This window comes from Serratia liquefaciens, from assembly GCF_027594825.1.
GTDB classification, from domain to species: Bacteria; Pseudomonadota; Gammaproteobacteria; order Enterobacterales; family Enterobacteriaceae; genus Serratia; species Serratia liquefaciens_A.
Map to the genome: position 1 here is coordinate 519,043 of NZ_CP088930.1, position 461,373 is coordinate 980,415.

Genomic DNA, 461,373 nt, shown 5'->3' on the forward strand with positions numbered 1-461,373 from the left:
GATCATCGGCAGCAAAGACCCCGGAACACAGGCAACGCCACAGCCCGCTTTTACGCAGGCTGCCATCGCCGTGTACGACTCCATCTCCAGCGTCATCCGCGGCTTCAACTGCCGTGAGGCTAACCAGCGATCGATTTTCAGGCGGAAAGAGCACTCGCGACTGAAAGTATAAAACTCCAACTGTGCCAGGGTTGCGGCGTCCAACTGCGGCACCGAGGCCGGCATCAGCAGCACCAGGCGCTCATCAAACGCCGCGCAGCTCGCCAGCAGCGGGTGCTCTATCGGCCCGTCGGTCAACGCCAGATCGAGCTCGCTGTCAATCAGCATCCGTTCCAGCACCAGCGAGTCTCGGCTCAGCACGTTGACCTGCATCTGGGGCTGGCTGCGGCGCAAGTGAGCGATGCGTGACGGCAGGTGACTGATCAGAGAAAAATCCAGCGCCCCCAGATTCAGCAGGCCTTGTGGTTGCCGATCGGCGAACAGTTGTTGGCTGCGGTCTGCCAGCGCCAGGATGTCGACGGCCTGTCGATAAAACAGTCGACCTTTCGGCGTAACGTACAACCGGTTTTTATCGCGAAAAAATAACTCGCCGCCGAGAGAGTCTTCCAACTCTTTGATGCGCAAGGTGACGTTGGAGGGGACGCAGTGCAACTCCCGCGCGGCGGCGGCAATGGTTTTATACTCCACCACGGCGCAGAAAAATCTAAGCTGACCCAGCTTCATGACAGATTCACTTTTAGTTAGTGTTTTGGTTAAAAACAATCACTTTAGATTAGCATTAATTTACCCTAGAGTCGTATCGACAACCTAAGAGGGATCCCTATGCCACTGAATGATTTACTGACCCTGCCGGGCGTGACCGCGCAGCCGGAAACCGTCACCGACGGCTATGTGTTCAACCACACCATGATCCGCGTGAAGGACTTAACCCAAGCGCTGGACTTTTATACCCGCGTGCTGGGCTTCACCCCGGTGTATCTGGAAACCTTCAATGAAGCCGCATTTACCATTTGCTACCTGACCCGCAGCCCGCGCGACCAGATCCCACAGGATGACGAGGCCCGTAAACGCTGGGTACTCAGCCAGCCTGGGATCCTGGAGCTGACGCATAACCACGGTAGCGAACAGCAGGCCGATTTCCATTACCACAACGGCAACAGCGAGCCGCGTGGCTTTGGACACCTCTGTGTGACAGTGCCTGACGTACACGCGGCCTGTGAGCGTTTTGAGCGCCTTGGCGTTAACTTCCAGAAACGTTTGCATGAAGGTCGTATGAATTACGTGGCCTTTATCAAAGATCCCGACGACTACTGGATTGAAATTCTGCAGCCCACGCCGCTGCGGGACTGATTGCCCCTCCGCTTCTCCCCGGCGTTTCAAGCCGGGGTTTTCTTCCCGCCTTTTGCACGCCCAATATTCCATAAAATCGCGCCCCAACGCGGGAAAACCGTGACGTTAGGCTTGCCCGCAGCGGGTGATTCGCGTAAAACTGTCAGCCGCAAATCTTGCCACTCACAACCCATTCACTGGACGATATGTTTCAAGATAACCCGCTGCTGGCGCAGCTTAAACAGCAACTTCACTCTCAGACCCCGCGCGTTGAAGGCGTAGTAAAAGGAACTGAGAAAGGCTTTGGCTTTCTTGAGGTCGACGGTCAAAAAAGCTATTTCATTCCGCCTCCGTACATGAAGAAAGTCATGCACGGTGACCGAGTGACTGCAACTCTGCATACCGAAAAAGAACGCGAAATCGCCGAGCCGGAAACCCTGATCGAGCCCTTCCTGTCGCGCTTTGTCGGCCGTGTGCAGAAGCGTGATGACCGCCTGTCCATCGTGCCCGATCATCCGTTGCTGAAAGACGCAATCCCCTGCCGTCCGGTACGTGAACTGAAACATAACTTCCAGGCCGGTGACTGGGCAGTAGCGGAAATGTGCCGCCACCCGCTGAAAGGCGATCGTGGCTTCAACGCCGACCTGACCCAATTTATTACCGACGGCGAAGATCACCTGGCGCCGTGGTGGGTCACGCTGGCCCGTCACAGCCTGGAAAAAGAAGCGCCGGAGATGATCGCGATTGAAGAGCCGGATGCTTCCGTGCCGCGTGAAGATCTGACCGCTCTGAATTTTGTCACCATCGACAGCGCCAGCACCGAAGACATGGACGATGCGCTGTTTGTGCAGGACAACGGCGACGGCTCGCTGCAATTGACCATCGCCATTGCCGATCCTACCGCCTACGTCGCGCAAGGCAGCCCGCTGGATGAAATCGCCCGCAAGCGCGCCTTTACCAACTACCTGCCAGGCTTCAACATTCCTATGTTGCCGCGCGACCTGTCGGACAACCTGTGCTCACTGCGCCCGAACCAACGCCGTCCGGTGCTGGCTTGCCGCGTGACCATCGGTGCAGACGGCGCATTGGGTGACGATATTCGCTTCTTCGGCGCCGAGATCGAATCAAAAGCCAAGCTGGTTTATGACGAAGTCTCCGACTGGCTGGAAGGGATTGCCGGTTGGCAGCCACCGAGCGATGAAATCGCACAGCAAATTACCTTGCTCAAGCGCGTGTGCGATGCACGTAACGCCTGGCGCCACCAGCATGCTCTGGTGTTCAAAGATCGCCCTGACTATCGCTTTGTGCTGGGTGAAAAAGGCGAAGTGCTGGAGATCATCACCGAACAGCGCCGCACCGCCAACCGCATCGTCGAAGAGTGCATGATTGCTTCCAACGTCTGTGCCGCGATTGTGCTGCGCGATCGTCTGGGCTTTGGCATTTACAACGTGCACACCGGTTTCGATCCGCTGCTGGTTGAGCAGGCCGTAACCGTGCTGCAAGCCAACGGCGTTGAAGCCGAAGCCGAGAAGCTGCTGACGCTGGAAGGTTTCTGCGAACTGCGTCGTCATCTGGATTCGCAACCGACCCAGTTCCTCGACAGCCGTATTCGCCGTTCTCAGACTTACGCCGAGATCAGCACCACGCCGGGGCCGCACTTCGGTCTGGGCCTGGAGGCTTACGCCACCTGGACCTCGCCGATCCGTAAATACGGCGATATGGTCAACCACCGCTTGCTGAAAGCCATTATCACCGAGCAGTCCGCCGAGAAACCGCTGGACGAGGTGACGATCCAACTGGCCGAGCGTCGTCGTCTGAACCGGATGGCGGAACGTGACGTTGGCGATTGGTTATATGCACGCTACCTCAAGGACAAAGCCGGCACCGATGAACGCTTCAACGCGGAAATCATCGACGTGACCCGCGGCGGCCTGCGCGTTCGTCTGCTGGACAACGGCGCAGTGGCCTTTATCCCGGCGCCCTTCATTCACGCGGTGCGTGATGAAATGGTTTGCAGCCAGGATACCGGCACCGTGCAGATCAAAGGCGAAGTCGTTTATCGCCAGGGGGACACCCTGCAGGTCACCATCGCCGAAGTGCGTATGGAAACCCGCAGCGTGATCGCCAGACCGGCGGCTTAACCCGCCGCATAAACGTTATGCCAGACAAACACCGGACGGGTCTCCCTCCGGTGTTTTTTTTCGTCGCTTGAAAATGAACGTGGCTCACCATAGGATCACGCCACCCACGAAATCGACTGGGTGATGGCGATTTATACTTTAAATATAAGGGATTATAAAATGACCGACTGGGAAGAAGAAGTCGCCCGCCACCGGGGAAGCCGAGGTTTCTTTTCCACCTTTTTATTGATGGTAGCACTCACGACTTTGCCTTTGCTGTTCCCCAACAAAGAACAACTGGAGGCCGAAGGCTGGTTGGTGCCGCTACTGCTGCTGATTGAATTTGCGGTGATTGTTCCGCTGTACCTGAAGTTTTTCAAAAACCGTCCCTCCTGCGGCATGGGAAGTTTTCGCCTGCCCACCTTTTGCGGTTTGTTGCTGGTGATTCTGGCGTTGCAACTTGTCGTCCCCTATTGGCTCGGCATCACTCAAACCGAGAATTGGATCGTCGAACAGGTTTCGCTACAGGGGAAAGCCTTTTACCTGACACAGTTTGCGCTAATCTTTCTCGCTCCGGTCTACGAAGAAATCGTTTTTAGGGGCTGCCTCTTTGGCGCTTTTCAAGCCTGGTTCGCCAATCGAAAAATCTGGGCCGCGGTAGCAACGTCTGTTCTGTTTGCCCTGTTGCACACGCAATATGCCGATGTGCGCGTCATGATCATTCTGTTTTTCGTTTCATTGACGCTGGTTGCCGCCAGGATCAAGTCGAACGGGCTGTTAATGCCCATTGCGCTGCACAGCACCATGAACGGGATAGTGCTTGCCCTCAGCTATTGGGGGCTTTAATACCCACGCGTTAACCGACACCGGGCGATAGAACAGCATCGCCTTTTTCATTTCCACTTTCGCCGCCACGCCAAACAGCAGCATCCTCATCACCTTGTTTTTACGCTATTACTCAACCGGCTTCACATTTCTCATCCGACCTGCTTCTCTTCGTCGGCAAAACTCCTACTTTTAATTTGTAGCCATTCTCCCTAAGAACACTTCTTTCTTTATTTCTGCACACCAAGGAGTTGTTGAACATGAAAAACGTCAAGTCCGGGATCATCTGGCTGGTGGTGGCGTTGGTCGGTGCATTCGCCTTCGCCATGCTGGCGCTAAGCCGCGGTGAACACGTCAATGCGGTCTGGCTGGTGGTGGCAGCAGTCGCCTGTTACAGCACCGCTTATCGCTTCTACAGCCTGTTTATCGCCAAAAAAGTCTTTGAACTCGACGACCGCCGCATGACCCCGGCGGAACGTCGCAACGATGGGTTGGACTACGTTCCCACCAACAAATGGGTGCTGTTTGGCCACCACTTTGCCGCCATCGCCGGGGCCGGACCGCTGGTTGGCCCGATTCTGGCGGCACAGATGGGCTTTCTGCCCGGTACTATCTGGATCCTGGTCGGGGTGATGCTGGCCGGTGCCGTACAGGACTTCCTGATCCTGTTCATTTCTACCCGCCGCGACGGTCGTTCGCTGGGGGAAATGGCCAAACAGGAACTGGGGGCCTTCGCCGGAGTGATCACCATGCTGGGCGCGCTTGGCGTGATGATCATCATTCTGTCAGCGCTGGCGCTGGTGGTGGTCAAAGCCCTGGCCGACAGCCCCTGGGGCCTGTTTACTATCGCCGCCACCATCCCGATAGCGCTGTTTATGGGTATCTACATGCGCTTTATCCGGCCGGGTAAAATCGCTGAAATCTCGGTGGTCGGTTTTGCGCTGATGCTGCTGGCGATCATCTACGGCGGTAACGTGGCGCAAGACCCCTACTGGGGCCCCTTCTTCACGCTGCACGGCACCACGCTGACCTGGGTGTTGGTGATTTACGGCTTCGTCGCCTCAGTGTTGCCGGTATGGTTGCTGTTGGCGCCGCGTGACTATCTGTCCACCTTTATGAAGATTGGCGTCATTATCGGTTTGGCTGTAGGTATCGTCTTCGCGATGCCGGAAATGAAAATGCCGGCGGTATCGCGCTTTATCGACGGCAGTGGCCCGGTGTTCGCCGGCTCGTTGTTCCCGTTCCTGTTCATCACCATCGCCTGTGGTTCGATTTCAGGTTTCCATGCGCTGGTCTCCAGCGGTACCACGCCGAAACTGGTGGAGCGCGAGAGCCATATTCGCTTTATCGGTTACGGTGCCATGCTGATGGAGTCCTTCGTGGCTATCATGGCGTTGATCTGCGCGTCGGTGATCGACCCAGGCGTTTACTTCGCCATGAACTCGCCGGCGGCGCTAATCGGCACCACGGTGGAAAATGCCTCTCAGGTGATTAACAGCTGGGGCTTTATGATCACCCCGGAAACCCTGACGATGATTGCCAAAGACGTCGGGGAGCATTCCATCCTGTCGCGCGCCGGCGGTGCCCCGACCTTTGCCGTGGGCATGGCACACATCATTACCGAGGTGTTTAACAGCCGCGCAATGATGGCCTTCTGGTACCACTTCGCCATTCTTTTCGAGGCACTGTTTATTCTGACCGCCGTCGATGCCGGGACCCGCGCCTGTCGCTTTATGGTGCAGGATCTGGTCGGTGTGGCGATCCCAAGGTTAGCTAACAACCGTTCGTGGTTCGGTAATCTGGCGGGAACCACCGTGGCCGTCGCCGGCTGGGGCTTCTTTGTCTATCAGGGGGTGGTCGATCCGCTCGGCGGCATCAATACGCTGTGGCCGCTGTTCGGTATCGGCAACCAGATGCTGGCCTCAATGGCATTGATCCTCGGCACCGTGGTGCTGTTCAAAATGAAAAAACAGCGCTATGCCTGGGTGACCATCTTGCCGACCGTCTGGTTGTTTATTACCTCGATGACCGCCGGCTGGCAGAAAATATTCCACGAGAAACCGAGCATCGGCTTCCTGGCGCAGGCGAAGAAATTCTCTGCCGGTATAGAACAAGGGACGCTGATCGCGCCGGCCAAGACGCTGAAAGATATGGAGACCATCGTTTTCAGTAACCAGATTAACGCCGCACTGTGCGCATTCTTTATGCTGGTAGCGGTAACCATGCTGGTCTCCGCCTTCTTTGTGATCCGTCGTGCGCTGAATGCCAGCCAGCCTACGGCGCAGGAGTCGCCGATCGTCCTGCGTGAAAATGCCTAAATTCAAGATGTTATGATCAGGGCGCTGCGGCGCCCTTTTCATTGTTTATGCGCAGGTCAGTTCAGCAGATTAGTACCGAACGCCCCTTGCCAATCTTGTTCGAATTTCTCTACCGCGGCCTGAACCGCCGGTGCCGCCAGGAACTGCTCAGCCACGTCGACCGGCAGAGTGATGGCCTGACAACCCGCCAGCAAGCATTCCAGCGCCTGACGCGGCGTTTTGAAACTGGCCGCCAGCACCCGGGCCCCTGGCGCGTGCAGCGTCAGCAATTGCTGCAGCTCGTGAACCATCTCAATGCCGTCACCGCCCTGCGCGTCCAGGCGGTTCACGTAAGGGGCCACATACTCAGCCCCCGCCAGCGCAGCCAGCAGTCCCTGACCCGCACCATAAACCGCCGTCCCCAGCGTGGGGATAGACATCGATTTCAGTTTTTTAATCGCTGCCAGGCCTTCTGCGGTCGCCGGTACCTTAACCACCAGCCCAGGCACTCGCTGATGAAGCAACACCGCTTCCGCCACCATGCGCTCGGCGTCGTTGGCCATCACCTGAGCAAAGAGTTTGCCCGTGCCCCCCAGCGCGTCGCGCAGCGCCGGTAACACTTCCCAAATCGGTTTCCCCTCTTTGGCAACAATGCTCGGATTAGTGGTTACACCGTGCAGTGGCAGGATGCGCGCCAGGCGTTTTACTGCGTTCACATCGGCGGTATCGAGATAAAGCTCCATTACGGACTCCTGAATCTTTTGTGGGCGAATTCAAACTCTCATCATAGTAGGAACATGCAACGCATTTATATTTGATCGAAATCAAATCAACTTTCATTCGAAACAACTTTAATGACAAAAGAAAAGCAACCGAATGACAGGTGACTCGTGATCTTCAATCTGCAGCGCTATTCCACCCACGACGGGCCGGGCATCCGCAGCGTAGTGTTCCTGAAGGGCTGCTCGCTGGGCTGTCTCTGGTGCCAGAACCCGGAAAGCCGCTCGCGAAAAGCGGACTTGCTGTTCGATCCGCGTTTATGCCTCAGCGGTTGTACGCTGTGCGCCGAAGGCCATCCACAAGCGATTCAACGGACAGGCGACAACCTGATAATCCAGCGCGAGTTACTCAGCCACCAAGAGTATGCCGCATTAGCCGCCCGTTGCCCAACCGGCGCACTCAGCCTGTGCGGCAGCGCGGTAAATATCGACGCGATCATGACCGAGGTGCTGCGCGACCGGCCTTTTTATCTGCGCACCGGGGGCGGCCTGACACTCTCCGGCGGTGAACCTTTCATGCAGCCTGCCGTGGCGGCGGAACTGCTGAAGCGCGGCCGTGAGGCTGGCATTCATACCGCGGTGGAATCTTGCCTGCATACGCCCTGGTCGCACATAGCGCCTTCGCTGCCCTGGCTCGATCTGATGCTGGCGGATCTGAAACACGTTGATGAAAAGCGTTTCAAGCAGTGGACCGGCGGGTCCGCCAAACGGGTGATGGAAAACTTCCGCCGCCTGGCCACCCACGGCACCCGAACGACCGTTCGTGTTCCGCTGATCCCCGACTTTAACGCCGATCGCAGCTCAATCCGCGCGATTGTCGATTTCGCCGCCGATGAGGCCGGCGTTACAGAGATTCATTTCTTGCCGTACCACACGTTAGGTATCAACAAATATAACCTGCTCGGCGAGCCTTATCACGCGGCCCGCACCCCACTAGATGCCCCCGACCTGTTGGCCTATGCCGAACAGTACGCCGAGGCCAAGGGGCTGACTGCCATTTTGCGAGGATAACACCTATGACTACGCTGGATCTGACCACCCTGTCCGAACGCACCCAGGCGCACAAAAACGCGCTGATCCACATCGTTAAACCGCCGGTTTGCACCGAACGCGCCCAGCACTACACCGAAGCCTATCAGCAGCATCAGGACAAACCCTTGCCGGTTCGTCGGGCACTGGCACTGGCTAACCATTTGGCTAAGCGTACTTTGCGAATTGACAACGACGAGTTGATTATCGGCAACCAGGCCAGCGAATTACGCGCTGCGCCGATTTTCCCCGAATATACCGTCAGTTGGATCGAAGACGAGATTGATCAACTGGCCGACCGGCCAGGCGCCGGTTTCTCCGTCAGCGAAGAAAACAAGGCCATTTTGCATCGGCTATGCCCCTGGTGGCGCGGCCAGACGGTGCAGGATCGTTGCTACGGTATGTTTACCGACGAACAACAGACCCTGCTGGCTACCGGTATTATCAAAGCCGAAGGCAATATGACCTCTGGAGATGCCCACCTTGCGGTGAATTTCCCGTTACTTTTGGAACAAGGCCTCGACGGGCTGCGCGAGAAGGTCGATGAACGTCGCAGCCGTATCCGGCTTACCGACTGGGAAGAGTTGCATCAGGAGCAATTCCTGAAGGCCATCGATCTGACTCTGGAAGCGCTGAGCGCGCATATCTTGCGCTTTGCGTTGTTGGCGCGCGACATGGCGCAGACGGAAAGCCGTTTGTGGCGGCGTGAAGAGCTGCTGGCCATCGCGGAAAACTGTGAGCTGATTGCCCATCGGCCGCCGCAGACCTTTTGGCAGGCGCTACAGCTGTGCTACTTCATTCAGCTGACGCTGCAGATTGAATCCAACGGCCATTCGGTTTCCTTCGGCCGTCTCGATCAATATCTTTACCCCTGGTACCGCCGAGATGTGGAGCTGGAACAAAGGCTGCCGCGTGAGCGTGCTATTGAAATGCTGCACAGTTGCTGGCTGAAGCTGTTGGAAATCAACAAGATCCGTTCCGGTTCGCACTCTAAAGCCTCGGCAGGCAGTCCGCTGTATCAGAACGTCACTATTGGCGGACAGCAACTGATCAACGGCAAACCCTGCGACGCGGTTAACCCCTTGTCCTATGCCATTCTGGAGTCCTGCGGGCGCTTACGCTCCACCCAGCCCAATCTCAGCGTGCGTTACCACGCCGGGATGAGCAGCGACTTCCTCGACGCCTGCGTACAGGTGATCCGCTGTGGGTTCGGCATGCCAGCCTTCAACAACGATGAAATCGTTATCCCCGAGTTTATCAGACTGGGCGTGGAGCCGCAGGATGCCTATGACTACGCGGCGATCGGCTGTATCGAAACTGCCGTGGGCGGAAAATGGGGTTACCGCTGCACCGGCATGAGCTTTATCAACTTCGCTCGCGTCATGCTGGCGGCACTGGAACAAGGGCGTGACGCTACCTCCGGCAAAGTTTTCCTGCCACAAACAGAGGCGCTCTCGAAGGGAAACTTCGCCGGCTTTGAGCAGGTGCTGGGTGCCTGGGACAACCAGATCCGCTATTACACTCGCAAATCGATTGAAATTGAGTGCGTGGTCGATACCGTACTGGAGGAAAATGCCCCGGATATCCTCTGCTCGGCGCTGGTCGACGATTGTATTGAGCGCGGCAAAAGCATCAAGCAAGGTGGTGCAAAATACGATTGGGTATCAGGCCTGCAGGTCGGCATTGCCAACCTGGGTAACAGCCTGGCGGCGGTACGCAAGCTGGTCTTCGAGCAAGGGATCATTGGCCAACAGCAATTGGCGGCAGCGCTGGAAAATGACTTCGATGGATTAAGCGGCGAACAGTTACGCCAGCGTCTGCTCAACGCTGCCCCCAAATACGGTAACGACGTAGATGAGGTCGATCAACTGCTGGTACGCGCCTATCAGACCTATATTGACGAACTGAAGCAGTACCACAACACCCGCTTTGGTCGCGGTCCGATCGGCGGCACCTACTACGCCGGGACGTCGTCAATTTCGGCTAATGTGCCCTTTGGCGCGGCTACCCTGGCCACGCCAGACGGCCGTAAGGCGCATACGCCGTTGGCGGAAGGTGCCAGCCCGGCCTCCGGTACCGACCATCTGGGACCGACCGCCGTGTTCAATTCGCTTTCCAAGCTGCCCACCGCATCGATTCTCGGCGGCGTGTTGCTTAATCAGAAGCTGAATCCGGCGACGCTGGAGGATCCGCGTGACCGTGAAAAACTGATGCTGATGTTGCGCACCTTCTTTGAGACCTATCAAGGCTGGCATGTGCAATACAACATCGTGTCGCGGGAAACGCTGCTGAAAGCGAAGCAACATCCTGACCAATATCGTGATTTAGTGGTCCGCGTTGCTGGATATTCCGCTTTCTTTACCGCATTATCCCCTGACGCGCAGGATGATATTATTGCGCGAACAGAACATACTATTTAAACAATAAATATTAGCGGCCGCACCTTGGTGGCCGCACATCAGGTTGATATGAATTCAAGACAACAGACAATACTTCAATTGGTCAACGATCGCCGACGTATCAGCGTCAGCGATTTGGCTGCGGCCACCGGCGTTTCAGAGGTGACGATCCGCCAGGATTTGAACCTGCTGGAGAAACGCAGCTACCTGAAACGGGTACACGGTTCCGCGCTGGCATTAGAAAGCGACGACGTCGATGCGCGCATGATGTCCAACTTCACCCTTAAGCAAAAGCTGGCGCAGTATGCCGCCTCGCTGGTTAACGACGATGAGACCATTTTTATCGAAAGCGGCAGTGCCAACGCGCTGCTGGCGCGTTATATCGCCGAGCGCAAACGCATTACGCTGATCACCGTCAGCCACTATATCGCCAATCTGCTGAAAGAGACGGATTGCGAAGTGATCGTGCTGGGCGGCATGTACCAGAAAAAGAGCGAGACCGTGGTCGGGCCGTTAACCCGCCAATGCATTCAGCAAGTGCATTTCAGTAAGGCGTTTATCGGCGTCGATGGCTATCATGCGGATACCGGCTTCACCGGTCGCGATATGATGCGTGCCGACGTGGTAAATGCCGTGCTGGCGAAGGGCGTAGAAAATATTGTCCTGACCGACTCGTCAAAGTTTGGTCAGATTCAACCCAATCCGCTGACCCAGCAAGGTAAAGTCCAGCGGGTAATTACCGATTCGCGGCTGTCGCTGGAGTATCAACACCTGTTGAAGCGCCAGGGAATACAGTTGGATATGGTCAACGACTAGGCGCCAGACGGAGCAACGGAGAGCCGCCGACAGGCGGACCTCCTGACGCTCACTGGCCGTAGTAGGCGTTTTTACCGTGCTTGCGCAGGTAATGTTTGTCCAGCAGGGTTTGCTGCATATTCGCCAGGCCCGGCGACAGCTGGCGCGAGAAAATCCCCATATAGGCAATTTCTTCCAACACCACCGCATTGTGTACCGCGGTTTCTGCGTTTTCACCCCAGGTAAAGGGGCCATGAGAATGCACCAATACGCCCGGCACCGCAGCCGGATCCAACCGGCGCTGGCCAAAGGTTTCGACAATCACTCTGCCGGTCTCCCATTCATAGCGGCCATTAATTTCCTCATCCTGCATCCGTCGGGTACAGGGAATGTCGCCGTAGAAATAGTCGGCGTGGGTAGTGCCCCAGGCAGGAATATCCAACCCGGCCTGCGCCCAAATGGTGGCATGCCGCGAATGGGTGTGTACTATACCGCCGGCATTGCCAAATTCCAGGTACAGCACGCGGTGGGTATCGCTGTCTGAAGAAGGCTTTTTGGCGCCCTCCACCACCTTGCCGCTTTCCAATTCCAGCACCACCATATCGTCACGGGTCATCGCTGCGTATTCCACCCCCGAGGGTTTGATCACCATCAATCCCTCGCGACGATCGACGGCGCTGACATTCCCCCAGGTGAAGGTCACCAGATGATGGCGTGGCAGCGCCAGATTAGCCTCCAATACCTGCTGCTTGAGATCGTTAAGCATGTTTCTTTCCCGGTTACCCTGTTGGGAATATTGTCGGCAGGCGTGCTCGGGGGCGGTATGGCGTAAATCGCTAAAGACCGCGTAGTCTTCTGCTGGAAACGGCAATTTGCGCGCTGGGCATTAAATAGCGCGCAATGGACTTTAAGACTATTTACCTGTTTATCGTTCAGCAGAAGCTTATAGTGAATATTGGCGGAGAGAGCGCTTTAGGCGTTTCAATTATTCTGCCTTTAACAAAAAATGCCATTTTTTATAGCGATACTTACTGGGAGCCACTAGCAGGCCGAAATTCGGGTTCATGCCTATACTTAATGGGCACTCCCAGATAGCCAATGCTAAGGAGAAGTCATTATGATGATTATCAATAAACGTTTTGCTACCGCCGCTCTGGCGCTTACTCTGGCGTTTTCACTCAGCGCATGTTCGAACATGTCCAAGCGTGACCGTAACACCGCCATTGGTGCCGGTGCGGGGGCCGTAGGCGGCGCGGTGCTGACCGATGGTAGCGCACTGGGTACGCTCGGTGGGGCCGCAGTGGGGGGCATCATTGGTCATCAGGTAGGTAAATAACCTGATCGGCCAGCTTTCAGATACCTCTGCCGACAGGCTGGCAAAAGCGATATCGCTTTGACGTATTAAGCATAATAAAGATTATTTCAGGTCTGTTTTACCTTTCATCGATGGCGGGTTGCCATCAACGGGTTAACGCCCGGCAGCAGTATCCCAGCCATGCCGCAGTATTGCACCGCGGCATGGCCATTCGCTCAGGCGATTAGCCGCCTGCCAGCTTGACCTTCATCCCTTTGCCTTCCAACAGCTGCTTAAGCAAATCCCGCTTATCGCCTTGGATCTCGATCACACCCTCTTTGACCGAGCCGCCGCAGCCGCATTTTTTCTTGAGCTCTGCCGCCAGCTTGTCCAATGCGGCATCATCCAGATCAATGCCGGTGATCAGGCAAACACCCTTTCCTTTGCGCCCGCTGGTCTGGCGCTGAATACGCACGATACCGTCACCCTTTTCACGTGGCGGTTGGACCTCTTCCTGCTTGATACGCCCACTATCGGTGGAATATACCAGCCGGCTGTTATCGTTGCTCATTGTCGTCTCCTTAAGCCAGAGAAGCGCGGATCGCACTTAGCGTAGCAGCAGGATCGGCGGATTGGGTGATCGGGCGCCCAATCACCATATAGTCAACGCCTGCCGCTTGCGCCTGTACTGGCGTCATAATACGGCGCTGATCGCCGGCGGCGCTGCCTTCAGGGCGGATTCCCGGCGTCACCAGTTGGAATTGTTGGCCACAGGCCGCTTTGAGACGCTCAGCTTCGTGCGCTGAACAGACAACGCCGTCCAGCCCACAATCGCGGGTCAGACGCGCCAGCCGCTCCGCCTGCTCGGCCGGAGAAAGGTCGATACCGATACCACGCAGATCTTCTGCTTCCATGCTGGTCAGCACGGTGACGGCGATCAGCAGCGGGGCCTGGGCGCCATAAGGCAGCAATGCCTCTTTCGCTGCGGTCATCATGCGCGCACCACCGCTGGCATGCACGTTAACCATCCATACGCCCAGCTCGGCCGCCGCGGCAACGGCACGGGCGGTAGTATTTGGAATATCATGGAATTTCAAATCCAGGAACACGTCGAAACCGCGTGCGTGCAAATCGTGCACCAGCTGAGGTCCGAACAGGGTGAACATTTCCTTGCCCACTTTTAACCGGCAATCCTGCGGATCAACACGATCGGCAAATGCCAGCGCCGCGTCAATATCTGCATAATCGAGCGCAACGATGATCGGAGATGATTTTAAGTCATTGTTATTGATGTTATTTTCAGACTTCATTTCTTCTACCTTCTGTAAAATGGACATAAATAGGTAATAACCCGCCAAACTGACCGCCGCATTCTACATGCCAGCCGACAGAAATCCCAGCCGCAGCGCGCTCTGCGCTTAAGTAATGTTATCCCCTCGAACGTCATCAAGCGTCAATAACCCCTGACCGTCCTTAACCCAGCCTGCGTAAACCGCCGTAAAGATGCGTAAATTATACATCAAATAATTTGAACAACATGCTCAGCATTATCAGATTTTAAATCCCAGCGGATGCTTTATTATTCAACACATCGGAAGCAAACGCCTTCCAACCTAAACAAATAGACTGGAGTTCATCATGAAAAACATCAAATATTTTGCAGCAGCAGCCGTTATCGCCATGACCTCTTTCGCTACCTTCGCCGCTGAACCGGTGGATCAGCAACAGGCCAGCGGCCTGACCGCTTCAGGCGTCGTTTCCGCCGGTCACGCAACTACCCTGAGTGGCCTGGAAGCCAAACTGGCCGCAAAAGCCGATGCTCAAGGCGCCAGCAGCTACCGCATCATTTCTGCCGGCGGCAACAACATGCTTAGTGGTACCGCAGTTATCTACAAATAAGCTATCAGGTATAGGGCCCGGCACGCCGGGCTTTACTTTATTTCCCCGCCAAATCGCTCACAATTCCCCCGACACAATGTTACATAAATATTAAATTTTTATTACACACTGGACTCTCCTGCCAGAGTGGCTTAGCTTGAAAGCAATCTTCCCGCAGAAAGGCTTCAAAATGAGCGAGATATCTACATTAACCATTAAAATCCCTCTGGAACTCAAAGAAAAAATTCGTGCCATTGCTGCCGATAACCAGCTTTCTCTGAGTGCTGAGGTTTGCCAGCGCCTGGAAACCAGCTTTGAGCTACCGACCAAAGCAGAAAAGCCCGCCAAAAAATCGGCGGAGTTGCATCATGGCGAAATCGATAATCAGGGGATTGAAGAAGAAGTTGAGCAGCCGCTGAACCAGAAAGAGTTGAAGAAGCTGCGTCAGCTGTTGAAAGGTAACGTGAAGGCCGGCAAGAAAAAATAAGTCGGTGCTGTCACCACAAAAAACGGGGCTAATCAGGCCCCGTTTTTTATTGCGCGTTATTGCCCATCCAGCCCGCGAATCGGTTTAACCGATGACCAGGCCCGGCATGACGGGCAATGCCAATACAGAGAATGAGCGGTAAAGCCGCATTTATGACAGCGATAACGCGGTTTGGTCCGAATTTGCTCACCGACCATATCGCGCAGCAGTAACAGACTCTCTTTCGCACGGCCGTCCTCTGCATCCGCCAGGTGGTAATCCATCAGGCGGTAAAATACTCGCATGGTCGGGTGGCGCTGTAGCTGGCGGTTGATATAAACCTGCACCACGTCGCGCCCTTCATGCTGTTCGATAATTTCCGCCAGCATCAGTTCCGCAGTAGCGCCGGTATTTTCTTCCACGCAACGCTTGAGGAAGTCTGCCCAACCCTGCTGCTGCTCCAGGTGCTGGTAACACTCTTGCAGCATCGGCAGAGTTTCGCTGACCAGTTCTTTATCCTGGTTCAGCACGCGTTGGAGCGACTCAACCGCCTTGGCGTACTCCCCCTGGGCCATATAAATACGCCCCACCATGATCGACACCCGGGCACACTGACTGTCGGCCGAAGCCGCGCGTTTCAGCAACCCCATCGCCTTATCGAGATCGTCGCTGCCCATCGCCTGCAAGGCCAATTCGCAATAAAAATGTGCGATCTCGACGCGCTGTTTGTCTTTGCCTAATTTGACCAGTTTTTCCGCCACGTCGATGGCCTTAAGCCAGTCGCTGGTGGCCTGATGGATCGCCAACAGTTGCTGTAGCGCAGAAAGGCGGAAATCCTCTTCGCCAACCAGTTGGCCAAACATGTCTTCGGCACGATCGTACATGCCGGCGGCCATATAGTCGCGGCCAAGCTGTTGCACGGCCAGCAAACGTTGTTCGAAGGTCAGGGAAGCGCTTTCCATCAGCGCCTGATGGATGCGGATAGCGCGGTCGACTTCGCCACGCGAACGGAACAGGTTACCCAGCGTCAGGTGGGCTTCAACGGTGTTGCTGTCCTCTTTCAACATATCAAGGAACAGATCGACCGCTTTATCCTGCTGGTTGGAGAGCAGGAAGTTAACCCCGGCCACGTACTCGCGCGACAGACGGTTGGCTTCCTGTTGTTTATCCTGTTGAGCACTTCTGCGCCCCATGTACCATCCGTACGCGGCAGCCACGGGCAGCAACAGAAACAGCAGCTCTAACATAGAAGATTATTCCTTGCTGACAACGGACTGAGCTGCCGGCTCAGCAGGTTGTTCAAGCTGCAGTTCCAGCCTTTTGATTTTGCGTTCGGCACGCCCCAGCGCAATGCGGGTACGCAGATAAAACAGGCCGCAAATGACCCAACCGAGAACAAAACCGGCGCCAAACAACGCCGCCAACAGGGTCGATACGCGATAGTCGCCCTGCGCAACCAGATAATTAAAACTCACCACCTGATCGTTATGCGCGCCCAACGTGACAGAAATCACGAAGATCACCAGAACCAACAAAAAAATCAGCAAATATTTCACATTCTTTCCCGCGATGCCGAGTTAATCGGATGAACTATGCCAATACGTGGCGTCCCTAACTAATAAGTTAGCATTTCCCGTCGTAGCAGGGAAACCCTGAGGCACGATAAAACCATATATATGCTGGCATATTCGACAGTAAACGGCACTCCCGGACAAATTTATGAGAGAGCGTCTCAAAATAATAGATTAATCAAGATATGGGGGCATTAATGCGAATTGCAATGAAGGTCTTATGTAAGCGGTTAATACGGCGCCATCCAGACGCCGTTTAAAGTGACGCGGTCACCTAATGCTTATGCGTCAGGGTTCTTTCCGCAATTTCCTGTTGCTCCTGCGGAGGCGGTGTCAAAGGCCCAAACCAACGTTGCACCAGCCAACAGGCCAGTGTCACCAGCAGCCAGCTGATCAAGGTCGCCACCACCAGATCACGCGGCCAATGCATCCCCAGCAGCAAACGACTCCCCATCACGCCCGCCGCCCAAACCATTAAGACCGCCACGGTCTTGTAGTGCCGCCGTGGCCACAGCAACCCTACCGCCAACAGCGCCCAACTGGCGGCAAACATGGTATGGCCTGAAGGAAACGCAAAGCCGGTCTCGAACTGCCAATGTTCGCGCAACCATACTGGGACCAGCGCCTGGTCCTGCAATTGCTCTTTGACCAACGCCCCCCGCTCTTTGCGCTTGAGCGAGTAGAAGTATTTTTCATCAATCTGATGGGTTGACTCCAGCCACAGCACGAAAGGCCGTGGCTCTTGTACCCGGTCCTTGATAAAGGACTTCACACCCTGGCCAATCAATATCGACGCGCTGAGCAGCACCAGCAGGCCAATCGCCGGCTTGATGCGAAAACGCAGACACCACAGGAACCAGGCGCAAAGAATGATATTGGTGATAATGCCCCAAGGGGAAGTGACCGTTTCGGTCAGCCAGTACAGGCCTTTCAGAAGTCGTCCGTCGCCCCCCGGTTGCCATTGCCAGCCGGAAAGCCACACCACCAAAGGCATCAGTAACAGAACTATTGCCCCTGCGGCCGTACGTTTTGCTATCTCAAACATTCCCATCGCCCTTTGCTTAAGCCAATTTGCAGTGTAACAATCTTGTAATATCGATAACACTCTAAAAATTAAACAGATAAAAAACCTATCGCAATAATAGTTGGCTGAAAACACCGGATGCTGGTTTGCTGAGCACCGCAGGGCAAGAAGTTATGGCAAAATAGCCGATAATTAACGAAATGCCGATCGTGGTTATGCATTTTAATACTGGTCAGTTCACCGTACCGGAAGTAGGATGCGCAACCATGATTGAATCGGATGTATTTGTGGAGAGCAACATGCAGCTTAAACGGGTGGCAGAGGCCAAATTGCCAACACCTTGGGGCGATTTCCTGATGGTAGGATTCGAAGAACTGGCTACCGGACACGACCATTTGGCCCTGGTGTTCGGTGATATCTCTGGCGCGACGCCGGTACTCTCACGCGTACATTCTGAGTGTCTGACCGGTGATGCATTATTCAGCCTGCGCTGCGACTGCGGTTTTCAATTGGAAGCGGCGCTGGAGCATATCGCAGAAGAAGGCCGCGGTATTCTGCTCTACCACCGCCAGGAAGGTCGCAATATCGGTTTGCTTAATAAAATCCGTGCTTATGCCCTGCAGGACAAAGGCGCTGATACGGTAGAAGCCAATCATCAGTTGGGGTTTGCCGCCGATGAGCGCGACTTCACCCTGTGCGCCGACATGTTCAAGCTGTTGGGCGTGGATGCAGTGCGCTTACTGACCAACAACCCGAAAAAGGTTGAGATCCTGACGGAAGCCGGCATCAACATCACCGAACGCGTGCCGTTGATTGTCGGTCGTAATCCGAAGAACGAACGTTACCTGGCCACCAAGGCGGCTAAAATGGGCCATTTGCTGGACCAGAAGTAATTTTCCTGCGAGACAAATCAGGGTGCCCGAAAAAGGCACCCTAAGTTTGATGATAAAGTGGTCTGTAAACCTGAGATACTCGGGCCTAGCGCACCGAGGGGCGCTCCGGCGGGCAAGCCGCTACGACCCCATCGGCACGCTCTCCCTAATAACGGGCTTTGTCAGTTGTCTGAGGGCGCCCGTTAAGGCGCCCTTTTTATTACAGCATTTTCCTGATCACGTAGTGCAGGATGCCGTCGTTTTCATAGTAGGTCAGTTCGTTGCCGGTATCGATACGACAACGGGTATTCACAACTTCCTTGCGCCCGTCGGCATAGGTGATATGTACCGGCACCGTCTGCCCCGGCCGCAGCGTTTGCAGCCCGCTGACGCTGATCTGCTCGTCACCGCTCAGCCCCAGAGTCTTACGCGTCACGCCTGCCGGGAATTCCAGCGGCAGAATGCCCATACCAATCAGGTTAGAACGGTGAATACGCTCAAAGGACTCGGCAATCACCACCCGGACACCCAGCAGCCGCGGCCCTTTTGCCGCCCAGTCACGGCTGGAGCCTGAACCGTATTCCTTACCGGCAATCACCGCCAAAGGTACGCGTTCCTGCTGATACTGCATGGCAGCGTCATAGATCGACAGCTGATTCTGCGACGGAATATGGCGGGTATAGCCCCCCTCGACTCCGGGAACCATTTCATTGCGGATACGGATATTGGCAAAGGTGCCACGCATCATCACTTCATGGTTACCACGACGAGAGCCGTAGGAGTTGAAGTCTTGCGCCGCAACGCCATGATCGCTCAGATAGCGCCCCGCCGGGCTGTCACGTTTGATATTCCCCGCCGGTGAGATATGGTCGGTGGTCACCGAGTCGGCCAGGATCGCCAGAATGCGCGCATCCTTGATATCCTGTACCGGATCCGGCTTCACTTTCATGGTGCTGAAGAATGGCGGATGACGGATATAGGTAGAATCTCCCTGCCATTGATAGGTGGCCGAGCCGGCAACCTGAATCGATTGCCAGTTTGCGTCACCGTCGAAGACCGCGCCATATTCCTTGTGGAACATCTCGGTGCGAACTTCCTCCACCGCTTGGGCAATATCTTTGCTGCTCGGCCAGATATCCTTCAGATAGACAGGCTGCCCGTCACGGCCTTCGCCCAGCGGGTCTTTGGTCAGGTCAATTTTCATGCTGCCGGCCAGCGCGTAAGCCACCACCAGCGGCGGGGAAGCCAGCCAGTTGGTTTTTACCAGCGGATGGATACGGCCTTCGAAGTTGCGGTTGCCGGAAAGCACCGCACCCACGGTCAGATCGCCCTCTTTAATCGCCTGTTCGATCGGCTCAGGTAATGGCCCGGAGTTACCGATACAGGTGGTACAGCCGTAGCCGACCAGGTTAAAACCGAGTTCCTCAAGATAAGAGGTCAGTTTGGCGCTGTCGAAATAGTCAGTCACCACTTTGGAGCCCGGTGCCAACGAGGTTTTCACCCAAGGCTTGGTTCGCAAGCCTTTGTTTACCGCATTCTTCGCCAGCAGGCCTGCCGCCATCATCACGCTGGGGTTCGAGGTATTGGTGCAAGAGGTTATGGCCGCGATGACTACCGCGCCATTATGCAGCTCATGCTGCTGTTGGTTCAGGGTAAAAGTTTTGAATTCAGCTTTGCGCTGCTGATTGCCGATCTCGAGCTCAGTCGCGGCGTTGAACGCCTTAGGTACGTCCGGCAGCGCCACGCGATCCTGAGGGCGCTTCGGCCCCGCCAGGCTGGCGACCACCGTCGACATATCCAACGCCAGCGTGCTGGTAAAGACCGGTTCATCGCCCGGGTTACGCCACATGCCCTGCGCTTTGGCATAGGCCTCAACCAATGCGATTTGCTCGTCGCTGCGGCCACTGAGCTTCATGTAACCCAGCGTCACTTCGTCTACCGGGAAGAAACCGCAAGTCGCGCCAAATTCCGGCGACATATTGGCAATGGTTGCCCGGTCGGCCAACGGCAGATCGGCCAGGCCATCACCGTAAAACTCGACGAATTTGCCCACTACGCCGTGTTTACGCAGCATCTGGGTCACGGTCAGCACCAGGTCGGTGGCGGTGATGCCTTCGCTCAGCTTGCCGGTCAGTTTAAAGCCCACCACGTCAGGGATCAGCATAGACACCGGTTGGCCCAGCATCGCCGCTTCGGCTTCAATACCGCCTACGCCCCAGCCTAGAATGCCCAGGCCGTTGATCATGGTGGTGTGAGAATCGGTACCGACCAGGGTATCCGGGTAAGCGATACGCTGCCCGCTCTCGTCCGTATGCCACACGGTTTGGCCGAGATATTCCAGATTGACCTGGTGACAGATACCGGTGCCCGGCGGCACCACGCGGAAGCGGTTAAAGGCTTTTTGCCCCCAGCGCAGGAAGGTGTAGCGCTCGTGGTTGCGCTCCATCTCGATGCGCACGTTTTCTTCAAAGGCTTCGTCATCGCCAAATTCATCAACGGTGACCGAGTGGTCAATCACCAAATCGACCGGTGACAGCGGGTTGACCTGATCAACATTCCCGCCCAACCGCTGGACCGCTTCACGCATTGCGGCCAAGTCCACCACCGCAGGCACACCGGTAAAATCCTGCATCAGTACGCGGGCGGGCCGGTAGGCAATCTCGCGGTCTGCATGCCCGGTCTGCAACCAGCCAACAATGGCTTTCAGATCGTCAACCTGCACGGTGTCGCCATCCACATGGCGCAGCAGGTTTTCCAACAGCACTTTCATTGATTTGGGCAGTCGGTCGATATTGCCCAACTGTTTTGCCGCCAATGGCAGGCTGTAATAGCCGTACTCAGTATTGAGCGCCACCAGCTTATCCATACTCGTTTCACGAAGATCGGACGACATAGCTCCTCCATTTCTTATTATGTCTAAAACAGGGTAATCACTGAGGTCTTATTTAAAGATAACACAAAGATGACGTAACGTTTTGATAACAACACGTTTTGATCATAACGATAGGCAAGAACAATCAACGGAGGTAAGTGCTTGTTCGGGCAGTGGATTAGCCCGAAAATGACGCTAAACTGGTCGGATATGTGGAGAAAGCCAGGCCAAAGGAAGGAATTACCCTCCCGTCCTGGCAAACACGGTGAGTCCGGCAAAGGTCAAAAATGAAGGTCTCTACAAGGGGATTCATTGAGGCCAGGGGCTTAGACCAGCCAGCAGACCAATGTACCCACCAATAGCCAGAACAAACCACTAAAGATAAACACGGCTTGCCAAGCTTTACGTCTAATGTCCTTATCGTTCACACCAACATCCCTGTATCCAAACAAACAGAATGGTAATTATGGAACACATTGAACGACAGCCACATCAGGGAAATCTCATGCCCGGCATTTCCAACTCAATATGACGCTCGTACCAGCACTTAAAAACGCTTAATATTCAGCAGGTTTAAGGCTCGCCGGTGCATGGCACAAAATGCAAACTGTTTGCCGGCCGAGATGCAATCGCGATACTCCCGTGTCCCGGTCTACACTTTTCGAGGGTAATGGGGGCAAAATCTAAGTTTAAGGAGAGCGCCGTGGCATTTTTGGGGTTTGTCAGTGAACGAGAGTGTCGAAGCTGGCAAGATGCTTCACTTTATCTTCCCGCGTTCAGTTTTTACGAAAGGCATCAGTCAGCCGCTATCGATGCTGCACCCGAAGCCCTTATTCAGGCGGTGCTTTCCCTGGATATGGCGGAAGACCCGATCATTCGCAGGCTGCTGATGCTTCGCCAGTTGCCGGGCCATCTGCGCCAATGGTTGTCAGGCACCGAACTCGCCACGTCCCCCGCTGCCTTTGGCTTCGATACCTTTACCTTGCTCCATCAGGACAGTCATGAAGTCTCACTGGGGCTGGCCGGGCGTTTTTGGCGGCCTATGTTGGGCGTCAATAAATTGGCAACTGCAGAGGATTTTCACCAATTCAACGACCAGAAAGCCGCCAAGCTGGTGTTGCGTTTTAAAGTTATTCCGGAGGCTTCGGGGCTCGCTATGCTGCGCACCGAAACCTTTATCTGGTGCCCGACATCGCAGGTAAAAGCGCGGCTTGCCGGCTATTGGGCCATGATCCGCCCCGCCAGCGGGTGGATCCGACGGCGTACCCTGCTGTCAGTACAGCGTAAACTGGCAAAAGGCGGTAAATAGAGGAACTAAAGCGTGAATGGTGGAAGTCAGTAGAGGGGGCAGCAGGAGAGAAAAAACGCCTCTCCTGCTGCATAAATCGTTTGTTGGTCGTTAGATTAACGGCTTACTTTTCAGGCAGCTTGATGTCCTTGAACATCGCTTCGATTTCTTCGTTGGAACGCAGTGCAACCGCGTTGTCGACCACGTCACGCGTCAGGTGTGGCGCAAAGCGCTGGATAAAATCGTACATATAGCTACGCAGGAAGGTACTGCGACGGAAGCCGATTTTGGTGGTGCTGTAGGTGAAGATATCGCGGGCATCCACCGTCACCAGATCCGGATCTTGTATCGGGTCTACCGCCATGCTGGCGATCACACCCACCCCAAGGCCCAGACGCACGTAAGTTTTAATCACGTCGGCATCGGTAGCCGTAAATACGATGCGCGGCGTCAGACCGGCACGGTTGAACGCCGTATCCAACTCAGAGCGGCCGGTGAAGCCGAAGGTGTAGGTCACGATCGGGTAAGCCGCCAGTTCTTCGATGGTAATGTGGCTTTTACCGGCTAAAGGATGATCGGGCTTCACCACTACCGCGCGATTCCAGTGGTAACACGGCAGCATGATTAAATCGTCGTAGAGGTGCAGCGCTTCAGTGGCAATGGCGAAATCTGCCGTGCCTTTGGAGACGGCTTCCGCGATTTGCGTCGGCGACCCCTGATGCATGTGCAAAGAGACTCGTGGATAGCGCTCAATAAAGCCTTTGATGACGTTAGGCAGCGCATAACGCGCCTGGGTGTGGGTGGTCGCCACGTACAACGAGCCTTTGTCCGGGTAGGTATGCTCGCCGGCGACGGCTTTGATCGCATCCACTTTGGACAAAACTTCACGCGCAATACGGATGATTTCCAATCCTGCCGGCGTGACCTGAGTCAGGTGTTTGCCACTGCGGGCGAAAATCTGGATACCCAGCTCATCTTCCAGCATCCGCACCTGCTTGCTGATGCCGGGCTGCGAGGTGTAAAGCCCTTCTGCCGTCGAGGAGACATTCAGGTTGTGGTTAACCACTTCCACGATGTAACGAAGCTGCTGCAATTTCATATCTTATACCATCCTAGGTTAAACACTGCGTTGAGCCGCAGCCAGGTATATCGGTGTCGCCCCGGTATGCTGAAAACGAATAAGCCATGAACACAGTGTTTCACTCAGAGGCTGAAGAAACCGCCGTTGCTAATAAGCTTTAATCATAAAAAAACTTTTTATATAACCACTATATCACGCTACAGCTTCAAGTATAGATCCGCGTCACACTATGGTAACGATTATTTTGCATTGCGATCAACGTGAAACCCCAGCGCCAGGATGGAAAAAACAGCAAAGAATAGATCTGTTCACCGGCTTTAGCCAATAAAAAACCAGCCACAGGGGCTGGTTTTTTCATGTTGCATTCAGGCTGCAAATTTACTTTTTGCCTTCAACCCACTTGCCATCGATGTAGAAAGCGGACCAGCCGGTGGCTTTGCCGTCTTTTTCCGAAGAGACATACTGCTGTTTGGTTTTACGGCTGAAACGCACCATGGTTTTGTTGCCTTCCGCATCCGCTACCGGCGCATCTGCCAGGTAACGCAGTTTTTCAGGCAGGCGATCCTTGAACCGGGCCAGTTCTTCCACCAATGGCGCACGGGTTTCGCGCGATTTAGGGAAAGTATTGGCCGCCAGGAACACACCGGCTGCGCCGTCACGCAGAACAAAGTAAGCGTCCGACTTTTCGCACGGCAGTTCCGGCAATGGAACCGGATCTTCCTTCGGCGGTGCAACATCACCGTTACGCAGGATCTTGCGGGTGTTTTTGCAGTTCTCGTTGGTGCATCCCATGTACTTGCCGAAGCGCCCCATTTTCAGGTGCATTTCGGAACCACATTTATCGCACTCAACCACCGGGCCGTCATAACCTTTCAGGCGGAACTCGCCCTCTTCGATCTCATAGCCGTCACACGCAGGGTTATTACCGCACACGTGCAGCTTGCGCTGGTTGTCGATCAGGTAGCTGTCCATCGCCGTGCCGCATTTCTGGCAACGACGGCGGGCGCGCAATGCGTTGGTTTCCGCATCATCGCCTTCGAGAACGTTAAGCACTTCCGTTTCCGGCACCAGGTTAATGGTGGTTTTGCAGCGTTCCTTCGGCGTCAATGCATAACCGGAACAGCCCAGGAATACGCCAGTACTGGCAGTGCGAATGCCCATCTTGCGACCGCAGGTCGGGCAGTCGATGCTGGTCATCACCATCTGATTCGGGCGCATACCGCCTTCTTCAGGATCTTTTTCCGCCGTTTCCAACTGCTCGCTGAATTCGGCAAAGAATTCATCCAGCACCGCTTTCCACTCGGCGTGATTGTTCGCTACCTGGTCCAGGCCATCTTCCATGCGGGCGGTGAAATCATAATTCATCAGCTCGCGGAAGTTTTCTTCCAGACGGTCGGTAACGATCTCGCCCATTTTTTCGGCGTAGAAACGGCGGCTTTCAACCCGCACATAACCACGATCCTGAATGGTTGAAATAATCGAAGCATAGGTGGATGGACGGCCAATACCGCGTTTTTCCAACTCTTTAACCAACGAAGCTTCACTGTAACGTGCAGGCGGCTTGGTAAAGTGCTGGCTTGGGATCAGCTTTTGCAATTCCAGCTCGCTGCCCACTTCAACATACGGCAAGGTGCGGTCTTCATCGCCCTTACGCAGCGCCGGCATCACTTTAGTCCAGCCATCGAAGCGCAGCGTGCGGCCCTTGGCGCGCAACTGGTAATCACCGGCCTTGACCGACAGCGTGGTGGAGTCGTACTGCGCCGGCGTCATCTGACAGGCGACAAACTGACGCCAAATCAGCTGATACAGCTTTTGCGCATCCGCTTCCATGTCTTTCAACTGCTCGGCCAGCACGTTCACATCCGACGGACGGATAGCCTCATGCGCTTCCTGCGAGTTTTCTTTGCTGCTGTACTGGTTCGGCGCTTTCGGCAGGTACTTGTCGCCGAAGTTGTCGCCGATGTAACCCCGCACCATGTTGAGCGCGTCCTGGCTCAGATTGGTTGAGTCGGTACGCATATAGGTGATATGACCGGCTTCATACAGGCGCTGGGCCATCATCATGGTTTTCTTCACGCCAAAGCTCAGACGGGTACTGGCCGCCTGCTGCAACGTGGAGGTAATGTATGGCGCACCCGGCTTGCTGCTGGTCGGTTTGTCTTCGCGATCCAGCACCGTATAGCGGGCTTTTTCCAGCAGTTTCAGCGCGGCGTGAGTCTGCTCGCGATTAACCGGCTTGAAAGGTTTATCGTGGACATGCGTCACTTCCATTTGCAGCGAGGTATCACCCTTGGCTAACAAATCGGCGTGCAACTCCCAATACTCTTCCGGCACGAAGGCTTTGATATCGCGTTCACGCTCTACCACCAGCCGTACCGCAACGGACTGCACGCGTCCTGCCGACAGGCCACGGGCAATTTTCTTCCACAGCAGCGGCGAAACCATGTAGCCCACCACGCGGTCCATAAAGCGACGCGCCTGCTGTGCGTTAACACGGTCGATGTTCAGTTCGCCCGGCTGTTTGAACGCATTTTGGATCGCGTTCTTGGTAATTTCGTTAAACACCACGCGACTAAAGCGTTTGTCGTCACCCCCGATCACTTCCCGCAGGTGCCAGGCAATGGCTTCCCCTTCGCGGTCAAGGTCGGTTGCGAGATAGATGTGGTCAGCGTTTTCCGCTAACGACTTTAACTCGGCGACAACTTTTTCTTTACCCGGCAGGATTTCGTATTGCGCTTCCCAGCCATGGTAAGGATCGACGCCCATCCGATTTACCAGCGCCGTCTTCTCATCTTTTTTAACTTTCTTCTTGGCTTTGTTTTCGGTTGAGTCAGCGCTCTTTTTGCTGGCTGAGCCACTGGTCGGCAAATCACGGATATGACCGACGCTGGACTTCACCACGTAGTCATTACCTAAGTATTTATTAATAGTTTTGGCTTTTGCCGGGGACTCAACTATTACGAGAGCTTTACCCATATTTACCTTTACCTAATTTTATTTCTTCTAAAAAGAAGTCTTTTATCTCGCCGTGCCGCAGCGATTCATATCTCTTTTTTATATTGCGGCAGTCTGGCAAGAGATCAACATGTTTTTATCTATTGGCTGCCTAACTGCTCAACCTGAACGCAAGTTGTTGATCCTGCCTGCTATTCACCCATGCCCCAGAAGTATGGCTGTGTGAGACTCATTAATGGCGTAAACAAAACCTTCCACCTGACGCCGCAAAATCCCACACTGTACCTGATAAAAAGCGTCACGCAACCTAATTAGCACGGAAAGGCAGATTTCGCCAATCGGCAGATACCGCTAGCCGTCCAGACGGCAAATAAACCTTAGTCTGTTTGCGGATAAATGCGAACTGGCGTTAGAATAAGTGCAGAATTTATGATTGGAGTGTAATAAATGCGCACTAATACCTCACCCATTGATCGTGAAAGCTTGCTGCTCGAAGCAAATAATCTTATTCGCCAGCACGATGATTATCTGCATGGCATGGTTGCCACCGAAGTTGAACAAAAAGGCAGCGTTTTAGTTTTCCGCGGAGAATTCTTTTTGGATCCCGATGGATTGCCAACGGCAAAAACTACCGCAGTATTTAATATGTTTAAACATTTGGCTCACGTGTTTTCTGAAAAATACCATTTGGTCGATTAAGCATAAAAAAAGGGGGACTTCGGCCCCCCAGCGGTTTACTCGTTGCGATTAAAGCAGTGGCTTTTCGCCGCGCTGCCACCAGCGTAACAGCAGACGATCGACACTTTCTGCTGCGCTGCCGGTAAAACGGTCCATCAGGCGTTTACGACGCGCATAACGCACCCCCACCACCTCGTGATTTTCCATTTCAGCAATCAGCAGATCGTCACTGGTGCCAATCGCATCAACCAGCCCTTTTTCTTTCGCCTGGGTGCCGAACCAGTGTTCACCGGTTGCCACGCTGTCGATATCCAGCGATGGACGCTGCTGATGCACAAATTCTTTAAACAGTTGGTGGGTTTCGTTCAGATCTTCACGGAACTTCTCGCGCCCCTGCTCGGTGTTTTCGCCAAACAGCGTCAGCGTGCGTTTGAACTCGCCGGCGGTGTGCAATTCCACGTCAATATCGTTCTTTTTCAGCAAGCGGTGGAAGTTCGGAATTTGCGCCACAACGCCGATGGAACCAATGATGGCAAAGGGAGCGGCAACGATGCGATCCGCCACGCAGGCCATCATATAACCGCCGCTGGCGGCTACCTTGTCTACCGCTACCGTCAGGCGAATGCCGCCGGCGCGCAAACGGGCCAACTGCGATGAGGCCAGCCCGTAGCCATGAACGACCCCGCCCGGGCTTTCCAAGCGCAGCAGAACTTCGTCCTGTGGCGTCGCCACCGCCAGCACCGCGGAGACTTCCTCACGCAGTGAAGTCACTTCATGGGCATCCATGCTGCCTTTGAAGTCCAGCACGTACAGACAAGGTTTAGTGGCTTCCACCGCGCCGGCTTTTGCGCGCTGTTTCTTCAGTTTATCGTCGGCTTTGGTCTGCTTTTTAAACTGCTTGCTCCAGGCCTTTTGTTCCGCTTCGCCCATCCGCGCCAAACGCATATCGCGCTGCATGTCCCGGTATTGTTCTCCGAGGTCGGTAAGCTGCAGTTCCCCTTTGTGTCGGGCTTTGCGTTGCCCAAGGCTGACCGCCAGCAACGCCAGCGCGGCGATGGCAATCACAACCGTCGCGACTTTGGCCAGAAACAGGCCGTAAACAGATATAAACTCCACAGATTCCGCCTTTATTAACAGGTTGTTAGTACTATCTCATTCATTCTAGCCAACCGAAGCGGTGGCTGTCGCGACTAAATAAAAATTCCTTGTGCAGCCTCTTTACTATGTGGGCGGGTTTTGGCTTAACCAAGCCGGCCTCCTGCCATTTTTGTTACAAAAGAATGCCGTTTATGCCGCCTAATCATTGAAAATACGATCCATTTAAGGCATATAACACGGATTATTCATCAGGATGATGATCCAAATTCGCTGTGGGGCCTGCATGCGGTCGAGCCTTTGCTCCTGTCATGGCCCCTCAATCCACCCCCTCCCCGATGCAAGCGGGAGACAAGCCACCAAGGCGCGAGGAATTATTGTGCATTACCAACCCAAGCAGGATCTGTTGCAACAACGTATTATTCTGGTTACCGGCGCCGGTGACGGCATCGGCCGCGAAGCGGCACTCACCTATGCCAAATTTGGCGCGCAATTAGTACTGTTGGGTCGCACCGAAAGTAAACTTAAGGCGGTTCAGGCCGAGATCGCCAAACTCAGCAACGCCCCCGCTTACACCATCACGCTGGATTTGCTGCACTGCACGCAGGAACAGTGCCAACAGGCGGCAGACGAGCTAGCTACGCATGTCCCGCGTCTCGATGGCGTGCTTCACAACGCCGGCCTGCTGGGTGACATCGCTCCGATGGCAGAACTGTCGATGACAATGTGGAACGAAGTGATGCAGGTGAACGTCAATGCAACCTTTATGCTCACCCAGACGTTGCTGCCTCTGCTGTTGAAATCCCCTGCCGGATCGTTGGTCTTTACCAGCTCCAGCGTCGGCCGTAAGGGACGCGCCAACTGGGGGGCTTATGCCGTGTCAAAATTCGCCACTGAAGGCATGATGCAGGTGCTGGCCGATGAATATAAAAATCGCAATCTGCGGGTAAACTGCATCAATCCGGGCGGAACTCGCACCCAAATGCGCGCATCTGCGTTTCCAGACGAAGACAAAAGCAAGTTGAAAACTCCGGCGGACATTATGCCGCTTTACCTCTATTTGATGGGGGATGACAGCCGTCGCAAAACCGGCATGAGTTTCGACGCTCAGCCGAACCGTAAACCCGGCGCGGCCGAATAAAGGGGGGTTTTATCATGGCTGAAGATCGCCACCAACAACGTCAACAACGCTTGAAAGAACAGGTTGACGCGCGTATCGCTGCTGCTCAGGAAGCACGGGGATTGCTGCTGGTATTCACCGGCAACGGCAAGGGAAAAACCACTGCGGCGTTTGGCACCGTGACCCGCGCCGTTGGTCACGGGATGAAGGCCGGCGTTATTCAGTTCATCAAGGGTGAATGGCCGAACGGTGAGAAAAACCTGCTGCAGCAGCACTGTGTCGAATTTCAGGTGATGGCGACCGGTTTTACCTGGGAAACGCAGGATAAGGCCAGCGATACCGCCGCCTGTCAGGCCGTATGGCAACACGGCAAGCGTATGCTGTCAGACAACAACCTGGATCTGGTGCTGCTGGACGAACTGACTTACATGGTCAGCTACGGCTACCTTGAACTGGAGGAGCTACTGGAAGCGCTACGACAACGCCCTGCGCACCAGACGGTGATTATCACCGGGCGCGGCTGCCATCGCGATTTGTTGGAGCTGGCGGATACGGTGACGGAAATGCAGCCGGTGAAGCACGCGTTTGACGCGGGTATCAAGGCACAGCAGGGAATTGACTGGTAACGGAAAGAAAAACGCCGCAGCCTGAATGGGCTGCGGCGTGATAATCAGCTGCGTTTGCTCGGTTTGCCCGGCTTGCTGCCCGCGGCACTGCGGCGACCGCTGCCGGCAACCTGGGTGTGACGCTTAACGGCGCGACGGATCTGGTTGGCCTTCACACGGCGGCGTTCACGTTCAATCGGCATCTTGCTGACGGTTTCCGGCTTCAACTCAACCAGTTCGCGCAGGTAGTTAATCGCCGGCAGTTCAAGCTCGGTCCAACCGCCACGAGGAATGCCTTTAGGCAGATCGATATCGCCGTAACGCACACGGATCAGGCGGCTAACCTGAACGCCAACGGCTTCCCAAAGACGACGCACCTCGCGGTTACGCCCTTCGGTCAGGGTCACGTTGTACCACTGGTTTATGCCTTCGCCACCCTGGAAAGTGATGGTGCGGAAAGCGGCCGGGCCATCTTCCAGTTGAACGCCTTTGCTCAGTTGCTTCACTTTTTCGTCGTCAATCTGGCCAAATACGCGCACGGCATATTCACGCTCGACTTCACGACTTGGGTGCATCAGGCGGTTAGCCAGTTCACCGTCGGTGGTGAACAGCAGCAGGCCTGAGGTGTTGACGTCCAGGCGCCCTACCGCTACCCAGCGGGAACCACGCAGCTTAGGCAAGCGATCGAAGACCGTCGGACGGCCTTCAGGATCGCTGCGGGTGCAAAGCTCGCCTTCCGGCTTGTAATACGCCAGCACGCGGCAAACCGCTTCTTCAGATTCTTTAACCGAAACGACGTGACCATCCAGACGGATTTTCATTGAAGGCGTCACTTCAACGCGGTCACCCAGTTTGGCAACTTTACCGTCGACGCTGACGCGCCCGGCTTCAATAATGGTTTCGATTTCACGGCGCGAGCCATGACCGGCACGCGCTAAAACTTTCTGTAACTTTTCGCTCATTGAGCAACCTCTAGTGTCGCCTTCACAGGCGTCGGGGGGATGACCGCCGCGGCGCCAGGCACCACAACGGTAACAATACGTTTACTTAGATCGAACCGCGCATTATACAGGCTTTCAATAGGGTTGAAACCCACTTTGTGGTCTGGTCGATTATCGAAAGCTATCGATGGCGTCAGGAATCGATGAAAAGCGGGCAAGAACCCGCTTTATCACGCACTCGGAAAACGGATTAATCACCGAGGAAATCGGTTACCGCCTGGAATACGGCCGCTGGCTGCTCGAGGATCCCAAGGTGAGTGCGGGCATGTTCCAGACGGACGACCGAGAAAAACGGGTGGCTATCGGCAAAGCTCTGCTGTTGTCGCAAATAGTCTTCGTCGCGATCCAATGAGTAAATATGTCGGCAAGCAGGCGGAGAGGTTAATTCCCCCAGCCGGTTTAGCGGCGAACCGTATTGCCGATAAGCTTGCTCAATCGCCACGCCGGCAGCCTGCCAAACGCGATAGTCCTCCTGCGCCATTTCAACGGTCAAATGCTGTTTGACCTGAGGGTGTTCAATACCGCCCTGCCAGAAAGTGAACAAGTTATCACGCGCCGCCAGCCAGTGTTCCGGCCGCTGCATTTGTTTTACCGAGTCGAAAAATGCTGCTTCAGGCTGCGTCATGATCCAATCGAGAAACACCATTCCCTGTATTTGCTGCGGCATGCGCTCGGCCAATGCCACCGCTATCCAGCTGGCATGCGCTACCGACAGCGTCACAAACCGATCCACTTGCAGTTCAAGCAGCAATTGCTGGAGATCTGCCAGCAGATCCTGAGCGTCAAGGGAGAGTCCGGCATCGCGATCGGACAGGGCGTGCCCCCGCCAGTCGAGGCTGATCACCCGATACTTTTCCGCCGCCAGTGCGGTAAAGGGGGCAAATACGGTTTTTGGTTCACACCAACCGGGCAGCAGGACCAACGTCAGCGGGCCTGAACCGGAATCATGATAATCGAGGGAAAGCAAGCCATGGCAAAACGCTGTCATTTTATCTCCTAAACGTCATATCCCTCACGGTAAGGGGATTTGTGCATTAGCAGTAAAATGACAGCCTTCGTCAGCTTCATCTATTGGAAAGAGTGCTAAATAAGAGGCTTCGCACCGAATGAAAAAATTCGCACTAAATAAACACTATTAATGCCGTTCACAGGGATAAGCGGCGGTTAACGCCAGCATAATCACCGAGGGCGCGGAATAGTGCAGCTGTTCCGGGTGTTCATTTAAATACTGCATCACCGCGTCCGCGGCCATCCCAACGCTCATCCCGGCATCCGGACAAATGCTGCGGTTGCCCTGCATTGAGAAGGTATCGAATACGCCGGCCACATAGCCCATAAACATCCCGCCATCGAGCGCTTCGGCGACGGTAGCCGCGCCGTTTTTATTTTTCACATAGCCGCTGGTTTCCGACAGCAAGGCGCTGCCGGAATAAAACCCCGCGCTGGCCGCAGAGGAAAACAATATGGCCGCCAAAAGAGAAATCCGCTTAATCATTGCTACGCATCCTGCCTGTTATCAGTTTTTGATATTGTAGAATAGCGGCTTTACCGGTAAATGACGCCGTTGCCGCCACTTTTCAGAAAATGAGCAAAAGCGGCAGCGCAATGATGCATCAACGGAAAGGCGTTGCGTCGCCCGCCCCTTCACGCACCACTTCCGGCGCGGATTCGGTCAGGTCAATCACCGTGGTCGGTTGCTGGCCCAGGAAACCGCCGTGGATCACCAGATCCACCTGTTTGCCCAGATGATCGTTGATCTCTTCCGGATCAGATTCGGCAAAATCATTGCCTGGCAGCATCAACGTGGTCGACATCATCGGCTCATTCAGCACTTCCAGCAGCGCCAACGCAATCGGATTAGACGGCACGCGCAGACCGATGGTTTTACGCTTGTCGTTCATCAGGCGACGCGGGACTTCTTTGGTCGCTTTCAAAATGAACGTGTAGTTGCCGGGGGTGTTGTTTTTGATCAGTCGAAACGCGGTATTGTCGACATAGGCGTAAGTAGACAGCTCGGACAAATCGCGGCACATCAAGGTAAAATTATGATTGCTGTCCAATTGACGGATCCGGCAGATGCGTTCCATGGCCGTCTTGTCTTCCAGCTTGCAGCCCAACGCGTAGCCGGAATCGGTAGGATAGACGATCACGCCACCTTTACGCAGCACATCCACCGCTTGGTTGATCAGGCGCGGTTGCGGGTTATCTGGATGGATATAAAAAAGCTGACTCATGACTTGCTCCTAAAAATGATGCACGCGGGCGGCATCGCCCACGTTAAATCAACCGACCTTACCCTGCTGCGGTTGCGGCCAGTCACGCCACACGGGTTCAACGCCGCCGGGTAACCACAGTTTGCGGCCCAGTTCGATCCACGAGCAGGGCTGATGAAAATCCGAGCCCTGCGACGCCAATAATTGATACTCTTGCGCATACTTTGCCAGCTGCGAGCGCTCATGCGGTGCCTGCTGACACTGGGCAACCTCCATGGCATCTCCCCCCTGTTCGGCAAAGTGCGCCAACAACCGTTTCAGCCATTTGGCCGTCAGATCGTAACGGCCCGGGTGAGCTATCACCGCCTGGCCGCCGGATTGATGAATCACATCAATGGCTTGTTTTATTGTACACCACTGTGGCGGAACGTAGCCGGTTTTGCCTTTGGCCAGGTATTTCTTGAACACCTGAGCCATATTATCGGCGATGCCAATCTGCACCAGGTAACGGGCAAAATGACCGCGTGTGACTGCCCCACCGTCCGCCAACTTTTGCGCCCCTTCAAACGCACCTTCAATACGTGCTTTAGCCAACCGTACGCCAATTTCCTGTGCGCGCAGGTTGCGGCGCTCAGTCTGCTCGGCCAACAATTGCACCATCGCCGGATGTGCAGTTTCAATCCCCAGACCCACGATATGAATCTCATGATTTTCCCACAGCGTGGAGATTTCCACCCCGTTCACCAACTGCAGCGGTAACGACAGCTCGGCAATGGTTGCGGCTGCGGCGGCTAAACCTTCGGTGGTGTCGTGGTCGGTAATCGCCAATACGCCTACCCGCATCTCGACGGCCCGCTGCACCAACTGCGCCGGCGTCAAATAGCCGTCAGAGGCGGTGGTATGGCTGTGGAGGTCGTACAGGGTAAAGGCGGAGGGCTGTGGGCTGCTGTCTGTCAAAAGAAATATCCGTCAAGGGTTTGGCCTTCTATCATACGCGCGTTCGCCCGCCGGACGGAAATCTATTCTGGTCAACGGCCTTTTCTGTTGATGAAAATTATTCACGCTTGCGGCTAAAACATTGTGTGAAAAGAGGGTTGACTTTATTCTCGCGAACCAGTTAACTAGTACACAAGTTCAGGGCGATACCCTGGTTGGATGATAAACAAGAGAGCACAGAAATGAATAAGCAAACTTCTCTTCTTCGTTGGTGGCGTACCTCCCTTTCGCGGGCGGTGTAATCACGCATACCTGTCATCTGACACTGCAGATTCCCTAAGCCCGCTGGTAACGCGGGCTTTTTTATGGACAAATTTTAACTGGAATACCCATGATGAACATCAAACCACAACTTAAGTTACTGAAGGCGGAGGCCAGTTACCGGGGCGATCCGACCACCATTTTCCACCAGCTGTGCGGCGCTCGCCCGGCGACCTTGCTGTTGGAGTCCGCTGAAATCAACAGCAAGCAAAACCTGCAAAGCCTGCTGGTGATCGACAGTGCCCTGCGCATCACCGCGCTCGGTCGCATCGTTACCCTGCAGGCACTGACCGCCAACGGTGCGGCAATGCTGCCGCTGCTGGATGAGGCGCTGCCGCCCGAAGTACAGATTCAGGTGCGCCCTAACGGCCGGGAACTGACTTTCCCGCCGATTGACGCTATCCAGGATGAAGATGCTCGCCTGCGTTCGCTATCGGTATTTGACGCACTGCGCACCCTGCTGACGTTGGTGGACTCGCCCGCCGACGAACGTGAAGCCGTTATGCTCGGCGGCCTGTTTGCCTACGATTTGGTCGCCGGCTTCGAAGATCTGCCGGCGTTGCGTCAGGATCAGCGCTGCCCGGACTTCTGCTTCTATCTGGCGGAAACCCTGCTAGTGCTGGATCACCAACGCGGCGTTGCCCGTCTGCAGGCCAGCGTGTTCACAGCCGACCCGGCCGAGGAGCAGCGCTTACAGCTGCGCCTGGAACAGCTGCAGGTTCAATTGAAACAGACCCCGCAGCCCATTCCGCACCAGAAGCTGGAAAACATGCAGCTGAGCTGCAACCAGACGGATGAAGAATACGGTGCCGTGGTCAGCGAGCTGCAGCAGGCCATTCGTCAGGGTGAAATTTTCCAGGTGGTGCCATCACGTCGTTTCTCTCTGCCCTGCCCGGCCCCGCTGGCCGCGTATCAGACGCTGAAGGACAACAACCCAAGCCCCTATATGTTCTTTATGCAGGATGACGAGTTCACCCTGTTCGGCGCATCGCCGGAAAGTGCGTTGAAATACGACGCCAACAACCGCCAGATTGAAATCTACCCGATTGCCGGTACCCGCCCACGCGGTCGCCGTGCCGACGGTTCGCTGGACCTGGATCTGGACAGCCGTATCGAGCTGGAAATGCGTACTGACCATAAAGAGCTGGCCGAGCACCTGATGCTGGTCGATCTGGCGCGCAACGATCTGGCGCGTATTTGCCAGGCCGGCAGCCGCTACGTGGCCGATCTGACCAAAGTGGACCGCTACTCTTTCGTGATGCACCTGGTTTCCCGAGTGATCGGCACCTTGCGCGCTGACCTTGACGTACTGCACGCCTATCAGGCCTGCATGAACATGGGCACCCTGAGCGGGGCACCTAAAGTGCGCGCCATGCAGTTGATTGCCGCGTCCGAAGGTACCCGACGCGGCAGCTACGGCGGCGCCGTGGGTTACTTCACCGCCACCGGCGATTTGGATACCTGTATTGTCATCCGTTCCGCGTATGTTGAAGACGGCATTGCCACCGTGCAAGCCGGCGCCGGCGTAGTGCTGGATTCTGTACCCCAGGCGGAAGCCGATGAAACCCGTAATAAGGCACGTGCCGTGCTGCGCGCCATTGCCAGTGCGCACCAGGCCAAGGAGGTGTTCTGATGGCCGATATCTTACTGCTCGATAACGTTGATTCCTTTACCTACAACCTGGTCGATCAGCTGCGCGCCAGCGGCCACCAGGTGGTGATTTATCGCAACCAAATTTCTGCCGAGGTGATTATCGAGCGCCTGCAGCAGCTGACCCAGCCGGTGCTGATGCTGTCTCCAGGCCCGGGCACACCGGCAGAAGCCGGTTGTATGCCGGAGCTGTTGCAGCGCCTGCGCGGCCAGTTACCGATTATCGGCATCTGTCTGGGCCATCAGGCAATCGTCGAAGCCTATGGCGGGCACGTCGGCCAGGCTGGAGAAATCCTGCACGGCAAGGCATCGGCCATCAGCCACGATGGCGAAGGGATGTTTGCCGGTATGGTGAACCCCCTGCCGGTGGCCCGTTATCATTCACTGGTCGGCAGCAATATCCCGGCCGAACTCACTGTTAACGCCCACTTCGGCGATATGGTGATGGCAGTCCGTCATGACAAGCATCGCGTATGCGGTTTCCAGTTCCATCCGGAATCTATCCTGACCACTCACGGCGCGCGTTTGCTTGAGCAAACTCTGGCCTGGGCGCTGGCGAAATAACGAGAGGAAACGACGATGCAAACTATTCTTGAAAAACTGTACCGCTCAGAGTCGATGAACCAGCAGGAAAGCCAGCAGTTGTTCAGCGCCATTGTTCGCGGTGAGCTGGAGCCAAGCCAACTGGCCGCGGCGCTGATCAGCATGAAAATTCGCGGCGAACGTCCGGAAGAGATCGCCGGCGCTGCTAAAGCGCTGCTGGCCGATGCCCTGCCGTTCCCACGCCCGGACTACCCGTTTGCCGATATCGTCGGCACCGGCGGTGACGGCACCAACAGCATTAACATTTCCACCGCCAGCGCCTTTGTGGCGGCGGCGTGCGGCGCCAAAGTGGCAAAACACGGCAACCGCAGCGTTTCCAGCCGGTCAGGATCATCCGATCTGCTGGCGGCGTTCGGCATTCGTCTGGATTTACCGGCGGAACAGGCGCGCCAAGCGCTGGATGACCTGGGCGTATGCTTTCTGTTCGCGCCGCAGTATCACACCGGTTTCCGCCATGCGATGCCGGTACGCCAACAGTTGAAAACCCGTACGGTATTCAACGTATTGGGCCCGCTGATTAACCCGGCGCGTCCGCCACTGGCGCTGATCGGCGTTTACAGCCCGGAATTGGTGCTGCCGATTGCCGAAACCCTGCGCGTGCTGGGTTACCAACGGGCCGCTGTGGTGCACGGCGGTGGCATGGATGAAGTGGCGATCCATACCGCGACCCACGTGGCAGAGCTGAACAACGGTGAAATTGAAAGCTATCAGCTGACGCCAGAATCCTTCGGGCTGCAACGCTACCCGCTGGAGGCCCTGCTGGGCGGTTCGCCGGAAGAAAACCGTGACATTCTGGCAAGGTTGTTACAAGGTAAAGGTGACCCGGCGCACGCCGCCGCGGTGGCCGCTAACGTGGCGCTGCTGCTGAAGTTATTCGGGCATGAAGACCTGCGCCAAAACGCGCAGCAGGCACTGGACATGATTCACAGCGGGAAAGCTTACGAGCGCGTAACCGCACTGGCAGCAAGAGGATAAATGATGCAGGAAACCGTGCTCAACAAGATTGTTCGTGATAAAGCGCAATGGGTCGCAGCACGACAGCAACAACAGCCACTGGCCAGTTTTCAAAATGAAATCGTCCCCAGCGAACGTGGCTTTTATCACGCGCTGCAGGGTGCCAGAACGGCGTTTATTCTTGAATGTAAAAAGGCATCCCCTTCCAAAGGGTTGATCCGCGAGAAGTTCGATCCCGTGGAGATTGCTTCGGTCTACAAAGATTTCGCCTCGGCGATCTCGGTACTGACCGATGAAAAATATTTCCAGGGCAGCTTTGACTTCCTGCCTCTGGTCAGCAAAACGGTGACGCAGCCGGTGCTGTGCAAAGACTTCATTATCGACCCGTACCAGATCTACCTGGCTCGCTTCTATCAGGCCGACGCCATTCTGCTGATGCTGTCGGTGCTTAACGACGATCAGTACCGTCAACTGGCTGCGGTAGCGCATAGCCTGAACATGGGCGTGCTGACCGAAGTGATCAGCGAAGAAGAGCTGCAACGGGCCATTGCTTTGGAAGCGCGCGTGGTCGGTATCAATAACCGCGATCTGCGCGACCTGAGTATCGATCTGGATCGCACCCGCCAGTTGGCGCCTCGCGTCCCACACGGGGTGACGGTGATCAGCGAGTCCGGCATCAACAATTACGCTCAGATCCGCGAACTGAGCCATTTTGCCAACGGGTTCCTGATTGGCAGCGCATTAATGTCGGAAACCGATCTCCGCGCCGCCGTACGCCGGGTGATCCTGGGCGACAACAAAGTCTGCGGGCTGACCCGTCCGCAGGATGCCAGCGCGGCCTATCAGGCCGGTGCGGTGTATGGCGGGCTGATTTTCGTCGGGCGTTCACCGCGCTATGTCGATATTAACCGCGCCCGTGAGGTTATCTATGGTGCCCCGCTGAAATATGTCGGCGTATTCTGCGACGCGCAGGTAGAGACCCTGGTTAAGACCGTCGAACGTCTGGGGCTGAAAGCGGTGCAACTGCACGGGTCGGAAGATCAGGCCTATATCAGCGCCCTGCGCGCCGAACTGCCTGCCGAGTGCCAGATTTGGAAAGCATTGAGCGTAAAAGACCATTTACCGCAGCGCGATTTGCAGCACGTTGACCGTTATCTGCTGGATAACGGCGCGGGCGGCACCGGCCAGCGTTTCGACTGGTCGGTATTGCACGGCGAAAACCTGGAAAACGTGATGCTGGCCGGTGGCCTCGGCGCAGACAACTGTGTTGACGCAGCCAAACTCGGCTGCGCCGGTCTGGACTTTAATTCCGGCGTTGAGAGCCAGCCCGGCATTAAGGATCCTGCCCGCCTGGCGGCGGTGTTCCAGACCCTGCGCGCTTACTAAATATGATTAACGGATAATAACGGGAACTATAATGACGCTGCTTAACCCCTACTTCGGCGAATTTGGTGGCCAATATGTGCCGCAGATTCTGATGCCGGCCTTAAAACAACTGGAAGAAGCCTTTGTCAGCGCCCAGCGCGACCCGGAATTCCAGGCTGAATTTATCGACCTGTTGAAAAACTACGCCGGTCGTCCAACCGCCCTGACGCTGTGCAAAAACCTCACTGCCGGTACCAAAACCAAGCTGTATCTGAAACGTGAAGATCTGCTGCACGGTGGCGCGCACAAAACTAACCAGGTATTGGGTCAGGCGCTGTTGGCCAAGCGCATGGGAAAAACCGAAATCATCGCCGAGACCGGTGCCGGTCAGCACGGCGTTGCTTCCGCGCTGGCCTGTGCCCTGCTCGGCCTGAAGTGCCGCATTTATATGGGCGCCAAAGATATCGAGCGCCAGTCACCCAACGTCTTCCGCATGCGCCTGATGGGAGCGGAAGTGATCCCGGTTCACAGCGGCTCCTCCACGCTGAAAGATGCCTGTAACGAAGCGCTGCGCGACTGGTCTGGCAGCTACGAAATCGCCCACTACATGCTGGGTACCGCTGCGGGTCCGCACCCTTACCCCACTATCGTGCGTGAATTCCAGCGCATGATTGGCGAAGAAACCAAAGCACAGATGATGGAACGCGAAGGCCGTCTGCCGGACGCGGTTCTGGCCTGCGTTGGCGGTGGCTCCAACGCCATCGGCATGTTTGCCGACTTTATCGATGACACCAGCGTCGGCCTGATCGGCGTCGAGCCTGCCGGTCTGGGTATTGAAACCGGTCAGCACGGCGCACCACTCAAGCACGGCCACGTGGGCATCTATTTCGGCATGAAAGCGCCGATGATGCAGACGTCAGAAGGCCAGATCGAAGAATCCTACTCGATTTCCGCCGGGCTGGATTTCCCCTCTGTAGGGCCACAGCACGCCTATCTGAGCAGCATCGGCCGGGCTGAATACGTGTCCATTACCGATGACGAAGCGCTGGACGCGTTCAAAGCGCTATCGCGTAGCGAAGGAATTATCCCGGCGCTGGAGTCTTCCCATGCTCTGGCGCACGCGCTGAAAATGATCCGTGAAACGCCGCAAAAAGAACAGATTCTGGTGGTTAACCTGTCCGGCCGCGGCGACAAAGACATATTTACCGTTCACGACATTCTGAAAGCACGGGGAGAAATCTGATGGAACGTTACCAACAACTGTTCAACCGCCTGGCAGATAAGAAAGAAGGCGCGTTCGTCCCGTTCGTTACCCTCGGCGATCCGAACCCGGCGCTTTCACTGCAGATCGTCGATACCCTGGTGGAAGCCGGTGCCGACGCGCTGGAACTGGGCATTCCGTTTTCCGATCCGCTGGCCGACGGCCCGACCATTCAAAGTGCTGCGCTGCGCGCCTTCGCTTCAGGCGTGACGCCAACCCAGTGCTTCGAAATGCTGGCGGCAATTCGCCAGAAACACCCGACTATTCCTATCGGCCTGCTGATGTACGCCAATCTGGTGTTCCATAAAGGCATCGATGCCTTTTACCAACGCTGCGCCGAAGTCGGTGTTGATTCGGTGCTGATTGCCGACGTGCCCTACGAAGAGTCCGCTCCCTTCCGCGCAGCGGCAACGCGCCATGGTATCGCCCCTATCTTTATCTGCCCGCCAAATGCAGACGACGATTTACTGCGTGAGATTGCCTCACACGGCCGGGGTTACACCTACCTGTTATCACGTGCAGGCGTAACAGGTACCGAGAGCCGCGCCCAGTTACCGCTCCACCATCTGGTCAGCAAATTGCGTGAATACCATGCGGCACCGCCGCTGCAAGGGTTTGGCATTTCCGAGCCGGCGCAGGTACGCGATGCGTTGCAGGCCGGCGCGGCCGGCGCGATATCCGGTTCGGCTATCGTAAAAATTATCGAGCAGAATCAAGCCAATCCGACAGAAATGCTGGCGAAACTGGCGAGTTTTACTCGTGAAATGAAAGCGGCTACCCGAGCGTAAAACACCCACGGCGGGCGCAGCGCATGCGTCCGCCGGTAACATCTTGTTTCCCCTCAAAGTTGTGCAATTTTTTTACTTCTAAAGTTTGAACAAACCCCATTTTTGACTCACACTTAGCGTTGCGCGTCGGGCATTTCTTTTTTAGGGGTGCGCTACGTCTTCAGGTGAAAACCCGAATGTAGTTTCAACAATAACATTGCATGGAGAGTAATTTATGAAGCTATTTAAAACCCTTTCGGTCTTATGCATGGCTGCCGTTGTGGCATTCGCAGTGAGTGCCTGCGCGCCAACAGCGAAATCTGAAGGGACTGGCGGTTATATTGATGACACGGTAGTGACGACCAAGGTTAAGTCAGCGCTGCTGGCGGATAAAACCATCAAATCTACCGAAATCAGCGTCGAGACCTTTAAAGGTCGTGTGCAATTGAGCGGCTTTGTTACCTCGAGCGCCGATGCCAACCGTGCAGTGCAGGTAACTCGTGGCGTAGCGGGTGTGAAATCCGTCGAGAACGTCATGCAGATCAAGTAAAAAAACGGAGGCGCTATATGCGCCTCCCTGTTCCACAGCTATCAGAAACGATAACCAGCCCCGAACATGAACACCCATGGATCCAAGCGAGTGTCGATACTGTGGTGATTACCGGCCGCATCGTCAAAGCGCGTTTTGGTTTCGATGTTCATCCACCAGACTGACATGTTCAGCATCCAGTGCTCATCCAGGTTGTAATCCAGCCCCGCCTGCGCGGCTACGCCCCAGGAGTCTTTCAAACTCAGGTTGCTCAACCCGGCATCTTTGCCGTTGTCGTTGAATTTTTCATCGAAGAAGGTGGTGTAGTTAACCCCCACGCCCAGATACGGACGCAGTTTGTCCTGCTTGTCGCCAAAGTAATACTGCGCCATCAGGCTCGGCGGTAAGTCGTGCACCGTAGCGATATCACCGTTCACCGCAGAACCGTTCAGGCCTACTTTATGGCGGAACGGCGTAGCAGCCAGCAGTTCGACACCAATATTGTCCGTGACCATATAGCCGAAGGTCAGGCCAAGCTGGGTATTATTATTGGCGCTGAATGAGCCCTGCCCGAGGACATCATCCGATCCGGCATTTGGTCGTACGGTCGCAGAACCTGCACGGAAAAGAAAATCACCTGCCTGATGCGCACTTGCCAACATAGGGGCCATCATCGCCGCCAATACCACCAGAGTTGTCTTTTTCATTGTCCATTCCATTTGTGTGGTTATCATCCAGGGGGAATATACCTACTTACGGGTATTTATGATCCCATCGAGATCACATCTTATGTGTAAAAATTTTAATTCCTACTAAAAACAAGGTTACCTAAGAGGCTAATAAATCGAGAATTGATCTGAATCAAAAAACGCTTTTTGTTGCAAATTATTTACATGTTTAAATTCCAGTTGCTAAAAAAAACGCCGCTGCGTAATTTCATCTTCCGTGTTGGTTTTGGTTGGTGTCGTAAGGAGTCGGCGGGCAATCAAGATGAGCGAAATTCAAAATCCCTGTGTCAGCTGCGGCGCATGCTGCGGCTATTTTCGAGTGTCATTCTATTGGGCCGAAGCGGATGATGGCGGCGGCGTGGTTCCTTTATCCCTTACCGAGCCGTTAACCCCCTTCCTGCGCTGTATGCAGGGGACCAACAGCAAGTCCCCACGCTGCACCGCACTCGACGGTGAAATCGGCAAAGCGGTTTCCTGTTCTATTTATCTTAATCGCCCCAGCCCCTGCCGTGAGTTCGATCAGTCGGGAGAGAATGGCCTGCGTAATGAAGCGTGTGACCGCGCTCGCGAACGTTATGGCCTGCCGCCATTGCCGGTTCCTCTACCGCTGCCTTTGCCGAACGAGAGGATCGACGAAGAAATAGCCGTAGTGCAATTCGCGGGGTGCCACAGCGACGTGGAACAGGGTACAATCGCCCACTGATTTTGATTTATCTCTGTTTCTCGATGCCAAGGAGTCTGCATGCCCATCACGGCCAACACGTTGTACCGTGACAGTTTTAATTTTTTCCGTAACCAACTGGCCAGTATCCTGATACTGGCGCTGTTGACCGCGTTCATCTCTGTGCTGCTCAATCAGGTTTTCAGCCCTGACATCGAGCAGTTGAAGATCCTGAGCGCAACGGAAGGTGACTTTGCTGCATCCGCCGGTATGGGGATCCAGGAAATCATTCAACAAATGACGCCTGAGCAGCAGATGGTGTTATTGAAGGTATCAGCCGCCGCCACTTTCTCCGCGTTAGTGGGTAACGTGCTGCTGGTCGGCGGGATGTTGACGCTGGTTCGCCTGGTTTCTCAGGGGCAACGCCTGAGCGCCCTGCGCGCTATCGGGGCTTCCGCACCGGAACTTCCGCGTTTGCTGCTGCTGCTGTTTATTTGCACGCTGCTGATCCAGCTGGGCCTGACGCTGTTTGTCGTGCCGGGTGTGATTATGGCGATCGCCTTCTCGCTGGCACCGGTGATCACCACCGCCGACAAGAAAGGCGTATTCGCTTCGATCAAACTGAGCTGCAAACTGGCTTTCGCCAATGCGCGCGTGATTGTTCCGGCAATGATGCTGTGGCTGGCGGCCAAGCTGCTGGTGCTGTTTATGGTGAGCCACCTGTCGGTGCTGACCCCGAACGTCGCCAGCGTGGTGCTGACGGCGCTGAGCAACCTGGTTTCCGCCCTGTTGCTGATTTACCTGTTCCGCCTGTATATGCTGCTGCGCAGCTAATCTTGCGATAGGCTGCAAAAAAGGCACGCTTCGGCGTGCCTTTTGGTTTATGGGATGGTGGGCGGCTCCGCCTGCTCCTTGCTTTGGATCAGCTTCAGCGCCAGGTACAAATCCGGTACCAGTATTAACTCCCGATCGCGCCCCACCCGGTTGATGCGGAACCAGCGCGTCAGTTCGGTTCGTCTTCCCGCCAACACCAGCTTAACGTTACGCTGTAACAAGTCACGCTTCAGTTCATCGATTGCCGCCAATACGCTGATGTCGGCGTGGGTAAAGCTGGCAACGGCGTCCACCACCACCCAACGCGGCTGAAACGGCGTGCCATCGACCAGGTTCAGGATCCGCCGTTTGAAATACGCCACGTTGAAATAGGTCAGCGGCGAGTTGAAACGGTACATCATCACGCCAGGTACCGCCTTGATGCCGTTATTGTTGCCCATCGAGTGGATCATGCCTTCGTCATTGACGCCCAACAGCTGCTCCGTCGGGCGGAATACCGTGCGCAAGAACTGCATTAGCCCCAGTAACACCGCCAGACCAATGCCGCTGATCACCCCCACCAGCAGTACACAAAGGAAGGTAAACATCGCCAACCTGAAGGCCTGCGCATTGCGACGCCGCATGATCCAGATGCCGCGAATATCCAACAGCGACCAGGCGGCGTACATCAGTACCACCCCCAGCCCTGCCACCGGAATAAATTGCAACGGAGCCATCAGGAACAGCAATACGAAGGCAATCACCCCTGCCGCGATGATCGAAACCAGCTGACTCTTGCCACCGTTGGCGTCATTGACAGCCGTGCGCGAATCCGCCCCGCTGATGGCAAACCCCTGCGATAACGCCGAAACAATATTCACCAGTCCCAGTGCCCGGAATTCCGCGTCTGCATTCACCTCATAACCGTTCTTGGCGGCAAAGCTGCGGGCGGTCAGCATCATGCTGACGAAGCTCACGACCGCCAGGTTAAGCGCCGGGATCACCATATCGCGCAGCAAACCCGGCTGGAAATCCGGCCACTGCACTATCGGCAATACGCCGCTAAAACCGCCTACCGTCACTACGCCGTGCTGCTGCAGCCCACCCGCCCAGGTAACAAAGGTCGCCAAAACGATGGCAAACAGCGGCGCCGGCCAGTTAGGCCGCCACTTTTTGAACCCGAGCAACGTAACCAGGGTCAGCAGTGAAACCGCCATGGTCAAGACATCGCTGTGCATCAGATTGCTAGGTAAAGCATAGATTCGCTCAATCAACTGTGCCGGATGCACGCCAAAGCCGAGCACTTTGCCAATCTGATCGACCATGATGGTAATTGCCACACCGTTGAGCAGCCCACTGAGTATCGGCCGGGAGAGCAAGTCGGCAAGCGCCCCCAGTTTGAAACGACTGGCCAACAGACACCAGGCGCCCATCATCGCCGTCATCATGATGGTAAGCTGCCAGTGGCGCTCCATATTGCCCGCCGCCAGCGGCGTCACCACCGCGGCAATGACCGCGCAGGTTGCGGCATCCGGCCCGACAATCAGCTGGCGTGAAGAACCGAAAAAGGCATAGGCAACCATCGGCAAAATACAGGAGTAAAGCCCCACTACCGGGCTAACCCCGGCCAATTCGGCATAGGCAATTGCCACCGGCAATGCTACGGCGGCAACGGAAAGGCCGGCACGAATGTCCGGTTTAAGCCAACTGCGTTGATACCCTAATAAATGCGTCAAACCGGGCGTTAGCGCCTGGAGAGATTTCCACTGCATAACCTGTTTTCCGTTATAAATTATCCGGCTATTATTGGGCATATCATGCGATGCCAATGCCGCGCTGGCAATCCACCCGCCGCGAACTCGCGACCTCAATCGTAAGTTTATGCAAATTCCTGCTTTCACGGCGGAAATCCGCTGGCCAAACGCCGATAATCAGCGCTTCCCAGCGGTACACAGAACCCGCCAAATCCGGTATAGTCGGCCGATGAACAGATGATGGATTGATTTATGAAGCAGTTTCTTGATTTCCTCCCGCTAATTGTCTTTTTTGCATTTTATAAGCTCTACGATATTTACGTGGCTTCTGGCGCACTGATTGTCGCCACCGCCCTGGCGCTGGTGTTCACCTGGTTCAAATACCGCAAAATCGAGAAGATGACGCTGATCACCTTCCTGATGGTGCTGGTGTTCGGCACCCTGACGTTGGTGTTCCATAACGATTTGTTTATCAAATGGAAAGTAACGATCATCTACACGCTGTTCGCGCTGGCACTGCTGATCAGTCAACTGGTACTCAAGAAGCCGTTGGTGCAGCGGATGCTGGGAAAAGAGCTGACACTGCCGGATAAAGTCTGGAACAACCTTAATCTGGCCTGGGCAGTGTTCTTCCTGGTCTGCGGCCTGGCGAACATCTACGTCGCTTTCTGGCTGCCTCAAAGCGTTTGGGTCAACTTCAAAGTGTTCGGCCTGACGGCGCTGACGCTGGTATTTACCTTGCTCAGCGGCGTTTATATTTATCGGCACATGCCGGAAGAACAGAAAAAATAGTTACAAAATTGTTAATGCCCGTAGTGCTTGCTACGGGCAGTATAGTGAAATCCCTTCTTTGATAAGCAGACAGCTATGACTCAACAACGACCTTTACCCAGTGGCGAAATGGTGCTGCGCACGCTGGCGATGCCGGCAGATACCAATGCCAACGGTGATATTTTTGGCGGCTGGCTGATGTCGCAGATGGATATCGGCGGCGCTATTCAGGCAAAAGAAATTGCCGAGGGGCGCGTAGTAACAGTACGCGTCGATGGTATGACCTTCCTGAAACCTGTCGCCGTGGGTGATGTGGTATGTTGCTATGCGCACTGTATCCGTACCGGCCGCAGCTCTATCACCATCAATATCGAAGTGTGGGTCAAGAAAGTGTCCTCCGCCCCGATAGGCCAGCGTTACCGCGCAACCGAGGCAGTATTTACCTATGTCGCGGTGGACGACGAAGGCAATTCACGAGCCCTGCCCGACGGCAAAATGAATTTCCGTGTAGGTTTCGACGAATAAGCCGTAGCGACAAAATTCGTTTTCAATTAGCCCGATGCCCCCATCGGGCTTTTTTATTGCCGCAGGTTAATCATCAAGTTTCAATAACGCCTTTTGGCGGTTAAAGGCCTGTATCTTGATTTTGCTTGTGTATAATCAACCGGGTACCCTCACGACGAGGGACACCCGAGTCGGCCTATCGGTATCTTGGTCAGTGCTCCGCCTATCAATTCATCTTGTGGCATAAAATTGAGGTTATAAGTAGAGAATGGCTACCCTTAAAGACGTTGCACTCCATGCCGGTGTCTCTGTAACGACCGTATCTAATTTTATTAATAATAAAAAAAAGCTAAAAGATGATACCCGGCAGAACATTCTGGAAGCCATTCAGGCTACCGGCTACCGACACAATGCCTTGGCCGCCTCACTCAAGAAAAACGCCGCCAGTTTAAAAAGCATTGGCATCATTTCGATCGTCGACCAAAACCCCTTTTTCTCCGAGCTGTTCTTCAAGCTGGAAAATGAATGCTTCAAGCAGGACTTTACCGTTATCTCCTGCTTCCGCCATGCCGATAAAGAGGATTTGCACACCTACATTAATTTAATGTCTGGCCGCGTGGACGGCATCATCCTCATCTCGTTGAAACGTGACAAGATTGATACCGTAATCAAACAGATCCATGCGGTGCCGGTGGTGGCTATCGCTTTCGATATCGGTGATGTGATGAGTTTGTGCGGAGGGACAGAGTTCAATTTACATAATGAGACTGGCGGCTACATAGCCGGAAGGTTCTTGCTGTCCAAAGGCCACAAAAAAATTGCCTGTGTTACCGGCCCCAAAGCGTTAAAGACCACGACAAACCGTATCGCCGGTCTGAAAAAAGCTCTGGGGGAATTTAACCTGCCTGAAGATTCTGTCGACTATATCGAAGGAAACTACACCTATCAGAGCGGCGTTGAGGCCATGTATCAGCTTTTTTCCTCCGCGGCGCTACCAACGGCCATTATATGTCACAACGATTTAATGGCCATTGGCGTACAAAATGCGGCGAACGAGCTGGGCCTGAAGATCCCCAGAGAGCTTTCAGTCATGGGCTATGATGATATAGAAATGTCCCTGTTGTCTTTCCCGTCACTCACGACGGTTCGCATTCCGTTGGACGACATTGCTTCCCAGGCCCTGGAAGGGCTGACCATGAAAATGTCCACCCCAGGGAGTAAAGCCATCATATCCATAACGCCCAGCCTGGCTGTCCGGGGATCGGTCAGTGAGCCCGTCGATTTCGGCAAGTAGATTACAGAAACTAAAGGGCCCCTCTCTCCACCATCGTCGCCATATAAAGGTCAAGCACCCCCTGGTGATTAACCTGAACGCAAACACGTTGCTTCGGTTTCCCACTCCACTCATCAATCGGATAACGTTTCACCCCCTCTTTAAGCAGGGTATGTCCGATGGCGGGCCCTTCGGTAATGACCCGTATCGCGCCGACTTTGACGTCGAACAGCTCAGGGGCAATCGCATAGGCAATGGCCGAAGAGTCGTGCACATAAAACCCTTCCATACCCACTTCCCGTTGGTGAAAATCAGCATAAAAACGCGTTATGCGATAAATGAACTCACCGTAGCGTGTTGAATCCAAGCGTAGTCGATCAATATATTCGCTGGTCATTACCGTTTGCTGAGTAACGTCCAGCCCAACGACAGTCACCGGCCAGTTAGTGGTCATCACTTTGTCGGCCGCATGCGGGTCGCCGATGATATTGGCTTCCGCAAAGGGGGTCACATTGCCGCTATGGCCGTTATGACCAAATGCCCCGCCCATGATAATCACCTCTTTGACCAGACCGGCAATGCTGGGGTCCTTTTCAACCGCCAGGGCCAGATTGGTCAGCCTGCCTACGGCGATAAGCGTGATTTCGCCAGGATGGGCTTTTAGGGTGTCGATAATATAATCATGGGCCGCTCGCTTATCGATGCCCTGATAATCCCCTGCGGGGATATCGATATCGCCCAAACCATTGTGCCCATGCACAAAGGTGGTTGGCTCACCTGCCGCGACAACCAGCGGGGTATCTGCGCCCATGGCGACATCCGCTGTCAGACCAAATTTCTGCTTGATATACAACGCATTTCTTGTGGCATTCTCGATAGTGGCATTGCCAAAAACCGTGGTGATCCCCACCAGTTCTATCTGCTCGCTGGCATGCGCCAGCAGTATCGCCATGCTGTCATCAATACCGGGGTCCGTATCAAAAATGACTTTTTTCTTCATGAATATATTTCCTTTGTGGATTTGGTGTTTTCAATCTTCTCAAGCAGCAGACAGGCAACGATGGCCATACACACGGTGGTAAAGCCCAGCGCCGTCATCAACATCGCACTGGCCACGCCGAACCTTTCGACTATGGCGGCAGACAAGGCCGGTGAAACCGTGCTGCCGACCGTCCCGCACGTCAGTAAGAAGGTGACCAGCACCGCCGGGGAATTCTTAACCTGTTGCGAGCCAACGGAAATGCCTAATTTATAAACGCACGAGGTCAGGAAACCGAAGCCGAGGGTGAGGGTCAGGAACACTTTCGGACTGGGGGTCATGCTTAAGTAAAAGGTCAGCACAATGGCGATGAGAGAGACTGCCACCAGCATTTTCCGCGCCGGGATCCTGTTCACCAGGACGGCCGCGGTGATCAAACCAAACACGGATGGCCCCCAATAGTTGCCTACGGCCGCACCGGACTGCGCCGCTGACAAACCAAACGCCTGCTGCAGATAGCTGGGCGACCAGGTCAGGAAAGTGCTCTGGGCGAACAGATAGACACAGAGCGCGAACCCCATTAAAACCACTCTGGGAGTCATGATCTCTCGGAAGTTAAAACCACGATTATTGGCGTTAGCATCACCATCGCGGCTTTCGGCCAGGTCCTCTTTGGGATAGCGCAAAACAAAGGTGCTGATAAACACCAGCGCGGCAATCACGCCCGCCAATCCGTAGGCGGTGGTCCATTGCATATTGGCGGCGACGATCATCGTCGCCATCGAGGGAAAGATAAAACCGGAGGCGCTAAAAGCACAATCAGTGGCGATAAAGGCAGAAGCGCGTTTGTTTTCGTTGAAAACCTTGGATATCAGCACCGCGCCGCCCGACAAGCCGGTGCCGCAGCAGGTGCCCAGAATAAAAAGATAGCCTGAGACGACAAACGGATTTCTGACATCCAGAAACACCAACGCGGCCAGCACAATCAGAAAAATGGCGTAGGTGATGCGCAGGATGTGGCGGATCTCAAATCGGGAATACACCGCCATCGAAATGAACGTTCCCAAAAGAGTGCCGCCGGTCAGGTAAGAAAACATCGCTGCGGCGTCCGTGATGCCCATACCCAGATAGACAGACATCGGTTTAATGACAATGCCTATCTGAGTGAGGAGACCGGCCATCACCATATAGGTCATAAATGAGACAGACAGTAAGGTGGCTTGGTAAGAACTCATGGTTTTCCCCGAAAAGGTTTAACGTTACACCATTTTATTTTGTTTTATGTGACGACAAGTTGAAGTGATCGGGTTCACAATTAAGTTAAATGAGCGTTAATGTTGCGTGAAGTGAGATAACGATCGGCTTTTGCTCAGAATGTGAGGATAGGATGTGAGTTTGACTCTCAAAGGCAGTGAGCCAGGTTTTATATAGCAGAACTCATTAAGGTTTATCGTTACACCTTTTAGTGTTAATAAGGCGTATTGCCGAAGGAAGGTACGCATACTGAATTTCAGACAGCAAAAAGGGCCGCCGAAGCGACCCTTGTCTTTAATTAACCCTAACCTGCCGGTCAGTCCATTTCCGTGGTGCCGTTAATTTTAAAGCGAATATTCACGGTACGATCTTTCGCTTCTTTGGCTTCATAACGCCACTTACGTAATGCCTGTTTCACCTCACGCTCAAACATATTGCGGGGTTCCGCAGACAGGATGCGCACGTTACTCACACGGCCGTCGCTGTCGATATCGAACTGCACTCGTACATTGCCTTCAATCTGCAATGCTCTGGCGCGTGGCGGATAAATCGGATCGGCGCGACTGATTGGTCTCGGCCCCACATCACGCGAATTCCCTTGAACCGGCGCTGCCGGCCCCTGCTTCACTGGCGCTTTGTCGATGGGCTTGGCCGGCTCTTTATTTTCAAACGGCGAAGGCTCACGCGGCTCAGTTTTTTGCGGTTCACGCTTGACCGTTTTTTCGACCTTAGGCTTAGGTTTTGGCTTCGGCTTAGGTTTTACCGGCTCAGGTTTCAGTATTGCCTTCGGTGGCGGCTCCGGGATCGGTTCCGGTTCCGGCTCGGGTTCAGGCTCCACCTGCGGTTCTGGCTCCGGCTCGGCCGGCGCCGGAGGTGGCGGCTCCGCCATCGCGGCGGTATTGACCATCATGACGCTGATTGGCGCATCTTCAGGTTTCGGCAACTCCATGACTTCTTTGACAGAAGCATAGAGCAGACCCGCCACCAGGGCGCTATGTAAGCCAACGGACAGGACAATCGGCACGGACAAACGGCGATTAAGGAACATCTTTTTTAGCGGCATAATGATTCTGTTTCCTCTGGTTCGCCAAGTTTAAATGCAAATAGCAATCATATTCAATAACGAATGGCAAACTATCGCTCTAATCGTCGTTATTCATCGCTAAAACCTGCAAACTCATGGGGATATTAACCTTTCATTTGCCTTTTCACTGAGGCTTTTACACGCTTCATTAACCTGATTTACCGCCGCCAAAACCAAAAAACCCGCCGTAGCGGGTTATTCTTCATCAATGTGGCGTTATTCTTCATCGCCGTAATACAGCACGCCCAGTTTGATCAGCGGTCGGCCCTGAGCTTTGCGGTGCAGGTTGGTGTCACGAAGTGAATAAACGCACCCACAATACTCCTGCTGGTAGAAGCGCTCACGCTTGCTGATGTCGATCATTCGCGACGCGCCGCCTTTTTTACGCCAGTTGTAATCCCAATACTCGAGATCCGGATATTTTTCTGCCGCACGCACGCCACAGTCGGTGATTTGCTGCATGTTCTTCCAGCGCGAGATGCCCAGCGAACTGGAGATGGTGTCATAACCATTTTCGTGCGCATACAGCGCGGTACGTTCGAAACGCATGTCGAAGCACATGGTGCAACGGATGCCGCGCTCGGGTTCATGCTCCATCCCTTTGGCGCGGGCAAACCAGTTATCGGTATCGTAATCGGCGTCAATAATGGGGACGCCGTGCTGCTCGGCAAAACGGATGTTCTCGTCTTTGCGCAGCAGATATTCCTTTTGCGGATGGATGTTCGGGTTATAGAAGAAAATGGCGTACTCGATACCGGAGGCCTGAATGGCTTCCATCACCTCACCGGAACAGGGAGCACAGCAGGAGTGCAGCAGCAGTTTGCTTTTGCCCTCAGGCAAGTTGAGTTTCTCTCTAACCAGTTCCGTCATTTCTCTACCTCACAAACCTTGTCCAATGAATCACGCGGCCGCACTATACGAATAAACACTAGCGGCTTCAAGGCATAAGCGCCAGCCGTGGCTAAATTCCAGCGGGCGGGCATTCCCTTGTTTCGTCTTTTGCGTTACTTTAAATTTACCGTTCTATAGCAATGATTTTAAAGGTGAAACATGCTGTATCTGATCTACGCGCAAGACGTCCCCAACTCACTGGAAAACCGCCTGTCGGTACGCCCTGCGCACCTGGCGCGCCTGCAGACTCTTCGTGATGAAGGCCGTTTGGTGGTTGCCGGCCCCAACCCCGCCATCGACAGCAACGATCCGGGCAGCGCCGGTTTCAGCGGCTCCACCGTTATTGCAGAGTTCGCCTCGCTGGCGGACGCACAAGCCTGGGCGGAACAAGATCCCTACGTCGCAGCTGGAGTTTATGCCGATGTGACGGTAAAACCCTTCAAACAAGTGTTCTAACTTTAATGACAACCCGCTGCTTTTTCGCCGCGGTGGGTTGTTAACACTGGCAGAGCGAGCGACACCAATAGGGAAGTTTGATTTTAGCCATTTAGCATCCACCCGTTAAATCGCAGACAAAAAAAAGCCAGCACGGAGTGGCTGGCTAAAGGGTTCTTCGAGGGATATCTTGTTCGATAAACATACTCCCTTCGCCGCTGAATTCGCCATCTATCGGTGCAATAGGCAAAGCCTGAACCGCTTATTTTTAGCCCCCGCGTGGAAACTTCACTTCTCTGACCTACACTTTAGCCGTAGTCAATACTTGGACTTTTCCCTCTTGCTCTGTGTAAAAGGAACAGCGATGAAAGCAACCAAATATCTGCTGGCAGTACTGGCATTCACCTCCTTCTCTTCCATGGCCGCCATTGAAATCACCAAGGAAGAAGCGGCAAAGCATACCGAAATTGGCCCAGTCACCATTTCGCAAGACGGTGATGATACCGTCGGTATCGATCACGCAAGACTGTCCAAAGCGGTGGATGAAAAAGGCGGGAAATACTATGTCATTATCGGCCGCGAAGGGAAAACCTCCTTCGAAACCATCAATGCCGTGGCCTACAAATAACGCCTGAAAACTTAAGTGACGTATTAACGCGGCGGTAACTCAGGCCGCGTTAATCCTGATCCACTAAAAAGGTTCAGCGACTCTCGGCGTTTTGCAATATCAATGCCTGCATATCCGCAAACATGGCATCCCACTCCGCCGGGTCAATCTCCATCAAGCCAAAGTAACGCAGCATAAATGCCCCTTCGGTGGCCAAAAATGCCAGCCGCGCGCGCTTGCCTTCCTCAGTGGCTAAATCCAGTCCGGCGATCCGACTACGGTACCATTCACGCGTGCTGTCCAGATGCTCCGGCGTTTGGATCAAGGTTGCCATCAGCCCCGCCGCCTTGGCGCTGGAGGCCTGATCGGAGCTCCTGGTTGCCTGTAGATGCGCCTTAACAGTCGTGCTGGCCGAGGGATTTTCGCCGGCAATCTCGTCGAAGACTCGTTCATAGGCCTTCCCCCAGCGATCGAACATCGCATCAATCAGCGCGTCTTTGCTGCCAAAACAATACTGCACCCCACCTTTGGAAATCCCCATGGCCCTGGCGACGGAGTCAATGGTCAGCCCGGCGGCGCCCTGCGTGGCGACAATCTCTTCGGCCACGTCCAGAACCTTGTCACGATCGATGCTGCGTTGACGTCCCATTGAGAAACCCTCTTTTCAATACATACGTATGGATATATATTACGCCAGTATACCACCCGGCAATCCCGAGCGGTAACCTGAAAGCCACGCACCCGCGTCGCTTGTTTTTTTGGAATAATATTATGCACGTAAACAACCGCTGGTTGATCCTGGCAATGATTTCCAGCGCGCTATTTTTGATTATTATCGACATGACGGTACTTTACACCGCCTTGCCACGGCTGACCCTGGCGCTGGATGCCAGCGCCTCGCAAAAATTATGGATCATCAATGCCTACCCACTGGTGGTCGCCGGTTTGCTGCCCGGTGCCGGCATGTTGAGCGATCGCCTCGGCCACAAGCGGTTGTTTATTGCCGGGTTGCCGGTATTTGCCGTCGCCTCTCTTTGTGCGGCCTTTTCTCCCTCGGCCGAATGGCTGATCGCCGCCCGCGTCTTCCTTGCGGTAGGTGCCGCGATGATGATGCCGGCTACCCTGTCCATTGTCCGTCATGTCTTTACTGATGAGCGTGAGCGCGCGCTGGCGATTGGTATCTGGGCGGCAGTGGCCTCTGGCGGAGCTGCCATTGGGCCGGTGGTTGGCGGCGTGCTGCTGGAGTATTTCTGGTGGGGCTCGGTGTTTTTGATCAACGTTCCCGTGGTGATGGTGGTGCTCCCCTTAGCTTGGCGGTTGATCCCCCACTGTGGCGGTGAAAATAAGTCGCCTTACGACATCATCGGCTCAGTGCAAATCATGGCCGGTCTGGTGGGCTGCATTTATGCATTGAAGGAGTTAAGCAAGGCGTCCCCCTCCTTTAGCGCAATGGCCATTGCCGCTGCTGTCGGCATTTTCTCGCTTTGGCGGTTTGTTCGCCGCCAACGGCAGTCCCGCAGCCCGATGATAGACTTCACATTGTTTAAAAATCGGCTGTTCGCCGGCGGCGTCGGGGTGGCGCTGGTGTCGATGATCGCGTTGGTCGGAGTGGAACTGGTGCTGACTCAGCGGCTGCAACTGGTACTCGAACTTAGTCCGTTGCAGGCCGCACTGTTTATTCTGCCCATTCCGCTGGCCTCAGCGCTGGCTGGCCCCATGGCCGGTTTGCTGCTGCCGCGCTACGGCGAGCGCAGCATGATCCTCGGCGGCTTTATCCTGACCGGCCTAGGCATCGCCGGCCTGGCCCTGCTTTACCAGAGCAGCCTGGTGCTGCAGCTGATTTGCCTGTTCATCGCCGGTTTTGGTTTGGGGGGCGTGATTACGGCAGCCTCCACCGCCATCATGCTAAATGCCCCGGAAGAAAAATCCGGTATGGCCGCGTCGATCGAGGATGTGTCCTATGAGTTGGGCGGCGTTCTGGGTATCACACTGCTCGGCGGGTTGATGACCGCCATTTATAGCCACAGTCTGGAACTGCCGGCGAGCCTGCCGGTGAGTGATATCGCCTACGACAGTATCGACGAAGCCCTGCGGCTGGCCGCCAATCTGGCTGCCGATCAGGCAGAGCAGCTTAAACAACTGGCGCGGCTGGCATTCGACCGCGCGTTTATCGTCGTGTTGATTGCGGCCGCTGTATTGATGGCACTGGGCGCCGGCGTGGCAAAAATGGCATTGCGCAAGTAATGGTCGAAAGCTGCTGTTGTTGTTAACGCATTCTGCTTAAACTGATTTGGCAATTTGCTTCGCGGATTTATCGATATTGGTTTTGACGATGGCATTGATGCTTTTGATCGTCTTTAACCCTGCGATAAATCCGGTTACTGTGTTTGTTATGGATATTGTGTAAATCATCGAATCAAATAATCAGGAGAAGATTATTATGGCAACGACGAAGAAAGCAGCGAAAAACCATATCGGCCTGGACAGCAAACAATCGGCAAAACTCTCGGAAGCCCTGAATGCGCTGCTGGCGAATTATCAGGTGCTGTATATGAACGTACGCGGCTACCACTGGAACATCTCCGGTCCGCACTTCTTTGAGCTGCACGTCAAATTTGAAGAAACTTATAACGATCTGCTGACCAAGGTCGATGAACTGGCGGAGCGTATTTTGACCCTGGGTTCGCAGCCTCGCCATGCCTTCAGCGATTACCTGAAAACTTCCGACATCAAGGAAGACACCAACGTCACCGACGATAAAGGCACGCTAAGCGGTTTATTGCACGGCTATTCGGTGCTGCTGCAACAGCAGCGTGAACTGCTGACGCTGGCCGCCGATGCCGGTGATGAAGGGACAGCTTCATTGATGAGCGATTACATCAAAGAGCAGGAAAAACAGGTGTGGATGCTTAACGCCTACCTGGGAAAATAATCCCAACCTGTGCTAACAAAACAGTCCCCTCAGGGACTGTTAGGCCGTTGACAAACATATAATGTTTGGCGGCAGCCGCTAAAGATTTTGAAAATAAATCAGGAAAATCAATTTATTGATTTTCGGCTGATAACACAAAGGGGGAAAAACCACGCTTTTCTCCCCCTTTGTCAATAATCTGACAGTCCCCTCAGGGACTGTTTTCGTTTTACCACTCGTACGACACCACAAACAGCAACGAACGTCGGTGCTGATCGTCCAGGCGACGCCGCACCCGAATGATATGCCGATTGCTGCATGACTGGCGTTCCAACCAGCGATGCCTGCGGCGCTGGCTCTGCCGCAACATCCGCCAGCGGCCCACTTCGTTTCTACTGCGTCTCATCGTTTCGTTACTCATTCGTCAAAAGCCAACGGCGGGCATTATAGCCCTTTCGCCGTGCGATCCAAGCCACAACTTGCCGTATTTCACTCTGTTTCGGTGGCGCGACTGGCAGCTTAAAATGCTCTTTTTGTTTACAGCAAGTCCCTTAAGACAATCATATTTTTGCAACATAAGCGCGGAGAAAAGGTTTCCCCTTTACCATTCTGTGCGTACACTCATCGTTGGTGGTTTGCGAACGGGATTTTTCGCCTTTATGACAACATTTTATACCGTAATCAGTTGGCTCATGGTGTTTGGTTACTGGCTGCTTATCGCCGGTGTGACCCTGCGTATTCTGATGAAACGCCGAGCCGTACCTTCTGCGATGGCCTGGCTGCTGGTTATCTACATTCTGCCGCTGTTCGGTATTGTGGCTTATTTATCTTTTGGCGAATTGCACCTGGGCAAGCGCCGCGCCGAACGCGCCAAGGCCATGTGGCCCTCTACCGCACGCTGGCTGAGCGAATTGAAAGAGAGCCAGCGGATCTTCGCCACGGAGTACAGTGAGGTCGCCAGACCCCTGTTCCAACTGTGCGATCGCCGTCAGGGTATTGATGGGGTCAAAGGTAACCAACTCCAGCTGCTCACCACCACCGACTCGACGCTGAAAGCGCTGATCCGCGATATTGAGCTGGCTCGTCATAATATAGAGATGGTGTTTTATATCTGGCAGCCCGGCGGGCTGGTGGATCAGGTCGCCGAGTCGCTGATGGCCGCTGCGCGCCGCGGCGTACACTGCCGACTGTTACTGGATTCTGCCGGCAGCCTGCAGTTTTTCCGCAGCCCCTATCCCGGCATGATGCGCAATGCCGGTATCGAAGTCGTGGAGGCGCTTAAGGTCAACCTGTTCCGCGTGTTCCTGCGTCGAATGGATTTGCGCCAGCACCGCAAGGTGGTGCTGATCGACAACTATATTGCCTACACCGGCAGCATGAACATGGTAGACCCGCGCTATTTCAAACAGGATGCCGGCGTCGGCCAATGGATCGATTTGATGGCGCGCATGGAAGGCCCGGTCGCCAGTACCATGGGGATCGTTTATGCCTGCGATTGGGAGATTGAAACCGGTAAACGTATTCTGCCGCCGCCGCCGGACGTCAATATCATGCCGTTCGAACAGGAAAGCGGCCACACCATCCAGGTTATCGCTTCCGGCCCCGGCTTCCCTGAAGAGATGATCCACCAGGCGCTGCTGACGGCCGTTTACTCTGCGCGCGAACAGCTGATCATGACCACGCCTTACTTTGTGCCAAGCGACGACCTGCTGCATGCTATCTGCACCGCCGCCCTGCGCGGGGTGGAAGTCAGCATTATTGTCCCACGCGACAACGACTCGACGATGGTACGCTGGGCCAGCCGCTCATTCTTCTCCGAACTGCTGGAAGCTGGCGTGCGGATCTATCAGTTCGAAGGCGGTCTGCTGCATACCAAAAGCGTGTTGGTCGACGGTCAGCTCAGCCTGGTGGGTACGGTGAACCTGGACATGCGCAGCCTGTGGCTGAACTTCGAAATCACGCTGGTGATCGACGATGACGGTTTCGGCAGCGATCTGGCCTGTGTGCAGGATGATTACATTGCCCGTTCGCAGTTGCTGAACGCCCAGGAGTGGCAGAAACGGCCATTCTGGCATCGGATTGTCGAGCGCCTGTTCTACTTTTTCAGCCCGCTGCTATAAATGCCGCAGCGGGCATGGTTTAATAACGCCAAATCATTTGTGATCGGGATTTAATTATGGATTTGAATAACCGCCTTACTGAAGACGAAACGCTGGAACAGGCTTACGACATCTTTCTGGAACTGGCCGGCGACAATCTGGATCCGGCGGATATTCTGCTGTTCAATCTGCAGTTTGAGGAGCGCGGTGGCGCAGAACTGTATGACCCTGCGGAAGACTGGTCGGAACATGTGGATTTTGACCTGAACCCGGATTTCTTTGCCGAGGTAGTGATTGGCCTGGCTGACAGCGATGGCGAGCCGATCAATGACGTTTTTGCCCGCGTACTGCTCTGCCGCGAGAAAGACCACAAGCTTTGCCATATCCTGTGGAAAGAGTAACCTTTTGATACCCATATAACCCTGTCGGTCATCGCGACCGGCAGGGTTGCTTAGCCCCTCAGGCCACAATCACCTGGAGATTTGCCGGGAAAACCAGGTTCTTCAGTTTCTTCTCCGGATCGCTGGTCACCAGCCACGAGATATCTTTTAACTCTGCCACCAGCCCTGTCGCATGGTTATTCAACTTGTGTCCATCGGCAAGGACAATGGTTTTGTTGCTGTTTTTGATCATCTGACGGGCAATGGCGGCCTCGTTCAAATCCTGATCCATCACCCCTGCCTTTGGGCTCACTGCCCCGGCGCCGATGACCGCATAATCCGCATAGAAAGCGCTGATCCCCTGCAATGCCACCGGGCCAATGCACTCCATTTTCGACAGGCCGAACTGCCCGCCAATCAGGATCAGGTTAATCGTTGAATTATCATGGAACAGGTTGGCGATCACCGGAGAATTGGTGATGACGGTAAGCTGGTTAATCCCGGCAATCTGCTTGGCAAATTCCAGCGTCGTGGTCCCGAAGTCGATAAAAAGCGAGTCCCCTGGCTTGATCAATTCGGCCGCTTTAATGGCAATGGCCTTTTTGTCATCCTCGGCCAGTCTGGCCCGCTGATTAAACTCCAGCTCAAACCCATATTGAGCAATGACCGCCCCGCCATGGATTTTCTTGATGTGTTTCAGCTCTTCAAGCTTATTCAGGTCTCTGCGGATGGTTTCCTGCGAGACATTAAAGTCATCAGCCAACTCATTGACGAACACCTGCCCACTATTTTTCAACTTCTCGAGAATGATGTTCCTTCGTTCTAATGCGTTTGAGTAATCCATCTTCTGATCCATTATGTTGTCTTTAGCATTATAAAAAGTGTGGGTTTAGATGACGTTTTAATTGCTTGGTAGACAATTGTTTACCAACTCCTCACGTGAAGCAACCGCCTATTTCACTTTTCACAGGGCAAAAACCACAACAACCACAGCATAACCACACTGTCAGAAGTTAAAACCAAGACATTGGTCACAATTAAATCGAAAATTGTGAGTTTGATGTTGATTTAATGTGTAGTAATGATACTAAATAATATAAACGGGCACAATGACAACATCTAAACCACAAAATAGACCTGAGGGCTTTATGCTGAATCAACGCTATGCAGCCATTGACCAAGGAACAACAGGAACACGCGTCGTGGTGTTCGGCGAGGATGGAAAACATTTTTCCCCCGCCGCCATCGCGCACAAACAATTAACGCCCAATCCTGGTTGGGTTGAACACGATCCCATGGAGATCCTGCGCAATATTCGCACCTGTCTTAGCCAGTGTGGGGTGGTGGATGCCATCGGTCTGGCGCATCAGGGCGAGAGCGTCGTCGCCTGGGATGCCCAGAGCGGCCTGCCGCTCTATAACGCCATTATTTGGCAGGATCAGCGTACAGGATCCGTCATTCGTCAGTTGCGCAATGAAGGTATGGAAGAAACCGTTCGGGCAAAAACCGGCCTGCCGCTGGATACCTATTTCTCCGGGAGCAAACTGGGCTGGATCATGCGCAATGTGCCTGGCGCCCGTGAACTCTCCCGTCGAGGCCACCTGCGGCTCGGCACCATGGACAGTTTTTTCATGTTCCACCTGTGCGGTACCCACGCCACGGATTACAACTCGGCCTCAAGGACCTCGCTGTTCAATATTCATACTCTGCAATGGGACGAGGAACTGTGTCGACTTTTTGGCGTCCCGATCGATGCCTTGCCTGAAATTCGCGACAATACCGGTCACTTTGGCGACGTAAACTGTGCCGGTAATACCACGCCACTGACGGCCTGTATCGTCGATCAGTTTGCCGGCACCTATGGACATGGTTGTCTGCAACCTGGCCAGATGAAAATCACCTTCGGCACCGGCGCATTTTTGCAATCGATTACCGGCACCAAGGTTCCTGACTCACAGGGCTCGGGGCTGCTGCCGACGCTGTGCTGGAAATTACCGGGCGAGCCCCCGCTCTATGGCCTGGATGGCGGCGTCTATAACGCGGCATCGGCCATTAACTGGGCCAAAAAGATTGGCTTGTACAGCGATATCGAGGAGTTCTCCGATTTCCCTGAAGAACCGGCTATCGCTCGCGGGTTGGCTTTTATCCCGGCACTTTCCGGCTTGGGCTGCCCCTATTGGGATCGCTCGGCCGCCGGGTTATGGGCCGGGCTGTCGCTGGAAACCGAACGCAAAGACATGCTGCAGTCCATTCTTGAAGGGATCGCCATGCGCTCGGCCGAGGTGATCTTCGCCATGGACAAAGTTCGCCCGATCGGCGACACCATCTCCGTGGACGGCGGCTTGTCGGCGAACCTCTACTTTAAGCAGTTCCTTGCCAGCCTGATCCAAAAGCGCATCGTTACCCCTGCCAACCGGGAAATTACCGCCCAGGGCGTCGCCTTATTGGCCCGCAAGGGGTTAGGCAATACCCACCCCATGAACATCAGAACACAACAAACAACCACCGAGCCTGCGGAACGCGATCTGTCACCTTATTTTGCAAAATATAAGGACATTATTTCCCGTTCCCGCAACCTGCGCGGCGAATAAATAATAAGAAAGTGGAGGCAATTATGTCCGAGATTGGCAACATCATTATCTATATCATTATGGCCGGAACCCTGCTTGGTGCCATGGCATCGGTGGTCAAACCCGAAAGCGGCTTAGGCAAAGAGTTCGTCAATGGCATTCATTCCATTGGCCCGGTCTTTCTGGCCCAGGCCGGCATTATGGCGGCAATCCCCATTCTGTCCTACGTCATTACCTACACCGTTGGCCCCCTGTTCCAATCTATGGGATCGGATGCGTCCATTGCCGCCCTGTCGATTATCGCCGTTGATATGGGCGGCTATCAGTTGGCGGACGCCATTGCCGCCAACCGCGACCAATGGATCACGGCCATGCTGATTGGCTACACCTCCGGGGCCAGCATCGTTTATTTAATTCCGGTCGGCCTGGTCATGCTGCAACAAAAAGACCACAAATATCTGGCGCTGGGTGCCATGGCGGGCTTAATCAGCATCCCGTTTGGCGTGCTGATATCATTGATGATCATCACGCTTAATAATATTCCGGTACGGGATATCATCTCTACGGCGTCCCCCGCCAACCATTATTTAAGCATCGACTTTTTCAATGCCTTGCAACTGCTTTCCCCGCTGTTCGTCTTTTGTATCCTGCTGGCATTAGGGCTGAAATACCGCACGCTCTGGATGGTAAAATGCTTCCTGTTCTTCGGTAAGATTATGGATGCCTTTATCAAAATGGTGCTGGCTGCCTGCATCATTGAGCACTTCACCGGGGTCTTTAGCAAAGTCTTTGGCGGCTGGGTGTTCGATCCGCTTTTCGCCGACGAAAAAGAACTGTATCGGGCGATTGAGATTGCCGGCTATATCGGCATCATGCTGGCGGGGACCTTCCCGATTTGCTACCTGTTCCAAAAATATTGCCAGCGCCCGATGAAGTTTATCGGTCGACAGCTTCGGCTCACGGATGCCGGGGCCATCGGCATGGTCATGGTGCTGGCCAACATCATTGCCGTTTATCACCTGTTCAAAGATATGCGCGCCCGTGACAAAGTGCTGTGCGTGGCCTTTGGTATCTGCGCCCAGGCGACCTTAGGCGACCACTTGGCCTTTACCGCCAACTTCCAGCCCACCCTGGTCCTGCCGATTATGGTCGGCAAATTCCTTGCCGGCGCCATTGCCGTAACCATCGCAATCTTTATTTCCGTACCGGAGGCGCAACGGATGGAGCAACGCGACGAGCTCGAAGAGGCGGCGGCGCAAAGCGCCAGGCCAAGCGTTCCTCTGACAGTTTAATTCCCTGATTATCCCCCGCCGTGCCTGGCCACCAGGCACGGCTTTCTTTTAAGCCTATGAGGTTTTCCATGCGTAAGATATTCCTTGCCTGCCCCTACAGCCATAGCGATGAAAACGTAGTACAAGAGCGTTTTCTCGCCTGCAACAGGGTTGCCGCCAACATCATCGAGGCAGGCCATGCGGTTTTCAGCCAGGTCACGATGTCGCACCCGATTAATTTGCAGCTGCAAAACACCGATAAAACAGCGATTGGCAAAATGTGGGCGCCGGTAGACGCACTGTTTTTAGCCATGATGGAAGAGTTGATTATTTTGGATCTTCCCGGTTGGGATAAAAGCGCAGGCATTAAACGAGAGATTGAGTTTTATCAGTCGCGCAATCAACGCGTAAGCCTGTGGTCCGAGGTTGAACACGAATTCAAATAGCTCGCTGAGGTACCAGAATAAACTAAGCCTGCATATGCAGGCTTTTCACTTGGCTGGATGGGGAATAGCGCTATCGGGCAATCACGGTCAGTTGACTGTCCGGGGTCACGCCAGAGATATCGATATTTTTCAGAAGAATACGGCGTTCAGGCAAACAGCGGTGTGTTCCGCGATAAAGCTCCTTTTCGCCATCGCGCACGATAATCTCGCCTTTATGGTAACGGTTAACACGGACGTTGAGCGTGACGCAACCCGCAGCCTGCGCTGAGACGGAAACCCGATTTGGCGCAGCAAGACGGAATACTTCATCCAGTTGAATGGCAACATTGAATCGCGGCGCGTCATCCTGTTGCAGAGATTGCGCAACCTTCTGGCCTACGCGCAACCCTTCCTGGTAACACTGATCCCCCATATCGGCTGGGTGGGTCATATTGCCTGCGACATAATAGTCCGGATCGGAACAGCGACCATGCTGATCGAACCATGGGCGGCCAGTCTCAGGCTCATAGGCCAAATGGCTGTTACGGATCAGCGTGTACTCGCCGGTAAAGCGTCCGGTAAAGATGATGCTGTCGCAGGCCAGCCGTTGTGAGCTGCCGTCTGCGGCGGTAAATTCGATGCTTTCCACCCGCTCGCCGCCATTGATTTGAGTGACATGCGCACCCAGATGGAGTTTAACCCCCATAAGACGGGCATATAGCGCGGCCACGCGGAACGCCGTTGGCCGGGTGTTTTCATCGATCATAGCCAGCGCCTTGATGCCCGCATTGCGCAGCGTCCAGATCGTGGAAAAACTGACCAACTCAGACCCGATGATCACCGGCTTAATGCCCGGCTTGAGTTTTTTCAGATAGATAAACTGCTGTAACGCACCAGCAGTCAAAACCCCCTGAGGCCTGACGCCACTGACCAGCCTGGCGTGGCGCGGCGTTTCGCGCACGCCCGTGGCAATAATCACACGTTTGGCATGCAAGGTTTCAAGGCCCCGATCGCCAGAGATGATCACCTCACCGCCGGGCTTGATATTTACCACCGTGGTGCCGGTTCTGATTTCACAATGGTTTTCCACCAGGCTCAGGATGCGTTCGGCCCAGAGGTGCCCTTTCATCGGCCGGTGAAAAGTCTGCAGGCCGAACGTCGGATGACGGCAATGGCGCGGTACGCCGCCCGCCTGCTTTTCCCTTTCCAACAGCAGAACGCGGTTTACGCCTTCATCCCATAAAGCGCGGGCGGCGGCCAAACCGGCCGGCCCGGCACCAATAATAATCACGTCATATGACTGACTCATTCCACCCTCCCAACAACCAGAGTGTTGTCCAAACGATCGCCCACGATTTCGGCCACCTGATTACTGCAGAAAAAGCCGTTGCAGCGTCCCATCATGACGCGGGTGCGGCGACGCAAACCACCGATACACTCAGGCGGAACCGCCGAGTGGAATGCCGCCTCCAGCTCGCGCCGTGTGACTAATTCACAATGACACACGATGCCGCCATTGCCCGAACAGGTATAATCGCGCGGCTGATAATCAGACAGCATCGGCATCACCGGCCACTGGAATTCAGCGGGCGGTTGATGCGTAAATAGCGGGTTGAAATGGTCGCGATAAAGCGTTTCTACATGGGCGGCAATCCCCAACGCAGCGGTCAGCCCGGTGGAGCGGATCCCTCCTACGCTGATCCAATTTTCCTGCGGGTAGTGATAAATTCGATACTCTTTCTTTTCCGTTGCCGGCCGTAGCCCGGCGTAGGTGGCGGTCACGCTGTATTGCGTCAATGTCGGCAACATCCGACTGCCTTTTTCAATCAGCCCTTTAAGCACCGACTCATCGACATCGGCCCGGTTGCGATCGGTTTGCTCTTCAGCCGTCGGACCCAGGATCATATTGCCGAAAATGGTTCGACACAGCAGCACGCCTTTGGTGGTGGGCGTCGGAACCGGCAGGATAATGGCATTGATATCTGCCGCAGCGGCTTTGTCATAGACCAGAAACTGCCCTTTCCTTGGGCGGATTTCATAATCCGGTTTGCGCCACAGGCCATCAACCAGGTCGCCATGGTTACCCGCACAGTTGATCACCAGCCGAGTGCGCACGCTGCCCTGGTCGGTCTGCAATAGCCAACCTTGCTCGTCGCGCGTCGCCTTGGTCACTTCGCAGTTAAAACGGTATGCCCCACCGTGCATCACCGCCTGCGTAACGTAAGCGAGTGGTGCGCTCCAGGGATCGATGACATATTCGCCCGGAACCCATACTCCACCCAGCGCGCCATCCGCCAGTTTTGGCTCACGCAGATAAACTTCGGCGGCCGAAATCTGCACCACGTCCGTCACCCCATTTTCATGGGCCTGTTTCACGATGCCAGGCAGCGCCGCGAGCTGTTCTTCGTTCCAGGCCACCACGATGGCCGTGGTTTGCAACAGCGGGAGGTTCATCTTTTCCCGGATTGCCAGATACTCGTCGTAACCCGCCTGCATGCATTGCAGTTCCAGGCTTCCCGTCGGCGCATCAAAACCGGTATGGAGGATCGCGCTGTTGGCTTTGCTAGCACCGGACAAGATATCGCCGCCTCGCTCCAGCAATAGCGTTTTCGCGCCCATCAGGGTGAAACGTCGGAAAACGGCGCATCCCACTACGCCGCCCCCGATAACTACCACATCAACATTTTCATTTAGCTGTGTCATACGCGTTTTCTCACCACCAAACATGTGATAATAAAACCACACAAACCACACCATTACAACATTAAAACCACAAACCAGAATCACAAAGGCCACAGTAAAAATCATGTAAAAATAGAATTACCCATTGAATTTGATTTATTATTTTTAAATAAACACGCTGAGTTTCCTTTTTTAGCCGGGGGAGTAATTTGTGGCTTTTGTTGGTTTTGCGTTGTGGCGGGAATGCCATAAAAAAAGGGTTCATGCAAACATGAACCCTTCAGGCAACAAAATGGAATGAAATGACCGTTTACAGCGGATCGACCTTCAGACAGGACACGGCATGGCGGAAGCTGCCTTCCAGCAGCGGACGCGTCTTGGCACATTCCGGCCCGGCGATCGGGCAGCGGGTGCGGAACACGCAGCCAGAAGGCGGATTGATCGGCGAAGGCAGTTCCCCTTCCAGTAACTGGATCTGCTTTTCCTTCTCCTTGTCCGGGTCCGGGATCGGCACCGCCGACATCAACGCCTTGGTGTAAGGATGTTGCGGATTGTGGTACACCTCATCATAAGTCCCCAGCTCCACCGCATGGCCCAGATACATCACCAACACACGGTCGGAGATGTGTTTGACCACCGCCAGATCGTGGGCGATAAAGATCAGCGACAGGCCCATTTCACGCTGCAGTTGCTGCAGCAGGTTCACCACCTGCGCCTGAATCGACACGTCCAGCGCCGAGACCGGTTCATCACAGATCACCAACTTGGGTTCGAGGATCAAGGCGCGTGCAATCCCAATACGCTGACACTGACCGCCAGAGAACTCATGCGGATAGCGGTTGATCAGGTTAGGCAGCAGGCCAACCTTCAGCATCATCGCCTTTACCTTGTCTTTCACTTCCTGACGCGGCATTTTTGGGTAATAGGTGCGCAGCGGTTCCGCGATGATTTCACCGATGGTCATACGCGGGTTCAGCGAGGCCAGCGGATCCTGGAAGATCATCTGGATGTCGCTGCGGGTTTTGCGCCAGTCGACGTCGCTCATGCCAAGCAAATCTTTACCCAACCAGGCCACGCGTCCACTGGTGGCTTTCACCAGGCCGATAATGGCACGGGCAAACGTCGATTTTCCACAGCCGGACTCGCCGACCACGCCCAGGGTTTCCCCTTCGAACAGGCGCAGCGTCACACCGTCAACGGCTTTGAGCGTTTTCGGCGGCTGCCAGAACCACTGTTTGTCATCATGAATGTCGAAGTGCACTTTCAAATCGGCCACTTCGAGCAACACTTTCTTGTCGGTTACCGCTGTCATACCAACGCCTCCACTGGTTTAAAGCAGGCGCGCAGGCGCCCTTCACCAAACTGCTCCAATGGCGGAGCGCTCGAGCATTGCGCCATCGCGTACGCACAACGCGGTTGGAACGGACAGCCTTTCGGCAGGCGCAGCAGGTTCGGCGGGTTGCCGGGAATGGTCATCAGCGCCTCGCCTTCGGCATCCAGACGCGGTACCGCATTCAGCAAACCAATGGAATAAGGATGGCTCGGGTGATAGAACACATCCCGCGCGCTGCCGTACTCCATGGTACGCCCGGCATACATCACCAACACCTTATTACAGATACCGGCCACAACGCCCAGGTCGTGGGTGATCATGATGATCGCGGTATTGAACTCACGTTTCAGTTCGTTCAACAGCGTCATGATCTGCGCCTGTACCGTCACATCCAATGCGGTGGTAGGTTCATCGGCAATCAGCAGCTTGGGCCGGCACAGCAGTGCCATGGCGATCATTACGCGCTGGCGCATCCCGCCGGAAAACTCATGCGGGTACATGCGCATGCGCTTGCGTGCTTCCGGCATTTTGACCGCATCGAGCATGCGAACCGACTCTTCGAAGGCTTCGCTTTTGCTCATGTTTTTATGCAGCATCAGCACTTCCATCAGCTGCTCGCCAACGCGCATATAAGGATTGAGCGAGGTCATCGGGTCCTGGAAGATCATCGAAATTTCTTCCGCCCGCAGCTTGTTGAGCTGTTTTTCCGGCAGGTTGAGGATCTCACGGCCGTTAAATTTGGCCGAACCGCCAATGCGACCATTGCTGGCCAGCAGTCCCATCAACGCGAAGGCGGTCTGGGATTTGCCGGAGCCGGATTCGCCTACGATACCCAGCGTTTCACCGGCGCGCAGATCAAAATTCAGATCGTTCACTGCCGTCACATCACCATCCGGAGTGCCGAAGGTCACGCGCAGATCTTTTACATCCAGCAACAGCGACGGCTTCACGGTGCCGGCGGTTTGCAACTGCGGATTTTCAATGGTGCTCATGATTGCACTCCTTAACGATCTTTCGGGTCGAGGGCGTCACGCAGGCCATCGCCGATAAAGTTGAAACAAAACAGAGTGACAACCAGGAAACCCGCCGGGAACAGCAGCAACCACGGTGAAACTTCCATCGAGTTGGCGCCATCGCTCAGCAATGCCCCCCAACTGCTTAACGGCTCTTGCGTCCCCAGCCCCAGGAAGCTGAGGAAAGATTCGAACAGGATCATGCTCGGCACCAGCAATGAGGCGTAAACCACCACCACACCCAGCACGTTCGGCACGATATGGCGCAGCACGATGTTGCGGCTCGAAACCCCGCACACCAACGCCGCTTCGATAAATTCTTTACGCTTCAGGCTCAGGGTTTGACCACGCACGATACGCGCCATATCCAGCCACGACACCATGCCGATAGCGACAAAGATCAGCAGGATATTCTGCCCGAAGAAGGTCACCAGCAGGATCACGAAGAACATGAACGGGAAGGAGTTGAGGATCTCCAGCAGACGCATCATCACCGAGTCGATTTTACCGCCCAGGTAACCGGACATTGCACCGTACAGGGTACCGACAATCACCGCCACCAGCGCAGCCGACACGCCGACCATCAGCGAGATACGCCCGCCAATCGCTACGCGCACCAGCAGATCGCGGCCCGATGAGTCCGTACCGAAGTAGTGTGCCGATTCGAGACTTGGCGCGGCCGACATCATCGCCCAATCGGTATCGTCATAGGCAAACTGCGACAGCCAGGGCGCCACAATCACAAACAGGGTAATCAAAGCCAATACGAACAGGCTGCTGAGCGCCGCCCGGTTGTGCACAAAGCGGCGACGGGCATCCTGCCACAGGCTGCGTCCTTCCACTTCGAGCTTCTCGCTGAAGTGCTCCAGAGCCTCGCTGTTCTTTTTCGTCAACATCATTTGCGTGCTCCAGCTTAATAACGAATTTTTGGATCGATAACGGCATACAGCACGTCCACGATCGCGTTAAACAGGATAGTCAGAGCGCCAACCAGAATGGTCAGACTCAATACCAAAGAGTAGTCGCGGTTAAGCGCGCCGTTAACAAACAGCTGGCCGATACCCGGCAGGCCGTAAATGGTTTCGATAACCATAGACCCCGTGATGATGCCGACAAACGCCGGGCCCATATAGGAAAGCACGGGCAATAACGCAGGCTTCAACGCATGGCGCAATATAATGCGGCGCATAGGCAAACCTTTGGCGCGCGCGGTACGGATAAAGTTGGAATGCAGCACTTCAATCATCGAGCCACGCGTGATACGGGCGATACTGGCGATATAGGCCAACGACAGCGCCACCATTGGCAGGATGATAAATTTCGGTGCCCCGCCGTTCCAACCCCCACCCGGCAGCCATTTCAGCGTGATGGCGAAGATCAACACCAGTAACGGCGCCACCACGAAACTGGGGATCACCACCCCGGTCATGGCAAAGCCCATCACCGTGTAGTCCCATTTGGTATTTTGATTCAGTGCAGCCACCACACCAGCGCTAACACCCAGGATCACCGCCAGCAAAAATGCGGCCAGACCCAGCTTGGCAGAGACCGGGAATGAAGCAGCCACCAGATCGTTGACCGAATAATCTTTGTATTTGAATGAAGGACCAAAATCGCCCTGCGACAGCTGGGCCAGATAATGGCCGTACTGTTTCCAGATAGGATCGTTCAAATGGTATTTGGCTTCGATGTTGGCCATCACTTCCGGCGGCAACGCGCGTTCGCCGGTAAATGGGCTGCCGGGCGCCAGGCGCATCATAAAGAATGAGATGGTGATCAGAATAAATAGCGTCGGGATCGCTTCCAATAAGCGACGAAATATAAATTTAAGCATTGCCCTAACCCTGTGTTGCAGCCTGATAACGGCTTATTATTCACAACATAGGCCGGCGGTTAACACCGCCGGCACTTACCGTATCAATGCTTGATGATGTACAGGTTTTTATCGTACACGTTATCAAGCGGGTCTTTACCGGTGTAACCCCCAACATAAGGTTTCACCAGACGGGCATTCACGTAGTAATAAACCGGAACGATGGCAGAATCTTTATCCAGCTGAACTTCGGCCTTCTGATACAGCTCGGCACGTTCTTCTTTGGTTTTCGCCGTCAGCACGTTGGCCATCAGCTTGTCGAACTCGGCGCTCTTATAGTGCGGGGTGTTACTGCTGCTGTCAGACAGCATCATGTTCAGGAACGAGCTAGGTTCGTTGTAGTCCGCACACCAGCCGGCACGCGCAACGTCGTAGGTCCCCTGATGACGGGTATCCAGGAAGGTTTTCCACTCCTGGTTCACCAGCTTGACATCCACACCCAGGTTTTTCTTCCAGATGGAGGCCGCGGCGATTGCCAGCTTCTTATGCAGATCTGAAGTGTTGTACAGCAGTGAGAAAGTCAGCGGTTTGCCTGGGCCATAGCCTGCATCGGCCAGCAGTTTTTTCGCCACTTCATTACGTTTTTCTTGCGTCCAGCTGAACCACTCAGGTGGGGTCAGTTTGGCGCCGTCGGTGTATGGCGGTGTGAAGCTGTAAGCCGGCAGATCGCCCTGGTTTTTTACTTTGTTGGTGATGATGTCGCGGTCCAGACCCAGTTTCAGTGCTTCACGTACGCGTGCATCGGTAAATGGCGCTTTCTGGTTGTTGATTTCGTAGTAGTAGGTACACAGATAAGGATCTACGTGAACCTCTTTCGGGATCTCTTTTTTCAACTTCTGGAACAGTTCGATCGGCATGTTGTTATAGGTCATGTCGATTTCGCCGGTGCGGTAGCGGTTAACGTCGGTCACTTCCGAAGAAATTGGCAGGAAGGTCACTTTGTTAATGATGGTTTTCGCGTTATCCCAATATTCCGGGTTACGTTCCAGTACGATGCGTTCGTTAACCACCCAATCTTTCAGTTTGTAAGCACCGTTGCTGACGTAGTTGGCCGGCAAGGTCCACTTTTCGCCAAACTTCTCGACGGCTTCTTTATATACCGGCTTCATCGCATAGTGCGGGGTCATTTCAACCAGGTAAGGCACCGGCTCGGTCAGGGTCACCTGGAAGGTATGGTCATCAATGGCTTTCACGCCCAGGGTAGATTTATCTTTCTTCCCGGCGATGACGTCATCCACGTTTTCTACGTGGGCATATTGCAGATAGCTGGCATAAGGTGATGCGGTTTTCGGATCAACCACGCGCTGCCAGCTATACACGAAATCTTGCGCCGTGACCGGCTTGCCGTTCGACCATTTTGCGTCTTTACGCAGATGGAAGGTCCAGACTTTAAAATCTTTGTTATCCCAGCTTTCCGCGACGCCAGGGACAATGGAACCATCCGGGCTGTTGTTGGCCAGGCCTTCCATCAGATCGCGCGTTACGTTGTTTTCAGGTACGCCTTCGATTTTATGCGGGTCGAGCGATTGCACTTCCGAACCGTTGTTCTTAACGATCTCTTGTTTGTCCGCCAGTTGCACGCCCGCCGGCACGACAGCCGCAAAAGCACTTCCGGTTGCTGTGATACCCAGCGCGGCAATGATGCCGGCCGCAAGGATGGTTTTTTTCGTGATGTTGGTCATGTGTATACTCCAGTTTTTATTATCACAGGCTCATCGTGGAGCCTGCGTTGCCCGTGAGCGGACCTTGTTATACCGGCTGCCGCTGAACGAATACGGCAGGCGGCCTTCCCTGTATTACTCCACCGCTGATGGCGTGGCGTAATACCCCTCGTTACTGCTTGATGATGTACAGATTTTTCACATCGGTGTAGTCCAGCGGATCCTTACCGGTAAAGCCGCCCACCGACGGTCTGATAAGGCGAGCGCTGACGCGGTAATACACCGGAATCAACGCCGAATCTTTATCCAACTGAGCTTCTGCCTGCTGATAAAGGGCGGCGCGTGCAGCCTCGTCCGGCGCTTTTAGCGTGCCGGCCATCAGGGCGTCAAACGCCGGGCTCTTGTAGAAAATGGTGTTGATGCTGCTGTTGGAAAGCACCAGATTGAGGAATGCGCTCGGCTCGTTATAGTCACCGCACCAGGTAGCGCGCGCCACGTCGTACTGCCCCTGATGGCGACTTTCAAGCGAGGTTTTCCACTCCTGGTTGCGTAGCGTCACCTCAGCACCGAGGTTTTTCTTCCACATCGAAGCGGCGGCAATGGCCTGCTGCTTATTTTGATCGGAGGTGTTGTACAGCAGCGTGAACTTAAGCGGTTTGCTGGCGCTGAAACCGGCTTGCTCCAGCAGCTTCCTGGCCTCGGCATTGCGCTGTTCCTGGCTCCAACTCGCCCATGCCGGCGCAGTGAATTTGGCGCCTTCGGTAAAGGTTGGGGTGAAACTGAACGCCGGGATCTGCCCCTGGCCCATGATTTTGTTGGCGATAATGTCACGGTCCAGCGTCAGTTTCACGGCAGCGCGAACCCGCGGATCGGTAAAGGGCGCACGCTGGTTGTTAATCTCGTAATAAAAGGTGCACAGATAAGGGTTAACGTGCAGTTGCTCAGGGATCTCTTTCTTCATCTTCGCGAACAGGTTCGGCGGGATGGCGCTGTTGGTGATATCAATTTCACCGCTGCGGAAGCGGTTAACGTCGCTGACCTCGGAGGCGATCGGCAAGAACGTCGCCTTATCGATCACCGTTTTCTTGTTGTTCCAATAGCTCGCGCTGCGTTCAAGCACAATGCGCTCATTCACTACCCAATCCTTCAAGCGATAGGCCCCGTTGCCAACATAGTTTGCTGGCAACGTCCATTTGTCGCCAAACTTCTCGATCACCGAACGTTTTACCGGTTTCAGCGAGGTGTGGCTCAGCATGCTGATGAAGTAAGGTACCGGTTCGCTCAGCGTGACCTGCAGCGTTTTATCATCGATGGCTTTAATGCCCAGGCTTTGCGGCCCTTTCTTGCCGGTCAGGATATCGTCGATATTTTCAATTTTGGCGTACTGCAGATAGCTGGCGTAAGGCGAGCCGGTTTTCGGATCGGCCAGGCGCTGCCAGCTATAAACGAAGTCCTGTGCGGTCACCGGGGAGCCATCACTCCATACCGCGTCCGGGCGCAGGTGAAAAGTCCAGGTTTTGAAATCCTGGTTTTCCCATTGGGCTGCCGTCGCCGGTACCACATGCCCATTGGCATCGGTGCTGACCAGCCCTTCCAACAGGTTAAGAATAATATTACTTTCCGGTATCCCTTCGACCTTATGCGGATCCAACGAAGCCACTTCCGTGCCGTTGTTAATTACAATGCTCTGCTGTTGAGCCAATTGCACTCCGGCCGGAACGTCGGCCGCCTGAGCAGAATATACGGCGCTGATACTCAGCAAGCCGGCAATGAACATAGCTAATGGAGTGCGCTTTCGGGTTTGCTGCATGGTCGAGGCTCCTTTTCACCAACAAGCATTGCTTATCGATATTCGTGAAGTATTTATAAGAATTCTAAATAAACAGACACCAGCAAAAATCATTCCCACTTTGACGACGCAGCCGCGTTAATTGCGCGTAGAAAGTTGCTCGGAAATTAGCAGAAGGCAAATTCCATAGCCAATAATTTTTACAGAAATGTTAAGCAATTCTCTTTTATTGCATCAAGCCCGATCTGTACCCCTCGGACGAGGGTGACAGTTACACGATATAAAACACTGATTTTAATCAGGTAAAATAAAACAAGCCTTGCCCTGGCGGCGCACTGCAAGCTGACACAGCAGACAAAGAAACATTCAGTTAACAAAGCGGCCGTTCAAAGAACAAACACCTGCTTATGTGCGGTTAATCACTAATAACACCTGGATGAAAGCGAGACAAGCCCTACAGAATGATGTGATTAAATTAACAGCGAATTTGATGTTAGGAGGGGGAAAAAGGGCAATAACTGGGGAAGATAAGGGGTAAAAACAACGCTTAGCGTTTTATTGAGCAACAAATTGAGATTTATGCCACATACTGGTGCAAGTGAATAAAATTCATTCATATTGCGCACTATATTAATGCGAACCAATAATTGATTTTAATTTTTAAAATTAATTTGAGTCGTGAATCGCCCTATTCACGACTCGGTCGCCGGATTACAACAGACCCGGGAATATGGCCTTAATGCCGGTAACGATAAATTCGATACCTAAAGCCATCAGCAACAACCCCATGATTCGGGTGATGACGTTAATGCCGGTTTGCCCCAATAAACGAACCAATAAAGGCGCGGCGCGGAACAATAGCCAGCAACAAAAGGCAAAGAGCGCGATCGCCAGGGTAAAACCCAACAGGTTTTGCCAGCTATGATAGCGGGAACTCCAGACAATGGTGGAACTGATGGCACCCGGTCCGGCCATCAGTGGCAATGCCAGGGGCACTACGCCGATGCTTTCACGGATTGCGCTCTCCGATTTTTCCTGTTTGTTCTGTTTGTCTTCCCCCAGTTTGCCGCTGATCATCGACATCGCAATGGTGACCACCAGGATGCCGCCGGCAATGCGGAACGAGTCAATGGAGATGCCGAACATGCGCAAAATCCCCTCCCCCAAAAACAGCGAGGTCCAGAGGATTATGGCCACCGACAGGTTGGCGGTCAGGTTAGTTTTATTGCGCCCCGCCGCCGCCTGATAGCTGGTCATGCTGATAAATACTGGCAAAATGCCTACCGGGTTCACCAGCGCAAACAGGCCGACAAAAAATTTAATGTAGCCGGAAAAATCCAACAGAGATTGGCCCACAAATGACTCCGCTTTAATAGCTTTAAAAGTGACACTGCCTACGCGCGCTAATGTAATGGAATTGCCACGGGTAATCCATTGGTCATGACCGGGATTTTTATCTATTAATGTGGTAAATAATAAAATAACTCACCACTGTTAATGCAATGTACGGTTTATGATTTTTTATGTTAGAAAAAGTGCCAGGCATCGCAGTTATCAAGAATGATTCTCAAAAACCTTGGCTGAATGGTGTCAGCATGCGATTTTTTTGATTTAAATCACATAATCACTACCCAAGAGTAGTTAAGCTCTTAGTCGTAGTCAGGGAGTAGAACAGGTTAAGGAAAAAGTGGCATCTCTGTTCGGCCCGCTGTCTTCTCCTGCTGAAGCATCGGGTAAAGCTCTTTAAGCAAATCAGCAACATGCAGCACAAAAAGATGGGAAACCTTTGTTTTTAAAACAGCATTTTCCACCGATCTGTCTATACTAGTTGCTCGCACGGCTGATTTACTGAAAGAGTTTAACATTATCAGGAGAGCATTATGGCTGTAACAAATGTCGCTGAACTGAACGAGCTAGTTGCACGTGTCAAAAAAGCCCAGCGCGAATATGCCAACTTCACTCAAGAGCAAGTTGATAAAATTTTCCGCGCTGCTGCCCTCGCCGCTGCCGATGCCCGTATTCCTCTGGCTAAAATGGCCGTTGAAGAATCCGGTATGGGTATCGTTGAAGATAAAGTGATCAAGAACCACTTCGCATCCGAGTTTATCTACAACGCCTATAAAGATGAAAAAACCTGCGGTATCCTGTCTGAAGACGATACTTTCGGTACCATCACCATCGCCGAACCTATCGGCCTGATTTGCGGTATCGTACCCACCACCAACCCAACTTCCACGGCGATTTTCAAAGCGTTAATCAGCCTGAAAACCCGTAACGGCATTATCTTCTCTCCGCACCCTCGTGCGAAAAACGCCACCAACAAAGCGGCAGATATCGTGCTGCAGGCAGCGATTGCCGCCGGTGCACCAAAAGACATCGTCGGCTGGATCGATCAGCCTACCGTTGAACTGTCCAACCAGCTGATGCACCACCCTGACATCAACCTGATCCTGGCCACCGGTGGCCCAGGCATGGTTAAAGCGGCCTACAGCTCCGGCAAACCGGCCATCGGCGTGGGTGCAGGTAATACCCCGGTGGTGGTTGACGAAACGGCGGATATCAAACGCGTCGTGGCCTCTATTCTGATGTCTAAAACCTTCGACAGCGGTGTGATTTGCGCCTCTGAGCAATCCGTCATCGTGGTTGACTCCATCTATGATGCGGTGCGCGAACGTTTCGCTTCCCATGGCGGCTACATGCTGCAGGGTAAAGAACTGAAAGCCGTGCAGGACATCATCCTGAAAAACGGCGGTCTGAATGCGGCTATCGTCGGTCAGTCTGCACCGAAAATCGCTGAAATGGCAGGCATCAAAGTTCCGGCAAGCACCAAGGTGCTGATCGGTGAAGTGAAGCTGGTCGATGAGTCAGAACCTTTCGCTCACGAAAAGCTGTCGCCAACGCTGGCCATGTATCGCGCCAAAGACTTTGAAGACGCGGTCAGCAAAGCGGAAAAACTGGTCGCCATGGGCGGTATCGGTCACACCTCTTGCCTGTACACCGACCAGGATAATCAGCCGGAACGCGTAGCCTTCTTCGGCGACAAGATGAAAACCGCGCGTATCCTGATCAACACCCCTGCTTCTCAGGGTGGTATCGGCGACCTGTACAACTTCAAACTCGCTCCGTCTCTGACGCTGGGCTGCGGTTCCTGGGGCGGTAACTCCATCTCTGAAAACGTCGGTCCAAAACACCTGATCAACAAGAAAACTGTAGCGAAGCGAGCAGAAAACATGTTGTGGCATAAACTTCCGAAATCAATCTACTTCCGCCGTGGCTCACTGCCAATCGCGCTGGAAGAAGTAGCGACCGACGGGGCAAAACGCGCCTTCATTGTGACCGACCGCTACCTGTTCAACAACGGCTATGCAGACCAGATCACTTCCGTTCTGAAGTCACACGGCATTGAAACCGAAGTGTTCTTCGAGGTTGAAGCGGATCCAACGCTGTCCATCGTTCGTAAAGGCGCTGAACAGATGAACTCCTTCAAGCCAGACGTGATCATCGCACTGGGCGGCGGTTCACCGATGGATGCTGCGAAGATCATGTGGGTCCTGTACGAACATCCGGAAACCCACTTCGAAGACCTGGCGCTGCGCTTTATGGATATCCGTAAACGTATCTACAAGTTCCCGAAAATGGGAGTGAAGGCAAAAATGATTGCCGTCACCACCACTTCAGGCACCGGTTCAGAAGTTACGCCATTTGCGGTAGTGACCGACGACGTGACCGGTCAGAAATACCCACTGGCAGATTACGCATTGACTCCTGACATGGCGATCGTTGACGCCAACCTGGTCATGAACATGCCGAAATCCCTGTGCGCCTTCGGTGGCCTGGATGCGGTAACTCACGCGCTGGAAGCTTATGTTTCAGTCCTGGCGAACGAATACTCCGACGGTCAGGCGCTGCAAGCGTTGAAACTGCTGAAAGAGTATCTGCCAGCAAGCTATAAAGAAGGCGCCAAGAACCCGGTAGCCCGTGAGCGCGTGCACAATGCCGCAACCATCGCCGGTATCGCGTTCGCCAACGCCTTCCTGGGGGTTTGCCACTCAATGGCCCACAAACTGGGCTCCGAGTTCCATATCCCACACGGTTTGGCCAACGCCATGCTGATCTCCAACGTCATTCGTTATAACGCGAACGACAACCCGACCAAACAAACGGCTTTCAGCCAGTACGACCGCCCACAAGCACGTCGCCGCTACGCTGAAATCGCTGACCACCTCGGCCTGAGCGCACCGGGCGACCGTACCGCACAGAAAATCGAGAAGTTGCTGACCTGGTTGGACGAGATCAAGGCCGAACTGGGCATCCCTGCTTCAATCCGCGAAGCCGGCGTGCTGGAAGCCGATTTCCTGGCGAAAGTAGACAAGCTGTCTGAAGACGCCTTTGACGACCAGTGTACCGGTGCTAACCCACGTTATCCGCTGATTGCTGAACTCAAGCAAATCATGCTGGATACCTTCTACGGCCGTAAATTCAGCGAAGCGGTTGACGAAGAGGTTTTGGTCGCACCGGTTGCCGCCAAGACGGTAAAGAAGACCAAAAAATAACGGTTCATTGAATTGAGCCAACAAAAAACCGCCGAAAGGCGGTTTTTTTATGCGGCAGAGTCCATTCATCAATCCGCCTTGAGCAATAGCGACAAAACGCGCTACAAGGCTCTCTGTTGCGCGCTGGAGGCTACTCCAATGCCTCTATCGCTTCCTTGTAATGTTTGCGGCAGACGGAGACGTAGCTTTCGTTACCACCAATCACCACCTGTTCACCGGCATGCATCGCCTTCCCGCTCTCATCGAGTCGCAGCACCATATTCGCCTTACGCCCGCAGTGGCAAATGGTTTTCAACTCCACCAATTTGTCTGCCCAGGCCAGCAAATATTGACTGCCAATAAACAGTTCACCCAGGAAGTCGGTACGCAAGCCGTAACACAGCACCGGAATATCCAGCTGATCGACAACATCGCACAATTGCTCGACCTGCTGTTTCGTCAGGAACTGACTTTCATCCAGCAGAACGCAGTGTACAGGCTGCTGCTGATGTTCCTGCGCAATCATCGCAAAGAGCATCGAGTCATTATTATACAGCTGTGCCTGGGAAGACAGGCCGATCCGCGAGCTCACCTTACCCACGCCAAAACGGTGATCTATTTCAGCGGTAAACACCAGTGTACGCATACCACGTTCTTGATAATTATATGAAGATTGCAACAGCGCGGTAGATTTCCCTGCATTCATAGCAGAGTAATAAAAATAAAGTTGAGCCATGGGCCCGCTACTCCAATGGTATAAGAAATATTCAGCGGTTGATTCAGCAGCCAAGTGTACCATAAGGCGACAACCGGCTTACACCACCGGATTAATCAATATCCTGCCCAGACGAATACCAGACTTTCAAATGAAACATTCCGTTCTGCTCACATAGGGCTTTAACATCTATTTACAGGATGGTTTCTGCCTGTCATCACATTTAATTACTACTAATGATTAGCGCCCGGCATTAATGGTTATGCCAATGCTGTGACACGCCCCTGCAACAGAGGCCGGTGCGTAAGATTAAATCTATTAACCCCACCGGGCGTTGCGCCTGAGTATTTAATGACATAAAACAGCCCAGGGTACAGTTCTTGACGATATCTTTACTCATATACCCCTATTGTTTACAGTGTTGGCAGACTAAAACACGTGATTTAACCCACAGAATTCAGAGTAATATTGATATAAAACACAATTATAACTTAGTCATGAATGCCTTTGTGGCGCAGCAAACATACCGTGGCTGTAGAAAATTTGACTTAAAAATGGAGGTTGTAATACTTATCTCCCCTGCCTATATTAGCCCGAGAGTTCTGATTAGGTCTTTTAAAAGGTAAATTTGAGCGTTCCTTTCAATTTGGCTATTGCAGAAAAGAAAAGAGCACTCTATTATTATCCAGACGCCCCCCACCAATATAATTTGAGACTAGGACAATGAGCGAAGCATTAAAGATTTTGAACAACATCCGTACTCTCCGCGCTCAGGCAAGAGAATGCAGCCTGGAAACGCTGGAAGAGATGCTTGAAAAACTGGAAGTTGTTGTGAACGAACGTCGCGAAGAAGACAGCCAGGCTCAAGCAGAAGTTGAAGAACGCACCCGTAAACTGCAGCAATATCGTGAAATGCTGATTGCTGACGGTATTGATCCAAATGAACTGCTGCAAACTATGGCTGCAACTAAAGCCGCTGGTAAAGCTAAACGTGCAGCACGTCCGGCTAAATACCAATATAAAGATGAAAACGGTGAACTGAAAACCTGGACTGGCCAGGGCCGTACTCCAGCAGTGATTAAGAAAGCTATCGAAGAGCAAGGTAAATCTCTGGACGATTTCCTGCTGTAATAGCATTCCAGTTACATGTTAAAAAGGCTCCCAAGGGAGCCTTTTTGTTATGCTTATTTTCACGCTGCTTAGAACCTTCGTTCGGCTTTGCGTAATTATCCTAATGGGCGGCTTCGTTAATCCGCTATCTAACGGCTGAGTCCCTACGGTTTTCCAAAGCATAAAAAAGGGGCCTGAGCCCCTTATTGCATTAACGCACTGCTCAATTACTGAGCTTTATAAAATGATTTATACCATTCAACAAAGCGTTTCACGCCTTCTTCAACGCTGGTTTCCGGCTTGAATCCAATCACGCGATAGAGCTCTGCGGTATCGGCACTGGTATCTAACACGTCGCCAGGTTGCATAGGCAGCATATTTTTACGCGCTTCGATCCCCAACGCCTGTTCCAGCGCACTGATATATTTCATCAGCTTCACCGGGCTGCTGTTGCCGATATTATAGACATGGTATGGGGCAGAACTGGTCGCCGGCGATCCCTGCTCTACCGTCCAGTCAGCATTTGGCTGAGGAATAACCGCCTGCAAGCGGACAATAGCCTCGGCAATATCGTCGATGTAGGTAAAGTCACGGTGCATCTCGCCGTGGTTATATACATCAATACTGTCACCCGCCAATATGGCCTTGGTGAATTTGAACAGCGCCATATCTGGACGCCCCCACGGGCCATAGACGGTAAAGAAACGCAGGCCGGTGGTTGGGAGACCATATAGGTGAGAGTAGCTGTGCGACATCAACTCATTGGCTTTCTTGGTTGCCGCATACAATGATATCGGGTGGTCGACCGAATCTTCAGTCGCAAATGGCAGCTTTCGATTCAGACCATATACCGAGCTGGAAGAAGCATATAACAGATGCTCGACTTTATTGTGTCGGCAGCCTTCCAGCACGTTTAAATGCCCAATAAGATTCGAGTCCGCATACGCCAGAGGATTTTCCAGCGAATAACGCACCCCGGCCTGCGCACCCAGATGGATTACCCGCTGAAACTGGTGCTCGGCGAACAGCTGCGCCATCCCTTCTCGATCGGCCAAATCCAGCTTAATAAACCGGAAGGCAGGCTTATCCGCCAGCAGATCAAGACGGGCCATTTTCAGACCCACATCATAATAATCATTCAGGTTGTCGATACCGACAACCTGATGACCTGCGGCCAACAAACGCTCAGCAGTATGATAACCAATAAAGCCTGCCGCGCCTGTAACCAGGAATTTCATAGTCAACCCTTAAATAACCGGCTGAATGGACGCACCGCGACCAATCGCATAATAAGTAAAGCCTCGGCTTTCCAGACGCTCTGGATCAAACAGGTTGCGGCCATCAAAGATCACTGGCTGCTTCAGCGCACCCTTAATCACATCGAAATCCGGCGCACGGAAGTTCTGCCACTCGGTACAGATAACCAAAGCATCAGCGCCATGCAACGCCGCTTCTTTGGTCCCTACCAGCTTCAGGTCATCACGTTGGCCGTAGATACGTTGCACTTCATTCATTGCTTCAGGATCGTAAGCCTGAACGATAGCGCCCGCTTCCCACAACTGCTCCATCAACACACGGCTGGAGGCTTCGCGCATATCGTCGGTGTTCGGTTTGAATGCCAAGCCCCATAACGCAAAGGTTTTGCCTTTCAGGTCTTCACCGAAATGATGTTTGATAAATTTGGTCAGCTTATACTTCTGCTGATAGTTGACCTGCTCTACGGCCTGCAACAGTTTTGGCTGGTAACCAATATGTTCCGCAGTACGGATCAGCGCCTGAACGTCTTTCGGGAAGCAGGAGCCGCCGTAACCGCAGCCTGGATAGATAAAGTGATAACCGATACGGGAATCTGAACCGATACCCTGGCGCACTTTCTCAATATCTGCCCCCAGCATTTCGGCCAGGTTAGACATTTCGTTCATAAAGCTGATTTTGGTCGCCAGCATGCAGTTGGCGGCATATTTGGTCAACTCGGCACTGCGAATATCCATCATGATCATGCGATCGTGATTGCGGTTAAACGGTTCGTACAGTTCACGGATTGGTTCGATCACATCTTTGTTATCGGTACCGATAACGATGCGCTCAGGACGCATGCAGTCTGCTACCGCCGCCCCTTCCTTCAAAAATTCCGGATTGGAAACCACATCGAAAGGCACTTTGCTGCCACGTTTTTGCAGGGTTTCTTCCATCACCTGGCGGACTTTATCTGCAGTACCGACCGGCACGGTAGATTTGTCGATCACCACTTTGTGTTCGGTCATGTGTTCCGCGATGGTACGCGCAACGGCAGTCACATATTTCAGGTCGGCAGAACCGTCTTCATCCGGCGGCGTCCCCACCGCGATAAACTGAATGGTACCATGCGCCACCCCAGCTTTAGCATCGGTGGTAAAATGCAGGCGGCCGGCTTCATAGTTCTGCTGAACCAACGGCGTTAAGCCAGGCTCAAAAATAGGGATATTCCCTTTCTTCAGGTTTTCGACTTTACGTTCGTCTATATCAATACACATAACGTCGTGGCCGACTTCAGCCAACACCGCAGCCTGCACCAGGCCAACATAGCCAATACCAAAAACTGTTACTTTCATGGGAAAATCCTAGTTTTTCAAATTAAGACGAAAGATAAATAAATTATTCTTTATCAGCGGCCAGTAACTGATTCAACCACTGCGTAAAATCTTTGCCAAGTGCAGGATGCCGCATGCCGTATTCGACAAACGCCTGCATGTAACCCAGCTTATTGCCGCAGTCATGGCTGATCCCTTTCAGGTGATAGGCTTCAACCGTTTCTTGCTGCATCAGCATTTCAATGCTGTCAGTGAGCTGGATTTCATTGCCGGCGCCTGGAGGCGTTTTCGACAGCAGCGGCCAAATGTCGGCAGAAAGCACGTAGCGCCCTACAATCGCCAGATCGGAAGGTGCTTCGTCCGGCGATGGCTTTTCGACGACGCTGACCATCGGTGCACTTTCACCCGGCTGCAGTTCATAGCCTTTGCAGTCGGCTACGCCGTAATTACCGACATCTTTGTGCGGTACGGGTTCAACCATGATCTGGCTGATGCCGGTTTGTTCAAACCGTTGCAGCATTTCGTGCAAGTTGTCTTTTTTAAGATCGGCGCTGTACTCATCAAGGATCACGTCAGGTAAAATCACGGCCACCGGCTCGTCACCCACCAGCGGATAGGCACACATAATGGCGTGCCCCAGCCCTTTGGCGACGCCCTGACGCACCTGCATCACGGTCACGCCCTTTGGACAGATGGACTGAACTTCGTCCAGCAACTGACGCTTAACGCGCTTTTCCAGCATCGCTTCCAATTCAAAGCTGGTATCGAAATGGTTTTCGATCGAATTCTTGGAGGAATGGGTAACCAGCACAATCTCGTTAATCCCTGCAGCAATACATTCATTAACCACGTATTGGATCAGGGGTTTGTCGACCAGCGGCAGCATTTCTTTTGGAATGGCTTTTGTCGCCGGTAACATCCGTGTTCCCAAGCCTGCAACCGGGATCACAGCCTTTCTGACTTTACGATTTACAGCAGGCATTATTTCCTCTCTTAATAGCGCTCACTTTATGAGCTTTTCGCCATATAAAAACCTTCGGAGTATACCAGCTTATGACTGTCTGGCATTAACCGCAGCACAAATAGAAAGAATTTAGGACAATTACCCAAGGGGTTAACTGAGGTAAAAATAATCACGTCAAATATCTGGATTTCAAATACTATTTCGGTCGTTGGGATTATTCGGCACTGAGCATCAACCGCAGTCGCCCACCTGAGCCCCAGACCTGGCACTGCCAGGCAGCGCAGTGTTGACTGATTTGATTCATGTACGTCGCACCCAGCGTGCCAAGCGGCACGCCGTTGCTCAATTGAATTTGATTGTCGCCGGTATTTACATTGGCATGCAGGCCAGCGGAGACCAGGATCAGGTTCTTATATTCGGCGTGGTAATAACCCACCAGCAGTGGGAATTGCCCTTCCAACCGGCCCTGACGTAATAATTGATTAACTTGTTTTAACAATGCGCTCATTTGCGGCAGCCTTTGACGCTGATTCGCTAAATGATCCTGCAATAATCCATTAAATAAAGCTCGCAACAGTAACGCCGCCAATACGCCATTATCCCCTGCACGCGTCACATCCAGACAATAGAAAGCCAGATCTTTATCCGACAGCGCCGCAATATCCAGCACTAGCCCGGGGTTTTCTCCGGTGGTCAATTGCCGATAATTAATCCGGCAATGGGCAACGGTCTGCTGCACCGGGGGTTGTAACTGCTTGAGCAGCTTCACCGCTTCGGAAGGGTTTTTACTCAGCGCGTCCCAGTCCTGTAACAGCTCGACTTCTTCAATCGCTGGGGAAGTGAACATATTGGGATACAGGCAACCCAGCACCGCCTCTCGCAGACGATTAAGATCGGTCACCGGCTTTAACAGCACGTCCTGCACGCCTAACCGCAGCATTTTGGCGATATCGGCCATTTTATCGGTCGCCGATATCACCAACACCGGAATTTGCACGCCCTGCAGGCGCAGATGCTCGACAAACTCTATCCCGTCCATTTCCGGCATTGCCAGATCACACAGGATTAAATCCGGGTGAACGTCATCCACCAGGCTCAAGGCCAGCAAACCATTGGGCGCCTCACTGGTTTCTGCTCCCAACGATTTCAGATAGCCAACAAGCACCGAACGAAAAACCAGTTCGTCCTCGACCACCAAAATGCGCTTGTCAGTCAATGGTAATGCCATCAGCCGTGCCTCTTCCCTTTCCATAGTGTAATAGTGGCTCAAAAAGGCCATTTATGCTTGCCGGAAATTTTTCCAACGGTGGGGTATTCTCCCGAGAACCGGCGATTATTTGTTTTTTATCAACGGCAATAGCATGTCGATCTGTTTTTCCACCGCCAGTTTTCCGGCGGCTATCGCCTCATCGGCGCGATGGAAATCCAGCGTCGAAATCTGAGGACAATAAGGTTGAATCAACACATCAGGCGGATCGCCGGCCATGCGGTTGCGTTTCAGGCGATTTTCCAGAACCTGGATCGACGTCCCCATGATCTCCATCGCCGTAGGCGTGAAGTTGGGCTTTCTGGTGGTCATTTTGCTGATGCGTTCCCTTAAGCGCCCCCGCCAGTTGCGGGCAGGAAGATCTTGCGGCGCCTCCACATCGTGATTGCGCACCGAGAATAAGTCCTGCTGCATTAAATGAGCATCATGCTGCAAATCGACGGCGATGACGATGTCGGCTCCCAATGCCCTGGTCAATGAAATCGGCACAGGATTCACCACTGCGCCATCCACCAGCCAATAGCCATCAAACCAGACAGGTGCCAACAGGCCCGGCATGCTGCACGACGCACGAACCGCCTGATGAATATCGCCCTCCGTCAACCACAGCTCGCGTCCGGTACTGAGATTGGTTGCCACGGCGCCGAATTTGAGTGAGCACTCGGCGATATCATCGATCTTCAGCAATTGCCCCACCGCGTTGAAAACCCGTTCGCCGCGTAGCAATCCGCCCCGCTGCCAGGACAAGTCCATCAACCGGATCACGTCCCAATAGCTGAACGAACGTACCCAGGTTTCCATGGCAGGCAAACGGTGGCTGGCAAAAGCGGCCCCCACCAGGGCGCCCACCGAGCAACCCGCTACTATATCGACTTCAACGCCCAATTTCTTTAGCGCGTTGATCACGCCGATATGCGCCCACCCTTTCGCCGAACCCGCGCCCAATGCCAATCCAATCTTTATTTTTCGCATACTTTCCGCCCTTTGCCCGGTGAATTGTATCAATGACGCTGTCAGCGTAGATTGTCACGATCGAATAATGTTAGGTAACATATGCGCTAAATTTCTTTCGGCATCGGCCCGTTCCTCAGGTTCCGGCCATTTTAGGAGTCACCTTGTCCGAATTATGCCCCTGCGGCGGCGGAGTGGAGTATAGCGCATGCTGCGAGCCCTACATCAACGGCAGCCAAACGCCATCAACCCCCGGACAGTTAATGCGCTCGCGCTTTAGCGCTTACGTAAAACACAACGTGGATTATCTGATTGCTACCTGGCACCCCGACTGCCACGCGGCGGAATGGCGAAACGGGATCGTCGACAGTTTCAAAGACACCGAATGGCTCGGCCTGACGGTGGTAGAAGAAAAACCGGGCCATGAGGCCAATGAAGGTTTTGTCGAATTCATTGCCCGTTTTATCGATGGCGGCACCGGCGAGCAAAGGGCAATGCACGAACGCTCGCGCTTCCTTCAGCTTGGCCAACGCTGGTATTATATTGACGGAACCAAACCTCAGCCTGGCAGAAATGCCATTTGCCCATGCGGCTCAGGAAAAAAATATAAAAAGTGCTGCGGGCGTTAAGCCGGCAGTCACCGTGCCCAAGAGATTTCAGGCGATGGCCTGAAAACGAAAGCAATAAAATTCTCGCCTGCGCAGACAGGACATACCGTATCAGACAGGATCCTCATCCCCATGCCACACCAAAATGTACAAAGAAAAGTTTTGCGCACCATTTGCCCGGATGCCAAAGGCCTAATCGCCAAGATCACCAATATTTGCTACAAGCATGAGCTCAACATTGTTCAGAACAACGAGTTCGTCGATCACCGCACCGGTCGTTTCTTTATGCGTACCGAGTTGGAAGGCATTTTCAACGACACCACGTTGCTGGCTGATCTCGACAGCGCGCTGCCGGCAGGCTCGGTGCGTGAACTGCATAATTCCGGCCGCCGCCGCATTGTCGTGCTGGTGACCAAAGAAGCACATTGCCTGGGCGATCTGCTGATGAAAAGCGCCTACGGCGGCCTGGACGTGGAGATTGCGGCGGTTATCGGTAACCACGATACGCTGCAAACGCTGGTAGAGCGCTTTGATATTCCGTTCCATCTGGTCAGCCATGAAGGTCTGACTCGCGATCAGCACGATCAGAAAATGATGGCCCAGATCGACCAATATCAGCCGGACTACGTGGTACTGGCCAAATATATGCGTGTGCTGACGCCGGCGTTTGTACAGCACTATCCGAACCAGGTGATCAATATCCACCATTCCTTCCTGCCGGCCTTTATCGGCGCAAGACCTTATCATCAGGCTTACGAGCGCGGTGTGAAAATCATCGGTGCCACGGCCCACTATGTTAACGATAATCTGGATGAAGGCCCGATCATCATGCAGGACGTGATCCACGTCGATCACACCTATTCTGCCGAAGATATGATGCGTGCCGGACGTGACGTTGAGAAAAATGCCCTCAGCCGTGCGCTCTACCACGTGTTGGCGCAACGAGTATTTGTGTACGGCAACCGGACGGTTATTCTGTAATTGCTCAATAAAGCGGTGCCTTTCGTTCAGGGATGCACCGCCACGGGCAAAAAATCGGCAAACGATTCATTTTCTGCATTTCAATACTTTACACGCCCGCTTCATTTGATATGATGCGCCCCGCTTACCGAGACAGACGTTTCGCAAGCAAGGCCAGTGGTGGGGTTCCCGAGCGGCCAAAGGGAGCAGACTGTAAATCTGCCGTCACAGACTTCGAAGGTTCGAATCCTTCCCCCACCACCATCTTCTCTCTGTTGATGAGTGCACAGCGAAAGCTGAAGTCACTTAAAACACTGAGGGGGAAGATGAGAAGCTTCGCCAAGGTTCGAGTCTCACGCAGTGAGACAACGCGCTTTAGCGCGGCCCGCAGGGTGAGGAACGAAGAGACGAATAATCCTTCCCCCACCACCATCTTCTCTCTGTAAAGAGTGAAGACGCAGTAAAGAAGCCGGCCAGGTTTCTTCCGGATAAAACCGGAACTACAATGTATAAAACCATGAATACCATGGTGGGGTTCCCGAGCGGCCAAAGGGAGCAGACTGTAAATCTGCCGTCACAGACTTCGAAGGTTCGAATCCTTCCCCCACCACCATCCTTGTATATCCCTCAGAAACAAACCAAACCTGAAAGTCCCAATATCACTCCTTAGCGGGAGGGATGAGAAGCTTCGACTAGGTTCGAGTCTCACACAGTGAGACAACGCGCTTTAGCGCGGCCCGCAGGGTGAGTCGCGCAGCGACGAGTAATCCTTCCCCCACCACCATCCTTGTCTATTCCCTAGCATCAAATCAATCCTTAGCACTCCGATATCTCATTTATCAATTTCCTTAATCTTTCTGCACGTCCTCAACTTGAACTCCGACCAACAATTCGCTATACCACTGGCTTCTTTAATGCAGTAAGGAAAAAAGTGCATGCGTAACAATATCTGCGTTTTTTGCGGCGCCAGCGAAGGCGTTAACCCTGCCTATGCCGAGAATGCACGGCAACTGGGCCAGACACTTGCCGCCCAAGGCCGACGCTTGATCTACGGCGGCGGGAAAAAAGGGTTGATGGGCATTGTGGCAGATGCCGTACTTGCCGCCGGTGGCGAAGCGGTGGGTATCATTCCTGAACGATTGGTTGAAGCAGAAACTGCGCACCGTGGCCTGACCGAGCTGGAGGTGGTCCCTGACATGCACACCCGCAAGGCGCGTATGGCGGCCCTAGCTGACGGTTTTATCGCCCTGCCGGGCGGCATAGGAACTCTGGAAGAGCTGTTTGAAATCTGGACCTGGGGTCAGATTGGCTATCACAGCAAACCGGTAGGCCTGCTCGACGTGAACGGTTTCTACCGCCCGCTAAACAATTTCCTGCAGCACGTGGCCGATCAAGGCTTTATGCGTCATGATTATCTCGGCACCATGCACATCAGCGAATCCGCACAAACCTTGCTGCAACAATTCGACGACTATCAGCCCAAAAATTACGACCGCTGGGCGAAATAACCCGGCTTGCCAGCGGCGGTCATTGCCGCTGGCCCACGTTACATTTCCGGCCAAACTCTGCTACTATCTCAACACATTTTTCTCGTATAAACGGCACCGCTCATGAAGTTTGTCTCTTTTAATATCAATGGACTGCGCGCGCGTCCGCACCAACTGGCCGCAATTATCGAGCAGCACCAACCCGACGTGATCGGTCTGCAAGAAACAAAAGTTCACGATGATATGTTTCCGCTGGAAGACGTGAGCCAGTACGGCTATCACGTGTTCTATCACGGGCAAAAAGGCCATTACGGCGTAGCGCTGCTGACCAAAGAAAAGCCGCTGGCCGTTCGCCGGGGTTTCCCTACCGATGAAGAAGACGCCCAGCGCCGCATCATCATGGCCGACCTGGCTACGCCGCAAGGCACCCTGACGGTAATCAACGGCTACTTCCCACAGGGTGAAAGCCGTGACCATCCGATCAAATTCCCTGCCAAAACGCGCTTCTATCAGGATCTGCAAAACTACCTTGAGCAGCAGATGTCAGTAGACTCACCGGTGTTGGTGATGGGTGACGTCAATATCAGTCCAAGCGATTACGATATCGGTATCGGTGAAGAGAGCCGCAAGCGCTGGTTGCGCACCGGTAAATGCTCTTTCCTGCCGGAAGAACGTGAATGGATGGATCGCCTGATGAACTGGGGCCTGGTGGATACCTATCGCCACGCCAATCCAGAGCGCAACGATCAGTTCTCATGGTTCGACTACCGTTCGCGTGGCTTTGATGAAAACCGCGGCCTGCGTATCGATCTGCTGTTAGCCAGCACGCCACTGGCCGCGCGTTGTATCGCGACCGGCATCGATTATGAGATCCGCGGGATGGAGAAGCCATCGGATCACGCACCGGTCTGGGCGGAATTCTCGCTGTAATTAATCCAACCCCGGCCCTGCCGGGGTTTCTCTCTGTGGTAAAGATGAAAATTATCGATGTCGTCGCCGCCATCATCGAAAAGAATGGCAAAATTTTACTGGCACAACGCGATGCCGACAGCGATCAGGCCGGCCTGTGGGAATTTCCCGGCGGAAAAGTGGAACCCGGCGAAAGTCAGCCTCAAGCCCTGGCGCGTGAACTGGATGAAGAGTTGGGAATAGTGGCCAGCGTCGGCGATTACGTCGCCAGTAATCCGTGGCAGCAAACTGAGCGGGTGATTAGGTTACATGCCTGGCGTGTCGAGGCATTCAGTGGCGAATTGCAGAACCGCTGCCATGCCGACTTTGTTTGGGTAACGCCGGAGCAGGCGTTTGACTATCCGCTGGCTCCGGCCGACGTACCGCTGCTGGCCGCGTATATTGCCAGTTTAGCGTCAGAAGCCTGAGCCGCTGACGTTACCGCGTCACTTCTTCAGGCGGATCCAGATCAACGGATTAGTTCCCACCACGTTGGGGTCGCGCACGCACTGCAGCACTTCCCCTTCCACCTTCAGTACCGCCCCTTCAGAATAGTTTTGATCCTGATAAATGCAGCAGCGGCTGCAAGGTTGCACGGCAGGTTGAGCCGCCGCGCTTTTCGCCGCGCCCCAAATTTCCGGCGATACCGGCACCACCACGTCCACATCGCCACGGTTGGCCATGACCGCAGACGAAAATAACAGTGCGCCAGTGGTCAGCATCAGTAAGGCGTAATTCATTCGCTCTTCTCCCGCGCCTTGCCGGCGCTCTTCTTGCGTTTTTTTGCCCCGGAGGAAGGTGGCGGCGGCAACCCGCGAAACGCCATACTCGCCCGGCTCTGCTTGGCCTGATAAATCAGCTCCTGCAAAGTCCCCACCAGAGGTTGCATAAAGTCCTGATAGCGACAGGATTTCTCACTGATTTGCGTCAGCGTAGCCTCCCAGTTCGCCGTCATATCCGGACGGGCAGCAATATCCGGCAGCGAATGGATCAACGCCCGACCGGTTTCACTGGAATGAATATAACGCCCTTTCTTATACAAAAACGCCCGCTTGAACAGTAACTCAATAATGCCTGCGCGCGTGGCCTCGGTCCCTAAACCATCGGTCGCTCGCAGGATTTTCTTTAGCGCTTTATCCTGAACAAAACGTGCAATACCTGTCATGGCGGAAAGCAGGCTGGCATCGGTGAATGGGCGCGGCGGCTGCGTCTGACGCTCAACCACTTCACCGCGTTCGCACAACAGTTCGTCATCCTTCGCCACCACCGGTAACGGTGCGCCTTCGTTTTCTTCATCGCGCTCTTTGCTGCCCAAGAGTGTGCGCCACCCGGCTTCAGCCAGGAAGCGTGCCTTGGCGATAAACTTGCCTCCGGCGATATCCAGCTCAATGACGCATTTGCGGAACATGGCGTCCGGGCAAAACTGCATCAGGTACTGTCGGGCAACCAGCCCATAAACGTTCAGTTCGTCCTGACTGAGGCTGACCTTGCTGGCACGTGCGGTGGGAATAATTGCGTGGTGAGCATCCACCTTCTTGTCATCCCAGCAACGGTTACGACGATCGCTGTCGATCACCGGCTGCGGGTAAAGATCCGGTTGATGAACACTGATGGCGTTCAACACCGAATGGCGCCCGGCGAAATGCTCTTCCGGTAGATAGCGGCAATCAGAACGCGGATAAGTGATTAACTTATGGGTTTCGTACAGGCGCTGACAGACATCGAGCACCTGCTGCGCACTCAGGTTAAAGCGTTTGGAAGCTTCGATCTGCAAAGTCGACAATGAAAACGGCAGCGGAGCGGTATCTGATTCCCGTTTATCATTATAGGAGGTGACCAGCGCTGGTTGGCCCTCGATGCGCTTGAGCACGTGCTCCGCCAAAGGCCGGTGCAGCAGACGCCCTTCCTCATCCTGATAGGGTTCGCAGGAGTCGCTGGGTTGCCACAGGGCGACGAATCGCTCCTCTTTCGGCGTCACGATGTGCGCTTTCACTTCGAAGAAGTCTTTCGACACAAAGTTTTCGATATCTTCGTCCCGTCGCACTACCAGCCCCAATACCGGCGTTTGTACCCGCCCGACGGACAACACGCCGTCATAACCGGCATTGCGCCCCAAAATGGTGTAGGCGCGGGTCATGTTGATGCCATACAGCCAGTCAGCGCGGGAACGTGCCAGGGCGGAAACACACAGAGGAATAAAATCGCGGTTATCACGTAACCGTTCAATGGCGCGTTCCACCGCCTGCGGGTTGAGATCGTTGATCAGGCAGCGGCGTACGCTTTGACGTTTTTCCGGCGTCAACGCCAGATAGTCGAGCACCTCGTCCACCAGCAGTTGCCCTTCGCGATCCGGGTCACCTGCGTGCACCACCTCATCGGCCTCATGCAGCAGTTTTTTGATCGCATTAAGCTGTTTGCTTACCGACGGGCGGGGCTGCAACTGCCACTTTTCAGGGATGATCGGCAAGTCCGCCAGCGACCATCGCGCATAGCGACTGTCATAGGCATCCGGTTGCGCCTGTTCCAATAAGTGTCCCACGCACCAGGTCACCACATCATTGTTACCACAGGCGATAAATCCGTCACCGCGGCGGTGCGGTTTAGGGAGTACGTCGACAATGGCGCGCGCCAAACTCGGTTTTTCGGCAATAAACAGTCGCATTATTCACCGTTATTCTGGCTGTACGTCATCAGGAATTCTCTTACTTCAGCATAATTCCCGCGGAACACAATCCGCTGGGATTTTTTTTCCAATTGATAGTGATACATCGGATCATAGTAGTGCTGCAACAACGGCACCAGCCACTCCTGATGCGCGTCACTATTACCGCCGGCATATTGACGCTGTAACGCCCATTCCAGGCTCTGCGTCAGCTGCTGAAAACGCTCCAGGCCCAAGCGACGGCGAATGGCAAACAGGCCGTGGTGCAAATACTCGTCGTATTTCTGCCAGCCCAGCTCCGCCCCCAAAGCCTGCTCAAACGCCAGACGCATGCGATCGATATATTCATGCTGCAACCGTGCCAGACGCACCTCGAAAGGATCGTCGATAACGGCCACCGGCGCCTGCTGCATGCGGGTGAAAATGGGCAGCGGCAGATTGTTGCTGCCGATAATGCGCCCTTCGTCCTCCAGCACCCAACGGCGGCAGCCACCATGCTGTTTTTTCAGCAATAACACAGCCAGACGATTCTCAAAATCAATCTGTCCGCTTTGTGCCACCAGCGTTCGGCCAAAAGATGAACCGCGATGCCGCGCCGCGCCTTCCAGATCGATACCTTCGGCCAGCTCATTGACCAACACCGTTTTGCCGCTGCCGGTATTGCCGCCGATCAGCACCATCGGCAGTTCGGCGCTTTGTTCCAACGTGGTCAGCAAGAACTGCCGCAGCGCCTTGTAGCCGCCTACAATGCGCGGATAGTCCACTCCAGCCTCATGCAGCCATTGCTGCACCAGTTGCGAACGCAAGCCTCCGCGAAAACAGTAGAGGTAACCTTCCGGCCATTGCGCGCATTGCGCCAGCCACGCCGCCGTGCGCTCCTCGCGCAATCGGCCGTTAACCAGGCTGTGGCCCAGAGCAATCGCTGCCTGCTGCCCCTGCTGTTTGTAACAGGTGCCCACCGCCTGCCGTTCATCGTCGTTCATCAACGGCAGGTTTACCGCATTGGCGAAAGCGCCCTGCTGAAACTCAACCGGCGCACGCACATCAATCAGCGGGATATCCTGCAAAAAAATGCGCCGATAGTCTTGGGTATCCGCCCGAGCCAACGTAACAGACACTACACAACCTCGATCAGCGGCTTGCCCGCAACGGCCGTATGCAGTTCACCAATAGCCTGAAACTGAATGCCGTGACGTTCGGCAATTGCCTGAACCTGCTGTTCCGCTTCCGGTAATACCGCCAGCAGCAAGCCACCAGAGGTCTGCGGATCGCACAGCAATTGCCGCTGCAGGCTGGTCATTTCACCGACCAGATGGCCGTAACTTTCGAAGTTGCGCCCGGTACCGCCCGGCACGCAGCCTTCGGCAATATAGCGCTCGATGTCCGGCAATTTTGGCACCTGCTCAAACCAAACCGTCGCCTGCAACCCCGACCCCTGGCAAACCTCACTCAGGTGGCCCAGCAGGCCGAAACCGGTCACGTCGGTCATCGCCGTTACGCCTTCCACATCGGCAAAATCCGCGCCCGGTTTATTCAGTTGGCACATAACTTCGGTCGCCAGGCCTTCATGCTCAGGGCGTAATTGACTTTTTTTCTCGGCGGTGGTCAGCACGCCGATGCCCAGGGGCTTGGTCAGGAACAGGCGGGCTCCGGCCTGGGCCGCGCTGTTCTTCTTCACCCGGTAGGTATTGACGATACCGGTAACCGCCAGGCCAAAAATAGGTTCAGGAGCATCGATAGAATGGCCGCCGGCCAACGCGATCCCCGCCTGTTGACAGGCGTAGCGCCCACCGTCTATCACCTGTTGCGCCACTTCCGGCGGCAGCTTGGCTATCGGCCAACCCAGAATGGCAATCGCCATGATCGGTTTCCCGCCCATGGCATAGACGTCGCTGATCGCATTGGTTGCCGCGATGCGGCCGAAGTCGAACGGGTTATCGACGATAGGCATAAAGAAATCGGTAGTGCTGATAATGCCAACGCCGTTGCCGATGTCATACACCGCAGCATCGTCACGGGTTTCATTGCCCACCAGCAAACGCGGATCGACAAACTTCTCCCGCTCGCTGTGCAGAATAGTTTCGAGAACTTTCGGTGAGATTTTACAACCGCAGCCTGCGCCATGGCTGTACTGGGTTAAACGGATCGCTGGCGATGTCATATACCACTCCCTTCGGTTAACGGCATTCAAGATATCATAGGGTAGCGCTTGCCGAGGGGAATGGTAAGAGCAGGCTGTCGATAAGCGAACAGCCTGCTCAGAAACAACACAGAATGGCGGGATTTAACTCATTTTTGCCGCAACCTGCGCCTGCGTTTAGAAATAGCTGACGAAAGGCGTGCTGTCAGGGGCGACAACTTTGGTGGCGGCTTTCAACTGAGGAGTACCCAAATACAGGAAACCCACAATTTCGTCCTGCTCGCGGCAGCCAAAGGCTTCGCGAACCAGAGGATGTTCGGTCCAAGCACCGGTACGCCAGATGCCGTTGAAACCTTGCGCCAGCGCGGCCATCTGCATCGCCTGCACCGCACAACCGGCAGAAACCACCTGCTCCCAGCGCGGCACCTTGGTTTCTTCGGTGCAATGCGCCACCACGGTGATGATCAGTGGTGCGCGGAACGGGGCTTTTGTCGCCTTTTCAATGGCCGCTTCGTCCATATCGTCCTGCTTTGCAGCAGCTTGTAACAATTGGCTGAAGCGCTCCAGGCCCTGGTTTTCAATCATTATAAAACGCCATGGCTGCAATGCGCCGTGGTCAGGTGCCCGCAGGCCCGCGTTGATGATATTTTGACGAGCCTCATTGGCGGGCGCAGGCTCGGCGAGGCGTGAGGCCGAACGGCGATTCAATAAAAGATCCAGTGCATCCATCGTAAACTCCTGATAACAATTTTCATTACGATCACGTTAACATAGCTAAACGGCGAGTGACAGCGTCGGTAATACCCTCTGTGACACACGATTTAAAGCTGACATTTCCTCGGCCGCTCATTAGGATAGCGGAACATTCTCGACTCTTGCTGGAGAGCACATGCGCACATTGTGGCAAATCATTGCCGGCGTTTTCAGGTGGACATGGCGTCTGCTGAACTTTATCAGGGAACTGATCCTTAATCTGTTCCTGGTGTTGCTGATCCTGGTTGGGGTCGGTATTTATCTTTCATTCCAGAGCGCAACCACCCCTGCCGTTGCTACTCGCGGCGCGTTACTGGTGGACCTGAGCGGCGTGGTCGTTGACCAACCCTCGATGAACAACAAAGTGCGCCAATGGGGTCGTGAACTGCTGGGTGCGTCCAGTAACCGTCTGCAGGAAAACTCCCTGTTTGACGTGGTTGACAGCATCCGCAAAGCCAAGGACGACAAAAACATTACCGGCATGGTATTGCAGTTAAATGATTTTGCCGGCGCCGATCAGCCTTCGCTGCAATACATGGGCAAGGCGCTGCGGGAATTCCGCGACAGCGGGAAACCGATTTTCGCCATTGGCGACAGCTATAACCAGACGCAATACTATCTGGCCAGCTACGCCAACAAGGTTTATCTGTCACCGCAGGGCGCCGTCGATCTGCACGGTTTCGCCACCAACAATCTTTACTACAAATCCCTGTTGGAGAAACTCAAGGTCACCACCAATATCTTCCGGGTGGGCACCTATAAATCTGCGGTAGAACCGCTGATCCGTGACGATATGTCACCGGCCGCCCGTGAGGCCGACAGCCGCTGGATTGGCGGGCTGTGGCAGAACTACCTGGATACCGTAGCCGCCAACCGTCAGATCACTGCGCAGCAACTGTTCCCGGGCGCGGCGGGCGTACTCACTGGCTTGCAGGCCGCCGGTGGCGATACCGCAAAATATGCGCTGGACAATAAGCTGGTGGATGAGCTGGCTTCACGCACCGTGATCGAGAACCAACTGATCAAGACTTTCGGTTGGGACAAGCAGGCGAACGATTTCAACGCCACCAGCATCTATGACTATCAGCCGAAAGCGGCGCCGGATCAGGGAGGCAAAATTGCCGTGATCTTCGCCAACGGCGCGATCATGGATGGCCCGCAGACGCCAGGCACCGTTGGGGGTGACACCACCGCCGCGGAACTGCGTCAGGCAAGACTGGATCCGGCGATCAAAGCGGTTATCTTCCGGGTTAACAGCCCTGGGGGCAGCGTCAGCGCTTCTGAAGTGATCCGTTCCGAACTGGCCGCAGTACGCGCCGCCGGAAAACCAGTGGTGGTTTCCATGGGCGGTATGGCGGCATCGGGCGGCTATTGGGTCTCTACGCCGGCGGACTACATCATCGCCAGCCCGAGCACCCTCACCGGTTCTATCGGCATCTTCGGGGTGATCAACACCTACGAACAGACGCTGGACAGCATTGGCGTGCATACCGACGGTGTGGCCACCTCGCCGCTGGCGGATCTGGCGGTAACCAAGGCGCTGCCGCCAGAGTTCTCGCAGATGATGCAGCTGAACATCGAGAAAGGTTATCAAAACTTTATCGATCTGGTCGCCAAAGCCCGCAAAATGACGCCGCAGCAGGTTGATCAAATTGCTCAGGGGCACGTGTGGTTGGGCAGCGATGCCAAAACCAACGGTCTGGTCGATCAGCTGGGCGATTTTGACGACGCGGTGAAAAAAGCGGCCGAACTGGCGCAGTTGAAACAATGGCAGCTTAACTGGTTTGTCGATTCGCCAAGCCTGACCGACATGGTGCTAAGCCAGTTTGGCGTGTCTATTCACGCCATGCTGCCGGCAGCCATTCAGTCAATGCTGCCTGCGCCGCTGGCCTCAGTCGCCATGGCGGTGAAAGAACAGCCGGGTTTGTTCAATAACCTGAACGATCCGCAAAACCGCTATGCCATCTGTTTGACCTGCGGAGAAGTCCGCTAACAAATTAATCCTCAGCCCGGCACCCGCCGGGCTTTTTTTCTGCGCTTATCCCCCTATAATTCAGCCCATCATATTTCTGTTAAAACAATGACCATGCAAAAGAAATCGATTTACGTCGCTTACACCGGCGGTACCATCGGCATGCAACGCTCTGATCACGGCTACATTCCGGTGTCCGGTCACCTGCAGCGCCAACTGGCCTTGATGCCTGAGTTTCACCGGCCGGAGATGCCGGACTTCACCATTCATGAATATGCGCCGCTGATCGACTCCTCCGACATGACGCCGGAAGACTGGCAGCATATCGCCGACGACATCAAACAGAATTACCACCTCTATGATGGTTTCGTGATCCTGCACGGTACCGACACCATGGCCTTCACCGCTTCGGCGCTGTCGTTCATGCTGGAAAACCTGGCCAAGCCGGTGATCGTCACCGGTTCGCAAATCCCACTGGCTGAACTGCGTTCCGACGGTCAAACCAACCTGCTCAACGCGCTGTACCTGGCCGCCAACCATCCGGTGAATGAAGTCAGCCTGTTCTTCAACAACAAACTGTTCCGCGGCAACCGCACCACCAAGGCGCACGCTGACGGTTTCGACGCCTTTGCCTCGCCTAACCTGCCACCGCTGCTGGAAGCCGGGATCCACATCCGTCGCCAGAACGGTATCGATAGCCCGGTCTGCAACGGTGAGCTGAAAGTGCATGACATCACTCCCCAGCCGATCGGTGTGGTGACGATTTACCCAGGGATTTCCGGCGCGGTGGTGCGCAACTTTTTGCTGCAACCGGTGAAAGCCTTGATCCTGCGTTCTTACGGCGTGGGCAACGCACCGCAAAAAGCGGAGCTGGTTGATGAATTGCGCGACGCTTCCGAACGCGGCATTGTGGTTGTGAACCTGACCCAGTGCATATCCGGCCGGGTGAATATGGAAGGCTACGCCACCGGCAACGCGCTGGCCCATGCCGGGGTCATCAGCGGTTTTGACATGACGGTCGAGGCCGCCTTGACCAAGCTGCATTATCTGCTGAGCCAACCGCTGACGCCGGCGCAAATCCGCAGCCAGATGCAGCAAGATCTGCGCGGCGAACTGAGCATCAGCGGTTAACCCCCCCTTTACGACGGAGTCGCGATGAAAACAGCCCTGCTGCTAATCGATTTGCAAAACGATTTTTGCCCCAACGGCGCATTGGCGGTAACAGACGGCGACGCCGTGATCGCCGTAGCCAATCGGGCAATAGAGGCCTGCAACGCGCGGGGCGAGCCCGTGGTCGCTAGCCAGGACTGGCATCCTGCCAATCACCGTAGCTTTGCGGTAAACGCCAATGCACAGGTGGGTACGCTGGGTGAACTGGAGGGGTTGCCGCAGGTGTGGTGGCCGGTGCACTGCGTTCAGGAAAGCCCAGGTGCCGAGCTTCATCCGCAATTAAACCAACGGGATATCGTCGCCGTATTCCGCAAAGGTCAAAATACGGATATCGACAGCTACAGCGCCTTCTTCGACAACGGACATCGCTCGCGTACCGAGTTGGACCGCTGGTTGAAAGCTCATGACGTGAGCCATTTGGCCGTGATGGGGCTGGCAACCGACTACTGCGTCAAGTTCAGCGTCCTGGATGCGCTCGCGCTGGGGTATCAGACTTCGGTAATTACCGACGGCTGTCGCGGCGTTAATTTGCAACCTGGCGACAGTCAGGAAGCCCTTCAGGCCATGCAGCAGGCTGGTGCAGAGCTCGTTACCCTGTCACAATTCATCGAACGATAATGCGTCGGGTGCTGATGGCACCCACCCATTCCCCCACCGACAAATCTCGACATCGCTCACATTCCGACCATTCTCCTGTGATGACATCTTGTTCGCGTGCAGCACATTTGCTGTTATGACCGCTGATGCCTTGGCATCAATCAGTTATACGCATCCGGGGCCCATTGAGCCCGGCTTTATGTTACCGCCTGAGGCGGTTTCGGGTCGGCCTTGCCGACCAAAGGAGATAACATGGTTTTCACCCGTAAACTGCTGCCTTTGCTGGTCGCGGTGCAGTTTGGTATGGCTGGTGCCGGCATGGCACACGCCGCCTCTTACCTCTCCGTCGGCTATTTCAACGGCGGGGGTGACGTTACCGCCGGTCCAGGCGGCGATATCAACAAGCTGGACGTCACGCAAATCACTCACCTCAATTACTCCTTCGGCCTGATCTACAACGATGAGAAAGAGGAATCCAATCCGGCGCTAAAAGACCCGGCTCGCCTGCACCAGATTTATCTGTCACCCAAGGTGATGGCCGATCTGAAGCTGCTGCCGGTGTTGCGTAGACAGAATCCTGAGTTGAAAGTGCTGCTGTCCGTCGGCGGTTGGGGGGCTCGCGGTTTTTCTGGTGCGGCGGCAACGCCAGAGAGCCGGAGCGTATTTATCCGTTCGGTGCTGGACGTCATCAAGCAGTACCAACTGGACGGCATCGATCTCGACTGGGAGTATCCGGTTAACGGTGCCTGGGGGCTGGTCGAAAGCCAACCGGCGGATCGGGCCAACTTCACCGTGCTGCTGAAAGAACTGCATAGCGCCCTGAATAAAAATAAATTGCTGACCATCGCCGTAGGCGCCAACGTCAAAAGTCCGCAGGAATGGGTGGACGTCAAAGGTATTGCGCCCTACCTCGATTATATCAATCTGATGACCTACGACATGGCGTACGGCACGCAATATTTCAACTCCAATCTGTATGATTCCAAACAATGGCCGACCGTCGCGGCGGCCGATCGTTACAGTGCCAATTTTGTCGTGGATAATTATTTGGCCGCCGGATTAAAACCGGCGCAGCTAAATCTGGGCATCGGTTTTTATGGTCGGGTCCCCAAACGCGCCACTGAGCCCGGCATCGACTGGGACAAAGCCGACGCGGCGAAAAACCCTGTCACCCAGCCCTATTTCACCGCCCGCGAAACCGCCGTCTTCAAATCACTGGGGTTGGATCTGACCAAGGACAGCTATTTCAAATATAACGATATCGTCAGCAAGCTGTTAAACGATCCACAGCGGCGCTTCAGCGCCCATTGGGACAGCGATGCCCAGGTTCCGTATCTGACGATGAAATCCGCCGAGGGCAAGCCCTTATTCGCCATTTCGTACGAGAACCCGCGCTCGGTTGAGCTGAAGGCTGATTACATCAAGAACAAGGGATTGGGGGGTGCGATGTTCTGGGAATATGGCGCAGACGACAATAACCGACTCGCGCATCAACTGGCGGAATCGCTGGGGATCAACGGCGGGAAAGGCTAAACCCACGGGGCGATGTCAGTATCGCCCCGTTATTCGATTTACTGCGGTTTCAGCTTGGCAAGAGGTTCAGCCATAAACTGCTGTTTCAGCTCTTGCTTGCTCTTCATCACAATCTGGCCGTCGGTGCCGATGCTCATATGTTGCGGATCGGCATTGTGCAACGACTGCCATAACATGACCGCCTGCAGGCTGTTTTCTTTCTGTTCCGGGGTCAGCGCTACGCCGTCCGGCCATTTGCCCAGCTCAACGGCCAATACCAGCCGTTGATAGATTTCCGGCGTCATGGCGGCAATCAGGTCTTTCACATCCATCAAGGCCTTTCCTCACTCGTGCAAGAATAATTAGCTGAATCGTTTTTTCTAACTCAACGCCGGGTTTAGCCTGCGGTTTTCTCACCGTTCTCACCGTCGGTAAAACTGAGCGACGCCGAGTTAACGCAAAAACGCTCGCCGGTCGGCTGCGGACCGTCGGGGAAGACGTGGCCCAAATGCGCGTCGCAGTGGCCACAGCGGATCTCAACGCGATGCATATTATGTGAATTATCATCAAGATAACGAATAGCATCGTCGGATACCGGCTGATAGAAGCTCGGCCAGCCGCACCCGGAGTCATACTTGCTGTCGGAGTAGAACAGCGGGTGGTTGCAGCACAGGCAATGGTACACGCCCTCGCGTTTGTTGTGCAGCAATTTGCCGGAATACGGCGCCTCGGTACCACGTTCCTGAGTCACATAACGTTGGATTTCATTCAGTTCCGTGGCCGGATGGTCAGGGGTTGTCTCTTTAGCCATTTGTGCGATTCTCTGAATGTGGATAATGTCAACGAAAACAATGAGTAATAATAACAAAAAATTAACAACACTGCAGCGCTTTTTGGCCTAAACTGTAGCCCATAAAGGTCACGTCGCGGCAATATGTGATACCGATCACATATCTTATATGGACTGACTTTATACTTGGCGGTTTGACCCCATATTACGGATGAGGCCGAACGCAAACGGAACGTGCAATAAGCGCTCAAACCAGGCTGCGAGGTTTGATTTGCAGCAAGTATTGACACGATTCCGCTTGACGCTTGGTAAGGTTTTTGTAATTTTACAGGCAACCTTTTATTCACTAACAAATAGCTGGTGGAATATATGACTATCAAAGTAGGTATCAACGGTTTTGGCCGTATCGGTCGCATTGTTTTTCGTGCTGCTCAAGAACGTTCTGACATCGAAATCGTTGCAATCAACGACCTGTTAGACGCAGAGTACATGGCTTACATGCTGAAATATGACTCTACTCACGGCCGCTTCAACGGCACTGTAGAAGTTAAAGACGGCCACCTGGTTGTTAACGGCAAAACCATCCGTTGTACCTCAGAAAGAGATCCGGCTAACCTGAAGTGGAACGAAGTCAACGTTGACGTCGTTGCTGAAGCAACTGGCCTGTTCCTGACTGACGAAACTGCACGTAAACACATCGCTGCAGGCGCTAAGAAAGTTGTTCTGACTGGCCCATCCAAAGACGACACCCCAATGTTCGTTATGGGTGTGAACCACAAATCTTACGCTGGTCAGGAAATCGTTTCTAACGCTTCTTGTACCACCAACTGCCTGGCACCACTGGCTAAAGTTATCAACGACAAGTTCGGCATCGTTGAAGCGCTGATGACCACCGTGCATGCTACTACCGCAACTCAGAAAACCGTTGATGGCCCGTCTCACAAAGACTGGCGCGGCGGCCGCGGCGCATCTCAGAACATCATCCCTTCTTCTACCGGTGCTGCTAAAGCAGTAGGTAAAGTTATCCCAGAACTGAACGGCAAACTGACCGGTATGGCGTTCCGCGTTCCTACTCCGAACGTGTCTGTGGTTGACCTGACTGCCCGTCTGGCAAAACCAGCTTCTTACAAAGAAATCTGTGCGGCTATCAAAGCGGCATCTGAAGGCGAGCTGAAAGGCGTGCTGGGCTACACCGAAGACGAAGTGGTTTCTACCGATTTCAACGGCGAAACTCTGACCTCCGTATTCGATGCCAAAGCCGGTATCGCACTGAGCGACACCTTCGTGAAACTGGTTTCTTGGTACGATAACGAAACTGGTTACTCCAACAAGGTTCTGGATCTGATCGCTCACATCTCCAAATAATGGATTGATGCCAAGCTGATGATGAGGGCGACATTTTTGTCGCCCTTTTTTTGTTTCTACGGCGAACAAAAGGCCAACCGATGAACGAAAAAATTTTCACCCTACCCGTTACTCAGCAAATTTCTCCTTATATCAGCCAACGTCAGCTCGAAGAACTGCCTGTGGTGGTGGTTTCCCACCCGAAAGTACGCGCGGCTATCACACTGCAGGGCGCACATCTGCTGGCCTGGCAACCCAGCGGTGAAAAGCCGGTCATTTGGCTGAGCAACAACACGCCGTTTAAAAAAGGCAATGCTATCCGCGGCGGCGTCCCTATTTGCTGGCCCTGGTTTGGTCCGGTGGCAAAACCGTCGCACGGTTTCGCCCGTAATCAGCCCTGGAGCCTGACGGCGCATGATGAAGATGATAACGGCGTCATTCTGACCTTCACGCTGAAAGACAATGAGCAAACCCGTAGCCTGTGGCCACACGCCTTTACGCTGATTGCCCGCTTCAAGCTAGGCGAGGAGTGCGAAATAGAGCTGGAGTCCCACGGTGATTATCAGGCCACTGCGGCGCTGCATAGCTACTTCCAGATCGGGGACATTGAACAGGTTAAGGTCGCCGGGCTCGGCGTGCCTTATATCGATAAAGTCGCTGGGGGCACCGAAGCCAAACAGACGGGTGACGTGACTTTCGTCGGCCAAACCGATCGGGTCTATACCCAGCCGGAGGCCTTTAGCCTGATCAAAGACGCAGCGCTTCAACGCACCATTGAGGTTCATCACCACCATATGAGTGATGTAATTGCCTGGAACCCTGGCGTAGAGCTTTCTTGCAGCATGGCGGACATGCCTAACGACGGCTATAAAACCATGGTTTGCGTAGAAACCGGCCGCGTCAGCAAACCGCTGATCGCTGCAGGGGAACAACCGGCACGGCTGGCAGTGACCTTCCGCACCCGCAAGAACGCATGATCGCACCAGGGGCGGTGGAAACTGCCGCCCTGCGTTATCGCACTATAGACGTGCAAAAGGGGCGCTAGCGCCCCTTTATGATGCCTGCATTGCACTATTTTCGTGCATTCGCTTTTAGAAGCTGTAGCTCACACCCGTCATCAACAACCCGGTGTAAGATTTATCCACCATCGGGCTGTCTTTCACTTCATCAGACAGTTTGATATAACGACCTACAAAGAAGGCATTCCAGTCTTTGTTGATCTTGTAGTTGGCGCTCAGCTCAGCGTAAGGTGCCCAGCTGTCGCTTGGTGTGTAGCTGTCCAGACCGCTGCGGCGAGATTCGTTATCGTTCACGCCGAAGTAGTATTTATTCTGGTTTTTGCTGCTCCACATCACACCTACGCCAGGGACCAGGGTGAAGTCATCCAGATCAAATTTGTACAGGTAGGCAACGTCACCGATCATACCGTTGCTGTAATTGAGCGTATCGCCGGTAAAGGTGGTGCGCAGGCTGCCCCACTCGGCGTTATGCGTATAAGCCAGACCGGCCATCAGCGTGCCACGGCGCTTGTTCAACTTCTTCATGCGGTCGTCGTCGCTGTCACCCGGACGGTAGCCCAACGGTGAGTAGTAACCCATCAGACTCAGTTGGTTTTCCTGATCTTTCCACAGATAATAGCCGGCGGTCAGGGTACGGAAGTAGAAGTCATCCCCTTCATAGTTGATGACGGGTACCGGATATACGCGGTCCTGATAGCCACGATACGGATCCGGGCTAACCAGCGCGGAAGCACCGAGTGACCAGGTTCCAGCCTGAGCACTTTGCGCACAAACCATTGCGGAAGCGATAATTGCTAGCGTTTTGAGTTGAAAAATCTTCACTGGTTCTTTTTCCATAAATAACAGAGTTAATAGCCGGCTTAGTTTATGTGAAATTGTCGTTACGCGCCTAATCTTTACAATAGAAAACAACCAAGATCGAATAACTTAGAATAGAAATATGAATTAATCATGGCGGAACAGTGACGTTTTTTACCGCAGGCCGCGCCAGACAAGGCATTTGGCTATCCCTGTCATAACTGAGTCATTGATATGACTTAAAAAAAGCTTTTTACCACGCAGGAAATTTTCTGGTATGCAAACTAAGCTTAAATCAGAAGGTGAATGAATCCTGAGCCCAGTGGCAATACAGCGCAACTCGCGATAATAAGCGCACCAAGTTGGCATACGGGTTGCTGTACTCAAGGATAACTTCTTCTTTCGGGGGCCAAAACACAATCATCAGCTCCCTTTAACCTGTGCTAATAACGAAAGGACGGGCATCGCCATGAACATATTTGACCACTATCGCCAGCGCTACGAAGCTGCCAAGGACGAAGAGTTCACACTGCAGGAATTTCTTACCATCTGCCGGCAAGATCGCAGTGCATATGCCAATGCGGCAGAACGTCTACTCATGGCTATCGGTGAACCAGTTATGGTGGATACCGCGCTTGAGTCGCGTATGTCTCGCCTGTTCTCAAACCGCGTGATCGCACGCTATCCGGCATTCGAAGAGTTCTACGGTATGGAAGAAGCTATCGAACAGATAGTCTCTTACCTGAAACATGCCGCTCAGGGCCTCGAAGAGAAGAAACAAATCCTTTATCTGCTGGGCCCCGTCGGCGGCGGTAAATCATCGCTGGCAGAACGCCTGAAAGCGCTGATGCAACGCGTGCCCATTTATACCCTGAGCGCCAACGGCGAACGCAGCCCGGTAAACGACCACCCGCTGTGCCTGTTCAATCCGCAGGAAGATGCCACTATTCTTGAAAAAGAATATAACATTCCGAATCGTTACCTCGGCACCATCATGTCCCCGTGGGCGGCAAAACGCCTGCATGAATTTGGCGGCGACATCACCAAATTCAAAGTGGTCAAGGTGCGCCCTTCCATCCTGGAACAGATAGCCATCGCCAAAACGGAACCGGGTGACGAGAACAACCAGGATATCTCCGCGCTGGTCGGCAAGGTCGATATTCGCAAACTGGAAAACCACGCGCAAAACGATCCGGATGCCTATGGCTATTCCGGCGCCCTGTGCCGTGCCAACCAGGGGATTATGGAGTTCGTGGAGATGTTCAAAGCGCCGATCAAGGTGCTGCATCCTCTGCTGACCGCTACCCAGGAAGGTAACTACAACGGTACCGAAGGGATCTCCGCCCTGCCGTTCAGCGGCATTATTCTGGCGCACTCCAACGAATCCGAATGGGTGACCTTCCGTAACAACAAAAACAACGAGGCCTTCCTCGACCGCGTTTACATCGTCAAGGTGCCTTACTGCCTGCGAGTTTCGGAAGAGATCAAAATCTACGACAAACTCCTGGATCACAGCGAACTGACCCATGCGCCGTGCGCCCCTGGCACGCTTGAAACCTTAGCGCGCTTTACCGTACTCTCACGCATGAAAGAGCCGGAAAACTCAAGCATCTACTCGAAGATGCGCGTCTATGACGGCGAAAGCCTGAAGGATACCGATCCTAAAGCCAAGTCGTACCAGGAATACCGCGACTACGCCGGGGTCGATGAAGGCATGAACGGCCTGTCCACCCGTTTCGCATTTAAAATTCTGTCGCGGGTGTTCAACTTTGATCACGCTGAGGTCGCCGCTAACCCGGTTCACCTGTTCTACGTGCTGGAACAGCAGATCGAACGTGAGCAATTCCCGCAAGATCTGGCAGAGAAATACCTGGAGCACCTGAAAGGCTACCTGATCCCGAAATACGCCGAGTTTATCGGCAAAGAGATCCAGACGGCCTACCTAGAATCTTATTCGGAATACGGTCAAAACATTTTTGACCGCTACGTGACCTATGCAGATTTCTGGATCCAGGATCAAGAGTACCGTGATCCGGATACCGGTCAGCTGTTCGATCGCGAGTCGCTGAACGCCGAGCTGGAGAAAATCGAGAAACCGGCCGGCATCAGTAACCCGAAAGATTTCCGCAACGAAATAGTCAACTTCGTGCTGCGCGCCCGTGCTAACAATAGTGGCCGTAACCCTAACTGGACCAGCTATGAGAAGCTGCGTACCGTGATCGAGAAGAAAATGTTCTCGAACACCGAAGAGTTACTGCCGGTGATTTCCTTTAACGCAAAAACCTCAACGGACGAGCAGAAAAAACACGACGACTTCGTCGATCGCATGATGGAGAAAGGCTACACCCGCAAACAGGTTCGTCTGCTGTGTGAATGGTATCTGCGGGTCAGAAAGTCTTCGTAACGTCTAATGAGAATTAGCGTCATGGAGATGGCGTAGAAAGTTGGCAACGTCGTTTGGGGGAAGTATGGCCTATTTCATTGACCGACGGCTTAACGGCAAAAACAAGAGCACGGTTAACCGTCAGCGCTTCTTGCGCCGCTACAAGTCGCAAATCAAACAGTCGATTGCCGAAGCCATCAACAAGCGTTCGGTCACCGACGTAGACAGTGGGGAGTCCGTCTCGATCCCCGCTGGCGACATCAACGAACCTATGTTTCATCAGGGTCGCGGTGGCACACGCCACCGCGTTCATCCGGGTAATGACCACTTTGTGCAAAATGACCGCGTCGAACGCCCTCAGGGCGGCGGCGGCGGTGGCAGCGGTCAGGGAAATGCCAGCCAGGATGGTGAAGGCGAAGACGAGTTTGTTTTCCAGATATCCAAGGACGAATACCTCGACCTGCTGTTTGAAGATCTGGCGCTGCCGAACCTGAAAAAGAATCAGTATAAGCAGCTTACCGAGTACAAAACCCATCGGGCCGGTTACACCGCCAACGGCGTACCGGCCAATATCAGCGTGGTGCGTTCGTTGCAAAACTCGCTGGCGCGCCGCACTGCCATGACCGCAGGAAAACGTCGCGCTTTGCATGAGTTGGAAGACGAACTCACCCAGATGGAAAACACCGAACCTGTGCAGTTGCTGGAAGAAGAACGGCTGCGCAAGGAAATAGCCGAACTGAGAAAGAAAATCGAAAGCGTGCCGTTTATCGACACCTTTGATTTACGCTATAAGAACTATGAGCGCCGACCGGAGCCCTCCAGCCAGGCGGTGATGTTCTGCCTGATGGACGTTTCCGGCTCCATGGACCAGGCCACCAAGGACATGGCCAAGCGTTTCTATATTCTGCTCTATCTGTTCCTGAGCCGAACCTATAAAAACGTCGAGGTGGTGTATATTCGCCACCATACCCAGGCGAAGGAAGTGGATGAGCAGGAGTTCTTCTACTCGCAGGAGACTGGCGGCACCATAGTGTCCAGCGCGCTGAAACTGATGAATGAAGTGGTTGAGGAACGTTACGATCCGGCGCAATGGAACATCTACGCCGCGCAAGCGTCGGACGGTGACAACTGGGCCGATGACTCGCCGCTGTGTCACGAACTGCTGGCGAAAAAGCTGCTGCCGATGGTTCGCTACTACAGCTACATTGAAATCACCCGCCGTGCCCACCAGACACTGTGGCGCGAATACGAGGACCTGCAGGCAAAATTCGAAAACTTTGCCATGCAGCATATCCGCGAACCGGACGATATTTACCCGGTATTCCGCGAGCTTTTCCACAAGCAGACAGTTTAACATCAAATAAAATCTTTTAAATCAGCCGGCTAACGTCGTTAGCCGGTTATCTCCCCGTTCTGACTTATCCCGTAGCGCCGCTCTCGTTCGGCATCGGGTATGAAAATCAACGTGAGTTTGTTTATGATGAACCGTACCCACGTAAAATTGAATAATCGAAACCTGGGGCCTGACGAAACTACAATTTGTTCATTTTGAATCTGATGGTGACATCCATATTCTTATAGGGCTTGTTTTTCTCATAGCGCCACTGGGCCATCGCAATGATAGCCTTATCTTCAAACAGTCCACGAGGTTTGGCATCGAGGATCCTTAATTCACTCACCTTCCCATCGGCACCGACATCAAACTGAATTTTTACGTAGCCTTCAATAGTATGGTCAACGGCATAGACAGGATACAGGGGGTTGACCTGTGACAAGAGCTTGGGTTTTGGGCCTTGCGCAGTATCGGGTGAAACACAGGCACTGAGAGTCAGTATAATTAACAAAGTCAAAGGCTTTAACATAGCAACATCCTGTTGGCGAAAGTTCCGACCCAGTCTAATTTATGTCGTAATAGAAATCATTATCAATAGAAAAACTCAATATAGCGCGTAACTTGCCCAGTCGCTCAATTCGCATTCTCCCTGCGCATTTCAGCGTGAAAAACTGCCGACCTCCCCCAACGGTCAGAGCGTTCCTTTCACCGGGAAAAAGAAAACCACTTCCGGATCCTGCTCATCAAGGTTATCAATACGACCACTCTCAATAAATCCGGTCTTCGACAGTAGCTTTATCATCGGTAAATTCGAGCGATTGGTTGAGGTGAAAAGTTTCGGACGCATACAGATCTTTTTAAAATATTCGATAAATTTTAACCCCACCTTTTTACGTCTCATCAAGCTGCCAACCATAAGAATTTCTATAAATCCACTGTCGTAAAAGTGATAGTGTAATACGCCGTAAGCCGCGACCACGCCCTCGATTTCAGCGACGTGACAGACGCCAGCCTCGCACCACTCGCCTATCTGAGCATAGCGACACGGATCCTGTGATGCCAAGGTATCAAGGTCAATCAATAGGTTAGCATCCGTTACTGTTGCCAGGCGAAAAATCAATTTCGGCTCCCCGCTATTTTTGTGGTTAACGAGCATCATTCGCTGAGGTAATTCCTAATTACGTTTTTACCCATTGCGCCAATTAGGAATATTCCTATTTAATGAATGGCCAAATTGCCATCTCAGGTGAATGCCATGGAATTACTTCCCTTTGCAATCATCGTCGTTTTGATCGCAGTTGTCGTATTTTCCTTTGTCATGTATTTACGACAAAGAAGAGTAAGTACTTTCAACGCCAAGCGGAAACGACGTTAGGACGCCCCTCCACAAGGAAGTGGTTAACAGCACCACTCCGCCTCATTCTTTTCAACGTCCTTGCCGGTTTTCCATCGCACGCGCGCATCATACTTTTCTGAGGATATTCTGATACCTGCACCATTACGGATTTTCTGCTTGTCGCTGAAATTCAGGTGCGTTACTGTCGCCATCTGGAGACACACACCATCACATAACCAGAACAACATCCAGTTTGTCGCTATCATCCCTTAATCCCGCCGCTGTGCGGGATTTTTTTATGCCGCACAGAGCCGCTCAACATAATGAGGCCCCCATATCCCTGCTGCCAGAAACTGACAGTGGCTGCCATTACACTCGTCATGCACGCAGGACGAAACCTTCCTGCCCTTTATCAGCCACACAAGGAAATCGCCGCCAGTGACGCGTATTGTGACCATTCTTACCGATAATTTCTCTGATTGGGAAACTGCCCTGATCAACTCCACTTGCCGTGGCTATTATGGTTTCGAGACTCGTTTTGCCTCCCCCAATGGCGTCCCTGTCATTTCCTCCGGCGGCATGCACGTGACCCCCAATATGGCGATCGAAGCTATCCAATTGAGCGAGGTAGATCTGTTGATCCTATGCGGAGGCACGGTATGGCGAACCGATCAGGCCCCGGATATCTCTGGCATGGTAGCGGAGGCTCACAGCAAAAATATCATCGTCGCCGGCATTTGCGATGGAACCCGCGTTTTGGCACAGGCGGGCATACTTGATCATCTTCGTCACACCTCCAATTCGGCTGAGAACTTATCGCAACTAAACTATGGCGGAGCTGAATATTATCAGGATGTGCCCTACGCCGTAGCCGACCAGCGCGTTGTAACCGCGCCCGGCAGCGCACCGGTGAGTTTTATGGCGGAGATCCTGAACCTGTTGGGGGTTAGCGATGACAACCTTAAGGCCTACCTGGCCATGCACGCGGCTGAACACAGCAAACCGTTAGAGAGCACAGTTATCGGCTTTTAACGCGATGCCAATTGGCCACTGTAGAGGACGGGCCCCGTAGGCTGTCCGGTTGGTGAACCACCTGCAGGTTCCAGACTGATAGCGATAGTCATATCCGCTGCCCATTTTAGGTTCCCCAACGAGACTCTGGTGAGGTGTTGTGCTGTAACCAGCCCCAGCGATAGCGGTTTTTCTCCGCTGGGGATAGCCCATAACTGCAGGCTGTTTACCGCCGCTACAGGTTTGAGGTTAACCGGCGTCAGTTGCAGATTCCGCGCCTCCCTATCCAGGCTCACTATCCATTGTCCACTGCTGTTTGGGCTACCGTTAAGCACCGCCGTAGGGGTGAACCCCTGAGGCTGCTCAATAATACGTGGGATCAGTACCACTGCGAATAAGCAGGCCGCCAATGCCCAGACCAAAGAGTCCCAACGCCAGCGAGGCTGACGCGCCCCTGGCGGCAGGTTAAGCTGTATTTTTTTCCACACCCTGCCAGGAGGAGCTATCGGCGCCAGAGCATCATCCAAAGGGGCCAATAATCTCTGCCACTGGGCAACTTGTTCCGCCAACGCAGGCTCTCGGCGGATCCGCTGTTCCAGCCTGAATCTCGCCGGTCCCCGCAGGGTTCCCAGCGCATATTCCGCGGCCAAAGCTGAGTCGTACTCCCCCCTGTCTTTCATAATCCCACGCACTCTTTTAGGTGTTCGAGCGCTCGGCGAATCCAACTTTTGATGGTGCCAAGCGGTTGCTGGAGATAATCAGACACCTCACCGTGCGACATCCCCTGATAATAGGCCAGTACAATGCTTTGCCGTTGATCGGCCGGCAAGTGATCTAAACACGAGGCCAGCTTTTTTCCTTCCTGGGTACGTTGCAACGCTTCGCCAGGTTCAGCAGAACTTGTGCTGTCCGTTTCAACAAACTCGTCCTCTTGCGCTGCGAGCTTGCCACCCGTGCTGCGCAACCAGTCAATGGCGCGGTTACGCACAATATGGGTGAGCCAGGTTAGAGGAGAGCTGAGCGAGGGATCGTAACTGGCGGCCTTACTCCAGGCACTGATAAAGCTCTCATGCAGCACTTCTTCCGCCCAGGATTGCCGCCTGAGCATGCACAAGGCTACCGCAAATAAGCGTGGTGACGTCTGACGATAGAGCTGCTCAAAAGCCTGACGATCGCCACGACTTATGGCCTTCATCAACGCCTTATCTCGTTCCTGTTCCGATGCCGATGTCGTCATGTCTTATCCTGATGAAGGTGCGGTTGTTCAGACCAACCGCACCAAGTATAGCCACAATTTATTTAGGCATCAGGACAGTATCAATAACATCAATCACACCATTCTTCTGGTACACATCATAAGTACTGATATTAGCGACGTTGCCTTTTCCATCTTTGAGCTGGATATTATGTGGCCCATTATTCATGATCCACAGAGATTGCCCATTCACCGTTTTCAGTTCCGCCGAACCGTTCCCCTCGTGGATTTTCTTTTCCAGCTGTTTCATGTCGTATCTGCCAGCGACTACGTGGTAAGTCAGTACGCTGGTCAACACGGCCTTATTTTCAGGCTTAAGCAGATTATCGACGGTGCCGGCGGGTAATTTTGCGAAAGCGGCGTTGGTTGGCGCGAACACGGTGAAGGGACCTTTCCCTTGTAGAGTATCCACCAGCCCAGCGGCCTTGACCGCCGCCACCAGCGTTGAATGGTCTTTGGAATTAAGGGCGTTCTCAATGATATTTTTGCTCGGATACATGGCGGCCCCGCCTACCATGACCTGATCGGACATCATGGCGGCCGCTGATGCGCCGCTGAACAGGATTGATGCATATAATGCGGTGTAGATGAGCTTTTTCATGATCATTTCCTCAAAGATAAAAGAAGTGAAGTTTTGCCTCACATTCGGATATACGTAAGAGGAGATACTTTTGGATGCACCAGAGGAAAAATATTTAACGTCGCGCGTAAGTAAACTGGAATAAAAAAGCCCCGTTGTTGCATACGGGGCGCAATCAGCTGGTTTAAGAGGCGTTTGCCGCCTCATCAATCAATGCGGCTATTTCTTTCGGGTGCGAAGCAAGAGAAGCGTGGCTGGCATCCAGCGTAATCACCTTTTTCGCCTTTAAACGCGCAGACATTCGCTGCTGGTTTTCGGGCGCTATCATCCGGTCATTGCTGGAGATTTGGTACCAGGAGGGTTTGTGTTTCCACGCCGGCTCAGTGATCGCATTGCCGAAGGTGCTGGCCAACGGTGCCTTTTGCGTTACCGCCATCACCAATGCCTCATCAGCAGGCAGATCCTGGCAGAAGCTTTCGTGGAACTTGTCTGTCTTAATCCATAAATAACCGTCGCTGTCCGGCGCCAGGTTCGCTGCCGCTATTGGCGGATGTTGCTGGGTGATGCCACCGGGACTTTCGCCGGCGTCCGGTGCGAAGGCGGCGATGTAAACCAAACCCACCACGTTGGGCTGATTGCCCATTTCACTGAGCACCGCGCCACCATAAGAGTGGCCGACCAACAGCACCGGCCCCTGCTGCTGCGCCACCATCTTACGGGTGCGTTCAGCATCGTCTGCCAGCGACGTCAGCGGCATTTCTACAGCTTGAATCGAGCGATATCCCTTGTGCGATAATTCGGTAATGACTTTGCTCCAGTGCGCTGCACCGCCCCAGAATCCATGGACCAGGACTACGGTAGGTTTTGCCTTCATTACTGATTCCTTCTTTAACATGGAGGCGCTACGCCAGGCTTGGACATCCGCACTACTGTGTTTTCAGCGCCATTGCCTCAAGCCCAAACGCCTTGAAATACCCTCTTGTATATAGTTCAGAACAAGAGTTTCCAGCAATAGCTACGAATAGTTAATCCGAGATCGGACCTGTTCTGGTTAGCCCTTTCGGCTTGGGTCATTTTCCAAATTTCAGTCGCCGTAGACTCACCAAGCGGCCTTACAACGAGATTAAAACTAGGATTTATACCTATAACGATCTAAAATCCCATGAAAAAACAAAGAGAAGTATTTTCACCAATATCAATAGGGAATTTTTACGTGAAGGAAATGATCTCCATTCTTTTTATCGTAAGCCTGCTGGCGATGCTTTTTTCGTGGTTATTCGTCTATAGCCTCAATATTCATTAACGCCCTGCGATAATAAAAAACCCCGGCATGCATCGATGCCAGGGTTATCAAAGCTGTGCTGCAGCCGTTCCGGTGAGGAAACCGGGCGACTACTGTTTCGTCTGGATCCAGAATGCGTGGATCAGGCCCGGGAAGTAGCCAAACAAGGTGAGGATAATATTGAGGATAAACGCGCCGCCTATACCTTTATCCAGCAGTACGCCCAGCGGGGGCAGGATGATGGTAAATACGATTCTCCAAAAACTCATAATAGCGCCTCATTTTGTTCTACAAGGCATCAACATATTATATCTGCTTAACATTTTCAAATGGCGTCCTGCAAAACTCTGTTCAACATGGCATGAGAAATGCCTATAGCCACAGTAATTGTGCTGATACCTGCCAACATTGAATAAACAATTAATAAGCATTGATTATGTAGGGTCAAGCCCTTAAAATTTGTAACTTAACACTACAACTGGGTAAGGTTTCATGTCGTCGCTGTGGGTTGCAACACAATACTTTTATTTAATTGGCTTGGTAGTTTCTATGATTTTCACCTATCTGGTCAGCCGGGACACCATAAAGATTCGTTTTCTCAGTGCCTTAACGATTGGTTTGACCTGGCCCCTGAGCCTACCGGTAGTGTTGATGTTCTCCTTGTTCTGACGCTGCAGAAACCAACCCCGTCACACGCTGACGGGGTGATATCACCGCCTCCTGAATCAGAAATCGTATCCCACGGTCGCCACCACGGAGCGTTCCGCGCCCCAGTAGCAATAGCCGGTCCCATAGCAGGCCGCGACATATTTCCGGTCGGTCAGATTATTCACATTCAGTTGCACATAGGCGCCTTTCAACGACGGATTCACCCTGTCCAGATTCATCCGCACCGAGGCATCCAACAGCGTCACGGAAGGAATTCGCAACGTATTCTCATTATCGGCCCACTGCTTGCCGATATAACGTACGCCGGCACCAAGATCCACGCCGTAAGCGGTGGCGTATTTGCCCCACAGTGAAGCCATTTGCTCCGGTGCGAGATACGGTGTATTGCCGTCGTTGCCATCAATGGCATCTTTGAATTTCACTTTATTGTAGGTATAGCCGGCGATCAGATCGAAATGTTCAGTTACCTTGCTGCGGGCCTCCAGTTCAATCCCCTGAGAATGCACCTTGCCGGCCGGCAGGTAATAGCTTTGTTGCACCACTCGGTTAGCCACATCTTTCTGCGTCAGGTCATACAGCGCCACGCTGTATATTGAGGCACTGCCTGGTGGCTGGTACTTCAGGCCCACCTCATACTGCTCGCTGGTGCTCGGTTTGAGCATATGCCCGCTTTGATCGGGCAGCGCCTCCGGGGTAACCGCCGTGCTGTAGCTGGCATAAGGCGAGAAACCATTATCGAAGCGATACAACAGCGAAGCGCGGCCGCTAAAATTGTCGTCGGTACGAGCATCGCTAGCGCCGGTGTTAAGCACCGTATTTTTAGACTCGATACGGTCGAAACGCCCGGAGAGATTCAGGTACCAATTCTGTAGGCTGATTTCATCCTGCAGATAAACCCCGGTTTGCTCATAGTGACGTCGGGAATCGGTATGTGTCAGGTTGGTTAATGCGTCGCCGCCGGACACCCCGGTATAAGGATTAAGCTGCGAAGCTGCCGCAGATTCATCCCAAAGATTATTACGCAGGCGCTGGTAATCCAGACCCAGCATCACCTTGTGATCCAACGGCCCGGTAGCAAAATCGGCTTCCAGCTGGTTATCGACGGCGAATGCATCCAGCGAGGTGGCTGAACCGCTGTAATAGCGATTCAACAGGCTGTGATCGTCATTCCAGCCAATCTGGTACACCTGCTGTAATTCAACATTGGAATGGGTGTAACTGGCATTCTGGCGGAATGACCAAACATCGTTAAAACTGTGCGAAAAAGCGTAGCTGTAAATCTGCTCCCAACGTTTGAACACATTGCGGCTGCTTTCACCATCAAAGAAGCCACGCCCCAGCTTGTCACCGGTGCTGGAATAGAGGCTGCCATCTGCCGGTACCGCACTGTGATAACCGCCGGACGGATCTTTTTGCAGGTAAGCTTTCAGCAGCAGCGAGGTATTTTCATCCGGCTGCCACAGCAATGAAGGTGAAATGGCATATCTTTCCTCACGCTGATGGTCGTACATGGTTTCGCTGCTGCGCGTCATCCCGGTCAATCGATAAGCCCACTGTTCCGACAGCGGGCCGGTCACATCGAAAGCGCCCCCCTGGGTGCTGTTATTGCCTGCCATCAGGTTAACGTGCCCTTCCGTGGCAAACTGGGGTCGCTTGGAGGTCAAAGCGACCAAGCCGCCCGGAATGCTTTGCCCGTACATGACCGATGAAGGCCCTTTGATAACGTCGATGCGTTCCAGGAACCAGGGATCAACCTGCAGGGCATTATAGGTGCCGCCGTCACTCAATAACCGCAAACCATCAAGGAAAGTGTTATTAACGTCGCCACCGTGAAAACCACGTAACGCAATGGTGTCATAGCGCGTGGCACCACCGGAAAAGTTGGTGAAAACACCGGGGGCATATTTCAGGGCATCGTTAACCGTTTGGGTATTCTGATCCGTCATTTGTTGGCGCGTCACCACCGAAACGGACTGTGCAGTCAGAATCAACGGCTTATCGGTTTTGGTCGCCCCCTGGCTGGTCGTGGCCTGATAGCCATGGGTTGCTGCCTCCGCCGTATCGGCAGGTTTAGCGGTAACGACCAGGGTATCCTCAGCAAGAGACGCCAGTGGCAGGAACATTGCGAACGCGCATAAAACCCGTGACCGTTTGACAGGAAAAATCATCGGCATACCTGTAATCCCCAGTAAAAATCATTAAATGACACCCAAAGGCTCCCCTGTCAGCAGCGCTGGCTGACAACTTGCTCAAAGGTTCAATCGGTGTGTTGAATGTAAACAAAGTGAAATATTAATGATAATTATTATCTTTATCGATAGAGAATTTCAAGTATCAGGCAAATTTTAATAAGCAAACAAAGCATCCTGTTCAGATCGATAGCACCTGAACCAGAAAGCGTTTATACATCTGAAAAAAAAGATAAAAAAAAAGCCAGCTCCAGGCTGGCAAGAAAACGGGATGTCATGTGAACCCTGTCAGGCCAGACGAGCGGAGCGCATAAGGAGACAACCCTTCACCTCTCAACTGGCAATCAATAATGATAACGACTATCATTATCCTTTAGGAATGAATTTCTACCTACAACTTTCTGACGTTACGTCTCGATTAAGGTTCAACGAGATCGTTTAATGAACCAGGTATGCAAGCGTCCCGCCACCAGCAAAATGCCACCAAGCAGAACATTCGCCACAACCCACAGCGTTAATATGTATATAAAAGTCTGGTAAAGTGGAATTCCCCGAGCGGCAGAAAAGGGATTAATGTGCCAAACGCGAATAATAAAGAAGGGATTTAGGTTAAACCATTGGCAAAATAAAGCGACCAACAGCGGCGGCAGGAAAAAATAAAATCCCAGCGTAGCTATCAGCAAGTACAGCGCGAAGCGCTCGTTTTTATACTCTTTCATATCAATGAATTACCATTATAATTCAGCCACAACAAGCTTGGGCATGACGTTTTGAACAGACCGGACAGACCCCGAATAGTTCCCACTTTAAGGTAAAATAAAGCCTGTCTGGCGTTTAAATTCCATTTAGTTTTTGGGTGTTATAACGCTAGTCAGCTCAGGAGGCTCCAATGATACCGGACGATCGCCCTATCCCGCCAAACCGCAAAAAACTTAAAATCATCTTCGGTTGGTATATATATACCGTTTATGCGCTGCTGATCTTTAATATCTATCTGGCGGTATATAACGGCTGTGTCAGACACCCGATTGAAGCACCGCTGATCTCAGCGTGCCACAGCCTGTTCATCGCGTTTATGCTTTACCACGTGCTGAAAAAACGCACCTGTTTCGCCTGGGCCATGCTGGCTTACTATATTCTGATGCGCTTGTATTACGCCAACCTGCTGCACATCGAGTTTACCCTCGGCAGCCGCGGGCTGGTGTTCGTTCTGCTGACGCTGCTGCTGGCGGGTACGGTCTCTGTCGGCCAGCTTGCAACACCGCCACTGCGTCAAGATTGGCTGGCTAACCTGGGGTGGAGACAGTGGGCTATGTTAGCCTGTTTGTCAGCGTTACTGACGCCGTTAATTACCACCGACTATTTAGGCTGACAGCCGGTATCTAACGGGGGATGTGGGGTTCCGAGATATCAACCAGACGGCAGACCTTGGTGTAGTTATTGGATTTCTCACATATTTTATCAGTGACAAAAACGCCAAGGTAGCTCAGCACCAGCAGATAACCGGCCATGCATAAAATGAAAATAAGCGTTCTCACCGATAGGACCAACCTGACAACAAAACCCTGACTATCATACCTTGATTATCCCTTCCTAGACTATTTCAAAGTATTTCATTAATCCGCTGGTCATTTCAGAGGCTGAAATGTTATGTTATCACATATCAAATAAACCCAGCACAGATGCATTAATGGAAAGCCAAACCCCGCCGTTACTTACCGTAGAACACCTGACGCTCTCACTGAACGCAGAGGTCAAGATCCACGATCTGAGCTTCACTTTGCATGCAGGTGAACGTTTATGCCTGCTGGGCGCATCGGGTTCCGGAAAATCACTGACCGCCGCCGCCATTCTGGGAACGCTGCCGGTCGGAGTAACGGTTAGCGGTTCGATTCGACTGCAAGGGCGAGAAGTGAATGGCCTGCGTTTGCAACGGCGTAAAAACACTGAATTGGCCGCCATTTTTCAGGATCCTTTTACCAGCCTCAATCCCCTGACCAGCGTGGGTCAGCAACTGATCCTGGCGCTACGCAGCCAAAATGCCCTGACGAAACGCCAGGCCCAGCACTGCGCTGCGGAGTTGCTGACAGCGTTGGGAATGTCGCCGGACAACGTCATGCCGCGTTACCCCAATCAACTGTCCGGGGGCCAATGTCAGCGAATATGCGCAGCACTGGCCTTGCTCGGGGAGAAAAGCCTGCTGATCGCAGATGAACCCACCACCGCTCTGGACATGGTCAGCCAGCATCAGCTGATTAATATCCTGAAAAGCTACACCGAACGCCCCAGTGCGCCAGCGTTACTGTTTATTACTCACGATCTCGCCGTTGCCGCCAGCCTGTGCCAACGTGCCATCGTGCTGGTTAACGGGGAAATAGTCGAGCAGGGTTCCTTCGCACGGTTGTTACAGTCCCCCGCGCATCCCTACACCCAACGGCTGGTGGCCAGTGCTCAACGCCCGGCATTTAACCGGCCCCCATCACTGAGCCTGGCAGGGTAACGACATGAACAATCTGCCCGTGAGCGGGGAAATGCCCTTTATCAGCCTGCAGCAGGTTTGCCGACAATATTCATCAGGGGCCGGTGGGCTACAACCTACCGATCTGAATCTGTACTCCGCAGAACGGGTTGGATTAGTGGGCTGCTCCGGGGCCGGGAAATCAACGCTGCTTAAGCTGTTGCTGGCGCTCGAAGCGGCGGACGCCGGTCATATCCTGTGCCAGGGCGAGGAAATCCGTCCCGCCCCGGTTCATAGATTGCGCTGGTATCGGCGGTTAGTGCAGTACGTACCGCAGGACGCCCATGCTTCGCTGAATCCTCGCCACAGGGTAGTGGAATTGATTACCGCCCCCTTGCGCCAACTCGGCCCACGTCAAGATTTTGGTATCGCTGCCGAACGGGCTTTGCAACAGGTCGAATTGGATGAAAGCCTGCTGTATGTGCGAGCCGGACAACTCTCCGGCGGGCAGGCGCAACGGGTAGCCCTGGCGCGTGCTATTGCGCTGAAACCCCGTTTTTTACTGGCCGATGAACCGGTCAGCGGCCTGGACTTGCCGCTGCGTCAGCAGATCATCGCCCTGCTCGACCAGGTTGCCCGCCAGCAAAATATGGGCATGTTGCTTGTCTCCCACGATATTTCACTGGTCGCTAGCTTATGTCAGCGCACGCTGGTGATGGCGTCTGGCGTCATCGTGGAAGACCGCCCCACCCACGAACTGCTTCACACCCCGAGGCATTCCGCTACCCGCCGTTTGATCGACGCCATTCCGCTGTTACCGCCACTTTTTCAGCACTAAAATTTTGAGGAGTTTTGCATGTTCAACCCGCGCTTTATTGGCCCAACCGGCTGCCTGCTCGCCGGCAGTTTGCTGCTTGTCGGCTGCTTTGACCCTGCGGACCCCAGAGAAAGCACCGGCGACGAACGGCGCATCCGACTGGCCATGCTGCAGCCCCCACGCTCCGGGCTCACGCCATTGAGCGATGACGCGTTTAAACTTTCGCGCTGGAGCACCGCCGAAACACTGGTGGTGCTGAACGCCGACGGCGATGCCAAGCCGGCGCTGGCAACCGAATGGCAACAGCTGGACCAACACCGCTGGCGCTTCGTATTGCGATCGGGTGTCAACTTCCATGACGGCAGTGCTATGGCGCCGGAAAGCGTGGTGCGTTCGCTTTCGGCGGCGATGAAGGCCACACCCAAACCGCGCATTCTTGACGGGGTCGAATTAACGATCGCTGCAGAAGGCGAGCATGCCGTCGTTATCTCTACCGCCGTGCCCGATCCGCTCCTCCCGCAGCGGTTGTCCAGCCCGCAATTGGCGATCCTCGCAGAACGAGCCTACGCCGCCAACGGCGTGGTTAATCCCTTACAGGCCGGAACCGGCGCCTTTGTACTGACGGAAGTCAACGGCACCAGCAGCGCACGCTTAAACCGTTTCGACGGCTATTGGGGCGAGAAAGCGACCGCCCCGGGGATCGACGTCAGCTTTGTCCCGGACAGCGCCGCCCGCGCTGCCGCGCTACGCACCGGCAACGCCGATTTGGTAGAGGCGCTGCCGGTCTCGCAGTTGCCGCTGATTGCGGCTGAATTGATCCACGAAGTGCCCATGCCACGCACCAATACGCTGTATCTGAACACCCGGGTCGGTGCTTTCCGCGATCCGGCCATTCGCGCCGCCGCCGCTGCGGCGATCAAACGTCGTCCGTTGGTGGACAACGTCTACGAAGGCCGCGCCGATATTGCCTCCGGGCTGCTGGGTCCCGCCCTGCCTTGGGCCGCACCATTGCGCCAGCCGCAACCGACTCTGCCGACAACTACTGTTGAAGGCAAAACCATCACCCTGGCCACTTTCAGCGATCGTGCCGAGCTACCCGAAGTGGCGGTGTATCTGGCGCAGCAACTCAGCGCCGCCGGTTTTGTGGTGAAGCAGGAAGTGCGGGAATACGCGCACATTGAAGCCGACGCGCTGGCGGGTAAATTCGACGCCTTTATCTTGTCGCGAGCCACGGTGCTGGACTCTGGCGATCCGCTGGCCTACATGTACAGTGACTTCGCCTGCCGGGGTTCTTTCAACATTGCTCAACTGTGCGATCCGCAGGTAGACGAAGCCTTGACTCAGGCCGCCGCCATCCCTGCCGGGCCACAACGACGCCAGGCGATCATCGCGGCAGAAAGCCGCATTCTGGCGACCCATGCGGCGATACCCTTGCTGCATGAACGCGTGATCCAGGGGGAAGCTGCCGTAATGAGGAGCGCAGAGCGCGATCCGCGTGAACGTCTGCTGGTGACGCCTCGCAGCTTCATCGCCACAGAGCAACCTTGATGGTAAAAGCGCAACGGCTATTGCCACTCGCCTCACGCCTGTTCTCGCTGCTGGGGATGATCGTCCTGATTGGGCTGATGCCCTGGCTGTCCGGGCGCGATCCGGCGCTCAGCTTGCTGCGGGCGCGTTCGGGTGAACAAGAAGCAACCCCGGAAGCCCTGAATGCCATTCGTCAGCAGTATGGCCTGGAGGACGGGCCGTTACTGCTGCTTGGCCGCTGGTTTCACGGCGTGCTGCGGGGGGATGCCGGCAACTCGTGGATATCCGGTCGCCCGGTGCTGGAAGGCATGTTGCAGGCCACAGGGGTTTCTCTGACGCTGATGGGCTACGCACTGGCGATAGCGATGCTGGTCGCGATGTTGCTGGCACTGCCAACCCTGTGGCGCGGCCTGCATGGCGAGAACCGCCGTCCCGCAGGCGTGTTAGCGGTATCCCTGACCGCACTGCCCGAATTTTTGCTGGCAGCGCTGCTGTTGATCGTTGGCGCCGTCTGGCTGCAGTGGTTTCCTCCCTACGGCTGGCAAAGCCTGCAGCATGCCGTGCTACCGGCATTGGCCCTGGGCTTACCGGCCGGCGGCCTGCTGGCCCTGTTGCTCAATGACGGCCTGGCCGCAACCTTCTCCGAACGCTGGTTGCTGACCTGGAACCTGGCCGGTATCGCTCGGCGGCATTGCCTGCTGGCCGTTCTGCGCCGCACGCTGCCTGCGCTGCTGCCGCAGATTGGTTTAGTGCTGATCGGACTGACCGGCGGCGCGATCGCCGTCGAGAAAGTGTTCGCCGTTCCGGGACTGGGCCGGGCAACATTGGGGGCCGCCATCGCTCAGGATCTGCCCACCTTGCAATGCGGCATCCTGATCTTGTTGCTGCTGGCCTTCGGCACCGGTTTTCTGATGCAGGGAGCCCATTACCTGCTGTTGGGCCGAATAGCCGCCGCATTACCCAATTCAACGCCGCCACAGCAAAGCAGCCGGGCGAGCTATATTTTCGCCGCCGTCGCTGCCCTGTCGCTGTGCCTGTTAGTCCTGAGCGGGATCATCCGCGATCCCTTTTCGTCACTGCATATCCGTCTGCAGTCACCCAGTCTGGATCTGCCCTTTGGCGCGGACGCCACCGGCCGGGACATTCTGGCACGTGTCGCCTACGGTGCACTGAATACCAGCCTGTTGGCGCTGGCTGTCAGCTTCGCTTCGCTGTTCTTGGGGATAGTGTTCGGGTTGATGCCTCGCCTGATGTGCGGGGTCATTGAGTTGGCCAACGCTACACCGCCGATAGTCGCGGGGCTGTTGGTCACCGCAGTCACCGGGCCTTCCCCCTTCGGTGCCGCCTGCGCGGTAATGCTGGTCAGTTGGGCGCCGCTGTCCGCTCACTGCGCCTCGTTGTTGGCTGAGGCCCGCACCCAGCCTTATATCCGCATGTTGCCGGTGTTGGGGATCGGCCGCTGGCGTACGCTGACGTACTATCTGTTGCCGGCGCTTTGGGTTCCCCTGCTGCGTCACGCCATGCTGCGCCTGCCGGGCATTGCTCTGGCGCTGGCGGCATTGGGGTTCCTTGGCCTGGGGCCACAGCCTCCCAGTGCGGAGTGGGGACTGGTACTGGCCGAGGGCATGCCCTATATCGAACGGGCGCCGTGGGGCGTTCTTGCGCCAGCGGTCGCTCTGGTGCTGTTGGCGGTGCTTGCGGTAACGCTGGCAAATACCGCCGGCAATCGCCGACGCTGACGGCGCATCCTGACCCGGTTTGTAGTAACATTATTTGTACCTCTACCAGCCGGGAGTCCCCATGCACCATCTGATGTTAGACATAGAAACGCTGGACATAAAACCGAGCGCGGTGATCCTGGTGGTGGCCGCCGTGTTTTTCGATCCCCAAACCGGCCAGCTCGGTGCCGAATTTGAAAATGCCGTCAGCAGCCAAAAAGATCAGCCTGGCAGAACCATCAGCCTGGACACCGTCGCCTGGTGGGCAAAACAGTCGGACGAAGCACGCAAGTTGGCTTTCGGCGGTACGGAAAGCCTCAAGCGTACGCTGACCAACCTGAGCCGCTTTATCCATATGAACAGCACTGACCAGGTTAAAGTCTGGGGCAACGGTAAGGAGTTTGACTGCACCATCCTTGAGCATGCCTTTCAGCAACTGGACATGCCCTGCCCGTGGAAATTTTGGGACACGCAGGATGTGCGTACGGTGATCACTCTGGCCGAATTGCTGGGCTTTAATCCCAAGAAAGAGCGGGCATTCGAGGGCACGCCCCATCGTGCACTCGACGATGCCAAACATCAGGCGCGCTACGTGGCGGATACCATTTCCGCACTTTATTATCGCAAAGCCGCAGCGTCGTGAATCGAGCAAGCTAAACGTACCGAAAGCAGGCGGGTGTTTTGCCCCTTTCCATTTATCGCCAGAGTCACTACTCTAGCCCCCTTTGTCACTCGGATGTGCTGTTTTTGTTATGCAAAAATTTCTGTTTCTGCTTCTTAGCCTGGTGCTGCTCGGCCCGCTGGGTATCGATCTCTATCTGCCGACAATTCCGGCCATCGCTGTCGGCCTTAACAGCAGTGAAGCGCTGATCCAGTCCACCATTTCACTGTTCATTCTGGTGCTGGGTCTCGGGCAGATTATTGCCGGGCCGCTGGTGGATAACTATGGCCGCAAGCCCGTGGCGCTGGCCGGTATTGTCATCTATATGATTGGTGCGGCCATGGCGGCGCTGGCCACGACGCCGACGCTGTTCGTCGCGTCTCGTTTGCTGCAGGGCGTAGCGGTCTGCTGTACCGCCGTTGTGGCATTTAGCGGCGTGCGCGATCGTATGAACGGCGATGACGCGGCTCGCGCCTTTGGCTTCCTCAACGGCACGCTTAACATTATTCCCGCGCTGGCCCCGCTGCTGGGTGGGTTACTGGCGGAAGCCTTTGGCTGGCGTGCGCCGTTCTGGTTCCTGGTGTGTTATGCCCTGGCCGTATTGGTGTTGATCGCACTGCGCCTGCCGGAAACCCGTCCGGCGGACACGGTGCGTGTTAAAGGTTTACCGGTACGCCAATATGCTCGCATCCTCAAAGATCGCCGTTTTCTGTCCTTCGCCGTGGTGAACTCCGGCGCGATGGGCATGGCGTTGACCTACGTCTCGCTGGCACCCAATGTGCTGATGGGCACCGCCGGGCTGACGCCATTGCAATTCTCGCTGGTGTTCGGTGCCAACGGCTTTTGGATCATGCTGGTGAGTTTTTTTGCCAACCGCATCATTCACAAAGTGGGACGTCCGGTATGCCTGGCCACCGGGGGAATTCTGATGGGTATCGGGTGCGTAGGCCTGTTGCTCGGGGTTAGCTGGCTCTCCGGCCCGGCGCAAACCCATTGGCTGGCCTATATGTTGCCCGTCGCCAGCGCCTGTGCGGGCTTGGCCTTCGTGATGGGCCCGGCGACCAGTTACGCGCTGGAGCCCTACTCCAACGAGGCCGGTGTCGCTTCTGCGTTGGTGGGTTTCGTGCAGATGGCCGGTGGCGCAGGCCTGGGTCTGTTGGCGATGGCGCTGCCGTTGCAACCCAAGCTGTCGCTGGCGCTGGTGATGCTGGTAGGTTGCCTGCTGGCGCTGCACGCAAGGCAGCGCAGCAAGCAAATCAAGGGGCAACTGAAGAAAATTGCCTGAGGCTCAGGCCTCGGTCACTATCGGGACTCTGGCGGCTAACGCCGTCAGCAATTCATAGCCCAGCGTGCCTGCCGCGGCGGCGACATCGTCAACCGGCAGGCGCCGCCCCCACAACTCCACTTCTGCACCGATTTCGGCGTGCGGACAGGGCGTCAGATCGACGACCAGCATATCCATCGACACCGTACCCAGCGTTCGCGTCAGCACGCCGTCCACCCAGACCGGCGTACCGGTCTGCGCATGGCGCGGATAACCGTCGGCATAGCCACAGGCGACCACTCCGATGCGTTGTGCCCCCTCGGCGCGATAACGCCAGCCATAACCGACCTGGTCGTTCTTTTTCAGCGTTTGAATCCCAATGATTTCGCTGCTCAGCGTCATCGTCGGCTTCAGTCCGCTGTCGGCAATATCTCTCGATTGGCCGTTTGGGGAGGCGCCGTAAAGCACAATACCCGGTCGCACCCAACTGCCGTGGGTTTCCGGATGCCACAAAGTGGCGGCGGAGTTGGCCAGACAGCGCGGCGAAGTGATACCTGCTGCAGCCTCTTCAATGGTCTCCATCTGTTCGACTACCCCCTGCGGGCCGTCGGCGGTGGCGAAATGGCTCATTAGCGTCAGGCTGGCAATATTGCTTATCTGCTGAGCTTTCAACCAAACGGCGTGCAACCGGTCCGGGGCAAATCCCAGACGATTCATGCCGCTGTTCACTTTCAGGTAAACATCCAGCGGTGCCGATAATTTGGCTTCGGCTATTGCCGCCAGTTGCCAATCGCTGTGCACCGACGTCGTTAAACGATAGCGATCCAGCAGGGCTAAATCCTGCGCTTTGAAAAAGCCTTCCAACAGCAAGATCGGCCCTTGCCAGCCGGACTCGCGCAGCATAATTGCTTCGGCGAGATCCAACAGCGCAAAGCCGTCGGTTTGTGCCAAACTGCGCCAAACATGTTTAATGCCGTGGCCATAGGCATTGGCTTTGACCACTGACCAGACTTTGGCGCTGGGGGCAAACCGACGAACCACCTGCAGGTTATTTTCAAAGGCGCCAAGGTGCAACCTGGCGGTAATCGGGCGAGGCATGGGAACTCCTACGAGCCTGCGAATGCCGTCACGAGCCAACGCCCGTGACGACAACATGATAGTTAAGGTTTTTTAACGCGCGGGATGCACATCGTTCAAGGGCGCAGTGTAGGCGCTGCGAAATCCGGCACTGTAGCGTGCCACCGCCAGATCGTCTGAAGGAATGGCCGGCGTGATGCCGGAAATCAGATCGGAAAGCAATTGCCCGGAACCACAGGCCATTGTCCAACCCAGCGTGCCATGCCCGGTATTCAGAAACAGGTTTTTCAGCGAAGTCTTGCCGACAATCGGCGTACCGTCCGGCGTCATCGGACGCAAACCGGTCCAGAAGGTAGCTTCCTCCACCCGTCCACCATTAGGGTAAAGATCGCGTACCACCATCTCCAGCGTCTCGCGGCGTTTTTGCTCGAGCTGAGTATTAAAACCGACAATTTCCGCCATGCCACCGACGCGAATACGCTGGTCGAAACGGGTGATGGCGATTTTATAAGTTTCATCCAAAACGGTCGAGAATGGTGCCGCGGCCTCATCCGTAATCGGAATGGTCAGCGAGTAGCCTTTCAACGGATAAACAGGGATCGAGACCAGATCGCGCAGCAGCGCGGTGGAGTAAGAGCCAAAGGCCACCACGTAACTGTCGGCCTTGAAGATTTCTCCGCCGCATTGCACGCCGCTGATTTTGTCCCCTTCCACCAGCAGGCGGTCGACGCTGCGGTTATACAGGAAGGTGACGCCCGCTTGCTGGGCCAGTTTGGCCAACTGCTGAGTAAAGAGTTGGCAATCGCCGGTTTCGTCGTTTGGCAGTTGCAGACCGCCGGTCAACTTATGCGCCACCTGCGCCAGCGCAGGTTCGACGGTGGCCAGTTGACTGGCTTCCAACAGTTTGTAAGGCACGCCCGCGTCTTCCAGCACCGCGATGTCTTTGGAGGCGCTTTCAAACTGTTGCTGAGTGCGAAACAGTTGCAGCGTGCCGCCCTGACGGCCTTCGTACTGAATGCCGGTTTCCTGGCGCAACGCTTTGATGCAATCGCGGCTGTATTCCGCCAACCGCACCATGCGACCTTTGTTGGTCATGTAGTGTTCGGTGTTGCAGTTTTTCAACATCTGCCACATCCAGCTCAGCTGGAAACTGCTGCCGTCCAAACGAACCGCCAGCGGCGCATGGCGCTGGAACATCCATTTGATTGCCTTCAACGGCACGCCAGGCGCAGCCCAAGGCGCCGCATAGCCCGGTGAGATCTGCCCTGCATTTGCCGCGCTGGTTTCCATTGCCGGGCCAGGCTGACGATCGATTACCGTCACCTCATGCCCCGCCTTCGCCAAATACCAGGCACTGGCAACGCCCACCACCCCACTACCTAAAATTACCACTCGCATCGCTGACTCCAGCTCAAGGCTTCACAAAGCATAATCTTCTGCTCACAGGAAATTAACTCAGTGGAAAAATCCGTCCAACATCTTCATCATCAAACGTGACAACATTCACAATTAATTTATCGTTCATGGCCGGTTCTTTTGCAATAGCTCCCTATAAATAGCGATAAGATGTTGTGAAAGGCAGATTTAAGAGCGAAACGGCCCCCATTATGCTGTCATTGACAGCATTGAAAGCATCATGAAAAGCTACGACGTGCAACAAGGTTTTAACAGAACATAAAAATGAAACAGGCCCACAAGAACAGAATAAAAAACCAATAAAAAGCCATTTCATCGAGATAACATTTCATGCGTACCCACAATCGTTTCAGCAGAAAAAACTCGCCGCAAAATGCCCCTGTCGTCTCCTGAGGCAGGACAGTGACGTCAGATCGTTGAATTTTTAAGCTTTATATCATTATTACCTCTGCCCAGATTGAGCTACGATTGATCTAGGGTCTGCCGTTCGAGCAAGGTCCGTAATAACGAGGGTGCGCTGATGACTACTTCAACACATGAAAAGGTCAAGGAAGATAAACGTCTGAGCGATGGACCGGACTGGACGTTCGAGCTGCTGCAGGTGTATCTGGAGCACATCGATCGCGTAGCCAAACATTACAAGCTCGATACCTACCCGCATCAGATAGAGGTGATTACCTCAGAACAGATGATGGACGCCTATTCGAGCGTCGGCATGCCGATTAACTATACCCATTGGTCATTCGGTAAAAAATTCATTGAGACCGAGCAGCGCTACAAACACGGGCAGCAGGGGCTGGCCTACGAAATCGTCATCAACTCCAACCCTTGCATTGCCTATCTGATGGAAGAAAACACCATCACCATGCAAGCGCTGGTCATGGCGCACGCCTGCTACGGCCACAACTCGTTTTTCAAAAATAATTACCTGTTCCGCAGTTGGACCGACGCCAGTTCGATCGTCGATTATCTGTTGTTCGCCCGCCACTACATCAGCCAGTGCGAAGAACGCTACGGCGTTGAAGAAGTGGAGAAGCTGCTCGACTCCTGCCATGCGCTGATGAATTACGGTGTGGACCGCTATAAACGCCCGCAGAAGATTTCCCTGGTCGAAGAAAAAGCCCGCCAGAAGAGCCGCGAGGAGTACCTGCAGAGCCAGGTCAATACGCTGTGGAAGACTCTGCCGCGGGTAGAACGCGAAGAAGCGCCTGAACAAGCGCGTCGCTATCCAAGCGAGCCCCAGGAGAACATCCTCTACTTTATGGAGAAAAATGCACCGCTGCTGGAACCCTGGCAGCGTGAGGTGCTGCGCATCGTGCGCAAAGTGAGCCAGTATTTTTATCCGCAGAAACAAACTCAGGTGATGAACGAAGGCTGGGCGACATTCTGGCACTACACCATCCTCAACCATCTTTACGATGAAGGCCGGGTAACCGAACGCTTTATGCTGGAGTTTTTGCACAGCCACACCAACGTGGTGTATCAGCCGCCTTACAATAGCCCTTATTACAACGGGATTAACCCTTACGCACTGGGCTTTGCCATGTTCCAGGACATCAAGCGCATCTGCCAGTCGCCGACCGAAGAAGACCGCTACTGGTTCCCGGATATTGCCGGTAAAGACTGGCTGGAAACGCTGCACTTTGCCATGCGTGATTTTAAGGACGAAAGTTTTATCAGCCAGTTCCTGTCGCCGAAAATCATGCGTGACTTCCGGCTGTTCACCGTGCTCGATGACGATCGCAATAACTACCTGGAGATTGCGGCGATCCATAATGAGGCGGGTTATCGGGCGATCCGTCAGGAGCTGTCGGCGCAATATAACCTGAGCGACCACGAGCCGAACATTCAGATCTGGAATGTGGATTTGCGTGGCGATCGCTCATTGACGTTGCGTTATATTCCACAAGACCGTGCGCCGCTGGACAAGAGTCGGCGCGAGGTGATGAAACACCTGCACCGCCTGTGGGGCTTCGACATTATTCTGGAGCAGCTCAACGAGGATGGCAGCGTCGAGCTGCTGGAACGTTGTCCGCCGCGCCCGACTCCGCTGTAAGATCAGACCATGACAAAGGGGCGCCACTGGCGCCCCTTTTACGTAATGCGAGATGTGATACTAACGGCGGGCTTCGGTCAGATCGCTCGGCATGGTGCCTTGCATGCTCTGCCAGATGGCCCCGCTGTCTTTACCGTAGTTACGCACGCAATCCATCACCTGATCGTACGACTTCTCATGGCACAGCATCGACAGCTTGCTGTAGAAAGTCAGCGCCAGCTTGCGGGACTCCGGATTTGAGAAGTAGTAACGACCGACACGGGTATACAGACCTTTGAGGCCGTTGAAGATCAGACCGTAGATCGGGTTGCCGGAAGCGAATGCCAGACCGCGGAAAATTTCGTAGTCCAACAGGTTGAAAGCGTCCGCCTGATCTTCCACCTGGGTCGCTTTCGCCAACACTTCCTGAGCAGCCTCAGGATGATTACGCACCGCTGCGCGAATAAAGATCGCGGCAATATTGGTACGAACCGACAGCAGGTTGTCGATCAACTGTGGAACACTTTTGTGATCGAGGCGTGCCACCGTCTCAAGAATATTAAGGCCGGATGTTTCCCAGAAATTATTTACTTTGGTCGGTTTGCCATGCTGAATGGTCAGCCAGCCATCACGGGCCAGGCGTTGTAAAACTTCGCGTAACGTGGTGCGCGTAACACCAATCAGTTCTGAAAGCTCACGCTCCGCGGGCAAAATAGAGCCAGGAGGGAAGCGATTATTCCAGATACTCTCGATAATGTATTCTTCCGCGAAACCGGCAGGACTCTGCGCCTTTATGACCATGTGTTTGACGTTCCGTAGCGACGATAATCAGTAATAGTAGTCGGCTGATCATACCAGATCGCCTTGGCATGACATAGCGTGAGCGAAAAACATTAAACGAAAGTGTGCATAAAGTGGCAAAAAACGTGCAAAAACACCGCGTCAGAGAAATTTCACGGCGTAAAGCAAGCCCGTATTGCTTCTGCCCCTGCGGCATTGTTAGGGTAATATGTGACAACTTATTTTCAGGACGTGTAACGCATAATGGAAACGACTTTACGCAGTGCCCTGGTGAAAAACTTCCTCGGGCAATCACCTGACTGGTACAAACTGGCCATCCTCATCTTCTTGTTGGTCAATCCGCTGGTTTTCTTCCTGGTCGATCCCTTCATCGCGGGTTGGCTGCTGGTCATCGAATTTATCTTCACGCTGGCGATGGCGCTGAAGTGCTATCCCCTGCTGCCGGGCGGCCTGCTGGCCATTGAGGCGGTGTTGATCGGCATGACCAGCCCCGATCGGGTGGGCGAAGAGATTGCCCATAATCTGGAAGTCCTGCTGTTGCTGATCTTTATGGTGGCCGGTATCTACTTTATGAAGCAGCTACTGCTGTTTGTCTTCACCAAGCTGCTGCTCAATATTCGCTCTAAAATACTGCTGTCTTTAGCCTTTTGTTTTGCGGCGGCATTTTTGTCCGCTTTCCTCGATGCGCTGACGGTGGTTGCGGTGGTCATCAGCGTCGCAACCGGGTTCTATTCGATTTACCACAACGTGGTGTCTAACCCTTCCGGCGGCAATGCCGACGTCAACGACGACAGCAACCTGGTAAGCGACGATAACAAACAGACGCTGGAGCAGTTCCGCGCCTTTTTGCGCAGCCTGCTGATGCACGCGGGCGTCGGTACCGCTCTGGGCGGCGTGATGACCATGGTGGGCGAACCACAAAACCTGATTATCGCCAAAAGCGCCGACTGGGGCTTTGTCGACTTCTTCCTGCGCATGGCGCCGGTCACCTTACCGGTGTTGGTCTGTGGTCTGCTGGTCTGCCTGCTGCTTGAGCGGTTCGGCGTCTTCGGCTACGGAGCAAAACTGCCGGAGCGCGTGCGCGAAGTGCTGACGGAGTTTGACCGCCAGGCGACGGCCGGGCGCAGTAAGCAAGAGCAGGTCAAATTGGTGGTTCAGGCACTTATCGGCGTTTGGCTGATTGTCGCCCTGGCCTTCCATCTGGCGGAGGTTGGCCTGATTGGCCTGTCGGTGATTATCCTCGCCACTTCCCTGTGTGGCGTAACCGATGAGCATGCCATCGGCAAAGCCTTCCAGGAAGCCTTGCCCTTCACCGCCCTGCTGACGGTATTTTTCACCGTGGTAGCGGTGATCATTGAGCAACACCTGTTTACCCCGGTGATTCAATTTGTTCTGCAGGCGGAACCCTCTTCCCAACTTTCGCTGTTTTATCTGTTCAATGGCTTGCTGTCCTCCGTATCTGACAATGTGTTCGTCGGCACGGTTTACATTAATGAAGCGCGCGCCGCGTTTGAAAATGGTGCCATTTCCCTGAAGCAGTTCGAAATGTTAGCGGTCGCGATTAACACCGGGACCAATTTACCGTCGGTCGCCACGCCGAATGGTCAGGCCGCCTTCCTGTTCTTGCTGACCTCGGCATTGGCCCCCCTGGTGCGTTTATCCTATGGGCGAATGGTATGGATGGCATTGCCCTATACTGTGGTATTAACCTTGGTCGGTCTGCTGTGCGTACAGTTTACTCTGGCGCCCGTGACCGACCTGCTGACCCAGTGGCATTGGCTGACGCTGCCGTCAATCGAAGCCGCTGCACACTAACTCTGTAAATCCGCTCCGCTGTCAGCGACTATTTTTGTGCTGAATCCGGCTCAGGTGGCTGGCAGCGGGGTTGAATTGGTTTACACTGCCAGTTCAATTGCTTACTGCATGGAAGAATAAATATATGTTGCAATTCTTTAACCGCTGCTCACAGGGGCGCGGTGCTTGGCTGTTGATGGCCCTGACTGCGCTGGCGCTGGAATTAGTCGCACTCTACTTTCAGCACGTAATGCTGCTGCAACCCTGTGTCATGTGCATTTATGAACGCTGCGCGCTGTTTGGCATTCTGGGCGCCTCACTGCTGGGTGCCATTGCGCCGAAAACGCCGCTGCGTTATGCCGCTATTGCGCTGTGGATTTACAGTGCCTGGGAAGGCCTGCAGCTGGCGTGGAAACACACCATGATCCAACTGCATCCCTCGCCGTTTAATACCTGCGATTTCTTTGTTAGCTTTCCGTCCTGGCTGCCGCTGGATAAATGGCTGCCAGCGGTGTTCCACGCATCAGGTGACTGTTCGGTACGCCAATGGGAATTCTTGACGCTGGAAATGCCGCAGTGGCTGGTTGGCATCTTCGCGGCTTATTTGTTGATTGCTATCGTTGTGCTGCTCGCACAATTTGTCCGCCCACGCCGCCGCGATCTGTTTGGTCGCTGAGCATGACAGCATGAAAAACGGCGCCTCAGGGCGCCGTTTTTCATGGAATCGCTTATGATCTTCAGAGGTAATGCGAGATTAGGTATGTGTAAGGTAATAAACGAGCACTATCAGCGCTCCAGCTATGGCAAACAGGCGTATCATTTTCATTATTTTACTCTCGGAACTTAGCGTGAGAGCGCTCAAACTACCGAACCTTACGTTTAAAAAGAAGCGTCTGGGCAGGATTATGGGCGTAATTTACATAACATTAAGTTAGAACAGTAAAAAGCCCGATCTCCAAAAGCCGTACGGCACTTTTTCGACCTTATCTCACAAAAGCACGGGGCAATGATTCCCCCTTAAATCACTTCATACAAAAAAATTCATCATAGCGATGCATTATTGCATCGATATTTTGATGAAGTTTTATCAGAGAATCCCTATAATATCCGCAAGTTAATATTTAACGATTTCCCTGGTGTTGTTGTGTGTCTTGCCCCTCATCTTTGCAGGGGCTTTTTTCCTTATCTCGCCCAGCTCGGTTTGTTCAGGATGTGATCCTGCCAGTCCACCACTTCACTTTCCCGCACCGCAATATGTCGTACCGTAATACGCTCCCCGTGCATCGCAGCTTTAGAACCGCTGACCAGCGGATGCCAGGCAAACAACGGCTTGCCCTCACCGATCAAACGGTATGCGCAGGTCGGCGGCAGCCAATCAAAGGTCGTGAGGTTTTCACGCGTCAGTTTGATGCAGTCCTCTTCCAGCTCAAAGCGACGCTCATAGTTGCGGCACTGGCACGACTTAATATTCAGCTGGTTACAGGCTACGTTGGTGAAATAAATCTCGTCGGTATCTTCGTCGATCAGCTTATTCAGACAGCATTGCCCACAACCGTCGCACAGCGATTCCCACTCTTGTTCTGACATTTCAGCCAGCGATTTTTGTTGCCAAAAAGGGGTTTGTGACATGTTCGCGTCCGGTATAGGTAAATGAATAGATAACCTGCTTGCAGGTTTTGAGGGTGCACTATATAGATATCCCAGCCAAATGGAAAGGCTGAAAACACAATATAATCATAGCGATAACAATATGTTCGCTTAAAAAAAACGCTATTTAAAACAACGGTATTCAACATTTTCGGCCAGCATTATCAGGCCGTTACCCTTGATACTGAAAGGGATAAAACACACCAAGTTTATCGTCTAATTATACGTACAAAAATCAGGTCTATCATCCTTTCGTTTTCCTCCTCTCCCGTATCCCTGTTCATCATTATTCACGGGTAAGATTCATCTTATAAAGCACATTTTGCCGCCAAAAGTCGCATAACCCTGCTATGTTTAATGTTCGCCTTTTGAATGAAGCTAAGGAGCCAAGTATGTTTGGGAAAGCAGAAGATAAAGTCAATGAAGCTGCCGGCGCCGTCGAAGAAGCCTTTGGTAAGGCGACGGATTCACCGGATCATCAAGTCAAAGGCGCGGCCCGTAAATATGCCTCTCAGGCCAGCTATGCGGCCAGAGATGCTGCCGATACGGTGCGAACTCAGGTTGAATCCAACCCGCTTGCCGGCGTAGCTATCGCCGCCGCCGTGGGGATTGTTTTCGGTTTCTTGCTGGGCCGTAAATAAGCTTTTTGATCTGACTGCACTGAGAAAAGGCCCTGAGGGGCCTTTTTTATTGTTTTTTATCCGGATTTCAAATCACGCGTGTCGTCAATGATTTACCGTTAAGGGTCACTTTCAGCATATCGCCGGAGCTCATCGGACCGACGCCCTGCGGCGTACCGGTAAGAATAATGTCGCCTGCACGCAAAGTGAAGAAGCGGCTCATATAGCTGATCAGCGGCAGGATCTGCGTGATCATGTCGCGAGTATTGCCTTGTTGTCGCACCTGGTCATTGACCGTCAGGGACAGATCAGCATTTTGCGGATCGCCAAACTCTGCCACCGGTATAAAGCCGGAAATCGGGCAAGAACCGTCGAATCCCTTGGCTTTTTCCCAGGGTTGTCCTGCCTTCTTGAAGCCCGCCTGCAGTTCCCGCAGCGTCAGATCAAGCGCAACACCGTATCCGGCGATAGCACGCGCCACGCGATCTTCATTAGCCTGCTTTAGCGGCGTGCCGATCAGCACAGCCAGCTCCACTTCATGATGTACCGAACCAAACTCTTTGGGGATCGCCACCGGCTGGCGAATATCGCACAGCGCCGTTTCAGGCTTGATAAACACTACCGGCTCTGCCGAGGTTGCACTGCCCATTTCCTTGATGTGATCGGCGTAGTTGCTGCCAACGCAGACCACTTTATTTACCGGAAAATCAAGTAATGAACCCTGCCAATCTCTATGTTGATACATACCGCCTCTCCCTACAATCATGTAGGGGCTTAGCATGCTAAGCCCGTTATTCCACGCGCTGGTGGAGGCACCGTAGCCTTTTGCCTATTGCCCGATACCGTCAGCCATCATACCCACACCGATCGCAAAATAGTAAGAGCGATTCCAGTGCATAATCGTGCGAAAATTATCATAAACCAGGAATGCACGGCCTTGCATATCATCCGGTGTGATCAGCCAGCTGCGCAGGCTGGAATGCGGCAGCGCTGAACCATCCGGACGCCGCACCCCACGCTTTTGCCATTCATTGACGCTGTGCGCCTGGCTATCTTTCAGCCCCAGGGCCTCGGCGCTGAACCCGGCAGGCAGTCTGACCTCTCTGCCCCAGCCAATACCACGCTGCCAGCCTTCGCTCGACAGATAGTGGGCCGTAGAGGCAAAGACATCGTCAACGTTGTTCCAGATATCAATGCGGCCGTCACCGTCGCCGTCCGCAGCATAATTAAGGAACGAGGTCGGCATAAACTGGCATTGTCCCATGGCACCGGCCCAGGAGCCTTTCAACTGTTCGCGGCTGACATGCCCCTGCTCGAGAATTTGCAGCGCTGCCATCAGCTGTTGACTGAAGAACGCCTCACGCCGCCCTTCAAAAGCCAAAGTGGCGAGCGCAGAAATCACATCTTCGCGCCCCTGGATTTTGCCGAAGGCACTTTCCATGCCCCACAGTGCCACAACATAACGTCCCGGCACGCCATAGCGTGCGGTGAGCCGCGAAAGCTGCGGGTGATACTGCCGATACAGTCCGCGGCCTTGCGCGATCTTGGCAGGTGGCAATACGCGTTTGAGGTAGTCGTCCAGCGTGATTTTCTTTTCCGGCTGATTGCGGTCCGCCTTGATCACCCGATCGACAAAATGCACGCCGGCGAAGGCGCTTTTGACAATGGCCGGGTTAATACCCTGTGCCAGCGCCTGACGTTTTAGCTGTTCAACATAGGCCGGGAACTGTGCTGGATCCCGACCCGTTTCAGAAAGCCGGCTCTGCGTTGCAGGAGTACCGGTAGCCGACGCCGGTGTGGCAACCTGCGCCCTAGCCTGCTGATCGACGCCGTATCCCAGCGCCAACAGAGTCGACAGCACGGTTATCGCTGAAAATCTCATCACGCGGCTCCTTTATCTCTCTGTTTAGGGCTGCCGCTCCAGCGTCACCCTGTACGCCTGCGTAGGTTATTTTTTGTCAGCAGACAAATGCTGATTTAATAAATTTTCCAACGGCGGTGGAACCTGCAGATAAAACCCTTCTTCTTTCAGGGCCTCTTTCACTTTTTCAATATCCGCCGAGGCTAACTTTTCCCGCCCTTCCAGGGAAAGCATCATTGCCAATTGCGGCGTGCCGAAACTTTTCATCAGATCTTCCGGTACTCGGGAGAAATCGTCTTTTTTTTCGACATAAAGATAAGTTTGATCGCGTTTAGGGCTTCTATAGATCACACAAAGCATGTTTTTAACTCTATTTAATTGGGGCAGCGTCTTGCCTGGATATAACTCTGACTATAACATGCTTATAGTACTTCGGAATATCGCACCCCGATTGGTATTCCGGGGATTTAAAGTTGCTGAGACTGAGTCAGGATAGATGTCACAATCGCCAATTGAGCTAAAAGGCAGCAGTTTTACCCTATCGGTTGTTCATTTGCATAATTCGGAACCCGAGGTAATTCGTCAGGCGTTACTGGAAAAAGTAGAGCAAGCGCCCGCTTTTTTGAAAAACGCCCCTGTTGTTATCAACGTTGCAACGCTGAACGGCGACGCAAACTGGAAAGAACTTCAACAGGCTGTCACGGCAGCAGGTCTGCGCGTTGTGGGTATCAGCGGTTGCAGAGATGAGCGGCAGAAACGCGCAATAACCCGTGCCGGGCTGCCGTTACTGAACGAAGGCAAAGGCCAAAAGATGGCCGCCCCGGAACCGGCGCCCGCGCCAGCCCCGGTGGTGGATCCCAACGCCCCCGCCAAGACGCGCATCATCAGTGCCCCTGTTCGTTCCGGCCAACAAATTTATGCCCGCAACAGCGATCTGATAGTGACCAGCAGCGTCAGCGCCGGCGCTGAATTAATTGCCGACGGCAACATTCACGTCTACGGCATGATGCGTGGTCGTGCGCTGGCCGGTGCATCAGGTGATACACAGTGCCAGATTTTTTGCACGCACCTGGGTGCTGAGCTAGTCTCTATCGCAGGGCAGTACTGGTTGAGCGACCAAATCCCGTCCGACTATGTCGGGCAGGCAGTACGACTCAGCCTGTTGGATAACGCTTTAACCATACAACCTTTAAATTAAGCCCTTTTGACAAGGAATCCATTTCATGGCACGCATTATTGTTGTTACATCGGGTAAAGGGGGCGTTGGCAAGACCACTTCAAGCGCGGCCATCGCTACCGGTTTAGCCCAAAAAGGAAAGAAAACCGTAGTGATCGATTTTGATATCGGCCTGCGTAATCTTGACCTGATCATGGGCTGCGAACGCCGGGTTGTTTACGATTTCGTTAACGTTATTCAGGGTGATGCCACGCTGAATCAGGCGTTGATCAAAGACAAGCGCACTGAAAATCTGTTTATCCTGCCAGCTTCGCAAACGCGTGACAAAGACGCACTGACCCGCGAAGGCGTTGAGAAGATCCTTAACGACCTGGGCGAAATGGATTTTGATTTTGTGGTTTGTGACTCTCCGGCAGGCATCGAAACCGGCGCGCTGATGGCGTTGTACTTTGCTGATGAAGCCATCATCACCACCAACCCGGAAGTCTCCTCGGTACGTGACTCTGACCGTATCCTGGGCATTTTGTCTTCCAAATCTCGCCGTGCCGAGAGAGGCGAATCGCCAATCAAGGAACACCTGCTGCTGACCCGCTACAACCCAGGTCGCGTCAGCCGTGGCGACATGCTGAGCATGGAAGACGTGCTGGAAATTCTGCGCATTCCATTGGTCGGCGTAATCCCGGAAGACCAATCCGTACTGCGTGCATCCAACCAGGGTGAACCGGTGATCCTCGACGCCGAGTCGGATGCCGGCAAAGCCTACGACGATACCGTGAGCCGCTTGTTAGGGGAAGAACGCCCCTTCCGCTTCATTGAAGAAGAGAAGAAGGGTTTCCTGAAACGCCTTTTTGGGGGATAAACCATGGCATTACTAGACTTCTTTCTGTCCCGCAAAAAGCAGACAGCCAATATAGCCAAGGAACGGCTGCAGATTATCGTCGCAGAGCGTCGTCGCGGGGACAGTGAGCCCCCGTATCTGCCTGATTTGAAACGCGATATTCTGGCGGTAATTTGCAAATATATTCAAATCGACCCTGAAATGCTGCACGTGCAGTTTGAGCAGAAAGGGGATGATATTTCGGTTCTTGAACTCAACGTGACATTACCGGAATCGGAAGAAGTAACTAAATGAGTGTGACGCACTAATTACCCCCTGTATATTTTCTTGCAGGGGGTAACTGTATGCATAACCAGTTATTGAGATAAAAAGCGCCTAATAATCGTTTTTACCCTTTGGGATTAATCTCAATTAATCTTGCGTCACCGTTGTTTAAAGTAAATGCTGTCGGTAAGTGTTGCTATGATTATTTCTAATAAATAATCGGAGCAGCGTTTCCTTACCCTGCCCCAAGTTTTACCGCTCGATTAATAATCCTTCAAAATAGCCTGCAGCGGCGACGCCAATAAATCACCGCGCCAACCGCTGATTAATTCTGGCAGGCTGTCAGCGCCTTTCAATTTCCAATGCCAATTCAGCAGTTGGTTAATCTGTCGGCGCGATGCCAGTAATTCGCTGCTCAACCCGCTTTGCTCACTGACGATGACGATCGCCGCCTTGATATCCTTGAACACTTTCTTGTAGCCCGGCTGATCGATCAGGTTCGACAACGGTGCAGGCAGTGCAGCCTCATCGAGCTCGCTGGCCTCTGCCACCAGTGCCAACAGCGTTTTACCGTGATAACGAATTTCCGGGCCACTGAGACCCAGCGAGTCCAATTCCCCCAGCGATGTCGGCATATGCCGCGCCACCTGCCAGAGGTTTTCCTCGCGCACCACAAAGTTCACCGCCAGATCGCGCTCACGGGCCTGACGCAGGCGCCATTCAGCCAGTTTCTGCAAGCAGCCCAACTGGCGCGGACGCAGTTGCCAGGCATTGGTGATTTCACGGTAGGCCAATTCCGGCGCCAGCGTCTCGCTACGGCGCTGGCACAACAACAGGCACTCGTTGTTGGCTGCGGCGGTCCAACCGGCTTCTTCCGTCTCCTGAACCAGGCGTTTGGCCATCGGCAGCAGATAGAACACGTCCGCAGCCGCATAAACGCACTGCTTTTCCGTCAACGGACGCGCCAACCAGTCGGTACGGGCTTCACTTTTATCCAGTTCCACCTGCATATACTCCGCCACCAGGGTCGCAAACCCGCAAGACAGCGGCCTACCGGTGAAAGCCGCCAGGATCTGGGTGTCTACCATCGGCGTCGGCAAGGTTTTAAAGGCGTTGAGGAAAACTTCCAGGTCCTCACTGCCGGCATGCAGGAACTTAACAATCTGGGTGTTGCTCAGCAGCTCGATAAACGGCTGCCATTGCTTGATTGGCAAGGGGTCAATCAGGGAGAGTTGTTCACCGTCGTATAACTGAATCAGGCCTAACTGCGGATAGTAGGTGCGCGTTCTGACAAACTCGGTGTCCAGCGCTATCTGGGCATGCTTTTTCGCCTGCTCGCAGACCTGCTGCAATCCGGCATCGGTAGTGATCAACTGATAGTTCAAAACGTCATTCTCTTGGTCGCTTTCATGATTCAAACACAACAACGCCGGCATTCACCGGCGTTGTTGATCTGCAGGGCGTGGATGATAACCTAGGCGGCGTCGGCCGCCGCAGGTTTTTTCTGCTCATCACGCAGTTCTCGCCGCAAAATTTTACCGACGTTAGACTTCGGCAACTCGTCACGGAACTCAACAATTTTAGGCACTTTATATCCGGTCAACTGCCGGCGGCAGTGGGTCAACAACTCTTCTTTGGTCAGCGAAGCGTCTTTCTTCACCACACAAATTTTGACCGTTTCACCGGTGACCTCATTCGGCACGCCAATCGCCGCGCATTCCAACACTTTCGGATGCTGGCTGACCACGTCTTCAATCTCGTTCGGGTATACGTTAAACCCGGAAACCAGGATCATGTCTTTCTTACGGTCGACGACGCGGACAAAACCCATCTCGTCCACTGTAACGATATCCCCGGTCGCGAGCCAGCCCTCTTTCAACACTTCATCGGTGGCATCCGGCCGCTGCCAGTAGCCTAACATAACTTGCGGGCCTTTGACCCACAGTTCGCCCGGCTCGCCGATCGGCACATCCTGACCGTTGTCGTCCACCAGACGAATGTCCGTCGACGGCACCGGCAAGCCGATACTGCCGCTGTAGTGTTTCAGATCGTAAGGGTTCCCTGCCACCAGCGGTGCGCATTCCGTCAGGCCGTATCCCTCCAGCAGATGTTTACCGGTGGTTTTCTCCCACTTGTCCGCCACCGATTTCTGTACCGACATGCCGCCGCCGACGGAAAAACGCAGCGTGGAGAAATCCAGCTTGTGGAAGTCCTCGTTGTTCAATAGCGCATTGAACAGGGTGTTCACCCCGCTCATGGCGGTGAACGGATATTTACCCAGTTCTTTCACCATCCCCGGAATATCACGCGGGTTGGTGATCAGCAAATTGCGCCCACCCAAATCGATAAACAGCAGGCAGTTCACCGTCAGCGCAAAAATGTGATACAGCGGCAGCGCCGTGACCACCAACTCCTGCCCTTCACGAAACAGCGGCAAATAGGCAGCTTTGGCCTGCTCCAGGTTGGCCTGCATGTTGCGGTGCGTCAGCATCGCGCCCTTGGCGACGCCGGTAGTCCCGCCGGTATATTGCAGGAACGCCAGATCGGTGTTGATAATATCGGGTTTAACATACTGTTGGCGACGCCCGCGCTGGAGCGCACTGCGAAAAGAAACGGCAGCCGGCAAATGGTATTTCGGTACCAGCCGTTTGATGTATTTCACCACGAAATTAACCAGCGTGCCTTTGGCAGCGGAGAGCTGGTCGCCCATGCGCGTCAGGATCACGTGCTTTATCTGCGTGTTGAACACCACTTTTTCCAGCGTGTGGGCAAAGTTTGACACGATCACAATGGCACTTGCGCCACTGTCGTTCAATTGATGTTCCAGTTCACGCGGCGTATACAGCGGGTTAACGTTCACCACCACCATACCCGCACGTAAAATGCCAAACAGCGCGATGGGATACTGCAACAGATTCGGCATCATCAGAGCAACGCGATCGCCTTTCTGCAGCCCCAGCTCATTTTGCAGGTAAGCCGCGAAAGCCCGACTACGTTCTTCCAGCTTGCGGTAGGTCATCACCTCGCCCATGTTAATGAAAGCCGGTTGATCCGCGTAGCGCTGAACCGCATTTTCAAACATTTCGACCAAAGATGAATAACGATCGGCGTCGATCTCTGCCGGAACATCCGCCGGGTAACGTTTTAACCAGACCTTATCCAAGGTATTACTCCTGAAATCATTATTCATTATCATCATCGCAGCCCCCAAATATGCAGCCAAACCATAACAATATTTTAACTCAGCAGACCAGTTTGAGTTTTAAACAATATTCAGGTTGCGATGTACGTCACTAATTGGCGGTCTTTCCCTGCGCCAAAAGAATAAGGCGGCCGGAGCCGCCCTATTAAAATTGTTAACATCCTACGAGCATTATTCGGTAACGATAGTTTGCACCTGTGCCGGGCCAGGATTATACCAGCCGTACCCCACGCCCCAACCGGGGCCCCAGGTACCGCTACGCCAGCCCCAAGGGCCCATTGGCGCCGGTGGCATCATCACCTGCTGAGCCAGATGCCAGCGTTTGTAGCCGGTGGCATTCATGGTAACAAACTTGTACGGGGTCATGCCGATCTTGCCGTCTTTCACGCCGGTGATTGGCCCTACTACCGTTACTAACTGGCCCTTGAAATCAACCGGTTCCAGGAAGCCATTAACCGAGGCTATCAGACGCCCCCGTGACGGCTCACCCAATATCGGCCGGGCGCCGGAATCGAGCGGCACAGCGGCAATTTCCAACAGCGTGCGCCCCTGCTCATTGGCAACGTTCACTACCGTACCGCCAAAGCGAGCTTCAGCCCCGACAAACAGGTTCGGCGCATTCTGTACCGAAGACAACTGCTGGACCGGCGTTGCCGTGCTGCCTTTAATCGCGTCAGGCACGGTGACACACCCTGACAACGCCAGCACGCTGCCGGCAATGGCCAGCAGCGACATTTTTTTACAAACAGTGCGGGTTAACATCATCGCAATCTCCTGAAATGGCTGTAACTTTGACATCAATTCACAGAGCAAGTTGCAGATCATCCCTCTCCCGATGGCCGCCACAGCACAAATCGGTGGCGCCTATTCGCGGCCCGGTAATTTCTTCCAGGTGACCTCATTGCGCAAATAGGTCGGCTCGGCATTTTCTACCGCCACCGCCAACCCCTGTTGCCAGGCATGCAGCGCCAAAGGCAGCATATCTTCTGCCTGCGGCAACAACATTTGCCCATCGCTCAGGGTTAACGTAGAACCGGCAACCAAATCCGGGTAGGTTTGCCAGCCGGTGCCGACATGCGCCCAGTGGCCTTGCAGACCTTGCGCACGCACCAGCGCCTGCGCCGGGGTCAGTACCGCTTCACCTTCACTTTCAAGCCAGTTACCGTCCTGCTGACGTTCAAACTGCCCCCAGTAGACTTCACCCATACGCGCATCTATCGCCGACAGCACGCGGTCAGCCCCGGTGAGTCGCCAGGCGCCCTGCGCCATGGTTTGCAGGGTGGAGACGCCCAGCAAGGGCAAGTCGGCGCCCAGCGCCAGCCCCTGAGCAATGCCGATGCCGATACGCACGCCGGTAAAGCTGCCCGGCCCACGGCCAAAAGCCAGCGCATCGAGCTGGCCAAGGGTGACGCCGGATTCCGCCAGCACCTGCTGCACCATAGGTAAAATACGTTGCGTATGCTCACGTGGGCACAGCTCAAACAGGGCGTGGATTTCGCCTTGATTCCAGATAGCAACGGAACAGGCTTCCGTCGCTGTATCGATCGCTAAAATTCGCGTGGACATGCCAACCTCAGGCGGGAAAAAAACAGGGTTTTTCATACAGGGCGCGCATTGTAGCACAGCCCCGGGGTCACGCCTATCGGCTAGCGTTCCGCCTGCAGGAAGGCAATCGCCTGGGCGATATCGCGGGTACGCGGCGTCGGCGGCAGGCTATTAAGAAATACTTCGCCATAGGGGCGCATGACCAGCCGATTGTCGCAAATCACCAGCACTCCGCGATCGTCGGTATCGCGGATCAGGCGTCCAACTCCCTGTTTCAGGGTAATGACCGCATCCGGCAGTTGCACATCGTTGAATGGGTCGCCGCCGCGCAATCGGCAGTCTTCAATCCGGGCTTTCAGCAACGGATCGTCAGGCGAGGTGAACGGCAGTTTGTCGATAATCACGCAAGACAATGCATCGCCGCGGACATCTACGCCCTCCCAGAAACTGCTGGTCGCCACCAACAGCGCATTACCGGCCTCGACAAACTGAGCCAACAGTTGGCCCTTGCTGGTTTCTCCCTGCAGCAGCACCGGCAACGTCATGGTGGCGCGGAACTCCTCCGCCAGCTCACGCATCATCTGGTGCGAAGTACAAAGGAAGAAGCAGCGGCCGTTATTGGCTTCAATCAGCGGCCGTAGCATGCGAGCCAATTGTCTTGCGCCGCCGGGTTGATTTGGTGAGGGCAAAAAACGCGGCACGCACAGCAAGGCTTGTTTGGCGTAGTCGAACGGGCTGGCCAGCAGCAGCGTTTTGGCCTTGTTCAGGCCCAGACGCTCGGTAAAGTGCCCCATTTGCTCATTGACCGACAGGGTTGCCGAGGTAAAAATCCAGCTGCCCGGTTTTTCATCCAGCAGCTCGCGGAAACGATCGGCCACCGTCAGCGGGGTCAGCGCCAACACAAAATGGCGTGAGTTGCACTCATACCAATAGCTGAAACCGGGTTCGTTGACCTCTTTCAAGCGCTTGAGTCGGGCCCGGTACAGCGTAGCACGCTCAAAGGCGGCATCCAGCAGGGCCGAGCGGCCAAGGGAAAGCTTGACCACGTCATAGCACAGCTCCAGCGCGTCATCGAGCAGCAGCAAAGCACGCTGCACATTGGGCTGACTGAGCACTTCGCGCAGGTTGCCGCGAAACCCCGGCTCCCCCAGCATCAAACGAAAATCCTGCGTGCTTTGGCTGAGACGGTCGGCGCTTTTTTGCAGCTGTGCGGCATCGCGCACTTCGGTGCGGTAGGCAATGGAAATGTCTTTCGCCAGGTCCAGCAGTTGGCGGCTGGTCAGTTGCTTACCGAAATACTGGCTGGCGATATCCGGGATCTGATGCGCTTCATCGAAGATCATCACATCGGCCTCAGGGATCAGTTCGGCAAAGCCGCCCTCCTTCACCACCATATCGGCCAGGAACAGATGGTGGTTCACCACCACCACATCGGCATCCATGGCGCGACGACGCGCCTTGACCACAAAGCAATCTTTATACAAGGGGCAATCGCTGCCCAGGCAGTTGTCGTTAGTGCTGGTCACCAGCGGCCAAACGAAGCTGTCTTCCGCCACGTCGCTGCAACTGCTGATATCGCCCTCTTTGGTCATCGACGACCATTTGCGCAGATGGACCAGATCGATCAGCGTTTGCCCGGCCAGTTCGCCGCCGGCCATCGACTGTTGCTCCAGACGTTCCAGGCACAGGTAATTGGAGCGCCCTTTCAGCAGCGCCATCTTGCCTTTGTACTTCAGTGCCTTGGCCACGGTGGGCAAATCGCGTGCATAAAGCTGATCCTGTAACGCTTTTGACCCGGTTGAAATAATCACTTTGCGATCGGCCCGCAGTGCCGGCACCAGGTAGGCATAGGTTTTGCCGGTCCCGGTGCCCGCTTCGACCACCAGTTCCTGCTTGAAGTTAATGGCTTCGGTGACCGCTTCCGCCATCTGCCGCTGTGCTTCACGCGGTTTGAAACCCTTGATTGCCTGCGCCAGGGCGCCGTCTGTTGCGAAATCGTCTGCCACGCTATCTCTCTGCCGATGTAATTCAGCGCTAATTATGCCTATCCTGCCGCGCGGCTACCACCGACTTTATCGTCGCACATTTCTGCCGATGGCTGTGTTACCCTTAACGCGATGATGATATGGAGATAATTGCATGAATATCGAACGCATTGACCCGGACCAACGTTGGTCCGAAGCCGTAGTTCATAACGACACCGTTTATTACACCAGCGTGCCGGAAAACCTGGATGATGACGCTACCGCCCAGACCGCAAATGCCCTGGCGGCGATTGACGTGATCCTGGCGCGCGTGGGCTCCGACAAGAGCCGGGTGCTGGACGCCACTATCTTTCTGGCCGACGGCGCCGATTTTGCTGCCATGAACGCCGCCTGGGATGCTTGGGTGGTTGCCGGCAGCGCGCCGGTGCGCTGCACCGTGCAGGCCAAATTGATGAACCCGAAGTACAAGGTTGAAATCAAAATCATTGCCGCGCTGTAAAACAAAAAACCGCAGACGCTGACGCCTGCGGTTTCATTTTTCGTACTCTTGCGTTGATTAAGCCAGTTTGATGATCACCATGCCGGCCAGCAACAGCACCAGGCCAATCCAGCCTTTGGCATTCAGGCGCTGACCGAACAGGATCCAACCTGCGGCAATCGTTGCGGCGATACCGAAACCACCCCACAACGCATAGGCCACCGACAGATCAATCCCCTTCACCGCCTGCGCCAGAGCACTGAACGCCCCCAGCACCGACAGCAATGACAGCAGGCCTAACCAGATTTTACGGAAACCGTCTGACATCTTCAGGAAGATGTTGGCGACAATTTCCAACACAATCGCCAGTCCCAAGAACCCAATGTGGTACAACTCAAGCTGTTGCATGGTTGTCACCTCGCGGGCTGGCCTGTTTTCGTGGTTTGCGGGTACCGGACTTCACCAGCAGGATACCGGCGATCAACGTCACCAGACCCAGCACCTTCAAAGCCGAGATTGGCTCGTCGAACCACATCACGCTGAACAGGGTAATAAACAGGATACCGATCCCTTCCCACAACGCATAAGCAACGCCCAGAGCGACGCGTTTTATCGCCAACGACAGCATGACGTACGACGCAGTGATCATCACATACATCACAATATGACCGGTCATGCCGCCGCTGACGCTGGCGTATTTCATGGACAGGGTACCGATAATTTCGGCCACGATGGCCAAGCCTAAAAAGATCCAATAAATCATAATTTCTCTCCCAAACGGCGAATAACGCACGCTAAGGCATATTTATCCCGATTTATCTCGTCAGACAGGCGCAACGAGGCGCTGACGACGCAGAGATCCCTGGGGATAAACTGACCCAAACGTAATAAAGAAGTTTGCCCGGCTACGCGGAATGACGGAGGACTGAGCCTGTCACCAGCACCGGTTAAGGGAGAAAGACGCTATAGCTCGCTGCACCAGTGATGCTCACTGGCAAGGATGGCAGACAGGAAAAGCTGGCAAGTAGAGGTTCTGAGGGTAATTCCATTAGTTGTCATCATAATTATTCTCTATTCTCAGCCGCACATTATCTTGTTACACGGAGTGCGATTTGCCCAATATCCTCATCAAGTAAAATTTTCAACTGCGATAGTTGTACCATAGCCAAAAAAAGAAAGCAAACCGCCGTTTTCACAAAAACGATTAAAAAAAAGTTTAAAAATAAGAAAGTTAAGTAATTTAAAAATAAAAAAAGGTTCAACATGTTGTTGAACCTCGGTTTAAATCGGCACGGCCAAATTTTCGCCTGGCCCAGGCCCGGCGCGGGTTAGACCGCAGCGCCGCTGACGGCGGTACGCGCCAGTTCGGTGATGCGAGCGTAGTCGCCATTTTCCAGCGCATCGGCCGGTACCAACCAAGAGCCGCCGATACACAACACGCTTTTCAGAGCCAGGTAATCACGGTAGTTGTTGGGCGTGATTCCCCCGGTCGGACAGAAACGCACCTGCGGGAATGGGCCGCCGATCGCCTGCAATGCCTTCACGCCACCGTTGGCTTCCGCCGGGAAGAATTTGAACTCACGCAGCCCGTGATCCATACCCAGCATCAGCTCTGAAACGGTGCTAATGCCTGGAATTAACGGGATAGACCCTGCGGTTGCGGCCTTCAACAGCGCTTCCGTCAGGCCGGGGCTGATAGCGAATTGCGCGCCTGCCTCGGTCACTGCCTGCAGCTGCTGCGGATTAATCACCGTACCTGCACCGATAATTGCCTCCGGCACCTCTGCCGCGATAGCGCGGATCGCCTCCGTGGCGCAGTCGGTGCGCAATGTGACTTCCAGCACGCGCACGCCACCGGCTACCAGCGCCCTGGCCAGCGGCACCGCATGTTCCAGCTTGTTGATCACTATCACCGGAACCACCGGGCCTGCGGTCAGGATCTGTTCTGCGCTGGTTTTCCAGTTTTTCATCGTTATTTCTCCATTACTTACGGGTTATCAATGGCACGCCCCTGCCACAGGGCCCCACGCGTTAAAGCGCGGGCGTCCGGCCGTACCCCAAGTGATGTTGCGCCCCGCTACTGCGGGCAAAAAAATGCCGGCAGATAAGCTGCCGGCAGGGTGATTACTCGAACTCGTTCCAGGAACGGCCATCACGGGTGATCATCGCCACTGAAGCGACCGGGCCCCAGGTGCCGGATTGGTACGGCTTCGGTGCCTCGTTATCCGCTTTCCACGCGTCCATAATGGAGTCAACCCACTTCCAGGCTTCTTCCACTTCATCACGGCGTACGAACAGCGCCTGAATGCCACGCATGGTTTCCAGCAACAGACGCTCATAGGCGTCAGCCACATGCTCCTGGTTAAAGGTTTCGGAGAAACTCAGATCCAGCTTGGTGGTTTGCAGGCGGTGCTTGTGATCCAGACCTGGCACCTTGTTCAACACCTGAATTTCGATGCCTTCATCCGGCTGCAGACGAATGGTCAGTTTGTTCTGCGGCAACTGCTGGTAAGAATCGCTGAACAGGTTCAACGGCGGGTTCTTGAAGTAGACGACCACTTCAGAACATTTGGTCGGCAGACGCTTACCGGTACGCAGGTAGAACGGCACGCCGGCCCACTGCCAGTTGTCGATATCAACGCGGATTGAGACGAAGGTTTCAGTGTTGCTGCTTTTATTCGCCCCTTCTTCTTCCAGATAACCCGGTACCTTTTTGCCCTGCACGAAGCCGGCAGTGTACTGACCACGCACTGTGGTTTCACGTACATTGGTCTGATCTATGCGGCGTAGTGAACGCAGTACCTTCACTTTCTCGTCGCGAATGCGGTCAGTAGTCAGGTCCGCCGGTGGCGACATGGCAATCATGGTCAGGATTTGCAACAGGTGGTTCTGGATCATGTCGCGCATCTGACCGGCCTGGTCAAAGTAGCCCCAGCGCCCTTCAATACCCACCTCTTCCGCTACGGTGATCTGTACGGAATCGATGGTGCGGTTATCCCAGTTGGAGGCGAACAACGAGTTGGCGAAACGCAGCGCCAGCAGGTTCAGTACCGTCTCTTTACCGAGATAATGGTCGATACGATAAACCTGGCTCTCGTTGAAGTATTCCGCCACCTGATCGTTGATCACGCGTGAAGAAGCGAGATCGGTGCCTAGCGGTTTTTCCATCACCACGCGCGCCGGCTCGTGGTTCAACTTGGCTTCACCCAAGCCTTTGCAAATCGCGCCGAAGGTGCTTGGCGGCATGGCAAAGTAGTTAATGGTGGTGCGATGTTTCTGGTCCAGCATTTTACCCAATTTGGTAAAGTTCTTGCTGTCGTTCACATCCAGGTTGCAGAAATCCAGGCGCGCGCTCAGCGTTGCCCAGAGTTCGTCATCCAGTTTTTCTTTCATAAAGGTGCCAAGCGCTTCCTTGACCACCTTGATATAGGCTTCTTTATCCCACTCGGCACGGCCGACGCCGATGATGCGGGTATCCGGATGGATATGACCGGCTTTCTCTAACTGGTACAGGGAAGGCAACAGCTTACGACGCGCCAAATCGCCTTTCGCGCCGAAAATAACCAGGTCACACGCCTGGGCTGTAGAGGTTACCGCCATGTTCATCTCCTCGTTGCAGGATATTTGTAATTTTCTTACATTACTAATGTACTCTCTTTGACTACGGCCAGTAAACCCGGATCAAAAGTAGAAAAAAAGCCCCAGAAAATGCAGTGTTAAGTGCTATTGGCTCTAAACCTGGCCGCCAGAGCCAAAAACTGTAATTTTCTGTCTTTTTTGATGCTCTTTTACCATTATGAAAGTTAGACACAGGTCATGTTCTGATGAAAAAAGCCTGCATACCCTCTGTCGACACTGCCAACGGTTACCAGCACGTAGTATATTTCCACTAAACCGGCATTGATTTCTCCTTTAATTGAAATCGACATACCCTATGGATTTCAAGTTAAAGCCAGTGCGATCGCCCCCGCTGTAGCTTGAAATGCGACGGGTATAAACCATGAGTGACCCTCGTTATATGAATACGCTGGAAAAAATCCAGAGTCATCTGGAGCTGCTGAGCAAATCTGAACGGAAAGTCGCTGAGGTGATCCTGGCCTCCCCACAGACCGCCATCCACTCCAGTATCGCGACGCTGGCCAGAATGGCAGACGTCAGCGAACCCACCGTCAACCGTTTTTGTCGCCGTCTCGATACCAAAGGCTTCCCCGATTTTAAACTGCATCTTGCCCAAAGCCTGGCCAATGGCACTCCGTACGTAAACCGTAACGTGGAGGAAGATGACAGCGTCGATGCCTATACCGGTAAAATATTCGAATCGGTAATGGCCAGTCTGGATACAGTAAAGGCAAATTTGGATATTGCCGCAATCAATCGTGCGGTTGATCTGCTTACCCAGGCAAAAAAAATCTCTTTCTTCGGTTTGGGTGCCTCTGCGGCCGTCGCTCACGACGCGATGAACAAATTTTTTCGCTTTAATATCCCGGTGGTCTACTTCGACGATATCGTCATGCAACGTATGGGCTGCATGAATTCCAGCGAGGGAGACGTAGTGGTGTTAATCTCCCACACTGGCCGCACCAAAAACCTGGTGGAAATGGCGCAGCTGGCGCGTGAAAACGACGCCACGGTTATCGCCATCACCTCACGCGATACCCCTCTGGCGCACGAGGCAACCCTGGCGTTGCTGCTTGATGTTCCCGAAGATACCGACGTTTATATGCCGATGGTGTCACGAATTGCGCAATTAACGCTCATAGACGTGCTCGCCACCGGATTTACCTTGCGCAGAGGGGCCAAATTCAGAGATAACTTGAAGCGGGTCAAGGAAGCGTTGAAAGAATCGCGCTTTGATAAGGGTGTCGTTATCCCCAACAATTTCGACTCGTAACCGATGTGAAAAAACCTGTCGTTCAAGATCATCTGAACGGCGGCATTAGAGGCAGTACCCTGTTACAACGCTCATGCGGGTAACCCAAGTGAAACATCAGTGTAGTAAAATTACATTTCACTCCAGGTTTCGTTATCCGACGTTATCGCAACACCAATAATTTGCTTCACCAGTCAACGGAGTAATACATGTCCAGACGGCTCAGAAGAACCAAAATTGTTACCACCCTGGGTCCGGCTACTGACCGCGACAATAATCTGGAAAAGATCATTGCCGCAGGCGCTAACGTAGTTCGGCTTAACTTTTCCCACGGCACGGCAGAAGATCATCAGGCTCGCGCCGACAAAGTGCGCGAAATCGCTGCCAAGTTGGGACGTCACGTCGCTATTCTGGGTGACCTGCAAGGGCCGAAAATTCGTGTTTCCACCTTTAAGGAAGGCAAAATCTTCCTTAACATCGGTGATAAATTCCTGCTCGATGCCAACATGTCCAAGGGCGAAGGCGATAAAGAAAAAGTCGGTATCGACTATAAAGGCCTGCCTGCCGACGTGGTGCCGGGCGACGTACTGCTGCTGGACGACGGCCGCGTACAGTTGAAGGTGCTCGAAGTTCAGGGCATGAAAGTCTTTACCGAAGTGACCGTTGGCGGCCCGCTGTCCAACAACAAGGGCATTAACAAACTGGGTGGCGGCCTGTCCGCAGAGGCCCTGACCGAGAAAGACAAGGCCGATATCGTCACCGCAGCCAAAATCGGCGTCGATTACCTGGCGGTTTCCTTCCCGCGCACCGGCGAAGACCTGAACTATGCCCGCCGTCTGGCGCGCGATGCTGGCTGCCACGCCAAGATCGTGTCCAAGGTTGAGCGTGCCGAAGCCGTCTGCAGCGACGAAGCCATGGATGATATCATTCTGGCCTCCGACGTAGTGATGGTTGCCCGTGGCGATCTGGGCGTCGAAATCGGCGATCCTGAGCTGGTCGGCATCCAGAAAAAGCTGATCCGCCGCGCCCGCACCCTGAACCGTGCCGTGATCACCGCGACCCAGATGATGGAGTCAATGATCACCAACCCAATGCCGACCCGCGCCGAAGTGATGGACGTGGCAAACGCCGTGCTGGACGGTACCGACGCCGTGATGCTGTCTGCCGAAACCGCTGCTGGCCAATACCCGGCAGAAACCGTGGCGGCCATGGCGCGCGTTTGCCTCGGTGCTGAGAAGATCCCAAGCATCAATGTCTCCAAGCACCGCCTGGACGTACAGTTCGACAACATTGAAGAGGCTATCGCCATGTCTTCAATGTACGCGGCCAACCACCTGAAAGGGGTTACCGCGCTGATCGCCATGACCGAATCTGGCCGCACCGCGCTGATGATGTCGCGCATCAGCTCCGGCCTGCCGATCTTCGCCATGTCGCGCCATGAACACACGCTGAACCTGACCGCGTTGTATCGTGGCGTTACCCCTGTGTACTTCGACAGCCACGAAGATGGCGTCATCGCCGCTAATGACGCGGTAAATCGTCTGCGTGATAAAGGCTTCCTGGTCTCGGGCGATCTGGTGATCGTCACCCAGGGTGACGTGATGGAAACCGTTGGCACCACCAACACCAGCCGTATTCTGCGCGTCGAGTAATCTGTCCTGCTGCCGGCCGTTAACGCGGTCGGCATTTTTTCCCGCACCGCCCTTTCCCCCTGTTAAACTCGTCTCCTGTCGCCGCCATGGCAAACGGAGAGCCTTCGATGCTTCATCAACACCCACAGCAAAACCGCACTGCACAAAGTCTGGATCTGGACGGTCAGGGGCTGGAAAACCTGGACGATGCCTGTCTACAAGGCAACTCACTGCTGAAAATCAGTTTGTACGACAATCGGCTTCGGCAATTCCCACGGCAGATTTTGCAGCATGCCGATCTGCAGGTGTTGAACATCTCTTGCAACCAACTCAGCGAACTGCCCACTGAAATAGGCCTGTTGAAACAGCTGGCCATGCTCGACTGTGGTCACAACCAGGCCAACCGGGTGCCCGCCGGGATCGGTGAGCTGCGGGAACTGACTTATTTATACCTCAGCGATAACGCCTTTCGCGATCTGCCCGTCGAACTGGGGCGGTTACATAAACTGCGGTATTTGAATGCGACGGATAATCAGCTCAGTGAAATGCCTGCGGCCATTATGCAACTCGGTGCGCTGCAGGAACTGCGGCTTTACAATAACCAGATTGCCTCGTTGCCTGAGACGTTCGGGCAGTTGAGCGCTCTTCGGGAACTGCACCTGATGAACAATCATCTGGTTGCCCTGCCAGAGCAAATAGCCCAGCTCTCTGCGCTCAGGGTGCTGGATGTGGAAAATAACGCTATCGGCCAGCTACCCACCACTTTTGGGCGGCTGGTCAACCTGACTCACCTCAACCTCAGAACCAACCGCTTGCAACAGCTACCGACCTCCATTGGGCAGCTTAAAGCACTGACCACGTTGGATCTGCGCGCTAACCAGCTAAGCGCCCTGCCCGACAGTCTGGCCGAATTGACCCAGCTACAGCGGTTGGATCTGCGCTGGAACAACTTTGCCGAAATGCCTGCCGTGCTGGACCCGCTGATTGCCCAAGGCTGCCTGGTGCATATTTAAGGCCCTTAAAACACCAAGGGGCAGCCACCCGAAGATGACTGCCCCTTGCCTGACGCCAAAACTGAGCTTAGCGGTATAAATCGTCGCGTGAATAGGGTTCGATTTCCCCTTCTTTGCGCGTTTTCAGCAGTTTGAGGATCCAGGTGTACTGTTCCGGGTTGGGACCGACCAGATTCTCTACTTCTTCATTCATCCGGCGGGCAATGGTGTGATCGTCGGCCGTAGCCAGGTCGTCCATCGGCGGTCGTATATAGATATCGAGCATGCTGGTTTTACCGTCATACACCGGGAACAACGGCACAATGGCCGCACGACAGACCTTCATCAGACGCCCGACCGCAGGCAACGTAGCTTTATAAGTCGCAAAGAAATCCACGAATTCGCTGTGCTCTGCTCCGTGATCCTGATCCGGCAGATAATAGCCCCAATACCCCTGGCGTACTGAACTGATAAACGGCTTGATACCGTCATTGCGCGCATGCATGCGACCGCCAAACTTGCGACGTACGGTGTTCCACAGATAATCGACCAGCGGGTTGCTTTGGTTATGGAACATCGCTGCCATCGGCTGACCACGTGCGGCCATCAGCATCGCCGGAACATCCACCGCCCACCCGTGCGGTACCAGGAAAATCACGTTACGCCCTTCTTCACGGATTTTATCCAGCACCTCTTCACCGTGCCAGCGAACGCGCTTCAACACTTTCTCAGGTTGGGTACAGGCCAGCTCCGCCATCAGGATCATCGATTGCGGCGCGGTGGCAAACATCTCGTCGATGATATGTTCACGCTCGTTTTCCGGCAGCTCAGGCAGGCAGTACAGCAGGTTGATGCGTGCACGACGTCGAGCGCCTTTTGCCACCTTGCCGGCCAACTTGCCCACGGCGCCGAGCACCGGATCGCGCAGGCGTGCAGGCACCAGTGAAATACCGGCCATTAACCCGGTTCCCAGCCAAACGCCCCAGTAGCGCGGATGGTAAAAGGCTTTCTGAAATTGCGGGATGAACTCTGAGTTCGATTTTTTCTCGTTTTGCATGCACAAGCTCTTAACATAGCGGTTCGGCTAATCATAATTGCAAAGGGTGATTTTGCAATTCACAACGGCGAAGCACCAATATAAAACAACATCGGCCCGTAATCAGGCCGATGGAATCACTGGCGCAGTAACGCGCCGGGGCAAAGGGATCAATCCAGCTGCAGCTGAGGCACCACTTCTTTCACCTGCGCCAGATAATCGCTGCGATCTTTGCCGCTCAGCCCTTCTGAACGCGGCAGTTTCGCCGTCAGCGGGTTGACCGCCTGTTGGTTGGTCCACATTTCGAAGTGCAGGTGCGGGCCGGTAGAGCGTCCGGTGTTGCCGGATAGCGCAATACGGTCACCCCGTTTCACCTTCTGCCCAGGCTTAACCAGCAGCTTTTTCAGGTGCATATAACGCGTGGTGTACTGGCGACCATGGCGGATTGCCACGTAGTTGCCCGCGGCACCGCTGCGTTTGGCGATCAACACTTCACCGTCGCCCACGGCCAGCACCGGAGTACCGACCGGCATCGCGAAGTCAACGCCTTTGTGCGGTGCAATGCGCCCGGTGACCGGATTCACCCGACGCGGATTGAAGTTTGAAGAGATGCGGAACTGCTTCATGGTAGGGAAACGCATAAAGCCACGCGCCAGGCCCGAACCCTGACGATCGTAGAATTTACCGTCCTCGGCACGGATGGCGTAATAGTCTTTGCCGCCGGTGCGCATACGCACCCCCAACAGCTGGCTTTGTGCGCTCTTGCCGTCAAAGTGTTCGCGAGACATCAATACCGAGAACTGATCGCCCTTGCGCAGTTTACGGAAATCCAGCTGCCACTGCAGCGCTTTGATCACCGCATTGATTTCTGCACGGCTCAGACCGGCATCGCCGGCGCTGCTGACGAAGCTGCCGTTCAGCCGACCGCTGATCACGTTGTTGCGCCATTCGCCCTGCTGCGATTCCTGAGTTTCTTTGAAGTTGTTACCAACGCGGTCGTAGGTGCGGGTTTCACGCCGGGAAACTTCCCAGGTCAAACGCTGCAGATCGCCGGCATCGTTCACCGTCCATGACAGCTGTTGGCCGATTTTCAGGTTACGCAGATCGCGGTTTTGCGATGCCAACAGCGTGACATCCGACATATCTATGCCGTATTGGGTCAGAATACTGCCCAGCGTATCACCGGTAGAAACGACATATTCATGCACGCCATCCTCGCCGGCGACCTTCTGGTCCAGCTCATCCTGTGGGATGTCATCATCGGGGGTGGCTTGGTCGAGATCGATCGGTTCGCTGGCTTCTGGCAGCAAGGATCGTAATTGGCTGGATTCTAACTCAATGCTTTTAACGATGGGGTTATGTTCTGGGTGATAAACAAAAGGCCGCCAGACGGCAACGGCCAATGTAACCACTGTCAGCGACCCCAGCATGACGCGGTGGGGCCGTGGCAGATTGTTATACGCCAGAGCGATAGTTCGGACTATCTGCTGCACTCGATTTTATCCTCATAATCTTTACTTCAGGCAGCTCACGTACTGGTTCGACAGCTGAGTCAGGAAGTTCCCGTAGCTGTCTTTCCCCAGTGCGATACCGGTGCCCAACGGGTCCAGCGTTCCAGAACGCACTTTGGTCCCCTTGGCAACGGCATTGATTACGGCCGGCCTGAATTGTGGCTCAGCAAAAACGCAGACTGCTTTCTGCTCAACCAACTGTGTTCGAATTTGGTGTAAGCGCTGTGCTCCAGGTTGGATTTCGGGATTCACGGTGAAATGGCCCAGCGGGCTCAAACCGAAATGTTTCTCAAAATAGCCGTAAGCATCATGAAAAACAAAATATCCTTTGCCTTGCACAGGCTTGAGCATGTTACCAACATTTTTGTCAGTTTGCGTCAGTAGATTCTCGAACTGGCGCAGGTTTGCGTCTAATTTGTCCTTATTCTGCGGCATAAGTTCCAATAACCTGTCGTGAATCGCGATCGCGGTCACTTTTGCCACTTCCGGAGACAGCCAAACGTGCATGTTATACTCGCCATGATGGTGTCCATCGCCCTCATCGTGATCGGCATGATTATGCGCATCCGTTGCATGATCATGGTCGTGTTCATGCTCGTGGTCGTCGTCTTCTCCTTTCATCAACAGCGGTTTTACTCCACTCAGTTCGCTGATGGCCAATTGACGATTCGCCGATACCGGCGTGAGGGATTTGGTCAGAAAAGCTTCCATATCCGGGCCTACCCACACCACCAGATCGGCGGCGCGCAGGCGTTGGATATCGGAAGGTCGCAAAGCGAAATCGTGCGGCGAGGCGCCATCCGGCAACAGCACCTCGGTCGGCGTTACGCCGTCGGCGATGGCGGATGCAATAAAGCCCAGTGGGCGAATGGAGGTCACAACCGCCGCAGAGGCGCTGCTCAGCGGTCCGGCCATCATCAGTGCAGTAGCCAGCAACGTGCGCTGCAGCCATTTATTTTTATGTGCCATTATCAGTAATCCCGTCGTTTTCATCAGCGAGGCGTGATATTATAACATTCGGTTAGTTCTGCAAAATGTAATCATGAGATGTCCACACTGACAACGCTAAAAAATATCTCCGTCTCCTTTGGTAACCGCAAGGTGCTGTCGAATATTTCGCTCAGCCTGCAGCCGGGCCGTATTCTGACGCTGCTCGGTCCAAACGGCGCGGGCAAATCCACGCTGGTCCGCGTGGTTCTCGGGCTGGTTGCGCCAACGGAAGGTACGTTTGAACGCGAACCGGGCCTGCGCATCGGTTATGTACCTCAAAAACTGCACCTCGACGCCACTCTGCCGCTCACCGTCAGCCGCTTTATGCGCCTGAAACCCGGCGTCAGGAAAGCCGATATTCTGCCCGCGCTCAAACGCGTGCAGGCTGCGCACCTGCTCGATCAACCGATGCAAAAACTCTCCGGCGGCGAGAATCAGCGCGTACTGCTCGCGCGGGCGCTGCTGAACAAGCCGCAACTGCTGGTACTGGATGAGCCAACGCAAGGGGTTGACGTCAACGGCCAACTGGCGCTGTACGATCTCATCGACCAACTGCGCAAAGAACTGGGCTGCGCGGTCCTGATGGTTTCCCATGACCTGCACCTGGTCATGGCGAAAACCGATGAAGTGCTGTGCCTCAACCAACACATCTGCTGTTCCGGCGCACCGGAAGTGGTCTCGATGCATCCTGAGTTTATCGCCATGTTCGGCAACCGCGGTGCGGAACAATTGGCGGTCTATCGTCACCACCATAATCACCGCCACGACCTGCAAGGACGAATTGTGTTGAAGAAAACCGGGGGCCGTGAGGCATGATCGAACTGTTATTACCCGGCTGGCTGGCCGGGGTGTTATTGGCCGCTGCCGCCGGTCCATTGGGCTCTTTTGTGGTCTGGCGCCGGATGTCCTATTTCGGCGATACCCTGGCGCACGCATCCTTGCTGGGGGTGGCCTTCGGGCTGCTGCTGGACGTGAATCCTTTCTATGCGGTGATTGCCGTGACGCTGGTGCTGGCGCTGGTGCTGGTTTGGCTGGAGCGTCGTCCGCAACTTTCCGTTGATACCCTGCTCGGCATTATGGCGCACAGCGCGCTGTCGTTGGGTTTGGTGGTGGTGGCGCTGATGTCCAACGTGCGGGTCGATCTGATGGCCTATCTGTTTGGCGATCTGCTGTCGGTCACCCTCACCGATATCTGGATGATTGCCATTGGGGTCAGTGTTGTCCTGTTGATCCTGTGGTGGCAGTGGCGCAACCTGCTGTCGATGACCGTCAGCCCAGAACTGGCCCACGTCGACGGAGTCAATCTGGTTCGTGCGCGCACCGTATTGATGCTGGTTACCGCTCTGACCATTGGCCTGGCGATGAAATTCGTCGGCGCGCTGATCATTACCTCTCTGCTGATTATTCCGGCCGCGACCGCACGACGCTTCGCCAGGACCCCTGAGCAAATGGCCGCCTACGCGGTGCTGGTGGGTGTGCTGGCAGTGACCGGCGGATTGGCCTTCTCGGCCTTTTACGATACCCCGGCCGGCCCATCGGTGGTGCTGAGCGCGGCGGTGCTGTTCGTCCTGAGCTTGTCCAGGAAGCAGCAAGCCTGACCTCCCTCTTGCAGATAGCACAAGGGCCGCAACTAGCGGCCCTTTTTAATATGGATTACGGAGCAATATTTACTCTTCGCGCACCATGCCAAAGTGCTTATAGGCATGATTGGTGGCCATGCGCCCGCGCGGCGTGCGCTGGATGAAACCTTGCTGGATCAGGAACGGTTCGATAACGTCCTCGATAGTTTCCCTTTCCTCGCCTATCGCTGCCGCCAGGTTATCCAGGCCGACAGGGCCTCCGGTGAACTTGTCGATTATCGCCAGCAACAGTTTGCGGTCCATGTAGTCGAACCCTTCGGCGTCAACGTTCAACATGTCCAGCGCCTGCATCGCCACCTCGCCATTGATTACGCCATTGGCGCGAACCTCGGCAAAATCACGCACCCTGCGCAGTAACCGGTTGGCAATACGCGGTGTACCGCGTGCACGGCGAGCCACTTCATGCGCGCCCTCGTCCGATAAATCCAGCCCCAGGCAGTTAGCGCTGCGTGAAACGATATGCTGCAAGTCGGCGACCTGATAAAACTCCAGACGCTGAACAATACCGAAGCGATCGCGCAGTGGCGAGGTCAAAGAGCCGGCGCGAGTGGTTGCCCCCACCAGCGTGAACGGCGGCAAATCGAGTTTGATCGAGCGTGCGGCCGGGCCTTCACCGATCATGATATCCAGTTGGTAATCTTCCATCGCCGGATACAGCACTTCTTCCACTACCGGAGACAGGCGGTGGATTTCATCGATAAAGAGAACGTCATGCGGTTCCAGATTGGTAAGCATCGCCGCCAGATCGCCCGCCTTTTCCAGCACCGGTCCGGATGTGGTGCGCAGGTTAACGCCCATTTCATTGGCAACGATGTTGGCCAACGTGGTTTTCCCCAACCCGGGCGGGCCGAAGATCAGCAAATGGTCCAGTGCGTCGCCACGCTGCTTGGCGGCCTGAATAAAAATTTCCATCTGCTCGCGGACATGCGGCTGACCGACGTATTCCGTCAGCAGCTTCGGCCGGATGGCGCGATCAAGAATTTCTTCTTCATTGATCGGCTCGGCAGAAATCAGGCGATCGGCTTCAATCATTCTCTACCCCTTATCGGCGCTTAAAGCGCGGCACGCAACGCGTCGCGGATCAGGGTTTCGCAATCTGCACCCGGCTTGGCGATTTTGCTGACCATACGACTGGCTTCCTGCGGTTTGTAGCCCAGCGCCACCAGCGCAGAGGCTGCTTCGGCTTCCGCATCCAGTTCGGCAGCTTTCGCCGCTGTGGCAGGAAGCGTGATTTCACTGCTGCTGTTGAACAGGTCGCCATTAAGCCCTTTGAAGCGGTCTTTCATTTCGACCACCAGGCGCTCTGCGGTCTTCTTGCCTACGCCCGGCAATTTTATCAGCGAAGTGATCTCTTCGCGCTCAACCGCACTGACAAACTGCTGCGCCGACATGCCGGACAGAATGGCCAGCGCCAGCTTAGGGCCTACGCCGTTCACTTTGATCAACTCGCGAAACAGCGCGCGCTCTTGTTTATCGTTGAAGCCATACAGCAGTTGGGCATCTTCGCGCACCACAAATTGGGTAAACACGATAGCCTCTTGCCCCAGTTCGGGCAGTTCATAAAAGCAGGTCATCGGCATATGCACTTCATAGCCCACGCCATTTGCCTCCAGTAACACCAGTGGCGGCTGCTTTTCCAGAATATAACCTCTGAGACGACCTATCATTTACCCTCCTGCTGAATTCCTGAGCATGACCTTCTGCCATGCCGTGCTGCTAAAGCTTATAACATAAAAAAGGCTGGATGAATATCCAGCCTCAGAACTGATTAAGCGCTACTTTAAACGTCCACGCGCCAGGTTCAATCGCCCTTCGCTCATCCGCAGCACGTTTTGGCTGAGGTGACAGTGGGTAATGGCGATCGCCAGCGCATCGGCGGCATCGGCCTGGGGATTGGCCGACAGTTTAAGCAGCGAACGCACCATATGCTGTACCTGCGCCTTTTCCGCCGCGCCGGTACCGACCACCGTTTGCTTTACCTGGCGTGCCGCATACTCAAACACTTCCAAATCCTGGTTCACGGCAGCGACAATCGCCACGCCGCGTGCCTGCCCAAGCTTGAGCGCCGAGTCCGGGTTTTTCGCCATAAACACCTGCTCAATGGCGAAAAAATCAGGTTTAAACTGGGTAATGATTTCACTGACGCCGGCATAAATCAGCTTTAAGCGCGTCGGCATGTCGTCCACCACTGTGCGAATACAACCGCTGGCAATATAGCTCAACTGGCGGCCCTGCTGACGAACCAGGCCGTAACCGGTGACGCGCGATCCGGGATCGATACCGAGAATGATCGTCATCCCTACACCCACCTTGCGTTAAGCATTAACTTCGCCAGGCGCTGCCACAAGGCAGCGCCGTACTTCAACCCCATTACAGCGTCGCAGCAACCTCGTCGGAGATCTCACCGTTGTGGTAAACCTCCTGCACGTCGTCGCAGTCTTCCAGCATGTCGATCAGGCGCAACAGCTTAGGTGCGGTTTCCTCATCCATATCGGCCTTGGTCGATGGGATCATGGAAACTTCTGCCGAGTCGGCGGTGAAACCGGCTGCGGTCAGCGCGTCTTTCACTTCGCCGAGGTTTTCCCAGGCGGTGAAGACGTCGATCACACCGTCGTCGTAGCTGACGATATCTTCAGCGCCGGCTTCCAGCGCCGCTTCCATCACCACGTCTTCGTCCAGGCCCGGTGCGTAAGTGATCACGCCCTTCTTGGTGAACAGGTAAGCCACGGAGCCGTCGGTACCGAGGTTACCGCCACACTTGGTGAAGGCATGACGCACTTCGGCCACGGTACGGTTACGGTTGTCACTCAGGCACTCGATCATGACGGCAGTACCGCCTGGGCCGTAGCCTTCATAAATGATGGTTTCCATGTTGGAATCATCATCACCGCCTACGCCACGCGCGATGGCACGGTTCAGGGTGTCGCGCGTCATGTTGTTGGACAGCGCCTTGTCGATCGCCGCACGCAGACGCGGGTTAGCCCCCGGATCGCCACCGCCCAGTTTCGCGGCGGTCACCAGCTCGCGAATAATTTTGGTGAAAATTTTACCGCGCTTGGAATCCTGCGCTGCTTTACGGTGCTTTGTGTTGGCCCACTTACTATGACCTGCCATAAAAAATCTCCGAAAAAAATTACTGGACTGAATTAATCACAAACTCTTCAATCGCCTGCTGATTGCTCCAGGACTTGGTCAACTTCACGGCTTGCGCCGCCTCAAGCCACTGGTAGGCGTGATGCTCGGTGATTACCGGATCGCGCTCTTCAGGCAAAGCCAGACAGAACCAGTGCTCTTTATTGCGCGTGGTTCCCGGGGCATAGCGATGTCGCAAATGGACAAAGAGTTCAAACTCCACACAGCGCTGGCAATCGAACAACGGCAGTTTCTCTGCTTCGATATCGATGCCGACTTCTTCCATGACCTCACGCCGCGCGGCATGCGGCGGCGACTCATCTTCCTCCAGGCTGCCGGTCACCGACTGCCAGAATTCGGTATCATCGCGCCGCTGTAACATCAGCACCCGACCACTGGATTTGGCATAAATCACTACCAGAATAGACTCGGGACGCTTGTAGTTCATTACTGGTTCTCTACATTTGAATCGTCAGTCGCTTTCTTTACCACGCTGATTGCCAGCTCCTGCAACGACGCAGGGTTCGCGAAGCTTGGCGCTTCGGTCATCAAGCAGGCCGCGGCGGTGGTTTTCGGGAAGGCGATAACGTCACGAATGTTGTCGGTGCCGGTCAGCAGCATCACCAGACGATCCAGGCCAAACGCCAAACCGGCGTGCGGCGGTGTGCCGTACTTCAACGCGTCCAGCAGGAAGCCAAACTTCTCGCGCTGTTCGTGTTCATTAATCCCCAGAATGCCGAACACCGTCTGCTGCATTTCGCTACGGTGAATACGCACGGAACCGCCACCCACTTCGTAGCCGTTAATCACCATGTCGTAGGCATTGGCGATAGCGTTAATTGGCGTGCTGGCCAGCTCTTCCGGGCTCATGTCGCGCGGCGCGGTGAACGGATGGTGCATCGCTGACAAACCGCCTTCGCCGTCTTCTTCGAACATCGGGAAGTCCACGACCCACAGCGGTGCCCAGCTGTCCAGCTTGGTCAGTTCCAGATCGCGGCCCAGCTTCAGACGCAGCGCGCCCAATGCATCGGTCACAATCTTGAAGCTGTCGGCGCCGAAGAACAGAATGTCGCCGCTCTGCGCGTTGGTACGCGCCAGAATCGCTTCCAGCACTTCTGCGCTGAGGAATTTAGCAATCGGGCTTTGCACGCCTTCCATGCCGGCGGCGCGGTCATTGACCTTCAGCCAGGCCAGGCCTTTGGCACCGTAGATGTTAACGAAAGCGCCGTACTCGTCGATCAGCTTACGGGTCAGCTGCGCGCCGCCTGGGACACAGATCGCGGCAACGCGGCCTTTGGCATCGTTAGCCGGGCCGGAGAACACCTTGAATTCCACGTCCTTCACCAGATCGGCAACGTCCACCAGCTCCAACGGGTTACGCAGATCCGGCTTGTCCGAGCCATAGCGACGCATGGCTTCTTCGAAGGTCATCACCGGGAAGTCGCCCAGGTCTACGCCCTTCACGTCCAGCCACAGCTCACGCGCCAGTTTCTCCATCACTTCACGCACCTGATCGGCGGTCATGAAGGAAGTTTCCACGTCGATCTGGGTAAATTCAGGCTGACGGTCGGCACGCAGGTCTTCGTCGCGGAAGCATTTGACGATTTGGTAGTAGCGATCAAAACCGGACATCATCAACAGCTGTTTGAACAGCTGAGGCGACTGCGGCAAGGCATAGAATTTGCCTTTATGTACGCGGCTCGGGACCAGATAGTCACGGGCACCTTCCGGCGTGGCTTTGGTCAGCATCGGGGTTTCGATGTCGAGGAAGCCGTGGCTGTCCATAAAGCGGCGAACAAAGCTGGTGATTTTGGCGCGGGTTTTCAGGCGGTCGGCCATTTCCGGGCGACGCAGATCCAGGTAGCGGTATTTCAGGCGCGCTTCTTCGGTGTTGACCTGGTTGGAGTCCAGCGGCAGTGGCTCGGAGCGGTTGATGATCTCCAGAGCATGGGCGAACACTTCCACTTCGCCGGTGGCCATATCTTTATTGATCTGGCTGTCCGGACGGGCACGCACGGTGCCGACGATCTGGATGCAGAATTCATTGCGCAGGTCGTACGCCTTGTCGAACGCGGCCTTCTGGTCCGGATCGAAGAACACCTGCACGATGCCTTCGCGGTCGCGCATATCAATAAAGATCAGGCCGCCCAGATCGCGACGACGGTTGACCCAACCACACAGAGTGACTTCCTGGCCCACGTGGGACAGATTCAACTGCCCGCAATATTCAGTACGCATACGCTATCCTTTTGGCTTAAGCCGATGCCGCGCGGGCTTTTGGCGCCTGCCACGCGGCTGTTTTCTGATGAACTCTACTTATTACCCGGTTTGAAGTCGGTTGCATACCAACCGGTACCCTTTAACTGGAAACCGGTGGAAGAAATCAGCTTGGTTAACGCGGGCTGCCTACACGCCGGACAATCCGTCAGCGGCGCATCGGAAAATTTTTGCAACTTCTCTAACCGGTGGCTGCAAGCACCACATGCATATTCATAAATCGGCATAGGTCGTTGGAGTAAAGTGAGTTGAAAAAAGGCGATCATTATAAAGGAAATTCATGCGCCAGATAAGTGCGAACACAGCTTTGTTGCAGCACTAAATGGCGTGTTTTTCACCGAAGTAACACATTGATTAACAAATTTCCCATTAACCGGTGATGCTTTTTTCACGTAGCCTGAATCGATGCTTGTTTAGCGCGCTATCTAAGCTGCGCGTATTTCATCCACCTTGTCACGAGATACTTCCATGTTGAAACTTGATGCTCAAACCACCGCCCTGGTGTTAATCGATTTGCAAAACGGCATCCTGCCCTTCGCCGGTGGCCCACACAGCGCCGCAAGCGTGGTGGCCAATGGCGCGCAATTGGCGGCACATTTCCGTTCGCTGGGAGCACCGGTGATCCTGGTACGCGTCGGCTGGTCCGACTCCTTCGCCGAAGCGCTGAAACAGCCGGTGGATAAGCCGTCACCCGCCCCTGCCGGCGTATTGCCTGCCAACTGGTGGGAATTCCCGGAATCCCTGGCGGTGAGCGACCACGACATTCTGGTGACCAAACGCCAATGGGGTGCATTTTACGGCACCGATCTTGACTTGCAACTGCGTCGCCGCGGCATTAAATCGGTGGTGTTGGGCGGTATCTCCACCAATATTGGCGTGGAATCCACGGCTCGCGCCGCCTGGGAACACGGCTACGAATTAGTGATAGCCGAAGATTTGTGCAGTGCGCAAAATGCGGAAATGCACCAGTTTGCTTTCGACAATATCTTCCCGCGGCTGGCGCGTGTTCGCAGCACCTGCGAAATTGTTGCCGCACTCGACCAGTAACGCTAACTTGTAGGGGCGCCGTATGCTGCGCCCACCTTTGACTGGCAGGGAAAATTAATTAAGGAAGATGCAAGCTTGATGTATATCGGACTCCCACAGTGGCAACACCCGGCCTGGAATCGTATCGGCCTGCGCGATCTGGCGGATTACAGCCGCTATTTTAACTGCGTGGAAGGCAATACCACCTTCTACGCGTTGCCCAAACTGGAAATAGTCCAGCGCTGGCGCGATATGACCACCGATGATTTTCGCTTCTGTTTCAAGTTCCCCGCCACCATCAGCCATCAGGCCGCGCTGCGTAACTGCGCCGCCGACCTGCAGGCATTTTACCACTGCCTGGGCCCGGTGCATCAGCGCATAGGCCAGCTGTGGCTGCAATTACCGGCGGCGTTCGGCCCGGCGGAATTACCGGCGATGTGGCAGTTTTTCGACGCTTTGCCGAAAGAATTCACCTACGGCGTAGAGGTGCGACATCCGGCGTTTTTCGATAAGGGTGAAGAAGAGCGGCTGCTGAATCAGGGGTTACATCAACGGGGTATCAACCGGGTTATCCTCGACAGCCGGCCGGTGCATCACGCCCTTCCCAACAGCGCCGCCGTGCGCGATGCCCAGCAGAAAAAACCCAAGCTGCCGGTGCATGCTCTGGTCACCGCCAACAACCCGCTGGTGCGTTTCATCGGCGGCGATGTGCTGCAAGATAACCTGCGCTGGTTCGACGCCTGGCAGCAGAAACTGCCCCTTTGGCAGCAAAAACACTGCCCTTATCTGTTTATACATACGCCGGATAACGGCGACTCGCCCCAGCAGGCACAGAAAATCTGGCAGCAACTGCATCAGGCTATTCCGAATTTACCCCTGCCCCCGGACTGGCCTGAGCAGGATGCGCTGTTTTGACCGATTAATCTGACCAATTACATCAGATTTTTCCTCGCGACAGTGATTGCAATGGCGGCTATGATGCTGGCTGCCAGTTTTGGTTAGGGAATGGAGTTAAAAATGGTAAGCGCGCTTTATGTAGTGCTCGGCGCATTGTTGTTGATCAAACTCTCTTATGACGTGGTTAGGTTAAGGATGCAATACCGTGTCGCCTACGGGGACGGCGGTTTCTATGAGCTGCAAACTGCAATCCGCGTTCACGGCAATGCCGTAGAATACATTCCTATCGCCACAGTGCTGTTGGTGATCATGGAGATGAACGGCGCTGAAATATGGATGATCCATATTTGTGGTCTGATGCTGATGGCCGGCCGTTTGGTGCATTACTACGGTCTGCGTAACCGCGAGGTGCGCTGGCGTCGTTCGGGCATGGCGGCCACCTACATTTCGTTAGTGTTAATGGTGCTGGCCAATATTTTCTATCTTCCCTGGGATCTTATTTTCAGCCTGCATTAATCCCCAGTTCGTCCTCAGGCGGCTACGCCGCCTGCTTCCGCTGCGCTTTCTCGCCATTATCTGTTAGAATATGCCCCTTCGAATTCTGAACTGATTTTCCGCTATGCCAAACCGCGATACTCTTTTTTCTGCCCCGATCGCCAAATTGGGCGACTGGACCTTCGACGAACGCGTCGCTGAAGTGTTCCCGGACATGATCCAGCGCTCCGTTCCCGGCTATTCCAATATCATTTCCATGATTGGCATGCTGGCCGAGCGTTTCGTGCAGCCCGACAGCCAGGTTTACGATCTGGGATGTTCACTGGGCGCAGCCACGCTGTCGATGCGGCGGAATATCAAGGTGGCGGGTTGCAACATCATCGCCGTCGACAACTCTCCGGCCATGGTAGAACGCTGCCGCCGTCATATTGATGCCTTCCGCGCCGACACCCCGGTAGAAGTTATTGAAGCCGATATCCTTGATATCAACATCGAAAACGCCTCGATGGTGGTCCTGAACTTTACCCTTCAATTCCTGGAACCCGCCGACCGCCTGCGTCTGCTGGAACAGGTTTACCGCGGCCTGCGCCCTGGCGGCGCGCTGGTGTTGTCGGAAAAGTTCAGCTTTGAAGATGGCGATGTCGGTGAGCTGTTGTTCAACATGCATCACGATTTCAAACGTGCCAACGGGTACAGCGAGCTGGAAATCAGCCAAAAACGCAGCATGCTGGAAAACGTCATGCTGACCGACTCCGTGGACGCCCACAAGGCGCGCCTGAAACAGGCCGGTTTTGAGCATGCGGAAGTCTGGTTCCAGTGTTTTAACTTCGGTTCACTGATCGCGTTGAAAGCGGGAGCCGCAGCATGATTGAGTTTGGTGATTTTTATCAACGCATCGCGAAAAGCAACCTCAGCCACTGGCTGGATACCCTGCCGGCACAGCTCAGCGCCTGGCAACGCGAATCGCTGCACGGCAAGTTCAAGCAGTGGTTTAACTCGGTTGAACATCTGCCGGAACTGACGCCGACCCACCTTGATTTGCTGCACGGCGTACGCGCCGAGATGGAACCCCGCCTGTCGCCTGGCCAGTTGGAAGGCATCGAAAAGATGCTGCGCACCATGATGCCGTGGCGCAAAGGTCCGTTCTCGCTGTACGGTATTGATATCGATACCGAATGGCATTCCGACTGGAAATGGGATCGCGTATTGCCGCACATTTCACCGCTGGCTGGCCGCACCATTCTGGACGTCGGCTGCGGCAGCGGTTATCACCTGTGGCGAATGGTCGGCGCCGGTGCGCATCTGGCGGTAGGCATAGATCCGATGCAGCTTTTCCTGTGCCAGTTCGAAGCGGTGCGCAAGCTGCTGGGTGGCGATCAGCGCGCCCACCTGTTGCCGCTAGGCATTGAGCAACTGCCTGAACTGGCGGCGTTCGATACGGTGTTTTCGATGGGCGTGCTGTACCACCGCCGTTCGCCGTTGGACCATTTGTATCAGTTGAAAAACCAGTTGGTTTCCGAAGGTGAGCTGGTATTGGAAACGTTGGTGGTGGAAGGCGATCGCCATCAGGTTCTGGTGCCGGGCGATCGTTACGCGCAAATGCGTAACGTTTACTTTATTCCGTCAGCCGAAGCATTGAAATGCTGGTTGGAGAAGTGTGGCTTCGTCGACGTTAAAATCGCCGACATGTGCGTCACCAGTACCGAAGAGCAACGCCGCACCGATTGGATGACCAGTGAATCACTGGCCGAATTCCTCGATCCGCAAGACTCGAGCAAAACCGTCGAAGGCTACCCCGCGCCCTTGCGCGCCGTACTGGTAGCCAAGAAGCCCTAAAGCGAAAAACGTCATCACCTCGCCCCCATCGTGGTGATGACGTTACATCCGTTATTTTCGCCAGGCCTCCAGCAGGTCCTTTTCCAGCATGCCGCTGGATTTGCATTCAAAAGGTTTCACTTTGTCATTGCCATCCGCGGTCGTCAGCCCGGCAATGCCGTTGACCTGCACCTTAACGTGACTTCCCTCCCCGGCGCTGTAAATCTGCACCAGAATTCGGTATTCCTCCGTCAGATTCGACGGGGTCGCCTGGTCGGTACAATCCAGATAAAGCCCCGCCAGTTCGGCCTCGCTCCCGGCAGCCCCGATAACGCCAAGGCGACTGTCGGTCAACGTCGGAGTTATCCCTTTCGCGCTTAAAATTGCCAGGGTGCGTGTGAACAGCTCATCCGGCTTTCTGTTGCCGATCAGGCTGCCGTCATCGGCTGCGGAGGGGACGGATACATCACCTGTCGTGCCCTCGGCGGGTTGATTGCCGGTTTTTGTCGGCCCATACACCGACACGCAGCCTGTCAGCATCAGCAATGCAATAGCGGTTAGTCTTCTCATCGTCATTCACCTGTAATACAAAGAGGCACAGGCGCTTAAACAACAAATCAGCGATAAAATCATCAGATAACGCATGCCACTCTCCTTAGCGGTAATAAGCTGCGACGCAGCCGGATAATGCAAGACAGGCCATCAACAACAAAATCAAATAACACTTCATGACTCCTCCATAACCGTACAAATCCCTGTATTTTATCCAGCCATGCTAGCTGGCTGACGACAGAGGTTATTGCACTTGCCATGGTGCTGTCATTGGACGCCATCAGTGCCAGCGCTGGCAGGACAAGGCCGTGGGGGTTCTGGAAATAAAAAAGCCCCGGCTGGAAAACCGGGGCTTGAGGGTTAGCAATGCGCTTTAGGCGCTTTGCGCCAGAGGATCAACCAGGGCCAGCGAGTTTTTCATCGCCTCTACCATGTCGCCGTCTACGCAATAGTGGCTGAACTCGTCAAACTCACTGTCTGAACACATGGTGACACCGGCTTTGCGATAGCGCATGGTCGAAGGCACCGCATGACCGGAGGAGCTGTGTAGCTCCTGAATACCGATATCGACGAACTTGTGCAGGTTGCTGAGCCGCACGCCGGCACCGGCCATAATGACCGGCCCCTGGCTGGCCTGCATCAGGTCGCGTAGCAAGGGCAACCCCAATTCCGCATTTTGCTGCTGGCCCGAGGTGAGTATTCTCGCCACGCCCAACTGGGTCAGTTGATCGAGCGCCACCAGCGGATTTTGGCACATGTCGAAAGCGCGGTGGAACGTCACCGCCATATTACCGCTCAAACGCATCACTTCTTGCATGCGCGGCAGATCGATATGCCCTTCTTCATCCAGCATGCCCACCACCACACCGGCAAAGCCCATATCGCGGATCTGGGCGATGTCATGCTTAATCACGTCAAAATCCACCGCGCCGTAGCAAAAATCCCCGCCGCGCGGACGAACAATAGGATGCACCGGCACGCTGACTCTGTCGCGCGCCAGGCGTAAAGAACCGTAGCTCGGTGTCAAACCTCCCTCACTTTGGCTGGCGCACAGTTCTATGCGATCGGCTCCTGCCCGCTCGGCCGTCAGCGCACAATCGACGCTATAGCAGCAAACTTCCAGTTTAATCATTGTCCCCCCCAGATAACGGCTAACTTGCGACGGCCATTGTTAATTTTTCAATTTCTCACGTAGGCTCATAGTAACCATAAGCCAGCTCAGGGTAATAACTATGGCATTCAATTTTGATCTGTGGGTAGACCGCAGTCACAGTGACAGCGTTAAGTGGGATAAATATCGTGGACGCGACATTATTCCACTCTGGGTCGCCGATACCGACTTCCCGTCACCGCCGGCGATTATCGATGCCTTACAGCAGCGCGTTGCGCATGCCGTGTTCGGCTACGGTCATCCCTCCCCTGAGCTGATTGAGGTTTTTACCCACCGTATGCTAGAGCGCTACGGCTGGCGTATCAATCCCGAATGGTTGGTTTTCCTTCCTGGCCTGGTTTGCGGCCTGAATTTATGCGTGCGGGCTTTTACCGCCGAGGGAGAAGGCACGCTGGCTCCCTCACTTATCTATCCACCGTTTCGCAAAGCAGCGAAATTTGCCGGCCGCACGCAGCTGCCGGTGCCGTTGACGCTGCAGGACCGGCGCTGGCTATTGGATTTCAGCGCTGTCGAAGCGCAACTCAGCGGTACAGAGAGATTATTGATGTTGTGCAACCCGCAAAACCCGGGCGGCACCGTCTACCGCAGGCAGGAACTGTTGCAACAGCATCAGTTTGCCAAAAACCATAATCTGGTTGTTTGTTCGGATGAAATTCATTGCGATCTGCTGCTTGAAGCGGGTTGTGAACACATCCCCTTCGCCACGTTGAATGAGGATGCCGCCCAGCGCAGCGTCACGCTGATGTCGCCGTCGAAAACCTTCAATATCGCCGGTCTCGGTGCCTCAATGGCGATTATTCCCAACCCGGAGCTGCGCAAGAAGCTGATCCGGGCGCGCAGCGGCATTGTGCCGGAGGTGGACGTGCTCGCATTGGTTGCCGCACAGGCCGCTTACCAACATGGGCAAGAGTGGCTGGACGCGTTGTTGATCTATCTGCGTGCCAACCGTGATTGGGTGACCGAACGTATTAATGCCATGCCCGGCCTGGCGTTGCAGCCTGTCGAAGCCACCTATCTGGCCTGGATTGATTGCAGCCAGCTGCCGGTCGATAACCCGCACGCCTTCTTTGAACAGGCCGGCGTAGGATTAAGCCCAGGTCTGGATTTTGGCAACCGGCGCTTTGTCCGGTTGAATTTTGGTTGTCGGCGCGAACTGCTCAGCCAGGCGCTAGACCGCATGCAGCTGGCCACCCGCTCGCTGCAGCCCAATTAACCCTGTTCGCTGGCGACAACATCTCTGATGGAATAAGGATGGAATTTGATCGTCACGGTGCCGTCGGTGATCGCCAGCGTTGGGTTCGGTAAACGTTCGCCTTCCCCTTTTGGTGAACTTTGTTTCAGTTTGATGCCCGGCGCCAGCAGCGCTTCATCCGGCAAGTGGGCCAACGCACGCGCATAAAGCGTGGCCGGTTCGCCGCTAAGCACCAACTCTACGTGTTCCCAACCTTCGTGCGGGTAGCGCTTGTCACCGGGATAAGGCAGCTCCACGCAGTCGATCAGCCAAGGTCCCACCTTGAGCGGTTGCTGGAGATCAAACAGGCAAATCGGACGGCCATTGATCATCGCCTCCGACAGCAATGAACCACACTGCTGTAACCCCAGTCGCCAGCGTTCAGCGGTAGTGTTTTGATGGCAACGCAGCGAAACATGGTCTGCCGTGAACTGGGACAGATCCAGATGCAGTTTTTCGGCAAACTGGCTCAGCGCCTGTTCAAAACGCGGCAGATCCAGCGCTAAATCGTGAAGTTCGGCAATGGCCGGGAAGCTAGTCATAGGGTCCTCGAAACAACAAAAGCGGTTTTCAGGGGAAGTAATTTACACGCCTGAGACGTTGCTATCCACCCGACCGGCCCGGGAAACTGAAATTTTTAACCGCAAAGTGCAAAAGGGTAAAATCCCCTCCCGTTAAGCCCGCCAAAAGTACAAAATGAATATTAACGAAGACGCTATTACCGCACCAATTGACACCTACCCGAATCCAATTTCAGATGAAAGTTAACGCATAAGTTTATAGCTTTTTCTTATGACTGGTGGATTGAGAATATTACTAACTTATTAAGCCTGATAATTCACCTAATCCGTCGTTCATAAATGCTTAAAAAATAGTTAACGCCAGCGTAGTAAAAAGACATGAAAAAAACAAGACAACTAAAAATAGACAAATTAACAATATGTTTTAAATGGATTTATTTTACACCCGACATGAGAATCCTCCTAAACACCCCGTGGGTAATTGCGTGAAAATATCAATTGGGCTACTTTAGTGAAAATTGACCCAGAGACTATCCATTATGTTCCTTTTAATAATATCCCTGTTATTAGTGATTATTGCCGCCTATGCGATATACCGTCACTTCAAATCGCGCCGTAATAATACGCTGGACGCTGGTCGCAGAAACAAAAAACACTAAGTTTGCTATTTGATTTTTCCATCAGCCTATTATTTTTGCTCGTCTGAATTATCCGCTTCGTGACCCATCCTCTTCGCCCCTTGGTGGGCCAGACACAACGCAATGCTTTATCACGCCGACTTTCACCTTCCCCCGAGCCAACTGCTGACGTACCCCATCAGATCGGTTACAATTACAGGCTGTTTTGTGGTGGGTCGGCGTGTTGACGCAAGGCCAGTAAAACCACCTTTGAATCCCGCAGGGGCATGGCATACGGCCCCTCGTTCGTCATTAAGGTAACCCGGTGAATATTCAGGTTCTTCTTTCAGATAAAGTCAGCCAGGCGCTGATTGCCGCAGGCGCGCCAGCCGATTGCGAAGCGCAGGTCCGTCAGTCCGCAAAAGCGCAGTTTGGTGACTATCAGGCCAATGGCGTGATGTCCGTTGCCAAGAAACTCGGCATGCCGCCACGCCAGTTGGCAGAAAAAGTGGTGCAACTGCTTGATCTCGGCGACGTCGCCAGCAAAGTGGAAATTGCCGGTCCCGGCTTTATCAATATCTTCCTGAACAGCGACTGGGTCGCGCAGCAAACTGATTGGGTGCTTGGCGCGCCAAAACTGGGCATTGCGCCCGTCAAACCGCAAACCATCGTCATTGACTACTCTGCGCCCAACGTGGCGAAAGAAATGCACGTCGGCCACCTGCGCTCCACCATTATCGGTGACGCTGCGGCACGTACTCAGGAGTTCCTGGGGCATAAAGTGATCCGCGCCAACCACGTGGGTGACTGGGGCACCCAGTTCGGCATGCTGATTGCCTATCTGGAAAAAATGCAGAACGAAAACGCCAGCGATATGGGCCTGTCCGATCTGGAACAGTTCTATCGTGAAGCAAAGAAACACTATGATGAAGACGCCGAGTTCGCCGAACGCGCCCGTGCCTACGTGGTAAAACTGCAAGGCGGCGATCAATACTGCCTGAAGATGTGGCGCAAGCTGGTCGACATCACCATGGCACAAAACCAGCTGACCTATAACCGTCTGAACGTCACCCTGACCGAAGACGACGTAATGGGTGAAAGCCTGTACAACGCGATGCTGCCGGGTATCGTGGCCGATCTCAAGGCCAAGGGGCTGGCGGTGGAAAGCGAAGGCGCCACCGTGGTGTTCCTCGACGAATACAAGAATAAAGACGGCGACCCTATGGGCGTCATCATCCAGAAAAAGGATGGCGGCTACCTGTACACCACCACCGACATCGCCTGCGCAAAATACCGTTATGAAACGCTGGGTGCCGATCGCGTGCTTTATTACATCGACTCCCGTCAGCATCAGCATTTAATGCAGGCCTGGACCATCGTGCGTAAAGCCGGTTATATCCCGGACAGCCTCTCGCTGGAGCACCACATGTTCGGCATGATGCTGGGTAAAGACGGCAAGCCGTTCAAAACCCGCTCAGGCGGCACGGTGAAATTGTCCGATCTGCTGGATGAAGCGGTTGATCGTGCAGGCAAACTGATCGCCGAGAAAAACCCGGACATGCCGGCAGAAGAGATGCAGAACCTGGCTAACGCCGTGGGCATCGGGGCAGTTAAATACGCCGACCTGTCAAAAAGCCGTACCACCGACTATATCTTCGACTGGGACAACATGCTGGCGTTTGAAGGCAATACCGCGCCTTATATGCAGTATGCTTATACCCGCGTGGCCTCCGTATTCAAACGTGCCGGTGTCGACGAAAGCAATCTGACCCTGCCGCTGGTGATGACCGAAGAGCGCGAAATTGCGCTGGCGACCCGCCTGCTGCAGTTTGAAGAAGTGATCACCACCGTGGCGCGCGAAGGTACTCCGCACGTGATGTGTAGCTACCTGTACGATCTTGCGGGCCTGTTCTCCGGCTTCTACGAGCACTGCCAGATCCTGAATGCAGACAGCGAAGGGGCGCGTCAGAGCCGCCTGAAACTGGCACTGTTAACCGCCAAAACGCTGAAGATCGGTCTGGATACATTGGGTATCGAAACCGTCGAACGTATGTAAGTCGCTGGCTGATAACGAGAAAGGGTCGCCGAGGCGACCCTTTTTTATGCTCTGACGGCGGAGAAAGCCGTTTAGGCTACTCGCCGGGCGAAGTCGCGCGGACGGAAGCCCAGCCCGGCCAATACGCCAAAGTAAGCCACCACACCGGTAACCACCACCAGCGCCAAACGCAGCAAACGTGCCAACATATTGCCCTGATCCCAGGCCGGCATCAGCCACATTACGCCAACCAGCACCACCGACATCACGATCACCGCGATCACCAGCTTGGTCAGGAACATCGCCCAACCCGGCTGCGGGTGGAAAATCTTCTGCTTGCGCAACTGCCAATACAACAGCGAAGCGTTAAGACAGGCCCCCAGACCAATCGACAGCGAAAGTCCGGCATGCTTTAACGGGCCGATAAACATCAGGTTCATCACCTGGGTCAAAATCAGCGTGATAATGGCAATCTTAACCGGTGTTTTGATGTCCTGACGCGAATAGAACCCTGGCGCCAACACCTTCACGACGATCAACCCCATCAACCCTACCGAATAGGCCACCAGCGCGCGCTGGGTCATCGCAGCGTCGAAAGCGCTGAACTTGCCGTATTGGAACAAAGAGACGGTCAGCGGTTTGGCCAAAATGCCCAGAGCGATGGCGCTCGGCAACGCCAGCAGGAAACACAGGCGCAGACCCCAGTCCATCAAACGTGAATATTCATCGTGGTTACCGCTGGAAAAACTTTTCGCCAGCGATGGCAACAGGATGGTCCCCAGCGCCACGCCCAGCACGCCGGAGGGAAACTCCATCAGGCGGTCGGCATAATACATCCAGGACACCGAACCGGAGACCAGGAAGGAAGCGAAAATGGTATTGATGATCAGTGAGATCTGGCTGACCGAGACGCCGAAAATCGCCGGCCCCATCTGACGCATCACTCGCCATACGCCGGCGTCGCCCAGCTTGAGACGCGGCAGCACCAGCATGCCGATCTTCTTCAGATGCGGGAGCTGATAACCCAACTGCAGCACGCCACCCACGACGACTGCCCAGGCCAGTGCCATCACCGGCGGATTGAAGTAAGGTGCGGCAAACAGCGCAAAACCAATCATGCTGACGTTAAGCAACGTCGGCGCAAACGCCGGGATCGAAAAACGGTTCCAGGTATTGAGGATTGACCCCACCAATGACGCCAGCGAGATCAGCAGAATATACGGAAAGGTCACCCGCAGCAGTGACGAGGTCAACGCGAATTTGTCCGGTGAATCGACAAAGCCCGGCGCGGTAATGTAAATCACCCATGGGGCGGCCAGCATCCCCAACACCGTCACCACGGCCAACACCAGCGTCAGCAGTCCGGAAACGTAAGCGATAAAGGTGCGCGTGGCCTCTTCTCCCTGCTGGCTTTTGTATTCGGCCAGGATCGGGACAAAGGCTTGCGAAAAGGCCCCTTCGGCAAAGATGCGCCGCAGCAGGTTAGGCAGTTTGAACGCCACGAAGAAGGCGTCCGTTGCCATACCGGCACCAAATACCCGCGCCACGATTGCGTCACGGGCAAAGCCCAACACCCGTGAAAACATCGTCATAGAGCTGACGGCTGCCAGTGATTTTAGTAGGTTCATGTGGTTTTTCTGATGTGCCCTGTAAATGTCGACGCCTGCATCAGCAGGCGTCAGTAAAACTATCGGCTAAGTTTACCCTTAAGTCGCAGAATAGCTACTCTCATATGTTACATGGAGTTATGTTACAAATTGGCGTCTCGCAACAGGCATTCAATCACCCGCTGGGCTACGATTGCCTGCTCTCCGGCGGTGTCCGGCAGCGTTTGGTTACTGACGGAGGCCAGGAAATGGCGGATCGCGCCGTCAAAACCGCGCTGCGCCAGCGTGGTTTGCCAGCCTGGCGCCGGTTGCTCCAGCACGCCCTGCGAGTCTTCCCGCAGCCACTGACGCATATCGTTCAACTGATAAACCGCGCCGTCCGTCACCGCCTGAACGCTTTCACGCTGGCTGCCTGCCCGACGATGCATGCTGGTGGTCACCAGCGTTTCTCCGCATTCAAAATGATGTTCGGCATAAACCAACTCACCGGCCTCGTTAATCCGCAGGCTGCCGCTGAGCCGTTGCCCTGCACTCCCACCCAACCACAGAGCGGTGTCCACCACGTGCAGATAATCGTCCAACAGGGTAAAGCGCGCATCGTTAGGTCCGACGCTGTCGGCACGGTGCTTATCCATGCGAATCGACGCCGGTTGCTGCATGTCCTGCTTCAACTGACGGTACAGCGGTGCAAAGCGACGGTTATACCCGACCATCAGCGCCTTGCCCTGTTTTTCAGCCAGGGCCAGTAGCTGTTCGCCCTGCTCCACGGTCTCCGCCAGCGGTTTGTCGACATAAACGTGAACGCCATATCGCAACAGCTCGCCAATCACCTGAAAATGGCTGGCGGTGCTGCTGTGAACGAACACCGCGTCACACTGCTGCGCCAGGCTGTCGAGCCCTGAAAAACAGGCCATGCGATAGCTGTCGCAAATAGGCTGTGCCTTTTGCTGATTCGGAGAGAAACCGCCGACTAACGTCCAGTCTGCCGCCTGGCTGAGGATCGGCAGATAAGCCTTTTGCGCGATACCGCCCAACCCCACCACGCCAACGCGTAATTTACTCATGCGATCCCCGCTCCAATAACGCCTGCACCTGCTGCTTAAGCTGCGCCACTTCGTTTTCCAGCGCACTCACGCGCTCGTGCAAATCGCTGTCATTGGCCGGCGATGCTTCCGCAGGAGCCTCGTCAATCTGGCCGCTGAACAAATGCATAAATCGACTTTCACGCTTGCCCGGCTCCCGCGCCAGCCGCACCACAAAGGGGCCATCCTCACGCGCACTCAGCTGCGCCAGCACCTGCTCCACTTCGGTAACATCATTAAATTCATGCATGCGGTTGGTTCGGGTGCGCAATTCCCCAGGGGTTTGTGCGCCACGCAGCAGTAAAGTGGCGATCACCGCCAATTCAGCAGCGCTCAGCTTGAGCTGACCAAACTCTGAATTGCAAAAGCGCTGTTCATATTTGACCACCCGATTGCCGAAACCGCTCAAGGTACGCAGGAAGTGTTTCTTTAACAGCAGATCGAGAACCTGCTGAACTTCGTTTTCCGCTAGCTCCATCACCGGTTCGCGGTTGGTTTTCTGATTACAGGCCAGGGCGATGGCATTGAGGGAAAGGGGGTACTGGTCCGGGGTGGTCACCTGCTTTTCCAGCAGGCAGCCAATCACCCTGGCCTCTTTGGCGCTTAATTCGTATTTCATTATTTTGCCTCAGCGTGGCGGTAGCCATTCTTTATTGGTTAAAGCCGTCAGTACGTGATCCTGCCACTGCCCGTCGATCAGCAGATAGTCCTTGGCATAGCCTTCACGTTCGAATCCCAGGCGGGTCAACAACGCGCCGCTGCGCTGATTGTGCGGCATATAGTTAGCCATGATGCGGTGCATACGCTGCTGACGCAGCATATAGCGGATGGCGGACTGCAACGCTTCAAACATCAGCCCCTGACCCTGCCATTTCTCGGCCAGCGAATACCCAAGGAAACAGGCATGGAATGAGCCACGCAGCACATTGCTGAAGTTGGCCACGCCGCGCACCTCATTTTCTTCCGGATCGAGCAGGATAAAATAGTAGGCGCTGCCCTGCTTTTGCATTTCGGTGATCATTCCCAGCCGCGCCTGCCAGCCGGAAGGATAACAGTGGCTTTCATCCCGTACCGGTTCCCAGGGTTTAAGGAAGCTTCGGTTATCGGCATAGTATTCCGCCAGCCGGTAGGCGTCGCGTTCATGAACTAAACGGACAACCAGCCGTTCGGTGGTCAGGCGTACTTTTGGTGATGCAGAGCGGTAGCCAAACATCATTTCCCCCGCGGTCAGAACGGTTCGATAAGAAGTATTTATTGGGCGCACGTGTGGATAATAATCCGGCGACGAACCTATTCTGAGTCATTATTTCTCAACCCTCGGCGCAGAACCGCACTTACCCTCATTTAATATAACCGCAGCCTGCCCCAGAGGTAAAATCCCGGCAGCTCAGTAAATAAGCGATTAGTCATTTTACGACTATTTTCGTGTCGTTTTGCCGTGCAGGTAACGTATTGACGATAAAAAAATATTATCTATCCTGCCCCTATCGGCAATACGGGATTGGGTACACACTAGAGCGGTCGCACCCCTCTCCCTCTTAATTGCTCGTGGTGAAGCATGTCTCTGGTATCGCAAGCTCGGAGCTTGGGTAAATATTTTCTATTACTCGATAATCTGTTGGTGGTTTTAGGCTTTTTTGTGGTATTCCCGCTTATTTCGATTCGCTTTGTCGATCAGCTTGGCTGGGCGGCGGTGGTGGTCGGCGCAGCGCTGGGGTTACGCCAGTTAATCCAGCAAGGCCTGGGGATCTTCGGGGGCGCGATAGCCGACCGATTCGGCGCCAAACCGATGATTGTCACCGGCATGCTGATGCGCGCAGCAGGCTTCGCCACCATGGCGATGGCCGACCAACCCTGGATACTGTGGTTTTCCTGTGCCCTTTCCGCCCTCGGCGGCACGCTGTTTGACCCGCCACGTACCGCATTGGTGATTAAGCTTACCCGCCCACACGAGCGCGGCCGTTTTTACTCGCTGCTGATGATGCAAGACAGCGCCGGTGCGGTCATCGGCGCCCTGATCGGCAGTTGGCTGCTGCAATATAATTTCCACTTTGTCTGCTGGGTCGGCGCGGGTATTTTCGTGTTGGCGGCGGGTTGGAACGCCTGGCTGCTGCCGGCATACCGAATTTCTACCGTTCGCGCCCCCATGAAAGAAGGCATGATGCGCGTGCTGCGCGACCGCCGTTTCCTGACCTACGTACTGACCCTGACCGGTTACTACATGCTGTCGGTACAGGTGATGTTGATGCTGCCGATCGTCGTCAATGAAATCGCAGGCTCACCGGCGGCGGTGAAATGGATGTATGCCATTGAGGCCGCGCTGTCATTATCGTTGCTCTACCCGCTGGCGCGCTGGAGCGAAAAACGTTTTCGCCTGGAGCAACGCCTGATGGCCGGGCTGTTGCTGATGACCCTCAGCCTGATCCCGGTCGGGCTGGCCACCAGCCTTCAGGGTGTATTTACCCTGATTTGCTGCTTCTATCTCGGCTCAATCATCGCCGAACCGGCGCGTGAAACCCTCAGCGCTTCGCTGGCGGATCCACGCGCACGCGGCAGTTATATGGGATTCAGCCGGCTTGGTCTGGCACTGGGCGGCGCCCTGGGTTACACCGGCGGCGGTTGGATGTACGACACCGGCCATGCGGTAGGCATGCCGGAGCTGCCCTGGATACTGCTGGGCATCGTGGGGCTGATAACCCTGTTCGCCCTTTATTGGCAGTTCAATCCGCGCAGCATCGCATCGGAAGTGCTGCCCGGCGGCTGAGATTTTTCTCTAAGTTGCCAGAAAATCAGCCGAATTACCCACAGCTGCTATCCTGATAGTAAAAACATAAACGGGAGAAGTTGGCGATGAGTGATGAAGACAAATTACCGCAGCTGTTGGAACACATGGTACTGAACCTGCGCATGATCTACGCGCGATCAACATTGGTAGAAAAAGCGCTGGCCCACGTCATCGCTGACAATGCCGGTTTAAAGAGCGACATCATCAAACAGCTGCAGATAGTCAACGCCAGCAATGAGCGTGATAAAATCGATTTGGAAGAAGCACGCATGCATTTGATAGAAGTGATCAATTCCGTTCCGACAAAAAAATAATCCCTGCTTTGGCCCGCGCAGTCTGTACGGGCCAAACAACAATTACGCACCTTCCAGCAAGAACTTTTCGCGACAGCCTCAGTATGCTGTGATAACTATTGCTGTTAAAACCTGACAACCGGAGCAAGCATGAAACTGTTTATCTACGATCATTGCCCATTCTGCGTTAAAGCCCGCATGATTTTCGGCCTGAAAAACCTGCCCGTCCGCCTGGTCACCCTGCTCAACGACGATGAAGCGACGCCTGTCGGCATGATTGGCAAAAAAATGGCGCCGATTTTACAAAAGGATGACGGCAGCTATCTTCCGGAAAGCATGGATATCGTGCATTACGTCGATAACCTCGACGGTAAGCCGCTGCTGACCGGCAATACCAACCCGGCGATCGCCGACTGGCTGCAACGGGTCGGAGGTTACAGCATCAATCTACTGCTGCCGCGCTTTGCCAATGCCGACTTCGAAGAGTTCGCCACTGACAGTGCACGCCAGTACTTTAGCGACAAAAAGCAGGCCTCGATCGGGGATTTTTCCGAGCACCTTGCCGACAGCGCTGACCTGATTGCCCAACTGGAGGGCGACCTGCAGACACTTTCCGGTCTGGTCGTCTCAGCAGACGCGGTGAATGGCACGCTGTCGGAAGACGATATCCATCTGTTCCCCTTGTTGCGATCGCTGTCGATCGTCGCCGGACTGACGCTGCCGGAAAACGTGGAAGCCTATCGCAACCGTATGGCGCAATGCAGTGACGTCCCACTGCTGTTCGATATGGAACAGTAGCCCCGCGATAAGGATATAGCGCGCAAATGTTGAAAATGGTGCTGGTCACTGCCCGCGATCGGGCAAGGCTGAAAGAAATCTCCGCCGTGCTGATCCGTTATGGATTGCAGGATGTGATTCGTCTGCTGGGGCTGAGCAGCCTGTTGAGCGGTGGTGATAGCGGCAGCGAGCAGCAAGACGGCCAAACGTTGCCGCAGCGTCTGCGTGCGGCGCTGGAAGCCTTGGGGCCGACCTTTGTCAAATTCGGCCAGATCCTGGCGACCCGTTCAGATCTGTTGGACTCAAGCTGGACCGACGAACTTGACCGGCTGCACAGCCAGGCAAGCACCCTTTCGTGGGAGCAACTGGCGCCACAGATCCGGGCAGACTTGAAGGGTGACCCACACAGTCTGTTCGCCGAATTTGACGAAACGCCGCTGGCCGCGGCTTCGATGGCACAGATCTACCGCGCCCGCCTGCACAGCGGCGAAGCGGTGGTGATCAAGGTGTTACGTCCCGGCCTGGCCAAAACCATTCAGGCCGACCTGCGCCTGCTGACCTATCTGGCGGAAACCGTGGAGCAACAGAGCCCGGCGCTGGCCCGTTATCGTCCGCGGCAGATGGTCAGAGCCCTGGCAACCGCGCTGACTCATGAACTGGACCTGACTCACGAGGGCAACAACTGCGAACGGGTCGCCCAACAGTTTGCCCAGCAGCCCAATGTGGTCATCCCCAAGATTTACTGGCAATGGTCGTCCCAACGCCTGCTGGTACAGGAATTTCTGCCGGGTATCGCACCGGAAAATCCACAGCAACTGGCGGCGGCAGGATTAGATGGCCCCTTGCTCGCAAGACATGGCGCACAGGCCTTTATGAAAATGGTGCTGGAGCACCGTCTTTATCATGCCGATCCTCATCCGGGTAACGTAATGGCGTTAGCGGATAATCGCGTCGGTTTTATCGATTTCGGTATGGTCGGCCAGCTTTCCGAACGGCGACGTAATCAATTGCTGCTGTTGCTGCAGGCCATCGCCGAGCGAGAATCCGCCGGTATCGTCAACACTTTGATCGCCTGGTCGGACAGCGATCCTTTGGATCTGTTGGATCTGGAGCTGGCGGCGCAAAACTTTCTCGATAAGCAGGCTTCCTCCACTCTCACGCTGGGCAAGGCGCTGACCGATTTGTTGATGATGGCGCGTGAACATCAGTTGGCACTGCCGCCGGACCTGGTGTTGCTGTTCAAGGCGTTAATCACGGCCGACGGCGTGCTGCATCGGCTGGATCCCCATTTCGATATCATCGCCACCCTGAAACCTATGCTGCAACAGGTGATGCTGCAGCGTTATACCCCAGAGGCGGTGCGTCGGCGCATGCTGGCGTTGGGCGGTGAGGCACTGGATGCCAGTGAAGAGCTGCCGCAAACCTTACGCCTGCTGATGCGTCGCCTCAAAGGCGGGAAAATCAGCGCCGATATCAACGTCAAAAATATCGATCAGTTGAGCAAGGCGCTGGAACGGGCCGCCCTCACCCTGGCCATTGCCATTGTCACCGCCGCCTTCGCACTGGGCCTGGCCCCTTATCTGATGCACTCCTCGCTGCGGTTGTGGGGCATTCCGCTGTTTCCGGCGCTGGGAGCCCTCGCTTGCCTGGGCGGCGTCTTGCTGCTGATGTTGCGCCTGCGACGCTGAACAGTTTCAGCGTTATCCGATAGGTACCAAGGCATTTCACGCGCACTATCCCCCTGTTTGCTGACATCAACGGTTTCCTTCGCAGTCAGCGAATGTTTATAATGATAAATCAATTATCTGCAGCATTTTCGTTGGCAGTAGCTATGAGGCACAAATGAAAAAGATCCTGATGGGCGCAGCCGCCCTGCTGTTCGCCGGCGCATTAATCGGCTGCAATCAGCTGACCCAGTACACGCTCAGCGAGCAGGAAGTGAATGATTACCTGCAAAAGCACAACGATTACCAGAAGCAGATCGGCGTGCCGGGGCTGTTGGACGCCAATATCGTGCTGACTCAGCTACAGAGCCAAATTGGGCGAAGCGAACCGGGCAAGGTTACCCTTTCCGGCGATGCAAAAGTGAACATCACCTCCATTCTCGGCCCGCAGACTGCGGACCTGAAGCTGACGCTGAAGGCGCAGCCGGTGTATGACCGTGAGCAAGGCGCGGTGTTCCTCAAAGATATGGAGTTGACCGACTACAGCGTGCAGCCGGAGAAAATGCAGACGGTGATGAAGGCCCTGACCCCTTACCTGAATCAGTCGCTGAAATCCTATTTCGACCAAAAACCGGCCTATGTGCTGAACCCGGATAACAGTAAAACGGAAGCCATGGCCAAGAAATTGGCTAAAGGGCTGGAAGTGAAGCCAGGTGAACTGGTTATTCCGTTTACGGACTGATACTGACGCTAAAAAACAACAAGCCCGCTGTTAAGGCGGGCTTGTTGTTTTTCAGACGCTAATACGCCGTAAAACGGTGAGATTATTGCGGTTCGCTGTAGGTGATTTTACCGGCGTTGCAGTCGAGGGTGACATTGTAGGTTTTATCCAGCTTGGTGCCGCGTACCGTTAACGGCACTTGCCAGACTGCATCCTTGCCGGTAATCGCCTCCGGACTGATCCAGGCTATCGGGGTAGCCGTCCCCAACAGTTTTTTATCCGATTCCCAGCGCGTGATGCGGTTCTGCAGATAATCGCGTTTCACCTGAGCGGCGACGTCTGCCGGTTGCAACCCTGCACACTGCGCCACTTTTGCACTACGTTGCTCCTGCGCCTGCACCGTGGTGGTAAAACCTACCGTGGCCAACAGTGCTACGGCCAAACTCAGTCCCGTTGCTTTCATATTCCCTCCAGTTGTGATTTACGCTACCCGCGGGCGCCAGCCCTTGGCTCACAACTGGTCTGGCAAAAGATCAGCGTTTGACGAAGGTGATGACAAACAGCTCATCGAGCCCCGGATAGATTTCCTTGATCACCTGCTTCAGTTCGCTGAGCGACATGTTTTCTTGCTGGGCGTGCTGCTCGGTTAACGCATCCAAGCGCACCGGCGTAACCGACAACACTTCAATCTGGCAGAAAAATACGCCGTCTTCATTGCGGCTAACGCGTAAAACCTCACCGGGTTGAAAGTGAGACTCACTGACGTCCCGGATGGTGATGGTCTTGCGCCCGGCCAAAATGTCTTGCTCAAAGCGAGTGAAGAAAGTTATTTCACGGCTCATTCTAGATCCTTTTTCATCACATTACCGCAACATAAGTCATTATGCTGCCTGCTTTTCTGACGCAGATCCCTCTTTTGAGGTAGCAGCAGGTTTTTCCGTTTTCACTTTGGCCGCTTTCTTCGGTGTTTCAGTCGGCGTCGCACCGCGCAAAATCTGCCCCAGTGCGTCTTTGTTTTCCGCCAGGAAGAAGCTCAGGCCTTCTCGCTGTTCGTCATCCAGCTCAAGCGGAGCCTGCTGCAGCCACTCACCGAGGCTGTCGGCCAGATCCAGCATTTTGTCGTAAGCGTCGGCTTCTTTCTTGGTCGCGAAAGTCATCTTTTCCTCACCGTTTCTCACCACCACATATTTAACTTCAACCGCCATGTGTGCATTCCTCAAAGGTTAGAATACTGTATTTATATACAGTATAAGGTGATTTTACGCAGGGATGCAAGCGCACCCCTGACGCGACTTATTTCAACAACCGCACCTTGCAGTTCTTACCCTTGATTTTGCCTTGCTGCAGCTGCTGCAGTGCCTTGCGCGCGCTGGCCTTGCGGATCGCCACGTAGGCATGCACCGGGAACATGTCGATTTTACCGACTTCTGCCGCCGTCAACCCGGCCTCGCCGGTCAGTGCGCCGAGAATATCGCCGGGGCGGATTTTGGCTTTACGCCCGCCGTCGATGCACAGGGTGACCATTTCGGCTTCCAGCGTGGTATTTCCTGCACCGCTTAACTCGGATACCGGGGCCCAGTTAACTCTGATCTGCAGATACTCTTCAATCGCATGCGCGCGCGTCATTTCTTGTGGCGTACACAGGCTGATCGCCAGGCCGCTCAAACCGGCACGGCCGGTACGACCGATACGGTGCACGTGCACTTCCGGATCGAACGCCAGCTCGTAGTTGACCACCAACTCCAGCTCTTTAATATCCAGACCGCGCGCAGCAACGTCAGTCGCCACCAACACACGGCAGCTGCGGTTGGCAAAACGCACCAGCACCTGGTCGCGATCGCGCTGTTCCAGATCGCCATGCAGCGCCAGGACATTAATGCCGCGTGCTTCCAGCGCTTCATACACGCTCTGGCAATCGCGTTTGGTGTTGCAGAACACCACGCAAGAAGAAGGTTGGTAATGACGGATCGCCGACACCAATACCGCCGGGCGTTGATCGCGGGTCGTTTCGTAGAAACGTTGTTCGATGGTGGTTTGCTCTTCACCGTCGTCCACTTCCACATTCAGCGGATCGCGTTGCACGCGAGCGCTGATGCGTTCGATCCCGCTCGGATAGGTTGCGGAGAACAGCAGCGTCTGACGTTGCGGCGGCGTGTAGCTGATCACATCGTCGATATCGTCGGCAAAGCCCATATCCAACATGCGGTCGGCTTCGTCCAGCACCAGCACTTTCAGCTCATCCAACACCAGCGTTTTCTTGCGCAGGTGTTCCTGAATACGCCCCGGCGTACCCACCACGATATGCGGCGCATGCACCAGCGAATCGAGCTGCGGGCCCATCGGCTGGCCCCCGCACAGGGTCAGAATTTTGATGTTCTGGGTGAAGCGCGCCAGACGACGCAATTCCTTACTGACCTGATCCGCCAGCTCACGCGTCGGGCACAGGATCAGCGCCTGGGCCGCCACTTGGGAAACGTTGATTTTGTCCAGCAGGCCAATGCCGAACGCCGCCGTTTTACCGCTGCCGGTTTTTGCTTTGGCACGTACGTCCTGCCCTTTCAGGATGGCGGGCAGTGCAGCAGCCTGCACCGGTGTCATTTCGGCATACCCCAGTTCGTTGAGGTTGGCCAACTGTTCGGCTGGCAGTGGCAGGGAAGAAAAAGAAACTGTGCTCACGGCGATAACTCTTATATGGCAAATGGAATGGCGGCGCGCTCACGGCAGCACCGAATCAACCGCAGATGATAACAGAGATAGTCAGGATTACGGATTTCACGCATAAAAAAAGCCGCCAACCAGGGTTTTAACCCAGAAACCGACAACGCATTTGCCGCCGGCTGCACACGCAAACGTTTTCGTATATAATCTTCGCCCACAATCAGACCGCGTTACTTTCCACAGATCCAGGTACGAGACTATGTTAACTATTGGAACCGCCCTGCGCCCTTCCGCCACCCGCGTTATGCTGCTCGGCTCCGGCGAGCTGGGTAAAGAAGTTGCCATCGAATGTCAGCGTTTGGGGCTGGAAGTGATTGCCGTAGATCGTTACGCCAACGCCCCAGCCATGCACGTGGCCCATCGCAGCCACGTTATTAACATGCTGGACGGCAACGCGCTGAAAGCCGTAATTGAACAGGAACGCCCTGACTACATCGTGCCGGAGATCGAAGCTATCGCCACCGGCATGCTGGTTGAGTTGGAGCAGCAAGGGCACCGCGTGGTGCCGTGCGCAGAAGCGACTCGCCTGACTATGAACCGCGAAGGCATCCGTCGCCTGGCGGCAGAAACCCTCGGTCTGCCGACCTCCAGCTACCGTTTTGCCGACGGTGAAGATGCCTTCCGTCAGGCCGTCGACGAAATCGGCTACCCGTGCATTATCAAACCTGTCATGAGTTCTTCCGGCAAGGGCCAGAGCCTGATCCGCAGCCCGGAACAGCTGAAAACCGCCTGGGATTATGCCCAACAGGGTGGCCGTGCCGGTGGGGGTCGGGTGATTGTTGAAGGCCTGGTGAAGTTCGATTTTGAAATCACTCTGCTGACCATCAGCGCCGTCGATGGCGTACATTTCTGCGCACCGATCGGACATCGTCAGGAAGACGGGGATTACCGCGAATCCTGGCAGCCGCAGCAGATGAGCGAACTGGCGCTCAGCCGCGCGCAGGCAATTGCGGAAAACGTGGTGAAGGCGCTGGGTGGTTTTGGCCTGTTCGGCGTCGAACTTTTTGTCTGTGGCGACGAGGTGATTTTCAGCGAGGTTTCACCGCGCCCGCACGATACCGGCATGGTGACCCTGATTTCACAAGACCTGTCTGAATTTGCACTGCATGTGCGTGCCTTCCTCGGTCTGCCGATTGGCGCGATCCGACAGTTCGACCCTTCTGCCTCGGCGGTGATCCTGCCACAGCTGACCAGCAGCGACCTGCGTTTCAGCGGGCTGGATCGTGCACTGATCGGTCACAATCAGCTACGTTTGTTCGGCAAGCCGGCAATTGAAGGTCAACGTCGGATGGGTGTCGCGCTGGCGACAGCTGAAAATATCGAGTTGGCGGTAGAGTCGGCCAAGCAGGCCGCCGCTGCGGTGGTCATTGAAGGTTAAGGCTTTGGGGCCGGCTGGCCGGCCCCTGCAACATCAATAGTTTTCGTCTTCTTCCGAGTCGTCATCACCCTGGTCTTCCGGGCGTTCCTGATACTCTTCATCGTCATCTTCGTCATCGAACATCACGCTGACCTGGTCACCCTGATGTTTTTCGCGGATTTCCTGCGCGACGCGCGCGATGGCTTCACCACTGCTCATGCCTTGTTCCATCAGCTGATGGATACGATCCGCAGCTTCCTGCTGCTCTAGATGGCTTAACGACGGCATACCTGCAAGCATGTGTTTCTCTCCGGTAAAATGGAGGGCGAGTATACCCCTTAAACCGGCGGATCCCAACGCCTGTTATTCAGCAGCCGGTTGTGAGCAATGATCGCCATGTCGCCACTGTTTCAGGCGGTGCAACCAGAGCATGACGTGCCAATTCTGCTTGAGGCCGCGCGCATTGGTGGACATCGCCCGATCGATACCGCGCTGATAGAACTCATCGGTGATCCGGCACTGCGCCGCCAGTTCGGGTTCGCGGCGAATACTGTGACAGATCCCCAGGGCTTCACGGGTGATCTGCCAGTGAAAAGCCGGACGGATACTGATTTTCCGCGCATAGCGCTGGTTCATCGCCACCAGCATCTCCACTATTTTCATATAATGGCGTTGATATTCGACGTTGGCCTGACCGGTTCGGCGACGGTTGCTGATCGATTTATCGTGCACTCGTTGGCGATACAACGCTTTGCTGAGATATTTCACCCGCTGTGCATTGAACATCACCTCGGTGGTCCAGGGAATATCCTGGTGGTGCAAACCCGGTTCAAAATACAATCGATGCTGTTTAATAAAATCGAGGCGATATACCGCCAGCCAAACCACATGAATAAATTTTCTCGATTTCAGCGCACGTTCCAACCATTTCACTCCGCTAATAACGCCGGTGTCGCCCAAGCGGTTTTGCGGAATAATTGGTTGCAGTTCATCTTGCCCGGTGAAATAACGTTCCCCGTTGCACTGCATGACATCCAATTGATTTTCTTCAGCCATTTCAATCAGGGTTGCATACATTTCCGGCGCCAGTAAATCATCGGCGTCAGGAAAAGCCACATATTTTCCGCGTGCCACAGCCAACCCGGCATTGCGCGCACAAGATACGCCCGCATTGAGCTGGTCAATAACGGTAATGTGAGGATGCCGTTGGGCATAGCGGTGGGCGATATCACCAGAACCGTCGGTGGAACCGTCATTGACGATGATCACCTCCAGGCGCCGCTCCTGTTGGGCTAACAGCGAGGCCAAAAACGGCTCAAACAGTTCACCCACGTTATGTAGCGGGACGATGACACTCAGCATTAGGGGCATAGGCAGCTCTTCGCAAAAAGTAACGAATGAATATTTCTATTTTTTAAAAATATCAGGGTGCAATTAAATTAGAACGCAGTGGCCCGGCGGTAAAAATGGGCTAAATGCGTCTTGTTACTGTTTATAGTTTTATTCGAAACGTGCTCTTTTTTAGGCAGTTATCGTTCAGATACCGGTATGATCAGGCGATGACATAAGTTCTCCTGATATTTTTGTTATCTCAATCAAAAGTAATAACGCAATAAAACCAATTACGGAGTTTACTTTATAAAAATCGATTCAAAAGGATAAGATATATCCGAGCCATTAATTGATAACGCAGTTTTTAACATATTGGATTATAGTTGAAGTCGCAAAAAATGCTTCATTTGCAAATTTGTTGATTCATTGTTTATGTGATGTGTGCTTTGTCTGCCTATGCCAGGACATGCGCCCATCGGGCGAATATGGCAGAATAGCCATCATAAACAGCCGCCCCGTCAGTCAGGTTTATTGAGGCCCATGAGCGCAACCGCACCGAATCTAAAATCTTTACCCTACACCCCCACCACCCTGCTGGAGCTGTTTGCTCCTCTTGCTCAACACCCCTGGGCAATGCTGCTGCATTCCGGCTTTGCCGAACATTCGCATAACCGTTTCGATATTTTGGTCGCGGCCCCCAAAGTGACTCTGACTACCCGAGGGAAAATCACAGAAATTTGTAACGGCGCGGAAGAGCAGCAATCACAGGAAGATCCCTTCCAGTTGCTGCAACAGCAGTTGGAACGGCAAAACTGGCACCCGGCAGCAGATGCCGGCTTGCCGTTCCAGGGAGGAGCCCTTGGGCTGTTCGGTTACGATCTGGGCCGCAGGGTGGAAAAACTGCCGCAGTTGGCGCAGGTGGATATCGCGCTGCCGGACATGGCGGTGGGGATATATGACTGGGCGCTGATTGCCGATCACCACAGGAAGACGCTGACGTTACTTAGCTATGAGGACGTTGAACAGCGCTGGCTGTGGCTATGCAGCCAGCAGCCTGAACCCCGGCAAGCTTTTGCCTTGGTCAGCCGTTGGCAAGCCAACATGACGCGGCAGCAGTACGGCGAAAAATTCCAACGCATCCAGCATTATTTGCGCAGCGGCGATTGCTACCAAATCAATCTGGCGCAGCGATTTTCCGCAGATTATCAGGGTGATGAATGGCAAGCCTTTCTGCAACTGAACGCCAGCAATCGTGCCCCCTTCTCTGCTTTTTTACGTCTGCCGGACAACGCCGTACTGAGCGTTTCGCCCGAGCGTTTTTTGTGGCTGGAGAACCGGCAGATCCAGACCCGCCCTATCAAAGGCACCCTGCCGCGGCTGGCAGATGCCGAGCAAGATGCGCAACAGGCGCAACGGTTGGCGAATTCCACCAAAGATCGCGCCGAAAACCTGATGATTGTCGATCTGCTGCGCAACGATATCGGCCGTGTCGCCGAGCCGGGCAGCGTCAAAGTTCCCGAGTTGTTCGTGGTAGAGCCTTTCCCGGCGGTGCATCATCTGGTCAGTACCATTACCGCCATCCTGCCCGAACACACGCCGGCGACTGAGCTATTGCGCGCCTGCTTCCCGGGTGGATCCATTACCGGTGCGCCCAAGGTACGGGCGATGGAAATTATCGAAGAGCTGGAACCACAGCGGCGCAATACTTACTGCGGCAGTATCGGCTATATCAGCGCCTGCGGCACCATGGACACCAACATCACCATCCGCACGCTGTTTACCGAAAAGGGCCGCATTTACTGCGCGGCCGGCGGCGGTATCGTGGCCGACAGCCAGGAACAGGCGGAATATCAGGAAACCTTCGATAAAGTCGGCCGCATTTTGCCGCAGTTGGGGGAGGTCATCGCTTCGTGAACCCACCGAGTTACCCTACCTCGCTGGCGGCTTTTATCAGCCGCTTCCAACTGCAACTGCCGCAGGCATCGCAGATTTCGCATAACGTCCGCCCGGCGGCGGTACTGATACCCATTATCTGCCGACCTGAGCCCACGCTGCTGCTCACCCGACGCGCCGATTCCTTGCGAAAACATCCGGGCCAGGTGGCGTTTCCCGGCGGTAAAACCGATGCCGAAGACGGGTCGGCGATTATTACCGCCCTGCGTGAAGCCCAGGAGGAAGTGGCAATCCCCCCCCAGGCGGTGACCATTCTTGGCCAACTGGCCCCGCTCGACAGCAGCACCGGTTTCCAGGTCACCCCGGTTGTCGGTCTGATCTCACCCGACGTACAATTTAGCGCCAATGAAGACGAAGTGGCCGACGTTTTCGAAATGCCTCTGCACGAAGCGCTGACGCTCTCACGCTATTACCCGCTGGATATTCAGCGTGCCGGCCATTCGCACCGTATTTATTTGTCCTGGTACCAGAGCCAATTTGTCTGGGGATTGACCGCCGCCATCATTCGCCGCCTGGCGCAACAGGTCAGCATTTAGCGCTAATTTCGTGACGCCGATCACAAGCCAAACGGTTACCTGCACCAGCGGCACGGGTAAAGCGATCGGCATCACTTCATTTGTTTGCTTTTTCAACTACCGTTCTGGCTATCAGAGTTTTAAAAAAACTGTAAACCCTCTCTTCAACCTTACGAAATACCTGTAAAATACCGCCGTCCGGAATAAACCACTATTTCAGCAGGGTTTAAGCCGGCCGCGTTCAGCAACGGAAGCTGGCGCGATTGCCATTAACCGAGTTTAGGCAGCGGCGGTTCTACGACTGGCCGAACGCCTGCGGCAATCATAAACAGGACTGACACCAAGGATTATTTTATTTCATGCGAAAAAGGCAACCGAACCCGTACGGCCCTTTTACAATATCGCTGTTCCCTGCACGGTTTTTAACCGATGCAGCCATAACAATATGCCTCTAAGGAGTTTTAGCGTGATTAGCGTTTTCGACATGTTTAAGATCGGCATCGGCCCGTCCAGCTCTCATACGGTTGGACCGATGAAAGCCGGCAAACAGTTTGTCGACGATCTGGTAAATAAAGGCCTGATGCCTTCTATCACGCGTGTTGCCGTAGATGTTTACGGCTCACTCTCATTGACCGGTAAAGGTCACCATACCGATATCGCTATCATCCTCGGCCTGGCGGGCAATATGCCTGATACCGTTGATATCGATAGCATCCCGGGCTTTATTCGCGATGTAGAACAACGTCAAAGACTGATGCTGGCCAGCGGCCTGCATGAGGTAGATTTCCCGCGTGACGGCGGCATGGTATTCCGCAGCGATAACCTGCCGCTGCATGAGAACGGCATGCAAATCCACGCCTTCGCCGGGGATAAACAAGTTTACAGCAAGACTTACTATTCTATCGGCGGTGGTTTTATCGTCGATGAAGAGAATTTCGGCAAAACCGACGCGCACGAATTGAGCGTTCCTTACTCGTTCAATTTTGCGCGTGAAATGCTTGAGCATTGCCGTGAAACCGGGCTGTCGCTGTCCGGCATGGTGATGCAGAACGAACTGGCGCTGCACAGCAAGCAGGATATCGAAACCTACTTCGGCAACATCTGGCAGACCATGCGCGCCTGTATCGACCGCGGCCTGAATACCGAAGGCGTACTGCCTGGTCCACTGCGCGTACCGCGTCGTGCTTCCGCATTACGTCGTCTGTTGGTCTCCTCCGACAAGCTGTCCAGCGATCCGATGAACGTTATTGACTGGGTCAATATGTTCGCGCTGGCGGTCAACGAAGAGAATGCGGCGGGTGGTCGTGTGGTCACCGCGCCAACCAACGGCGCCTGCGGCATCGTACCGGCCGTATTGGCTTACTATGACCACTTTATCGAATCCGTCAGCCCGGATATTTACATCCGTTACTTTATGGCGGCGGGTGCTATCGGTGCGCTGTACAAAATGAACGCTTCTATCTCCGGCGCCGAAGTGGGCTGCCAGGGGGAAGTGGGCGTGGCCTGTTCGATGGCGGCGGCCGGTTTGGCTGAACTGCTGGGCGGCAGCCCGGAACAGGTCTGCATCGCGGCAGAAATCGGTATGGAACACAACCTGGGGCTAACCTGTGACCCGGTTGCCGGCCAGGTTCAGGTGCCTTGCATCGAGCGTAACGCCATTGCCTCCGTGAAGGCAATCAACTCGGCGCGCATGGCCCTGCGACGCACCAGCGAACCTCGCGTGTCACTGGATAAGGTGATCGAAACCATGTACGAAACCGGCAAAGACATGAACGCCAAATACCGAGAAACCTCTCGTGGCGGTCTGGCCATCAAAGTACAGTGCGATTAATCCCAACCCCGCCTTTCCGGCGGGGTTAGTCTGATGACAAACACCCGAAAAGCGTGGTTTTCGGATGTTTGGGGTAAACCTGAAGACCTAATCCTTTGTTTTTATTAGTCCTCAGATCAGAACTTTTAACTGCAAAGAACTCTGTCAGCAGTCTGACCCCGCCTTTCCGGCGGGGTTTTTCTTAGTGCGATGCGTTGATAATCAATCCGCTAACGCCGGTCATGTGACAATGTCACACATAAAAACTGTCGGCAACGTCACATTGATCCTGCGGTTAACCTGCAATTTCACCCTCTGTTTCGCCAAATTTAAATAATTTACTGGGTTACCATCACTTCTTGTATAACAACAGGCTAGAATTAGCCGAGTATCATTTGGGACTGTTTGGCCTGACGGTGATCCTGGGCTGGCTTACCGAACAAGGATTTAGCGATGTTGATGACCCAACTTACCGTGACCAAATACCGCTATTACCGTTGGCTGCTGGCCGGGGCGGTCGGGTTGGCTATTCTGCTGCTGTCGCTGTACACCCGTTATTACCAGGAGATCGGCAGCATCGAGCACAATCGTCAGGTGCTTGCCCACCGCACCGTCACCAAGATCAACAATCTGCTTGTCCCGGCTGAACAACAGGCCAAACGCTCCATGCCCCTGCTGACCTCCACTTGTGAAACCGTAATGCCAACGCTGCGCTTTCGCGCCGCACAAAACCAGGCGCTTCGGGCAATGCTACTGGTCAAGGATGGCGTTATTTACTGTTCCAGCCTGTTTGGTTCCCGCAAATATATTTTCAGTGCTATTTTGCCCACAATAGCAAACGATGGCGCGAAGCTGGCGCTGCGCCCTTCGCTTTCGGTCGCCAAAGGTGTCCCCACCCTGATTATGTGGACGCCAGAAGAAGACAACAATCACCGTAACGGCGTCTTGCACGTCTTCAATATTGAACTGCTGGCAAACTTTCTGCTCGAGCCTCAGGAGCCCTATGCACAACGGGTGGTGCTGAACGTCGGTGACTACAGTCTGGAATACGGCCGCCGCGAGATCCTGCGCAGTGCCAGCCTGACGAACGACCTGCGCTATACCGCAAAGTCGACGCAATACCCCTTTTCTATTTCGCTGTACGGGCCCCAGACCAATATGCTGGCACTGGCGGCGCTGCCGCGCCATATTCCGCTGTCGTTGTTGATCAGCCTGCTGGCAGCCTACGTGGTGTACCTGCTCACCGCCAACCGCATGAGTCTGTCATACCATATAGGACACGCCATCTCCCATCGCGAATTCCGCGTCTACTGTCAGCCGATCATCAACGCAGAAACCGGTCGCTGCGTTGGGGTTGAAACCCTGCTGCGCTGGAAAAACAAACGCCAGGGCTGGATCTCCCCGGACGTGTTCATCCCCTTGGCGGAACAGCATGGGTTAATCATCCCCCTGACCCGCTACCTGATGAGCACCGTGGTGGAAAACCTGCAGTTATTCCCGCCGCGACCGTCATTTTATATCAGCATCAACGTCGCCGCCGAGCATTTCAACGCGGTGACCATCATCGATGACATTCGCCGTCTGTGGCTGCCTGCCCAGCCGATGCCGTCGCTGATGCTGGAGCTGACCGAACGTACCGCGCTGTCGGAAATTCAGTATGAGCAGATCAAAACGCTGAAGGAAATGGGCATCATGCTGGCGATCGATGATTTTGGCACTGGGCATAGTTCGCTCAGCTACCTGAAAAAACTCAGTCCGGACGTGTTGAAGATCGATCGCGGGTTTACCGCCGCCATCGGTACCGATGCCATTAACGCCACGGTCACCGATACCATTATTACCTTGGCGCAGCGCCTGAAACTGAAACTGGTGGCTGAAGGGGTAGAAACCGCCGAACAGGTTGAATATTTGCGATCGCACGACGTGAATGCCCTGCAAGGCTTCTATTTTGCCAAGCCCATGCCGATCCATGTTTTCCCACTGTGGCTACAGCAGTACGAATCGCGGTTACGGACGGGGAGTCAGCGGGAGGAGCAAAAGGCAGGGCAGGAAAAAAAACCGGAGGCGTGATGCCTCCGGCTTGTGTTACTGATGTTCCTCGTCGTGAGGCTCCACTTTGGTGATGCGCACCAGCTCAATGCGGTACTCTGACACCTCAATGACTTCGAACCGCAGCCGGTTCAGCTCCACCACGTCACCCACCACCGGCATTTGGCCGTAATGGGCCAGCAGGAACCCCGCCAAGGTGGCGTAATCCGCCGTCGGGCTGACCAGATCTTCGCAGTTCAACGCCTGCTCCAGCGAGTGCATATCGGCACCGCCTTTTACCAGCCAGCTGTTGGCTTCCACCACGATATCCGGCGTTTCGTCCTCATCGGGGAACTCACCGGCAATGGCTTCCAGCACGTCCAAAGGCGTCACCAGCCCCTGCACCACGCCGAACTCATTGGTGACTACCACCAGTCGCCCTTTGGCACGACGCAGCACTGCCAGCAGATTAATCACGTCCATGGTTTCCGGCACCACGATCGGCGGCGTGCGCGCAGCGAACTCGGCGATATCTTCGCCCTGTTCTACCGCCACCAGCAGATCCTTGGCGCGAACCACGCCGATAATTTCATCCAGAGAATCACGGCAAACCGGGAACAGGCTGTGTGGGGTATCCAACAGCTGTTCGCGTACCTCTTCGCGGGAACGATCGCAATCCACCCATGAAATTTCGGTGCGCGGAGTCATCACGCTACGCAGGGAACGCGAAGCCAGCGTCAACACGCCGCTGATCATATAGCGCTCTTCTTCCGCGAAGGTTTCATTCACCGGCAACGGTGCCGCTTCATCCGTCTGCTGCGCCCGCTGTTGGCCCATCAGGCGCATGATCGCCTCAGCGGTACGTTCACGCATCGGGCGATGTGCCTGGTGCTTGATAAAGTTACGGCGCGCGATTTGGTTAAACAGCTCAATCAGGATCGAGAAGCCAATCGCAGCGTACAGATAACCTTTCGGAATATGCATGCCAAAGCCTTCGGCGATCAGGCTCAGGCCGATCATCAACAGGAAGCTCAGACACAGCACCACGATAGTCGGATGCGCATTCACGAAGTTAGTCAGCGGTTTGGAGGCCACCAACATCACCACCATAGCGATAACCACGGCGGTCATCATCACCGGCAGGTCGTTCACCATCCCCACGGCGGTAATCACCGCGTCGAGCGAGAACACTGCGTCAAGGATCACAATTTGCACCACCACCGCCCAGAACTTGGCGTAACCGCGGTTGGCGCCATCCTGATGCGTCTGCCCTTCCAGCCGTTCGTGCAACTCCATGGTGGCCTTGAACAACAGGAACACACCACCGAACAGCAGGATCAGATCGCGGCCGGAGAAGCTGAAGTCCGCGACGCTAAACAGCGGCGTGGTCAGCGTAACCATCCAGGAAATCACCGACAGCAGGCCCAAACGCATAAACAGCGCCAGCGACAATCCGAGGATACGCGCTTTATCACGCTGCTTCGGCGGCAGCTTATCGGCCAGAATGGCGATAAACACCAGGTTGTCGATGCCCAGTACAATTTCCAACACGATCAGTGTCAGTAACCCAGCCCAAATTGAGGGGTCCATTAAAAATTCCATATCAGACTCCGGAAAAAAGACAGGATTGCCGAGCAAGGCTCAGGCGTGAGAATGCCAACGCAGAATAAGCGCAGACAGCAACAGCAAGATAACGGGATTGTAGTACCGGGGAATGACCGAGCGGCCGTGTGATTTTTGCAACGCCAGCGGGTGGCGGGTGGAACCTTGAAAAACAGTAACTTCGGTGACAGTCCATAGGGTGGGCTGAGGCCCTTCACTCCTAAATATGAAAGAGGAAATACTCTAGCAGGAATTTTTTGGTCGGCAAAGAAGCTTTTTTACCTTCTGCATTCTCTTGTAACAGCTCTGTTGTTTAATTCCGCAAACACCCCCGTTAGGACTTATCCGAGCGCTCAATAACAGAGCAATGTCACAAAATTTATTTTTTCACTCACTAAAATAAATGGCGCTAACGTGGAACAACGCGCACAGGCATTTGAAACTGCGCGAGAAATGTTAAGAGCGGGTTTCCAGATTTCTACCATAATGTATCTGAACCGCGGAAGTGACTGCCAGGAAGCAAATGAACTAAAGACCGACACAATCCGTGCACGAAGTTCAATGAGGAGGTAGCGAGTGGCAATAGCTATTATCATCGGCACACACGGGACCGCAGCGGAACAATTGCTGAAAACGACGGAGATGCTATTGGGCGAACAGGACAACGTCGCTTTTATAGATTTCGTCCCCGGTGAAAATGCCGAAACGTTAATCGAGAAATACAACGGGAAAATCAGCGGGCTCGACACCAGCGGTGGCGTCCTGTTCCTGGTGGATACCTGGGGCGGCAGCCCGTTCAATGCGGCCAGCCGCATCGCCGTCGATAAAGAAAACTATGAGGTCGTCACCGGGGTTAACATTCCCATGCTGGTGGAAACGTTCATGGCACGAGACGACAACCCCAGCTTCGACGAATTGGTCGCCCTGGCGTTGGAAACCGGCCGTGAGGGCGTGAAAGCGCTGAAAAAACCGGCAGAAGAGAGTGTTAAGCCCGCGGCACCGCAGAGTTCTCCCGCCGCCAAACCCGCAGCCCCACAAGCGCCGCTGGGGCCCAATGACCATATGAAAATCGGCCTGGCCCGTATCGATGACCGCTTGATCCACGGCCAGGTAGCGACCCGCTGGACCAAGGAAACCGACGTCAGCCGCATTATCGTGGTCAGCGACGAAGTTGCCGCCGACCACGTCCGCAAAACCTTGCTGACTCAGGTTGCTCCGCCGGGCGTCACCGCACACGTGGTTGACGTAGCGAAAGCCATTCGCGTGTGGAACAACCCGAAATACGCCGGCGATCGCGTGATGCTGCTGTTTACCAACCCGACCGACGTTTGGCGCCTGGTTGAAGGCGGTGTGGATATCAAATCGGTGAATATCGGTGGCATGGCGTTCCGTCAGGGCAAAACTCAGGTGAACAATGCCGTGTCGGTTGACGAAAAAGATATCGAAGCGTTTAAGAAATTAAACGAGCGCGGTATTGAATTGGAAGTGCGTAAAGTCTCGTCCGACAGCCGGTTAAAAATGATGGACCTGATTAACAAACTCAATTAATGGCGACAGCCAGTAATTATTTTACTCAGAGATCTTTGGTCATAGGAGAAGTGCAATGGAGATTACCACTCTTCAGATTGTACTGATATTTATCGTTGCCTGTATCGCCGGGATGGGTTCCGTTCTCGACGAGTTTCAATTTCACCGTCCGCTGGTCGCCTGTACCCTGATCGGTTTTATCCTCGGTGACATGAAAACCGGTATCATCATCGGCGGTACGCTGGAGATGATCGCCCTGGGCTGGATGAACATCGGTGCGGCGGTTGCGCCAGATGCGGCATTGGCGTCCATCATTTCCACCATTTTGGTTATTGCCGGCGGACAAAGCGTCGGTGCCGGTATCGCCCTGGCCATCCCGCTGGCGGCGGCCGGACAAGTTCTGACCATCATCGTGCGTACTCTGACCGTCGCCTTCCAGCACGCAGCGGACAGCGCGGCAGAACGCGGCAGTTTGCGCGCCATCACCTGGCTGCATATTTCCGCCCTGCTGTTGCAGGCGATGCGTATCGCTATCCCGGCGGTTATCGTCGCTATCTCGGTCGGCACCTCTGGCGTTCACGCGCTGCTTAACTCGATCCCGGAAGTCGTCACCAGCGGCCTGAACATCGCCGGCGGGATGATCGTGGTAGTCGGTTACGCCATGGTGATCAACATGATGCGTGCCGGCTATCTGATGCCCTTCTTCTACCTCGGCTTCGTTACTGCCGCCTTCACCAACTTTAACCTGGTCGCGCTCGGCGTTATCGGCGTGGTGATGGCCGTGCTGTATATCCAGCTCAGCCCGAAATACAACAAGTCACAAGTTGTGCAAGCCGGCCCGGCTAGCGCCAACGACCTCGATAACGAACTGGACTAGGAATAGGTGAGAGAAATGGTTGATACAACAGCTCAAAAGAAACTCACGCCAGCCGATATTCGCGGTGTGTTTATGCGTTCGAACCTGTTCCAGGGGTCATGGAACTTCGAACGTATGCAGGCGCTGGGTTTTTGCTTCTCCATGGTGCCGGTGATCCGTCGCCTGTACCCGGAAAATAACGACGATCGCAAACAGGCGATTAAACGCCATCTGGAGTTCTTCAACACCCACCCTTACGTGGCGGCGCCGGTGCTTGGCGTTACCATGGCGATGGAAGAACAACGCGCTAACGGCGCGCCGATCGACGATGCGGCCATCAACGGCATTAAAGTCGGCTTGATGGGGCCTCTGGCCGGCGTAGGCGATCCGATTTTCTGGGGGACCGTTCGTCCGGTATTCGCCGCGCTTGGTGCCGGTATCGCGATGAGCGGCAGCCTGCTGGGTCCGATTTTGTTCTTCGTCCTGTTCAACCTGGTGCGCCTGTTGACCCGCTATTACGGCGTGGCCTACGGCTACCGTAAAGGGGTGGATATTGTTAACGATATGGGCGGCGGCTTCCTGCAAAAACTGACGGAAGGAGCGTCCATTCTCGGCCTGTTTGTCATGGGGGCATTGGTTAACAAGTGGACGCACGTGAATATTCCGCTGGTGGTGTCTAAAATCACCGACCAGACCGGGCATACCACGGTGACCACGGTGCAGACCATCCTTGACCAACTGATGCCGGGTCTGGTGCCGTTGCTGCTGACCTTTGGCTGTATGTGGCTGCTGCGCAGGAAAGTGAATGCGCTGTGGATCATCATCGGCTTCTTTGCCATCGGTATCTTCGGTTACTGGGTTGGCCTGCTGGGCCTGTAAGACGACTAACCGCCGGGGGGCAAGCCCCCGGTCAGGTTATTGACAAAGGGGGATAAAAGCGTGGTTTTTCCCCCTTTGTGTTATCAGTCGAAAACCAATAAATTGATTTTCCTGGTTTATTTTCAAAACCTTTAGCGCCTGCCGCCAAACATTATATGTTTGTCAGCAGTCTCGCCGGGGGCAAGCCCCCGGTTTTTTATTTGTGGAGTTGAAAGATGTCGCTGACCGATGGCGTATTACTGATTTTCACCACGCTGATGCTGTTGTATGCGATTTACGACGAATTCGGGATGAACCTGCTGAAGGGCAAAACGCTGCTCAAGGTGCAGCTAAAGCGACGTAACCGGATTGATTGTCTGATCTTTGTCGGCCTGATTGCCATTCTGATTTATCGTAATGTCACGACGCAGGGTGCTGCATTAACCACCTATCTGCTTATTTCTTTAGCACTGATCGCCGTCTACATATCCTATATCCGCTGGCCCAAGCTGTTGTTTAAAGCGCAGGGTTTCTTTTATGCCAATGCGTTTATCGAATATAACCGCATTAAAGCCATGAATTTATCCGAGGATGGCATTTTGGTCATAGATCTTGAACGGCGTAGATTGCTAATTCAGGTCACTCAATTAGACGACCTGGAAAAAATTTACCACTTTTTCGTTGAAAATCATTGAGTAAAAATAGCATCAATAAATCCCCGTTCCCACCACGCGCTGAATGTGGATAATTAATCACCAGCGCATGAGGCTACCTGATTATTATTTATGCAACATTATTGCACTCGCCTACATTATATTCCGTCTTGCATATTTCATTAATGAAAATAATTATCAATTCCAAATAAATATCCATGGAGAATAAGGGTTGTTGCCAACGGAAATAATATGGTATGGTTGCGCCGTCATTGGGGAGTAGCCGGTTTCTGGACAATTAAACGCCAGAAACGCCCGTATCAACATACTCGTTTTATTCATTAAAACGTGGTGCGGGCAGCCAGGTAAGGTTGGCGAGACCATAGACACGTAACTCCGTCGTATGGTTGGGGGTGGGTTACGTGTATATGGAGCCGCCCGGCCGAGGCTATTTTACATGAACTTGTCAGCTACACTCATTCTCGCTTTTGGCATGTCTATGGATGCGTTTGCCGCATCGATCGGCAAAGGTGCCAGCCTGCATCAGCCCCGTTTTCGTGAAGCGCTACGCACCGGACTCATCTTCGGCGTGGTTGAAGCCATTACGCCGATTATCGGCTGGGGCATCGGCCTGTTCGCCAGTCAATACATCATGGAGTGGGATCACTGGGTCGCCTTCTCGCTGCTGTTTATTCTCGGTATGCGCATGATTGTCGAAGGCGTCAGAAACCGGCCGGAAGAAGAAGAAAAAGTGAAGCGTCACGGCTTCTGGCTGCTGGTGGCCACCGCCATCGCCACCAGCCTGGACGCCATGGCTATCGGCGTCGGCCTGGCCTTCCTGCAGGTGAACATTGTGCACACCGCCATGGCCATCGGCATGGCCACCATGATTATGGCGACGCTGGGTATGATGATTGGCCGCTTTATTGGGCCGTTACTCGGTAAACGCGCTGAGATCCTTGGCGGCGTGGTGCTGATCGCCATCGGCGTCAATATTCTGCTGGAGCATTTGGGCTACCTCGCCTGATCCGTCAGCACGCAAAGAAAAACCTGCCAACGGCAGGTTTTTTTGTTTCTGCTTGCGCGAATCGTTAATCGGCCCGGCGGCGGTAGAGGGCAATAACGAAATCTGTCTCACAGGGGAAGGCTTCACTGGCGCTCAGGCGCTGCTGAACCTCCGGAGAAGCCCGCCAGGCAAAAGGCGTCATCTGCAACAAATTGGCCGCCTGCTCGCCCGGCAGCGTCATCGGGTAGGCCAGCGACTCAACCCGCTCACAGTCAAAGCCCGCGAACTGCTCATTCTGTTCGGCATGCAGTTGCACCTGCTGATAAACCTGCTCTTTTAACTGGTACAGATGACGTGGGCCAGGCGATACCGTCACCACGACCCCACCGGGTTTCACCACCCGAGCCAGCTCTTCTGCCTTGCAGGGCGCATAAATACGCAGAATGGCGTCTAAAGAAGCGTCGGCGAACGGCAGACGATGGCTCGACGCTACGCAGAATGACACCGCAGGATAACGCTTGGCCGCATAGCGGATCGCCACCTTCGCAACATCCAGCCCATAAAGGGTCATATCGCGTCGTTGCGTCAATCGGGCAGCCACTTCCGCCGTGTAGTACCCCTCGCCACAGCCGATATCCAGCAGCGCCTGTGCATCGGGCGCCAACGCCTCATCCAACAGCTCGGCTACCCGTTGCTGCAGAGGCCGATAGAAACCGCCATCCAGAAACGCGCGCCGCGCCTGCATCATTTCCGTACTGTCGCCGGGTTGCTTCGAACGCTTGTGCTGTACCGGCAGCAGGTTGACATAGCCTTCTTTGGCTCGGTCAAACTGATGGTTAGCGCCGCAACGCCATTGCGGTGAGGAAAAATGAAGCGGCTGATGGCACAGAGGGCACTGATAAGACATGGCTTGGGTTCCAGAAAGATACGGCGCGGCTAGTCTAAAGAAGGCTTCTGTGCGATGCAAGGCGCATCCCATGGGGGCTAGCCAAGCAGGAAAAAAACTGACTACACTGACGTTAAGTTTTCTGACGCAGGCAAAGACGTTTTATGACTGATTACTCCCCGCTTCTCAACCGCGTTCCCGCTATTCGACACGGTTTCGGCAACAAGAGTGCGCTGCTGCCTGGGCATCTTCAGCCCTACCGCGCCACCCTGCCGGAAAAAAAGCAGGTACACGGCACACGCATCGTTGACGTCACGCAGGCAGCACAGGCGTGCGGTGAAGCCGATGGGTTCTATACCACCCAACCGGGCATTCTGCTCAGCGTGTTAACGGCAGACTGCCTGCCGGTGATTTTCAGCCGCCACGACGGCTCGGCCATTGCTGCCGTGCATGCCGGCTGGCGAGGGCTGCTGGATGGCGTTCTGGAGCAACTGGCGGCGCGTATCGCCCTAGATGACTCAACTGCCAACTGGATCGCGTCCATCGGCCCTGCGGCCGGCCCATGCTGTTATGAGGTGAACGAAGAGCTGGTTGCGCGGTTCAAACAGCAGTTGCCGCTGCCCGCCAGCTTAATCAGCCCCCACTATCGTCACCTGGATCTGGCCGCGATCGCCGAATCAAAACTTCACGAGCTGGGGTTCGCCGCCGTGGATCATGCCGGGAGCTGCACTATCTGCACGCCAAATACCGATCCGCTCCAGCCACAGCGGTTTAAATACACCAGCTATCGGCGTAACAGCCACCGACGCGAACAGGATCCCAGTCACCCTGGCATCACCGGACGCAATCAGTACGCGGCCATTATTATCACCGGCGAATAGCAGAAACGAAAAAACCCGCACCAAGGCGGGTTTTTTGTACAGCTGACGCTGATTAGATTGCAGTAACGTTTACTGCAGATGGGCCTTTCTGGCCATCTTGGATTTCGAACTCAACGTTCTGGCCTTCAGCCAGGGTTTTGAAGCCGTTACCCTGGATTGCAGAGAAGTGTACGAACACGTCTTTGCTGCCGTCAGCTGGAGTGATGAAACCGAAACCTTTAGATTCGTTGAACCACTTAACTTGACCTTTGATCTTTGCCATCTTGAGTATTTCCTTTGGATTGTTTAAACCGCCCGTAGGCGTTACATAGACAAACTAGAGTCGTTACTGCTTGAGGCACTAAGATAAGGATCGGCAGAGAAGCGGTATTCAACGCTAACGTTTTTACTCAGAACTTCTTTACTGAAAATGCCACACATATACAGAACTGTACCTCGTTTTACCCAGATGCGTTATCACATACTCTGTATTCGATGGCAAGCCATTTTTAATCACTGATGGAGCTGTCGCACATATTTGAAACGGTCGAGAGCAACATAAGCTTAAATAGGCTAAAAGATGTTGAAGCCTTAGCTATTTTCTGCTTAACACTTACACTGCGCTACACTCCGCATCCTGACTGAATTTTAACAATTCTTTCATCCGATTGACCCATGAATGTTGCAACATATAACCCCAGCTGGACGCTTAGAACGTTAAAAAATTTGAATCTTTATGGAATTTCTTATACGACATTTGAATATCGATGAACGGGCACATTGGAGACCGGCTGATCCGACCATTGGGTTGCCATCCGGACGGCTCAACGCTGGCATAGCCCACTCCTCGGCAATCCCCTCACCTGCAACAGCACAATAATACCAGGGTAAATTATTGCCAGGCTCTCCGACTGACCACAATTTATGCAGCCGACGCCCTACCATGAAAATCAAATAGCGTGCCACTTTTGGGTGCATAAGCATGCAAAATCAGAATTTACGCACTGTCGTCGTGCATTCACAGAGAAATACATCCTCCGTAACGCCGTTAAATAACGGCAATAACCTTAAGGTCAGTGTGAACCTATAGCGAAATTAAATCTTAAAAACCGAGCGGGTATTTACGCGATCAAAAGCAACGGCGAATTGACGTATTTATTTTATCTTTTATCACGCGTCGGTCCTATTCAGGTCAACCGGTTAGGCCAAGCTGCGGATATTGCCGTCCGGCAAGCCGGACACATCGCTACAACCTGCGGTGGGACTGGCTTGCGGACGTTTACGAGGGCGAAGCCAGCCCCGCTTGTCACGGATTAACGCTTAAGAGTTAGGCTCAAGCAGGATACGCTCACCAATTTTAATTGGCCGGAACCGGTGTTGCTCTATCCCGGCAGAACTCAATGCCAGTTTTAATTGCTGCGGCGGCTCATCCAATGACTCATCGGCTAATTCAAAAACACCCCAATGGATTGGAATGACCTTCGGAGCGTTTAATTGCTGATACAGCGTCACCGACTGTTGCGGATCCATATGCTGTTCCTGCATGAACCAACGTGGTGCATAAGCGCCTATCGGCAACGCCGCCACGTCGAACGGCCCTAAACGAGCGCCAATGTCCGCCAGCCGCTCCGAATAGCCGCTGTCGCCCGAAAAATAGAAACGCAGTGCCGGATGATGAATCACCCAACCGCACCATAAAGAGCGATTGCGGTCCCACAGGGTGCGCATGCTCCAGTGGCGCGCCGGCGTACTGTGAAACGTCAGGTCGCCCAACTGCAGGCTATCCCACCAATCCAGCTCCTCGACCCGTTGCAGGCGATAACGTCGAAACCAACTCTTCAATCCCAACGGGACGATAAAGGTCGCATGTGGAAAACGGCGCGCCAACTGCCTGATGGTGCGCCGATCGAGATGGTCATAGTGGTTATGCGAGATCAATACCACGTCAACCGTCGGTAACTGCTGTACCGTCAGCGGCGTTGGGGTCTTGCGCTTTGGCCCATAAAAACTCAACGGCGATGCGCGCTGCGACAACACCGGATCAATCAGGATATAACGGCCTTCAAGACGCAGCAGCATTGAGGCATGCCCCAACCACCAGATACCGTTGTCGCTACCGCTGAGATCGGCCTGCTGCCACCAGCTTTGGGTAAACTGTTGGTAACCCATTTGCGGCGGCTTGGGCAAGCCTTGCTGCTTGCGCTCATCCTGCCAGCGCTTCAAATCCCCTTCCCGGCGCAGAGTAGGCTCCGGGTTACGAAAGCCTTGCGGGGTATGGTGCGCTTTGCCGGCATCATAGTAACGATTGGTTATCTTCAAGTTGCTCTCCCGACCACTGCGGACACCCTGCACGGGCTGATTCGATAACATAACAAGATAGTCGATAGGTGCGCTTTGTGAACCGTGCTCACCTCAGCGGGGACCTTTTGGGATATTGTGGTGTCACAGTCCCTGTGAGAATGCCAGGGCCGCCTAGAGCCTGTTAAGCAACTCTTAAGATCCTTGTGTTTTACTTATTAGGACATTCAGAAAAGGAGAAGTTATGAGCCGTTCTACATCACGCAAATCACGTGTTCGCATGGGCCGTATCCGTAGCGCGATGCTGGCGCAGATGCAGTATTGGAAAATGTATGCCGCGATGAAGCTGCGCCGCGTACGAGTGCCGGCACCGGTGGTGCTGGTGTTTGGCGCGATGGTGAGTTTTTTCATGCTGGCCGTGTTGATGCTTAGCGTGGTCGCTATCGATGTCATCACCACGGTATTCCTGCTGTGCAGGAAACTGTTGGGATTGGGCCGCGCCGCACCGGGCAATGCCTTTATGCCACGCAGCTAAATGTGAATCGGAGGCGCAAAATGCGCCTCCATTAAACCTTAACGCCGAACGTTAGCGCCTTTGCGGCGCGTCAGCTTGAATCCTACCCACAACAGCAAGATCCACACCGGCATCAGCAACACCGAGATACGGATCCCCTCGCTGAAATACATGATGACCAGGATCAGACTGAGGAACACCAGGCACAAATAGTTGCCGAACGGGTACCACAGCGCCTTAAAGCTCGGGATCACGCCCTGACGGTTTTTCGCCGCGCGAAAGCGCAAATGCGCCAGGCAAATCATCACCCAGTTAATCACCAGCGTGGACACCACCAGCGCCATCAGCAATTCAAACGCCTTGCCGGGCATCACATAGTTGATCAGAACGCCGACAGAGGTCACCAGCGCCGACAGCGCAATCGACAACACTGGCACGCCACGCTTGTTCACCCGGGTCAACGCCTTGGGCGCATTGCCCTGCGTAGCCAGGCCGAACAGCATGCGGCTGTTGGCGTAGACGCCGCTGTTGTATACCGACAGCGCCGCCGTCAGGACCACCACGTTAAGCAGGGTCGCCACCAGGCTGCTGTCCAACGCATGGAAGATCATCACGAACGGGCTGCCACCCTCGACCACTTTGTCCCACGGATAAAGCGACAGCAGGACCGTTAGCGAACCAATATAAAAAATCAGGATGCGGTAAACCACCTGATTGGTGGCCTTGGGGATACTGCGGCGCGGATCGGCGGCTTCGGCCGCGGTAATACCGACCATTTCCAGGCCGCCGAACGAGAACATGATCACCGCCATCGCCATCACCAGCCCGCTGATGCCGTGCGGCATAAAGCCCCCCTGCTCCCACAGGTTGTTGAGGCTGGCTTGCGGACCGCCGTTGCCGCTGGCCAGCAGCCAGGCACCGAACAGGATCATACCGACAATCGCCACCACCTTGATGATGGCAAACCAAAACTCGGTCTCGCCATACAGTCGGACATTGACCAGGTTGATCAAATTAATCAGAACAAAGAACACCGCGGCGGAAACCCAGGTCGGGATGTCCGGCCACCAGTACTGAATATAAATACCGACGGCGGTCAGTTCGGCCATGCCGACCAAAATGAACATCGCCCAGTAGTTCCAACCGGAAAGAAAACCGGCGAAATCGCCCCAATATTTATAAGCGAAGTGGCTGAACGACCCGGCAACCGGCTCCTCGACCACCATCTCCCCCAGCTGACGCATAATCAGGAAGGCAATGAACCCGCCGATGGCATAGCCCAGCAAGACCGAAGGGCCGGCCATTTTAATGGTCTGCGCAATGCCGAGAAACAGGCCGGTGCCAATGGCGCCGCCCAGGGCGATAAGTTGTATGTGTCTGTTTTTTAAACCGCGTTTTAGCGGGGTATCCTGCTGCTGACCGCCCATCTTATCCTCATATGGCGTGGGATCCTGGCGCTGTTGCACAAGATTTCGCCATTCAATAAATGTATCTGCGGGCGGCTTTTTAACACTTAACCCCGTGAGCATCAAGGAGTAGCACCCCGGCGACGTCGGCCAAGGCGCTATTTTATGCTGGGATTAACGGCAGTAAGGGCAGGTTTTTAGCTGGACAGACCGCAAAGTTTGGTCAGGTTGCGGGCACCAATCATCAGCGTGGCGACGTAGGACTGGCGGCGTGTTACCACCTCTACCGCCACGCGATCGTTTTGATATTTTATCAGATAGGTTGACGGCCAGCCCTGTCGGCGCTGACCAAAGCTTTCGGCATGACGATCGATTGCCGCGTGGGCAATCACCAGATGAGACAAGTTTTTATCACCTTTAATAATGCGCTTCATAAACAGGCTCCGCCAGAGACAGTTCTGTTGTCATAAAAAGGGAAAAATCATCAGTAATTCTGGTGTTTCAACGGATCATTTCGTTGGCTTGTTGGCTCAGCAGGAAGCAGATCATTGCCGCGCGCAGCGGGCTGCTACTGTCTGCCTGCCATTCGCCGCGTTGGGTGATCATGCTCGCCTGCCACTGGGGATTATCGCCCTGGCTGTCGGCATTCAGGCTGATTTTATTGGCGCAGATAATCGGCCAGGCATCGGAGGGATTCTTGCAATAGTCTTTACCTTTCACGCCGCCGTAGGGATACCATTTGTCCGGATTTTCTCCGGTGATCAACGCAATGCTACGGTTCACCTCGGCGTCGCTTTCTTCATACCATTTAATCATCGGCTTTATCCATCTTTCGTAGAGTTGGCGCTACATTACGATGCCAATACGACAGATTTATGACAACGCGAGGGCTTTCCACATTATCTCTACTAATGTTTTTTCGGCTTTATCTTTTCCTGGGCGCTGATTACACTTTTTCCCTGTTTTCTTGCGCAGGAATGCCGACATGTTGACTGGCCTCAACCATCTGACGCTTGCAGTAAGCGACGTCAACCGCAGCTTCAATTTTTACAGCAACCTGTTGGGTTTTGTCCCACATGCTCGCTGGCAGAATGGCGCTTACCTGTCTCTCGGGGAGCTGTGGCTGTGTTTGTCATGGGACGACGCACGAGCCAAAAATTCAGCAAAGGATTACACCCATTATGCGTTCAGCGTGGCACCGGCAGATTTTGCCAAGGTCGCATCGCGGCTGCGCCAGGCAGAGGTTGAGGAGTGGAAAACCAACCGTAGCGAGGGCGAGTCGCTGTACTTTCTTGACCCGGACGGACACCAATTGGAAATTCACGGCGGCGATCTGGCCAGTCGGTTGGCGGCGTGTCGCGCAACGCCCTATCAGGGAATGGAATTTTTCTAAGCGATGCGGGTGGCGCACACTGTGGTACGCCACCCGGCAGAAAGTTTGATTAACGCTCGGGGATAAAACCTTTGAAATCCAGCGCCGGGCTGAGATCGTCATCGTCGGTCACGCTATCGCCACGCGCGCTTTGCGCCAGGCTTTTCAACAATGCAGTCTGCTGACGCTGCTGCTCGGCAATTTCCTGCAGCAGACGGACCTGTTCATTGGCGCGCACACTGGCACGATTCACCAGGAACCAGACCCATAATCCCACCAACAGCGCCAGCACCGCGAGGGCCAGCGAAAGCAGGCTATTCGAACCAAAACCTAAATCGTACATGGACAACCCTATCTACTGCTAAAAACAGGCGGACATCTTAGCACCCCGGGTGCGGGCACGAACATCTTGATAGTAAATTGTTATGCACCGCTGCGCATCTCACCAGGGAATGAAACGGGTCACGGAACACACCCCCAACGCAAAGGAGCCTCCCTCATCGCAGTAGCTATCGAGCGCCAGCAGATAAAAAAACAGACAGGCCGCGAGGAACGCCACTATCACGAGGACTTTTTTTCGCAACAAATTTAGCAGCCTCATTGTTATCTTGATAATTTGTTGTGCATGCTATCACAGCTAACTTAAACGAAGTTTAACCTGTCGTTTAGAATCCGTTTTGACGATGACTTTTCAGATTGTTACCGTTGCAGCCTGCGTCGGCGCGTGGCTATATCGCAACGACGGTAAATAACCAGGAGTCATAATGAGTAAGCTGATTAAAGGGTTGCTGCTACTGGCAGTGGTGTATGGCGTATTTTTGTTTTCGGGATATGGCGTATTGGTCGGCAGCAACAAGAACGTAGCTGGCCTGGGATTGCAGTGTAAATACATGACCGCACGCAATGTGGTAATTGCGCAGTATCTGCACGGTGACAACGGCGTCATTGGCGTGGCCGACTGTCCGCTGTTCAAGAAAGTCGAAACGGTGGTGGATTGATCACCACCGCCCGAAACCGTCGCTAAGCGGCGGTTTCCTCATCAGTTACGGGTAAACTTCATCTCTATCAGCGCAATCGCTTTTTCGATCGCCCTGCGGGTCACGGGATCGGCGCCGGCAGGATGAGTGGAGAAATCGATGCTTTTCAACTGGCTTGCCATCTTGTCGCGCACCTCGGTCGGTGCGATAACGTCGATAACATCCAGAATCTGTTTGATCACCAGTTGGCAGGCAACCAGGTCGGAGGCCAATTCCTGATCGTTGCTCAGCATGTCGGACATAATTACTTTCCTTCTTGATTCAGTCGCCGCACAGAATAGCATGCCACCTGGCGCTTTACCGCCCCCAGGCCGCTTGCCGCTGAATTTTCAACGTTATTGCGCATTGGGCGCCAAAATGCCCGGCTGAATTGGCCTATACTTAATGTTTAAGTAACGCGCTTACCGGCGCATCCTTCAGCCACACCCCAACAGGAGAAAGTTATGGCAAACCACAATGTGAAATCCTGGGCCACCGTGCGTGAAACCTCGGTTGAGATCGCGGAGGCAATTTTTGAGCTGGCAAAAAACGATGAGGTTCTGGCACAGAAAATCTGGGAGGAAGGCAGTGACGAAGCGTTGCAACTGGCTTTCACCAAAACCAGTGCCGACCAGCTGTACTGGGGCGAAGAAACCGTAGAGCGAAAAAACGTCTAATCCACGCAAGCTCACCAATAAAAAGCCCGGGTCACTGTTGCGCCCAGGCTTTTTCGGTTTTCGGTCAACCCCGGCTTGGGGTCATGTTGTTCCCTGAAATCACGGCTCTTCACCTCCCACACCTTCCGCATTATTCATTCTCATCACCGGCGTCACCATAAAAGCGACAACGCCTACAATCACAACCAGAGTAATAATCACTGTCATTAACATGCGATCACCCCATCAACGCTGAATTGTCACGGCTGACTCTGCTTTGGCGGTTTTTTTTTGCGACCAGAACCACTGTGGTATCAGCGGTAGCGGGCAACCTCAGATTAGCCGTTTTTCCTTCCGCCTGACAAGCTGCCTGACGATGGTTTTTCCGAATAATTTCGCCTGGGTGACGGCGGCCTTTTTGTCCATGGCGGCAAGTTGTGTATACTTCAGCGCTATGTAGATCTCACACAGACGCACTGATGATACAAGAACACCACCTCTCATTAGTCTGCGCCCTCAGTAAATGGGTCGAAACTCACCTTGGAAGAGTGATCCATCTTGAAGAGCTGGCCGAATATTCCGGCTACTCCCTGTGGCACATGCAGAAGCTGTTCAAAGAAGCGACCGGGATTTCGCTGGGTAAGTATATTCGCGAACGCAGGTTAGCCGGGGCGGTTTACCAGTTGCGCACCAGTGACGCCTCCATCTTCGACATCGCTCTGGATTTCGGTTTTGGCTCGCAGTCGCATTTCACTTATATGTTTAGAAAGCGCTTCAACATCACGCCTTATGATTTCCGTCAGGATTTAAGCGTCGACCTGCACATCGCCCCGCCGCTGCACGTCATTCATCAAAAAACCGCCTGATCCCCTTTCCCGCCGCCGCTAACGGCGGGCTAATGCGCCCACAGCACCACTAAAATAGCGACCAATGCGGGCAGCGCCTGTACACGGAGGATCTTGCGGCTCGCGGTCAACCCACCAAACACGCCCGCCACCAGCACGCACCCAAGAAAGAACAGTTGCACCGCCGGCTCCTCACGCCAGACGGCCCAGGCTAATCCTGCCGCCAGAAAACCATTATATAATCCTTGGTTGGCCGCCAGTACCCGTGTGGCCGCAGCAAACTCTGCGGTGGTGGCGAACACTCGCCTGCCGGTAGGCTTCTGCCATAGGAACATTTCCAGGATCAGGATATACAAATGGATCGCGGCAATAAGCAACACCGCTATATTAGAAAGAATTATCATTGTAATTTGCAGGGTTAATCAGATATTGGGTTTTATAAGTATAACCGCACTCAGAATATTGCGAATATATCGGCATAAAAAAACCCGCCGCAGCGGGTTTATTGCATAATCATTCAGAGTTAGCTCAGAACAACAACCAGCATGGCTGCGATAGAGATCCAGAACGCCGCCGTTGCAATAACAACATGGGATAATCTTGCACGATAGAGTACTTGGCTCATATTAACCTCACAGGCTTCTGACTAGCGGTAGATAACATCACTTCTTGAAAGTTATCTTAATCCACTGCTCCGACCATTTATTTGCGCCAGATCACTATTTACCAGATAAACTATATCGGTGCGAAAACATGGAATTCCGATCACATTAATTTAACGTTAATAGAGCGAAATGAATAAAAATATCCCGTTGTTATAGCACGAGGGTATCAATCATCGCTCCAGGGCAGGCGTGGCGCGGTCATACGGGGACCGGAATAGCCGACGACATCGGGAAAACGTGAATTCCCCTGCTCCCAATCATGCTGTGCGCGAGTAATCTCTTGCTTGTTGTGACCGACAAAATTCCACCAAATGAGAATCTCTTCGTCTAATGGCAGCCCACCGATTAATAATGTGCGACTGCCCTTCTTGCCATGTAACTCGATACGGTTAAGATTTTTACCTAAATAGGCAAATTCATCAGGTGAAAATTTTTCATCATTAACCTCAAATGCACCAATAAGGGGCAATAAGCCTATTTCAAAATCTTCTCGCAGAGGTAATTGCAAATAGCCGTCAGCCTGCCATTCCAAATCAATGGCGATTAACGGCGAAAAAGTCGACACCGGAGAGCGATATTGTTCGAACTCCCCCACCAGCAAAGTATGTTTGACCTCATCGCGCAGCCAGCACGGCAAGTCGGGATAATGATCGAAACGCGGCGCCGTATCGGCTTGTTCTGCGGGTAGCGCTATCCACAATTGCGCAGCATGCAAACGCCGTTGTTCCCCGATCGACTGTTCTGTATGCGCTATACCTCGCCCTGCCGTCATCAGATTGACCTGCCCGGGTCGTATCACCTGCTCGCTGCCCAGGCTATCCCGGTGCAGCACTTCCCCTTCAATCATCCAGGTAAAGGTTTGCAGACCGATATGCGGGTGTGGGCCTACGTCCATCCCTTGCGAGGTACCGCTGAATACCGAGGGGCCTGCATGGTCGAGAAAGCACCATGCGCCCAGCGTACGCCGTTCACGGGTGGGCAAGGCACGGCTTATCGGGATACCGCCAACTTCGGCGTTGCGCACGGCAATACGTTGGATCTGACGGATGCCGTCAACCACAGGACAATCACGGGAAGAGGATGAATAGGTTGGGCGGGAATTGCTCATGGTAAACGCCTCCAGAACGACACACGGGTTGAGTGAGTAGCTGGACGCCAGCTTACCATGAGCAAGCGACCAGAACGCAACCCGGAGGCAGAAGGCTATGAGGCCTTTATATAGCAGCCTTTGATATCGACTTCATCGCGCGCATGCTTTAGATCGGAAAAGTAAGTCACACCAAAAAGAATCGATACCACTAACAACACGGAAACCAGTAAACCGATAACGGCCAACAGCTTGGTTTCATCGTGGAGATTGTGCTCCATTTTATCTCCTGTATTGAACGACATCACGTCAGCCATAGCGTGACTGAAAGCGTAAAAATGATCAGGGAACAGGACGCTATTGCCAGCACAATGACGGCGAATTGCGCATCTCCCAAAGTTTCACGGTAGTTTTTATCTTGTGAGGTATTACGTTGTTGTTTCACAGAATCTATCTTAACTCATCACGCGTTAACGTTTTTGTGTAGGGTGATTGATAAAAGCCCGCCATTGCGGGTTTGTCAGATTCCGCGCCCAATGCCACTCAGACCTCAAGAGTGGCAAGACGCTATCAACTTTCCTCACCAGGGTCAACATTCCCCCAGAACTGAAATGACCAAGATTACGATGCATTCAAAAGTCTTATTAAGACAATAAAATAATTAGGCTAACTTATGCAAGTAAACATAAAAAAAGCCCGATAACAAATCGGGCCAGGCAGTGTGTCGTGCTGCTGTGGGTGTTACTGCGGAATACGCAGCACCTGTCCCGGATAGATTTTGTCCGGGCTGGACAGCATTGGCTTGTTCGCTTCGAAAATCTTGTTATAAAGATTCGCGTTGCCATACACTTCTTTCGAAACCGCGCTCAGGGTGTCGCCTTTCTTCACGGTATAGAAACGGCTTTCGGCGGCTGCTTGTTCAACCGCTACCTTGTCTTCCACGCCGCTGATACCCGCCACGTTACCGATGGCCACCAGGATCTTCTCTTTCAATTCCTGACTGACCGCATCCCCGGTTACCACGGCTTTACCGTCAACCACCTGCACATCAACCTTATCGATACCCGGCAAGCCGGTTTTATTGAGATGGTCCTTCAGTTTGGCGCTTTGATCTTCGGCTGTCGCATTGCCGGTCACTGTGTCCCACAGTTTCTCGCCCGCTTCTTTGACGAAGTTAAACAAACCCATATTCACTCCTTTCGATGGTTACAATGTTGCGTTGACTTAAGGCTTGTTAAGCTTAGCACTGCAAGAGGGATATTCAATTGGTCCAGCAGTATTAAGCGGTTAGAGTAATCCGAAAGTGCCAACTTTCATTGCCAATCTGTCCTTTTGTGCAGCACCTGACATGAAACAATCGCTGAAGTTACCTACAATATGAGCATGGAAGGATGGGAGGAAGGACATAAGAAGCGATGTACGCCTTGGTGATGTTTGTCTGTTATCTGGACGGCGGCTGCGCCGATATCGTGGTTGACGTGCTGCGTGACGAACGCCAGTGCCTGATCAGTATGAAAGAACAAAACCTGCGCCACGCCGGCTGCTTCCCGTTTGAAGATTTTATCGATGGTTTTTGGCTACCCGCCAACGAATATGCGCCGATGTAAATCGCCAAAAGACTTTTATACTAATTTCCTCTGAGGAATTTCTGAATTCACTGGAAAGCAGGCATGTCGACGATGCTTTATGCCGCTATTTTGCTAAATTGCCTCACCCGAACGATATGGAGATGGCGCGATGCCCGTTTCTACCTTCTCAAACGAACACTATGAAGCCCTGTTACGCGACGTCAGCCTGGTGGTCGGCGGCGCGGTCATTCAACTGATCAATCTCAACAAAAAAGTTTCCGGCAATAATATTCTGGCCCATTTGGTTAGCGAGATTGAACATGAAACCAACCAGCAACGCTTTGCCACACTGCGTTCCGCCATCGAAGTGATGGGGCAAGCCCCCAAAGGTTAACAACCCAATAGAAAAGGCAGAGCTTTCGCTCTGCCTGATTACCGTTTTATCCCGACACAGGAAGAAGGTAATGGTGTTGAAACTTAGAAACGATAGGTCAGGTTCACTGCCACGACGTCGTCGGTGCTCAGCTTCAGTTTGTTATCGTCGTTCAACTGGTTGATTTTGTAGTCAACGTAGGTGTACATGTTTTTGTTGAAGTAGTAAGTCGCACCCACTTCCACGTATTTCACCAGGTCAACATCGCCAATCCCTTCGATATCCTTGCCTTTAGACTGCACGTAGGCCAGAGAAGGACGCAGACCGTTTTCAAACTGGTACTGAGCAACAACTTCGAAGTTCTGCGTTTTGTTGGCGAAGCCAGAGACACCGTTGCCGCTGATTGGCGTCATGTTGCGCGTATCGGCGTACATGGCGGCCAGGTAAACCTGGTTGGCGTCGTATTTAATCGCCGTGGTCCAGGCCGTTGCGCTGTCGCCTTTACCGTAAACAGATTTTTTCTGATCGCTGGTGCGGTTGGAATCCGAGAATGCCGCCGCTACGCCGATGCCGGAGCCGCCGATGTCCTGGTAATCCAGGGACATGCCGTAACCGTCGCCGTTTTGTTTGGTCACACCGCGGCTGTCGCTGTCGTTTTTGCCCTGGTACTGCAACGCCAGGTTCAGGCCTTCCACCAGGCCGAAGAAGTCGCGGTTACGGTAAGTTGCCAGACCGTTGGAACGGGCGGTCATGAAGTTGTCGGTGTAGCTGTAGGAGTCGCCGCCGTATTCCGGCAGCATGTCGGTATAGGCTTCTGCGTCGTACACCACGCCGTAGTTACGGCCGTAGTCGAATGAACCGTAGTTGGCGAACTTCAGGCCGGCAAAGCCCAGACGGGTTTTGGTGCCTGCAGTGCCCTGCGCTTCATCGTGGTTGGCCTGGACGTTGTATTCCCACTGGCCGTAACCGGTCAGTTGGTCATTGATTTGCGTTTCGCCTTTAAAACCGAAGCGGACATAAGTCTTGTCGCCATCTTCGGATTTGTCATCGCTGAAAACATGTTTGGCGGCTACGCGACCGTACAGATCGAGTTTATTGCCATCTTTATTATAAATTTCTGCCGCGTTGGCAAAGGAGGTCATTGCCCCTAAGGCAATAGCTAAGGCTAATACACTGCGTTTCATCATTTATTTTCCTAGATATTATAATTTTAATTTCTGCCCATCACGCCCAATTTATGGTTTGGGCTGTGATCTTTATCATTTAGTGTTTTATGAGCGCCTCTAATTAAGAAGCCATGTGACATTAGCATCATGAATCCAAACTTAAAATAAAAAAGTTCATAAAACACCGTGGATAAAGCATGTTTATTTGTAACTAAATATTACAACCAACAAGGCAATCAAATCATTGATTAATATTGATATTTATTACATATCTTATAACCAACTTGGTGCAATGCACCATAAAGGTGCGTTTTAGTTTCCTTTTGTATGCTTTCCATTCGATTCATAAATATCATTAATCTTAGCATGGTTATTAATAACGTTACTTATTTCACATTTTTATCTGAGCAAAGTCATTGCGGTGATTTAGTGTGATTCGCCATGTTTTAAGCCAGTCTTTTACCGCTTCGAATAATTAAATCGATTCAAACCATCAAAAAATGACGGCAAAATTAAATTCAACTTAAAAATATAAGTATCGAGAGAGAGACTATAAAGAAGGGGGAGTAAGGGGAATTGGCAGCAGGATATACCATCGTTATTTAAGGTTGCAGCCGACATCGCTACAACCTTAAATACTGTAAGTATAAAAACGTATTCAATATTGACAGATCAATACAGCGTGCTGCGCGGTGCTTCAATCAGCACCATGCCGGCGCGCAATCCCAGTGCGACCTGGGGATTAGGGAACAAAATCCATTCTCTGGCATGCTGAACCCGGTACTCCTCCCCCGGTTGTTCACACAGTAACGTCCCCTGCTCCAGCTCGGTAAAATTGGCGGTATCGTCACTGAGATGCAGCTTGAACGCTTCGCTACGTTTGACCAGCGATCGCTCAACGCGGAACACCCGCAGAGCCTCCCCCATTCGCTGCGGCAAGGCTTCACCACTGACTGCAGCCTGCAGTGCACGGTTAATGGCCGCAAATTGCTGTAAATCATTGCTACCAAACGGCCGTGCCTTGCCCAGTTCCAGCGTACAGCTGGCGGCGCCGGCATGCTCACTGGTGAAATTGCTGAAGGTGCCGCCCGGCGCACTGTGGATCACCAACGCATCCAAATCGGCCGCGTCCAGCAATGCCAGCATCTCGGCACTGTAAGGCCGGGTCTGAAAAGGAAGTATACCAAAGCGCGGCAGGCGCGAATCTCGGATCGCCGTATGCAGATCATAATGGAAACGCGCCGCTTGCTCACCGTCGAAAAACGCGGCGACCGCCTGCTCCAGCTGCTGCGCCCGCACGGTTTCGTCACTGTGGCTGAAATCGCGATAGCGGCCGCCAAACATCCGGTTCATGTCGCTGTGCAGATAGCGTTTATTGGCGCGCATTGACGGTGGATTGCCCAATATCACCAGCAGCCGAACCGTCAAAGTCCGCACGCCGCCAAGCAGATCCTTGACCAGCTGATTGAGCAGCTCAATGGGCGCCGTTTCATTGCCGTGGATCCCCGCCGACAGCACTATCGCCTGCCGGTATCCCTGGCGCGGCGTGATTTCCAGCAGGCCTTCCCCCAGCCAACGCCAGTGTAAATCCGCATTTTCGCCCTGTTGCTCTACGGGCGTTTGCCCTTCCAGCGTCAAAGCCAACAAATCAAACATGATGACATCGCCTATTGTTGGAAAGGATAAACCGATCCCAGTCCGAGGATGGTCGTCAGGGTATCCAGCGCATCGCGCCCCTCACGCAGCAATTGCGGGTCCGCCAAATCGTTCTGCGTCAGGCGATCTCGGTAATAGCGGTCAACCCAGTCATTGAGCGTAGCGAACAGCGTATCGTTCATCATCACGCGCGGATTGACCGCCCGCAATTCCTGCTCGTTCAGCGCCACACGTAATCGCAGGCAGGCAGGCCCACCGCCATTGCGCATACTTTCACGCAGATCGAACACCTTGATTTCATCGATCGGTCCGCCACTGGCCACCATCTCACTCAGATAGCCCCACACGCCGCGATGCTGACGCGACTCTTCCGGCACCACAATCATCATCTTGCCGTTGGGCTTAGTCAGAATTTGGCTGTTGAACAGATAGGTCGCTACCGCATCCGCCACGGAAACCCGCGCCGTCGGCACCTCAATCGCCACCAGCTCGCTATCCAGTGAAGCCATTTTGCGACGCACTTCATCCAGCGCCTGGTGCTGCTGATAAAACGCCTGCTGATGGTGGAACAATACATTCTGGTTACTGACGGCGATAACGTCGTTGTGGAATACGCCCTGATCGATCACCGCCGGGTTCTGTTGCACAAACACCGTATGTTGCTCATCCAACTGGTGCAGACGGGCAATCGCCTCCCCGGCCTCGCGCGTCTGGCGTGCCGGATAGCGCGTCGGAGCGATTTCTCCGCCAAACTCCTGGCGGCCGTAGACGAACATCTGCACGCTGCGCTTGCCATAATCGCCGCCCAGCCGGTTGTGGTTGGCCGCGCCTTCGTCGCCAAACAGCGCCACCTGCGGCAAAGCCTCATGGTGGGCGAAATGGCGTGGATCGTTGAAAATCGCCCGCAGCACGCCGGTGGTGGTCTCGGCCTCAATCGCGCGATGGAATTTGTTGTTCAAATTGGCCGCGGTGAAATGCACTTTGCCATCCGCGCTGTCCGCCGAAGGTGAAACCGTGGCCGCATTGGCGGTCCACATGCAAGATGCCGAGCTGAGCGCAGACAACAGGCGCGGAGACTGCTTCATCGCCTGCGCCAATACCGTTTCGTCGCTGCCGCTGAAGCCCAACTTGCGCAGCATCGGCAGGTGCGGCCGTTCCTGCGGCGGCAATACCCCCTGCTGAAAGCCGAGATCCGCCAGCGCCTTCATCTTCAACAGCCCTTGCTTGGCCGCCAGTTTCGGGTTCGACACGCTGTTTTGATGCTGGGTCGAGGCCTCATTGCCAAACGACAACCCGGCATAGTGATGCGTCAGGCCCACCAGACCATCGAAATTGACTTCATATCCTGACATGCTGTTCTCCTGGGCCGAGCAGGCTCGGCCCTACTCAAAACATACCCTATGAATTTCAAGTTGCAGCCAGGCGAGCAGTTTGCTCATCCCCAGTTATTGTAGGGGCGCTACATGCTGTGCCCGCGTTAAACGGGGCGAACTTATTCGCCCCGCTGCGGCTTGAAAGGCGACGGGTAAAATTTAATTAAACGACAACCCCGGTGACAAACTGGCCGGCAGCGTCAGGCTTTCGCTTTCCAATGACGCCATTGGCCAGGCGCAGTAATCTGCCGCGTAGTAGGCGCTCGGACGGTGGTTGCCAGACGCCCCGACACCGCCGAAAGGTGCAGCGCTGGAAGCCCCGGTTAAAGGTTTGTTCCAGTTGACGATACCGGCACGCGCTTCCAGCAGCAGATGATCAAACTGCTCACGCTGCGGGGAGACCAGCCCAACCGACAGGCCATAACGCGTCTGGTTGGCGATACGCAGCGCCTCATCAAAGTCGTTATAGCGAATGATGGTGGTCAGCGGGCCGAAATACTCTTCGTCCGGTACGTCGCGCACCCCGGTCACGTCAATAATGCCTGGGCTGAGCAGCGCGCTGCCGCTTTCCAGACGCTGCATGGTCAGCAGGGCTTTGCCGCCCAGCGCCAGCAGGTGATGTTGCGCCGCCAGCATTTTTTCCGCCGCCGCCGAAGAGATCACGCCGCCCATAAACGGCTGCGGTTCAGCGTCCCAGCGCCCGACACGCAGCGCACTCGCCACCTGCACCAGACGCTCGATAAAGGCATCGCCCTCACTGCCGCGTTTCACCAGAATACGGCGCGAGCAGGTGCAGCGCTGGCCGGCGGAAATAAACGCCGACTGAATCGCCAGGTTAACCGTCGCATCGCGATCCTCGATCTGATCGATGATCAGCGCGTTGTTGCCGCCCATTTCCAGCGCCAGGATCTTTTCAGGCTGTCCCGCCAACTGGCGATGCAGGTGGTAACCGGTGCCCGCGCTGCCGGTAAACAGCAGGCCGTCGATATCCGCGCTGGCGGCCAGCGCCTCGCCGGTTTCACGCCCGCCCTGCACCAGATTGAGCACCCCATCAGGCAGCCCGGCCTGTTGCCACAGCTTCAGGGTTTCCTCGGCAGTTTGCGGCGTCAGTTCACTCGGCTTAAACACCACAGTGTTGCCCGCCAGCAGCGCCGGCACGATGTGGCCATTCGGCAAATGGCCGGGGAAGTTATAAGGACCGAACACCGCCAGTACTCCGTGCGGGCGGTGGCGCAACACCGAAGCGCCGTCCGCCATCGCAGTCTGGCTCACGCCGGTACGCGCCTGGTAGGCCTGCAATGAAATCGCCACTTTGCCGATCATCGCCTGCACTTCGGTCAGCGTCTCCCAACGCGGTTTACTGGTTTCACGGCTGATCACCGCCGCCAAAGAAGACTTGTGCTCTTCCAGCAAGGCAGCAAAACGCTTCACCAGCTGTTCGCGTTGTTCAAACGGGGTACGTGCCCAGGCAGGGAAAGCGGCGCGGGCCGCTTCACAGGCGGCAGCGACATCGCTACCGTCGGCGGCGTTGGCCTGCCACAGCGGTTGGTTATCAACCGGATCGGTTTTGCTGAACGCAGCGCCATGGCCTTGCTGCCAGGCGCCATTAATAAAGAGTGCAGGATGTGACATTACGCTTTCTCCTGTGCAATAAGGGGGATGACCCGCACCGGGCTGCCTTGTTCAACGCCCAGCGCCTCGGCGGTAGCGGCATTGAGATGCAGACGGTCGTCATACAGATCGGCATTGACCAGCAGTGCGCGGTAATTCTCATAATGATCGTTGGCCACCAACAGAGGCGGCGCGTCAGCGCGCATCGGGGTCTCATCCAGCACCACTTTCACCAGGCGGCTTTGTTTGACCGCGCGGATCTGATCGATTTCCGCCTCCAGCGTTGGGCCGCCGTCGAAGATATCGACATAGCCCTGATAACGCAGGCCTTCGGACTCCAGTACCCGGCGCGCAGGCACCGTCTGCGGGTGCACTTCGCCAATCACTTTTTGCGCGTCTTCAGCCAGGAAATCGACGTACAGCGGGTGTTTCGGCATCAGTTCGGCGATAAACGCTTTCTGACCGGTGCCGCTCAGGTAGTCCGCCTTGGCGAACTCGATGGAAAAGAAATGGTTCCCGACGCTCTCCCAGAACGGCGAACGGCCCTCTTCATCAGAGAAACCGCGCATTTCGGCAATCAGCCGGGCGGAGAAACGCTCACGGAAAGCGGCGATAAACAGGAAACGCACCTTCGACAACAGCTTGCCGTTTTCGCCGTGACGGTAGTCCGGATCGAGGAACAGCGTGCACAGTTCGGAATGGCCGGTGTGATCGTTGCTGAGGAACAGCGTCGGCACCGATTTATACACGTTCAACTGTTTGGATGCATGCACCTGCGTGCCGACGCGGAAGCTGTACCAGGGTTCTGTCAGCCCGACGGCCACTTCAATCGCGCAAACCCCCACCGCCTGCTGGCGCTCGCTGTCTTCCAGCACAAACAGATAACACTGGTCACCACGCGGAAGTTCGCCTTGCCAGGTTTTTAACGCCCGCTCAATGCGTGCCGACAAGGTATCTTCATCTTGTGGCAGGGAAGTGAGACCGATACCGGACTTACCGGCCAGCGTCAGTAAGTCAGCCAAATCGCGACGCTCTATAGGGCGAATAATCATCATAATGCGAACCTCGTCTGAATCAGGCTGCGCCGGTAAGGGCGCAGCCTGTGTGTTAGCTGCAAATCCGCGCCACGGCTCGCGCGAATCGCGCCAGCCCCTCTTTCACATCCTGCTCAGGAATGACCAGTGAAGGGGTGAAACGCACCACATCCGGACCGGCGATCAGGGCAATCACGCCCTCTTCGTTGGCCAACTGAGTGATCTGCTTCGCCTTGCCGGCGTAGTCCTTGGTCAACTGACAGCCAATCAACAGGCCGCCGCCGCGGATTTCAGAGAAAATCGGATACTGCTGGTTAATCTTGTTCAGGCCGTCGAGGAACCACTGGTGGCGCTGCTTAACCCCTTCCAGCACTTCCGGCGTGTTGATGACGGAGAACACCGCGCCCGCCACCGCCGTCGCCAGCGGGTTACCGCCGTAGGTGGTGCCGTGGGTGCCAACGCTCAGGGTTTTGGCCAGTTCGTCAGTGGTCAGCATGGCGCCGATCGGGAAGCCACAGCCCAGCGCTTTCGCGGTGGTCAGCACGTCTGGCACTACGCCGTATTGCATGTAGGCGTACAGGTCGCCGGTACGTCCCATGCCGGTTTGCACTTCGTCGAAAATCAGCAGCGCTCCGTGGCGATCGCACAGCTCGCGCAGGCCTTGCAGGAAAGCAGCATCGGCCGGCAATACACCGCCTTCGCCCTGAATAGGTTCGACGATCACCGCGCAGGTGTTGTCGTTAATCACTTCTGCGGCGGCGGCCAGATCGTTAAATGGCGTGTGGGTGATGCCGCCCGGCAATGGCGCGAAGTCCTTGGAATACTTGGGCTGGCCACCGGCAGACACGGTAAACAGCGTGCGGCCATGGAAGGCGTTGTTGAATGCCACAATCTGGTTCTTGCTGTGGTTGCCGTTATCCAGTGCGCGTTTACGCGCCAGTTTCAGCGCCGCTTCGTTGGCTTCCGCCCCGGAGTTACAGAAAAACACCTTATCGGCAAAGGTGGCGTCAATCAGCAGCTTGGCCAACCGCAGCACCGGCTCGTTGGTATAGCCGTTGCCCAGGTGCCAAAGTTTGCCCGCCTGATCCACCAGCGCTGCGGTCACGACCGGGTGCGCATGGCCCAGCGCGTTAACCGCAATGCCGCCAGCAAAATCGATGTAAGACTTACCCTGCTGATCCCATACCTGCGAGCCTTCTCCCCGTACCAGAATAAAATCAGCGGGGGCATAAACCGGGACCATCCAGTCGTCGAAAGACTGGCGGGTAACTGCGATTGGCTGTTCCATAATGACCTCATAACTTCAGCAAAGACTGAATTTTGACTGTAAGGGCCGCTCCAGCCTGGATGGTCCACAACAAAACATAAAAAACCGCGCCGTTCGATCCGTTTTTTAGCCGGTGATAACTCTGCCTTTCACCGCCTATTCAGAAACAAATCTGTTACATCAACCGCGTTTTTCGCTATTTATGCCGGGTATCAGGTCCTGTAACGGGGAATAAATGTTAACGAGCAGTTAAAATACATGCCGTTTGATAAAGAGTGTAGAGCAGCTATCGTGCCAAAACGGGATTTTTGGCGAAAAACGCGGTTTTTTTCGGTAAAACAACGGCTTATAATGCATACTTATTCAATAAATATGCATTGCTAATGAATAATTGGAAAAATAAGGCGAAAAATCATCATTGGCTGCGAAATCCTATTCAATGACAAAAAACTTCGATATTTCTGATCGCGCTCGCAAAAATAATTTGGCCTGATTTGCTCTCCGTCACACTTTTGCCCCATTCGGGTGCAGAAAATGCACCAGATGCGGGCAAACCCGCGTCATTACAGGCCCTGCGTGATCCTGTCTGGGCCAAAATCGGGCGTGAGCCTGGGCAACGGCCGCGTCAGATCTCATATTTGTTAACTTGCCGAACAAAATGTTGACAGTCCGCTGACGCAATAATAGGTTAATTTCAATGGAACACGTGTTCCATGATGAAAAAACACACACCACATCGACTGCACAGGATCGGGGTTATCATGGCTCAAGTCTGCTTGCGTAATAATAAAAGTCTCACCGGGGTTGCACTGGCCGTGCTGCTGGGCCTACCCCTTTCCGCCAGCGCCAACACCAGCATTACCTTCGCCAACTATTTGCCCAATGATTACATCAACAAAGTGATTAAAGACTTTGAGGCGGCGCATCCGGACATTCAGGTGCAGTCGATCAAATGCGGCTTCGCCGACTGCCATCAAAAGCTGACCACCGCGTTGGCCGTTGGCCAGGGCGCCGCCGATATCTTCAGCGTCAGCACCATCAAACTCGGCAGCTTCGCCAACTCCGGCGGCCTGAATAACCTGAGCGCCCCGCCGTTCAGCATTGATAGCCAGGGTTGGCAGTTCGATCCTTCGATGATCAGCCTGGCAAAGGGTAATGACGGCAATATCTATGGCGTGCCTTACGACACCGGGCCAGTGATCATGATCTACCGTAATGACATGGTGCAGAAAGCGGGCGTAAAGATTGAGGACATCACCCAAAGCTGGGACAGCTTTATCGCCTTCGGTGAGAAGCTGAAAAAAGAGCAAGGCGCCTACCTGCTGCCGGCGGCCACCAGCCTGATCAATCCGCTGGTGGTGGGTATGAACAGTGAACCGGGCAAGCCGGTCTACACCAAAGACGGCAAGCCCAACCTGGACTCACCGCAGATCAAACAGCTGATGACGGTGATCAAAACGCTGTATGACAAAGGGCTGGCAGCCTCCCTCGACGGCTCCACCAACTCGCAGGAATACATCAAGCTGTACCGGCAGGGAAAACTGTTCGCCGATATCGATGGCCCGTGGGATGAAGGCCGCATCGAGCAGGAACTGGATCCGGACGGTGCGAAAGCCGGTCTGTGGCGGGTGACCGGCGTGCCGGGCAATATCAAGGTCAACGCAGGCGGCACCACGCTGGTGATCCCCAAGCAAAGCAAAAATGCTCAGGCGGCCTGGCAATTCATTCAATATTTTATGCAGCGTGACGTGGTGATTGACGCCGCGAAAACCGCCGGCACCTTGCCTGCTCGCCTCGACGTGTACAACGCGCCCTACTTCGACACGCCCAGCAGCATTCTCGGCGGCCAGCACTCAATGCGTTACTACGCCAGCCTGGTTCCGGACCTGAAACCCGTGGCTTCCTCGCCGGAAGACAATATTGCCAACGAAATTCTCAACGAAGCGGCGAAGAAGATCCTGGTGCAGCATCAGGACATCGACAGCACGCTGCGCGATGCCAATAAGCTGCTGGAGCGGCGGATGCGCGCCCTGTAATCGTCAGCCCGTGGCGGCTTAGCGGCCGCCTTTTTTTTCGTTTTCCGTCGGTTCGGGGAGTCTATGCGTAAGCGATTTTTCAAAGGGCTGCTGCACGATCACCGCACCGCCTACCTGCTGCTGCTGCCGTTCATGCTGCTGTTTGCGGTGTTCAACGCCTTCCCGATTTTTTTCTCGGCGTTTCTCTCATTCCAATCCTGGAACCCGGTAAAAGGCCTGAGTTCGATGAAGTTTGTCGGGCTGGATAACTTTTACTATGCCTTCACCGATGACGCCTTCTGGGTGTCGCTGGTCAACACCATTAAAATCACGTTGGTGTCCGGCCTGTGCCAGCATCTGTTCGCCATCACCCTGGCTTATTCACTGCTGCACATCATCGTGCGCGGCAGACGTTTTTTGAAGGCGGCGATCTTCCTGCCCTACATTACCTCTTCCGTCGCCGTCAGCCTGATCGTGTTCAACCTGTTCTCGCCGGTCGGTATGGTCAACGAGCTGTTAAGTGGATTGGCCGCAAAGCTGCACCTGAGCGCGCTGGCCACCGTGTTGCCGATCAACTTCTTCGACAGCGACTGGATCCGCTTCACCATCGCCAATCAGGTGACCTGGAAGTTCACCGGTATCAACACGGTGATTTACATGACCGGTCTGGCCTCTATTTCGCCGGACCTGTACGAAGCGATCGAGCTGGACGGTGCGGGCCGCTGGCAAAAATTCCGCTATATCGCGCTGCCGCTGTTGGCCCCCTTTATTTTCTTCGCCACGCTGATGACGCTGATCGGCAACATGCAGCTGTTCAATGAACCCATGATCCTGACGCAGGGCACCGGTGGCGTGGACAACAGCGGCCTGACGGTATCGATGTACGTATACAAGACCGGTTGGTCCTATCTGGATATGGGCACCGCTTCGGCCATCTCCTGGATCCTGTTCCTGCTGATTGCGCTGGTCAGTGCGCTGGTATTTTGGGGTTTCGGCAACCGTGGAGGACTGAAGAATGATCGCTGAGGGTCGCCGTTTCGACACCGGCAAACTGGTGATTTACCTGCTGGTATCGCTGTTCGCCTCGCTGTCGCTGTTCCCGTTCTATTGGTCGGCGTTGCTGGCGACACAGGACACCCGCAGCATCATGGGCATGTCGCTGCGCTTCGGCAGCCACCTGCTGGACAACTACCGGGGGCTGGAGCAACAGGTGCCTTTCACCCGCTCGCTGCTCAACACCCTCTATGTCACCGCCATGGCCACCTTGACCAGCGTGCTGGTTTCCGCCGCGGCGGGCTACGCCTTCAGCGTCTATCAGTTCAAGGGCAAAAAGGTGTTATTCACGACCCTCATGTTGACCATGATGGTGCCCAGCGTGGTCAATCTGGTGCCCTACTTCTTCGTGATTAAAAGCGTTGGCCTGCTCGATCAGTTTGCCGCCGTCTGGCTGCCCGCCGGGGTGAACATCTTCGGGATTTTCCTGGTGCGGCAATACGTCAGTTCCTCACTGCCCAGCGAAATACTCGACAGTGCGCGCATGGACGGCCTGAATGAACTGCAGATATTTTTGCGTATCGGCCTGCCGCTGATGCGCCCGGCGCTGCTGACGGTGGCGATCGTGGTGGTGGTCGATACCTGGAACAACTTTATGTTGCCGCTGGTGGCATTGCAGTCGCCGGACAAGCAAATTCTCCAACTGGTGCTGCGCAGCCTGAGCGGCGCTACCGCCACGCCGTGGAACCTGGTGATGACCGGCAGTTTCCTGGCGATCGTCCCACTGCTGATCGCCTTTATCTTCTCGTCCAAACAAATGATGGAAAGCCTCACCCGTGGGGCGGTCAAAGGGTAAACTTATGCAATTCATTGATATTTTTATTGAAAATGGCACAGCAGCGCGCCAGCAAGTCATCCTGTTTACCGCGGCGGAAGGTTCACTGCCGGTGACGCTGCAAAACGCCGGCCTGCAACAGGCCGCCGTCGGCGTGCTTTATCCGCTGGGCGATGGTCGTTTTGCGCTCAATATCGGCCCTTCCCTGACGCCTGCGGCGCTACAGGATGCCGGTGCCGGCATCGCCGCCGGGCAAAAAGACTTCGGGCTACAGCACCTGCGTCTGACACTGGATCAAGGCTCATCGACCGGTAGAGAAACCTGGCGCTGGCTGCTGTTCGGCCTGCGTCTGGGCGCTTATCGCTATCAGCACCATGCCAACGCCCGGCTAACCGACCCAACCCATCCCCTGGCCAGCCATGATGCGACAACGCAGGCGCTGTGCGACTGGGCCAATCTGCATGCCGAGGGCGTGATCATCGGACGTGAGCTGATGAATAAGCCGGCCAATATTCTCTATCCGGAAAGCTTCGTGGCGGCCGTCGCGCAATTGCCCTTTACTCATCTGCGCAAGGAGGTGCTGGATGAGGAGCAGATGGCGCAGCTGGGCTTCGGTGGCCTGCTGGGCGTCGGTCAAGGCAGCGCCCGCGCATCGCAATTACTGATCCTCGATCACCATCCCACCAATGCACGGCATACGCTTGCGTTGGTCGGTAAAGGCGTGACCTTCGACAGCGGCGGCATCAGCATTAAAGGCGCGGCACGCATGAGCACCATGAAATTCGACATGGGGGGCGCAGCGGCGGTGGTGGGTGCCATGCGTATTATCGACGCGCTGCAACTGCCGATCCGCGTGATTGGCCTGTGCGGTCTGGTAGAAAACATGCCCTCTTCCCGCGCACAGCGCCCCGGCGACGTGGTGACCATGCACAACGGCAAGTCAGTGGAAATCATTTCAACCGACGCCGAAGGCCGCATGGTGCTGGCGGACGTCATCAGCTATGCCCAGCAGCGCTTCCAGCCCGACTTTTTGCTCGACATCGCTACCCTGACCGGCGGCGCAGGCGTGGCGCTGGGCAAGGAGTATGCGGCCATGATGGGTAACGACGACGACTTTCTGGCGCAGGTCACCCTAGCGGGCAAGGCCAGCGCCGAGCCGGTGTGGCCGATGCCACACGGCGGCTGGTATCGCGGGGTACTGAAGTCTGAATTTGCCGATTACCGTCACGGCGGTGAAGATCCGCACGGCAGCCCCTGCGTGGCAGCGACCTTTATCGGCGAGTTCGTCCAACCGGGCCAGCGCTGGGCGCATCTGGATATTGCCGCCATGTCTACCGATATGCCGCACCGTAAGCTGTACGACAACGGCGCGTCCTCATTCGGCGTGCTGCTGCTGGCGCGATTGAGTGCCCTGCTTGCCCAGACGGAGCGCTGATCATGGCTTACGTAGAACTGGTTGATATCAACAAACGCTATGACAACGGCTACCAGGCCGCCAGCGACGTTAATCTGCGGGTTGAGAAAGGCGAGTTTGTGGTGCTGCTCGGCCCGTCCGGCTGCGGCAAGTCCACCACGCTGCGGATGATAGCCGGGCTGGAAACCCTCTCCTCCGGCGAACTGTTGATCGACGGCGAACGCATGAACGAGGTGTTGCCCAAATACCGTGATATCGCCATGGTTTTCCAGAGCTATGCGCTGTACCCGCATATGACAGTCTACGAAAACATGGCGCTGTCTTTGAAAATCAAAGGCATAGCCAAGGCGGAGATTGCCACGCAGATTGCCGCCGTGGCCGGAATGCTGCACCTGACGGAGTTCCTGAAGGTCAAACCCGGCCAGCTTTCCGGTGGCCAGCGCCAGCGCGTGGCGTTGGGCCGGGCGATTGTTCGGCGGCCCAAGGTGTTTTTGTTTGACGAACCGCTCTCCAACCTCGACGCCAAACTGCGTAACCGCATGCGTCAGGAGTTGTCTGCTCTGCATAAGGCGATCGGCGCGACCATCATTTACGTCACGCACGATCAGGTGGAAGCCATGACCATGGCGGACAAAGTGGTCATTATGAATCAGGGGAAAGTGCAGCAGATCGGTACGCCGCTGGATCTTTATCACCGGCCGGTTAATCGCTTTGTCGCCGAGTTTATCGGTTCGCCGCAGATGAACCTGTTCGACGTTCAGATACTGGTGCAGGGCGAGCAGATCGTATTGCAGGGCGACTCTGGTTTGCTGCTGCCCTTGAGCACCGCCGAATTCCCGGCGCTGGCAGCAAGAGGAGGCGACTGGCTGACGCTGGGCTGTCGTCCGGAGGCGTGCAGCATCAGCGCACCACGGGTAGAACCCCACCTGCGTGGCACGTTGGTGTACAGTGAAAACCTGGGCGCAGAGAGCAACCTGTTCGTTCAGGGTGACAACGGTGCGCAGTACATCGTCAAGCAGCACGCACAACGGCAGTATGTCCAGGGTCAGCCGTTGGCCATTACGCTGGATACCACCGCTTTACACTTCTTTGATGCGCAAACCGGTCAACGGTTGGTACAACGCGGGGAAACAGTGTTGCCGGCCGACATTCTGTGAGACCATATTGCCGCTGCGAGCCCCTGTCGCAGCGCCCCGTATTCCGTAGAGTAGCTGCCGTATGCCGATGAAAAAAGTCACCTCTCACGATGTCGCCCGCGTGGCCGGCGTTTCACGCACCGTGGTATCACGCGCCTTTTCCAATCAGGGCCGGGTCTCGCAAAAAAACCGCGAGCTGGTGATGCGCGTCGCCAGCCAGTTAGGCTACGCGCCAGACGCCATCGCCCAGAGCCTGCACAGCGGCAAAACCGGCTTTGTCGCGGTGGTGGTGAACCACTTTCACGATTTGTCCGATCTCGAGTTTTTCGATCGTCTGGTTGAACAACTGCAGAAGAGCAACCGGCAGGCGGTGATGATCCGGCTGGAAGGCATTGACGATCCGGCCAGCTACCTGAAGCAAACCATCTCTTACCATGTCGATTCTGCCGTGGTGTTCGCCGACAACATCAGCGCTCGCGCGGCTAAAGACCTGTTTCGCATCGCAACCCCCATTATGCTCAACGGTCTGGCGGGCGACGCCCTGTGCGATGCCCTCAACGCCGATGAGTCGCCCAGCCTGCAACAGCTGGCGGCGCTGATGGCGCAAAAGGGTCAACGCCGGGTGGCCCTGCTCGGTGGCCGCAGCAGCGCCCACGGCGAACAGCTGCGTCAGCAAACTTTTCTGGCTCATGCCGCACAGCAGCGGTTAGAGATTGTCGCGCAGCTGAGCGGCGACTACAGCTACCTGAGCGGATTTAACCTCGCGCCGCAGCTGCTGGGCGCGCTTGCGGCTCCGCAGGCCATTTTCTGCACCGCAGACTCCATGGCGATGGGGGTGATGGACTATATTCGTTTGCACACTTCGCTGCAGATCCCTCAGGACGTCGCGGTTTACGGCTTCGACGATATCCCGATGGCAGCCTGGCCGAGTTACCGGCTCACGTCGGTGCGGCGTGATATCGACGCAATGATCGCCGCCATCGTTCGGCTGGTCGAACTGCGCAGCGACAGCCCCCAGGCTGCGCCGCAGCAGATCACCATTCCCACCGAACTGGTGGTACGCGCGTCATGCTAAACCGGTAGGGTCGAACCGGTTCGCCCCATGTCACTCATTGATGATGCTATTGGGCGCAGCATGCCGCGCCCCTCCCATAACAACAGAGCACCTGGTCAGCGGGTCGTTATAATCTCCGCATCGCGCAATTCCGGTGCCGCCATACCGCTTTGCCACAGCCAATACTGAATCGGCCCCGGGCAGTTAAGGCTGACGACCTTGTGGTTTCCGTCCTTATCGATGGCGTGAATAGTCACCCCTTCGGTGTAGCCATCCTTCAGGTAATTCAGATCTTCAATCGCCTCATACACCGCCTGATCCAGCGTCATCCCCATCTTCATATACAGCACGACTGCGCGACTGGTGCCACAGCGAATGGTCATTTCCCCGGTGTGGGTACAGGCACAGGCGCCATAGCGGCTGTCGGCATAGGAGCCGCTGCCGATGATCGGGCTGTCCCCCAGCCGCCCCGGGTATTTCCACGCCCAGCCTGACGTTGACGTCGCCGCGCTGAGCGTGCGCCCACCATCCATGGCTAAAAATACCGTGGTGTCGCGCACCCGTTCAGGATCGGTGGCATTATTGGACAGCCCTGCCAGTGGGATATTCGGCCATTTGCGAAGCTGTTCGGCATCCATCGCCTGCTCCAGTTTTTCCCACCAGACCCGTTTGGAATCGGCAATCAGGTTGTCACCCGCCAACGCGCCGATCTCAGCGGCGAAACGTGCCGCTCCGGCGCCCACCAGGATTTCATGGTTAAGATCTTCCATCACCCGATAAGCGACTTCGACCGGATGCAGGTAGCCTTGTAACGCCCCCACCGCACCGGTGCGCAAGCTATCGCCGTCCATCACCGAAGCATCCAGCTCCATCTCACCCAGCACGTTGGGCCAGCCACCGAAGCCCACCGTACGTACGCTCGGATCCAGTTCCACCAGCTTGATGCCCTCAACGATGGCACGCAGGCCATTCTGCCCCTGTCGTAACCGTTCGGCAGACAGGCCGATACCCGGGTGTCCTTCAGAGTTTGCAATCACAATCATAGGGTTATGTTTCCCGCACGGTGTTCAGCGCTAAAAGAAAGGCACCGGTGATGACCGGTCATTTGCATCAATGGAACACGTGTTCCATGGTGATTAAAAAATATCGCTGCCCATCTGAAAAGTCAAACCGAAGCGGTGAAAAGCGTGGCGTGACGCGCCTTTTGCAACAGGGCACACACCACTAAGCCCATCGACACTCTGTTCTACTACACTGTGATCTCACCAGAAGGTTTTCATCCCCCTGTGCCAGAGGAACCAAGATGTCCAAGAAAACTGTTGATCTTACCCAGCCGGCAGCACAGCACGATATCCGTACCTTTCTTGATGCGCTGAATTCCAGTGACGCCAAACCCCTGGAACAGCTGAAGCCGAAAGAGGCGCGTAAGGTGATGGAGGGCCTGCAAAGCGGTACCGAAGTCCCTCTGCGTGAAGTCGAAATCAGCGAAAAAACTATTCGCGTCGATGGTCAGGATATCCTGCTGCACATCGTGCGGCCGGCCAAAGTAAAGGAGAAGCTGCCAGTGTTCATGTTCTTCCACGGCGGCGGCTGGGTGCTGGGAGACTTCCCGACCCACGAACGGCTGGTGCGCGATCTGGTACACAGCTCCGGCGCGGCGGCGGTGTTCGTTAACTACAGCCGATCGCCGGAAGCTCATTACCCTGTCGCCATCAATCAGGCCTACGCGGCGACCGAATGGGTGGCCGAGTACGGCGAGAAAATCAACGTCGACGGTTCACGTCTGGCGGTAGTCGGCAACAGCGCCGGCGGCAATATGGCGGCGGTGGTCAGCCTGATGGCCAAAGATAAAGGCACGCCTGCCCTGCGCAGCCAGATCCTGCTGTGGCCAGTGACCCACGCCAATTTCGATACCGAGTCTTACCACCAGTTCGGCGAGGGCTATTTCCTCACCCGCAACATGATGAAATGGTTCTGGGACAACTACACCACCGATAAAGCCCAGCGCAAAGAGATCTACGCCTCGCCGCTTAACGCCACGCTGGAACAGTTGAAAGGCCTGCCGCCGGCGCTGGTGCAAACCGCCGAACTGGACGTGCTGCGTGACGAAGGCGAAGCCTATGCCCGCCTGCTCAATGCCGCCGGGGTGGAAGTCACCTCCACCCGTTATAACGGCCTGATCCACGACTATGGCTTGCTCAACCCGATCGCCGAGGTACCGGCGGTGCACTCGGCCATCCATCAGGCCGGGCGCGCGCTGAAACACTATCTGGCCTAAGCTCAGCCGACATAATGGCAGGCCACCCGGTGACCTGCCGCCACCTGCCGTAACGCCGGGGCCTGTTCCCGGCATTGCGCAGTGGCCTGCGGACAGCGAGTGTGAAAGCGACAGCCTTGCGGTGGCTGGGCGGGGTCAGGTAATTCTCCCCGGGCCATCGCCTGCGGCTGACGGTGCGGATCCAAACTGGGTACCGCGGCCAACAGTGCCTGAGTGTAAGGGTGCAGCGGCTGGCGAAACAGCGAATCGCGATCGGCACTTTCGACAATTTGCCCAAGGTACATTACCGCCACGTCCTGACACAGATGCTCCACCACCCCGAGATCGTGCGAAATAAACAGGAAAGTCACCCCCTGCTGTTCCTGAAGATCGGAAAACAGGTTGATGATCTGCGCCTGAATAGAGACGTCTAGTGCCGAAATCGGCTCGTCGGCGACGATAAACTCCGGCTGCAAAATCAGTGCCCTGGCTATACCGATACGCTGCCGCTGGCCGCCGGAAAACTCATGGGGAAATCGCCCGTAATGCTGCGCCGACAACCCGCAGATTTCCAGGGTATCCATCACCCGGTCTCGCAGCTCGCTCTTTTGCACCAAGCCGTGCTGCAGCAGGGCTTCGCCAATCGCATCGCCTACCCGCATTCTCGGATTCAGGGAACTGTACGGGTCTTGAAACACCAGCTGCATCTTCGGGCGCATCGCGCGCCGCTCGCGGACGCTGAGCGCATCTAACGCCTGTCCTTTGAACAGTACCTCACCGGCGGTCTTTTCATGCAGCCCCAGCAGGGTTCGGCCTACGGTGGTTTTACCGCTGCCGGACTCCCCCACCAGGCCAAAAACCGTTCCCCGGCGAATGCTGAAGCTGACATCATCCACCGCCCGCAGTTGCCCGGTGGTCTGACCGAATAGCCCTTCACGCAGCGGGAAATATTTCTTCAGCCCTTTCACCTCCACCAAGGGTTCAGCCGACATGAATACGCCCCCCGGCATTCAGGAAACAGGCGGATTGCCGCCGCCGATCGCCATACAATGGCGGAATGCCGTCACGGCAGCGAGCGCTCGCTTTGTCACAGCGTTCGGCAAAGGCGCAGTAGTCCGGCAAACTGGCCAGATCGGGCACCTGGCCGGGGATCGAATACAACCGCCGCCGCCGCTGCCCTGCCACCGGCCGTGAGGCCATCAATCCCTGGGTGTAAGGGTGCTGCGGATTGGCCAACACTTCATGCGTGGCCCCCTGCTCGACAATACGCCCGGCGTACATCACCACCAGCCGATCTGCCATCTGGGCAATCACCCCGAGATCGTGAGTAATCAGCATCATCGCCATATTGTGTTTACGCGCCTGCTCGCGCAGCAGCGCCAGAATTTGCGCCTGCACGGTGACATCCAACGCGGTAGTGGGTTCGTCGGCAATCAGCAACGCTGGCCGGCAACTGATGGCCATGGCGATCATGATGCGCTGCAACATGCCGCCGGAAAGCTGGTGCGGATAGCTGGCCATCAGCTGTTCGGCACGCGCCAGACCAACTTCGGTAATCAGCGCCGTGGCTTCCCGCCAGGCGGCTTTCGGCGTCGCGCCCCGATGACGGATTAACGGTTCAACCAACTGCTCGCCAATCGTCAATACCGGGTTCAATGCGCTCATCGGTTCCTGAAAAATCATCGCCAAACGGTTACCGCGCAAATCGGCCATTTGCTGGGGCCGCAACTTCAACAAATCCTGGCCGTCGAAATGAATTTCACCGCCGTCAATTTGCGCCAGCGGTTGTGGCAACAGCCCCATCAGCGCCATTGCGGTCACGCTTTTACCGCAGCCGGACTCGCCGACTACTCCCAGCGTTTGTCCGGCATGCAGGTCAAAACTCACCTGTTGCACCGCCCGTACCCGCCCCTGTTCGCCCTGAAAGGCTACCGACAGTTGATTAAAGACCACCAGCGGCTGGCTCATCGTCTTACCCCGTTCATTTTTGGATCAAGCGCGTCCCGCAGGCCGTCACCCAGAATATTAATCGCCACGACGGTGATGAAAATCGCCAACCCCGGTGGCATCCACAGCCAGGGGCGACGTTGAAAATCGATCAGGCTGTTGGCGGCGTCCATCATGTTGCCCCACGACGGCATTGGTGGCACCACGCCCAACCCCAGGTAGCTCAGCGCCGATTCGCTGAGAATCGCATTAGCGACGCCCATGGTGGCCACCACCACCAGGATCGGAATGGTATTGGGCAGCAGGTGGCCGAAGATACGCCGCCGGGTGGACAAGCCCAGCACCTCGGTGGCCAGCATGAAGTCACGCTCGCGCAACGACAAAATTTGCCCGCGCACCAGCCGCGCCAGCGACGGCCAACCCAGCAGGCTGAGCATGATCATCACCATGTAAATACGGTAGTCCGGCGAAACGTCCAGCTCCGACAGCATCGCGCCCATAATGATCAGCAGCGGCAGGCTGGGAATGGTCATCAACAGATCGGCAAAGCGCATAATCAGCTTATCCACCACGCCGCCAAGATAGCCGGACAGGGCCCCCAGCAGGTAACCGAGCGTGACCGACAACAGCATCGACACCAGGCCGATGGTCAGCGAAATGCGCCCCGCCAGCAGCAGGCGGGTATAAATATCGCGACCGAGAAAATCGGTGCCCAGCCAGTGTTCTGCGCCAGGCGCCTGGTTGATACTCAACGCATCGCCGGCATCGTCCTGCCAGGGTGACAGCATCGGACCGAACAGGCACAGCACCGCCATCAACACCAACAGCAGCAGTGAAATCATCGCCAGGCGGTGACGCCGCAGCCGCTGCCAGGCCTGGGCGGTCGGCGGCGGCGACAGCTGCGCCAGCGCCGGGAGTTGCGCTTGCCGCCAACGGCGACGACGCCCGAAAAATAAGGATGCCAACATAGTTACCTCAAACGAATGCGCGGGTCGGCATAGGCATACAAAATGTCCGCCAGCAGATTGCCTAAAATGGTCAATACCGCCAGAAACAGCGTAAAGCCCATCAATACCGGATAGTCGCGCGCCGCCAGCGAATCGATATGGATATGCCCGGCGCCCGGCCAGTTGAAGATTTTTTCGGTGATCAGCGCGCCGGAAAACAGCGCGGGCAGCTCAAAGCCCAACAGGGTGATGATCGGCAACAGCGCATTACGCAGCGCATGTCGCAGGATCACCGTCTTTTCCTTCAGCCCCTTGGCGCGTGCGGTACGGATATAATCCATGCGGATCACGTCCAGCATGCTGGCGCGGAAATAGCGCGTCAGGGTACCGGCCTGCAGCATCACCAACGCCAGCACCGGCAGCAACAGGTGCGCCGCCACGTCCAGTGCCCACGCCAATCCGCTGGCTTCGCTACCGGTGCGCAGCATGCCACCCGCAGGCAGCCAGTGCAGATCGACGGCGAACCATTTGATCAGCAACAGACAGAGGAAAAAGGTCGGGAACGACATGGCACCGAACACCGCCACGGTCACCAGATGATCGAACAGCGAATAGGGTTTCATTGCCGAGGCCACGCCCACCGCCAACGCAATGCCCCAATACAGCACCAGCGCCACCGACGCCAGCAGGAAGGAGTTCCAGATATACTGGTTCAACAGGGTACTGACCGGGATTTGGTATTGCAGCGAGAAGCCGAGATCGCCCTGCAACAGTTGGCCGAGCCAGTGCAGATAGCGGCTGAACAGTGGCTGATCCAGCCCGTAGAGCGCCCGCAGCTCAGCCGCGCGCTGCGGCGTCAGGTTGATGTTGCCGTCGATAAAGTCGCCGGGAGTCATCGCGAAAATAAAGAAAATCAGCAGCGACGCCAGTAGCATCATCGGCAGGGTTTGCAGCAAGCGGCGCAGGATAAAATTTCTCATGGTGTTTTCCGTCACCGCTGCCCAAACCGGCGCAGCGGTGCCTTGCCGTTACTGAGCCAGTTTAACGTCCGGCAGGCTGCCGGTCAGACCGTTGTAAACGTCCGGTTTAAAGCCGGTGACGCGCGCGCTGCTGGCGCTGAGCACTTTACGGTTACCCAGCAAGATCACCGGCGGATCCTCGGCCAATACCTGATACAGCTTATGGTATAAAGGCTTACGCTGTTCGATATCCAGCGTGGCGTTAGCCTCGCCAATCAGCTTGTCCACCTGCGGATTGTGATAGCCGGTTTCGCTGACCTGGCTGATGAAATCACGCACCCCGTCATGCGGGTCATTCAGCCCGCTGGTACTGAGCGACGCCAGATCGTAATTACCGGCCTTGCGTTGCGCCAGCAGCGCATTGAAATCCAACACCTGCGGCTTCAACAGCACGCCAATCTGCCGATAGTTGTCTTTGGCAATCGGCACCAGCGCATCGTTAATCAGCTTTTTGGTCACCAACAGCGTCAGCTCCAGCTTTTTACCGTCCTTCTGGCGAATGCCGTCCGCTCCCGGTTTCCACCCGGCCTGATCCAGCAGTTGCTTGGCTTTGTTGACATCGTAGGCGTAGGGGTTGATGCCCTGCGGATCGTATGCCCAGGATACGGGCGAGATCGGCTGATTGGCCACCGAACCGTAACCCTGGTACACCACGGTAATCAGCTTTTGCCGATCCAGACCGTAGATCAGTGCCTGACGCACGCGCGCATCCTGCAGAGCCGGACGTTTAAAGTTGAAATCCACCCGGCTGTAGTCGCTGGAGCTGTACAAATTGATATTGGCGAAGCCAAGCAGCTTCAGCTGTTCAATGTCATCGGGCTTGGAAGTAAAGGCGTCGTAGTCGGTTTCGCCGGTCTGGAACAGCTGGAAGTTGGTTGAGGGATTGGTCACCCGGTAAATAAAGCGCGCCACGGCCGGCGTACCGAGATAGAAGTTCGGGTTGGCGTGGAACCGGATTTCCTGCCCCGGTACGTATTTATCGTAAATATAGGGCCCGTTGCCTAACGGCTTGCCGTTCAGCGCACGCACGCTCTCCAGCTTACCGCGCTGGTATTCCTTGCCGTAATAGGCTTTCGACAGCACCGGCCCGCCGATCAGCTGCAGCGTAGTCGCCCCCGGCTGGGTGGTGGTGATTTGAAGCGTACGATCGTCGATCACCTTCAGCCCGCTGATGCTGGGGGCGGTGCCGTTCTTGTACTCCGCCCCGCCCTGAATGTGCGCCGGAGCAATGTCGGTATCTCCGTCATAGGCAGGGTCATGCAGCAGCGTCAGGGTAAAGGCGATATCTTCGGCTTTGATTGGCGAGCCGTCGCTGTAGAGCAGATTAGGCCGCAGTTTGATGGTGTAGACCCGGTTGTCCGGGCTGACCTGCCAGGACTCTGCCAGCCGCGCCACCGGTTTGCCCTGGCTGTCCAGACCAATCAGCCGGGTAAAGATCACGTCGGTGACGTTCTCATCCCAGCCATTGCTGAACAGATAGGGATTAAAATTGCCCTGAGGCTCCAGAATACCGGCCACCACGGTGTCTTTGCGCAGCTTGGCCGCCGCCGGCACCAGGCTGGCGTCGCTGGCCGGAGTAATGCCTTCCGCCAAGGTTTCCGCCTGGGCGCTAAATGCCAGGCCCAGCGCGCAGGCGATGGCCAGCGCGGTCCGTGGTTTTTGCACCCGTTTATTCAGTTGATTTCTTATTCTGCTCACCCGCCGCCCCTCGTTTACCCGTTGATAAATGTGACAAAATTTATCGCAGAGTAATCGGCGTCCGGGGGGCTGTCTAACAACGAAACCGGCATTCTATTGCCGGAAATCGCAATATGAATTTTTCTATTGCGATTTCCGGTCACTGGGCGTGTTTAGCCTGAGGGTTCAAGCTGCCGGATAAGTTTGGCTAAGGTCTGAATCGCCGCTTCGTGCTTGTCGCTCCAGTCAAAAGAGGCGTTCAGGCGGAAGCAGTGGTTGAAATGGTTGCCGGTGGTGAACATCCTGCCTGGCGCGATACTCACACCTAACGCCAGCGCGCGCTGGTACAGTTCCATCGACGACAGCGCAGGATCCAGCTCTACCCACAGAAAATAGCCGCCGTCAGGCTGGCTGACCTTTACGGTAGGTGGAAAGTGATGGGCAATCGCCTGGCGCATCATGCTCTGACGCTGAGCCAGCAGCCGACGCAAGCGCCGCAGATGGGTGTCGTAGCCGCCATGCAGCAGATAATCGGCGATCGCCAACTGGGTGGGCACGCTGGTCGATACCGTGCTCATCAGTTGCAAACGCTGGATCTGCTGCGCATAGCGCCCCGCCGCCACCCAGCCCACGCGAAAGCCCGGTGCAAGGCATTTTGAAAACGACGAACAGTGCAAAATCTGCCCGCCGCGGTCTAACGCCTTGGCCGGCTGCGGGCGCTCGGCGCTGAAATACAGTTCGCCGTAAACATCGTCCTCAATCAGCGATATCTGCCGCTCGCGCAGCATGCCCACCAGCCGCTGTTTATTCTCTGCCGGCATCGAGGCGCCCAATGGATTCTGGAAGTAGGTCATCAGCCAGCAGGCCTTAATCGGGTACTGTTCCAAGGCATGTTCCAACGCATCCAGATCGATGCCGTCCTGCGGATGGGTCGCGATCGCCACCGCCTTTAACCGCAGCCGCTCCAGCGCCTGCAATGCCCCGTAAAAGGCCGGGGACTCGATCGCCACGTAATCCCCCGGCTGCGTCACCGCCTGCAGGCTAAGGCTCAGCGACTCCATAGCACCGGCGGTAATCACGATTTCATCCGGGGCGACCTGCATGCCGCTCAACGCATAACGCTGGGCAATGTTGCGGCGCAACGCGTCATTGCCGGGCGGCAGGTTAGCCAGCGAACTGTGCGGGGTGAATTTGCGCGCTACGCTGCTCAGCGCCCGCGCCAGCTTCGGCTGAGCAAACAGCGTGGCATCGGGAAACGCCGAGCCGAAGGGGATAATTTCGGGATCTTTGCACGCCTGCAACACGTCGAAGATAAAGGTGTTGATGTCAACCTGCTCACTCAACAGCAGTTTTTCCCCGCGCGCCGGCTGCGGCAGCGGTTGCGGGCGTGCCGCCACGTAATAGCCGGACTGCGGTCGCGCGACGATCCAGCCCTGACTCTCCAGCAGTTGATACGACTGCACCACCGTCATCAGGCTCAGCCCTGCACGCTTGCCGCTCTCCCGCAGCGACGGCAGCTTGTCCCCCGCCCGCCATACCCGGTTCTGGATCTGTTCACGTATTTGCTGTGCGAGCTGCTCGTATCTGGTCATAGGCCTTAACTGTTATATGAAAAAGTGAAATAACTGTCACTATTATAGTCACTGTACTCCGTGCTTAACTTGGCGCCAAGCTTTCCACAAAAAAATTGCAGCTATACTGAAGAGGTTATTTTATGTCCAACCCAAGGAGGCGCCATGCTGGGTCTTGATGCACTGGAACTTGCCAGAATACAGTTCGCCTTCACCGTTTCTTTCCATATTATTTTTCCTGCAATCACCATAGGCTTGGCCAGTTACCTGGCGGTGCTGGAAGGGCTATGGCTGAAAACACGCAATGAAGCCTATCGCGACTTGTACCATTTCTGGTCGAAAATTTTTGCCGTCAACTTCGGCATGGGGGTGGTTTCGGGGCTGGTAATGGCCTATCAGTTCGGCACCAACTGGAGCTTCTTCTCCGAGTTCGCCGGCAGTATCACCGGCCCGTTGCTGACCTATGAAGTGCTGACCGCCTTCTTCCTGGAGGCCGGCTTCCTTGGGGTGATGTTGTTCGGTTGGAACCGCGTCGGCCCAGGGTTGCACTTCTTCGCGACCTGCATGGTGGCGCTGGGCACCCTGATTTCCACCTTCTGGATCCTGGCGTCCAACAGCTGGATGCAAACGCCGCAGGGTCACGAAATCATCAACGGCCAGGTGGTACCGGTCGACTGGCTGAAAGTGATATTCAACCCGTCATTCCCGTACCGTCTGTTGCACATGTCGACCGCCGCTTTCCTGTCTTCGGCCTTCTTCGTGGGCGCTTCCGCCGCCTGGCACCTGCTGCGCGGGCGTGACACGCCGGCAATGCGCAAAATGCTGTCAATGGCGATGTGGATGGCGCTGATCGTCGCGCCGGTACAAGCCCTGATTGGTGATGCGCACGGCCTGAATACGCTGAAGTACCAGCCGGCGAAGATTGCCGCCATTGAAGGCCACTGGGAAAACCCGCCGGGAGAGGCGACGCCGCTGATCCTGTTCGGTTGGCCGGACATGGAGCGTGAAGAGACTCGCTTCAAGCTGGAAGTGCCCTATCTTGGCAGCCTGATCCTGACTCACAGCCTGACCGAACAGGTCCCGGCGCTGAAATCCTTCCCGCCGGAGGATCGCCCCAACTCTACCGTGGTGTTCTGGTCGTTCCGCATCATGGTGGCGCTGGGCATGCTGATGATCTTCGCCGGGGTTTGGAGCCTGTGGCTGCGCTGGCGCGGCGGGCTGTACCAGTCCCGCCCCTTCCTGTACTTCATCCTGTGGATGGGGCCATCCGGGTTGGTGGCGCTGCTGGCGGGTTGGTTCACCACCGAAATCGGCCGACAGCCGTGGGTGGTCTATGGTCTGCTGCGCACCAAAGATGCGGTTTCCGCGCACGGTGACCTGCACATGAGCATCAGCCTGCTGGCGTTTATCATCGTTTACTGTTCGGTGTTCGGCGTGGGGTACTCCTACATGATGCGTCTGATCCGCAAAGGACCGCAGCAGCATGAAAGCAATGAAGACGACACGGACGGCAGACCGGCTCGCCCGCTGTCTGCGGTAAAAGAAACTCTGGATGACAGGAGCTGAGCATGGGTATTGATCTTCCGTTGATTTGGTTTGTGATCATCGTGTTCAGCACCATGATGTACGTGGTAATGGACGGCTTTGATTTGGGTATCGGTATTCTGTTCCCCTGGGTCAAGGACAGCGGTGACCGCGATGTGATGATGAACACCGTCGCACCGGTTTGGGACGGTAACGAAACCTGGCTGGTGCTGGGCGGTGCGGCGCTGTTTGGCGCCTTCCCGTTGGCCTACGCGGTGATCCTCGATGCGCTGGCCATTCCGCTCACCCTGATGCTGTTCGGGCTGATCTTCCGCGGCGTGGCCTTTGAATTCCGCTTCAAGGCCAAGGAAGAAAAGCGGCATATCTGGGATAAGGCGTTTATCTGGGGATCTCTGTTCGCCACCTTCAGTCAGGGGGTGGTAGTGGGCGCCATCATCAATGGCTTCCCGGTCAACGGCCGCAGCTATGCCGGAGGAGCCCTTGACTGGCTGACGCCGTTCGCGCTGTTTTGCGGGTTGGGGCTGGTGGTGACCTATGCACTGCTGGGCTGTACCTGGCTGGTAATGAAGACCGCCGGTGACCTGCAGGCTCGCATGTATCGGTTGGCGACGCCGCTGCTGGTCACTTTGCTGCTGGTGTTGGCGGTGGTCAGTATCTGGACGCCGATTGCCCATCCCGAGATCGCCAGCCGCTGGTTTACGCTGCCGAACCTGTTCTGGCTGCTACCGGTTCCGGTACTGGTGTTGCTCAGCGCCTGGGGGATCCAGCGCGGCGTGAACAACGCGGCGCACTATTCGCCGTTCTTGCTGACCCTGCTGCTGGTGTTCCTCGGCCTGAGCGGCTTGGGCATCAGCATCTGGCCGCTGCTGATCCCACCGTCCATCACCCTGTGGGACGCCGCCGCACCGCCGCAAAGCCTGGGCTTTATGCTGGTCGGCGCGCTGTTCATCATCCCGATTATTTTGGTCTACACCTTCTGGAGCTACTACGTGTTCCGCGGCAAGGTCAGCCATGAACAGGGTTACCATTGATGAGGGAAAACAGTATGCAAGATAAAACCGCAAGCGCACCGGCCCCCTGGTGGAAACGCGTTGGCTGGCTGGTGATTATCTGGAGTGCCAGCGTGCTGGGGCTGTTCCTGGTCGCCTCGATGTTCCGCCTGCTGATGACCGCTGCGGGCATGAAGTCGGAATAACCTGAGCGCTATCTGGCCAAGGTGTTGGGGAAATAGAAGGAAATAACCAGCGTGACCAAGGGCAGCGCACTAATTTTCAACAGCTCGAACACTTGCCTTATAGGCTCGCTTTGATCCCAATAAGCGTGGGCGGTAAAAACCCCACGCTTATCATGAAGATCCCGCACAGCACCTGACGCGCCAAGCGCAAACGTTCCATTTCATCGAACACCAACATCTGCTCCAGATAAACCCTACCGGCTTCATCGCGTAGATTGGTGTCTTCGATACTCATGGGAAGATCCCCACGACTTGCCCCACGGCCTCCAACTCTTTGCCATTCTCCCGCACTATGCCAAGGGACGTCCCGTTCTGTTTCATCCAGTGCTTATCGGCTATGGCTATCAACGCAAAGGCCATCTTGATCACCTCGGTTTTCTCCATCCCATGGCGCCGGGCTATATCATTCAGATCGTCATCAATTTTATTGGATAAACGGATCGGCAAACTGCGCATACTCCACCTCCTGTGGCTGATTGTCAGTGATACAGAGTCTACGTGAGCCGCACGGTCTGTTCAATTAGCGAACTGCGTAACGTCTCGCAAATTCAATATGTTGCAAGACTTGCATTTATCAACGATCAGCTGGCTTACGCCCCATCGCCCCGAGAAACCGTTGCTGCATGCCCAGTAACCTTTTCAGACTGAGGCATTGATAATCCAGGCCGTGCTGCGCGGCCACCTCGGCAATGATCTTGGCCAGCGCCGGGTAATGCCGGTGATTCCAATGGGGGAACAGATGGTGCGTCAGGTGCAGGTTAGCCCCGCCAAGCCAATAGCCCAGCCACGACGGAGAAGCTTGCCAGTCAAAGGTGGTGGCAAAAACGTGCTGGTACCAACCGTGCGCCAGCCGTCCCTGTTCGGGGGCCTGATAAAAGTTGGCCTTGGCCCAGTGGGTACCGACAATCAGCATCACAAACACCAGTGACGACAGCATCTGGCTGAGCAGATAGGTCAGTAACACCATTCCGGCACTGACCGCCGGCGGCATCAGCCACAGAGGAATGGCCAGCGCCAGGGTAAAATGCGCCAGCTTGCCCAACAGGAAAATCCCCCACCCCTTCCGGCCCTGGAACATCATCTTCGGCGCCATACGCGTTTTACCGGCGCGATCCAGCCAGTCGAACAACCAGATGTAATAAGGGAAAGTCAGCGCCGCGACGATCGGCCAATAGTAGGGCTGCAGGCGCATAAATGCCTTGCGACGCTGGAACGGCGTTTGCCGTAATACGCCGTTAGGTTCAATATCCGGATCGTAACCTTCGATATTGTTATAGGCATGGTGGAAGATGACGTGCCGCACCCGCCAACAGTCGGCATCCAGCCCCAAGGGCATACTGACGAAAAAGTTAAGCCAGTGATTCAACCGTGCGCGTTTGAAAACGGCATTATGCGAGGCGTCGTGCACCACATTGATCGTCAGCATCATGGCGGAAAAAATAAAGCCGACATAGCAGCCAAAGTAAGCCCAGAAATGTTGCTGCTGCAGGCTCAGCGCGTAAAAACCGGCGCACAACAGTATTAGCGCCAACAGCTTGGCGAACATTCTGCCGTCGGCAAAACGGTGATCGCCGCGCGTCGCCAGGTAGGCCTGGCTGGCCCGCATCAGGTCCTGGTGGATCTCACTCGCCTCTCGCTGGAACGCCAAGGGCGGTAGCGGTGTGGTGTCCGGCATTTTCATTGCGGTGGTTGCCCCATGGCGCGTAAAAAACGTTGCTGCTGTCGCAATAATTCACGATAGCCGATGCAGCGATAATCCATGTTGTGACTTGCTGCCACCTCCGCCAGTATGACGGCCAGCGCCGGATAATGACGATGATTCCAGCCGGGGAACAAATGGTGGGTCAGGTGATAATTCAGCCCGCCGGTCAGATGGTGCAGCCACTTCGGCGAGGTTTCCCAATCGCAGGCGGTGGCGAAGTTATGCCGATACCACCCCTGCGGCATCTGGCCGCCTGCCGGCAGCGCATAAAATTCAGCCTGCGCCCAGTGGGTCCCCAACAGCAAAAACACCACCCACAGCGAGGCCAGCATTTGGCTCAGCAGATAGGCGACCAGCACCGTTGGCCAGCCGATGCCATTTTGTTGCCCCACCACCAACGGGATCGCCAGCACCAGCAACAGATGACCTATTTTCCCGGCAATGAACACCGCCCAGCCCTTGCGTCCGGGCAATACGCCCTTCGCCGCCAGCGGCGTCTTGCCCAAGCGATCCGACCAATCGAACACCAGCGCAATGTACGGCAGCGACAGCGCGGCAATCAGCGGCCAGTAAAGGTGCTGATAGCGCATATAGGCTCGCCAGCTCTGAAACGGGGTTTGGCGAAAGAAACCGTTCTCTTCCGTATCCAGATCGTAATGTTCGACGTTGGCATACACATGGTGATAGCTGACGTGCCGGGTTCGCCAGTAATCCGGATCGACGCCCAGCGGCAGAGTCACCAGCCGCCCGACCAGACGATTGACCCACGGCGTGCGGGCGAAGGCGTTGTGTGATGCATCGTGATTAACGTTGACGTTCAGCAACATGCCCATCATGACAAAAGCGAAGTAACACAGCATAAAGGCCAAAGGCCGGTGCTGCATCAAACTGAGCAGGTAGAAGCCCACGCAAAGCAGCAGCAAAATCGTGGCCTTGGCCCAACGGGCCGCATCGGCAAAACGGTGATCGTCGCGACCGCTCAGATAAGCATGCGCCCGTCGTTTCAATTCCCGATGAAACGCCTGTTCCCCCTCAGCGGGAAAACTCAGCGGCGGCAAATCAACCATACGCGGCCTCCTTTTGGCGTCCCCAGCCGACCGCGACAGCGCAACCGTGAACCACAATGACACCGGCCAGGCTCCACCAGAAAACGGACTGCCCATCGGGCACTTTCAATAACCACAAGGGGAAAGCCAGCGTCACCAACAGCCAAACGCCTACGCCCCAGCGGCGACCTTCAGCCATCCCTCCCAAGGCGATCGCCCCGGTCGCCAACAGCACAAACAACGCCGCCTGCTCGCCGGTCACCCCGTCATAGCCGTAACCAAAACGATAAATATAGCCCAGCACCAGAGCAAACAGCAGCATGGCCCCGCTCACCAGGCACCCGGCGGAACAGCGGAAACGCCCGCTCTGGGTCGAAGGTTGGAAAGGCAGCTTGAAATAGCGCATAAACGGCAGGTTACTGGCCCAAAACGGATTGGCGGAAGATTTGTCGCCACGCACGCCATAGGTAAAAGGTTCCGTCGGCAGAGCCGGGCAAAAGGTGCCAAACAGCTTGTCCCAGAAGATAAAGCTGCCGCCGAAATTCCGGTTGGAATAGGCCAGGTCTTTAACGTGGTGCACCCGGTGATGCGCCGGCGTCACCAGAATGTGCTCCAGAAAGCCGAGTTTTGGGGTCACCGAATTATGGTTAAACAGCTGAATGCTGTAATGCAGGATAGAAACGGTGATAAACACCGACAGCGGCACGCCCGCCAATGCCAACAGCATAAAGAACGGGATGGAGGTCAGTGACGAATACCACGAGTTGCGCACGCCCAGTGACAGATTGAAATGCTCGCCCTGGTGATGCACCACATGCACCGCCCACAGCAGGCGGAAACGGTGGTGTAACCGGTGTAGCCAGTAAAAACCAAAATCCCAGGCCAGTATCGCAAACAACCACATCAGCACCGGCGGCCAACCGTCCAGCCAGCCCTGATTGAAATGCGTGACCACGTAGCCGTAGCAGGCAATTTCCAAACCGCGAAACAGCCACAGCATGATATGCCCGGAGTTGAGGTTGAAAATCACGTCATGCCAATCGACGCTGCCCTTGCGCCGCCACTGCAGCCACAGGGCTTCCCCCAGCACCACCAACAGCATAAACACGATAGGTATCACCAGATCGATCATGACTCTTCCCCCTGCCGTACGCCCCAGCCAATCCATTGAACTCGCTGGCAGACGTAGCCCACGCCCCACGCCAACGCCGCCCCACTGAGCAAATCCACAAACAGGTGGCGACGCAGTTGCAAGATGGAAAAGGCAATCGCCAGCCCCCAGACGATCAGCAACGCGCTGCGCAGTTTTTTATGGCTTTCCGCCGCCGCCCACACCGCCAATACCGTCAAGGCGATATGCAGTGAAGGCAGGCAGTTTTGCGACGAATCAACGCCGATCAGCGCCGCCAGCAAATCAGCACTCACCGAACCCGGCTGAACGCGCGGATAGTCCATCGTCGTCGGCCACAGCAGATAAATGGCGCCCGCCAGCAAGGCGCTAAGCTGCATGGTAGTTCTGAGCCATTTTAGTCGGTTCAACGGACAAAGCAGATAGCACAGCGGGATAATCAGGAAAAACGACAGATACAGCCAGATGGCGTGCGGGCTGAACGGGATCGCCCGGTCAACCCAGCCGGGCGTCAGCAAGTGGCCGGCACCTTGCCAGCGATCGCTGCCGTGGTAGATAACCCCGACAAATCCCCACCCCAGCAACATCTGCCACAGGCGATAAACAACGATTTTCATCCGGCCTCCGGCAAGCGAACAATGCGGCGGCGCTTGGCATCGAACTGCGGCATGATCGCCTGCGTTTGCAGGTGCCACGCCAGTTGCTCGGTGGCAATACCTTGTTGTTCGAACAGCGCGATCAATTGCCGTTGGCAGCTCGCCAACGCCTCCGGGCTGCAATCGGCCGTCAGATACAGCTCACTGCCGCCCTGCTGCGTCAGCCGGTAATCCGCCACCGCCGGCAACGCATTGGCTATCACGCGGCGGCATAGGTCGGCGAAGACCTGCTGCGTTGCGCCCTGCCTGGCCGGCAACAGCAGTTGGTCATCGCAGCGCCCTTCGATACGATCCAATGCCATAGTCGCCTGCCCGCAGGGACAGGGTTGTTCGCGCTTCACCAGAATATCGTCCAGGCGATAACGCACTATCGGTTGGGTACGGCGGGTAAAATCGGTAATCAACGGGGTAAAACGCCGCTCGTCGATCCACTGAGGTTCGACATGAATAAACTCTTCGTTCAGATGCAAAATGCCGTGGCTGCAGGTCGCGGCCAAAAAACCTTCGGTGGCTTGATACACTTCCCCCACCTGCGCAAACACCCGTTGCAAACGTTGGCGATCCTGCGGTTCCAGCACTTCGGCCACTGAAATCACTTTTTTAACGCTGAGCTTGAGTTCACCGCGTTCAACGGCATCCGCCAGGGCGCACAACACCTGGGCCGGCGCCACGATAATCGTCGGCTGTCCACGCTCAATCTGCGGCAAATGTTCGGCAAAGGGAGCGAACAGATCGTAAAACGACAGGCTCAGCCAACGGTTATTGACGCTGTGGTACAGGTTGTTGTCGGCCCGCAGGAACAGCGCGACCTTCTCCCCGGCAAATACCCCCTGCGGCAACATTTTTGCCAGCATGCCCCCGGCCCAAATCTGCTGCTCCTGGGGGCTGACGACGAACACGCCGCGCCGCCCAGAGGTGCCGGTAGATAAACCGACGCTGTAGTTGCCCACTTTAGGGCTGAAATCGCGATCGCTTTCGCTGCGCCGGGCACAGGCCAAAAGCTCCTCCAATCGCAGACCAGCGGTGTTCATCCTATCGAAATTGGCCATCATCACCGCCTTGTCCATCGTTGGCCACTCGGTCAGGGGCAATGCACTATAGGGCTGAAAATAGGGACTGTTCGCCAATACGCGCTGGGCAAAGCGCTTCAGCTGGCGCGCCTGATAGGCCTCCAGCGCCGCCCGTTGGGTAAAGCTCAGTCGCCGCGCACGCAGGTAGTGCCATAGCGTCATCAGCGGGATCATAAATCCCCCTCATGACACAGGCGGATCTCCGCAGCGCCGCCAAGATAGAGCTGGTTGAGTGCGCCCAGGGTGTCGTAATAGCTGCGCGGATTGTCCATGATCAGGTTAGCCAACCGCGAAGGGCCACGCAGTTGCTGATAGTTCAGCGGCGACCAGGCGGCATCGCTGGCCAGCAGCGTCCAGCCGGCATCGGTCAGCACAAAGGCCCCAAGGTGCCCGGCGGCGTGCCCTGGCAGCGGCACGATAACAATTTCTCCGCCGCTGCCCGGCAGCACATAGCCCTGTTGGAAAGGGGCCAATGCGGCAGGCAGGCTTTGCAGGGGAAATCCCTCGACGAACTGCAGCGCAGATTCAAAACCTTCCGGAATCAATCCGGGCACAAATGCCCTTTTCAACGCGGCAAAACCGCGCAGCTCTCGGGTTTGCTGCCACCCTTCGCCGGAGCAAATCATCTTCAGGCTGCTGAAGTCTCGCAGACCGGCAATGTGGTCCGCATGAAAGTGCGAAATGATCACCGCCTCGATATCGCCAGTGTTCAGCCCCAGACTGCGCAACTGTTCCAACAGGGCCTGCTGCGGGCTGAAATAAACCGGCGTCACCTGGCGATAAAGCCGAAAAATGCCGCTGGCGGTGTAATGCTCAAAATGGCTGGCATAACCGGTATCCCACAGCCAGCGGCGCTCGCCGACTTCCAGCAGATAGGCCCGGGAAGGAAATTTACAGGTGCGCATCGCCGAACCGCGCAGCGCCATGCAGCCCAGATGAGTGCAATAACCGATTTCAAACGTCATGATGTTAGCCATCTGCGATCATCCCCTGCTGCTTTAACCACTGCGCCGTCAGTTCGATCCCCTGCTCCAGACTGTAGCGCGGCCGATAACCCAGCACCTCTATCGCCCGGGTGTTATCCAGCGTCATGTCGAAATAGGCCGCCGCAACGCTGTAGCGGGTCAGCATCGGTTCTTTACGGGTGACGTGGGCCAACAGCTCCATCCCCGTAGCAACGCCCGACAATAAGGGATATGGCACCGCCTCGACGGCGTATTGCCAGCCCAACTGCCGGTTGAGCAGTTGGTGCAACATATCGGCCAGGCGCTGCGGCTGTTGGTTGGTGATATTGAAAATGCTGCCGGACGGTAAACCTGGTTGACGGCTGGCCAGATCCATCGCATGCACCACGTTGAGCACAAAGGTGAGATCCAGATAAGCGGAACCGCCGCCCGGCAAACGCAGCACGCCTTTATCGCGCCGCAGCTGCGCCAGTATCCTTGGCACGATGACCCGGTCATGGGGACCGAACAGGCCGCGAGGGCGCAAGATCAGGTAGGTGGTGTGCGGAAAGGCGGACACCTCCGCCGCAATGCTCTGTTCGGCAGCAAACTTGCTGGCGGCATAATGATTGGCGAAGCGTCGGGAAATATCCGCCTCGGTGACGTTGTGGCGGTGGCTGAAATCGAAATAAACCGCCGGCGTCGAAATATGGATAAACCGCTGAACCCCGCAACGTCCGGCGGCGCCGGCGAGTTTTTCCGTCACGCGGGTATTGGCCTGATCAAACGCCTCGCGGCTGCCCCAGGGTGAAGATTTTGCGGCACAGTGCCAGACGATGTCATGGCCTGCGATTAATTGCTCACACTGCTCGTCCCCGGCCACGGTCAGGTCCAGCGCGGTAAACCTGGCGCCCAGTGCCGCCAACTGCCGCCCCGCGGCAATATCCCGCCCGGTGGCATGCACCTGATGCCCGGCGGCCAACAGCCACTCGGCGGCGTTGCGCCCCAGCCCGCTGGTCGCTCCGGTCACCAGCACCTTCATGGCAGCAGTACCATGCCGCCCAACGTCAAACCGGCGGCGGTGCCGATCAGCATCACCGGACGTTCGGCGTTCAACCTGCCGGTTATTGCCGCTTGGTGCAGGGTCGAAGGAATGGAAGCCGCCACCTGATTGCCCCGGTAACGATAGATATCCACCAGGGCCTGCGGGGAAACATGCAGCCGCTTGCGCATATGCTCCAAAGAGAGATGGCTGGCCTGATGCGGCACCACGGTAGCAATTTGTGCCAGGTTCAGCCCCGCGGCCGACAGCAAGCGGCCAAGGAAGCTTTCGATCAGCGCCGAAGCCTGGCGGAACAGCTGCTTGCCCTTCATATGGAACAGAAAGTCACTGTCATTCATGCCGGCGCGCGGGTTGCGGCGCGTACCGCCGGCTCTGATCTCACAAAGATCGCTGCCTTCCGGGTGGGTTTCCATCAGGTAGGACAAAATGCCGCTACGCCCGTCACCTTGCTCGACAATAGCGCAGGCCGCACCATCACCGAAGATCAATGAAGACTCTTCATCCTCCCAGTCGATACCGCGCGAAGCGATATCGGCAGAGACAATAGCAATGCGCCGATAAACGCCCGTATTGAGCAACCCTGCCGCCACCTGCAGCGCGGAGATAAAACTGACGCAGCTGGTGTTGATATCAAAGCCCGCGATCCCCGGCCGCAGTCGTGCCAGTTTAAGAATATGGGCGGCGCTGAAAGGCAATGCCTGCACCGCGATGGCCGAGGCAGAGATCAGCAGATCGATGGAATCTCGCGGGATCGCATGCCGGGCAAGGGCATCATCCAGCGCAGCGACGGCCAATTCGGCCTGGCTGGCCTCGTTGTCGGCATGGAAACGATGAATAATGCCCGAACGTTTTTCCACGTAACCGGCTGACTTATTCAGGCGACGGTCCAGCGCCGAGGATTCGACGCACTGCGGCGGCAACGCCGCACCGGTCGCAATAATTTTAAGAGGCAATAAGCTTTGGGAAAGGCTATTTAGGGTCATTATCGTTGTTCAGCCTGCTTGTCCATTATTCCGTTGGCCAACTATCAAGCGCGGTTAATGATTCAAACCCCGCTATCCTCAGCCATACACTTGTTTGACATCAGCATAAAGAAAAACCCAAGTGGCATTCTTACTGATTGATTCCGTTCATTTAACTGAGCCGATAAATCACGTCTGTTTATCCGGCCACAGCCTAGAGCAAGGTTGAACGGAGGTCTACAGGAACTCACTCAGGGGAGATAAATTAAGAATAGGCGGAAAACAACCGAGAGGCAGAAAAGCGGCAACACCTGGCAGGCATTGCCGCTATGTAGGCGAGGAATTAACGGCGGTTACGCACCAGTTGGTAGCGACGGGTCAGGTATTCCACCGGCACGCTCCAGATATGCATCAGGCGGCAGAACGGGAACAGCACGAACAGCGTCATGCCCAGCACCATATGTAATTTGAAGATCAACGCAACGCCAGCCAGATGCTGTGACGCTCCGGCGTGGAAGGTCACCACCGCCTGCGCCCAGGCCACCAGCTTCATCATCTCGCTGCCGTCCATATGCTGGGCGGAGAACGGAATGGTCAGCAGCCCCAGACACACCTGCACCACCAACAGCGTCAGGATCATTATGTCGGCAAAACTGCTGGTCGCACGCACCCGCGGGTTAGTCAGGCGACGTTTCAGTAACAGCGCCCCGCCGACCAGCGTCATCACGCCGCAGGCACCGCCGGCAATCATCGCCAGCTTCTGTTTCACGTCGATCGGCAGGAAAGCTTCATACATCCAGTGCGGCGTCAGCATGCCGAGGAAGTGCCCGGCGAAGATACCCAAAATACCGATATGGAACAGGTTGGAAGCCAACCGCATGCCCTTTTTATCCAGCATTTGGCTGGAGCCGGCACGCCAGCTGTACTGCCCGTAATCGTAACGCAACCAGCTGCCTATCAGGAAAATCGCTCCCGCCAGATAGGGGTAAATATCGAAGAAGAATTGATTTAAAAATTGCATGATTAGCGTCCTTTGGTTCCGGTTAGCGCATCCGTCAGGTCCAGGTACTGTGGCGCCACCGCGCCGGCAAAGCGTCGCTGATGCGCCGTTTGCTGTGCCGAAGCGCAGCCTTCCTCACCGAGAAACTTGATCTGCTCCTCTTCCCAGACCGCATCCAGCGCCTGCGGCGTGTCGTCCCTGGCTTCCCCCGCCACCTGGCTTTCCAGGCTGGCGCTTTTTACCTCGGTGCCGGACAGCGTCAGCAACAGGTCGAACAACACCGCATACGGGCTCTCTCTCTGCTGCAAACGTGCGCCCAACAGCGCCAGGATCGGCGCGATATCCTGCAATCCCCCGCGCGCTTCGGCCTGGTTGCGGCTGGCCAGGTATTCCAGATACAGCGGCAAAAAGTCCGGCAGCTCGCGGCTGTCGATCTCCAGCCCCGCGTCACGGTATTGCGCCATCAGGTCGACCATCGCCTGGCCGCGATCGCGCGATTCACCATGCACGTGCTCAAACAGCAGCAGCGAGGTGGCGCGGCCACGATCAAACAGTTCGCAGTATTCGGCCTGCACGTCCAGCAACGGACGAGCACAAAAACGGCGAATAAACAGGATCAGCTGCGCGCTGTGGTGTAAATCCAGTTCGCTGGCCGGCTCCAGCGCCTCGACCAACGCCTGCTGATGGTCAAACAGCGCCTGCTCCGGGTAGTCCAGCAGCCGGGCAATCACTTTCAGGCTGATCATGAGGCATCCTCCTGGCGAGTGGTTTTTTGCGTCACATCAATGGCGTCAATGCGGCGGCTGTTGAACAGATTGAATTTACCGTCGCTGCCGTGGCAGCCGTCACCAAAGCTGAAACCGCAACCTTTGCTTTCCGGGAAGGCTTCACGTGCCAACTCGCGGTGGCTGGACGGGATCACAAAGCGGTCTTCATAGTTGGCGATCGCCAGATAACGGTACATTTCCTGCGCCTGCGCTTCGGTCAACCCCACCTGCTCCAGCGCACTGGTGTCCAGTACGCCGTCAACGGTTTCCGCCCGTTTGTAGTGGCGCATTGCCAGCATGCGTTTGAGTGCCAACAGCACCGGCGCGGTGTCCCCGGCGGTCAGCAAGTTGGCCAGATATTGCACCGGGATACGCAGGCTTTCCACGTCCGGCAATACGCCGCTGTGCGCCAGCTCACCGGCATCGGCGGCGGATTGTATCGGTGACAGCGGCGGGACGTACCACACCATCGGCAACGTGCGGTATTCCGGGTGCAGCGGCAGCGCCAGCTTCCAGTCCATTGCCATTTTATACACCGGCGACTGCTGCGCGGCCTCGATCACGCCTTGCGGAATGCCGTCCTGCAACGCCTGGGCAATCACCGCCGGGTCGTGCGGATCCAGGAAGATATCCAACTGGCGCTGATAGAGATCCTGCTCGTTCTCGGCAGCGGCGGCCTGCTCAATGCGATCGGCGTCATACAGCAGCACGCCCAGATAGCGGATACGGCCAACGCAGGTTTCCGAACACACCGTCGGCTGGCCGGATTCGATACGCGGGTAGCAGAAGATGCACTTCTCGGACTTGCCGCTCTTCCAGTTGAAATAGATTTTTTTGTACGGACAGCCGGTCAGGCACATGCGCCAGCCACGGCATTTATCCTGATCGATCAGCACAATGCCGTCTTCGCCACGCTTGTAGATGGCGCCGCTTGGGCAAGTCGCGACACAGGCCGGGTTAAGGCAGTGTTCGCACAGGCGCGGCAAGTACATCATGAAGGTGTTTTCGAACTGGCCGTACATCGCCTTCTGCATATTGTCGAAGTTTTTGTCCTGCGAGCGTTTCTCGAATTCGCCGCCGAGGATCTCCTCCCAGTTCGGGCCGCTTTCGATCTTCTTCATACGCTGGCCGGTGATCAGCGAGCGCGGACGGGCGATCGGCTGATGCTTCCCCTGCGGCGCGGTATGCAGGTTCTGATAGTCGTAGTCGAAAGGCTCGTAGTAATCGTCCAGCGCAGGCACGTCCGGGTTGGCGAAAATCTTCGACAACAGGCCGACGCGGCTACCCATACGCGGTTCCAGCTTGCCGTTGATTTTACGGATCCAACCGCCCTTCCACTTTTCCTGATCTTCCCAGGCGTGCGGGTAACCGACGCCGGGTTTGCTTTCGACGTTGTTGAACCAGGCGTACTCCATACCCTCGCGGCTGGTCCAGACGTTCTTGCAGGTCACCGAACAGGTATGGCAACCGATGCATTTGTCCAGGTTCAGCACCATGCCGACTTGTGAACGAATTTTCATTTTGCTTTCTCCTGCTGGCTGCCCTGCGAGTCGTCGTTGCCTTCACCGTCTAACCAATCGATGCGGTTCATTTTGCGTACCACCACAAACTCGTCGCGGTTGGAGCCGACGGTGCCGTAATAGTTGAAACCGTAGGCCAGCTGCGCGTAACCACCGATCATATGGGTCGGTTTCGGGCAGACGCGGGTCACCGAGTTGTGAATGCCGCCGCGCTGGCTGGTGATTTCCGAGCCGGGAATGTTCACGATGCGTTCTTGCGCGTGGTACATCATGGTCATGCCGGCAGGAATACGCTGGCTGACCACCGCCCGAGCGGTCAGTGCGCCGTTGGCGTTAAAGGCTTCGATCCAGTCGTTATCCTCAATGCCCAGATCTTTGGCGTCGTCTTCGCTCATCCAGACGATCGGCCCACCGCGCGACAGGGTCAGCATCAGCAGGTTGTCGCTGTAGGTGGAGTGAATGCCCCACTTCTGGTGCGGCGTCAGGAAGTTCAACGCCTTCTCTTTATTGCCGTTCGGCTTCTGGTTCAGCAACGGCTGCGCGGCGCGAGTATCGATCGGCGGACGGTACACCAGCAGGCTCTCGCCAAAGGCGCGCATCCACTCGTGGTCCTGATACAACTGCTGGCGGCCGCTGATGGTGCGCCATGGGATCAGCTCATGCACGTTGGTATAACAGGCGTTATACGACACGTGTTCATCTTCCAGCCCTGACCAGGTGGGGCTGGAAATGATTTTGCGCGGCTGGGCCTGAATATCGCGGAAGCGGATTTTTTCGTCTTCCTTGTTCAGCGCCAGGTGGCGGTGATCGCGTCCGGTCATTTTGCCCAGAGCTTCCCACGCCTTGACCGCCACCTGCCCGTTGGTTTCCGGTGCTAACGTCAGGATCACTTCGGCGGCATCAATGGCGCTTTCAATTTTCGGCCGCCCCGCTGCCGGGCCTGCGGTTTTGACGTAGTTGAGCTTTTTCAGGAAGTCGACTTCGTCCTGGGTGTTCCAGCCAATGCCTTTCCCGCCGTTGCCCAGCTTATCCAGCAGCGGCCCCAGTGAAGTGAAACGCTCATAGGTGGCTGGGTAATCGCGCTCCACCGCCATGATATGCGGCGCGGTTTTGCCGGGGATCAGTTCACATTCGCCCTTTTTCCAGTCTTTGACGCCGTAAGGCTGCGCCAGCTCGGCGGCTGAGTCATGCTGGATCGGCAGCGTCACCACGTCGGTTTCCTGCCCCAGATGCCCGACACAGACTTCGGAGAAGGCTTTGGCGATGCCCTTGTAGATTTCCCAGTCGCTCTTGGAGTCCCAGGCCGGATCGACCGCCGCCGACAGCGGGTGAATAAACGGATGCATATCCGAGGTATTCATGTCGTCTTTTTCGTACCAGGTGGCGGTCGGCAGCACGATGTCGGAATAGAGGCAGGTGCTGGACATGCGGAAATCCAGGGTCACCACCAGATCCAGCTTGCCTTCGCCGCCGTTATCCCGCCATTCCACTTCCTGCGGCTTGGCACCGCCCTGCTGGCCCAGATCCTTGCCCTGAATGCCGTTTTCGGTGCCCAACAGGTATTTGAGCATGTACTCATGACCCTTGCCGGAGGAACCCAGCAGGTTAGAGCGCCAAACGAACAGGTTACGCGGGAAATTCTGTGGGTTGTCCGGCTGCTCGGCGGCAAAGCCCAGCGTCCCTTTCTTCAGGGCGTCGACGGTGTACTCCACCGGCGATTGTCCTGCGGCTTGCGCCTGCGCCGCCAAATGCAGTGGGTTGGTGCCCAGCTGTGGTGCGGATGGCAACCAGCCCATGCGCTCGGCACGCACGTTGAGATCGATCAGGCTCCCGCCGAAGCGTGATTTGTCCGCCATCGGCGACAACAGCTCTTCGGTTCCCACGGTTTCATAACGCCACTGGCTGGAATGGTTATAGAAGAACGAGGTGCTGTTCATATGACGCGGCGGACGTTGCCAGTCGAGGCCAAATGCCAGCGGCAGCCAGCCGGTCTGCGGCCGCAGCTTTTCCTGGCCGACGTAGTGCGCCCAGCCACCACCGCTCTGGCCAACGCAGCCGCAGAAGATCAGCATGTTGATCAGCCCACGGTAGGTCATGTCCATGTGGTACCAGTGGTTGATACCGGCACCGACGATAATCATCGAACGGCCATGAGTTTTCTCGGCGTTGTCGGCAAATTCGCGCGCAATGCGGATGATGTTGTGGCGGGAAACGCCGGTGATCTGCTCGGCCCAGGCCGGGGTATAGGCTTTGACGTCGTCGTAGTCGGTAGCGCAGTTGGCGTCATTCAGGCCACGCTCAAGGCCGTAGTTGGCCAGGGTCAAATCGTACACGCTGGTCACCAGCGCTTCGCTGCCGTCTGCCAGGCGCAGGCGTTTGACCGGCAGCTTGTGCAGCAGGATCTCGTCCAGCGCCACGCTGTTGAAGTTCCCGCCCTCGGCAGCGCCGCTTTTGATGCCGCCAAAGTAAGGGAACCCCACCTCGGCCACTTCGTCATGCGCGCCCAGCAGGCTGAGTTGCAACTCCACTTCCTGCTGGTCCTGACCGGCGCGTTGCTCCAGGTTCCATTTGCCCTGTTCGCCCCAGCGGAAACCGATCGACCCCTGTGGAGCAACCAGCTCGCCGCTGCGTTGATCAATGGCAACGGTTTTCCATTCAGGGTTATTTTCTTGCCCCAGGCCGTCGACCAAATCGGCGGCGCGCAGCAGGCGACCGGCGGCATAATGCCCCTCTTCGCGCGGCTCCAGCATAACCAGCATCGGCATGTCGGTATAACGACGCACGTAATCGCGGAAATAGCCCACCTCACGATCCAGGTGGAACTCTTTCAGCATCACGTGGCCCATCGCCAGCGCCATGGCGCTGTCGGTGCCCTGCTTCGGATTCAGCCACTGGTCGCACAGCTTGGCGACTTCGGCGTAGTCCGGCGTGACCGCCACGGTTTTGGTGCCTTTATAACGGACTTCAGTGAAGAAGTGCGCGTCCGGGGTGCGCGTCTGAGGCACGTTGGAACCCCAGGCGATAATGTAGGAAGAGTTATACCAGTCGGCGGATTCCGGCACGTCGGTCTGTTCGCCCCAGGTCATTGGCGAGGCCGGCGGCAAGTCGCAATACCAGTCGTAGAAGCTCAGGCAGGTGCCGCCAATCAGCGACAGATAACGGGCGCCGGCGGCGTAAGAAACCATCGACATCGCCGGGATTGGCGAGAAGCCAATAATGCGATCCGGACCGAAGGTTTTGGCGGTGTAGACGTTGGAAGCAGCGATCAGCTCGTTAACCTCCTGCCAGCTGGAACGGACGAAACCACCGCGCCCGCGCGCCACTTTGTAGCTTTTGGCTTTTTCAGGATCGCTGACGATCGAGCCCCAGGCCTCGACGGGATCGCTGTGCAGCGCCTTGGCTTCGCGCCACAGTTTGATCAGGCGTTTGCGCATCAATGGGTATTTCAGCCGGTTGGCGCTGTACAGATACCAGGAATAGCTGGCGCCACGTGGGCAGCCGCGCGGTTCATGGTTTGGCAGATCGGGACGGGTACGTGGGTAATCGGTCTGCTGGGTTTCCCAGGTGACCAGGCCGTTTTTCACATAAATTTTCCAGCTGCAGGAGCCGGTGCAGTTGACCCCATGGGTGGAGCGCACAATCTTGTCGTGCTGCCAACGGCTGCGGTAGCCGTTTTCCCAGTCGCGGTTGGTGTTCAACGTCTGGCCATGATCGCCAGAAAAGGGTTCCGCCAACTGCTTAAAATAGCGGAATCGGTCTAGAAACTTGCTCATCCGGAATTCTCCTGAGGGCTTTTTAATATTTTTTTACCCTATGGATTTCAAGTCACAGCCAGGCGGCCAGCTCACTCATCTCCAGGCGCTTACTCAAGTAAGTAACTGGAGTGAGCGAGCGCAGGTAACAACGCTGCGGCTTGAAATACGACGGGTAATGACATTGCTCAATCTGCCGCCAGCCTACTGAGGCCAGAAGTTGGGCAAATTGATTGCGATCAAGAGAACGGAGGGAGAATAACGGCGGCAGTGGCGTGGATACCCCTAAAGTATCATGGCAAGCATTGGGTTTAATTAATTGAAAATATTATAGAAATGATGATTCAGATGTTCAAGGGGATATGCTGCGGGGTAAGTCGGGGTATTTGGGGGTAGGAAGCGGACTGCTGACAAACACTCGAAAAGGCCAAACCGGTAGGGGTCGACCATGTTCGACCCGATTTAACTCATTGATTATGCTATTGGGCGCAGCATGCAGCGCCCCTACCATTAAACAACAGAGCACTTTGTCTACGGCCTCAAGCGGACTGACGCCCGCTTCCTGTTTGGCGAAGTGAGGGTTACTGGAATAAAAAACGCATTAGCCTAAATCCATCTCATGCCCTATCCACTCGCCGCTGTCGCGGTTGATAAATTGCAGATACTGCTCATATTCCTGCTCGCCATAGAACAGGTTCAGCAGCGGGGTTTTATAGAACGACTGCCACATCTGCCCCAGCATGATCGGGCGGCGCGGGACATAAATGTTCTCTATCAGGTTATAACCGGTGGCCATCAGCATAAAGCACAGGAAGAAGTAGTTGAATCTGCCGCGGATGAACGATCCCCGATGGGCCACGTAATAAAACAGCAAGAACACCGAGGCCACGCTGGCATAACGGCTGGCCGCCTGCAGCGAGCTGGAACACAGGAACACAAACACCACCAGCCAGGCCGCGTAGTTCTTGATGTCCCCCGCCTGGTTGCTCATGGGGTTACCCAGCATAAAGACACCCAGAAACAGCGCCGGGAATAACACGATCAGGAAGTTAATCATGCCGTTGGCATTGCCGGATGTCAGGTAGTCGCTGGCGTACATGCCGGAGGTATAGACGTCGGAGTAACTGTTGATGCCGGAGATCGTAATATGGGAAACGATAAACGGCAGCGCAAACTTGGCGGTCAGGAAGGCAATGGCGCTGAACACCACCGTCAGCAGGCGGTTCAGGCGCATCACCCGGCTGCACAGGAACACGCCCACCAGCAGCATGCTGGAAAAGTGGGTCAGCATGGCGAACAGCATCAGGCCGGCGGCAAGCGGGCGGTTGAGCTTATGGCAAAACAGCACCATCGCCAGGGTCATCACCGCCATCGAGAAGCCAAAGCGTAACCCCATGGCAATGATAAACGGGTTAATCAAAAACAACACCGCCAGATGCAGCAGCACAAACTGCCGCGCCGTGAACACCTTGCCGGAATGCAGCATGACGATATTCAGCGCGCTGAGATAGCAGTAAACCGACAGCGCGACGTACAGCCCCGGAATAATGAAAAACGGGATGCCCAGCGTTTTGAAAATATAGAAATTGGCGTATAGCACCACGTCCACCTTGCCCTGAATAACATCACTCAGGCGGGTCGCCGAGTTGATGGCATCGTAGTTGGCAAAGTGGCGGTAAAGATCCGCCAGCGGCGGGATTTTAATGAAGAAAAAGAAAAAACACAGCGCAATCAGCAAATAAGCCGCCGAGTTCTTCTTTCCTGCCCGCAGCGTTCCTATGCTGTGCAGCAAAGCGAAAAGCGGTACCGTCAGCAACAGCACGCTGCCGATCAGCGTCGAACGTTCAAAGCGCATAATCATCCTCTGAAAGGGGGAGTCTCTTAAGGGTAACGGAGCACGCGAAACGCAGCTCAGAACGGCACGCCGCGGAAAAACACATTGCGGATGATATTTTTCATATACACCCCCGCCATCAAGCCGCTATTGACGTAAACAATGCCCTTCAGCCCATAGAAAACGCCGGCCAGGCGACTCTTGCCGTCGGTAATGATGCGCGAAGTAATGCAGGTATGGCGCAGGCGCATGATCTTGCGTGCCCGGGGTGAAACCTGTGGCATCAGCCGCTGCTCAAACTGCATTTTATTGCGGTAGCCAATAATGCCCTTCGGACTGGAGGTGATGCGTTCGCCATCATGGTCGTTGTGCACCGCCAATCGTTCATGCAGCGTGCCGATCTTCGCTCCGGCCGCCAGCAGCCGGTAGAGGAAGATATGGTCCTGGTAGCGAGGCGTGTTGAAAAAGCCGCGCACCGCAATCGCCGTACTGCGTCGCATCATGATCATCGGCGTGTAGGCTACGCCGGCCAGCATAAAGTCCTCCAGCCCTTCGCAGCGCGCGCGGTAGTAATGCTCGGCGCCGATCTGCCCGTTTTTCAGAATATCCATATCGCACAGGCTGACGTCGTAATCGCCCTGCTGCATAAACGCCAGTTGGCGGGCGATTTTCTGTGGATGATAGTAATCGTCGTCATCCAGAAAGCTGATGTACTGCCCGCTCGAACGCAGGATCCCGCTGTTACGTGCCAGCGCGCCGCCGCCATTGCGCCTGCGCGGGTAATAGATAATATCCCCCCGCTCAATGTAGCCGGCAAGGCACTCGCGGGTCGCCAGGCGATGAGCGTCGCCCTGCGGGTTGTCATCCACCACGATGATTTCCAACGGGCGATGGGTTTGTGCCAATACGCTATCGATGGCGCGAGCCAGCAGTTCGCTGCGGCCATGGGTGGGTATGATGACGCTGACGGTGATACTCATAGTTTTATTCTGCCTGTTGGGGGCGAAAGAGTCGCCCCAATTGACATGGGTGCAGCATGCCGCTGCTTTAACGAAAACGGGAAAGAGGCGAATGGTGCGCCGCTAGCCGCGCAGGTTGTACAGCCGGGCCATCAGGTAGTAAGCCAGCGGGCTACGGTAAAACAGCCGGTTTTTACGGCTCAGCATTTTACGCTCCTCGCCGCGCAGGCCGGAATAACGGCGCTTCAGCTCGCGGGTTTCGCGCAGCGCGTCGCGCGCCCCGAAGAAATCCAGCCCCACCAACAAACGCGCTTTCAGCGTGGTGACGTAGAGGATCGAGTAAAGCCCATGTCCCAGCCCCTGCCGTCGCCCGCTGTCAGCGCCGTCGAGTGCGTAATCCAGATCGTCCAGATCGCGTCGCTTTGGCGCGCGCGTAATGCCGTTAGGGTTGGCGCGGTATCCCACCAATGGCGTATCACAGACCACGATGCGATCGGCCTTCAGGTAAAGCTGTGGGATCAGCTGAATATCTTCAAAGTTTCGCCCCGCCGGGAAGCGAGCCTCATCGAACAGCGTTTTGCGATAAATCCGCGCCCAGGCGAACCACATGCTGCGGTTAAAGCTGTCTGCCAGCAGCGCCATATGGTCATCACGCTGCTGCGGAGCCGCATTGCCGGGCACGATAGCCATGGTGCCCTCTGGTTGGATCTTACCGTTATTGAAGGTTGAAAAGCGCTGGGCGTTGAAGGCCACGATGTCGGCCAAGGGGTTATCCGCCAGCAGGCGGCCCAAAATGCTGAAGTAGCCCTCCAGCAGCACATCGTCGGAGTCCAAAAAACCAACGTAGCGCCCCTCTGCATGGTCAATGCCGTTGTTGCGCGCCTGGCTCAACCCCTGGTTTTCCTGACGCAGAATGCTGACCCGCCGCCTGTGCTGCGGATAGCGACACAGCACTTCCTCGGCAATGCCGATGGCGCCGTCCGGGCTGCCGTCATCCACGATGATCGCCTCCGCCCAGTCAGGCAGCTGTTGCAACACCGAATCCAGGCACGCCTCGATATAAGCCTCAACCTTGTACACCGGAATAATCAGGCTCAGGGTAATATTCATGACCGGTTATCCTTTCTTTTCTGTTTCACGTTGTACCCATACCGCACGGCTGCCCATCGACGGCAACTCGGCCTCAATCTGCCGCTGCCCCTGGGCCTGCCAACCTGCAGGCAGATCAAACCTTGCCGACATCTGGCGATAGTAAGGGTTGGCGATCAGCACCAGGCCCCGTTCGCCTTGGATAAACAGACGGGCCGGGATGGCGGTATTGTTGCCTTGCAACAAGCTGCTTTCACCGGAAAGCAGGTAAGGCTCAAAGCTGACAATCTGCTGCGCTACGCCGGCGACGCCGCGCCAGATAGCATCAAATTCCTGCTGGCTGAACCCGCCGCGCTGGCGCTTGTAAAACAGATCGGTATAGGAATAAAACAGGATGCCTCTGGCCCCGCCGATCAACCCCAACCAGGCCTGATTGCGGATCTCCGCCTCGGTAGGCTGACGCGGTTTGCGGTCAGGCGCGTAAGCGGCATGATCCATAATCTGCATCACCAGCCACGCCCCTTTGGCCTGGCGCGCCACCTGACTGGTAATACGGCTGTACTCCAGCGTCCGCGTCAGATCGGCGTCTCTGCCGACCGGATAAGGGTCGCTGGCCAGCACGTCCGAACTGTTGAAATAGGCATTGAGAGTTCCGGTCTTGTCCAACACCTGGAAGGTCAGATGGTCAGGATCCAGCTGCTTGACCTGCAGGTGTTTTTGCTCAATCTGCGGCACATATTCCGGGCCCAGTTCGTCGTTGATGTACCAGGCGAGCAGGTTGGGTTGATGCTTGAACTTCTCCACATAGCTGGCCGTCAGCTGCGGATAGCTCATCTTGGTTTCCGGTGCGAAGCGGGTACCGGCGTACATGTCCTTGAGTGAAAAAATCACCTGCAAACCGTATTGCTGGGTTTTGCGGAAATAGTTATAGGGGTCGCGTCCGGTGCCATAGTTGTAATTGAGCAAGGTATTGAAACCGGCATCGCGGATGCGCGTCAGATGCTCGTCCGTCGCCATCTCGCCGTACATGTAGATGCCGAGCGGGAAGAAGCGCTTGCCTTGCTTCAAAACGTAACCCTGAGCATCCAGCGCGACCTTAGGCCGCGGGCGACCGACGCTGATCGGCATTTCGCTGCGCTGACTGCGTTGCGAAGCCACGTCCGTCACCTGCTGCTGCAAACGATACTCGCCGGCGGCCAGATCGGCCGGCAGTGGGAATTCCACCTTTTGCTGTTCACTGATGGCGTAACGGCGGCTGTCACGTTTCACTGCGGTGTTTTTGTCATCGACCAGGGTGCTGTCCACCTGCACCTGCTGCGGATCCACCACTTCAATCAGGCTGGATGCCGCGCCGTTACCGCTGCGCATCTGGTACAACTCCGGTGCCACGGGCTGCAGGCAGGCGTAAACATCGTCAAACCAGGCACTGCCGGTGGTGCCCTGACGCAGATAAACGCCCAGCACCACCTTCACCGCCCGTGGCGGCACCCGAAAATCGCCGGTCACCGGCTGCCAGCCGCTGGTACCCAGCAGCCCCTGCGGATAGCTGCCCGCCAAAAAACGCCCGCGGTCGTCATAACTTTCGACAAACACGCCGGCGCCCTGATTTTCGCCCTTGCCCCTGAGGTTTTCACCGCGTACCCAGGCACCGAAAGCCAGCTGTTGACCCGGTTTGACCGACAGACTTTGCAGCATGTTGTGGTAGTTGGCCGGGTTGTGATTTTGATAAAACAGGCTGCGCTGACCGCCGTGGCCCCCCGCCACCACCTGCGCCGAGGCCAACGACCACCCGGCGCCCCCCTGCTCGAAGCCGGGATCCTTGAGCAGGTTGCCGTCGCAGCCGGCCGCATTGGCCAGCCCTGCCCAGCCGGCGCCTGCCAGCAGGCAGGCTAAGGTTAGCTTGCTGAAATTCATTGTCTTTTCATCACCGCGCTGTACAGATAGGAGAAGAACAGATAACAGGACTTCTGATAGGAAAGCCCCAGATGGCGGCGATATATCTGCCACTGCCAATCGGCCGCGCGGAATTTATTGCCGGACAGCGACTGTGCGGAGAGGCGATAAAAAGCCAGGGGTTCGGGGATGCAGTAAGCCATGTGGTTCCGCGCCTTCTCCAGCACCGACAGCCACATAACATAATCCTCATGACCCACTTTGCTCTGGTACACCTTGCCGACCTGACGCTGGTTGTACATGCCAGTCAGGTTGCCGATCCAGTTGCTTTTCAACATGTCTTTATAGGCGATGATCTCACCGGCGCCACGGTAGTTTTTCACTCGCGTCGGGTCATCTTCAAAGGTGTAATAATGGGAGCACACCACGTCGTAGCGGTTGGTTTTGAGGATCCCGACCTGGCGCGCCAGCTTGTTCGGGTGCCAGACGTCATCGCTGTCGCAGAACGCAATATAATCGCCGCGTGCGGCTTCAATCGCGATATTTCGGGTCTCGGCCACGCCCTGATTGGTGTCGTTGCGGATGTAAGTCAGACGATCGTGGATGAACGGTTTCACCACCTCGGCGGTATGGTCGGTGGAAGCATCGTCGATCACATACAGGTGATAATCCTGGTATGTCTGGTTCAGCACCCCGAGGATCGACTCTTTGATAAAGCCTGCGGCATTGTAAGCCGGCATGATGACTGAAACTTTTTCCATCTTAACCTCCAGCAATAAGCTGTTGCCATTGGGGATAAATACGCTCGGGAATGAACTGCTGCGCCCGTGCCAACGAGTGAAGGGAAAAGCGCTGACGCAACTCAGCGTCGTCAATCAGCGCCAGCGTGCATTGGCTGAAGGCCTCGATGTCGCCCTCCGCCACCAGATAACCGTTCTCACCGTTATCGATCAGCTCCGCCGGGCCGGTCTGGCAGTCAAAGGCCACCAGGGGCAGGCCAAAGCTCATCGCTTCAATCAACACCATCGGCAAGCCTTCGTAACGCGAGGTCATCAGCAACATGGCGGCCTGACGATAGTGACCGGCGATGTCCGCCGTTGCCGGCAGCAGCTTCACCCGCTGGCCCAGGCCGGCCGCGTCAATCTGCTGTTGCAGTGGCCCCCGGTCCGGGCCGTCGCCGACGATATGCAGTTGCCAATCCCCCGCAAGCGGGGCGATCCGCTGCCAGGCGGCGATCAGCCGGTCGAACCCTTTCTGTGGGCATAACCGCCCCACCGCCAGCGCCACCGGCTGTTGCAGCGCCGGTTGCGGCGGTTGTACCGGGAATGGTGAAACGTTCTCGATCACCCGGCATTTACGGCTGGGCACCCAGCGGCTGATGGTGGCCAAATCTTTCTTCGTCAGCAGTACCGTGCGGTCGCCCAGCCGGTAGACCAGCACCTTCAGCCACTTCATCGGCCAGGCATACTGGTGGAAACTGACGTGTTCACTCAGCAACAACCGGCTATTGGGGCACAGCAAGCGCAGGTACGGCACCATGATCGACGACAGTTTTCCCATCGAAACGGTGATAATTGCGTCATAGCGGCCGCGTCGTAAAAACCATGCCAATCGCCAGGGCCACAACAGCGTTCTGCCCGGCATAAAGCGCAAGGTCACTGACTCGTCCAGCGGGTAAAATGCCCGGTCGCCGCTGATCGACACCAGATCCACCTGATGCCCCAGACGTGTCGTCAGCGCATTGGCCAGGCTGCTGGCCACCCGCTCGGTACCGCCTTTTTCGGCGATGTTCTCAATCACAATCGCTACTTTTCGTTGCTGCATGTCATCTCCGAAATCCCTCGCGGGCGGTACGCAACAGTCGCCCGCCGAGTGGAAACAGCCCCAGTCTGGCCAGACAGTCTCCGTACAGTTTGATCGCCCTGAATTTGCTGCTCAGGGCATCGCGCTCGGTGCGCGATGAGTAGTAGGTGAAGGCCTGCAGGTTTTCGCTGTACAGCGAGGCCAGCAGGTGTTTGCAGGCAAAACCGCTGATATAGCGGCCGCTGGCATTAAGGTAAGCATCGATAAACTGCTCGCTGGCATCGATGTTCATCCGGCAGCGGTCCGTATCGGCATCGCCGCAGCGGATAAACACGCCGCGCCCCTCGTCGAAGGCCACCCTGGCCCCCAGATTGGTGGCGTCGACCAAAAATCCCCAGTCTTGATACTTGTAGAGGAACTCCGGAAATAAAAAACGTCGGTCTTCCTTCTTACGCAGGCTGATGGTTGAGGTGCGAATATCACCCATATCGAGAAATAAAAAATCCGCTCCCGCCACACCTTCTTTATAATCGAAGCGATAGCTGCGAATATTCTTATCACTTACCGTGACGTAGTTACCGAAGATAATGTCTATTCGGGTGTCATGATGACGTTTCAGACGCCGGATAATATAGTTGGTATTAAACGAATCCTCCGGCTCGAGAAAAAAAACCACGTCCGAACGTGCTAACCGAAAACCGACATTGCAAGAGGCTGCCGTATTACGCCGTACTTTACTTTCATGCAACCGCGCCCGGCGATTAGCGACCAGCAGGCTGCGTATATTATCCAACTCTTGTTTGTCCGACGCATTATCAACCACGATAATTTCGTAGTCGAAACCGGAGCAGGCATTGGTCATCCTGACTAATGTGGTGGCCAAACTGGCTGAGTTATTAAAAACGGGAATGACAATCGATAAGTCCATTTATTACCTCAACAATATATTATCATTTGGCAAAACAATGCTAACGCCAACGGAATAACTTGTTATCCCAGAATATCCTTGTCCGGTTACACCCCCGTCCTGACGCGGTGAAATACGCGCAGCCTACCGGTGACTCAACTACTCCTGGAAATAACCTCCCCATTCCTGTTCAATAATTTCCGGTGTGAATCGTTGCAGGCCGGCTCCGGGAGTAAATGTTAACTCGCCAAAATAGATCCTTTCCTGCACCTGATAAAAATCCACTCTTACGTAAGAAAACTGTTCTGCCACCTGGCGTGCCAGCTTCAGCATCTGATCCAGGCGACAGGGTTTATCCATAGGCACTTCGCTGTTGGGCACCCCCATGCGGATTTCGGTGCGGTTCCATTGGGCATCGAAAAAATCACGGCGGTGGTCAATAAAGCGCTGGTAATCAATCTGGATGAAAAAACGCACTTCCCCGTTGCGGTTAAAACAGTGGATCTTGATGTCATTCGGGGTTTTGCCGTCCTCCAGCAACATTTTCTCCACCATGATGCGCGGCGAAATATCCTTATAATGACGTTCGCGATAGACCTGATAAAAGTTCTGTCGCAGCCAGCTGTTGGTCAGCACCCGCAATTCATTAAAGCTGGTTTGACTTTTATCAAATACCAACTTGTTATAACCGCTGCCGTGATTCGCCTTAATCACAAAGGCGTCAGGCAATGACTGGTACATTTCCTCAGTTAATTTTTCACCCTGAGCATAGAGTTCAATCAGGTATTCTTTCCCCCAAAGGTTTTCAATATACTCCCTGACCAGGTACTTATCGGACAATTGAGTATACATTGCCAAAGGATAGACTTTCCTGCGCATCAGTTTCTCGCTATACCCCATCGGTTTAGCCAAATGCGGTAGCTTGTGAAAAAACAAAGCGTATTTTAGCTGATGATATAATGCGTCGGGTATATTACGGTAAAAACCCTTCACCAGATTATTTAGCATAAAGTTCTCGCACCTTCCCTATTAGTTGCGGTAAACAGCGGTAGCAGGTGACCTGCAACCGGGTAATTTGTCCTTTTCTAAAAAAGCCATTAAGTACAAAAAATGAAATAAATTCGGTGATAAACGTTGATATCGCCGCGCCCAAAATGCCATAACGCGGGATCAACACCAGATTCATCAGCACGTTGACCAAAGCGGCCAATGGCATTTTTATCGCGATAAACCGATAACCGCCAAACAACACGATCGCCCGGTAAGAGACGGTGCCCATCACCGAGAACAGCGATGTCACCGAGCACAGCGCCAGAATGGTGGCGGTTTCGCGGTAACTGTCGCCAAACATCAGCTTCACTATCGGGCCAGGGAATAGCGACAGCAGTAATATCACCGGCATCGAAAGCAGCAGCACCACAAGATACAGCAGCCGGATCCGCCCTTCCTGCTCGGTCAGGGAACCGGCGTTGGCCACCCCCGGCATCATCGAGGTAATCAGCGCAATGGGCACAAAGACCCATCCCTGACTCAGGGTGATGGCAGCGCTGTACAGCCCGACGCTGTGTTCCCCGAGATAGTTACCGATCATGATCTGGTCGATACGCGTATAGATGACAATCGATAGCCCGGACACGGCCAACGGCAGCCCGACCTTCAGCAGATAGCGGCCATAGCGCCGTTGATGACGCAGGCTGATGGGCCGCATTCCCCCTTTCTCGCGGCGAAACAGCAACCAACGTACCCCATAGGGGATCAGGCTGCTCAGCACATAGGGCACCGCAAACCATTCCAGCGGCAGCTTGGCATGCACCAGCGCCAGCCGCACCACGATCGACAGCAGCAGCGCCACATTGTTGATCAGCGTGTTGAGCTTCGATTTCAACAGGGCGTCATAATAGATTTTGTAAACGTCCTGCACCGAGAAATAAGCGCTGGCCAGCATCAGCGCCATCATGATCTGGCTGGTGCGATCCTGCGTTAACAGCGCCCAAGCCATCAGCGGCACCGCGATCAGCGCAAAGAGTTGCCGCCGCAGACGCATAGAGGCCAGCATCAACCGAATGCCGCTGTGCCGTTGGCGGGCGACACGGTTGAACAACACCGCGTCGGCCCCCAGTTGCACCAGCGGAACCGCGATGGCGATCACCGACAGCAAATAGTTAATCAGCCCGTACTGCGCCGGCCCCAGATAGCGCGCGACGTAAACCGAAACGAAAATCCCCGACAGGCTCAGCGATACTCGCTCCAACATTAACCACAGGGAGTTCATCAGCATCGCTTTCATAGGGTTACTGAACCTTTTCCTGATGGCTGGGGTAAGCAAAGGCATAGTAGCCGGCATCGGTGGCGGTCTTTTTCACCATGCCGTTGAGGATCACCCCTTTAATGGCAACGCCATTCTGTTCGAAACGTCGGATGCTGGTCTCAATCTGTCTGACGGTGTTGACCTCAAAACGCACCACCATCAGCGCCGTACCGGCGTGATGCCCAACAATCGCCGCGTCGGTCACCGCCAGTACCGGTGGCGTGTCGATCAGCACCAGATCGTAATTCTGCCCTGCCCAACGCAGGAAATCGGCAAAGCGTTGGTGCATCAGCAGTTCGGACGGATTGGGCGGCACCTGGCCACGCGGCACGAAATCCAGATTGGCGATGTCGGTCTTCTTCACCGCCATTTCTGGCGCAATCAGCCCGGACAGCATATCTGACAGGCCGGCCTTGGCGCTGTTGATCAACCAACGATGCAGAAAGCCTTTGCGCATGTCGGCGTCGATCAGCAGCACCCGCTGCCCTGCCTGAGCGATCACCACCGCCAGGTTGGTGCTGGTAAAGCTTTTCCCGCTGGCCGGGCTGGCGCCGGATACCATCAGAATATTGTTTTTGGCCTCCATCATGGCGAAGTGCAGGCTGGTACGCAGGCTGCGGATGGCCTCAACGGACAGATCTTCCGGTTCCTCCTGCGCCAGGATCGGCAGTTTATCGCTGCTGTGTTTGGTCAACAGTTGCTGTTGAATACGGTTACGTTTCTGCTGCCAGGGCGAAAGCGGCACCGTGGCATACACGCTGATACCGCGCTTTTCCAGCGTATCGGTGTCGCTGATGCCACGGTGGAGCGCCGCACGCAACACCACCACCGACGCCGACAGCACACCGCCCATCAGCAGCGCGAAGAAGACGATCATCGCTTTCTGCGGCTGTACCGGACGCAGGCCGGTTTCCGCCTCATCAATGATGCGAATGTTGCCCACGGTTCCGGCCTTGCTGATGCTCAGCTCCTGCTGTTTGTTCATCAACTGCATGTAGACCTGCTGATCCACCTGCACGTCGCGGGTTAAGCGCAAAATTTCCTGCTGGGTTTTCGGCAGGGTTTGCACCTGTTTACCAAGCCGCGCTTTTTCCGCCTCCAGCGTGGCGCGTTTTTCCAACAGGGCGCGATAGGCCGGATGTACCCGGGTATAAAGTTTGGAAATTTCCGCCTCTTTGAAGGTCAGCTCATTGAGTTGCCCTTCAAGCTGCACCTGGGTGTCCAGCACCGACTTGGCCTCCAGCGACAGGTCTACCGAGTCATTCTGCTGGCGGAATTGATTAAGCTGATTCTCGGCGTTATTGAGCGAGGTCTGGGTCCGTGGCAACTGCTCGTGCAGGAAGGCCAGCATGCGCTGGGCTTCTTCGGTTTTCCGATCCACATTCTGCTGCAGGTAGTTATCGGTGATGCTTTTGAGCACCGCTTCCGCACGCTGCGGATCCTCCCCCGCCAGGCTGAAGGTCATGATGCCGCTTTCCTTGCCGCCAGGCGCGACATCCAGAATATTGCGCAGATCGTCCACCGCTTTTTGGCGCGGCACGTTAACCACGGTGAAGGTGGTGCCCGGCAGTGCCTCAAGCTCGCTCACGTTGACCGACCAACCGCCCTGCTGCAGCGTTTGCCCTACAACGCCGCTGAACAAGGTTTTGCCGTCATGGCTCAGGCTGTAATGCTGTGGGTCATCAACGGTCAGGGTCAGTTCCTGGCCCTGCATCACCGCCGGCACCTTCATCGAGGAAATACGCAGTACCGGTGTCACTTCGCCGCTCAGGCGGGCGATGCCCTTGCCGAACAGCGGGAAATAGTCCGGACTGATGCGCACCGTCAGGCCGAGGTCGTCGACGGTTTTGCCAATCACGTAGCGTGATTTTGCCAGCGACACCTCGTCCTGGGTCGCCGAATTCTGACCGACTCCGCCGATCGAACTGTCCAGCGTTTCGCGCAGCAGCGAGTCGCCCGAAAGTTGTTTTTCCACCTGCACCAAAGCCGTGGCCTGATAGATTGGCGTTGCCATCAACGCATAGGCACAGCCCAGGATCCCGGCTACGCCGGTCACCAGCAGAATGCGCCAGCGGTTGTCCCACAGCGGGCCAATCAGGCGCTCCCACTCCAATTTGTCGTCCTGTTCGGCCATCACAATCGGCAATGCATTGTTCTTCATCATCGGTCTTCCTTTAGTCACCGTTACGGGGTTACCAGTTACGTACCCGCAACGTGGCCTCACTGAGGTCGTTGAAGCTGGAAATGGTCGGTACCAGCTGGCTAATCAAGCGGTTCCAGCGAGCGACCGGTGCCGCGGTGACGTACACCACGTCGTAAGGCTCCAGCTGGAATTCGGTGCCCATCGCCAGTGCCGCGGCATCAGACAGGTCGAACTGGTACAGCGACGCCAGCCGTTTTGGCTGCTTGCCGCCGTTCGGACGGATCACGAACACCCCGGTGGCATCGGCCACCGTCTGGCTGATCCCTTCGGAACTGCCCAGGGCTTCGGTCAGCGTCATGCCGCTGCGGTCCATTTTCAGCGTCGACTGCTTGCCGACTTCGCCCATCACAAACACTTTCAGTTCGTCGTTGCGCGGCACATAGAGGATGTCGCCAGGCGTCAGCAGGTGGTTTTGGCTGATGTCACCGCGCTGCATCAGCGCCTGCAGCGAAATCGGCTGTTCTTTGCCCTGATGCGTCAGCACCACGTTGCGCCAGTCGGCGTTGTCGGTCAGCCCGCCGGCGGCGTTGATCGCATCCAGAATGGTCAGCGGTACGTTGGTCACGGCCTGCTGCCCAGAGGTTTTCACTTCCCCGGTGACATACACCTTTTGTGAACGGAAGGCGGCGATGCTGACGTCCACCTGTGGGCTTTCCACATAGGTTGCCAGGCGGCTGGCAATCTGGTTGCGCACTTCGGTAACGGTTTTGCCCACCACCTGCACCCTGCCGATGTACGGATAGAAGATGGCACCATCGGCATGCACCCAGTTGCCGGTATCGCTGGCGCTGCGATATTGCCCTGCCGGGGTGGTCAGCTCTGGGTGATCCCAGACGGTAACGTTGAGCACGTCGCCAACGCCGATACGGTACTGATAGCTTTGCAACCGCTGATCCAACGCCAGGTTGGGTCGCGCTACCGGTTCTATGCGACGCATTTTTTCCAGCAGCATCGGCGTGACGCGATACACCTGAACCTGTTTATCCAGATCGAAATCGTCGTCTTGTTGAGTCACTGTGTCTTTGCCATGGGTCGGCAGGTGTGAACCCGGAAAAGCGGTGCAACCACTGAGCAAGACGCTGGACAGCACCAGTGGCATCAAATGAGGCAAATGAAGGTTCATAACGGTACCGTGAAAAACGGGCCGCCATTGCGGCCCGTGGGAGGATTAACGATCGGCGGTAGGGTTATCGGTAAAAACTCTGGCCTGACGGGGTTCATGCAGCAGGACAAAATAACCGAAGAAGCAAAATACAAAGGCCAGCAGCATCAGGTGATCGGGCAGTTGCAGCACTTCGCTGCAGATGCCGACGCAGGCCAGCGTCACCGCCAACATGCAGCTCATGCTCAGCGCCTGGCGCGCATTGAGGCCACGGCGCATCAGAATATGATGCAGGTGATCGCGCCCAGCCTTAAAGGGACTCTGTCGACGCAGCAAACGACGCGTCATCACCGTCACCATGTCCATCAGCGGAATGGCAATCAGCCACAGTGCGGTCACCGGTCGCATCACCGCGTCTTCGCCCTGCGTGGCGGCAATCAGCAACCACAGCACGCTAAACCCAATCACCATGCTGCCGGCATCCCCCATGAAAATCTTGTTGCGTGCACCAAACACGCTGAGGTTGAACAGCAGGTAGGCCGCCAGCGCCGCAATCAGGCTCAGACACCACAACGCCTGCTCTTCATGCCCGGCCAGCCCGAACAGGATGGCCAGCGCCATAAACGTGACGCAGGACAGCGCGCCCAGTTGGCCGTCGATGCCGTCAACCATGTTATAGGCGTTGATCGCCCCCCACACCGCCAACGGCGTGATCAACAAGGCCGCGTAACCCAGCTGCAGTTCCTGATGACCCCACAGGTAACCCAAAGAAGTGAGTTGCATCCCTGCCGCCAGCATCATCGCCAGCGCAATCCCTCCCTGCACGATGACGCGTGGCGTCACCGGCAGATCAAAGCGGTCATCCAGAACGCCCAGCAACACCAGCGCCGTGATGCTCAGCAAGTAGGTGGTACTGTGCGGCAACCATTCGGGCTGCCAAAAGGTCACCAGCGTCATCACGAGGTAAATGACAATCCCGCCAACCAGCGGAACATGCCCCTGATGACGCTTGCGCGCATTGGGTTTATCCACTAACCCCACCGCCAACGCGGCGCGGCGGGCAATAACCACCAGCACCAGCGCCAAAATAAATATCACGCTCAGTTGATATAACATTGTTCCTCCAGCGAATAAGCACGCTACCGCCCTTGAGTTACAGCTCCCAATGCGCTATTAACAAAAATAAAATTGACAGCCCCAGGATATAAGTCAGCATCAGCCAATCCCGTTTAATACAGATTTATCTGCTTGTCAGAGGCGTAAAATAAATAACCCTAACTCGTAATAAAGTTATCTCTAGGAAAACTCATGCTTAATTGTTTTTTCGATTGCCGAATCAAGTTCGACCGGCGCCACGAAATCACATTGCACATTGCTTTTAAATTGTGTTCTGGCACAGAATTTCTGCACCCGGACGCGGCTAATAGGAAATTTTCGGCGACTTATTTTACTCACCACATCTAATGCCGTTGCCCCGCAGATCCCAAATACGTAAGGAATGCGAATAGTCTTATTATTTCGGCCTAGTGAAGAAGAAATAACGTCCACCAGCTGATTCATGGTGAAGTCAGGCTTATCAACATAATTGCTGACCTGATAAGTGGCCTGTTGATCCAGTGCGTACTCGAGTCTGGCGGCAATATTCTCAACGTAGGCCATGGACTTCATATTATTGCCGCTGCCTATCATCACAAAGCGGCCGCTGGCAATTTGGCGGAACAGGTTATAAACGTTGCCGCGATTGTTTTCGCCAAACACCACCGTCGGGCGGATGATGGTTAATTTGTTACTGCCATCGGCTTTCCGCCAGGCTTCGTAGACATATTCCGCTTCCAATTTGGATTTGCCGTAATGGTTAAAGGGCTCGAAAACCCCTTCTTCGCCGGTTTCCCGGGTCACGAAACCATAGACCGCCACGGAGGAGGTAAAGATAATCTGTTGGATATTCAGCGCCGATGCTGTCATGCAGACATTGCGCGCCCCATCAACGTTAACCTGATAATACAGTGAGATAGGATCAACATTATCCTGATGCTCAGCCGCAAGGTTGATCACGGCGTCACACCCTGCCAACGGCTCCTGCAGGGTCTGGGGCTGGGTTACATCGCCAAACTGATAGAGCTCGGGAAAATGCTCGCTCCGCTTTTTATCCACGATGGTCAACACCAGGTCGTCACGCGCACTCAGGCGCTTAACCAAACGCGTTCCGATAAAGCCGGAACCCCCGATGATCGCTACTTTACGCTTATCCATAATTTGTCACTCAGCCCGGTTTATCCATTATTCCCCACCGCACCATTGAGGCAGGACGCTAATTCGCGTTAGAACATGGAAACCAGACTGGACAAAACGAACCCGGCTTTCAAATAACAAATAATGAAATAAAAATATGTGCCAAATGTAAAATTATCGACAAAGGTGAAATATCATCGCGTGCTAATTTTTAACATCGTAAGCGACCTGATATTCCATGGTTTTATTCGGCAGTATGAGATTAATCTTACCCGTCCCTTGCGCATCCGAAGTTTCGTATTTCACCGGCTGTTTCAACCTTCCTTGTTTAGGATCGACGCATTCGATGGTGGCCTGCTCCAGACTTTCCCCCTGATACAGGCAAAGCAGGGTTTGCGGACTGTTGGTGCGGGAGTTATTCAGCGTCAGCGTCAGCACTACACGGGTATTGTTTTGAATATCATTGATAATCGGCGGGCGGGTTTGATTCCCCAGCACGTAGGAGAAATGTGAAATAATGAGCAACGATACGAATACCGACAGGTATTTCACAACTCTGACGGCGGGTACGGAGAAAAAACCCGCTGAAGCCGGTATCTTTTTTCTGATTGATGTATTTTTAAGCGTTACTGGCGTTGCCGGAGGATCAACAGGAGCCATATTTTCATCATTGAGCTCTATTTCGTCAGCTAAAGTTTCATCCTGCTTATCGTTACTTTCGGAAAGTTCCGCTTGAATATCTTTATTATCGTTATTGTCGACACCCCATATTTCATCGTCGACATATTCCTCCTCTTCAGAAATAAAGTGAAAAACGGCCTTGTTCTCCACCTTATAACCTAAACGAGGAATGGTTCTGATAAGTGTATGCTCAGCATCGCCGATCTTTTGACGAATTGATTTAATTGTTTGATTTATCGTTGAATCCGAACAATAAGTCCCTTTCCAAATGTTTTCTATAATTTCCGTACGGCTAACCAGTTCTGGGGATCTGGCGACAAGAAGTGAAAGTATCTGATACTCCTTCCAACGTAGGCGAAATTTTTCCCTGGACGGTGTCAGAACATCTAGATTCCTAATCTTTATTCTTTTATCAAGATTCACTTTTAATTTCCTTAGCGTGCCTGTCCTGCACACTTTGTATAGAAATATGAAAAAATGTTCAAGAAATTAAATGTAAACTCAACAGGTTGCATTCATGGGATATTTATTTTTATAAAAAATTACTGATTTCATTTTTTACAACACCTCTCAAAAGGAGGCTATGTTTCTTTGAATGTCTTTATTTCCCTGTTGGAAACATGGTTTCTTATCATGATTTCCGGCAATAAAACTGGATTATCTTATTGTTTTAAAACAAAAACTATACGCATGTTAAAAAAATGTTATTTAAATGAAATTATGAAATTTCATCCCACCATCAAACAATATCATCTGTTTTTCCACCTAATCTGATTGTCAGATAGCCTACAAAAAGCCTGCTAAAACAGAATGAGAGTTATCTGATTTAGTCCCTCTCGGAATGCTTAGTTAAAATATAGCATCAAATACAAAGGTGTATTGTTAACTTGATGAAATGAATCTCCGCCAGAGTGAAGAAACAGAATTTCATTGCCACGCAAGGCAGCATTCACAGTGCGTTATTTCCGTAAGGAGTTCGACGTAGAAATGAAAAAATAATGTCGGAATAACATTTTTCGCAAAGACAGGAAAAAATCAAAGTGGAAGAGATATATCTATAAACAAAGGAAAAAGCAGTGCGTAATAATAAGAATATTACCTAAAACTACGAGGATTTCACTGGGGAGGTAAAAAGCTTCACTTAAAATGTGGGATAAAAAGCGCCTCCCCTGACGGGCAGGCGCAGAAGTTGTCAGTACGTGGCTATCTTTTACGGCCGTAAACGAACCAGGTCACCAACACGCACACAACATAAAACACCAGGAAGATTTTCATCGCGCCCGCCGGCGAACCGGTCAGCGTCAGCGAGGTACCGAAAGCCTGCGGAATAAAGAAACCACCGGCAGCACCAATCGCTGAGATGAAGCCCAATGCAGCGGCAGAATCAGTGACGGCCTCGCGCTGAGCACTTTCATCACTGCCCCCGGCCGCCTTAACCCGGTCGACGGTGATTTTGCGAAAGATAACGGCAATCATCTGGAAGGTAGAGCCACTGCCCAACCCGGCGGTGAGGAACAACAGCATAAAGACGCTGTAAAACGCGATAAACGATCCTGCGTGCCCTGCCCCCGGTAAGGTGAGGAACAGCAAGGCGGCGAACACCGCCATCAGCACAAAGTTAATCAGCGTGACGCGGATACCGCCAAAGCGGTCGGATAACGCGCCTCCCACCGGTCGTGCCAGCGCCCCCAGGAAAGGTCCAAAGAAGGCATAGTGCAAAATGACCACGTCCGGGAACTGGGTTTTAGACAGCATGGCGAAGCCGGCGGAAAAACCGATAAAGGAACCAAAGGTGGCGAGGTACAGCAGGCTCAGCACCCACAGGTGGCCCCGTTTGAGCACCGGCAACTGCTGACGCAACGACGCTTTAGAGGCCGCCAGATCGTTCATACCGAACCAGGCCGCCAGCGTGCCGACCAACAAGAAGGGTACCCAGATCCAGGCCGCATTTTCCAACCACAGTGAACTGCCGTCCGGCTGCTGCTGCGCCGTCCCGCCAAATACGCCGAAGACAGCGACGGAGATGACCAGCGGAGCCACCAACTGCATCACGCTCACACCCAGATTACCCAAGCCACCGTTCAGGCCTAAAGCGCCGCCTTGCTTAGCCTTGGGAAAGAAGAAACTGATATTGGCCATGCTGGAAGCAAAGTTGGCACCGGCAAAGCCACACAGCAATGAGATAATGACAAACATGCCATAAGGGGTAGTGGCATCCTGTACCGCGAAGCCCAGCCACAGGCAGGGTACCAGCAGGAAGCAGGTACTGATGGCCGTCCAGCGACGCCCGCCGAACATCGGGATAACAAATGAATAAGGGACGCGCAGGATGGCACCCGAAACGGAAGGTAGCGCGGTAAGCAGGAACAGCTGATCGGTGGTGAAATTGAATCCTACCTTGTTCAAATTGACCGCCACTGCGCTAAACAACATCCAGACGCAGAAGGCCAATAGCAGGCAAGGAATGGAAATCCACAGGTTGCGGTTAGCAATGCGTTGGCCGCGCTGCTGCCAAAATGCGGCATCCTCAGGCTGCCAGTCCTGAATAACCGCGCCTGTTTTTTTTGATTTTGATAATGACGTTGCTGATTGCGACATAAAAAACCTCAGACACAGGGTGATAACTTCGCTCACCCTAGGCGGCGCCCCCTACGGCAAAGTTGATGTAAATCAACCCGGATGCAGGTAGCCGGATGCCGGAAAATGCTCGCCATCCCTTTATGAGTAACCCGCTAACGTCGCTAAAAACAAAACAAATCAAGCGATTGAAAATCCCCCCGTACCGCCGCCACGCACCCACAATGCGAGGTGGAAACTAATGGGTACTTCGTTAGAGGTATGGGGTTATGCCTGGGTATGATGAAAAATAACGCGGAATCGTTACCACCTTCGCTGGCACCACCTGCTTTCGCCCTCTGGTTTCCAGCCGTTATTTTGCTATGCGCCGGGGATCCAAAGCCTATGAAACGCCTGTTAGCTCCGCTTTCCATCGTTAACCAGGTGGCCATTTTGATGTTGCTGCTTGGCATACTGGGCGTGGCCGGCATGAGCATTTCCGCCTGGATGTCACAGAGCATTCAGGGCAACGCCCACGCCATCAACAAAGCCGGTTCACTGCGGATGCAGAGCTATCGCCTGCTGGCAAAGGTGCCGCTGGATGCGCGCAGCGAAATCCTGATACGCGAACTGGATCAGGATGCAAACAGCCCCGACCTGCAACGCCCGCTGGAACAAGAAGGCTTGACCGAACAGTTTCAGGCGCTGCACGACTACTGGCGACTGACGCTGCTGCCGCAATTGCACCAGGCCCGTCAACCGACCGACGCAGCCCCTCAGGTGGCACATTTCGTCTCCCTGCTGGATGCGCTGGTCTCGGACATCGACCGCCATACCGAGCGCCGGTTGCTGACGGTGACGCTGGTACAGGCGGTGTTTATCGCCCTGACGCTGTTGCTGTTGGTGGGCACCATTTGTTACCTGCGCCGGCGCCTGCTGCATCCCTGGCGGCAATTGGTGGCGATGGCGTTGTCGGTGGGCCGCGGCGATTTCAGCCACCGCTTCACTCAACGTGGCCACCAGGATGAAATGGCCTCGCTTGGCGGCGCGTTAAACACCATGTCCGACGAACTGGCCACCATGTACAGCGGGCTGGAGCAACGGGTGGCGGAGAAGACCGCCGATCTTCAGCAAAAAAATCAGGTATTGAGCTTTTTGTACCGCGCCAGCCGCCAACTGCACGCCAATGAACCGCTGTGCAGCCGCCTGACGCCAATACTCAATCAGTTGCAAACCCTGACGCCGTTGCGCGCCATTCAGGTGCGGCTGTATGAAAACAACAGTCAGGAGCAGTTTGTGCAGTTGAGCGGCAACCAGCCGCTGCGGCCGGAATACTGCAATAACCCGGTGTGCAGCGCCTGCCTGAACGACGACGAGCAACAGCATGCCAGCCACCCATCACTGAGCTGGAGCCTGAGCGACAAGCTGGGAGATTATGGGGTGATTGTCGCGCAACATGCGCCACAGCGCCCGCTGAATGACGACCATAAGCAGTTGATGAACACCCTGGTAGAGCAGTTGACCAGCGTGCTGGCGATTGAACGCCAGGTTGACCACCAGCAACAACTGATGCTGATGGAAGAGCGTGCGGCGATAGCGCGTGAACTGCATGACTCCATCGCCCAGTCGCTGTCGTGCCTGAAGATGCAACTCAGTTGCCTGCAAATGCAGGGCGCGGAACTTTCCCCCGCCAACCTGGGGCTGGTGCAACAGATGCGAGAGGAACTGAACATTGCTTATCGCCAACTGCGCGAGCTGCTGACCACCTTCCGCCTGCGGTTGACGGAGCCGGGGCTGCTGGCAGCGCTGCAGTCGACGGTGCAGGAGTTTGGTCAACGGCTCGGTATTCCCATCAGCCTCGACTATCAGTTAACGCCGCGCACGGTGCCCACCTATCAGGCTATCCACCTGTTGCAAATTGCCCGTGAAGCGTTAAGCAATATCCACAAGCATGCCCAGGCCAGCCAGGTGAGCATTCAGGTGATCAATCAACGGGGCGAAGTCACCCTGAGCGTCTGCGATAACGGCTGCGGCCTGCCGCAAGATACCCTTCGCCCCGACCACTACGGCCTGATCATAATGCGCGATCGCGCCAAAAGCCTGCACGGCCGCTGCGAAATTTTGCCCCGCAACGGCGGCGGCACCGAGGTCCGGGTGGTATTCAAACCGGACAACCACGCCATCGACTAATGGGAGAAACCATGACGACCGAAACTGCCGCCACCATTTTACTGATTGACGACCACCCGATGCTGCGCAACGGCGTAAAACAGCTTATCGGCATGGACCCGCGCCTGCAGGTGATTGCCGAAGCCGGCAACGGTGAACAAGGTGTTTCGCTGGCCGAGGAGCACGATCCTGACCTGATCCTGCTCGATCTGAACATGCCGGGCATCAACGGGCTGGAAACGTTGGATCGCCTGCGCATGACCGCGCTTTCTGGCCGCATTGTGGTGTTTAGCGTGTCGAATCACGAAGATGACGTGGTCAGCGCGCTAAAACGCGGCGCAGACGGCTACCTGCTGAAAGATATGGAGCCGGAGGAGTTGTTGAAGGCGCTGCACCAGGCGGCCGCAGGCCAGATGGTCTTAAGCGAGGCGTTAACCCCGATTCTGGCCGCCAGCCTGCGCGAAAACCGCCCGAGCGCCGAACGGGATATTCAGCAACTGACGCCGCGCGAGCGCGATATTCTCAAACTGATTGCCCAGGGGCTGCCGAACAAGATGATCGCCCGCAAGCTGACCATCACCGAAAGTACCGTCAAGGTGCACGTCAAACACCTGCTGAAGAAAATGAAGCTGAAATCGCGCGTTGAGGCCGCCGTGTGGGTTCTGCAGGGTAAAAACGGTTAGTCAGCGCCGTTCAACGGCCCGGTCTCTGCCGGAATGGTGGGCGTTTGCAGCATTTTGGGCGGCGGCAAACCCTCGTCGCCCCCGGAAGAGGCTGTCAGCGGTGGCGCCACCTGCAGTTGTATCCAGTTGGAAGTCACCAACTGCTGCTTGTCGTCTTCCAGCGTGACCGATAAACGGTAGCGGTTTTCCGCCCCCGGCGTGTCATCCCACTGCGGCACAATCAGACTCCAGCCGTTCGGATCGTTGCTGTTTTGCGACGACGTCAGGCTCAGTGCCTGGGTATCCCCCTGCCAACTGACGCGGGTGATTTTATTGGTGGTTTTAATCTCCAGCTTCAACGGCAGCGTTTCCCCCGGTTGCAGGCTCCAGGGCGGCGTGGCCAGGAAGACCTGCAGCGTTTTACGCTGGCGGAACTCCATTACCGGGACATTTTTCCGTTCGATATTGTCATAGCGGCTGCCGCGCAGCGATTTGGCCTGGGCCACATACTCCGGCGATATCTGCTTTACCAGCGGTACGCCAAGACGATAGCTCAGCGCCAGTTCAACCTGATCCTGGCTCAGCCCGCCTTCCCCCATCTTGTGCAGCGCTTTCACCGTCACCAGCGGCACCGGCGTGTAATTCACCCCCAATTGCATCGCTCGCGGGTCGTTTTGTTTTTTACCGCTGCCAAACAGGTTCACGTTCTCCCCCCAGTACTGTTCGTAGCTGAGAGAGCCGCCGATCTGGCGGTAAAACGGCAGATAGCCTTGGGTGGTGATGTCGTAACCGCTTGCCGGACGACTGAGAAATTCGGCGTTATCGTTCTGTTGCGCCAGTGCCGATAACGGATAGTAATAATTGGCGGAAAAACGCAGGAAGTCGCCCCAGGCTTCGGCCCCCAGGCTGGCGCGGTTATGATTGCGTTTGAAGTCGCTGTCGAGCACCGTGTTGTAGCCCAGCAGCCAATCGCCGGCGACCCAACGCTGTCCAACGCCAAAGTTGCCCAACGCCCCTTCGGTTTGCTGCAGCAGGCCGAGCTGGCTGTAAGTCAGCAGCCCGTTAACGTCATACAGAGGGCTGAACAACTGGCCGCTGCTGCCGGAAAAATTCCCCTGTTCGGACATAGTCAGCGACAGTTTGGCGGTCCCCAGCGGTGACAGCAGCTCTTGCGCCTGTTGTTGCAGCACCTCGCCGGCTTGCCCCACCGCGTAACTCTCGGCGCGGGTACGCACCTGCTGGCCGGAAACGTTATTCAGGTTACGTTCCCCCAGCTGTTTGGCCATGGTGGCCCACTCTTTCTCGCGTTCGGCGTCATTCGAGGTATTGCCGCCCAGCTCCGGCAAAGTGTCGTCCGTATTCGCTTGATGGCTAACGGAAGGCGGCGCAGGGGGAGATTCGGCACCGGCGGGCAAGCTGCCCAGCAGCCACGCCAACGCCACCGCCGGTAAACAGGCAGGGGCCAAGAAGGTATGAACGGTTTTCTTCACTCTGTCACTTGCTTTAGGGATAGCTTCAATCATTACACCACCGCCGTTCCCTCATCCCGAGAGTGGGCGGATAAACCTTTTTTGCTGCGGCCACTCCAGGCAGCAGAACAACGACCTTTGCACAGCGAACAACCAGGGTATTGGCCCTGTCGGCACCGGGGCGCCAAAGTGCATCATGAATCCCAAAGTCTAATCGGTTTCTGATGATAAACCATCAGATAAACCTCAGTTTATCTTGTGACAACGTCACCAATACGATTTATATCACTTTACCAAGAGGGGTCAATCCCGATCGCGCCCAAACATTGGCATTCGGGCAGGATAAATTCACTAAATTTCATCGCAGATTTTGCCTGATTGATCAGCATTCATCTTTTCATAAAACACGGTAATGCTTTGATTATGCGTGGAAACCCTCAATTTCAGCGTATTTTACCTGGCTATAAACAATGCTTTGCGATCGCCTGCGCAAAGCGCGTCCTTACCTGGCACCTGCTCTGCTGTAAAACTCATTTTGCCGCTATTTTGAACGCTAATTTCAGTTCAGCAAGGATGCTTATGTTTAACCCCCCGCAGTGGGATCTGTGGTATCGCGGCCTGCTTATTCCGGCCATGTTACTGTCGGCGGTCATCGCCAGATGGCTCATGCATTCCGTGTCTCAGGATCTGGGGCAACGCCTGCCGCCGCTAAAAACCCGCACTCTGATGTTGATAGCCATCAGCGCCGGGCTGACGGCATTGCCTTTTAACCTCACACCGCTGCAGCAAACAGGACTGCTGCCGGTGGCAACCCTGTTGATCGCGCTGGCCTGCATCGACTGGCGGTACCGATTATTGCCCGATCGCCTGACGCAGCCGCTGTTATGGGCCGGGCTGCTGGCCAATCAGCAAGGCTGCTTTACCTCGTTGAACGAGGCGGTGACCGGGGCCACCGCCGGCTATCTGTCATTGTGGTTGCTTAACGCCGGTTATCGCTGGCGGCGAAAAAAAGAGGGCATTGGCCAGGGCGATTTTAAAATGCTGGCGGCCCTGGGGGCCTGGAGCGGCTGGTCTGCCCTGCCCATGTTGGTTACCGGCGCGGCAGTGGCAGGCTTATGCGTTGCGACGTTGGCCTGTTTACGCCGCAGCCCCGGCAGAGATGCCCCGCTGCCGTTCGGCCTCTATCTGGCCCTTTCCGGCTGGTTTACCCTGCTTTCGCTGGCCGACATGGATATCACGCCCTTCATCAAGGGAAATTCTCTCATTTCAGCTTATTTCACCCCAATGGCCGATTAATACCGTCGCCGGCGCTGTTATAGCCGACTGTTGGCCAGGCTGTTATAGCGAGCCGCTCTCTGCGCCACTATGCTTTATTTAAGCAAACACAGGAGGCTGTATGATCGGTCGTGGTTTCTCCGCACTCGCGCTCAGCGCGGCATTACTTACCGGTTCGCTGTCGTTCACGGCACAGGCCGCCGGCACCTTTACCCTCAGCTCATCGGCGTTTCAGGACGGTGGTATGCTGGCGCAGAAATACGCCGGAGCTACACCGGGCAATGCCAGCTGCACCGGCGACAACGTTTCACCTCCGCTGAGCTGGACCCACCCGCCGGCGGGCACCACCAGCTTCGCCCTGCTGCTGTCCGACCCCGAAGGCCGCGCCGGTTTGGGCGTTAGCCATTTGGTGGCTTATGGCATCCCGGCCACGGCCAGCGGTTTCGCCGAAGGCGACCTCACGCAGGGCAAAGGCTTTATCGGTGGCAAGAACTCACCGGGCACCGCGGTATATCACGGTCCATGCCCACCGGCGGGTTCAGGCTTGCACCACTATACCTTCGTGCTGATCGCCACCGATCTCCCGCCTCATGCGCTGGGGCCAGGATTAACTCGCGAACAGCTGTTGGAAAAATTGCAGGGCCACGCCAAGGGCGGTGCGGGTATCATCGGTCGCTTCGGTCAATAACCGCTCAGGCGGTCAGCGCTGGTTCAGGCAACGCGGCAATGACGTTCGTCGTACGGTAGAGGCTGACCACCTCACCAATCACCAGCAAGCTGGGTGAAACGGGCCGCTGTTTGGCGATCAACGCCGGTAATGCTGATAATGTGCCAATCAATACTCGTTGGCGCGGTAACGTGCCGCGTTCAACGATCGCCAACGGCGTCTGTGGCGCCATACCATGGCGTATCAGCTGCGCGGTAAGCGTTTCACTCAGGCTCAGCCCCATATAAAACACCAGAGTCTGGCCCGCGGTAACCAACCCTCGCCAGTCCAGGTCGACTTCGCCATTGCGGCAATGCCCCGTCACAAAGCGTACCGACTGTGCGTAATCGCGGTGGGTCAGCGGAATGCCGCTCACCGCCGCACAACCGCTGGCAGCGGTGATGCCCGGCACCACATGGCACACCACACCATGGCGTTGTAAATGCACCATTTCCTCCCCGCCGCGGCCAAAAATAAAAGGGTCACCGCCTTTTAAGCTCACCACTCGATTACCGGCCTGTGCCAACTCCACCAGCAGCGTGTCTATTTCGGTTTGCGACAGGGTATGGCATCCCATCGATTTCCCCACGTCGATACACAGGGCCTTTTTCGGCAATAAAGCCATTACCGCCGGGGAAACCAGCCGATCGAACACCACCACGTCGGCCTGCCGGATCACCCTCAGTGCCTTTAAAGTCAGCAGTTCCGCATCCCCCGGCCCGGCGCCCACCAACCACACCTCGCCGCTGCGTACCGGCTGCTGCCTGTCTCCAGCCCGCATCAGTCTCTCTATCGCGATCATTTCACGCCCTCCGCTAAGCCACCCGTTGGGATGCATGTTGTTGAATCAATTTTTTCAGCTCAGGCAAGCAGGAACCGCAGTTAGTCCCGCATTGCAGGCTCGCACCCAGCGCTTGCGTGCTGTGACATCCCGCCCGAATCGCAGCGATGATGTGGTTCTCTCCTACGCCGAAACAGCTGCAAATCGTGGCCCCCGCCGCCTGTTCACCGGGTGCGCCGCGCCCTGCCAACAACGCCAGCCGCTGCGGCCCGCTGGCAGGTGCCTGTTCAAATGCATTGAGGATCGCCGGCCGATCGAGCACCGGTGCATGGCTGCGCACATAAAACGCCAGCTGTACCTCCCCCTGTCGCCAGCCAAGCAGGTGCAAGCCACGCTGCGCCAACTGTGCCGTCTGCAGCGTCAGGCCCTCCAGCGTGAAATGCCGCCTGAGCCAGGCTTGCCAGTCTTCCACCGGTTGCTGCCCTGCCATGATGTAGTGAGTCAGGCCGTCCTGCGCCACCCGGCTCCAGTAAATCCCCTTGGGGGCGGCAATCTCGGTGCGTAGGAAAATCTCTGCCTGCCAGCTCACCGGCCAATGACTGACCCGCACCGGGGCATGCTTGCTTTCCGGTTGGCCGGAGTCGACATCCACCACCGGTGGAATCAAAGCGTCAACTCGCCCCTGCGCGGTAAACTGCCCATTCCAGTGCATCGGCACAAACACGCTGCCACGTCGCTGCCCAGGGTTACACTGCGCACGCGCCAGCATCCAACTGTGAGGGGAACTGAGCCGCACCAAGCTGCCGTCGATGATGCCCTGTTCGGCAGCGTCCTGAGGATGCATCTCGCAAAACGGCTCGCTCAGATGACGCATCAGCCGCGCAGCTTTGCCGGTGCGCGTCATGGTGTGCCATTGATCTCGGATACGACCGGTGTTTAACACCAGGGGGTAGCGTGACGACACGGCATTGTGCGGCAGGCGCGGCGTTACCGGCAGCAATCGCGCCCTGCCGTCCGCATGGAAAAAACGTCCTTCGCTGAACAAACGTCGGCAGCCGGTGGGGTGCTGCGCATTGAGCGGCCACTGCACCGGCTTCATCCGCAGCCATTGCTGCCGATCCAGTCCTGCCAGCAGGCCAATGTCGAACGCCCGTGCCCCCTCATTTTCAAAACCGGACAGCGCCGCGTGTTCGCTGAAAATCTCACAAGGATGACGGTAGCCAAACGCCGCACCATAGCCCATACGCTGCGCCACCTGGCTGAGGATCCACCAGTCGGCGCGAGCTTCTCCCGGCGGCGGTAAAAATGCGCGCTGCCGTGAGATGCAGCGTTCGGAGTTGGTGACGCTGCCTTCTTTTTCCCCCCAGGCCAGCGCCGGCAGACGAATATGCGCCAGTTCGGCGGTATCGGTCGCCGCCATCACTTCGGACACCACCACCAGCGGGCACTGCTTCAACGCCTGGCGTACCGCATCGGCATCCGGCAGGGAAACGGCCGGGTTGGTCCCCATAATCCATACCGCCTTTACCTGGCCGGTGGCTATCGCCTGGAACAGATCTACCGCGTTCAACCCCGGCTGCCGGGCTATGCGCGGTGCCTGCCAGAAACGCTGCACCCGGTCTATATCCTCAGCGTTGAACCCCATATGCGCCGCCAGTTGGTTGGCCAAGCCGCCCACTTCTCGCCCGCCCATGGCATTGGGTTGGCCGGTGATCGAAAACGGGCCGCTGCCCGCCCGGCCAATGCGTCCCCCCGCCAGATGCAGGTTAATAATCGCATTGCACTTGTCCGCCCCGCTTGCCGACTGGTTGATGCCCATCGAATAGAGCGTCACCCAGTCACGGGACGCAGTCAGCAGTTGGAAGAATGCCAATACCCTGTTCAGGGGCAGCCCGCAAAACTCCGCCACTCGTGACGGCGACCAGGGGATTGCTGCCGCCAACGTGGCCTCTACGCCGTTGGTATGCCGTTGCAAAAAAGCTTTATCCAATCCGCCGTGCTCGGCCAGCCAGTTCAGAGCACCGGTAAACAGCGCCGCGTCGCTGCCGGGCCGCAGCGGCAAATGTAAATCGGCAATGTCACAGGTCGCCGTCTCACGTGGATCAATCACCACCACCCGCATCTGCGGACGTTGCCGACGCGCCTTTACCAACCGCTGATAAACCACCGGATGCGCCCAGGCAGTATTGGAGCCGGTCAGAATCACCAGATCGGCCTGCTCGAGATCCTCATAGCAGCCAGGTACCGCATCGGCACCGAACGCCCGTTTGTAGCCGACCACTGCCGAAGCCATACACAGCCTGGAATTGGTGTCGATATTGGCGGCACCAATGAATCCCTTCATCAGTTTGTTCGCCACGTAATAGTCTTCGGTCAGCAGTTGGCCTGAGGCATAAAACGCCACCGCCTGCGGGCCATGCTGTTCGATAATGCGGCTAAAACGCAGCGCCACCTGATCGAGCGCCTGTTCCCATCCCACTGGCTGCCCTTCAATCTGTGGTTGCAACAGGCGGCCCGCCAGATCCAGAGTTTCCCCCAGCGCGCTGCCTTTTACGCACAGTCGCCCCTGATTGGCCGGATGCTCAATATCGCCGCTGACCGCGAACGCACCTTCGCTCTGTCGATCGACGGTCACGCCACAGCCAACGCCGCAGTATGGACAGGTGGTGCAATGCGCGGCGCTCATGGCGTGACGTCCGCCGTTTCCGGCCGTCTGCTCGTTGCCCCCAGCGGCTGGCTGCATACCCACACGCGGCCCGCTTCTACCCGCACCGGCCAGGCGGTTACCCCATTTTCTGGATTGTCCACGCAGATGCCGTCACTCAGGCGGAAGCGTTGCTTGTACAGAGGGGAAATCACCACCGGCTCGCCCGCTACATCACCGATCAAGCCACGCGCCAACACGTTGGCATCGCTGTCCGGCTCCTTGTTTGCCAACGCATAAACCCCGCAGTCCGGAAGATGAAACAGCGCAATTTGCCGTTGTCCCAAACGGGCGGCAATGCCGGCATGGGACGGAATATCCGTCAGCGCGCAAACATCCTGCCACTGTCCACCAGTGCCGGCGGCGGGTTGCACCTCGATCACCTGGGCCCGTTCCTCTCCCAGCGCCGGGCGACGCTGGCCGCGATCCGTCTGCCAGACAATCGCCTCGTCAGGCTGTTCGCTATTGACGAACGGACGGAACAGCTTCAGCCGATCCGGGCTGGCGAGCGTGGTTTGCCATTCACACTGGTAGACGCTCACCACCCTCTCCATTTCGGCATCCAGTTCGCGGCCAATGCCCAGGCTGTCTTGCAAAACCACCTGGCGCAGGTAGTCCAGCCCACCCTCCAGGTTATCCATCCAGGTGCTGGTGCGCTGCAGGCGATCGGCGGTACGGATATAGAACATAAGGAAACGATCGACGGTGCGGATCAGCGTGTCAGTATCAAGATCGCTGACAAACAGATCCGCATGGCGCGGTTTCATGCCGCCATTGCCGCACAAATAGAGGTTCCAGCCTTTGTCGGTGGCAATCACCCCCACGTCTTTGCTCTGCGCCTCTGCGCATTCTCGCGTGCAACCGGAAACCGCCATCTTGATTTTGTGCGGCGAGCGCAGCCCCTTGTAACGATGCTCCAACGCGATCGCCAACGCGGTAGAATCCTGCACGCCATAACGACACCAACTGGAACCGACGCACGACTTCACCGTACGTAACGACTTGCCGTAGGCATGCCCGGTTTCAAAACCGGCATCGACCAACTGCTGCCAAATCTCCGGCAGTTGCTCCAGCCGCGCGCCAAACATGTCGACCCGCTGCCCGCCGGTAATTTTGGTGTAGAGCTGATAACGCTGGGCGATTTGACCAATGGCAATCAGCCCTGCCGGGGTGATTTCACCGGCCGGTACCCGTGGGACCACCGAATAGGTGCCGTCTTTCTGGATATTGGCGAAGAAACGGTCATTGGTGTCCTGCAGCGGCAAATGCTCCGGTTTCAACAAATATTCGTTCCAGCACGACGCCAGAATTGACCCCGCCAGCGGTTTGCACACCTCACAACCACGCCCATGACCGTGTCGAGACAGCAGTTCGTCAAAGGTGCGGATGTTGCCGACGCGTACCAGGTGATACAGCTCCTGACGTGAATAGGCGAAATGCTCGCAAACGTCTTTTTTCACCACTACGCCACGCTGCTGCAGTTCGTGCTCCATCAGCTGTTTGACCAACGCCGCACAGCCGCCACAGCCGGTTCCCGCTTTGGTGCAGGCCTTGACCGCCGCCAAATCGCCGCAGCCTTGTTCCACTGCGGCGCTGATATCGCCCTTGCTGACGTTGTGACAAGAGCAAATCTGAGCCATGTCCGGCAAGGCTGAGACCCCCAGGGCTTTCGGTGCTGACCCGGCCGTCACAGGTAAAATCAGACTCTCCGGCATCGCGGGCAGCGGCAGATCGTTGAGCATCATCTGTTGCAGCGTGCTGTATTCCGCGCTGTCGCCCACCAGCACCGCGCCCAGCAGTCGCTTGCCGTCGGCGTCAATCACCAGCTTTTTATACACCTGTGCCGGGCCGTCTACCCAACTGTAGCTTTGGCTGTCGGGAGTATAGCCATGGGCATCACCCAGCGACGCCACTTCCACGCCCAACAGTTTGAGTTTGGTGCTCATATCGGCACCACAGAACACCGTTTCCTTGCCGGCCAGCCGATCGGCCAGGGTACGAGCCATCTGGTAGCCGGGAGCCACCAGACCGAAGATTTGTCCGTTCCACAAGGCGCACTCGCCAATGGCATAAATCGCCTCATCGCTGGTGCGACACTGGCTGTCAATCACAATCCCGCCGCGTGCCCCCACCTCCAGTCCGGCCTCGCGGGCAAGCTGGTCTCGTGGGCGAATACCAGCAGAAAACAGAATTAAATCAGCCTCTAAGCGCTCATTATCGGCAAAATTCATGCAGTGACGGTGTAACGAACCTTCGACAATTGCCTGAGTTTGCTTGCCGGTATGTACGCTGACCCCCAACGCCTCAATTTTTTTGCGCAACATCGCCGCGCCGCCCTCATCCAATTGCACGCCCATCAGGCGCGGCGCAAACTCGACCACGTGGGTATTCAGCCCCAGTTGTCGCAACGCATTGGCGGCTTCCAGCCCCAGTAAACCGCCACCGACCACCACGCCGACCCGGGCGCTGTTGGCACAGTCGGCTATTGCCGCCAAATCATCAAGCGTACGATAAACCAGGCAGCCGGGGCGATCGTTGCCCGGGATCGGTGGAACAAAGGGGTAGGAGCCGGTCGCCAGCACCAATTGGTCGTAGGCCGTTTCTCGACCTTCGGCGTCAATCACGCATTTGCGTTGGCGATCGATAGCGGCAACAGCCTGCCCCAGCCGCAGTTCAATGCCGCTACGTTCGAAGAATCCCTCCTCCACCATCGACAGCGATTCCGCACTGCGACCGGAGAAAAACTCGGACAAGTGCACCCGGTCATAAGCCGCTATCGGCTCCTCGCCAAACACCACAATGTGATACCGCTGATGCAGCTCGCGTGCGACCAATTGTTCCAGGAAGTGGTGGCCGACCATGCCGTGACCGGCAACCAACAAAACGGGTTTGTGCATATCAGAAATCCTCTCTTCAGACGCCACAGGCGCCCCGGGTTCGCAACGGCCAAACAACAGTTCATCCGGGTGAAGCACCGGCATGCCAAGCTGCTGCAGATAAAAAGCGCTGTCCTGAGCGTCGCCATACAGCACCACGCCCTGTAATTTGCCGTCGCGCATCAGCAGGCGGCGATAATGCCGGGCCTGCGGGTCTTCGGCGTGATGCAGTTCGGTTTGGGCGTCTGCGTGCATTTCACCGGCGCTGAACACCTCGACGCCGCTGACCTTCAGCCGGGTATGCAGCGGCGTCGGACGATAACCCGCCACCGGCTCTCCGCTCAGCCGCTGCGCCAATAATCCGGCTTGCTGCCAGCAAGGGGCCACCAGGCCAAACGTGGTGTCGCCAAACTGGGCGCACTCGCCAAGGGCGAATATCGCCGGATCCTCTGTTTGCAGCCGATCGTCGATCACAATGCCGCGATCGCAGGCCAATCCGGCGGCCTGTGCCAGGCTGATTTCTGGCCGTACGCCAATGGCGATCACCGCCAATTCACAGGCCAGTAGCTCGCCGTTACTCAAGCTGACGCCGCTAATTTGTTCGCTTCCCCTGAACTGGCTGACCTCGCAGTTCAACCGGCATTCGATACCGCGCTGAAGCAAATTGTGTTGCAGCATTTCACCGGCACGGGCGTCCAGCTGTCGCTCCATCAGGTGTTCGCCACGGTGTATTACGGTGACGACCATACCGCGCTGTGCCAGCGCTGCCGCCGCCTCTATCCCCAATACGCCGCCGCCCACCACCAGCGCCGGTCTGCCCGGTCGGCAGCGTGTGAGCATCGCCTCAACATCATCCAGGGTGCGAAACCCCTTTATGCCGTTCAATGTCACCCCCGGCAGCGGCGGCAGAAATGGCCGTGAACCGGTGGCGAACACCAACAGGTCATAAGCCACCCGATGAGTTGCGGTAATAACTTGTTTTTTCTGCCGTTCTACCGCCAGTGCCGGTTCACCGGCCAGCAGCCGCACGCCGTGCTGCCGATACCACTCAGGGTCATGCAGCAGGGTATCGCCGAACGTTTTCTCCCCCGCCAACACCGGCGACAGCAGAATGCGGTTGTAGTTGCCGCGCGGCTCTTCGCCAATCACCGTAATGGCATAACGTTGCGGTGCCAGCCGACACAAGGTTTCCACCAGTCGCATACCGGCCATGCCGTTACCAATCACCACCAGTTTGGGTTTGTCCATCATCCGGCTCTCATGCCGCTTTCGCGTGCTTCTCGTAAAGGAACTTCAGTACCTGCCGACGGTAATGGTGATATTCCGGGGCATCCGCCAGTGCGACCCGGGAACGCGGACGTGGCAGCGCCACCGACAGAATTTCGCCGACGGTAGCCGACGGGCCATTGGTCATCATCAGCACCCGATCGGACAGCAGCACGGCTTCATCGACGTCATGGGTGATCAGCACTATGGTGGTATGGAGCCGCTGCTGAATTTCCATCACCGCATCCTGCAGATGCGCGCGTGTCAGCGCGTCCAGCGCACCGAACGGCTCATCCATCAGCAGCACCTTGGGTTTCATCGCCAGCGCACGGGCAATACCGACGCGTTGTTTCATACCGCCGGAGATTTCATGCGGACGCTTGTGCAGAGCGTGGCTCATGTGCACCAACGCCAGGTTGTGTTCGATCCAGTCGCGCATTTCGCTACGCGTCATCTCCTGGCGAAAGACCTGATGCACCGCCAGCGCCACATTTTCGTAGGTGGTCAACCACGGCAGCAGTGAATGGTTTTGAAACACCACGCCGCGCTCTGGTCCCGGCCCGGTGATTTGCCGGTTGTCGCACAGCAACACCCCATCGCTGGGCAGGGTCAGCCCGGCAATCAAATTCAACAATGTCGATTTTCCACAGCCGGAATGCCCGATCAGGCTGACGGTCTCACCGGGCTGAATATCAAAGCTCACTCGCTCCAGGGCAATAAATTCCCCCTGAGGTGTGGCAAAACGCTGGCTGACGTTCTGGATCTGAATAATCGGTTTCATGGCCTGCTCCTTAACGGTTCTGATAGCTAAAACGTTTTGCCAATAACATCAGCCCCTGCTCGAGCAGCAGCCCCACCACGCCGATCACCACGATGGCGATAATGATGTTTTCAACGTTGAGGTTGTTCCACTCGTTCCAGATCCAAAAGCCGATGCCCACGCCACCGGTCAGCATTTCCGCCGCCACAATCACCAGCCAGGCGATGCCGATCGACAGGCGCACCCCGGTCAGTACGTAAGGCAGCACCGCCGGGAACAGGATCTTGCGCATCACCGTCCATTCCGACAGTTTGAGCACCCGTGCCACGTTGAGGTAATCCTGCGGGATACGCGTAACGCCCTCTGCGGTATTGAGGATCATCGGCCAGATGGAGCAGATAAAAATGGTCCAGGTCGACGCCGGCTCTGCACGCTGAAACAGCAGCAGGCCGATGGGCAGCCAGGCCAGCGGGCTCACCGGACGCAGCAAAGAAATGATCGGGTTGAGCATGTTCGCCAGAAAAGCAAAACGCCCCAGCAGAAAGCCGGCCGGAATACCGACCAGCGCCGCCAGCCCAAAACCGACCGCCACTCGTTGCAACGAGGCCAATACGTTCCAGCCAATGCCCTGATCGTTCGGGCCGGCGGAATAAAATGGGTCGGCAAACAGCACCAGCGCCGCCTGCCAGGTTGCCCATGGCGTAGGAAACCCCTTGCTGTTGAGCGCCGCGACCTGCCAGACCACCAGGGTCAGGACCAGTCCCAAAACCGCAGGGACCCCACGGCGAAAGCCCTGTTGCAGGAGCAAACGCCAACGCGGCACACGCCCCGGCTGTGGGGCGGCCGCGCGTTTTAGCGGTACGATCTCCGCACTGACTTCTACGTTTGATGACACAGGGACTTCGATCCGTTCGGCGAGATTTTTCATGATTTACCTCAACGCTTTAAAGAAAAACTGCTGGCGTACTCCGCCGGATTGCTGCCGTCCCAACGCTTACCGTCAAACAACGTGCTGGTGCGCATATTGCCGCTGGGCAGGTTGACCCCGCCCACCGCGGCAGCGGCCTGTTTGTAGATGTCGGTACGGTTGATGCGTTGCGCGACGGCCAGATAGTCCGGATCAGTATTCAGCAGCCCCCAGCGGCGATGCTGAGTCAGGAACCACATGCCGTCGGACAGGTAGGGGAAGCTCACCTCACCGTCGTGGAAAAAGCGCATCGCATGCGTGTCCTGCCAGGTCTTGCCCAGGCCGTTCTGATATTGGCCGAGCATGCGACCGGTAATGATCTCCGGTTTGGTATTGATGTAGGCGCGCCCCGCCACGGTTTGGGCAGTTTCCAGGCGATTGGCATCCGAACTGTCGATCCAACGCGCGGCATCCAGCACTGCAGCAGTCAGTGCGCGGGCGCTGTTCGGATTGGCGGCCACCCAGTTGCCGGTGGTACCCAACACTTTCTCCGGATGGTCGGGCCAGATTTCCTGAGTGGTGATTGCGGTAAAACCCACGTTTTCGGTAATTGCTCGTTGGTTCCAGGGCTCGCCCACGCAGAAACCGCTCATGTTGCCGATCTTCATGTTCATCACCATTTGCGGCGGCGGCACCACCACGTTGCGTACGTCGTCAAACGGGTGAATGCCGGCGTTCGCCAGCCAGTAATACAGCCACATGGCGTGAGTACCGGTCGGGAATGTCTGGGCAAAGGTGTAGGTGCCCTTGGCGCCGGCATCGACGGTTTTTTTCAAGACTGTCGCATCGGTGACGCCGGCCTGTTTCAACTGGTTGGAGAGCGTGATCGCCTGGCCGTTGTTGTTGAGCGTCATCAGTACCGCCATATCATGCTGCGGCCCGGCGACGCCCAACTGCAGGCCATAAACCATGCCGTACAGCACGTGGGCGGCATCCAGCTCGCCGGACAGCAATTTGTCGCGCACCGCGGCCCAACTGGCCTCCTTGCTGGGGATGATTTTGATGCCGTATTTCTGATCAAACTGTTTCACCGCCGCCATCACCACCGAAGCGCAGTCGGTCAGAGGAATAAAACCCACCCGGATCTCTTTTTTCTCCGGTGCGTCAGAGCCTGCCGCCCAGGCTGCGTTCATCAGGCCGGGCAACAGCATGCTGCCTCCCAGCGCCGCGCTGCCGACCAAAAAACGGCGGCGCGTCAGGCTAAGCCCAGCGGGTTTGGTGTGCGTCATCAGCAAGTCCTTCAATCAGGCGATAAAATAAAAAAGGCGTCCCATCAGCACATTCCACCGTTGGGGTGAACATGCTGAAAGGACGCCTTTATCCAAAAATTTGTTGGCAACCCGACCGCCATTGGCCGCGTTACGTTTTATCTAATGCAGCTTGCATGCCATTTCTATAATTTTAATCCCACCCATTTGTACCCTATGAATTTCGAGTGGTAGCCAGATACCCGGTTCGCTGATCCCCAGGCCAGACAGGGGCGCTGCATGCTGCGCTCGCATTTATCGGAGCGAATATATTCGCCCCCTACGGTGGCTGGAGTTTGCGCACACCGCTTGAAAGGCAACGGGTACACCGGCTTGTCTGCACAATCTCAAGGCAGAAACTGCACTGACTGTGTGCATATACTCCTTAGGGGGTACCGCTTGCCGGCGGCAAGATATCCGCGACTGCCAGCATAGCGCTGGCGATGTCAATCAACCGCCGGTTTTGATTCATTGCCATGTTAAGCAACTGGCGATGAGCCTCCGCCTCCGTCAGACCACGATGCTGCATCAGTAACCCTTTGGCGCGCTCGATCTGTTTGCGTTCGTGCAGCGTTGCGCGTGCCGTTGCCAACTCTTCCGACAGTACCTGCAGCCGTTGCGACTGCTGCTGAATCAACTCCAGCATTGAGCGGCCCAGGCGCGGGTTGATGCCCTCTCCCACCAACGGCGATGTATCGCCCAAGGGGGACGCGACAAAAACCGCGTAACTTTCTTTCGTCTGTTGCGGCACATTTCCGGCACAATCCGTCACCAGTGCACGCTGGGCCTGAGCCAGGCTATGGCGACAACTGGTCATCAGCGCTTCCTCCAGGCGGTCCTCAATGTGTTTCATCAGATCGATTCGCGCACTGGTTATCTCGAACCAACGCAGGCTGCTGTCAGCGCGCTCGCTCAATTGCCCTTGGGTGCAGGCGATGCGGCGCAAGCGCTCAAACTCGCGGTCATCCTGCTGTTGCATGCGTTGCCACCGGTCTCGTGAAGGTTGATCGGCAAACTCGATGAAAGTATGAAAACATCGCTCCTGCCCCTCTATCAGCATCAACAGTTGCTGATGGGTCGCCTCGTCAAAACGCCTGGCGGCAAAACCGGCCGATCCAATTGCCCGCTCTTGCCCGGCCAACTCCTTGCCCTGCATAAAGCTGAACATGGCAAGCAGCGCACGCGCAGTGGTTGGCTCAACACAGGCATCCGCCGCTTCGAACACCAGCGCCAACAGGCTGCTAATAATGTCATTGAACGTGCTCATGGCCACAGGCTGCGGCATCTCTCGTTGCTGGACCTGACGGCGAAGCTTGGGTAAGGCAGTGAGGCTATACAGCGCGCAGGCAATACGGCTGAACAGACGGCTGGCGCTGACCAACGGCGCACTGTTGTCATCCAACTGCACCAACAACCGCTGTACCGCCAGCTCGGCCTGCTCCACGTCCTGAGCGCGACCGACCAACCGCTCGCCGAACAGCGTCCCTTGCGAACACAGGTAAATATTGATAGTGCCGCGCTCTCTCTGAAGCACGTGGATTAGCTGGCTGATCCGGCCAACCAATTTCCCCATCTGCAACAATTGCTGCAGCACGGCAATTTCACAGCGTTTTGAGGCCAGCAAGAAATCGCCGGCACTGGGAGGGAAAGCGTGATTACGACTCATGACAGGATCCCCTGAGCGAGATAAATAACCCAGTCCTGCAAAAGCCGTGCCGAGGCGGGTTACTTACTCACGCGATCCAGATACAGCATGCTGTTGGCGATATCCACATGCGCGTCTTTAACGTTGTCGCGCAGCGCTACCAGGGTTTGCCCCTGCAACGCCACGACGTAGGGGGAACTGGCCTGCAGTTCACGCTGCAACGTGACATAACGCGCAGCGCGGGTTGCGGCGTCCCCTTCCGCCGCCGCCGCACGGGTTTCCGCACTCAAGGCAGGGATGTTCCACTGGGTGCGCCAGGCCAGGGTTTTCGGCCCATTCGGCACGTTGTAGGCAAAGGCGCTGGCGTTGGTGTTCGGATCCAGATAGTCGGCCCCCCAGTAAGTGAAGATGGCCTGGAAATCGCGGCCGCGCATTTTGCCCCACAGATCGCTCTCCACCACCGGATGAATATCCAACTGCAGGCCGGCCTTGGCAAAGCTGGCCTGCAGCGCCTGGGCGATATCGGTATACGGCGGCTGGTTGATGACGATCAGATCAATACGCGTTCCTTCGGCGATACCCGCGTCATGCAAAATCTGTTTGGCCTTGGCGACGTCGAGCTTGAAAGGCTGGCTGTCGAGGGCGCCATCCAGCCCCTGCGGCAGGAATGCCTGGTGAACGCGATACTGCCCCTTCAGCAGGTTGTCGGCAATCGTCTGGTAATCCACCAGCCAGCGTGCCGCCTGCCACAAGGCCGGGTTACTCAAAGCCGGCACCTGCTTGCTGCCGGTATTGAACCCCAGGTAATAGACTTTGGACGAATCGCGCTGCTCGATCCTGATGCCTTTTTCGTTACGCAGCGAGTTGAACTGATCGGCCCCCAGATCATAAGCCACGTCAGCGTCCCCTTTCAGCAGCAATAAACGGCGGGTACCGGCGTCGCTGACGTTTTTCAGCAGCACCGTTTTCAGTTTGGCCTGCGGCTGAGCGTAGTCGTTGCGGCTAAACAGCAGCGCCTCATGTGGCACATAGTTGCTGACTCGATAAGCGCCGGCACCGGCAGAGTTCGAACGCAGCCAGGCATTGCCAAAGTCCCCCTGCTGACCGTGCTCGCTGAGCAGCTTTTCATCAACTATCGACGCCACCGGCGCGGTTAACAGCCGCAGCGCCAGCCCACTGCCGATATTGGCCGACCAACTCAGTTGCACCTGGTTATCGCTCAGTTTTTTCAACTGGCTCTCGACGTTTTCCGGCGTCCAGCCGAACTCACCGAGAATAAACGACGGCGCCTTGTTCAGTTTCACCGCCCGCACCAGCGAGAAGATCACATCCTCCGGGCGTACCGGATTGCCGGAGGCGAAACGCTGGTTGGCCTTCAGGGTAAATATCAAACTGTGGCCGTCCGCCCCCGTTTGCCAGCCGCTGGCCAGCTCCGGTGCCAGCTTTTCCGGCGTAGTGCGATCCGGTGTCAGCAGGCGCTGATACAGGTTGACCAGGTTGGCCGAACTGACGGTTTCAAAGCTTTCGGCGGGATCAAGACTGATGATGCCTTCCAGGGAACTGACCACCACCAGCGTGTCTTTCGGGGTGGCAGCCTGCGCACCGAAGCTCGCCGCCAGGGCACTGAACAATAACGTTGGGATTAGCCGTTTCATTGATGCACTCTCCAGAATCACGCGGATGCGTTATTTGGCGAGTGTAGGGGCAGCAACTTAGTAGAAGAACCACTATAAATTGCTTTATTTATTACTCAGATGAATATGCCCGCCGGATGAACGGCGGGCTGATTTCAGCTCACCAATCGGCCATGCGCCATCGCCACCGAACGATCGCACATGTGGTCAATCACGTCGGCATCATGGCTGACCAGGATCATCGTCAGATCGCCCGCCTGCTTCAGTTCGTTCAACAGGTTGAGGATTTCCGCCTGCACCGACATGTCCAGCGCCGAAGTCGGCTCATCCAGCAACAACAGCTTTGGTTTCAGCAACAGCGCCCGCACTATCGCCACCCGCTGACGTTGCCCGCCGGAAAGCTGGTGCGGATAGCGATCCAATAGTTTGGGATCCAGCCCCACCTGGCGAAAACCGTCGCTGATTTTCTGCTCGATATGGCCCTCTTTCAGCAACTTTAGGGGTTCTGCCAGCGTACGCAGCAATCGGTGCTTGGGATGTAACGAGGCATAGGGATCCTGAAATACCATCTGTACCTCACGCCGCAGAGCACCGGTAAAAGGACGGCCCGGCTGCAAATCACGGCCCAGCAGCTGAAAACCGCCGCTCCAGCTTTCATTCAGCCCGGCCAACACCCACAGCAGCGATGACTTGCCGCAGCCGGACGGGCCAACCAGGCCGAAGCACTCGCCCGGTTCGATGTGCAGATTGACATCATGCACCACGGTGCGTATCTCATAGCCCTGGCGGTGGCTGACGCTGAGGTTGTCCAGGGTAATCAGGCTCATTTCAGTGACTCCAGCAGTGCGCGATCCAGTACCGGCAAGGTTTTGCCGTGAGTCTCGCGGCTTGGCCGACATGACCATAGCGTGCGCGTGTAAGGATGGGTCGCGGAGGCCAAACGATCGGCAGGCAGTTGATCCAACAGTTCGCCCTTGTACATCACCAGCACCCGTTCGCAGTAATGCGCCACCTGCTGTAAATCGTGACTGATCAAAATCAGGCCCATATTACGTTGCTGCACCAGATTTTCGATCAGTTGCAAAACCTGATCGCGCATCTGGTGATCCAGCGCCGAAGTCGGTTCGTCGGCAATCAACAGCTGCGGATCGTTGATCAATGCGATGGCCAGCATCACTCGCTGCCCCATGCCGCCGGACAGCTGATGGGGGTAACGCTGACTCAGCGTCTGCGGATCGGGCAAGCCAACCGCTGCCAGCATGTCCAGCACCTTCTCCCGCCGCTCGGCGCGCCCCAGGCGGGTATGCAACAGCAGCGGCTCCTCTACCTGGCGCCCTATCGGCTGGGTCGGATTCAGCGCGTGCTTGGGATCCTGCATCACCATGGCCACCTTGTTCCCCCGCAGCCGGTTCCACTGGCGCTCGTTCAAGCGCGTCAGATCGTCATCGCCCAGCGTCAAACGCTGTGCCTGCACCTGCAACGGCGGCGGCAACAGCCCCATCAGGGCCCGGGCTGTCAGGGATTTGCCGGAACCGGACTCGCCCACCAGCGCCAGCCGCTCCTGCCCCATGCTGAAAGAGATGCCTTTCACCAACGGCGGCGAAGCCGGTAACAGCACCGACAGGCGTTCGACGGTCAATAATGGGTTATCAATGTCCATGACGAGGATCCATTTTGTCACGCAGGCCATCGCCCAGCAGGTTAAAGGCCAGGCTGGCGAACAAAATAGCGCCGCCCGGTGCAGCGGCGACCCACCATTGATCAAAAATCACTTTGCTGCCCTCGGCCACCATCGAGCCCCACTCTGCGGTCGGCGGGGCCACGCCCATGCCGAGAAAGCCCAATCCCGCGGCGGAAAGAATAATGCCGCCCAAGCTCAGCGCCGCACGCACCACTGCGCTTGGCAGGCACAGGGGTAAAATGTGCCCGGCCATCAATCGCAGCCCACCGATACCCTGCATGCGCGCCGCCGCCAGATAGTCACTGCGGCGCAGCGCCAGCGTTTCCGCCCGGGCTTGCCGGGCGAAAGCCGGCCAGCTGGTCAGGGCCAGCGCCAGTGCGCCGTTCATCAGCCCCGGGCCCAATACCGCGACAAATGCCAGCGCAATCACCAGGCTCGGCAATGAGAGGAAAATATCGGTCACGCGCATCAGAATACGCTCGACCCAGCCGCCGAGATAACCGGCGCTGATGCCCACCAGCAGCCCAATCGGAATGGTCAGCAGCAAGATCAACGACACCAGGATCAACGTTGGCCGTGCACCGTAAATCACGCGCGACAACAGGTCGCGGCCAAAGCCGTCGGTCCCCAGCCAATGCCCGGAGGACGGTGGTAACAGGCGCAGTTCGATGTGTTGCAAGTTAGGGTCGAAAGGGGCCAGCCAGGGGGCCAACAGCGCGGTCAGGATCAGGACAGCCACCAGCGTCGCCCCCAGCGTCAGCGTGGTCAGCTTGCCGCGTGGGCGATAGCCGACCGCAGGTTCGCTTTGGGGTTCATGTTCAGAAAGATATTGGCTCATCGGGTTCGCGGGTCCACTAAATAGGTCAGCGTATCGGCCAGCGCGTTCAATACCACAAAGCAGGTGCCAATCAGCAAGGTGGCGCCAAGAATGGCCGGGGTATCGGCGGCAAACAGCGCAGTGGTCAGGTAACGCCCCACGCCCGGCCAGGCAAACACCGTCTCGGTCAGCACCGCGCCTTCCAGCAGGCTGGCATAGGACAGGGACAGAACGGTGATCAGCGTGCCGAGCACGTTGGGAAACACGTGACGCACCAAAATACGCGTACGGCTGGCCCCTTTGGATCGCGCCAGGGTGACGTACTCTTTATTGCACTCTTCCAGCATCGCCGCACGCAGCAAGCGGGTGATGCCCGCCATCGACAACAGCGCCAACGCCACGACCGGCAACCACAGGTGACTGATGGCGTTGTAGAACATGTCACGATCGCCGGACAGCCAGGTGTCGATCAGAACAAATCCGCTGCGCGGCTCCATGCTGTAAAGGTAGATATCGTCCAGCCGCCCCGGCCCCGCCGACCAGTGCAGCGTGGCGTAAAACAGCAGCAGCCCCAGCAGACTGAGCCAGAAAATCGGCACCGAATACCCGATCAGCGACAGCAGGCGCGCGGCGTTATCCAGCCAACTGCCCGGTTTGATCACCGCCAGAAAGGCCAGCGTAATGCCGCCGAACGCACCGAGGATAATGGCGCAGGTCGCCAGTTCCACCGTGGCCGGGAAGGTACGCAGCAGATCGCTCAGCACCGGCTGCGCGGTAATGCGTGAGATCCCCATATCTCCGTGCGCCAGGTGCACCAGATAGCGCCAGAACTGCACCGGCAACGGTTGATCCAGCCCCAGATCGTGACGCACCTGTGCATAGGTGGCTTCGCTGGCGTGATCGCCAGCGATCTGCAAAGTGGGGTCGATCGGCGCCAGATGCGAGAGCATAAAGGTGAACAGCAGCAGCCCAAGCAGCGTCAGCGCCAATGACAGCAAGCCGGTCAACAACCTGCGTCCCCAACGCCAACTGTGCCGGGCGAACCCGGCGGAAGTGGTACGGCTTATCATTACTTGCTGACCTTGCTGTAGAACACCATGTCAGGGTTGATGCCCTGCTCGTAGCCTTTCAGGTTGTCACGCACCGCAATCAGGCTGCGTGCCTGCAGGCCGATGACAAACGGCGAGCTTTGCTGAACGGCCTGCTGCAGCTGCTGATAATCCGCGACCCGTTTGGCGGTGTCGTTTTCCGCCGTGGCCGCCAACGTCAGCTTGCTCAGCGCAGGGATCTGCCAGTTGGCGCGCCAGGCCAGCGTTTTGCTGCCGTCCTCCGGGTTATAAGCAAAGGCGGCGGCGTTGGTGTTCGGGTCAAAATAATCCGGCCCCCAGGAGGTCAGGGTCGCGTCATAGTTCAGGGATTTCACCTTGGTGGAAACCTGCGCGCTGAGGCCCGGCACCAGTTCCACCTTCACCCCGCCCTGCGCAAAGCTGGCTTGCAATGCCTGTGCGATATCCAGGTACGGCGGCTGATTGTTGACGTCCAGCTTGAAGCTGACGTTGGTCAGGCCGGCCTTCGCCAGGATCTCTTTGGCCTTCTGCGGGTTAAAACTGTATGGGCGGTCTTTCAGCGCGCCCAGGTAACCTTCCGGCAGAAACGCCTGATGGGTCTGGAACTGGCCCTTCAGCAGATCGTCAGCAATGCCTTTATAGTCGAACAACCAGCGCGCGGCTTCCCAGAACGCCGGATTGCCTAGCGCTGGTGACGCCTTGGCGTTGAACTGCAGGAAATAAAGTGAGGCGTAAGGGATGGCCAACGGCTTGACGCCCGGCTTGCCTTTCAGCGCCGCCATCTGATCCGCTCCCAGGTTACGCGCGATGTCGGCATCACCCTGTTCGATCAGCAAACGGCGGGCTGCCGGATCGGGTACGTTTTTGATCAAAATGGTCTTCAACGTAGGGGCGCCTTCCGGTGACCCCGGGTTGGCGTCGAGCACCACCACTTCGTGCGGCACATAGGTACGGATTTTATACGGGCCGCTGCCGGCGGAATGGCTGTTCAGCCATTGGTGACCCAGGTCATCCCCTTGCTGATGGGACAAGGCTTCTTTGGCATCGACAATAGAAGACACCGGCGCCGAAAGCAGGCTAAGCACAAAGGCCGGGCTGACGTTTTCGCTCCAGCTTATTTTGACCCGCCGGTCATCCACCTTGGTCAGGTGCTGGTCGACGTTCTTGGCGTCCCAGCCCAACTGGGTGAGGATAAACGAGGGTTCCAGATTCAGTTTCACTACCCGCGACAGCGAGAAAATCACGTCTTCCGGGCGCAGCGGATTACCGCTGGAAAATTTGGCGTCCGGTCGCAGAGTGAAGGTCAGGCTGCGGTTATCGCTGCCCGCCTGCCATTCGCTGGCCAGCGTCGGTTTGAGTTCGATAGGATTTTTGGGATCGGACTGGATCAGCCGCTGGTAGAGGCTGTTGAATGACTGCACCGTGGTTAACTCGAAACCCTGGGCCGGATCAAAACTGACCACGTCATCGATGGACTGGGCAATCACCAACGTGTTCGCCGGGGTTGCTGCCTGTGCGTTGAAACTGGCCGCCACGGCCAAAAACACCAAAGAGGGAACGAACGCTTTCATCAAAACTCTCCAAGCGGATGGAATTTATAGTAATTTCGCGAGTGTATGTGAGAGCTCTCGGCAGGCGAAGGTACTTAAATAACTATAGATATTCTTTTTCTGTCTATAGCTGAGATTTTGATTATTAAGCAGGCGAGGTTCTGCGATGGGTTGCGCAATCGCCGGGACAATCCTGAACACCAATGACACTTTTATGCGTAGCGCTGCTCATTAGAGTAAACAACATTTTGTGCCGTTCCTTACCAGCAATTAGTGTGCGACTCATTGCTACGGGGGGACTATCAAATGGAAGTGAACACGCCAGCGGATGGCGATCAAAATGCATATCATCGGGCGGTGCAGCAAACGCTTGAAGATATGAATACCGTGCTGGTCCAATCGGGGCTTTTCATTAGCCTCTTGACTGAACAAGATCGTCGCTGGCAAAAAGGCAGAAAAAACGGTCATTCTCTCAACTGGCGCTCACTACTGAGATTTTATGGCAGTGCAGCGCTCAAACCAGGAAGCTTTATTTTTGTTTTCAGATGGATTGCTGCGCCGTTGACGCGTATCGGCTTTTGCCTGTGTTACTACCATCGAGTGAATAACGTCATCGAACTGGTCGCATTAGAGAGCTTTACAAGACGTGTGGCTAAACATCCGCTCAGCGGCAATATGCTGCAACACTGCCTACACACCCTCTATTTTTATGGCGTGAATCTGCACGCGCAAGGGCTGATATCTACAACGCTTCCCGACATACTGATCGGTAACGTCCTAAACAATCGGCTACTCGAGCTTTATACCCGCCATGCGTCATTCAGCGTGGTGCCCGGCACCATGAATTGCATAACGGATTTCATCGCGTTGAGAGAATACATACTTCGCCCTAAAAATATTCAGCGTTAAATCCCTACGTGATAAGGTGTGTACAAATAATGTTCAAAAAGGAGAGCAACATGAAGGACAAGGACCTGAACGACCCAACGCTAACTATTCAAGAAGAAAAAGAAATTGCGATCGAAATTTTGAAACAACATCTCCACTGGCAAATGGCGAACCCTCCGTCCCCAGAAGAAATCCCCATTTTAGAACTCATTGGTCCAGTGCAAAAAAGTAAACGTCGTATGGTCAGAAGACTGTTGAGAAAACAGCTCTAGCATCGTCAAATGCCGGGCAGCAAGCCCGGCCCGTTATTTTCACATGCCGATCAAATCTGGTAATCGATCACCGTTTCCAGCTGTGAAGAGAACACTTTGTCTTTGATTTCCGTCAGTGACAGCGTCGGGTTGCAAAGCTGGATAAACTGCCAGGCATAGTTACGTTGTAACTGACTGCGTTTCAAGCCTAACCACACGGTATTGGGTTCGAACAGATGCTCGGCGTTAAGGCTGACCAGCCCATGATCGCGCTCTTTCTCATACGACATGTCCGCCAGTACGCCGACCCCCAACCCCAGCTCGACATAGGTTTTTATTACGTCGGAATCCTGCGCGCTTAAGGCAATGTCCGGCGTCAGCCCGGCGGCTTTGAAGGCGCTATCCAGCCGCGAGCGGCCGGTAATGCCCTGGCGATAGGTTATCAGCGGCAAGGTACTGAGCATTTCCAGCGTCACCTGCGGTTGCCGGGTCAGTTCGTGTCCTTCCGGCACCAGGATGGTGTGATGCCAGCGGTAGTAAGGGAACGCCGCAAGAGATTCATCGCTCATCAGCTGTTCACTGGCAATGCCGATATCGGCTTCGCCGGAGGCCAGCATCGCGACGATTTCTTCGGGGCTGCCCTGGTTCAGCACTACCCTTACCCGCGGGTACAGTGCACGAAACTCCTTGATCACCCCCGGCAGGCTGTAGCGCGCCTGCGTATGGGTGGTCGCAATATGCAGCTGGCCGGTGTCGTTGCTGCTGAACACATCCGCCAGTCGACGGATATTATTGGCATCATTCAGGATGCGCTCCGCCACCACCAACAGCTCTTTTCCCGGTTCGGTCATGCCCAATAAACGCTTGCCGCGGCGGATAAATATCTCAATGCCCAGCTCTTCTTCCAGTTCCCGAATATGGCGACTGACCCCAGACTGCGAGGTAAATAAAGTATTGGCCACCTCGGTCAGGTTGTAGTTGCAACGCGCCGATTCCCGAATAATTTTTAATTGTTGAAAGTTCATCCACTCCCCCCTGTCGAACTAAATTGTTAACATCAGTGATACGGAGTCTGACGTAAGGGGACAAATAAGAAATAACCTTTAGTTATGCATTTTCATGCTAAGTGAATTTTTCAACGTTGCAAATTAGCTGTTTTTTAATCTTAAATTATCGAATAGCTTTAAAATTAACAACATAGATATCCACTTTTAAAATGTGGATTAAATGCTTATGCTAAATAAAGTTATTAAATATAGGCATTAGATATATAAACAAAAAAGGCTCAGCAAGCTGAGCCTTTCGAAAGCGTCATATGAGCGGGATCAGGCGGTGGCTTCTCCGCCGATAGGGCCGGAGGTATTCTGCTGCAGCCATTGCTGCACGTAGCTGACCAAATCGCCAATGCAGTCGTCCTGCATGCCGTGATTTTTCAGCTCATTATCCAGCGAGAACAGGTACTGAGCGTTTGTCCCCAGCGGCCCGCTGGCGCTGGCGATCAACGGGGCTATCACCTGATGGCTGGTATCTTCTTCAAACAGCGGGTGCTGCGGGTTCATGACAAACACCAGCGCGGTCACCACTTCGCCGTCTGCCAATGTGAGATCGCACCAGGTCGGCAAATAACAGCCGGTGACCATTTCGCGTTTCCACAGCAGTTCCAGCTCTTCGCGCAGCTTGGCTTCCGGCAGGCGAAACGCCAGGCCGGTGGTATGGCCGCCCTCTTTCAGCGCCAGCATCCGCCCCGGCTGGTGCAAGGTACCGCGACCGGCGGTAAGCCGCAAACAGAAGGCGCGGTGCCAGCCTTGCAGCGTGGCCGGCCGCACCTCTTCGGATTCAAACACCGGGTTCCACATCAGTGAACCGTAGCCGAAGACCCACACCGGGCTGTTATCCGGCCGACGGGATAAAGTACAATCCAACGAGGCCGCCCGCTGCTCTGATGTCAGTAACAGCGACTCCTCAATGGTGCCGAATGCAGTTTTGCAATCCGCATTTTGCAGAAAATCTCGCGTTAACACCTTAACAACCTCCCGGGAATAGGATTGCCCTTACTCCCTCGCCACTGTTCAGTCTTATTTATTAAGTGCGGATTTATATTAATACAATAACCTGCCCGCGATAATAATGACCTTATTCTTTTCTCAGTAAGCAATCAAGTTTCAAAAGAGCTTAAAAGTGAAAAAGTATTTGTACTCAGCAGCAATAATATTAATTGCCTGAGCATAGGAGCGGATTTCATGATTTCCCGACGCACAAAAGCGCCGGGGGAACCTTACTTTTTGTGCCAGCGGTCGTCGTCACCTTTGCGGTAGCTTTGCTTCACCGCCGTCTCAATTAGCAAACAATTCTCATTATCACATGGCATGTTATACTCCTCGCCAAACGAACATAAGGAGAACCCCGTGACTACCGAAGCCCCACGCTCACGCGCACCCTACCTGATTGCTGTCAGCGCGATTCGCGATGTTACCCCGCACCTGCGCCGCATCACCTTCACCGCCCCTGACCTGCGTTATTACCCGGCAAACGCCGCCGCCGCGCACATCAAGGTTTTCCTGCCGCTTGAAGGCCAGACGCAGCCGGACCTGCCGACGCTGACCGAAAATGGCCCTCGCTGGGCGGCCGATGCGGTACGCCCGATTGTCCGCACCTATTCGATTCGCGCAGTACGTCCAGAGTTGGCGGAAATCGACATTGAATTCGCCATTCACGATCACAGCGGCCCGGCGGTTAACTTTGCGCGCTCGGCAAAAGCAGGCGATAAAATCGGCATCAGCAACCCCGGCGGCCCTAAACCTATGCTGCCAGAGGCCGATTTCTACTGCCTGGCCGGCGATCCTTCCTCTTTGCCCGCGCTGGCGGCCTTGCTGGAAGGCTTACCTGCGCGCAGCGAAGGCCATGCCTTTATCCGCGTCGACACTGCGGCTGACGTTATCGATCTGAAAAAACCGGCAGGCTTCGAACTGAGCTGGATTATCGGCGGCACCGAAAAAACCGCCGAGTTGGTGACGCAATTTTGTTCATTGCCGTTGCCACAGGCAGAAATTCAGTATTGGCTGGCCGGGGAAGATCGTTTGGTGGTAGATCTGCGCCGTTACCTGCGCCGCGAGCGCCAATGTGACCGTAATCAGCTTTATGCTGTCCCTTACTGGCGTGAGGGGCTAAACGAAGAGGGTTATCATAATAAACGGCATGAAATCATGGATAATATTGATGACTAAAGGGGGATTTCCCCCTTATTAATCAAGCAATGCAGTTACAAACTGCAATTTATGTGCCGTTAGTGAAGAAAATTCATTTCACTACGTAAAAGTAAGTAAATAAAACCGCATCCGATGCGGTTTTTTTGTTAACCTAGTCACACAAAGCAAGCATTTGCTTTTGCAAGTAAAACAACATCACATCATTCCCCGGCACACGCCAGCCGGTGTATCCTATTATTATTAAATTATAAATACATTCTGGATGCGCATAATTGCCCTTAACGGCAGTCAGCGATGACGGGACCACGCTGTTTGAGAAGGAGTACCATCGAAATGAAGTCGCAAAACGATCCTGGCCGATCCAAATCCCGCCACACTGAGTACTCACTGCTTTTCCCCATCGCCGCCCTGGTGGTGTTGAACCTGTGGGGCAGTACCAGCAATTTCTCGCTGATCGTCGGCATTAACATCATTGCCCTGGTCGGTATTCTCAGCAGCGCGTTCAGCGTTGTGCGCCACGCCGACGTGCTGGCTCACCGTCTGGGTGAACCCTATGGCTCGCTGATCCTCAGCCTGTCGGTAGTGATCCTGGAAGTGAGCCTGATTTCTGCGCTGATGGCCACCGGCGACGCCGCACCGGCACTGATGCGCGACACGCTTTACTCCATCATTATGATTGTCAGCGCCGGTCTGGTGGGCTTCGCCTTATTGCTGGGCGGTCGCAAATTCGCCACCCAATACGTCAATCTGGGCGGCATTAAACAGTATCTGATGGCGATTTTCCCGCTGGCAGTGATCGTACTGGTGTTCCCAAGTGCGCTGCCGGGCGGCAACTTCAGCACCGGGCAGGCGCTGCTGGTCGCGGTGATTTCCGCCGCCATGTACGGCGTGTTCCTGGTGATCCAGACCAAAACCCACCAAAGCCTGTTTGTCTACGAGCACGAAGATGACGACGGTGACCCGCACCACGGCAAGCCTTCTTCGCACAGCAGTGCCTGGCATGCCGGCTGGCTGGTGGTGCATTTGATTGCGGTGATCGCCGTGACCAAGTTCAACGCCAACCCGTTGGAAGGTTTGCTGACCAAGGTGAATGCCCCTGCGCAGTTTACCGGCTTCCTGGTCGCGCTGTTGATCCTGTCGCCAGAAGGCCTGGGGGCATTGCGTGCGGTGTTGAACAATCAGGTTCAGCGTGCGATGAACCTGTTCTTCGGCTCGGTACTGGCCACCATCTCCCTGACGGTGCCGGCGGTAACCATCATCGCCACCCTGACCGGGCAAACGCTGATCTTCGGCCTGCAGACGCCGCATATCGTCGTGATGCTGACCGTGTTGCTGCTGTGCCAGCTGTCGTTCTCTACCGGCAGAACCAACGTGCTGAACGGCACCGCGCACCTGGCGCTGTTTGCCGCCTACATGATGACCATTTTTGCCTGATTAGCTGGAGGGCGCTTTCACAGCGCCCTCCCTCTTTACAGGGCGAAAAAGATACCCGCCGCGATACCGCCAAACAAAATCCATTTAATGATGTAGTACCCTGTTCGATTCCACGCCTTCAGCCGTTTCCCCACTTTGCGTACCGCATAGATATACTTGAACAACTTGTTGACGCCACCGGTGCGATCGCCCTCTTCATTGGGTGCGGTGGCCGCGCTCATCAGGTTGCGCCCCAGCCAGTGGTTAATGCCCTGTGCCCAACGAAAACGCATCGGCCGCTCAATATCGCAAAACAGAATCAACCGGTTCTGCCCACTCTGGTTTTCGGCGTAATGCAGGTAGGTTTCGTCGAACATCACCGCCTCACCATCGCGCCAGCTGTAGCGTTCGCCGTCCACTTCGATAAAGCAACGGTCGTCATTCGGTGTGATCAGCCCCAAATGGTAACGCAGTGAACCAGCATAGGGATCGCGGTGGCGTGGCAGGCGGCTGCCATCCGGCAGTTCGGCAAACATCGCCGCCTTCACCGAAGGCAGACTGCGCAACAGTGCGGTAGTCTGCGGACACAGGTTCATCGCCGACGGGTGGTTGTCTTCATACCATTTCAAATAGAAACGCTTCCAGCCGGTTTTGAAGAACGAATTGAAACCGGCGTCATTAAATTGATCCGAGGCTTTAATCTGCTGGATCGCCATCAACTGCCGGCCTTCATCGCGAATGCTTTGCCAGTTATCCCGCAGTGCCTGCAATTCCGGGAATTGCTCCGGCTGCAGATAGGGCGTGGTCGGCACGCGTGAAAACAGATACATGAAAACGTTCAGCGGAGCGGTAAATGTGGAATGATCGGAGAGTTGTCGCCAGAAGGTGTAACGCACCCGCCCACGATAATGGACATACACAACGCATAAAATAAATAGGAGTAAAATAATGTATTTCATGATTGAACCGCATTGAAGATCCCAATACCTTGCACGCCCATCCGGCGTGCACCCCAGATATTTCCTTTAGGCGAATAAGCCGCTGCGCCTGTCTGGAACACCCCTAAGCATTAACGCTAAACCAACAAAAATCTATACAAAAAACCACAATAGTTTACACAAAGGCTAAACAAGCCGGCGTTACCGCTGGCCATTGGTCGATCTCTTGGTTTGCGCCCAAAGCCGGTGACTGTGGTCATCTTCCGGGTTAGATACGAGAGCCTTTGATTAAAAAAATAAGCGGGTATTTCAGGCATGGGTTATTAACGACATCCGTTATTCACTCCAGAATAATAAATGACTAATTTGATTTTGATCAGTGTGCGGCAATTCAACCATGATTAACTCAGGGAGCCTGATTCATCCCAAGGCAAGCAAACAAACAATAATAAAAACAAATAATACGTACGGAATACATCATGAAAAATATATCTGATATCAGAATGAATCGCCGAACCTTGTTAAAAGGTCTTGGCGTGATTGGGCTGGCCAGCATATCGCCCTGCGTATTTTCTATGGCAATGGACAAGGGCAAACCCCTCCCTCGCGTGCGTCTCAAACTCAGTGACTACCAGACGTTTCGTTCAACCTGTGCGATGGAGTGTTTGCATTGTAATTTAACGGCTTATGTCTATCAGGGGGAGCTCAAAAAAATAGAAGCCAGCAAAGATTTTAACGTCAAATGCTGCCTGCGCGGCATCAGCCGGACCAAATGGGTTTATCACCAGCAGCGGGTTAAAACGCCTTTGCTTCGGGTGGGGGAAAAAGGTGAAGGGAAATTCAAACCCATATCCTGGGATGAAGCTCTCGATCTGGTTGAGCTTAATATTCGTAATACCCTTGCCAGTCACGGTAATAAAGGCCTGTTAATTTCAAGCCATGCCGGGAATATGGATTCCATTAAAAACGACATGGGGAAAGCTTTCTTTGATTACCTCGGCGGGGCGACAAAACGTTCCGGTTCTTTATGCTGTTCTGCGGTGACCGCCGCCATGATCCCGATGCTTGGCCTGCGCTATGCGGATATGCGCGACACTATTGCCGACAGCCACTACATTCTGTGCTGGGGCAATAATCCGGCCGTGACCATGCAGGCCTATTTCAAAGAGTACCTCAAGGCGCAGGAAAGAGGCGCGCGCCTGGTGGTGATCGATCCCCGCTTTAACGAAACCGCCGCCAAAGCCGATGAATGGATCCCTATCGTGCCCGGCACCGACACCGCCCTGGCATTGGGGATGATCAAAATCATCATTGATGAACAGCGCTACGACGCTGACTTCCTGCGGCAACACACCGGGGCGGTTTATCTGGTGAACCGTCAGCAAAAACAGCTGCGAGAAGATCCGCAGGACAAAGAAAGCTATCTGGTGTACGACACCCTAAGCCGCCGTCTGGTGCGCCATGACACACCCGCCATCGTCCCGGCGCTGACCCAGGTCGAATTGCCTGCCGATGCGGCTTATACCACGGTATTTGAACTGATCCGTCAGGAGTCGGCTCCCTGGAGCGTCGAGAAAGTGCAGGCGGAAACCGACATCCGGGCGGCCACCCTGCTGCGCCTGGCGCGTGAATATGCCAGCAATACACCTTCGATGATCGTACAGAACATGTCCGGCGCTCAGCGTACCGAATTCGGCACCTACGTGGCGGCCAGCCAGTTTTATCTGGCGCTGCTGACCGGCAATATGGGCAAAGCCGGTGGCGGAGTCTGCGACGCGGGCGGCGCCAAACAAATGATGAAGTTCAGTCCGCCGCTGCCCCCGGCGCCCAACGTGCAAAAAATTCCGCCGATACCGGTCGCCAAAACCGGCGAGTGGATTGTCAACGATCGCCCTCACCCGATTAACTTTTGGTGGATCATGACCATGGGCGCGCTGACCCAGTTGCCCAACACCAATATGGTGAAGAAGGCCCTGAAGAAGGTGCCGTTTGTCGTCGTGGCCGATAACCTGATGAGCTCCACCACGCTGTATGCCGATCTGGTGTTGCCGGTCACCACCATCTTTGAAGATCTCAGCCTGATGGCCGGCGTTCGCAGCCACTATGTCCAACTGATGGAAAAAGCGGTAGAACCGGTGGCAGAGGCCAAACCGGATTACTGGATTTTTGCCCGACTGGCGGAGCGTTTCGGCTTCGGCGAGGTGTTTAACCAGCCGATCGAGCACTATATAGAAAACTGTCTGGTCGGAACCGGCCTCACTATCGAACAGCTGCGTAAAGGGCCGATTAAACCGGCGCCCACGCCCTGGATCCCGTTCGAAAAAGGTATTTTCCGCACGCCGACCAAAAAGGCCCACTTCTTTATCGAAGAGTGGCAGAAGAAAGATTTCCCACCGATTGTGACCTATATGCAGGTGAAAGAGTCGCCGAAAGGCTCCCCGGAACTGGCGAGCCAATACCCCTTAATGGCCGTTCAACGCAAGCTGGCCCGCAGCATCCACTCCAGCCACGGGATGAATGAATGGATCCTCGAGGTGCAGCGCAATCAGCCTAACATCATGATCCACCCGGATGATGCTGCCAGCCGCCATATCAGGAACGGCGAATGGGCCATTGCTTTCAATCACCGTGGAGAACACCGGGCATTGGCCGTGGTGACGCGTCAAATCAAACGCGGCGTGGTGTGCCTGGATAATGGCTGGTGGGAACAGCAAGGAGGCAGCAGCAGCCACGTCACCAATGACCATGCGGAAGTTTTGGGCAACGGTCATTGCTGTAACAGCACCCTGGTTGACGTCCGGGCGGAGGCATAATCATGGTCAGACAATATGGATTTTTAGTCGATATGCGCGGCTGTTATGGCTGCAAAACCTGCTCGATGGCCTGCAAGTCTGAAAATGCCACCCCGGCTGGCGTGTTGTGGCGGCGGGTCAGAGAATTTCACTTTGACGACCCGAACGCGATGGCGTTTATCTCGATGTCGTGCAACCACTGCGACGATCCGCAGTGCATGAAGGTATGCCCGGCGGATACCTACAGCAAGCGGCCTGACGGCATTGTCGTGCAAGATCATGACAAATGCATTGGTTGCCGAATGTGCATTATGGCTTGCCCTTATAATGCGCCGGTGTTTGATCCCGTCGAAGGAAAAACCAGTAAGTGCAACCTTTGCGCTGAACGCCTGGATGAAGGGCTGCTGCCCCGCTGCGTCGCATCCTGCCCGGCCGGCGTGCTGCAGTTTGGCGATATTGACGAACTGCGCGCTCGCCACTCCGCTGACCTGACGCGTATCGAGACCCGCTACTCGCTGCCGGACCATCGAATCAGTCAGCCCAATGTCGTCATTATTCCCGCCGGTGATAAGGAATAGCCCATGTCTGAATATGAACTTCCCTTGGTTTTTTTTACCGTGTTTTGTCAGTGGGCGGTCGGCACGATCGTAGCCATCACGGCATTGATTCTGGCGCAGCCAAGCTGGCTAAGCGACGGAAAGCGCTTTAATGTCCTGCGACAGCTGGCGTTAGGGATTGTAGCAATCAATATCCTCGGCTCCGTGCTGTCGCTGCTGCATTTGGGTTCCCCCACCGGCGCCTATCGAGCCATTCTGGGCATCGGTCATTCCTGGCTCAGCCGGGAAGTCGCCGCCTTCTCCTTGCTGAACGTGGCGGTCGTTTGCTGGGCCGCCATGGTGTTTCGCTTTAACTCTAACCCCAGGCTGATTCGCCAGGTTAGCCTGCTGACTTCGTGCACGGGAGTGGCCGCGATCCTGGTTTCCGCACAGGTTTATTACCAGATGGCGAGCCACCCTCTGTGGCACACGCCGCTAACCCACCTCGGTTTCATCGCCACGGCTCTGCTGCTGGGGTTTACCACCCTTGGCCTGCGGCTCAGCGTGTTCAATGCGGCTCAAAACGATCGCGAACGGTGGCTCCCCGTCGCAATGCCGGCAGGCATTTTATGCGGTGTGATGCTGATGTTGGTCGTGATCCTCGGGTACAGCTCCGGGTTCAACCAGCAAGGGAAAATGCTGGCCAGCGCCGTCACCCTTTTGGGTTCGGGTTTGATGGGCTGGCTTATTTTTGGCGCACTGATTACCGGCAGCGGGTTGGCGGCCTATCTGTACCAACGGCCGGTACTGAACGTTGGCGTTGCGGGTGCACTGATGCTGACCCTGCTCTCGGCATGTATTGGTGGCCGAATGCTGTTTTACGCCGGCGTCATGAGCCAGTACCCCTGGTTTTGATGTTGCGGCAGCGCTGATATTCAAGGCAAGAAAAAGGCCGCCGAGGCGGCCTTTGGTGAACGGGCAGGTGTTAACTGTAGGCGTTGAGCGTACGCTGGCACAGGGCGGAGCGGACGCAGTCTTGTTTATCAAAGCGGATGATACCGATCATTTCATCCTCTTCGAAGCGCTCCATCGCATCGCTGAGGCCGGATTTCACACCGCGCGGCAGGTCGCATTGGGTGATGTCACCATTGACGATAACCGTGACGTTCTCACCCAGACGGGTCAGGAACATCTTCATTTGGCTGGCGGTAACGTTCTGGGCTTCATCCAGAATAACCACCGCATTTTCGAAAGTACGCCCGCGCATATAGGCGAAAGGCGCGATCTCCACCTTGCCGATTTCCGGGCGCAGGCAGTATTGCATAAAGGACGATCCTAAACGGCGCACCAGAATGTCATACACCGGACGGAAATAAGGGGCGAATTTCTCAGAGATATCCCCAGGCAAGAAACCGAGGTCTTCATCCGCCTGCAGAACCGGACGAGTAACGATAATCCGATCCACTTCTTTATGTATAAGGGCTTCTGCCGCTTTCGCAGCGCTGATAAATGTTTTGCCGCAGCCGGCTTCACCGGTGGCAAATATCAACTGCTTCTTGTCTATGGCTATTAAGTAATGACCCTGAGCTTCGGTTCGCGCCAAGATGGGAGAGCTATCGCGCTTGTCGCGTGCCATGCCGATAGACTCAACACCACCCATTTGTACCAGCGAGGTTACGGACTCTTCTTCAAGCTGGCGATGACTACGAGCGTCACGACGAATAACGCGTTTCGCTTCACGACGTGCTTTGATCACTGCTTTTTGTCTCATAGTGGCACCTTACAGTTTGTTTCACCTACCGCAACGGCCAGGCCGTGCGATTATGTTTCACATACAGATGCGGGTTTGGCTCCCTTTTGAGCCGACGATAGCCAATAGAAAAAGTGAATATCCAACGGGCTTTTCGGCACGCCGATTTTTCACGGGACAACGCGATTGCATAATTAAATCGAGAGTAAAAAGTGACAAGAATTTGTGATAACGGGAGTGTGGTCTGGTCAGAAAAAGAGAGTCGGAGAGAGTGCCCTCGTTACAACGAGTCATCAGGGAAGGTCTGTTATTTTTTCTTTCTAGCCCAACCAAGGACTTTACCATTAGCGATCCCCGCAGTGTTATTTACAGCTTCAAGCTGTGCACCTTGTGAAAACTACCGCCAGATGATTACAGTATAATGACATTCAAACCGCGCACGTTGCTAAAATGTAAAAAAATTTAATCTTTTTTGTTTTTAGGCGCCGCAAGAACACTATATCACGCCGATTACGTCATTCAATGTAATTTTTATTTACATAAATATCATATCGTTATGATTAAAACCCTTGAATGACATTTCGGTTTCCTGATTAAATTTTGCACAAACAAAAACCGGCACTTCTCTGTCGATTTATAAATAAAAAAGGCGGGAAAGCTCCCGCCCTGCCGTTCATTGATTGCGCCGGTAACTTCCCTGGCGGTTACTCGAAGGTATAAGAAACGCTCACCCCACCGCCCCAGTTTCTTCCCGGAGCCGGTTCGTAGTAACGGCCATTGCCTTCATTGACGATTACCGACCCCACGTACTGGCGGTCAAACAGGTTATCCACCCGACCGAAAACATTCAGCATCCAGTTACCCATTGGATAACGATAGCCGGTGTTTAAGCCCACGGTGGTATAGGCCGGAGCCTGTTCAGTGTTGGCATCATTAACTTCGATATCGCTCATGTAACGCACCTCCGCACCGGCATACCACCCTTCTGGCGGAGACCAGGCCAACGAGGCATAGCCCATATTGCGCGCTATGCCTGGCATGCGGTTGCCGCTTGGCACCTTATTGGCTTCTGAACACTGGCTATCGCCGCACACATCTTCGCGGTAACGCGCATCTAACAGCGTCCAAGCCAACTGCACTCGCCAGTCATAAGCGAACTGCTGGTCCAGCGCCAATTCCAGCCCGCGTCGGCGGGTCTGCCCGGCGTTTTTGTAGCTGGTGCGACCGTTACTGCTTTCATCCACCACAATTTCGTTACGGGTGTCGGTCTGGAAAACCGCAGCGGTCAGCAGGCCGTTGCCAATGCGCGTTTTACTGCCCAACTCCACCGTGTCGCTGGTCGAAGGTTGTAAACCAAAGTTAAGCCCGGCCTGATCGCCGGAGCGGTACGACAGCTCGTTAATGGTCGGTGTTTCAAATCCGCGTCCGGCGGACAGATACAGGTTCCAGCCGCTCATTACCGCATAGTTCAAGGATCCGGCCGGCAGCCATTTATGGTAGCTGGCGTTACCGCTGTCATCGCCGTTGCTGCCGGTCACGTAGTGGTCGTTGGAGTCGAAATTGACGGTGCTATAACGCATGCCAGCATCCAGCGTCAGTTTTTGCGTCAACTGCCACGAACTTTGCAGATAGGGATCCAGGTTCCACATCAGGTTGCGCTCATTGCGGCGCAGCGCCCCCTGAGTGCCCAACTCGGTTACGCCGTTAACCTGGGTAAAGTTTTCATAGCCTTTACGCTGCTCGGTCATGGTTTCATAGTCCAACCCGCCGGTCAGGGTATAGGGGACGCCCAGCTCGCCGCGGTGCGTCCAGCGCGTATCAATCCCCTGATAGTGACGCGTCAGGTCAATCACCCCGCCAGGATGCTGGGCGCTACGCTGCTGCACCGCGACCGGGATCGACTGGTACTGGGTGGTTTCGCGCTCACCGGCATACATCATGATGCTCAGGTCGTCATCGGCCCCCATCTGGCGCTCATAGTGCAACCCGGCCTGGGTCTGCGAAGTGCTTTTACGGGTGTTGTACTGGTCGGCACGCGGCGCCTGGCGCGGATTATCGTGCCATTCCGCGTTCGTCAGGCCACCTGGATCATTGGCGTGAATATCGACGCTGTTGAACAACAACGTCAGGGTGCTGACGTCGTCGATACGTACGCCCAGCTTGGCATTGCCAAGGTTTTTCTGCGCACCGCTGTGATCGCGAAAGCCCTGAGTCGTAAACCGGGTGCCGGAAATAGTGTAGTTAACGTCGCCGGCGTGGGTGCCGTCGCCGGTCGCCCCGGTCGCCTTGACGCCATAACGCCAGGTGCCGTAACTGCCAAAGTACGAACTGGCTTCAAGACGCGCAGGTTGCTGGCCGGTTTCGGTTTCCACATTCACCATACCGCCGGACGCATTGCCGTAGAGGGCAGAAAACGGCCCGCGCAGCACCTCCACCTTTTCAACCGAGTTAAGGTCAATGTTCGACGTCTGGCCCTGACCATCAGGCATGGTGGCCGGGATACCGTCGACATAAATACGCACGCCGCGCACGCCATACATTGAACGTGCGCCAAAGCCCCGCACCGAAAGCTGCAGATCCTGCGCATAGTTCTGGCGGTTCTGAATTTGCAGGCCGGGCACGCTGCCCAAACTTTCCGACAGGTTGATCTGCGGCCTGGCCTCACGGATTTGATCGCCATTCACCACGCTGACGGCAGCCGGGGTGGACAGTTCGGATAGGCCGCTGCGTTTGGCCGTGACCACCATGGTCTGTTCGCTATCCTTGTCCTGCGCCAGGGCGCAGACAGGCAGTAAGGCAGGGATAACCAGAGCTGAAACCGCCAACCGGTTTTTATGAGTGCTTTTCATCAGGAGAATGCCGTTAAAGGGATCGGAGAATATGAACCACTTGGAACGTTATGGCCAATATGTTAATGCTTTTAACAAAAAATGAAAATAGTTAGCCTAATTAAAGACGGAGCTCTCGATTTCGCAAGCTCAGGGTTGATTTTAATTAACGGCTGTTGGTTCAAAAATAAGGCGGGGCAAACCCCGCCTGGTGAAGTGAGGCTCAGGCTTTCAGCAAGCCGCTGGCCAGATAGTCGTTGCTGTCTTTGACCCCTGGCAGTGCAAAGAAGTAACCGCCGCCGATAGGTTTGACGTACTCTTCCAGCGCCTCGCCGTTCAGACGTTTTTGCACCGTCAGGAAGCCTTTCTCCAAATCGGCCTGGTAGCAGACGAACAGCAGCCCCATTTCCAACTGGCCGGAATTGGACACGCCGATAGAATAGCTGTAGCCCCGGCGCAGTAACAAATTGCTCTGGGTTTGTGGCGTGCGCGGGTTTGCCAGGCGGATATGCGCATCCATCGGGATCATCTTCCCTTCGGGATCCTTCTCATAGTCCGGCTCGTCGTGTTCATGCTTCATGCCGAGCGGCGCACCGCTGTGCTTTTCGCGGCCGAAGATGGTTTGCTGCTCCTGCAACGGGGTGCGATCCCAGAACTCCACGTGGAAGCGGATAATACGCGCGGCCTGATAGCTGCCGCCCACCGCCCATGCCGGTTCCCCGGCGTTATCGGCCACCCACACCACCTGATCCATCAGCGGTTTATCGTCGGTTTTCGGGTTGGCGGTGCCGTCTTTAAAGCCCAGCAGGTTGATTGGCGTCTCTTTACCTTTGCTGCGTGCGGCGTGGGCGGAGATAAACCCTTCCCGCTTCCAGCGCACGCTGAGCAGATCCGGCGAATGCTTGATGATGTCACGTAGTGCGTGGATCACCGTTTCATTGGTATTGGCGCAAATCTGCAACACCAAATCGCCGTGGCACAGGCTGGCATCCAGCGAGTCGTTGGGAAAACGCGTCATTTTTTGCAGCCGCAACGGCTTGTGCGCCTGCAGACCGAAACGCTCGTCAAACAGCGAAGTGCCGACCGACACGGTGATGGTCAGGTTATCCGGGTAGATCTCCCGCCCCATGATGCCCGAATCAAGCGGTGGCAGCTTGGGATCCACTTCCGGCGCTTTGCCGCCGGTGGTCAAAAACGCAATGCGGTTGGTCAGCAGCCGAAACAGCCGCTCCAAATCCTGCTTGTTGCTGGCCAGCACGTCAAAAGCCACCAGCATCATCGCCGCTTGCTGCGGCGTGAGGATCCCGGCCTGGTGCGCGCCGTAGAACGGCTGCTTCTGCCAGCGTTCATCCTTAGCGACCGCCAGCGGTTCTGCGGATTTATCTGCCGCCTGGGTCAGGCGACTGCCGCCCAACGCCAGTACGCCCAGCCCCAATCCCTGCAATAAACGACGGCGCGACGGTGACGCCGCGCCCTGCGTTTGTGGATGCGGCCCGTTTTCCGGGCCGATCTTGTTACTCATGATGCTTTGCCTCAGTCCAGACCCAGAACGCCACGCAGCTGTGACAAATCTTCCGCCAGGGTGGTGATTGGCCCTTTCATGGCGTTGCGATCGGCATCGGTCAGCTTCTCGTAAGATTCATAGCCATCCTGGGTTTTGTATTTCGCCAAAATGGTATCAACGGTTTTAAAATTGGCGTCGATCTTGTCCAGCAAAGGCTTGTTGGCCTTGACCAGCAGCGGGCGCAGCAGGTTAACGATTTTTTGTGCGCCGTCTACGTTGGCCTGGAAGTCCCACAGGTCGGTACGGCTGTAACGGTCTTCTTCACCGCTGATTTTGCTCGCCGCCACTTCTTCGATCAGGCCGGCTGCGCCCCCCACAACCTTGCTTGGCGGGAAGGTCAGGTCGGTCACCCGTTTTTGCAGCTCAAGGGTGTCGTTATAGAGTTGATCGGCGTATTTGCTCATGTCTTTGGTGGTGTTGTCGGCAAACAGCGCTTTCTCCAAGCGGTGGAAACCGGTGAACTTCGGATCTTCCGCTTTTTTCTCGTAGTCGTCTTCGCGGGCGTCGATACTGCCGTCCAAATCGGAGAACAGCTCGGCGATCGGCTCAATTCGCTCGTAATGCTGGCGGGTCGGCGCATAGAGTTTACGAGCCTCGGCAACTTTGCCGGCCTTCACGGCATCGGTGAACAGCTTGGTTTGTTTAACCAGCCCTTCGACCTCTTTGGTCACGTAGACTTTGTATTCAGCAATCGGCCCAACCAAATCCATGGCGTTCGGTTTACCGTCACTGGCAGCCCCGGCCGAGGCGGTCACGGTCAGTTTGCCTTTCGGATTGCTGAGCAGCCCACAGGTCATGTCGTATTCGCCCGCTTCCAGATTGGCGGTCATCTTCTGGGTGAAACCCGGCGCGATGTTTTCACGCTCTTCCACCACCATCACCCCTTTCAGGATTTCCCACTCCACGTTTTTTTGGCTGGTGTTGTGCACCACAAACTGGGTTTTACCGGCCGGCACCGTCAGTTGCATCGGCTCGCACTGTTTGTCGTTAACGGTGATCTTTACCTGCGGCACGTCCGCCGCCAGGGCATCAATGCTCAGCGCGAACGCCGGAAGAGCCAGTAATGCTGCGTGCAAAGCCTTGCGGCGGAATAACGGAGTAGACATACAAGATTCCCTATTAAATTAATGATTGATTTTACGTTGCGTCGAAACCGCGACCGGTTCCGCACGCTGCGGCAGGAAAAAGAAAATCAGTGCTGGGATCAAATACAAGAAGTAGACCGCCACTTCGCTTACCGTTGGCGTTTCCTGGTAGCCGAAGATGCCTTCGAGCAGGGTGCCAAACAGGGAGTGGGTCGACAGATGGTTGCTGAGATCAAACGCGATGTCCTGGAAGTGGTTCCACAACCCGGCTTCGTGGAAGGCGCGGATCGCCCCGGCTGCCAGGCCGGCGGCAACGAACAGGATAAACAGGCTGGTCCATTTGAAGAATTTGGCCAGGTGCAGCTTCACACCGCCCCAGTAAATCATCATGCCCAGTACAATGGCGGCCACCAGGCCAAGCACCGCACCTATCGGGGCTTCAATCCCCACGTCTTGCTGGAAAGCCGCCAACAGGAAAAATACCGACTCCAGCCCTTCGCGCGCCACGGCAAAAAACACCATCGCCACCAGCGCCCAGCCCTGGCCTTTGCCGGAGTTGAGCGCATTGTCGATGGCGCCCTCCAGATGCACCTTGACCGATTTGGAAACCTTGCGCATCCAGAACACCATATAGGTCAGGATCAACACCGCCACTACCGCGACTATGCCTTCGAACAGCTCTTGCTGCTTTTGCGGGAATTCGCCGGTGGTTTCATTGATGAAGATTCCAAGCGCCAGGCACAGGGCGGCGGCAACAATCACCCCTATCCATACCACGCCTAACCATTGACCCCGCTGCGTGCGTTTCAGGTAGCTGGCAATCAGGCTGACGATCAACGCCGCCTCCAGCCCCTCACGGAACATGATAAGGAAGGGAACAAACATAAGTAATAACCTCTAAAAAGGCATCTGCTGCGAAGCGTTCGCACACCGGGAATGGCGGCAACGCCAATGTAAAGAAAAGTAAAACTCAACGATAGTGATTATCATTCTGGCTGGCAGAAATACAAGAGCCCCAAGGGTGATTTTTTCTAATCAAATGTCGCCAGTTGTTTCCGCAAGATGGCGAAAAACCTGGGAAGCTGACATTAAAAAAGGCGCCTTAAGCGCCTTTTTGACTCGCGATGCGAGAGATTAAACGGTTTTGAACTCGGCTTCCGCCTGATCGAAACGCTCGGTAATGGTCGCGGAAGGTGAACGCCCCATCAGGCTCACCACCACGATGGCGATACAGCCGAACAGGAAGCCCGGGATGATTTCATACAGATCCAGCCAGGCGAAGTGTTTCCAGACGATTACCGTTACTGCGCCAACCAGCATGCCGGCCAGTGCGCCGTTACGCGTCATGCGTGACCACATGACCGAGATCAGCACCACCGGACCAAAGGCAGCGCCGAAGCCGGCCCAGGCGTAGCTAACCAGACCCAGCACGCGGTTTTCCGGGTTTGCCGCCAGCGCGATGGCCACCAACGCCACGACCAGCACCATGATGCGCCCTACCCATACCAGTTCACGCTGACTGGCGCCCTTACGCAGGAAGGCCTTGTACAGGTCTTCGGTGATCGCACTTGAACACACCAACAGCTGGCAGCTCAGGGTGCTCATTACCGCCGCCAAAATCGCCGACAGCAAAATGCCTGCAATCCACGGGTTGAACAGCAGCATCGCCAGTTCGATAAACACGCGCTCGCCGTTTTGCGACACGTTCCCCGCTTGATCAGGGTTATTGGCGAAGTAGGCAATACCGAAGAAGCCGACGGCGATGGTGCCCGCCAGGCACAGGACCATCCAGGTCATGCTGATGCGACGCGCACTGCGAATAGTGCGGTGAGAGTCAGCCGCCATAAAGCGCGCCAGAATGTGCGGCTGCCCGAAGTAACCCAGCCCCCAGCCCAGCAGCGAGAGAATGGCCACAAAGTTCAGGCCTTTCAGCATGTCGATATTGGCCGGGTTTTGCGCCTGGATCACCAGCATCGAGGTATCAATGCCGCCTACCGCGAAGATCACAATTATCGGAGTCAGGATCAGCGCAAAAATCATCAGGCTGGCCTGCACAGTATCGGTCCAGCTCACCGCCAGGAATCCACCGATAAAGGTATAAAGGATAGTGGCCGCAGCGCCGGCCCACAGCGCCGTTTCGTAGCTCATGCCAAAGGTGCTTTCGAACAGACGCGCACCGGCCACGATGCCGGAAGCACAATAGATAGTGAAGAACACCAGAATGACAATGGCGGAGATCACCCGCAGCAGCTTGCTGTTGTCTTCAAAACGGCTGGTGAAATAATCCGGTAACGTCAGGGCATTATTGTTGGCTTCGGTATGAACGCGTAGCCGCCCCGCCACCAGCTTCCAGTTAAGGTAAGCGCCGATGGTCAGGCCAATCGCAATCCAGCTTTCAGAGATGCCGGACAGGAAGATGGCGCCCGGCAGGCCCATCAGCAGCCAGCCGCTCATATCCGATGCGCCGGCAGAGAGCGCGGTCACCACGCTGCCCAGGCTACGACCGCCCAGAATGTAGTCGTCAAAGTTATTGGTTGCCCGGTAGGCAAGTAAGCCGATTAACACCATCCCGAAGATATACACCAGGAAGGTGACCAGCATTGGTGTGCTCATTGTCATGAAATTCTCCACTCTCATTATTATTTCGCGCTGTATTGCGATAGTTACTGCTTGCCAATCCGCCGGAACGTGGCGAAAAGCTGACACTCCCGCGAGTGAAAATAGTTTCCTCCCGCAATTGTCTGACCGTCGGCTATCCTAGTTGACCTGTTGATTACCCAACAAGACATTTAACAACAAAGTTACACAAAGTTTACCCTGCGTCACATTTAACCACCTGCAAGGTTACACCTCACATTCAAAAACAGAGTTGCACCTCATACTAATTCAGCGTTATCCCTGATATTGCTGGGGTTAACGCGCGCGAATGGCCGATCGCCGACGCACCATCCCACAGGCAGAGCAAGAACCATGCCGATTATTGATGTTAAAAAACCGATGGAACTCACACTTCGCTCATCCGCCTGATTTAACACGGTTGCACAAAGTTGCAACATGCAGGATATTGTCTGCATTCATCACAGCACACAACGCACGAACCTATCCCAGCAGCCTATCTGGCCCGCAGTTTGTATAGCCTGATGGGATAGGTTCTTAACACAGGAGTTGGATTGGCATGGGCACTACCACAATGGGCGTGAAGCTCGACGAAGCCACTCGCGATCGAATCAAAAGCGCCGCACAGCGTATCGATCGCACGCCGCACTGGCTGATCAAGCAGGCCATTTTTAATTATCTCGAACGTCTCGAGAACGGTTCCGATATCCCTGAAATTCCGGCACTTGCCGCTGCCGGTCAGGCCGAAGCGGACGACATTATGCCGCAAGTGCAGGAAGAGTCCCACCAGCCATTCCTTGAATTTGCAGAACAAATTCTGCCGCAGTCGGTTAACCGCGCAGCCATCACCGCGGCTTATCGCCGCCCTGAGACCGAAGCAGTGCCGATGTTGCTCGAACAGGCGCGATTACCTGCCGATCTTGCCAAAGCCACCCATAAGATGGCTTACGACATCGCCGAGAAGTTGCGTAACCAAAAGAGTGCAAATGGCCGCGCCGGCATGGTGCAAGGCCTGCTGCAGGAGTTCTCCTTGTCTTCACAGGAAGGCGTGGCGCTGATGTGCCTGGCCGAAGCCCTGCTGCGTATTCCGGACAAGCCAACCCGCGATGCGCTGATCCGCGATAAAATCAGCAACGGCAACTGGCATTCTCACCTCGGCCGCAGCCCATCGCTGTTTGTTAACGCCGCCACCTGGGGCCTGTTGTTCACCGGCAAGCTGGTATCGACCCACAATGAAGCCAACCTGTCACGCTCGCTGAACCGCATTATCGGCAAGAGCGGCGAACCGCTGATCCGTAAAGGCGTGGATATGGCGATGCGCCTGATGGGCGAACAGTTCGTGACCGGCGAAACCATCGCCGAAGCGCTGGCCAACGCCCGCAAGCTGGAAGACAAAGGGTTCCGTTACTCCTACGACATGCTGGGTGAAGCCGCCCTGACCGAAGCCGACGCGCAGGCCTATCTGGTGTCTTACCAGCAGGCAATCCATGCGATTGGCAAAGCCTCGAACGGCCGCGGCATCTATGAAGGTCCGGGCATTTCCATCAAGCTGTCCGCTTTGCACCCGCGTTATAGCCGCGCACAGTACGAACGCGTAATGGAAGAGCTCTACCCTCGCCTGCTGTCATTGACCCTGCAGGCGCGCCAATACGACATCGGCATCAATATCGATGCTGAAGAAGCCGATCGCCTGGAAATCTCGCTCGACCTGCTGGAAAAGCTGTGCTTCGAACCTCAGCTGGCCGGTTGGAACGGCATCGGCTTTGTGATCCAGGCCTATCAGAAACGTTGCCCGTTCGCCATCGACGCGGTGATCGACATGGCGCAACGCAGCCGCCGTCGCCTGATGATCCGTCTGGTAAAAGGCGCCTACTGGGACAGCGAAATCAAACGCGCCCAAATGGACGGGCTGGAAGGCTATCCGGTCTACACCCGCAAGGTCTACACCGACGTTTCTTATCTGGCCTGCGCCCGCAAACTGCTGGCGGTGCCGAACCTGATTTATCCGCAGTTCGCTACCCATAACGCCCATACCCTGAGCGCGATTTATCATCTGGCGGGCAACAACTACTACCCGGGCCAGTATGAGTTCCAGTGCCTGCACGGCATGGGCGAACCGCTGTACGAACAGGTGGTAGGTAAAGTGGCCGACGGTAAGCTGAACCGTCCATGCCGCATCTATGCACCGGTCGGCACCCATGAAACGCTGTTGGCGTATCTGGTGCGTCGCCTGCTGGAAAACGGCGCTAACACCTCGTTCGTTAACCGTATCGCCGATGCCACCCTGCCGCTCGACGAACTGGTTGCCGACCCGGTTACCGCGGTCGAAGCCCTGGCCGCCAGCGAAGGTCAACTTGGCCTGCCGCACCCGCGCATTCCGCTGCCGCGTGAGCTCTATGGCACCAAGCGCATCAACTCCAGCGGTCTGGACCTGTCGAACGAACAGCGCCTGGCCTCGCTGTCCAGCGCACTGCTGACCAGTGCCACCCAGCCCTGGCGCGCAGAGCCGATTATCGACGCCGAGCTGGATCAGGGCGTGGAGCAACCGGTGATTAACCCTGCCGAGCCGGGCGACGTGGTCGGTTACGTGCGTGAAGCTACCGAAGGTGAAGTCAGCCGGGCGCTCGACGCCGCCGCTGCCGCCGGTCCCATCTGGTTTGCTACCCCACCATCCGAGCGTGCCGCCATTCTGGAGCGTGCTGCCGAACTGATGGAAGGCCAACTGCAAAGCCTTTTGGGTATTCTGGTGCGCGAAGCGGGCAAAACCTTTAACAACGCCATCGCCGAAGTGCGCGAAGCGGTCGACTTCCTGCATTACTACGCCGGTCAGGTACGCGATGATTTCGCCAATGACAGCCACCGTCCGCTGGGCCCGGTGGTGTGTATCAGCCCGTGGAACTTCCCGCTGGCCATCTTCACCGGTCAGATTGCCGCTGCGCTGGCGGCAGGCAACAGCGTTCTGGCCAAACCGGCAGAGCAAACGCCGCTGATCGCCGCACAGGCGGTGCGCATTCTGCTGGAAGCCGGCATTCCGCAAGGCGTGCTGCAGCTGCTGCCAGGCCAGGGCGAAAGCGTCGGCTCGGTTCTGGTCAATGACGCTCGCGTCCGTGGCGTGATGTTTACCGGCTCTACCGACGTTGCCGGCATTTTGCAGCGCAGCATCGCAGGCCGTCTGGATCCGCAAGGTCGCCCAACGCCGCTGATTGCCGAAACCGGCGGCCTGAACGCCATGATCGTCGACTCTTCCGCTCTGACCGAACAGGTCGTGACTGACGTGGTCGCCTCCGCATTCGACAGCGCGGGCCAACGCTGCTCCGCCCTGCGTATCCTGTGCATTCAGGAAGACGTGGCGGAACATACGCTGCAAATGTTGCGCGGCGCGATGGCCGAATGCCGCATGGGTAACCCGGAACGCCTGTCGACCGACATCGGGCCGGTGATCGACGCCGAGGCCAAGACCGGTATCGAACGTCATATCCAGGCGATGCGCGCCAAGGGCCGTAAGGTCTACCAGGCCGCGAAAGGCAATGTGCAGGATGAGAAAGAGTGGTCCCGTGGCACCTTTATCAAGCCAACCCTGATCGAACTGGACAGCTTCGACGAGCTGCAAAAAGAGATCTTCGGCCCGGTGCTGCACGTGGTCCGCTTCCAACGCACCAATCTGGAGTCGCTGGTCGATCAGATCAACGCCGCCGGTTATGGGCTGACGCTGGGCGTTCACACCCGTATTGATGAAACCATCGCCCGCGTGACCGAACGCGCCAAGGTGGGCAACCTGTACGTTAACCGCAACATGGTCGGCGCCGTGGTCGGCGTGCAGCCATTTGGCGGCGAAGGCCTGTCCGGCACCGGTCCTAAAGCCGGTGGCCCGCTGTACCTGTATCGCCTGCTGGCCAACCGTCCGGATGATGCGGTGCAACGCACCCTGCACCGTCAGGACGAAGAACGTCCGCTGGAGGCCACCGCACGACCACAGCTGCTCAAGGCCCATCAGGCGCTGGAGCAATGGGCGATTGCCGAAAACCAACACGATCTGGTGACGCTGGCGCAACGCTACGCCGAACTGGGCCAGGGCGGTACCTTACGTCCTCTGCCTGGCCCTACCGGCGAGCGCAATACCTATGCCCTGTTGCCGCGCGAGCGCGTACTCTGCCTGGCCGATAACGAAGCCGATGCCTTGACTCAGTTGGCCGCAGTACTGGCCGTCGGCAGCAGCGTGCTGTGGCCGGAAGCCGAGCTGCAACGCACCCTGTATCGCCGCCTGCCGGCGGCAGTTCAGGCCAGCATCAGCTTCAGCAAAGACTGGCAGCAGGACAAGGTGGAGTTCGATGCCGCCATTTACCACGGCGACGCCGATCAGCTGCGTATCCTGTGCGAGCAAATCGCCCAGCGCAGCGGCGCGATCGTTTCAGTGCAGGGCTTTGCCCACGGCGAAACCAACATCCTGCTGGAGCGCCTGCTGATCGAGCGCTCACTGAGCGTCAATACCGCAGCCGCCGGCGGTAACGCCAGCCTGATGACCATAGGGTAATCCGCCTCGCTGGATCACCGCGGCAGGTCACTTAATCTGCGAACCCTCCCGCAAACCCTGCATTCGTGCAGGGTTTTTTATTGTCTGCGCCCCACCGGCACGCTAGCGTATCGACCCTGTTGTCACAAAGTGTGTATGGTGTGTATTATAAGGGGACGGTAAACGCGTGAAAAGTTCAGAACTGATCGGGCTATTAGAGCAGGAAGGTTGGGTTTTAACGCGGATCAAGGGAAGCCACCATCAGTTTAAGCACCCGAACTCCCGTCTGGTGATCACCGTTCCACATCCGCGTAAGGATCTGAAAGCGGGAACGCTACGCCAAATCATGAAAGATGCCGGATTGTGCTAACCCGGAGCCATGAGTTAACAGGAGAAATTATGTTCTACCCTGCTTATGTACATTCAGAACCGGACGGCAGCGCCAGCGGTTTCTTTCCCGATGTACCGGGCTGCTATTTTGCCGGTGAGACTCTGGACAGGGCCTTTGAAGACGCCAGAAGTGCGCTGGATACCCATTTCGAATTCTTGAGCGAAGACAATCAACCTATTCCCGTCCCACAGACCGTGTCCTTTCATCTGGCACAGGATAACGACAGTCTGAATGGCGGACAGTGGTTGTTGGTCAATATTAATATGGATAAGTTTGATGGTCGGGCGGAGCGTATCAATATTACCTTGCCGCACCGCCTGCTGAACCGCATAGATTCTCTGGTGCAGCAGCATCCCGGTTACGGTAGCCGCAGCGCCTTTTTGGCCGCAGCCGCCCGCAATGAATTATTGAAAGCCGGGTAGTCAAGAGCCAGGGGGCTGAACGCCCCCCTTCTCACTGATTCAAAAACTTGTCGAGGAATTGTTGGGTACGTTGGTGCTGCGGATTAGTGAACAGCTCTTTTGCCGGCCCTTGCTCCACGATGCGACCGTGGTCCATAAATATGGCACGGTCGGCCACGTCGCGGGCGAAGCTCATCTCGTGCGTGACGATCACCATGGTGCGCTTTTCTTCCGCCAGCGAACGTATGGTGTTGAGCACCTCGCCCACCAGCTCCGGGTCGAGCGCCGAGGTGGGTTCGTCAAACAGGATCACTTCCGGCTGCATCGCCAGCGCCCGGGCAATCGCCACTCGCTGCTGCTGCCCGCCGGAAAGACGGCGCGGATAGGCCGACTCTTTACCGCTCAATCCCACTTTGGCCAACAAAGTCCGTGCACGTTGTTCCGCGCTGGCCTTGGGCTCGCCTTTAACGATGACCGGACCTTCAATAATGTTCTCCAATACCGAGCGGTGCGGGAACAAATTGAAGTTCTGGAACACGAACCCCACCTGCTGGCGTAATGCACGAACCTGTTTTTTCTGTCTGCTCAGCGGCCTGGAACCGTCGATCAGTATATCGCCAACCCGAATGGTCCCGGAATCCGGCACCTCCAGCAGGTTGATGCTGCGCAGCAAGGTGGTTTTCCCCGAGCCGCTTGGCCCGATAATCGCCACCACCTCACCGGCACCGACCTCCAGATCAATCCCATGCAGCACCGTTTGACCGTTGAACTGCTTGGTCAGTTTTTTCACTTCGATGGCACTCATGCGTTACTCCTGATCCTGACGGTTTACGTGGGCTTCCAGACGATTTTGCAGCGCAGAAAGCAGGGTCGCCATCACCCAGTAAATCAGCGAGGCCGCCAGATACATGGTAAACACTTCCAGGGTACGCGAGGTAATCAACTGTGCCTGACGGAACAGTTCCGGCACCTGAATGGTCGCCGCCAGCGAGGTGTCTTTCACCAGGCCGATAAAGCTGTTGCCCAACGGCGGCAATGCGGTACGCGCCGCCTGCGGCAGGATCACTCGACGCAGCGTCTGCCAGCGGGTCATGCCGATGCTGGCTGCCGCTTCCCACTGCCCTTTTTCAATCGACGAAATCGCGGCACGCAGGGTTTCCGAAGTATAGGCGGCGGTATTGAGCGACAGGCCAATCAGCGCTGCCGGGAAGGGATCAAACTCGATGCCGAACTGCGGCAGGCCGTAGTAAATCATGAACAGCTGGGCAATCAACGGCGTGCCGCGAAACAGCGACACATAGAAGCGCGACAGCCATGACAGCGGCCATAACGGCGAAAGGCGCATCAGCGCCAGCAGAAAACCGAGCAGTAAACCGAGCGCCATGCCCCCCAGACTGAGCTGGAGTGTGAGGATCGCGCCCCGCAATAAAAATGGCGCTGAATCCAGCGCCAGTTGGATACTTTCGTGCATTATTTAGTTACGTCCGCGCCAAACCATTTCTCGGAGATCTTCGCCAGCGTGCCGTCTTTTTGCATTTCGGCAATCGCCTGGTTAATCGCGGCCAGCAGTTCCGGGTTGTTTTTACGCACCGCAACGCCCGACTCCTGACGCGAGAACGCCGGGCCGGCTACCGCCAGCGTATCGCCGGTTTTCTTCACCAGATCCAACGCCGCCAGACGGTCCACCAGAATGGCGTTGATACGGCCTACGCGCAGATCCTGGTATTTGGTCGGGTCATCATCATAGGTACGCACGTCAACGCCCTGCACATTGTCACGCAACCACTGTTCGTAGTTGGTGCCAAGGCCCACGCCGACTTTTTTGCCCTTCAGGTCTTCCGGCTTGGTGATGGTGCCTTCATTGCCCTTCTTCACCAAGGCCTGAATACCGGAGACGGTATAAGGCGTCGAGAAATCGTATTTCTTTTTACGCTCGTCGGAAATGGTCACCTGATTGATCACCACGTCGATGCGTTTTGAATCCAACGAAGCCAGCATGCCGTCCCACTTGGTAGGGTTCAGCTTGGCTTTAACGCCAAGATGCTCCGCCAGGGCGGTGGCGAAATCCACTTCGAAGCCGGTCAATTTACCGTCTTCCCCCTGGAAGCTGAACGGCGGATAAGTGCCTTCCAACCCGACAACCAGGGTCCCGTGATGCTTCACCTGCTCCAGCAGGTTATCGGCGGCATAGGTCTGCGTGCTCAAACCGGCGGTCAGCGCAACGCTCATCACGCCCAGCAGCAATTGACGACGAACTTTGGAAAAGATCATAAACACCCCATCTGTTGTTTATCTTTTTTGATATCAGCACTTTAACAGTGTGACCGCCTGCTTGAAGGAATATAACCTTATAAATATAGTTCAAAATGGAATAACAAACCGCGTTCACACCTGTGGATGATAGGCGAACAGCGCCGGCGCACCGCCGGTATGGATAAACAGGATCGGGCCCTCATCGCGGAAACGCTGCTGGGCTACGCCGTCAATCAGACCGGCCATCGCCTTACCGCTGTAAACCGGATCCAGCAACACCCCTTCCTGCTGTGCCAACAGGTGTATCGCCGCCATGCCCTCTTCGTTTGGCATGCCGTACTGCGGCGCAAAATAGTCGTCCCACAGCGTAATCGGCGCCAGTTCGTCGATGTCCAACGAACAGGCCAGCGCTTTTTGGATCAGCTCCACCTTGGGCAATTGGTCGATCACCTTGCGTGAAACGGTCACGCCGATCAGGTGCGTTTCCGGCAGCAGTTGCTGCAGGCCAACGGCCAGCCCGGCATGGGTCCCGGCGCTGCCGGAGGCCACCACCACCGAGCTGAACGCGACGTTGCTCCGCTGGCTCTGTTCGGCAATTTCCAGCGCACACTGCACGTAACCCAGCGCCCCCAGCGCATTGGAGCCCCCTACCGGCACCACATAAGGTCGGAAACCTTGCCCTTCAAGACGGGTCGCCAGATCGGCCAACTGCTGCTGCGGATCGTGCAGCGCATCGCACATCACCACTTCGGCGTTAAACAATCCGAGCAGCAAGCGGTTACCGTTGGTCAGGTAGTTTTCTGCCTGGGTGTCGATTGGGTTTTCCAGCAGCGCTACGCAGTGCAGACCCAGCTTGGCCGCCACTGCAGCCGTTTGACGTACGTGGTTGGATTGGATGGCGCCGGCGGTGACCAGCGTGTCCGCGCCCTGACGCAGCGCTTCTGCGGCAAGAAATTCCAGTTTTCTCAGCTTGTTACCACCCATTGCCATCGGTGTGACGTCGTCACGTTTGATGTAAATTTCACGGCCAAGGTAGTCTGAAAGGCGAGACAGTTTTTCGAGCGGAGTGGCAGAGCCCACTAAATCGAGGCGCGGGAATTGCGCCAGTTTGTGTTGCAGATTCACAACTTCCCCCAGGGAATAGGTATCAACATCCAAAAGATAGATTTAGCAGATGTGAACCCAATAATCACTCTTTATTCGTGGCGGGAGAGGCACGAAAACCCCGGCTGGCGCGCCGGGGAGGCAGATCAGTAGCTTTTTTGCCAGGCAAGATACTGGTCGTATTTGCGCAGCGCGATGCGGTAATTGTTGTGCGCCGCCGAAGGCAGGTCTTCGATGATGCGCTGATGGCTGACGTTACTGGCAAACTTGTCGGCCGGGTAATTACGCTCCACCAGCATTTCATCCAGCCGACGCAGGCGCACCACGTATTCGCGGATGGTGCTGTGGCTCATTTCGGTCTGCTCAAACAGATACTGCTTGAACGCCATGATGTCGAAATAGCTCGGATGGCTGTTGCAGGAGATCTCACTGCAAAAGCGGCACAGCGCCGTCAGCTCATTTTGCACATTCAGCCACACGTGATCGTCAATCGGCTGGTCCATGCGCGCAATGGCATCTTTGTTGATGATCTTGCCACGAAACACCAACGCCATGCGATCCAATAGCTTGCCGCACTGAGAGCAATGGGTCTGGCTGTGTTTGTAATCTTTCAAATAACGGCTCAGCGGCCGTTTTTTCAATAGTATGCCTGGCATAGAAGCAGTCCGATTATCGCAATGGTGATCAGGTTGAAGGATCAGGGTTGAGTACATGTCAGTTCTCGTTCGCCAGTCGGGCGCGCAGACGTTTGATCGCCTGGCTATGCAGTTGGCTGACGCGCGATTCCCCCACGTCCAGCACGGCGCCGATCTCTTTCAGGTTCAACTCTTCCTGGTAATACAGCGTCAGCACCATTTTTTCGCGTTCCGGCAACGCCTCGATGGCCTCGATCACCCGTTGGCGCAGATTGCCCTCCAGCAGATGATGTAACGGATTGGCCTCTTCGTGCCCTTCCAGCAGCGGTTCCGCGCTTTCGCCGTGCTCTTCCCGCCATTCGTCGTAGGAGAAAAGCTGACTGTTATTGGTGTCCAACAGAATTTGACGGTACTCATCCAAAGGCAGGTTCAGCGTCTGCGCCACTTCCACTTCGCTGGCCGGTCTGCCGAGCCGCTGTTCCAACTGCCGCATCACCTGCGCCACTTCACGGGCATGGCGACGCACGCTGCGCGGCACCCAGTCACGGCTGCGCAGCTCATCGAGCATGGCGCCGCGAATGCGTTGCACCGCATAGGTGGTAAAGGCGGTTCCCTGCAGGGCGTCATACCGCTCAACGGCGTTCAACAGCCCAATTCCGCCGGCCTGCAACAGATCGTCGAGCTCCACGCTGGCGGGCAACCTGACCTGCAGGCGCAACGCCTCGTGGCGCACTAACGGAACGTAGCGTAGCCAGAGAGAATTTTTGTCCATCACGCCTTCGGCGGTATACAGATCGCTCACTATGTCTAAAACCTGCGGATAAGAGAGTCAGCGCTATTATCCGTAGGGGGCAAAATGCCAATCGGCTGAACAGTCGTACAAAACAGGCCTTATTTGCGCCATGCATTAGCTGAGCGGCGCGCGACCATAAAAAAACCCCGCCGAGGCGGGGTTCTTTTGCGACAGGTTAATCGGGGAGAGTCGATTAACGCAGCAGGGACAACACGTTCTGAGTAGACTGGTTAGCCTGTGCCAGAACAGAGGTGCCAGCCTGTTGCAGGATGTTGGCACGGCTCATGTTAGACACTTCGGTCGCGTAGTCAGCATCTTGAATACGGGACTGAGAAGCAGACAGGTTGTTCACGGTGCTGTTCAGGTTGTTGATAACAGAATCGAAACGGTTCTGTACCGCACCCAGGGAAGAACGCAGACCGTCAACCTGAGACAGTGCTTTGTCCAGGGTTGCCAGTGGGTCAGCAGTTTTAGGCGTGGTGCTCATTTCAGCGCCTTTGGTTACTTTACCTGCGCTGTCTGCAGTGGCCTTGAAGTATTTGGCGTCTGCACCGGTACCTTCCTGGATCAGGTAAGATTTGCCGCCGTCATAGGATTTCAGACCAGTAGTGTCGCCCGTTGCAGTGACTTCTTCCTTAACGGTAGTGGCAGCAGCCGTATCGGTCAAACCAGTGGTTTCTGCTGCTGCGATAGCAGTGATGTCACCAGAAGTTTTGTCGATGGTAGCTTTGTAGTTCTTGCCATCGGTACCTACAGCGTAAATGTCACCAGTGGTGTTGTCTTTAAGGTAGCTGGCTGGTGCAGCACCGTTAGCCTGTTTGTTGGTGGTGTTGGTGATAGTCAGATCTTTACCGGTTGCAATGGTAGTTACTGCACCGCCAACTTTAGTGGTATCAACACCGTCTGCCACGCTGAACTTGTCCAGGCCCAGAGTTTTAGAGTTGATGTTTTTCAGATCGATCTGAATGGTTTCGTTGTCGTTGGCACCAACCTGAATAGTCAGCTTCTGGTCGCCGCTCAGTACTTTCACGCCGTTGAAGTCGGTTTGTTCAGAGATACGGTTGATCTCAGCCAGACGTTCGCCGATTTCGTCCTGGATGGATTTCAGATCGCTTGAAGAGTTAGAACCGTTCTGGGACTGTACGGTCAGACGACGGATGTTCTGCAGGTTGTCGTTGACTTCGTTCAGTGCGCCTTCAGTGGTCTGCGCCAGAGAGATACCGTCGTTGGCGTTACGGGAAGCCTGAGTCAGGCCTTTGATGTTAGCGGTGAAACGGTTAGAGATCGCCTGACCCGCAGCATCGTCCTTAGCGCTGTTGATACGCAGACCGGAAGACAGACGCTCGATCGCAGTACCCAAAGAAGACTGTGATTTGTTCAGGTTGTTCTGCGCCATCAGCGACAGGCTGTTGGTATTAATTACTTGTGCCATTGTATGCTTTCCTTACGTGTCAGTTGCGATCTTCGCAACGTAGTTAAAAGGTTCGGGCTGCTTTGCCCACGGCGTCAACCACCGTCCCATCAGGTATCGGCCCTCCCCCTGCAACCTTTAGAAATTTTTTGTTTTTTTTTCGCTTTGCCGCAATGGCAGAAATAACGCGGTTTTTCCTTCCTCTATTGCGCCATCGGTTTTTAAACTTTTCGGTAAACTTTTTCTCCGCTGGGCCGATAAACGCGTAAAGCGAATAAAGTCATTATTAAGGAGAATTACGAATGGCATCGATCAGTTCATTAGGCATCGGCTCAGGACTCGACCTCAACGGCTTGCTGGACAAGCTAAGCAAAGCGGAACAGCAGCGTCTGACCCCGTACACTACCCAGCAGACCAGCTATAACGCCCAGTTGACCGCCTACGGCACGTTAAAAGGTTCGCTGGAAAAGTTCGATAACCTCAGCAAAGAGCTGGCGAAACCGACGTTTTTCAATAACACCACCGCCAGCAAACACGATCAGTTTGCCATCACCACCACCGACAAGGCCGTGGCGGGCAACTACATTGTCGAAGTTCAAAAACTGGCTCAACCGCAAACGTTAACCACTCAGGCGTCGATTACCAATCAGACGGAAAAACTCGGCACGCCCGGCAGCAGTGACCGCTCAATCACCATCACCGCAGGGGATCCACAGAAAGAAGTGAAGATCCCACTGACCGATGATCAAACCTCGCTGGTGGAAATGCGTGATGCAATTAACAATGCTAAAGCCGGCGTCAACGCCAGCATCATGCGGGTGGGCGACAACGACTACCAATTGGCGATCAGCTCCACGGCCACCGGCGAGAAAAACACCGTTTCGGTGCAGGTCAATAATGACGATAAGTTAGGCGCTATCCTCAATTACGACGCCACCGCCAAAAGCAACGCAATGAAGCAAACCGTGGCCGGTCAGGATGCCGAAGTCTTGGTTAACGGCACGAAAATCAAGCGCAGCACCAACTCGATTGCCGATGCCCTGCAGGGCGTGACCATCGATCTGAAAACCGTCACCAAAAAAGATGAACCGCAGAACCTGGTGATCAGCACCGACAAAACCGGCACCGCCGACAAAATCAAAGACTGGGTCGACAACTATAACTCGCTGCTGGATACCTTTAACTCGCTGACCAAATATACCCCGGTCAAAACCGGCGAGGCGCAGAATGCCAAAAACGGCGCACTGCTGGGGGATAACACCCTGCGCGGTATCCAGTCATCGATTAAAAGTGCGCTCAGCGGCGCGCAGGACAACCCGGAGCTGAAGGGGCTGGGTAACCTGGGGATCACCACCAACACCAAAACCGGCAAGCTGGAGATCGACAGCACCAAGCTCAACAAAGCCATCGATGAAAAACCGGAACAGGTTGCCAACTTCTTCGCCGGCAACGGCAAAGATACCGGCATGGCCACCGAGATCCACAATGAGATCCAAAGCTACATCAAGGCCGGCGGCATCATTGAGAACTCGACCAAAAGCATCAATACCAGCCTTGACCGCCTGAACAGCAAGATCACCACCGTGACGGCCAGCATTCAAAGCACTATCGATCGCTATAAACAACAATTCGTCCAACTGGATACCATGATGTCCAAGCTGAGTGGCACCGGTGATTATTTAAAACAACAGTTCAAGTAAGAACTTTTTAACCAGGTAAAAAATCACATGTATAACCGTAGCGGAACTCAGGCCTACGCCCAGGTCAGTCTGGAAAGTGGCGTAATGAGCGCCAGCCCGCACCAGTTAATCGTGATGCTGTTCGACGGGGCGCTTAGCGCCCTGTTACGCGCACGGATACTGATGAATCAGGGTGATATCGCCGGCAAAGGACTGGCTCTGTCAAAGGCCATCAATATTATCGATAACGGCCTGAAAAGCGGTCTCGACCACCAGCAGGGCGGTGAAATGGCCGATAACCTGGCGGCGCTGTATGACTACATGAAACGGCGTCTGATGCAGGCCAATTTGCACAATGATGAAGCGGCAATCTCCGAAGTAGTGAAGCTGCTGGAAAATATTGCTGACGCCTGGCGCCAGATTGGCCCCAACTATCACCCTACTCAGGACGCCGTGTAATGGAACGTCAACAACAGCTGTTAGCCGCCTATCAGCAGGTGTATAGCCTGAGTAGCCAGATGATCGTTCTGGCACAGACGGAAAGATGGGAAGACCTGGTCGAGCTGGAACTGTCCTACGTGACGGCGGTGGAAAGAACCGCCGCTTTTACTGGCCAGGCCGGTCCTTCAATGGCGTTACAGGAATTGCTGCGCAATAAGCTGCAGCAAATCCTCGACAACGAGACCGAGCTAAAACGTCTGCTGCAGCAACGCATGGATCAATTGAAAGAATTAATCGGCCAGTCGACGCGCCAAAACGTGGTTAACAGCACTTACGGCCAGTTTCACGATCGCGCCCTGTTGCTGGGAGATCCGCAAATCAGATAAGCTCGCAGCAATAACGGCAACAATGGAATAGATAGCAGCATGCACTATTATTCCCCGGTTAAGTCAGAATATTAATCCATGCCATTTGAATTATTCAGATATTGGGTAATTAGAGAAAATGTGCAATTCGAGCCTTGCTCTCACTTTAATGGATAAATACCACTCCGACACGGACGTTTTCTGTTCAGCAGGAAATTGATTTTTGATAGATAAAACACGCTGTTGTGTTTCACAACCTATGGAAAGATGTTGCTCCAACGCCAATCAAAGCGTAAAGATATTCATAGATAATGGCTGCGAAATGAATATCGATGGAACGTACAATTAATCTTTGTCCAGGAATTGGTGCATCGGCACACATCATTCAGCATACTGAATTATTATTTCCTTCAGTCTATTTTGAACAACCGCACTTGTACCTGGTGCAGCAAGGCCACAAACGCGTACGCTGGCAACAGCGTGAAGTGGTGGCTCATGCGGGCGAGCTGTTGATTATCGATGGGGGCCAAACCGTGGATATTATCAACGAACTCTCTGAGGACGGGGTATTCAGCTGTCAGCTATTGACCTGCGACCCGCAGTTGCTCACCGTACCGCCGCCCCAGGTTGAAAGCACGGCCCCGACTCCCTTTGACGCGGTGATGGCATTATGCAATCTGCCCTGCGCGCTGATGCACAGTTTTGAGACCACCAGCCTGGCGCTGGCGCTCAAGCATCGTTTTCCCACGGTCATCATCCGCCATAAAATGCTGGAAATTCTGCTGTGGTTAAAACAATTCAATATCAGCTTTATTCATAACGAAGCCAGGAATTTAACCCAACGGGTACGCCGCTGTCTGGCCACCGATCCGCACAATATCTGGACGGCGGCCGAAGTCGCCGAAACCTTGTCAATGAGCGAGGTGGTGCTGCGACGCAAGCTGTCGGCGGAAAATACCGCGCTGCGTAATCTAATGATCGACGTACGCATGAGCAGCGCGCTGGCCCTGCTGCAATCTACCGATTGGCCGATATCGGCGATCGCCCAGCACGTGGGGTATGAAAGCGCTTCGCGGTTTGCCGAGCGCTTTCGCAAACGCTTCGGCTTTGCGCCCACCGCCATTCGCGGACATCAGCGGGCCATGGAACCCATGGCCATTCGCCCCGATCATTTCAGCATGATGCAAGCCCCGGAGTGATGGCTTCCGGCGTTAATTAAATCATTGAACAATGAAACTGTGGTTTATACCGGCAATATTGGCGCAAAACAGGCGGGTGGGATAGCATCGGCGAGCATTCGGGTCATCAGAAGTGAATAAACCATGCTCAACGAAAAACTGCTATTTTCCCTTGCGGTGCTGCTACTCGGCATATGGTTGCTGGGCCTGACGTACGAAGAAGACGCCATGCGGATGCTGGCGGGAAAATAAATCTGCAGGCCACAGCCGTGGCCCAGATTATTTTAGCTTTGCTTAATTAAAACGCTTATTAATACCACCAGAACGATCAGGATTAAAATACTTACCCCTTTCCATCTGCGTTCACTTTTGCTGCTCATTTTCTTATCCGGTAATTGAAAAACCTTAACCCGGAAATTATACCCCCGCATCCTGTGCAGCAATGTGAGTTAAACCGGGGTTTCTGCCCTGCTACTCCAGCGATTGACGTTCCCGACCAGGCGACCAAAACTCAAGATTGAATAACGGCAGGCGCAATCTGCGCCAATCGGGCCGGGAGTCGCGCAAGCAAATGGTCTACCGCCAGCCTGATTTTCAAGGGCTGGTAAGTGCGGCGAGGCCAGACGGCGTTAACCGGAAAATCAACGCTGGCGCAGTCGCGCATCAGCGCCATCAGCCGCCCCTCGACAAGGTGTTCGCGGGCCAGCCAATAAGGCAGCCAAACCACGCCGGCCCCGCTGACGGCGGCGTTGGTGATGGCTTGCATATCGTCCATCAGGATCCTGGCCGCTGGCCGTATCTCCTGCTGGCTGCCATCGGCATCCCTGAGTAGCCACCTCTGGACCATGCCGGCGCGCAAGTAACCTACCGCCTGATGCTGGCCAAGTTCCTGCAGCGAGTGCGGCTCACCGCAACGCTGCAAATAGGCCGGTGACGCACAGAATGTCATGCCGTGCTGGCCGAGCCGTCGACCAATCAGGCTGCTGCTGTCGGGCAAATCGCCGATACGAATGGCCAGATCGAACCCCTCTTCAATCAAATCCACCGTTCGATCGCTGAAGGAAAGTTCCAGCGTCAGCTGCGGGTGCTGTAACGCCAATTCCGTCAGCAGCGGCGCAATGCACAGGTGGCCGAACAGTACCGGCATCGACACCCGCAGCCGCCCGCTGGCCTGGACCTTACCGCTCTCCAACAAGGTTTCAGCGCTGTTGATGGTCGCCAACGCCTGCCGACAATGCTCATAGAACAGCACCCCTTCATCCGTCAGGCTTTGGCTGCGCGTAGTCCGCACAAACAGCATCACCCCGAGCCGCTGTTCCAGCCGCGAAATGATTTTGCTGACGGCGGAACGGGTCAGGTGCAGTTTTTCTGCGGCATTGGCAAAGCTGCCGGCTTCCGCCACGGCAACGAATATCGGTATTCCGCTTAGTTCACTTCGCATTCTATTGCGTCCACACAGGAATCAATGATGTGAAACACTATCACCACTGGTGAATATTCAGCAATGCTACCATGCATTATCTCGAATGCCACCGCGGCGAAACGGCTGCTGCATGGCTGTCCAACACAATCATAAGGAAAATTTTATGCACTCAATATTGGTACTCAAATCCAGCATTATGGGCGACCAATCCCACACCAATGGGCTGATCGACACCTTTTTGAGCGAACGCCGCGCCCGGGGGCTGCAGGATAACGTCGTGGTGCGTGACCTGGTGGATCTTAACCTGCCGGTGCTGGACGCTGAACTGTTCAGCGCTTTACGCGGCGGTGAAAACCCAAGCCAGCGGGCCAGAGCGGTGGTGGCACTTTCCGACCAATTAATCGCCGAACTCAAAGCCAGCGATCTGCTGGTGATAGGTGCGCCAATGTACAACCACAACGTGCCGACGCATCTGAAGAATTGGTTTGATTTGGTGGCGCGGGCGCGAGTGACGTTCAACTATACCGCGACCTACCCGATGGGGCTGGTTGAGGGCGTGCGCGCCCTGGTATTCAGTTCGCGTGGCGGCGTACACGTCGGCAGCGAAACCGATGCGGTCACCCCCTACCTGCGTTCAGTGCTGGGTTTGATGGGCATCAAGGAAGTGCAATTCGTGTATGCCGAAGGTCTGGATATGAAACCTCATGGCCGGGACAGCGGCCTGGCAGCTGCGCGTCATCAAATTGTTGAACTGTTTTCCTGAAGCGCAGACCCGTCTCATTCTGGCCTCGGGTACGAGGCCTGTCTCATCACACCGGCATATTCATCACTTCTTGATAAGCAGAAACCAGCTTATTACGCACCTGTACCCCTAACTGCAGCGAGATGGACGACTTTTGCAGATCGACCATCACGTCATTGAGGCTGATGCCCGGCGCACCGACTTCGAAATCCTGTGCCTGTTTGCGCGCAGCCTGCTGGGTATCGCTGATCTTGCCGATCGCCGCCTTCAACTCACTGGCAAAACTGACGCCCTGCGCGGATGCGCCTTGCCCCATCTGCCCTGCCTGAATCGCCGTGGCCTGCAACTGCTGCAAAACCCCTTCAATACCCTGAATTGCCATTATGACCTCAATAAAAACGCTGTTGCCGGACGTTGTTGCATCAGGCACTACTTTGATGCTGAACACCCTAACACAGCATTTTCATCCTAAAGCGGCTAATTAACTGCAAAAAACCCGGCTTATCGGGCCATCGAAATCGGCCCCAAGGGCGAATAATACCATGCCCAGAAATGGGAGCGCCGCTATACCCGTCGCTTTTCAAGTTGCAGCGTTGTTGTCTGCCCGCGCTCATCCCAATGACTGTAGGGGGCGAATAAATTCGCCCCGATTAACTCAGGCGCTGCATGCTGCGCCCCTACAAGACCGAGGGATGTGCGAGCGGGTCGCCTGGCAGCAACTTGAAAGGCATAGGGTATATTTATATGTGTATCAGGGAGTCTGTTTTGTCACACAACGCTAACCACACCGTTCATCAGCCTGGCAGGGAGCTACGCCGTGGCCCGCACCGGATCCTGAGCGTCATTGAAGGACTCGGGCTAAAATGAATGCTTCAATCTCCGCTACCGAAAGCCGCGATAATGGCCTGCTGGCCATGTGGAACCGTCTGCGCGCCAACCCAAAAGTCCCGCTGCTGATTGCGGCCTCCGCAGCCATCGCCATCGTGGTCGCACTGCTGTTATGGGTGAAAAGTCCGGACTACCGCGTGCTGTACAGCAACATTAACGATCGCGACGGCGGCGCCATCGTCACCCAGCTGACGCAGATGAATATCCCCTACCGCTTTGCCGAAAACGGCGCAGCGTTGCTGATCCCGGCCGAAAAAGTGCATGAAACCCGCCTGCGTTTGGCGCAGCTCGGCCTGCCTAAAGGCGGCGCCGTGGGCTTCGAACTGCTGGATCAGGAAAAATTCGGCATCAGCCAGTTCAGCGAGCAAATCAACTATCAGCGAGCGCTGGAAGGTGAATTGTCCCGTACCATCGAATCACTGGGGCCGGTACAAAACGCCCGGGTGCATTTGGCTCTGCCCAAGCCTTCGCTCTTTGTCCGCGAGCAAAAATCCCCTTCCGCTTCCGTGACCCTGACGTTGCAACCGGGTCGGGCCCTGGATGACGGTCAGATCAACGCCATCGTTTATATGGTTTCGAGCAGCGTAGCCGGTTTACCGCCGGGCAACGTGACGGTGGTCGATCAGGCCGGACGCCTGCTGACCCAGTCCGACGGCACCGGACGCGATCTGAACGCCGCACAGCTTAAATACGCCAGCGAAGTGGAAAGCCGCTACCAGCGCCGTATCGAAGCGATTTTGGCCCCGATGGTCGGCAGCGCCAACGTGCGCGCTCAGGTCACCGCGCAGATCGACTTCTCAACCCGCGAACAAACTGACGAAGAGTACCAGCCTAACCAAGCGCCGAATAAGGCCGCCGTACGCTCGCAGCAAATGAGCCAAAGCGATCAAATTGGTGGGCCACTGGTCGGTGGCGTGCCGGGTGCACTGTCCAATCAGCCAAGCGCGCCGGCTGCCGCCCCGATTGAAACCGCCCAACCGGCCACCGCCGGCACTAATGCCGATGCGGCTAAAACCGATACGGCCACGGCGCGCAGTTCCGCAGCCAAGGGCAGCGGGCCGCAAAACTCGCGCCGCGATGAAACCACCAACTATGAGGTCGATCGCACCATTCGCCATACCCAGCATAAAGCCGGGACGGTACAGCGGCTGTCGGTCGCGGTGGTCATCAACTATCGCGGCACTGATAAGGACGGCAAACCGCTGCCGATGAGCAAAGAGCAGTTGGCGCAGATCGAATCGCTGGCGCGTGAGTCGATGGGCTTCTCCAGCGCCCGTGGCGATACCCTCAACGTGGTCAACACGCCGTTTACCGATAATGAAATCACCGGAAGCGAGCTGCCGTTCTGGCAAAGCCAGTCGTTTATCGATCGTCTGATCGACGCCGGCCGCTACCTGCTGATCCTGCTGGTCGCCTGGGTATTGTGGCGCAAACTGGTGCGTCCGCAACTGCAAAACCGTCAGGCGGTACAAAAGGCCGCACTCGCCGCCGCCGCCACGCCGATGGCCAAACCGGCCGACAGCAGCAAACCCAGCAATGAGGAGCTGGCGCAGCACAGGAAATCCCAGCAGCGCGTCAGTGCAGAAGTCCAGAGCCAGCGGATCCGCGATTTGGCTGATAAAGACCCACGCGTGGTCGCTCTGGTAATCCGCCAATGGATGAGTAACGAACTATGAGTCTGACCGGAACCGAAAAAAGCGCCATCCTGCTGATGACGCTGGGCGAAGATCGCGCCGCCGAGGTATTCAAGCACCTCTCCTCGCGTGAAGTGCAGCAGTTGAGTGGCACCATGGCCAGCATGAGCCAGGTGTCGCACAAGCAGCTCAATGAAATACTGCGTGAGTTCGAAGACGACGCCGAACAGTATGCTGCGCTGAGCGTCAACGCCAGCGACTACCTGCGTTCGGTGCTGGTCAAGGCGTTGGGCGAAGAACGTGCCGCCAGCCTGCTGGAGGATATTCTCGAATCCCGAGAGACCACCACCGGCATGGAAACGCTCAACTTTATGGAGCCAATGAGCGCCGCCGATCTGATCCGCGACGAGCATCCGCAGATCATCGCCACCATCCTGGTGCACCTCAAGCGTGGCCAGGCTGCGGATATTCTGGCGCTGTTCGACGAACGGCTGCGCAACGACGTGATGTTGCGTATCGCCACCTTCGGCGGCGTGCAGCCGGCGGCGCTGGCGGAACTGACCGAAGTGCTCAACAACCTGCTCGACGGCCAGAACCTCAAGCGCAGCAAAATGGGCGGCGTACGTACCGCAGCCGAGATCATCAACCTGATGAAAACGCAGCAGGAAGAGGCGGTTATCGACGCCATGCGCGAATACGACGGCGAGCTGGCACAGAAGATCATCGACGAGATGTTCCTGTTCGAGAACCTGGTGGAAGTCGACGATCGCAGCATCCAGCGCCTGTTGCAGGAAGTGGAAGGCGAATCCTTGCTGGTGGCGCTCAAAGGCGCGGAACAGCCGCTGCGCGAGAAGTTCCTCAAAAACATGTCGCAACGCGCCGCAGACATCCTGCGCGACGATCTGGCCAACCGTGGCCCGGTGCGCATGTCGCAGGTGGAGAACGAGCAGAAGGCTATCCTGCTGGTCGTCCGTCGTTTGGCCGAGAGTGGCGAAATGATTATCGGCGGTGGCGAGGACACCTATGTCTGATCGCATTAATACCCTGCCCTGGCAGCCCTGGTCGCTCAACGATCTCAACGAGCCCAAACCGGTGCTCGACCCGCTGCCGCTGCCGGTGGAAATCACCGACGGCGCATCGCTGGACGACAGCCTGGTTCGGGAACAGCAGCTCACCCAGCTCCGCCTGCAGGCGGAGCAGCAGGGCCAGCAACTGGGCTATGCGGACGGCCAGCAAAAAGGCTACGACGCCGGGTTCCAGGCCGGCATGGAAGAGGGTCGCCAACAGGGCTTGCTGGAAGCTCAGCAACAGCAGCAGCCGCTGACCGCACACTGGCAGCATCTGGTGACGGAATTCCAGCACACGCTGGACGCCCTCGACAGCGTGATTGCCTCGCGCCTGATGCAGCTGGCCCTGACGGCCGCCAAACAGGTGCTGGGCCAACCGCCAGTGTGCGACGGCACTGCCCTGCTGGCGCAGATCCAACAGTTGATCCAGCAGGAGCCGATGTTCAGCGGCAAGCCGCAGCTGCGCGTGCACCCGGACGACTATCAACGAATCGAGCAACAGTTGGGTGCCACGCTCAGTCTGCACGGCTGGCGGTTGCTGGCGGACGGTCAGTTGCACCCTGGCGGCTGCAAGGTCAGCGCCGACGAAGGCGATCTCGACGCCAGCCTGGCAACCCGTTGGCATGAGCTCTGCCGTCTGGCCGCTCCGGGAGACGTGTAATGACCCTGCGCCTCGGCCGCTGGCTGACCTCACTGGATGCGCTGGAAAAACGCATCGCACACGCCCCGACGGTACGCCGCTACGGTCGCCTGACCCGCGCCACCGGTTTGGTGCTGGAAGCCACCGGGCTACAGCTGCCGATCGGTGCCACCTGCCTGATCGAGCGTCACGACGCCGGTGAGGTCCAGGAAGTAGAAAGCGAAGTGGTCGGTTTTAACGGCCAGCGGCTGTTTCTGATGCCGCTGGAAGAAGTGGAAGGCATCGTGCCCGGCGCCCGGGTTTACGCCCGCATCTCGCCGGAAGGCCAAAGCGCCAGTAAGCAACTGCCGCTCGGTCCGGCCCTGCTGGGCCGGGTACTGGACGGCAGCGCCAAGCCGCTCGACGGCCTGCCTGCACCGGAAACCGGCTATCGTGCACCGCTGATCACCGCGCCATTCAACCCGCTGCAGCGTACGCCGATCGAACAGGTACTGGACGTCGGCGTGCGAACCATCAACGGCCTGTTGACCGTCGGTCGCGGCCAGCGCATGGGGCTGTTTGCCGGTTCCGGCGTCGGTAAAAGCGTGCTGTTGGGCATGATGGCGCGTTATACCCAGGCCGACGTGATTGTCGTCGGTCTGATCGGCGAACGTGGCCGTGAGGTGAAAGACTTTATCGAAAACATCCTCGGCCCCGAAGGCCGGGCGCGTTCGGTGGTGATCGCCGCTCCGGCGGACGTCTCGCCGCTGCTGCGCATGCAGGGTGCGGCCTACGCCACACGCATCGCTGAAGATTTCCGCGATCGCGGCCAGCACGTGCTGTTGATCATGGATTCACTGACGCGCTACGCCATGGCACAACGAGAGATAGCCCTCGCCATCGGCGAGCCGCCGGCCACCAAAGGCTACCCGCCCTCCGTTTTCGCCAAGCTGCCGGCACTGGTCGAACGTGCGGGCAACGGCATCAGCGGCGGCGGGTCGATTACCGCCTTTTATACCGTGTTGACCGAAGGCGATGACCAGCAGGATCCGATCGCCGACTCGGCACGCGCCATTCTCGACGGCCACGTGGTGCTGTCACGGCGCCTGGCGGAAGCCGGCCACTACCCGGCCATCGACATTGAAGCCTCCATCAGCCGCGCCATGACCTCGCTGATCGACGAAGAGCACTATCGTCGGGTGCGTAACTTCAAACAGATGTTGGCCAGCTACCAACGCAACCGAGATTTGATCAGCGTCGGTGCTTATGTCGCAGGCAGCGACCCGCTGCTGGATAAGGCCATGACGTTATATCCGCAGATGGAAGCCTATCTGCAGCAGGGCATTTTCGAGCGCAGCGGCTACCAGGACGCCTGCCAGCAGTTACAGCAGTTGATCGTTTAACGTCACCAAAGGCGCAAACCCGATGAAACCACAGTCCCCCCTGATTACCCTGCGCGATCTGGCGCAGGATGCAGTAGAACAGGCGACTCGCCAACTGGGCCAGGTGCGCAAAGCTCAGCAAGCCGCTGAACAGCAACTTTCCATGCTGCTCAACTATCAGGATGAGTACCGTCAGAAGCTGAATAATCAACTGAGCGGCGGCATGGAATCGTCCAATTGGCAGAACTACCAGCAGTTTATCGGCACGCTGGAACAGGCGATCGCCCAGCACCGCCAGCAGTTGACGCAGTGGGGAGAGAAAGTGGACCACGCGATGAAGCAATGGCAGGACAAACAGCAACGGCTGAACGCTTTCGAAACCCTGCATACCCGAGCCCAGAGCGCGGAGTTGCAGTTGGAGAACAAACGGGATCAAAAACTGATGGATGAGTTCGCTCAACGCAGTGCACAAAGGAATATACATCAATGAACCTGAACGCTTTGCCGGGCCCGTCGCTGCCGGGCGATACCGGCCTGTTGCCGGACCCGCAGCCCCCGCTGGATGAGTCATCGCTCTCTTCCGCTTTTGCTCAACTGCTTGGCGCGCGTGTGCTGCCGGCCGACAAGTCCGCAACCAAGCTGTCACCGATGGCGCTGAGCGCAGAAGAAGACTCTGCGCCGCTGAGCCGCAACCAACTGACGCAGTTACTGGCCGCATTCGGCGAGCGCGATGGGTTGTTGGCGCCTTCGCTGTTAACGCAAGGCCAGCCAGTCGCCATCAGCAACGACGAGGAGCCGACGTTGGAGCGACCGCCGCACGACGCCGCACTGCGGCCTGCCGGTGAGATCGACGCCGCTACGCTACAAGCGCTGTTCGCCATGCTGCCGATCGCCATTCCCCCAACAATGCCTGATGCAGGTAGCGGCGCGGCGGAACTGAGCCTTGAAGGCGATCAAGATACTCCTCAGCCTGCAACGCTCATGAGCGCTTCGCTGGGGCGCCAGACTGAGGTAACGGACACGCAAAAGGCGCCAACGCCGGTAACCTCAGCGTCGCTCGGCAGTGAAAGCCGTGCCGACAGCCCACAGCAAATTGCAGTTGCGCACGAAAAACCGGATGCCGCGGCGTTGAAGCTTGGCGCAGATAGCCAATCACCAACGCCGAATGCCTCCCTGATCGCCCCACCGGTCTCCAGCCCGACTATCGCTGCAGCGCCAACCGCTGCGTTGGTCACTGCCCCGCCTACGCCACAGCTAAACGCCCAGTTGGGCAGCCCGGAGTGGCAGCAGGCGTTGAACCAACAGGTACTGATGTTCCATCGCAACGGTCAGCAAAGCGCCGAGCTGCGTCTGCATCCGCAGGAACTGGGGGCGTTACAGATCACCCTCAAGCTGGATGACAACCAGGCGCAGCTGCACATTGCCTCGGCACATGGCCAGGTTCGTGCCGCCGTGGAAGCGGCGATGCCGCAGCTGCGCCATGCGCTGGCTGAGAGTGGCATCAATTTGGGACAAAGCAGCGTGGGCGGCGACCAGATGCCGCAGTGGCAACAGGCGCAGCAGCACAGCAGCGGGCAGCAGGGTCGCCCGGATTATCGCGAGCGTCAGGGTGACGGCGATTTGTCCGCCGATGCCCACAGCGCGCCGCCGGAATTGCAGGCGATGGCCCGCGCCGTCAGCGGCGTTGATATTTTCGCCTGAGTGGCCGCAAACGCCCAAGCTGGAACGCTTTTCCCTGCCTATTCTGGCTATTGCGTGCCGGAATAGGCGCGATAATACCGCTACCCTTCATACTTGAAGCTGCATTTGCGCGCCCCGGCCATATAGTTATCTATGCTGCTGGGAACTTACAAACTTGCCGGCGCGATGCAACTCCAAATATTTTGGGTAAATTATGTCATGCGTGCGGCTTTTACACGCGCTATATACCCGCGAGATCTTAGGTTGCAGCTTGAAAAATGAAGGGCATATACCCTATGGATTTCAAGTTGCAGCTAGGCGCCCAGCTCACTCATCCCCAGGAGCTTACTCTAGTAAGTGACTGGGGGGAGTGAGTGCAGGGAACAACGCTGCAGCTTGAAAGACGACGGGTATAACAACAGGAATTTGATTTATCTATGTCTCAAAATACCCTACCGGCAGCACCGAAACGCTCCCTTCTGGTCATTCTGCTGGTGCTGATAACCCTCGTCGCCTGCGGCGCGGCCGGCTACAGCTGGTGGCAGCTCAAGCAGCACCAGGAGGGCGCGCAGCCCGCAGCCAAAGAACTTCCCCCGGCCGCACCGGTGTTTATGCCGCTGGACACCTTTACCGTCAATCTGATGACGCCCGATAACAACCCGGATCGCGTGTTGTATATCGGCCTGACGTTACGCTTGCCGGATGAAAGTACCCGCCGCCAACTGAATGATTTCCTGCCGGAGGTGCGCAGCCGTCTGCTGATGCTGCTGTCCCGTCAGGAAGCGGGCCAGTTGAGCAGTGAACAAGGAAAGCAGCAACTGGTGGCGCAGATTAAGGACGTGCTTAGCCCGCCGCTGGTTAAGGGACAACCGAAGCAGGTGGTCAGCGACGTGCTGTTCACTGCCTTCATATTGCGGTAATCACTATGGGCGACAGCATTCTTTCACAGGCAGAGATCGACGCCTTGCTCAACGGCGACAGCGCGGGTGATGAACCCGAAGCGGTTGCCCTCAATGAGAGCGAGGTCAAGCCGTACGATCCGACCACCCAGCGCCGAGTGGTGCGCGAACGGCTGCACGCGCTGGAAATCATCAACGAACGTTTTGCCCGGCAGTTCCGCATGGGGTTATTCAACCTGCTGCGCCGCAGCCCGGACATTACCGTTGGCCCGATCAAGATCCAGCCGTACCACGAATTTGCGCGCAACCTGCCGGTGCCCACCAACCTGAACCTGGTGCACCTGAACCCGCTGCGCGGTACCGCGCTGTTCGTGTTTGCGCCGAGCCTGGTATTTATCGCCGTAGATAACCTGTTCGGGGGCGACGGTCGCTTTCCCACCAAAGTGGAAGGCCGCGAATTCACGCCGACCGAACAGCGGGTGATCAAGCGCATGCTGCGACTGGCGCTGGACGCCTACGGCGACGCCTGGAGCGCAATTTACAAGATCAACGTGGAATACGTGCGCGCTGAAATGCAGGTGAAGTTCACCAATATCACCACGTCGCCAAACGACATCGTGGTCACCACGCCTTTCCAGGTGGAAATTGGTGCGCTGAGCGGTGAGTTCAACATCTGCATTCCGTTTGCCATGATCGAACCGTTGCGCGAACTGCTGACCAACCCACCGTTGGAAAATTCGCGGCAGGAAGACAGCCACTGGCGTGAAACGCTGGTGAAGCAGGTGCAACATTCCGAGCTGGAGCTGATTGCCAACTTCGTCGATATCCCGATGCGCCTGTCAAAAATCCTGAAGCTGCAGCCGGGAGATGTATTACCGATTGATAAACCGGATCGCCTTATCGCCCACGTCGACGGCGTGCCGGTTTTGACCAGCCAATACGGCACGTTAAACGGGCAGTACGCCCTGCGTGTTGAACATTTGATTAACCCTATTTTGAATGCTCTGAGTGAGGAACAGCCCAAATGAGTGATCCTAAGCAACCGTCTGGCGAAGGAAAGGAATCCGTGGACGATCTGTGGGCTGATGCGTTTAACGAACAGCAAGCAACCGAAAAGACGTCTGCCAGCGATGCGGTGTTCAAATCGCTGGAGCCGCAGGATACCAGCGGCAGCCTGCAGGATATCGATCTGATCCTCGACATCCCGGTCAAATTGACCGTTGAACTGGGCCGCACCAAGATGACCATCAAGGAACTGCTGCGCCTGTCGCAGGGCTCTGTCGTGGCGTTGGATGGGCTGGCGGGTGAACCGCTGGATATTATGATCAACGGTTATCTGATCGCCCAGGGCGAAGTGGTCGTGGTCGCCGACAAATTCGGCGTGCGCATTACCGATATCATCACCCCTTCCGAGCGCATGCGCCGCCTGAGCCGCTGATGAACCCAAGCGCCGCCGCGCCCACCGTGGGCACCTTGCAATCCACCGAGCCGGCACTGCCGGCCGGTTCAGTGCTGACGCAGGTCAGCAGCGCACTCGGCGGCATTTTGCTGCTGATCCTGCTGGCCGGCTGGCTGTTCCGTCGCCTGGGCTTTGCCCCGCAGGCACGCAACAGTAAGCTGCTCAACCTGCGCGCCAGCTGTCAGGTCGGGCAACGCGAGCGCGTGGTGGTGATCGAAGTGGATAACACCTTGCTGGTGCTGGGCGTCACCGCCCAGCAAATCACCCCGCTGCATAGCCTGCCCGCTCCGGCGCAGGACACCGACGCCGCCGCAGTGACCACGCCGGCGGATTTTCGCCAACTGATGCAAAAAGTTCTCAAACGTCCGGAAAAATCGGCATGAAATCCCTCGTTCCCTGTGTCGCCACCCGTGGGCGAGGCCAAAAATGCCTTGGCATTCTAGCCACCGCCCTGTTGTTGATCAGCCCTGCGGCGTTGGCGCAATTGCCCGGTCTGATCAGCCAGCCGCTGGCCAACGGCGGCCAAAGCTGGTCGCTGCCGGTGCAAACGCTGGTGCTGCTGACCTCACTCAGCTTCCTGCCGGCGATGCTGCTGATGATGACCAGCTTCACCCGCATCATCATCGTGCTGGGGTTGCTGCGTAATGCCCTCGGTACCCCCTCTGCCCCACCCAACCAGGTGATGCTGGGCCTGGCGCTGTTCCTGACCTTTTTCATTATGTCGCCGGTGTTCGACAAGGTTTATCAGGACGCTTACTTGCCATTCAGTCAGGACAAAATCAGCCTGGATATCGCGCTCGATAAAGGTTCACAACCGTTGCGCGAGTTTATGCTGCGCCAAACGCGTGAAACCGATCTGGCGCTGTATGCCAAGCTCGCCAACCAGCCGCCGCTGGCCGGGCCGGAAGCGGTGCCGATGCGCATCCTGCTGCCTGCCTACGTCACCAGCGAACTGAAAACCGCGTTCCAAATCGGCTTCACGGTGTTTATTCCGTTCCTGATTATCGATCTGGTGGTCGCCAGCGTATTGATGGCGCTGGGGATGATGATGGTGCCACCGGCAACCATCTCGTTGCCCTTCAAGCTGATGCTGTTTGTTCTGGTGGACGGCTGGCAATTGCTGCTGGGCTCGCTGGCGCAAAGTTTCTATTCGTAATTTGCGGCATACCCGCCGCCACTGAGGGATCCATCATGACACCCGAATCGGTTATGGCGCTGGGCACCGAGGCGATGAAAGTGGCGTTGGCCCTGGCCGCACCGCTATTGCTCGCCGCGCTGGTCAGCGGCCTGGTGGTCAGCCTGCTGCAGGCCGCAACCCAAATCAATGAAATGACGCTGTCGTTCATTCCCAAAATCCTGGCGGTGGTCGCGACCATCGTGATTGCCGGGCCGTGGATGCTGAACCTGCTGCTGGACTATATGCGTACGCTGTTCACTAACCTGCCGAACCTGATTGGTTAACCATGCTCACATTTGACAGCGCACAGTTCGGCGTGTGGCTCAGCCAGTATTTCTGGCCGCTGCTGCGCATTCTGGCGCTGATCAGCACCGCGCCGGTGTTCAGCGAAAAGCAGATCAGCAAGAAGGTGAAAATTGGCCTCGGCGGGCTGATCGTCATTTTGATTGCCCCCGGACTGCCCACCAGCACCGTGCCTATTTTCTCCGCGGCCGGCCTGTGGCTGGCGGCCCAGCAAATCCTGATCGGTGTGGCGCTGGGCCTGACCATGCAGTTCGCCTTCGCGGCGATACGCCTGGCCGGCGAAGTGATCGGCATGCAGATGGGGCTGTCGTTCGCCACCTTCTTCGACCCCAGCGGTGGGCCTAACATGCCGGTGTTGGCACGGCTGCTCAACCTGCTGGCGATGCTGCTGTTCCTCAGTTTCAATGGCCATCTGTGGCTGATTTCTTTGTTGGTGGACAGCTTCCATACCCTGCCGATCCAGGCCGAGCCGCTGAACGGCAATGGTTTTCTCGCCCTGACCCAGGCCGGGTCGCTGATTTTCATCAATGGCATGATGCTGGCACTGCCGCTGATTTGTCTGTTGCTGACGCTGAACATGGCGCTCGGCCTGCTTAACCGCATGACACCGCAGCTGTCGGTGTTCGTCATCGGTTTCCCGGTGACCATGACCATTGGCATTATGACCATCGGCATGATGATGCCGATGCTGGCGCCGTTTTGTGAGCACCTGTTTGGCGAGTTCTTCAACCAGCTGTCCGAAGTAATACGCGGTATGTCATAACCGAGTTATGAAGATGCCCCTCGGAAAGGAATAAGGCCGGACAGGGGCATAGTTCCGGCCATCGAAAATACTTTCGTGATTATTTCCTCCAAAATCATAATAATCCAGCCCCGGTGTTACTTGTCTTTAATGAAATGTATTTCTCTCCCAGCATAACGCCCACAGTTACCCATTATTTTCTTCAACTCTATTACAGCCCAATCACACATCGACCCTGAGTTACAATTGAACACGTTTAAACCCAGCATTCCCGATGAACCTCGCGATGAAAACACCCATAATAAAACACCTAACCCACTGATAAGGAATGTCACACAGAATTATCCTGTGAAAGACCACACATCGTAACAATAAGGTCACCCGCCAGATTTCGTGGAATAGTGAAGGTGAAAAAAGTTATTTAATCAGTGAATAATAATCTCTCGAAATTAGCCGGGGATTTATATTCACCGAGTGTTATCACACTTAAAAAATATCTCTAACCAAGGAGCCGTTATGTTAAGGAATAAATTAGCTTACTCTATTGCCTCATCATTATTTATCCCATTTTTTGTCGGTGCATCATCACTGGTCCCTGACTTTACCCCAGTAGAGGTGATTGCCGATTACGATACCGGTATTTTTAACGTGGTGTGCGATTATTCACATACGCTGGCCGATGACGCCATTGTCATGCCCGGCCGCCCCGGATTTTCGATGATTCATGACTTTTTCGGCAATACCAGCGCCGACGCCATGACCACCACCGAGTCGCTGCAGCACGCCCCTAGAACCACCTGCACCTCTACGTATGACAGTTCATCGTACTGGGCACCACAGCTGATGCGCGCTAACGGCACCCTCGTCAAACCCTCCTACATCAAAGTGTATTACCGCAACGACAACCCGGAAAAGCAGGCGGCGGCCCCTATCCCACCGGGATTGCAGTTGCTGGCCGGCAACCACCACCGCCCTGCGGGCCAATATGATCCGCACGTATGGTTCTATTGCCGCACGTCGTTGCAAGGTGGCGACCATTCAAACCAACCACCAGAAAGTTGCCCGCAAATCCCGGGGTTTGATGAGGGAGCCGAGTTCAATATTTCATTAAGCTTCCCGGATTGTTGGGATGGTAAAAACCTGAAAACCGCCGCCAACCCTAAAAATCGCAATGCTGCATTCAGCGAGAATGGCGTATGTCCCGTTGCTTTCCCCGTGAAGATCCCGCAGTTGAACATGCGGATCCACTACGCGATGAATGATGACGGTAATCTTAAGGGGGCCAAACTGTCCATGAACCCGACGGTTGACGAGCACGGTGCCCTCACTCCCGTTTGGGGCGATCTGTACAGCGCCCATGCGGACTTCTTTGCCGCCTGGAACCCGCGCACCACTCGCTACAGCGTTGAAGAGTGCCTCAATCGTAAGGTGGCTTGCGATAAAGACATCACCGGCGATTTCGAACGCAGCAGCGCCGACGGCGGGATCTCGGCTAAAGAGGGGCAAAAACATTTTGACGATGCGGTCATCAAGGTCGGGGGCGAAAATAACATTGGCCTGATCAAATTCGAGCTGCCGGAGCGCCTCGCCAGCCATACCATCACCAAGGCCGATTTACGCCTTTACGGACGTCAGGTGAGCGGCGAAACCGGGCAGGTACGGTTATATGCGCTGCCGAACGCCGATTGGGATGAAAATGCCCACCAGCCTGTCATCACGCAATGCCCATCGACACCGGCGTTAGGCCATGTCCAGATGTGGAAAGACACGGTGATGAAAACCCTCGATGTCACTCAAGCCGTACAGCAAGCTCTGCAGGCAGGAAAGCGCGAAATCGCATTCTGCTTGAGCGGAAGTCCCACAGCCGACGCTGAATTCAGCAGTAAAGAAGGCAAGCGCGGGCCGATCTTGCGTTTCGATTTTGACCCGGTGGCCGAAGCCTCGGCAGCCAAATAAAACGTTAACGCCTGCTCAACGGATGAGTTTGTGGCGATAAAAAAAGGCACGTCACGCCAAACCTGTGTGGGGGAAGCGTGACGTGCCAAACAAGTGCGCCCGGTTTCAAGAATTCTCTACCGCTGCTACGCAGCAATAACGTCTTCTAAGCACACCCAAAGAGATTACCCACCATGACTTCAACTTCACGGCAGGCCAAGAACGGCCTATTCCCCTGTCCTATGGATTTCGAGTTGCAGCCAGGCTCACGCTCCTCCATCCCCGGCGAACGTAGGGGCGCTGCATGCTACGCCCACATCAACCATACCGGAGTGAATTTATCTGCCCCGTGCAACAAAGGGGATTAGCGATTCAGCTGGAACAGCGACATCCCCTGCATATCCCCGAAAGTTTTGTATGACGCCTGCAAGGCGGCCTGCTGCATAAAATAGCTGGAAATCGACTCGGCCAGATCGGCATCAACCAGCGCGCTCATTTGCGTTTTGTTGATCATGTCGCGGTCCTTGCCGATACTGTCCAGCGTATCCATTTCCTGCAGTTGACTGCCCAGTTCGGCGCGCACGCTAAGCACTTTGTTATATGAGTTGTCCAGGCCGCGGTTGGCTTTGGCCAGCGCATCGTTCACCTGCTGCTTGGTGGCCTCATCCGCATCCTTCTGCGGGGTTTTCAATGCCTTAAGCGCGATATCAATGCTTTCAAACACGTTAGAGACGGAAGCGCTGCCATCCGGCTCCGGTTTCGGATTGCTGGTCAATGCCATGAAGACCTTATCGCCGGTATGCCCAATGGTCATGGTGCGGTTGGCATCCACTTTCTGCTCGACCGGCGTGTTACCGCCGACATAGCTGACCGATCCGCCCTTGTCTTCAAACGGGGGCTTGTCGTTCACAAAGCCACCAAACATATAGCGGCCGTTGCCGTCGGTGCTGTTGGCCTGGTTGAGCAGTTGATCTTTCAGGCCCTGCAGCTGGGTCGCCAGCGAATCGCGGTCGTCGTCGCTTTTGGTGCCGCCGGCGCTGACGATCAGCGCTTTCATATCGGAGATGGTGCTGGTCACGCCGGACAGCACCGTCTCTTCCATCGACACACTTTGACGGGCAAAGGTACGCGCCAAAGCGTACTGAGTGTTTTCCGACTGCGATTGAGCCAGCATCACCGCCTGCGATGCCGCCAGGGGATCGTCGGACGGATTGCTGACTTTTTTGCCGGTGGAAAGCTGCTCGGCGGCTTTCATAAACAGCGACTGGTTGCCGGTAATGCCGGACATGTTCTGTTGGTACATCATGCTGGTGCTCATGCGCATGGTGCAGGTTCCTCAAAATCAGCGACCGAAGCCGTCGGGGCTCCGGTCAAAGTGGAAATCAACGGATATTCAGCAGCGCGTCAAACATTGAGCTGGCGGTTTGAATGACCTGCGCATTAGCCATGTAATACTGCTGAAAACGCAGCAGTTCGCCGTACTCTTCGTCCAGGTTGACGCCGGAGATCGACTGCTGCTGGACGGTCAATTGCTTGACGATATTGGCCTGAGAAGTCGCCGAAACCTTGGCCGATGCCGTCTGGTTGCCGACGCTGCTCACCATGCTGGCGTAGGCGCCGCTGAAGGTGGCTTTGCCGTCGACCAACTTTTTGGTCTGCAGGTCGAGCAGCTTTTTGGCGTTTTCGTTATCGCCGCGACCGCTGTCGTCTTTGCCGGCAGCGGCAATGTTCGCCGAGTCGGTAATGGCGACTTTCAGGCTGCCCGCCACGTCGCTGACCGGTTTCACGGTAAAGCTGTCGTTCTTTTGTGCCGTGCCGTCGATATCGACCTTCAGGCCGTCAAAGCTCAGCGTCGGTTTGCCGGTGGTGGCATCGACGCCCGCCGTGGCGTTGACCTTGACGTTGTCCGGCAGGCGGCTGACCTGCCAGTTGCTGCCGTCGAACTCCACCCGGTAATCGTTGGCCTTCACCTTGCTGGTATCGGTGTAGGACACCGACAGCGCCGCATCGCCGGCATTGCGGCTGTTATCCACCACGCGGCCGCCGCCGAAGCTGAAGAAGTCGGTGCCGGCGTCGCCGTTGAGATCGAACCCGGCACGGTGCTGCTGGTTAAAGCTGTCCGCCATCGCCAGCGCCAATTGCCCCAACTGGTTGCGTGCGCTATCCAGCGATTCGCTGCGGAACTTCAGTACGCCGCTGACGCTGCCGCTGGTTATTTGCCCTTCCGGCACTTCGCTGACGCCGTTGCCGCGGTTATAGCCGATGGTCAGGCGAGAAGGATCGCCGCTGGAGGGCACTGCCTCCACCTGGTAGGCATTGCTCCCCTGCACCAGCGTCAGGCCGTTGGCGAAAGACACGGTATAAGCGTCGCCGTCTTGCTGCATCACCTGCACGCCCACTACCTGGTTTAACTCAGTAACCAGTTGGTCACGCTGATCGAGCAAGGCATTGGGCTCACCGCCGCTGCCGCGCAGGCGGGTGATTTCATCGTTCAGTTTGGCGATTTGCTGGCTGTAGCTGTTGATCTGGTTAGCGCTGTCGCTGAGCTGTTGGTTAACGCCGCTGTCCATATCGCGCAGGTATTTGTCGGTGTTGTTGAACTGATTGACCAGCCCATTGGCCTTGCCCAGCACCGTTTGGCGCGCCGCGTCATCGCCGGCGTTGCTGACCAGGTTCTCCAGGTTGCTGAAGAAATCCTGCATGTTGGTCGACAAGGTATTGGTTTTGCTCGCCAGCAGGTTATCGATCTGCGAGATTTTCTCGAAGTAGGCGTTCTGTGCCCCGGCCTGGCTCTGTGCTCCGCGCAACTGATTGGTGATGAACTGGTTGTACTCGCGGTTAACGCTGGTCACGGTGACGCCGTTGCCAATGAAGCCGCTCATGGTACTCATACCGCCGTTCTGCGCCAGGATCGCAGTCTGTCGGTTATAGCCTGCCACGTTGTAGTTAGAAATGTTGTTACTGACGGTGCTGAGCGCCACCTGAGCCGCATTCAGCCCGCTCATCGCGGTATTGATTAAGCTATTGGACATAAAAATTCCTTTTGCTGCGGCGCCGGTGGCCCACAGGAGTCAATTAATCTGCTGAGCCGTTCACTCAGCCTGTCTTGGTTATCGGCAAAAACGGGGGAAACTTGAGGGAAAAATCCGGGTTCAGCATGCTGAACCCCTACATTAAATACGGCCTATTGCGTACGGGCGCTGCATGCTGCGCCCAGTGGCTAAAACAGATCCTTCAGGTCGTGGGTATAAGCCTTCACCACCTGCTCGCCGGCGTTTTTCATCTGCTGTATCACGCTGACCAACTTGCTGGCGTATTGCGGATCGGTGGCGTAACCGGCCTGTTGCAGCGCCTGCGCCGCCTGCTCCGGGCTGCGGGCGTTGGCCACCCCGGCGTAGCGTGGGTTATTGGTCAACAGCTTGACGTAGTCAGCCATCGCCTCGACGTAAGAGCCGTAAACCCGGAACTTCGCCTTGATCTTCTTCGCCGCGCCCTGCTCGAACTCGGTGGTGGTGATCTCGGTCACCGGCCCGTCCCAGCTGCCGCCCGCCTTGATGCCAAACAGGTTGTAGCTCGGCGAACCGTCGGCGGTCGGGATCTCTCGCTGGCCCCAGCCGGATTCCAGCGCGGCCTGCGCCACAATCAGCTGATGCGGAATGCCGCTCTGCTGGCTGGCGACGCGCGCAGGGGTAGACAGCCGGGCCACAAAGTTGCCGTTGTTGAGCGACAGCGGGGCCGCGCTCGGCGCTTTCGGCACCGCGCGGCGGATCATCTGCTCCAGCGCCTGATTCGGCAGCGTTCGCAGCACCTCATCGTCCAGCGCCATCGGTGAGGTGCCCGCCGTTTCACTCGGCACCGCGTTGGCGTTGCTCATCTGCTTCACCATCATGTCGGCCAGCCCCAGGCCTTTCTGCGACATCTGCTGGGCAATTTGCTGGTCATACATTGAGGTGTAGAGCCGGGACTGATCGTTGCTCAAGACCCCATCCTGCGGCAGTGCTGCACGCATGCTTTTCAGCATCATCTGCACGAACATGCCTTCCACCTGCTGCGCCACCTGCTTCAGGTTGCCCTGCGGATCGCTCGCCGCATCGCGTTTCAGTCCATTGAGCGCCTGCGCATCATAGGCGGCGCCCGACATTGCCATCAGATCGCCGGCCATCAGATAATTTCCAGCTTGGCGCGCAGACAGCCGGCGCTTTGCATCGCCTGCAGGATAGACATCAGGTCGATCGGCGTTGCCCCCAACGCGTTAAGCGCGCGGATCACGTTGTTCAGATTGGCGCTGGCGTTGACCTTCTGCAGTGAGCCCCCCTGCTGTTGCACCGAGATTTGGGTGTTCGGCGTCACCACCGTTTGCCCGCCGCCAAACGGCGTATTTGGCTGGCTGACGGTATTTTGCCGATCGACCACCACCGACAGGTTGCCTTGCGCCACCGCGCAGGAGTCCAGGATCACGTCGCGGTTCATCACCACCGAGCCGGTGCGAGAGTTGATGATCACCTTGGCGTCAATCGCGCCGACGCTGACGTTAATATTCTGGATCTCCGCCAGGAAGCGCACCTGTGAACTGTTGCCCTGCGGCACCAGTACCTGGATGGTACGGGCGTCCAGCGGGGAGGCGGTGCCGCCACCGCGTTGGCGGTTGATGGCATCGCTGATTTGCTGCGCCAGCGTAAAGTCTTCATCGTTGAGCTGCAGGTTAATCACCCCGCCGGCCCCGAAGGTGGTCGGCAGCTCACGCTCAATGGTGGCGCCGTTGCTGATGCGCCCGCCGGCCAGTTGGTTAACCTGTACGCTGCTGCCACCGGCCGAAGCACCGGCCCCGCCGACCAGCACGTTGCCCTGTGCCAGCGCGTAGACCTGGTTGTCCACCCCTTTCAGCGGCGTCATCAGCAGGGTGCCGCCACGCAGGCTTTTGGCGTTCCCCATTGAGGACACCACCACGTCAATATTTTGCCCGGTGCGCGAAAACGGCGGCAACTTGGCGGTGACCATGACCGCAGCTACGTTTTTCAGCTGCATATTGGTGCCTGGCGGCACGGTAATGCCCAACTGCGACAGCATGTTGCTCAGGCTCTGGGTGGTGAACGGGGTCTGCATGGTCTGGTCACCGGAACCGTCCAGCCCCACCACCAGTCCGTAACCGATCAGCGCGTTATCGCGTACGCCCTGTACCGTGACCAGATCGCGAATGCGCTCCGCCGCGGCCGGCAAACCAACCAGCCCAATGAGCAGCGTAAGCAGTAATTTTTTCAGCATCGGTCAATCCTTAGAACGGTGAGACATTTAAGAAGAAGCGTTGTAACCACCCCATGGTCTGCGCCTCGTTGATATAGCCGTTGCCGACATATTCAATGCGCGCATCCGCCACCTGGGTGGAGGCGACCGAGTTACTGCCGCTGATGGTGCGCGGGTTGACCACCCCAGAGAAACGGATGAACTCGGTCCCCTGATTGATGGCGATCTGTTTTTCGCCCACCACGTGCAGATTGCCGTTAACCAGCACCTGATTGACCGTCACGGTAATGGTGCCGTTGAAGGTATTGTTGGCGTTGGCTCCGCCCTTGCCGCCGAAGGTGCTGTCGCCGGACATCTCCATATCCGCGCGCGCATTACCTAACAGGCCATCGAGATAACGCGGCGCGGTGGCCACGCCGAACTTGCTGGCACCGTTGCGGCTGGCGTTGGCCGAGGAGCTTTTGCTGGCGCTGACGTTTTCCTGCAGCGCGATGGTCAGGGTATCGCCGATATTGCGTGGACGTCGGTCTTCAAACAGAGGCTGATAGCCGTAGTTCATCGGCTGTACCGTCTGGAAAATCGAGCCGTTCGGCACCGGAGCGCCCGCCGGAGCCGGTTGCGCCGTGGTCGTGCCGTCCACCAGAGGTTTATGCGGAATATATGCGCAGCCGCCCAGCGTCAGCATCACCATCGCCGTCAACCAGCGTTTGCCTTGCGGCGGCACGTTTGCCATCAGAGTTGTGGTTACCACGGGTATCGCCTTTGTTTCACAAAATAGGGTTACGGGCGCTGCAGCGCCCGTGAATGTGTTGACAAAGTGGGGAAAAAGCGTGGTTTTTCCCCACTTTGTGGTTATCAGCCGAAAATCAATAATTTGATTTTCCTTCATTTTTTATTCGCAAATCCTGACCTTCCAACCCTGTTTTAAGATTGGTTAGCTACCTGACGGGCGCTGCAGCGCCCGTCAATTACAGTTGCGTCAGTTTTTGCAGCATCTGATCGGACGTCGATACCGCTTTGCTGTTGATCTCGTAAGCACGTTGGGTCTGGATCATGTTGACCAGCTCTTCCGCCACGTTGACGTTGGAGGTTTCCACATACCCCTGATACAGCAGACCGGCGCCGTTTAGCCCTGGCGTGCTCTCGTTCGGCGCGCCGGAACTTTCGGTTTCCTGGTACAGGTTCTCGCCCATGCTTTCCAGGCCGCTGTCATTGATAAAGGTGGTCAGCGTCAGTTGGCCCACCTGCTGAGCGGCGGTCTGCCCCTGCAGGGTAGCGCTGACGATGCCGTCACGGCCTACGGTGATGCTCAGGGCATTGGCCGGAATGGTGATCGCCGGTTGTACCTGGAAACCGCTGGCGGTCACCAGTTGGCCGTTCTGATCTCTCTGGAACGAGCCGTCGCGGGTATAAGCCAGGGTGCCGTCCGGCATCATCACCTGGAAAAAGCCCTGCCCCTTGATGGCGATGTCTTTGCTGTTGTTGGTCTGCGACAGGTTGCCCTGGCTGTGCAAACGCTCGGTCGCCACCGGCCGCACGCCGGTACCGATCTGTAGCCCCGACGGCAACGTCGTTTGCTCGGAGGACTGCGCCCCCGGCTGACGCATGGTCTGGTACAGCAGGTCTTCGAACACTGCGCGCTGGCGTTTAAAACCGTTGGTGCTGACGTTGGCCAGGTTGTTGGCAATCACGTCCATATTGGTCTGCTGCGCATCCAGACCGGTTTTGGCAATCCATAAAGATGGGATCATGGGTTATTTCCTTGCTAATTAACTCATTGATAACAATGAGTTGGCGCGCTGTTCATTTTCATCCACGCTGTGGATGACCTTCATCTGCATTTCAAAACGGCGGGCGTTGGCAATCATGTCGACCATGGTTTCCATCGGTTTGACGTTACTGCCTTCCAGCACGCCCGGCATCACCTGCACCAGCGGATCGTTGGGCAACTGATTGCCGCGCTGCCGTTGGGTTTCCGGCGTCAGGCGGAACAAGCCGTCATCGCCACGCATCACTTCGCGCGCGTCGGCCTTCACCAGTTTCAGCCTGCCGATTTGTGCAATGCTGTTCGGCGGATCGCCCGCATTCAGCGCCGAAATGGTCCCGTCGGCGGCAATGGTGATCTCTGCCGACGGTGGCACCTCAATCGGTCCGCCGTCACCCATCAGCGGCATGCCCTGCACCGTCAACTGGCCGGTGGAGGAAATCTGGATGTTACCGTTACGGGTGTAGGCTTCGCCGCCGTCCGGCAGGCTGACGGCCAGAAAGCCGTCCTGCTGCAGCGCCACGTCCAGCGGGCGTGCGGTATAATTCAGCGCCCCCTGGCTCATGTCCGCCCCCGGCGTTGACGCGGTGACCAGCGTCCGCGTCGGCAAGCTTGGCCCGTCCACCGGCACGGCACGCAGCGCCGACAGCTGGGCGCGAAAACCCGGCGTCGATGCGTTGGCCAGATTATTGGCGGTGACAGACTGCTGCTCCAGCGTCTGTCGCGCTGCGCCCATCGCGGTATAAATCGCGTGATCCATAAATCAGTCCTATTAGCGCAGGCTAACCAGCGTTTGCAGAATCGAGTCCTGCGTTTTGATGGTTTGGGCGTTCGACTGGTAGTTACGTTGCGCGACGATCATGTTCACCAGTTCCTGGCTCAGATCGACGTTGGACGCTTCCAGCGCACCGCTGGTCAGCTTGCCCAAACCGCCGTTGCCCGCCAGACCTACGCGTGGCTGACCGGATGCGCCGGTTTCCTGCCAAACGTTATCGCCCTGCGAGGACAGGCCTTCCGGGTTGGAGAAGTTGGCCATGACGATCTGGCCCAGCACCTGAGTCTGCTGGTTGGAGTAGATGCCCATCACCGTGCCGTCGTTGTTTATCTGGAAGTTGGTGTATTCGCCCGCACCATAGCCATCCTGCGACACTTTGCTGACGGAGTCGGCGCTGACGCTCTGCTGCATGCTCTTGGCGAAGTTCAGGGTGAAGTTCTGTGCCGGAGCGCCATCTTTGGCCTCCATCGGGATCAGCATGCTGAATTCGCCGGCGGTGCCTTGTTTGCTGGTGGTGCTGGCCAGATTGCCGCTGGTGTCGAACGTCATGGTACCGGCATCTACCGGAGCAGCCGTTCCATCCTGGGTATAAACCTGCCACTTGTTCTCGTCGGTTTTCACAAAGTAAGCGTTGATGTTGTGCGCATTACCTAACGAGTCATAAGTGGTGATGGTGTTGACGTAGTTGTAAGAATCCTTCTTGGCGGGATCGAAGGTGTGGTTATCCGGAACCTTGTGCGTGGATTTCAGGTTGGCGACCATGTTGCCGGAGGTTGACGCCTTGGCGTTCATCATGCCTTCAGGAATGCTTAGCGGCACCGGGTTCGCGCCCTGTTGAATGGTCGGTGGCGTACCGGCAGCCGGGTAGCCGGTCAGTTGCAGGCCCTGCATGTTGGTCAGGTTACGGTTTTCATCCAGCTTGAACTGGCCGTTGCGGCTGTAGAAGATGCCGCCGTCCTGATCCTGCAGGCGGAAAAAGCCGTTGCCGGAAATCGCCACGTCCAGCGCACGGCTGGTGCCGGTGGTGGTACCGCCTTTAAAGTTCTGGGTGATCCCCGCCACCTTAACGCCCAGGCCAACCTGTGAACCGGCGAACATGTCAGCAAAGGAAACGCTGCCTGATTTAAAACCGGAAGTGGCGGAGTTAGCGATGTTGTTACCGATCACGTCCAGATTGGTTGCTGCCGCGTTTAAGCCGCTTACTGCCTGAGAAAAGGCCATGTCATTCTCCGAATAGTGGTCAGGCTATCGTCCGATAACGCCTGATAATCTGTGGATAGCCCCAATAACCTTCAGGTGACCGCATCGATGCGTCAGCCTGAAGGATGAAGGGTATTGGGTTAAAGGATCTGCCGGACATCCTCCAGCGTGGCGCTGCCCGCCAGGCCAAGATCCAGCTTTGCTCCGTCCGCGCTGCGGATAACGCCGTTGACCATGCCAAAATGCAGGTTGCGCGCCACCAGCTGTTCGCCGTTGGCTTTGGCGTTGATCGTAAAGCTGTAGGCACCGTCCGGTGCAGTGGTGCCGTCTGTCATCGAGCCGTCCCAACTGAACGAATGCACGCCGGCGGTCAGGCCGCCGAGTTCGATGGTGCGTACCGCTTTGCCGGTGGCGTCGGTGATGGTGGCGGTCACCGTATCGGCCGAACGCTCCAGTTCCAGGCCGAACGGCGTGGTGCTGACCTTGCCGTCTTTGCTGCCGGCCAGAATATTGCTGCCCGGAACCATCACGCCGTGGCCGATCAAAGCGGTAGCCTGCAGTGACTGATTGCTGTTGATCTGACCGGAGATCGACCCCAGCGTGGTATTGAGTTTCTCGATGCCCTGAACGGTATTGATCTGCGCCAGCTGAGTGGTCAGTTCATTGTTCTGCATTGGGTTGGTCGGATCCTGGTTCTTCAACTGCGCCACCAGCAGCGTCAGGAAATTGGTCTGCAGATCCTGACTGGTGCTTTTTTGGGTGTTGACGCCGGTGAGGTCGTTATTCAGTGATTCATTGGTGGTTGCGGCAATCGCCATGACGAGCTCCGGTTATTGACCCAACGTCAGGGTTTTCATCATCATCGACTTGGTGGTGTTGAGCACCTCGACGTTGGCCTGATAGCTGCGGGAGGCGGAAATGGTGTTGACCATCTCGCCCACCACATCCACGTTAGGCATGCGTACATAGCCCTTACCGTCCGCCAGCGGGTTACCCGGCTGGTAAACCAGGCGCTCCGGCGCCGGGTCGTCAACCACCTGCGCTACGCGTACGCCGCCGGTGGGCTGTCCGGCCGCGGCGGCAACTTCAAACACCACCTGCTTGGCGCGGTAGGGTTGGCCGTCCGGCCCGGTAACGCTGTCGGCATTGGCCATGTTGCTGGCGCTGACGTTCATGCGTTGCGACTGGGCAGACAGCGCCGAGCCGGAGATATCAAAAATATTCAGTAGCGACATGCGCCTTATCCTTGTTGTAACACTGACATCATCCCTTTGATCTGACCGTTGATCAGCGTCAGGTCGGTCTGATACTTCAGGCTGTTATCGGCGAAGTTGGTGCGTTCGCGATCCATGTCAACCGTGTTGCCGTCCATGGAGGGCTGATCCGGCACGCGGAACAGCAAGTCGAGCTGTGGCGGCTGCATGTTCTGCGCCGGAATATGGCGCGATGACGTCATGTTCAGCGCAATGCCGCTGCCGCTGGCGCGGCCCTGTTCCAGCACCTTGTTCAGTTGGCCGGCGAAATCGATATCCCGCGCCTGATAACCCGGGGTGTCTGCGTTGGCGATGTTGGCGGCCAAAATTTCCTGCCGCTGGGCGCGCAGGTTCAGCGCCTCTTGACCAAAGCGCAGAGCAGCGTCCAGTTTGTCGATCATGCTCCCTCCGCGAGGTTAGAATTTGGAGCCGACAGCATAAACGCCCCTTCCGCCAGCCTATCGTGGGAATAAGGGCAAAATGCGTCGCTATTTATCTGCTTAGCCTGCGCGCACTCCGGGTACACTTACGCGCACCCTGAGGCTTTTTGAGGAAGCGAAGATGAGAGCGAAAATGCTGCTGTTGGCCGCCCTGCTGTGCAGCCTGAACGCACGGGCCGAAGATCTGGCGGCGCAGATCGATCGCTTCATCAGCAGCCAGTTCACCGGCAGTCCGGTGCAGGTTAAAGTGCTGGTGCGCACGCCCGCCACCCAATGGCCACAGTGCGAATTCCCGCAGCTTTCTTTGCCGCAGAATGCACGACGTTGGGGTAATATCAGCGTTTCGGCGCGCTGCGGCCAGGAACGACGTTTTATCCAGACCCAGGTTCAGGTGATTGGCAAATATCTGGTGTCGGCCCGCGGCATCAGCGCCGGCAGCAAGCTGACGGCGGCGGATATCACCTTCAAAAGTGGCCGGCTCGACACCTTGCCACCGCGCACGCTAAGTGAAACCGGCAAAGCGCTGGGGGCCGTCAGCCTGCGCAATATCAGTCCCGGCCAGCCGCTGACCTTCGCCATGCTGCGCCGTGCCTGGGCCGTCAAGGCCGGCCAGACGGTGCAGGTGACCGCCCAGGGCAGCGGGTTTAACATCAGCGGTTCGGGCAAAGCCATGAACAATGCCGCCGCCGAAGACAACGTCCGCGTACGTATGGCTTCCGGGCAAATCGTCAGCGGCACAGCCGGTGACGACGGTACGATCCGCATTGGGTTATAAAAAGGTAAAGGTTTATCAAAACCTGCCGATAAGAAAATCATAAGCAGACTTTTATTGGCCGCCAGGGCCACAAAAATATCAGCCATTGCCTTCGCGGCGACGGCATCGATGGAGATTGACCATGAGTATCGATCGCACCCAGCGGCTGCAACCCGTTCCAACGGTGCAACCTCGTGAGACACCGACTGAAAACCAACTTCAGCGGCGCTTGGCCCCCCAGACGGAAGGCACCGTCAGCGGCACCCAGGTAAAATTGAGCGACGCGCAAGCACGCCTGATGCAGCCGGGTACGCAAGATATTGATATGAACCGGGTGGACGCCATCAAGCAGGCGATCCGCAACGGCGAACTGAAAATGGATGCCGGGAAAATTGCCGATGCGCTGCTGAAAGATGCGCAAAGCGATGCCCTGTGGATGGCTAACGGCCAGCAAACGCCGGAGGCTTAACCCTCGGGTTAAACACCAAGGAATTCTTTGACAGGTGGTTATTTGTAATGGAAAGTCTGGCGCAACTGATTGATAAGCTGTTGGAAACCCTGAATGCGCTGAGTACGGTGCTGACGGAAGAACACCATCTGCTCTGTTCGGGACAGTTACCGGGCGTGGCGCTGCAACGCGCTACCGATGCCAAGAGCCAGTTGCTGGCTACGGTAAACTATATAGAGCAGCAGCGACTGAACCTGGAGCGCGCACAGGGACTACAGGCACCCTATTCCGCATACCCGCGTCTGGCGGACGGCTGGCAACGAGTACAAACGCTCAGTCAGCAGCTGCGGGAAAAAAACCAGCATAACGGCATGCTGCTCAATCAGCAGATCGACCACAACGCTCAGGCGCTGGCGATCCTGAGCAAGCAAAACAAATCGCTCTACGGCCCGGATGGCCAGTCGCGCAACGCCAGCCTGCTGGGGCGAAAAATCGGCGTTTAATCAAAGACACTTCACCCGGCCAGCCTGAAGTCGGGTGCCTCCCTTACGCTGCGAGCCCACTCGCACTTTGAACGCTCCCTTGCCTGCACGGCAGTTTTTATTTGCACAACGCTGCGCATACCCAACCTTCCTCTATTCGCCTTCCCATTCAATTCCTTCACCCTGTGCTGGTTTTTAAACCGCTTGATCTATACCCGTAAAGGGGATAGTTTCACAGGGAGAGTGAATGACCGATATTTATCTCACCAAAACGTTTCAGGCATTTGCCGCCCATGAACGCATCAGCGATGCCACGGTAATCAAGGCCGCACGTGAAATACAAAACCACCTCTACGAGGCTAATCTGGGCAGCTGCGTTTATAAAAAACGCGTCGCCAGAGCAGGAGGCGGAAAGCGTGGGGGCTATCGTGTGCTTATCGCTTTTCGGGATGAGGACCGCCTGTTTTTCATGCGGGGATTTGCCAAAAATGAAAAGGATACCGTGGCGAATGATGAGCTAGTCGGGTTAAAACGCCTGGCTGCGCTCTATCTGGATTATTCGCCTTTCAGGCTTTATCAGTTGGTTAATGACAGGAAGTTGAGGAGGTTAACCTATGAGCAAAATCCTTGCTGAGATCCACCAGGAAGTTCAGGAACTGCATCATGCCGGTTTTGTCGACGATGTGACTATGCGGACCTTCGACATGCTGTGCTTACGCCCAGTCAAGCAATACACTCCTGCGGACATCCGCGCCCTGCGCGAACGTGAAAACGTCAGTCAGCCGGTATTTGCCCTGCACCTGAACGTCAGCAAAAAAGCGGTGCAAAAATGGGAGCGCGGCGAAGCCGTCCCTAACTCCGCCGCCATGAAATTGCTTTCGCTGGTCGACCGCAGCGGTCTGGCGATCCTGACGTAGGCTACCCGAACTGCGCATACCCGATGAATGATAAGCCCCCCAGGGCTATTTGACGGACGGCAGGTCCGAGTACCTTGTGGTATAGCTGGGGGACAGCATTTCGCGTTTCATCGCCCAGCTTTTTTGGATCCCCTGCCCGGCAAACCACACCGTGCCTCGGCCGGACTGATTAAGTCGATCGAGGGTCTGCATCAGCTCATTGCTGTTGGGCCTGGGCTGGTGTTCATCAAACAAATTAAGCTGCGCCACCCCCTGGCTAAAGAAATCACTCAGCATTACGCCGGCTTTCATATAGCGAAAATCCTCTTTCCAGATCCGATCAAGCGCGCTGATAGCAACGCGAATGATGTCACGCGTATCGTTGGAAGGGATCGCCAGGCGCCCGCTGGCCTGAGGGCCGTAAAATATTTCATTTTCGGCATGGGGGCTGGTCCTCATAAATACGCTGATCACACAGCAGAACTGCTTCTCTGCCCTGAGCTTTTCGGCTGCGCGTTCCGCATAGGTACAAATGGCCTGGCGCATATCTTGATAAGCCGTGATGCGGTGACCAAATGAGCGGCTACAGATGATCTGCTGTTTGGTGGGCGCAAACTCATCCAGCGCTAAACAGGATTCGCCGCGCAGCTCACGAACCGTACGTTCGAGGACTACATTGAAGTGTTTACGGATCACCCAGGTTGAGCAGTCAGCAAGCTGTAGCGCCGTTTCGATCCCCATCAAGCTGAGCCTCTTGCCGATGCGGCGGCCCACGCCCCACACCTCGTCCACCGGCACTAACGCCAGCAGTTTTCGCAGACGCTCAGGATCGGACAACTCAACAACGCCCCCCGTTTGACGCCATTTCTTTGCCGCAAAATTGGCGATCTTCGCCAGCGTTTTTGTCGACGCTATACCAACGCCAACGGTCAGCCCGGTATTCTTTAACACCCGATCGCGCATTTGGTGCCCAAAGGTGCTCAGCGAAAGGCTGCCACTCAGGCCAGACACATCAATAAAAGCTTCATCGATGGAGTATATCTCTACGACAGGCGCCATCTCGATTAGCGTCAGCATCACCCGATGGCTGAGATCGGCATAAAGCGTATAATTCGAGCTGAAAACGCTGACCTGCTGGCGCCGTAATTCCTCTTTGATTTTGAAGTAAGGCGCCCCCATTTTGATACCCAGCACTTTAGCTTCCGCCGAAAGCGAAATAATGCATCCGTCGTTGTTTGAAACGACGACGATGGGTTTGCCCTTAAGATCTGGCCGAAAAACAGTCTCGCAGGACGTGTAGAAGCTGTTAACGTCAACAAGTGCGAACATGTCTGTTTGATTTCAATGTAAATGTCACAACGCCAAAGATTTCCAGCTCTTCTTCGGCCTGGAAAACAATCGGAGAATAGTCCGTATTGTGAGGTACCAGCTGAATGCGTGGATGGGTTTGCAGCTCCTTCACGGTAAATTCGCCGGCGACTGCCGCTATGACGATGTCGCCATGAACGGCGGTGAGGGAACGATCAACCACCAGTAAGTCACCGTGGCCGATACCTGCGCCAATCATCGAATCGCCGCTGACCCGGACAAAGTACGTCGCACTGGGGTGTTTAACCACCAGCTTATTCAGATCGAGGCTATCTTCGACGTAGTCCTGCGCCGGGCTGGGAAAACCACAGGGGACTCGCTCCATAAAGAGGGGAAGTGGCTGGTGGCTGATGAACTGACTGGGATGGATAAACTGCATAATGGCGAACCTGAATAACTGTATTTATATACAGTATCCATGATTAGCAGTCACGATCAAGCGGCGTATAATAAAATTCCTGAAAGCGATTGAAGCGTCAGATAATTTAAATTGGCTTACCGATCTCATCGCTAAAGATACCCTGAGGTACCGAAACTCCTGCCCCCTCAGGCAAGCATAAACGCCAGTAAAAAAGACGGGGCTAAAATAAGAACGTGGCGAAGTCGTTGCTGACTCCGCCACAATAAAACGCCTGTCGTTGGTCGACGCTAAGGGCCTGGGTTTAGGCCGCTTTATTTTTACTCGTAATTGACAATCACCTGATTGCTGATCACGCGCAGCGGCGGATTCAGGCTGCCGCGCGCCTGCACGTAATAAACAAAACGCAGCTCGGCGTTCGCCGGTTCCCCTTTCAGCCCGGTGCTGCTGCCACTGCCGCCGCCCAATACAATGCAGCGCGTCAGGGTGCAAAGCTGCGCCTGCATGCCGGCCGGTTCATCGGCCAGCAGCCGGTAACGCCAGCTTACGCTGGTGATGCGGGCATTAGCGTCCGGCAGCGCATTGGGGGCGCGTAACCCCGGCGACTCCCCCCGCTCACCACCATATTCCAGCGTGGCGCCGACGCTGTCGGCGACCCAGGAACCGGATGCTGCCTGCACGCTCAACGGCGCTAAAAGGCAAATTAACGCCAGACGGTATTTCATTATGCGGCCCCAATGGTAGAGGTCATGCGGATTTGGCGGTCGTCATTGATCTCCAGATTCGACAACACCACCATCTGCGGCAGGCTGCGGCGCAGGAAACGCGCCAGCAAGGCCCGCAGTGCGTGGTTCACTAGCAGAACCGGAGGCGCGCTGAGCATTTCCTGCCGCTGCAACGCCTGTTTGGCCTGATCCAACAAACGATCTGCCAGGCCCGGTTCCAAACCGCCGCCGCCCTGCAACGCTTGCAGCAACAGACGTTCAAGCTGGGTATCCAGACCAATTACCTGAATTTCGCCGTTGCCCGGGAACCACTGCTGGGTAATCGCCCTGCCCAGCGCCACCCGCACCACGGTGGTCAGCTCATAAGGGTCGGTTTGTGACGGCGCATGCTCCGCCAGCGTTTCAATAATGGTGCGCATATCGCGGATGGAAACTCGTTCCGCCAGCAGGTTCTGCAACACCTTATGCAAGGTGGTCAGGCTTACCACGCCCGGCACGAAATCTTCGGTCAACTTCGGCATGTCCTGTGCGACGCGATCCAGTAATTGCTGCGCTTCCTGTCGGCCAAACAGCTCACTGGCAAACTGGCCAATCAAATGATTAAGGTGCGTCGCGACCACCGTGCTGGCTTCCACCACGGTGAAGCCCTGGATCTGCGCCTGCTCGCGCAGCGCGCTGTCAATCCATACCGCTTCCAGCCCAAACGCCGGATCGGTGGTTTTATCCCCCGCCAATTCGCCCACAGCATTGCCTGGGTTAATTGCCAACCAGCGGCCCGGCTGCGCTTCGCCACTGCCGATTTCTACGCCCTTCATCAAAATACGGTAGCTGGCCGGCGGCAGTTCCAGATTGTCGCGGATATGCACCACCGGTGGCAGATAGCCCATCTCCTGCGCGAATTTTTTACGGATACCGCGGATACGGCCCAGCAATTCACCATTCTGTTGGAAATCCACCATTGGGATCAGCCGGTAACCGACCTCCATCCCCAACGGATCTTCCAGCTGTACGTCAGACCAACTGGCTTCCACCGCCTGCGGATTATCCTGCGTGACCGGCACTTCCTGCACTTTGGGCGCTTGCTGATCGCGCCCGCGCAGCCACCAGGCCAACCCTAACAGGGCCGCAGTAAATAGCAGGAATACCAGGTTCGGCATCCCCGGCACCAGCCCAAGCAGGCCGAGCACCGCAGCGCTGAGCAACATCACCCGCGGGTTGTTGAACAGTTGGCCAACCATCTGCTCACCCACGTCCTGATCGGTTGCCACGCGAGTCACGATCACGCCGGCGGCGGTCGAAATCACCAACGCCGGGATCTGCGCGACCAGGCCATCACCGATAGTCAGCAAGGTGTAAGTTTCCGCCGCCGTGCCCAGTTCCATTCCGTGCTGAAGCACGCCGACCAACAGACCGCCGACCACGTTTAACATCATGATCATCAGACCGGCAACCGCGTCGCCACGGACGAACTTGCTGGCACCGTCCATCGAACCGTAGAAGTCCGCTTCCTGCGTGACCTCAGAGCGACGTTTTTTCGCCTCTTCTTCACCGATCAAACCGGCGTTGAGATCGGCATCGATCGCCATCTGCTTGCCGGGCATGCCGTCCAACACAAAGCGTGCGCCCACTTCGGCAATACGTCCGGCACCCTTGGTGATAACCATAAAGTTGATCAACACCAAAATGATAAACACCACGATACCGATGGCGAAGTTACCGCCCACCAGGAAGTGACCGAAGGCCTCTACCACTCGCCCTGCGGCGGCAGATCCGGTATGCCCTTCCATCAGGATGATCCGCGTCGAAGCTACGTTAAGCGACAGGCGCAGCAAGGTTGAGAACAGCAAAATGGTGGGGAACGCGGCAAATTCAAGCGTACGCTGGGTAAACATTGCTACCAGCAATACCATGATCGACAAGGCAATATTGAAAGTGAACAGCAGATCGAGGATAAATGCCGGCAACGGCAGCACCATCATCGACAGGATCATCAGAATCAGTATCGGGCCGGCCAGCACCTGCCACTGCGTATCTTTAAAACTGCCCGGCAAACGAAGCAAGGCGGCCAAATTAGCCATTTGTATTACTTTCTCCAGCAAAATCCAGTGCTTCCGGCACCGGTAAACGTTCAGGTTTTTTCGGGATCAGCCCCCCTTCGCGCCGCCAGCGTCGCAGCTGGTAAACCCAGGCCAATACTTCGGCCACGGCGGCATACAGGGTGGCGGGAATGTGTTGTCCAATCTCGCTGTGTCGATAAAGGGCGCGTGCCAACGGCGGTGCTTCGAGCATGGGAATACGGTGTTCCGCGCCCAGTTCACGAATGCGCAGCGCAATTTCGCCGGCCCCCTTGGCCAGCACCTTCGGCGCACTCATGTTTTTATCGTTGTACTGCAGCGCGACGGCGTAATGCGTCGGGTTGGTCACAATGACGTCGGCCTTGGGGACGTCGGCCATCATCCGCCGCCGTGCAACGGCACGCTGTTGCTGTCGGATACGCCCTTTGACGTGCGGGTCCCCCTCCTGCTCTTTGAACTCGTCGCGAATGTCCTGCTTGGTCATCTTCAGCTTTTTGAAGTGGCTCCACAGTTGGTAAAACACGTCAAACGCCACCATCGGCGTCAGCCCGAGTACCACCAGCAGGCCGCAAAAGATGATCATTCGCAGCGCGTTACCCAGCGCATCAAGTGGCTGTTGCGTCACCAGATGCAGCATCGCCGCCCAGTTGTGCCACAGGTATAACCCGGTGATCCACCCTACCAGCGTCGCCTTCAGAATGCCCTTCAACAGCTCCGCCAGCACCTGGCTGGAAAAGATCCGTTTCAGCCCGGACAGCGGGTTCATGCGCTTGAGATCGAACTTGAGCGATTTACCGCTCAGCAGCAGGCCGCCCAGCAGCATCGGCGCAGTCAGCGCTACCAGCGCCAACCCGGCCATGATCGGCAGCAGCGCCCATACCGCCTGACGTAACAACATCGCCAACTGGCGCAGCATCTGTTTGTCGTTACTGACCATGCCGTGGTCGAAATTCAGGCCCTGGGTCAACATGGCCGCCAACTGCTGGGCCATGTTGCCGCCAGAAACCCAGATGATCGACAAGCCTGCCACCAGCATCAGCACCGACGTCAGCTCGCGGGAACGCGGGATCTGGCCATCTTCACGCGCCTTCTCCACCCTATGGGGCGTGGGGGCCTCGCTCTTTTCCAGATCGCTGTCTTCAGCCACGGGGCGGTTCCTGTGCCGGAGGGAATAAAATTGCGGTCAGCATGCCAAAAAAATACTGATTTCATTGGTGGAACAGCGGGGAAAAAGGACGGTTATTTGGGGGATGGGGCTAGATTGGGGACGCAGGAGCAACGCTGCCTGTCTGGGGCGCAACAAGATGCGCCCCAGGAGCTATCAGAAACCCAGGCTGTCCAGAAGATCGTCCACCTGCGCCTGATTGGCGATCACGCCGGCGCCATTCTGGTCGAGCTGCGGGCCATTGAGCAGGCTGTCGTTCGGTTTTTTCTCTTTCGCCGGTTGCTCAGGAATATTTTCCATCAGCACCATCAGCAGCTGCTTTTCAATCTCCTGCACCACGTCCATCATGCGTTTGATCACCTGGCCGGTCAGATCCTGGAAATCCTGCGCCATCATGATTTCCAGCAGTTGGGCATTGGTGAACGCCGTATGTTCCGGCACCTGATCCAGGTACTGGCGGGTATCGGTAACCAATTCACGGGCGTCGTCCAACTCGATCGGGTTGGCGAACCACTCGTCCCAACGGCCTTTCAATCCTTTGGCTTCGGACTCCAGCTGTGCCTGGCGCGGCTGCGCCGCCTCCACACAGTTCAACGCCCGTTCCGCCGCCTGCGCCGTCATGGTGACCACGTAATCAAGACGATCGCGTGCATCCGGGATTGCCTCTGCCGCCTGGGCGATCGCCTGATCGAGCCCCAGTTCGCGCATGCTGTCGCGCAACATCCGCGTCAGTTGGCCAATGCGGGAGATGATCTCCCCCGCGGTTGCCGCATCGCTGGCAGGCATTGGAATGTCTCTCATCGCCCTTTCTCCTTACATGCCCAGTTTTTCAAAAATCTTATTGAGCTTTTCTTCCAGCGTCGCCGCCGTAAAAGGTTTCACCACGTAACCGCTGGCACCGGCCTGCGCCGCCGCGATAATGTTTTCTTTCTTGGCTTCCGCCGTCACCATCAGCACCGGCATCGCCGCCAATGCGCCATCGGCACGAATGGTTTGCAACAGTTCCAGGCCGTCCATGTTCGGCATGTTCCAGTCGGACACCACGAAATCGAAGCCGCCGGCACGCAGTTTGTTCAACGCATCCGCACCGTCTTCGGCCTCTTCAACGTTGTTGAATCCCAACTCTTTCAGCAAGTTTCTGACGATGCGACGCATAGTGGAAAAGTCATCCACCACCAGAAATCTGAGGCTTTTATCTGCCATATTTACTCCCAAGGTTTACCTAATACAAACAACAGCCAGCCTCACGGCAGCTGTTCGCTATACCCCCCTATATACCCTATGAATTTCGAGTTGCAGCTAGGCGACCAGCTCGCTCATCCTCAGGAGCTTACTCAAGTAAGTGACTGAGGTGAGCGAGTGCAGGTAACAACGCTGCGGCTCGAAAGGCGACGGGTATAATTAAGGGTAAAAATCAAATACGCAGCGCCTGCCCACCGGCAATTTGCGCCAGCATGCGTTGGCTCATGCGATCCAGTTCGACAACTTCATTCACTCCGCCGCTGGCGATCGCCTCGCGCGGCATACCGAACACCACACAGCTGGCTTCGTTTTGCGCCAGGGTATAGGCGCCGGCGCGATGCATTTCCAACATGCCTGCCGCGCCGTCATTGCCCATGCCGGTCAGTATCACGCCAACCGCATTACGGCCGGCGTACTGCGCAACCGAGCGGAAAAGCACGTCTACCGATGGCCGGTGACGGTTGACCGCCGGGCCGTCGTGCAGCTTCACCTGATAGTTGGCGCCGCTGCGTGACAGTTCCATATGGCGATCGCCCGGCGCGATGTAGGCATGGCCCGGCAGCACGCGTTCACCGTCCTCGGCCTCTTTCACCGTAATCTGGCACAGCTTGTTCAGCCGCTCGGCGAACGAGCGCGTAAACCCCGGCGGCATATGCTGGGTGATCAACAACGCCGGGCTGGTGGCCGGCAGCGGCTGCAGCACCTGCCGAATGGCTTCGGTGCCGCCGGTAGAGGCCCCGATGGCGATCAGTTTTTCACTGCTCAACAGCGGCGCATGGCTTAGGATAGCCGGGGCCGGGCTGCTGGAACGTTGCGGCAATCGCGCCTTGGCCGCCGTGCGAATTTTTTCGGCTATCAGCTCGCTGTAGGCCAACATGCCCTCGCGGATGCCAAGCTGCGGTTTGGTGACAAAATCCACCGCCCCCAGCTCCAGCGCGCGCAGCGTAATTTCCGAGCCCTGGCCTGTCAGCGACGACACCATCACCACCGGCATCGGCCGCAGGCGCATCAGTTTCTCGAGGAAGTCGAGGCCGTCCATGCGCGGCATTTCGACGTCCAGCGTCAGCACCTGCGGGTTAAACTTTTTGATCAGATCGCGCGCGACCAGAGGGTCAGGCGCGCTCGCCACCATCTCCATATCGGGATGGCTGTTGACAATTTCGGTCATCAGCTGCCGCATCAGGGCCGAATCGTCTACGCTCAATACTCTGATTTTATTCATTACCTCTCCTTGGTCAGGCCATACACGGTCTGCCCACGCAAGTAGAAATCCCGGCTGATCTGGCTGAAATTCTCGGAGTGGCCGGCAAACATCAGGCCCCCCGGTTTGAGCAAGGGCACGAAGCGACGCAGAATGCGCTCCTGTGTCGCCTTATCGAAATAGATCATCACGTTGCGGCAGAAAATGGCGTCGAATTGCCCCGGCAACGCCCACTCTGGCGCCAGCAGGTTGAGCGCCTGAAAATTCACCCGCCCAGCCAGCTCCGGCCGTACCCGCACCAGCCCCTGATGCGGGCCGGTGCCACGCAGGAAATAACGCTGCATTTGCGCCGGCGTCAGGGTACGCAGATCTTCCTGGCGATAAACGCCCGCTTCCGCTTTCTCCAGCACCTGGGTATCGATATCGCTGGCCCATACCTGGCAACCCGTGGCGCGTTGTCCAAGCACCTCACTTAAAGTGATGGCAATCGAATAAGGCTCTTCGCCGGTCGAAGCCGCCGTGCTCCACACGCTGTAGCCGTTAGGCCGCTGACGCGCATGTTCCGCCAGGATCGGGAAGTGATGCGCCTCGCGGAAAAAAGCCGTCAGGTTGGTGGTCAGGGCATTGATGAACGCTTGCCATTCGGCGCTGTTCGGATCGCTTTCCAACAGCGCCAAATAATCGCCAAAGTCGTTCAGGCCCAGCAGCCGCAGGCGTCGCACCAGGCGGTTATAAACCATCTCGCGCTTGTGCTCTGCCAGCACGATGCCGGCACGCTGATAAATCAGTTGGCTGATGCGGCGAAAATGCACGTCCAGCAACGGCAGGCGCTGCACCATCTGCGTCAGTAATGTCGCAGGGTCTCGGTTAGGGATCGACGACGCCGGCTTCATGCCATATCACTCAAAAAGAACGGACTGCTTATGCGGTTTGACAATCTGGGGCTTCCTTTACCACGGGTGAAACTGCGTCTTGATGGTTAGCCTGCGCGGTGAAGTTATCGTCCGCCAGGCGGAATACCGACACCGCATCGGCCAGGGTAATCGCCTGATCCTCCAGTGCGGTGGCCGCCGAGGCGGCTTCTTCTACCAGCGCGGCGTTCTGCTGGGTTACCTGATCCATTTGGGTCACGGCCTGCGTGACCTGTTCGATGCCGCGGCTCTGCTCGTCGGAAGCCGAAGCGATTTCGCCCATGATGTCGGTAACCCGGGTGACCGAACGGACGATGTCCTGCATGGTGGCACCGGAGTTTTCCACCAGCACCGAACCCTGCTTGACCCGACTGACCGATTCGTCGATCAGGCCTTTGATTTCTTTCGCCGCCTGGGCGCTGCGCTGTGCCAGGTTGCGCACTTCGCCCGCCACCACAGCAAAACCGCGTCCCTGCTCACCGGCACGCGCCGCTTCGACCGCCGCGTTCAAGGCCAGGATATTGGTCTGGAAGGCAATGCCGTCGATAACGCTGGTAATCGCGCCAATCTTCTGCGAACTGTTGGCAATATCATGCATGGTGGTCACCACGTCGCCCGCCAACTCGCCGCCCTTGGCGGCAGTGGTAGAGGCGTCACGTGCCAGCTGAGAAGCCTGACGCGCGTTATCGGCGTTCTGTTTCACCGTCGCGGTCAACTGCTCCATACTGGCGGCCGTTTCTTCCAGCGAAGCGGCCTGCTGCTCGGTGCGGGAAGAGAGATCGTTGTTACCTTCGGAGATTTCCTGCAGGCCAATCAGGATCGACTCGGCGCCGTCACGCACCGCGCCAACGGTGCCGATCAGCGACTGCTGCATGCGCTGTAAACTGGCGAACAGCTGGCTGATCTCATTGCGGCCGTACACCTGAATCGGCGTGGCCAGATCGCCGGCGGCGATGCGGTCAAAGTGACTGCGCATGATGTTCAGCGGCTGCACCAGCATATTGCGTAACCACCACATGGCGCTGCCGGTCACCACCAGCAGCATCAGTACCGCACCGGCGACCAGCCAGCCGGACAGGGTGAAGGATTGCTGATTCGCCGTATTGGCTTCGCTCACGTTGGCGTTCACCAACTGCAGGTACTGAACAAAATCCGCTTCAAACAGATCCTGGGTTTTCTGCGTCGGCTGGTCCATAAAGGCCTGCAGTTGATCGTTTTCCAGGAAGCCGATCAGCTCACGTAGCGCGCTGCGCAACTTGTCGTAACTGGCTTTGGTGGTTTCGGTCAGCTGTTGTTCCTGCTCGCTGTTACGCGGTACGGCCAGGAACTGGTTGAAATAGAGGTCGGCTTTCTGCAGCGAGCTGCGTGCGTTGCCCATCAAGGCATTGACCTGATCCTGCGGCAGTTTGAGTGCCGCACGGGTCCCGGCACGGTTCAGCGTATTGCGGGCCTGCAGCAGGGAAACCCAGCTCAGGCTGAGGGCGTCGCGCTGTTGGCTGCCGAGGGTGATCAGGTTCAGATTGTGGTTATCGGAACGGAAAGCGGTGTACGACAAGCCGCTGGTGGCCAACTGCATAACACAAAAAGTCATCAACAACAGAAACAGGCTGGTAGAGACGCGGATTCGGTTAAACACTGTGAACCTCCTTGCAGCCGGCCGATGGCCAGCTTACGACGGGGAATCGGCCTCCCCGAAAATGCAGGGAGGCCCAATGCCGGTTAGAACGTTTCCCAGTTATCCTGCGGATCGCTGGCGTTCATTTTTTTATGATTGAGTACCGGTGTGACTGCCGCCTTGCTGCTGACGGGCATTTTGAACTCTTCCTGCCCTGCCGCTTTCAGGCGGAAGACCGCCACGGACTGGGTCAGCATGCTGGCCTGTTCTTCCAGCGCCGCCGCCGCAGAGGCGGATTCTTCCACCAGCGAGGCGTTCTGCTGAGTGACGCGGTCCATTTCCGCCACCGCCTGGCCGACCTGATCGATACCGCGGCTCTGTTCGTCCGACGCCGAAGCTATTTCGCCCATGATGTCGGTAACGCGGGTCACGGCATTGACGATATCGCCCATGGTTTCCCCGGCGCTTTCCACCAGTACCGACCCCATATCAACGCGGTTGACGGAGTCTTCGATCAGGCCTTTGATTTCTTTCGCCGCCTGGGCGCTGCGCTGCGCCAGGTTACGGACTTCACCGGCCACCACTGCAAAGCCACGCCCCTGCTCACCGGCACGCGCCGCTTCTACCGCCGCGTTCAGCGCCAGGATATTGGTCTGGAAAGCGATGCCGTCGATTACGCCGGTAATGTCGGCAATCTTCTGCGAACTGCCGGCGATATCGTGCATGGTCTGCACCACGTTAGCCACCACCTTGCCGCCTTTCTGCGCGGTTTCGGAGGCGCTCAATGCCAGTTGGCTGGCCTGACGGGCATTTTCGGCGTTCTGTTTCACCGTCGCGGTCAACTGCTCCATGCTGGCGGCGGTTTCTTCCAGCGAGGCAGCCTGCTGTTCGGTACGTGAAGAGAGATCGTTATTGCCGGCGGCAATTTCGGAAGCGCCGCTGTAGATAGCGTCGGCCCCCTGACGCACACCGCTGACGGTGTCGATCAATTCGCTCTGCATGTGCTTGAGGCTGGCAGCCAGCACGCCCATTTCATTGCGGTTGGTGACGGCGATCGGCTGAGTCAAATCGCCGGCGGCAATCATCTTGATGTGTTCGATTATGCGGTTCAGCGGGCGCACCAGAATGTGGTGAATACCGCTCCACACCAGCACAATCACCGCCAGCACGACCAACAGCACCACTACCAGCGTCCAAATGGCGAAGCTGAATGACTTGTTACTGTCTTCTACCGCGGTCTGGTAAAGCTTGTCGTTTTGCGCCAGATAGATGTTGTAGATGTCTTCGAACGCGTCCTGATAGCTTTGCGTCGGCTGGTCAAAGAATGCGTTGATTTTGCCTTCACCCAGCAGTTGGGTCAGCTCGGTCAGCGCGCCCTGCAAGATGCCGTATTGCTGTTTGAGCTTTTCGGCCGATTGCGCGTCCTGACGGGCGTCGAGAGGAATTTTGTCATAGGCGGCATAGTGCTGTTCCGCAACCACCAGGTTGCTCTTGGCGCGAGCCAACAGTTCGGTGACGCTGGCGCCGCTGCCGATGTTAGTGGCGTCCATCATGTGACGAATACCGGCACGGTTCAGCGTGTTTCGAGCCTGCAGCAGGTTGACCCAGCTTTCGTTCAGCTCGGACTGCTGCTGGCGAATGGTTTGCAAAACGGTGAAGTTTTCTTTGTCATTCTTCAGTGAGGAGAAAAAGAGCCCGCCTGAAACCAGCTGCAAGGCGCCAAATAACACCAGCACCAGTAACAGGCTGGTGACCACCTTCATACGATTAAACATGTTTTCCCTTGTTGAACGCCCGCGCGGACAGGCCCTGATTACGTTGATTGACAGAGTTATCGGCGCGGCGGGGAAGAACTTTATGAGAAGAGGTAACTATTTTGTGCAGAGTTTGGGTTGGTCCGGTTTCCAAATCAGGGCGCGGCATGCCGCGCCCCTACGGGTAGCGGATCAGGCGCTTTTCGCTACGCTGTCAACCAATGACATCTCTTCGCTGCTCAGCAGCTTTTCGATATCCACCAGGATCAGCATGCGTTCACCCAATGAGCCCAGCCCGGTGAGGTACTCGGTGGCCAGCGTTACGGCAAACTCCGGCGCCGGGCGGATCTGTTCGGTGGTCAGCGACAATACGTCAGACACGCCGTCAACCACGATACCCACCACGCGCTGACCAAAGTTAAGCACGATCACCACGGTGTTTTCATCATAGGACACGTCCTGCTGGGCGAACTTCACCCGCAAATCGATAATCGGCACAATCACGCCGCGCAGGTTGGTGACGCCCTTGATAAAGGCCGGAGTATTGGCAATGCGCGTAACCTGATCGTAACCGCGGATCTCCTGCACCTTGAGGATATCAATGCCGTATTCTTCGTTACCCAAGGTAAAAATCAGGAACTCCTGCCCTACCGTTTCGCCAGCCAGTTTGCTGACGGTTGCCAGTCCTGCCATGTCATTCACCCTTTAAATCAATAGATTAATTATTATGCAGCTGCGTCCGTCTGACGCTGCTCGCGGTTCAGGGTTTGCAGCGCCGAGACATCGACAATCAGCGCCACGCTGCCGTCACCGAGAATGGTGGCGGCGGAAATGCCCGGCACCTTGCGATAGTTGCTTTCCAGATTCTTCACCACCACCTGATGCTGGCCGATCAGCTGATCCACCAACAGCGCATAGCGGCGGCCGGCGCTTTGCAGGATCACCACAATGCCCTGGGTGGCGTCGGTTTTGGCCCCCGCCACGTCGAACACCCGAAACAGCTCTACCAGCGGCAAATATTCCCCGCGCACCTGCAACACCCGCTCGCCACCGGCCAACGGATGCAGATCTTCAGCCTGTGGCTGCAGCGATTCCATCACCGCGTTGAGCGGCAGGATAAACACTTCATTGTTCACCTTGACCGACATGCCATCGAGGATCGCCAGCGTTAACGGCAGCAAGATCCGGATGGCCGTGCCCTTGCCCGCCTGGGAATGGATTTCGACGTGCCCACCCATTTCCTGAATATTTCGCTTCACCACGTCCATGCCGACGCCACGGCCGGAGACGTCGGTGACCTGCTCGGCGGTGGAAAAACCCGGTGCGAAAATCAGCATGCCGACGTCTTCATCGCTCATGCTGTCACTGACCGCCAGCCCCTGCGAGGCCGCCTTGGCGAGAATTTTCTCGCGGTTCAGGCCGGCACCGTCGTCGGTGACTTCGATACAGATATTACCGCCCTGATGCTCTGCCGACAGGATCAGGTTCCCCACCTCCGACTTGCCCGCCGCGAGGCGCGTGGCCAGATCTTCAATGCCGTGATCCAGGCTGTTGCGCACCAGGTGCGTCAGAGGATCGATAATGCGTTCAATCAGGCTCTTATCCAGTTCGGTAGAGCTGCCCTGCAGCTGCAACTCCACCTGCTTGTTCAGCTTGCCGGCCAGATCGCGTACCAGACGAGGGAAGCGGCTGAATACGTATTCCATCGGCATCATACGGATCGACATCACCGATTCTTGCAGGTCGCGTGCGTTGCGTTCCAACTGGCTCATGCTGTTGAGCAGATCGCCGTGATTCACCGGATCCAGACTGCCGGAGCGCTGCGCCAGCATCGACTGGGTGATCACCAACTCCCCGACCAGGTTGATCAATTGGTCCACTTTTTCTACCGCTACGCGGATGCTGGTGGATTCGCTGGCCTTGGCGCGCGGTTTAACCGCTTCCGTCACTGCCGGCGCCGGTTTGGCGACAGCGGGCGCAACGGCTACCGGCACTACCGGCTCGGCAACCACCGGCGGCAATTCTGCCTGTGGCGGCGTGGTGAAGCTGATTTGCTCCGGCTCCAGTACAAAACACAGCACCGCGCTGATGTCATCTTCGCTGGCGGAGGTCAGCAGCGTCACTTCCAGGCTATTTTCGGTCTGATGCGGGTTTTTCACCTCACCCAGATTACCCAACTCTTCCAGCATCAACGGGACTTCGTTCGGCTTCAGACCGCACAGGCAAACCCGCATGCCGCCTTCGATGGCCGCCGGTGCTGCGACGGCGTGTTGCGCGACGGCAGGTGCTGCGGGGGCATCTTGCTGCTGTGCGTCCAACGCAAGCTGCCGCAACGCCTGACAGATGTATTCAAAGCTGTCGACGTCAGGCTTTTGCGAAGTTTTATAGGCGTCCAGTTGCTCCTGCATAATGTCTTTGGTTTCCAGAAACAGGTTTATAATCTCGGTGCTCAGGCTCATTTCCTGACGCCGCGCACCGTCCAACAGGTTCTCCAGCAGGTGGGTGGTTTCCTGCAGCACCGAAAAGCCAAAAGTCGCCGCACCGCCCTTGATCGAGTGCGCCGCGCGAAAAATGGCGTTCAGCGGCTCAATGTCCGGAGCCAGCGGATCCAGCTCCAGCAGGTGTTGCTCCATATCGGCCAGCAACTCGTCTGCTTCATCAAAAAAGGTCTGATAAAACGCACTAATATCCATGCTCACGGGGTCACCTCTGCTGTGAGTCGCTGTTAGTCGGTACAGGGACAGCCGCCGGCTGCTCCGGTGCAATGAGGGTGGCCGGAGCCGTCGCCGACGGGGCCAACGGTTTTAAATCGACCGGCTGGGCAATCTCCATCGCGTTGCTTTCGCCATTTTCATGTTCAATGCCCTGCTGGGTTTGTTTGTTGAGCACCAGTACGGTAATGCGACGGTTGATGGCATCGTCGGCCCCGTGCTGTTTCAGGCTCATGGTGGCGGCCATACCGACCACCCGCAGGACCTTCCCTTCCGACAACCCGCCGGCTATCAACTCACGCCGCGAAGCATTGGCGCGATCGGCCGAAAGCTCCCAGTTGCTGTAACCGCGCTCGCCGGTGGCGTAGGGAATATCGTCGGTGTGGCCGGACAGGCTGATCTTATTCGGCAGGTCATTGAGGATCGGCGCAATTGCCCGCAGGATGTCGCGCATATAGCTTTCCACCTGCGCGCTGCCGGTCTTGAACATCGGTCGGTTTTGGCTGTCGATGATCTGAATGCGCAAGCCTTCATCCATCATGTTGATCAACAGATGCGGCCGCAGCGCTTTAAGCCGCGGATCGGACTCAATCAGTTCGTCCAGTTTTTCCCGCAGCTTGTTCAGCCGCAGTTCTTCGTCACGCTTCTCGAGCGTATCAATCTGCTTTTTCACCAACCCGTCTTGCTGAGTAGGATCGTCGCCGCCGCCGGGGATCGGGCTGCTTTCGGAGCTGCTCTTATCGCCGGAGGTCAGCGCCACTTTCAGCGGCGTGCGGAAGTATTCGGCGATTTGCGTCAGTTCCTGCGGGCTGGCAATCGCCAGCAGCCACATCACCAGGAAGAAGGCCATCATCGCCGTCATAAAATCGGCGTAGGCAATCTTCCAGGAACCGCCATGATGGCTGGCGTGATGTGACTTGCGTTTTCTGACCAGAACAACCGGGTGATTCTGTTTCATGCCTGTTCTTCTTCCGTCGCCTGCTGTGCCGGCGCCTTCACGCGGCGCACATGTTCTTCCAGCTCAACGAAGGAGGGACGTTCGGTGGTGTACAGCGTTTTACGGCCGAATTCGACCGCAATCTGCGGCGCGTAGCCATTCAAACTGGACAGCAAAGTGACCTTGATGCACTGCATCATTTTGACGTTTTCGGCACTCTTTTGTCGCAACAGGGTCGCCAGCGGTGAGATAAAGCCGTAAGCCAGCAAAATGCCCAGGAAGGTGCCGACCATCGCGTTGGCGATCAGCGCCCCCAGTTCGGCTGCCGGACGGTCGGCCGAGGCCAGCGCATGCACTACCCCCATCACCGCCGCAACAATGCCAAAGGCCGGCAACGAGTCACCGACCATCGCCAGGCTGCCTGCCGGCACCTCGCTTTCCTGTTCAAAGGTTTCGATCTCTTCGTCCATCAAGGCTTCGATCTCAAAGGCATTCATGTTGCCGCTCACCATCAGCCGTAAGTAATCGGTAATAAACTCCACCAGGGTGTTATCGGCAAGAATGCGGGGATAATTAGAGAAAATTTCACTTTCCTGCGGATTATCAATATCGAACTCGAGAGAAAGCATGCCTTGTTGACGGGATTTGGCCAGCAGCCGGAACAGCAGAGCCATCAGATCCATGTAGAGATCTTTGCTGTATTTCGAACGACGCATCAGCTTGGGAATGGCGCGCAGGGTGGATTTTATCGCCTTACCGTTGTTGCCTACGATAAAAGCGCCGATACCCGCGCCGCCGATAATCAGAAATTCTGCCGGCTGATAAAGCGCGCCCAGATGGCCCCCCACAATCAGGTAGCCCCCAAAGACCGCACCCAATACCACGAGATAACCCAAAATAACTAACACACGCATTCCTTAAATTAACAATGTGGATGGAAGGTGGGGTAAGCGCGCAAATGAGCCGCACAGGCGCAACAGGCTGAGCTGCGCCTTTGGGTTCGGCACGCCGAACCCTGCATTTCATCAATCGGTTTAAATCTGGATAAACCGGCGCTGCCGCCGGCTCAAATTGCGCGTTTAACCTGCTCGTCCAGCAGTTGAGGAATAATATCGGCCAGTTGCGGCGAAAGTTTACGTCTTTTTACTGCGCGGGATGGGGGCTGGCATAAACTGCAAACAAAATTGTTCAACGGTTGGTGCGCATGGGTGATAAAAGTGCCGCCGCAGCAGTTGCAGGCAGAGAGCTGCAGCATGCCGCTGTCGACGAAGCGCACCAGCGTCCAGGCTCGCGTCAGCGCCAGCAACGGCGGCTCACCCGGCTGGTGCGGGCACTGTTCCAGATACAGACGATAGGCTTTAATCACTGCCTCAACGCCGGTGCAGTGCCCGCTTTTCATCAGGAAACTGAAGGCGTTGTAGAACATCGATGAATGAATGTTCTGTTCCCAGGTCATAAACCAGTCCGTCGAGAACGGCAACATCCCTTTCGGCGGTGGACTGCCGCGTAACTCCTTATAGAGCTTGATCAAACGCCCACGGCTGAGCTGCGTTTCGCTTTCCAGCATCTGCAAACGCGCACCCAGCGTAATCAGCTCCATGGCCAGCTGAATATCCTTGGCTTCCTGAACAATACTTTTCTCTGCCATCATCAAGCTCTTTTCTTCGTCGCACTGCCGTCTTTTGCCGACAGTTCTTGCAGTAAATGGCTTGAGAGCAAAATACCGGTATGGATTTGCTGCAGATCGTCGACACGCGACTCTTTCGTCAGACGTTCGATGGTTTGGTGATCGTTAAAGCGGAAGTGACAGACCAGCTGGTTGGTTTCAGCCAATTTGACCATTTGCGGTAACGTGAGCTGAGCAAGCGCATCGGCCATGGTTTCGTCGATACCCAAACGGAACATTGCCGAGGCTTTTTCATCATTAATCAGACGCTGTGCTAAAAGTAAATATGACAAATTGATGTCATAAATATGCTTAAGTAATTCAGACGTACCCATATTCCCCATCCCGACAGACTATGTTTAAAAACATACGCTGGGTGATAATTTTTATCGCCCGTGACCTGGGTTTGTTCCCTAAGTTGGCAATGAAGCCCTGAATAACGACCGTTATAAATTTTTCAACATCACTAAATTCGGACCATCATTCAGTATTTGAGACGTGCGCAAACCAACGTGTATGGATGTACAGCATTTTGCTCCAGCGGTGTTTAATCACCGTGAAACTATTTTTACAAAATTAATAAGATTATTCCTAATGCAGCGCAACTCTACCCCTGAACCATTAGCACACACAATGTAAGTGAGAGGCAATTTTAAATACAATGTGATCTAGATCACAAAAATAAAAAATAAATAAGCCAAATATCAGGTTTGCCGTACGGTTTTTAACCGCATTTCCGCTCATAAAACAGACATAAGTAAAAAAACGTCTTAAAAACAATGTATATAAGCCAAAAAAATATCTTTTTTAGATCAATTCGAACAAAAGCATCACCAAACTAAAATAACAGAACAAAAATCTGCTCGTAGCCGATAAAGACAGTATAAATAACCGTTTAATAAACAATAAACTATCAGCCTTGAAAAATAACGCATGTAAACTATAAGGTTATTAGCTTTCGGATTTGACTTAAGCTTGCGGGAATCTCCTGTTTTATTTTTCAACGAATGTTCCAATTCGATTAACAACGGCTCGGTTACGTTGTAAACAAGAAAACAGAGGTAACGATTTGTTTCCTGATAAATGGAATGAAAGCCGCAGGTTTCGGGTGGTTTTTTGGGCGAGGTGATGGCAAAACGTTTTATCGGCAGCGTTAATTAAAACTTTAATAGTTTTTCAGCGCCACGGAAAAATTAGATCCTGTCTGATGTTTATGCGCCAAGAATAAGTGCTGTTATTTTCAGTAGCACTAATAAAGTAAAACGCAGTTTCGTTTTATTCTTCTCTGAGGGGCCACTCTCTCCTGCGCGGTGGAAAATAGCGCGTCGCGGGCCGTTCGATTAATCCTGGCGGTTCGGACAAGCAACCTGCTGCCGGAACAGGGGCGCAATCGGGCTAGAAAACGTTCAATCCCAGGTGTAATCCGCCCTCCTTGTCCCTAAAAAGGCCGGAACTCAACGCCAGGCGCATTGGCAAGCGATTCTGTCCCCCTGGCTGCTGGCTACCCAACCTGAGGCTTTCCCTATTTTGCGTACAGATCAGCAAGATGCCATTGCCGACGGCGCATGGGCATATTATTATTCTCACAGCAGGGAAACTTGCACGCAGACAATTATTACGTATCGCAATTTATTTATTTGAAATTAATTTTTCAGGTCGCACATCACGCTTTTGCTGCTGTCACGATGACAGCGTGATGTTTCTTCGTTCGGCTACAACTCTTAACAGGCTATATTTTAATCATGACCGATACCCTGGATTACCTGATGACTTTCCGTAAATGCACCAGCTTGGACAGCGTGGAGAAAGTGTACGACAAGCTTAACTACTCCATCGATAATGATATTGAAATCAGCAACATGTATCGCGCCGCCGATCATCGTCGCGCTGAGCTGGTTGCAGGGAAACTCTTCGATTTGGGCAAGGTGCCGAAGACGCTGTGGGCACAGGTGCTATAATTTGCATTCATTGCGCGCGCAGGCAATTTATCTTTTATTGCTAAATAACGGTAATCTCTCCCGGATTTATTGGTGCGCGTGATACAAAACACATTTATTCACTTCACCAGGCTCTACCCTTTACCCTATCAACAGGAAACAGGAGTGGAAGATGGGATATCAAAACGTTTTGGTTACCGTCGCCGTGGCGGCAGACAGCCACCGCCTGGTTGAAAAAGCCGTCTCCATCGTACGTCCTTACAACGGCAAAATTACCCTGCTAAGCACCATCGCCAATCCGGAAATGTACAATAACTTTGCGGGCCCCATGCTGGGCGACCTGCGTGCGCTGATGGAAGAAGAAACGCTGCTGTTTCTGGAGGAACTTCGCCTGCGGGCGGATTACCCGATTACCGATACGCTGATCGTCCACGGTGAACTGGCCGATAGCCTGAACTATGCCAGCCAACGACATCCCTTTGATCTGGTGGTTTGCGGCAATCACAGCGACGGCGTGATGAACAAAATCGCCTGCTCTGCCGCCCGCTTTATCAATACCAGCCGCATCGACGTGCTGATCATCCCGCTGTAACGCTGAGCACATTAGGCCATTCGCTCTTTTCGATGATTGACTAGACTTAGGCTCTCTTGTCCGCATAAGGAATGCCTGATGTCTCAGTCTACACAACAAAACCGTCGTTTTCTGTTGGCTTCTCGCCCGCACGGCGAGCCTGTCGCAGACAACTTCCGTCTGGAAACCGTCGCTACGCCACAGCCCGCCGCCGGCCAGGTGTTATTGCGCACCGTCTACCTGTCGCTCGATCCTTACATGCGAGGCCGCATGAGCGATGCGCCCTCTTACGCCCCGCCGGTGCAGATCGGCGAAACCATGGTGGGCGGCACGGTCTCAAGGGTCGTGACCTCACAGCACCCCGATTTCAAACCCGGTGACTGGGTATTAGGCTACGACGGCTGGCAGGATTACGCGCTGTCTGACGGTAGCGGCCTGCGCAACCTCGGCCCTCATCAGACGCACCCTTCTCGCCTGCTCGGCGTTCTGGGTATGCCGGGCTTCACCGCTTATATGGGGCTGCTGGAGATCGGCCAGCCGAAACCCGGTGAAACCCTGGTGGTGGCTGCCGCCAGCGGCGCCGTCGGATCGGTCGTCGGGCAGGTTGCCAAACTGAAAGGGTGTCGGGTCGTCGGCGTGGCGGGCGGTAAAGAAAAATGCCGCTATGTGGTGGAAGAGCTGGGCTTCGATGCCTGTATCGATCATCGTGCTGCCGACTTTGCCGAACAACTGGCCGCCGCCTGCCCACAGGGCATCGATATTTATTATGAAAACGTCGGCGGTGCGGTGTTTGATGCGGTGATCCCGCTGTTGAATACCCAGGCACGTATCCCGGTCTGCGGGATTATCGCCCACTATAATGCCACCGACCTGCCTGCCGGGCCGGATCGTCTGCCGATGCTGCAGGGGTTGATCTTACGCAAGCGCATCCGCATGCAAGGCTTCATCATTTTCGATGACTTCGCGGAAGGCTTTGATGAATTCCTGCAGCAAATGAGCGAATGGGTCGATCAGGGAAAAATCAAATTCCGTGAAGACCTGGTCGACGGGCTTGAAAATGCGCCGCAGGCATTTATCGGCCTGTTGCAGGGCAAGAACTTCGGCAAATTGGTGATCCGTGTCGCCGACGAGTAATTCCCACAGGGCGCGGTGATGAACTGCCGCGCCCTGATATGCCCTCAATGCAGCGCACCGCCACTGAGGGATAAATCCTCATCCACCGTCAGTGTGGTATGCACAATACTGCGTACCGCCTCTATCATTGTGGTTAACGCCAGGCTGGGTTTTCCCGGATGATTCACCGCCAGCTGATGGCTGTAAGGGATGTGGATAAACCCACCTTTGATCGCCAAATTTTGGCTGGCGATATGATGGCTCAGCCCGTAGAAAAGCTGGTTGCAATTATAAGTGCCTGCCGTGTGCGACACCGCGGCGGGAATGCCTGCCTGATGTAGATGATGGACGATCGCCTTTACCGGCAGCGTGGAGAAATAGCCCACCGGCCCCCCTTCCACCACCGGGATGTCTATCGGTTGTTTTCCGGCGTTATCCGGAATGCGGGCGTCAATCAGGTTGATGGCGACCCGTTCAACGGAGATTTCGCCGCGCCCGCCGGCCAGCCCCAGGCAGATCACGGCTTTGGGCCGCAGCTCTTCAATAGCGGCAATCAGCTGCTGGTTGGACAACCCCAGCACGCAGGCCAATTGACGCACCACCACTTCTGCGCCGGCGATCCGCTCTCCCGCCAGCGCCTGCGCCACCTGCCACGAAGGGTTAACCTCGTCCCCGTCAAACGGCTCAATGCCGATCACCAATACCCTTTCCATCGTCACACCTCAGGTTGTTATTGAATCCGCGTGCTCTCAGCCTAAACAACGCGCTATGATTCTGGAAATGGATTATCTGTATATAGAGTATTCATAAAATGAATTTATCCAGCGTCGATCTCAATCTTCTGGTGGTGTTTGAAGCGTTATACCAAACGCGCAACGTCACCGCTGCCGGCGGACGTCTGAACCGTGCCCAGCCGTCGGTCAGCAATGCGCTGTCTCGCTTGCGGCTGTTGTTTGACGATCCGCTGTTTATCCGCAGCGGCGGCGGCATGTTGCCAACCGCGCGAGCTCACCAACTGATGCTGCAAATCCATCCGGTGCTGGAACAAATCCACCAGACGCTGACGCCACCGATGCGCTTCGATCCCTCGACGGCCCGCCAGCGCCGATTCAGACTAGCCGCCGGCGACTACGCCGATATCACGCTATTGCCCACCATTATCAGTCGGCTGCGGCAGGATGCTCCGGGCATAGATATCCGGGTTTCCCGGCTGGATCGCCGCAATGTGGTGCAACAGCTTGAGAGTGGTGAAATAGATGTGGCGCTGGGCGGGCATATCGAAACGGTGAAGGGCATGCTGGTGCAGCCGTTGTTTACCGAAAGCTTTACCTGTATCGCCAGCCGACATCATCCGCAATTAGCTACCGAAAGCTGGGGCCTGGCGCAATACGTCGGCCTGCCCCATGCCCTTTACGCGCCTTCGGACGACGGCTCCGCACGCGGGATTATCGATCGTCAGCTGGGGGAACTGGGGCTGGAGCGACGCGTGGCTGCAACATTTTCGCATATCGTGGCGCTGCCTGCGGTCGTCGCCGGCAGCGATTTGATCGCAACCCTGGCGCACAGCGTCGCCAGGCAGTTTGCCGATCCGGCGAAGGTGCGCTTTCTGCCGCTGCCGGCAGAACTGGCGGTGGGCGATTTTTCTGTCGATCTGGTTGCCGGTCGCCAGGCCCGGCGCGATCCGGCGCTGACCTGGCTGTGCGATACCCTTACCCAACTGAATTGGGGAGAGAATCGATGAAAATTGCCTCTGCTGGTACCATTAAGGCCCTAAGCTAGGCGCCGATTTCGGTGCGCACATCCAACAGTTCAGGGAAGAAAGTCAACTCCAGCGCCTTTTTCAGGAAGCTGACGCCGCTCGAACCGCCGGTGCCTGTTTTAAAGCCGATAATCCGCTCCACCGTCTTCATGTGCCGGAAACGCCACAGGTGGAAGCTTTCCTCTATATCCACCAGCTTCTCGGCCATTTCATAGGCTTCCCAATACTTTTGCGGATGGTCATAGATCTCTTTAAAAGCCGGCAGCAGGTTTGGATTGCGTTGGTAAGGTTGGGTCCAGTCACGTTCAATACACTCCTGCGGGATCGGCAGACCGTGGCGGGACAGGTAAAGCAGGTATTCATCGTACAGGCTGGGCGCTTCAAGAATGGCCTTCAGCGCCGCGTGTTTTTCCGCATCGTTGCTGAACACCGCCAGCATCGCCGCATTCTTGTTGCCGAGTAAAAATTCAATCGAACGGTATTGATGGGACTGGAAGCCCGACGAACTGCCCAGCACGTCGCGAAATTCGACGTACTCCGACGGCGTCAGGGTTTCCAGCACCGCCCATTGTTCGAACAGCAGCCGCTGGATCTGTTTGACCCGCGCCAGGATCTTGAAGCAGTGGCTGAGCTTATCTTGTTGCACCAGCATCCGCGCCGCCTGCAGTTCATGCAGCATCAACTTCATCCACAGTTCCGACGTCTGGTGCTGCACCACAAACAGCATTTCATCATGGTGTTGCGGGTTGGACAGCGGGTGCTGACAGTCCAGCAGTTGATCCAGGCACAGATAGTCGCCATAGCTCATGCGTTTGGAAAAATCGGTGACAATCGCGCTTTCTAATTCTCGTTTGTTCATCTGCTCTCTCCGCTGCGCTCACGGCCGGAAGCGGCGTGTAGCGTGCTGCAAACAGAAAACAATAGTCCATAACTCCCCGCCGCGAAGGACTATAAACGAGAGTTGCCTCGCAGATTTCAGGGTTGGTCATGCCAGGTTGACGCCCTCCTTATTAAGGCCTGAATTGCCCCCCGCAGTGATTATCTGCGGGGATGGGATCGGCGACGCCTGAGCATAAACATTGCTCTGCCGATCCCCAAACCGCTGAAAATCAAGACTCTTTGTAATCTCGTCGCCGAACCATAAAGGAGCGTTCGAAGGTGATCACCGTCTCTCCCGTTGACTTGATACCCCGAGTTTCTACCGTGATGATGCCGTTGTGCGGTTGGGATTTTGACGGCCGTTTAGCCAGGATCCTGCTGGTGGCGTAAAGCGTATCGCCGACAAAAAGCGGCTCTTTCAGGCGCACCGTTTCCCAGCCCAGATTAGCCACCGCCCTGGCAGACAATGCCTGCACGGTCATTCCGCTGACCAGCGCCAGCGTGATGCTGCTGTTGACCAAGACGCGGCCATATTCCGCTTGGGCGCCATAGGCCCGATCGAAATGCAAAGGATGCTGATTCATCGTCAACAGGGTGAGCCAGGTGTTGTCGGCTTCGGAAAGCGTGCGCCCCGGCCAGTGCTTAATCGTCATGCCGGTTTCGAAGTCTTCATAGTCCCCACCGTGCTCTTCCTGATACTCATTTTCGCCGACTTTTCTTAACATGGGGTTTTCTCCCTGAATGGGTATAGCGCCACCGCGGCAGCGGTGTCTTCAATGGCCAGCCCCACGCTGCGAAATACCGTGGTCTGCCCCGCCGTTGCCGCGGACTCACCCAGCACAAGAGCGCCCAGCTCATTGAGTCCTTCAGGCCGAATGTATTCCTGCGCCAGAGCGCTTCGAACCTCCCCCGCATCCTCCCTGGCGGCCGCGCCGGTTTCCACCACCACAAAGGCGGTTTTCAATAACGCAGGGTCTACCTCAATAGCATCCTCGTGGGTGCCGCCGATAATGTTCAGGTGGGCTCCTGGCGCTACCCAATCGGCATACACCAAAGGTTCACGGGCATGGGTTGAGGTGGTGGTGCAGATAAGATCCGCCCCCTGCACGGCCTCGAATGCGCTACTGCAAACGCTGACCGGCGCGGTTGTCAGCGTACGGGCCCAGTGCGCAAACTCTTGCGTTCTGAGCGCCGAACGGGAAAAAATTCGCACCTTGCGGATCTGCCGCACCGCCAGCATCGCCAACAGCGTGGCGCGTGCCTGCACGCCCGCGCCCAGGATGGCAAGATCGCCGGCCTGCTCAGGCGCGCACAGCTGGGTCGCCAGCCCGGCCACCGCGCCGGTTCGCACGGCGGTCAAACTTGCGCCGTCGAGCAAAGCCAGTATCTGGCCGGTATTGATGTCCGTGAGTACCACCACACCATGAATCAACGGCAGTCCATGCTCAGCATTGCCGGGCGTGAGCGTTGTGATTTTGACGCTGGCGACACCGCGTCTGCTCCAGGCCGCCGGGCTGATCAAGGTCTCAGAAGGACCATGCTGGAGCAAGGTCCGCGTCGGCGATTGTTCGTCGCCACGACGTAAATCCCCGAATGCCTCACTCAGCATCGCCATGACCTGCCGCAGTCGGATCTCTCCGGACATTTCGGCTGCATTGATGATTTGCATCGTCACAGGGCGACCCTCTTTAACTGCGCGGCCACTTCTACGATAAGGTCTTCTTGCCCGGCCACCGCCTGGCGTTTTCCCAATTCGAAGAAGACATCACGCGGATCGACACCCGCAGAGGCCGAATGGCTTAACACCGGGTTTTTGAAACCGGAAAAAACGCCGGCCAGGCCACTGACGATGCCCACGGAGTCGATCATCGGTGGGGTGACCATCAGCTCCCGGGCGGCAAGCTCGGCAGCGTCCAGAAAATGATAAAGATCGATACCGGTGTTGAACCCCAAACGTTCCAGTACCGGCACCAGAACTTCAAGTTGGGTGTTCCCTGCCCCAGCTCCGAACCCGCGAGCGCAGCCATCAATCAGGGTAGCGCCGGCCTGAGCGGCGGCGACCGAGTTGGCCACCGCCATGCCCAAATTATTGTGGGCGTGGAAAATAAGCGGCACTTCCACCTGCCGCCGCATCGCGGTGATGCGTTCGGTCACATCCTGCGGCAACAGGTTGCCGGCAGAATCCATGATGCCAACGGCCTGCGCACCGTACTCCACCAGCAGTTGAGCCTGATCGGCTAACTGTTGGGGCGTGGCCATATGGCTCATCATCAGTACCGCATGCGCCTCGACCCCGTGCTCACGCAGCCATCCCAGATGACGTTCGGCCAGGGTTGCCTCAGTGCAATGGGTCCCGATCCGCACCACATCCGCACCGCAGGATAACGCCTTCGCCAGATCGACGACGGTTCCCCAGCCCGGCAGCATAAATACGCCCATCTTGCTGTTTTGCAAACACTCGCGCACGGTGTTCAGCATGGTTTCATCACTTAACGCGGCGCGCCCGACCTGATACGAGGAGGCGCCAAGCCCGTTGCCATGGCCAACCTCGACAATCGCCACCCCCGTTTTATCCACCGCCGTCGCGTAGTCTCGTAACTGAGCCACCGTGAGTTGATGTTTCACCGCGTGTTGACCATCACGCAGGGTGGAGTCGTTAATCAGAATGGCCATTAGCCCCCTCCGTTTTATTTCGATAGCTCGCATACTGTTCGGCAACCAGGATGGCGGCAGAATTGATCAGATCCAGATTCCCGGCGTATTCAGGCATCACCTTGCTGCTGGCAACCACCTCCAGCGAGACTGAAACGCGTCCTTCGCTGACGTTGAGCGCCGTAAGCGAATAGCCCGCCGAGAATCCCCGCACCGCTTCAACGGCCTCAGCAAGTACCGGAGCGATCTGTTCCTTTGTGACCCCAGGGATACCGGCAAAAATGGTGACCCTGAACATGGCGGGCGGCGTGGCCGGGCTGATATTAAGGATCGCCTTGGTGTTGGCTACGCCGGTAAAAGCGCTGAGCGCCCGCTGCGTGGTGTCCACATATTCGTCGATGTTGATCCGCGTGGCCCGCCCCAGAATATTGCTGGCGACGGTCGCCACCACCTCGATATCGTTGATGCGAAAGTGTCGGCTCAGGGCATGCAGAATGGGTATCGACGCCTGTCCACCGCAGCTGATCAGGCTGACATTGCGCTCGGTCAGCGCATCGGTTCCCGTCACCGTAGGCACGATCATTTTGCCCAAGTGGCTGGGGGTTAAGTCGATCAGCAAGGAGCCCAGCGGACGCAGCAGCGCCCAATGCCTGACATGCGACATCGCGTTGGTGGCGTCGAAAACCACATCGAAAGGCGTTGGCGACGCCAAAACAGCGTCAATGCCACCGGCGCTGGTTGGGCAGCCCAACCGGACGGCGGCCTCAAGACCGGCGGAGTCCTTGTTGCGCCCCGCCAGCAACCCGCAATGCAGCAGCGGGGAACGCTGGATCTTATTGACCAGATCCATGCCAATGGCGCCGGTTCCAATGACCGCAACGGAGAGCGTCATGAGTTCCCCCTACTGAAACGAGCGGCCCAGGCCTTGCCTGATTGCAGGGTATTGCGCGCCATGCGGGCAAAGGGCGGCCCCACCATATGCCCATCCAGCAGCGCAATCCCGCCCTGGGCCGCTTTCACGGCATCGGTAATGCGGCTTGCCGCCAAAAGTGCGCTCTCGCAGGGCCGTAACGTCGAGTTGATCAGTTCAAGCTCGCTGGGATGAACGGTGGCTTTGCCGTGGAAGCCCAGATCTTTGACGCACTGAATTTCATTGGCCAACACGTCGGGTTCGGAAAGCCGATAATTGGCGGTATCGATACAGCCGATGCCGTGCCTGGCACTCGCCAACACCATCGCCTGGCGCGCGGCCAGCATCCCGGACCAGGTGATCGGCACCCCTAAAGTGGCCGCCAAATCTGCAGAGCCAAAAATCAGCCCATCCGCCACCGCCGCGACATTGTCCAGATCGGTAATGGCCTCGACGGTCTCTATCGTCAGGTAAATTTCAGGGAACCTTCCGGCAGAGGCGAAGGTTTCGCGTAGGAAAACCACCTCGGCCGGGGTTCGAACCATCGACATCACGATAAAACTGGGCGTGGTTTGACCGGAACACAGCATCACCAAGTCATGCAAAGCGTCAATCGTGCCCAGCGCGTTGATCCGCACGGCAATATTGGCAGAGGGCGGCGCATTATCGAGAGCCGTGCGGCAAATGGTCCTGGCCTCCGCTTTTGCCGGGCCAGGTACCGAGTCTTCCAAATCCATCAAATGCACATCGGCGTCATAAGACAGAGCCTTGACGACCCGGCTGAGCGACAAGGCCGGCGTGTACAGAATGCTGCGGGGAACAGCCCGGGCGATATCCGTCATTGCGGCCCCCTGACAGCAGAGATAACCTGGCACAGGCCGCGGATCTGCTCTTGCGTTTGTCCGGCTCGCATCATGACCCGCAGGCCGGCGGTGCCTTTGGCGACGATAGGGAAAAACACCGGCGAGACATAGAAGCCAGCCTCTATCACCTGGCGCCCCGCCTCGATCACCCGGTCATCGCTCATCGGCACCAGGCGGATCGGATAGGTATTGCCGCTTTGTTCCGTCGGGATCAGGGAATCGAACAGCGCGATGTTGTCGTACAGTTTCTTTTGTAACCGGGGCAATTCGGCCGTACGGTGAATTTCTGCCGACGCCAGGCTGGCGCCGATGGCCGCCGTATTCAGGTTTTGCGAGTAGTTGAGCCCGCCGCCAAAGCGTTCGACCAGGCGCAGCATCTGCTGCGAATAACCGTTGAGCAATATCGCCGCCCCGCTGGTGCCGAATGCTTTGTTGAGCGTGACAACCATAATGGTGTTTTCATCCAACGCCGGGCTATGGGAACGAACATAGCCAATACCGCGCTCGCCATAAGCGGAGATCGAATGCGAATCGTCGTAAAACACCATCAGGCCGTATTTGTCCTGCAGTTCAGCCAAGGCTTTGACCGGGGCATAGCCTCCCAGGCTATCGCTGCCGTCGACCACGTAACAGACCCGTTGATATTGTTTGCAGCAGTCTTCGATGAAATTCAGATCGTGGTAATTGCAGGTAACGACCTCGGTTTCATCGGCACAGGCGGGTTTGGCCGCCGCCAGCGACACGTGGGCGTGCTTATCGAATATCATCAAAGGCCGCACGCCGTTGCCTAAATGGCCCGAGGCGATAAGCGGAAGCAAGCCGCCGCTGACGCTGCTCGCCGACACGCCGCTGAGCACATCGGCCTGGAACAGCTCACCCAACGACGCCTCCAACTCCTTCATGGCAGGGAGCTGGACCCGGCTGCGGGCGATGCAATGATCCAGCACGCCGTAGCGGCGCACAGCGTCGATAGCGCCTTCGATCACCTTACTGTGGGAGTCCAGGTTCAGGTAGGAGCAGCAGCTGAAATTGACGAACTGATGGCCACTTGGGGTGGACAACAGGTCGTTATCGAGCCCGGCAACGATACCCGCAAGGCCGTTTTGCTCTGACATATCCCAGAAAGGATTGCCTATGCCGATGGCCTTATCGTTGTTACGGAATTTATTGGTGGGAATGATCTGCTTACGGCTGCTCATCAAGTGCCTTCCTCTTGGTGGGTTCTGGTTGATAGTTGTAGATGCCTTTAAACTTGCGGTAAGCCGCCGTGTAGAGCGCGGAGTAGAAAACATAAGGGCGGCGCAGGATTTTCAGATCCCACAGCCAAAAATTAACGTTGATATTCAGGTCGTCTAAAGATTCGGCCTGGTGCCACCACCCCAGCGGCAAATACAGCATCTCGCCGGGCTCTAAAATAAAGTCGCGGCGCTGCGGGATTTTTGCCGCCAAGCGGGGAAAACGCTGCGGGTCGATATTGTCAAAATCAAAAGCCTGGGATTTATCGCCGAACCCCTGCAGGATAGATCGCGGATAGTAATCTCTGCGGCCAGGAGGAAAAAGAATGAACCGTTTTCTGCCCTGCAAAGAAATATTAAAATTTTCCAGCTCATCGAAGTGGCTTTGGGTAAAGACCCCGTGGTAGCTGACCCATAAATTGGCGGCGTTCAACCCACGACGGGAGGCCAACAGGGAAAAGGCATCGAAGCCAAGGATATTATTGACGTCCTCGGGGCGGTGCATAATATTAGAAACCACGCGATACCAGGTATTGTTGTCGCTTTGGTACTCTTTATTTTCCAAAAAACCACGCAGCTGAATTTTCATGGTTTGCCAGCGTTCGGTGTTTTCTTTATTACTGGCCTCCCGGAATAAGGTGACATTGTCATCGCCCAGGCGTTGTGAAATCAGGTCACTCGCCCCTATGCTGGTATCAATGGGTAAATCGGTAATAATGACCGGGACATCGGCTCGGAAAATAGCTTCAACACCAAAGGCGACGAACTCTTTAAAGGTCATGCGTGGAACGGGAACCCCCGTCGTTAACTGTTTCACGATTGCCGTTTTCCTGTTTCGAAAATAATAATGTGAGGCCCCGCTATTCTGGGGCGCGGTTTTTATTTATTGCTGAGTAATTTCTGACTAAACAGGCTGGATAATAAAGCGAGTGTTCCTGCGGCCATGGCGACCCAGGCCACCTGACCCGCTCCGCTTTGATCGGAAAGCTGTCCGCCAAGCGAGACGCCCAGTGAAAAGCCCAGCCAACCGGCGCTGGACAACCAGGAGAAGCCTTCGGATAAACACCCTTTCGGCGTCAAGGACTCCAGCAGGTTGCTGCAGGTGATCAATAACGGCGCCACCGACAGCCCGGCGATAAAAGCGGAAATGCCCATGACAACGGGAACGCTGGTGAAAATCAGGGGCAGCGTGCCGGCGCACAGGGTGGCGGAGGTGATAAGCAGCAGGCGGGGTTGCGATAAAGACCAGTTCATGGCGCCGTAGCAAGTGCCGCCCACCAGGCTGCCTGCGGCGCAAATGGACAACAGCACCCCGGCGAGGGTTGGATTGCCCACCTCTTTGGCGTAGGCGATCATCATGACGTCGATTGAGCCAAGAAACAGGCCTACCGCCGCATAGGAGATCATTAGCGCCCGTACCCAGACCATGCTGATTGCCCGACGGTCGCTTTCTTCGCTCTTGTGCACAATAACCGGCTCAGAACGCCGATGTAACACCAGGGCCAGAGAACCGCTGAAGGTGAGCGCGGCGCATAACGCCAGCCCCGCTGCGGGGTGCCACGCCGTGGCCAAAACAATGGCGATTAACGGCCCCAACAAGAAAATGATCTCATCAAGCACGGTTTCTAACGCGTACGCGGTTCGTAGCGCTTCGTCGGTCACCATGGCGGCCCAGCGAGTACGAATAAATCCATCCACCGGCACCGACGAACAACCGGTAGCAATGGCCGCCGCCATAATGGCCCATAAGTGCATATTCAGCAGCACCAGGCCAATTAACGAAAGGATCGCAATGACGTGGCAGCAGCAGGTAATAATAAGCACCTTTCGCTGACTGAATTTATCGGCAAATCGGCCTAATATCGGGCTGGCTATCGCCTGCGTAATCATTAATGTTCCCGCCACGGTTCCGGCAATCCATAACGAGTCCATAGTGGCGGAAATCAACATTATGCAACTGATGGATCGCATCGCCACCGGAAACCTGACCAGCAGGCCAAACAATGAAAGCGTCGCATGTCCGGGATCAGACAATAATCGGGTATAAGAACCAAAACTGAACTTGGACTCAACGGCCTCTGTTTCCATAGGGTGCTCTCAATAGAAATTCGCTAAAAAAACGAATGAATATATCAATCGAACATACCCACTCATTTATTTGAACGGATACACTCAATGGAATAAATGATTTAAATATTTATTTATGCGCAACAATAAAGCGAAGGTAACGCGCTAAGGCGTTAATCCTTCTCTAATGGAGTTCAGGCCATAGGATATTGTTAGCGTTGAAATCATCCTGGTTAATAATGATTAATTCCCCATCTTAAAAAGTCCCCGAAATTTATCATAAACAATTTTAATGCATGGGCATTAAGAATTAGCAACGCTAATCATTATTTACAAGAGCGTTTTTGCATCACATTGATGCATTATTGCATTCACAATTAAATACAGTGTGTTAGGTGTTAATTAAGGTGGAGATTATAATTTTCAGTCCGCGAATAACGCCCTCTGAACCAAACTCTCTGGGACCTCTGGCGGTATAGCGGCGCAGAAAGCAGAAACTGTGCCGTAATCGTCATTTTTATTCCCTATTGGAGCCAAGTATTCCTGCCGCGCTTTATTTATGATGAAGGTTTGACGCGCGGGGACATTGGCCCTGACATTAACATCTACGCTAGGAGAACACATGGCTACAGGCATTGGCGGTTGTACGCCACAACAGGCCCTGGAACAGCTGCAACCGCTCACGGACAACCCGCCTGAAATCGCCGAGGTGGAATACCGGCAACGCATTCAGCACGCACAGCGCCTGATGCGTGACAACGGCATTGACGCCTGCTACCTCAATGCCGGCAGCAATCTGCTCTATTTTACCGGTACCTCCTGGTCGCCCAGCGAACGTATGGTGGGCGCGGTGATCCCGGCCGAGGGGGAAATCGCCTATATTGTGCCCTGGTTTGAGATCGGCACGTTCAGGGATACGCAGGTGATTGAGGGGGAAATATTTAGCTGGCATGAGGAAGAAGATCCCTATCGGTTGTTCTTCACCGTACTGGCCGCGCGTGGGCTGGCAGGCTCAGGCCGCCAACTCAAAGTGGCCATTTGCGAAACCGCATCGGTTACTCTGTTCCTCGGCCTGCAACAGCATGCCGGTGAGATAAAGTTGGTCAGCGCCCTGCCGGTCACCGGGTACTGCCGCAGCCGCAAATCGGCGGCCGAAATTGCGCTGATGCAAACCGCGAATAACATTACCCTGCGGGTCCAACAGGCGGCGGCAAGCATATTGCGCCCAGGGATCACCGCCAGAGAGCTGGTCGATTTTGTCGATCAGGCCCATCGCAAAATGGGCACCACCGGCTCTTACTTCTGCATTGCACTGTTCGGATCCGATAGCGCGTTTCCTCATGGCGTAAAAGCCCCCAACCCGCTGCAATATAACGATGTCGTGCTGCTGGATACCGGCTGCCGCTACAAGGGGTACCTATCCGATATCACCCGAACTTATGTGTACGGCGAAGCCAACCCACGCCAACGCTTTGCCTGGCAGGCTGAACATGATGCGCAGGCTGCGGCATTTGCCGTTATCGCGCCCGGCGTACCCTGCCATAAAGTGGATGACGCCGCGCGCGAAGCGCTGATTTCTCATGGTTTTGGGCCGGATTATCAACTGCCGGGGCTGCCGCACCGCACCGGGCACGGTATCGGGCTGGACATTCATGAAGCGCCGTATCTGATCCGCAAGCAGCAGGAGCCGCTCGACGTGGGCATGTGCGCCAGTATCGAACCCATGCTATGCCTGCCGGGCGAGTTCGGCATTCGTCTTGAGGATCATTTCTACGTCACTGAAAACGGGGCTCGCTGGTTTACCCCCCCGGCAAAATCTATTGATGATCCCTTTGGTTTAGCCTCCTGATCTCCCTTCGGGCGGCGATGCCGCCCGAATTAAAAGATAAGCCGGCCAATGAGAATAGCGGTTATTAATATCGATTTCATTTAGTCATCTTATTTAATTCTTCAGTTTAATATAACTATTAATTTATAACGCCATCCTAACCCAAGAATAAAATAACGGTTGATATAGCAAATGACTTGAGCTAATAATTAATCGACCTTCAAGGACAGATATAATAAAAAACCATAAATTAAAAAGGAGTGAGTTATGAAAACAATTGATTCTGCTTTGTTAGAAACTATCGCCGGCGGCCGCGGCAATAATGGCGGTGATCGTGCGGATAACAGCCGCAGGAATAGAGGGAAAAACAACGGCGGTAATCAGGGGCGTTCAGGCGATTACTATGCTAAAAACACCTCGGAAGACTGCATCAATGGCATGGTGGCCGGCGCGGCTTTAGGGGCATTCGGCGGATTGCCCGGGGCGGCGATGGGATTGATTGGCGGTGCGGTGACCGGCGGCTGTTTCAAAGATGCCAACAGGGGCGGTGGTAACGTAGGCATGGGGAAAGGCGGAAATAAATGCGGCTCAAGTGCCGGCGGCAAGTGTTCCTGGTAGGCATTAAGCTTAAAGAAAATAACAGCGGGCAGGCCTTTCGTCGTTCTCAGGTGATCACATGAATAATAAAGCGCTAAAAATAATATCAGTTGTTATAGGTATATTTTTATCTTCTTCCTTGCTAAGCGGGGCCGGAGTGGGCTTTTCAACATGGTATCCCGCGCCGAGGGGAATTTCCGTCCTGTTGGTTTCAATTGGCTGCGCTGTGGCCATGGTACGGTTTATATATTTAATAATTAGATTCATTTTCGGCAAGCCACACCAGGGAAGCTGATTTATCTATTGTTTAACACCATGTTCTCCTTCGTTAATGCAAGGCGGCAGTTATTTCCCTGCCGCCTTATTCCCTCTAAGCGTCTTTAACTGCAATCCAAATCATTTTATATTCAGGCGTTTGGCCAGCCGATGCAGATTGCCACTGTCCAACTTTAATTTACGCGCCGTGGCGGCCCAGTTCATGTCGCATTCAGCCAAGGCTTTTTGAATCACGCTACGCTGAAAATGTTGCGTCATCGTGGCGAGATCGGCCTGAATAAGCGTCTCCGACAGTGCCGGGTCGGGAATGTCCACCGATAAGGCCCCCGCTTGCAGATTAAAATGCGGCGGTAACAGTTCCAGCTCACCGCTGTTTTGCGCCGCGCGCGCCAAAATGGCAGCCCGATAGATCGCATGTTCCAGTTCGCGAATATTGCCTGGCCACGCATACTGCTCAAGCACCAGCAGCGCCTGGGCGGAAAGCGTTAACTGCGTCAGCCCCAGCTTAATGCGGCAACGCTCGCAAAAATATCCCGCCAGCAAGGCAATGTCGCTGCTCCGTTCACGCAGCGGCGGTACCGCAATCGGGAAGACGCTCAGCCGATGGTATAAATCCAGCCGAAACTGCCCCTCGACCGCCGCACGTTTAAGATCGCGATTGGTTGCCGCCAATACGCGTACATTAACTCGCTTTATTCGATCATCGCCGACCCGCTGCAGGTCGCCGTATTGGATCACCCGCAGCAATTTGGCCTGCAGCGACAACGACAGCTCACCAATCTCATCAAGGAACAAAGTACCCTTGTCCGCCATTTCAAATTTGCCGGCGCGGTGCTGAATAGCACCGGTAAATGCGCCTTTTACGTGTCCGAACAGCTCGCTTTCCGCCACGCTCTCCGGCAGCGCGGCGCAGTTAAGGTAGACCAGCGGATGGGCAGCGCGTGCCGACCCCTGATGAATTGCCCGCACCACCAGCTCTTTACCGACTCCAGTCTCCCCAGTGATCAATACGTTGAGTTCGGATCCGGCAACAATACCGATTTCCTGCTTGAGCTGTTGCATAACCGGGGCCAGCCCGATGATTTCACCGTTTTCTCTCGGAGTGCTGCCTCCGCCTGAGGCCAACGGTGGCAGGGCCTGGCTTTCTAACGCCTCCATCAGTAACGCATTGTTTAGCGCCCCCGCCGCCAAGGCGCTGATCAGCCGCAGTTCTTCATCGCTGAAGCGATCGAATTGCTGCGGGTTGAGGCTATCAAAGGTCAGCGCGCCGATTAAATCCTGTTCGGCAAACAGCGGTAATCCAATGCAGGCATGCACCTTGAGTTCGTCATGGCCAGGGATCAGCCCATCGTAGGGATCCGGCAAATCGCTATCCGCCGGGAAACGCACCACATCACCGGCGCGGGCAATGGCTTCCAGGCGCGGATGCGCATCCAGAGCGAAGCGACGCCCGAGGACGTCCTGAGCCAGGCCATCGATGGCCAGCGGGCGGAATTGTTGACCTTCAAAACGCAGTAAGGCCGAAGCGTCACAGCGCAGCAGGCGGCGCAGGCTGTTGATTAACCGTTGAAAACGGTCGCCTTGCGTCAGCCCGCTTTGTAATTCGATAGCGATGGCGGCAAGCGATTGTATGGAGAGGGACATGATTGTCATTCCGACACTGAGTTGTCATAAAGACAATGCTACGCCGATGTCAAAACGACATCAATGATTTAATAATCATTAAAAAACAATAAGATATTAGTTGGCACGCCGTTTGCTCACTACGGGTATCGAAACGTAATAACCGACAAAAAGGTAATGAGCATGGCAATTCAGGTAAAAAACAATATCCAGTGGGTTGGGCAACGTGACTGGGAAGTCCGAGATTTTCATGGGACAGAGTACAAAACCCTGAAGGGCAGCAGCTATAACAGCTACCTGATCCGTGAAGAAAAAACCGTGTTGATCGACACGGTAGACCATAAATTCAGCCGCGAGTTTGTGCAAAATCTGGCGGCGGAAATCGACCTTAATACCCTCGATTACATCATCATCAATCACGCAGAAGAAGATCATGCCGGGGCCCTGACGGAGCTGATGGCGCAGATCCCGGGCACCCCGATTTACTGCACCGAAAATGGTATCGATTCAATCACCGGTCACCACCATCACCCCGAATGGAACTTCCAGGTGGTGCATACCGGCGACAGCCTGGATATCGGCAACGACAAACAGCTGATCTTCGTTGAAACCCCCATGCTGCACTGGCCGGACAGTATGATGACCTACCTGACCGGCGATGCGGTGCTGTTCAGCAATGACGCCTTTGGTCAGCACTATTGCGATGAGCATCTGTTTAACGACGAGGTGGATCAAAATGAACTGTTCGAACAATGCCAGCGGTATTACGCCAATATCCTGACGCCCTTCAGTCGGCTGGTGACGCCAAAAATTAATGAAATCCTCGGTTTCAATCTGCCGGTCGAGATGATCGCCACCTCGCACGGGGTGGTATGGCGCGATAATCCGACGCAGATTGTGCACCGCTATTTAGAATGGGCCGCCGATTATCAGGAAGATCGCATCACGCTGTTTTACGACACCATGTCCAACAATACCCGCATGATGGCGGACGCTATCGCGCAGGGCATCAACGAAGCCGACCCGCGCGTGGCGGTGAAGATTTTTAACGTGGCGCGACACGACAAGAACGACATCCTGACCAATGTATTCCGTTCCAAGGGCGTGCTGGTAGGCTCTTCGACCATGAATAACGTGATGATGCCCAAAGTCGCCGGGCTGCTGGAGGAGATCACCGGGATGCGCTTTCGCAGCAAAAAAGCCTCGGCCTTCGGCAGCTATGGCTGGAACGGCGGCGCGGTCGATCGCATTCAAACCCGCTTAATGGATTGCGGTTTCGAAACCACGCTGGCACTGAAGGCCAAATGGCGTCCTGACGGTGACACGCTGGAAATCTGTCGCCAACATGGCCGGGATATCGCGCGTCAATGGGCATTAACCCCCTTGCCTGCCACTGCCCCAACGTCGATAGCACCTCCCGCTCAGCCACAGCCTGAAAAAGCAGATAGCGATGCCGACCTGGGGCCTCGGATGCAATGCAGCGTTTGCCTCTGGATCTACGATCCGAAAGTGGGTGAACCTATGCAGGATGTGGCCCCCGGAACCTGCTGGCAAGACGTGCCGGATGACTTCCTGTGCCCGGAATGCTCCATGGGCAAAGACGTATTCGATCCGCTCGCTACGGAGGCAAAATGAACCCTGGCATTTTGATCGTCGGCTCCGGCTTTGCCGCCCGACAGTTGGTAAAGAATCTGCGCAGGCAGGATGGCGAGATCCCGATTCGGTTGATCGCTGCCGACAGCTGTGATGAATACAACAAGCCGGAACTCAGCCACGCGATCGGTCAGCAGCAAACGGCTGACGCATTGACGCGGCAAACATCCGGCAGCTTTGCGGAACAGTTTCAACTGACATTGCATCCAGATACCTGCATTACCGGCATCGATAGCCAACAAAAAAGGGTGCACAGCGGTGAGCAATGCTGGCCTTATGACAAACTGGTTCTGGCGGTAGGCGCCACGGCTATCGTGCCCAAGATTCCGGGCCACGAGCTGATGCTGACGCTCAACAGCCAGCAGGAGTACCGCGAAAACCAAGAAACATTGCTGCGGGCGCAACGGGTGCTGATCCTCGGTGGCGGTCTGATCGGCTGTGAGCTGGCGATGGACATGCAGCGCGCCGGCAAGCAAGTCACCCTGGTGGACAGGGCCGGTAGTCTGCTGTCCGCGCTGATGCCAATCGAGGCCGCCAGCCGCTTGCAATATTGCCTGCAGCACATGGGGGTTGAACTGCTGTTAAATCAGCAAATTACAGAACTGTCCTCACAGGAAAGTGGCCTGCGGGCGACGCTGAATAATGGCCGTACGCTGTGGGTCGATGCAGCGATTGCATCGGTAGGACTGCAACCGAACCTTGGCCTGGCGCGTCAGGCTGGTTTGCAGGTTAATCGCGGTATTCAGGTAAATAACCGCTTACAGACTTCAATGGCCGATGTGTACGCGCTCGGCGACTGCGCGGAGATTGGTGGCCGACTGCTGCCGTTCCTTCAGCCGATACAGTTCAGTGCCATGACCCTGGCGAAAAATTTGCTGGGTGCCACGGAAGAGGTGAAGCTGCCCGCTATGTTGGTCAAGGTGAAAACCCCCAACCTGCCGCTGCACCTGGCGGGGGAAACTCATCGACAGGATCTGAGCTGGAGCATTACCGCCGAACAGCAAGGCATGATCGCCAAAGGCTTTGATCGGCAACGGCGGTTACGTGCCTTTATCGTTAGCGAAGAGCACATGAAACTGGCTTTCAGCTTGCTGAAGGAATTGAACGCCTTAGCGGCAGAGGGGACTTCGGCCTGACGGTAGCCTGGCGTAATCGTACCCGCGCCGATGGCAATTTTTTTATTCGCCATCGGCCTTCTGTGACTCCACACGTCAACTGGGGTTAATCAGTTGGCGTGACCGCCAAAATAGATTAGTTTTAAGCTCTGACTCTCCTCGGCACTGGATGCTATGACTACCCAAAATCAACACCCTCAGGCTGTCTTCAGCCCCGTGACACGCCACGCCATTTTTTTGGTCGCGACTTTATCCGCCAACCCTGCACAGCTCGCTGCGGTGCGCGGCTGGTGTGCAGATATCAGCGGCGTAATTCGTTCCGTCGGTAAAAGATCCCCGGCGGGCAATCTGTCCTGCGTCTGCGGATTTGGCTCCACGGCCTGGGATCGGCTGTTCGGCCAGCCCCGCCCGGCGCTGCTTCATCCTTTTCGTGAGATAGGCACCGGCGACCGCGTTGCCGTTTCGACCCCTGGCGATATCCTGCTGCACATTCGCGCCGACGAGATGGATTTGTGCTTCGAACTTGCCACACAGTTGATGAACAAGCTTGGCGACGCCGTGACGGTAATAGAGGAAGTACACGGTTTCCGTTATTTCGACCAGCGGGCAATGATTGGCTTTGTCGACGGCACCGAAAACCCCGAGGGGCACGAAGCGTTCGACTATACGGTGATTGGCGAGGAAGACGCCGAGTTTTCCGGCGGCAGCTACGTTCTGGTACAAAAGTACCTGCACGACATGAAAGGCTGGAACTCACTGAGCGTCGAAACGCAAGAGCGCATTATTGGTCGCCACAAGCAATCCAATATTGAATTGGATGAGGACGTCAAACCTTCGTCATCCCACAGTTCTCTGACGACGCTGACCGATGAAAACGGCAATGAAGTCAAAATATTGCGCGACAACATGCCGTTTGGCAAACCCGGCATGGGCGAGTTCGGCACTTACTTTATCGGCTACGCCCGTTCCCCTCAGCCGATAGAGCAAATGCTGGAGAACATGTTTGTGGGCCGGCCGGCCGGCAACTACGATCGCCTGCTGGATTTCAGCCGCGCGGTCACCGGTAGCCTGTTCTTTACGCCATCGGCAACCCTGTTGGAGGCCCTGGCCGAGCGTAACGGCCCGCAATAATCGCTAATAGGAGGGAGACTGACCCAGCGCAAACTCAGGGTCAGTCCTCCCGACTACAGCAGCAGTGCCAGCTCCATTGCCGTACGCTGCAACTGCGGCAGCACGCGCTCACGCAATTCCGCCGACGAAATCTGCGAGGCATTCACCCCCACGTTCATCGCCGCCACTACCCCGCCCTTGCGTGAATGCATCGGCACCGCGATCGAACGTAAGCCTATTTCTAACTGTTGATCATTAATGGCATACCCCTGACGACGCACCTTGGCCAACTGTTCACGCAGTTGCTCAGCACTGGCAACGGTAAACTCGGTCAGCGGTTCGAAGCTGACCCGCGACAGATAATCGTCCAACTGCGCTTCGTCCAAAGCGCTGAGTAAAACCAATCCCATAGATGTCGCATAGGCCGGCAAACGGCTGCCCCGCCCCAGATCGATGGTCATGATGCGCTTCACCGAAGCCCGGGCGATATACAGAATATTGTCACCGTCCAGGGTCGCTACCGAGCAGGATTCATTCAGCAGTTTACTGAGGTAGTCCAGCGAGTTTTGTGCCGCTTTCGCCAATTCGGAAGAGGAAAGATAGGCGTGACCGATAGTCAGAACCCGTGGCAACAGCCGGTAATGCCGACCGTCAGGGCAATGGACAAAGCCGAGCGCGCGCAGAGTGTAAAGGCAGCGGCGCACCGCCGCACGGGGGATACCGGTAATGTGGCTGATTTCAGAAACCGACATTTGCGAATATTGCGGCTGGAAGGCCTGCAACACCTCCAGCCCCCTGGCCAGGGACGCCATAAAATTAGGGTCGCCTTTATACTGGTCGTTACTTAAATCCCCGATTTCCTGTAGCCGGCGCAGTTCTCCAGCGCCAAATTCCGACTCATCACCCATCCGGACCTCCGATTAAACAAACCTTCGCATTATAAGCCTGTGGCGCCGCGATGCTGCTTTGTCTGGCACCCAATAGCGATTTAGTTATCTGCGTCACAGAATTGACAGGCAAATCATCATCGTTTCGATAATCGCACAAACAGTTGATATTCGCACTTGTCGCTGCATTTTTCCTCGCTTAAGGTAAATCCAGACCCACCAGCGTCACGCTGAGAGACCCCTAGCGTACTCAGGAGAGCAAATGATCGATAAAAGCGTGGCGTCCGTAGACGCCGCCGTCGCCGATATCCCCGACGGCGCGACCATTATGGTCGGCGGTTTTGGCCCCGCCGGCCAGCCTTATGCGCTACTGGATGCGCTGATCCGCCGCCGCCCACGCGAGCTGACGTTGATCAGCAACAATGCCGGCAATGGCGACTTCGGCCTGGCGGCGCTGCTGAAGGCCGGTTGCGTACGCAAGGTTATTTGTTCATTCCCGCGTCAGTCGGACTCCTGGGTATTTGACGACCTGTACCGCCGCGGCGAACTGGAGCTGGAGCTGATCCCGCAGGGGAATTTGGCGGCACGCATCCAGGCTGCCGGTTCCGGGCTCGGGGGGTTTTACACGCCCACCGGCTACGGCACCGAATTGGCGCAGGGCAAAGAAACCCGCGAGATTGACGGCAGGCACTACGTGTTCGAACTGCCGCTGAGGGCGGACTTTGCACTGATCAAGGCCGACCAGGCCGATCGCTGGGGCAACCTGCGGTATAACAAAACCGGGCGCAACTTTGGGCCAATCATGGCCATGGCCGCCACCTGCACCATTGCTGAAGTCAATCGCATGGTGTCGCTGGGCGAACTGGATCCTGAAAACATCATTACGCCAGGGATTTTCGTACAGCGCCTGGTGACCTCGCCTGATCATCCTGCGCAGCTTTCAGCTTAAGGGATCCCCATGACCAAACTTACTCATCAACAGTTGGCAGAACGTATTGCGCGCGATATCCCTGAAGGCGCCTACGTCAATCTGGGCATTGGCATTCCCACGCAGATCGCCAACTACCTGCCGGCGGATAAAGAGATTTTCCTGCACAGCGAGAACGGCATTCTCGGCATGGGCCCGGCACCGGCGGCGGGCCAGGAGGATCCCGAACTGATCAATGCCGGCAAGCAGCCGGTCACCCTGCTCAAGGGCGGCTGTTTTTTCCATCACGGTGACTCCTTCGCCATGATGCGCGGCGGCCACCTGGATATCTGTGTGCTCGGCGCCTACCAGGTTTCCGAACGAGGCGATCTGGCTAACTGGAGCACCGGCGCCCCTGGAGCCATTCCGGCAGTCGGCGGCGCGATGGATTTGGCCATTGGTGCCCGCCAGGTGTTTGTGATGACCGAGCACCTGACCAAAAAAGGGGAATGCAAAATTGTCCGTCACTGCACTTATCCATTGACCGGCGTCGGCTGCATCGATCGCATCTACAGCGATCTGGCGGTGATGGACGTGACTCCGCAAGGCCTGGTGGTCCGCGAAATATTCGGCGGTCTGACCCCGGAACAGCTGCAGGAAGTCACCCCGGTCGAGCTAACCTTCGCCCTTCAGCACGGAGAACAGCCTCATGAATCCAGCCTACCTGTGTGACGCCGTCCGCACGCCTTTTGGCCGATTGAACGGGAGTCTGGCAACCGTTCGCGCCGACGATTTGGCCGCCCTGCCGCTGAAAGCGCTGCAGGTTCGGCACCCTCAGCTGGACTGGGCCGCAGTGGATGACGTGCTGCTCGGCTGCGCCAATCAGGCTGGCGAAGACAACCGCAACGTGGCGCGCATGGCATTGCTGCTGGCAGGCCTGCCGGTACAAATCCCCGGTTGTACCCTTAATCGCCTGTGTGGCTCCAGCCTGGATGCGGTCGCGATGGCGGCACGTGCGATAAAAACCGGTGAAAGCGAACTGATGATTGCCGGTGGCGTAGAGAGCATGTCCCGCGCGCCCTTCGTCATGGGCAAGGCGGAAAGCGCCTTCAGCCGGGCGATGAAACTGGAAGACACCACCATGGGCTGGCGGTTTATCAATCCGCAGATGAAAGCGCAGTACGGTGTGGAGTCGATGCCACAAACCGCCGAAAACGTCGCCCTGAAGTTCAATATTTCCCGTCAGGATCAGGATGCCTTCGCCCTGCGCAGCCAACAGCGTACCGCCGCCGCACAGGAAAGCGGCTTTTTTGTCGACCAACTGATTGATGTCAGCATCGCGCAGAAAAAAGGCGAGCCGCGGCTGTTCACGCAAGACGAACACCCTCGCGCTACCACGATGGAGGCAATGGCGAAACTGAAACCGGTAGTGGCTCCGCAGGGTACCGTCACCGCCGGCAATGCCTCCGGGCTGAACGACGGCGCCTGTGCGCTGTTGCTGGCCGGCGAATCCGGGCTGTCCCGCCACGGCCTGCAGCCCATGGCACGCATTGTTGCCAGCGCCGTTACCGGTATTGAGCCGTCGATCATGGGCTTTGCTCCGGCGCAAGCGGTTCGCAAGGTGCTGAAAGTTGCCGGTTTAAGCCTGGATCAGATGGACGTGATCGAGCTTAACGAGGCCTTTGCGGCGCAGGCGCTGGCAGTGACCCGTGAGCTGGGACTCCCCGACGATGCCGCCCAGGTCAATCCCAACGGCGGCGCCATCGCCCTGGGCCACCCGCTGGGCGCCTCCGGCGGCAGGCTGGTGATGAACGCGGCCTGGCAATTGCAGAAAACGCGCGGGCGTTATGGCCTGTGCACCATGTGTATCGGCGTCGGCCAGGGGATTGCGCTGATTATCGAACGGGTGTGACAAGGGGACAAAGATGGATATCGACTATCGTCTTGATGGCCGCGCGGCTGCGCCGCTGTTGGTGTTGTCCAACTCACTGGGCACCACCTTCGACCTGTGGCAACCGCAGCTGTTGGCACTGAGCGAACACTTTCGGGTATTGCGTTATAACCAACGAGGACACGGTGCTACGCCGCTGTCTACCCGACGGTTACGGCTTGAGGATCTCGGACAGGATGTGATCGCCCTGCTCGATTATCTGGATGTACCAAGCGCCCATTTCTGCGGCATTTCAATGGGCGGCCTGACCGGTCTGTGGCTTAACCGTTACCACCCGCAGCGCATCAAGCGGATGGTAGTCGCCAATACCGCCGCACGTATCGGCAATGCCGAAGGCTGGCAACAGCGGGCACAGCAGGTGCGTAGCCAAGGGTTGTCTTCGATTGCCGCCGCCTCCCCCGCCCGTTGGTTCACCGAAGCCTTTCTGCGAAATCATCCTGAGCAGGTTGCCGCTCTGGTCGCCGGTCTGGCGGCCGGCAACCCCGAGGGATACGCCGGCTGCTGCGATGCATTGTCAGTGGCGGATTTACGCGCCGACGTGGTTTCCATGAGCCGACCGATGCAAGTCATCGCCGGAGAGGCCGATCCGGTAACTACCGTCGCGGACGCCGAGTTTCTGGTGGCCAACGCACCGCATGCCGAACTGCAGCGGCTGCCGGCTTCGCATATCTCCAACCTCGCCTGTCCGGGCCTATTCAGCCATAGCGTGATCGAATTCCTGACCGAGGGGCGCATGGCGAGCTAAGTCGGTTATTGGTCTGCTATTCGTCGCCCTTGCGCATCGATCACCGGTTCACCGTCTTCCTTGGTGAAAGGACCTTGCTGCGGATCCGGCAGGATATCCAGCACGGCTTCCGACGGTCGACACAGACGGGTGCCCAAGGGTGTCACCACAATAGGTCGATTAATCAATATCGGCTGTTGCAACATAAAGTCGATCAACTGTTCGTCACTCCAGCCTACCTCTGCCAGCCCCAACGATTCATAAGGCTCCACGTTTTTACGCAATAAGGCTCGCGCAGATATCCCCATATCGGCAATCAGCTTGAGCAATTGCTGGCGGTCGGGCGGTGTTTCCAGATACAAAATCACCGTCGGTTCCACACCGCTGTTGCGGATCAGTGCCAACGTATTGCGCGATGTGCCGCAAGCCGGGTTGTGGTAAATCTTGATGTTACTCATGGCGTTCTCTCTGAGTTAAGGCTAAAGCGACAGGCGCAGAGCCAGAGCGGTCAGCGCAACCAACAGCACCGGCAGGGTCATCACTATCCCTACCCGGAAATAGTATCCCCAGCTTATAACGATGCTTTTCTTCGACAATACGTGCAGCCACAACAGCGTGGCCAGGCTACCGATCGGCGTAATTTTTGGCCCCAGATCGCTGCCGATGACATTGGCATAAATCATTGCCTGTTTAATGACGCCTTCGGCATTGCTGCCGTCAATCGACAAGGCCCCCACCAACACCGTCGGCATGTTGTTCATCACCGAGGATAAAAATGCCGTCAGGAAACCGGTGCCCAGCGTGGCTGCCCAAATTCCGCGTTCGGCCAGAAAATCAAGCACACCGGCCAGCGTATCGGTCAGCCCTGCATTACGCAGCCCGTAGACCACCAGATACATCCCCAGTGAGAAGACCACGATCTGCCAGGGGGCGCCCCGCAACACTTTGGCAGTGTCGATGGCCTGCCCCTTTTTCGCCACCAGCAGCAGGATCAACGCCCCCACGGCGGCGACCAGGCTAACCGGCACGCCCAGCGGCTCAAGCCCAAAAAAACCCACCAGCAACAGCACCAATACGCCCCAACCGGCTCTGAACGTCGGCAAATCGCGAATGGCCTCACGCGGTGGCCGCAGTAACCTCAGGTCATAGCTGCGCGGAATATCTTTGCGGAAGAACAGGTGCAACATCGCCAGCGTGGCGACGATGGCGGCAATGTTCACCGGCACCATTACCGCCGCATACTGCGTGAAACCCAGTTGAAAGAAATCAGCGGAGACGATATTCACCAGATTAGACACCACCAGCGGCAGGCTGGCGGTATCGGCGATAAACCCCGCCGCCATCACGAAAGCCAGCGTAGCCCCTGAACTGAACCCTAACGCCAGCAGCATCGCAATCACTATCGGCGTCAGGATCAGCGCCGCCCCGTCATTGGCAAACAACGCCGCCACCGCGGCCCCCAGCAGCACAATGTAGGTGAACAGCCAGCGCCCTTTGCCCTTGCCCCAGCGCGCAACATGCAGCGCGGCCCATTCAAAGAAGCCGGACTCATCCAGCAGCAGGCTGATAATGATCACAGCGATAAAGGTCGCGGTGGCGTTCCAGACGATCTGCCAGACCAGCGGAATATCGCCGACGTGTACCACACCGGTCAGCAATGCCAAGACCGCGCCGAAAGAGGCACTCCAGCCTATGCCCAGGCCTTTCGGCTGCCAGATCACCAAAACGATCGTCAGGATAAATATTGCCCCGGCCAACACCATCACAACTCCTTAGTCTCTCACATCAAACATATATGTTATTTCGAATGTATTAGTTTAAATTTTTTTAGCGTTACCGGCAGACAGCCCCTAACGCACGCTGCGCCAGCTCGGTCATCTGCTGTTGCCGGCTAAGGTAAGCCTGTTCGATAATTGCCGCCGCCCAGGCCGGCATATGCGGCGACAGACGGTAGTAAATCCATTTGCCCTCGCGGCGATCGATCAGCAGACCACTTTCACGTAACATCGCGAGGTGACGGGAAATCTTGGGTTGCGATTCCTCCAATACGCTGACCAACTCGCACACGCACAGCTCACCCACCTGGCGCAGCAAAAGCACCAGCGTGAGACGAGTTTCCTCCGACAGATTTTTAAACAGTGCCAGTGGCGTCAGTGATGTCATGGGGATCCTCCTTTTGCGATAACCGTCATGATAAGCCTGAGGGGGATAAATGCCAAGAAACATATATGAATTAGTGAATGTTAAGCGTTATGCCGATTTCGTGGAGGGGTTCACTTTCGCGATGGCCTGGTGAAAAAGCTCACTCAGCCTGAGTTAAGTTTCAGCTATTGATTCCATACGCCAAAGCGACTGTTCATTATGTGCTCTTTCGTTACAATCTCTAGCGTGAAATCCACCGTTTAGAGGGCTCTTATGTACAACTTCTCACGTTATCAGGCAAAAGAACTGGCGCTGGCTTATATGAGCGGCAAAAAACACGACCTGTCACCGCAGGAATTTCTGCAGCAACTGAAAAGCAGCGAAAAATCTTTCGACTATCTGTTGAAGCACGGCAACGAGCAGCCGCGCGAAGTGCTGGTGAAAAGTTTCTGACACCCCGCACCTTAACCTCCCTTCGCCGGTGGCGTACCAATAGGCACGCGTATTCCCGGCCGAATGGCGACGGGGTGTTATCACCGATCTGCGGTATCCCAATAAGGCCGCTCTCCTCCGAGCTGAGCCAGCAGAAAATCGACAAAGGCCGATACCTTAGCCGGTAAGTATTTGCGCTGTGGGTAGACGGCATAAATGGCATGCTCGGGCAGCCGATAGTCCGGCATCAACTCAAGCAGTCGCCCCTGCGCAATATCGTCTCCGACGATAAAAGTCGGCATCTGACAAATCCCCAAACCGGCGATCAACGCTTCACGCAACGCCTCGCTGTTATTCACCTGGTAATTGCCTTTAGGCTGGAAACGTACGGCCCCCGCAGGCCCGTCGAACTGCCATTCGCTTCCACCCCGGAAATAGCTGTAAAACAGACAGTTATGTTTCGTTAACTGGTCCAGGTCCTTCGGTGTTCCACAACGCGCCAGATAAGACGGCGCTGCGCACAAGACGCTGTTGCACGGCGCAATACGCCGGGCTATCAGGCTCGAGTCGGCCAGTTGACCAATGCGGATCGCCAGGTCATAGCCCCCTTCGACCAAATCGACCAGTTGGTCGTCCATCATCATATTGATCTCCACCGCGGGATAAGCGGCCAGGAAACGGGGGATCAAGGGGGCAATATGCAAACGACCAAACACCATAGGTACGCTGATCCTCAGGCAGCCCTGCGGTTGCCCCTGCAAACGGGTGACCGCATCCTCCCCCTCTTGCGCTACGGCGCAGGCATTGCGTGCATAAACAAAATACTGCTCACCGGCCTCGGTCAGGCTCAAACTGCGGGTGGTTCGCTGCAATAATTGCACGCCCAACGAACGTTCCAACTGGGTAATGCGTTTGCTTACTGCCGATTTGGTGATGCCCAGTCGCTCAGCGGCGGCAGAAAAGCTTTCACATTCCACCACCGCCACAAATACCGGGATTGCTGCAAAGCGATCGTTCATTATCCGTCAACTTTTTCTCAACAATAAGTTTCCATTTTAGTGGATTAAGCTTTAAACAAAAACAATATAGGCTGCTCTTCAAATTAATTTTAAAGTTGAAATCCTGATGCGTGAACGTTTTTCCGATCCTCTGCTGGCGCTGGGCGCCGGTGCCCTGTTGGCCTTGATGATTGCCATCAACAGCCTGCTGGCCGGCTATAACTCCCCTTTGCTTGCCTCTTGGCTGGCTCACGGTATAGGTGCCATCACCGCCTGGTTACTGCTGCTTCCGCTGAACCGTCGCTCCCCGCGCCACGCGCCCTCATCGGCCAGGATACCCCGCTGGGCCTATTTGGGTGGTCTGCCCGGCGCCCTGACGGTGGTGCTGGCCGCCATTACGGTCAACAGCCCGCTGGCGCTTTCCGGCAGCCTGGCGCTGATGCTCACCGGTCAGGTTCTGTTCGGCATGCTGGCCGACAGCTGCGGCTGGTTTGGCTCGATTAAACGCCGTCTGAGCCTCAACGATATCGTCGCCACGCTGCTGATCCTCTGCGGCTGCGCTCTGCTCATCTTCCTGAGGTAACGTCCATGTTTACCCTGATATTCCTTGCTCTACTCAACGGCGTCTGTATCGGTCTCAGTCGCGCAATCAACGGTCGCCTGGCGCTGGATCGTGGCGCTTTTCATGCTTCACTTTGCAATCATCTCGTCGGTTTCTTGTTCCTCAGCCTGCTGCTGGTGGCAACCGGCAGCGTCACCGGCGCGACCTTCGTCCAGGCCCCGTGGGGTGCCTATATGGGCGGGATCATTGGTGCGCTGTTTGTCGCGTTGAACAGCTATATCCTGCCGCGTCTCGGCACCCTGCGCGCCGCACTACTGATTATCAGTGGCCAAATGCTGGCAGGGGTCGTTATCGATCGCCTGCGCGACAGCGGCGATCCTATCAGCGCACAGATCTTGGGCGTGGGGCTGATCCTGCTGGGCGTCTATGTGGCCCGAATGGAAAAATCCCTGCTTAAGCTGATCCTTGAGCCTATTCAGCGGCGGAGTTAATTTCGTGCTTAGAGGCGAATATTTATCATATTCGTACACAGATACGAATTATTGACATATTCGCCTTGAGGTGCGAAATTTACCGATAACTCCCGCTTCAGAGCAGAAAAAGAGATGCCAGCACAAGTTAGCGTGATCACCGGCGATCTGGTCAATTCACGGCAATTAGACACCACTCACTACATTACCGGGTTAAGTGCCCTGCTGAGTCAATTGCAACGGGCTAAGCTTATTGAGCGATTCGAGATTTTCCGTGGCGACGCTTTTCAGGCGGTGGCCGAAGCGCAATCCGGTTTGCTGCTGGCGGTGTATATCCGTATTGCGCTTAGAGCGATGGACTCCCGCCATTGGGATGCCCGCATCGCCGTTGGGCTCGGCAGCGACCAGGGGCAAACCGCCGGTTATGGCAGCGCCTTTGTGAATTCTGGCCAGGCCCTGGACGCTTTGATGAAAAATTGCCGACTGGCTCTGAAAAATGACAATGAGCGGACAAATGCCATTGTCAGCGATCTATTGCCGATGTTAGATCATGTGATTAGCCGCCTCTCGCAGACCGAAGCGCAGGTCGTCCAGGCACGTTTCTTCGCCGATACCAGCCAGCAGGTGGCGGAAAAGCTGCAAAAGGCCGCCTCCACCGTTTCTGCCACGCTGAAACGCGCGGCCTACGAGGAAATTATGCGATTTATTCACGCGATTAACAGGATCACCTGAATATGGATTTGAGCTACGCGCCGTTGCTGACCTGGTTGCTGGTGGTTCACCTGCTGGCCGACTTCCCGTTGCAGCCGCGCAGCTGGGTCGAGGATAAGGCTCGTCACCGCGCACGCTCCCGTTTCCTGCTGCTGCATGCCTTACTGCACGGCGTGCTGGCCGCCTGGGCGGTGGCCGGTTTTGCGTTGCTGCATGGCGGGCTCTCTTCCGGTCAGGTGCTGACCGCCCTGCTGGTTGTCGCCATCAGCCACTGGCTGATTGACCTGTTGAAGGTCACGTTATTGACTCGCATCAGTCAAGCGGGCAGTTTTCTGCTCGATCAAGGCCTGCATCTTACGGTGATTGCGCTGCTGTGGCTGTCGCTGACGCCCAATGCCAATGGCCTGCTTAGCGCGCTGGGAGCGGCCATTGCCGGTTGGCAGGCTGGGCTGATTGCGGTGACGTATTTGGTGATTTATATGCCGATGGGCGTGCTTATCGGCCAGCTTTTGGCTCACTGGGCACCGCAGATGCCTCCCTCAGCCAAAACCGATAACGACTCGTTATTGCGTGCGGGCAAACAAATCGGCTATCTGGAAAGAACGCTGATCCTGACCTTTGTGCTGATCGGCCAAATCCCGGCGGTCGGTTTTTTGCTGGCGGCCAAGTCAATCTTTCGCTTTGGCGATTTGCGCCAGAGCGATGACAAAATGCGTACCGAGTATGTGCTACTGGGTACGCTGTTTTCCTTTACGCTGACCATCATGCTGGGTCTGCTGGTGAAAAAAATGCTGTAGAGGCGGATAATATTTCGCCCCTACAGCCGGCACTGATTACAACCACTCACCGAAGCGGCGAATATAGAAGCGTTTCATCAGCTGCGCCACCACGCAGTAGCTGACCAAGGTACCTGCCAGCCACGGGAAGTATTCCCACGGCAGCGGCTGCAACCCGACCAGTGCGCCCAGCGGCGAGAACGGCAGGTAGATACCCAGCCCCATCACCAGCGCCGTGGTCAGCAACACCGGCAGCGCGGCGGTGCTCTGAATGAACGGGATCTTCTGGGTACGCAGCATGTGAACCACCAGGGTTTGCGAAAGCAAGCCTTCAATAAACCAACCTGACTGGAACAAGGCCTGATGCTCCACGCTGTTGGCGGCGAAAACAAACCACATCAGCGCATAGGTGGTGATATCGAAGATGGACGACGTAGGCCCAATCCACAGCATAAAGCGGCCGATGTTTTTCGCATCCCACTTGCGCGGCTTGCGCAGGAACTCTTTGTCCATCTTGTCCCACGGCAGCGACAGCTGAGAAATATCGTACATCAGGTTCTGGATCAGCAAGTGAATAGCCAGCATCGGCAAGAACGGAATAAAGGCGCTGGCTACCAGCACCGAAAACACGTTGCCGAAGTTGGAGCTGGCGGTCATGTTCAGGTACTTGATGATATTGCCGAAAGTTTCCCGTCCCTTGATCACCCCTTCTTCCAGCACCATCAGATTTTTTTCCAGCAAAATGATGTCTGCCGACTCTTTGGCGATGTCCGTGCCGGTGTCGACCGAAATGCCCACGTCGGCATCGCGCAGCGCCGGCGCATCGTTAATGCCATCGCCGAGGAAACCGACGGTATGGCCATTCGCCTGCAGCATTTTCAACACCCGCGACTTCTGCAGCGGCGTCAATTTGGTGAAGACCGTGCGCTGTTCCACTTCTCGCGCCAGCGTGGCGTCGTCCATCAGCTCAATTTGCGGGCCGGAAAGCGGCTCCCCCGGCTCCAGGCCAACATCGCGGCAGATTTTGCAGGTGATCACCGGGTTATCACCGGTCAAAACCTTCACCGCCACGCCGTTTTCCTGCAGGGCGGCGATCGCTTCCTGTGCGCTTTCCTTCGGTGGATCAAGGAAGGTCAGTACGCCCTGGATCACCATATCGCGTTCATCGATAATACTCAGCGGCAGAGCATTTTTCTGTTCGCCCAGATCCCGCGTTGCCAGTACCAGCACGCGGAATCCTTCTTCGTTATATTGAGCGGCAAGCGCCTGCAACGCCTCACGCCGAGCCTGATCCAGCGGTAAAATCTGCTGCCCGTCGCGCACATGGGTCGCAATTTCGAGCATTTCCTCCACCGCCCCTTTGCAAATCAGGCGCTGTTGGCCATTTTCATCTGCCACCACGATAGATAAACGGCGGCGTATAAAATCAAAGGGCAGCTCATCGACCTTGCTGAAGCGGCCTAATGCCTCGATGCCCGGCTTGCCGCGACCAAAACGGATCACCGCCTGGTCCATCAGGTTTTTCATTCCGCTCTGGTGGAAGCTGTTCAGCCAGGCCAGGTGCAGCACTTCATTGTCTTTGGTCCCGCTGGCGTCCAGGTGGTGCTCAAGGATGATGCGATCCTGCGTCAGGGTGCCGGTTTTGTCGGTGCACAACACGTCCATCGCGCCAAAGTTCTGAATGGCGTTCAAACGCTTGACCACCACTTTGCGCCGCGACATGGCGATAGCGCCCTTCGCCAGGTTGGAACTGACGATCATCGGCAGCATTTCTGGCGTCAACCCTACCGCCACCGCCAGGGCAAACAGAGCGGCTTCGCTCCAGTCGCCTTTGGTGAACCCGTTGATCAACAACACAATGGGCACCATCACCAACATAAAGCGGATCAGCAGCCAGCTGACGCTGTTCACCCCGCGATCAAAGGCGGTTTGTGAACGGGTGCCGACAATCGACTTCGCCAGCGAGCCGAAATAGGTGCGTCCTCCGGTTGCCACCACCACCGCCGTGGCCGTCCCACTGGCGACGTTGGTACCCATCAGGCAGATGTTCGACAGCTCCAGCAGCGCATGTTCGCTGGAGACTTCGTCCTCACTCGATTTTTGGCTGACGTTGCCCATAACGTCGTATTTCTCAATCGGGATCGCCTCGCCGGTCAGAATGGCCTGGCTGATAAACAGATCGCGCGACGCCAGCAGACGAACGTCCGCCGGTACCATATCCCCGGCAGAGAGCTGAATAATATCGCCCGGCACCAGTTCGCGGATCGGGACTTCCAGCGTCAGCGGATGTGCGCTGTAGCTGCTGCGGCGCATCACCGTTGCGGTAGTACGCACCATCGACTTCAGCGTTTCCGCCGCCTTGTTGGTGCGGTATTCCTGCCAGAAGCGCAGCAGCCCGCTGAGTGACACCATCACCAGAATGATGATGACACCGGTGAGATCGGTTTCTTCACCGCGCCGGGCAGGCAGCCAGTAATCGGTAAAGAAACTGATCGCAGCCAGCACCATCAGTACATAGATAAACGGGTTATTAAAGGCGCTGAACAACTGCACCAACGCGTGCGGAGCCTTCTCATGTGCAACCTGATTAATACCAAACTGCGTCAGGCGTTCATCAACATCGTCCTGGGTTAACCCATTACGGTTACATTTTAAATTTGCCAGCGTCTGGTCAACGCTGTTTTTCGCCTCTTGCGCGATGGCGTATGGCGTCGATTTTTTATCCCGACGACGTACGGTTTCATTAATATAAGTCATAATGCAATTCTCTTATCTTACTCTGCGCACAGGGATACCCCGCCTGATTAACAGGTGAATAAGCACAGAATGGAATTTATTTAATTGACGTGATTAACGCGAATTATTGCCGCGTCGTTCACGTTGAATATTTAAACTTTCGGGGTCACCGTCCATGACGCCTCCTTATCACTGAATGCAGTGAAACATTAATGACTTATTAGACAGGCAATTCAGAAGCAATACGCCAACGCACAGCACTGACGCTTTTTTCCAGACTGACGCGGCAGACAATACCTTCAATCTCTTTTTGCACCGAAGGGTTCGCGGTTATTTCCGCACAAACTTCCAGCTGGCCGGGAATGGCAATATCGGCACTGCGCAAGGATTGTAATCTTAATGCCACGCCGTTGAGCGCCTGTAATATCAGGGTGCGGACCAGTATTTCATCCTGCTCGCCACAGGTGACCTGAATGCGGTAGCACACCTCCAGATCGGTCGCCTGCTGTTGCGGTTGCAGATTGATGCGTTGCGCCGCCTCGCGCAGCAGAATATTGGCGCACAGGATCACCAGCGTCGCCAGCACCGCGTTCCAATACTGCCCGAGGCCGCACAGCACACCGATTGCGGCAGAGCACCAGAGTGTGGCCGCCGTATTAAGACCGCGGATATTCAGGCCTTCACGCATGATCACGCCGGCGCCCAAAAAACCGATGCCAGAGACAATCTGTGCGGCAACCCGACCGGCGCTGGAAGGGTCGGTCGACATGGAGCTGAGGATAAATACCGCCGCCCCGGTCGCCACCAGTGCATTAGTACGCAGGCCGGCCATACGCTGGCGCCATTGCCGTTCTGCGCCAATAACGGCGCCCAGACTCATCGCCAGTAATAAATTTAAAACAAAAGGAGTCATAGCCATGACTTTCCCCTTTAATAACCACAGGAGATAAGATCATGTGCTTTTTAGCACACGCGAAATCGCGCCGATAATAAATCAGCGATTGAGCGTATAAGTGCCTGGAGGGAATAGGCTGTGGCTGCAAATAACCATAATTACGTCCAAATCAATTCACCCGATGCCATTTGGCCTCAGGAACAACAGTCAGATTCGGGTTTGCACAGCTCGGAATACCAGAGAGGGGTGCTGCCCGCCGTTTTCGGCAAGCAACAAATCAGAAGAGGATTGGTCAGCTTGCCTTATTTATATCACTGCAACTAAAACTGTCCAATTGTGTTTCCTCTTTGAAATTTTGGCTGAGTATAGTGACGCAAGGTGACGATGTAAAGGCGAATTTATTAAACGGAAATTAAACTCAATAACCCCAATATTTGATGAGTCACGCGATTATACCTTATTGGCATTGGGCAATTGGCTAATTACCGATAAGCTTGAGCTTCAACAGGACAATCATCCTCAAGGACACGCATTCAATGAACACGCTTCGCCTTTCCATCAGCCTCGCCCTGCTTGCCGGTTTTCCCGCCCAGGCCCTGCTCTTGCAACAGGGCGAGGCCCGTTTCGATATAGACCCGGCCACGCTGCAAATCGTCGCGGGAAAAAACCAGGTTAACCAGGCACTGGCTGAGCAAACCGTGGCTGAACTGCAAAGCACATCGACGCAGGCAACCTGGCAATGGCCCGGCAGTGCCATGCAGGTTACCGCCAGATTGGAAGGGAGCGATCTGCGTTTGAGTTTCAGCAGCAAGCGGGCACAAACGCTGAATTGGTTCAGGCTGCCGCCGCAGGCAACCACCCTGCTGCTGCCGATTGGCGAAGGGAGCCGCATCCCGCTGGACAATCCCGTCTGGCGGAATTATCTGGTCAAGGAAATGACGCCGCTGGATACCAACTGGGATCTGAAACTGCCGCTGTGGAGCCAGCAACAGCAAGGCAAGGTCTACAGTTGGTTACTGCTAACGCCATTCAGCAACCAGGTGACCTTCACCGACGCAGGAAAGGGACTCGCGATGAGCAGCAGCCATGAGTTCAACCGCTTTAATCAGCAGCAGGCTTTCGAAGTGCTGCTGCACGTAGGAGACACGCCGCTGTCCGGCGCGCGCCGTTATCGTGAATACCTGCAACAGAGCGGTCAATTCAGCAGCCTGCGAGATAAAATCCACATCGCGCCGGAAGGTGAAAAACTGATTGGTGCTACGCACATTTACCTGTGGGGCGACAAACTGCTGTCGGCGAACGACGTGAAAAATTGGCCGGGTCTGTTGGCCTGGCTTACCACCCCCAAAGGCGAGCTTGTGTGGCAGAAAATGGATGCCGATAGCCAAAAAACCGTGCGCACGCTGGCGGGAAAAACGCCGCAGGGCTGGCAACAGCAAACGCTGATTGATGCCCTTAATCAAGCGCTGGTGACACTGACGCCGCTCAAGGCAACGCCGGATGACGCCGACTTTTTACCGGCGCAACGTCAACAGGCCGCGGAGATCCGAGCCTTGGCACAACGCCAACTTGGGCCCTATCTGAATCCGCCGGACAGTTGGGGACAGGGGCTGGCAAAACCCTTGGTCGAGGCGCTGCAGCAGGCCGGTCTGCCGCGCCTGTGGTTGGGTACCGACAACTGGACCGCCGAGTTCCTGCACCCGCAGGCGGTAGAAAGCGCCAAAAAAGCGGGATACCTGATCGCCAGCTACGATTCTTACGACACCGCCATTCCACGTGGGGTCAATGACAGCTGGTTAACCGCCCAACTGCCGACGTCCCTGCGTGAAAAGTGCGCTATCGTGCGTGCCGACGGCAGTAAAAAACCCGGCTTCGGCAAACAAGGCTACTACCTGAATCCAGGCTGCGTGCTGCCTTACTCTCAGCAGCGCATGGCCGAACTGGTGCGACTGGCCGGGCTGAACAGCCTGTTCCTCGACGTTGACGGCACCGGAATGGTCTCTGACGATTATCAGCCCAACCACCCGACCGGTGCCGAGCAAATGGCGCAGGCTCGCAATGCGCGGCTGGCCTGGTTCAGCAATACCCTTCGGCTGCCGCTAGGCTCCGAAGATGGCAATGCGGTGACCGCGCGTCACATCATGTTTGCCCACGGCATGGAAACCTGGGGATTCGGCTGGGGGGATAAGCAGATGAATCAGGATAAGTCCTCTCCTTATTACCTTGGCGCCTGGTGGCCCAATGCCCAACCGGCCTTCTTTTTCAGCCCGGCCAAGGTGAAGGAACCCTACCGCACGGTGGAATTCGATCCGCGCTATCGCCTGCCCATGTATCAGGCGGTGTTCCACGACGCGGTGATCAGCAGCCACCACTGGAACTATGACAACCTGAAATTCAGCGATGTCAAAACCACCCGCAGCCTGCTGAGCCAGCTCTACAATACCGCGCCGATGTTCCATCTCAGCCGTACCACGCTGCAGGCGCGTCTGCCGCAGATCAAACAGGCCGACGCCACCTTCCGTCCGCTGCATCAGGCCCTGTGGGATAAAGCGCTGATCGATTTCCGCTGGCTGGACAATGCCGGGTGGGTACAGCAAACCACCTTCAGCGACGGCACCACGCTGACCGCCAATTTTGGCGAGCAGCCGTTCGACGGCATAACCGCCCGGAGTCTGCGTGCCAAACTGGCGGACGGTCGCACCCTGAACGTTACGCCATAGCAACACCGACCGGGGTGAACTACGCTAGGTTCAGTCCCCTGACCGTCACCGCTGGAGTTGATAATGGATAGCCTTACACAAACGCTGCTCGCAGAGATCGGGCAAAGCTTTGGTCACGACGCCTTTTCGGCGGGTTCGCTGACGGTCAGCGGTGAAGGTGTGCTGAGCAGCGCATTCCCGGTCAGCGAATTAGCGACCGCCTGCTGGGCCGCCGCCGGGCTGGCCTGTGCCGGGCTGCTGCAACAGCATCACGGCGCAGCACCGCAGGTGTTTGTCGATCGTCGGTTGGCATCCTTGTGGTTCGGCTGGACGTTACGCCCTCTGGGTTGGTCATTGCCCGCGGCCTGGGATCGGTTAGCGGGTGATTACGCCACCTGCGATGGCTGGATCCGTCTGCATACCAATGCAGCGCATCACCGTAAAGCCGTAAAGCAAGTGCTCGGTCCGCATCAGGATAAAAGTGGGCTGGCGCCAAAGGTGCTGACATGGAAAAAAAACGATCTGGAGCAGGCGGTGATAGAGGCCGGAGGCTGTGCGGCACAAATGCTTTCTGTCGAAGCGTGGCGGCAGCATACCCAAGGTAAAAGCGTTGCCCTGGAACCGCTGATCCATCAGACGCAACTTCAGGAAGCTCCGCCGCCAGGATGGGCCGTGCCCAACGCCAGACCGCTGCACGGCGTACGGGTACTGGATCTGACGCGGATTATCGCCGGCCCGGTAGCCACCCGTTTTCTCGCCGGTTTGGGAGCGGACGTATTACGTATCGATCCTTACGGCTGGGACGAACCGGCCGTTGAGCATGAAGTAATGCTCGGCAAGCGCAGTGCACGATTGAACCTGACCAACGCCCACGATCGCCACACCTTTGAACATCTGCTGAAAAACGCCGATGTTATCGTGCACGGTTATCGCGCCGGGGCCTTGGAAAAACTGGGTTATGGCGCGGAACAACGACAGGCTTTATCACCGGGATTGATCGACGTTTGCCTGAATGCCTACGGCTGGAGCGGCCCGTGGCGTGGGCGGCGTGGTTTCGACAGTCTGGTACAGATGAGTTGTGGTCTGGCAGATGCGGGCATGGCGTGGAAAGGCACCACCCAACCCGTACCCTTGCCGGTACAGGCGCTGGACCACGCCACCGGCTACCTGATGGCCACGGCGGTGCTGCAAGGTATGCGCCAACGTCTGCAAAATGGCACCGGCTACAGCGCCCGACTGTCGCTGGCCAGGACGGCACAGCTGCTGCTGCGTCATCCTTACCCGCCACAACATTCGGGAGAGCCACTGGCCCCGCCGGTCTACGCAGATGAGAACCCGGAAACCGAACTGACCTGCTGGGGCCCGGCGCAGCGGCTTAACCCCGCGTTACGGCTCAATGGCACCGCGCTACTTTGGGCACTGCCGGCCACCCCGCTTGGCCGCTCGCAACCGGCCTGGCTGCGACGCTGAACTCAGGCCAATTGACGCTGCAACCAGTGTAACAAGGCTTCAACCGCCGGCGTCAGCCCGGAGCTTTGCGGCCAAACCAGATAAAAATCCACCGGATCGAGTCGCCTGGCCGCTGCCAACGCCACCAGTCGGCCGTCGGTCAGCGCATCGCTCACCAGCAGTTTTTTCACCAGCGCGATGCCAAACCCCTGTTCGGCCGCGCGGATCAACAAGCCCGCATCATTAAACGACGCTAGAGGCCTGCCATACTCCCTCTGCTGATGCGCCAAAAACCAACTGTGCCATGGCGTAACATCATGCTCCAGCAACGGCATGCCCGGCGTGCCACCGTCGAAGGCCGCCTGCCATTGGTGCGCCAACGCAGGGGTTGCCACCGGTACTACCTCTCCCGTGGCAATAAGTTGCGCCTGCATATCCGCCCATTGCCCATTGCCGAGACGAATAGCCGCATCAAACCCTTTGCGCGTCAGATCCTGCACCGCCAGCGAGGCATCGATATCCAGCGTAATATCGGCGCAGGCCGAGTGAAAAGACGACAGCCGCGACATTAACCAGTAATGAGCGAAAGAAGGCAAGACGCTGATACGCAGGATCTGACTTTGCGCAACGCGCCTGACCCGCCCGATCCCCTGTTGTAATGCCTCCAGCGTCGGTTCGGCCACCGCCAACAGCTCGCGCCCGGCAGCGTTCAGACGCAGCCCCCGGCCCTGTCGTTCAAACAACGGACAGCCCATCGCCTGTTCAAGCTGCTGAATCTGTTGGCTCACGGCTCCGTGGGTAAGGTGCACCTGCTGGGCGGTGGCGCGCAGATTCTCCAGCCTGGCGGCAATCACAAAGGTCGGCAGGAAGTGCAATGGAAATCGCTCGCTGAACATTGGTTAACCCTGCTATCCAAAAAGGGTATTTTTCATCGATTTTCCCGTCAAAGTAAAGGGTCTAGGGTGTCCCTATTGCCCCTTACATCCGGAGTTATCGATGCACCCAGGTTTACAGCAAGATCTTGACCAGTTTCCACAGATCCTCGAGCACACCCGTCAGTTGGCCGAAGCGTTTCTTGCCGGCGTACAACAACGCCCGGTTTGCCCTCCCTTAAGTGCGCAGCAACTTCAGCCGGGTGACGACCAACTGACCGAGGACGGCAAAGGTGCGATCGCGGCGCTGGACCACTTCTGGCAGCGCTATGCCGAGGGGATCTCCGCCAGCGCCGGGCCACGTTACTTTGGCTTTGTCACCGGGGGAGCAACGCCAGCAGCACTGGCAGCGGATTGGCTGGTTAGCGCTATCGACCAAAATAGTCAATTGAGCCACGATACCGTTGCCGCCGCGATTGAATTGGCGACGGTGACCCAGCTAAGAAGCTTGTTAGGGCTGCCGGAAACCTTCAATGGCAGTTTTGTCAGCGGGGCGACCATGGCCAACTTTGTCGGTATCGCCATCGGTCGTCAATGGCTCGGCCAGCAACGCGGCATCGACGTCGCCGAACAGGGACTGCCTGCGTTGGGCTCCCTGCAGGTCTTGTCGGCGAATGCGCACGCCAGCAGCGTAAAAGCGCTCAGCATGCTGGGGATCGGTCGCGATTCGTTGAAAATTATCGACAGCCTGCCAGACTCCGAAGCTATAGATCCGGCGGCGCTTGAACGGCATCTGGCTACCAGTGGCGGTATACCTACCCTTGTCCTCGCCAGTGCCGGTACGGTGAATACCGTGGCCTTCGATGACCTTCAGCGCCTGCTGGCGTTACGGGAGCGTTACCCATTCTGGCTGCATGTCGACGCGGCCTTTGGCGGCGTAGCGGCCTGTTCACCGCGCTATGCGTCACGTCTGGCCGGATGGGAGCAGGCGGATTCCATCACCGTTGATGCGCATAAGTGGTTGAACGTCCCTTATGACAGCGCCATTCAATTCAGCCGTCACCTGCCATTGCAGATGCAGGTGTTTCAAAACCATTCGGCCTATCTGGAAGCCCCCACCTTACGGCCGGACAACTATCTGCATCTGACCCCTGAAAACTCGCGGCGTTTCCGGGCACTTCCTTTATGGATGGCGCTGAAAGCCTATGGGCACAGCGGCATGCGGGATATGGTGGAGCGAAACGTTCAACTGGCGCAGCTATTGGGCACAGAGTTGGCGGCCAGCGAAGGCTTTCATCTGCTGGCACCGGTCAATTTAAACGTGGTGTGCTTTGCTCTGAAAGACAATAAAGGCGATGCCGTTGCAGCACGCGACCGTTTTATCGCCCGCCTCGATCGGCACGGTATCGTACGCTGTACTCCTACCCAGTATCATGGGCAGCCAGGGATACGCGCAGCCCTGGTCAATTGGATGACGCAGGAAAGCGATATTTATTTAGCATTGGAATCGATGCGTTATTGTTTGCCAGAGCCTTGCTGATAGGGAAAAATCAAGGGTGTTTCCTGCATGGGGCGCTCTATTATTACGGTCGCCGCCCTGCGGCCGTAAACCTTTATCAATAATTGAAAATTTACAGCCCAGCTACGGAAAGAAAATAGTTCAGTAAAACCAATTAATCACTCACTGACATTTTTCACATTTGTTGGAATAGCACGAATGGTCACACCAACTCGTTGTTATATCGTCAGTTTTTTTAACAAAAAAACGCAAAAATGTTAACCCTATGTGATTATTGATTATCGCAAGTGATACAAAATGTAAGAATTATCATTATCAAAAACAAGAGAACAACATATAACATTATGATAATATTATTAAAAATAAAATCATACAAATCAGAGGGTATTCCTGAAGCTCAATAAACAAGCTAAAAAATGTTAAAAAAACAACACATGAATTTTTTTTAAGAATTTTCCTAGCAATCTAAAATTTCGTTTCGTGACATGATGGGTTGAATCAATGATAAAAAGAGCAGCAGGCACGCGGTTCAAGCACAAATTGGCGTTACCCCACAGCAATTCCTGCGCCAGCAGATTATTCTGACTTAAGCTAAACTTATAGGTTCACAGTGTTAATTAGTTTAGTAATAAAATATCGTTGAGTACAGCCGTGTTTATTGATAGAACACTGCTTCTAAGTGAATTTTTTGTGCTTTTTTTTTGCCTTTAAGGCTTCAGGCTTTTTCTTTTTGTTACCGCGGTAAAACGGATTTAAGTGGGGGTGAGATATGCCAACGATCATTATGGATTCATGCAGCTATACCAGATTAGGTTTGACAGACTACCTGACAACACACGGAGTAAAAAAACGCCAGATTAATGCCATCAATGATATCGACGATCTGCATGAAAAATGCAGCAAGTTGAAACCCAGCCTGGTATTTATCAATGAAGACTGCTTTATACACGAAGCTAACGCTACGGAACGTATAAAGGGGGTGATTTCACTGCACCCTGACACCTTATTCTTCATCTTTATGGCCATCACCAACGTACATTTCGACGATTATTTATATGTTCGTAAAAATGTCATCATCTCGTCAAAATCCATCAAACCAGAGACTATGAATCAACTACTTAGTCACTATCTGGAGAGAAAAGCGCCTCGTACCGAAAAAACCTCGTTTGACCAGACTCCGGTTACCCTTAGCCAAACTGAGTCAAACATGTTGCGTATGTGGATGTCGGGCCAGGGAACTATCCAGATCTCCGACCAGATGCAAATTAAGGCCAAAACCGTCTCTTCCCATAAGGGAAATATCAAAAGAAAAATTAAAACGCACAACAAGCAGATTATTTACCATGTTGTTCGTTTAACCGACACCTTAACCAGTGGGATATTCGTCAATAGCCGCTAGGTAAAAGGTTTGTCGCTTACTCTGCAAACGTTGGTTTTAAATGTCTTTCAGAGTGTCCTGCTGGAAACCAAGCATTTAAATAACCTAAATACCTGCTCGCGACGATGCTCTCGGCCGCGACGGGTATTCCCGCATTAAAAAACAGAGTATTCGACCCCCTCCGGAATAATTCCCCGACGGAAGTCTTGCAGATTAAATTAATGCGTCAGAGAAGTATTGGCCCGGCATAAGGCTATGACTTGGGCTCCGTCTGACGAAGCTCAACAAAAGTGCCATCACGGCTGTCAATTTCGTTGAAGAACCAGACGCCGGCAGGATAGTCCGGCAAAGAGACCAGATACATAATCCCTTCATTAAACTCTTCTACCGCCAGGATCACCCCTTCACGCCGCTGTATGCCATCCGTCTTTACGGTGACCAGATCGTTCACTTTCATGCCGTACCCCATCCTATGTCATTAATGTCAGTGTATTACAAAATGAGGTGAGAAAAATACCGCGCCGACAGGGAATTCGCCCCCCAGCTATGCAGTTCTCACTAAAGCGTAGCAGTCGACCAGCCCCTCAGCTTTTCACTTTCTTAACGTTTTGTCCGCAGAATCTTAAGCGCACAACGGTTAGTCTGTTTGCTGGTACTTCCCCCCAGAGAAGTATCCGCAAATGAAGAAGTAACAAGGAACTTTTGCCCGCTGACTTGCGGGCTTTTTTTTGCCTGCGCCAAATTACAGGCACAAAAAAACCCGCCTTGGCGGGTTTTTGTTAATCAGCAAAAGAGCCGATTAGATAGCGGTAACGTTAGCCGCTGACGGACCTTTAGCACCGTTCTCGATAGAGAACTGTACGTTCTGGCCTTCAGCCAGGGTCTTGAAGCCTTGATCCTGGATAGCAGAGAAGTGTACGAACACGTCTTTGCTGCCGTCTGCTGGAGTGATGAAACCAAAACCTTTAGACTCGTTGAACCACTTCACTTGACCTTTGATCATGTTAGACATGTCTAATTCCTTCAATATTAAATGTAAGCCACCATGGGCAAGATATAGCCGGTCATCAGTTACTTATGGAGGCACTAGAAAGGAAATTCGTCAGTGAAGTGCTATCTAGGATAACGCTTTAAATTTGAACTACTTTACTCAAAATGTCGTGCATAAATAGGTCTGTACCACAGGCCGAGAAGCATTAACTCATGATGGGACTTTAATAGCAACTCTTTTTGTTTGCCCCTCTGTGGAAACGGGGCCAAATGCACAGGATTTAACCCAATTCGCTTATTTTTTAGTCATTAATGGCCGGTTTTACCTGTCAAAGGCGGTAATCGGCTACCGCAATACTGACAAAAAATTGCCTCTTTCTCATGGCCACCTCTTTGACATTGTTCACAATTTCGCCTTTCACGACTTCGTTGCAACTCTTGCGACATGTAGGCCGTCAGAATGCCGGTCGGCACCGCGATGATTGAATAGCCCACCAGGATTAATACTGAGGTCAATAACCGGCCCAACGGAGTATGGGGGACGATATCACCGTAACCCACGGTGGTCAGCGTCACCACCGCCCAATAGATCGCGGCCGCCAGGCTGGTAAAGCCCCCACTGCCCCCCTCAATCGCATACATCAGGCCGCCAAACACGCACAACACCACGGCGACAAAGCCAAAGAACATCGCCAATTTGTGACGCGCCAGCTTGATGCTGCGCCAAATCATGCCCATCTCGCTCATGTAACGCAGCAATTTCAGCACCCGCAATACCCGCAGTATCCTCAGGACGCGCAGCAGCATCACGAATTCCACCGTCATATGCGGGAACAACCAGATGATGTACAGCGGCAGTACCGTCAACAAATCGACAATACCGAAAAAGCTCAGGGCATAGTGCTGTTCACGCGGCGTACTCCACAGGCGCAACAGATACTCGAGAGTAAAAATGAAGGTAAACACCACCTCCGCCCAGAAGAACAGATAAATGGCCTGCCGACCGGGCGCGTACAGGGCACTACCCCCCGGTTCGAGGAACAACAAAATCACGCTCAGCAGCGCGGTACCAACCCAAAAGGTCTCCATCCTGCGGCCGATGCGCGAATGGTTGTCGAACAGCAGCCGATAGCTGCGCTGGCGTAAACTGAGCGTCGCAGTGTCAGTGGTCATAGTCCAATGTCTTATAACGGGAAGTTGCTCATATACTAGACCTGAACCTGAACGCCGCCAACTCTGGCGACGGCCCTCAGAGGCTACAAATGATAGTAATTCTCGTCTGGCTGTTTTATAGTTGCGCAGCGTAACTATAAAGGGAGATTGACCATGCTTAGAGGGCATACGCTGGCAGCATTTTGCTGCACCACATTGTTGATATTGAGCGCCTCAGCCCAGGCGCTGGATCTTTCCTACAAGGCACCTGAGCCCAGCATCAAACCCGCGCCCGAACCTAAAGCCGCACTTGGCCCCGCGCCAAAGATCGCCAAGGCGCCGGTAGTTTGGTCAGAATCAGAAGATAAAGCCGGTTTCCGTGTTGATCTGGAATGTGACCATCCCGGCTGCAGCCGCCCGCGCGACAAATCCTATTCGGCGCTTAACGGCCCCGTGAAAAAAACCGATCGCCGTCGCCAATCCGATCCCTACTCTACCAATGAGGATCCGGACTACCGCGTGAGCATGGGTTATCAGTGGTAACCGCGCTTTAAGAGTTATCCCTATATCTGCGCCAGCGCGCACTTCATACAATGGCTTCCTGTTCACCACTCCTCCTGGTGCTGGACACAACAAGCTGTGTTGCAATTTTTTATGCGCCTCCCTATAGGCGCTTTTTTTATGTCTGAATATCCGTCCGTTACCCCCTTACAGAATGGTCTCATTGCGGCATAACGTGATAACTGTCACAAATAGCCGCTCTCAAGCCACGCTTTATCGGAGGTTGGCCAGATGGCGACTGAATATTTATCTTTGCTGGCAGTGTTGGCTGGCATCGCAGGTTTCGCACTGTATAAACACTTTAAATCACAGAAGAAAAGTACTCTGCTGCGTCCGCACGATCGTTGACGCCAAGGTGGCCTGAGGCACGGCATCGGCGCTGTGCCTCAGGCCACAAAACTGCGCCCTGTCATTTTTTTATCACAAAATTGTCACAATCCAGCCATATCATGGTCGGCGATTATCCGCACTGGCTCAACACCAAGGATTTCGTTATGACCACCATGATTAAAGCAACAAACCACCAGGAAGCCGAAAAGCTGATCCGCTACGGTACGGCGAAAAAAATCGAACTGGCCTACGACATCGACAGCGATGATTTTTTCCAGCTTGCCAGCCTGTGGTGTGATAGAGGTGCCAAAATCTCCAAAGGGAAAGAGCACTTTATCGTCTCGCTAAAAGGTTTTCGCATCCCGCCAAATGACTGATGTTATGCCGCCCTCGCGGCGGCGCCCCCCCCTTCCCCGAAAAAATCGCCCTGTGAGCTACACTCTCTCCTTAGCATTTCAGTAATATAAATCATCAATTACGGCAGGTGGTTACCTACATGGGTCACTGCGCCTGAATGCCAACCGAGGAGAATCGTCATGTCTGCCAACCCGCAACTGCCCAGCACCATGAAAGCCATTGAGATCAGCCAGCCCGGCGAACCGGAAGTTTTGGTTGTCGCACAACGGCCGCTGCCGTCCCTGCAGCAAGGGGAGATCCTGGTGAAGGTCGCCGCCGCCGGGGTTAACCGCCCTGACGTATTGCAGCGCCGCGGCCAATACGCACCGCCTCCCGGCGCATCGGATATCCCGGGTCTGGAAATCGCCGGGGTGGTGGTCGCCACCGGCGTCGGCGTGCAAAAGTATGCCGTTGGCGACAGCGTGTGCGCCCTGATTGCCGGTGGCGGCTATGCCGAATACTGCAAGGTGCATGAAAGCAATGCGCTGCCGGTGCCCAAAGGGTTTAGCCTGGTCGAGGCCGCGGCCATCCCCGAAACCTTCTTTACCGTTTGGGTCAATGTGTTCCAGCGCGGCAACCTGAAGGCCGGCGAAACCGTTTTGATCCACGGCGGCACTTCCGGCATTGGTACCGTCGCCACCCTGTTGGCGAAAGCCTTCTGCGCCCATGTGATCACCACCGTTGGCTCGGAGGAAAAGCGTCAGGCCAGCCTGGCCCTGGGGGCCGATGTGTCGATCAACTACCGCGACGAGGATTTTGTCGAGCAGACCCGACACGCCACTAACGGCAAAGGGGCGGACGTGATTGTCGATTTGATCGCCGGCGACTATGTGGCGAAAAACTACCAGGCGGCAGCGATGGATGGCCGCATTGTGCAAATCGGCACTCAGAATGGCGTGGTGAAGGAGCTAAACCTGATGCCGCTGCTGATCAAACGTCTGACCCATACCGGTTCCACGCTGCGTTCGCGAAGCGTTGAAGACAAAGCGGGTATTGCCGCCGATTTGCTGCAAAAGGTTTGGCCATTGCTGGATCGTGGCGCGTTAAAACCGCAGATCTTCAAAACCTACCCGCTGGAGCAAGCGGCCGCAGCCCATGCGTTGATGGAGTCGAGCCAGCACATCGGCAAGATCATGCTGACCCTCTAAGCTAAGCCCCGCAGCCGACGCTGCGGGGACTGTTTCAACTGCCTGGCGTATGTACGTCTTCCGGCGTTGAGTCGGTATTGTCTAGCTTTTCCTGCGCCAGCGCCTCATCTTCACCGTCTTTATCCAGGCTTTCCTGCTGCGCCCCCTGCTTCGGCGAGTACACCAGTTCCACCATAATAGGGAAGTGATCCGAACCGACGTTGGTCAGCCGACGCAGCGATCCGAGCACGAAGTCATCGCTGTGAAACACGTGATCCAATGGCCAACGCAGGAACGGGTAACCGGCATGAAAGGTGCTGAACATGCCACGGCCGCGACGAGGATCCAACAGACCGCTGACTTTAAGGAACAAGCGGGTGGTGGTCGACCAGGCCACATCATTCAGATCGCCGGTCACAATCACCGGGAATTCCGATTTGGCTGCGCTTTTACCAACCATCACCAGCTCGGCATCGCGGTCTTCCGATTCCTCGTTTTCGGTAGGGCTCGGCGGCATCGGGTGAACGCAGTGCAGGCGCACCTGCGGCCCGTGCGGCAAATGCACCATCATGTGCATCGACGGGATCTGTTCATCGACCAAATACTGTATCTGCGCATCGCTGAGCTTCAGCCGTGAATAGACGTGCATGCCGTACAGATTATCCAGTGGGCATTTCAACGTATGGGGATAGTCCTGCTCCAGCACCGAGAGCTGCTGTTCCCACCAGCGGTCGGTTTCCACCGCCACCAGCACGTCGGGACGTTCGGTCGCCACCAGCGCCAGCAGCTTATCCGCCTGACGATTGGGCGTTAACACATTGGACACCAGAATGCGGATACGCGGCTTTTTTTGATAGCCGGTAAAGTCCAGCACCTGCGGTTTGCTCAGCCGGGTATAGGGGTAAATCCAGACGGCCTGGTAAAGCACACAGACCAGGTTCAGCGCCATCATGCCCCACATCCAAGGCGACAGCGGCACAAACAGCAGGTTAAGCAACAGCACCAGGAGCGAAAGCGCCAGTATCTGCAGGCGGGGAAAATCCCACACCCGAATCCACCAGGCTGCATGCTTTGAAAGTGGCGCAATGGTCACCAGCGCCAGCAAAAGCGTCAGTATGGCGGTAATCCCTGTCACGTTTATTTCCTCATTCTCATCGGCCTGGCCTGTCGGGGTGACGGCCTCTTGGCTGCCGTATCCGGCGGCAGCCAAAGATTGCCATAAAAAACCTATCCCCCGCCAGCGGGCTTAAGGAATAATCTTGCGACGGCGAAACTCGTCAAACAGTGCGAACAGCATCGCTTCGGTGTCGACAAACTGATGAAAGCCAAAGCGGCGCGCCTTGCTGCCGTCGGCAAACATGTCGTAATCCCACGAGAAAACAAAGTCGGCGAAGCGCCAGCTCGCCACCGCGCGGTAATCCGCCTCGGTCAAACCATGCTGCTGCGCCAGCGCCTGCCACAACTCGCTTTTGTCTGCCATCACCGACGTCAACGGCATGGGCAGCGGCGGTGCCACCTCCAGCCCAAAGTAGTCGGCAATTTTCGGCCACATCTCACTCCAGCGAAACAGATCGCCATTGTTGATATTAAACGCCTGATTGGCCGCCGCCGGATCTGTCGCGGCCCAGAGCGTAGCACGCGCCAGCAGACCCGCGTCGGTCATTTCCAGCAGGCTGTGATAAGCCCCCGGTTTACCGGGAAATCGCAGCGGCAGTCCCAAAGACTTGCTGATGGAGGCGTAGACCGCGATAGTCAGGGCCAGGTTCATCGGATTGCCGAGCGAGAAGCCCCCCACCACGCTGGGCCGGATCGCGCTCCAGCGCCAAGTTTTGCCCTGTTGGCGTTTTTCAAGATAGCTCTGCTGCTCAAGGTTGAATTCCGGCGGCATGTGCCCGGCATCGCTTTCCCGCGCGGGCGTTTTGAACGGCCCCAGATGGGCGCCGTAAACTTTATAGCCCTGCATCAGGCTGATGTGCTCCAGCCTGTGCGCTACCGGCTCCAGCGCTTCCACCACATGGGCCAGCATCGCCAGATTGGGGGCAACCAACCCCGCCCAGTCCGGCGCGTCCTGATAGGCGGCATAGAAAATATGGCTGACCTCGGTCAACGGGCGCAAGACGCTGCGCGTCGCCTGAGCATCCAACAGATCGACCGCCAAATAGCGCACTTGCGGCCGGTCGACGCCCCCGCGTCGTGACAGGCCAACCACCCGCCAACCTTGCCGTTCCAGTTCTTCAATCAGCTTGCCGCCAATCACTCCGTTAGCCCCGACTACCACCGCCTGTTTTTCATTTTGCATAGGTCACTCCGCTCACTTTTGTTTGAGGCCTTCACTGTGAGTGATTAGCAAAGCTTGCGGTAGAGGCGTACTGTTACTAACACTTATAAGTAAAACCTATAACTGGAGGGCTGATGGACAAGCTGAACGCCATGCAGACTTTCGTGCGGGTCGCAGAACTGGGTAGCCTCTCGGCAGCCGCCCGCGATCTGGGCCTGACGCAGCCGGCCGTCAGCCAGCAGATTGCCGGTCTGGAACAACAACTGGGCGCGCAGCTGCTGTTTCGCAGTACCCGCTCCGTCACGCTGACCGACGCCGGCGGGGGTTATTATCGGCAAATCAAACCGATTCTGGCGGCAGTGGGCGAAGCTGAGGAAGCGCTGCACGGCATGCATCAGCGGCTGCAAGGTCCCTTGCGCATTCATGCCCCGACAGGCTTCGGTCAACAGCACCTGACACCGCTGGCGATAGCTTTTCAGCAACAGCATCCGGAATTGAATATCGAACTGTTGCTCGACGATCGCCGGGCAGACGTGATCGGTGAAGGTATCGACGTGGCGATCCGTTTTGGCGAACTGAATACGCCGGGCACGGTTGCGCGCCGGTTGGGGGAGTTACAGCGTATTTTAGTGGCTTCCCCGGCCTATCTGGCGGCGCAGGGCGAACCGCAAACTCCCGCAGAGCTGGCGAAGCATCCGCATATCCGCTACAGCGGCTTGAGCGACGGCGATGCGCTGACCTTAATTGGCCCTCAGGGTGCCGAGGTAGTGAACCTGCGCCCGGTCTTTCGCGCCAACAATACCTTTTCGCTGCTGGCGGCCATCGAAGCAGGATTGGGTATTGGCGGAGCACAGCGTCCGTTGATTGGTCGGCAACTGGCCAACGGCAGCCTGGTCCCGGTGTTACCGGCCTGGCATTATCCGCCGATGGCGCTGCATGCGGTTTACCCCGCTGCGCGGTTTATTCCCGGCAAAGTGCGGGCCTGGGTAGATTATTTGCTGGCGGCGTTGGGGAATATTGAGGGGATCAGGGTGAACAAAGCCCCCGACAAGGCGCCGGGGGCATAAAGATTATTTGAACAGTTTACCGACCATGTCGCCCAGTTCGTTGCTGTTCGACTGCACTTCGCCATTTGGTGAGGCAGCGTCAGCTACCGTTGGCAGGAACTGTGCAATGGTGGCTGAAGCCTGAGCCGGATCGATCCCCAGCTTTTCCGCCAGCTGGTTGATGGCATCGCTGCCCAGCGCCTGCTGCACGTGATCGCCGCTAATCTGCTGGTTTTCACCGTTGCCTAGCCATGAGCCGACCACATCGCCGAATTGACCCTGACGGAACTTGTCCAGAATCGCCTGCAGGCCACCCTGCTGCTCAACCCATTGCATAATGGCGACGTAATCGATGCCCTTACCGTTGGCACCGCCCAGAATGTTGCCCAATACGCTATCAAACAGACCCATGGTATTCCCCTTCCGGTCGTCGGCACTGCCGCCCGACCGCTGTGATTTAACGAAAAAGGGTCGCCGCAGCGACCCTGTTGTTCAGCAACCGATCAGTTTCTGATCTTTCTGTAGACAAAAAGCACCACCAGGGCACCGATGACCGCGACAACAAAGCTGCCCAGGTTGAAGCCATCAACACGGCCCATACCGAAGAAGGTACTGATATAGCCGCCGACAACCGCACCGATGATCCCCAGGATAACGGTTACGATAAAGCCGCCGCCGTCTTTGCCCGGCATAATCCATTTAGCCAAGATACCGGCGATTAACCCAAAAATGATCCAGGAAATGATGCCCATTTTTACTCTCCCTATTACTTTTTGCCTAAAAGAAACTCTGTTTTCAGGCCCGAGTCGGCGCCTGATCCAACCCTGACGACACTTTCACAACCACAATCCTGTTGCCCTGTGCTGACCGTTAACGGCAGCGCGATGCAGGGTGAATCTTGATAAACACGCATCTTCACACTGTTACTATAGACAAATATCAGCAGTTTACCCATTTCCGTCTGTCTGAATTTATCTGTTCAAAAATCACCCATATTCATCAAACTGTCATTGCGCGGCGCTATAACAGCAGGTGAATACTGCTGCAGGGGACAGACCATGACCAACACTCCGTTTCTGCTGATACTGGCTGCAATCTATGCGCTGGCTGCTGCCTGGGACGGTTCTGCCGCCTTGCTGTTCCAGTAATGTTACACGCGCTTTGTCACTTTTCGAGTGGTTTTAAATGTGTCTTGTTTTGTCAGCAACTTTAACCCGCTGAAAACCAATAACAAATGGCGGTCCGTTTGGATAAAAATCCCATTGGCTGCCGGGCCTCAATTTTCGCAAAAGGGCTTGATAAGGTGGCTGAACCACTCGGCAAAAGCGGTTAAACGCGCCGAGCGTTGGCGGCGGTGAGGATAAAGCAACGCAATGCCCATCGCCGGTGGCCGGGCCTGCGGCATAACCTCAGACAAGCTGCCGTTGTCCAGATAGTGCTGAACATCAAAGCGCGGTATCTGAATCATCCCCAACCCCGCCAGACAGCATCCAATATAATTTTCCGCATTGTTTACCGTGACCCGGCTTCGCAAGATTTTTTCCATGCGCTGATCGCCCCGCTGCCAAAGCCAGGTATCTGCCCCGGCCAAAGTCGGCTGCGCGTAGCCTACGCCCCAGTGCCCCGCCAACTGCTCGGGATTCTCCGGCGTACCGTAACGTTGCAAATAGTCCGGGCTGGCGCAGTTGATCATGCTTAATCGTCCCAGCGGCTGGCTGACCAGACTACTGTCGCTGAGGCTGCCGACGCGTACCACGCAGTCGATCCCCTCCTGGATCAAATCGATTGAACGGTCGCTGGCGCTGAGGAACAGTTGAATGTCGGGGTACTGCACAAAGAAGTCCGGCAGCGCCGGCACGATCATTCGCCGGGCTATACGACTGGGCACATCGACCGTCAAACGACCGTCGATCGGGCCGTTTTGCCGATGAAACAGGCCTTCCAGTGTTTGAACGTCGAACAACAGGCTGCGCGCTTTTTCGAGCAACAGCTCGCCGTCGCTGGTCAACTGCACCCGGCGAGTGGTGCGGTGAAACAGGCGGGTGCCCATTTCGTGTTCCAGTTGTTGTATCGCCGCAGAAACCGTGGTTTTTGGCATCAACAGGATTTGTGAAGCGCGGATAAAACTGCCCACCTCCGCAACCTGGATAAAAACCCGTAATCTCCCTATTTTATCCACCGACTGTGCATCCTGATAAACAGGCTGCGGCCCGGGCCGCAGCAGAATTGAGGTTAACGGGTAGTATAGCCACCGTTGGCAAACAGCGTCTGCCCGGTGATCCACCAGCCGTCGGTGACCAAAAACTTGACGATCGGCGCAATGTCCTCGATGTCGGTCAGACCGGTTTTCGAGAACTTGCTCAGCGCGGCGGCACCGCTGTGGTACTCCACCGCTTCCTTGCTTTCCTGCCCGTAGAAGAACGGCGTATCCATTGGCCCCGGACCGATGGCGTTCACGCTGATGCCGCGTTCGCCAAACTCCTTGGAAGCCGCGCGGGTAAAGTGCTCCACCGGCGCCTTGCTGCCCGGATAGACCGCATAAAACGGCGTATAGGCCGCCAGCAGCGAGCTGACGATGGTCACAATTCGGCCGTTATCGGCCAAATGTTTGCCTGCCTGCTGGATAAAGAAAAATGCCGCTTTGGCATTGATGTCGAAACTGCTGTCGTAATCGGCTTCGGTCACTTCGGCAATCGGTTTTTTGATCACCAGACCGGCGGTATTGATGGCGATATCCACCTTGCCGAACGCCTTGACGGCTTTCTCAAACAGCAGCGCCACGTTACCCGTCTGGGTGAGATCGCCCTGTACCGCAATCGCCTGAGCCCCCGTCGCCTTAACCGCCTGCAACGTTTCCTCCGCGGCGGCACGAGTGGCGTCGCTGTTGTAGTGCACCACCACGGCCGCCGCGCCGTTAGCGGCCAAATCCCGCGCCACCAGCCCCCCAAGGTTCTTGGCGCCGCCGGCGATCAACACCACTTTTCCATTCAAAGATTGCTTGCTCATTACAGTGACTCCGTTAGTGAAGGTTGCAACGAGTATAGAAACAGTGACCGCACAGATAATCTGTCCAAATTGGGATGAACCATCCCACTTTTTCGGTTAATAGCAACGATCGGCCGGTTAATTTCCACAGCGTGATCGCCCGCCGGGCATTCGGCGTAAATCGCACTACACTTGTAAGTTCCCGGCAGCAATAGTCACAATCAGAAACTATTGCCCCTCGCCCGTGGGATGCAAAACGCCTGACGGGCCACAACAGAGGTCAATGTCATGTTGATTCAACCCTATCTCTTTTTTAACGGTAACTGCGAGCAGGCGATCAACTTCTACCAGCAGCAGTTGGGCGCCAGGATCGAAATGATTATGCGCTACAAAGATATGCCCGAGGAGGCCAGGCAAGGCAATCCGCAGGACGTCAACCCAGAGTCCATCATGCATGCCCGTCTACTGATTGGCGAAACGGCGCTGATGGCCTCCGATGGGTGTCCGCAGGATGGCGGCGAAGCTTCGCATAAGGGATTCGCCCTGTCGCTGGACCCCAGCGACGTGGAGCAAGGCCGAGCATTGTTCGAAAAACTGGCTCAGGGCGGCCAGGTCACCATGCCTTACCAGGCCACCTTCTGGGCCAAGGGTTTTGGCATGCTGACCGACCAGTTCGGGGTCAATTGGATGATTAACGTTGAATAACCGGTCATCCCGCCAGGGTGTCCGCCACCGACAGCGGATACCCCGGTGCCTGGGTCAACGGTAGTGATACCAGTCATAAGCCGCCATGGCGAACAGCACAAACAGCACCGTCAACAACACCAATCCCAAACGCCAGTAAGGCGATTTACGCTGCCGCCAGGCAAAAATCATCATTAGCGCCAGCACACCCAGGGTCACCGGGTAATAAACCACCAGCGTCAGCAAAGTAATAATGATGTAGTCAGACATGTACTCGAACCCTGTATTTTCTATGCCAGTTTTACGGCGAATTGTAACACTCCGCTGGGGTGGCTCATGCATTTTTGATGTTAAGGGAGTAGTGGTCGGCGTGATTAACGAATAAGATGTAAGATTGTTCTTATCTCGATTAAAAGACTTTATAGCAAGGGTGACATGATACAGCAGCAACCGCAGGATGCCGAACGGCCACGCAACGGTAAGAATTCCCCGTTACTCTTTCAGGCCGGCGTATTTGTCGTCATCGTTGCCGTCACGCTGATCCTGTTTAACGGTTGGCAGATTTGGAATTCGCACCAGCGCGATTTGCAGAGCGCCGAATATGAATCGGCCAATCTGGCACGTTCCCTGGCGCAACACGCCGATGACACCTTTATGCAAACCGACAGCACGCTGTCGGATCTCACCGAACGCATTCAAACCGATGGGCTGGGCCAATTGCCGTTGTTGCGGCTGCAGAAAGTCATGCAAACGCAGGTTGGCAACCTGCCCCAGTTGCATGGCCTGTTCGTTTACGATGCGCAGGGGAATTGGATCGTCACCTCATCAGGCAGGTTCATACAAAACGCCAACAATGCCGATCGCGAATATTTTAAGTTTCACCTCAGTCATAACAGCAATGCGATTTACATCGGCAAGGTGGTACGCAGTCGTTCTACCGGTGATTTGATCATTCCGGTCTCGCGTCGCCTCAATCACCCGGACGGCAGCTTTGCCGGGGTGGTGTTAGCCACGCTGTATGTCGATTATTTCCGCCAGTTTTACGACACCTTTGCCCTCAACAGCGACGCCTCGCTCAACCTGCTATTGGCAGACGGCACCATTCTCTACCGCCGCCCTTATTCCATTGCGGCGATCGGCAAGAATATCTCTGAGGGCGTGCTGTTCCGTGAAATATTGCCGCACTCCGAGTTCGGCAATGCCACCATTGTTTCACGCTACGACAAAGTCGAGCGCATTTACGGTTATTCGCGGGTGAATCGCTACCCGTTGGTGATTGCCGCCGGCTTGTCGAAGGCAGATGTCCTGTCCGACTGGCGTAATGATACCGGCGTATTTGCCCTGGGCGGCGCTACGCTGTTGATCATCCTGCTGGCGATGGGGCTGGTGCTGATGCGCCAGATCAACCACAGCGTGCGCACCGAAGCCGAACTGATGCGCACCCGCGATCAGCTCACCACCATCAACCGAACGTTGGAAGAGTTGGCGTTGCTGGACGGGTTAACCGGCCTGGCCAACCGCCGTCAGTTTGATATCGCCCTTAAGAACGAACTGATGCGCGCCTCACGCAATTACCGCAGCGTGGCATTGCTGATGCTGGATATCGACTGCTTCAAACAATATAACGACATCTATGGTCACGTAGCCGGCGACCAGTGCCTGCAACAGATCGGACAAACGCTGAAAGGGCTGGCCTGCCGCAGCAACGATATTATGGCCCGCTATGGCGGTGAGGAAATGGCCATTATTCTGCCGGATACCGACACTCAGGGCGCGCTGATTTTCGCCGAACGGGTGATTGAAGCGGTACGTGAGCTGAAAATACCGCATACGGGTAACCCTCACGGTATTGTCACCATCAGTATTGGCATCTTCGCCAAAGTGCCGCATATGTATAACGACACGCCAATCGGCTTTATTAATCAGGCCGACAGCGCCCTGTATCAAGCCAAGGCCCAGGGAAAAAACCGCATTTACCCCGCCTGACCTATTGGGCCGTCTCATCCAGAGACGGCCCCTGAATTTATTTTTCCGCAAGGGAAATAAAAACCAACCTTCTGATCATCCACTGAATTTAATTTAAATCTTCACTCTGGTTTCAGTAAGAAATTTATTAACGCCGGTTAAATCTATTTTTATCCATTCGTGCGATTAGCATAGCCGTTTAATGTCTGTTTACTGTTTGATGCATTTTAATGGTGCTACGATTATTAAATCCAGCAGTAGTAGCCAATTAATTTCATCCAACAATAATTCCCGCTGGTTATAAATCCCTTTCAAATAAAAAACAATTAAAGTATCCCCCCATCGCAAGGAGATATTATGCGCGCGGATAATCTTACGCCTGAACAGGTGTTAATGACGTTGCCACAGCAACGGTGGGATAGCGCCCCAGCGCCCCTTTCCCCCTCTGCCGTCGAGGCACTTGAGCAAGGTAAAATCGTGTTTTTGCCTGAACTGGCGTTTCCGATGTTAGCCGGTGAAATGGCGCTGCTGGATCCCGCGCTGGTCGATACAAAACGTAAAAACATCAGCTACTGGCCAGAAACGAGCAAATTATCCGGCGTGGCGATAGCCGCGCAACAGCCACAGGTGGAAACGTTGCTGTCACGCTATTACCAGACCTGCCTGCAACTGGTTGCCACCCTGCTCCCCCACTACCAACAAGCCTTGCATTCGCCGGTCAACACCCTGCGCCTGCATCCGGTTGCGGCCTGGCGCGAGACCAGCTCATGGCGCAAGGACGACAGCCGGCTGCACGTCGATGCCTTCCCGTCACGCCCGAACTATGGTGAACGCATTCTGCGCATCTTCACCAACATCAACCCCAATGGCGAACTTCGCCAATGGCGCATCGGCGAACCCTTTCCTCAACTGGCGCAACGCTTTATGCCGCGCCTGGGCCGCTATTCACCGCTGAACAGCTGGCTGCAGCACAAGGTCGGCATCACCAAACGACGCCGCAGCCATTACGACCACCTGATGCTGCAACTGCATGATGCGATGAAAGCCGACCAGCACTATCAGCAGCAAGGCCCTCAACTGGCGCTCGACTTACCGCCGGGCAGCAGTTGGATCTGTTTCTCCGATCAAACGCCACACGCGGCGATGGCGGGCCAGTTTATGCTGGAACAAACCTTCCTGTTGCCCGTCGCCGCGATGAAAAACCCCCAGCAATCACCGCTGAAGGTGCTGGAAACGCTGCTGCATCGGCCCTTGCTTTAATCCAATTTCGCCAACTGCGGCAAAGGCTCCGCAGTTGGCCGTCGCGGCAGCCTTCAGGTCGCCGGGCCGAAGTCCCCTTCCTGTCGCGCCACCAACGTCAGGATACTGTACAGCGCCACCGCCTGCTGATGCTGGTTGAGCACCTGAACATCCCACACCACCACGCCGTGCGGACGATCCTCCGCCGTTTTCTGCGGCTTGCGGATTTTCTTTTTGCAGGTCAGCCGCACCTGAAGGGTATCGCCAATCTTCACCGGCTCGATAAAGCGCAGGTTCTCCATGCCGTAGTTGGCAATCACCGGCCCGACGCCCGGATCGACAAACAGCCCGGCGGCAGCAGAAACCACAAAGTAGCCGTGCGCAACCCGCTCGCCAAACAACGATTCGGCCGCGCCGATCTTGTCCATATGGGCATAGAAGTGGTCGCCACTCAGGCAGGCAAAATTGACGATATCGGCCTCGGTCACGGTCCGCCGCGCCGTCAGCAGGCTTTCGCCCAGCCGCAGTTGCTCGAAGTATTTGCGGAACGGGTGTACCGGCTCTTCAATCACCGTCGCGCCGCGAACCCACTCACGGCCGATCGCCGCCAGCATGGCTGGACTGCCCTGAATGGCCGTGCGTTGCATATAGTGTTTTACCGCGCGTAGCCCACCCAATTCTTCACCACCACCGGCTCGTCCCGGCCCGCCGTGCACCAGCATTGGCAACGGAGAACCGTGGCCAGTGGACTCCACCGCCGCCTGTTGATCCAGGATCAGCATTCGGCCGTGCGCGCAGGCGGTAGCGCGGATAAAGCGCGTCGCCAGCGCCTCATCAGCGGTCACCAGGGAGCCCGCCAGGCTACCCTGGCCCATTAACGCCAGCTCAATCGCCTGTTCGGTATGCTGATAGGGCATCAGCGTTGCCACCGGGCCGAATGCTTCGGTGCCATGCACCGCCTGATGGCTAAAGGGATCGGCACAGTACAACAGCGTGGCCGGATAAAATGCCCCCTGCTGCACGCCTTCCCCGCTCACCTCCAGGTTATCCGTTCTCGCGCCGCACAACGGTTCGCAACCGTTATGCAGCAGGAAATCCACCTTCTGTTGCACGTCGTCGCGCTGCTCGCGGCTGACCAGGGCCCCCATCCGCACCTGTTCCAGTTTAGGATCGCCCACCGTGACGCCACTCAGCCGCTGCAACAGCGCCTGCTGTACCTCTGCCACCCGTTTCGCCGGCACGATAATCCGCCGGATTGCGGTACATTTTTGCCCAGCCTTGGCGGTCATCTCGCGGCACACTTCTTTGATAAACAGCGCAAACTCCGGCATCTGCGGCGTAACGTCCTCGCCCAGCACGCAGCAGTTGAGCGAGTCTGCCTCCATGGTGAAAGCAATCGACTTTTGCAACAGGCGCGGGTGCGCACGCAGCTGCTGACCGGTCTGCGCCGAGCCGGTAAAGGTCACCGCATCCTGATAATCCAGATGTTCAAACATATCGCCGACGCCGCCGCACACCAGCTGCAACGCGCCCTCCGGTACCAGACCGCTGTCGATAATCAGTCTGACCATCGCCTGCGTCAGCTGCGCCGTGGCGGTCGCCGGTTTAACGATCGCCGGCATGCCGGCCAACCAGGTGGGAGCCAGTTTTTCCAGCATCCCCCAGCAGGGAAAGTTAAAAGCATTGATATGCAATGCCACACCAGGGCGTGAAGTCAGCACGTGTCGGGCGGCAAACTGCGCCTGTTTGGACAGCGGGATCAGTTCGTCTTCCGGCCACAGGGTATCGTCCGGCAGCTCGCGCCCAGCCAGCCCGGCGTAGGCAAACAGCGTGGCGATACCGCCTTCGATATCCACCCAGCCGTCACTGCGGGTCGCACCGGTCTGGTACGAAATCTCATACAGCGTTTCTTTATTTGCCAGCAGGTGTTTAGCCACCGCTTTCATCATTTGCGCGCGCTGCTGGAAGGTCATCTGTGCCAGCGCCTTGCCGCCCTTGCTGCGCGCATATTCCAGACTGGCGGCCAGCGGTAGCCCGTCGGAACAAACCTGATACAGCGGTTGGCCGGTGACGGCATGGTGGATTTCACGGGCTTTGCCCTGCCCATACACCCAGGTGCCAGAAAGATAACTGTGTAGCTGCTGCATTTGCTCCTCCGGAATTCATAAATTTACACCACAATGATTAATTACGTATCACATATTGTCCAGTTTTCGCCAGCCTGAAATTTAACAAAATAAAAACACCCAGGCGGTAGAACCGCTCAAACTCGGGTTTATCTCTCCCAAATAAATTTTTAATATTATTAAAAAACAAACATATAAAAACACTCATTGTGAGCGCACTCGCAAAACCACACAAATGTTGTTTGATCTTTTTGTTATCAGTTTGTAGCCTTATGGTTACGTAAAGTGATTCACATTTTTATATTCAATGTGAAAAATACGAATCACCAAGAGGCAAGCATGACAACTGACTCGCAACATCAGCAGCACTTCGACGACAAAATCGCGGCGGATACCGCCATCGAGGCCAAAGACTGGATGCCGGATGCCTATCGCCAAAACCTGATCCGCCAGATTGGCCAGCATGCCCATTCCGAAGTGGTCGGCATGTTGCCGGAGGCCAACTGGTTGACGCGTGCCCCGACTCTGCGCCGCAAGGCGGTGTTGCTGGCCAAGGTGCAGGACGAAGCCGGGCATGGCCTGTACCTGTACAGCGCTGCTGAAACCCTGGGCTGCTCTCGTCAGGATATCTACCAGAAGATGCTCGACGGCAAGATGAAATACTCCTCGATCTTCAACTACCCGACGCTCAACTGGGCGGATATCGGCGTCATCGGCTGGTTGGTGGACGGCGCGGCTATCGTCAACCAGGTGGCGCTGTGTCGTGCATCCTACGGCCCCTATGCGCGGGCGATGGTGAAAATTTGCAAGGAAGAGAGCTTCCACCAGCGCCAAGGTTACGAAGCGGTCATGGCGATGGCCAACGGCAGCGAGCAACAGAAGGCCATGCTGCAAGATGCGATTAACCGCTTCTGGTGGCCGGTACTGATGATGTTTGGGCCCAGCGACACCGATTCACCGCACAGCGCGCAGAGCATGGCCTGGAAAATCAAACGCCACAGCAACGATGAGTTACGGCAGAAATTTGTCGACAACACCGTCCCCCAGTTGGAAGCCCTGGGCATGGTCGCGCCGGACGCCGATTTGACCTGGGACGAAGCCACCGGCCACTACCGCTTCGGCGAAATCGACTGGGGTGAACTGCATGAGGTGATCAAAGGACGTGGCCAGTGTAACCACGAACGGCTACAGGCCAAGCGCCGCGCTTGGGAAGAAGGTGCCTGGGTGCGCGATGGCGCTCTGGCCCACGCGTCAAAAAACACCTCAACCGCCGCATAAGGAACCGATGATGACACATGCCCAATGGCCTCTGTATGAAGTGTTTATCCGCAGCAAGCAAGGGCTGGCACACCGTCACGTCGGCAGCCTGCACGCCGCCGATGACCAGATGGCGCTGGAAAACGCCCGCGATGCCTATACCCGCCGCAACGAGGGCTGCTCAATCTGGGTGGTGCAATCCTGCCACCTGATCGCCTCGCAACCGGAAGACCGTGAAGCCTTTTTCGATCCGTCCGATGACAAGATTTACCGTCATCCGACGTTCTACACCATTCCCGACGGCATCAAGAACATGTAGGGGCGACCATGACCTTCAATAACGATCCACTCGTCACCTATGTCCTGCGTCAGGGCGATACGCCGCTGATCCTCGCCCAGCGCTTGTGCGCCTGGTGCGGCCACGCGCCGGAACTGGAGATCGACCTGGCGCTGGCCAATATCGGTCTGGACTTGCTGGGCCAGGCGCGCAATTTTCTCGGTTATGCCGCCGAACTGGCCGGACCGCCATTCAACGAAGACCGGCTGGCCTTTGGTCGTGACGAACGTGAGTTCCATAACCTGCTGCTGGCGGAACAGCCGAACGGCGGCTTCAACGACACTCTGGTGCGACAGTTCCTGATGGACGCCTACCATGTGCAGCTGCATCAGGCTTTGAGCCACAGTCGCGATGCGCAACTCGCCGCTATCGCCGCCAAGTCACTGAAGGAGGCGCATTACCACCTGCGTTTCAGCCGTGGCTGGATGATCCGTCTGGGTGACGGCAGCCCCGTCAGCCACCAAAAAATTCAGCAGTCGCTGGACGGCCTGTGGCGTTTTACCGCCGAACTGTTCTACGCCGATGAGCTGGAACGCCAACTGGCGGAACAGGGCATCGCCGTCGATCCGCGCCAGCTTGAGGCACCGTGGCTGGCGCTGGTTGAAGAAACGCTGCAGCAGGCCACCCTGACGCTGCCGGCAGAGCAGGCGTTCCGCCACGGCGGCAAGCAGGGGCGGCACAGCGAACATCTCGGACCGCTGCTGGCCGAGATGCAGTTTCTGCAACGCGCCTATCCCAATGCGAACTGGTAAGGGGGGGCGATGAATATTACCCGACTGCAGGCCGCGGAAATCCCGCAAATCTGGCACTGCCTGCAACAGATCAGCGATCCGGAACTGCCGGTGCTGTCGATTACCGATCTGGGCATGGTTCGCGACGTTAAAGCCGACGGCGACGGCTGGCGCATTACCTTTACGCCAACCTACTCCGGTTGCCCCGCCACCGAGTTTCTGCTCGAAGCCATCGAGCAGCGGCTGGCCGAGGCCGGCTTTGCCCCGGTCAAAGTGGACATTCGTCTCAGTCCGGCGTGGACCACCGACTGGATGAACGCCTCGGCGCGCGAACGGCTGCGTGAATACGGCGTTGCGCCGCCACAGGGCCATACCTGCGACAAACCGCAGGCTGCAGGCCCGGTGCCCTGCCCGCGCTGCGGCAGCACCCACAGCGAGAAAATCAGCGAATTCGGCTCCACCGCCTGCAAAGCGCTGTATCGCTGCTGCGATTGCCGCGAACCCTTCGACTATTTCAAATGCATTTAGGAGCGCAGAAAACCATGACGGTCTTCCATCGCCTGAACGTCGCCGCCATCGAGCGCGAAACGCCGGACGCCGTAGCTATCACTCTGCGCGTGCCCGAAGAGCTGAAAAGTCATTACTGCTACACCCCCGGCCAACATCTGACGCTAAAGGCGCAGGTGGATGGCGAAGAGCTGCGCCGCTGCTACTCCATCTGCAGCGCTCCTCAGGAAGGGCTGCTGCAGATCGGCGTTAAAGCCATCCATCAGGGCCGCTTTTCCTCGTTCGTTAACCGACTGCTGAAAGTCGGCGACGCACTGGAGGTGATGGTGCCGCAGGGCCGTTTCGGCTATCAGCCACGGGCGGAAAACAGCGGCGACTATCTGGCGATTGCCGCCGGTTCCGGCATCACGCCGATGCTGTCGATCATCAAAGCCACCCTGCAACTTGAACCGCACAGCAGTTTTACGCTGATTTACGGCAACCGCAGCAGCCGTTCGGTGATGTTCAAAGAGACGCTGTCCGATCTGAAAAACCGCTACCCGCAACGTTTTCAGCCGCTGTATCTGTTCAGCCAGGAGAACCTCGACAGCCCGCTGCTCAGTGGGCGCATCGATCGCGAGCGGCTGTTGGCGATCGGCGGCGCCCTGCTGGATTACCGCGACTATGACCATGCCTTTATCTGCGGCCCCCAAACCATGATGGACGACGCCCAAAGCGTGCTGGAACAGGCCGGCTTACCCGCCGAGCGAATCCACAGCGAGCGCTTTAACACCAGCGGCGTGGTCGCCCGCCCGGTCAACGACACCCCGCGCAACGCCACGCGGGTGGCGATTTTGCTCGACGGCCGCCGGTTGGATATCGAGGTCGGCTCGCAGGACGACAGCATTCTGGACGCGGCGTTGCGCCAGGGAGCCGATCTTCCCTATGCCTGCAAAGGCGGCGTGTGCGCCACCTGCAAGTGCCGGTTAAAAGCCGGTCAGGTGGACATGGCCGTCAACTACAGCCTGGAGCCGGATCAACTCGCGGCAGGCTACGTATTGAGCTGCCAGTCGTGGCCACGCGGTGACGGTGTGGTGCTGGACTTTGACGTATAGGAGCCACCAATGGAAACCCCTTTGATCCTGCAACATCGCCAGGCGCGCGTGCTGACGCTGGAACTGCACCGTCCACCAGCGCGCAATGCCCTGAACACCCCCTGTCTGGAGCAGTTGGTTGACTTGCTGGAACAGGCCGATGCCGATACCGGCGTGGGTGCCGTGGTGATTACCGGTGCGCCGCGTTTCTTTGCCGCCGGAGCCGATCTGCACGAGCTGCAACAGCAAGATCTGCCGGCTACGCTGACGGATCGCCGCCCGCTGTTGTGGCAACGGCTGGCGCAGTTCAGTAAACCGCTGCTGGCGGCAGTCAACGGCTATGCGCTCGGCGCCGGCTGCGAACTGGCGCTGGCCTGCGACATCGTCATTTGCGGCGAAAGCGCCCGCTTTGGCCTGCCGGAAATCACCCTCGGCCTGATGCCAGGGGCCGGCGGCACTCAGCGTTTGATTCGCTGCGTCGGTAAATCCTGCGCCAGTCAGATGGTGCTGAGCGGCGAGGCCATTAACGCCTCGCGTGCATTGCAGTGCGGATTGGTCAGCGAAGTATGCGTCGACGCGCTGACGCTGGAACGCGCACAGCAGATCGCCGAACGCATCAGCCAACAGGCCCCGCTGGCACTGCGCGCCGCCAAACAGGCGCTGAAACAGGCGGAGGAAATCGGCCTCAGCCAGGGGCTGCTCATCGAACGCCAGCAGTTTGCCACTCTGGCCGCCACCGACGATCGCCGCGAGGGCATCGCCGCCTTCTTCGAAAAACGTACGCCAAACTATCAGGGGCGCTGATTTATGGAAAACGCATTGATTCTCACCCACCTTGAAGCCGGGGTGCTGACGCTGACCCTCAATCGGCCAGACCGGCTCAATAGCTTCAACGACGAGATGCACCGCCAACTGAGCGAAGCCTTGACCCTCGCCGAGCGGGACGAAACCGTACGCTGCTTGTTGATCACCGGCGCGGGGCGTGGCTTTTGCGCCGGGCAGGATCTGAACGATCGCAACGTCAGCGTCGAACAGCAGGCGCCGGATCTCGGCCTGTCGGTAGAGCGTTTTTACAATCCGCTGATCCGTCGTCTGACCGCCCTGCCAAAGCCGGTGGTGTGCGCCGTCAACGGTGTGGCAGCGGGGGCCGGCGCAGCGCTGGCACTGGCCTGCGATATCGTGATCGCCGCCGATAACGCCCATTTTATTCAGTCTTTCTGTCGTCTGGGGCTGGTGCCGGACTCCGGCGGCAGCTGGTTCCTGCCCCGCCTGGCTGGCCACGCCCGCGCCATGGGCATGGCGCTGCTGGGGGATAAAGTCAGCGCACAGCAGGCGCTGGCATGGGGCATGATCTGGCAGGTGGTAGCGGCGGACCAACTGGCCGCCACCGGCCAAACGCTGGCACAACACCTGGCCACCCAACCCACTTACGGATTGGGACTGATTAAAAAAGCCCTTTACAGCTCGGCGAACAATACCCTCGATCAGCAGCTCGATCTGGAGCGCGACCTGCAGCGCCTCGGCGGTCGCAGCGACGACTACCGCGAAGGCGTCAGTGCCTTCTTCGCCAAACGTACCCCTAATTTCAGCGGGAAATAATCATGAGCCTGCCGAACGTCAACGCAAGGGTCGCCGTGATTGGCGCAGGAACCATGGGCATCGGCATCGCCCAGGTGGCGGCCGGGGCCGGGCATCCGGTGTGGCTGTTTGATATCGATGCCGCCGCCGCCCGGCAGGCGCTAGATGCGTTAGGCCAACGCCTGCGCCAGAGGGTCGAGTCCGGCAAGGCCGACGCCGAAGCCACCGCGGCCCTGTTGGCCCGTATTCAGCCGGTCGAGTCGCTTGACCAGTTGGCCGATAGCGCACTGGTGATAGAAGCGGTGGCGGAAAAACTGGCGATCAAACAGAGCCTGTTTCGTGAGCTGGAAGCGCTGTGTTCCCCCGCCGCACTGTTCGCCAGCAACACTTCATCGCTGTCGATTACCGCCATCGGCGGTGCGCTGCGCCATCCACAGCGCCTGGCCGGTTTGCACTTCTTCAACCCGGCTCCGGTGATGAAGCTGGTCGAGATCGTCAGCGGGTTGGACACCAGCGCCGAAACCGTTGCCGAGCTGCAGGCGCTGACCCGGCAATGGGGCAAACAAAGCGTGCTGTGCCGTTCCACGCCCGGCTTTATCGTTAACCGCGTGGCGCGACCTTTTTACGCCGAAACCCTGCGCGCCCTCGAAGAACAGGTCGCCGACGCCGCCACGCTGGATGCGGTGATGCGCGACGCAGGCGGCTTTGCCATGGGGCCACTGCAACTGACCGATATGATTGGTCAGGACATCAATTACGCCGTCACCGAATCGGTGTTTCAGGCTTTCTTCCAGGATCCGCGCTTTACGCCATCTTTGGTGCAGCAGGAACGGGTAGTCGCCGGGCGTCTGGGCCGCAAAAGCGGGTGCGGCTTTTATCGCTATGACAAACAGGCACCGCCGCAAATTGTCGCCGGCTTGCCTGCTTCCTGTGGGGAATTGCCGCACAGCATCAAGCTGCACGGCGACGCGGCAGGGGTCACTCTGCTGGCCGAGTTACTGGCAGGAAATGCGGAGGCGATCATACAACCCGGCCAGACCAGTGCTTTTGCCCAGATCGATGAAGTTACATTTATGTTAACAAATGGTAAAACAGCCAGCCAGGTCGCCGATGAAACCGGAACTCCCGTGGTGCTGTTTGATCTGTCCGCCCAGTATGTCCAGGCCTCCGCCGTCGCCATCAGTTGTGCGGCGCAAAACGATGCCCGGCACAACGCCACTGTGGTACGTCTGCTGCAATCCCTTGGCAAGAAAGTGATCCTGTTGCCGGACTACCCTGGCCTGCTGGTGATGCGCACCCTCGCCATGTTGGCGAATGAAGCGCTCGACGTGGTGAACAAGGGCGTCGCCAGCGCCGCCGATACCGACCACGCCATGCGCTGCGGGGTTAACTACCCGCGCGGCCCGCTGGAATGGGGGGCGTCCTTGGGCTGGCGACACATCCTGACCACGCTGGAAAATCTGCAGCGCTTCTACGGCGAACCCCGCTATCGCCCGATGCCGCTGCTGCGCCACTACGCATCCCTTTCTTCAGGAGCCCAATGATGAATGCCAATACGCCCCACGCGCTGGCGCAACGCTGCGCCGAACAGATGTTTCAGCAGGACACCTGCGCCCAGGCGATGGGCATGCGGGTGGATGCCGTCGACGCCGGGTTCGCCAAAGTCAGCATGACCGTCGGGCCGCAGATGCTCAACGGCCACCAGACCTGCCACGGCGGGCAGCTGTTCAGCCTGGCGGACACCGCTTTCGCCTACGCCTGCAACAGCCAGGGGCTGGCGGCGGTAGCATCCGGCTGCAGCATAGACTTTATCCGCCCGGCGCTGGCCGGCGATCGCCTGACGGCCAGCGCCGAGGTGCGCCATCAGGGCAAAACCACCGGGCTGTATGACGTGGAGATTGTCAATCAACTAGGCAAGACCGTCGCCTGGTTCCGCGGCCGCGCACATCGGCTCGGTCACGCCATTTTAGGGGAGCAAGCATGAACCAGGCTTTTATCTGCGACGGTGTCCGCACGCCGATTGGCCGTTACGGCGGCGCCCTGGCCAACGTCCGCGCCGACGACCTGGCCGCACTGCCGCTGCGCGCCCTGCTGGCCCGCCACTCGCAGGTGGACTGGTCAAGGGTGGACGACGTGATCCTCGGCTGCGCCAATCAGGCCGGGGAAGACAACCGCAATCTGGCACGCATGGCAGCGCTGCTGTCGGGCCTGCCGGTTAACGTTTCCGGCACTACCCTCAACCGCCTGTGCGGCTCGGGGTTGGACGCGCTGGCGATGGCGGCCCGCAGCATCAAGGCCGGCGAAGCCGGTTTGGTATTGGCCGGCGGCGCAGAATCGATGACCCGGGCCCCGTTGGTGATGGGTAAGGCCGACAGCGCCTTCAGCCGTCAGACGCAGCTGTATGACACCACTCTCGGCTGGCGGTTTATCAATCCGCTGATGCAGGCGCAATACGGCACCGAATCCATGCCGGAAACCGCCGAAAACGTAGCGGAAAAATTCAACGTCAGCCGCGCCGATCAGGACGCCTTCGCACTGCGCAGTCAGCAACGGGCCGCACGAGCGCAAGCGCTGGGGATATTCGCGCAGGAGATCGTGCCGGTCAGCCTCAGCGGCAAGAAAGGTGCGGTCACCCTGTTTGATCAGGACGAACATCCGCGTGCAGATACGCGGCTGGAACAGTTACAGGCGCTGAAAACCCCGTTCCGCCAACCCGGTACGGTGACCGCCGGCAACGCTTCCGGCCTGAACGACGGAGCCGCCGCGCTGATCGTCGCCTCGGAAGCAATGGCCGTTAGCCAGGGGTTAACTCCACGGGCGCGTATCGTCGCTACCGCAACCTGCGGCGTCGAACCCGGTTTAATGGGCATAGGTCCGCTGCCGGCCACCCGCAAAGTGCTGGAACTGACCGGCCTGAGCCTGGCGCAAATGGACGTCATCGAACTGAACGAGGCTTTTGCCGCCCAGGCGCTGGCGGTATTGCGCCAGCTTGGGTTGCCTGACGACGCCCCGCAGGTGAACCCCAACGGCGGCGCGATAGCCCTGGGCCACCCGCTGGGCATGAGCGGCGCGCGCCTGGCGTTAGCTGCCCTGTTTGAACTGGAACGGCGTTCCGGCCGCTACGCGCTTTGCACTATGTGCATCGGCGTCGGCCAGGGCATCGCCATGATTATTGAGCGAGTCTGACCCCCCGAGGCTAACCATGACAATGAATCCACAGCCACTCGACGCCATTGAGTTCGCCTCGCGCGATGAGATTGAGGCGCTGCAGCTGGAGCGTCTTAAATGGACGCTGCACCACGCCTACAACAACGTGCCGATGTATCGGCGCAAGTTCGATCAGGCAGGCGTCCATCCCGACGATCTCAAACAGCTGAGCGATCTGGCTCGCTTCCCCTATACCACCAAGCAGGATCTGCGCGACAACTACCCGTTCGACACCTTTGCCGTGCCGATGGAACAGGTGGTGCGTATTCATGCCTCGTCAGGGACCACCGGCCGGCCGACGGTGGTCGGCTACACCCAGCGGGATATCGATAATTGGGCCGATATCGTCGCACGCAGCCTGCGCGCCGCCGGCGCTACCGCCAAAGACAAGGTGCACGTGGCCTACGGCTATGGCCTGTTCACCGGCGGGCTGGGGGCTCACTACGGCGCGGAACGGCTCGGGGCGACGGTGATCCCGATGTCCGGTGGGCAAACCGAAAGGCAGGCGCAGCTGATCCTGGATTTCAAACCCGATGTGATCATGGTGACGCCGTCCTACTGCCTGACGCTGATCGACGAGCTGGAACGTAAAATGGGCGGCGATGCCCGTGGCTGCTCGCTGCGTCTCGGCGTTTTTGGTGCCGAACCCTGGACCGAAGCGCTGCGGCATGAGATTGAAAGCCGCATGGGCATCAAGGCGCTGGATATTTACGGCCTTTCCGAGGTGATGGGGCCGGGCGTGGCGATGGAATGCGCCGAAAGCGGCGGCGGCCCGACCATCTGGGAAGACCACTTCCTGCCGGAAATCATCTGCCCGGAAACCGGCGTGACCCTGCAGGACGGCCAGCACGGCGAACTGGTGTTCACCACGCTGACCAAAGAGGCGCTGCCGGTGATCCGCTACCGTACCCGCGACCTCACCCGCCTGCTGCCGGGTGATGCACGCCAGATGCGTCGCATGGGGAAAATTACCGGCCGCTCCGACGACATGCTGATCATCCGCGGCGTCAACGTGTTCCCGTCGCAGGTGGAAGAGCAAATCATGCAGTTCGAACAGCTGTCGCCACACTATCAGCTGCAGGTCAGCCGCAGCGGGCACCTGGATACCCTGGCGGTGCGCGTTGAATTGAAAGAAGCGGCGCTCAGCCTCAGCCACCAGCAACGCTGCGAGATTTGCCACCAGTTACGCCACCACATCAAGTCGATTATCGGCGTCAGCACCGACGTCAGCATCGCCAACTGCGGCGACATCCCGCGTTCAGAGGGCAAGGCCCAGCGCGTGGTCGATCTGCGGCCTCGTTGATTGCCCCGGCGTCACGGATGACGCCCGGATGAATTGTGGTAATGTTATGCTTCACCGTCGGCTAACCCATGGAAAAATATGGAACATAAACTGGATGAGTTTATCCGCCATGCTATAGAGGCTCAGCCGATCAGCGGCACCTCGCTGATTATCTCCCTCTACGGCGATGCGCTGAGCCACCGGGGCGGCGAAGTCTGGCTTGGCAGCCTGAGCGCGCTGCTGGAGGCCCTGGGTTTTGGTGACCGCTTCGTACGCACCTCGGTATTTCGCCTGCAGAAAGAGGGCTGGCTGGAGGTTGAAAAAATCGGCCGTCGCAGCTTCTATCGGGTGACCGATCAGGGTATGCGCCAGTTCCGCCATGCCGAGTCGAAAATCTATCTCAGCGAGCCGCCCGCCTGGGACGGGAAATGGGACTTGCTGCTGCTGGAAAGTGCGGAAAAGGAAGAGCGGGCCCGGTTGAAAAAAGAGCTGGGCTGGCTGGGCTTCGGTCAAATAGCCAGCAATCTGATGGCGGCGCCCACTCATGCGCAAACTGACGTCACCGCCCTGCTCGGCGAACTTAACGCCAGCGAACAGGTGATCTACTTCCGCGCCGACTATCCCTATAACCGCTCGGAGAAAACCCTGCAACAGCTGGTGGCCAACTGTTGGGCGCTGGCTGACGTCGCTGCCGATTATCATGAATTTATCGTCTCTTTTCGCCCCCTTATGGCGCTGCTGCGCGAAGCCGATGAAGCGCTGCTGACACCCCAGCGCTGTTTCCAGATTAAGCTATTATTGATCCACTTCTTCCGGCGCGTGGTGCTCAAAGACCCTCTGCTGCCGGACGCCCTGCTGCCGGCCCAGTGGGAAGGACAGATTGCCCGTAACCTGTGCATCAATATTTATCAGCGGGTAGACCGCGCAGCGACCGAGTATGTCAGCGCCATGGCGGAGACCACCATCGGCGCTCTGCCTGCCCCGGCGGCCGGCTATTATCGGCGCTTCGGCGGCCTGCCGCGCGATAACTCATTTTAAGGAGCCTAAGCTATGCCCGTGTATCAGATTGACGGCCTGACGCCAGTGATCGATCCCAGCAGTTACGTACACCCTACCGCCGTACTGATTGGCGATGTGATCGTCGGCAAACGGGTTTATATCGGCCCCAACGCCAGCCTGCGCGGCGACTTTGGCCGGCTGGTGATTGGCGATGGCGCCAATATTCAGGACAACTGCGTGATGCACGGTTTTCCGCAGCAGGACACCGTGGTGGAGCAGGACGGGCACATCGGCCACGGCGCCATCTTGCACGGTTGCCGTATCCGTCGTAATGCCATGGTCGGCATGAACGCGGTGATCATGGACGGTGCAGAGATCGGCGAAAACACCATTGTCGGTGCCATGGCCTTCGTCAAGGCCGCCGCGGTGATCGAGGCCAATAAGCTGGTGATCGGCAGCCCGGCGCGGGTATTACGTGACCTGACCGAACAGGAGTTGGCGTGGAAAGTCGCCGGTACGCGCGAATACCACGATCTGGTTCAGCGCTGTAAATCCTCGCTGCAGGAAGTTGCGCCACTGACCGCCATTGAATCGGGCCGCCAACGCCTGAGCTTTGGCGATCACCTGATACCGAAAAGCCAGCTTTAATCCTGTCGAAGACCGCTATTCAGGTCAAAAGTGGTTTACAGTAAATACCCTGTTAACCCACTTTTATCTGGACCGGAATAGATGCCCAGAACGGCCAAAACGGTTGAAGTCCCCGCTATCGGCGAGCTTGATCGCCATGCGGGGCAGCTTAGCCTGCAACTCGCCCAGGCGCTGCGCGCCGCCATAGGCAGAGGCGAACTCAAACCGGGCGATCTGCTGCCCTCAACCCGCGTATTGGCGGGCGCATTACAGCTGGCCAGAGGAACGGTGCTGGCCGCCTTCGAGCAACTGACGGCGGAAGGGTTTCTGGAGGCGCAGCCCGGCTCGGGGACCCGCGTGGCGTTGTCGCTCACCCGCCCGGCCCCCGCACCGGTCAAACCCCCGTACGCCTGCGACATGCCGCTTTCCGATCAGGCTCAGGCCCTGGAGCACTTCGCCGCCCAGTTGCGCCCTCTGCCACCGGTCCCCTTCACCGTCTCAGTGCCGATCAACGATACCGCCCCCGACGACGTTTGGCGCAGGCTCGGCAACCGTATCCGCGCCAGAGGCCCTGGTGCCCCCGCCGGCTATGGCGAGCCGCAGGGCGCATTGCCGCTGCGTGAGGCGATATGCGAATACGTTCGCAAGTCCCGTTCGGTGCACTGCACGCCGGAACAGGTGATCATCACCTCCGGCACGCAACAGGGGCTCTATCTCGCCACGCAGATCCTGCTGGATGCCGGGGAGACCGCCTGGGTTGAAGATCCCGCGTATCACGGCATTACCGCTATCTTCAACACGGTTTTCAGAGACCGGAAAATGGCCAGAGTGCCGGTGGACAAAGAAGGAATCGCAGTGGCGGCAGGCAGGAAAATAGCGCCGCAGGCCAGGGCCGCCTTTGTCACTCCCTCTCATCAGTACCCACTGTGTATGCCCATGAGCATGTCGCGCCGGCTTGAGCTGCTGGCATGGGCCAAAGCGCAGCAGGCCTGGATCGTCGAAGACGATTACGACAGTGAAATGCGCTCTTCCGGCCACCCGTTTCCTTCGTTGCAGGGGCTGGATCCGGCCAGGGTCATCTACCTGGGAACCTTCAGCAAGGTGCTGTTCCCTTCGCTGCGTCTGGGGTACGCCATCGTCCCTCAGCCCTTGGTGAATGCCTTCTGCGGTGCGCGGGTACTGATGGATCGCCATCCCCCCAGTGCCGATCAATACGTACTGGCCAGTTTTATGGCGCAGGGACATCTGGATCGCCACATCCGCAAAATGCGCGGCGTGTATGCGGAAAAAAGGCGGGTGCTGACCGACGCCATCAACGCGCAGGTTTCTGCCGAGCTGGCCACCCTGCACCCCAGCGATCAGGGCATGCATATGCTGCTGTGGTTAAAAGCGGATTTGGACGATCGGCAGGTTGCCCGTAAAGCCGCCGAGGCCGGGGTAGCCGTCGGCGCACTTTCACCGATGTATAGCCCCGGCAGCGGGAAAAACGGATTGATACTCGGGCTGGGGGGCTACACGGAACAGCAGATCCACCTGGCGGCCCAAAAGCTGAATCGGGTGCTGGCTGCCTTGGCTACGGGGTAAGGCTGGCCTTACTGTTACCGCGAAAAACGCTTCGCGCCGTACACGCAAACCAATACGCCGACCATTACCGCAATCATTGAAGGTTGAATGCTTTCATGCAGCACCAGTCCGGCCAGCGCCAGACCAAAAAACGGCTGCAGCAATTGCAGCTGTCCCACGGCGGCAATGCCCCCTTGCGCCAAACCGCGATACCAAAAGATAAAGCCAATCCACATGCTGAACAGCGAAATATAGCCCAGAGAAAACCAGGCGCCGACGCTAACCTGTGGCCAGGCGGGCGGGGCCGTCACCGCCGCCGCCGCTGCCGTCAACGGCAAAGCGACCACCAGCGCCCAGGAGATTACCTGCCAGCCGCCAAGCTTGCGGGTCAGCACGGCGCCTTCCGCATAGCCCAGACCACAAAGCAGCACCGCGGCCACCATCAGCAGATCGCCAAGCCAGGAGCCAGTCGCCCCCTGGCTTAACGCAAAAGCACCAACCAGCAGGCTCCCCAACACCGAAAACAGCCAGAAAGCGGCTTTGGGCCGCTCCCCGCCCCGCAGTACACCGAAGCAGGCGGTTGCCAACGGCAACAGCCCGATATATACCAGCGCATGCGCCGAGGTGGTGTGCTGCAAGGCTAGCGCCGTTAGCAAAGGAAAACCGATCACCACCCCGAGCGCGGTCAGTACCAAGGGTGCCAGGTCGCGGCGCTGCGGCCAACGCTGGCGCATCAGCGTCAATGCGCTCAGAGCCAGCAAGGCCGCTAGCACCGCGCGCATCGCGGTGAGGAACATGGGATCAAACTCTTGCACCGCCACGCGGGTGGCAGGCAAAGAACCGCTGAAAATCAACATGCCCAGAAAGCCGTTGATCCATCCCTGCGCCGAATGCCTGGCCACCGGCATACCGCTACTGCCAATAATGCGCCGTTTTTCTGTCTTACTGCTCATTGCACCCCCCCCCTGTCCCCAAGAGAGGCTTATTCTCCGGATAAAGTGGTTTACCGCCAGAGCCACATATTCACATTTTCAGTGAACCGGTTTGCTCCACCCCCGGTGTTTCCATTACCGCGGGTACGGGCTGATGACGGCTGTAGAAGAAGTAGATAGCCACCAACAGCAGGGTAAACGGAATGCCAAACCACAGCGTCATCCTGAAAAATTCGGTGAACGCCGTCGAGACCAACAACGCGGCCATCAAACCGGCACCGGCCAGCGTGGTGTACGGAAAGCCCCACATGCGAAATTTCAGGTGGGTTTGCCGGTGCTGACGGCGGAAAAACAGGTGCGTGACAAAAATCATCAGCCAGGTAAAGCAGGCACCGTACACCGAAATAGACATCATGGCGGCAAAGGATTTTTGCGGGTAGACCAGACTCAACACGATCGACACCACGATGCCGATGCAGGACATCGCCAGCGCGCTTACCGGGATGCCGCGTTTACTGACCCGGCCCAGCGCAGCCGGAGCTTGCCCGGCGCGTGACAGCGAGAACATCATGCGGGTGGTGATATACAGTTGGCTGTTCATCGCCGACAGCGCGGCCACCAGAACGATAAAGTTGAAGATACCGGCGGCGGCAGGCAGGTGGATGACATTCATCGCCACCAGGAACGGACTTTCGCCGGTACCGGACTGCCGCCAGGGAACGATCGCCAACATCAGCGCAATCGACAGCATGTAGAAAATGAACAGTCGCAAAATGGTGCCTTTGAACGCGGTTTTTACCGCAATCACCGGGTTCTTGGCCTCACCGGCGGCGACGGCGATCATCTCAATGCTCAGGTAGCTGAAAATCGACACGATCACCGCAAACCACATGCCTTTCACGCCAAACGGGAAGAAGCCGCCGTTGGCGGTAAAGTTTTGCAGACCAAAGGCCGGGTTGGCAGAAAACATCAGAATACCGATGCCG

Annotated in this window: 439 protein-coding genes, 2 tRNA genes, 2 other RNA genes, 2 pseudogenes, 1 riboswitch and 1 other annotated feature (2 of these 447 cut by a window edge); of the genes and pseudogenes, 197 read left to right on the top strand and 248 right to left on the bottom strand. The window is 55.8% G+C overall.

Features of this window, described 5'->3' with window-relative positions:
* On the bottom strand, positions 1 to 723 hold the 5' portion of the coding sequence (locus LQ945_RS02260; protein WP_044551580.1) for a LysR family transcriptional regulator. 132 nt of this gene lie to the left of the window's left edge; only the first 723 of its 855 coding nucleotides appear in the window; the start codon lies at positions 721 to 723; the stop codon falls past the left edge of the window.
* A 99-nt stretch (positions 724 to 822) separates the two neighbouring features.
* On the opposite strand from LQ945_RS02260, the gene gloA reads away from it, so the two are divergent.
* From gloA to LQ945_RS02280, 4 genes are all read left to right on the top strand, one after another.
* Positions 823 to 1,350, top strand: coding sequence for a lactoylglutathione lyase (gene gloA, locus LQ945_RS02265; RefSeq protein WP_262239452.1), 528 nt, complete (start codon positions 823 to 825; stop codon positions 1,348 to 1,350).
* A 185-nt stretch (positions 1,351 to 1,535) separates the two neighbouring features.
* Positions 1,536 to 3,470, top strand: a complete 1,935-nt coding sequence (locus LQ945_RS02270) for an exoribonuclease II (RefSeq protein ID WP_044551584.1) — start codon at positions 1,536 to 1,538, stop codon at positions 3,468 to 3,470.
* Positions 3,471 to 3,629: 159 nt separating this feature from the next.
* The gene (locus LQ945_RS02275; protein ID WP_044551586.1) at positions 3,630 to 4,295 is read left to right on the top strand and encodes a CPBP family intramembrane glutamic endopeptidase; all 666 of its coding nucleotides are present in this window, start codon (positions 3,630 to 3,632) and stop codon (positions 4,293 to 4,295) included.
* A gap of 239 nt (positions 4,296 to 4,534) precedes the next feature.
* Positions 4,535 to 6,592, top strand: coding sequence for a carbon starvation CstA family protein (locus LQ945_RS02280; RefSeq protein ID WP_044551588.1), 2,058 nt, complete (start codon positions 4,535 to 4,537; stop codon positions 6,590 to 6,592).
* 56 nt (positions 6,593 to 6,648) lie between these two features.
* Here LQ945_RS02280 and fsa read toward each other — a convergent pair whose 3' ends face one another.
* Positions 6,649 to 7,314: a fructose-6-phosphate aldolase gene (gene fsa / locus LQ945_RS02285; protein ID WP_044551590.1), complete on the bottom strand. Its 666-nt coding sequence runs from the start codon at positions 7,312 to 7,314 to the stop codon at positions 6,649 to 6,651.
* 147 nt (positions 7,315 to 7,461) lie between these two features.
* On the opposite strand from fsa, the gene LQ945_RS02290 reads away from it, so the two are divergent.
* Genes LQ945_RS02290 through LQ945_RS02300 form a run of 3 tightly spaced genes read left to right on the top strand, consistent with a single transcriptional unit; the run spans position 7,462 to position 11,594 of the window.
* A complete protein-coding gene (locus LQ945_RS02290; protein WP_044551592.1) occupies positions 7,462 to 8,361 on the top strand; it encodes a glycyl-radical enzyme activating protein in 900 nt (299 codons plus the stop codon).
* Positions 8,362 to 8,366: 5 nt separating this feature from the next.
* The gene (locus LQ945_RS02295; RefSeq protein WP_270102193.1) at positions 8,367 to 10,799 is read left to right on the top strand and encodes a formate C-acetyltransferase/glycerol dehydratase family glycyl radical enzyme; all 2,433 of its coding nucleotides are present in this window, start codon (positions 8,367 to 8,369) and stop codon (positions 10,797 to 10,799) included.
* A 48-nt stretch (positions 10,800 to 10,847) separates the two neighbouring features.
* Positions 10,848 to 11,594, top strand: coding sequence for a DNA-binding transcriptional regulator YciT (locus LQ945_RS02300; protein WP_044551595.1), 747 nt, complete (start codon positions 10,848 to 10,850; stop codon positions 11,592 to 11,594).
* A 49-nt stretch (positions 11,595 to 11,643) separates the two neighbouring features.
* Here LQ945_RS02300 and araD read toward each other — a convergent pair whose 3' ends face one another.
* Positions 11,644 to 12,339: an L-ribulose-5-phosphate 4-epimerase gene (gene araD, locus LQ945_RS02305; protein WP_270102194.1), complete on the bottom strand. Its 696-nt coding sequence runs from the start codon at positions 12,337 to 12,339 to the stop codon at positions 11,644 to 11,646.
* Positions 12,340 to 12,690: 351 nt separating this feature from the next.
* Here araD and osmB point away from each other — a divergent pair, with 351 nt between their 5' ends.
* A complete protein-coding gene (gene osmB / locus LQ945_RS02310) occupies positions 12,691 to 12,909 on the top strand; it encodes an osmotically-inducible lipoprotein OsmB (RefSeq protein WP_004945176.1) in 219 nt (72 codons plus the stop codon).
* A 202-nt stretch (positions 12,910 to 13,111) separates the two neighbouring features.
* Here the strand turns inward: osmB and yciH are convergent, their stop codons facing one another.
* On the bottom strand, positions 13,112 to 13,438 hold the full coding sequence (gene yciH / locus LQ945_RS02315) for a stress response translation initiation inhibitor YciH (RefSeq protein WP_270102195.1): 327 nt from the start codon (positions 13,436 to 13,438) through the stop codon (positions 13,112 to 13,114).
* Between the two features lie 10 nt (positions 13,439 to 13,448).
* Entirely contained in the window at positions 13,449 to 14,177 is a 729-nt protein-coding gene (gene pyrF / locus LQ945_RS02320; protein ID WP_044551618.1) for an orotidine-5'-phosphate decarboxylase, read from the bottom strand.
* A gap of 328 nt (positions 14,178 to 14,505) precedes the next feature.
* On the opposite strand from pyrF, the gene bhsA reads away from it, so the two are divergent.
* Complete coding sequence (gene bhsA / locus LQ945_RS02325) at positions 14,506 to 14,766, top strand: multiple stress resistance protein BhsA (protein ID WP_044551621.1); 261 nt, start codon at positions 14,506 to 14,508, stop codon at positions 14,764 to 14,766.
* 169 nt (positions 14,767 to 14,935) lie between these two features.
* Positions 14,936 to 15,232, top strand: coding sequence for an Arc family DNA-binding protein (locus LQ945_RS02330; protein ID WP_044551623.1), 297 nt, complete (start codon positions 14,936 to 14,938; stop codon positions 15,230 to 15,232).
* Between the two features lie 56 nt (positions 15,233 to 15,288).
* Here the strand turns inward: LQ945_RS02330 and lapB are convergent, their stop codons facing one another.
* The 3 genes from lapB to pgpB form a co-directional block, all read right to left on the bottom strand.
* Positions 15,289 to 16,458: a lipopolysaccharide assembly protein LapB gene (gene lapB / locus LQ945_RS02335; protein ID WP_044551626.1), complete on the bottom strand. Its 1,170-nt coding sequence runs from the start codon at positions 16,456 to 16,458 to the stop codon at positions 15,289 to 15,291.
* Between the two features lie 6 nt (positions 16,459 to 16,464).
* On the bottom strand, positions 16,465 to 16,767 hold the full coding sequence (locus LQ945_RS02340; protein WP_020827127.1) for a LapA family protein: 303 nt from the start codon (positions 16,765 to 16,767) through the stop codon (positions 16,465 to 16,467).
* A 289-nt stretch (positions 16,768 to 17,056) separates the two neighbouring features.
* Positions 17,057 to 17,827, bottom strand: a complete 771-nt coding sequence (pgpB, locus tag LQ945_RS02345; RefSeq protein WP_044552959.1) for a phosphatidylglycerophosphatase B — start codon at positions 17,825 to 17,827, stop codon at positions 17,057 to 17,059.
* A gap of 278 nt (positions 17,828 to 18,105) precedes the next feature.
* On the opposite strand from pgpB, the gene ribA reads away from it, so the two are divergent.
* Positions 18,106 to 18,699 carry a GTP cyclohydrolase II gene (ribA, locus tag LQ945_RS02350; RefSeq protein WP_041415420.1) on the top strand — a complete coding sequence of 198 codons (594 nt, stop codon included), beginning with the start codon at positions 18,106 to 18,108 and terminating at the stop codon, positions 18,697 to 18,699.
* 199 nt (positions 18,700 to 18,898) lie between these two features.
* Here ribA and acnA read toward each other — a convergent pair whose 3' ends face one another.
* Together acnA and LQ945_RS02360 are read right to left on the bottom strand one after the other, a co-directional pair.
* Positions 18,899 to 21,571: an aconitate hydratase AcnA gene (gene acnA / locus LQ945_RS02355; protein ID WP_044551628.1), complete on the bottom strand. Its 2,673-nt coding sequence runs from the start codon at positions 21,569 to 21,571 to the stop codon at positions 18,899 to 18,901.
* 305 nt (positions 21,572 to 21,876) lie between these two features.
* Positions 21,877 to 21,978: a YmiA family putative membrane protein gene (locus LQ945_RS02360; protein WP_071827035.1), complete on the bottom strand. Its 102-nt coding sequence runs from the start codon at positions 21,976 to 21,978 to the stop codon at positions 21,877 to 21,879.
* Between the two features lie 275 nt (positions 21,979 to 22,253).
* On the opposite strand from LQ945_RS02360, the gene LQ945_RS02365 reads away from it, so the two are divergent.
* The gene (locus tag LQ945_RS02365) at positions 22,254 to 22,859 is read left to right on the top strand and encodes a hypothetical protein (RefSeq protein WP_048823896.1); all 606 of its coding nucleotides are present in this window, start codon (positions 22,254 to 22,256) and stop codon (positions 22,857 to 22,859) included.
* A 103-nt stretch (positions 22,860 to 22,962) separates the two neighbouring features.
* On the opposite strand, the gene cysB is transcribed toward LQ945_RS02365, so the two are convergent.
* Positions 22,963 to 23,937: an HTH-type transcriptional regulator CysB gene (cysB, locus tag LQ945_RS02370; RefSeq protein ID WP_020827132.1), complete on the bottom strand. Its 975-nt coding sequence runs from the start codon at positions 23,935 to 23,937 to the stop codon at positions 22,963 to 22,965.
* 360 nt (positions 23,938 to 24,297) lie between these two features.
* Complete coding sequence (gene topA / locus LQ945_RS02375; RefSeq protein ID WP_044551634.1) at positions 24,298 to 26,895, bottom strand: type I DNA topoisomerase; 2,598 nt, start codon at positions 26,893 to 26,895, stop codon at positions 24,298 to 24,300.
* Between the two features lie 426 nt (positions 26,896 to 27,321).
* Between topA and LQ945_RS02380 the strand changes: the two genes are divergently transcribed.
* Positions 27,322 to 27,573, top strand: a complete 252-nt coding sequence (locus LQ945_RS02380; protein ID WP_044551636.1) for a YciN family protein — start codon at positions 27,322 to 27,324, stop codon at positions 27,571 to 27,573.
* Positions 27,574 to 27,621: 48 nt separating this feature from the next.
* On the opposite strand, the gene sohB is transcribed toward LQ945_RS02380, so the two are convergent.
* The gene (gene sohB / locus LQ945_RS02385; RefSeq protein ID WP_044551638.1) at positions 27,622 to 28,668 is read right to left on the bottom strand and encodes a protease SohB; all 1,047 of its coding nucleotides are present in this window, start codon (positions 28,666 to 28,668) and stop codon (positions 27,622 to 27,624) included.
* A 358-nt stretch (positions 28,669 to 29,026) separates the two neighbouring features.
* Here sohB and LQ945_RS02390 point away from each other — a divergent pair, with 358 nt between their 5' ends.
* Both LQ945_RS02390 and cobO read left to right on the top strand, forming a co-directional pair.
* Positions 29,027 to 29,788, top strand: coding sequence for a YciK family oxidoreductase (locus tag LQ945_RS02390; protein WP_270102196.1), 762 nt, complete (start codon positions 29,027 to 29,029; stop codon positions 29,786 to 29,788).
* A gap of 14 nt (positions 29,789 to 29,802) precedes the next feature.
* A complete protein-coding gene (gene cobO, locus LQ945_RS02395; RefSeq protein WP_044551644.1) occupies positions 29,803 to 30,393 on the top strand; it encodes a cob(I)yrinic acid a,c-diamide adenosyltransferase in 591 nt (196 codons plus the stop codon).
* A gap of 44 nt (positions 30,394 to 30,437) precedes the next feature.
* Here cobO and rluB read toward each other — a convergent pair whose 3' ends face one another.
* The 5 genes from rluB to rnm form a co-directional block, all read right to left on the bottom strand.
* Positions 30,438 to 31,334: a 23S rRNA pseudouridine(2605) synthase RluB gene (rluB, locus tag LQ945_RS02400; protein ID WP_044551646.1), complete on the bottom strand. Its 897-nt coding sequence runs from the start codon at positions 31,332 to 31,334 to the stop codon at positions 30,438 to 30,440.
* Positions 31,335 to 31,563: 229 nt separating this feature from the next.
* Positions 31,564 to 32,361, bottom strand: coding sequence for an alpha/beta fold hydrolase (locus tag LQ945_RS02405; RefSeq protein ID WP_044551649.1), 798 nt, complete (start codon positions 32,359 to 32,361; stop codon positions 31,564 to 31,566).
* Positions 32,362 to 32,508: 147 nt separating this feature from the next.
* Complete coding sequence (locus tag LQ945_RS02410) at positions 32,509 to 32,868, bottom strand: Rap1a/Tai family immunity protein (RefSeq protein ID WP_044551659.1); 360 nt, start codon at positions 32,866 to 32,868, stop codon at positions 32,509 to 32,511.
* A gap of 118 nt (positions 32,869 to 32,986) precedes the next feature.
* Positions 32,987 to 33,607, bottom strand: a complete 621-nt coding sequence (locus tag LQ945_RS02415; RefSeq protein ID WP_020827149.1) for an L-threonylcarbamoyladenylate synthase — start codon at positions 33,605 to 33,607, stop codon at positions 32,987 to 32,989.
* Between the two features lie 48 nt (positions 33,608 to 33,655).
* Complete coding sequence (gene rnm / locus LQ945_RS02420) at positions 33,656 to 34,543, bottom strand: RNase RNM (protein ID WP_270102197.1); 888 nt, start codon at positions 34,541 to 34,543, stop codon at positions 33,656 to 33,658.
* A 242-nt stretch (positions 34,544 to 34,785) separates the two neighbouring features.
* Positions 34,786 to 34,889 (top strand) — a sequence feature (Trp leader region).
* Between the two features lie 24 nt (positions 34,890 to 34,913).
* Between rnm and LQ945_RS02425 the strand changes: the two genes are divergently transcribed.
* From LQ945_RS02425 to LQ945_RS02450, 6 genes and pseudogenes are all read left to right on the top strand, one after another.
* Positions 34,914 to 36,476 (top strand): anthranilate synthase component 1, encoded by a 1,563-nt coding sequence (locus LQ945_RS02425; protein ID WP_182822985.1) that lies wholly within the window; start codon positions 34,914 to 34,916, stop codon positions 36,474 to 36,476.
* A pseudogene (trpD, locus tag LQ945_RS02430) lies at positions 36,476 to 38,071 on the top strand (bifunctional anthranilate synthase glutamate amidotransferase component TrpG/anthranilate phosphoribosyltransferase TrpD). The gene LQ945_RS02425 and the pseudogene trpD overlap by 1 nt, the downstream one beginning before the upstream one ends.
* Positions 38,072 to 38,074: 3 nt before the next feature.
* Entirely contained in the window at positions 38,075 to 39,436 is a 1,362-nt protein-coding gene (trpCF, locus tag LQ945_RS02435) for a bifunctional indole-3-glycerol-phosphate synthase TrpC/phosphoribosylanthranilate isomerase TrpF (RefSeq protein ID WP_270102951.1), read from the top strand.
* A 31-nt stretch (positions 39,437 to 39,467) separates the two neighbouring features.
* Positions 39,468 to 40,658: a tryptophan synthase subunit beta gene (trpB, locus tag LQ945_RS02440; RefSeq protein WP_270102198.1), complete on the top strand. Its 1,191-nt coding sequence runs from the start codon at positions 39,468 to 39,470 to the stop codon at positions 40,656 to 40,658.
* Complete coding sequence (gene trpA / locus LQ945_RS02445) at positions 40,658 to 41,464, top strand: tryptophan synthase subunit alpha (RefSeq protein ID WP_262242651.1); 807 nt, start codon at positions 40,658 to 40,660, stop codon at positions 41,462 to 41,464. The genes trpB and trpA overlap by 1 nt, the downstream gene beginning before the upstream one ends.
* Positions 41,465 to 41,678: 214 nt before the next feature.
* Entirely contained in the window at positions 41,679 to 41,993 is a 315-nt protein-coding gene (locus tag LQ945_RS02450) for a BON domain-containing protein (protein WP_020827157.1), read from the top strand.
* A 41-nt stretch (positions 41,994 to 42,034) separates the two neighbouring features.
* Here the strand turns inward: LQ945_RS02450 and ompW are convergent, their stop codons facing one another.
* Entirely contained in the window at positions 42,035 to 42,679 is a 645-nt protein-coding gene (gene ompW, locus LQ945_RS02455; protein WP_020827158.1) for an outer membrane protein OmpW, read from the bottom strand.
* Between the two features lie 283 nt (positions 42,680 to 42,962).
* Between ompW and LQ945_RS02460 the strand changes: the two genes are divergently transcribed.
* Together LQ945_RS02460 and LQ945_RS02465 are read left to right on the top strand one after the other, a co-directional pair.
* Complete coding sequence (locus LQ945_RS02460) at positions 42,963 to 43,403, top strand: YkgJ family cysteine cluster protein (protein WP_269935153.1); 441 nt, start codon at positions 42,963 to 42,965, stop codon at positions 43,401 to 43,403.
* A 39-nt stretch (positions 43,404 to 43,442) separates the two neighbouring features.
* Positions 43,443 to 44,195, top strand: a complete 753-nt coding sequence (locus tag LQ945_RS02465) for a YciC family protein (RefSeq protein ID WP_044551674.1) — start codon at positions 43,443 to 43,445, stop codon at positions 44,193 to 44,195.
* A gap of 47 nt (positions 44,196 to 44,242) precedes the next feature.
* On the opposite strand, the gene LQ945_RS02470 is transcribed toward LQ945_RS02465, so the two are convergent.
* Entirely contained in the window at positions 44,243 to 45,946 is a 1,704-nt protein-coding gene (locus LQ945_RS02470) for a SulP family inorganic anion transporter (RefSeq protein ID WP_044551677.1), read from the bottom strand.
* Between the two features lie 234 nt (positions 45,947 to 46,180).
* On the opposite strand from LQ945_RS02470, the gene LQ945_RS02475 reads away from it, so the two are divergent.
* The 3 genes from LQ945_RS02475 (at position 46,181) to LQ945_RS02485 (ending at position 48,497) form a co-directional block, all read left to right on the top strand.
* A complete protein-coding gene (locus LQ945_RS02475; RefSeq protein ID WP_044551680.1) occupies positions 46,181 to 46,720 on the top strand; it encodes a septation protein A in 540 nt (179 codons plus the stop codon).
* 75 nt (positions 46,721 to 46,795) lie between these two features.
* Complete coding sequence (gene yciA, locus LQ945_RS02480) at positions 46,796 to 47,224, top strand: acyl-CoA thioester hydrolase YciA (RefSeq protein ID WP_020827163.1); 429 nt, start codon at positions 46,796 to 46,798, stop codon at positions 47,222 to 47,224.
* Between the two features lie 247 nt (positions 47,225 to 47,471).
* On the top strand, positions 47,472 to 48,497 hold the full coding sequence (locus tag LQ945_RS02485; RefSeq protein WP_044551683.1) for a LacI family DNA-binding transcriptional regulator: 1,026 nt from the start codon (positions 47,472 to 47,474) through the stop codon (positions 48,495 to 48,497).
* A 10-nt stretch (positions 48,498 to 48,507) separates the two neighbouring features.
* On the opposite strand, the gene LQ945_RS02490 is transcribed toward LQ945_RS02485, so the two are convergent.
* From LQ945_RS02490 to LQ945_RS02505, 4 genes are all read right to left on the bottom strand, one after another.
* Positions 48,508 to 49,476: a nucleoside hydrolase gene (locus LQ945_RS02490; RefSeq protein ID WP_270102199.1), complete on the bottom strand. Its 969-nt coding sequence runs from the start codon at positions 49,474 to 49,476 to the stop codon at positions 48,508 to 48,510.
* On the bottom strand, positions 49,473 to 50,651 hold the full coding sequence (gene tsgA, locus LQ945_RS02495) for an MFS transporter TsgA (RefSeq protein WP_270102200.1): 1,179 nt from the start codon (positions 50,649 to 50,651) through the stop codon (positions 49,473 to 49,475). Before tsgA ends, LQ945_RS02490 begins: the two co-directional genes overlap by 4 nt.
* Positions 50,652 to 51,025: 374 nt before the next feature.
* Positions 51,026 to 51,772, bottom strand: a complete 747-nt coding sequence (gene tonB, locus LQ945_RS02500) for a TonB system transport protein TonB (RefSeq protein WP_044551690.1) — start codon at positions 51,770 to 51,772, stop codon at positions 51,026 to 51,028.
* 237 nt (positions 51,773 to 52,009) lie between these two features.
* A complete protein-coding gene (locus tag LQ945_RS02505; protein ID WP_020827168.1) occupies positions 52,010 to 52,663 on the bottom strand; it encodes an epoxyqueuosine reductase QueH in 654 nt (217 codons plus the stop codon).
* Positions 52,664 to 52,843: 180 nt separating this feature from the next.
* Between LQ945_RS02505 and LQ945_RS02510 the strand changes: the two genes are divergently transcribed.
* Together LQ945_RS02510 and LQ945_RS02515 are read left to right on the top strand one after the other, a co-directional pair.
* Entirely contained in the window at positions 52,844 to 53,140 is a 297-nt protein-coding gene (locus tag LQ945_RS02510) for a YciI family protein (RefSeq protein WP_269935147.1), read from the top strand.
* A gap of 343 nt (positions 53,141 to 53,483) precedes the next feature.
* A complete protein-coding gene (locus LQ945_RS02515; protein WP_269935145.1) occupies positions 53,484 to 53,747 on the top strand; it encodes a hypothetical protein in 264 nt (87 codons plus the stop codon).
* Between the two features lie 73 nt (positions 53,748 to 53,820).
* On the opposite strand, the gene LQ945_RS02520 is transcribed toward LQ945_RS02515, so the two are convergent.
* Positions 53,821 to 54,375, bottom strand: a complete 555-nt coding sequence (locus LQ945_RS02520) for a TetR/AcrR family transcriptional regulator (protein ID WP_270102201.1) — start codon at positions 54,373 to 54,375, stop codon at positions 53,821 to 53,823.
* Between the two features lie 122 nt (positions 54,376 to 54,497).
* On the opposite strand from LQ945_RS02520, the gene LQ945_RS02525 reads away from it, so the two are divergent.
* Together LQ945_RS02525 and LQ945_RS02530 are read left to right on the top strand one after the other, a co-directional pair.
* Positions 54,498 to 55,970 carry an MFS transporter gene (locus LQ945_RS02525; protein ID WP_270102202.1) on the top strand — a complete coding sequence of 491 codons (1,473 nt, stop codon included), beginning with the start codon at positions 54,498 to 54,500 and terminating at the stop codon, positions 55,968 to 55,970.
* 196 nt (positions 55,971 to 56,166) lie between these two features.
* Entirely contained in the window at positions 56,167 to 56,658 is a 492-nt protein-coding gene (locus LQ945_RS02530; protein ID WP_020827174.1) for a Dps family protein, read from the top strand.
* A gap of 208 nt (positions 56,659 to 56,866) precedes the next feature.
* Here the strand turns inward: LQ945_RS02530 and LQ945_RS02535 are convergent, their stop codons facing one another.
* Positions 56,867 to 57,043 (bottom strand): YciY family protein, encoded by a 177-nt coding sequence (locus LQ945_RS02535; protein WP_071827036.1) that lies wholly within the window; start codon positions 57,041 to 57,043, stop codon positions 56,867 to 56,869.
* A 253-nt stretch (positions 57,044 to 57,296) separates the two neighbouring features.
* On the opposite strand from LQ945_RS02535, the gene cls reads away from it, so the two are divergent.
* Complete coding sequence (gene cls, locus LQ945_RS02540; RefSeq protein WP_269935142.1) at positions 57,297 to 58,757, top strand: cardiolipin synthase; 1,461 nt, start codon at positions 57,297 to 57,299, stop codon at positions 58,755 to 58,757.
* 56 nt (positions 58,758 to 58,813) lie between these two features.
* Positions 58,814 to 59,137, top strand: a complete 324-nt coding sequence (locus tag LQ945_RS02545) for an HI1450 family dsDNA-mimic protein (RefSeq protein ID WP_004945300.1) — start codon at positions 58,814 to 58,816, stop codon at positions 59,135 to 59,137.
* A gap of 58 nt (positions 59,138 to 59,195) precedes the next feature.
* Here LQ945_RS02545 and LQ945_RS02550 read toward each other — a convergent pair whose 3' ends face one another.
* Positions 59,196 to 59,960, bottom strand: coding sequence for a DeoR/GlpR family DNA-binding transcription regulator (locus tag LQ945_RS02550; protein WP_044551705.1), 765 nt, complete (start codon positions 59,958 to 59,960; stop codon positions 59,196 to 59,198).
* Between the two features lie 304 nt (positions 59,961 to 60,264).
* Between LQ945_RS02550 and LQ945_RS02555 the strand changes: the two genes are divergently transcribed.
* From LQ945_RS02555 to LQ945_RS02565, 3 genes are all read left to right on the top strand, one after another.
* Positions 60,265 to 61,707 (top strand): glycerol kinase, encoded by a 1,443-nt coding sequence (locus LQ945_RS02555; protein ID WP_270102203.1) that lies wholly within the window; start codon positions 60,265 to 60,267, stop codon positions 61,705 to 61,707.
* A 23-nt stretch (positions 61,708 to 61,730) separates the two neighbouring features.
* Positions 61,731 to 62,978, top strand: a complete 1,248-nt coding sequence (eutH, locus tag LQ945_RS02560) for an ethanolamine utilization protein EutH (RefSeq protein ID WP_044551710.1) — start codon at positions 61,731 to 61,733, stop codon at positions 62,976 to 62,978.
* A gap of 68 nt (positions 62,979 to 63,046) precedes the next feature.
* A complete protein-coding gene (locus LQ945_RS02565; protein ID WP_044551712.1) occupies positions 63,047 to 63,403 on the top strand; it encodes a DUF1937 family protein in 357 nt (118 codons plus the stop codon).
* Positions 63,404 to 63,473: 70 nt separating this feature from the next.
* Here LQ945_RS02565 and LQ945_RS02570 read toward each other — a convergent pair whose 3' ends face one another.
* From LQ945_RS02570 to LQ945_RS02610, 9 genes are all read right to left on the bottom strand, one after another.
* Positions 63,474 to 64,691, bottom strand: a complete 1,218-nt coding sequence (locus LQ945_RS02570; protein ID WP_044551714.1) for an FAD-dependent oxidoreductase — start codon at positions 64,689 to 64,691, stop codon at positions 63,474 to 63,476.
* Positions 64,688 to 66,085: an NAD(P)/FAD-dependent oxidoreductase gene (locus LQ945_RS02575; protein WP_044552961.1), complete on the bottom strand. Its 1,398-nt coding sequence runs from the start codon at positions 66,083 to 66,085 to the stop codon at positions 64,688 to 64,690. Before LQ945_RS02575 ends, LQ945_RS02570 begins: the two co-directional genes overlap by 4 nt.
* A gap of 289 nt (positions 66,086 to 66,374) precedes the next feature.
* The gene (gene oppF, locus LQ945_RS02580; RefSeq protein WP_020827182.1) at positions 66,375 to 67,376 is read right to left on the bottom strand and encodes a murein tripeptide/oligopeptide ABC transporter ATP binding protein OppF; all 1,002 of its coding nucleotides are present in this window, start codon (positions 67,374 to 67,376) and stop codon (positions 66,375 to 66,377) included.
* Positions 67,373 to 68,389 (bottom strand): ABC transporter ATP-binding protein, encoded by a 1,017-nt coding sequence (locus tag LQ945_RS02585; protein ID WP_044551717.1) that lies wholly within the window; start codon positions 68,387 to 68,389, stop codon positions 67,373 to 67,375. Before LQ945_RS02585 ends, oppF begins: the two co-directional genes overlap by 4 nt.
* Positions 68,390 to 68,400: 11 nt before the next feature.
* Entirely contained in the window at positions 68,401 to 69,309 is a 909-nt protein-coding gene (gene oppC / locus LQ945_RS02590; protein ID WP_044551719.1) for an oligopeptide ABC transporter permease OppC, read from the bottom strand.
* 14 nt (positions 69,310 to 69,323) lie between these two features.
* Positions 69,324 to 70,244 (bottom strand): oligopeptide ABC transporter permease OppB, encoded by a 921-nt coding sequence (oppB, locus tag LQ945_RS02595; protein WP_020827185.1) that lies wholly within the window; start codon positions 70,242 to 70,244, stop codon positions 69,324 to 69,326.
* An 83-nt stretch (positions 70,245 to 70,327) separates the two neighbouring features.
* Positions 70,328 to 71,965 carry an oligopeptide ABC transporter substrate-binding protein OppA gene (gene oppA / locus LQ945_RS02600; RefSeq protein ID WP_270102204.1) on the bottom strand — a complete coding sequence of 546 codons (1,638 nt, stop codon included), beginning with the start codon at positions 71,963 to 71,965 and terminating at the stop codon, positions 70,328 to 70,330.
* Between the two features lie 151 nt (positions 71,966 to 72,116).
* Positions 72,117 to 73,754, bottom strand: a complete 1,638-nt coding sequence (locus LQ945_RS02605; protein WP_269935137.1) for an ABC transporter substrate-binding protein — start codon at positions 73,752 to 73,754, stop codon at positions 72,117 to 72,119.
* A gap of 690 nt (positions 73,755 to 74,444) precedes the next feature.
* Entirely contained in the window at positions 74,445 to 75,089 is a 645-nt protein-coding gene (locus LQ945_RS02610; RefSeq protein ID WP_020827188.1) for a YchE family NAAT transporter, read from the bottom strand.
* Positions 75,090 to 75,613: 524 nt separating this feature from the next.
* Between LQ945_RS02610 and adhE the strand changes: the two genes are divergently transcribed.
* Positions 75,614 to 78,286, top strand: a complete 2,673-nt coding sequence (gene adhE, locus LQ945_RS02615; RefSeq protein ID WP_262241401.1) for a bifunctional acetaldehyde-CoA/alcohol dehydrogenase — start codon at positions 75,614 to 75,616, stop codon at positions 78,284 to 78,286.
* 130 nt (positions 78,287 to 78,416) lie between these two features.
* Here the strand turns inward: adhE and LQ945_RS02620 are convergent, their stop codons facing one another.
* The gene (locus LQ945_RS02620; protein WP_262241400.1) at positions 78,417 to 79,001 is read right to left on the bottom strand and encodes a thymidine kinase; all 585 of its coding nucleotides are present in this window, start codon (positions 78,999 to 79,001) and stop codon (positions 78,417 to 78,419) included.
* 702 nt (positions 79,002 to 79,703) lie between these two features.
* Here LQ945_RS02620 and hns point away from each other — a divergent pair.
* On the top strand, positions 79,704 to 80,111 hold the full coding sequence (hns, locus tag LQ945_RS02625) for a histone-like nucleoid-structuring protein H-NS (protein ID WP_006321188.1): 408 nt from the start codon (positions 79,704 to 79,706) through the stop codon (positions 80,109 to 80,111).
* A gap of 206 nt (positions 80,112 to 80,317) precedes the next feature.
* Here the strand turns inward: hns and LQ945_RS02630 are convergent, their stop codons facing one another.
* The 5 genes from LQ945_RS02630 to rssA all read right to left on the bottom strand — a co-directional run bounded on the left by LQ945_RS02630 (position 80,318) and on the right by rssA (position 85,863).
* Positions 80,318 to 81,328, bottom strand: coding sequence for an NAD-dependent epimerase (locus LQ945_RS02630; RefSeq protein ID WP_262241399.1), 1,011 nt, complete (start codon positions 81,326 to 81,328; stop codon positions 80,318 to 80,320).
* A gap of 9 nt (positions 81,329 to 81,337) precedes the next feature.
* The gene (locus LQ945_RS02635) at positions 81,338 to 82,681 is read right to left on the bottom strand and encodes a UDP-glucose dehydrogenase family protein (protein WP_262241398.1); all 1,344 of its coding nucleotides are present in this window, start codon (positions 82,679 to 82,681) and stop codon (positions 81,338 to 81,340) included.
* A gap of 43 nt (positions 82,682 to 82,724) precedes the next feature.
* Positions 82,725 to 83,642 carry a UTP--glucose-1-phosphate uridylyltransferase GalU gene (galU, locus tag LQ945_RS02640; RefSeq protein WP_270102205.1) on the bottom strand — a complete coding sequence of 306 codons (918 nt, stop codon included), beginning with the start codon at positions 83,640 to 83,642 and terminating at the stop codon, positions 82,725 to 82,727.
* 196 nt (positions 83,643 to 83,838) lie between these two features.
* Positions 83,839 to 84,852, bottom strand: coding sequence for a two-component system response regulator RssB (gene rssB / locus LQ945_RS02645; RefSeq protein ID WP_182822106.1), 1,014 nt, complete (start codon positions 84,850 to 84,852; stop codon positions 83,839 to 83,841).
* A 105-nt stretch (positions 84,853 to 84,957) separates the two neighbouring features.
* Positions 84,958 to 85,863, bottom strand: coding sequence for a patatin-like phospholipase RssA (rssA, locus tag LQ945_RS02650; RefSeq protein ID WP_129940707.1), 906 nt, complete (start codon positions 85,861 to 85,863; stop codon positions 84,958 to 84,960).
* Between the two features lie 143 nt (positions 85,864 to 86,006).
* Between rssA and LQ945_RS02655 the strand changes: the two genes are divergently transcribed.
* From LQ945_RS02655 to LQ945_RS02695, 9 genes are all read left to right on the top strand, one after another.
* Positions 86,007 to 86,471 (top strand): YchJ family protein, encoded by a 465-nt coding sequence (locus tag LQ945_RS02655; RefSeq protein ID WP_270102206.1) that lies wholly within the window; start codon positions 86,007 to 86,009, stop codon positions 86,469 to 86,471.
* A gap of 111 nt (positions 86,472 to 86,582) precedes the next feature.
* Complete coding sequence (gene purU / locus LQ945_RS02660) at positions 86,583 to 87,431, top strand: formyltetrahydrofolate deformylase (protein WP_020827197.1); 849 nt, start codon at positions 86,583 to 86,585, stop codon at positions 87,429 to 87,431.
* A gap of 158 nt (positions 87,432 to 87,589) precedes the next feature.
* Positions 87,590 to 87,674 (top strand) — tRNA-Tyr (locus tag LQ945_RS02665).
* 42 nt (positions 87,675 to 87,716) lie between these two features.
* Positions 87,717 to 87,842: non-coding RNA, RtT sRNA (locus tag LQ945_RS02670), on the top strand.
* Positions 87,843 to 87,938: 96 nt separating this feature from the next.
* Positions 87,939 to 88,023: transfer RNA gene (locus LQ945_RS02675), tRNA-Tyr, on the top strand.
* Between the two features lie 44 nt (positions 88,024 to 88,067).
* Positions 88,068 to 88,194, top strand: a non-coding RNA gene (locus LQ945_RS02680) — RtT sRNA.
* Positions 88,195 to 88,345: 151 nt separating this feature from the next.
* Positions 88,346 to 88,918 carry a TIGR00730 family Rossman fold protein gene (locus LQ945_RS02685; protein WP_020827198.1) on the top strand — a complete coding sequence of 191 codons (573 nt, stop codon included), beginning with the start codon at positions 88,346 to 88,348 and terminating at the stop codon, positions 88,916 to 88,918.
* A gap of 102 nt (positions 88,919 to 89,020) precedes the next feature.
* Positions 89,021 to 89,827 (top strand): exodeoxyribonuclease III, encoded by an 807-nt coding sequence (gene xthA / locus LQ945_RS02690; protein ID WP_269935133.1) that lies wholly within the window; start codon positions 89,021 to 89,023, stop codon positions 89,825 to 89,827.
* A gap of 44 nt (positions 89,828 to 89,871) precedes the next feature.
* Positions 89,872 to 90,273, top strand: coding sequence for a pyrimidine (deoxy)nucleoside triphosphate diphosphatase (locus LQ945_RS02695; protein WP_182822101.1), 402 nt, complete (start codon positions 89,872 to 89,874; stop codon positions 90,271 to 90,273).
* Between the two features lie 18 nt (positions 90,274 to 90,291).
* On the opposite strand, the gene LQ945_RS02700 is transcribed toward LQ945_RS02695, so the two are convergent.
* The 5 genes from LQ945_RS02700 to LQ945_RS02720 all read right to left on the bottom strand — a co-directional run bounded on the left by LQ945_RS02700 (position 90,292) and on the right by LQ945_RS02720 (position 95,376).
* A complete protein-coding gene (locus tag LQ945_RS02700; protein WP_044551745.1) occupies positions 90,292 to 90,585 on the bottom strand; it encodes a DUF1496 domain-containing protein in 294 nt (97 codons plus the stop codon).
* Entirely contained in the window at positions 90,582 to 92,507 is a 1,926-nt protein-coding gene (locus tag LQ945_RS02705; RefSeq protein WP_270102207.1) for a DNA topoisomerase III, read from the bottom strand. Before LQ945_RS02705 ends, LQ945_RS02700 begins: the two co-directional genes overlap by 4 nt.
* On the bottom strand, positions 92,507 to 93,625 hold the full coding sequence (mnmH, locus tag LQ945_RS02710) for a tRNA 2-selenouridine(34) synthase MnmH (protein ID WP_270102208.1): 1,119 nt from the start codon (positions 93,623 to 93,625) through the stop codon (positions 92,507 to 92,509). The genes LQ945_RS02705 and mnmH overlap by 1 nt, the downstream gene beginning before the upstream one ends.
* On the bottom strand, positions 93,625 to 94,668 hold the full coding sequence (gene selD / locus LQ945_RS02715) for a selenide, water dikinase SelD (protein WP_270102209.1): 1,044 nt from the start codon (positions 94,666 to 94,668) through the stop codon (positions 93,625 to 93,627). The genes mnmH and selD overlap by 1 nt, the downstream gene beginning before the upstream one ends.
* Positions 94,669 to 94,824: 156 nt before the next feature.
* On the bottom strand, positions 94,825 to 95,376 hold the full coding sequence (locus LQ945_RS02720) for an NAD(P)H nitroreductase (protein ID WP_262241389.1): 552 nt from the start codon (positions 95,374 to 95,376) through the stop codon (positions 94,825 to 94,827).
* A 160-nt stretch (positions 95,377 to 95,536) separates the two neighbouring features.
* On the opposite strand from LQ945_RS02720, the gene sppA reads away from it, so the two are divergent.
* The 4 genes from sppA to LQ945_RS02740 all read left to right on the top strand — a co-directional run bounded on the left by sppA (position 95,537) and on the right by LQ945_RS02740 (position 100,672).
* Positions 95,537 to 97,393: a signal peptide peptidase SppA gene (gene sppA / locus LQ945_RS02725; protein ID WP_270102210.1), complete on the top strand. Its 1,857-nt coding sequence runs from the start codon at positions 95,537 to 95,539 to the stop codon at positions 97,391 to 97,393.
* Between the two features lie 93 nt (positions 97,394 to 97,486).
* Positions 97,487 to 98,503, top strand: coding sequence for an asparaginase (gene ansA, locus LQ945_RS02730; RefSeq protein ID WP_044551755.1), 1,017 nt, complete (start codon positions 97,487 to 97,489; stop codon positions 98,501 to 98,503).
* A 24-nt stretch (positions 98,504 to 98,527) separates the two neighbouring features.
* A complete protein-coding gene (gene pncA, locus LQ945_RS02735) occupies positions 98,528 to 99,160 on the top strand; it encodes a bifunctional nicotinamidase/pyrazinamidase (protein WP_270102211.1) in 633 nt (210 codons plus the stop codon).
* 231 nt (positions 99,161 to 99,391) lie between these two features.
* Positions 99,392 to 100,672: a glycoside hydrolase family 18 protein gene (locus tag LQ945_RS02740; protein ID WP_270102212.1), complete on the top strand. Its 1,281-nt coding sequence runs from the start codon at positions 99,392 to 99,394 to the stop codon at positions 100,670 to 100,672.
* 38 nt (positions 100,673 to 100,710) lie between these two features.
* Here the strand turns inward: LQ945_RS02740 and LQ945_RS02745 are convergent, their stop codons facing one another.
* Complete coding sequence (locus LQ945_RS02745) at positions 100,711 to 100,983, bottom strand: YeaC family protein (RefSeq protein ID WP_044551767.1); 273 nt, start codon at positions 100,981 to 100,983, stop codon at positions 100,711 to 100,713.
* Between the two features lie 65 nt (positions 100,984 to 101,048).
* Positions 101,049 to 101,462: a peptide-methionine (R)-S-oxide reductase MsrB gene (msrB, locus tag LQ945_RS02750; RefSeq protein ID WP_020827211.1), complete on the bottom strand. Its 414-nt coding sequence runs from the start codon at positions 101,460 to 101,462 to the stop codon at positions 101,049 to 101,051.
* 348 nt (positions 101,463 to 101,810) lie between these two features.
* Here msrB and gapA point away from each other — a divergent pair, with 348 nt between their 5' ends.
* A complete protein-coding gene (gapA, locus tag LQ945_RS02755) occupies positions 101,811 to 102,806 on the top strand; it encodes a glyceraldehyde-3-phosphate dehydrogenase (RefSeq protein ID WP_012145453.1) in 996 nt (331 codons plus the stop codon).
* Between the two features lie 80 nt (positions 102,807 to 102,886).
* Positions 102,887 to 103,762: a D-hexose-6-phosphate mutarotase gene (locus tag LQ945_RS02760; RefSeq protein ID WP_182822087.1), complete on the top strand. Its 876-nt coding sequence runs from the start codon at positions 102,887 to 102,889 to the stop codon at positions 103,760 to 103,762.
* Positions 103,763 to 103,876: 114 nt separating this feature from the next.
* Here the strand turns inward: LQ945_RS02760 and LQ945_RS02765 are convergent, their stop codons facing one another.
* Positions 103,877 to 104,641 (bottom strand): MipA/OmpV family protein, encoded by a 765-nt coding sequence (locus LQ945_RS02765; RefSeq protein WP_270102213.1) that lies wholly within the window; start codon positions 104,639 to 104,641, stop codon positions 103,877 to 103,879.
* A gap of 430 nt (positions 104,642 to 105,071) precedes the next feature.
* On the opposite strand from LQ945_RS02765, the gene yeaG reads away from it, so the two are divergent.
* Positions 105,072 to 107,006: a protein kinase YeaG gene (gene yeaG, locus LQ945_RS02770; protein ID WP_020827214.1), complete on the top strand. Its 1,935-nt coding sequence runs from the start codon at positions 105,072 to 105,074 to the stop codon at positions 107,004 to 107,006.
* A 64-nt stretch (positions 107,007 to 107,070) separates the two neighbouring features.
* Complete coding sequence (locus LQ945_RS02775) at positions 107,071 to 108,339, top strand: YeaH/YhbH family protein (protein WP_262241383.1); 1,269 nt, start codon at positions 107,071 to 107,073, stop codon at positions 108,337 to 108,339.
* Positions 108,340 to 108,517: 178 nt separating this feature from the next.
* Here LQ945_RS02775 and LQ945_RS02780 read toward each other — a convergent pair whose 3' ends face one another.
* The 3 genes from LQ945_RS02780 to LQ945_RS02790 form a co-directional block, all read right to left on the bottom strand.
* Entirely contained in the window at positions 108,518 to 108,847 is a 330-nt protein-coding gene (locus LQ945_RS02780) for a TonB family protein (RefSeq protein ID WP_262241382.1), read from the bottom strand.
* Positions 108,848 to 109,009: 162 nt separating this feature from the next.
* Positions 109,010 to 109,477 (bottom strand): GNAT family N-acetyltransferase, encoded by a 468-nt coding sequence (locus tag LQ945_RS02785; RefSeq protein WP_270102214.1) that lies wholly within the window; start codon positions 109,475 to 109,477, stop codon positions 109,010 to 109,012.
* A 239-nt stretch (positions 109,478 to 109,716) separates the two neighbouring features.
* Complete coding sequence (locus tag LQ945_RS02790; protein ID WP_270102215.1) at positions 109,717 to 109,920, bottom strand: hypothetical protein; 204 nt, start codon at positions 109,918 to 109,920, stop codon at positions 109,717 to 109,719.
* A gap of 172 nt (positions 109,921 to 110,092) precedes the next feature.
* On the opposite strand from LQ945_RS02790, the gene LQ945_RS02795 reads away from it, so the two are divergent.
* Positions 110,093 to 110,686 carry a type 1 glutamine amidotransferase family protein gene (locus LQ945_RS02795; protein WP_270102216.1) on the top strand — a complete coding sequence of 198 codons (594 nt, stop codon included), beginning with the start codon at positions 110,093 to 110,095 and terminating at the stop codon, positions 110,684 to 110,686.
* On the opposite strand, the gene LQ945_RS02800 is transcribed toward LQ945_RS02795, so the two are convergent.
* The 5 genes from LQ945_RS02800 to LQ945_RS02820 all read right to left on the bottom strand — a co-directional run bounded on the left by LQ945_RS02800 (position 110,683) and on the right by LQ945_RS02820 (position 114,051).
* Positions 110,683 to 111,345 carry an anti-sigma factor gene (locus tag LQ945_RS02800; protein ID WP_269935121.1) on the bottom strand — a complete coding sequence of 221 codons (663 nt, stop codon included), beginning with the start codon at positions 111,343 to 111,345 and terminating at the stop codon, positions 110,683 to 110,685. The genes LQ945_RS02795 and LQ945_RS02800 overlap by 4 nt on opposite strands.
* Complete coding sequence (locus tag LQ945_RS02805; protein ID WP_269935120.1) at positions 111,342 to 111,902, bottom strand: RNA polymerase sigma factor; 561 nt, start codon at positions 111,900 to 111,902, stop codon at positions 111,342 to 111,344. Before LQ945_RS02805 ends, LQ945_RS02800 begins: the two co-directional genes overlap by 4 nt.
* A gap of 58 nt (positions 111,903 to 111,960) precedes the next feature.
* A complete protein-coding gene (locus tag LQ945_RS02810) occupies positions 111,961 to 112,521 on the bottom strand; it encodes a fasciclin domain-containing protein (protein WP_269935119.1) in 561 nt (186 codons plus the stop codon).
* Positions 112,522 to 112,684: 163 nt separating this feature from the next.
* Entirely contained in the window at positions 112,685 to 113,374 is a 690-nt protein-coding gene (locus tag LQ945_RS02815) for an alpha/beta hydrolase (RefSeq protein WP_269935118.1), read from the bottom strand.
* Positions 113,375 to 113,892: 518 nt separating this feature from the next.
* Complete coding sequence (locus tag LQ945_RS02820; protein WP_020827220.1) at positions 113,893 to 114,051, bottom strand: YqaE/Pmp3 family membrane protein; 159 nt, start codon at positions 114,049 to 114,051, stop codon at positions 113,893 to 113,895.
* A gap of 223 nt (positions 114,052 to 114,274) precedes the next feature.
* On the opposite strand from LQ945_RS02820, the gene LQ945_RS02825 reads away from it, so the two are divergent.
* Positions 114,275 to 114,451, top strand: a complete 177-nt coding sequence (locus LQ945_RS02825) for a GhoT/OrtT family toxin (RefSeq protein WP_020827221.1) — start codon at positions 114,275 to 114,277, stop codon at positions 114,449 to 114,451.
* A 56-nt stretch (positions 114,452 to 114,507) separates the two neighbouring features.
* On the opposite strand, the gene LQ945_RS02830 is transcribed toward LQ945_RS02825, so the two are convergent.
* Together LQ945_RS02830 and LQ945_RS02835 are read right to left on the bottom strand one after the other, a co-directional pair.
* Positions 114,508 to 116,625 (bottom strand): TonB-dependent siderophore receptor, encoded by a 2,118-nt coding sequence (locus LQ945_RS02830; protein WP_269935117.1) that lies wholly within the window; start codon positions 116,623 to 116,625, stop codon positions 114,508 to 114,510.
* 440 nt (positions 116,626 to 117,065) lie between these two features.
* On the bottom strand, positions 117,066 to 117,359 hold the full coding sequence (locus tag LQ945_RS02835; protein WP_262241375.1) for a hypothetical protein: 294 nt from the start codon (positions 117,357 to 117,359) through the stop codon (positions 117,066 to 117,068).
* 170 nt (positions 117,360 to 117,529) lie between these two features.
* Here LQ945_RS02835 and LQ945_RS02840 point away from each other — a divergent pair, with 170 nt between their 5' ends.
* The 7 genes from LQ945_RS02840 (at position 117,530) to LQ945_RS02870 (ending at position 125,106) form a co-directional block, all read left to right on the top strand.
* Entirely contained in the window at positions 117,530 to 118,012 is a 483-nt protein-coding gene (locus LQ945_RS02840; protein ID WP_262241374.1) for a hypothetical protein, read from the top strand.
* A 318-nt stretch (positions 118,013 to 118,330) separates the two neighbouring features.
* The gene (locus tag LQ945_RS02845; protein ID WP_270102217.1) at positions 118,331 to 119,140 is read left to right on the top strand and encodes an ABC transporter ATP-binding protein; all 810 of its coding nucleotides are present in this window, start codon (positions 118,331 to 118,333) and stop codon (positions 119,138 to 119,140) included.
* Positions 119,141 to 119,144: 4 nt separating this feature from the next.
* Complete coding sequence (locus tag LQ945_RS02850) at positions 119,145 to 119,936, top strand: ABC transporter ATP-binding protein (protein WP_270102218.1); 792 nt, start codon at positions 119,145 to 119,147, stop codon at positions 119,934 to 119,936.
* Positions 119,937 to 119,954: 18 nt separating this feature from the next.
* On the top strand, positions 119,955 to 121,463 hold the full coding sequence (locus LQ945_RS02855) for an ABC transporter substrate-binding protein (RefSeq protein ID WP_270102219.1): 1,509 nt from the start codon (positions 119,955 to 119,957) through the stop codon (positions 121,461 to 121,463).
* Positions 121,463 to 123,181, top strand: coding sequence for an ABC transporter permease subunit (locus LQ945_RS02860; protein ID WP_270102220.1), 1,719 nt, complete (start codon positions 121,463 to 121,465; stop codon positions 123,179 to 123,181). Before LQ945_RS02855 ends, LQ945_RS02860 begins: the two co-directional genes overlap by 1 nt.
* Before the next feature lie 61 nt (positions 123,182 to 123,242).
* Complete coding sequence (locus LQ945_RS02865) at positions 123,243 to 123,803, top strand: 3'-5' exonuclease (RefSeq protein ID WP_044551799.1); 561 nt, start codon at positions 123,243 to 123,245, stop codon at positions 123,801 to 123,803.
* Positions 123,804 to 123,912: 109 nt separating this feature from the next.
* Complete coding sequence (locus tag LQ945_RS02870) at positions 123,913 to 125,106, top strand: multidrug effflux MFS transporter (RefSeq protein WP_270102221.1); 1,194 nt, start codon at positions 123,913 to 123,915, stop codon at positions 125,104 to 125,106.
* A gap of 3 nt (positions 125,107 to 125,109) precedes the next feature.
* Here LQ945_RS02870 and dadX read toward each other — a convergent pair whose 3' ends face one another.
* Positions 125,110 to 126,183, bottom strand: a complete 1,074-nt coding sequence (gene dadX / locus LQ945_RS02875; protein WP_270102222.1) for a catabolic alanine racemase DadX — start codon at positions 126,181 to 126,183, stop codon at positions 125,110 to 125,112.
* Positions 126,184 to 126,255: 72 nt separating this feature from the next.
* The gene (locus tag LQ945_RS02880) at positions 126,256 to 127,560 is read right to left on the bottom strand and encodes a D-amino acid dehydrogenase (protein WP_270102223.1); all 1,305 of its coding nucleotides are present in this window, start codon (positions 127,558 to 127,560) and stop codon (positions 126,256 to 126,258) included.
* A 538-nt stretch (positions 127,561 to 128,098) separates the two neighbouring features.
* Here LQ945_RS02880 and LQ945_RS02885 point away from each other — a divergent pair.
* Positions 128,099 to 129,634 (top strand): SpoVR family protein, encoded by a 1,536-nt coding sequence (locus LQ945_RS02885; RefSeq protein WP_020827233.1) that lies wholly within the window; start codon positions 128,099 to 128,101, stop codon positions 129,632 to 129,634.
* Positions 129,635 to 129,694: 60 nt separating this feature from the next.
* Here the strand turns inward: LQ945_RS02885 and fadR are convergent, their stop codons facing one another.
* On the bottom strand, positions 129,695 to 130,414 hold the full coding sequence (fadR, locus tag LQ945_RS02890; protein ID WP_270102224.1) for a fatty acid metabolism transcriptional regulator FadR: 720 nt from the start codon (positions 130,412 to 130,414) through the stop codon (positions 129,695 to 129,697).
* 243 nt (positions 130,415 to 130,657) lie between these two features.
* Here fadR and nhaB point away from each other — a divergent pair, with 243 nt between their 5' ends.
* Both nhaB and dsbB read left to right on the top strand, forming a co-directional pair.
* Complete coding sequence (gene nhaB / locus LQ945_RS02895; RefSeq protein WP_044551805.1) at positions 130,658 to 132,229, top strand: sodium/proton antiporter NhaB; 1,572 nt, start codon at positions 130,658 to 130,660, stop codon at positions 132,227 to 132,229.
* A 124-nt stretch (positions 132,230 to 132,353) separates the two neighbouring features.
* A complete protein-coding gene (gene dsbB / locus LQ945_RS02900) occupies positions 132,354 to 132,884 on the top strand; it encodes a disulfide bond formation protein DsbB (RefSeq protein ID WP_044551807.1) in 531 nt (176 codons plus the stop codon).
* Positions 132,885 to 133,390: 506 nt separating this feature from the next.
* Here dsbB and LQ945_RS02905 read toward each other — a convergent pair.
* Positions 133,391 to 133,837 carry a YcgN family cysteine cluster protein gene (locus LQ945_RS02905; RefSeq protein WP_044551809.1) on the bottom strand — a complete coding sequence of 149 codons (447 nt, stop codon included), beginning with the start codon at positions 133,835 to 133,837 and terminating at the stop codon, positions 133,391 to 133,393.
* 410 nt (positions 133,838 to 134,247) lie between these two features.
* On the opposite strand from LQ945_RS02905, the gene LQ945_RS02910 reads away from it, so the two are divergent.
* On the top strand, positions 134,248 to 134,496 hold the full coding sequence (locus LQ945_RS02910) for a CsbD family protein (RefSeq protein WP_012145476.1): 249 nt from the start codon (positions 134,248 to 134,250) through the stop codon (positions 134,494 to 134,496).
* Between the two features lie 67 nt (positions 134,497 to 134,563).
* On the opposite strand, the gene LQ945_RS02915 is transcribed toward LQ945_RS02910, so the two are convergent.
* From LQ945_RS02915 to LQ945_RS02925, 3 genes are all read right to left on the bottom strand, one after another.
* Positions 134,564 to 135,220 carry a fumarylacetoacetate hydrolase family protein gene (locus LQ945_RS02915; RefSeq protein WP_262241366.1) on the bottom strand — a complete coding sequence of 219 codons (657 nt, stop codon included), beginning with the start codon at positions 135,218 to 135,220 and terminating at the stop codon, positions 134,564 to 134,566.
* 84 nt (positions 135,221 to 135,304) lie between these two features.
* A complete protein-coding gene (locus tag LQ945_RS02920; RefSeq protein ID WP_270102952.1) occupies positions 135,305 to 136,357 on the bottom strand; it encodes a lytic murein transglycosylase in 1,053 nt (350 codons plus the stop codon).
* A 66-nt stretch (positions 136,358 to 136,423) separates the two neighbouring features.
* A complete protein-coding gene (locus tag LQ945_RS02925) occupies positions 136,424 to 136,696 on the bottom strand; it encodes a YcgL domain-containing protein (RefSeq protein WP_269935108.1) in 273 nt (90 codons plus the stop codon).
* A gap of 136 nt (positions 136,697 to 136,832) precedes the next feature.
* On the opposite strand from LQ945_RS02925, the gene minC reads away from it, so the two are divergent.
* From minC to minE, 3 genes are read left to right on the top strand one after another with little or no spacing between them, the layout of a single operon-like run.
* Positions 136,833 to 137,534, top strand: a complete 702-nt coding sequence (gene minC / locus LQ945_RS02930; protein WP_262241363.1) for a septum site-determining protein MinC — start codon at positions 136,833 to 136,835, stop codon at positions 137,532 to 137,534.
* 25 nt (positions 137,535 to 137,559) lie between these two features.
* A complete protein-coding gene (gene minD, locus LQ945_RS02935; protein WP_020827242.1) occupies positions 137,560 to 138,372 on the top strand; it encodes a septum site-determining protein MinD in 813 nt (270 codons plus the stop codon).
* 3 nt (positions 138,373 to 138,375) lie between these two features.
* The gene (gene minE / locus LQ945_RS02940) at positions 138,376 to 138,645 is read left to right on the top strand and encodes a cell division topological specificity factor MinE (RefSeq protein ID WP_012145482.1); all 270 of its coding nucleotides are present in this window, start codon (positions 138,376 to 138,378) and stop codon (positions 138,643 to 138,645) included.
* Positions 138,646 to 138,878: 233 nt separating this feature from the next.
* Here minE and rnd read toward each other — a convergent pair whose 3' ends face one another.
* From rnd to LQ945_RS02965, 5 genes are all read right to left on the bottom strand, one after another.
* Positions 138,879 to 140,000 carry a ribonuclease D gene (rnd, locus tag LQ945_RS02945; RefSeq protein ID WP_044552967.1) on the bottom strand — a complete coding sequence of 374 codons (1,122 nt, stop codon included), beginning with the start codon at positions 139,998 to 140,000 and terminating at the stop codon, positions 138,879 to 138,881.
* An 89-nt stretch (positions 140,001 to 140,089) separates the two neighbouring features.
* Entirely contained in the window at positions 140,090 to 141,778 is a 1,689-nt protein-coding gene (gene fadD / locus LQ945_RS02950; protein ID WP_182822047.1) for a long-chain-fatty-acid--CoA ligase FadD, read from the bottom strand.
* A gap of 210 nt (positions 141,779 to 141,988) precedes the next feature.
* On the bottom strand, positions 141,989 to 142,579 hold the full coding sequence (locus LQ945_RS02955; RefSeq protein WP_044552969.1) for a Slp family lipoprotein: 591 nt from the start codon (positions 142,577 to 142,579) through the stop codon (positions 141,989 to 141,991).
* Between the two features lie 102 nt (positions 142,580 to 142,681).
* Positions 142,682 to 143,383, bottom strand: coding sequence for a tRNA (adenosine(37)-N6)-threonylcarbamoyltransferase complex dimerization subunit type 1 TsaB (tsaB, locus tag LQ945_RS02960; RefSeq protein WP_041415440.1), 702 nt, complete (start codon positions 143,381 to 143,383; stop codon positions 142,682 to 142,684).
* Between the two features lie 80 nt (positions 143,384 to 143,463).
* Positions 143,464 to 145,368: an ATP-dependent DNA helicase gene (locus LQ945_RS02965; RefSeq protein ID WP_044551821.1), complete on the bottom strand. Its 1,905-nt coding sequence runs from the start codon at positions 145,366 to 145,368 to the stop codon at positions 143,464 to 143,466.
* A 133-nt stretch (positions 145,369 to 145,501) separates the two neighbouring features.
* Between LQ945_RS02965 and LQ945_RS02970 the strand changes: the two genes are divergently transcribed.
* Entirely contained in the window at positions 145,502 to 145,846 is a 345-nt protein-coding gene (locus tag LQ945_RS02970; protein WP_044551823.1) for a RidA family protein, read from the top strand.
* A gap of 57 nt (positions 145,847 to 145,903) precedes the next feature.
* Here the strand turns inward: LQ945_RS02970 and mdtI are convergent, their stop codons facing one another.
* The 4 genes from mdtI to zwf all read right to left on the bottom strand — a co-directional run bounded on the left by mdtI (position 145,904) and on the right by zwf (position 149,425).
* Complete coding sequence (mdtI, locus tag LQ945_RS02975) at positions 145,904 to 146,233, bottom strand: multidrug/spermidine efflux SMR transporter subunit MdtI (RefSeq protein ID WP_020827249.1); 330 nt, start codon at positions 146,231 to 146,233, stop codon at positions 145,904 to 145,906.
* A complete protein-coding gene (gene mdtJ, locus LQ945_RS02980) occupies positions 146,220 to 146,588 on the bottom strand; it encodes a multidrug/spermidine efflux SMR transporter subunit MdtJ (RefSeq protein WP_044551824.1) in 369 nt (122 codons plus the stop codon). Before mdtJ ends, mdtI begins: the two co-directional genes overlap by 14 nt.
* Before the next feature lie 565 nt (positions 146,589 to 147,153).
* Positions 147,154 to 147,795: a bifunctional 4-hydroxy-2-oxoglutarate aldolase/2-dehydro-3-deoxy-phosphogluconate aldolase gene (locus tag LQ945_RS02985; RefSeq protein WP_270102225.1), complete on the bottom strand. Its 642-nt coding sequence runs from the start codon at positions 147,793 to 147,795 to the stop codon at positions 147,154 to 147,156.
* Positions 147,796 to 147,949: 154 nt separating this feature from the next.
* Entirely contained in the window at positions 147,950 to 149,425 is a 1,476-nt protein-coding gene (gene zwf, locus LQ945_RS02990) for a glucose-6-phosphate dehydrogenase (RefSeq protein ID WP_020827252.1), read from the bottom strand.
* A gap of 418 nt (positions 149,426 to 149,843) precedes the next feature.
* Between zwf and LQ945_RS02995 the strand changes: the two genes are divergently transcribed.
* From LQ945_RS02995 to LQ945_RS03005, 3 genes are all read left to right on the top strand, one after another.
* Positions 149,844 to 150,716 (top strand): MurR/RpiR family transcriptional regulator, encoded by an 873-nt coding sequence (locus LQ945_RS02995; protein WP_020827253.1) that lies wholly within the window; start codon positions 149,844 to 149,846, stop codon positions 150,714 to 150,716.
* A 188-nt stretch (positions 150,717 to 150,904) separates the two neighbouring features.
* On the top strand, positions 150,905 to 152,347 hold the full coding sequence (pyk, locus tag LQ945_RS03000; RefSeq protein WP_044551827.1) for a pyruvate kinase: 1,443 nt from the start codon (positions 150,905 to 150,907) through the stop codon (positions 152,345 to 152,347).
* A gap of 107 nt (positions 152,348 to 152,454) precedes the next feature.
* Positions 152,455 to 153,339 carry a leucine-rich repeat domain-containing protein gene (locus LQ945_RS03005; protein ID WP_270102226.1) on the top strand — a complete coding sequence of 295 codons (885 nt, stop codon included), beginning with the start codon at positions 152,455 to 152,457 and terminating at the stop codon, positions 153,337 to 153,339.
* 67 nt (positions 153,340 to 153,406) lie between these two features.
* Here LQ945_RS03005 and lpxM read toward each other — a convergent pair whose 3' ends face one another.
* The 3 genes from lpxM to znuA all read right to left on the bottom strand — a co-directional run bounded on the left by lpxM (position 153,407) and on the right by znuA (position 156,834).
* Entirely contained in the window at positions 153,407 to 154,375 is a 969-nt protein-coding gene (lpxM, locus tag LQ945_RS03010) for a lauroyl-Kdo(2)-lipid IV(A) myristoyltransferase (RefSeq protein ID WP_044551830.1), read from the bottom strand.
* Between the two features lie 149 nt (positions 154,376 to 154,524).
* Positions 154,525 to 155,847: a murein DD-endopeptidase MepM gene (mepM, locus tag LQ945_RS03015; RefSeq protein WP_041414635.1), complete on the bottom strand. Its 1,323-nt coding sequence runs from the start codon at positions 155,845 to 155,847 to the stop codon at positions 154,525 to 154,527.
* 21 nt (positions 155,848 to 155,868) lie between these two features.
* On the bottom strand, positions 155,869 to 156,834 hold the full coding sequence (gene znuA, locus LQ945_RS03020; protein WP_262241353.1) for a zinc ABC transporter substrate-binding protein ZnuA: 966 nt from the start codon (positions 156,832 to 156,834) through the stop codon (positions 155,869 to 155,871).
* Positions 156,835 to 156,912: 78 nt separating this feature from the next.
* On the opposite strand from znuA, the gene znuC reads away from it, so the two are divergent.
* Positions 156,913 to 157,671 carry a zinc ABC transporter ATP-binding protein ZnuC gene (gene znuC / locus LQ945_RS03025; protein ID WP_270102227.1) on the top strand — a complete coding sequence of 253 codons (759 nt, stop codon included), beginning with the start codon at positions 156,913 to 156,915 and terminating at the stop codon, positions 157,669 to 157,671.
* Positions 157,668 to 158,453: a zinc ABC transporter permease subunit ZnuB gene (gene znuB / locus LQ945_RS03030; protein ID WP_182822028.1), complete on the top strand. Its 786-nt coding sequence runs from the start codon at positions 157,668 to 157,670 to the stop codon at positions 158,451 to 158,453. The genes znuC and znuB overlap by 4 nt, the downstream gene beginning before the upstream one ends.
* A gap of 69 nt (positions 158,454 to 158,522) precedes the next feature.
* On the opposite strand, the gene ruvB is transcribed toward znuB, so the two are convergent.
* From ruvB to LQ945_RS03065, 7 genes are all read right to left on the bottom strand, one after another.
* Positions 158,523 to 159,527 carry a Holliday junction branch migration DNA helicase RuvB gene (gene ruvB / locus LQ945_RS03035; RefSeq protein ID WP_020827261.1) on the bottom strand — a complete coding sequence of 335 codons (1,005 nt, stop codon included), beginning with the start codon at positions 159,525 to 159,527 and terminating at the stop codon, positions 158,523 to 158,525.
* Positions 159,528 to 159,547: 20 nt separating this feature from the next.
* The gene (gene ruvA, locus LQ945_RS03040; RefSeq protein WP_020827262.1) at positions 159,548 to 160,162 is read right to left on the bottom strand and encodes a Holliday junction branch migration protein RuvA; all 615 of its coding nucleotides are present in this window, start codon (positions 160,160 to 160,162) and stop codon (positions 159,548 to 159,550) included.
* A gap of 108 nt (positions 160,163 to 160,270) precedes the next feature.
* Complete coding sequence (ruvC, locus tag LQ945_RS03045; protein WP_044551835.1) at positions 160,271 to 160,792, bottom strand: crossover junction endodeoxyribonuclease RuvC; 522 nt, start codon at positions 160,790 to 160,792, stop codon at positions 160,271 to 160,273.
* A gap of 73 nt (positions 160,793 to 160,865) precedes the next feature.
* Positions 160,866 to 161,609, bottom strand: a complete 744-nt coding sequence (locus LQ945_RS03050) for a YebC/PmpR family DNA-binding transcriptional regulator (RefSeq protein WP_012145503.1) — start codon at positions 161,607 to 161,609, stop codon at positions 160,866 to 160,868.
* 19 nt (positions 161,610 to 161,628) lie between these two features.
* Positions 161,629 to 162,075: a dihydroneopterin triphosphate diphosphatase gene (gene nudB, locus LQ945_RS03055; RefSeq protein WP_262240421.1), complete on the bottom strand. Its 447-nt coding sequence runs from the start codon at positions 162,073 to 162,075 to the stop codon at positions 161,629 to 161,631.
* Positions 162,075 to 163,865 (bottom strand): aspartate--tRNA ligase, encoded by a 1,791-nt coding sequence (gene aspS, locus LQ945_RS03060; RefSeq protein ID WP_269935103.1) that lies wholly within the window; start codon positions 163,863 to 163,865, stop codon positions 162,075 to 162,077. The genes nudB and aspS overlap by 1 nt, the downstream gene beginning before the upstream one ends.
* Before the next feature lie 74 nt (positions 163,866 to 163,939).
* The gene (locus LQ945_RS03065; protein WP_333482955.1) at positions 163,940 to 164,170 is read right to left on the bottom strand and encodes a zinc ribbon domain-containing protein; all 231 of its coding nucleotides are present in this window, start codon (positions 164,168 to 164,170) and stop codon (positions 163,940 to 163,942) included.
* 202 nt (positions 164,171 to 164,372) lie between these two features.
* Here LQ945_RS03065 and LQ945_RS03070 point away from each other — a divergent pair, with 202 nt between their 5' ends.
* From LQ945_RS03070 to cmoB, 5 genes are all read left to right on the top strand, one after another.
* Positions 164,373 to 164,951 carry a hydrolase gene (locus LQ945_RS03070; RefSeq protein ID WP_269935102.1) on the top strand — a complete coding sequence of 193 codons (579 nt, stop codon included), beginning with the start codon at positions 164,373 to 164,375 and terminating at the stop codon, positions 164,949 to 164,951.
* Between the two features lie 78 nt (positions 164,952 to 165,029).
* A complete protein-coding gene (locus tag LQ945_RS03075) occupies positions 165,030 to 165,845 on the top strand; it encodes a DUF72 domain-containing protein (RefSeq protein WP_182822019.1) in 816 nt (271 codons plus the stop codon).
* A gap of 102 nt (positions 165,846 to 165,947) precedes the next feature.
* On the top strand, positions 165,948 to 166,343 hold the full coding sequence (locus LQ945_RS03080) for an MAPEG family protein (RefSeq protein WP_044551845.1): 396 nt from the start codon (positions 165,948 to 165,950) through the stop codon (positions 166,341 to 166,343).
* Positions 166,344 to 166,446: 103 nt separating this feature from the next.
* Positions 166,447 to 167,190 (top strand): carboxy-S-adenosyl-L-methionine synthase CmoA, encoded by a 744-nt coding sequence (gene cmoA, locus LQ945_RS03085; RefSeq protein ID WP_044551846.1) that lies wholly within the window; start codon positions 166,447 to 166,449, stop codon positions 167,188 to 167,190.
* Positions 167,187 to 168,158, top strand: a complete 972-nt coding sequence (cmoB, locus tag LQ945_RS03090) for a tRNA 5-methoxyuridine(34)/uridine 5-oxyacetic acid(34) synthase CmoB (protein WP_270102229.1) — start codon at positions 167,187 to 167,189, stop codon at positions 168,156 to 168,158. Before cmoA ends, cmoB begins: the two co-directional genes overlap by 4 nt.
* A 51-nt stretch (positions 168,159 to 168,209) precedes the next feature.
* On the opposite strand, the gene LQ945_RS03095 is transcribed toward cmoB, so the two are convergent.
* Both LQ945_RS03095 and cutC read right to left on the bottom strand, forming a co-directional pair.
* Entirely contained in the window at positions 168,210 to 168,707 is a 498-nt protein-coding gene (locus tag LQ945_RS03095) for a hypothetical protein (protein WP_269935100.1), read from the bottom strand.
* A 355-nt stretch (positions 168,708 to 169,062) separates the two neighbouring features.
* The gene (cutC, locus tag LQ945_RS03100) at positions 169,063 to 169,821 is read right to left on the bottom strand and encodes a copper homeostasis protein CutC (RefSeq protein ID WP_270102230.1); all 759 of its coding nucleotides are present in this window, start codon (positions 169,819 to 169,821) and stop codon (positions 169,063 to 169,065) included.
* Between the two features lie 100 nt (positions 169,822 to 169,921).
* On the opposite strand from cutC, the gene LQ945_RS03105 reads away from it, so the two are divergent.
* Positions 169,922 to 171,073, top strand: coding sequence for a MalY/PatB family protein (locus LQ945_RS03105; protein ID WP_269935099.1), 1,152 nt, complete (start codon positions 169,922 to 169,924; stop codon positions 171,071 to 171,073).
* On the opposite strand, the gene LQ945_RS03110 is transcribed toward LQ945_RS03105, so the two are convergent.
* The gene (locus LQ945_RS03110) at positions 171,070 to 171,633 is read right to left on the bottom strand and encodes a VOC family protein (RefSeq protein WP_269935098.1); all 564 of its coding nucleotides are present in this window, start codon (positions 171,631 to 171,633) and stop codon (positions 171,070 to 171,072) included. The two genes, LQ945_RS03105 and LQ945_RS03110, sit on opposite strands and share 4 nt — an antisense overlap.
* A 921-nt stretch (positions 171,634 to 172,554) precedes the next feature.
* Here LQ945_RS03110 and argS point away from each other — a divergent pair.
* A complete protein-coding gene (gene argS, locus LQ945_RS03115; protein WP_270102231.1) occupies positions 172,555 to 174,285 on the top strand; it encodes an arginine--tRNA ligase in 1,731 nt (576 codons plus the stop codon).
* A gap of 71 nt (positions 174,286 to 174,356) precedes the next feature.
* On the opposite strand, the gene murJ is transcribed toward argS, so the two are convergent.
* The 4 genes from murJ to rimJ all read right to left on the bottom strand — a co-directional run bounded on the left by murJ (position 174,357) and on the right by rimJ (position 178,166).
* Positions 174,357 to 175,892 (bottom strand): murein biosynthesis integral membrane protein MurJ, encoded by a 1,536-nt coding sequence (gene murJ, locus LQ945_RS03120; protein ID WP_262240429.1) that lies wholly within the window; start codon positions 175,890 to 175,892, stop codon positions 174,357 to 174,359.
* 122 nt (positions 175,893 to 176,014) lie between these two features.
* The gene (locus tag LQ945_RS03125; RefSeq protein ID WP_270102232.1) at positions 176,015 to 176,935 is read right to left on the bottom strand and encodes a Gfo/Idh/MocA family protein; all 921 of its coding nucleotides are present in this window, start codon (positions 176,933 to 176,935) and stop codon (positions 176,015 to 176,017) included.
* Positions 176,928 to 177,572: a YceH family protein gene (locus LQ945_RS03130; RefSeq protein WP_270102233.1), complete on the bottom strand. Its 645-nt coding sequence runs from the start codon at positions 177,570 to 177,572 to the stop codon at positions 176,928 to 176,930. The genes LQ945_RS03125 and LQ945_RS03130 overlap by 8 nt, the downstream gene beginning before the upstream one ends.
* A gap of 9 nt (positions 177,573 to 177,581) precedes the next feature.
* The gene (gene rimJ, locus LQ945_RS03135; protein ID WP_262240529.1) at positions 177,582 to 178,166 is read right to left on the bottom strand and encodes a ribosomal protein S5-alanine N-acetyltransferase; all 585 of its coding nucleotides are present in this window, start codon (positions 178,164 to 178,166) and stop codon (positions 177,582 to 177,584) included.
* Positions 178,167 to 178,511: 345 nt separating this feature from the next.
* Between rimJ and mdtH the strand changes: the two genes are divergently transcribed.
* From mdtH to LQ945_RS03160, 5 genes are all read left to right on the top strand, one after another.
* On the top strand, positions 178,512 to 179,717 hold the full coding sequence (gene mdtH / locus LQ945_RS03140) for a multidrug efflux MFS transporter MdtH (protein ID WP_270102234.1): 1,206 nt from the start codon (positions 178,512 to 178,514) through the stop codon (positions 179,715 to 179,717).
* Between the two features lie 86 nt (positions 179,718 to 179,803).
* Positions 179,804 to 180,052 (top strand): hypothetical protein, encoded by a 249-nt coding sequence (locus LQ945_RS03145; RefSeq protein WP_269935093.1) that lies wholly within the window; start codon positions 179,804 to 179,806, stop codon positions 180,050 to 180,052.
* Between the two features lie 129 nt (positions 180,053 to 180,181).
* Entirely contained in the window at positions 180,182 to 180,829 is a 648-nt protein-coding gene (gene grxB / locus LQ945_RS03150) for a glutaredoxin 2 (RefSeq protein WP_270102235.1), read from the top strand.
* 26 nt (positions 180,830 to 180,855) lie between these two features.
* Entirely contained in the window at positions 180,856 to 182,496 is a 1,641-nt protein-coding gene (locus tag LQ945_RS03155) for an ABC1 kinase family protein (RefSeq protein ID WP_270102236.1), read from the top strand.
* A gap of 154 nt (positions 182,497 to 182,650) precedes the next feature.
* Entirely contained in the window at positions 182,651 to 183,214 is a 564-nt protein-coding gene (locus LQ945_RS03160; protein ID WP_262240436.1) for a lipoprotein, read from the top strand.
* 82 nt (positions 183,215 to 183,296) lie between these two features.
* Here LQ945_RS03160 and yebF read toward each other — a convergent pair whose 3' ends face one another.
* The 4 genes from yebF to dbpA form a co-directional block, all read right to left on the bottom strand.
* Complete coding sequence (yebF, locus tag LQ945_RS03165; RefSeq protein WP_048760142.1) at positions 183,297 to 183,656, bottom strand: protein YebF; 360 nt, start codon at positions 183,654 to 183,656, stop codon at positions 183,297 to 183,299.
* Between the two features lie 70 nt (positions 183,657 to 183,726).
* Positions 183,727 to 184,035: a N(4)-acetylcytidine aminohydrolase gene (gene yqfB, locus LQ945_RS03170; RefSeq protein ID WP_270102237.1), complete on the bottom strand. Its 309-nt coding sequence runs from the start codon at positions 184,033 to 184,035 to the stop codon at positions 183,727 to 183,729.
* A gap of 39 nt (positions 184,036 to 184,074) precedes the next feature.
* Positions 184,075 to 184,398: a YebG family protein gene (locus LQ945_RS03175; protein ID WP_044551879.1), complete on the bottom strand. Its 324-nt coding sequence runs from the start codon at positions 184,396 to 184,398 to the stop codon at positions 184,075 to 184,077.
* Positions 184,399 to 184,486: 88 nt separating this feature from the next.
* On the bottom strand, positions 184,487 to 185,869 hold the full coding sequence (gene dbpA / locus LQ945_RS03180) for an ATP-dependent RNA helicase DbpA (protein WP_182821991.1): 1,383 nt from the start codon (positions 185,867 to 185,869) through the stop codon (positions 184,487 to 184,489).
* Positions 185,870 to 186,110: 241 nt separating this feature from the next.
* Here dbpA and purT point away from each other — a divergent pair, with 241 nt between their 5' ends.
* Positions 186,111 to 187,289 (top strand): formate-dependent phosphoribosylglycinamide formyltransferase, encoded by a 1,179-nt coding sequence (gene purT / locus LQ945_RS03185; protein WP_270102238.1) that lies wholly within the window; start codon positions 186,111 to 186,113, stop codon positions 187,287 to 187,289.
* A gap of 33 nt (positions 187,290 to 187,322) precedes the next feature.
* Here purT and LQ945_RS03190 read toward each other — a convergent pair whose 3' ends face one another.
* Positions 187,323 to 187,568, bottom strand: a complete 246-nt coding sequence (locus tag LQ945_RS03190) for a YoaH family protein (RefSeq protein ID WP_044551884.1) — start codon at positions 187,566 to 187,568, stop codon at positions 187,323 to 187,325.
* A 63-nt stretch (positions 187,569 to 187,631) separates the two neighbouring features.
* Complete coding sequence (locus LQ945_RS03195; protein ID WP_270102239.1) at positions 187,632 to 188,639, bottom strand: glycosyltransferase; 1,008 nt, start codon at positions 188,637 to 188,639, stop codon at positions 187,632 to 187,634.
* Positions 188,640 to 189,140: 501 nt separating this feature from the next.
* On the opposite strand from LQ945_RS03195, the gene pabB reads away from it, so the two are divergent.
* The 4 genes from pabB to LQ945_RS03215 all read left to right on the top strand — a co-directional run bounded on the left by pabB (position 189,141) and on the right by LQ945_RS03215 (position 194,948).
* Positions 189,141 to 190,514 carry an aminodeoxychorismate synthase component 1 gene (gene pabB, locus LQ945_RS03200; protein ID WP_270102240.1) on the top strand — a complete coding sequence of 458 codons (1,374 nt, stop codon included), beginning with the start codon at positions 189,141 to 189,143 and terminating at the stop codon, positions 190,512 to 190,514.
* Positions 190,511 to 191,089 carry a CoA pyrophosphatase gene (locus LQ945_RS03205; protein ID WP_182821983.1) on the top strand — a complete coding sequence of 193 codons (579 nt, stop codon included), beginning with the start codon at positions 190,511 to 190,513 and terminating at the stop codon, positions 191,087 to 191,089. Before pabB ends, LQ945_RS03205 begins: the two co-directional genes overlap by 4 nt.
* Positions 191,090 to 191,534: 445 nt before the next feature.
* Positions 191,535 to 192,899 carry an L-serine ammonia-lyase gene (gene sdaA, locus LQ945_RS03210; protein ID WP_270102241.1) on the top strand — a complete coding sequence of 455 codons (1,365 nt, stop codon included), beginning with the start codon at positions 191,535 to 191,537 and terminating at the stop codon, positions 192,897 to 192,899.
* A gap of 432 nt (positions 192,900 to 193,331) precedes the next feature.
* On the top strand, positions 193,332 to 194,948 hold the full coding sequence (locus LQ945_RS03215) for an EAL domain-containing protein (RefSeq protein WP_270102242.1): 1,617 nt from the start codon (positions 193,332 to 193,334) through the stop codon (positions 194,946 to 194,948).
* A 15-nt stretch (positions 194,949 to 194,963) separates the two neighbouring features.
* Here the strand turns inward: LQ945_RS03215 and LQ945_RS03220 are convergent, their stop codons facing one another.
* Positions 194,964 to 196,508, bottom strand: coding sequence for a TerC family protein (locus LQ945_RS03220; protein ID WP_262240443.1), 1,545 nt, complete (start codon positions 196,506 to 196,508; stop codon positions 194,964 to 194,966).
* Positions 196,509 to 197,084: 576 nt separating this feature from the next.
* On the opposite strand from LQ945_RS03220, the gene manX reads away from it, so the two are divergent.
* From manX to mntP, 5 genes are all read left to right on the top strand, one after another.
* Positions 197,085 to 198,056 carry a PTS mannose transporter subunit IIAB gene (manX, locus tag LQ945_RS03225; protein ID WP_269935083.1) on the top strand — a complete coding sequence of 324 codons (972 nt, stop codon included), beginning with the start codon at positions 197,085 to 197,087 and terminating at the stop codon, positions 198,054 to 198,056.
* Between the two features lie 55 nt (positions 198,057 to 198,111).
* Entirely contained in the window at positions 198,112 to 198,912 is an 801-nt protein-coding gene (locus LQ945_RS03230) for a PTS mannose/fructose/sorbose transporter subunit IIC (protein WP_182821976.1), read from the top strand.
* A 15-nt stretch (positions 198,913 to 198,927) separates the two neighbouring features.
* Positions 198,928 to 199,770 (top strand): PTS mannose transporter subunit IID, encoded by an 843-nt coding sequence (locus tag LQ945_RS03235; protein ID WP_012145539.1) that lies wholly within the window; start codon positions 198,928 to 198,930, stop codon positions 199,768 to 199,770.
* Positions 199,771 to 199,985: 215 nt separating this feature from the next.
* A complete protein-coding gene (locus LQ945_RS03240; protein WP_270102243.1) occupies positions 199,986 to 200,444 on the top strand; it encodes a DUF986 family protein in 459 nt (152 codons plus the stop codon).
* 220 nt (positions 200,445 to 200,664) lie between these two features.
* A riboswitch (yybP-ykoY riboswitch) is annotated at positions 200,665 to 200,852 on the top strand.
* A 7-nt stretch (positions 200,853 to 200,859) separates the two neighbouring features.
* On the top strand, positions 200,860 to 201,429 hold the full coding sequence (gene mntP, locus LQ945_RS03245) for a manganese efflux pump MntP (protein ID WP_041414651.1): 570 nt from the start codon (positions 200,860 to 200,862) through the stop codon (positions 201,427 to 201,429).
* Between the two features lie 64 nt (positions 201,430 to 201,493).
* Here the strand turns inward: mntP and rlmA are convergent, their stop codons facing one another.
* Positions 201,494 to 202,315, bottom strand: coding sequence for a 23S rRNA (guanine(745)-N(1))-methyltransferase (rlmA, locus tag LQ945_RS03250; protein WP_269935082.1), 822 nt, complete (start codon positions 202,313 to 202,315; stop codon positions 201,494 to 201,496).
* Positions 202,316 to 202,458: 143 nt separating this feature from the next.
* Between rlmA and pgeF the strand changes: the two genes are divergently transcribed.
* Positions 202,459 to 203,175 (top strand): peptidoglycan editing factor PgeF, encoded by a 717-nt coding sequence (pgeF, locus tag LQ945_RS03255; protein ID WP_270102244.1) that lies wholly within the window; start codon positions 202,459 to 202,461, stop codon positions 203,173 to 203,175.
* Between the two features lie 52 nt (positions 203,176 to 203,227).
* Here the strand turns inward: pgeF and cspE (LQ945_RS03260) are convergent, their stop codons facing one another.
* The 3 genes from cspE (LQ945_RS03260) to LQ945_RS03270 form a co-directional block, all read right to left on the bottom strand.
* Complete coding sequence (gene cspE / locus LQ945_RS03260; protein WP_002221949.1) at positions 203,228 to 203,437, bottom strand: transcription antiterminator/RNA stability regulator CspE; 210 nt, start codon at positions 203,435 to 203,437, stop codon at positions 203,228 to 203,230.
* Positions 203,438 to 203,478: 41 nt separating this feature from the next.
* Entirely contained in the window at positions 203,479 to 203,595 is a 117-nt protein-coding gene (locus tag LQ945_RS03265) for a DUF2627 domain-containing protein (RefSeq protein WP_071593021.1), read from the bottom strand.
* An 879-nt stretch (positions 203,596 to 204,474) separates the two neighbouring features.
* A complete protein-coding gene (locus tag LQ945_RS03270; protein WP_269935080.1) occupies positions 204,475 to 205,473 on the bottom strand; it encodes an MBL fold metallo-hydrolase in 999 nt (332 codons plus the stop codon).
* A 223-nt stretch (positions 205,474 to 205,696) separates the two neighbouring features.
* Between LQ945_RS03270 and LQ945_RS03275 the strand changes: the two genes are divergently transcribed.
* A complete protein-coding gene (locus tag LQ945_RS03275) occupies positions 205,697 to 205,987 on the top strand; it encodes a hypothetical protein (protein ID WP_269935079.1) in 291 nt (96 codons plus the stop codon).
* 38 nt (positions 205,988 to 206,025) lie between these two features.
* Here the strand turns inward: LQ945_RS03275 and LQ945_RS03280 are convergent, their stop codons facing one another.
* The 3 genes from LQ945_RS03280 to LQ945_RS03290 form a co-directional block, all read right to left on the bottom strand.
* Positions 206,026 to 207,393 carry an amino acid permease gene (locus LQ945_RS03280; RefSeq protein ID WP_048760154.1) on the bottom strand — a complete coding sequence of 456 codons (1,368 nt, stop codon included), beginning with the start codon at positions 207,391 to 207,393 and terminating at the stop codon, positions 206,026 to 206,028.
* A gap of 176 nt (positions 207,394 to 207,569) precedes the next feature.
* Positions 207,570 to 207,806: a DUF4060 family protein gene (locus LQ945_RS03285; RefSeq protein WP_020827308.1), complete on the bottom strand. Its 237-nt coding sequence runs from the start codon at positions 207,804 to 207,806 to the stop codon at positions 207,570 to 207,572.
* Between the two features lie 67 nt (positions 207,807 to 207,873).
* Positions 207,874 to 208,188: a phage protein NinX family protein gene (locus tag LQ945_RS03290; RefSeq protein WP_269935078.1), complete on the bottom strand. Its 315-nt coding sequence runs from the start codon at positions 208,186 to 208,188 to the stop codon at positions 207,874 to 207,876.
* 169 nt (positions 208,189 to 208,357) lie between these two features.
* On the opposite strand from LQ945_RS03290, the gene fos reads away from it, so the two are divergent.
* Positions 208,358 to 208,765 carry a fosfomycin resistance glutathione transferase gene (fos, locus tag LQ945_RS03295; protein ID WP_269935077.1) on the top strand — a complete coding sequence of 136 codons (408 nt, stop codon included), beginning with the start codon at positions 208,358 to 208,360 and terminating at the stop codon, positions 208,763 to 208,765.
* 49 nt (positions 208,766 to 208,814) lie between these two features.
* Here fos and LQ945_RS03300 read toward each other — a convergent pair whose 3' ends face one another.
* Both LQ945_RS03300 and LQ945_RS03305 read right to left on the bottom strand, forming a co-directional pair.
* Positions 208,815 to 209,087 carry a YebO family protein gene (locus LQ945_RS03300; protein WP_262240452.1) on the bottom strand — a complete coding sequence of 91 codons (273 nt, stop codon included), beginning with the start codon at positions 209,085 to 209,087 and terminating at the stop codon, positions 208,815 to 208,817.
* Positions 209,088 to 209,186: 99 nt separating this feature from the next.
* On the bottom strand, positions 209,187 to 209,345 hold the full coding sequence (locus tag LQ945_RS03305) for a PhoP/PhoQ regulator MgrB (RefSeq protein WP_044551945.1): 159 nt from the start codon (positions 209,343 to 209,345) through the stop codon (positions 209,187 to 209,189).
* Positions 209,346 to 209,508: 163 nt separating this feature from the next.
* Between LQ945_RS03305 and LQ945_RS03310 the strand changes: the two genes are divergently transcribed.
* Complete coding sequence (locus tag LQ945_RS03310; protein ID WP_020827312.1) at positions 209,509 to 209,742, top strand: YobH family protein; 234 nt, start codon at positions 209,509 to 209,511, stop codon at positions 209,740 to 209,742.
* Positions 209,743 to 209,783: 41 nt separating this feature from the next.
* On the opposite strand, the gene LQ945_RS03315 is transcribed toward LQ945_RS03310, so the two are convergent.
* The gene (locus LQ945_RS03315) at positions 209,784 to 210,023 is read right to left on the bottom strand and encodes a DUF2766 family protein (protein ID WP_004945684.1); all 240 of its coding nucleotides are present in this window, start codon (positions 210,021 to 210,023) and stop codon (positions 209,784 to 209,786) included.
* 201 nt (positions 210,024 to 210,224) lie between these two features.
* On the opposite strand from LQ945_RS03315, the gene LQ945_RS03320 reads away from it, so the two are divergent.
* Together LQ945_RS03320 and LQ945_RS03325 are read left to right on the top strand one after the other, a co-directional pair.
* The gene (locus LQ945_RS03320) at positions 210,225 to 210,437 is read left to right on the top strand and encodes a YccJ family protein (RefSeq protein WP_044551947.1); all 213 of its coding nucleotides are present in this window, start codon (positions 210,225 to 210,227) and stop codon (positions 210,435 to 210,437) included.
* Between the two features lie 458 nt (positions 210,438 to 210,895).
* Entirely contained in the window at positions 210,896 to 211,282 is a 387-nt protein-coding gene (locus tag LQ945_RS03325) for a helix-turn-helix domain-containing protein (RefSeq protein ID WP_041414657.1), read from the top strand.
* Positions 211,283 to 211,311: 29 nt separating this feature from the next.
* Here LQ945_RS03325 and LQ945_RS03330 read toward each other — a convergent pair whose 3' ends face one another.
* The 4 genes from LQ945_RS03330 to lysM all read right to left on the bottom strand — a co-directional run bounded on the left by LQ945_RS03330 (position 211,312) and on the right by lysM (position 214,201).
* Complete coding sequence (locus tag LQ945_RS03330; RefSeq protein WP_420136148.1) at positions 211,312 to 211,665, bottom strand: DUF1304 domain-containing protein; 354 nt, start codon at positions 211,663 to 211,665, stop codon at positions 211,312 to 211,314.
* Positions 211,666 to 212,092: 427 nt separating this feature from the next.
* The gene (locus LQ945_RS03335) at positions 212,093 to 213,034 is read right to left on the bottom strand and encodes a pirin family protein (protein ID WP_270102245.1); all 942 of its coding nucleotides are present in this window, start codon (positions 213,032 to 213,034) and stop codon (positions 212,093 to 212,095) included.
* Between the two features lie 95 nt (positions 213,035 to 213,129).
* Entirely contained in the window at positions 213,130 to 213,294 is a 165-nt protein-coding gene (locus LQ945_RS03340) for a hypothetical protein (protein ID WP_020827317.1), read from the bottom strand.
* Between the two features lie 460 nt (positions 213,295 to 213,754).
* A complete protein-coding gene (gene lysM, locus LQ945_RS03345) occupies positions 213,755 to 214,201 on the bottom strand; it encodes a peptidoglycan-binding protein LysM (protein WP_020827318.1) in 447 nt (148 codons plus the stop codon).
* 227 nt (positions 214,202 to 214,428) lie between these two features.
* Between lysM and LQ945_RS03350 the strand changes: the two genes are divergently transcribed.
* Complete coding sequence (locus tag LQ945_RS03350) at positions 214,429 to 214,620, top strand: YebW family protein (protein WP_012145560.1); 192 nt, start codon at positions 214,429 to 214,431, stop codon at positions 214,618 to 214,620.
* Between the two features lie 130 nt (positions 214,621 to 214,750).
* Positions 214,751 to 214,975, top strand: coding sequence for a biofilm development regulator YmgB/AriR family protein (locus LQ945_RS03355; RefSeq protein ID WP_182821961.1), 225 nt, complete (start codon positions 214,751 to 214,753; stop codon positions 214,973 to 214,975).
* A gap of 83 nt (positions 214,976 to 215,058) precedes the next feature.
* On the opposite strand, the gene ompC is transcribed toward LQ945_RS03355, so the two are convergent.
* The 6 genes from ompC to LQ945_RS03385 all read right to left on the bottom strand — a co-directional run bounded on the left by ompC (position 215,059) and on the right by LQ945_RS03385 (position 223,082).
* Entirely contained in the window at positions 215,059 to 216,141 is a 1,083-nt protein-coding gene (ompC, locus tag LQ945_RS03360) for a porin OmpC (protein WP_046373317.1), read from the bottom strand.
* A 651-nt stretch (positions 216,142 to 216,792) separates the two neighbouring features.
* A complete protein-coding gene (astE, locus tag LQ945_RS03365; protein WP_270102246.1) occupies positions 216,793 to 217,776 on the bottom strand; it encodes a succinylglutamate desuccinylase in 984 nt (327 codons plus the stop codon).
* An 11-nt stretch (positions 217,777 to 217,787) separates the two neighbouring features.
* Positions 217,788 to 219,128, bottom strand: coding sequence for an N-succinylarginine dihydrolase (gene astB / locus LQ945_RS03370; protein WP_270102247.1), 1,341 nt, complete (start codon positions 219,126 to 219,128; stop codon positions 217,788 to 217,790).
* Between the two features lie 180 nt (positions 219,129 to 219,308).
* Entirely contained in the window at positions 219,309 to 220,781 is a 1,473-nt protein-coding gene (gene astD, locus LQ945_RS03375; protein ID WP_044551955.1) for a succinylglutamate-semialdehyde dehydrogenase, read from the bottom strand.
* Complete coding sequence (astA, locus tag LQ945_RS03380; RefSeq protein ID WP_044551956.1) at positions 220,781 to 221,815, bottom strand: arginine N-succinyltransferase; 1,035 nt, start codon at positions 221,813 to 221,815, stop codon at positions 220,781 to 220,783. The genes astD and astA overlap by 1 nt, the downstream gene beginning before the upstream one ends.
* Positions 221,816 to 221,867: 52 nt before the next feature.
* Positions 221,868 to 223,082: an aspartate aminotransferase family protein gene (locus LQ945_RS03385; protein WP_270102248.1), complete on the bottom strand. Its 1,215-nt coding sequence runs from the start codon at positions 223,080 to 223,082 to the stop codon at positions 221,868 to 221,870.
* 740 nt (positions 223,083 to 223,822) lie between these two features.
* Here LQ945_RS03385 and LQ945_RS03390 point away from each other — a divergent pair.
* From LQ945_RS03390 to LQ945_RS03415, 6 genes are all read left to right on the top strand, one after another.
* Entirely contained in the window at positions 223,823 to 225,097 is a 1,275-nt protein-coding gene (locus tag LQ945_RS03390) for an ABC transporter substrate-binding protein (RefSeq protein ID WP_262240459.1), read from the top strand.
* 63 nt (positions 225,098 to 225,160) lie between these two features.
* Entirely contained in the window at positions 225,161 to 226,102 is a 942-nt protein-coding gene (locus tag LQ945_RS03395; RefSeq protein ID WP_269935070.1) for a carbohydrate ABC transporter permease, read from the top strand.
* Complete coding sequence (locus LQ945_RS03400; RefSeq protein WP_262240460.1) at positions 226,092 to 226,925, top strand: carbohydrate ABC transporter permease; 834 nt, start codon at positions 226,092 to 226,094, stop codon at positions 226,923 to 226,925. Before LQ945_RS03395 ends, LQ945_RS03400 begins: the two co-directional genes overlap by 11 nt.
* Before the next feature lie 4 nt (positions 226,926 to 226,929).
* Positions 226,930 to 228,339, top strand: a complete 1,410-nt coding sequence (locus LQ945_RS03405; RefSeq protein WP_270102249.1) for a leucyl aminopeptidase family protein — start codon at positions 226,930 to 226,932, stop codon at positions 228,337 to 228,339.
* A gap of 2 nt (positions 228,340 to 228,341) precedes the next feature.
* Entirely contained in the window at positions 228,342 to 229,475 is a 1,134-nt protein-coding gene (locus LQ945_RS03410; RefSeq protein WP_270102250.1) for an ABC transporter ATP-binding protein, read from the top strand.
* Positions 229,476 to 229,536: 61 nt separating this feature from the next.
* Complete coding sequence (locus LQ945_RS03415; RefSeq protein ID WP_270102251.1) at positions 229,537 to 230,529, top strand: LacI family DNA-binding transcriptional regulator; 993 nt, start codon at positions 229,537 to 229,539, stop codon at positions 230,527 to 230,529.
* A 95-nt stretch (positions 230,530 to 230,624) separates the two neighbouring features.
* Here the strand turns inward: LQ945_RS03415 and LQ945_RS03420 are convergent, their stop codons facing one another.
* Complete coding sequence (locus LQ945_RS03420) at positions 230,625 to 231,551, bottom strand: N(4)-(beta-N-acetylglucosaminyl)-L-asparaginase (RefSeq protein WP_270102252.1); 927 nt, start codon at positions 231,549 to 231,551, stop codon at positions 230,625 to 230,627.
* Between the two features lie 260 nt (positions 231,552 to 231,811).
* Between LQ945_RS03420 and LQ945_RS03425 the strand changes: the two genes are divergently transcribed.
* A complete protein-coding gene (locus tag LQ945_RS03425; protein ID WP_269935065.1) occupies positions 231,812 to 232,786 on the top strand; it encodes an alpha/beta hydrolase in 975 nt (324 codons plus the stop codon).
* A 2-nt stretch (positions 232,787 to 232,788) separates the two neighbouring features.
* Here LQ945_RS03425 and LQ945_RS03430 read toward each other — a convergent pair whose 3' ends face one another.
* The 6 genes from LQ945_RS03430 to LQ945_RS03455 all read right to left on the bottom strand — a co-directional run bounded on the left by LQ945_RS03430 (position 232,789) and on the right by LQ945_RS03455 (position 239,947).
* Entirely contained in the window at positions 232,789 to 233,757 is a 969-nt protein-coding gene (locus LQ945_RS03430) for an ABC transporter ATP-binding protein (RefSeq protein ID WP_269935064.1), read from the bottom strand.
* Positions 233,747 to 234,733, bottom strand: a complete 987-nt coding sequence (locus tag LQ945_RS03435) for an ABC transporter ATP-binding protein (RefSeq protein WP_270102253.1) — start codon at positions 234,731 to 234,733, stop codon at positions 233,747 to 233,749. Before LQ945_RS03435 ends, LQ945_RS03430 begins: the two co-directional genes overlap by 11 nt.
* Positions 234,730 to 235,680, bottom strand: coding sequence for an oligopeptide ABC transporter permease (gene opp4C / locus LQ945_RS03440; RefSeq protein ID WP_044551965.1), 951 nt, complete (start codon positions 235,678 to 235,680; stop codon positions 234,730 to 234,732). The genes LQ945_RS03435 and opp4C overlap by 4 nt, the downstream gene beginning before the upstream one ends.
* A 2-nt stretch (positions 235,681 to 235,682) precedes the next feature.
* Positions 235,683 to 236,639: an ABC transporter permease gene (locus LQ945_RS03445; RefSeq protein ID WP_270102254.1), complete on the bottom strand. Its 957-nt coding sequence runs from the start codon at positions 236,637 to 236,639 to the stop codon at positions 235,683 to 235,685.
* Positions 236,640 to 236,687: 48 nt separating this feature from the next.
* Entirely contained in the window at positions 236,688 to 238,376 is a 1,689-nt protein-coding gene (locus LQ945_RS03450; RefSeq protein ID WP_270102255.1) for an ABC transporter substrate-binding protein, read from the bottom strand.
* 152 nt (positions 238,377 to 238,528) lie between these two features.
* Positions 238,529 to 239,947: a PLP-dependent aminotransferase family protein gene (locus LQ945_RS03455; protein ID WP_182821938.1), complete on the bottom strand. Its 1,419-nt coding sequence runs from the start codon at positions 239,945 to 239,947 to the stop codon at positions 238,529 to 238,531.
* Between the two features lie 144 nt (positions 239,948 to 240,091).
* Here LQ945_RS03455 and LQ945_RS03460 point away from each other — a divergent pair, with 144 nt between their 5' ends.
* Genes LQ945_RS03460 through LQ945_RS03470 form a run of 3 tightly spaced genes read left to right on the top strand, consistent with a single transcriptional unit; the run spans position 240,092 to position 242,666 of the window.
* The gene (locus LQ945_RS03460) at positions 240,092 to 241,492 is read left to right on the top strand and encodes a cytochrome ubiquinol oxidase subunit I (protein WP_270102256.1); all 1,401 of its coding nucleotides are present in this window, start codon (positions 240,092 to 240,094) and stop codon (positions 241,490 to 241,492) included.
* A gap of 2 nt (positions 241,493 to 241,494) precedes the next feature.
* A complete protein-coding gene (gene cydB / locus LQ945_RS03465) occupies positions 241,495 to 242,502 on the top strand; it encodes a cytochrome d ubiquinol oxidase subunit II (protein ID WP_269935059.1) in 1,008 nt (335 codons plus the stop codon).
* Positions 242,503 to 242,516: 14 nt separating this feature from the next.
* Positions 242,517 to 242,666: a DUF2474 domain-containing protein gene (locus LQ945_RS03470; RefSeq protein ID WP_071827050.1), complete on the top strand. Its 150-nt coding sequence runs from the start codon at positions 242,517 to 242,519 to the stop codon at positions 242,664 to 242,666.
* 8 nt (positions 242,667 to 242,674) lie between these two features.
* Here the strand turns inward: LQ945_RS03470 and LQ945_RS03475 are convergent.
* The 29 genes and pseudogenes from LQ945_RS03475 to LQ945_RS03615 form a co-directional block, all read right to left on the bottom strand.
* Positions 242,675 to 242,940, bottom strand: a pseudogene (locus tag LQ945_RS03475) (hypothetical protein).
* A complete protein-coding gene (locus LQ945_RS03480) occupies positions 242,937 to 243,161 on the bottom strand; it encodes a hypothetical protein (protein WP_182821932.1) in 225 nt (74 codons plus the stop codon). The pseudogene LQ945_RS03475 and the gene LQ945_RS03480 overlap by 4 nt, the downstream one beginning before the upstream one ends.
* 118 nt (positions 243,162 to 243,279) lie before the next feature.
* Positions 243,280 to 244,380, bottom strand: coding sequence for a fatty acid desaturase family protein (locus LQ945_RS03485; RefSeq protein WP_420136182.1), 1,101 nt, complete (start codon positions 244,378 to 244,380; stop codon positions 243,280 to 243,282).
* Positions 244,381 to 244,382: 2 nt separating this feature from the next.
* Positions 244,383 to 245,474: a fatty acid desaturase family protein gene (locus tag LQ945_RS03490; RefSeq protein ID WP_270102258.1), complete on the bottom strand. Its 1,092-nt coding sequence runs from the start codon at positions 245,472 to 245,474 to the stop codon at positions 244,383 to 244,385.
* Entirely contained in the window at positions 245,467 to 246,585 is a 1,119-nt protein-coding gene (locus tag LQ945_RS03495; RefSeq protein WP_270102259.1) for a sterol desaturase family protein, read from the bottom strand. The genes LQ945_RS03490 and LQ945_RS03495 overlap by 8 nt, the downstream gene beginning before the upstream one ends.
* Positions 246,582 to 247,199, bottom strand: a complete 618-nt coding sequence (locus LQ945_RS03500) for a phosphatase PAP2 family protein (RefSeq protein ID WP_270102260.1) — start codon at positions 247,197 to 247,199, stop codon at positions 246,582 to 246,584. The genes LQ945_RS03495 and LQ945_RS03500 overlap by 4 nt, the downstream gene beginning before the upstream one ends.
* A complete protein-coding gene (locus LQ945_RS03505) occupies positions 247,196 to 248,482 on the bottom strand; it encodes a F390 synthetase-related protein (RefSeq protein ID WP_270102261.1) in 1,287 nt (428 codons plus the stop codon). Before LQ945_RS03505 ends, LQ945_RS03500 begins: the two co-directional genes overlap by 4 nt.
* On the bottom strand, positions 248,479 to 249,285 hold the full coding sequence (locus LQ945_RS03510) for an MBL fold metallo-hydrolase (protein WP_270102262.1): 807 nt from the start codon (positions 249,283 to 249,285) through the stop codon (positions 248,479 to 248,481). The genes LQ945_RS03505 and LQ945_RS03510 overlap by 4 nt, the downstream gene beginning before the upstream one ends.
* The gene (locus tag LQ945_RS03515; RefSeq protein ID WP_270102263.1) at positions 249,278 to 250,294 is read right to left on the bottom strand and encodes an NAD-dependent epimerase/dehydratase family protein; all 1,017 of its coding nucleotides are present in this window, start codon (positions 250,292 to 250,294) and stop codon (positions 249,278 to 249,280) included. The genes LQ945_RS03510 and LQ945_RS03515 overlap by 8 nt, the downstream gene beginning before the upstream one ends.
* The gene (locus LQ945_RS03520; RefSeq protein WP_270102264.1) at positions 250,291 to 251,298 is read right to left on the bottom strand and encodes a 3-oxoacyl-[acyl-carrier-protein] synthase III C-terminal domain-containing protein; all 1,008 of its coding nucleotides are present in this window, start codon (positions 251,296 to 251,298) and stop codon (positions 250,291 to 250,293) included. The genes LQ945_RS03515 and LQ945_RS03520 overlap by 4 nt, the downstream gene beginning before the upstream one ends.
* A 322-nt stretch (positions 251,299 to 251,620) precedes the next feature.
* Entirely contained in the window at positions 251,621 to 252,298 is a 678-nt protein-coding gene (gene narI, locus LQ945_RS03525; RefSeq protein ID WP_270102265.1) for a respiratory nitrate reductase subunit gamma, read from the bottom strand.
* A gap of 2 nt (positions 252,299 to 252,300) precedes the next feature.
* Positions 252,301 to 253,023, bottom strand: coding sequence for a nitrate reductase molybdenum cofactor assembly chaperone (narJ, locus tag LQ945_RS03530; protein ID WP_182821907.1), 723 nt, complete (start codon positions 253,021 to 253,023; stop codon positions 252,301 to 252,303).
* Entirely contained in the window at positions 253,020 to 254,564 is a 1,545-nt protein-coding gene (gene narH, locus LQ945_RS03535) for a nitrate reductase subunit beta (RefSeq protein WP_182821905.1), read from the bottom strand. The genes narJ and narH overlap by 4 nt, the downstream gene beginning before the upstream one ends.
* Positions 254,561 to 258,337 carry a nitrate reductase subunit alpha gene (locus tag LQ945_RS03540; protein ID WP_270102266.1) on the bottom strand — a complete coding sequence of 1,259 codons (3,777 nt, stop codon included), beginning with the start codon at positions 258,335 to 258,337 and terminating at the stop codon, positions 254,561 to 254,563. Before LQ945_RS03540 ends, narH begins: the two co-directional genes overlap by 4 nt.
* Positions 258,338 to 258,917: 580 nt before the next feature.
* Positions 258,918 to 260,171: a hypothetical protein gene (locus LQ945_RS03545; RefSeq protein ID WP_270102267.1), complete on the bottom strand. Its 1,254-nt coding sequence runs from the start codon at positions 260,169 to 260,171 to the stop codon at positions 258,918 to 258,920.
* A 56-nt stretch (positions 260,172 to 260,227) separates the two neighbouring features.
* Complete coding sequence (locus LQ945_RS03550; protein ID WP_270102268.1) at positions 260,228 to 261,130, bottom strand: glycosyltransferase family 2 protein; 903 nt, start codon at positions 261,128 to 261,130, stop codon at positions 260,228 to 260,230.
* 102 nt (positions 261,131 to 261,232) lie between these two features.
* Complete coding sequence (locus LQ945_RS03555) at positions 261,233 to 262,219, bottom strand: glycosyltransferase family 2 protein (protein ID WP_044551992.1); 987 nt, start codon at positions 262,217 to 262,219, stop codon at positions 261,233 to 261,235.
* A 6-nt stretch (positions 262,220 to 262,225) separates the two neighbouring features.
* Entirely contained in the window at positions 262,226 to 264,112 is a 1,887-nt protein-coding gene (locus LQ945_RS03560) for a carbohydrate-binding protein CenC (RefSeq protein WP_270102269.1), read from the bottom strand.
* Entirely contained in the window at positions 264,109 to 264,852 is a 744-nt protein-coding gene (locus LQ945_RS03565; protein WP_044551994.1) for a glycosyltransferase family 2 protein, read from the bottom strand. Before LQ945_RS03565 ends, LQ945_RS03560 begins: the two co-directional genes overlap by 4 nt.
* Position 264,853: 1 nt before the next feature.
* Positions 264,854 to 265,915: a glycosyltransferase family 4 protein gene (locus tag LQ945_RS03570; protein WP_270102270.1), complete on the bottom strand. Its 1,062-nt coding sequence runs from the start codon at positions 265,913 to 265,915 to the stop codon at positions 264,854 to 264,856.
* A 1-nt stretch (position 265,916) separates the two neighbouring features.
* Positions 265,917 to 266,822, bottom strand: a complete 906-nt coding sequence (locus LQ945_RS03575; protein ID WP_270102271.1) for a glycosyltransferase family 2 protein — start codon at positions 266,820 to 266,822, stop codon at positions 265,917 to 265,919.
* Between the two features lie 138 nt (positions 266,823 to 266,960).
* Positions 266,961 to 267,809, bottom strand: a complete 849-nt coding sequence (locus tag LQ945_RS03580) for an ATP-grasp fold amidoligase family protein (RefSeq protein ID WP_262240495.1) — start codon at positions 267,807 to 267,809, stop codon at positions 266,961 to 266,963.
* Positions 267,799 to 269,088, bottom strand: a complete 1,290-nt coding sequence (locus LQ945_RS03585) for a flippase (protein ID WP_269933580.1) — start codon at positions 269,086 to 269,088, stop codon at positions 267,799 to 267,801. The genes LQ945_RS03580 and LQ945_RS03585 overlap by 11 nt, the downstream gene beginning before the upstream one ends.
* Before the next feature lie 4 nt (positions 269,089 to 269,092).
* Positions 269,093 to 271,273 (bottom strand): polysaccharide biosynthesis tyrosine autokinase, encoded by a 2,181-nt coding sequence (locus LQ945_RS03590; RefSeq protein ID WP_044551999.1) that lies wholly within the window; start codon positions 271,271 to 271,273, stop codon positions 269,093 to 269,095.
* A 28-nt stretch (positions 271,274 to 271,301) separates the two neighbouring features.
* Entirely contained in the window at positions 271,302 to 272,435 is a 1,134-nt protein-coding gene (locus LQ945_RS03595) for a polysaccharide export protein (protein ID WP_269933582.1), read from the bottom strand.
* A gap of 45 nt (positions 272,436 to 272,480) precedes the next feature.
* Positions 272,481 to 273,530: a UDP-N-acetylglucosamine--undecaprenyl-phosphate N-acetylglucosaminephosphotransferase gene (gene wecA, locus LQ945_RS03600; protein ID WP_182821881.1), complete on the bottom strand. Its 1,050-nt coding sequence runs from the start codon at positions 273,528 to 273,530 to the stop codon at positions 272,481 to 272,483.
* A 180-nt stretch (positions 273,531 to 273,710) separates the two neighbouring features.
* Positions 273,711 to 274,667, bottom strand: coding sequence for an NAD-dependent epimerase/dehydratase family protein (locus tag LQ945_RS03605; RefSeq protein WP_270102272.1), 957 nt, complete (start codon positions 274,665 to 274,667; stop codon positions 273,711 to 273,713).
* A gap of 183 nt (positions 274,668 to 274,850) precedes the next feature.
* Positions 274,851 to 275,750 carry a transcriptional regulator gene (locus LQ945_RS03610; RefSeq protein ID WP_269933584.1) on the bottom strand — a complete coding sequence of 300 codons (900 nt, stop codon included), beginning with the start codon at positions 275,748 to 275,750 and terminating at the stop codon, positions 274,851 to 274,853.
* 780 nt (positions 275,751 to 276,530) lie between these two features.
* A complete protein-coding gene (locus LQ945_RS03615) occupies positions 276,531 to 277,925 on the bottom strand; it encodes a NarK family nitrate/nitrite MFS transporter (RefSeq protein WP_270102273.1) in 1,395 nt (464 codons plus the stop codon).
* 363 nt (positions 277,926 to 278,288) lie between these two features.
* Between LQ945_RS03615 and narX the strand changes: the two genes are divergently transcribed.
* Both narX and narL read left to right on the top strand, forming a co-directional pair.
* On the top strand, positions 278,289 to 280,073 hold the full coding sequence (gene narX, locus LQ945_RS03620; protein WP_270102274.1) for a nitrate/nitrite two-component system sensor histidine kinase NarX: 1,785 nt from the start codon (positions 278,289 to 278,291) through the stop codon (positions 280,071 to 280,073).
* Positions 280,074 to 280,084: 11 nt separating this feature from the next.
* Positions 280,085 to 280,735, top strand: coding sequence for a two-component system response regulator NarL (narL, locus tag LQ945_RS03625; protein ID WP_044552006.1), 651 nt, complete (start codon positions 280,085 to 280,087; stop codon positions 280,733 to 280,735).
* Here the strand turns inward: narL and LQ945_RS03630 are convergent.
* Entirely contained in the window at positions 280,732 to 282,237 is a 1,506-nt protein-coding gene (locus tag LQ945_RS03630; RefSeq protein ID WP_270102275.1) for a YchO/YchP family invasin, read from the bottom strand. The genes narL and LQ945_RS03630 overlap by 4 nt on opposite strands.
* Positions 282,238 to 282,762: 525 nt before the next feature.
* Here LQ945_RS03630 and LQ945_RS03635 point away from each other — a divergent pair.
* Both LQ945_RS03635 and LQ945_RS03640 read left to right on the top strand, forming a co-directional pair.
* A complete protein-coding gene (locus LQ945_RS03635) occupies positions 282,763 to 283,479 on the top strand; it encodes a prepilin peptidase (protein WP_270102276.1) in 717 nt (238 codons plus the stop codon).
* A gap of 100 nt (positions 283,480 to 283,579) precedes the next feature.
* Positions 283,580 to 284,146: a YbhB/YbcL family Raf kinase inhibitor-like protein gene (locus LQ945_RS03640; protein ID WP_270102277.1), complete on the top strand. Its 567-nt coding sequence runs from the start codon at positions 283,580 to 283,582 to the stop codon at positions 284,144 to 284,146.
* A gap of 4 nt (positions 284,147 to 284,150) precedes the next feature.
* On the opposite strand, the gene cobA is transcribed toward LQ945_RS03640, so the two are convergent.
* From cobA to LQ945_RS03705, 13 genes are all read right to left on the bottom strand, one after another.
* The gene (cobA, locus tag LQ945_RS03645; RefSeq protein WP_270102278.1) at positions 284,151 to 284,966 is read right to left on the bottom strand and encodes a uroporphyrinogen-III C-methyltransferase; all 816 of its coding nucleotides are present in this window, start codon (positions 284,964 to 284,966) and stop codon (positions 284,151 to 284,153) included.
* 13 nt (positions 284,967 to 284,979) lie between these two features.
* On the bottom strand, positions 284,980 to 287,631 hold the full coding sequence (locus tag LQ945_RS03650) for a nitrate reductase (protein ID WP_270102953.1): 2,652 nt from the start codon (positions 287,629 to 287,631) through the stop codon (positions 284,980 to 284,982).
* Complete coding sequence (gene nirB, locus LQ945_RS03655) at positions 287,628 to 291,773, bottom strand: nitrite reductase large subunit NirB (protein WP_420136183.1); 4,146 nt, start codon at positions 291,771 to 291,773, stop codon at positions 287,628 to 287,630. The genes LQ945_RS03650 and nirB overlap by 4 nt, the downstream gene beginning before the upstream one ends.
* Positions 291,774 to 291,783: 10 nt before the next feature.
* On the bottom strand, positions 291,784 to 292,572 hold the full coding sequence (locus LQ945_RS03660; protein WP_270102280.1) for an ABC transporter ATP-binding protein: 789 nt from the start codon (positions 292,570 to 292,572) through the stop codon (positions 291,784 to 291,786).
* A 10-nt stretch (positions 292,573 to 292,582) separates the two neighbouring features.
* A complete protein-coding gene (gene ntrB / locus LQ945_RS03665) occupies positions 292,583 to 293,479 on the bottom strand; it encodes a nitrate ABC transporter permease (protein ID WP_262240509.1) in 897 nt (298 codons plus the stop codon).
* Between the two features lie 8 nt (positions 293,480 to 293,487).
* Entirely contained in the window at positions 293,488 to 294,747 is a 1,260-nt protein-coding gene (locus LQ945_RS03670) for a CmpA/NrtA family ABC transporter substrate-binding protein (RefSeq protein WP_270102281.1), read from the bottom strand.
* A gap of 403 nt (positions 294,748 to 295,150) precedes the next feature.
* On the bottom strand, positions 295,151 to 296,431 hold the full coding sequence (locus LQ945_RS03675; protein ID WP_270102282.1) for a nitrate regulatory protein: 1,281 nt from the start codon (positions 296,429 to 296,431) through the stop codon (positions 295,151 to 295,153).
* 59 nt (positions 296,432 to 296,490) lie between these two features.
* Positions 296,491 to 298,065, bottom strand: coding sequence for an ABC transporter substrate-binding protein (locus LQ945_RS03680; RefSeq protein WP_270102283.1), 1,575 nt, complete (start codon positions 298,063 to 298,065; stop codon positions 296,491 to 296,493).
* A 134-nt stretch (positions 298,066 to 298,199) separates the two neighbouring features.
* Complete coding sequence (locus LQ945_RS03685; RefSeq protein WP_270102284.1) at positions 298,200 to 298,871, bottom strand: ABC transporter ATP-binding protein; 672 nt, start codon at positions 298,869 to 298,871, stop codon at positions 298,200 to 298,202.
* Positions 298,868 to 299,704: an ABC transporter ATP-binding protein gene (locus LQ945_RS03690; RefSeq protein ID WP_182821864.1), complete on the bottom strand. Its 837-nt coding sequence runs from the start codon at positions 299,702 to 299,704 to the stop codon at positions 298,868 to 298,870. The genes LQ945_RS03685 and LQ945_RS03690 overlap by 4 nt, the downstream gene beginning before the upstream one ends.
* On the bottom strand, positions 299,694 to 300,563 hold the full coding sequence (locus tag LQ945_RS03695; protein ID WP_044552012.1) for an ABC transporter permease: 870 nt from the start codon (positions 300,561 to 300,563) through the stop codon (positions 299,694 to 299,696). Before LQ945_RS03695 ends, LQ945_RS03690 begins: the two co-directional genes overlap by 11 nt.
* On the bottom strand, positions 300,560 to 301,612 hold the full coding sequence (locus tag LQ945_RS03700; RefSeq protein WP_270102285.1) for an ABC transporter permease: 1,053 nt from the start codon (positions 301,610 to 301,612) through the stop codon (positions 300,560 to 300,562). The genes LQ945_RS03695 and LQ945_RS03700 overlap by 4 nt, the downstream gene beginning before the upstream one ends.
* Positions 301,612 to 303,180 (bottom strand): ABC transporter substrate-binding protein, encoded by a 1,569-nt coding sequence (locus LQ945_RS03705; RefSeq protein ID WP_182821861.1) that lies wholly within the window; start codon positions 303,178 to 303,180, stop codon positions 301,612 to 301,614. The genes LQ945_RS03700 and LQ945_RS03705 overlap by 1 nt, the downstream gene beginning before the upstream one ends.
* A gap of 285 nt (positions 303,181 to 303,465) precedes the next feature.
* On the opposite strand from LQ945_RS03705, the gene LQ945_RS03710 reads away from it, so the two are divergent.
* Together LQ945_RS03710 and LQ945_RS03715 are read left to right on the top strand one after the other, a co-directional pair.
* Positions 303,466 to 304,068 (top strand): hypothetical protein, encoded by a 603-nt coding sequence (locus LQ945_RS03710; protein WP_270102286.1) that lies wholly within the window; start codon positions 303,466 to 303,468, stop codon positions 304,066 to 304,068.
* Between the two features lie 50 nt (positions 304,069 to 304,118).
* The gene (locus LQ945_RS03715) at positions 304,119 to 304,319 is read left to right on the top strand and encodes a hypothetical protein (RefSeq protein ID WP_270102287.1); all 201 of its coding nucleotides are present in this window, start codon (positions 304,119 to 304,121) and stop codon (positions 304,317 to 304,319) included.
* Between the two features lie 50 nt (positions 304,320 to 304,369).
* Here the strand turns inward: LQ945_RS03715 and cbl are convergent, their stop codons facing one another.
* Together cbl and LQ945_RS03725 are read right to left on the bottom strand one after the other, a co-directional pair.
* Positions 304,370 to 305,323, bottom strand: a complete 954-nt coding sequence (gene cbl, locus LQ945_RS03720; protein WP_270102288.1) for an HTH-type transcriptional regulator Cbl — start codon at positions 305,321 to 305,323, stop codon at positions 304,370 to 304,372.
* A 300-nt stretch (positions 305,324 to 305,623) separates the two neighbouring features.
* Positions 305,624 to 306,319: a gamma-glutamylcyclotransferase gene (locus LQ945_RS03725; protein WP_020827469.1), complete on the bottom strand. Its 696-nt coding sequence runs from the start codon at positions 306,317 to 306,319 to the stop codon at positions 305,624 to 305,626.
* A 384-nt stretch (positions 306,320 to 306,703) separates the two neighbouring features.
* Between LQ945_RS03725 and LQ945_RS03730 the strand changes: the two genes are divergently transcribed.
* Together LQ945_RS03730 and chaA are read left to right on the top strand one after the other, a co-directional pair.
* The gene (locus tag LQ945_RS03730) at positions 306,704 to 307,522 is read left to right on the top strand and encodes a siderophore-interacting protein (RefSeq protein ID WP_270102289.1); all 819 of its coding nucleotides are present in this window, start codon (positions 306,704 to 306,706) and stop codon (positions 307,520 to 307,522) included.
* 315 nt (positions 307,523 to 307,837) lie between these two features.
* On the top strand, positions 307,838 to 308,938 hold the full coding sequence (chaA, locus tag LQ945_RS03735; protein WP_044552018.1) for a sodium-potassium/proton antiporter ChaA: 1,101 nt from the start codon (positions 307,838 to 307,840) through the stop codon (positions 308,936 to 308,938).
* Positions 308,939 to 308,973: 35 nt separating this feature from the next.
* On the opposite strand, the gene lpxO is transcribed toward chaA, so the two are convergent.
* The gene (gene lpxO, locus LQ945_RS03740) at positions 308,974 to 309,876 is read right to left on the bottom strand and encodes a lipid A hydroxylase LpxO (protein WP_044552019.1); all 903 of its coding nucleotides are present in this window, start codon (positions 309,874 to 309,876) and stop codon (positions 308,974 to 308,976) included.
* 458 nt (positions 309,877 to 310,334) lie between these two features.
* Between lpxO and LQ945_RS03745 the strand changes: the two genes are divergently transcribed.
* Genes LQ945_RS03745 through LQ945_RS03755 form a run of 3 tightly spaced genes read left to right on the top strand, consistent with a single transcriptional unit; the run spans position 310,335 to position 314,098 of the window.
* A complete protein-coding gene (locus LQ945_RS03745) occupies positions 310,335 to 312,668 on the top strand; it encodes a molybdopterin-containing oxidoreductase family protein (protein WP_270102290.1) in 2,334 nt (777 codons plus the stop codon).
* Positions 312,669 to 312,670: 2 nt separating this feature from the next.
* Positions 312,671 to 313,225, top strand: coding sequence for a 4Fe-4S dicluster domain-containing protein (locus LQ945_RS03750; RefSeq protein WP_262240523.1), 555 nt, complete (start codon positions 312,671 to 312,673; stop codon positions 313,223 to 313,225).
* Between the two features lie 3 nt (positions 313,226 to 313,228).
* Positions 313,229 to 314,098 carry a dimethyl sulfoxide reductase anchor subunit family protein gene (locus LQ945_RS03755; protein ID WP_270102291.1) on the top strand — a complete coding sequence of 290 codons (870 nt, stop codon included), beginning with the start codon at positions 313,229 to 313,231 and terminating at the stop codon, positions 314,096 to 314,098.
* Between the two features lie 70 nt (positions 314,099 to 314,168).
* On the opposite strand, the gene phoH is transcribed toward LQ945_RS03755, so the two are convergent.
* From phoH to putP, 6 genes are all read right to left on the bottom strand, one after another.
* Positions 314,169 to 314,954: a phosphate starvation-inducible protein PhoH gene (gene phoH / locus LQ945_RS03760; RefSeq protein ID WP_020827477.1), complete on the bottom strand. Its 786-nt coding sequence runs from the start codon at positions 314,952 to 314,954 to the stop codon at positions 314,169 to 314,171.
* A 683-nt stretch (positions 314,955 to 315,637) separates the two neighbouring features.
* Entirely contained in the window at positions 315,638 to 317,782 is a 2,145-nt protein-coding gene (gene pqqU, locus LQ945_RS03765; RefSeq protein ID WP_044552023.1) for a TonB-dependent receptor PqqU, read from the bottom strand.
* A 202-nt stretch (positions 317,783 to 317,984) separates the two neighbouring features.
* On the bottom strand, positions 317,985 to 319,283 hold the full coding sequence (efeB, locus tag LQ945_RS03770) for an iron uptake transporter deferrochelatase/peroxidase subunit (RefSeq protein ID WP_270102292.1): 1,299 nt from the start codon (positions 319,281 to 319,283) through the stop codon (positions 317,985 to 317,987).
* Between the two features lie 11 nt (positions 319,284 to 319,294).
* A complete protein-coding gene (efeO, locus tag LQ945_RS03775; protein ID WP_270102293.1) occupies positions 319,295 to 320,431 on the bottom strand; it encodes an iron uptake system protein EfeO in 1,137 nt (378 codons plus the stop codon).
* 18 nt (positions 320,432 to 320,449) lie between these two features.
* Entirely contained in the window at positions 320,450 to 321,295 is an 846-nt protein-coding gene (gene efeU / locus LQ945_RS03780) for an iron uptake transporter permease EfeU (protein ID WP_270102294.1), read from the bottom strand.
* A 249-nt stretch (positions 321,296 to 321,544) separates the two neighbouring features.
* Positions 321,545 to 323,029 carry a sodium/proline symporter PutP gene (gene putP, locus LQ945_RS03785; protein ID WP_262240528.1) on the bottom strand — a complete coding sequence of 495 codons (1,485 nt, stop codon included), beginning with the start codon at positions 323,027 to 323,029 and terminating at the stop codon, positions 321,545 to 321,547.
* A gap of 556 nt (positions 323,030 to 323,585) precedes the next feature.
* Between putP and putA the strand changes: the two genes are divergently transcribed.
* From putA to LQ945_RS03800, 3 genes are all read left to right on the top strand, one after another.
* Positions 323,586 to 327,557: a trifunctional transcriptional regulator/proline dehydrogenase/L-glutamate gamma-semialdehyde dehydrogenase gene (putA, locus tag LQ945_RS03790; RefSeq protein WP_270102295.1), complete on the top strand. Its 3,972-nt coding sequence runs from the start codon at positions 323,586 to 323,588 to the stop codon at positions 327,555 to 327,557.
* A 166-nt stretch (positions 327,558 to 327,723) separates the two neighbouring features.
* The gene (locus LQ945_RS03795) at positions 327,724 to 327,906 is read left to right on the top strand and encodes a type II toxin-antitoxin system HicA family toxin (protein ID WP_048760244.1); all 183 of its coding nucleotides are present in this window, start codon (positions 327,724 to 327,726) and stop codon (positions 327,904 to 327,906) included.
* A gap of 29 nt (positions 327,907 to 327,935) precedes the next feature.
* Positions 327,936 to 328,349 (top strand): type II toxin-antitoxin system HicB family antitoxin, encoded by a 414-nt coding sequence (locus tag LQ945_RS03800; protein ID WP_270102296.1) that lies wholly within the window; start codon positions 327,936 to 327,938, stop codon positions 328,347 to 328,349.
* Positions 328,350 to 328,380: 31 nt separating this feature from the next.
* On the opposite strand, the gene tcyN is transcribed toward LQ945_RS03800, so the two are convergent.
* From tcyN to LQ945_RS03835, 7 genes are all read right to left on the bottom strand, one after another.
* Positions 328,381 to 329,133 carry an L-cystine ABC transporter ATP-binding protein TcyN gene (tcyN, locus tag LQ945_RS03805; protein WP_270102297.1) on the bottom strand — a complete coding sequence of 251 codons (753 nt, stop codon included), beginning with the start codon at positions 329,131 to 329,133 and terminating at the stop codon, positions 328,381 to 328,383.
* 3 nt (positions 329,134 to 329,136) lie between these two features.
* Positions 329,137 to 329,799 carry a cystine ABC transporter permease gene (gene tcyL / locus LQ945_RS03810; RefSeq protein ID WP_037419074.1) on the bottom strand — a complete coding sequence of 221 codons (663 nt, stop codon included), beginning with the start codon at positions 329,797 to 329,799 and terminating at the stop codon, positions 329,137 to 329,139.
* The gene (gene tcyJ / locus LQ945_RS03815) at positions 329,799 to 330,599 is read right to left on the bottom strand and encodes a cystine ABC transporter substrate-binding protein (protein ID WP_262242718.1); all 801 of its coding nucleotides are present in this window, start codon (positions 330,597 to 330,599) and stop codon (positions 329,799 to 329,801) included. Before tcyJ ends, tcyL begins: the two co-directional genes overlap by 1 nt.
* Positions 330,600 to 330,713: 114 nt before the next feature.
* Positions 330,714 to 331,706 carry a D-cysteine desulfhydrase gene (locus LQ945_RS03820; RefSeq protein ID WP_182824921.1) on the bottom strand — a complete coding sequence of 331 codons (993 nt, stop codon included), beginning with the start codon at positions 331,704 to 331,706 and terminating at the stop codon, positions 330,714 to 330,716.
* A 125-nt stretch (positions 331,707 to 331,831) separates the two neighbouring features.
* On the bottom strand, positions 331,832 to 332,341 hold the full coding sequence (gene fliZ / locus LQ945_RS03825) for a flagella biosynthesis regulatory protein FliZ (protein WP_182824919.1): 510 nt from the start codon (positions 332,339 to 332,341) through the stop codon (positions 331,832 to 331,834).
* A gap of 58 nt (positions 332,342 to 332,399) precedes the next feature.
* The gene (locus LQ945_RS03830; protein WP_270102299.1) at positions 332,400 to 333,122 is read right to left on the bottom strand and encodes an RNA polymerase sigma factor FliA; all 723 of its coding nucleotides are present in this window, start codon (positions 333,120 to 333,122) and stop codon (positions 332,400 to 332,402) included.
* A gap of 184 nt (positions 333,123 to 333,306) precedes the next feature.
* Positions 333,307 to 334,545, bottom strand: a complete 1,239-nt coding sequence (locus LQ945_RS03835; RefSeq protein ID WP_044552034.1) for a FliC/FljB family flagellin — start codon at positions 334,543 to 334,545, stop codon at positions 333,307 to 333,309.
* A 281-nt stretch (positions 334,546 to 334,826) separates the two neighbouring features.
* Here LQ945_RS03835 and fliD point away from each other — a divergent pair, with 281 nt between their 5' ends.
* From fliD to LQ945_RS03855, 4 genes are all read left to right on the top strand, one after another.
* Positions 334,827 to 336,224: a flagellar filament capping protein FliD gene (gene fliD, locus LQ945_RS03840; RefSeq protein WP_270102300.1), complete on the top strand. Its 1,398-nt coding sequence runs from the start codon at positions 334,827 to 334,829 to the stop codon at positions 336,222 to 336,224.
* Positions 336,225 to 336,251: 27 nt separating this feature from the next.
* Entirely contained in the window at positions 336,252 to 336,662 is a 411-nt protein-coding gene (gene fliS / locus LQ945_RS03845; protein ID WP_044552036.1) for a flagellar export chaperone FliS, read from the top strand.
* A complete protein-coding gene (gene fliT / locus LQ945_RS03850) occupies positions 336,662 to 337,030 on the top strand; it encodes a flagella biosynthesis regulatory protein FliT (protein ID WP_044552037.1) in 369 nt (122 codons plus the stop codon). Before fliS ends, fliT begins: the two co-directional genes overlap by 1 nt.
* 311 nt (positions 337,031 to 337,341) lie before the next feature.
* Complete coding sequence (locus LQ945_RS03855) at positions 337,342 to 338,208, top strand: helix-turn-helix transcriptional regulator (protein WP_044552038.1); 867 nt, start codon at positions 337,342 to 337,344, stop codon at positions 338,206 to 338,208.
* Between the two features lie 490 nt (positions 338,209 to 338,698).
* Here the strand turns inward: LQ945_RS03855 and LQ945_RS03860 are convergent, their stop codons facing one another.
* The gene (locus LQ945_RS03860; RefSeq protein ID WP_270102301.1) at positions 338,699 to 339,628 is read right to left on the bottom strand and encodes a LysR family transcriptional regulator; all 930 of its coding nucleotides are present in this window, start codon (positions 339,626 to 339,628) and stop codon (positions 338,699 to 338,701) included.
* A 145-nt stretch (positions 339,629 to 339,773) separates the two neighbouring features.
* Here LQ945_RS03860 and LQ945_RS03865 point away from each other — a divergent pair, with 145 nt between their 5' ends.
* Positions 339,774 to 340,373, top strand: coding sequence for an FMN-dependent NADH-azoreductase (locus tag LQ945_RS03865; RefSeq protein ID WP_270102302.1), 600 nt, complete (start codon positions 339,774 to 339,776; stop codon positions 340,371 to 340,373).
* A gap of 46 nt (positions 340,374 to 340,419) precedes the next feature.
* Here LQ945_RS03865 and fliE read toward each other — a convergent pair whose 3' ends face one another.
* Entirely contained in the window at positions 340,420 to 340,734 is a 315-nt protein-coding gene (gene fliE / locus LQ945_RS03870; RefSeq protein WP_044552041.1) for a flagellar hook-basal body complex protein FliE, read from the bottom strand.
* Between the two features lie 481 nt (positions 340,735 to 341,215).
* On the opposite strand from fliE, the gene fliF reads away from it, so the two are divergent.
* From fliF to LQ945_RS03940, 14 genes are all read left to right on the top strand, one after another.
* Positions 341,216 to 342,916 carry a flagellar basal-body MS-ring/collar protein FliF gene (gene fliF / locus LQ945_RS03875; protein ID WP_270102303.1) on the top strand — a complete coding sequence of 567 codons (1,701 nt, stop codon included), beginning with the start codon at positions 341,216 to 341,218 and terminating at the stop codon, positions 342,914 to 342,916.
* Entirely contained in the window at positions 342,913 to 343,905 is a 993-nt protein-coding gene (fliG, locus tag LQ945_RS03880) for a flagellar motor switch protein FliG (RefSeq protein WP_012145670.1), read from the top strand. The genes fliF and fliG overlap by 4 nt, the downstream gene beginning before the upstream one ends.
* The gene (gene fliH / locus LQ945_RS03885) at positions 343,898 to 344,602 is read left to right on the top strand and encodes a flagellar assembly protein FliH (protein ID WP_044552043.1); all 705 of its coding nucleotides are present in this window, start codon (positions 343,898 to 343,900) and stop codon (positions 344,600 to 344,602) included. Before fliG ends, fliH begins: the two co-directional genes overlap by 8 nt.
* Positions 344,602 to 345,963, top strand: coding sequence for a flagellar protein export ATPase FliI (gene fliI / locus LQ945_RS03890; protein WP_020827501.1), 1,362 nt, complete (start codon positions 344,602 to 344,604; stop codon positions 345,961 to 345,963). Before fliH ends, fliI begins: the two co-directional genes overlap by 1 nt.
* 22 nt (positions 345,964 to 345,985) lie before the next feature.
* Positions 345,986 to 346,432, top strand: a complete 447-nt coding sequence (gene fliJ / locus LQ945_RS03895) for a flagellar export protein FliJ (RefSeq protein ID WP_020827502.1) — start codon at positions 345,986 to 345,988, stop codon at positions 346,430 to 346,432.
* A complete protein-coding gene (locus LQ945_RS03900; RefSeq protein ID WP_270102304.1) occupies positions 346,429 to 347,643 on the top strand; it encodes a flagellar hook-length control protein FliK in 1,215 nt (404 codons plus the stop codon). Before fliJ ends, LQ945_RS03900 begins: the two co-directional genes overlap by 4 nt.
* Before the next feature lie 416 nt (positions 347,644 to 348,059).
* Positions 348,060 to 348,542: a flagellar basal body-associated protein FliL gene (fliL, locus tag LQ945_RS03905; protein WP_044552046.1), complete on the top strand. Its 483-nt coding sequence runs from the start codon at positions 348,060 to 348,062 to the stop codon at positions 348,540 to 348,542.
* A 5-nt stretch (positions 348,543 to 348,547) separates the two neighbouring features.
* Positions 348,548 to 349,549, top strand: coding sequence for a flagellar motor switch protein FliM (fliM, locus tag LQ945_RS03910; protein ID WP_044552047.1), 1,002 nt, complete (start codon positions 348,548 to 348,550; stop codon positions 349,547 to 349,549).
* On the top strand, positions 349,546 to 349,959 hold the full coding sequence (fliN, locus tag LQ945_RS03915; protein WP_020827506.1) for a flagellar motor switch protein FliN: 414 nt from the start codon (positions 349,546 to 349,548) through the stop codon (positions 349,957 to 349,959). Before fliM ends, fliN begins: the two co-directional genes overlap by 4 nt.
* Positions 349,959 to 350,363 carry a flagellar biosynthetic protein FliO gene (fliO, locus tag LQ945_RS03920; protein ID WP_044552048.1) on the top strand — a complete coding sequence of 135 codons (405 nt, stop codon included), beginning with the start codon at positions 349,959 to 349,961 and terminating at the stop codon, positions 350,361 to 350,363. Before fliN ends, fliO begins: the two co-directional genes overlap by 1 nt.
* Positions 350,360 to 351,136 carry a flagellar type III secretion system pore protein FliP gene (gene fliP / locus LQ945_RS03925; protein WP_044552049.1) on the top strand — a complete coding sequence of 259 codons (777 nt, stop codon included), beginning with the start codon at positions 350,360 to 350,362 and terminating at the stop codon, positions 351,134 to 351,136. Before fliO ends, fliP begins: the two co-directional genes overlap by 4 nt.
* A 35-nt stretch (positions 351,137 to 351,171) precedes the next feature.
* The gene (gene fliQ / locus LQ945_RS03930; RefSeq protein WP_041414697.1) at positions 351,172 to 351,441 is read left to right on the top strand and encodes a flagellar biosynthesis protein FliQ; all 270 of its coding nucleotides are present in this window, start codon (positions 351,172 to 351,174) and stop codon (positions 351,439 to 351,441) included.
* A 2-nt stretch (positions 351,442 to 351,443) separates the two neighbouring features.
* Entirely contained in the window at positions 351,444 to 352,223 is a 780-nt protein-coding gene (gene fliR / locus LQ945_RS03935) for a flagellar biosynthetic protein FliR (RefSeq protein WP_044552050.1), read from the top strand.
* 495 nt (positions 352,224 to 352,718) lie between these two features.
* The gene (locus LQ945_RS03940) at positions 352,719 to 354,158 is read left to right on the top strand and encodes a DUF1996 domain-containing protein (RefSeq protein WP_270102305.1); all 1,440 of its coding nucleotides are present in this window, start codon (positions 352,719 to 352,721) and stop codon (positions 354,156 to 354,158) included.
* A 343-nt stretch (positions 354,159 to 354,501) separates the two neighbouring features.
* On the opposite strand, the gene flgL is transcribed toward LQ945_RS03940, so the two are convergent.
* The 11 genes from flgL to flgB all read right to left on the bottom strand — a co-directional run bounded on the left by flgL (position 354,502) and on the right by flgB (position 364,772).
* Positions 354,502 to 355,461 carry a flagellar hook-associated protein FlgL gene (flgL, locus tag LQ945_RS03945; RefSeq protein ID WP_262241930.1) on the bottom strand — a complete coding sequence of 320 codons (960 nt, stop codon included), beginning with the start codon at positions 355,459 to 355,461 and terminating at the stop codon, positions 354,502 to 354,504.
* 58 nt (positions 355,462 to 355,519) lie between these two features.
* Positions 355,520 to 357,169: a flagellar hook-associated protein FlgK gene (flgK, locus tag LQ945_RS03950; RefSeq protein ID WP_262241931.1), complete on the bottom strand. Its 1,650-nt coding sequence runs from the start codon at positions 357,167 to 357,169 to the stop codon at positions 355,520 to 355,522.
* A gap of 188 nt (positions 357,170 to 357,357) precedes the next feature.
* A complete protein-coding gene (gene flgJ / locus LQ945_RS03955) occupies positions 357,358 to 358,299 on the bottom strand; it encodes a flagellar assembly peptidoglycan hydrolase FlgJ (protein WP_270102306.1) in 942 nt (313 codons plus the stop codon).
* Complete coding sequence (locus LQ945_RS03960; RefSeq protein ID WP_044552058.1) at positions 358,299 to 359,399, bottom strand: flagellar basal body P-ring protein FlgI; 1,101 nt, start codon at positions 359,397 to 359,399, stop codon at positions 358,299 to 358,301. Before LQ945_RS03960 ends, flgJ begins: the two co-directional genes overlap by 1 nt.
* Before the next feature lie 10 nt (positions 359,400 to 359,409).
* A complete protein-coding gene (gene flgH, locus LQ945_RS03965; RefSeq protein WP_099064643.1) occupies positions 359,410 to 360,111 on the bottom strand; it encodes a flagellar basal body L-ring protein FlgH in 702 nt (233 codons plus the stop codon).
* Between the two features lie 235 nt (positions 360,112 to 360,346).
* The gene (gene flgG, locus LQ945_RS03970) at positions 360,347 to 361,129 is read right to left on the bottom strand and encodes a flagellar basal-body rod protein FlgG (RefSeq protein WP_020827517.1); all 783 of its coding nucleotides are present in this window, start codon (positions 361,127 to 361,129) and stop codon (positions 360,347 to 360,349) included.
* Positions 361,130 to 361,147: 18 nt separating this feature from the next.
* Positions 361,148 to 361,903 (bottom strand): flagellar basal body rod protein FlgF, encoded by a 756-nt coding sequence (locus LQ945_RS03975; RefSeq protein ID WP_044552061.1) that lies wholly within the window; start codon positions 361,901 to 361,903, stop codon positions 361,148 to 361,150.
* Positions 361,904 to 361,915: 12 nt separating this feature from the next.
* On the bottom strand, positions 361,916 to 363,139 hold the full coding sequence (flgE, locus tag LQ945_RS03980) for a flagellar hook protein FlgE (RefSeq protein ID WP_020827519.1): 1,224 nt from the start codon (positions 363,137 to 363,139) through the stop codon (positions 361,916 to 361,918).
* A gap of 119 nt (positions 363,140 to 363,258) precedes the next feature.
* Positions 363,259 to 363,936, bottom strand: coding sequence for a flagellar hook assembly protein FlgD (flgD, locus tag LQ945_RS03985; RefSeq protein WP_044552063.1), 678 nt, complete (start codon positions 363,934 to 363,936; stop codon positions 363,259 to 363,261).
* A gap of 12 nt (positions 363,937 to 363,948) precedes the next feature.
* On the bottom strand, positions 363,949 to 364,353 hold the full coding sequence (flgC, locus tag LQ945_RS03990) for a flagellar basal body rod protein FlgC (RefSeq protein ID WP_020827521.1): 405 nt from the start codon (positions 364,351 to 364,353) through the stop codon (positions 363,949 to 363,951).
* Between the two features lie 5 nt (positions 364,354 to 364,358).
* Entirely contained in the window at positions 364,359 to 364,772 is a 414-nt protein-coding gene (flgB, locus tag LQ945_RS03995; RefSeq protein ID WP_020827522.1) for a flagellar basal body rod protein FlgB, read from the bottom strand.
* Positions 364,773 to 364,932: 160 nt separating this feature from the next.
* Between flgB and flgA the strand changes: the two genes are divergently transcribed.
* From flgA to LQ945_RS04020, 5 genes are all read left to right on the top strand, one after another.
* Positions 364,933 to 365,586 (top strand): flagellar basal body P-ring formation chaperone FlgA, encoded by a 654-nt coding sequence (flgA, locus tag LQ945_RS04000; RefSeq protein ID WP_270102307.1) that lies wholly within the window; start codon positions 364,933 to 364,935, stop codon positions 365,584 to 365,586.
* Positions 365,587 to 365,707: 121 nt separating this feature from the next.
* Entirely contained in the window at positions 365,708 to 366,034 is a 327-nt protein-coding gene (flgM, locus tag LQ945_RS04005) for a flagellar biosynthesis anti-sigma factor FlgM (protein WP_044552066.1), read from the top strand.
* 47 nt (positions 366,035 to 366,081) lie between these two features.
* On the top strand, positions 366,082 to 366,516 hold the full coding sequence (locus LQ945_RS04010) for a flagella synthesis protein FlgN (RefSeq protein ID WP_270102308.1): 435 nt from the start codon (positions 366,082 to 366,084) through the stop codon (positions 366,514 to 366,516).
* A gap of 226 nt (positions 366,517 to 366,742) precedes the next feature.
* Positions 366,743 to 367,129, top strand: coding sequence for a type II toxin-antitoxin system RelE/ParE family toxin (locus tag LQ945_RS04015; protein WP_270102309.1), 387 nt, complete (start codon positions 366,743 to 366,745; stop codon positions 367,127 to 367,129).
* Positions 367,110 to 367,412: a helix-turn-helix domain-containing protein gene (locus LQ945_RS04020; protein ID WP_044552069.1), complete on the top strand. Its 303-nt coding sequence runs from the start codon at positions 367,110 to 367,112 to the stop codon at positions 367,410 to 367,412. The genes LQ945_RS04015 and LQ945_RS04020 overlap by 20 nt, the downstream gene beginning before the upstream one ends.
* 45 nt (positions 367,413 to 367,457) lie before the next feature.
* On the opposite strand, the gene umuC is transcribed toward LQ945_RS04020, so the two are convergent.
* The 17 genes from umuC to flhD form a co-directional block, all read right to left on the bottom strand.
* Positions 367,458 to 368,720: a translesion error-prone DNA polymerase V subunit UmuC gene (gene umuC, locus LQ945_RS04025; RefSeq protein ID WP_270102310.1), complete on the bottom strand. Its 1,263-nt coding sequence runs from the start codon at positions 368,718 to 368,720 to the stop codon at positions 367,458 to 367,460.
* Positions 368,704 to 369,138: a translesion error-prone DNA polymerase V autoproteolytic subunit gene (gene umuD, locus LQ945_RS04030; RefSeq protein WP_270102311.1), complete on the bottom strand. Its 435-nt coding sequence runs from the start codon at positions 369,136 to 369,138 to the stop codon at positions 368,704 to 368,706. The genes umuC and umuD overlap by 17 nt, the downstream gene beginning before the upstream one ends.
* Positions 369,139 to 369,437: 299 nt before the next feature.
* Entirely contained in the window at positions 369,438 to 369,842 is a 405-nt protein-coding gene (locus LQ945_RS04035) for a flagellar protein FlhE (RefSeq protein ID WP_269933620.1), read from the bottom strand.
* Complete coding sequence (gene flhA / locus LQ945_RS04040; protein WP_020827529.1) at positions 369,842 to 371,920, bottom strand: flagellar biosynthesis protein FlhA; 2,079 nt, start codon at positions 371,918 to 371,920, stop codon at positions 369,842 to 369,844. Before flhA ends, LQ945_RS04035 begins: the two co-directional genes overlap by 1 nt.
* Positions 371,913 to 373,064: a flagellar biosynthesis protein FlhB gene (gene flhB, locus LQ945_RS04045; RefSeq protein ID WP_020827530.1), complete on the bottom strand. Its 1,152-nt coding sequence runs from the start codon at positions 373,062 to 373,064 to the stop codon at positions 371,913 to 371,915. Before flhB ends, flhA begins: the two co-directional genes overlap by 8 nt.
* Before the next feature lie 174 nt (positions 373,065 to 373,238).
* Entirely contained in the window at positions 373,239 to 373,883 is a 645-nt protein-coding gene (gene cheZ, locus LQ945_RS04050) for a protein phosphatase CheZ (protein WP_041414707.1), read from the bottom strand.
* 12 nt (positions 373,884 to 373,895) lie between these two features.
* The gene (cheY, locus tag LQ945_RS04055; protein ID WP_020827532.1) at positions 373,896 to 374,285 is read right to left on the bottom strand and encodes a chemotaxis response regulator CheY; all 390 of its coding nucleotides are present in this window, start codon (positions 374,283 to 374,285) and stop codon (positions 373,896 to 373,898) included.
* Positions 374,286 to 374,496: 211 nt separating this feature from the next.
* Positions 374,497 to 375,546 (bottom strand): protein-glutamate methylesterase/protein-glutamine glutaminase, encoded by a 1,050-nt coding sequence (locus tag LQ945_RS04060; RefSeq protein WP_044552080.1) that lies wholly within the window; start codon positions 375,544 to 375,546, stop codon positions 374,497 to 374,499.
* Positions 375,546 to 376,418, bottom strand: a complete 873-nt coding sequence (gene cheR / locus LQ945_RS04065; RefSeq protein WP_044552087.1) for a protein-glutamate O-methyltransferase CheR — start codon at positions 376,416 to 376,418, stop codon at positions 375,546 to 375,548. Before cheR ends, LQ945_RS04060 begins: the two co-directional genes overlap by 1 nt.
* Positions 376,419 to 376,446: 28 nt before the next feature.
* Positions 376,447 to 378,072, bottom strand: a complete 1,626-nt coding sequence (locus tag LQ945_RS04070) for a methyl-accepting chemotaxis protein (protein WP_270102312.1) — start codon at positions 378,070 to 378,072, stop codon at positions 376,447 to 376,449.
* 83 nt (positions 378,073 to 378,155) lie between these two features.
* The gene (locus LQ945_RS04075) at positions 378,156 to 379,826 is read right to left on the bottom strand and encodes a methyl-accepting chemotaxis protein (protein WP_270102313.1); all 1,671 of its coding nucleotides are present in this window, start codon (positions 379,824 to 379,826) and stop codon (positions 378,156 to 378,158) included.
* A gap of 171 nt (positions 379,827 to 379,997) precedes the next feature.
* On the bottom strand, positions 379,998 to 380,498 hold the full coding sequence (gene cheW, locus LQ945_RS04080) for a chemotaxis protein CheW (RefSeq protein WP_020827537.1): 501 nt from the start codon (positions 380,496 to 380,498) through the stop codon (positions 379,998 to 380,000).
* Between the two features lie 32 nt (positions 380,499 to 380,530).
* Entirely contained in the window at positions 380,531 to 382,504 is a 1,974-nt protein-coding gene (gene cheA, locus LQ945_RS04085; RefSeq protein WP_270102314.1) for a chemotaxis protein CheA, read from the bottom strand.
* Between the two features lie 4 nt (positions 382,505 to 382,508).
* The gene (gene motB, locus LQ945_RS04090; RefSeq protein WP_182824888.1) at positions 382,509 to 383,474 is read right to left on the bottom strand and encodes a flagellar motor protein MotB; all 966 of its coding nucleotides are present in this window, start codon (positions 383,472 to 383,474) and stop codon (positions 382,509 to 382,511) included.
* A complete protein-coding gene (motA, locus tag LQ945_RS04095; RefSeq protein ID WP_020827540.1) occupies positions 383,471 to 384,361 on the bottom strand; it encodes a flagellar motor stator protein MotA in 891 nt (296 codons plus the stop codon). The genes motB and motA overlap by 4 nt, the downstream gene beginning before the upstream one ends.
* Positions 384,362 to 384,519: 158 nt before the next feature.
* Positions 384,520 to 385,104 (bottom strand): flagellar transcriptional regulator FlhC, encoded by a 585-nt coding sequence (gene flhC, locus LQ945_RS04100; RefSeq protein ID WP_270102315.1) that lies wholly within the window; start codon positions 385,102 to 385,104, stop codon positions 384,520 to 384,522.
* Positions 385,104 to 385,454: a flagellar transcriptional regulator FlhD gene (flhD, locus tag LQ945_RS04105; protein WP_044552100.1), complete on the bottom strand. Its 351-nt coding sequence runs from the start codon at positions 385,452 to 385,454 to the stop codon at positions 385,104 to 385,106. The genes flhC and flhD overlap by 1 nt, the downstream gene beginning before the upstream one ends.
* 1,407 nt (positions 385,455 to 386,861) lie before the next feature.
* On the opposite strand from flhD, the gene ydgT reads away from it, so the two are divergent.
* The 3 genes from ydgT to LQ945_RS04120 all read left to right on the top strand — a co-directional run bounded on the left by ydgT (position 386,862) and on the right by LQ945_RS04120 (position 388,761).
* Positions 386,862 to 387,077, top strand: coding sequence for a transcription modulator YdgT (gene ydgT / locus LQ945_RS04110; protein ID WP_012145712.1), 216 nt, complete (start codon positions 386,862 to 386,864; stop codon positions 387,075 to 387,077).
* A gap of 151 nt (positions 387,078 to 387,228) precedes the next feature.
* The gene (gene uspC, locus LQ945_RS04115) at positions 387,229 to 387,648 is read left to right on the top strand and encodes a universal stress protein UspC (protein WP_044552103.1); all 420 of its coding nucleotides are present in this window, start codon (positions 387,229 to 387,231) and stop codon (positions 387,646 to 387,648) included.
* Positions 387,649 to 387,726: 78 nt separating this feature from the next.
* Positions 387,727 to 388,761: an NADP-dependent oxidoreductase gene (locus tag LQ945_RS04120; protein WP_269933623.1), complete on the top strand. Its 1,035-nt coding sequence runs from the start codon at positions 387,727 to 387,729 to the stop codon at positions 388,759 to 388,761.
* A gap of 44 nt (positions 388,762 to 388,805) precedes the next feature.
* On the opposite strand, the gene pcp is transcribed toward LQ945_RS04120, so the two are convergent.
* On the bottom strand, positions 388,806 to 389,453 hold the full coding sequence (gene pcp, locus LQ945_RS04125; RefSeq protein ID WP_270102316.1) for a pyroglutamyl-peptidase I: 648 nt from the start codon (positions 389,451 to 389,453) through the stop codon (positions 388,806 to 388,808).
* Positions 389,454 to 389,551: 98 nt separating this feature from the next.
* Between pcp and LQ945_RS04130 the strand changes: the two genes are divergently transcribed.
* On the top strand, positions 389,552 to 390,481 hold the full coding sequence (locus LQ945_RS04130; protein ID WP_270102317.1) for a LysR family transcriptional regulator: 930 nt from the start codon (positions 389,552 to 389,554) through the stop codon (positions 390,479 to 390,481).
* A gap of 34 nt (positions 390,482 to 390,515) precedes the next feature.
* Here the strand turns inward: LQ945_RS04130 and kynA are convergent, their stop codons facing one another.
* From kynA to LQ945_RS04175, 9 genes are all read right to left on the bottom strand, one after another.
* Positions 390,516 to 391,358, bottom strand: a complete 843-nt coding sequence (gene kynA / locus LQ945_RS04135; protein WP_020827548.1) for a tryptophan 2,3-dioxygenase — start codon at positions 391,356 to 391,358, stop codon at positions 390,516 to 390,518.
* Positions 391,359 to 391,608: 250 nt separating this feature from the next.
* On the bottom strand, positions 391,609 to 392,103 hold the full coding sequence (locus LQ945_RS04140) for a MaoC family dehydratase (RefSeq protein ID WP_044552113.1): 495 nt from the start codon (positions 392,101 to 392,103) through the stop codon (positions 391,609 to 391,611).
* Entirely contained in the window at positions 392,097 to 393,047 is a 951-nt protein-coding gene (locus LQ945_RS04145; protein ID WP_270102954.1) for an ornithine cyclodeaminase family protein, read from the bottom strand. The genes LQ945_RS04140 and LQ945_RS04145 overlap by 7 nt, the downstream gene beginning before the upstream one ends.
* A gap of 2 nt (positions 393,048 to 393,049) precedes the next feature.
* Positions 393,050 to 394,051: a 4-hydroxy-2-oxovalerate aldolase gene (gene dmpG, locus LQ945_RS04150; protein WP_270102318.1), complete on the bottom strand. Its 1,002-nt coding sequence runs from the start codon at positions 394,049 to 394,051 to the stop codon at positions 393,050 to 393,052.
* Positions 394,035 to 394,922 carry an acetaldehyde dehydrogenase (acetylating) gene (locus tag LQ945_RS04155; protein WP_269933627.1) on the bottom strand — a complete coding sequence of 296 codons (888 nt, stop codon included), beginning with the start codon at positions 394,920 to 394,922 and terminating at the stop codon, positions 394,035 to 394,037. Before LQ945_RS04155 ends, dmpG begins: the two co-directional genes overlap by 17 nt.
* Complete coding sequence (locus LQ945_RS04160; RefSeq protein WP_262241948.1) at positions 394,919 to 395,782, bottom strand: HpcH/HpaI aldolase/citrate lyase family protein; 864 nt, start codon at positions 395,780 to 395,782, stop codon at positions 394,919 to 394,921. Before LQ945_RS04160 ends, LQ945_RS04155 begins: the two co-directional genes overlap by 4 nt.
* Positions 395,779 to 397,002, bottom strand: a complete 1,224-nt coding sequence (locus tag LQ945_RS04165) for an aminotransferase class I/II-fold pyridoxal phosphate-dependent enzyme (RefSeq protein WP_270102319.1) — start codon at positions 397,000 to 397,002, stop codon at positions 395,779 to 395,781. Before LQ945_RS04165 ends, LQ945_RS04160 begins: the two co-directional genes overlap by 4 nt.
* Positions 396,989 to 397,855 (bottom strand): cupin-like domain-containing protein, encoded by an 867-nt coding sequence (locus tag LQ945_RS04170; protein WP_197022773.1) that lies wholly within the window; start codon positions 397,853 to 397,855, stop codon positions 396,989 to 396,991. The genes LQ945_RS04165 and LQ945_RS04170 overlap by 14 nt, the downstream gene beginning before the upstream one ends.
* Positions 397,856 to 397,917: 62 nt before the next feature.
* Positions 397,918 to 399,126 carry an MFS transporter gene (locus tag LQ945_RS04175; protein ID WP_270102320.1) on the bottom strand — a complete coding sequence of 403 codons (1,209 nt, stop codon included), beginning with the start codon at positions 399,124 to 399,126 and terminating at the stop codon, positions 397,918 to 397,920.
* A 601-nt stretch (positions 399,127 to 399,727) separates the two neighbouring features.
* Here LQ945_RS04175 and LQ945_RS04180 point away from each other — a divergent pair.
* Positions 399,728 to 400,954, top strand: coding sequence for a M24 family metallopeptidase (locus LQ945_RS04180; RefSeq protein WP_270102321.1), 1,227 nt, complete (start codon positions 399,728 to 399,730; stop codon positions 400,952 to 400,954).
* Positions 400,955 to 401,200: 246 nt separating this feature from the next.
* On the top strand, positions 401,201 to 401,551 hold the full coding sequence (locus LQ945_RS04185) for a hypothetical protein (protein WP_270102322.1): 351 nt from the start codon (positions 401,201 to 401,203) through the stop codon (positions 401,549 to 401,551).
* 375 nt (positions 401,552 to 401,926) lie between these two features.
* Here LQ945_RS04185 and norR read toward each other — a convergent pair whose 3' ends face one another.
* Positions 401,927 to 403,450 (bottom strand): nitric oxide reductase transcriptional regulator NorR, encoded by a 1,524-nt coding sequence (gene norR / locus LQ945_RS04190; RefSeq protein WP_270102323.1) that lies wholly within the window; start codon positions 403,448 to 403,450, stop codon positions 401,927 to 401,929.
* Positions 403,451 to 403,612: 162 nt separating this feature from the next.
* Between norR and norV the strand changes: the two genes are divergently transcribed.
* From norV to LQ945_RS04205, 3 genes are all read left to right on the top strand, one after another.
* A complete protein-coding gene (gene norV, locus LQ945_RS04195; RefSeq protein ID WP_270102324.1) occupies positions 403,613 to 405,064 on the top strand; it encodes an anaerobic nitric oxide reductase flavorubredoxin in 1,452 nt (483 codons plus the stop codon).
* On the top strand, positions 405,061 to 406,218 hold the full coding sequence (gene norW, locus LQ945_RS04200) for an NADH:flavorubredoxin reductase NorW (protein ID WP_270102325.1): 1,158 nt from the start codon (positions 405,061 to 405,063) through the stop codon (positions 406,216 to 406,218). The genes norV and norW overlap by 4 nt, the downstream gene beginning before the upstream one ends.
* 153 nt (positions 406,219 to 406,371) lie before the next feature.
* Positions 406,372 to 407,328 (top strand): Dyp-type peroxidase, encoded by a 957-nt coding sequence (locus tag LQ945_RS04205; protein ID WP_270102326.1) that lies wholly within the window; start codon positions 406,372 to 406,374, stop codon positions 407,326 to 407,328.
* A 53-nt stretch (positions 407,329 to 407,381) separates the two neighbouring features.
* Here LQ945_RS04205 and LQ945_RS04210 read toward each other — a convergent pair whose 3' ends face one another.
* Positions 407,382 to 408,215: an IclR family transcriptional regulator domain-containing protein gene (locus LQ945_RS04210; RefSeq protein WP_044552146.1), complete on the bottom strand. Its 834-nt coding sequence runs from the start codon at positions 408,213 to 408,215 to the stop codon at positions 407,382 to 407,384.
* Between the two features lie 241 nt (positions 408,216 to 408,456).
* On the opposite strand from LQ945_RS04210, the gene LQ945_RS04215 reads away from it, so the two are divergent.
* The 4 genes from LQ945_RS04215 to pcaD are packed head-to-tail and all read left to right on the top strand — an operon-like array spanning position 408,457 to position 411,797.
* The gene (locus tag LQ945_RS04215; RefSeq protein WP_269933636.1) at positions 408,457 to 409,143 is read left to right on the top strand and encodes a 3-oxoacid CoA-transferase subunit A; all 687 of its coding nucleotides are present in this window, start codon (positions 408,457 to 408,459) and stop codon (positions 409,141 to 409,143) included.
* A 9-nt stretch (positions 409,144 to 409,152) separates the two neighbouring features.
* Positions 409,153 to 409,833, top strand: coding sequence for a 3-oxoacid CoA-transferase subunit B (locus tag LQ945_RS04220; protein WP_270102327.1), 681 nt, complete (start codon positions 409,153 to 409,155; stop codon positions 409,831 to 409,833).
* Positions 409,811 to 411,013 (top strand): 3-oxoadipyl-CoA thiolase, encoded by a 1,203-nt coding sequence (pcaF, locus tag LQ945_RS04225; RefSeq protein ID WP_270102328.1) that lies wholly within the window; start codon positions 409,811 to 409,813, stop codon positions 411,011 to 411,013. The genes LQ945_RS04220 and pcaF (LQ945_RS04225) overlap by 23 nt, the downstream gene beginning before the upstream one ends.
* A gap of 13 nt (positions 411,014 to 411,026) precedes the next feature.
* Complete coding sequence (pcaD, locus tag LQ945_RS04230; protein ID WP_270102329.1) at positions 411,027 to 411,797, top strand: 3-oxoadipate enol-lactonase; 771 nt, start codon at positions 411,027 to 411,029, stop codon at positions 411,795 to 411,797.
* Positions 411,798 to 411,802: 5 nt separating this feature from the next.
* Here pcaD and arsC read toward each other — a convergent pair whose 3' ends face one another.
* The 3 genes from arsC to LQ945_RS04245 all read right to left on the bottom strand — a co-directional run bounded on the left by arsC (position 411,803) and on the right by LQ945_RS04245 (position 413,939).
* A complete protein-coding gene (arsC, locus tag LQ945_RS04235; protein ID WP_269933640.1) occupies positions 411,803 to 412,234 on the bottom strand; it encodes a glutaredoxin-dependent arsenate reductase in 432 nt (143 codons plus the stop codon).
* Positions 412,235 to 412,255: 21 nt separating this feature from the next.
* Entirely contained in the window at positions 412,256 to 413,539 is a 1,284-nt protein-coding gene (locus tag LQ945_RS04240; RefSeq protein ID WP_270102330.1) for an arsenic transporter, read from the bottom strand.
* A gap of 70 nt (positions 413,540 to 413,609) precedes the next feature.
* Positions 413,610 to 413,939: a metalloregulator ArsR/SmtB family transcription factor gene (locus LQ945_RS04245; protein WP_270102331.1), complete on the bottom strand. Its 330-nt coding sequence runs from the start codon at positions 413,937 to 413,939 to the stop codon at positions 413,610 to 413,612.
* A gap of 252 nt (positions 413,940 to 414,191) precedes the next feature.
* Between LQ945_RS04245 and LQ945_RS04250 the strand changes: the two genes are divergently transcribed.
* A complete protein-coding gene (locus LQ945_RS04250; RefSeq protein ID WP_020827564.1) occupies positions 414,192 to 414,371 on the top strand; it encodes a hypothetical protein in 180 nt (59 codons plus the stop codon).
* 80 nt (positions 414,372 to 414,451) lie between these two features.
* Here the strand turns inward: LQ945_RS04250 and LQ945_RS04255 are convergent, their stop codons facing one another.
* On the bottom strand, positions 414,452 to 415,369 hold the full coding sequence (locus LQ945_RS04255; RefSeq protein ID WP_262240709.1) for a LysR family transcriptional regulator: 918 nt from the start codon (positions 415,367 to 415,369) through the stop codon (positions 414,452 to 414,454).
* 100 nt (positions 415,370 to 415,469) lie between these two features.
* Between LQ945_RS04255 and LQ945_RS04260 the strand changes: the two genes are divergently transcribed.
* From LQ945_RS04260 to LQ945_RS04275, 4 genes are all read left to right on the top strand, one after another.
* Positions 415,470 to 415,931 (top strand): DMT family transporter, encoded by a 462-nt coding sequence (locus LQ945_RS04260; protein WP_270102955.1) that lies wholly within the window; start codon positions 415,470 to 415,472, stop codon positions 415,929 to 415,931.
* 5 nt (positions 415,932 to 415,936) lie between these two features.
* On the top strand, positions 415,937 to 416,401 hold the full coding sequence (locus tag LQ945_RS04265; RefSeq protein WP_270102332.1) for a DMT family transporter: 465 nt from the start codon (positions 415,937 to 415,939) through the stop codon (positions 416,399 to 416,401).
* 114 nt (positions 416,402 to 416,515) lie between these two features.
* On the top strand, positions 416,516 to 417,112 hold the full coding sequence (locus LQ945_RS04270; protein WP_262240707.1) for a SatD family protein: 597 nt from the start codon (positions 416,516 to 416,518) through the stop codon (positions 417,110 to 417,112).
* Positions 417,113 to 417,114: 2 nt separating this feature from the next.
* Positions 417,115 to 417,888: a DUF3307 domain-containing protein gene (locus LQ945_RS04275; RefSeq protein ID WP_270102333.1), complete on the top strand. Its 774-nt coding sequence runs from the start codon at positions 417,115 to 417,117 to the stop codon at positions 417,886 to 417,888.
* Between the two features lie 36 nt (positions 417,889 to 417,924).
* Here the strand turns inward: LQ945_RS04275 and mgtA are convergent, their stop codons facing one another.
* Together mgtA and LQ945_RS04285 are read right to left on the bottom strand one after the other, a co-directional pair.
* Positions 417,925 to 420,624, bottom strand: coding sequence for a magnesium-translocating P-type ATPase (gene mgtA, locus LQ945_RS04280; protein WP_044552175.1), 2,700 nt, complete (start codon positions 420,622 to 420,624; stop codon positions 417,925 to 417,927).
* A gap of 199 nt (positions 420,625 to 420,823) precedes the next feature.
* A complete protein-coding gene (locus LQ945_RS04285; protein WP_044552178.1) occupies positions 420,824 to 421,522 on the bottom strand; it encodes an MgtC family protein in 699 nt (232 codons plus the stop codon).
* 512 nt (positions 421,523 to 422,034) lie between these two features.
* Between LQ945_RS04285 and LQ945_RS04290 the strand changes: the two genes are divergently transcribed.
* On the top strand, positions 422,035 to 424,218 hold the full coding sequence (locus LQ945_RS04290) for a glycoside hydrolase (RefSeq protein ID WP_270102334.1): 2,184 nt from the start codon (positions 422,035 to 422,037) through the stop codon (positions 424,216 to 424,218).
* Between the two features lie 63 nt (positions 424,219 to 424,281).
* Positions 424,282 to 425,667 carry a CoA transferase gene (locus LQ945_RS04295; RefSeq protein ID WP_270102335.1) on the top strand — a complete coding sequence of 462 codons (1,386 nt, stop codon included), beginning with the start codon at positions 424,282 to 424,284 and terminating at the stop codon, positions 425,665 to 425,667.
* Between the two features lie 2 nt (positions 425,668 to 425,669).
* Here the strand turns inward: LQ945_RS04295 and LQ945_RS04300 are convergent, their stop codons facing one another.
* Positions 425,670 to 426,542, bottom strand: a complete 873-nt coding sequence (locus tag LQ945_RS04300; RefSeq protein ID WP_270102336.1) for a LysR substrate-binding domain-containing protein — start codon at positions 426,540 to 426,542, stop codon at positions 425,670 to 425,672.
* Between the two features lie 100 nt (positions 426,543 to 426,642).
* On the opposite strand from LQ945_RS04300, the gene LQ945_RS04305 reads away from it, so the two are divergent.
* A complete protein-coding gene (locus LQ945_RS04305) occupies positions 426,643 to 428,058 on the top strand; it encodes a pyridoxal phosphate-dependent decarboxylase family protein (RefSeq protein WP_270102338.1) in 1,416 nt (471 codons plus the stop codon).
* Between the two features lie 748 nt (positions 428,059 to 428,806).
* Positions 428,807 to 429,436 (top strand): transcriptional regulator RcsA, encoded by a 630-nt coding sequence (gene rcsA / locus LQ945_RS04310; protein ID WP_044552189.1) that lies wholly within the window; start codon positions 428,807 to 428,809, stop codon positions 429,434 to 429,436.
* 232 nt (positions 429,437 to 429,668) lie between these two features.
* On the opposite strand, the gene dsrB is transcribed toward rcsA, so the two are convergent.
* From dsrB to LQ945_RS04325, 3 genes are all read right to left on the bottom strand, one after another.
* Entirely contained in the window at positions 429,669 to 429,872 is a 204-nt protein-coding gene (dsrB, locus tag LQ945_RS04315) for a protein DsrB (protein WP_269933650.1), read from the bottom strand.
* A gap of 342 nt (positions 429,873 to 430,214) precedes the next feature.
* Complete coding sequence (gene cspE, locus LQ945_RS04320) at positions 430,215 to 430,427, bottom strand: transcription antiterminator/RNA stability regulator CspE (protein WP_004946278.1); 213 nt, start codon at positions 430,425 to 430,427, stop codon at positions 430,215 to 430,217.
* Positions 430,428 to 430,714: 287 nt separating this feature from the next.
* Positions 430,715 to 431,578, bottom strand: coding sequence for an ion transporter (locus LQ945_RS04325; RefSeq protein ID WP_270102339.1), 864 nt, complete (start codon positions 431,576 to 431,578; stop codon positions 430,715 to 430,717).
* Between the two features lie 153 nt (positions 431,579 to 431,731).
* Between LQ945_RS04325 and LQ945_RS04330 the strand changes: the two genes are divergently transcribed.
* The 3 genes from LQ945_RS04330 to LQ945_RS04340 all read left to right on the top strand — a co-directional run bounded on the left by LQ945_RS04330 (position 431,732) and on the right by LQ945_RS04340 (position 433,992).
* Positions 431,732 to 432,100 carry a hypothetical protein gene (locus LQ945_RS04330; protein ID WP_262240699.1) on the top strand — a complete coding sequence of 123 codons (369 nt, stop codon included), beginning with the start codon at positions 431,732 to 431,734 and terminating at the stop codon, positions 432,098 to 432,100.
* A gap of 512 nt (positions 432,101 to 432,612) precedes the next feature.
* Positions 432,613 to 432,825 carry a hypothetical protein gene (locus LQ945_RS04335; RefSeq protein ID WP_041415483.1) on the top strand — a complete coding sequence of 71 codons (213 nt, stop codon included), beginning with the start codon at positions 432,613 to 432,615 and terminating at the stop codon, positions 432,823 to 432,825.
* Between the two features lie 159 nt (positions 432,826 to 432,984).
* Positions 432,985 to 433,992 (top strand): NAD(P)H-quinone oxidoreductase, encoded by a 1,008-nt coding sequence (locus LQ945_RS04340; protein WP_044552203.1) that lies wholly within the window; start codon positions 432,985 to 432,987, stop codon positions 433,990 to 433,992.
* 34 nt (positions 433,993 to 434,026) lie between these two features.
* Here the strand turns inward: LQ945_RS04340 and LQ945_RS04345 are convergent, their stop codons facing one another.
* Both LQ945_RS04345 and LQ945_RS04350 read right to left on the bottom strand, forming a co-directional pair.
* Positions 434,027 to 435,106: an endonuclease/exonuclease/phosphatase family protein gene (locus LQ945_RS04345; RefSeq protein ID WP_270102340.1), complete on the bottom strand. Its 1,080-nt coding sequence runs from the start codon at positions 435,104 to 435,106 to the stop codon at positions 434,027 to 434,029.
* 111 nt (positions 435,107 to 435,217) lie between these two features.
* Positions 435,218 to 436,270, bottom strand: coding sequence for an SDR family oxidoreductase (locus LQ945_RS04350; RefSeq protein ID WP_270102341.1), 1,053 nt, complete (start codon positions 436,268 to 436,270; stop codon positions 435,218 to 435,220).
* 113 nt (positions 436,271 to 436,383) lie between these two features.
* Here LQ945_RS04350 and LQ945_RS04355 point away from each other — a divergent pair, with 113 nt between their 5' ends.
* Entirely contained in the window at positions 436,384 to 437,316 is a 933-nt protein-coding gene (locus LQ945_RS04355; protein ID WP_270102342.1) for a LysR family transcriptional regulator, read from the top strand.
* Positions 437,317 to 437,319: 3 nt separating this feature from the next.
* Here LQ945_RS04355 and LQ945_RS04360 read toward each other — a convergent pair whose 3' ends face one another.
* The 4 genes from LQ945_RS04360 to LQ945_RS04375 form a co-directional block, all read right to left on the bottom strand.
* On the bottom strand, positions 437,320 to 437,706 hold the full coding sequence (locus LQ945_RS04360; RefSeq protein ID WP_020827585.1) for a YidB family protein: 387 nt from the start codon (positions 437,704 to 437,706) through the stop codon (positions 437,320 to 437,322).
* Between the two features lie 92 nt (positions 437,707 to 437,798).
* Positions 437,799 to 438,047, bottom strand: coding sequence for a GlsB/YeaQ/YmgE family stress response membrane protein (locus tag LQ945_RS04365; RefSeq protein ID WP_017893301.1), 249 nt, complete (start codon positions 438,045 to 438,047; stop codon positions 437,799 to 437,801).
* A 524-nt stretch (positions 438,048 to 438,571) separates the two neighbouring features.
* Positions 438,572 to 439,474 carry a LysR family transcriptional regulator gene (locus LQ945_RS04370; RefSeq protein ID WP_270102343.1) on the bottom strand — a complete coding sequence of 301 codons (903 nt, stop codon included), beginning with the start codon at positions 439,472 to 439,474 and terminating at the stop codon, positions 438,572 to 438,574.
* 53 nt (positions 439,475 to 439,527) lie between these two features.
* Entirely contained in the window at positions 439,528 to 440,301 is a 774-nt protein-coding gene (locus LQ945_RS04375; RefSeq protein WP_270102344.1) for an SDR family oxidoreductase, read from the bottom strand.
* A gap of 267 nt (positions 440,302 to 440,568) precedes the next feature.
* Here LQ945_RS04375 and yjdN point away from each other — a divergent pair, with 267 nt between their 5' ends.
* Positions 440,569 to 440,985, top strand: coding sequence for a VOC family metalloprotein YjdN (yjdN, locus tag LQ945_RS04380; protein ID WP_270102345.1), 417 nt, complete (start codon positions 440,569 to 440,571; stop codon positions 440,983 to 440,985).
* Between the two features lie 54 nt (positions 440,986 to 441,039).
* On the opposite strand, the gene LQ945_RS04385 is transcribed toward yjdN, so the two are convergent.
* Positions 441,040 to 441,234, bottom strand: coding sequence for a hypothetical protein (locus LQ945_RS04385; RefSeq protein ID WP_044552217.1), 195 nt, complete (start codon positions 441,232 to 441,234; stop codon positions 441,040 to 441,042).
* A 165-nt stretch (positions 441,235 to 441,399) separates the two neighbouring features.
* Between LQ945_RS04385 and LQ945_RS04390 the strand changes: the two genes are divergently transcribed.
* Complete coding sequence (locus tag LQ945_RS04390) at positions 441,400 to 442,950, top strand: sensor domain-containing diguanylate cyclase (RefSeq protein ID WP_044552218.1); 1,551 nt, start codon at positions 441,400 to 441,402, stop codon at positions 442,948 to 442,950.
* A gap of 336 nt (positions 442,951 to 443,286) precedes the next feature.
* Positions 443,287 to 444,189, top strand: a complete 903-nt coding sequence (locus LQ945_RS04395) for a Kdo hydroxylase family protein (RefSeq protein ID WP_410071751.1) — start codon at positions 443,287 to 443,289, stop codon at positions 444,187 to 444,189.
* Positions 444,190 to 444,242: 53 nt separating this feature from the next.
* On the opposite strand, the gene paaZ is transcribed toward LQ945_RS04395, so the two are convergent.
* On the bottom strand, positions 444,243 to 446,315 hold the full coding sequence (paaZ, locus tag LQ945_RS04400) for a phenylacetic acid degradation bifunctional protein PaaZ (protein ID WP_270102346.1): 2,073 nt from the start codon (positions 446,313 to 446,315) through the stop codon (positions 444,243 to 444,245).
* 318 nt (positions 446,316 to 446,633) lie between these two features.
* Between paaZ and paaA the strand changes: the two genes are divergently transcribed.
* The 14 genes from paaA (at position 446,634) to LQ945_RS04470 (ending at position 459,476) form a co-directional block, all read left to right on the top strand.
* The gene (gene paaA, locus LQ945_RS04405) at positions 446,634 to 447,572 is read left to right on the top strand and encodes a 1,2-phenylacetyl-CoA epoxidase subunit PaaA (RefSeq protein ID WP_270102347.1); all 939 of its coding nucleotides are present in this window, start codon (positions 446,634 to 446,636) and stop codon (positions 447,570 to 447,572) included.
* Positions 447,573 to 447,582: 10 nt separating this feature from the next.
* Positions 447,583 to 447,870: a 1,2-phenylacetyl-CoA epoxidase subunit PaaB gene (gene paaB / locus LQ945_RS04410; protein ID WP_182822949.1), complete on the top strand. Its 288-nt coding sequence runs from the start codon at positions 447,583 to 447,585 to the stop codon at positions 447,868 to 447,870.
* 8 nt (positions 447,871 to 447,878) lie between these two features.
* Positions 447,879 to 448,640, top strand: coding sequence for a 1,2-phenylacetyl-CoA epoxidase subunit PaaC (paaC, locus tag LQ945_RS04415; protein WP_270102348.1), 762 nt, complete (start codon positions 447,879 to 447,881; stop codon positions 448,638 to 448,640).
* Between the two features lie 9 nt (positions 448,641 to 448,649).
* Positions 448,650 to 449,147: a 1,2-phenylacetyl-CoA epoxidase subunit PaaD gene (gene paaD / locus LQ945_RS04420; protein ID WP_270102349.1), complete on the top strand. Its 498-nt coding sequence runs from the start codon at positions 448,650 to 448,652 to the stop codon at positions 449,145 to 449,147.
* A gap of 14 nt (positions 449,148 to 449,161) precedes the next feature.
* Positions 449,162 to 450,220, top strand: coding sequence for a 1,2-phenylacetyl-CoA epoxidase subunit PaaE (gene paaE, locus LQ945_RS04425; protein ID WP_270102350.1), 1,059 nt, complete (start codon positions 449,162 to 449,164; stop codon positions 450,218 to 450,220).
* A 9-nt stretch (positions 450,221 to 450,229) separates the two neighbouring features.
* On the top strand, positions 450,230 to 451,003 hold the full coding sequence (gene paaF / locus LQ945_RS04430; protein WP_270102351.1) for a 2,3-dehydroadipyl-CoA hydratase PaaF: 774 nt from the start codon (positions 450,230 to 450,232) through the stop codon (positions 451,001 to 451,003).
* A gap of 3 nt (positions 451,004 to 451,006) precedes the next feature.
* Positions 451,007 to 451,798 (top strand): 2-(1,2-epoxy-1,2-dihydrophenyl)acetyl-CoA isomerase PaaG, encoded by a 792-nt coding sequence (gene paaG, locus LQ945_RS04435; RefSeq protein ID WP_044552233.1) that lies wholly within the window; start codon positions 451,007 to 451,009, stop codon positions 451,796 to 451,798.
* 2 nt (positions 451,799 to 451,800) lie between these two features.
* Complete coding sequence (locus tag LQ945_RS04440) at positions 451,801 to 453,321, top strand: 3-hydroxyacyl-CoA dehydrogenase (protein WP_270102352.1); 1,521 nt, start codon at positions 451,801 to 451,803, stop codon at positions 453,319 to 453,321.
* The gene (gene paaI, locus LQ945_RS04445; protein WP_020827603.1) at positions 453,321 to 453,761 is read left to right on the top strand and encodes a hydroxyphenylacetyl-CoA thioesterase PaaI; all 441 of its coding nucleotides are present in this window, start codon (positions 453,321 to 453,323) and stop codon (positions 453,759 to 453,761) included. Before LQ945_RS04440 ends, paaI begins: the two co-directional genes overlap by 1 nt.
* Complete coding sequence (gene pcaF / locus LQ945_RS04450) at positions 453,758 to 454,963, top strand: 3-oxoadipyl-CoA thiolase (protein ID WP_262240684.1); 1,206 nt, start codon at positions 453,758 to 453,760, stop codon at positions 454,961 to 454,963. Before paaI ends, pcaF (LQ945_RS04450) begins: the two co-directional genes overlap by 4 nt.
* A 16-nt stretch (positions 454,964 to 454,979) precedes the next feature.
* A complete protein-coding gene (gene paaK / locus LQ945_RS04455; protein WP_041414726.1) occupies positions 454,980 to 456,287 on the top strand; it encodes a phenylacetate--CoA ligase PaaK in 1,308 nt (435 codons plus the stop codon).
* A 78-nt stretch (positions 456,288 to 456,365) separates the two neighbouring features.
* Complete coding sequence (gene paaX / locus LQ945_RS04460; RefSeq protein ID WP_262240683.1) at positions 456,366 to 457,304, top strand: phenylacetic acid degradation operon negative regulatory protein PaaX; 939 nt, start codon at positions 456,366 to 456,368, stop codon at positions 457,302 to 457,304.
* A gap of 12 nt (positions 457,305 to 457,316) precedes the next feature.
* The gene (gene paaY, locus LQ945_RS04465; protein WP_270102353.1) at positions 457,317 to 457,913 is read left to right on the top strand and encodes a phenylacetic acid degradation protein PaaY; all 597 of its coding nucleotides are present in this window, start codon (positions 457,317 to 457,319) and stop codon (positions 457,911 to 457,913) included.
* An 81-nt stretch (positions 457,914 to 457,994) separates the two neighbouring features.
* Positions 457,995 to 459,476, top strand: a complete 1,482-nt coding sequence (locus LQ945_RS04470) for a PLP-dependent aminotransferase family protein (protein WP_270102354.1) — start codon at positions 457,995 to 457,997, stop codon at positions 459,474 to 459,476.
* A gap of 14 nt (positions 459,477 to 459,490) precedes the next feature.
* On the opposite strand, the gene LQ945_RS04475 is transcribed toward LQ945_RS04470, so the two are convergent.
* Positions 459,491 to 460,363 carry a DMT family transporter gene (locus tag LQ945_RS04475; protein WP_262240728.1) on the bottom strand — a complete coding sequence of 291 codons (873 nt, stop codon included), beginning with the start codon at positions 460,361 to 460,363 and terminating at the stop codon, positions 459,491 to 459,493.
* Between the two features lie 115 nt (positions 460,364 to 460,478).
* A protein-coding gene (locus LQ945_RS04480) for an amino acid permease (RefSeq protein WP_262240680.1) crosses the window boundary here: on the bottom strand, positions 460,479 to 461,373 show its 3' portion. It continues 527 nt past the right edge of the window; the window shows 895 of its 1,422 coding nt (coding positions 528–1,422); its start codon lies off the right edge, out of view; it ends in the stop codon at positions 460,479 to 460,481.

Coding starts and splice junctions, on each gene's coding strand:
- gloA (WP_262239452.1), top strand. CDS start 823: ATGCCACTGAATGATTTACTGACCCTGCCGGGCGTGACCGCGCAGCCG.
- LQ945_RS02270 (WP_044551584.1), top strand. CDS start 1,536: ATGTTTCAAGATAACCCGCTGCTGGCGCAGCTTAAACAGCAACTTCAC.
- LQ945_RS02275 (WP_044551586.1), top strand. CDS start 3,630: ATGACCGACTGGGAAGAAGAAGTCGCCCGCCACCGGGGAAGCCGAGGT.
- LQ945_RS02280 (WP_044551588.1), top strand. CDS start 4,535: ATGAAAAACGTCAAGTCCGGGATCATCTGGCTGGTGGTGGCGTTGGTC.
- fsa (WP_044551590.1), bottom strand. CDS start 7,314: ATGGAGCTTTATCTCGATACCGCCGATGTGAACGCAGTAAAACGCCTG.
- LQ945_RS02295 (WP_270102193.1), top strand. CDS start 8,367: ATGACTACGCTGGATCTGACCACCCTGTCCGAACGCACCCAGGCGCAC.
- LQ945_RS02300 (WP_044551595.1), top strand. CDS start 10,848: ATGAATTCAAGACAACAGACAATACTTCAATTGGTCAACGATCGCCGA.
- araD (WP_270102194.1), bottom strand. CDS start 12,339: ATGCTTAACGATCTCAAGCAGCAGGTATTGGAGGCTAATCTGGCGCTG.
- osmB (WP_004945176.1), top strand. CDS start 12,691: ATGATGATTATCAATAAACGTTTTGCTACCGCCGCTCTGGCGCTTACT.
- yciH (WP_270102195.1), bottom strand. CDS start 13,438: ATGAGCAACGATAACAGCCGGCTGGTATATTCCACCGATAGTGGGCGT.
- pyrF (WP_044551618.1), bottom strand. CDS start 14,177: ATGAAGTCTGAAAATAACATCAATAACAATGACTTAAAATCATCTCCG.
- bhsA (WP_044551621.1), top strand. CDS start 14,506: ATGAAAAACATCAAATATTTTGCAGCAGCAGCCGTTATCGCCATGACC.
- LQ945_RS02330 (WP_044551623.1), top strand. CDS start 14,936: ATGAGCGAGATATCTACATTAACCATTAAAATCCCTCTGGAACTCAAA.
- lapB (WP_044551626.1), bottom strand. CDS start 16,458: ATGTTAGAGCTGCTGTTTCTGTTGCTGCCCGTGGCTGCCGCGTACGGA.
- pgpB (WP_044552959.1), bottom strand. CDS start 17,827: ATGTTTGAGATAGCAAAACGTACGGCCGCAGGGGCAATAGTTCTGTTA.
- ribA (WP_041415420.1), top strand. CDS start 18,106: ATGCAGCTTAAACGGGTGGCAGAGGCCAAATTGCCAACACCTTGGGGC.
- acnA (WP_044551628.1), bottom strand. CDS start 21,571: ATGTCGTCCGATCTTCGTGAAACGAGTATGGATAAGCTGGTGGCGCTC.
- cysB (WP_020827132.1), bottom strand. CDS start 23,937: ATGAAATTGCAGCAGCTTCGTTACATCGTGGAAGTGGTTAACCACAAC.
- topA (WP_044551634.1), bottom strand. CDS start 26,895: ATGGGTAAAGCTCTCGTAATAGTTGAGTCCCCGGCAAAAGCCAAAACT.
- LQ945_RS02380 (WP_044551636.1), top strand. CDS start 27,322: ATGCGCACTAATACCTCACCCATTGATCGTGAAAGCTTGCTGCTCGAA.
- cobO (WP_044551644.1), top strand. CDS start 29,803: ATGGCTGAAGATCGCCACCAACAACGTCAACAACGCTTGAAAGAACAG.
- rluB (WP_044551646.1), bottom strand. CDS start 31,334: ATGAGCGAAAAGTTACAGAAAGTTTTAGCGCGTGCCGGTCATGGCTCG.
- LQ945_RS02405 (WP_044551649.1), bottom strand. CDS start 32,361: ATGACAGCGTTTTGCCATGGCTTGCTTTCCCTCGATTATCATGATTCC.
- LQ945_RS02410 (WP_044551659.1), bottom strand. CDS start 32,868: ATGATTAAGCGGATTTCTCTTTTGGCGGCCATATTGTTTTCCTCTGCG.
- LQ945_RS02415 (WP_020827149.1), bottom strand. CDS start 33,607: ATGAGTCAGCTTTTTTATATCCATCCAGATAACCCGCAACCGCGCCTG.
- LQ945_RS02425 (WP_182822985.1), top strand. CDS start 34,914: ATGATGAACATCAAACCACAACTTAAGTTACTGAAGGCGGAGGCCAGT.
- trpCF (WP_270102951.1), top strand. CDS start 38,075: ATGCAGGAAACCGTGCTCAACAAGATTGTTCGTGATAAAGCGCAATGG.
- trpB (WP_270102198.1), top strand. CDS start 39,468: ATGACGCTGCTTAACCCCTACTTCGGCGAATTTGGTGGCCAATATGTG.
- trpA (WP_262242651.1), top strand. CDS start 40,658: ATGGAACGTTACCAACAACTGTTCAACCGCCTGGCAGATAAGAAAGAA.
- LQ945_RS02450 (WP_020827157.1), top strand. CDS start 41,679: ATGAAGCTATTTAAAACCCTTTCGGTCTTATGCATGGCTGCCGTTGTG.
- ompW (WP_020827158.1), bottom strand. CDS start 42,679: ATGAAAAAGACAACTCTGGTGGTATTGGCGGCGATGATGGCCCCTATG.
- LQ945_RS02460 (WP_269935153.1), top strand. CDS start 42,963: ATGAGCGAAATTCAAAATCCCTGTGTCAGCTGCGGCGCATGCTGCGGC.
- LQ945_RS02465 (WP_044551674.1), top strand. CDS start 43,443: ATGCCCATCACGGCCAACACGTTGTACCGTGACAGTTTTAATTTTTTC.
- LQ945_RS02470 (WP_044551677.1), bottom strand. CDS start 45,946: ATGCAGTGGAAATCTCTCCAGGCGCTAACGCCCGGTTTGACGCATTTA.
- LQ945_RS02475 (WP_044551680.1), top strand. CDS start 46,181: ATGAAGCAGTTTCTTGATTTCCTCCCGCTAATTGTCTTTTTTGCATTT.
- yciA (WP_020827163.1), top strand. CDS start 46,796: ATGACTCAACAACGACCTTTACCCAGTGGCGAAATGGTGCTGCGCACG.
- LQ945_RS02485 (WP_044551683.1), top strand. CDS start 47,472: ATGGCTACCCTTAAAGACGTTGCACTCCATGCCGGTGTCTCTGTAACG.
- LQ945_RS02490 (WP_270102199.1), bottom strand. CDS start 49,476: ATGAAGAAAAAAGTCATTTTTGATACGGACCCCGGTATTGATGACAGC.
- tsgA (WP_270102200.1), bottom strand. CDS start 50,651: ATGACCTATATGGTGATGGCCGGTCTCCTCACTCAGATAGGCATTGTC.
- tonB (WP_044551690.1), bottom strand. CDS start 51,772: ATGCCGCTAAAAAAGATGTTCCTTAATCGCCGTTTGTCCGTGCCGATT.
- LQ945_RS02505 (WP_020827168.1), bottom strand. CDS start 52,663: ATGACGGAACTGGTTAGAGAGAAACTCAACTTGCCTGAGGGCAAAAGC.
- LQ945_RS02510 (WP_269935147.1), top strand. CDS start 52,844: ATGCTGTATCTGATCTACGCGCAAGACGTCCCCAACTCACTGGAAAAC.
- LQ945_RS02515 (WP_269935145.1), top strand. CDS start 53,484: ATGAAAGCAACCAAATATCTGCTGGCAGTACTGGCATTCACCTCCTTC.
- LQ945_RS02520 (WP_270102201.1), bottom strand. CDS start 54,375: ATGGGACGTCAACGCAGCATCGATCGTGACAAGGTTCTGGACGTGGCC.
- LQ945_RS02525 (WP_270102202.1), top strand. CDS start 54,498: ATGCACGTAAACAACCGCTGGTTGATCCTGGCAATGATTTCCAGCGCG.
- LQ945_RS02530 (WP_020827174.1), top strand. CDS start 56,167: ATGGCAACGACGAAGAAAGCAGCGAAAAACCATATCGGCCTGGACAGC.
- LQ945_RS02535 (WP_071827036.1), bottom strand. CDS start 57,043: ATGAGACGCAGTAGAAACGAAGTGGGCCGCTGGCGGATGTTGCGGCAG.
- cls (WP_269935142.1), top strand. CDS start 57,297: ATGACAACATTTTATACCGTAATCAGTTGGCTCATGGTGTTTGGTTAC.
- LQ945_RS02545 (WP_004945300.1), top strand. CDS start 58,814: ATGGATTTGAATAACCGCCTTACTGAAGACGAAACGCTGGAACAGGCT.
- LQ945_RS02550 (WP_044551705.1), bottom strand. CDS start 59,960: ATGGATTACTCAAACGCATTAGAACGAAGGAACATCATTCTCGAGAAG.
- LQ945_RS02555 (WP_270102203.1), top strand. CDS start 60,265: ATGCTGAATCAACGCTATGCAGCCATTGACCAAGGAACAACAGGAACA.
- eutH (WP_044551710.1), top strand. CDS start 61,731: ATGTCCGAGATTGGCAACATCATTATCTATATCATTATGGCCGGAACC.
- LQ945_RS02565 (WP_044551712.1), top strand. CDS start 63,047: ATGCGTAAGATATTCCTTGCCTGCCCCTACAGCCATAGCGATGAAAAC.
- LQ945_RS02570 (WP_044551714.1), bottom strand. CDS start 64,691: ATGAGTCAGTCATATGACGTGATTATTATTGGTGCCGGGCCGGCCGGT.
- LQ945_RS02575 (WP_044552961.1), bottom strand. CDS start 66,085: ATGACACAGCTAAATGAAAATGTTGATGTGGTAGTTATCGGGGGCGGC.
- oppF (WP_020827182.1), bottom strand. CDS start 67,376: ATGACAGCGGTAACCGACAAGAAAGTGTTGCTCGAAGTGGCCGATTTG.
- LQ945_RS02585 (WP_044551717.1), bottom strand. CDS start 68,389: ATGAGCACCATTGAAAATCCGCAGTTGCAAACCGCCGGCACCGTGAAG.
- oppC (WP_044551719.1), bottom strand. CDS start 69,309: ATGATGTTGACGAAAAAGAACAGCGAGGCTCTGGAGCACTTCAGCGAG.
- oppB (WP_020827185.1), bottom strand. CDS start 70,244: ATGCTTAAATTTATATTTCGTCGCTTATTGGAAGCGATCCCGACGCTA.
- oppA (WP_270102204.1), bottom strand. CDS start 71,965: ATGACCAACATCACGAAAAAAACCATCCTTGCGGCCGGCATCATTGCC.
- LQ945_RS02605 (WP_269935137.1), bottom strand. CDS start 73,754: ATGCAGCAAACCCGAAAGCGCACTCCATTAGCTATGTTCATTGCCGGC.
- adhE (WP_262241401.1), top strand. CDS start 75,614: ATGGCTGTAACAAATGTCGCTGAACTGAACGAGCTAGTTGCACGTGTC.
- LQ945_RS02620 (WP_262241400.1), bottom strand. CDS start 79,001: ATGGCTCAACTTTATTTTTATTACTCTGCTATGAATGCAGGGAAATCT.
- hns (WP_006321188.1), top strand. CDS start 79,704: ATGAGCGAAGCATTAAAGATTTTGAACAACATCCGTACTCTCCGCGCT.
- LQ945_RS02630 (WP_262241399.1), bottom strand. CDS start 81,328: ATGAAATTCCTGGTTACAGGCGCGGCAGGCTTTATTGGTTATCATACT.
- LQ945_RS02635 (WP_262241398.1), bottom strand. CDS start 82,681: ATGAAAGTAACAGTTTTTGGTATTGGCTATGTTGGCCTGGTGCAGGCT.
- galU (WP_270102205.1), bottom strand. CDS start 83,642: ATGCCTGCTGTAAATCGTAAAGTCAGAAAGGCTGTGATCCCGGTTGCA.
- rssB (WP_182822106.1), bottom strand. CDS start 84,852: ATGGCATTACCATTGACTGACAAGCGCATTTTGGTGGTCGAGGACGAA.
- rssA (WP_129940707.1), bottom strand. CDS start 85,863: ATGCGAAAAATAAAGATTGGATTGGCATTGGGCGCGGGTTCGGCGAAA.
- purU (WP_020827197.1), top strand. CDS start 86,583: ATGCCACACCAAAATGTACAAAGAAAAGTTTTGCGCACCATTTGCCCG.
- LQ945_RS02685 (WP_020827198.1), top strand. CDS start 88,346: ATGCGTAACAATATCTGCGTTTTTTGCGGCGCCAGCGAAGGCGTTAAC.
- xthA (WP_269935133.1), top strand. CDS start 89,021: ATGAAGTTTGTCTCTTTTAATATCAATGGACTGCGCGCGCGTCCGCAC.
- LQ945_RS02695 (WP_182822101.1), top strand. CDS start 89,872: ATGAAAATTATCGATGTCGTCGCCGCCATCATCGAAAAGAATGGCAAA.
- LQ945_RS02700 (WP_044551745.1), bottom strand. CDS start 90,585: ATGAATTACGCCTTACTGATGCTGACCACTGGCGCACTGTTATTTTCG.
- LQ945_RS02705 (WP_270102207.1), bottom strand. CDS start 92,507: ATGCGACTGTTTATTGCCGAAAAACCGAGTTTGGCGCGCGCCATTGTC.
- selD (WP_270102209.1), bottom strand. CDS start 94,668: ATGACATCGCCAGCGATCCGTTTAACCCAGTACAGCCATGGCGCAGGC.
- LQ945_RS02720 (WP_262241389.1), bottom strand. CDS start 95,376: ATGGATGCACTGGATCTTTTATTGAATCGCCGTTCGGCCTCACGCCTC.
- sppA (WP_270102210.1), top strand. CDS start 95,537: ATGCGCACATTGTGGCAAATCATTGCCGGCGTTTTCAGGTGGACATGG.
- ansA (WP_044551755.1), top strand. CDS start 97,487: ATGCAAAAGAAATCGATTTACGTCGCTTACACCGGCGGTACCATCGGC.
- pncA (WP_270102211.1), top strand. CDS start 98,528: ATGAAAACAGCCCTGCTGCTAATCGATTTGCAAAACGATTTTTGCCCC.
- LQ945_RS02740 (WP_270102212.1), top strand. CDS start 99,392: ATGGTTTTCACCCGTAAACTGCTGCCTTTGCTGGTCGCGGTGCAGTTT.
- LQ945_RS02745 (WP_044551767.1), bottom strand. CDS start 100,983: ATGGATGTGAAAGACCTGATTGCCGCCATGACGCCGGAAATCTATCAA.
- msrB (WP_020827211.1), bottom strand. CDS start 101,462: ATGGCTAAAGAGACAACCCCTGACCATCCGGCCACGGAACTGAATGAA.
- gapA (WP_012145453.1), top strand. CDS start 101,811: ATGACTATCAAAGTAGGTATCAACGGTTTTGGCCGTATCGGTCGCATT.
- LQ945_RS02760 (WP_182822087.1), top strand. CDS start 102,887: ATGAACGAAAAAATTTTCACCCTACCCGTTACTCAGCAAATTTCTCCT.
- LQ945_RS02765 (WP_270102213.1), bottom strand. CDS start 104,641: ATGGAAAAAGAACCAGTGAAGATTTTTCAACTCAAAACGCTAGCAATT.
- yeaG (WP_020827214.1), top strand. CDS start 105,072: ATGAACATATTTGACCACTATCGCCAGCGCTACGAAGCTGCCAAGGAC.
- LQ945_RS02775 (WP_262241383.1), top strand. CDS start 107,071: ATGGCCTATTTCATTGACCGACGGCTTAACGGCAAAAACAAGAGCACG.
- LQ945_RS02780 (WP_262241382.1), bottom strand. CDS start 108,847: ATGTTAAAGCCTTTGACTTTGTTAATTATACTGACTCTCAGTGCCTGT.
- LQ945_RS02785 (WP_270102214.1), bottom strand. CDS start 109,477: ATGATGCTCGTTAACCACAAAAATAGCGGGGAGCCGAAATTGATTTTT.
- LQ945_RS02790 (WP_270102215.1), bottom strand. CDS start 109,920: ATGATAGCGACAAACTGGATGTTGTTCTGGTTATGTGATGGTGTGTGT.
- LQ945_RS02800 (WP_269935121.1), bottom strand. CDS start 111,345: ATGAAAGACAGGGGGGAGTACGACTCAGCTTTGGCCGCGGAATATGCG.
- LQ945_RS02805 (WP_269935120.1), bottom strand. CDS start 111,902: ATGACGACATCGGCATCGGAACAGGAACGAGATAAGGCGTTGATGAAG.
- LQ945_RS02810 (WP_269935119.1), bottom strand. CDS start 112,521: ATGAAAAAGCTCATCTACACCGCATTATATGCATCAATCCTGTTCAGC.
- LQ945_RS02815 (WP_269935118.1), bottom strand. CDS start 113,374: ATGAAGGCAAAACCTACCGTAGTCCTGGTCCATGGATTCTGGGGCGGT.
- LQ945_RS02820 (WP_020827220.1), bottom strand. CDS start 114,051: ATGAGTTTTTGGAGAATCGTATTTACCATCATCCTGCCCCCGCTGGGC.
- LQ945_RS02825 (WP_020827221.1), top strand. CDS start 114,275: ATGTCGTCGCTGTGGGTTGCAACACAATACTTTTATTTAATTGGCTTG.
- LQ945_RS02830 (WP_269935117.1), bottom strand. CDS start 116,625: ATGCCGATGATTTTTCCTGTCAAACGGTCACGGGTTTTATGCGCGTTC.
- LQ945_RS02835 (WP_262241375.1), bottom strand. CDS start 117,359: ATGAAAGAGTATAAAAACGAGCGCTTCGCGCTGTACTTGCTGATAGCT.
- LQ945_RS02840 (WP_262241374.1), top strand. CDS start 117,530: ATGATACCGGACGATCGCCCTATCCCGCCAAACCGCAAAAAACTTAAA.
- LQ945_RS02845 (WP_270102217.1), top strand. CDS start 118,331: ATGGAAAGCCAAACCCCGCCGTTACTTACCGTAGAACACCTGACGCTC.
- LQ945_RS02850 (WP_270102218.1), top strand. CDS start 119,145: ATGAACAATCTGCCCGTGAGCGGGGAAATGCCCTTTATCAGCCTGCAG.
- LQ945_RS02855 (WP_270102219.1), top strand. CDS start 119,955: ATGTTCAACCCGCGCTTTATTGGCCCAACCGGCTGCCTGCTCGCCGGC.
- LQ945_RS02860 (WP_270102220.1), top strand. CDS start 121,463: ATGGTAAAAGCGCAACGGCTATTGCCACTCGCCTCACGCCTGTTCTCG.
- LQ945_RS02865 (WP_044551799.1), top strand. CDS start 123,243: ATGCACCATCTGATGTTAGACATAGAAACGCTGGACATAAAACCGAGC.
- LQ945_RS02870 (WP_270102221.1), top strand. CDS start 123,913: ATGCAAAAATTTCTGTTTCTGCTTCTTAGCCTGGTGCTGCTCGGCCCG.
- dadX (WP_270102222.1), bottom strand. CDS start 126,183: ATGCCTCGCCCGATTACCGCCAGGTTGCACCTTGGCGCCTTTGAAAAT.
- LQ945_RS02880 (WP_270102223.1), bottom strand. CDS start 127,560: ATGCGAGTGGTAATTTTAGGTAGTGGGGTGGTGGGCGTTGCCAGTGCC.
- LQ945_RS02885 (WP_020827233.1), top strand. CDS start 128,099: ATGACTACTTCAACACATGAAAAGGTCAAGGAAGATAAACGTCTGAGC.
- fadR (WP_270102224.1), bottom strand. CDS start 130,414: ATGGTCATAAAGGCGCAGAGTCCTGCCGGTTTCGCGGAAGAATACATT.
- nhaB (WP_044551805.1), top strand. CDS start 130,658: ATGGAAACGACTTTACGCAGTGCCCTGGTGAAAAACTTCCTCGGGCAA.
- dsbB (WP_044551807.1), top strand. CDS start 132,354: ATGTTGCAATTCTTTAACCGCTGCTCACAGGGGCGCGGTGCTTGGCTG.
- LQ945_RS02905 (WP_044551809.1), bottom strand. CDS start 133,837: ATGTCACAAACCCCTTTTTGGCAACAAAAATCGCTGGCTGAAATGTCA.
- LQ945_RS02910 (WP_012145476.1), top strand. CDS start 134,248: ATGTTTGGGAAAGCAGAAGATAAAGTCAATGAAGCTGCCGGCGCCGTC.
- LQ945_RS02915 (WP_262241366.1), bottom strand. CDS start 135,220: ATGTATCAACATAGAGATTGGCAGGGTTCATTACTTGATTTTCCGGTA.
- LQ945_RS02920 (WP_270102952.1), bottom strand. CDS start 136,357: ATGAGATTTTCAGCGATAACCGTGCTGTCGACTCTGTTGGCGCTGGGA.
- LQ945_RS02925 (WP_269935108.1), bottom strand. CDS start 136,696: ATGCTTTGTGTGATCTATAGAAGCCCTAAACGCGATCAAACTTATCTT.
- minC (WP_262241363.1), top strand. CDS start 136,833: ATGTCACAATCGCCAATTGAGCTAAAAGGCAGCAGTTTTACCCTATCG.
- minD (WP_020827242.1), top strand. CDS start 137,560: ATGGCACGCATTATTGTTGTTACATCGGGTAAAGGGGGCGTTGGCAAG.
- minE (WP_012145482.1), top strand. CDS start 138,376: ATGGCATTACTAGACTTCTTTCTGTCCCGCAAAAAGCAGACAGCCAAT.
- LQ945_RS02955 (WP_044552969.1), bottom strand. CDS start 142,579: ATGTTAACCCGCACTGTTTGTAAAAAAATGTCGCTGCTGGCCATTGCC.
- tsaB (WP_041415440.1), bottom strand. CDS start 143,383: ATGTCCACGCGAATTTTAGCGATCGATACAGCGACGGAAGCCTGTTCC.
- LQ945_RS02970 (WP_044551823.1), top strand. CDS start 145,502: ATGAATATCGAACGCATTGACCCGGACCAACGTTGGTCCGAAGCCGTA.
- mdtI (WP_020827249.1), bottom strand. CDS start 146,233: ATGCAACAGCTTGAGTTGTACCACATTGGGTTCTTGGGACTGGCGATT.
- mdtJ (WP_044551824.1), bottom strand. CDS start 146,588: ATGATTTATTGGATCTTTTTAGGCTTGGCCATCGTGGCCGAAATTATC.
- LQ945_RS02985 (WP_270102225.1), bottom strand. CDS start 147,795: ATGAAAAACTGGAAAACCAGCGCAGAACAGATCCTGACCGCAGGCCCG.
- zwf (WP_020827252.1), bottom strand. CDS start 149,425: ATGGCGGTAACCTCTACAGCCCAGGCGTGTGACCTGGTTATTTTCGGC.
- LQ945_RS02995 (WP_020827253.1), top strand. CDS start 149,844: ATGAATACGCTGGAAAAAATCCAGAGTCATCTGGAGCTGCTGAGCAAA.
- pyk (WP_044551827.1), top strand. CDS start 150,905: ATGTCCAGACGGCTCAGAAGAACCAAAATTGTTACCACCCTGGGTCCG.
- LQ945_RS03005 (WP_270102226.1), top strand. CDS start 152,455: ATGCTTCATCAACACCCACAGCAAAACCGCACTGCACAAAGTCTGGAT.
- lpxM (WP_044551830.1), bottom strand. CDS start 154,375: ATGCAAAACGAGAAAAAATCGAACTCAGAGTTCATCCCGCAATTTCAG.
- znuA (WP_262241353.1), bottom strand. CDS start 156,834: ATGGCACATAAAAATAAATGGCTGCAGCGCACGTTGCTGGCTACTGCA.
- znuC (WP_270102227.1), top strand. CDS start 156,913: ATGTCCACACTGACAACGCTAAAAAATATCTCCGTCTCCTTTGGTAAC.
- znuB (WP_182822028.1), top strand. CDS start 157,668: ATGATCGAACTGTTATTACCCGGCTGGCTGGCCGGGGTGTTATTGGCC.
- ruvB (WP_020827261.1), bottom strand. CDS start 159,527: ATGATTGAAGCCGATCGCCTGATTTCTGCCGAGCCGATCAATGAAGAA.
- ruvA (WP_020827262.1), bottom strand. CDS start 160,162: ATGATAGGTCGTCTCAGAGGTTATATTCTGGAAAAGCAGCCGCCACTG.
- ruvC (WP_044551835.1), bottom strand. CDS start 160,792: ATGACGATCATTCTCGGTATCGATCCCGGATCGCGCGTCACCGGTTAC.
- LQ945_RS03050 (WP_012145503.1), bottom strand. CDS start 161,609: ATGGCAGGTCATAGTAAGTGGGCCAACACAAAGCACCGTAAAGCAGCG.
- nudB (WP_262240421.1), bottom strand. CDS start 162,075: ATGAACTACAAGCGTCCCGAGTCTATTCTGGTAGTGATTTATGCCAAA.
- aspS (WP_269935103.1), bottom strand. CDS start 163,865: ATGCGTACTGAATATTGCGGGCAGTTGAATCTGTCCCACGTGGGCCAG.
- LQ945_RS03065 (WP_333482955.1), bottom strand. CDS start 164,170: ATGATCGCCTTTTTTCAACTCACTTTACTCCAACGACCTATGCCGATT.
- LQ945_RS03070 (WP_269935102.1), top strand. CDS start 164,373: ATGTTGAAACTTGATGCTCAAACCACCGCCCTGGTGTTAATCGATTTG.
- LQ945_RS03075 (WP_182822019.1), top strand. CDS start 165,030: ATGTATATCGGACTCCCACAGTGGCAACACCCGGCCTGGAATCGTATC.
- LQ945_RS03080 (WP_044551845.1), top strand. CDS start 165,948: ATGGTAAGCGCGCTTTATGTAGTGCTCGGCGCATTGTTGTTGATCAAA.
- cmoA (WP_044551846.1), top strand. CDS start 166,447: ATGCCAAACCGCGATACTCTTTTTTCTGCCCCGATCGCCAAATTGGGC.
- cmoB (WP_270102229.1), top strand. CDS start 167,187: ATGATTGAGTTTGGTGATTTTTATCAACGCATCGCGAAAAGCAACCTC.
- LQ945_RS03095 (WP_269935100.1), bottom strand. CDS start 168,707: ATGAGAAGACTAACCGCTATTGCATTGCTGATGCTGACAGGCTGCGTG.
- cutC (WP_270102230.1), bottom strand. CDS start 169,821: ATGATTAAACTGGAAGTTTGCTGCTATAGCGTCGATTGTGCGCTGACG.
- LQ945_RS03105 (WP_269935099.1), top strand. CDS start 169,922: ATGGCATTCAATTTTGATCTGTGGGTAGACCGCAGTCACAGTGACAGC.
- LQ945_RS03110 (WP_269935098.1), bottom strand. CDS start 171,633: ATGACTAGCTTCCCGGCCATTGCCGAACTTCACGATTTAGCGCTGGAT.
- murJ (WP_262240429.1), bottom strand. CDS start 175,892: ATGAACCTACTAAAATCACTGGCAGCCGTCAGCTCTATGACGATGTTT.
- LQ945_RS03125 (WP_270102232.1), bottom strand. CDS start 176,935: ATGAGTAAATTACGCGTTGGCGTGGTGGGGTTGGGCGGTATCGCGCAA.
- LQ945_RS03130 (WP_270102233.1), bottom strand. CDS start 177,572: ATGAAATACGAATTAAGCGCCAAAGAGGCCAGGGTGATTGGCTGCCTG.
- rimJ (WP_262240529.1), bottom strand. CDS start 178,166: ATGTTTGGCTACCGCTCTGCATCACCAAAAGTACGCCTGACCACCGAA.
- mdtH (WP_270102234.1), top strand. CDS start 178,512: ATGTCTCTGGTATCGCAAGCTCGGAGCTTGGGTAAATATTTTCTATTA.
- LQ945_RS03145 (WP_269935093.1), top strand. CDS start 179,804: ATGAGTGATGAAGACAAATTACCGCAGCTGTTGGAACACATGGTACTG.
- grxB (WP_270102235.1), top strand. CDS start 180,182: ATGAAACTGTTTATCTACGATCATTGCCCATTCTGCGTTAAAGCCCGC.
- LQ945_RS03155 (WP_270102236.1), top strand. CDS start 180,856: ATGTTGAAAATGGTGCTGGTCACTGCCCGCGATCGGGCAAGGCTGAAA.
- LQ945_RS03160 (WP_262240436.1), top strand. CDS start 182,651: ATGAAAAAGATCCTGATGGGCGCAGCCGCCCTGCTGTTCGCCGGCGCA.
- yebF (WP_048760142.1), bottom strand. CDS start 183,656: ATGAAAGCAACGGGACTGAGTTTGGCCGTAGCACTGTTGGCCACGGTA.
- yqfB (WP_270102237.1), bottom strand. CDS start 184,035: ATGAGCCGTGAAATAACTTTCTTCACTCGCTTTGAGCAAGACATTTTG.
- LQ945_RS03175 (WP_044551879.1), bottom strand. CDS start 184,398: ATGGCGGTTGAAGTTAAATATGTGGTGGTGAGAAACGGTGAGGAAAAG.
- purT (WP_270102238.1), top strand. CDS start 186,111: ATGTTAACTATTGGAACCGCCCTGCGCCCTTCCGCCACCCGCGTTATG.
- LQ945_RS03190 (WP_044551884.1), bottom strand. CDS start 187,568: ATGCTTGCAGGTATGCCGTCGTTAAGCCATCTAGAGCAGCAGGAAGCT.
- LQ945_RS03195 (WP_270102239.1), bottom strand. CDS start 188,639: ATGCCCCTAATGCTGAGTGTCATCGTCCCGCTACATAACGTGGGTGAA.
- pabB (WP_270102240.1), top strand. CDS start 189,141: ATGAGCGCAACCGCACCGAATCTAAAATCTTTACCCTACACCCCCACC.
- LQ945_RS03215 (WP_270102242.1), top strand. CDS start 193,332: ATGTTGATGACCCAACTTACCGTGACCAAATACCGCTATTACCGTTGG.
- LQ945_RS03220 (WP_262240443.1), bottom strand. CDS start 196,508: ATGGAATTTTTAATGGACCCCTCAATTTGGGCTGGGTTACTGACACTG.
- LQ945_RS03230 (WP_182821976.1), top strand. CDS start 198,112: ATGGAGATTACCACTCTTCAGATTGTACTGATATTTATCGTTGCCTGT.
- LQ945_RS03235 (WP_012145539.1), top strand. CDS start 198,928: ATGGTTGATACAACAGCTCAAAAGAAACTCACGCCAGCCGATATTCGC.
- LQ945_RS03240 (WP_270102243.1), top strand. CDS start 199,986: ATGTCGCTGACCGATGGCGTATTACTGATTTTCACCACGCTGATGCTG.
- mntP (WP_041414651.1), top strand. CDS start 200,860: ATGAACTTGTCAGCTACACTCATTCTCGCTTTTGGCATGTCTATGGAT.
- rlmA (WP_269935082.1), bottom strand. CDS start 202,315: ATGTCTTATCAGTGCCCTCTGTGCCATCAGCCGCTTCATTTTTCCTCA.
- pgeF (WP_270102244.1), top strand. CDS start 202,459: ATGACTGATTACTCCCCGCTTCTCAACCGCGTTCCCGCTATTCGACAC.
- cspE (WP_002221949.1), bottom strand. CDS start 203,437: ATGGCAAAGATCAAAGGTCAAGTTAAGTGGTTCAACGAATCTAAAGGT.
- LQ945_RS03265 (WP_071593021.1), bottom strand. CDS start 203,595: ATGTGTGGCATTTTCAGTAAAGAAGTTCTGAGTAAAAACGTTAGCGTT.
- LQ945_RS03275 (WP_269935079.1), top strand. CDS start 205,697: ATGAGCCGTTCTACATCACGCAAATCACGTGTTCGCATGGGCCGTATC.
- LQ945_RS03280 (WP_048760154.1), bottom strand. CDS start 207,393: ATGGGCGGTCAGCAGCAGGATACCCCGCTAAAACGCGGTTTAAAAAAC.
- LQ945_RS03285 (WP_020827308.1), bottom strand. CDS start 207,806: ATGAAGCGCATTATTAAAGGTGATAAAAACTTGTCTCATCTGGTGATT.
- LQ945_RS03290 (WP_269935078.1), bottom strand. CDS start 208,188: ATGATTAAATGGTATGAAGAAAGCGACGCCGAGGTGAACCGTAGCATT.
- fos (WP_269935077.1), top strand. CDS start 208,358: ATGTTGACTGGCCTCAACCATCTGACGCTTGCAGTAAGCGACGTCAAC.
- LQ945_RS03300 (WP_262240452.1), bottom strand. CDS start 209,087: ATGTACGATTTAGGTTTTGGTTCGAATAGCCTGCTTTCGCTGGCCCTC.
- LQ945_RS03305 (WP_044551945.1), bottom strand. CDS start 209,345: ATGAGGCTGCTAAATTTGTTGCGAAAAAAAGTCCTCGTGATAGTGGCG.
- LQ945_RS03310 (WP_020827312.1), top strand. CDS start 209,509: ATGAGTAAGCTGATTAAAGGGTTGCTGCTACTGGCAGTGGTGTATGGC.
- LQ945_RS03315 (WP_004945684.1), bottom strand. CDS start 210,023: ATGTCCGACATGCTGAGCAACGATCAGGAATTGGCCTCCGACCTGGTT.
- LQ945_RS03320 (WP_044551947.1), top strand. CDS start 210,225: ATGGCAAACCACAATGTGAAATCCTGGGCCACCGTGCGTGAAACCTCG.
- LQ945_RS03325 (WP_041414657.1), top strand. CDS start 210,896: ATGATACAAGAACACCACCTCTCATTAGTCTGCGCCCTCAGTAAATGG.
- LQ945_RS03330 (WP_420136148.1), bottom strand. CDS start 211,665: ATGATAATTCTTTCTAATATAGCGGTGTTGCTTATTGCCGCGATCCAT.
- LQ945_RS03335 (WP_270102245.1), bottom strand. CDS start 213,034: ATGAGCAATTCCCGCCCAACCTATTCATCCTCTTCCCGTGATTGTCCT.
- LQ945_RS03340 (WP_020827317.1), bottom strand. CDS start 213,294: ATGGAGCACAATCTCCACGATGAAACCAAGCTGTTGGCCGTTATCGGT.
- lysM (WP_020827318.1), bottom strand. CDS start 214,201: ATGGGTTTGTTTAACTTCGTCAAAGAAGCGGGCGAGAAACTGTGGGAC.
- LQ945_RS03350 (WP_012145560.1), top strand. CDS start 214,429: ATGTACGCCTTGGTGATGTTTGTCTGTTATCTGGACGGCGGCTGCGCC.
- LQ945_RS03355 (WP_182821961.1), top strand. CDS start 214,751: ATGCCCGTTTCTACCTTCTCAAACGAACACTATGAAGCCCTGTTACGC.
- ompC (WP_046373317.1), bottom strand. CDS start 216,141: ATGATGAAACGCAGTGTATTAGCCTTAGCTATTGCCTTAGGGGCAATG.
- astE (WP_270102246.1), bottom strand. CDS start 217,776: ATGTTTGATTTGTTGGCTTTGACGCTGGAAGGGCAAACGCCCGTAGAG.
- astB (WP_270102247.1), bottom strand. CDS start 219,128: ATGTCAGGATATGAAGTCAATTTCGATGGTCTGGTGGGCCTGACGCAT.
- astD (WP_044551955.1), bottom strand. CDS start 220,781: ATGTCACATCCTGCACTCTTTATTAATGGCGCCTGGCAGCAAGGCCAT.
- astA (WP_044551956.1), bottom strand. CDS start 221,815: ATGATGATTATTCGCCCTATAGAGCGTCGCGATTTGGCTGACTTACTG.
- LQ945_RS03385 (WP_270102248.1), bottom strand. CDS start 223,082: ATGGAACAGCCAATCGCAGTTACCCGCCAGTCTTTCGACGACTGGATG.
- LQ945_RS03390 (WP_262240459.1), top strand. CDS start 223,823: ATGGCTCAAGTCTGCTTGCGTAATAATAAAAGTCTCACCGGGGTTGCA.
- LQ945_RS03395 (WP_269935070.1), top strand. CDS start 225,161: ATGCGTAAGCGATTTTTCAAAGGGCTGCTGCACGATCACCGCACCGCC.
- LQ945_RS03400 (WP_262240460.1), top strand. CDS start 226,092: ATGATCGCTGAGGGTCGCCGTTTCGACACCGGCAAACTGGTGATTTAC.
- LQ945_RS03405 (WP_270102249.1), top strand. CDS start 226,930: ATGCAATTCATTGATATTTTTATTGAAAATGGCACAGCAGCGCGCCAG.
- LQ945_RS03410 (WP_270102250.1), top strand. CDS start 228,342: ATGGCTTACGTAGAACTGGTTGATATCAACAAACGCTATGACAACGGC.
- LQ945_RS03415 (WP_270102251.1), top strand. CDS start 229,537: ATGCCGATGAAAAAAGTCACCTCTCACGATGTCGCCCGCGTGGCCGGC.
- LQ945_RS03420 (WP_270102252.1), bottom strand. CDS start 231,551: ATGATTGTGATTGCAAACTCTGAAGGACACCCGGGTATCGGCCTGTCT.
- LQ945_RS03425 (WP_269935065.1), top strand. CDS start 231,812: ATGTCCAAGAAAACTGTTGATCTTACCCAGCCGGCAGCACAGCACGAT.
- LQ945_RS03430 (WP_269935064.1), bottom strand. CDS start 233,757: ATGTCGGCTGAACCCTTGGTGGAGGTGAAAGGGCTGAAGAAATATTTC.
- LQ945_RS03435 (WP_270102253.1), bottom strand. CDS start 234,733: ATGAGCCAGCCGCTGGTGGTCTTTAATCAACTGTCGGTAGCCTTTCAG.
- opp4C (WP_044551965.1), bottom strand. CDS start 235,680: ATGTTGGCATCCTTATTTTTCGGGCGTCGTCGCCGTTGGCGGCAAGCG.
- LQ945_RS03445 (WP_270102254.1), bottom strand. CDS start 236,639: ATGAGAAATTTTATCCTGCGCCGCTTGCTGCAAACCCTGCCGATGATG.
- LQ945_RS03455 (WP_182821938.1), bottom strand. CDS start 239,947: ATGACCAGATACGAGCAGCTCGCACAGCAAATACGTGAACAGATCCAG.
- LQ945_RS03460 (WP_270102256.1), top strand. CDS start 240,092: ATGCTGGGTCTTGATGCACTGGAACTTGCCAGAATACAGTTCGCCTTC.
- cydB (WP_269935059.1), top strand. CDS start 241,495: ATGGGTATTGATCTTCCGTTGATTTGGTTTGTGATCATCGTGTTCAGC.
- LQ945_RS03470 (WP_071827050.1), top strand. CDS start 242,517: ATGCAAGATAAAACCGCAAGCGCACCGGCCCCCTGGTGGAAACGCGTT.
- LQ945_RS03480 (WP_182821932.1), bottom strand. CDS start 243,161: ATGCGCAGTTTGCCGATCCGTTTATCCAATAAAATTGATGACGATCTG.
- LQ945_RS03485 (WP_420136182.1), bottom strand. CDS start 244,380: ATGCCGGACACCACACCGCTACCGCCCTTGGCGTTCCAGCGAGAGGCG.
- LQ945_RS03490 (WP_270102258.1), bottom strand. CDS start 245,474: ATGGTTGATTTGCCGCCGCTGAGTTTTCCCGCTGAGGGGGAACAGGCG.
- LQ945_RS03495 (WP_270102259.1), bottom strand. CDS start 246,585: ATGATCGATCTGGTGATACCTATCGTGTTTATGCTGTTGGTGGTGCTG.
- LQ945_RS03500 (WP_270102260.1), bottom strand. CDS start 247,199: ATGAAAATCGTTGTTTATCGCCTGTGGCAGATGTTGCTGGGGTGGGGA.
- LQ945_RS03505 (WP_270102261.1), bottom strand. CDS start 248,482: ATGATCCCGCTGATGACGCTATGGCACTACCTGCGTGCGCGGCGACTG.
- LQ945_RS03510 (WP_270102262.1), bottom strand. CDS start 249,285: ATGGCTAACATCATGACGTTTGAAATCGGTTATTGCACTCATCTGGGC.
- LQ945_RS03515 (WP_270102263.1), bottom strand. CDS start 250,294: ATGAAGGTGCTGGTGACCGGAGCGACCAGCGGGCTGGGGCGCAACGCC.
- LQ945_RS03520 (WP_270102264.1), bottom strand. CDS start 251,298: ATGACCCTAAATAGCCTTTCCCAAAGCTTATTGCCTCTTAAAATTATT.
- narI (WP_270102265.1), bottom strand. CDS start 252,298: ATGCAATTTTTAAATCAATTCTTCTTCGATATTTACCCCTATCTGGCG.
- narJ (WP_182821907.1), bottom strand. CDS start 253,023: ATGATCAGCCTGAAAGTGATTGCCCGGCTGCTGGACTACCCGGAGCAG.
- narH (WP_182821905.1), bottom strand. CDS start 254,564: ATGAAAATTCGTTCACAAGTCGGCATGGTGCTGAACCTGGACAAATGC.
- LQ945_RS03540 (WP_270102266.1), bottom strand. CDS start 258,337: ATGAGCAAGTTTCTAGACCGATTCCGCTATTTTAAGCAGTTGGCGGAA.
- LQ945_RS03545 (WP_270102267.1), bottom strand. CDS start 260,171: ATGCGCTTTGAACGTTCGACGCTGATCGGCAGCGTGCTGTTGCTGACG.
- LQ945_RS03550 (WP_270102268.1), bottom strand. CDS start 261,130: ATGAGTATCACCGTCAGCGTCATCATACCCACCCATGGCCGCAGCGAA.
- LQ945_RS03555 (WP_044551992.1), bottom strand. CDS start 262,219: ATGAATATTACCCTGAGCCTGATTATTCCGGTGTACAAGGTTGAGGCT.
- LQ945_RS03560 (WP_270102269.1), bottom strand. CDS start 264,112: ATGAATTTCAGCAAGCTAACCTTAGCCTGCCTGCTGGCAGGCGCCGGC.
- LQ945_RS03565 (WP_044551994.1), bottom strand. CDS start 264,852: ATGGAAAAAGTTTCAGTCATCATGCCGGCTTACAATGCCGCAGGCTTT.
- LQ945_RS03570 (WP_270102270.1), bottom strand. CDS start 265,915: ATGCAGCAACGAAAAGTAGCGATTGTGATTGAGAACATCGCCGAAAAA.
- LQ945_RS03575 (WP_270102271.1), bottom strand. CDS start 266,822: ATGGACTTATCGATTGTCATTCCCGTTTTTAATAACTCAGCCAGTTTG.
- LQ945_RS03580 (WP_262240495.1), bottom strand. CDS start 267,809: ATGCTAAATAATCTGGTGAAGGGTTTTTACCGTAATATACCCGACGCA.
- LQ945_RS03585 (WP_269933580.1), bottom strand. CDS start 269,088: ATGAAAGCGATGCTGATGAACTCCCTGTGGTTAATGTTGGAGCGAGTA.
- LQ945_RS03590 (WP_044551999.1), bottom strand. CDS start 271,273: ATGATGAAGAACAATGCATTGCCGATTGTGATGGCCGAACAGGACGAC.
- LQ945_RS03595 (WP_269933582.1), bottom strand. CDS start 272,435: ATGAACCTTCATTTGCCTCATTTGATGCCACTGGTGCTGTCCAGCGTC.
- wecA (WP_182821881.1), bottom strand. CDS start 273,530: ATGTTATATCAACTGAGCGTGATATTTATTTTGGCGCTGGTGCTGGTG.
- LQ945_RS03605 (WP_270102272.1), bottom strand. CDS start 274,667: ATGGATAAGCGTAAAGTAGCGATCATCGGGGGTTCCGGCTTTATCGGA.
- LQ945_RS03615 (WP_270102273.1), bottom strand. CDS start 277,925: ATGTCGCAATCAGCAACGTCATTATCAAAATCAAAAAAAACAGGCGCG.
- narX (WP_270102274.1), top strand. CDS start 278,289: ATGAAACGCCTGTTAGCTCCGCTTTCCATCGTTAACCAGGTGGCCATT.
- narL (WP_044552006.1), top strand. CDS start 280,085: ATGACGACCGAAACTGCCGCCACCATTTTACTGATTGACGACCACCCG.
- LQ945_RS03630 (WP_270102275.1), bottom strand. CDS start 282,237: ATGATTGAAGCTATCCCTAAAGCAAGTGACAGAGTGAAGAAAACCGTT.
- LQ945_RS03635 (WP_270102276.1), top strand. CDS start 282,763: ATGTTTAACCCCCCGCAGTGGGATCTGTGGTATCGCGGCCTGCTTATT.
- LQ945_RS03640 (WP_270102277.1), top strand. CDS start 283,580: ATGATCGGTCGTGGTTTCTCCGCACTCGCGCTCAGCGCGGCATTACTT.
- cobA (WP_270102278.1), bottom strand. CDS start 284,966: ATGATCGCGATAGAGAGACTGATGCGGGCTGGAGACAGGCAGCAGCCG.
- LQ945_RS03650 (WP_270102953.1), bottom strand. CDS start 287,631: ATGAGCGCCGCGCATTGCACCACCTGTCCATACTGCGGCGTTGGCTGT.
- nirB (WP_420136183.1), bottom strand. CDS start 291,773: ATGGACAAACCCAAACTGGTGGTGATTGGTAACGGCATGGCCGGTATG.
- LQ945_RS03660 (WP_270102280.1), bottom strand. CDS start 292,572: ATGAAACCGATTATTCAGATCCAGAACGTCAGCCAGCGTTTTGCCACA.
- ntrB (WP_262240509.1), bottom strand. CDS start 293,479: ATGAAAAATCTCGCCGAACGGATCGAAGTCCCTGTGTCATCAAACGTA.
- LQ945_RS03670 (WP_270102281.1), bottom strand. CDS start 294,747: ATGACGCACACCAAACCCGCTGGGCTTAGCCTGACGCGCCGCCGTTTT.
- LQ945_RS03675 (WP_270102282.1), bottom strand. CDS start 296,431: ATGAGTCGTAATCACGCTTTCCCTCCCAGTGCCGGCGATTTCTTGCTG.
- LQ945_RS03680 (WP_270102283.1), bottom strand. CDS start 298,065: ATGAAACGGCTAATCCCAACGTTATTGTTCAGTGCCCTGGCGGCGAGC.
- LQ945_RS03685 (WP_270102284.1), bottom strand. CDS start 298,871: ATGAGCCTGATTACCCTGGACAACCTCAGCGTCAGCCACCGCCAGGGC.
- LQ945_RS03690 (WP_182821864.1), bottom strand. CDS start 299,704: ATGGACATTGATAACCCATTATTGACCGTCGAACGCCTGTCGGTGCTG.
- LQ945_RS03695 (WP_044552012.1), bottom strand. CDS start 300,563: ATGAGCCAATATCTTTCTGAACATGAACCCCAAAGCGAACCTGCGGTC.
- LQ945_RS03700 (WP_270102285.1), bottom strand. CDS start 301,612: ATGATAAGCCGTACCACTTCCGCCGGGTTCGCCCGGCACAGTTGGCGT.
- LQ945_RS03705 (WP_182821861.1), bottom strand. CDS start 303,180: ATGAAAGCGTTCGTTCCCTCTTTGGTGTTTTTGGCCGTGGCGGCCAGT.
- LQ945_RS03710 (WP_270102286.1), top strand. CDS start 303,466: ATGGAAGTGAACACGCCAGCGGATGGCGATCAAAATGCATATCATCGG.
- LQ945_RS03715 (WP_270102287.1), top strand. CDS start 304,119: ATGAAGGACAAGGACCTGAACGACCCAACGCTAACTATTCAAGAAGAA.
- cbl (WP_270102288.1), bottom strand. CDS start 305,323: ATGAACTTTCAACAATTAAAAATTATTCGGGAATCGGCGCGTTGCAAC.
- chaA (WP_044552018.1), top strand. CDS start 307,838: ATGAAGTCGCAAAACGATCCTGGCCGATCCAAATCCCGCCACACTGAG.
- lpxO (WP_044552019.1), bottom strand. CDS start 309,876: ATGAAATACATTATTTTACTCCTATTTATTTTATGCGTTGTGTATGTC.
- LQ945_RS03745 (WP_270102290.1), top strand. CDS start 310,335: ATGAAAAATATATCTGATATCAGAATGAATCGCCGAACCTTGTTAAAA.
- LQ945_RS03750 (WP_262240523.1), top strand. CDS start 312,671: ATGGTCAGACAATATGGATTTTTAGTCGATATGCGCGGCTGTTATGGC.
- LQ945_RS03755 (WP_270102291.1), top strand. CDS start 313,229: ATGTCTGAATATGAACTTCCCTTGGTTTTTTTTACCGTGTTTTGTCAG.
- phoH (WP_020827477.1), bottom strand. CDS start 314,954: ATGAGACAAAAAGCAGTGATCAAAGCACGTCGTGAAGCGAAACGCGTT.
- pqqU (WP_044552023.1), bottom strand. CDS start 317,782: ATGAAAAGCACTCATAAAAACCGGTTGGCGGTTTCAGCTCTGGTTATC.
- efeB (WP_270102292.1), bottom strand. CDS start 319,283: ATGAGTAACAAGATCGGCCCGGAAAACGGGCCGCATCCACAAACGCAG.
- efeO (WP_270102293.1), bottom strand. CDS start 320,431: ATGTCTACTCCGTTATTCCGCCGCAAGGCTTTGCACGCAGCATTACTG.
- efeU (WP_270102294.1), bottom strand. CDS start 321,295: ATGTTTGTTCCCTTCCTTATCATGTTCCGTGAGGGGCTGGAGGCGGCG.
- putP (WP_262240528.1), bottom strand. CDS start 323,029: ATGACAATGAGCACACCAATGCTGGTCACCTTCCTGGTGTATATCTTC.
- putA (WP_270102295.1), top strand. CDS start 323,586: ATGGGCACTACCACAATGGGCGTGAAGCTCGACGAAGCCACTCGCGAT.
- LQ945_RS03800 (WP_270102296.1), top strand. CDS start 327,936: ATGTTCTACCCTGCTTATGTACATTCAGAACCGGACGGCAGCGCCAGC.
- tcyN (WP_270102297.1), bottom strand. CDS start 329,133: ATGAGTGCCATCGAAGTGAAAAAACTGACCAAGCAGTTCAACGGTCAA.
- tcyL (WP_037419074.1), bottom strand. CDS start 329,799: ATGCACGAAAGTATCCAACTGGCGCTGGATTCAGCGCCATTTTTATTG.
- tcyJ (WP_262242718.1), bottom strand. CDS start 330,599: ATGATCTTTTCCAAAGTTCGTCGTCAATTGCTGCTGGGCGTGATGAGC.
- fliZ (WP_182824919.1), bottom strand. CDS start 332,341: ATGCCAGGCATACTATTGAAAAAACGGCCGCTGAGCCGTTATTTGAAA.
- LQ945_RS03835 (WP_044552034.1), bottom strand. CDS start 334,545: ATGGCACAAGTAATTAATACCAACAGCCTGTCGCTGATGGCGCAGAAC.
- fliD (WP_270102300.1), top strand. CDS start 334,827: ATGGCATCGATCAGTTCATTAGGCATCGGCTCAGGACTCGACCTCAAC.
- fliS (WP_044552036.1), top strand. CDS start 336,252: ATGTATAACCGTAGCGGAACTCAGGCCTACGCCCAGGTCAGTCTGGAA.
- fliT (WP_044552037.1), top strand. CDS start 336,662: ATGGAACGTCAACAACAGCTGTTAGCCGCCTATCAGCAGGTGTATAGC.
- LQ945_RS03855 (WP_044552038.1), top strand. CDS start 337,342: ATGGAACGTACAATTAATCTTTGTCCAGGAATTGGTGCATCGGCACAC.
- LQ945_RS03860 (WP_270102301.1), bottom strand. CDS start 339,628: ATGCGAAGTGAACTAAGCGGAATACCGATATTCGTTGCCGTGGCGGAA.
- LQ945_RS03865 (WP_270102302.1), top strand. CDS start 339,774: ATGCACTCAATATTGGTACTCAAATCCAGCATTATGGGCGACCAATCC.
- fliE (WP_044552041.1), bottom strand. CDS start 340,734: ATGGCAATTCAGGGTATTGAAGGGGTTTTGCAGCAGTTGCAGGCCACG.
- fliF (WP_270102303.1), top strand. CDS start 341,216: ATGAATGCTTCAATCTCCGCTACCGAAAGCCGCGATAATGGCCTGCTG.
- fliG (WP_012145670.1), top strand. CDS start 342,913: ATGAGTCTGACCGGAACCGAAAAAAGCGCCATCCTGCTGATGACGCTG.
- fliH (WP_044552043.1), top strand. CDS start 343,898: ATGTCTGATCGCATTAATACCCTGCCCTGGCAGCCCTGGTCGCTCAAC.
- fliI (WP_020827501.1), top strand. CDS start 344,602: ATGACCCTGCGCCTCGGCCGCTGGCTGACCTCACTGGATGCGCTGGAA.
- fliJ (WP_020827502.1), top strand. CDS start 345,986: ATGAAACCACAGTCCCCCCTGATTACCCTGCGCGATCTGGCGCAGGAT.
- LQ945_RS03900 (WP_270102304.1), top strand. CDS start 346,429: ATGAACCTGAACGCTTTGCCGGGCCCGTCGCTGCCGGGCGATACCGGC.
- fliL (WP_044552046.1), top strand. CDS start 348,060: ATGTCTCAAAATACCCTACCGGCAGCACCGAAACGCTCCCTTCTGGTC.
- fliM (WP_044552047.1), top strand. CDS start 348,548: ATGGGCGACAGCATTCTTTCACAGGCAGAGATCGACGCCTTGCTCAAC.
- fliN (WP_020827506.1), top strand. CDS start 349,546: ATGAGTGATCCTAAGCAACCGTCTGGCGAAGGAAAGGAATCCGTGGAC.
- fliO (WP_044552048.1), top strand. CDS start 349,959: ATGAACCCAAGCGCCGCCGCGCCCACCGTGGGCACCTTGCAATCCACC.
- fliP (WP_044552049.1), top strand. CDS start 350,360: ATGAAATCCCTCGTTCCCTGTGTCGCCACCCGTGGGCGAGGCCAAAAA.
- fliQ (WP_041414697.1), top strand. CDS start 351,172: ATGACACCCGAATCGGTTATGGCGCTGGGCACCGAGGCGATGAAAGTG.
- fliR (WP_044552050.1), top strand. CDS start 351,444: ATGCTCACATTTGACAGCGCACAGTTCGGCGTGTGGCTCAGCCAGTAT.
- LQ945_RS03940 (WP_270102305.1), top strand. CDS start 352,719: ATGTTAAGGAATAAATTAGCTTACTCTATTGCCTCATCATTATTTATC.
- flgL (WP_262241930.1), bottom strand. CDS start 355,461: ATGCGCATGAGCACCAGCATGATGTACCAACAGAACATGTCCGGCATT.
- flgK (WP_262241931.1), bottom strand. CDS start 357,169: ATGTCCAATAGCTTAATCAATACCGCGATGAGCGGGCTGAATGCGGCT.
- flgJ (WP_270102306.1), bottom strand. CDS start 358,299: ATGGCCGGCGATCTGATGGCAATGTCGGGCGCCGCCTATGATGCGCAG.
- LQ945_RS03960 (WP_044552058.1), bottom strand. CDS start 359,399: ATGCTGAAAAAATTACTGCTTACGCTGCTCATTGGGCTGGTTGGTTTG.
- flgH (WP_099064643.1), bottom strand. CDS start 360,111: ATGGCAAACGTGCCGCCGCAAGGCAAACGCTGGTTGACGGCGATGGTG.
- flgG (WP_020827517.1), bottom strand. CDS start 361,129: ATGATCCCATCTTTATGGATTGCCAAAACCGGTCTGGATGCGCAGCAG.
- LQ945_RS03975 (WP_044552061.1), bottom strand. CDS start 361,903: ATGGATCACGCGATTTATACCGCGATGGGCGCAGCGCGACAGACGCTG.
- flgE (WP_020827519.1), bottom strand. CDS start 363,139: ATGGCCTTTTCTCAGGCAGTAAGCGGCTTAAACGCGGCAGCAACCAAT.
- flgD (WP_044552063.1), bottom strand. CDS start 363,936: ATGGCGATTGCCGCAACCACCAATGAATCACTGAATAACGACCTCACC.
- flgC (WP_020827521.1), bottom strand. CDS start 364,353: ATGTCGCTACTGAATATTTTTGATATCTCCGGCTCGGCGCTGTCTGCC.
- flgB (WP_020827522.1), bottom strand. CDS start 364,772: ATGATCGACAAACTGGACGCTGCTCTGCGCTTTGGTCAAGAGGCGCTG.
- flgA (WP_270102307.1), top strand. CDS start 364,933: ATGAGAGCGAAAATGCTGCTGTTGGCCGCCCTGCTGTGCAGCCTGAAC.
- flgM (WP_044552066.1), top strand. CDS start 365,708: ATGAGTATCGATCGCACCCAGCGGCTGCAACCCGTTCCAACGGTGCAA.
- LQ945_RS04010 (WP_270102308.1), top strand. CDS start 366,082: ATGGAAAGTCTGGCGCAACTGATTGATAAGCTGTTGGAAACCCTGAAT.
- LQ945_RS04015 (WP_270102309.1), top strand. CDS start 366,743: ATGACCGATATTTATCTCACCAAAACGTTTCAGGCATTTGCCGCCCAT.
- LQ945_RS04020 (WP_044552069.1), top strand. CDS start 367,110: ATGAGCAAAATCCTTGCTGAGATCCACCAGGAAGTTCAGGAACTGCAT.
- umuC (WP_270102310.1), bottom strand. CDS start 368,720: ATGTTCGCACTTGTTGACGTTAACAGCTTCTACACGTCCTGCGAGACT.
- umuD (WP_270102311.1), bottom strand. CDS start 369,138: ATGCAGTTTATCCATCCCAGTCAGTTCATCAGCCACCAGCCACTTCCC.
- LQ945_RS04035 (WP_269933620.1), bottom strand. CDS start 369,842: ATGAAATACCGTCTGGCGTTAATTTGCCTTTTAGCGCCGTTGAGCGTG.
- flhA (WP_020827529.1), bottom strand. CDS start 371,920: ATGGCTAATTTGGCCGCCTTGCTTCGTTTGCCGGGCAGTTTTAAAGAT.
- cheZ (WP_041414707.1), bottom strand. CDS start 373,883: ATGAGAGACATTCCAATGCCTGCCAGCGATGCGGCAACCGCGGGGGAG.
- cheY (WP_020827532.1), bottom strand. CDS start 374,285: ATGGCAGATAAAAGCCTCAGATTTCTGGTGGTGGATGACTTTTCCACT.
- LQ945_RS04060 (WP_044552080.1), bottom strand. CDS start 375,546: ATGAATAAAATCAGAGTATTGAGCGTAGACGATTCGGCCCTGATGCGG.
- cheR (WP_044552087.1), bottom strand. CDS start 376,418: ATGAAGCCGGCGTCGTCGATCCCTAACCGAGACCCTGCGACATTACTG.
- LQ945_RS04075 (WP_270102313.1), bottom strand. CDS start 379,826: ATGTTTAATCGTATGAAGGTGGTCACCAGCCTGTTACTGGTGCTGGTG.
- cheW (WP_020827537.1), bottom strand. CDS start 380,498: ATGGCAGGACTGGCAACCGTCAGCAAACTGGCTGGCGAAACGGTAGGG.
- motB (WP_182824888.1), bottom strand. CDS start 383,474: ATGAAACAGAATCACCCGGTTGTTCTGGTCAGAAAACGCAAGTCACAT.
- flhC (WP_270102315.1), bottom strand. CDS start 385,104: ATGATGGCAGAGAAAAGTATTGTTCAGGAAGCCAAGGATATTCAGCTG.
- flhD (WP_044552100.1), bottom strand. CDS start 385,454: ATGGGTACGTCTGAATTACTTAAGCATATTTATGACATCAATTTGTCA.
- ydgT (WP_012145712.1), top strand. CDS start 386,862: ATGACCGATACCCTGGATTACCTGATGACTTTCCGTAAATGCACCAGC.
- uspC (WP_044552103.1), top strand. CDS start 387,229: ATGGGATATCAAAACGTTTTGGTTACCGTCGCCGTGGCGGCAGACAGC.
- LQ945_RS04120 (WP_269933623.1), top strand. CDS start 387,727: ATGTCTCAGTCTACACAACAAAACCGTCGTTTTCTGTTGGCTTCTCGC.
- pcp (WP_270102316.1), bottom strand. CDS start 389,453: ATGGAAAGGGTATTGGTGATCGGCATTGAGCCGTTTGACGGGGACGAG.
- LQ945_RS04130 (WP_270102317.1), top strand. CDS start 389,552: ATGAATTTATCCAGCGTCGATCTCAATCTTCTGGTGGTGTTTGAAGCG.
- kynA (WP_020827548.1), bottom strand. CDS start 391,358: ATGAACAAACGAGAATTAGAAAGCGCGATTGTCACCGATTTTTCCAAA.
- LQ945_RS04140 (WP_044552113.1), bottom strand. CDS start 392,103: ATGTTAAGAAAAGTCGGCGAAAATGAGTATCAGGAAGAGCACGGTGGG.
- LQ945_RS04145 (WP_270102954.1), bottom strand. CDS start 393,047: ATGCAAATCATCAATGCAGCCGAAATGTCCGGAGAGATCCGACTGCGG.
- dmpG (WP_270102318.1), bottom strand. CDS start 394,051: ATGGCCATTCTGATTAACGACTCCACCCTGCGTGATGGTCAACACGCG.
- LQ945_RS04155 (WP_269933627.1), bottom strand. CDS start 394,922: ATGACGCTCTCCGTTGCGGTCATTGGAACCGGCGCCATTGGCATGGAT.
- LQ945_RS04160 (WP_262241948.1), bottom strand. CDS start 395,782: ATGACGGATATCGCCCGGGCTGTTCCCCGCAGCATTCTGTACACGCCG.
- LQ945_RS04165 (WP_270102319.1), bottom strand. CDS start 397,002: ATGAGCAGCCGTAAGCAGATCATTCCCACCAATAAATTCCGTAACAAC.
- LQ945_RS04175 (WP_270102320.1), bottom strand. CDS start 399,126: ATGGAAACAGAGGCCGTTGAGTCCAAGTTCAGTTTTGGTTCTTATACC.
- LQ945_RS04180 (WP_270102321.1), top strand. CDS start 399,728: ATGGCTACAGGCATTGGCGGTTGTACGCCACAACAGGCCCTGGAACAG.
- LQ945_RS04185 (WP_270102322.1), top strand. CDS start 401,201: ATGAAAACAATTGATTCTGCTTTGTTAGAAACTATCGCCGGCGGCCGC.
- norR (WP_270102323.1), bottom strand. CDS start 403,450: ATGTCCCTCTCCATACAATCGCTTGCCGCCATCGCTATCGAATTACAA.
- norV (WP_270102324.1), top strand. CDS start 403,613: ATGGCAATTCAGGTAAAAAACAATATCCAGTGGGTTGGGCAACGTGAC.
- norW (WP_270102325.1), top strand. CDS start 405,061: ATGAACCCTGGCATTTTGATCGTCGGCTCCGGCTTTGCCGCCCGACAG.
- LQ945_RS04205 (WP_270102326.1), top strand. CDS start 406,372: ATGACTACCCAAAATCAACACCCTCAGGCTGTCTTCAGCCCCGTGACA.
- LQ945_RS04210 (WP_044552146.1), bottom strand. CDS start 408,215: ATGGGTGATGAGTCGGAATTTGGCGCTGGAGAACTGCGCCGGCTACAG.
- LQ945_RS04215 (WP_269933636.1), top strand. CDS start 408,457: ATGATCGATAAAAGCGTGGCGTCCGTAGACGCCGCCGTCGCCGATATC.
- LQ945_RS04220 (WP_270102327.1), top strand. CDS start 409,153: ATGACCAAACTTACTCATCAACAGTTGGCAGAACGTATTGCGCGCGAT.
- pcaF (WP_270102328.1), top strand. CDS start 409,811: ATGAATCCAGCCTACCTGTGTGACGCCGTCCGCACGCCTTTTGGCCGA.
- pcaD (WP_270102329.1), top strand. CDS start 411,027: ATGGATATCGACTATCGTCTTGATGGCCGCGCGGCTGCGCCGCTGTTG.
- arsC (WP_269933640.1), bottom strand. CDS start 412,234: ATGAGTAACATCAAGATTTACCACAACCCGGCTTGCGGCACATCGCGC.
- LQ945_RS04240 (WP_270102330.1), bottom strand. CDS start 413,539: ATGGTGTTGGCCGGGGCAATATTTATCCTGACGATCGTTTTGGTGATC.
- LQ945_RS04245 (WP_270102331.1), bottom strand. CDS start 413,939: ATGACATCACTGACGCCACTGGCACTGTTTAAAAATCTGTCGGAGGAA.
- LQ945_RS04250 (WP_020827564.1), top strand. CDS start 414,192: ATGTACAACTTCTCACGTTATCAGGCAAAAGAACTGGCGCTGGCTTAT.
- LQ945_RS04255 (WP_262240709.1), bottom strand. CDS start 415,369: ATGAACGATCGCTTTGCAGCAATCCCGGTATTTGTGGCGGTGGTGGAA.
- LQ945_RS04265 (WP_270102332.1), top strand. CDS start 415,937: ATGTTTACCCTGATATTCCTTGCTCTACTCAACGGCGTCTGTATCGGT.
- LQ945_RS04270 (WP_262240707.1), top strand. CDS start 416,516: ATGCCAGCACAAGTTAGCGTGATCACCGGCGATCTGGTCAATTCACGG.
- LQ945_RS04275 (WP_270102333.1), top strand. CDS start 417,115: ATGGATTTGAGCTACGCGCCGTTGCTGACCTGGTTGCTGGTGGTTCAC.
- mgtA (WP_044552175.1), bottom strand. CDS start 420,624: ATGACTTATATTAATGAAACCGTACGTCGTCGGGATAAAAAATCGACG.
- LQ945_RS04285 (WP_044552178.1), bottom strand. CDS start 421,522: ATGGCTATGACTCCTTTTGTTTTAAATTTATTACTGGCGATGAGTCTG.
- LQ945_RS04290 (WP_270102334.1), top strand. CDS start 422,035: ATGAACACGCTTCGCCTTTCCATCAGCCTCGCCCTGCTTGCCGGTTTT.
- LQ945_RS04295 (WP_270102335.1), top strand. CDS start 424,282: ATGGATAGCCTTACACAAACGCTGCTCGCAGAGATCGGGCAAAGCTTT.
- LQ945_RS04300 (WP_270102336.1), bottom strand. CDS start 426,542: ATGTTCAGCGAGCGATTTCCATTGCACTTCCTGCCGACCTTTGTGATT.
- LQ945_RS04305 (WP_270102338.1), top strand. CDS start 426,643: ATGCACCCAGGTTTACAGCAAGATCTTGACCAGTTTCCACAGATCCTC.
- rcsA (WP_044552189.1), top strand. CDS start 428,807: ATGCCAACGATCATTATGGATTCATGCAGCTATACCAGATTAGGTTTG.
- dsrB (WP_269933650.1), bottom strand. CDS start 429,872: ATGAAAGTGAACGATCTGGTCACCGTAAAGACGGATGGCATACAGCGG.
- cspE (WP_004946278.1), bottom strand. CDS start 430,427: ATGTCTAACATGATCAAAGGTCAAGTGAAGTGGTTCAACGAGTCTAAA.
- LQ945_RS04325 (WP_270102339.1), bottom strand. CDS start 431,578: ATGACCACTGACACTGCGACGCTCAGTTTACGCCAGCGCAGCTATCGG.
- LQ945_RS04330 (WP_262240699.1), top strand. CDS start 431,732: ATGCTTAGAGGGCATACGCTGGCAGCATTTTGCTGCACCACATTGTTG.
- LQ945_RS04335 (WP_041415483.1), top strand. CDS start 432,613: ATGACCACCATGATTAAAGCAACAAACCACCAGGAAGCCGAAAAGCTG.
- LQ945_RS04340 (WP_044552203.1), top strand. CDS start 432,985: ATGTCTGCCAACCCGCAACTGCCCAGCACCATGAAAGCCATTGAGATC.
- LQ945_RS04350 (WP_270102341.1), bottom strand. CDS start 436,270: ATGCAAAATGAAAAACAGGCGGTGGTAGTCGGGGCTAACGGAGTGATT.
- LQ945_RS04355 (WP_270102342.1), top strand. CDS start 436,384: ATGGACAAGCTGAACGCCATGCAGACTTTCGTGCGGGTCGCAGAACTG.
- LQ945_RS04360 (WP_020827585.1), bottom strand. CDS start 437,706: ATGGGTCTGTTTGATAGCGTATTGGGCAACATTCTGGGCGGTGCCAAC.
- LQ945_RS04365 (WP_017893301.1), bottom strand. CDS start 438,047: ATGGGCATCATTTCCTGGATCATTTTTGGGTTAATCGCCGGTATCTTG.
- LQ945_RS04375 (WP_270102344.1), bottom strand. CDS start 440,301: ATGAGCAAGCAATCTTTGAATGGAAAAGTGGTGTTGATCGCCGGCGGC.
- yjdN (WP_270102345.1), top strand. CDS start 440,569: ATGTTGATTCAACCCTATCTCTTTTTTAACGGTAACTGCGAGCAGGCG.
- LQ945_RS04385 (WP_044552217.1), bottom strand. CDS start 441,234: ATGTCTGACTACATCATTATTACTTTGCTGACGCTGGTGGTTTATTAC.
- LQ945_RS04390 (WP_044552218.1), top strand. CDS start 441,400: ATGATACAGCAGCAACCGCAGGATGCCGAACGGCCACGCAACGGTAAG.
- LQ945_RS04395 (WP_410071751.1), top strand. CDS start 443,287: ATGCGCGCGGATAATCTTACGCCTGAACAGGTGTTAATGACGTTGCCA.
- paaZ (WP_270102346.1), bottom strand. CDS start 446,315: ATGCAGCAGCTACACAGTTATCTTTCTGGCACCTGGGTGTATGGGCAG.
- paaA (WP_270102347.1), top strand. CDS start 446,634: ATGACAACTGACTCGCAACATCAGCAGCACTTCGACGACAAAATCGCG.
- paaB (WP_182822949.1), top strand. CDS start 447,583: ATGACACATGCCCAATGGCCTCTGTATGAAGTGTTTATCCGCAGCAAG.
- paaC (WP_270102348.1), top strand. CDS start 447,879: ATGACCTTCAATAACGATCCACTCGTCACCTATGTCCTGCGTCAGGGC.
- paaD (WP_270102349.1), top strand. CDS start 448,650: ATGAATATTACCCGACTGCAGGCCGCGGAAATCCCGCAAATCTGGCAC.
- paaE (WP_270102350.1), top strand. CDS start 449,162: ATGACGGTCTTCCATCGCCTGAACGTCGCCGCCATCGAGCGCGAAACG.
- paaF (WP_270102351.1), top strand. CDS start 450,230: ATGGAAACCCCTTTGATCCTGCAACATCGCCAGGCGCGCGTGCTGACG.
- paaG (WP_044552233.1), top strand. CDS start 451,007: ATGGAAAACGCATTGATTCTCACCCACCTTGAAGCCGGGGTGCTGACG.
- LQ945_RS04440 (WP_270102352.1), top strand. CDS start 451,801: ATGAGCCTGCCGAACGTCAACGCAAGGGTCGCCGTGATTGGCGCAGGA.
- paaI (WP_020827603.1), top strand. CDS start 453,321: ATGAATGCCAATACGCCCCACGCGCTGGCGCAACGCTGCGCCGAACAG.
- pcaF (WP_262240684.1), top strand. CDS start 453,758: ATGAACCAGGCTTTTATCTGCGACGGTGTCCGCACGCCGATTGGCCGT.
- paaK (WP_041414726.1), top strand. CDS start 454,980: ATGACAATGAATCCACAGCCACTCGACGCCATTGAGTTCGCCTCGCGC.
- paaX (WP_262240683.1), top strand. CDS start 456,366: ATGGAACATAAACTGGATGAGTTTATCCGCCATGCTATAGAGGCTCAG.
- paaY (WP_270102353.1), top strand. CDS start 457,317: ATGCCCGTGTATCAGATTGACGGCCTGACGCCAGTGATCGATCCCAGC.
- LQ945_RS04470 (WP_270102354.1), top strand. CDS start 457,995: ATGCCCAGAACGGCCAAAACGGTTGAAGTCCCCGCTATCGGCGAGCTT.
- LQ945_RS04475 (WP_262240728.1), bottom strand. CDS start 460,363: ATGCCGGTGGCCAGGCATTCGGCGCAGGGATGGATCAACGGCTTTCTG.